This is a genomic window from Bifidobacterium lemurum, from assembly GCF_014898175.1.
Taxonomy (GTDB): Bacteria; Actinomycetota; Actinomycetes; order Actinomycetales; family Bifidobacteriaceae; genus Bifidobacterium; species Bifidobacterium lemurum.
In genome coordinates this window covers 978,936-1,440,308 of record NZ_CP062948.1, presented here as the reverse complement: position 1 = coordinate 1,440,308, position 461,373 = coordinate 978,936, and the positions used below count along the sequence as shown (strand labels likewise).

Annotated in this window: 313 protein-coding genes, 7 tRNA genes and 9 pseudogenes (2 of these 329 running past the window's edge); 110 read left to right on the top strand and 219 right to left on the bottom strand. The window is 62.9% G+C overall.

The genetic code is table 11. The annotated features are described in order from the left end of the window. The 4 genes from BL8807_RS05325 to BL8807_RS05310 form a co-directional block, all read right to left on the bottom strand. A protein-coding gene (locus tag BL8807_RS05325; protein WP_072726959.1) for a glycoside hydrolase family 127 protein crosses the window boundary here: on the bottom strand, positions 1–417 show its 5' end (the start). It extends 1,596 nt beyond the left edge of the window; 417 of the gene's 2,013 nt are visible here — the first part of the coding sequence; its start codon is at positions 415–417; its stop codon lies beyond the left edge, outside the window. Between the two features lie 28 nt (positions 418–445). Further along, the gene (locus tag BL8807_RS05320; RefSeq protein ID WP_072726960.1) at positions 446–1,264 is read right to left on the bottom strand and encodes a carbohydrate ABC transporter permease; all 819 of its coding nucleotides are present in this window, start codon (positions 1,262–1,264) and stop codon (positions 446–448) included. Between the two features lie 22 nt (positions 1,265–1,286). Beyond that, positions 1,287–2,213, bottom strand: a complete 927-nt coding sequence (locus tag BL8807_RS05315; protein WP_072726961.1) for a carbohydrate ABC transporter permease — start codon at positions 2,211–2,213, stop codon at positions 1,287–1,289. A gap of 301 nt (positions 2,214–2,514) precedes the next feature. Beyond that, positions 2,515–3,834, bottom strand: coding sequence for an ABC transporter substrate-binding protein (locus BL8807_RS05310; RefSeq protein WP_072726962.1), 1,320 nt, complete (start codon positions 3,832–3,834; stop codon positions 2,515–2,517). A gap of 548 nt (positions 3,835–4,382) precedes the next feature. On the opposite strand from BL8807_RS05310, the gene BL8807_RS05305 reads away from it, so the two are divergent. After that, a complete protein-coding gene (locus BL8807_RS05305) occupies positions 4,383–5,402 on the top strand; it encodes a LacI family DNA-binding transcriptional regulator (protein ID WP_072726963.1) in 1,020 nt (339 codons plus the stop codon). A gap of 90 nt (positions 5,403–5,492) precedes the next feature. Here BL8807_RS05305 and BL8807_RS05300 read toward each other — a convergent pair whose 3' ends face one another. From BL8807_RS05300 to BL8807_RS05290, 3 genes are all read right to left on the bottom strand, one after another. Beyond that, a complete protein-coding gene (locus tag BL8807_RS05300) occupies positions 5,493–6,800 on the bottom strand; it encodes an ATP-binding protein (RefSeq protein ID WP_072726964.1) in 1,308 nt (435 codons plus the stop codon). Between the two features lie 260 nt (positions 6,801–7,060). Next, positions 7,061–8,821, bottom strand: a complete 1,761-nt coding sequence (locus tag BL8807_RS05295; RefSeq protein ID WP_072726965.1) for an ABC1 kinase family protein — start codon at positions 8,819–8,821, stop codon at positions 7,061–7,063. Beyond that, positions 8,818–9,069, bottom strand: a complete 252-nt coding sequence (locus tag BL8807_RS05290) for a phasin family protein (RefSeq protein WP_072726966.1) — start codon at positions 9,067–9,069, stop codon at positions 8,818–8,820. Before BL8807_RS05290 ends, BL8807_RS05295 begins: the two co-directional genes overlap by 4 nt. Before the next feature lie 175 nt (positions 9,070–9,244). On the opposite strand from BL8807_RS05290, the gene BL8807_RS05285 reads away from it, so the two are divergent. Together BL8807_RS05285 and BL8807_RS05280 are read left to right on the top strand one after the other, a co-directional pair. Continuing rightward, entirely contained in the window at positions 9,245–10,471 is a 1,227-nt protein-coding gene (locus tag BL8807_RS05285) for an ROK family transcriptional regulator (protein WP_072726967.1), read from the top strand. Between the two features lie 137 nt (positions 10,472–10,608). Continuing rightward, positions 10,609–11,850 (top strand): AGE family epimerase/isomerase, encoded by a 1,242-nt coding sequence (locus BL8807_RS05280; RefSeq protein WP_072726968.1) that lies wholly within the window; start codon positions 10,609–10,611, stop codon positions 11,848–11,850. A 277-nt stretch (positions 11,851–12,127) separates the two neighbouring features. Here BL8807_RS05280 and BL8807_RS05275 read toward each other — a convergent pair whose 3' ends face one another. Together BL8807_RS05275 and BL8807_RS05270 are read right to left on the bottom strand one after the other, a co-directional pair. Further along, on the bottom strand, positions 12,128–15,304 hold the full coding sequence (locus BL8807_RS05275) for a mechanosensitive ion channel domain-containing protein (RefSeq protein WP_205408871.1): 3,177 nt from the start codon (positions 15,302–15,304) through the stop codon (positions 12,128–12,130). Positions 15,305–15,329: 25 nt separating this feature from the next. After that, positions 15,330–16,172, bottom strand: coding sequence for a transporter substrate-binding domain-containing protein (locus BL8807_RS05270; protein ID WP_072726969.1), 843 nt, complete (start codon positions 16,170–16,172; stop codon positions 15,330–15,332). Between the two features lie 317 nt (positions 16,173–16,489). Here BL8807_RS05270 and BL8807_RS05265 point away from each other — a divergent pair, with 317 nt between their 5' ends. After that, entirely contained in the window at positions 16,490–17,206 is a 717-nt protein-coding gene (locus tag BL8807_RS05265; RefSeq protein ID WP_072726970.1) for an aquaporin, read from the top strand. A 71-nt stretch (positions 17,207–17,277) separates the two neighbouring features. Here BL8807_RS05265 and BL8807_RS05260 read toward each other — a convergent pair whose 3' ends face one another. The 12 genes and pseudogenes from BL8807_RS05260 to BL8807_RS05205 all read right to left on the bottom strand — a co-directional run bounded on the left by BL8807_RS05260 (position 17,278) and on the right by BL8807_RS05205 (position 33,361). Further along, positions 17,278–18,027, bottom strand: coding sequence for a type 1 glutamine amidotransferase (locus BL8807_RS05260; RefSeq protein ID WP_072726971.1), 750 nt, complete (start codon positions 18,025–18,027; stop codon positions 17,278–17,280). A 5-nt stretch (positions 18,028–18,032) separates the two neighbouring features. After that, on the bottom strand, positions 18,033–19,454 hold the full coding sequence (locus BL8807_RS05255; RefSeq protein ID WP_072726972.1) for a Mur ligase family protein: 1,422 nt from the start codon (positions 19,452–19,454) through the stop codon (positions 18,033–18,035). A gap of 1 nt (position 19,455) precedes the next feature. Beyond that, positions 19,456–20,817, bottom strand: coding sequence for a replicative DNA helicase (gene dnaB, locus BL8807_RS05250; protein ID WP_072726973.1), 1,362 nt, complete (start codon positions 20,815–20,817; stop codon positions 19,456–19,458). Positions 20,818–20,878: 61 nt separating this feature from the next. Then, the gene (locus BL8807_RS05245) at positions 20,879–21,946 is read right to left on the bottom strand and encodes a GHKL domain-containing protein (RefSeq protein WP_072726974.1); all 1,068 of its coding nucleotides are present in this window, start codon (positions 21,944–21,946) and stop codon (positions 20,879–20,881) included. Positions 21,947–21,948: 2 nt separating this feature from the next. Then, positions 21,949–22,926, bottom strand: coding sequence for a hypothetical protein (locus BL8807_RS05240; RefSeq protein ID WP_072726975.1), 978 nt, complete (start codon positions 22,924–22,926; stop codon positions 21,949–21,951). Positions 22,927–22,934: 8 nt separating this feature from the next. Then, positions 22,935–23,807, bottom strand: coding sequence for a LytR/AlgR family response regulator transcription factor (locus BL8807_RS05235; protein WP_072726976.1), 873 nt, complete (start codon positions 23,805–23,807; stop codon positions 22,935–22,937). Positions 23,808–24,233: 426 nt separating this feature from the next. Beyond that, positions 24,234–25,304, bottom strand: coding sequence for a LacI family DNA-binding transcriptional regulator (locus BL8807_RS05230; RefSeq protein WP_072726983.1), 1,071 nt, complete (start codon positions 25,302–25,304; stop codon positions 24,234–24,236). Between the two features lie 141 nt (positions 25,305–25,445). Beyond that, entirely contained in the window at positions 25,446–27,698 is a 2,253-nt protein-coding gene (locus BL8807_RS05225) for an RICIN domain-containing protein (RefSeq protein WP_143148015.1), read from the bottom strand. Between the two features lie 58 nt (positions 27,699–27,756). Beyond that, entirely contained in the window at positions 27,757–29,850 is a 2,094-nt protein-coding gene (locus tag BL8807_RS05220) for a beta-galactosidase (protein WP_072726978.1), read from the bottom strand. A gap of 130 nt (positions 29,851–29,980) precedes the next feature. Beyond that, positions 29,981–31,294 carry an ABC transporter substrate-binding protein gene (locus BL8807_RS05215; protein ID WP_072726979.1) on the bottom strand — a complete coding sequence of 438 codons (1,314 nt, stop codon included), beginning with the start codon at positions 31,292–31,294 and terminating at the stop codon, positions 29,981–29,983. 93 nt (positions 31,295–31,387) lie between these two features. After that, positions 31,388–32,361, bottom strand: a pseudogene (locus tag BL8807_RS05210) (carbohydrate ABC transporter permease). Between the two features lie 88 nt (positions 32,362–32,449). Continuing rightward, a complete protein-coding gene (locus BL8807_RS05205) occupies positions 32,450–33,361 on the bottom strand; it encodes a carbohydrate ABC transporter permease (protein WP_094725501.1) in 912 nt (303 codons plus the stop codon). 359 nt (positions 33,362–33,720) lie between these two features. Between BL8807_RS05205 and BL8807_RS05200 the strand changes: the two genes are divergently transcribed. Beyond that, positions 33,721–35,100: an MATE family efflux transporter gene (locus BL8807_RS05200; protein WP_072727115.1), complete on the top strand. Its 1,380-nt coding sequence runs from the start codon at positions 33,721–33,723 to the stop codon at positions 35,098–35,100. Between the two features lie 312 nt (positions 35,101–35,412). On the opposite strand, the gene BL8807_RS05195 is transcribed toward BL8807_RS05200, so the two are convergent. The 4 genes and pseudogenes from BL8807_RS05195 to ftsY all read right to left on the bottom strand — a co-directional run. Further along, positions 35,413–37,251, bottom strand: coding sequence for a [protein-PII] uridylyltransferase family protein (locus BL8807_RS05195; protein WP_072727116.1), 1,839 nt, complete (start codon positions 37,249–37,251; stop codon positions 35,413–35,415). Between the two features lie 393 nt (positions 37,252–37,644). After that, the gene (locus BL8807_RS05190; protein ID WP_072727117.1) at positions 37,645–37,983 is read right to left on the bottom strand and encodes a P-II family nitrogen regulator; all 339 of its coding nucleotides are present in this window, start codon (positions 37,981–37,983) and stop codon (positions 37,645–37,647) included. 1 nt (position 37,984) lies between these two features. After that, the gene (locus BL8807_RS05185; protein ID WP_072727118.1) at positions 37,985–39,274 is read right to left on the bottom strand and encodes an ammonium transporter; all 1,290 of its coding nucleotides are present in this window, start codon (positions 39,272–39,274) and stop codon (positions 37,985–37,987) included. Positions 39,275–39,591: 317 nt separating this feature from the next. After that, positions 39,592–40,554: pseudogene (ftsY, locus tag BL8807_RS05180) on the bottom strand (signal recognition particle-docking protein FtsY); the annotation flags it as partial. A gap of 356 nt (positions 40,555–40,910) precedes the next feature. Here ftsY and BL8807_RS05175 point away from each other — a divergent pair. Then, complete coding sequence (locus BL8807_RS05175) at positions 40,911–41,693, top strand: TetR/AcrR family transcriptional regulator (RefSeq protein WP_083570387.1); 783 nt, start codon at positions 40,911–40,913, stop codon at positions 41,691–41,693. A 190-nt stretch (positions 41,694–41,883) separates the two neighbouring features. Beyond that, positions 41,884–42,918, top strand: coding sequence for a glycosyltransferase family 2 protein (locus BL8807_RS05170; protein WP_072727120.1), 1,035 nt, complete (start codon positions 41,884–41,886; stop codon positions 42,916–42,918). 1,043 nt (positions 42,919–43,961) lie between these two features. Here the strand turns inward: BL8807_RS05170 and BL8807_RS05165 are convergent. After that, a complete protein-coding gene (locus BL8807_RS05165; protein WP_158217132.1) occupies positions 43,962–44,111 on the bottom strand; it encodes a hypothetical protein in 150 nt (49 codons plus the stop codon). Positions 44,112–44,259: 148 nt separating this feature from the next. On the opposite strand from BL8807_RS05165, the gene BL8807_RS05160 reads away from it, so the two are divergent. Beyond that, a complete protein-coding gene (locus tag BL8807_RS05160) occupies positions 44,260–45,192 on the top strand; it encodes a hypothetical protein (RefSeq protein ID WP_143148027.1) in 933 nt (310 codons plus the stop codon). Between the two features lie 2 nt (positions 45,193–45,194). Next, positions 45,195–45,458: a toxin gene (locus BL8807_RS05155; RefSeq protein ID WP_072727122.1), complete on the top strand. Its 264-nt coding sequence runs from the start codon at positions 45,195–45,197 to the stop codon at positions 45,456–45,458. Positions 45,459–46,208: 750 nt separating this feature from the next. Here BL8807_RS05155 and BL8807_RS05150 read toward each other — a convergent pair. Continuing rightward, positions 46,209–46,613, bottom strand: a complete 405-nt coding sequence (locus BL8807_RS05150; RefSeq protein ID WP_072727125.1) for an ArsR/SmtB family transcription factor — start codon at positions 46,611–46,613, stop codon at positions 46,209–46,211. After that, a complete protein-coding gene (locus BL8807_RS05145; RefSeq protein WP_072727126.1) occupies positions 46,610–47,911 on the bottom strand; it encodes an NADH:flavin oxidoreductase/NADH oxidase family protein in 1,302 nt (433 codons plus the stop codon). The genes BL8807_RS05150 and BL8807_RS05145 overlap by 4 nt, the downstream gene beginning before the upstream one ends. A gap of 822 nt (positions 47,912–48,733) precedes the next feature. On the opposite strand from BL8807_RS05145, the gene BL8807_RS05140 reads away from it, so the two are divergent. Next, positions 48,734–49,597 carry a tyrosine-type recombinase/integrase gene (locus BL8807_RS05140; RefSeq protein WP_072727083.1) on the top strand — a complete coding sequence of 288 codons (864 nt, stop codon included), beginning with the start codon at positions 48,734–48,736 and terminating at the stop codon, positions 49,595–49,597. 16 nt (positions 49,598–49,613) lie between these two features. On the opposite strand, the gene BL8807_RS05135 is transcribed toward BL8807_RS05140, so the two are convergent. The 4 genes from BL8807_RS05135 to BL8807_RS05120 form a co-directional block, all read right to left on the bottom strand. Continuing rightward, a complete protein-coding gene (locus tag BL8807_RS05135) occupies positions 49,614–50,024 on the bottom strand; it encodes a hypothetical protein (RefSeq protein ID WP_072727084.1) in 411 nt (136 codons plus the stop codon). Positions 50,025–50,042: 18 nt separating this feature from the next. Beyond that, positions 50,043–50,462, bottom strand: coding sequence for a helix-turn-helix domain-containing protein (locus tag BL8807_RS05130; RefSeq protein WP_072727085.1), 420 nt, complete (start codon positions 50,460–50,462; stop codon positions 50,043–50,045). Between the two features lie 102 nt (positions 50,463–50,564). Beyond that, a complete protein-coding gene (locus BL8807_RS05125; protein ID WP_072727086.1) occupies positions 50,565–51,533 on the bottom strand; it encodes a hypothetical protein in 969 nt (322 codons plus the stop codon). Positions 51,534–51,535: 2 nt separating this feature from the next. Next, the gene (locus tag BL8807_RS05120) at positions 51,536–51,907 is read right to left on the bottom strand and encodes a hypothetical protein (protein ID WP_143148022.1); all 372 of its coding nucleotides are present in this window, start codon (positions 51,905–51,907) and stop codon (positions 51,536–51,538) included. A gap of 358 nt (positions 51,908–52,265) precedes the next feature. Between BL8807_RS05120 and mobC the strand changes: the two genes are divergently transcribed. Genes mobC through BL8807_RS05085 form a run of 7 tightly spaced genes read left to right on the top strand, consistent with a single transcriptional unit; the run spans position 52,266 to position 59,329 of the window. Beyond that, a complete protein-coding gene (gene mobC / locus BL8807_RS05115; RefSeq protein ID WP_072727088.1) occupies positions 52,266–52,640 on the top strand; it encodes a plasmid mobilization relaxosome protein MobC in 375 nt (124 codons plus the stop codon). Next, a complete protein-coding gene (locus BL8807_RS05110; RefSeq protein ID WP_072727089.1) occupies positions 52,640–54,118 on the top strand; it encodes a relaxase/mobilization nuclease domain-containing protein in 1,479 nt (492 codons plus the stop codon). Before mobC ends, BL8807_RS05110 begins: the two co-directional genes overlap by 1 nt. A gap of 28 nt (positions 54,119–54,146) precedes the next feature. Continuing rightward, a complete protein-coding gene (locus BL8807_RS05105; RefSeq protein WP_072727090.1) occupies positions 54,147–54,860 on the top strand; it encodes a PcfB family protein in 714 nt (237 codons plus the stop codon). Positions 54,861–54,871: 11 nt separating this feature from the next. Next, positions 54,872–56,806, top strand: a complete 1,935-nt coding sequence (locus BL8807_RS05100) for a hypothetical protein (protein ID WP_072727091.1) — start codon at positions 54,872–54,874, stop codon at positions 56,804–56,806. A gap of 8 nt (positions 56,807–56,814) precedes the next feature. After that, positions 56,815–57,099 (top strand): hypothetical protein, encoded by a 285-nt coding sequence (locus BL8807_RS05095; protein ID WP_072727092.1) that lies wholly within the window; start codon positions 56,815–56,817, stop codon positions 57,097–57,099. Next, positions 57,096–57,563: a hypothetical protein gene (locus BL8807_RS05090; protein WP_072727093.1), complete on the top strand. Its 468-nt coding sequence runs from the start codon at positions 57,096–57,098 to the stop codon at positions 57,561–57,563. Before BL8807_RS05095 ends, BL8807_RS05090 begins: the two co-directional genes overlap by 4 nt. Continuing rightward, on the top strand, positions 57,557–59,329 hold the full coding sequence (locus tag BL8807_RS05085) for a VirD4-like conjugal transfer protein, CD1115 family (RefSeq protein WP_072727094.1): 1,773 nt from the start codon (positions 57,557–57,559) through the stop codon (positions 59,327–59,329). The genes BL8807_RS05090 and BL8807_RS05085 overlap by 7 nt, the downstream gene beginning before the upstream one ends. Positions 59,330–59,361: 32 nt before the next feature. Here BL8807_RS05085 and BL8807_RS05080 read toward each other — a convergent pair whose 3' ends face one another. From BL8807_RS05080 to BL8807_RS04955, 27 genes are all read right to left on the bottom strand, one after another. Then, positions 59,362–60,420, bottom strand: a complete 1,059-nt coding sequence (locus BL8807_RS05080) for a HipA domain-containing protein (protein ID WP_072727095.1) — start codon at positions 60,418–60,420, stop codon at positions 59,362–59,364. Next, positions 60,413–60,634 (bottom strand): hypothetical protein, encoded by a 222-nt coding sequence (locus BL8807_RS05075; protein ID WP_072727096.1) that lies wholly within the window; start codon positions 60,632–60,634, stop codon positions 60,413–60,415. The genes BL8807_RS05080 and BL8807_RS05075 overlap by 8 nt, the downstream gene beginning before the upstream one ends. 88 nt (positions 60,635–60,722) lie before the next feature. After that, positions 60,723–61,898, bottom strand: a complete 1,176-nt coding sequence (locus tag BL8807_RS05070; RefSeq protein ID WP_072727097.1) for a hypothetical protein — start codon at positions 61,896–61,898, stop codon at positions 60,723–60,725. Positions 61,899–61,941: 43 nt separating this feature from the next. After that, positions 61,942–62,475 (bottom strand): hypothetical protein, encoded by a 534-nt coding sequence (locus BL8807_RS05065; RefSeq protein ID WP_072727098.1) that lies wholly within the window; start codon positions 62,473–62,475, stop codon positions 61,942–61,944. Positions 62,476–62,486: 11 nt separating this feature from the next. Next, positions 62,487–64,193 carry a lytic transglycosylase domain-containing protein gene (locus BL8807_RS05060; RefSeq protein ID WP_083570385.1) on the bottom strand — a complete coding sequence of 569 codons (1,707 nt, stop codon included), beginning with the start codon at positions 64,191–64,193 and terminating at the stop codon, positions 62,487–62,489. 2 nt (positions 64,194–64,195) lie between these two features. After that, positions 64,196–66,541: a VirB4-like conjugal transfer ATPase, CD1110 family gene (locus BL8807_RS05055; RefSeq protein ID WP_072727099.1), complete on the bottom strand. Its 2,346-nt coding sequence runs from the start codon at positions 66,539–66,541 to the stop codon at positions 64,196–64,198. Continuing rightward, positions 66,538–66,894 carry a PrgI family protein gene (locus BL8807_RS05050; protein WP_072727100.1) on the bottom strand — a complete coding sequence of 119 codons (357 nt, stop codon included), beginning with the start codon at positions 66,892–66,894 and terminating at the stop codon, positions 66,538–66,540. The genes BL8807_RS05055 and BL8807_RS05050 overlap by 4 nt, the downstream gene beginning before the upstream one ends. A 14-nt stretch (positions 66,895–66,908) precedes the next feature. Next, entirely contained in the window at positions 66,909–67,754 is an 846-nt protein-coding gene (locus tag BL8807_RS05045) for a VirB6/TrbL-like conjugal transfer protein, CD1112 family (protein ID WP_072727101.1), read from the bottom strand. Between the two features lie 12 nt (positions 67,755–67,766). Further along, complete coding sequence (locus BL8807_RS05040; RefSeq protein ID WP_072727102.1) at positions 67,767–67,976, bottom strand: hypothetical protein; 210 nt, start codon at positions 67,974–67,976, stop codon at positions 67,767–67,769. Positions 67,977–68,207: 231 nt separating this feature from the next. Further along, entirely contained in the window at positions 68,208–73,559 is a 5,352-nt protein-coding gene (locus tag BL8807_RS05035; protein WP_083570380.1) for an LPXTG cell wall anchor domain-containing protein, read from the bottom strand. Positions 73,560–73,748: 189 nt separating this feature from the next. Beyond that, positions 73,749–74,726, bottom strand: a complete 978-nt coding sequence (locus BL8807_RS05030; RefSeq protein ID WP_094635791.1) for a hypothetical protein — start codon at positions 74,724–74,726, stop codon at positions 73,749–73,751. Positions 74,727–74,833: 107 nt separating this feature from the next. Further along, positions 74,834–75,103, bottom strand: coding sequence for a hypothetical protein (locus BL8807_RS05025; RefSeq protein ID WP_072727103.1), 270 nt, complete (start codon positions 75,101–75,103; stop codon positions 74,834–74,836). Between the two features lie 55 nt (positions 75,104–75,158). Then, on the bottom strand, positions 75,159–75,371 hold the full coding sequence (locus BL8807_RS05020) for a hypothetical protein (protein WP_072727104.1): 213 nt from the start codon (positions 75,369–75,371) through the stop codon (positions 75,159–75,161). Next, positions 75,368–75,982: a ParA family protein gene (locus BL8807_RS05015; protein WP_072727105.1), complete on the bottom strand. Its 615-nt coding sequence runs from the start codon at positions 75,980–75,982 to the stop codon at positions 75,368–75,370. The genes BL8807_RS05020 and BL8807_RS05015 overlap by 4 nt, the downstream gene beginning before the upstream one ends. Before the next feature lie 55 nt (positions 75,983–76,037). After that, positions 76,038–76,376 carry a hypothetical protein gene (locus BL8807_RS05010; protein ID WP_072727106.1) on the bottom strand — a complete coding sequence of 113 codons (339 nt, stop codon included), beginning with the start codon at positions 76,374–76,376 and terminating at the stop codon, positions 76,038–76,040. Between the two features lie 9 nt (positions 76,377–76,385). After that, positions 76,386–76,817 carry a WhiB family transcriptional regulator gene (locus BL8807_RS05005; protein ID WP_072727107.1) on the bottom strand — a complete coding sequence of 144 codons (432 nt, stop codon included), beginning with the start codon at positions 76,815–76,817 and terminating at the stop codon, positions 76,386–76,388. After that, on the bottom strand, positions 76,814–78,160 hold the full coding sequence (locus BL8807_RS05000) for a helix-turn-helix domain-containing protein (RefSeq protein ID WP_072727108.1): 1,347 nt from the start codon (positions 78,158–78,160) through the stop codon (positions 76,814–76,816). Before BL8807_RS05000 ends, BL8807_RS05005 begins: the two co-directional genes overlap by 4 nt. Then, positions 78,157–78,480: a hypothetical protein gene (locus tag BL8807_RS04995; protein ID WP_072727109.1), complete on the bottom strand. Its 324-nt coding sequence runs from the start codon at positions 78,478–78,480 to the stop codon at positions 78,157–78,159. Before BL8807_RS04995 ends, BL8807_RS05000 begins: the two co-directional genes overlap by 4 nt. Beyond that, positions 78,470–78,604, bottom strand: a complete 135-nt coding sequence (locus BL8807_RS12110) for a hypothetical protein (protein WP_264298334.1) — start codon at positions 78,602–78,604, stop codon at positions 78,470–78,472. The genes BL8807_RS04995 and BL8807_RS12110 overlap by 11 nt, the downstream gene beginning before the upstream one ends. Beyond that, on the bottom strand, positions 78,601–78,900 hold the full coding sequence (locus tag BL8807_RS04990; protein WP_143148024.1) for a hypothetical protein: 300 nt from the start codon (positions 78,898–78,900) through the stop codon (positions 78,601–78,603). The genes BL8807_RS12110 and BL8807_RS04990 overlap by 4 nt, the downstream gene beginning before the upstream one ends. Next, on the bottom strand, positions 78,897–79,244 hold the full coding sequence (locus BL8807_RS04985; RefSeq protein WP_143148025.1) for a hypothetical protein: 348 nt from the start codon (positions 79,242–79,244) through the stop codon (positions 78,897–78,899). The genes BL8807_RS04990 and BL8807_RS04985 overlap by 4 nt, the downstream gene beginning before the upstream one ends. A gap of 130 nt (positions 79,245–79,374) precedes the next feature. Continuing rightward, a complete protein-coding gene (locus BL8807_RS04980) occupies positions 79,375–79,584 on the bottom strand; it encodes a hypothetical protein (RefSeq protein ID WP_083570382.1) in 210 nt (69 codons plus the stop codon). 520 nt (positions 79,585–80,104) lie between these two features. Beyond that, positions 80,105–80,180: transfer RNA gene (locus BL8807_RS04975), tRNA-Lys, on the bottom strand. 182 nt (positions 80,181–80,362) lie between these two features. Next, positions 80,363–80,641: an Lrp/AsnC family transcriptional regulator gene (locus BL8807_RS04970; RefSeq protein WP_072727137.1), complete on the bottom strand. Its 279-nt coding sequence runs from the start codon at positions 80,639–80,641 to the stop codon at positions 80,363–80,365. Between the two features lie 300 nt (positions 80,642–80,941). Continuing rightward, positions 80,942–87,694, bottom strand: coding sequence for an Ig-like domain-containing protein (locus BL8807_RS04965; protein ID WP_072727138.1), 6,753 nt, complete (start codon positions 87,692–87,694; stop codon positions 80,942–80,944). A gap of 150 nt (positions 87,695–87,844) precedes the next feature. Continuing rightward, positions 87,845–89,068, bottom strand: a complete 1,224-nt coding sequence (locus tag BL8807_RS04960; protein ID WP_072727139.1) for a putative ABC transporter permease — start codon at positions 89,066–89,068, stop codon at positions 87,845–87,847. A gap of 222 nt (positions 89,069–89,290) precedes the next feature. Continuing rightward, positions 89,291–89,728 (bottom strand): hypothetical protein, encoded by a 438-nt coding sequence (locus BL8807_RS04955; protein WP_072727140.1) that lies wholly within the window; start codon positions 89,726–89,728, stop codon positions 89,291–89,293. A 401-nt stretch (positions 89,729–90,129) separates the two neighbouring features. Between BL8807_RS04955 and BL8807_RS04950 the strand changes: the two genes are divergently transcribed. Next, positions 90,130–90,741 carry a hypothetical protein gene (locus BL8807_RS04950; RefSeq protein WP_072727141.1) on the top strand — a complete coding sequence of 204 codons (612 nt, stop codon included), beginning with the start codon at positions 90,130–90,132 and terminating at the stop codon, positions 90,739–90,741. A 402-nt stretch (positions 90,742–91,143) separates the two neighbouring features. Here BL8807_RS04950 and BL8807_RS04945 read toward each other — a convergent pair whose 3' ends face one another. The 8 genes from BL8807_RS04945 to BL8807_RS04910 all read right to left on the bottom strand — a co-directional run bounded on the left by BL8807_RS04945 (position 91,144) and on the right by BL8807_RS04910 (position 102,987). Beyond that, entirely contained in the window at positions 91,144–92,454 is a 1,311-nt protein-coding gene (locus tag BL8807_RS04945) for an ATP-binding protein (RefSeq protein ID WP_072727142.1), read from the bottom strand. Positions 92,455–92,683: 229 nt separating this feature from the next. Next, positions 92,684–93,940, bottom strand: coding sequence for an IS110 family RNA-guided transposase (locus tag BL8807_RS04940; RefSeq protein ID WP_094725499.1), 1,257 nt, complete (start codon positions 93,938–93,940; stop codon positions 92,684–92,686). Positions 93,941–94,379: 439 nt separating this feature from the next. Then, entirely contained in the window at positions 94,380–95,303 is a 924-nt protein-coding gene (locus BL8807_RS04935) for an alpha/beta hydrolase (RefSeq protein WP_072726929.1), read from the bottom strand. 132 nt (positions 95,304–95,435) lie between these two features. Then, entirely contained in the window at positions 95,436–98,321 is a 2,886-nt protein-coding gene (locus BL8807_RS04930) for a glycoside hydrolase family 3 protein (RefSeq protein WP_072726928.1), read from the bottom strand. Between the two features lie 68 nt (positions 98,322–98,389). Continuing rightward, positions 98,390–99,088 (bottom strand): hypothetical protein, encoded by a 699-nt coding sequence (locus BL8807_RS04925; RefSeq protein WP_226847487.1) that lies wholly within the window; start codon positions 99,086–99,088, stop codon positions 98,390–98,392. 13 nt (positions 99,089–99,101) lie between these two features. Beyond that, positions 99,102–100,628: a family 43 glycosylhydrolase gene (locus BL8807_RS04920; RefSeq protein WP_072726927.1), complete on the bottom strand. Its 1,527-nt coding sequence runs from the start codon at positions 100,626–100,628 to the stop codon at positions 99,102–99,104. Between the two features lie 272 nt (positions 100,629–100,900). Continuing rightward, entirely contained in the window at positions 100,901–102,268 is a 1,368-nt protein-coding gene (locus BL8807_RS04915; protein WP_072726926.1) for a GHKL domain-containing protein, read from the bottom strand. After that, positions 102,265–102,987 (bottom strand): LytR/AlgR family response regulator transcription factor, encoded by a 723-nt coding sequence (locus BL8807_RS04910; protein ID WP_072726925.1) that lies wholly within the window; start codon positions 102,985–102,987, stop codon positions 102,265–102,267. Before BL8807_RS04910 ends, BL8807_RS04915 begins: the two co-directional genes overlap by 4 nt. A gap of 156 nt (positions 102,988–103,143) precedes the next feature. Between BL8807_RS04910 and BL8807_RS04905 the strand changes: the two genes are divergently transcribed. The 3 genes from BL8807_RS04905 (at position 103,144) to BL8807_RS04895 (ending at position 108,758) form a co-directional block, all read left to right on the top strand. After that, positions 103,144–105,861 (top strand): YhgE/Pip domain-containing protein, encoded by a 2,718-nt coding sequence (locus BL8807_RS04905; protein ID WP_072726924.1) that lies wholly within the window; start codon positions 103,144–103,146, stop codon positions 105,859–105,861. Further along, complete coding sequence (locus tag BL8807_RS04900; protein ID WP_072726923.1) at positions 105,858–108,020, top strand: YhgE/Pip domain-containing protein; 2,163 nt, start codon at positions 105,858–105,860, stop codon at positions 108,018–108,020. Before BL8807_RS04905 ends, BL8807_RS04900 begins: the two co-directional genes overlap by 4 nt. Positions 108,021–108,089: 69 nt before the next feature. Continuing rightward, entirely contained in the window at positions 108,090–108,758 is a 669-nt protein-coding gene (locus BL8807_RS04895; RefSeq protein WP_083570333.1) for a TetR/AcrR family transcriptional regulator, read from the top strand. 142 nt (positions 108,759–108,900) lie between these two features. On the opposite strand, the gene BL8807_RS04890 is transcribed toward BL8807_RS04895, so the two are convergent. The 7 genes from BL8807_RS04890 to BL8807_RS04860 all read right to left on the bottom strand — a co-directional run bounded on the left by BL8807_RS04890 (position 108,901) and on the right by BL8807_RS04860 (position 117,057). Beyond that, positions 108,901–109,446, bottom strand: a complete 546-nt coding sequence (locus BL8807_RS04890; RefSeq protein WP_193057507.1) for an FMN-binding protein — start codon at positions 109,444–109,446, stop codon at positions 108,901–108,903. 28 nt (positions 109,447–109,474) lie between these two features. Next, a complete protein-coding gene (locus BL8807_RS04885; protein ID WP_072726936.1) occupies positions 109,475–110,275 on the bottom strand; it encodes an ABC transporter ATP-binding protein in 801 nt (266 codons plus the stop codon). 153 nt (positions 110,276–110,428) lie between these two features. Then, positions 110,429–111,700 carry an ABC transporter permease gene (locus tag BL8807_RS04880; RefSeq protein ID WP_083570331.1) on the bottom strand — a complete coding sequence of 424 codons (1,272 nt, stop codon included), beginning with the start codon at positions 111,698–111,700 and terminating at the stop codon, positions 110,429–110,431. Between the two features lie 80 nt (positions 111,701–111,780). Continuing rightward, complete coding sequence (locus tag BL8807_RS04875) at positions 111,781–113,079, bottom strand: ABC transporter permease (protein WP_072726920.1); 1,299 nt, start codon at positions 113,077–113,079, stop codon at positions 111,781–111,783. A 9-nt stretch (positions 113,080–113,088) separates the two neighbouring features. Continuing rightward, complete coding sequence (locus BL8807_RS04870) at positions 113,089–114,360, bottom strand: Fe-S-containing protein (protein WP_072726919.1); 1,272 nt, start codon at positions 114,358–114,360, stop codon at positions 113,089–113,091. 272 nt (positions 114,361–114,632) lie between these two features. Continuing rightward, the gene (locus BL8807_RS04865) at positions 114,633–115,268 is read right to left on the bottom strand and encodes an iron transporter (RefSeq protein ID WP_072726918.1); all 636 of its coding nucleotides are present in this window, start codon (positions 115,266–115,268) and stop codon (positions 114,633–114,635) included. 52 nt (positions 115,269–115,320) lie between these two features. Then, positions 115,321–117,057 (bottom strand): FTR1 family iron permease, encoded by a 1,737-nt coding sequence (locus BL8807_RS04860; protein WP_370737564.1) that lies wholly within the window; start codon positions 117,055–117,057, stop codon positions 115,321–115,323. A 572-nt stretch (positions 117,058–117,629) separates the two neighbouring features. Here BL8807_RS04860 and BL8807_RS04855 point away from each other — a divergent pair. Both BL8807_RS04855 and BL8807_RS04850 read left to right on the top strand, forming a co-directional pair. Then, positions 117,630–119,012, top strand: a complete 1,383-nt coding sequence (locus BL8807_RS04855; RefSeq protein WP_072726916.1) for an ABC transporter permease — start codon at positions 117,630–117,632, stop codon at positions 119,010–119,012. After that, positions 119,009–120,349, top strand: coding sequence for an ATP-binding cassette domain-containing protein (locus BL8807_RS04850; RefSeq protein ID WP_072726915.1), 1,341 nt, complete (start codon positions 119,009–119,011; stop codon positions 120,347–120,349). The genes BL8807_RS04855 and BL8807_RS04850 overlap by 4 nt, the downstream gene beginning before the upstream one ends. A gap of 314 nt (positions 120,350–120,663) precedes the next feature. Here the strand turns inward: BL8807_RS04850 and BL8807_RS04845 are convergent, their stop codons facing one another. From BL8807_RS04845 to metG, 5 genes are all read right to left on the bottom strand, one after another. Then, on the bottom strand, positions 120,664–121,368 hold the full coding sequence (locus BL8807_RS04845) for an HD domain-containing protein (protein ID WP_072726914.1): 705 nt from the start codon (positions 121,366–121,368) through the stop codon (positions 120,664–120,666). 228 nt (positions 121,369–121,596) lie between these two features. Then, positions 121,597–122,454, bottom strand: coding sequence for a class II glutamine amidotransferase (locus BL8807_RS04840; protein ID WP_072726913.1), 858 nt, complete (start codon positions 122,452–122,454; stop codon positions 121,597–121,599). A 232-nt stretch (positions 122,455–122,686) separates the two neighbouring features. After that, positions 122,687–124,984, bottom strand: coding sequence for a KUP/HAK/KT family potassium transporter (locus BL8807_RS04835; protein ID WP_072726912.1), 2,298 nt, complete (start codon positions 124,982–124,984; stop codon positions 122,687–122,689). A 347-nt stretch (positions 124,985–125,331) separates the two neighbouring features. Further along, a complete protein-coding gene (locus BL8807_RS04830) occupies positions 125,332–126,291 on the bottom strand; it encodes a TatD family hydrolase (protein ID WP_072726911.1) in 960 nt (319 codons plus the stop codon). Between the two features lie 813 nt (positions 126,292–127,104). After that, positions 127,105–128,964: a methionine--tRNA ligase gene (metG, locus tag BL8807_RS04825; protein WP_072726910.1), complete on the bottom strand. Its 1,860-nt coding sequence runs from the start codon at positions 128,962–128,964 to the stop codon at positions 127,105–127,107. A 300-nt stretch (positions 128,965–129,264) separates the two neighbouring features. On the opposite strand from metG, the pseudogene BL8807_RS04820 reads away from it, so the two are divergent. Both BL8807_RS04820 and BL8807_RS04815 read left to right on the top strand, forming a co-directional pair. Further along, positions 129,265–129,813 (top strand): annotated as a pseudogene (locus BL8807_RS04820) (hypothetical protein); the annotation flags it as partial. A gap of 236 nt (positions 129,814–130,049) precedes the next feature. After that, positions 130,050–130,325, top strand: coding sequence for a variant leucine-rich repeat-containing protein (locus tag BL8807_RS04815; protein WP_226847481.1), 276 nt, complete (start codon positions 130,050–130,052; stop codon positions 130,323–130,325). A 168-nt stretch (positions 130,326–130,493) separates the two neighbouring features. On the opposite strand, the gene rsmI is transcribed toward BL8807_RS04815, so the two are convergent. Further along, positions 130,494–131,420 (bottom strand): 16S rRNA (cytidine(1402)-2'-O)-methyltransferase, encoded by a 927-nt coding sequence (rsmI, locus tag BL8807_RS04810; RefSeq protein ID WP_083570328.1) that lies wholly within the window; start codon positions 131,418–131,420, stop codon positions 130,494–130,496. A gap of 287 nt (positions 131,421–131,707) precedes the next feature. Between rsmI and BL8807_RS04805 the strand changes: the two genes are divergently transcribed. The 4 genes from BL8807_RS04805 to BL8807_RS04790 all read left to right on the top strand — a co-directional run bounded on the left by BL8807_RS04805 (position 131,708) and on the right by BL8807_RS04790 (position 136,767). Further along, positions 131,708–132,520 carry an alpha/beta hydrolase gene (locus BL8807_RS04805; RefSeq protein WP_094725213.1) on the top strand — a complete coding sequence of 271 codons (813 nt, stop codon included), beginning with the start codon at positions 131,708–131,710 and terminating at the stop codon, positions 132,518–132,520. 138 nt (positions 132,521–132,658) lie between these two features. Then, positions 132,659–132,746, top strand: a tRNA-Ser gene (locus BL8807_RS04800). Positions 132,747–133,121: 375 nt separating this feature from the next. After that, a complete protein-coding gene (locus tag BL8807_RS04795; protein ID WP_072726935.1) occupies positions 133,122–133,547 on the top strand; it encodes a (deoxy)nucleoside triphosphate pyrophosphohydrolase in 426 nt (141 codons plus the stop codon). Positions 133,548–133,566: 19 nt separating this feature from the next. Next, positions 133,567–136,767 carry a DUF3427 domain-containing protein gene (locus BL8807_RS04790; RefSeq protein WP_072726906.1) on the top strand — a complete coding sequence of 1,067 codons (3,201 nt, stop codon included), beginning with the start codon at positions 133,567–133,569 and terminating at the stop codon, positions 136,765–136,767. Between the two features lie 79 nt (positions 136,768–136,846). Here BL8807_RS04790 and BL8807_RS04785 read toward each other — a convergent pair whose 3' ends face one another. Further along, the gene (locus BL8807_RS04785) at positions 136,847–138,349 is read right to left on the bottom strand and encodes an ATP-binding protein (protein ID WP_072726905.1); all 1,503 of its coding nucleotides are present in this window, start codon (positions 138,347–138,349) and stop codon (positions 136,847–136,849) included. Positions 138,350–139,183: 834 nt separating this feature from the next. Here BL8807_RS04785 and trhA point away from each other — a divergent pair. Beyond that, on the top strand, positions 139,184–140,008 hold the full coding sequence (trhA, locus tag BL8807_RS04780; RefSeq protein WP_370737563.1) for a PAQR family membrane homeostasis protein TrhA: 825 nt from the start codon (positions 139,184–139,186) through the stop codon (positions 140,006–140,008). Here trhA and BL8807_RS04775 read toward each other — a convergent pair. Next, positions 140,005–141,390 (bottom strand): MFS transporter, encoded by a 1,386-nt coding sequence (locus BL8807_RS04775; RefSeq protein ID WP_072726933.1) that lies wholly within the window; start codon positions 141,388–141,390, stop codon positions 140,005–140,007. The genes trhA and BL8807_RS04775 overlap by 4 nt on opposite strands. An 80-nt stretch (positions 141,391–141,470) precedes the next feature. Between BL8807_RS04775 and BL8807_RS04770 the strand changes: the two genes are divergently transcribed. Continuing rightward, a complete protein-coding gene (locus BL8807_RS04770; RefSeq protein WP_072726904.1) occupies positions 141,471–142,640 on the top strand; it encodes an FAD:protein FMN transferase in 1,170 nt (389 codons plus the stop codon). Positions 142,641–143,145: 505 nt separating this feature from the next. On the opposite strand, the gene BL8807_RS04765 is transcribed toward BL8807_RS04770, so the two are convergent. The 4 genes from BL8807_RS04765 to BL8807_RS04750 form a co-directional block, all read right to left on the bottom strand. Beyond that, complete coding sequence (locus BL8807_RS04765; protein ID WP_072726932.1) at positions 143,146–144,972, bottom strand: ABC transporter ATP-binding protein; 1,827 nt, start codon at positions 144,970–144,972, stop codon at positions 143,146–143,148. A 71-nt stretch (positions 144,973–145,043) separates the two neighbouring features. After that, entirely contained in the window at positions 145,044–146,900 is a 1,857-nt protein-coding gene (locus BL8807_RS04760; RefSeq protein WP_072726903.1) for an ABC transporter ATP-binding protein, read from the bottom strand. A 116-nt stretch (positions 146,901–147,016) separates the two neighbouring features. Further along, positions 147,017–147,508: a MarR family winged helix-turn-helix transcriptional regulator gene (locus BL8807_RS04755; protein ID WP_072726902.1), complete on the bottom strand. Its 492-nt coding sequence runs from the start codon at positions 147,506–147,508 to the stop codon at positions 147,017–147,019. 327 nt (positions 147,509–147,835) lie between these two features. Beyond that, a complete protein-coding gene (locus BL8807_RS04750) occupies positions 147,836–149,341 on the bottom strand; it encodes an amino acid permease (protein WP_083570322.1) in 1,506 nt (501 codons plus the stop codon). A gap of 236 nt (positions 149,342–149,577) precedes the next feature. Between BL8807_RS04750 and BL8807_RS04745 the strand changes: the two genes are divergently transcribed. Beyond that, positions 149,578–150,801: a cation:proton antiporter gene (locus BL8807_RS04745; protein WP_083570320.1), complete on the top strand. Its 1,224-nt coding sequence runs from the start codon at positions 149,578–149,580 to the stop codon at positions 150,799–150,801. 12 nt (positions 150,802–150,813) lie between these two features. Here the strand turns inward: BL8807_RS04745 and BL8807_RS04740 are convergent, their stop codons facing one another. Further along, positions 150,814–154,410, bottom strand: coding sequence for an ABC transporter permease (locus BL8807_RS04740; RefSeq protein ID WP_072726901.1), 3,597 nt, complete (start codon positions 154,408–154,410; stop codon positions 150,814–150,816). A gap of 237 nt (positions 154,411–154,647) precedes the next feature. After that, positions 154,648–155,349 (bottom strand): ABC transporter ATP-binding protein, encoded by a 702-nt coding sequence (locus tag BL8807_RS04735; protein ID WP_072726900.1) that lies wholly within the window; start codon positions 155,347–155,349, stop codon positions 154,648–154,650. A 282-nt stretch (positions 155,350–155,631) separates the two neighbouring features. On the opposite strand from BL8807_RS04735, the gene BL8807_RS04730 reads away from it, so the two are divergent. Next, positions 155,632–156,207 (top strand): TetR/AcrR family transcriptional regulator, encoded by a 576-nt coding sequence (locus tag BL8807_RS04730; RefSeq protein WP_072726899.1) that lies wholly within the window; start codon positions 155,632–155,634, stop codon positions 156,205–156,207. Positions 156,208–156,548: 341 nt separating this feature from the next. Here the strand turns inward: BL8807_RS04730 and BL8807_RS04725 are convergent, their stop codons facing one another. The 9 genes from BL8807_RS04725 to BL8807_RS04690 form a co-directional block, all read right to left on the bottom strand. Then, complete coding sequence (locus BL8807_RS04725; protein ID WP_072726898.1) at positions 156,549–157,577, bottom strand: LacI family DNA-binding transcriptional regulator; 1,029 nt, start codon at positions 157,575–157,577, stop codon at positions 156,549–156,551. 131 nt (positions 157,578–157,708) lie between these two features. Continuing rightward, complete coding sequence (locus BL8807_RS04720; protein ID WP_072726897.1) at positions 157,709–160,423, bottom strand: glycoside hydrolase family 2 protein; 2,715 nt, start codon at positions 160,421–160,423, stop codon at positions 157,709–157,711. Positions 160,424–160,504: 81 nt separating this feature from the next. Then, positions 160,505–161,320: an ABC transporter ATP-binding protein gene (locus tag BL8807_RS04715; RefSeq protein WP_072726896.1), complete on the bottom strand. Its 816-nt coding sequence runs from the start codon at positions 161,318–161,320 to the stop codon at positions 160,505–160,507. A 1-nt stretch (position 161,321) separates the two neighbouring features. After that, on the bottom strand, positions 161,322–162,245 hold the full coding sequence (locus BL8807_RS04710) for an ABC transporter ATP-binding protein (protein ID WP_072726895.1): 924 nt from the start codon (positions 162,243–162,245) through the stop codon (positions 161,322–161,324). Next, positions 162,242–163,225, bottom strand: a complete 984-nt coding sequence (locus tag BL8807_RS04705) for an ABC transporter permease (RefSeq protein ID WP_083570319.1) — start codon at positions 163,223–163,225, stop codon at positions 162,242–162,244. The genes BL8807_RS04710 and BL8807_RS04705 overlap by 4 nt, the downstream gene beginning before the upstream one ends. A gap of 13 nt (positions 163,226–163,238) precedes the next feature. Then, positions 163,239–164,228 carry an ABC transporter permease gene (locus tag BL8807_RS04700; protein WP_072726893.1) on the bottom strand — a complete coding sequence of 330 codons (990 nt, stop codon included), beginning with the start codon at positions 164,226–164,228 and terminating at the stop codon, positions 163,239–163,241. A 31-nt stretch (positions 164,229–164,259) separates the two neighbouring features. Next, positions 164,260–164,388 (bottom strand): hypothetical protein, encoded by a 129-nt coding sequence (locus BL8807_RS12105; RefSeq protein WP_264298333.1) that lies wholly within the window; start codon positions 164,386–164,388, stop codon positions 164,260–164,262. Then, positions 164,385–165,962: an ABC transporter substrate-binding protein gene (locus BL8807_RS04695; protein WP_226847479.1), complete on the bottom strand. Its 1,578-nt coding sequence runs from the start codon at positions 165,960–165,962 to the stop codon at positions 164,385–164,387. The genes BL8807_RS12105 and BL8807_RS04695 overlap by 4 nt, the downstream gene beginning before the upstream one ends. 357 nt (positions 165,963–166,319) lie before the next feature. Continuing rightward, positions 166,320–167,684, bottom strand: a complete 1,365-nt coding sequence (locus BL8807_RS04690) for a GH1 family beta-glucosidase (RefSeq protein WP_072726892.1) — start codon at positions 167,682–167,684, stop codon at positions 166,320–166,322. A 356-nt stretch (positions 167,685–168,040) separates the two neighbouring features. On the opposite strand from BL8807_RS04690, the gene BL8807_RS04685 reads away from it, so the two are divergent. The 4 genes from BL8807_RS04685 to BL8807_RS04670 all read left to right on the top strand — a co-directional run bounded on the left by BL8807_RS04685 (position 168,041) and on the right by BL8807_RS04670 (position 177,660). After that, positions 168,041–169,060: an SGNH/GDSL hydrolase family protein gene (locus BL8807_RS04685; RefSeq protein ID WP_370737562.1), complete on the top strand. Its 1,020-nt coding sequence runs from the start codon at positions 168,041–168,043 to the stop codon at positions 169,058–169,060. An 81-nt stretch (positions 169,061–169,141) separates the two neighbouring features. Next, on the top strand, positions 169,142–171,463 hold the full coding sequence (locus tag BL8807_RS11965) for a sialate O-acetylesterase family protein (protein ID WP_072726890.1): 2,322 nt from the start codon (positions 169,142–169,144) through the stop codon (positions 171,461–171,463). A gap of 339 nt (positions 171,464–171,802) precedes the next feature. Then, positions 171,803–173,272 (top strand): amino acid permease, encoded by a 1,470-nt coding sequence (locus tag BL8807_RS04675; protein ID WP_094725217.1) that lies wholly within the window; start codon positions 171,803–171,805, stop codon positions 173,270–173,272. 575 nt (positions 173,273–173,847) lie between these two features. Further along, positions 173,848–177,660: a glycoside hydrolase family 2 TIM barrel-domain containing protein gene (locus tag BL8807_RS04670; RefSeq protein ID WP_072726889.1), complete on the top strand. Its 3,813-nt coding sequence runs from the start codon at positions 173,848–173,850 to the stop codon at positions 177,658–177,660. A 353-nt stretch (positions 177,661–178,013) separates the two neighbouring features. Here BL8807_RS04670 and BL8807_RS04665 read toward each other — a convergent pair whose 3' ends face one another. From BL8807_RS04665 to BL8807_RS04650, 4 genes are all read right to left on the bottom strand, one after another. Then, positions 178,014–179,375 (bottom strand): ABC transporter substrate-binding protein, encoded by a 1,362-nt coding sequence (locus tag BL8807_RS04665; RefSeq protein ID WP_072726888.1) that lies wholly within the window; start codon positions 179,373–179,375, stop codon positions 178,014–178,016. 348 nt (positions 179,376–179,723) lie between these two features. Next, complete coding sequence (locus BL8807_RS04660) at positions 179,724–180,563, bottom strand: carbohydrate ABC transporter permease (protein ID WP_072726887.1); 840 nt, start codon at positions 180,561–180,563, stop codon at positions 179,724–179,726. Next, positions 180,560–181,414 (bottom strand): carbohydrate ABC transporter permease, encoded by an 855-nt coding sequence (locus tag BL8807_RS04655; protein ID WP_072726886.1) that lies wholly within the window; start codon positions 181,412–181,414, stop codon positions 180,560–180,562. The genes BL8807_RS04660 and BL8807_RS04655 overlap by 4 nt, the downstream gene beginning before the upstream one ends. A gap of 19 nt (positions 181,415–181,433) precedes the next feature. Next, positions 181,434–183,215, bottom strand: a complete 1,782-nt coding sequence (locus tag BL8807_RS04650) for a glycoside hydrolase family 13 protein (RefSeq protein ID WP_072726885.1) — start codon at positions 183,213–183,215, stop codon at positions 181,434–181,436. Between the two features lie 291 nt (positions 183,216–183,506). On the opposite strand from BL8807_RS04650, the gene BL8807_RS04645 reads away from it, so the two are divergent. Continuing rightward, positions 183,507–184,544 carry a LacI family DNA-binding transcriptional regulator gene (locus BL8807_RS04645; protein WP_072726884.1) on the top strand — a complete coding sequence of 346 codons (1,038 nt, stop codon included), beginning with the start codon at positions 183,507–183,509 and terminating at the stop codon, positions 184,542–184,544. Between the two features lie 283 nt (positions 184,545–184,827). On the opposite strand, the gene ilvC is transcribed toward BL8807_RS04645, so the two are convergent. From ilvC to fbaA, 9 genes are all read right to left on the bottom strand, one after another. Beyond that, positions 184,828–185,880, bottom strand: coding sequence for a ketol-acid reductoisomerase (gene ilvC / locus BL8807_RS04640; protein WP_072726883.1), 1,053 nt, complete (start codon positions 185,878–185,880; stop codon positions 184,828–184,830). A 397-nt stretch (positions 185,881–186,277) separates the two neighbouring features. Beyond that, entirely contained in the window at positions 186,278–187,630 is a 1,353-nt protein-coding gene (locus BL8807_RS04635; protein WP_072726882.1) for an MFS transporter, read from the bottom strand. A 577-nt stretch (positions 187,631–188,207) separates the two neighbouring features. After that, positions 188,208–189,251, bottom strand: coding sequence for a LacI family DNA-binding transcriptional regulator (locus tag BL8807_RS04630; protein WP_072726881.1), 1,044 nt, complete (start codon positions 189,249–189,251; stop codon positions 188,208–188,210). A gap of 230 nt (positions 189,252–189,481) precedes the next feature. Then, entirely contained in the window at positions 189,482–191,074 is a 1,593-nt protein-coding gene (locus tag BL8807_RS04625; RefSeq protein WP_072726880.1) for an MFS transporter, read from the bottom strand. A gap of 524 nt (positions 191,075–191,598) precedes the next feature. Continuing rightward, positions 191,599–193,113, bottom strand: coding sequence for a sucrose phosphorylase (gene gtfA, locus BL8807_RS04620; protein ID WP_072726879.1), 1,515 nt, complete (start codon positions 193,111–193,113; stop codon positions 191,599–191,601). A gap of 130 nt (positions 193,114–193,243) precedes the next feature. Then, a complete protein-coding gene (locus BL8807_RS04615; RefSeq protein ID WP_072726878.1) occupies positions 193,244–193,618 on the bottom strand; it encodes a fluoride efflux transporter FluC in 375 nt (124 codons plus the stop codon). Then, on the bottom strand, positions 193,615–194,586 hold the full coding sequence (locus tag BL8807_RS04610; RefSeq protein ID WP_072726877.1) for a fluoride efflux transporter FluC: 972 nt from the start codon (positions 194,584–194,586) through the stop codon (positions 193,615–193,617). The genes BL8807_RS04615 and BL8807_RS04610 overlap by 4 nt, the downstream gene beginning before the upstream one ends. A 177-nt stretch (positions 194,587–194,763) precedes the next feature. Then, positions 194,764–196,050 (bottom strand): adenylosuccinate synthase, encoded by a 1,287-nt coding sequence (locus tag BL8807_RS04605; RefSeq protein ID WP_072726876.1) that lies wholly within the window; start codon positions 196,048–196,050, stop codon positions 194,764–194,766. A 317-nt stretch (positions 196,051–196,367) separates the two neighbouring features. Then, positions 196,368–197,456: a class II fructose-bisphosphate aldolase gene (gene fbaA / locus BL8807_RS04600; protein ID WP_072726875.1), complete on the bottom strand. Its 1,089-nt coding sequence runs from the start codon at positions 197,454–197,456 to the stop codon at positions 196,368–196,370. A gap of 776 nt (positions 197,457–198,232) precedes the next feature. Between fbaA and BL8807_RS04595 the strand changes: the two genes are divergently transcribed. After that, on the top strand, positions 198,233–199,489 hold the full coding sequence (locus BL8807_RS04595; RefSeq protein ID WP_094725499.1) for an IS110 family RNA-guided transposase: 1,257 nt from the start codon (positions 198,233–198,235) through the stop codon (positions 199,487–199,489). 93 nt (positions 199,490–199,582) lie between these two features. On the opposite strand, the gene BL8807_RS04590 is transcribed toward BL8807_RS04595, so the two are convergent. The 10 genes from BL8807_RS04590 to BL8807_RS04540 form a co-directional block, all read right to left on the bottom strand. Further along, positions 199,583–202,549: a glycoside hydrolase family 3 protein gene (locus BL8807_RS04590; RefSeq protein WP_072724260.1), complete on the bottom strand. Its 2,967-nt coding sequence runs from the start codon at positions 202,547–202,549 to the stop codon at positions 199,583–199,585. 193 nt (positions 202,550–202,742) lie between these two features. After that, positions 202,743–204,104, bottom strand: coding sequence for a sensor histidine kinase (locus BL8807_RS04585; RefSeq protein ID WP_072724262.1), 1,362 nt, complete (start codon positions 204,102–204,104; stop codon positions 202,743–202,745). Further along, positions 204,104–204,805: a LytR/AlgR family response regulator transcription factor gene (locus BL8807_RS04580; protein ID WP_158217123.1), complete on the bottom strand. Its 702-nt coding sequence runs from the start codon at positions 204,803–204,805 to the stop codon at positions 204,104–204,106. The genes BL8807_RS04585 and BL8807_RS04580 overlap by 1 nt, the downstream gene beginning before the upstream one ends. Before the next feature lie 87 nt (positions 204,806–204,892). Beyond that, positions 204,893–205,603 carry a response regulator transcription factor gene (locus tag BL8807_RS04575; protein WP_072724267.1) on the bottom strand — a complete coding sequence of 237 codons (711 nt, stop codon included), beginning with the start codon at positions 205,601–205,603 and terminating at the stop codon, positions 204,893–204,895. Next, on the bottom strand, positions 205,600–208,797 hold the full coding sequence (locus tag BL8807_RS04570; RefSeq protein ID WP_072724269.1) for an ATP-binding protein: 3,198 nt from the start codon (positions 208,795–208,797) through the stop codon (positions 205,600–205,602). Before BL8807_RS04570 ends, BL8807_RS04575 begins: the two co-directional genes overlap by 4 nt. A 287-nt stretch (positions 208,798–209,084) precedes the next feature. Then, the gene (kdpC, locus tag BL8807_RS04565; protein WP_072724271.1) at positions 209,085–209,693 is read right to left on the bottom strand and encodes a K(+)-transporting ATPase subunit C; all 609 of its coding nucleotides are present in this window, start codon (positions 209,691–209,693) and stop codon (positions 209,085–209,087) included. 30 nt (positions 209,694–209,723) lie between these two features. Then, positions 209,724–211,979, bottom strand: coding sequence for a potassium-transporting ATPase subunit KdpB (gene kdpB, locus BL8807_RS04560; RefSeq protein WP_226847509.1), 2,256 nt, complete (start codon positions 211,977–211,979; stop codon positions 209,724–209,726). Further along, positions 211,979–213,652, bottom strand: a complete 1,674-nt coding sequence (gene kdpA, locus BL8807_RS04555) for a potassium-transporting ATPase subunit KdpA (protein ID WP_072724272.1) — start codon at positions 213,650–213,652, stop codon at positions 211,979–211,981. Before kdpA ends, kdpB begins: the two co-directional genes overlap by 1 nt. 699 nt (positions 213,653–214,351) lie before the next feature. Then, positions 214,352–215,398, bottom strand: coding sequence for a drug/metabolite transporter permease (locus BL8807_RS04545; protein WP_083570126.1), 1,047 nt, complete (start codon positions 215,396–215,398; stop codon positions 214,352–214,354). A gap of 182 nt (positions 215,399–215,580) precedes the next feature. After that, positions 215,581–215,654 (bottom strand) — tRNA-Gly (locus BL8807_RS04540). Between the two features lie 565 nt (positions 215,655–216,219). Here BL8807_RS04540 and BL8807_RS04535 point away from each other — a divergent pair. Then, a complete protein-coding gene (locus BL8807_RS04535) occupies positions 216,220–217,233 on the top strand; it encodes an aldo/keto reductase (RefSeq protein ID WP_072724276.1) in 1,014 nt (337 codons plus the stop codon). A gap of 318 nt (positions 217,234–217,551) precedes the next feature. Here BL8807_RS04535 and htpX read toward each other — a convergent pair whose 3' ends face one another. The 5 genes and pseudogenes from htpX to BL8807_RS04515 all read right to left on the bottom strand — a co-directional run bounded on the left by htpX (position 217,552) and on the right by BL8807_RS04515 (position 225,051). After that, positions 217,552–218,490, bottom strand: a complete 939-nt coding sequence (htpX, locus tag BL8807_RS04530) for a zinc metalloprotease HtpX (RefSeq protein ID WP_072724278.1) — start codon at positions 218,488–218,490, stop codon at positions 217,552–217,554. Between the two features lie 285 nt (positions 218,491–218,775). Then, positions 218,776–220,221 carry an FAD-dependent oxidoreductase gene (locus BL8807_RS04525; RefSeq protein ID WP_072724280.1) on the bottom strand — a complete coding sequence of 482 codons (1,446 nt, stop codon included), beginning with the start codon at positions 220,219–220,221 and terminating at the stop codon, positions 218,776–218,778. A gap of 475 nt (positions 220,222–220,696) precedes the next feature. Further along, positions 220,697–222,460 carry a heavy metal translocating P-type ATPase gene (locus tag BL8807_RS04520; protein WP_370737539.1) on the bottom strand — a complete coding sequence of 588 codons (1,764 nt, stop codon included), beginning with the start codon at positions 222,458–222,460 and terminating at the stop codon, positions 220,697–220,699. A 33-nt stretch (positions 222,461–222,493) separates the two neighbouring features. Beyond that, a pseudogene (locus BL8807_RS12195) lies at positions 222,494–222,997 on the bottom strand (heavy metal translocating P-type ATPase); the annotation flags it as partial. A gap of 332 nt (positions 222,998–223,329) precedes the next feature. Next, positions 223,330–225,051 carry a S1C family serine protease gene (locus BL8807_RS04515; RefSeq protein WP_370737540.1) on the bottom strand — a complete coding sequence of 574 codons (1,722 nt, stop codon included), beginning with the start codon at positions 225,049–225,051 and terminating at the stop codon, positions 223,330–223,332. A gap of 492 nt (positions 225,052–225,543) precedes the next feature. Between BL8807_RS04515 and tgt the strand changes: the two genes are divergently transcribed. Next, the gene (tgt, locus tag BL8807_RS04510) at positions 225,544–226,833 is read left to right on the top strand and encodes a tRNA guanosine(34) transglycosylase Tgt (RefSeq protein WP_072724284.1); all 1,290 of its coding nucleotides are present in this window, start codon (positions 225,544–225,546) and stop codon (positions 226,831–226,833) included. Positions 226,834–227,159: 326 nt separating this feature from the next. Further along, a tRNA-Leu gene (locus BL8807_RS04505) sits at positions 227,160–227,245 on the top strand. 664 nt (positions 227,246–227,909) lie between these two features. On the opposite strand, the pseudogene BL8807_RS12190 reads toward BL8807_RS04505, so the two are convergent. Beyond that, positions 227,910–228,035, bottom strand: a pseudogene (locus tag BL8807_RS12190) (transposase-like zinc-binding domain-containing protein); the annotation flags it as partial. Between the two features lie 110 nt (positions 228,036–228,145). Further along, positions 228,146–228,442, bottom strand: a complete 297-nt coding sequence (locus BL8807_RS04500; RefSeq protein WP_072724285.1) for a hypothetical protein — start codon at positions 228,440–228,442, stop codon at positions 228,146–228,148. A 306-nt stretch (positions 228,443–228,748) separates the two neighbouring features. Here BL8807_RS04500 and BL8807_RS04495 point away from each other — a divergent pair, with 306 nt between their 5' ends. Beyond that, positions 228,749–229,588, top strand: coding sequence for a MarR family winged helix-turn-helix transcriptional regulator (locus BL8807_RS04495; RefSeq protein ID WP_072724286.1), 840 nt, complete (start codon positions 228,749–228,751; stop codon positions 229,586–229,588). Beyond that, complete coding sequence (locus BL8807_RS04490) at positions 229,585–230,358, top strand: beta/alpha barrel domain-containing protein (RefSeq protein ID WP_072724288.1); 774 nt, start codon at positions 229,585–229,587, stop codon at positions 230,356–230,358. Before BL8807_RS04495 ends, BL8807_RS04490 begins: the two co-directional genes overlap by 4 nt. A gap of 132 nt (positions 230,359–230,490) precedes the next feature. Here BL8807_RS04490 and BL8807_RS04485 read toward each other — a convergent pair whose 3' ends face one another. The 12 genes from BL8807_RS04485 to BL8807_RS04430 form a co-directional block, all read right to left on the bottom strand. After that, on the bottom strand, positions 230,491–231,468 hold the full coding sequence (locus tag BL8807_RS04485) for a PfkB family carbohydrate kinase (RefSeq protein ID WP_072724480.1): 978 nt from the start codon (positions 231,466–231,468) through the stop codon (positions 230,491–230,493). An 8-nt stretch (positions 231,469–231,476) separates the two neighbouring features. After that, complete coding sequence (locus BL8807_RS04480; protein WP_072724290.1) at positions 231,477–232,967, bottom strand: purine-cytosine permease family protein; 1,491 nt, start codon at positions 232,965–232,967, stop codon at positions 231,477–231,479. Positions 232,968–233,278: 311 nt separating this feature from the next. Further along, the gene (locus BL8807_RS04475) at positions 233,279–234,289 is read right to left on the bottom strand and encodes an ADP-ribosylglycohydrolase family protein (RefSeq protein ID WP_083570127.1); all 1,011 of its coding nucleotides are present in this window, start codon (positions 234,287–234,289) and stop codon (positions 233,279–233,281) included. Beyond that, a complete protein-coding gene (locus tag BL8807_RS04470; protein ID WP_072724291.1) occupies positions 234,286–235,017 on the bottom strand; it encodes a GntR family transcriptional regulator in 732 nt (243 codons plus the stop codon). Before BL8807_RS04470 ends, BL8807_RS04475 begins: the two co-directional genes overlap by 4 nt. Before the next feature lie 320 nt (positions 235,018–235,337). After that, positions 235,338–237,890: a X2-like carbohydrate binding domain-containing protein gene (locus BL8807_RS04465; RefSeq protein WP_072724293.1), complete on the bottom strand. Its 2,553-nt coding sequence runs from the start codon at positions 237,888–237,890 to the stop codon at positions 235,338–235,340. Positions 237,891–238,122: 232 nt separating this feature from the next. Then, positions 238,123–238,989: a DMT family transporter gene (locus tag BL8807_RS04460; RefSeq protein ID WP_083570135.1), complete on the bottom strand. Its 867-nt coding sequence runs from the start codon at positions 238,987–238,989 to the stop codon at positions 238,123–238,125. Between the two features lie 307 nt (positions 238,990–239,296). After that, complete coding sequence (locus BL8807_RS04455) at positions 239,297–240,622, bottom strand: ABC transporter substrate-binding protein (protein WP_072724297.1); 1,326 nt, start codon at positions 240,620–240,622, stop codon at positions 239,297–239,299. Between the two features lie 200 nt (positions 240,623–240,822). Then, the gene (locus tag BL8807_RS04450; protein ID WP_072724299.1) at positions 240,823–241,662 is read right to left on the bottom strand and encodes a carbohydrate ABC transporter permease; all 840 of its coding nucleotides are present in this window, start codon (positions 241,660–241,662) and stop codon (positions 240,823–240,825) included. Continuing rightward, a complete protein-coding gene (locus BL8807_RS04445) occupies positions 241,659–242,513 on the bottom strand; it encodes a carbohydrate ABC transporter permease (protein WP_072724301.1) in 855 nt (284 codons plus the stop codon). The genes BL8807_RS04450 and BL8807_RS04445 overlap by 4 nt, the downstream gene beginning before the upstream one ends. Positions 242,514–242,667: 154 nt before the next feature. After that, complete coding sequence (locus BL8807_RS04440; RefSeq protein ID WP_072724303.1) at positions 242,668–244,731, bottom strand: glycoside hydrolase family 31 protein; 2,064 nt, start codon at positions 244,729–244,731, stop codon at positions 242,668–242,670. Positions 244,732–245,180: 449 nt separating this feature from the next. Next, positions 245,181–246,188 carry a LacI family DNA-binding transcriptional regulator gene (locus tag BL8807_RS04435; protein ID WP_072724485.1) on the bottom strand — a complete coding sequence of 336 codons (1,008 nt, stop codon included), beginning with the start codon at positions 246,186–246,188 and terminating at the stop codon, positions 245,181–245,183. 203 nt (positions 246,189–246,391) lie between these two features. Further along, positions 246,392–247,498, bottom strand: coding sequence for an alpha/beta fold hydrolase (locus BL8807_RS04430; protein ID WP_072724306.1), 1,107 nt, complete (start codon positions 247,496–247,498; stop codon positions 246,392–246,394). 548 nt (positions 247,499–248,046) lie between these two features. Between BL8807_RS04430 and BL8807_RS04425 the strand changes: the two genes are divergently transcribed. Genes BL8807_RS04425 through pknB form a run of 7 tightly spaced genes read left to right on the top strand, consistent with a single transcriptional unit; the run spans position 248,047 to position 256,900 of the window. After that, on the top strand, positions 248,047–248,748 hold the full coding sequence (locus BL8807_RS04425; protein ID WP_072724308.1) for an FhaA domain-containing protein: 702 nt from the start codon (positions 248,047–248,049) through the stop codon (positions 248,746–248,748). 13 nt (positions 248,749–248,761) lie between these two features. After that, the gene (locus BL8807_RS04420; RefSeq protein ID WP_072724310.1) at positions 248,762–249,310 is read left to right on the top strand and encodes an FHA domain-containing protein FhaB/FipA; all 549 of its coding nucleotides are present in this window, start codon (positions 248,762–248,764) and stop codon (positions 249,308–249,310) included. Between the two features lie 4 nt (positions 249,311–249,314). Then, the gene (locus tag BL8807_RS04415) at positions 249,315–250,961 is read left to right on the top strand and encodes a PP2C family protein-serine/threonine phosphatase (RefSeq protein ID WP_072724312.1); all 1,647 of its coding nucleotides are present in this window, start codon (positions 249,315–249,317) and stop codon (positions 250,959–250,961) included. Beyond that, complete coding sequence (locus tag BL8807_RS04410) at positions 250,961–252,388, top strand: FtsW/RodA/SpoVE family cell cycle protein (RefSeq protein ID WP_072724314.1); 1,428 nt, start codon at positions 250,961–250,963, stop codon at positions 252,386–252,388. The genes BL8807_RS04415 and BL8807_RS04410 overlap by 1 nt, the downstream gene beginning before the upstream one ends. Continuing rightward, a complete protein-coding gene (locus tag BL8807_RS04405) occupies positions 252,385–253,851 on the top strand; it encodes a peptidoglycan D,D-transpeptidase FtsI family protein (protein WP_072724317.1) in 1,467 nt (488 codons plus the stop codon). Before BL8807_RS04410 ends, BL8807_RS04405 begins: the two co-directional genes overlap by 4 nt. Beyond that, positions 253,848–254,822 carry a serine/threonine-protein kinase gene (locus tag BL8807_RS04400; protein ID WP_072724319.1) on the top strand — a complete coding sequence of 325 codons (975 nt, stop codon included), beginning with the start codon at positions 253,848–253,850 and terminating at the stop codon, positions 254,820–254,822. Before BL8807_RS04405 ends, BL8807_RS04400 begins: the two co-directional genes overlap by 4 nt. Further along, on the top strand, positions 254,819–256,900 hold the full coding sequence (pknB, locus tag BL8807_RS04395) for a Stk1 family PASTA domain-containing Ser/Thr kinase (RefSeq protein WP_072724321.1): 2,082 nt from the start codon (positions 254,819–254,821) through the stop codon (positions 256,898–256,900). The genes BL8807_RS04400 and pknB overlap by 4 nt, the downstream gene beginning before the upstream one ends. A 223-nt stretch (positions 256,901–257,123) precedes the next feature. Here the strand turns inward: pknB and BL8807_RS04390 are convergent, their stop codons facing one another. From BL8807_RS04390 to BL8807_RS04380, 3 genes are all read right to left on the bottom strand, one after another. Beyond that, positions 257,124–257,768, bottom strand: coding sequence for an anthranilate synthase component II (locus tag BL8807_RS04390; protein ID WP_072724323.1), 645 nt, complete (start codon positions 257,766–257,768; stop codon positions 257,124–257,126). A 158-nt stretch (positions 257,769–257,926) separates the two neighbouring features. Next, positions 257,927–259,042: a class E sortase gene (locus BL8807_RS04385; protein WP_072724325.1), complete on the bottom strand. Its 1,116-nt coding sequence runs from the start codon at positions 259,040–259,042 to the stop codon at positions 257,927–257,929. Between the two features lie 4 nt (positions 259,043–259,046). Further along, positions 259,047–259,814 carry a DUF881 domain-containing protein gene (locus BL8807_RS04380; RefSeq protein ID WP_072724327.1) on the bottom strand — a complete coding sequence of 256 codons (768 nt, stop codon included), beginning with the start codon at positions 259,812–259,814 and terminating at the stop codon, positions 259,047–259,049. Between the two features lie 82 nt (positions 259,815–259,896). Here BL8807_RS04380 and crgA point away from each other — a divergent pair, with 82 nt between their 5' ends. The 3 genes from crgA (at position 259,897) to BL8807_RS04365 (ending at position 263,016) form a co-directional block, all read left to right on the top strand. Continuing rightward, complete coding sequence (gene crgA, locus BL8807_RS04375) at positions 259,897–260,451, top strand: cell division protein CrgA (protein WP_193057498.1); 555 nt, start codon at positions 259,897–259,899, stop codon at positions 260,449–260,451. A gap of 389 nt (positions 260,452–260,840) precedes the next feature. Then, the gene (locus BL8807_RS04370) at positions 260,841–261,947 is read left to right on the top strand and encodes an ROK family protein (protein WP_072724329.1); all 1,107 of its coding nucleotides are present in this window, start codon (positions 260,841–260,843) and stop codon (positions 261,945–261,947) included. A 76-nt stretch (positions 261,948–262,023) separates the two neighbouring features. Beyond that, complete coding sequence (locus BL8807_RS04365) at positions 262,024–263,016, top strand: ROK family protein (RefSeq protein ID WP_072724331.1); 993 nt, start codon at positions 262,024–262,026, stop codon at positions 263,014–263,016. A gap of 1,163 nt (positions 263,017–264,179) precedes the next feature. Here BL8807_RS04365 and BL8807_RS04360 read toward each other — a convergent pair. Further along, complete coding sequence (locus BL8807_RS04360) at positions 264,180–264,926, bottom strand: rhomboid family intramembrane serine protease (RefSeq protein WP_072724332.1); 747 nt, start codon at positions 264,924–264,926, stop codon at positions 264,180–264,182. Positions 264,927–265,213: 287 nt separating this feature from the next. Here BL8807_RS04360 and BL8807_RS04355 point away from each other — a divergent pair, with 287 nt between their 5' ends. After that, a complete protein-coding gene (locus BL8807_RS04355; protein WP_072724334.1) occupies positions 265,214–265,432 on the top strand; it encodes a hypothetical protein in 219 nt (72 codons plus the stop codon). Positions 265,433–265,873: 441 nt separating this feature from the next. Here the strand turns inward: BL8807_RS04355 and BL8807_RS04350 are convergent, their stop codons facing one another. The 5 genes from BL8807_RS04350 to BL8807_RS04330 form a co-directional block, all read right to left on the bottom strand. Further along, complete coding sequence (locus BL8807_RS04350) at positions 265,874–266,422, bottom strand: HTH domain-containing protein (protein ID WP_072724337.1); 549 nt, start codon at positions 266,420–266,422, stop codon at positions 265,874–265,876. Positions 266,423–266,581: 159 nt separating this feature from the next. After that, a complete protein-coding gene (locus BL8807_RS04345) occupies positions 266,582–271,027 on the bottom strand; it encodes a hypothetical protein (protein WP_143147958.1) in 4,446 nt (1,481 codons plus the stop codon). A 736-nt stretch (positions 271,028–271,763) separates the two neighbouring features. Further along, complete coding sequence (locus BL8807_RS04340) at positions 271,764–273,797, bottom strand: LPXTG cell wall anchor domain-containing protein (protein WP_072724341.1); 2,034 nt, start codon at positions 273,795–273,797, stop codon at positions 271,764–271,766. A 207-nt stretch (positions 273,798–274,004) separates the two neighbouring features. Continuing rightward, positions 274,005–275,615: a class C sortase gene (locus tag BL8807_RS04335; protein ID WP_072724343.1), complete on the bottom strand. Its 1,611-nt coding sequence runs from the start codon at positions 275,613–275,615 to the stop codon at positions 274,005–274,007. Between the two features lie 542 nt (positions 275,616–276,157). After that, a complete protein-coding gene (locus BL8807_RS04330) occupies positions 276,158–278,602 on the bottom strand; it encodes a glycogen/starch/alpha-glucan phosphorylase (protein ID WP_072724350.1) in 2,445 nt (814 codons plus the stop codon). 570 nt (positions 278,603–279,172) lie between these two features. Between BL8807_RS04330 and BL8807_RS04325 the strand changes: the two genes are divergently transcribed. The 3 genes from BL8807_RS04325 (at position 279,173) to BL8807_RS04315 (ending at position 281,073) form a co-directional block, all read left to right on the top strand. Further along, on the top strand, positions 279,173–279,505 hold the full coding sequence (locus BL8807_RS04325) for a hypothetical protein (protein WP_072724352.1): 333 nt from the start codon (positions 279,173–279,175) through the stop codon (positions 279,503–279,505). Continuing rightward, positions 279,502–280,350: a zeta toxin family protein gene (locus BL8807_RS04320; RefSeq protein ID WP_072724353.1), complete on the top strand. Its 849-nt coding sequence runs from the start codon at positions 279,502–279,504 to the stop codon at positions 280,348–280,350. The genes BL8807_RS04325 and BL8807_RS04320 overlap by 4 nt, the downstream gene beginning before the upstream one ends. Positions 280,351–280,698: 348 nt before the next feature. Then, positions 280,699–281,073: a sterol carrier family protein gene (locus tag BL8807_RS04315; protein WP_072724489.1), complete on the top strand. Its 375-nt coding sequence runs from the start codon at positions 280,699–280,701 to the stop codon at positions 281,071–281,073. Between the two features lie 147 nt (positions 281,074–281,220). Here BL8807_RS04315 and BL8807_RS04310 read toward each other — a convergent pair whose 3' ends face one another. Then, positions 281,221–281,634, bottom strand: coding sequence for a DUF3073 domain-containing protein (locus tag BL8807_RS04310; RefSeq protein WP_072724355.1), 414 nt, complete (start codon positions 281,632–281,634; stop codon positions 281,221–281,223). A 150-nt stretch (positions 281,635–281,784) separates the two neighbouring features. Between BL8807_RS04310 and trpS the strand changes: the two genes are divergently transcribed. Both trpS and BL8807_RS04300 read left to right on the top strand, forming a co-directional pair. Continuing rightward, positions 281,785–282,900, top strand: coding sequence for a tryptophan--tRNA ligase (gene trpS / locus BL8807_RS04305; RefSeq protein WP_072724357.1), 1,116 nt, complete (start codon positions 281,785–281,787; stop codon positions 282,898–282,900). Positions 282,901–283,214: 314 nt separating this feature from the next. Further along, positions 283,215–284,504, top strand: coding sequence for a hypothetical protein (locus BL8807_RS04300; protein WP_193057497.1), 1,290 nt, complete (start codon positions 283,215–283,217; stop codon positions 284,502–284,504). Positions 284,505–285,260: 756 nt separating this feature from the next. On the opposite strand, the gene BL8807_RS04295 is transcribed toward BL8807_RS04300, so the two are convergent. The 5 genes from BL8807_RS04295 to BL8807_RS04275 form a co-directional block, all read right to left on the bottom strand. Then, positions 285,261–286,811, bottom strand: coding sequence for a hypothetical protein (locus BL8807_RS04295; RefSeq protein ID WP_072724360.1), 1,551 nt, complete (start codon positions 286,809–286,811; stop codon positions 285,261–285,263). A 203-nt stretch (positions 286,812–287,014) separates the two neighbouring features. Next, complete coding sequence (locus BL8807_RS04290) at positions 287,015–290,296, bottom strand: glycoside hydrolase family 3 C-terminal domain-containing protein (protein WP_072724362.1); 3,282 nt, start codon at positions 290,294–290,296, stop codon at positions 287,015–287,017. Positions 290,297–290,498: 202 nt separating this feature from the next. Next, positions 290,499–291,866 carry an ATP-binding protein gene (locus BL8807_RS04285; protein WP_143147959.1) on the bottom strand — a complete coding sequence of 456 codons (1,368 nt, stop codon included), beginning with the start codon at positions 291,864–291,866 and terminating at the stop codon, positions 290,499–290,501. Beyond that, the gene (locus BL8807_RS04280) at positions 291,859–292,596 is read right to left on the bottom strand and encodes a LytR/AlgR family response regulator transcription factor (protein WP_072724364.1); all 738 of its coding nucleotides are present in this window, start codon (positions 292,594–292,596) and stop codon (positions 291,859–291,861) included. The genes BL8807_RS04285 and BL8807_RS04280 overlap by 8 nt, the downstream gene beginning before the upstream one ends. Before the next feature lie 234 nt (positions 292,597–292,830). Beyond that, entirely contained in the window at positions 292,831–294,402 is a 1,572-nt protein-coding gene (locus tag BL8807_RS04275) for a threonine/serine exporter family protein (protein ID WP_162493608.1), read from the bottom strand. Positions 294,403–295,033: 631 nt separating this feature from the next. Here BL8807_RS04275 and BL8807_RS04270 point away from each other — a divergent pair. Beyond that, a pseudogene (locus tag BL8807_RS04270) lies at positions 295,034–297,712 on the top strand (phosphoenolpyruvate carboxylase); the annotation flags it as partial. A 430-nt stretch (positions 297,713–298,142) separates the two neighbouring features. Here the strand turns inward: BL8807_RS04270 and BL8807_RS04265 are convergent. Then, complete coding sequence (locus BL8807_RS04265) at positions 298,143–298,754, bottom strand: sugar O-acetyltransferase (RefSeq protein WP_072724369.1); 612 nt, start codon at positions 298,752–298,754, stop codon at positions 298,143–298,145. 374 nt (positions 298,755–299,128) lie between these two features. On the opposite strand from BL8807_RS04265, the gene BL8807_RS04260 reads away from it, so the two are divergent. Beyond that, complete coding sequence (locus tag BL8807_RS04260; RefSeq protein ID WP_158217124.1) at positions 299,129–301,114, top strand: Sau3AI family type II restriction endonuclease; 1,986 nt, start codon at positions 299,129–299,131, stop codon at positions 301,112–301,114. A gap of 93 nt (positions 301,115–301,207) precedes the next feature. Further along, positions 301,208–302,476, top strand: coding sequence for a DNA (cytosine-5-)-methyltransferase (gene dcm / locus BL8807_RS04255; protein ID WP_072724372.1), 1,269 nt, complete (start codon positions 301,208–301,210; stop codon positions 302,474–302,476). Here dcm and BL8807_RS04250 read toward each other — a convergent pair whose 3' ends face one another. After that, on the bottom strand, positions 302,477–303,940 hold the full coding sequence (locus BL8807_RS04250; RefSeq protein WP_072724374.1) for a MutH/Sau3AI family endonuclease: 1,464 nt from the start codon (positions 303,938–303,940) through the stop codon (positions 302,477–302,479). Positions 303,941–304,182: 242 nt separating this feature from the next. On the opposite strand from BL8807_RS04250, the gene BL8807_RS04245 reads away from it, so the two are divergent. The 4 genes from BL8807_RS04245 (at position 304,183) to BL8807_RS04230 (ending at position 307,920) form a co-directional block, all read left to right on the top strand. Beyond that, complete coding sequence (locus BL8807_RS04245; RefSeq protein ID WP_072724376.1) at positions 304,183–304,719, top strand: 3'-5' exonuclease; 537 nt, start codon at positions 304,183–304,185, stop codon at positions 304,717–304,719. 172 nt (positions 304,720–304,891) lie between these two features. Beyond that, positions 304,892–305,584: a carbonic anhydrase gene (locus tag BL8807_RS04240; protein WP_072724377.1), complete on the top strand. Its 693-nt coding sequence runs from the start codon at positions 304,892–304,894 to the stop codon at positions 305,582–305,584. Between the two features lie 457 nt (positions 305,585–306,041). Next, entirely contained in the window at positions 306,042–307,346 is a 1,305-nt protein-coding gene (locus BL8807_RS04235; RefSeq protein ID WP_072724378.1) for a hemolysin family protein, read from the top strand. Positions 307,347–307,440: 94 nt separating this feature from the next. After that, positions 307,441–307,920, top strand: coding sequence for a Dps family protein (locus BL8807_RS04230; RefSeq protein WP_072724379.1), 480 nt, complete (start codon positions 307,441–307,443; stop codon positions 307,918–307,920). Between the two features lie 118 nt (positions 307,921–308,038). Here BL8807_RS04230 and BL8807_RS04225 read toward each other — a convergent pair whose 3' ends face one another. After that, the gene (locus tag BL8807_RS04225; protein WP_226847477.1) at positions 308,039–308,722 is read right to left on the bottom strand and encodes a M48 family metallopeptidase; all 684 of its coding nucleotides are present in this window, start codon (positions 308,720–308,722) and stop codon (positions 308,039–308,041) included. A gap of 312 nt (positions 308,723–309,034) precedes the next feature. Here BL8807_RS04225 and BL8807_RS04220 point away from each other — a divergent pair. After that, a tRNA-Ile gene (locus tag BL8807_RS04220) sits at positions 309,035–309,108 on the top strand. A 68-nt stretch (positions 309,109–309,176) separates the two neighbouring features. After that, positions 309,177–309,249, top strand: a tRNA-Ala gene (locus BL8807_RS04215). A gap of 421 nt (positions 309,250–309,670) precedes the next feature. Here BL8807_RS04215 and mscL read toward each other — a convergent pair. Then, positions 309,671–310,114, bottom strand: coding sequence for a large conductance mechanosensitive channel protein MscL (mscL, locus tag BL8807_RS04210; RefSeq protein WP_072724381.1), 444 nt, complete (start codon positions 310,112–310,114; stop codon positions 309,671–309,673). A 249-nt stretch (positions 310,115–310,363) separates the two neighbouring features. On the opposite strand from mscL, the gene BL8807_RS04205 reads away from it, so the two are divergent. Then, a complete protein-coding gene (locus tag BL8807_RS04205; protein WP_072724383.1) occupies positions 310,364–311,338 on the top strand; it encodes a DUF5692 family protein in 975 nt (324 codons plus the stop codon). Between the two features lie 426 nt (positions 311,339–311,764). Here the strand turns inward: BL8807_RS04205 and BL8807_RS04200 are convergent, their stop codons facing one another. From BL8807_RS04200 to BL8807_RS04165, 8 genes are all read right to left on the bottom strand, one after another. After that, positions 311,765–314,719, bottom strand: a complete 2,955-nt coding sequence (locus tag BL8807_RS04200; RefSeq protein WP_072724385.1) for a glycoside hydrolase family 3 N-terminal domain-containing protein — start codon at positions 314,717–314,719, stop codon at positions 311,765–311,767. A gap of 185 nt (positions 314,720–314,904) precedes the next feature. Next, a complete protein-coding gene (locus BL8807_RS04195; protein WP_072724387.1) occupies positions 314,905–316,206 on the bottom strand; it encodes a sensor histidine kinase in 1,302 nt (433 codons plus the stop codon). After that, on the bottom strand, positions 316,203–316,910 hold the full coding sequence (locus BL8807_RS04190) for a LytR/AlgR family response regulator transcription factor (protein WP_072724390.1): 708 nt from the start codon (positions 316,908–316,910) through the stop codon (positions 316,203–316,205). The genes BL8807_RS04195 and BL8807_RS04190 overlap by 4 nt, the downstream gene beginning before the upstream one ends. A 463-nt stretch (positions 316,911–317,373) precedes the next feature. Then, on the bottom strand, positions 317,374–320,481 hold the full coding sequence (locus tag BL8807_RS04185) for a glycoside hydrolase family 3 N-terminal domain-containing protein (RefSeq protein WP_072724392.1): 3,108 nt from the start codon (positions 320,479–320,481) through the stop codon (positions 317,374–317,376). A 95-nt stretch (positions 320,482–320,576) separates the two neighbouring features. Further along, positions 320,577–321,938, bottom strand: coding sequence for a sensor histidine kinase (locus BL8807_RS04180; protein WP_072724394.1), 1,362 nt, complete (start codon positions 321,936–321,938; stop codon positions 320,577–320,579). Next, positions 321,925–322,653: a LytR/AlgR family response regulator transcription factor gene (locus BL8807_RS04175; RefSeq protein ID WP_072724496.1), complete on the bottom strand. Its 729-nt coding sequence runs from the start codon at positions 322,651–322,653 to the stop codon at positions 321,925–321,927. Before BL8807_RS04175 ends, BL8807_RS04180 begins: the two co-directional genes overlap by 14 nt. A gap of 303 nt (positions 322,654–322,956) precedes the next feature. Further along, the gene (locus BL8807_RS04170; RefSeq protein ID WP_072724396.1) at positions 322,957–324,357 is read right to left on the bottom strand and encodes a GHKL domain-containing protein; all 1,401 of its coding nucleotides are present in this window, start codon (positions 324,355–324,357) and stop codon (positions 322,957–322,959) included. Next, complete coding sequence (locus BL8807_RS04165; RefSeq protein ID WP_226847475.1) at positions 324,354–325,076, bottom strand: LytR/AlgR family response regulator transcription factor; 723 nt, start codon at positions 325,074–325,076, stop codon at positions 324,354–324,356. Before BL8807_RS04165 ends, BL8807_RS04170 begins: the two co-directional genes overlap by 4 nt. A 201-nt stretch (positions 325,077–325,277) precedes the next feature. On the opposite strand from BL8807_RS04165, the gene BL8807_RS04160 reads away from it, so the two are divergent. The 3 genes from BL8807_RS04160 (at position 325,278) to BL8807_RS04150 (ending at position 329,103) form a co-directional block, all read left to right on the top strand. Further along, the gene (locus BL8807_RS04160) at positions 325,278–328,202 is read left to right on the top strand and encodes a glycoside hydrolase family 3 C-terminal domain-containing protein (protein WP_083570132.1); all 2,925 of its coding nucleotides are present in this window, start codon (positions 325,278–325,280) and stop codon (positions 328,200–328,202) included. A gap of 375 nt (positions 328,203–328,577) precedes the next feature. Next, positions 328,578–328,898 (top strand): hypothetical protein, encoded by a 321-nt coding sequence (locus BL8807_RS04155; protein ID WP_072724400.1) that lies wholly within the window; start codon positions 328,578–328,580, stop codon positions 328,896–328,898. A 13-nt stretch (positions 328,899–328,911) separates the two neighbouring features. Then, a complete protein-coding gene (locus BL8807_RS04150) occupies positions 328,912–329,103 on the top strand; it encodes a hypothetical protein (RefSeq protein ID WP_072724402.1) in 192 nt (63 codons plus the stop codon). Here BL8807_RS04150 and BL8807_RS04145 read toward each other — a convergent pair. From BL8807_RS04145 to BL8807_RS04120, 6 genes are all read right to left on the bottom strand, one after another. Next, entirely contained in the window at positions 329,100–329,714 is a 615-nt protein-coding gene (locus BL8807_RS04145; protein ID WP_072724404.1) for a hypothetical protein, read from the bottom strand. The genes BL8807_RS04150 and BL8807_RS04145 overlap by 4 nt on opposite strands. A gap of 13 nt (positions 329,715–329,727) precedes the next feature. Next, on the bottom strand, positions 329,728–332,172 hold the full coding sequence (locus BL8807_RS04140; protein ID WP_072724406.1) for a glycoside hydrolase family 2 TIM barrel-domain containing protein: 2,445 nt from the start codon (positions 332,170–332,172) through the stop codon (positions 329,728–329,730). Positions 332,173–332,394: 222 nt separating this feature from the next. Then, positions 332,395–332,868: a hypothetical protein gene (locus BL8807_RS04135; RefSeq protein WP_072724408.1), complete on the bottom strand. Its 474-nt coding sequence runs from the start codon at positions 332,866–332,868 to the stop codon at positions 332,395–332,397. Positions 332,869–332,878: 10 nt separating this feature from the next. Beyond that, complete coding sequence (locus BL8807_RS04130; RefSeq protein WP_072724410.1) at positions 332,879–336,022, bottom strand: glycoside hydrolase family 3 C-terminal domain-containing protein; 3,144 nt, start codon at positions 336,020–336,022, stop codon at positions 332,879–332,881. Between the two features lie 183 nt (positions 336,023–336,205). Continuing rightward, complete coding sequence (locus BL8807_RS04125) at positions 336,206–337,528, bottom strand: sensor histidine kinase (protein ID WP_226847473.1); 1,323 nt, start codon at positions 337,526–337,528, stop codon at positions 336,206–336,208. 11 nt (positions 337,529–337,539) lie between these two features. Continuing rightward, the gene (locus BL8807_RS04120) at positions 337,540–338,256 is read right to left on the bottom strand and encodes a LytR/AlgR family response regulator transcription factor (protein ID WP_072724412.1); all 717 of its coding nucleotides are present in this window, start codon (positions 338,254–338,256) and stop codon (positions 337,540–337,542) included. Positions 338,257–338,625: 369 nt separating this feature from the next. On the opposite strand from BL8807_RS04120, the gene gdhA reads away from it, so the two are divergent. Next, the gene (gene gdhA / locus BL8807_RS04115; protein WP_072724414.1) at positions 338,626–339,972 is read left to right on the top strand and encodes an NADP-specific glutamate dehydrogenase; all 1,347 of its coding nucleotides are present in this window, start codon (positions 338,626–338,628) and stop codon (positions 339,970–339,972) included. A gap of 339 nt (positions 339,973–340,311) precedes the next feature. Here gdhA and BL8807_RS04110 read toward each other — a convergent pair whose 3' ends face one another. The 6 genes from BL8807_RS04110 to BL8807_RS04085 form a co-directional block, all read right to left on the bottom strand. Then, positions 340,312–340,650 (bottom strand): type II toxin-antitoxin system PemK/MazF family toxin, encoded by a 339-nt coding sequence (locus BL8807_RS04110; RefSeq protein ID WP_072724416.1) that lies wholly within the window; start codon positions 340,648–340,650, stop codon positions 340,312–340,314. After that, positions 340,647–340,910 (bottom strand): AbrB/MazE/SpoVT family DNA-binding domain-containing protein, encoded by a 264-nt coding sequence (locus tag BL8807_RS04105; RefSeq protein ID WP_072724418.1) that lies wholly within the window; start codon positions 340,908–340,910, stop codon positions 340,647–340,649. The genes BL8807_RS04110 and BL8807_RS04105 overlap by 4 nt, the downstream gene beginning before the upstream one ends. A 203-nt stretch (positions 340,911–341,113) precedes the next feature. Beyond that, positions 341,114–342,970 (bottom strand): ABC transporter ATP-binding protein, encoded by a 1,857-nt coding sequence (locus tag BL8807_RS04100; RefSeq protein WP_072724420.1) that lies wholly within the window; start codon positions 342,968–342,970, stop codon positions 341,114–341,116. Continuing rightward, positions 342,967–344,751 carry an ABC transporter ATP-binding protein gene (locus BL8807_RS04095; RefSeq protein WP_072724421.1) on the bottom strand — a complete coding sequence of 595 codons (1,785 nt, stop codon included), beginning with the start codon at positions 344,749–344,751 and terminating at the stop codon, positions 342,967–342,969. Before BL8807_RS04095 ends, BL8807_RS04100 begins: the two co-directional genes overlap by 4 nt. Positions 344,752–344,826: 75 nt before the next feature. Next, positions 344,827–345,270 (bottom strand): MarR family winged helix-turn-helix transcriptional regulator, encoded by a 444-nt coding sequence (locus BL8807_RS04090; RefSeq protein WP_158217142.1) that lies wholly within the window; start codon positions 345,268–345,270, stop codon positions 344,827–344,829. Between the two features lie 181 nt (positions 345,271–345,451). Then, entirely contained in the window at positions 345,452–346,690 is a 1,239-nt protein-coding gene (locus BL8807_RS04085) for a VanZ family protein (protein WP_226847470.1), read from the bottom strand. Between the two features lie 117 nt (positions 346,691–346,807). On the opposite strand from BL8807_RS04085, the gene BL8807_RS04080 reads away from it, so the two are divergent. Then, complete coding sequence (locus BL8807_RS04080; RefSeq protein ID WP_072724504.1) at positions 346,808–347,950, top strand: ATP-binding protein; 1,143 nt, start codon at positions 346,808–346,810, stop codon at positions 347,948–347,950. A 69-nt stretch (positions 347,951–348,019) separates the two neighbouring features. Here the strand turns inward: BL8807_RS04080 and BL8807_RS04075 are convergent, their stop codons facing one another. The 7 genes from BL8807_RS04075 to dnaA all read right to left on the bottom strand — a co-directional run bounded on the left by BL8807_RS04075 (position 348,020) and on the right by dnaA (position 359,220). Next, positions 348,020–348,565: a DUF3566 domain-containing protein gene (locus tag BL8807_RS04075; RefSeq protein ID WP_072724427.1), complete on the bottom strand. Its 546-nt coding sequence runs from the start codon at positions 348,563–348,565 to the stop codon at positions 348,020–348,022. A 65-nt stretch (positions 348,566–348,630) separates the two neighbouring features. Continuing rightward, positions 348,631–351,402: a DNA gyrase subunit A gene (gene gyrA, locus BL8807_RS04070; protein ID WP_072724428.1), complete on the bottom strand. Its 2,772-nt coding sequence runs from the start codon at positions 351,400–351,402 to the stop codon at positions 348,631–348,633. A 277-nt stretch (positions 351,403–351,679) separates the two neighbouring features. Then, complete coding sequence (gene gyrB / locus BL8807_RS04065) at positions 351,680–353,710, bottom strand: DNA topoisomerase (ATP-hydrolyzing) subunit B (protein WP_094637536.1); 2,031 nt, start codon at positions 353,708–353,710, stop codon at positions 351,680–351,682. A 332-nt stretch (positions 353,711–354,042) separates the two neighbouring features. Then, positions 354,043–354,510: a DciA family protein gene (locus BL8807_RS04060; protein WP_072724431.1), complete on the bottom strand. Its 468-nt coding sequence runs from the start codon at positions 354,508–354,510 to the stop codon at positions 354,043–354,045. Next, positions 354,510–355,820: a DNA replication/repair protein RecF gene (recF, locus tag BL8807_RS04055; protein WP_072724433.1), complete on the bottom strand. Its 1,311-nt coding sequence runs from the start codon at positions 355,818–355,820 to the stop codon at positions 354,510–354,512. The genes BL8807_RS04060 and recF overlap by 1 nt, the downstream gene beginning before the upstream one ends. Positions 355,821–355,824: 4 nt before the next feature. Next, a complete protein-coding gene (gene dnaN / locus BL8807_RS04050) occupies positions 355,825–356,949 on the bottom strand; it encodes a DNA polymerase III subunit beta (RefSeq protein WP_072724434.1) in 1,125 nt (374 codons plus the stop codon). A 771-nt stretch (positions 356,950–357,720) separates the two neighbouring features. Beyond that, positions 357,721–359,220: a chromosomal replication initiator protein DnaA gene (dnaA, locus tag BL8807_RS04045; protein ID WP_072724436.1), complete on the bottom strand. Its 1,500-nt coding sequence runs from the start codon at positions 359,218–359,220 to the stop codon at positions 357,721–357,723. A 329-nt stretch (positions 359,221–359,549) separates the two neighbouring features. Between dnaA and rpmH the strand changes: the two genes are divergently transcribed. The 8 genes from rpmH (at position 359,550) to BL8807_RS04005 (ending at position 365,443) form a co-directional block, all read left to right on the top strand. Continuing rightward, a complete protein-coding gene (rpmH, locus tag BL8807_RS04040; protein ID WP_007054596.1) occupies positions 359,550–359,684 on the top strand; it encodes a 50S ribosomal protein L34 in 135 nt (44 codons plus the stop codon). A gap of 23 nt (positions 359,685–359,707) precedes the next feature. Continuing rightward, a complete protein-coding gene (gene rnpA / locus BL8807_RS04035) occupies positions 359,708–360,058 on the top strand; it encodes a ribonuclease P protein component (protein WP_072724438.1) in 351 nt (116 codons plus the stop codon). Further along, the gene (gene yidD, locus BL8807_RS04030; protein ID WP_072724439.1) at positions 360,055–360,357 is read left to right on the top strand and encodes a membrane protein insertion efficiency factor YidD; all 303 of its coding nucleotides are present in this window, start codon (positions 360,055–360,057) and stop codon (positions 360,355–360,357) included. Before rnpA ends, yidD begins: the two co-directional genes overlap by 4 nt. A gap of 11 nt (positions 360,358–360,368) precedes the next feature. Beyond that, positions 360,369–361,373 (top strand): membrane protein insertase YidC, encoded by a 1,005-nt coding sequence (yidC, locus tag BL8807_RS04025; protein ID WP_072724442.1) that lies wholly within the window; start codon positions 360,369–360,371, stop codon positions 361,371–361,373. Between the two features lie 171 nt (positions 361,374–361,544). Next, positions 361,545–362,102 carry a Jag family protein gene (locus tag BL8807_RS04020; protein WP_072724444.1) on the top strand — a complete coding sequence of 186 codons (558 nt, stop codon included), beginning with the start codon at positions 361,545–361,547 and terminating at the stop codon, positions 362,100–362,102. 67 nt (positions 362,103–362,169) lie between these two features. Continuing rightward, positions 362,170–362,835, top strand: coding sequence for a 16S rRNA (guanine(527)-N(7))-methyltransferase RsmG (gene rsmG / locus BL8807_RS04015; protein WP_072724446.1), 666 nt, complete (start codon positions 362,170–362,172; stop codon positions 362,833–362,835). A 269-nt stretch (positions 362,836–363,104) separates the two neighbouring features. Further along, the gene (locus tag BL8807_RS04010; RefSeq protein WP_072724506.1) at positions 363,105–364,049 is read left to right on the top strand and encodes a ParA family protein; all 945 of its coding nucleotides are present in this window, start codon (positions 363,105–363,107) and stop codon (positions 364,047–364,049) included. Continuing rightward, entirely contained in the window at positions 364,046–365,443 is a 1,398-nt protein-coding gene (locus BL8807_RS04005) for a ParB/RepB/Spo0J family partition protein (protein WP_072724448.1), read from the top strand. The genes BL8807_RS04010 and BL8807_RS04005 overlap by 4 nt, the downstream gene beginning before the upstream one ends. 87 nt (positions 365,444–365,530) lie before the next feature. Here the strand turns inward: BL8807_RS04005 and BL8807_RS04000 are convergent, their stop codons facing one another. The 3 genes from BL8807_RS04000 to BL8807_RS03990 are packed head-to-tail and all read right to left on the bottom strand — an operon-like array spanning position 365,531 to position 372,488. After that, the gene (locus tag BL8807_RS04000; RefSeq protein WP_072724450.1) at positions 365,531–369,571 is read right to left on the bottom strand and encodes a murein biosynthesis integral membrane protein MurJ; all 4,041 of its coding nucleotides are present in this window, start codon (positions 369,569–369,571) and stop codon (positions 365,531–365,533) included. Continuing rightward, positions 369,568–371,691: a DUF6049 family protein gene (locus tag BL8807_RS03995; protein ID WP_370737541.1), complete on the bottom strand. Its 2,124-nt coding sequence runs from the start codon at positions 371,689–371,691 to the stop codon at positions 369,568–369,570. The genes BL8807_RS04000 and BL8807_RS03995 overlap by 4 nt, the downstream gene beginning before the upstream one ends. 56 nt (positions 371,692–371,747) lie before the next feature. Further along, on the bottom strand, positions 371,748–372,488 hold the full coding sequence (locus tag BL8807_RS03990; protein ID WP_072724452.1) for an NUDIX hydrolase: 741 nt from the start codon (positions 372,486–372,488) through the stop codon (positions 371,748–371,750). Between the two features lie 85 nt (positions 372,489–372,573). Here BL8807_RS03990 and BL8807_RS03985 point away from each other — a divergent pair, with 85 nt between their 5' ends. Then, complete coding sequence (locus BL8807_RS03985; protein WP_072724454.1) at positions 372,574–373,992, top strand: CCA tRNA nucleotidyltransferase; 1,419 nt, start codon at positions 372,574–372,576, stop codon at positions 373,990–373,992. A gap of 141 nt (positions 373,993–374,133) precedes the next feature. On the opposite strand, the gene BL8807_RS03980 is transcribed toward BL8807_RS03985, so the two are convergent. The 9 genes from BL8807_RS03980 to BL8807_RS03940 all read right to left on the bottom strand — a co-directional run bounded on the left by BL8807_RS03980 (position 374,134) and on the right by BL8807_RS03940 (position 383,949). Continuing rightward, positions 374,134–374,754, bottom strand: coding sequence for a LytR C-terminal domain-containing protein (locus tag BL8807_RS03980; RefSeq protein WP_072724457.1), 621 nt, complete (start codon positions 374,752–374,754; stop codon positions 374,134–374,136). Positions 374,755–374,796: 42 nt separating this feature from the next. Beyond that, positions 374,797–375,705, bottom strand: a complete 909-nt coding sequence (locus BL8807_RS03975) for a 4-(cytidine 5'-diphospho)-2-C-methyl-D-erythritol kinase (RefSeq protein WP_072724460.1) — start codon at positions 375,703–375,705, stop codon at positions 374,797–374,799. Further along, on the bottom strand, positions 375,702–376,628 hold the full coding sequence (gene rsmA / locus BL8807_RS03970; RefSeq protein WP_094725482.1) for a 16S rRNA (adenine(1518)-N(6)/adenine(1519)-N(6))-dimethyltransferase RsmA: 927 nt from the start codon (positions 376,626–376,628) through the stop codon (positions 375,702–375,704). Before rsmA ends, BL8807_RS03975 begins: the two co-directional genes overlap by 4 nt. A 53-nt stretch (positions 376,629–376,681) precedes the next feature. Beyond that, a complete protein-coding gene (locus tag BL8807_RS03965; RefSeq protein ID WP_072724464.1) occupies positions 376,682–378,145 on the bottom strand; it encodes an aggregation-promoting factor C-terminal-like domain-containing protein in 1,464 nt (487 codons plus the stop codon). Positions 378,146–378,463: 318 nt separating this feature from the next. Next, positions 378,464–378,537, bottom strand: a tRNA-Thr gene (locus BL8807_RS03960). 160 nt (positions 378,538–378,697) lie between these two features. Further along, positions 378,698–379,672 carry a DsbA family protein gene (locus BL8807_RS03955; RefSeq protein WP_072724466.1) on the bottom strand — a complete coding sequence of 325 codons (975 nt, stop codon included), beginning with the start codon at positions 379,670–379,672 and terminating at the stop codon, positions 378,698–378,700. A gap of 246 nt (positions 379,673–379,918) precedes the next feature. Beyond that, complete coding sequence (locus BL8807_RS03950; protein WP_072724470.1) at positions 379,919–381,868, bottom strand: serine/threonine-protein kinase; 1,950 nt, start codon at positions 381,866–381,868, stop codon at positions 379,919–379,921. A 30-nt stretch (positions 381,869–381,898) separates the two neighbouring features. Beyond that, positions 381,899–383,236 (bottom strand): ATP-binding protein, encoded by a 1,338-nt coding sequence (locus BL8807_RS03945; protein ID WP_072724472.1) that lies wholly within the window; start codon positions 383,234–383,236, stop codon positions 381,899–381,901. Then, on the bottom strand, positions 383,233–383,949 hold the full coding sequence (locus tag BL8807_RS03940; RefSeq protein WP_072724474.1) for a LytR/AlgR family response regulator transcription factor: 717 nt from the start codon (positions 383,947–383,949) through the stop codon (positions 383,233–383,235). Before BL8807_RS03940 ends, BL8807_RS03945 begins: the two co-directional genes overlap by 4 nt. A 307-nt stretch (positions 383,950–384,256) precedes the next feature. Here BL8807_RS03940 and BL8807_RS03935 point away from each other — a divergent pair, with 307 nt between their 5' ends. Further along, positions 384,257–387,154: a glycoside hydrolase family 3 N-terminal domain-containing protein gene (locus BL8807_RS03935; RefSeq protein WP_094725478.1), complete on the top strand. Its 2,898-nt coding sequence runs from the start codon at positions 384,257–384,259 to the stop codon at positions 387,152–387,154. A 223-nt stretch (positions 387,155–387,377) separates the two neighbouring features. Here BL8807_RS03935 and BL8807_RS03930 read toward each other — a convergent pair whose 3' ends face one another. Further along, positions 387,378–387,779 (bottom strand): DUF4143 domain-containing protein, encoded by a 402-nt coding sequence (locus BL8807_RS03930; protein WP_094725476.1) that lies wholly within the window; start codon positions 387,777–387,779, stop codon positions 387,378–387,380. A 456-nt stretch (positions 387,780–388,235) separates the two neighbouring features. On the opposite strand from BL8807_RS03930, the gene BL8807_RS03925 reads away from it, so the two are divergent. The 5 genes from BL8807_RS03925 (at position 388,236) to bilR (ending at position 399,259) form a co-directional block, all read left to right on the top strand. Beyond that, positions 388,236–388,937, top strand: coding sequence for a LytR/AlgR family response regulator transcription factor (locus BL8807_RS03925; RefSeq protein WP_072727128.1), 702 nt, complete (start codon positions 388,236–388,238; stop codon positions 388,935–388,937). Positions 388,938–388,941: 4 nt separating this feature from the next. Then, the gene (locus BL8807_RS03920) at positions 388,942–390,249 is read left to right on the top strand and encodes a sensor histidine kinase (RefSeq protein ID WP_072727127.1); all 1,308 of its coding nucleotides are present in this window, start codon (positions 388,942–388,944) and stop codon (positions 390,247–390,249) included. Positions 390,250–390,486: 237 nt separating this feature from the next. Further along, positions 390,487–393,381: a glycoside hydrolase family 3 N-terminal domain-containing protein gene (locus tag BL8807_RS03915; RefSeq protein WP_094725474.1), complete on the top strand. Its 2,895-nt coding sequence runs from the start codon at positions 390,487–390,489 to the stop codon at positions 393,379–393,381. A gap of 546 nt (positions 393,382–393,927) precedes the next feature. Beyond that, positions 393,928–396,954 (top strand): glycoside hydrolase family 3 N-terminal domain-containing protein, encoded by a 3,027-nt coding sequence (locus tag BL8807_RS03910; RefSeq protein ID WP_072727146.1) that lies wholly within the window; start codon positions 393,928–393,930, stop codon positions 396,952–396,954. Between the two features lie 157 nt (positions 396,955–397,111). Then, positions 397,112–399,259: a bilirubin reductase, long form gene (bilR, locus tag BL8807_RS03905; protein ID WP_072727147.1), complete on the top strand. Its 2,148-nt coding sequence runs from the start codon at positions 397,112–397,114 to the stop codon at positions 399,257–399,259. A 136-nt stretch (positions 399,260–399,395) separates the two neighbouring features. Here bilR and BL8807_RS03900 read toward each other — a convergent pair whose 3' ends face one another. From BL8807_RS03900 to BL8807_RS03885, 4 genes are all read right to left on the bottom strand, one after another. Continuing rightward, the gene (locus BL8807_RS03900; RefSeq protein WP_072727148.1) at positions 399,396–400,673 is read right to left on the bottom strand and encodes an ATP-binding protein; all 1,278 of its coding nucleotides are present in this window, start codon (positions 400,671–400,673) and stop codon (positions 399,396–399,398) included. Between the two features lie 147 nt (positions 400,674–400,820). Beyond that, positions 400,821–401,753: a LysR family transcriptional regulator gene (locus tag BL8807_RS03895; RefSeq protein WP_072727149.1), complete on the bottom strand. Its 933-nt coding sequence runs from the start codon at positions 401,751–401,753 to the stop codon at positions 400,821–400,823. 139 nt (positions 401,754–401,892) lie between these two features. Continuing rightward, entirely contained in the window at positions 401,893–402,309 is a 417-nt protein-coding gene (locus BL8807_RS03890; RefSeq protein WP_072727150.1) for a hypothetical protein, read from the bottom strand. Positions 402,310–402,341: 32 nt separating this feature from the next. Beyond that, positions 402,342–405,326 (bottom strand): glycoside hydrolase family 3 protein, encoded by a 2,985-nt coding sequence (locus tag BL8807_RS03885; protein ID WP_158217141.1) that lies wholly within the window; start codon positions 405,324–405,326, stop codon positions 402,342–402,344. A 288-nt stretch (positions 405,327–405,614) separates the two neighbouring features. Between BL8807_RS03885 and BL8807_RS03880 the strand changes: the two genes are divergently transcribed. Continuing rightward, entirely contained in the window at positions 405,615–406,385 is a 771-nt protein-coding gene (locus BL8807_RS03880) for a LytR/AlgR family response regulator transcription factor (protein ID WP_072727151.1), read from the top strand. 70 nt (positions 406,386–406,455) lie between these two features. Here BL8807_RS03880 and ucpA read toward each other — a convergent pair whose 3' ends face one another. The 3 genes from ucpA to BL8807_RS03865 all read right to left on the bottom strand — a co-directional run bounded on the left by ucpA (position 406,456) and on the right by BL8807_RS03865 (position 410,346). After that, the gene (gene ucpA, locus BL8807_RS03875) at positions 406,456–407,256 is read right to left on the bottom strand and encodes an SDR family oxidoreductase UcpA (RefSeq protein ID WP_072727152.1); all 801 of its coding nucleotides are present in this window, start codon (positions 407,254–407,256) and stop codon (positions 406,456–406,458) included. Positions 407,257–407,336: 80 nt separating this feature from the next. Beyond that, positions 407,337–408,791 carry an APC family permease gene (locus BL8807_RS03870; protein WP_083570403.1) on the bottom strand — a complete coding sequence of 485 codons (1,455 nt, stop codon included), beginning with the start codon at positions 408,789–408,791 and terminating at the stop codon, positions 407,337–407,339. Between the two features lie 184 nt (positions 408,792–408,975). Further along, positions 408,976–410,346 (bottom strand): ATP-binding protein, encoded by a 1,371-nt coding sequence (locus tag BL8807_RS03865; protein WP_072727153.1) that lies wholly within the window; start codon positions 410,344–410,346, stop codon positions 408,976–408,978. A gap of 216 nt (positions 410,347–410,562) precedes the next feature. Here BL8807_RS03865 and BL8807_RS03860 point away from each other — a divergent pair, with 216 nt between their 5' ends. Then, complete coding sequence (locus tag BL8807_RS03860) at positions 410,563–410,994, top strand: MerR family transcriptional regulator (RefSeq protein WP_072727154.1); 432 nt, start codon at positions 410,563–410,565, stop codon at positions 410,992–410,994. Positions 410,995–410,998: 4 nt separating this feature from the next. Here the strand turns inward: BL8807_RS03860 and BL8807_RS03855 are convergent, their stop codons facing one another. Then, positions 410,999–412,003, bottom strand: a complete 1,005-nt coding sequence (locus BL8807_RS03855; RefSeq protein WP_072727158.1) for an IS30 family transposase — start codon at positions 412,001–412,003, stop codon at positions 410,999–411,001. Between the two features lie 254 nt (positions 412,004–412,257). On the opposite strand from BL8807_RS03855, the gene BL8807_RS03850 reads away from it, so the two are divergent. From BL8807_RS03850 to BL8807_RS12100, 5 genes and pseudogenes are all read left to right on the top strand, one after another. After that, positions 412,258–415,143, top strand: a complete 2,886-nt coding sequence (locus BL8807_RS03850; RefSeq protein WP_072727028.1) for a beta-glucosidase — start codon at positions 412,258–412,260, stop codon at positions 415,141–415,143. 196 nt (positions 415,144–415,339) lie between these two features. After that, positions 415,340–416,059: a LytR/AlgR family response regulator transcription factor gene (locus BL8807_RS03845; RefSeq protein ID WP_072727027.1), complete on the top strand. Its 720-nt coding sequence runs from the start codon at positions 415,340–415,342 to the stop codon at positions 416,057–416,059. Between the two features lie 245 nt (positions 416,060–416,304). Continuing rightward, positions 416,305–418,731 carry a glycoside hydrolase family 3 C-terminal domain-containing protein gene (locus BL8807_RS03840; protein WP_072727026.1) on the top strand — a complete coding sequence of 809 codons (2,427 nt, stop codon included), beginning with the start codon at positions 416,305–416,307 and terminating at the stop codon, positions 418,729–418,731. A gap of 131 nt (positions 418,732–418,862) precedes the next feature. Beyond that, a complete protein-coding gene (locus tag BL8807_RS03835) occupies positions 418,863–419,417 on the top strand; it encodes a GtrA family protein (RefSeq protein ID WP_072727025.1) in 555 nt (184 codons plus the stop codon). Positions 419,418–420,068: 651 nt separating this feature from the next. Further along, positions 420,069–420,179, top strand: a pseudogene (locus tag BL8807_RS12100) (hypothetical protein); the annotation flags it as partial. 46 nt (positions 420,180–420,225) lie between these two features. On the opposite strand, the gene BL8807_RS03830 reads toward BL8807_RS12100, so the two are convergent. The 5 genes from BL8807_RS03830 to glnH all read right to left on the bottom strand — a co-directional run bounded on the left by BL8807_RS03830 (position 420,226) and on the right by glnH (position 424,741). Then, entirely contained in the window at positions 420,226–421,137 is a 912-nt protein-coding gene (locus BL8807_RS03830) for a MurR/RpiR family transcriptional regulator (RefSeq protein ID WP_072727023.1), read from the bottom strand. Between the two features lie 147 nt (positions 421,138–421,284). Next, positions 421,285–422,529 (bottom strand): pyridoxal phosphate-dependent aminotransferase, encoded by a 1,245-nt coding sequence (locus tag BL8807_RS03825; RefSeq protein ID WP_072727022.1) that lies wholly within the window; start codon positions 422,527–422,529, stop codon positions 421,285–421,287. 41 nt (positions 422,530–422,570) lie between these two features. Continuing rightward, positions 422,571–423,299, bottom strand: coding sequence for a glutamine ABC transporter ATP-binding protein GlnQ (gene glnQ, locus BL8807_RS03820; RefSeq protein WP_072727021.1), 729 nt, complete (start codon positions 423,297–423,299; stop codon positions 422,571–422,573). Then, positions 423,296–423,952, bottom strand: coding sequence for a glutamine ABC transporter permease GlnP (gene glnP / locus BL8807_RS03815; RefSeq protein ID WP_072727020.1), 657 nt, complete (start codon positions 423,950–423,952; stop codon positions 423,296–423,298). The genes glnQ and glnP overlap by 4 nt, the downstream gene beginning before the upstream one ends. A gap of 6 nt (positions 423,953–423,958) precedes the next feature. Further along, a complete protein-coding gene (gene glnH, locus BL8807_RS03810; protein ID WP_072727019.1) occupies positions 423,959–424,741 on the bottom strand; it encodes a glutamine ABC transporter substrate-binding protein GlnH in 783 nt (260 codons plus the stop codon). Between the two features lie 163 nt (positions 424,742–424,904). Here glnH and BL8807_RS03805 point away from each other — a divergent pair, with 163 nt between their 5' ends. The 7 genes from BL8807_RS03805 (at position 424,905) to BL8807_RS03775 (ending at position 433,495) form a co-directional block, all read left to right on the top strand. Next, positions 424,905–426,029, top strand: a complete 1,125-nt coding sequence (locus BL8807_RS03805) for a C45 family autoproteolytic acyltransferase/hydrolase (protein WP_072727018.1) — start codon at positions 424,905–424,907, stop codon at positions 426,027–426,029. A 428-nt stretch (positions 426,030–426,457) separates the two neighbouring features. Next, complete coding sequence (locus tag BL8807_RS03800; protein WP_072727017.1) at positions 426,458–427,585, top strand: ABC transporter ATP-binding protein; 1,128 nt, start codon at positions 426,458–426,460, stop codon at positions 427,583–427,585. Positions 427,586–427,734: 149 nt separating this feature from the next. Then, positions 427,735–429,150 (top strand): DUF4032 domain-containing protein, encoded by a 1,416-nt coding sequence (locus tag BL8807_RS03795; RefSeq protein ID WP_370737567.1) that lies wholly within the window; start codon positions 427,735–427,737, stop codon positions 429,148–429,150. 521 nt (positions 429,151–429,671) lie between these two features. Beyond that, a complete protein-coding gene (locus tag BL8807_RS03790; RefSeq protein WP_226847467.1) occupies positions 429,672–430,142 on the top strand; it encodes an IS110 family transposase in 471 nt (156 codons plus the stop codon). A gap of 140 nt (positions 430,143–430,282) precedes the next feature. Beyond that, complete coding sequence (istA, locus tag BL8807_RS03785) at positions 430,283–431,752, top strand: IS21 family transposase (RefSeq protein WP_072727144.1); 1,470 nt, start codon at positions 430,283–430,285, stop codon at positions 431,750–431,752. Continuing rightward, positions 431,749–432,534, top strand: coding sequence for an IS21-like element helper ATPase IstB (gene istB / locus BL8807_RS03780; RefSeq protein ID WP_072727143.1), 786 nt, complete (start codon positions 431,749–431,751; stop codon positions 432,532–432,534). The genes istA and istB overlap by 4 nt, the downstream gene beginning before the upstream one ends. Before the next feature lie 127 nt (positions 432,535–432,661). Further along, entirely contained in the window at positions 432,662–433,495 is an 834-nt protein-coding gene (locus BL8807_RS03775) for a transposase (protein WP_226847465.1), read from the top strand. Between the two features lie 28 nt (positions 433,496–433,523). Here the strand turns inward: BL8807_RS03775 and rlmB are convergent, their stop codons facing one another. From rlmB to BL8807_RS03750, 5 genes are all read right to left on the bottom strand, one after another. Further along, positions 433,524–434,516: a 23S rRNA (guanosine(2251)-2'-O)-methyltransferase RlmB gene (gene rlmB, locus BL8807_RS03770; protein WP_072725346.1), complete on the bottom strand. Its 993-nt coding sequence runs from the start codon at positions 434,514–434,516 to the stop codon at positions 433,524–433,526. A 190-nt stretch (positions 434,517–434,706) separates the two neighbouring features. Next, complete coding sequence (locus tag BL8807_RS03765) at positions 434,707–436,746, bottom strand: hypothetical protein (RefSeq protein WP_072725344.1); 2,040 nt, start codon at positions 436,744–436,746, stop codon at positions 434,707–434,709. 140 nt (positions 436,747–436,886) lie between these two features. Further along, the gene (locus tag BL8807_RS03760; protein ID WP_072725343.1) at positions 436,887–440,309 is read right to left on the bottom strand and encodes a hypothetical protein; all 3,423 of its coding nucleotides are present in this window, start codon (positions 440,307–440,309) and stop codon (positions 436,887–436,889) included. Between the two features lie 409 nt (positions 440,310–440,718). Further along, a complete protein-coding gene (locus BL8807_RS03755) occupies positions 440,719–444,174 on the bottom strand; it encodes a hypothetical protein (protein ID WP_072725341.1) in 3,456 nt (1,151 codons plus the stop codon). Positions 444,175–444,344: 170 nt separating this feature from the next. Then, positions 444,345–447,470 carry a hypothetical protein gene (locus BL8807_RS03750; RefSeq protein WP_072725339.1) on the bottom strand — a complete coding sequence of 1,042 codons (3,126 nt, stop codon included), beginning with the start codon at positions 447,468–447,470 and terminating at the stop codon, positions 444,345–444,347. Positions 447,471–447,959: 489 nt separating this feature from the next. Between BL8807_RS03750 and BL8807_RS03745 the strand changes: the two genes are divergently transcribed. After that, entirely contained in the window at positions 447,960–450,941 is a 2,982-nt protein-coding gene (locus BL8807_RS03745; RefSeq protein WP_072725337.1) for a cation-translocating P-type ATPase, read from the top strand. Positions 450,942–451,168: 227 nt separating this feature from the next. Here BL8807_RS03745 and dcd read toward each other — a convergent pair whose 3' ends face one another. Beyond that, positions 451,169–451,750, bottom strand: a complete 582-nt coding sequence (dcd, locus tag BL8807_RS03740) for a dCTP deaminase (protein WP_072725335.1) — start codon at positions 451,748–451,750, stop codon at positions 451,169–451,171. Between the two features lie 777 nt (positions 451,751–452,527). Here dcd and BL8807_RS03735 point away from each other — a divergent pair. Beyond that, positions 452,528–453,364, top strand: coding sequence for a hypothetical protein (locus tag BL8807_RS03735; protein WP_072725333.1), 837 nt, complete (start codon positions 452,528–452,530; stop codon positions 453,362–453,364). 25 nt (positions 453,365–453,389) lie between these two features. After that, a complete protein-coding gene (locus BL8807_RS03730) occupies positions 453,390–454,217 on the top strand; it encodes a sulfite exporter TauE/SafE family protein (protein ID WP_072725331.1) in 828 nt (275 codons plus the stop codon). Between the two features lie 285 nt (positions 454,218–454,502). On the opposite strand, the gene BL8807_RS03725 is transcribed toward BL8807_RS03730, so the two are convergent. After that, positions 454,503–456,581 carry a cation:proton antiporter gene (locus tag BL8807_RS03725; RefSeq protein ID WP_072725329.1) on the bottom strand — a complete coding sequence of 693 codons (2,079 nt, stop codon included), beginning with the start codon at positions 456,579–456,581 and terminating at the stop codon, positions 454,503–454,505. A 497-nt stretch (positions 456,582–457,078) separates the two neighbouring features. Here BL8807_RS03725 and BL8807_RS12160 point away from each other — a divergent pair. From BL8807_RS12160 to BL8807_RS03715, 3 genes and pseudogenes are all read left to right on the top strand, one after another. Then, positions 457,079–457,273 (top strand): annotated as a pseudogene (locus tag BL8807_RS12160) (nucleoside deaminase); the annotation flags it as partial. A 234-nt stretch (positions 457,274–457,507) separates the two neighbouring features. Continuing rightward, a pseudogene (locus BL8807_RS12155) lies at positions 457,508–457,762 on the top strand (nucleoside deaminase); the annotation flags it as partial. 296 nt (positions 457,763–458,058) lie between these two features. Further along, a complete protein-coding gene (locus BL8807_RS03715) occupies positions 458,059–460,332 on the top strand; it encodes an alpha-galactosidase (RefSeq protein ID WP_072725325.1) in 2,274 nt (757 codons plus the stop codon). Between the two features lie 314 nt (positions 460,333–460,646). On the opposite strand, the gene BL8807_RS03710 is transcribed toward BL8807_RS03715, so the two are convergent. After that, on the bottom strand, positions 460,647–461,373 hold the 3' portion of the coding sequence (locus BL8807_RS03710) for an ROK family protein (protein ID WP_072725323.1). 482 nt of this gene lie beyond the right edge of the window; only the last 727 of its 1,209 coding nucleotides appear in the window; the start codon falls outside the window, past its right edge; its stop codon occupies positions 460,647–460,649.

Sequence of the window (461,373 nt, the reverse complement as noted above, 5' to 3'; positions counted from 1 at the left end):
GGATTTGATCTGATACGGGGTGTCCAGATATCCGTCCGGCTGCTGGGCGCGGGCGATCAACGCGATCGTCTCGTCGCACAGGCGTCTGAGCTCCGGATCCGGATGGTAGGCCAGAGCGTAGGCGGCCTCCTCCAACCATTTGTATACGTCGGAGTCCTGGAACACCATGCCATGGAAGTCGTCGGACAGTTCGCCGGCGGCCACCTTCAAATTGGCGACCGCATGGCTTTTGTTGTCGGACAGCTGGTTGCCGGCCGGATCGTCGGGCACGACGGTGTCGATCTCGTCGTTCATCACGCCCCACTGGTAGGGGATGACGGATTCGACTATCTGATCGCGGCGATTCTTCCAGAAAGGCGAGGTGATGGTCACGCATGGCACGCCGACGGCCACACGCTGCTGGGATGCTGTAGTCATATCTATCGTCGATTCCTTTTTCGTCGCGTCAGCCCTTGACCGCGCCCGCCATGAAGCCCTTGACGTAGTACTTCTGCAGGGCGAGGAACAGGACGGCGCAGGGGATGAGCAGCACCACGACGCCGGCCTCGGTGGCCCCGTAGTCGATGACGCCCATGGTCTGCTGGCGCATGTTCACCAGGGCGAGCGGCAGGGTGGCCTTGCCCGAGCTGGACAGGTACAGCGGGATCATGAAGTTGTTCCACGCCTCGAGGAAGGCGAGCAGGCCGACGGTGACCATCGAGGGCTTGACGACCGGCACGAGGATACGCAGCAGCGCCTGCAGGCTGTTGCAGCCGTCGACCATGGCGGCCTCCTCCATATCCTTGGGGATCGCGTCGAAGGCGTTGCGCATGATGAATGTGCTCATCGGCAGCTGGAACAACGTGATCACCAGTCCCACGCCGAGCAACGAGTCGTTCAGGCCGATGTTCTTGTACCACACCATCAGCGGGATGAGCAGTGAGGCGTACGGCACCATAAGAATCGACAGGGTGACCATGAAGCCGAGGTTGCGGCCCGGGTAGTCGAAGCGGGAGAACGAGTAGCCCGCCAGCGTGCACACCACCACGGAGAACACCACCGCGACCAGGGAGACGATGATCGAGTTGAGCAGGTAGACCGGCAGGCCCTCCTGATAGCCGAACAGAGTCAGGTAGTTGGCCACGCCCCATCCGTTGGACTGGGCGGAGCCGGGTTGCGGGCTGAACGAGCTGACCACAACCCAGATCAGCGGGCTGATGAAGATGATGGCGAGGATCGCCTCGAGCGTACGGGCGATGACGCGCTTCCACATCGGGATAGTCATGATGTCTTCCTTTCCCCTTGTCTCACTTGGTGTTGTCGCGCATGCCGCGCATCTGGATGGAGTTGATGACCACGAGGGCCGCCAGCACGAGCAGCGACAACGCGGCCGCCATGCCGAGGTCCTTCTTGGAGTCGAACGCGAAGTTGTAGATAAGCTGCACCACGGTCATCGTGGAGTTGTTCGGACCGCCCTTGGTCAGGATGAAGAACTGGTCGAAGGCGAGAATCGAACCGGTGACGCAGTAGACGAGGCACATCACGATGGTGGGTTTCATCAGCGGCAAGGTCACGGAGCGGAAGATGCGCCACGCACCGGCGCCGTCCATACGGGCGGCCTCGTACAGATCGCCCGGGATGGACTGCAGGCCGATCATCATGAGCAGCATGTAGTAGCCGGAGAAACGCCACACGATCACGATGATCGTGGCCCACAGCGCGGACTGGCCGGTGGCGAGCACCGAACCGCCGTCCTCCATCAATCCGAAGAAGCTCAGGATCTTGGTGACGGGGCCGACCTGCGGGGAGTACAGCGCGTAGAACAGCAGCGACGCGGAGGCCAGACCGGTGGCCGAGGGCAGCAGGAAGCAGGTGCGCAGCACGTTGTTCCACTTCGAGCTCTCCTGCACGATCAGCGCCAGGCCAAGGCCGAGAACCAGCAGGAAGACCGTGACGATCACCGTGTATTCCACGGTGAACAGAATCGACTGGCCGAACAGCTTGTTCTCGAACACCGCGATGAAGTTGTCGGGGAAGTTCAGACCTCGGTTGCCGCCCATCAGGCTCCAACGCGAGCAGGCCATCACGACCAGCAGCACGATGGGCACGAAGAACAGGACGATGATCATGACCCAGTCCGGCAACGCGTACAGCAGGCCGCGACGCGTCTGCTCCGCCTTGGCCTTCGAACGATGCGTCGGCACCGACGCGGCGTTCTTGGAAACGCTTGACATGCTTCTCTCCTTGAGGTTGGTTGATGTCGATGAAAGGGATGTTGGATGCAATCCGTCATCGAGACTCCGACCCGGAACGCCCCGAGGCGGGAGCCCCTATGACACACCGCATCCAGCGGTGTGCGAGAAAAGGGAAATGAAAGGAGAAGAGACCGTCGAGGCGTGAGCGAAGCCGAAGGGAAGGAGATCCTTCGACTTCGCTCAGGATGACGACGGTAAGTACCGCCCAGGATGACGGTGGCGGCCATCGCCCAGGATGAACGAGAAGGCCGGAACCCGGCGGACGGAGTCCGAAAGGCTCCTACTGCGCGAGGATGTCGGTGATGGCCTGGTTGTCGGCCTCGAGATCGCCATCGCCCCACACCGCGTTCTGCACGAGCAGCTGCCACGGGGAACCGGCCGCGTTGAACGCCTCATTGCAGGCGACGGTCTTCGGGGTCTGGCCGTTGCCGTCGATGATCACGGAGTTGATGGTCTGCACGCGCGGGTCGGCGTCCTCATAGGCGGTTTTCAGCGTCTCGATGTTGGAGGCGGTGTCGCCGTTGGCGGCGAACACTTCGGCCTGCGAGTCGGACTGCATGAGCCAGTACAGGAAGTTCCAAGCCTGGGCGACGTTCTCGCAATCCTTGGAGATGCCCATGGCGTCACCGCCGAGGAATGTGGAGGTCTTGCCTTCCTGGGTGCCCGGAATCGGAGTGACGCCGACCTCGAAGCCGCCCTCGGCCTCAGCCTCGATGATGGAGGTGACGGAGGTGTTCGGGTACGGCATGACGCCGATGTTGCCGTTGGCGAACGGGGCGGTCCAGGTGGCGCCCGTCTCCTCCTTGGAGCCGGCGCCCAGACCGTTGTCGGTGTTGGCGAGTTCCTTGTAGGCGTCCAGCACGGCCTTCATGGAATCATTATCCAGCGTGGCCTCGGTGCCATCCTCGTTCATGACGGACTCGCCGTCGGCCCACACGGAGGGGAACAGGTCGAAGATGAGCGCGCCGCCGGACTGACCCGCGAGGTAGGAGCCCGCGACGCCGTCCTTATCGAGGGCGGCGACGGCCTTGGCCTGCTCGACGAATTCATCAATGGATCGCGGCCCCTGCTCAGGATCGAGTCCGGCCTCCTCATACAGATCCTTGTTCCACACCATCACGGAAACATCGGTGATGAACGGCAGCGTGTACTTGGCACTATCCACGGTACCGGCATCGATGTGGCCCTGCTGCAGGTCGGCGAGGTTGTCCAGACCGTCGATCTGGTCGGAGATGTCGGTGAAGATGCCTTCGGAGGCCCAGTAGGGGATGCGCACCACGTCGCCGGCGAGGATGTCGGGCAGGGAGTCGGTCTGCGAGGCGCCGCCGACCTTGCCTTCCATATCGTCGTTCGGGATGATCTCCAGCTTCACCTGGTTCTTATGGGAGGCGTTGTACGCTTCGACGGCGTTCTTGGCTTGGCGCTCAAGAGGCGCGCGGGTCCACAGCGTGATCTCGGTACCATCGTCGGTGCCCTGCGCCGGGATGTCCGCGGTGTTGGCGGCGGTACCACCCGTGCTGCCGCAGGCGGCCAGCGGAATGAGCAGCGCCGTGGCGGCGACGCCGGCGAGGACTCGTGTGACCTTATTGAAAGACACCATTGTTTTTGCTTCTTTCTCTATGTGTGTTCCGCTCAACAGTGAGAGGCGGTGGCGGGGATCCGCCTCCTGTGCCTCCACGGTTTTCCCGACAATGCCCTCATCGATCATTCAAGAAAACTGCGAAAGCCTTTTCTCACTATAACGCATCCTTCCCAAAAATGCAAAACCGCTTTCGCAACTTTCTTACACTACGTCTTCCATCATGCGAAACACTTGATATCTCCAGCATTCTCACTCAACGACACCGACAGACGAACTCCCTGCGAAGCGATTCCAGAGGCCTCCAATCGCCATCTTTTCGCAGTTTTCGCATATCGCGCGTCCCAAGGGAGACATTACCGCCCATCTCGACGCAGAAAGCCAAGCATCCCTCAGGCCCCAACCGCATCCGCGGACACGCTCATCATGCCCCATAGGAACCACCTCCCATGCCGAAGAGTGCGAAAATTTTCGCAACATGCAGTACAATGGGACGCATCATTCGCGACGGCGCGCCACCATCTCCCCCACGGAAGACATGGTCGCCCGGCAGAGAGCAAGAGGCAGACATGGCAGAATCCCGAACGCGGCAAACCGCCCGGCTGGAAGATGTGGCCGCCCTGGCCGAGGTATCGCTGGCCACCGCCTCCAAGGCGCTGCACAACAAACCCCGCATCAGCCGCGCCACCAAAGAACGGGTGCTGGACGCCGCCAAGCGGCTCAACTACTCCCCCAACAAACTTGCCCAATCACTGGCGCGAGGCACCAGCGGAACCATCGGATTGGTCACCTCCGACCTACAGGGCCGCTTCTCAACCCCGATTCTCATCGGCGCGGAGAATGAACTACGGGCGCAATCCACCTCCGTCCTACTCGCCAATGCACGCGGCGATGCGGCTTTGGAGCGACTGCACGTCGAGAAACTGCTGTCGCTGAAGGTGGACGGCCTACTGATCGTGCAATGCGAGACCAACCCGCGTCCCAGCCTCGGACGCGATTGGGGCGTGCCATTGGTCTATCTGTACGGCCCATCCACCGACATCGAGGACTGCTCCGTCACCTGCGACAATGTGGAGGCCGGCCGTATGGCGGTGAACCACCTCATCTCCTGCGGACGAAACAAAATCGCCATCATCGGCGGCGATGAAACCTACACGGCGTCGACCGACCGCACCAAAGGCGCGCTGGAGGCGCTTTCCGAAGTAGGACTGGAACCGGCGGGGCCGATCCGATACGGCAAATGGGACGAGAACTGGGGACGAGCCGCCGCACGGCTGCTGCTCGACCAAGGTGTCGAGTTCGATGCCGTGGTCTGCCAAAGCGACCAACTCGCCCGCGGATGCATCGACGCGCTCAAACAGCAGGGCCTGCGGATCCCGGACGACGTGGCCGTGATCGGGCACGACAACTGGAATGTGCTCACCTCCAGCTCACGCCCCTCGCTCACCAGCATCGACAACGAGACGGAGACCATCGGCCGGCGCGCGGCCCGCTATCTGATGGACGCCATCAACGGCGATCCGCATCATGGCGTGGAATACGTGCACTGCCGGCTGATCCAGCGCGAGTCCACCCTGCCGCTCGACTGACCATCCCTTCCGCCCCGTGCGAAGCCCACTCAGGTGAAGGAGGGGATGCACCACACATGGGCGACGGGAAAGGAATCCGCGCGCCGCCGGTCATACACCCAAGGTATCCAGCGGAATAACCTGCACGCCGTCCTCACGCCGGTGCGCTATGGCGCCGGTTCCGACGATCACCGCCTTCACCGAGGCAGGGCGCTGCCCGCGTTCAACCATCTTGCGCTCCAAACGGTTGACATTCTCGGCGCCCTCATCAATCTGCGCGTCACCGAGTTTGACTTCGAACGCGCCCCATGCGCCATCGCGCGTCTCCACGATAAGGTCGACCTCAAGATTCGAATCATCCCGGTAATGCATGACCTCGGCATCCAACACCTGCGCGTATACCTTCAAATCATGGGTCACCAACGACTCGAACAGAAATCCCAAGGTCTTCGGATCCATGCGCAACGATTCCGGTGTGGCGCCAATGGCGGCGGCCGCCAATGAGGGGTCGGCCAAGTGCCGTTTCCTCGCGGATCGGATACGCACAGGCGAACGCAACGCCGGATGCCATGCGGGAATATCCTCAACGAAGCGCATGCGTTCCAACGCGCCAAGATACTCACCCAACGTGGTATCGGACAGCATGACGGGGCGCTTCTTCCCCTTGCCCTCAGGGTCATCGACATCATATTCCGCCGTGTCTTTGGCCAAAGTGCTTTTACTGGCAAGCGTGGCCTCATTGCGGCCCAGCGACGCCAGCAGCCTGCGAACGCGGACCGGGTCCCTGTCGACATTGTCCACTTCGGAGATGTCGTCATCCGCGATGGCATCCAAATAACTGCGCGCGGTCATCGAAGCATGCCGCGCGTCAAGGCCCAACGCGGCGGGCCACCCTCCCCGAACGACCAACAACGCGATCTGGTCCACACTCAGCGACGAGACCGCCGCATACGATTCACCGGCGAACAGTCCCTGCAAAGATACCTTGCCCGATGAGACGCCTTGCTCAAGCAACGTCATCGAAGACATATGCACCCGGGCGATACGTCCCGCGCCGCTGTGCATGGGCCGGTCGGACTTTCGCGGCGTGGACGACCCCGTCAGGATGAACCGGCCACGAGCCGTATCTTGATCGCAGGCGAACCGAACGGCGTCCCACAATCCCGGCACCTCCTGCCATTCGTCGATAAGGCGCGGCGTCTCGCCCTCCAAGGCCAACGCGGGTTCCATCCGCGCCAACGTGCGATTGCGGAAGTTGCCTTCGGGATCGGCGAGACTGTATTTCGACTTCGAGTGCTGTGTCGCAGTGGTGGTCTTTCCGCACCACTTCGGTCCTTCAATGCTCACTGCCGGAAACACGGCAAGATAGTCGTCGATTACGGCATCGACAATACGCGGAATATAGCCATTGTCAGACATTGCAGCCACCTTCTCCACCGGGTCGCACCAGCATATCCAAACCTACAATACTAGATTTTTCGAATGAATCACACTCGATTTTTCGAATGGTTCACACTAGATTTTTCGAATGAATCAGACTGGGTTTTTCGAATGAGTATTGGTGATGATGAAGGAGATGGGATCCTTCGACTCCGGCCACGCCTCCGCTCAGGATGACATGAGGGAGGAAGACACACCCCGCTCAGGATGACGGGGAGAGGGCGCAGGAGAGCCCGCAGCTAGCGGCGTTTGGGCTTGCGGCCTTTGAAGTTGATGTCGAACACGATCCACACGGACAGCACGAACGCGACGACGTAGCCCATGAAGCCCACGACGGGGATGCCGAAGATGATCGGCTTCATACCGGCGTAGTACACGATCGACGAACCGACGAACAGACCGACCACGATCAGAGCCATGGTGATGCGGTTGACCATATCGCTGAGCTTGCGCATCGGCTCCTCGGCGCCCACCAGCTCCATATTGACGCGCAGCTGACCGCGGGTGAGCATGCGCGAGGCCACTTTGAGCTCGGCGAGCGTGGCCAGCGTGCCATGCAGGGCCTGGTGCCCTTCGACGCCGAGCGACTTCAGCTCATCCTGCACGGCCTCTTTCATGGACTTCGACGTGGCGATATGGTCGGAGATGATCTCGATCATATTCACATCGGGAATGAACTCGTCCAGCAACCCTTCCAGGGTGACGAGCGCGCGGCCGACCGTGGTCACCGTGCTCGGCACCTCGATGCCGTGGCGCGAGGCCAGCTGGGTGAGCGAGGTGAGGAAGGCCGCGATGTCGAGTTCTGCCAGATCCACGGTGCCGAACTCCGTGACGATCACATCGAGGTCGGCGAGCAGCGCCGGATAATCCGCCGGATCGGCCTCGGTGCCCGCGAACCGCAGCAGACCGTCGGCCAGAGCGGGCGAATCCTGCTTGGCGACCGCGAAGATCATCTCCTTGAGCACCGAACGGGTGCGCTGGTCGAGACGGCCGGTCATACCCAAGTCGATGAGCACGATCCGCCCGTCGCGGATGATGATGTTGCCCGGATGCGGGTCCGCGTGGAAAAAGCCGTCGTCGAGGATCTGCGTGGCGTAGTTGTCGACGAGTTTGGTGCCGATCTCCTTCAGGTCGTACCCGGCCTCGATCAGTTCGCCCGGATGCGAGACGGAGATGCCGTCGACGTAGTCCATCACCACCACATGCTGCGTGCACAGGTCGGTGTAGGGCTTGGGGCAGTCCATATAGCGGAACCGCTCCGAAAAACGTTTGAATTCGGCGAGGTTGCGGGCCTCCACCAGAAAGTCGGTCTCCGACTGGAACGTCTCCCACAGCTCCTCGACCACGCCTTTGAGGTCGACGATCTGCGCCGAACGCACCACTTTGGTGGCGGTTTTGGCGATCGAACGCATGATGGAGACGTCCTGCGCCATGGTCTCGCGCACGCCGGGGCGCTGCACCTTCACCGCCACGTCCTCGCCGGTGGTCAGCGTGGCGCGGTGCACCTGCGCGAGCGACGCGGAGCCCAACGGCTTGGCGTCGATGTTGGAGAAGATCTCCTCGACGGGGCGGCCGTATTCGGTGGCGAGCACCTCCAGCACCGTGGCGTACGGCATGGGGTCGGCGTCGGCGCGCAGCTTCGCCAGTTCGTCGCAGAAGCTTTGCGGCAGCATCTCGGAGCGCATCGACAGGATCTGCCCGACCTTGACGAAGGTGGGGCCCAACGCCTCGAACATCAGACGCATCTTCACCGGCGTCAGACCATGCAGGATGTCGAACTGCTCGACGATGCGCGTGATCTGCGCCAGACGCTTGAGTTTGCCGCGCCGGGTCAGATGGTACCGCTCGGAGAACGTGTCCTTGCGACCGGTGAACAGACCGATGGTCTCATCCGCGGGAAGGGGGGATTCGGAACCCGCCTGCGTCGCGGAAGGATTGAGAACCGCGTCGACCCTGCTGTGCAGCGGGGTCGACGACGGTTCCGTGGTCCCAGAGGTCACTCGGCGTCGCCCTGCTCTTCGGCGGGCTTGTCGCTGGCTTCGGCCGCGGACTTCTTGGCGTCGTCCACCGCCTCGGTCACCTTGCGCTTGAGTTCGGTGTTCAGAGCCTTGCCCTGCTCAACGGTGAGCTCGCCCTTCTCCACCAGTTCGTTGACGATTTCCGTGCCCTTCTCGTAGGTGGTCGCCAGGGCGCCGACGCCCGCGAGAAACACCTTGCGCAGGCCATCGCCCAAATCGAAATCAGCCATGATACGCCTCCTTTGGTTGTTGCGTGGTTTCTACTGTACCCCAGAAGGCACCGCGAAAAACGCAGCCCCACGCGAATATCGCCGCGAACGCCGTCGCTTCCCGCGTAGCCCGACGCGGCGTCCCCGACGCATTAGTATGGGAGCAGTCCACCCGCACGAAGGAATCGCGAGAACCATGAGCCAGCCGCACCCCATCATCGGCAACCTCTCCGCACTGACGGAATACAACCGTTCACGTGTGGTGCGCGCCCTCTACCGGCGCGGCGTGTGCTCGCGCGCGGATATCGCCCGTGAGACGGGGCTCACCCCCACCGCCATCACCAAAATCACCGGCGACCTCATCGCCCTCGGCGCGATCACCGAGGTGGGCGACATGCCCGGACGCGCCGGCCGCCGCTCCATCGGCATCGCGCTTAACGGCACCGGCCTGCGCGTGATCGGCGTGACCTTCGAACGCAGCACCATCACGGCCGGCGTGTTCACGCTTGAAGGCAATCCGCTCGACGGGGCCGGTTCGCGCGCCGAACTGTCCATCGGCACGGGTGAGCATGCCAAGGATGTGGTCGCCCGCGCCCAGGATTGGATCCGGGGGCGATTGGAGGCCGACCATGCCATCGTCGCCGTCGGCATCACCATTCCCGGCCCGTATCTCCCGCAGGACGGCCGTATCGCGGTGGTCACGCAGACCAACGACTGGGAGTCGGTGAACTTCCGCGAAGCCTTCGTCGACGCGTTCGCGGTGCCGGTTGTGCTCGCGCACGACGCCGGCGCCGGCGCGCTGGCCCAGCAACTGCTCAATCCGCAATGCCGCATGGCCGATTCCCTCGCCTATCTGCTGCTCGGCGAGGGAACGGGTCTGGGTGTGATCGACCAAGGGCAATTGCTGGTCGGAGCCCATGGCGGCGCCGGCGAGATCGGCCATATCTCCATCGATATCAACGGCCCGGTCTGCAAATGCGGCAATCATGGCTGCCTGGAGCGGTACTGCTCGGCGGAGGCGGTGCGCGAGCGTCTGATCGCGAGCACGCCGGCGCTGGTGGAGGATGCGGAGCGGCTCTCCCCCATCGAGGCATGCCGCGCGCTGTTCGCGCTGGCCGCCGCGGGGAACGCGGACGCGCTCGACCATGTGCGCGAGTTGGGGCGCTATGTGGGATATGGCTGCGTCACGGTGATCAACGCCTACGATCCCGAGATCATCGTGTTGGGTGATTTGATGGCGGAGGCCGGCGAACCGTTGCTGGCCGCCGCTAAGGCCGTGGTGGACGAGCGCGTGGCACCGGCGTTGCGGGCCCGGGTGCGGCTGACTCTCAACACCATGGGAGGTGACGAGGTGCTTAGCGGCGCGGTCGCGCTGGCCATCGAGCACGCGCTCGGCAATCCCACCGCGATGCTGCCGCGCTGAAATACGTGAAAGCGGATCGTCTCTTCGACATGCCGCGACGTTATTCATAAGAGCTGCTAATATATAAACAACTCTTATACAATATGGTCGTTCACCGAAGTCGGCCATACACCACGTCGAAGGAGACCACCGCCATCATGACCAACGAATCATACGAATACGGCACCGCCGCCAACAAGGCGCTGCTCGAGCGCGAAACCGCCGAACTGCTGGCCTTCGGCCGCAACTTCCCCGCCCCCAACGGCGGCTCCTGCTGGCTGGACGATCTGGGCGACCCCGACCCGAGCCACGGCATCCAGACCTGGATCACCTGCCGCATGGCCCACGTCTACACTTTGGGCGCGCTCAACGGCATGGACGGCGCGGAGGAACTGGTGGACCGCGCGCTTGACGGCCTGCGCGGCCAGCTCCACGACGACGCCAACGGCGGATGGTATCCGGAGGTCTCCATCGAGGGCGTTCCCGCCGAAGGCAAGATCTGCTACACGCACGCCTTCGTGATCCTGGCCGCCACGTCGGCCACGTTGATCGGCCGCCCCGGCGCGCGCGAACTGCTCAACGAGGCGCTGGCGACCTTCGACCGGCGTTTCTGGGACGAGGAGACGGGACTCGCGGTCGACACCTGGGACACCGCCTTCACCGAGCTCGACCCGTACCGCGGCGTCAACGCCAATATGCACACCGTCGAAGCCTTCCTCGCGGTCGCCGACGTCACCGGCGACGAAACCTACCGCACGCGGGCCGGACGCATCGCCGACCACGTCATCGACTGGGCCTCGCATAACGACTGGCGCATCCCCGAGCACTTCCACGCCGACTGGTCGCCGGACCTCGAATGCAATCAGGACAAGCCCGACGACCAGTTCAAGCCGTATGGCGCGACTCCGGGCCACGGCATCGAATGGGCGCGTCTCATCACCCAGTACGCCTTAAGCTCCGGCAAGCCGCAGAAGGAGGTGGACCGCTACCTCGACGCCGCCGAACGGCTGTTCCTGCGCGCGCTCGAGGACGCCTGGAACCGCGACGGAACCATCGGCCTGGCCTACACCACCGATTGGGAGGGCGAGCCCGTGGTCACCGACCGCATGCACTGGACGCTCGCCGAGGGCGTGAACACGGCCGCGGTGCTGGCCCGCGTGACCGGCAAGCAGGTGTTCAAGGATTGGTACGCCACGTTCTGGCAGTATATCGACGAATACCTCATCGACCACGAGCACGGCTCCTGGTTCCATCAGCTCGATAAGGACAACCATGTGATCGGCACGGTCTGGCCGGGCAAATCCGACCTGTACCACGCCACCCAGTGCACGCTGATCCCGCTGCTCGACCCGGCGGTTTCCATCGCCCCGGCCCTAAAGGCGGCCCGGGCGGCGCGATAAGGAGTTTGGTGTGTCGGATTTGCCCAACACGGCCGATTTCGCACACCAAACTCTCAAATCAAACGTTTTGAACAAGCCGGGCTCGGAAGCCCGACACACCAAACTCTCCATGGCCTGTCGGAGAGGGCGTTTCGGTGCGGCTGGTCCGTTCGAATGATGTAAACACAATGGCCGAACAAGACGACGACGGGCGACCTCACGCTGAAACGTTGAGGTCGCCCGATGGAGTCAGGTGGCCGCTCGACCTTATCGCGCGGCCACCCAAAGAAGACGTCACTCACTCCTTTTCGTCGTCGTCCTCCTCATTGCCGATCAGCTTCGCGGATTCCTTCTGCTCCTCGTTGAAACGGTCGGCCTCGCGCATCTCGTACAGCGAGGGCTTGGCCGCCTCCGCGGGCTCGTGGACCACGACCTGCTGGAACGGCGTGAGGATGCCATGCTTGGAGATGATGAGCTTCATCTCGCGCTTCAGGTCGCGTTCCAACTGGCCGCGGTTGCCTTCGACGCAGCGCGCGACGATGCGGATCACCGCGGTGCCGTCCGGGTTGAGCGCGGCGACGCCCTTGTAGAACGGGCCGTCGAGGATGGCCGGCAGACGCTTCTTGATGTTCGGCAGCTCGCGTTCGAGGATGTTCTCGACGCGCGGCAGCGATTCGCCGTATTCGAGCGTCACATCCACCGAAGCGTAGGAGTCGAGCTTCGTCTTGTTCATCACGTTGCTGATCTCGCTATTGCGCAGCACCAGGATGTTGCCGGAGCCGTCGTCGATCTTCGTGGTGCGCACGCCGATCTCGATCACGGTGCCGCCCATGGAGCCGACCTGGATCACGTCGCCGACGCGGAACTCGCCTTCGAAGATGATGAACAGGCCGGAGAGGATGTCGGAGACCAGCTGCTGGGCGCCGAAACCGATGGCCAGCGTGAGCAGGCCGGCGGAGGCGAGCAGCGTGGCGGTGTCCACGCCGAGCAGGGCCATGCAGTAGTACAGGATGCCGATGATGGAGCCGTACTTGATGACGCTGCACAGCAGACGCACCATGGTCTCGCCGCGCGCGCCGAGCACGCCGGTGAGCATGCGCAGCAGCTCCTGCGCCACGCCGGCCACGGTGATGATCACGCAGGCCGACATCAGCGCCGCCGTGATGGCGAAGATGTTCAGGCCCTTGTTCCAGCCGCCGCCGAGCACGTAGGAGAACACGGACTGGCTGCCGAAGATCTCGTCCTTGAACATCACGCCGATGAACACGATCACGACGAACAGGCCGAAGAACCAGCGCATCACCGTGCCCAGCTTGCCCTCCGGGGTCTTCTCGTCCCAGTCGAAGGACTGGTTGAGCCAGCGGCTGGCGGCGGATTGGGTTTTCATCCTGCGTTCGGTGCCGGGCACCCGCACCTCGAACACGTGGGCGTCGAGCACGCTCGCATCGCCTTCGGATCCGGACGCTGCGGAGGCGCGCTCGGCAGCCGCATCAGCCGCGCCGATCGCACCGGCGCCGGCGGCGACCTTCTTCGCACGGGCCTTCGGGTCACGCTCGAAGGCGAGGATCAGGAACACCAGCAGCAGGCACACCAGCGCGATGCCGGCGGTGGCGAGCGTCAGCGGCAGACGCTCGGCCATCAGCTCGGAATCGCCGCCCGTGACGTACAGGTAGTAGTCCGAGGTCTCCACGGACGAGGCGTAGTAGGTCGTGCCGGCGATCGTCAGATAATCGGAATAGCCGCCCTTGAGCTGGGCCTCGGTCATGCCGACGGCGGTGGCCTTCTTGCCCTGCACGAGGCTGTCGGGGAAGTAGACCAGCCTGCCGTTGCTCTTGCTCACCGCGAAGGCGAAACCGTCCTTGCCGACCTGCACGCCGTCGAGCACGTTGTCGATCTCCACGCTGGTGAGCAGTTCCTCGAGCATCTGCGGGTGGACGGCGATCTGCACCAGACCGTCGATCAGCCCCTCGTCGTCGTAGGTGGGCACGCCGATGTACTGGCGCATCGCGCCGGTGCTGTCATCCTCGGTCGGATCCTGCACCAGCGATTCGACGCCCTGCAGCAGCTGGCGGAAGGCGTAGGACTGGTCCTCGGGATTCTCGCTGAGCGTGAACGAACGGTCCGGCTCGGTGGAGGCGGTGCGCACGCCGTCCTCGTCGAACACGCTGATCATGTCGACGCCCAGCGCGTCGGCCAGCTGGGTCAGATCCGACTTGTTCGCCAGCTCGGGGTTCTGGTCGAGCACATACGCCGCGACCTTGACCTTGTTGAGATAGCGGGTGTTGTATTCCTGCTTGAGGCTGTTCGCGCGCTTGGTGGTGTTGGACATGGTCTGGGCGATGGACGAGGCGCGGTCGGCGTTGACCAGCGATTCGCTGGACAGCGCGAACAGCGTCTGCATGTAGAAGGACACCACGATGACCACCACAAGCCCCACCACGGAAAGCACGGCCGCCTTGCCGCCGACCTTGCGGTTGTAGCGCAGCGGGCCGAACGCGAGCAGGTCCTCGTCGCGGTGGCCGCGGTTCTCGTCGTCGCGCAGCACGAACACGCCGTACATCACCACGGCGGCCATCACCACGATGAACGCGAACAGAATCACGCCCACGGTGACGTTGCGCGAGGCGGACAGCGTGTGCTCCGGCACGGAGCTGATGTAGTAGGTGTCGCCGATTTTGGTCACGCCGCTGTACAGGCGGGTGCCGTCGAAGTTCATATGGAAGAACTTGCCGTCCTCAAGGTCGTCGACGTTCAGGCCGTTCGTCAGGGCGTCCGTGCCGATCAGATCCGCGTTCGGATGGTATTGCACGGTGTAGTCCTGCGCGGACACGGCCATCATGTAGCCCTGCTGGCCGACGGTGATGTCCTTGAGCGTGGCGGTCAGCGAGCTGCTGGAGTCGATGATGTCGTCCAGGCGCTCGGGACTGGTCTCCACCACCGCCATGGTGTCGTCGTCGATTGCGGCCGCGTAATAACGGTAGTTCCAGTCCTTGTCGGGCAGGCTCACCTCCACGGCATCGGACGGCTCGCCGGTCTCGAACACCGTGCGCAGCTGGTTGAAGCGCGCGTGGTGGAAGTCCGCCTGAGTGTCCTGCGCCTTGGCCACCACATCGCCGTTCTCGGCCACCACCAGCACGTTGTCGACGGCGAGAAGCGTTTTGAGCTCCTTCATCTTGGCGTCGGTGGCTTCGAATCCGGCGTTGTTGTTGGCCATATAGGCGATGGACTCGGCCTTCGAGCGGAAGGTCTCGTCGAAGCTTTCCGTGCTTTCCTGCGTCTCGAGATCGGCCTGTTCCAGGGTCTCCTTGAGCTGTTCGTTCTGCTGGCGCATCTCGTCGGTGTATCCCGACAGCGACAGCTGGGTCTGCACGCCGGCCAGCAGCAGGCCGGTGACCGCCACGCTTGCCAGCACCACGGCCAGCAGGGCGGCGATTTTGATTTTCAGTCGTTTGGACATGGGTTCGGTGGTCACCATATTCGTCGCTCCTTCTCAGTCCTTCTCAGTCCCACTTGTCGATGAGCTGGTCGATGGTGCCGTCATCGAGCATGCTTTGGATCGTCGTGGCCACCGGCTCGCTCAGATCGGAGTCTTTCTGGGTGGCGACGCCGTATTCCTGCGGATCGATGCTGAAGTCGTCCAACGTGTGGCGCTCATCGTTCATATAGGTTTTGGCGATGGCGCCGTCCAGGGCCATGCCGTCGACCAGCCCCTCCTCCAGCGCGTCGGAAAGCTCCTGATAGGACGCGTACTGCAGCAGGTGGTAGTTGTCGAACTGCACGTCGGTGTTGTCTTCGTTGGCGGAGCGCACCTCGCCGTCGGAGAAGCCCTCGTCGGCCATCTTCTGCGCCAGCATCGGAGCGGTGTTCGCGCCCGCCATCGTGCCGATGGTGCCGCCCTTGAGTCCGGAGAGCTGGTCGATCAGCGAGCTGTTCTGCACGACCATCACCACCGCGTTGTTGTAGTAGGCCGGGGAGAAGTCGAAGTTCTTCTTGCGTGAGTCGGCGATCGAATAGCAGGCGACCAACGCGTCGACCTTGCCTTCCGACAGCATCTCCTTGCGGTCGTCGGGCGTGACGGTGACGAACTCGACGTCGCCGTAGCCCATCCGGCTCGCCATCTCGGTGGCGATGTCGATTTCAAGACCGTAGTATTTGCCGGTTTTCTCATTGAGATAGCCGAAGCCGATGATGTCGGCACGCACGCCCACCTTCAGGGTGCCTTTGTCGCCGGCGATGCCCGACGTACAGCCGCCGAGCAGCATCAGCGCGGAGCACGCAAGCAAGGCGACGACGGCCAGCGCCCACCGGCGCGGACGCCGTATCGTTTTGCCGGAGCCATGCATAATGGTCCCTTTCCATGTCTCTTCGTTCTTTCCTGTGCATGCACGTATGCGGGCCGGCCCTCAACATATCGCCGGTCAGCCAGTCAGTAGAACCGTGGGCGGCTCTGCCGTTCAGCGCACTATTTCTCATGATTTCGCGTAAGACTGGGGAAACTCGCACGCAGGGTGGCGATTTCTGCCCTTATGGGGTACATGGCGACCTGCCCTTTTGGGCATATAGACGCCGGCCAGGCCCTGAGCCTTCCGCCAAGCTCGCCTACGCTGGGCGAGCGGCGCATCATCGGTACGCGCCAAACCTTGGAAGAAAGGGATCGTTCATGAATTTCCGTAAATACGTCGCCGAATTCGTCGGCACCATCATTCTTGTGCTGGTCGGCTGCGGCACCGCCGTCGGCTCCACCGCGCTGACCGGCGCGCTCGGTCTGGAGGGCTCCGCCCTGGCCGTCGCCTCCGTGGTGATCGCGCTGGCTTTCGGTCTTTCGATCGTCATCGCCGCCTATTCCGTGGGCAACGTCTCCGGCGCGCACCTCAACCCGGCCGTCTCGCTGGCCATGCTGATCGACGGCCGTATGAGCGTCGTCGACTTCGCCGGCTATGTGGTGGCCCAGGTGCTGGGCGCGCTGGCCGCCGCCGGCATCCTCGTCGGATTCACCGGCTCCAACGCCTCCCTCGGCACCAACGGCTACGGCGACGCCTCGGCCCTCGGCACCAACGCCGGCCAGGCATTCCTGGTCGAAACCGTGCTCACCTTCGTGTTCGTGCTTGTGATTCTCGGCGTGACCTCCAAGCCGGAGTTCGGCAACATCGCCGGTCTGGTGATCGGCCTGTCGCTGGTCGCCGTGGTTCTGGTCGGCCTGCCCTTCACCGGCACCTCCGTGAACCCGGCCCGTTCCCTCGGCCCGGCCCTGCTCGCCGGCGGCGAAGCCCTCGCCCAGGTGTGGCTGTTCATCCTCGCCCCGCTGGTCGGTGGCGCTCTGGCCGCCGTGCTGCACCGCTTCGTGCTCGCCCCGGCCTACCTGACCGACGCCGAGTAGGCCTTTCGCCGCGCAACGCCATTCCAAAGGCGCTCCCCACATCTTGTGAGGGGCGCCTTTGTTGTCGACGATCAGCGGGGGCGGGTTATGGCGACGCGACGGGCCTCTTGGGCGAACCGGTCCAGACGCGTCAACTCCGCCTGCTGTTCGGCGGTGGGCTGCGGAGCGAAGCCGCCATAGCGGCGCTCGGCGGCGGCGCGGATCAGGAAGTCGCTGATGGCGGGGTTTTTGGGCAGGAGCGAGCCGTGCATATAGGTGCCGATCACGTTGCCCACGCGCGCGCCTTCGGTATGGTCCTCGCCGTTGTTGCCGCGCCCCTCCTGTTCGACGCGCCCCAGCGGTCGCGTTCCCTCGCGCAGGAAGGTCTGGCCGGAATGGTTCTCGTAGCCGACGATCTGACCGAAATCATCGCTGCGCTCCACCAGATTGCCGATCATGCGCACGTCACGGCCGATCGTATACGCGCCGAACACGCCGATGCCGTCGAGCCTGGTGCCGTCGATGGTCTCGAAATACTCGCCGAACAGCTGGTAGAGCCCGCAGATCATCAGCATGGGCACGCCGTCGGCGGCCGAGCCTCGCAGCAGGTCGGCCCTGGCGTAGAAGTCGTCGATGATCTTCTTCTGACCGGTGTCCTGCCCGCCGCCGCCGAGGATCATATCGACCCGTTCGGGCCAGTCGTCGCCTTGGTTGTAGGCGTGGACGCGCGGCTCGTAACCATAGAGCTCCAGCCGGCGTTTGATGGTGAGCACATTGCCGGAATCCCCGTAGATGTTCATATCCTTGGGGTAGAGGGATACGATGTCGATCACGCTGGCCATTCCCGTCACCTTCCCACTCCGGCGTCGCTGACCTTGGCGACGCGGCCCAAGGCGGCGCGCGCGGCGAGCATCGCGGTGTATGTGCAGTACATATGTTTCGGCGTGCCGGGGTTCGCGTTCACGAACGCGCCTACCGCGGACTCGAGGTCGGGCTCCACCGTCTCGACCGGCACCTCGTCGTAGCCGAGACGCAGCGCCATATCCCACGCGCGCACGCCGGAGACCATACTCACACCCGTGCCGCGCAGGCTGGTGAAATCCACATCCCACAGCCAGCTCATGTCGCGGCCGTCGGCGTATTCGTCGTTGATGGCGATCATGGTGTCGCAGCCTTCGGGCGCGAAGGAGGCGAGCGACAGACGGAATCCCATCGGGTTCTTGACGAGCAGCAGTTCCACCGGCGAACCGTTCACGTCGATGACCTCGCCGCGCCCGAACGCGGGGGTCACCCGGGCGACGGCGCGGACCAGACGGGAGTTGTCGGCGGCGGATCGGGCGGCGGTACCGGACCGGGTGGGGACGGATCGGCCGGCATGACCGGACTGCCGGGCTGCGGCGGATCGCGGAACGGCGGAGGATTGGCCGGCATCGCGGACCACGCTTCTGACGATGGCCAGCGCGGCGGCGGCGTTATATAAGTTGTATACGCCTTCGAGTTTGACGGAGGTCTCGTAGGTCTCGCCATCCATCGCGAACGTGGCGGCGTGGTCGGCCACCCGCATCAGCGTCACGTCGGCGGTCAGGCCGTGGCCTGCGGAGGACACGGTCGGAGCCGTGGACGCAGAGGCCGCCACGGTGGTGGCCATCTCGTCATCGGAGGGGAAGAACCGCGTGAGATCGTCCGCGAGCCCGAAGTAGCGCACCTCAGTGCCGCCCGGCACCAGCTCGGCGAGTTTGGCGACGCGCGGATCCTCGCGGTTGAGCACCACCGTGCCTGTGGTCGCTTCGGCCACATGGCCCAGCAGTCGGGCGGTGTTGTCGATCTCGCCGAAGCGGTCGAGCTGGTCGCGCATCACATTGAGCAGCAGCGCGTACCGGGGTTTGACCTGCCGCACGAAATGCACGGCGTAGGCCTCGTCGAGCTCCAGCACGGCGATGTCCGCGTCGAGGCGGCCGCCCAGATCCACCTCCTGCAGCAGCGCGGAGACCACGCCGCGCGTGAAGTTGGAACCGGTGGGGTTGGTGAACACCTTGTATCCCAAATCCTCAAGCATCATCGCCACCATGCGGGTGGTGGTGGTTTTGCCGTTCGTGCCGGAGACGAGGACCACGCCGTGGGGCAGCTGCGCCAGCGTGCGCGCCAGGAATCCCGGATCGAGCCGCTCGGCGATCTTGCCGGGGAAGGCGCTGCCGCCATGACGGGTGAGGCGGGCGAGCGAACGCACCGTTTTGCCGATCAGAGGCGTGGCGAAGGAGAACACAGGCATCTCACACCCCCTGGTTGTAGTCCTGCGGCATGTCCTTGAACTTCGAGGTCGCGCCAAGGAAGGCCAGATGGAAGGTTTCGGTGGGGCCGTTACGATGCTTGGCCATGATCACATCGGCCTCGCCCGGACGGTCCTCATGGTTGTAGTAGTCGGGGCGATGCACCAGGAACACCACGTCGGCGTCCTGCTCGATCGAGCCGGACTCGCGCAGGTCGGAAAGCTGCGGCAGCTTGTCGTTGCGCATTTCCGGTCCTCGGTTGAGCTGCGACAGGGCGATCACCGGCACCTCGATCTCCTTGGCGAGGAGTTTCAACGCACGGGAGAATTCCGACACCTCCTGCTGGCGGCTTTCCACCTGTTTGCCGGAGGTCATGAGCTGAAGGTAGTCGATGACCACGAGTTTGAGGTCGTTGGTCTGCTTGAGACGGCGGCATTTCGCGCGGATCTCCATCAGGCTCATATTCGGGCTGTCGTCGATGAACAGCGGCGCCTCCTGCATTTTGCTCCAGAAGGTGTTCAGCGTGTTCCAACGCTCCGGAGTGATCTCCTCGGCACGGCCCAACGCGCCCAGCGGAATGTTCGTCTCGGCGGAGATGATGCGCTTGGCGAGCTCCACCTTGTTCATCTCGAGACTGAAGATCACGGCGGCCATATTGTGGTGCAGCGCGGCCGAGCGCGCGAAGTCGACGCCCAGCGTGGACTTGCCCATGGCCGGACGGCCCGCGACCACCACCATCTGGCCGGGCTGCAGGCCCTGGGTCAGATCGTCGATGTCGCGGAAGCCGGTCGGCACGCCTTTGGGAATCTCGCCGTTCTGCATTTTGTCGAGCTGGTCGAGCGTGTCATGCACCGCGTTGCCGATGGACACGTAGTCCTGGCGCACCTTGCCCATGCTCATCTCGTAGATCTCGCTTTGCGCGAGGTTCACCACATCCTCGGCCTGCGACCCTTCGGCCGAATAGCCGAGCTGGGCGATTTTGGTGCCGGCGGCGATCACATTGCGCAGGATGGCGCGCTGGTGCACGATCTCCGCGTAATAGGTGGCGTTCGCGGCCGTGGGCACGGAGGCGACCAGACTGTGCAGATAGTCGGCGCCGCCCACCTTCTCGAGATTGCCGGCCTTGAGCAGCTCGTTGGCCACCAGCACCACGTCGACGGGCTGGCTGGCGGCGAACAGGTCGATGACCGCCTCGTAGATCGTCTGATGTTTCGGCTGGTAGAAGTCGGTGACGTCGATCATCTGCGAGACCTCGCCGACGGCGTCCTTGCTCATCAGCATGCCGCCCAGCACCGCCATCTCCGCATCGTCGTCATGCGGGGGCACGCGATCGAACATCGCGTCTCGTTCGTTTCCTTCAGCCATAGGCACCCAGTATAGAAGATGGGTCGGGCGCGGGCGATGGGGCCGCACGGCACGAGCTTATTCAGACCGGACCGGACCGCCCGTCCAACGGGATGATCAGCATCGTGCGCCAACGGTACGGCGTGTCCGCGCCGGGTCGGGCCGCGTCTCGGGATGCGCCGCGCACGGCGAGGCCGCCGCCCTCGCCCGCGGCGGACGCCGCACGATCGTCAACCAGCCCGAAATCGGCGCTGCCGCCGTAGCGTTGCGCGATGCGGCGTAGAATCGACAATCCCCAACCATGCTCCGACGAAAGCGAGGGGGTGTGGGATCCGCAAGGGCGCGCCTGGTCGCAGGGATTGGTTTCCTGGACCACGAAATTGCCGGCGGCCACCCGCGCGCGCAATGCGATATGGCGCTGATCCTCCGGCAGCCGCGAGCAGGCGGCGATCGCGTTGTCCATGATATTGGAGAACAGCGCGCAGATCTCCACGCTGGTCAGCGGCAGACTTTCCGGCACCTCAAGCCGGTGGTCGACGGCGATTCCCGCGCGGGCCGCCTGCGCGACCTTCAACGCCAAAAGCGCGTCCGCCACCGGATGCTCGCAATAGGACGCGCCTGCGGGCAACGCGCCGACGGTGTGCGCGACCGCCGCCGACACCGCATCGGCATCGCCCTTCTCCACCGCGTCGCTCACCGCACGCAGCCGCCCGGCGATCAGCGAGTCCTGCGCGCGGGCCGTCTCCATCTCCCGCGCGGCGCGGGACGTATGGGACCGTTGGGCCCGCAACTGCGCGCGCAGCATCGCCGCGCGACGGCGCAGCATCGCGTCCTGCTCGGCGCGGTACAGGTCGCGGAACAGCACGTAATCCACCGCCGCGCAGACCACGGCAAGCGCGGCCAGCACCAGCAGCGGCGTGACGGCGTCCACACGCAGCCATACGAACGCCATGTTGAACGCGATGAACACCAGTTGGCTGAGCGGAAACAGCAGGTTCACCAGCACGCGCCTCACATGGAATCCGCGCATCAGAGCGACCAGACGCACCATCATCGCGCCCAGCGCCACCAGCGAGGCCACCGCCGCGATGCCGCAAAGCGTCCGCACGAACGGTGCCGCACCGGCACCGATCGCATCCATATCAATCATGCTCATCCGTGGGCCTCGCCGTCTCGAAGCGCGCCGTCTTCGGCCAGCCAGTCACGTCGCAGGGCGTCCATATGCCGCGCGGCCGACGCGAAATCCCCGCGACGGGCCAATATCTCGACCGCGCCGAGCTGGTTGCGCAGGTCATGACGGCGTTGGGCGGCGGCTTTCACATGATGGGCGATGGCCGCGTACTCCTCCAGCTGCGCGTCCAGACGCTCCTCCAGCAACGCGTTGCGTGCCTGATGCTCGCGGGCCTCCATCTCGCGCGACATCGAAGCTGAGACGGCCATATCCGTCACCAGACACACGAGGGCCAACACATCCGCCGCGATGGTGAAAGCCGTGGCGTCGCGGAATATGGTGACGGCCATCATCAACGTGAAGCACAGCACCGCCAGCTGCACGGCGGAGAACATGAGGAACGGGTCGTGGTCCTGATCGGCGCTTTGGGCGCGAGCGAGTATGGCCACGCGCACCCGTTGGACGAACAGGGTGTCCAGCAGCATCAGCGTGCCGGCGGCGATCACCGCGACGGCGACGATGTCGGCCCCGCCGGCCAGCGGCGCGTCCGGCCCATACAGCAGGGCTTTCGCCTGCACCGCGCCGAAGGTGAGCAGCGCGCTCACCGCGACGATGATCAGATTGCGCACGATCGTGAATCCGCGCACCCGCGGCTCGACGCGGTACCAACGATACGGCACCACCACCAGCATCAGCGCGGGCAGCAGCGCATACCGCACCAGCATCACCAGGAATCGCGCGGCCGACGGCCACCGACCGAACGGCGCGGAGGCCAACGCGGACAGCACCGTCGGGTCGAGCGCAAGAAACACCGTCAACAGCGCGCACTGCACCGGCATGAACGATACCCGCACCGGAACCAACCAGATCTGCGCGTGGAACTGCGTGATGCACACCACGCTGACCGCCAGCAGCCATGCCGTCGTATGTGGGTCGAACAACAGCGAAACCAGCCCCATGGCGACGCCTATCTCACATAGGAGAGGAAGGCCTCACGCGCCTGCGCGGCCCTGCGTTGGCTCACCGGAACCGTCACCCCGTTGGACAGCTCCATCTGCGCGGATTGGAAGCGCCACACATACGCCAGATTCACCAGATAGCTTTTGTGGCAGCGCACGAAACGCGAGGGGAGGCGCGCGGAGAGCTCGTCCAATTTGAGATACGACTCGATGACGCCGCGTTCCGTATGGATGCGCGAGATGCGGCCGCGGCTTTCCGCGTAGATGATGTCTCGAGGAGTCACCGAATATTCGGCGTTGCCCACGCGGACGCCGATGGGACGTTCCGATTCCTCGCGCAGGCGGACGGCGGCACGCGCCAACGCGTCGCGCAGGTCGGATTCGCGCACGGGTTTGAGCAGGAAGCTCACATGGTCGGTGTTGTAGACGCGTGTGCAGTATTCGATATGTCCGGTCACGTAGATCACCTGCGTGCCGCAGGAGGGTGGGAAGAGGCGGCGGACCGCGTCGATGCCGGCCGCGGCGTCGAGGTCGCCGCCGACCACGCGGACAGAGCCGCCGCACGCGTCGCCCGCATCGTTCACATTGCCCATGCGGCCCATATCGCCCACGCGATTGGGATCGCCCGAGCCGCCCATGTCGCCTGAGTGGGTCGTATGGCCCGCATCACCGCCGCTCCCGTTGCGCAACGCGATGTCCATCAGCACGATATCCAGCCGCCGGGAGGCACGATCGGCGAGGTGGCGTTCCAGCTCGCCGACCCCCGAAAACGAGAGGACGTCCATGTTCGGGCCGAGGACCTCGGCACCCACACGATTCACCGTATCGACCAGCGCCTCGCGCTGTAGCCGGTCATCGTCAACAACGGCCAAGGTATACACAGGCAACCCCTTTGCTCTCTGGTTACGAATATACGAGTTCCTGCATCAAACGAGGTGATGGATGGCAAAAATGCGGACGTTGACGTCATAATCGCGCCCGCACGACCGTATGCGGACGTTGACGTCATAATCGCGCCCGCACGACCGTATGCGGACACATCCCCCCGATAAAAATCCCCTTCACCCGAGTGACACGCGCGGAGACGAATGTGGATAGAAAAGTGAGTTATCCACATTATGGGGATAAGAGTGTGGATAATTCACTAGGTTATCCACACAATGGGGATAACTTGGTGCATAACTTGGGGATAACCTCACACGTCCCCACAAGGGACTTGCACCGCTTCCACACTCGTGGTATGAGCGCGAGGGACGCGACGCCACGGGAGTCCCGACGAGCCGCGTCCCCGCACGCCCGAAAACCGGTTATGCAGGCAGCGTCGACTCCCGCTCCAAAAGCCGAAAACCCGATGTGAACGTGCTGGGCGCGGATCTATCGCCCGCGATGCGCTTCACGAGCGCGTCAACGGCGAGCTCGGCGTATTGGTCGACACGCGAATCGATGGTGGTCAACGGCGGAATGGAGAACACGCCATCCGGCAGATTGTCGATTCCGGTGACCTGGACCTCATTCGGGACGTCGATATGCATCTTCGTCAACGCGGAGATCACGCCTATGGCCACGGCATCGTTCGCGCACACCAAAGCATCCGGCAAAGTCTCCCCGCGGGATAGTTCGAACGCGGCGGTCGCGCCGTCGCCGCCGGTCAATCGTTCGCACGCCGCCACATGGGCCCAATCAACGGGAAGGTCGCGATCGCGAAAGGCCTGCACATACCCCTGCAGCCGCAACGACGAATTCCCCTCCGTCGCGCGGAACACCAGCCGCTCGCGTTCCCGACGGTCGGAATCGGCGCGCATCAGCTCCTGAGGCGCGCCGACGAACCCGACGCGCCTCGCGCCTCGGTCGAGCAGCCAGCCCGTCATGCACCTTGCCGCCTCGGCATTGGGCATGGTGACCATATCGCATAGCCCGTGCGCGGAATAATCGCCGGTGATCACCAATGGGTAATCCTGCTGGAACAGCGGCGATTCGGCCGCGATGGGCTCATCGGCGAACATGATCCAACCGTCCGCGTTGAGTTTGCGCGACGCCACGGCGAAACTATCGGCCCGATGCTCAAAGGTTCCGAATGTGCTGATGACGATCGCATACCCTCTGCGGCGGGCGCTTTCCGTCAACAGATCGGCGAAGTACCCGAAGAACGGCTGGTCGAAATTGGGGATCGCCAGACCGATCACGCCGGTCCGCCCCGTCTTCAACGCCTTGGCGGAATGGTTGACGCTGTACCCCAGCCGTTCGATGGCTTCGGTCACCCGGATCCGGGTTCGCTCGCTCATCTGCCCTTCATTGTCGTTGATGACGTTCGACACCGTTTTCACGGACACCCCGGCCGCCGAAGCCACGTCCTTCATCGTGATATTGCGCGCGCCCATATTCACCTTCATCGTTTACGTTCGTCTCCGATTTCATCTTACTTCCTTGACGGGGGGCGGTCGTCGACATTCCACTTCCTACAAGATGTGGCGGCGGCCCATACCGAGCCGCCGCCACAGCGAGCGATCCACGAGCCGGGATCAGCGGCTCCTGCCGAATACCCGCATCGAGACGACCGCCGCACCCATCAGCAGCAACGCCACCGCCGCCGCGATAGCCGCCGTTACGCCGGCACCGGTGCGGGCGATGCCCTGATTGTCTCCGGATGTCGCGTCGTCATCGGATCCGGGCTGACCGGAGGGCACCTGTCCGCCGTCAGCGTCGCCATCGCCGTCAGCGTCATCGTCGCCCTCGCCATCCGGCTGCCTGACCTGCAGACCGTCCATGGCCGCCGTCAACGATTCGACCGCGCCGTCAACCGTCGCCTGGTCGGCATCGGCGTCGGCGAGCGTCGCGCGCGCCGCCTCAAGCGCTTGGGCGAACACGGCCCAGGACTCCTCCGTATAATCGGCCTGCCGCTTTGCCTCGGCCGCTTCGACGGCGGCGCTCAGAGCGCTCTTATCCACTTCGACGGGCTCCTGCGACTTGGTCAACGACCATAGCTGCGAATCGTCGCTCTCATCGAACGGCTGCATCCGCACGCTGCCGTCCTCCTCCGCGGTAAGATACAACGTCTCGTCGGCCACGTTGCGGAAACGGTAATAGCCGTCGCCCGCGTCGATCTTCGTCCACTCGTATTTCGCCGTGCCCTCATCGACCCATTGCGCCATTTTCTTGCCGCTGAGCGAGCCCGACCCCCATGGCGCCATGGCGCGTCCTCCGCTTTTGTTCAGGAACGTGAAGGAGTCATCGGATTTGGATTGAAGATGCCATAGCTGCGTTTCGGCGCCCTCCGCCTCATCCTCGACGACGATATCGGCCACGTCTCCGGTGAACGAGGCATCCTGCGTCTTGCCGCCCGTGCCCAGCACCTTGCCGGTCGATTTGTTGGACACCACATAGTAGTCGCCTTCGCTGTCGCCGAAGTCGATATCGGCATACTGGATCAGCGAACCGCTGAAGCCGGTATGCAGAATCAGCACGCGACCGGACTGCAGACAGGTCAGATTGCGGCTGTACCCGCCGCCCAGCGTGGTCTTGTATTCGGTCCACTCGCCGTCGGAGCTGCCGGACTGGTTGATCCACACATCGCCGCTGCCGGAGGCGTTGTACAGCAGCGAACCGTCGGAGCGCCTCACCAAGACGGGGCTTCCGCCCTGTGCGAGGGATTTGCTGCCGGACGAGACGGGAAGATTGTTCGTGTTCGTTCCCTGCCCCTCGACTTTGTAGAATTCGAGCGGACTATCGGCGATCTTGTATTTCGTGGAACCGTTGCCGCCCCAATCCTCATAGGTCATCATCCATTTGCCGTCGGTGGTCTGCACGACATTGGCCATGCCGGGACGCCCATTGCCGATTTTGCCGTCGGAGAACGATTTTCCGGCGACGTCAAGCACCGCCTCGCTCCATGACGAGGATGCCGTGCCGTCCCAGGTGCGGTGGGCCAGCACCTGTCCGCCGTTGTCGGCGCCCGTCTCGTCGTCCGCGGCCAATTGGAGCACGCCGGTCTGCGAATCATACCCGGAGTAATCCCGTTCGTCGGAGTAATAGCACACCAACATGCCGTCATACACCATCAGATACGGCTCCCAGACCGGATCCACCTGGCGGTATGTGTTCTCGCTGGAGATGATCTTGCCTCCGGCCCGGGCGCTGCCGCCTTGCCACCCTCCTTCGGTGACGATGCCCAGCACGTCCCAGCTCACGCCGCCGTCGTCGCTGGAGAACAAAGCGATGGCCATGTCCTTGCGGTCACCGTCCGAACCGTTGTACCACGAATCGCCTTGCGCGGCCTTCTGCTCCTTGTAGTACACGTCGTCTCCGCTGACGACGCTGGCCAGCAGCAGCGTGCCGGCCTGTAGGTCGCCGACGGTCTCCGGCAGCACATAGAGATATGGATTGGTCCAATTGCTCACGTACTTGCTGTACTCGGGATTGTCGGGCTCCAGATCGTGAGGCGAAGGCACTTCGGAGATCTTCTGCCAGGAGTCGCCGCCGTCATCGCTCGCGTAGACCGGCAGGGTCTCCCCGACGGGGTCGCCTACGGAGCGCTCGAATGTGGCGACGATGCGTCCGCTATCCAGCTGGGCGGCTTTGGGGTACACGATGCAGCCGCTGTAGTCGCCGCCTTTGTTGCACCGCTCGGTCTCACCGTCCATCTCGTACATGACCTGCGGCGCAGGCGTGTAGGCGTTCGCCGTCGAAACGCCCACCGTTCCCACCGCCGCCATCGTCGCGGTCACGGCGAAAGCGGCGGCTATTCTCTTTATGGTTTTCAGGGTTGGCTGCGACACAGCAGCACCTCCTTATTTCTCTGTTTCTTGGATTGATGGTGGCGAACCACGCCTCTCGTCACACGTCGGATTCCATGGATTCGAGGATGCGCACGCCCCATGGGGCCACGCTGATGCGATCGCCGACGCGAACGGCTTGCGCGGACGCGTCTTCGTCGGAGAGAAGGTCCACGCCCTCATATGGGCTTGCGAAGGCGACCTCGTTCGGCGAATAGTTCAACAGGTAGGTGATCGTCCTGCCCAGGGCGTTGACGCCTCGGCGGACGGTGATGGTTCCGGCGAGCGCGTCCGACTCCTGTGCGATGCCGGCGGCGGTCAGGGCTTCGCGCATGATGCCGCGGGTCGTTTCGGCATCGGTCATCGTCGCCACCCACTGCGCCCATCCGTCGCGGTAAGCGTTGCGCGTGACGGCCGCGTATCCCCGCCACGCGGGATGCCCGTAGCGAGCGAGCACCTGCGTTCCCTGCGCGGGCTCGACGAGTTCCATAATGGTCGACGGCGCGCCTTCCAGACCCGACAACGACCCTTCGAACGACAGGGCGGCATCGTCGGAATGGATGGTGAACTCACCCACGCGGATGCCGAACACCTCCGCCAGCCCGTGCGGCTGCCGGTCGCACCACACCGTCACATCCTCGTTGGCGAAGAACGACTTGAATGTGGACAACAAGTGGCCGCCTTGGCCCACGTATTCCTTCAGCGAGGCGATCAGGCGCTCCGACACGCAGTACAGCGCCGGAGCGATGACCAGCCCATAGGAGGAGAGCCGTTCCGATTCAACGTCGGGCGGCAGGATATCCACCTCCACATTGAGTTCGAACAGCGCGTCGTAAAGCCAACGCAGCACGTCGTTGTACGCGACGAGCCCTGAACTGTCCCCTTCCTCGTAGGGGGCCGGCTTGGGGAATCCCGTCTCTATAGTGAACCGATTGAGCGCCGACAACGAATCGTTGCTGACGATGATGGCGACCCTGTTGCGCTTGCTCAGGTTGACGAGATGCCCGCCGATGCGTTCGATCTCCCCGCCGAACACCGCGGCCTCGCGGTAGACCGGATTCGGCTCGAAATCATGGGAGAGCACACCCTTCCACAAGGTCTCGAACGAATTATGGATCGAATGCCAGTGCCAATACATCACCGAATTGGAACCGGAGGCCAGATGGCTGTATGCCTGCAATCTCAGCTGTCCCGGGAACGGCATCCAGCCGGGCTGCCCTTGGGCCTGGGTCTCCATCACCAGATAGTTCCTGCCGTTTTTGGTCGATCTGGTCAGGTCGCCGCCGAAGGCGATCTCCTTGCCGGTCAGGCGGGATTCCGTCGGATGGTAGATGTCCACCGAAGTGCAGTCCAACGCTTCGGCGTTGGCGAAATGGTCGGCCCACGGCTGCACGCCGTAGCTGTAGCCGCGCCATTCCAAATCATGGTTCTGCGTGACGAACTGATCCTCACGCGCGTATTCGCGCACGATGGACGCCTGCCAGGCGAGGTATTCGGCCACGCAGGATCGTCGGAAGCGGTCGAACGCCCCCGCCAGCGATCCGTTGATGGTTTCCGAAAGATCTGGGAAACACTCCCAGTCGTCGATGCGGTTGGACCAATAATCCAAACCGAACGCGGCGTTCAACGCATCGAGGTCATCATCGAACCGGTCCCGCAGATGCCGTACGAACGCCTGCTGGATGTCGTCGTTCAGCGCGTCGTAGTATTTCGTCTCATTGTCGATCTGGTAGCCGATCACCGCCCCGCGCTGGCAGACATGGCCTATCAGCGCCCGGATGACGCGCTCCGCCGCCTTACGGAAATCCTCGTTGACGATGTCCATGACCTGGCGGGGGCCGTATCGGCGCAGGCCCGCATGCTGGCGGACGAGAATCTCCGGATGACGCGCCGTCAGCCAGCTCGGCACCGCATATGTCGGAGTGCCGACGATGACGTTGATCCCGGCCCGCTCCATCGCGTCAAGCACACGGTCGATATGGGTGAAGTCGAATTCGCCCGGCCGCGGCTCCAGCGTGCTCCACGTCGATTCGGCGATGCGCACGGTGTTCATATGCGCCGCTTTGAGCATGGCCACGTCTTGATCGAGCCGGTCGTACGGCATGTACTCGTCATAGTATGCGGCGCCAAAAAGGATGTCGTCCTGTTGCGTCATAGTTCTGTCTCCGGATACGTCACGGCCTCGGCCGTGGGAAGGATGGAAAAGGGCTCGGCGACGGGAAGGAGAGGGCCGTCGCCAAGCCCCTGCGGACGGGATCCGCCCGCGGATGGATGGATTGCGGGGGTTACTGGACGGTGTATCCCTGGTCGACGCCATACTGCTTGAGCTGGTCCTCCCAGGTCTGGTATCCCTCGTCGAAGGTGGTGCCGCCGACCGCGGCCTGACCGGCGGAGTCGCCGAAGATGGAGCGCGCGTAGACGTCGTAGGGCAGGAACTGCCATTCGGTGTTCACGGTGTCGGCGGCTTCGGAAAGCACCTCGTTGAACTTCTGGTCGCCGAAGTAGGCGTCGGTTTTGTTCTTGAAGTCATCCGAGGCGAGCGTGGCCTTGTCCGCGGGGAACTGCCCCTGGTCGACGCGGATCTTGATGCCTTCGTCGCTGTGCGAGGCGAAGTCGATGAACTTCCATGCGGCTTCGACCTTGTCGGAGGAGGCCATGATGCCCAACGTGGAACCGCCGTCCTCGGCGTTGGAGACGTTGTCCGCGTCGAACTGCGGGGTGGCGGCCACACGCCAATTGCCGGACTGGTCGGGCGCGTTGTCGTCGAGCATGGAGGCCATCCAGGCGCCGATGGTCAGCGAGGCGAGCGTGCCTTCGTTCAGGGAACGGGACCATTCATCGGACCAACGCACGGTCTTGGTGTCGATCAGCCCCTCGTCGATCATCTTCTGCCAGTATTCCTTGAAGGTCTGATAGCCGGAGTCGTTCAGCAGATCGATTTCGATGTTCTCGCCGTCCACCTTGAACGGATGTCCGCCGGCGATCCAGATCATCAGCTCTTCGACGTACGCTTCGCCGGAATCCGCGGTGATGTAGTAGTCGTCGCCCAAGGCGTGGATCTTCTTGGCCGCCTCGTAGTACTCGTCCATTGTGGTCGGCGGTTCGGTCACACCGGCCTGGTCGAAGATCGCCTTGTTGTAGAACAGCGCCATCGGGCCGGAATCCATGGGCAGGCCATAGATGCCGTCGTTCACATTCACCGAGCTCCACGTGCCGGGCGTATAGAAATCGTCGTATTCCGAGGCGCCCAGGTCGGAGAGATCCAGCAGGGAGCCGTTGAGGGCGTACTGGGAGATGGCGTAGTATTCGACCTGCGCCACATCGGGAGCGCCGTTGCCAGCGGAGATGGCGTTGTTCAACGCCTTGTACTGGTCGTCGGCGGTTCCGGCGTTGGTGATTTCGATTGTGATGTTCGGGTTCTCCTCCTCGAACGCCTCGGCCACATCCGTCAGGGTGGGCTCCCATGCCCATACGTTCAGGGTGATCTGTTCGTCGGACTCGTCCGTTCCTTGGGCCGACGAGCTGCTGCCGCACGCGGCCATGGACAGCATGGTGGCGGCGGCGAGACCCGCTGCGAACGCTTTCTTCAGGGACTTCATTGTCTATTCTCCTTGTGGTTGGTGTCGGTTGATGGTTGATATCGATTGCTTTGCCTGTTCAGGAAAGCGGCGGTTACGGGTGGTATGACCTCCTTATTCTTTGACGGCTCCTGCGGCGAGTCCTGATTGCCAGTATTTCTGGAGCATGAGGAACGCGATGACCAGGGGATGATGGTGATCAGGCTTCCGGTGATCACGAGGTTCTGGATCGCCTGCCCGCCCGCCGTGCTGGCCTGGTCCTTCCATTGGTTCAAACCGATGGTCAGGGGGTACCAGTCGGCGTCCTTGAGCATGATCAACGGGAGGAAGTAGTTGTTCCAGGTCGCCACGATCGTGAACAGCGCGGTCGTCACGATCCCGGGCGCCAAGAGGGGCAGGCTGACCTGCCAGAACGTGCGCCACTCGCCCGCCCCGTCCACGCGCGCCGCCTCCAGGAGCTCGGTGGGCACGGCCTGCTCCGAGAAGATCCACATCAGGTACAGGCCGAACGGCGAGATCAGGCTCGGGATGATCATCGCCCACGGCGTGTTCGTCAACCCCAGTTTGGCGAACAGGAGGAACTGCGGGACCGCCAATGCGATGCCGGGCACCGAGATGGAGCCGATGATGACCGCGAACACGGCCCTGCGGCCCGGGAAGCGGAACTTGGCCAGGGCGTAGCCGCCCATGATCGCCAGCAGGGTCGCCCCGCCCGCGCCCACCACCACGTACAGGAGCGTGTTCACCAGCCAGCGGGCGAAGATCCCGTCCTGGTAGGCGAACACCGTGGCGATGTTGTCCCACAGGGCGAACGTGTCGCCGAAGCCCAGGCCGAACGTGGACGTGAAGTCCGCCTGCGTCTTGGTCGCGTTGATCAGCAGGTACACGAACGGGAACAGGCAGTACACGGCGAACACCGCGCACACCACCGTCAGCAGCACCGACCTCCTGGGGTTGGCCACGTTCGCGAACCCGTTCCTGGCGGCCCGTTTGCGCTCGGCCTTCTCGTCGCGCGCGACCCTCCTCTGGCGCTCCCTCTCGGCCCTTTTCGCGGCCCGCTCCTGCGCCCTGAGATCCGAGGCCGTCATCGTCGCCGTGCTCATCGCAGTCCTCCCTCGTGTCCGCGCGCCATGCGCGCCGTCGTCCCGATCGTCCTCGCCCGTTCAACCCGCGCGCTCATTTCATCTGCTCCTTCATGCTGTTGAGCTGCACCGCGTACGCGATCGCCATGGTGATCACGGCCATCACGATCGCCAGGGCGGCCGCGTAATTGCTCTGGTTGCCGCTGAAGCTCAGGTTGTACGCGTACATGTTCGGCGTGTAATACGTCGTGATCGCGTTGCCCGGCACCATGTTCTCCATGATCGACGGCTCGTTGAACAGCTGGAACGAGCCGATGATCGAGAAGATCACCGTGATCGCCAACGACCCCTTCAACTCCGGCAATTTGATCCGGCGGATGATCTGCCACTCCGACGCGCCGTCGATGCTCGCCGCCTCGTACAGGGAATGCGGGATCGTGGAAAGCGAGCTGTAGAAGATCAGCATGTTGTAGCCCGTGAACTCCCACGTCACGATGTTCCCGATGCTCGCCAACAGCACGCTCGGCGCCAGCACGTCCAGATCAGTGCCCAGCAGATCGTTCAACGAGCCCACCAGACCGTACTTCGCGCCGTACATGAACCCCCAGATCATCGTCGAGACCACGGCCGGCACCGCGTACGGCAGGAAGGTCGAGATGCGGAAGAACTTCGCGCCGTGCAGCTTCATCGAATCCAACGCCAACGCCAACGCGGCGGCCAGGAACAGCATGATCGGCACCTGCACCACCGTGAACAGGGCCACCCGGCCCACCGAACTCCAGAAATTCGGATCCTGGAACAAACGCACGTAATTATCGACCCCCACGAACCGGGTACCGCCCACCATGCGCTTCTGGAAGAACGAGATGTACACCGCGTACACGATCGGCACGATGAACACGAACACGAACACCACCGCGAACGGCCACATGAACTTCCAACCACGCCAATCAGCCCTATGCCGATTCACACGCGCCGACGCCGAATGCGAGGGTAATGGGCGCATCGCCACGCCACCTCCCTCATCCGCCGCAATGTGAGATCGAACATTCATTATGCCTCCTAATATGCCTGTTGCATGATTCATCGTTAAAGATGAATCAACCAATACAAAAGCCTTTATTTCTAGCGATAAAACAGAGAAGTTTTTGTCAACTTTGTACATTGCTTCTCTTTTTTACTTCATCGTTGAAGTAACTATATCGCACTTTTTCGAAGTGCGCAACATCGTCCGACACGCGAACAAACACAGCGTTCCATCCCGTCAGCAACTACTCTCGGACCTGCACGCAGGGAGACGACGCCCATGGACAAATCGGGCGGAGGCCTCGCCCGTCTCGGACCTGCGCGCAGGGAGAAGATGCCATGTCCCACATCAGAACGTCGACACCACACGACACCCGTTCATCCATCAACCGTCGCATCCTCGCGCTGGCGATCCCCACATTCGGGCAGCTCATCGCCGAACCGGCGTTCATCCTGATCGACACGGCCATCGTCGGCCATGTCGGCGACTCCGCGCTGGCGGGGCTCTCCATCGGCTCGACCATCATCCTCACCACCGTGGGACTGTGCGTGTTCCTCGCCTACGGCACCACCAGCCAGGTCGCCAAACTCATCGGCGCGGGCCGACGCCGCGAAGGGCTCGAAGCGGGCATCGACGGATTGTGGCTGGCGCTCGGCATCGGCACGGCGGTCTCGATCGCGCTGTTCGCCGCCGCCGAACCGCTGTGCTGGGCGATGGGCGCGCACGGCGAGGTGCTCGCCAACGCGGTCGGATACCTGCGCGCCGTCGTGTTCGGACTGCCCGGCATGTTGCTCGTCTACGCGGCCAACGGCATCTTCCGCGGGCTGCAGAAGGCGCGCGTCACACTGACCGCCGCCGTGGCCGGCGCCATCGCGAACACCGTGCTTGACCTGCTGTTCGTGTTCGGATTCGGTTGGGGCATCGTCGGCTCCGGCGTGGCGACGCTGATCGCGCAATGGTTCATGGGCGTGTTTCTGGTGGTGCCGGCGATTCTGTGGTCTCGGGCGGACGGCGCAAGCGTTCGACCGCGGCTCGGCGGCATCCTGCGCAGCGCGGGCGACGGCGCGCCGCTGTTCCTGCGCACGCTGGCCCTACGCGTCTGCATGGTCGCCACGGTGATGTTCGCCGCACGCATGGGCGAACAGGTGCTCGCCGCCTATCAGGCGGTGAATTCCAGTTGGAATTTCGTCATCAACATGCTTGATGCGATCGGCATCGCGGGACAGGCGCTGGTCGCCACCGAATTGGGCGCGGGTCGGCGGGGCGAGGCGCGGCGAATGACCTCGGCGGCCGCGCGCGCCGGACTGGTCGGAGGAATAATCATCGGCCTTGCGCTGGCCGCCGCCGGCGTATTGGCGGCCCCTCTGTTCAGCGCGAATCCCGCGATCCAGCAGCTGATCGCCATCGGCATGGTCACACTGGCCGTGTTCCTGCCGCTGGGCGGTTGGATGTGGGCGCTGGACGGCATTCTGATCGGCGCGGGAGATTACCGGTATCTCGCCGCGACCTGCCTGATCACCGCGGCAGTGTATCTGCCATGCCTGTTCGGCGCCGGCGCATTGGACGCGTGGATCGACTCGGCCGAACTGCTCGACGGCGCGCCGCTCAGCCTGGACGCGCTGCGCACCATCACCGTGTGGGCCCTCATCAACGTGGTGTTCATCGGCCTTCGCGCGGTGTTCAACGGAGCACGGGCCCGCACCGACCGCTGGATGTGACCATTCGTCATGCCGAGCGGAGCCGAGGCGTCCGGGCGGAGTCGAGGCATCCGGTTCACCGACGGAAATTCCTTCGACTACGCCCTCGGGCTTCGCTCAGGATGACGACAGGGCAGCATTCCCGCGTGCGATAACGCGGAAAACACACGTCCCAGACCTCCGAATCAAAGGCGATGACGAGTTTGGCGTGTCGATTTCTCGAGACAAGGCCATTGTTCCACACCAAACTCGCGAATCAATCGTTTTACACGGCCGCCTCCGAGAAGCCGCACACACCAAACTCTCCACGCCCAGCTGAAGGGCGGGTTTCCATTATTCCAAGCGGAGACTTCGCCTCGCTGACGAGTACATGGCGGTCACCAGTTTTTCACGCCAGGCGCTCCAGCCGTACTGTTTGGTGATGGACTCACCCGCGGTCGCCCCCAGCGACGAACCATCGGCGCGGGTCAGGTCGAAAAGCATATCCAGCAATACGGGGTCGTGGTCGAGCCGCGCGGCGAGCTCCTCCCCCACCGCGGGATCGTTGGGGTTGCGGCCGGTGGCGAAATCAGACAAGGTGAGATGCTCGCGCGTCAACAGCGTGGCCCAGCCCACGATATCCTCGTCGAAACCCATGCGCCGCAGAATCACCGGCACATGGCGTGCTCCCTCGGCCGCGTGGTCGCGCACGAACGCGCGCTTGCCTACATCGTGCAACAGACCGACCAGCAGCAGCGCGGCGTAATGGCGGTCGTCATACGCCTCCCGCGCCCCCTCGCGGTATCGGGACAGGCGGGACACCACCTCGACGCTGTGGCGGTCGATGGTGTAGCGATGCGCGGCCGACGCGCTCGGGCGGTTGCGCACGCCCAGCCATTCGGGAATCCACCGGCCGGGAAGATCCACGAAGTCGATCTCCTCCCACACGCGCATCAGCTCCGGCCCGCAAGCCAGCAGACGCAGGAACAGCGCGCGCGACTCCTGCGTCCACTGGCTGTCGCGAATCGGACACTGTTTGAGATTCGCCAAGGTTGCGGGATTGATCGGCAGTCCGGTCTCGCCGGACGCGACGGCCACCCGCAACGCCAACGTGGCATCGCGAGACGGTTCGACTCCGGGCGCCAGCACCAGTTCGCCCTCATGCTTGGCCACGCCGGGCGCGACCAGTTCGAACTGCGGGGCCTCACGTCGCCCGCCGCCCCGCGGAGACATGATCTGGAAGAACGAGAATCTGGGCTTCTCATGCACCAGCGAATGCTCGGCGCGGGAGGCGGTGGAGTCGAGCGAGAACGCGATGCGGCGGCCGATGCGCGCCAGCAGCGTCTGCAGATCGTCGATCGCATAGGCGGTGCGTTCGGCCTCGGGCCAGGTGGGATCAGCCAGACCGAGCATGACGGCGACTTGGGCCTGATAGGGGGCGAGCAGCAGATTCGTGTCTTTGCCGGCAGCCAGATGGATGCAGTCGCGCACGTCGAGCAGACGTTCCACGGCCTCGTCGTAGACGCCGTGCGGGCGGTCGGCCAGCCATGAAGCGGCGAGCGCGGAGACCAGCACGGTATCGCGCAGGCCGCCGCGAGCCTCTTTGACGTCGGGTTGGTTGATATAGGGCAGGCGGCCGAATTCATTCAGACGGGATGCGGCGGAATCGAGCAGTTCGGGCAGACGTTTGCGCGCGGCCTTGCGCCATCGTTCGAGTATCGAGGCAGCGGTGGATTCGATCAGGGCCGCATCGCCGGCGATGGCGCGCACGTCGAGCCAACCCATGGCGGCGGGCAGGTCGTGGTCGGTGACGGACGCGCATTGCGCGCGCGTGCGCACCGCATGGTCGAGGTCAAGACCGCTGTCCCACAGCGGATACCACAGTTTGTTGGCGAGCTCGTTGATTTGGGTGTCGTTCAGCGCGTGGGGCTCATAGATCAGCACCAGGTCGAGGTCGGAGCTGGGTCCGACCTGTCCACGGGCGAGCGAGCCGACTGCGGCGAGCCCCACGCCGGAGTCGGGCACGGCGAAGGAGACGGACCCGCAGGCCTCGCGCCACAGCTCACGCAGAGCGTCCATCGCCAACGCGGTTCGCGCCTGGCGTTTCGCAGCGCCGTCGCGGTACACGCCGTCCTCATCCGGCTGGCTCATCTCCATGAACCGCCGTTTCAACCCATCCACAGCCGACATCATTCACTTCCGTTTCTTCGCCTCGTTTGGCCGTCATTGGCCCTTCATTCCAGCTATCTGCGTTAGCGGTAGTGGATTTCGGTGTCCGCAAACGTCAATCTACGTTAGCGGCAGTGCCCCTTTGCCCTTATTCCGTCTTTGGCCGTTGAAAAATGGGGCCTCGTATGTGGCGTAGAGCCCTAGAGGCACTACCGCTAACACAGATCGATATCTGCAACTTTGGTTTTCCACTACCGCTAACGCAGATAGGCCATCCGAAACCGGCGCTCCGCCGCGATAGCGGCGTGCAAAGCCGATTCGCCGGTCCCGCATAAGACAATCCCCGCGTGATGCCTGGCAGCGCGCGGGATAGTGTCTTATTGATGGCCCGAATCCCTCAGGAATCCGGACGTCTTATCAGATCGCGGCGGAGCCGGTCTCGCCGGTGCGCACGCGGGTCACGGAGTCGAGCGGGGCGACCCACACCTTGCCGTCGCCGATGGTGCCGGTGCCGGAGGCCTTGACGATCACACCGACCAGCGTCTCGGCGTCGGCGTCGTCGGCCAATACCTCCACACGGATCTTCGGAATCAGGTCGACGGTGTATTCGGCGCCGCGGTAGACCTCGGTGTGGCCGCGCTGGCGGCCGTAGCCGTTCGCCTCGGACACGGTCAGACCGTGCACGCCGGCGGCCGCGAGAGCCTCCTTGACGTCGTCGAGTTTATGGGGCTGGATGATGGCTGTGATGAGCTTCATCTCACTTCACCTCCTTGAGGACGGAGCTGGCGGTACCAGCAAAATCGTAAGCGCGTTCGCCCTGGTCGGCAAGATCGACGCCGCCGATCTCCTGGGCTTCGGTGACACGCCAACCGATCGTCTTCTCCAGAGCGAAGGCGATGATCGCGGTGACCACGGCGGAGTAGAGGATGGCGACCACGGCGATGATCACCTGGACGGCCAGCTGACGCCAGTCGCCGCCGGCCAGCAGGCCGGTGCCCTCGCCGAAGAAGCCGATGAGGACGGTGCCGGTCAGACCGCCGACGCCGTGCACGCCGACCACGTCGAGCGAATCGTCATAGCCGAACTTGAACTTGAGTCCGCAGGCGAGGCAGGTGAGCACGCCGGCGATGGCGCCCATCACCATGGCCCACAGCGGGGAGACCACATCGGCGGCCGGGGTGATGGCGACCAGGCCGGCGACCATACCGGAGGCGGCACCCATGGCGGTGTAGTGGCCGGAGCGGATCTTCTCGGTGAAGCCCCAGGCGAGCATGGCGGCCGCGGTGGCGGCGGAGGTGGACACCCAGGCGTAGCCGGCGGTGCCGTTGGCGGCGAAGGCAGAGCCGGCGTTGAAGCCGAACCAGCCGAACCACAGCAGGAAGGCGCCGAGCATCACGAAGGGCACGTTGTGCGGGCGGAACGGCTGCGTGCCGAAGCCCTTGCGCTTGCCGATGATCAGCACGATGATCAGCGCGGCGACGGCGGCGTTGATGTGCACGACGGTGCCGCCGGCGAAGTCATGGGCCGCGGCGCCGATGGCCTGGGAGATCGCGCCGTCGGCGGAAAGCAGACCGCCGTTCCAGACCATGTGGGCCATGGGGGCGTAGTCGAAGGTGACCCACAGCGCCACGAAGATCATCCAGGTGCTGTACTTGACGCGTTCGGCGATGGCACCGCAGATCAGGCCGACGGTGATCATCGCGAAGGCGACCTGGAAGGCCACGTCCACGCTCACCGGATAGTTGTTGCCGTTCAGGCCGGTGGCGGTGAAGACGCCGTCCTCGGCGACCATGGAGTCGCGCAGCAGGAAGCCGGCGGCCGGATCACCGAAGATGCCGGCGATGTCGGAGCCGGCGTAGGCGATGGACCAGCCCCACAGGGTCCAGATGATCATGGTGACCGACAGCGCGGCCGCCTCAAGCATCAGCATGTTCAGCACGGCCTTGGCTCGCACCATGCCGCCGTAGAAGAACGCCACACCAGGCGTCATGAGGAAAACCAGGGATGCGGAAGTCAATATCCAAGCGGTATTTCCGGAATCCAACATGTCTACCTCCCTCTCTTAAAGTTCGCGCCCGGCTGGGCAACCGGTCGGACGTCTTGGGTTATTCATTCTGCAGCTCTTACGGGCTAACAGTTGGCAGTGAACGCCCGACGCGTTTTGATTTCGTTACGACAAGTTACGCGAGTGTTAAGCGTTTGCGGCTCGTTACGGGCCTTTCGCGAGGGATCGTAATATGAAAAACGGCGGAATTCCAAGGAACGCAAAAACGCCCCGAATCATGTTTCGAATATGATTCGGGGCATTTTGTCGAGATTTGTCGCATTCCATCTGATGAAACACAGACGGGGACGGAAGGCCGGTCAGGCGAGGATGCCGTCGACGAAGCCTTCGGGGTCGAAGGGTGCCAGATCGTCCGGGCCTTCGCCGAGACCGACGAGCTTGACCGGCACACCGAGCTCCTTCTGCACGGAGACGACGATGCCTCCCTTGGCGGAACCGTCGAGCTTGGACAGCACCACGCCGGTGATGCCGATCGCCTCGGCGAACACCTTGGCCTGAGCCATGCCGTTCTGGCCGGTGGTGGCGTCAAGCACCAGCAGCACCTCGTCCACGGGCAGGTTCTTTTCGGTGACGCGGCGGATCTTGCCCAGCTCGTCCATCAGGTTGGCCTTGTTCTGCAGGCGGCCGGCCGTGTCGATGATGAGCACGTCGGCACCTTCCTCCTTGGCCCGCGCGCTGGCTTCGAATGCCACGGACGCCGGATCCGCGCCGTCCTTGTCGGAACGCACCACGGGCACGTCGACGCGCGCGCCCCACGTCTCGAGCTGGTCGGCCGCGGCCGCGCGGAAGGTGTCGGCCGCGCCCATCATCACCCGCTTGCCGTCGGCCACGAACAGGCGGGCGAGTTTGCCGGCGGTGGTGGTTTTACCGGTGCCGTTCACGCCCACCATGATGATGACGGACGGTTTGTTCGCGTCGGGCTTGTTCGCGTTGAGGCGACGGTCCGTGTCGCGACCCACGATGTCGAGGAGTTTCTCACGCAGGGTCGCGCGCACCTCGCTCGGGTCGGCTTTGCCGGTGATACGCGCGTCGGCACGCAGCTCGTCGACCATCTGTCCGCTGGCCTCGGCGCCCACATCGGCGAGCAGCAGCGTGTCTTCGACCTGTTCCCAATCCGCTTCGGAAAGATTGTCTTTGGTGAGGATGGAGAACAGCGCCTTGCCGAAGGGATTGGAGGATTGCGCGAGTTTCGACTTCAGGCGGGTCAGGCGCGAACCTACGGATTCGGGGGTTTCCGTTTGCGGTTTGGCGGGGGTTGCGGGCCCGGACGGTTCCGCGGCGGAGGCAGCGGCGTCATCCGCCTGACCGGCATCCCCGGCGACCGGACGGCCACCGGTGCCGCCGGGCATCTTCGTCTGAGCACGAGTCTCAGCCTCGCGCTCCCGCGCGATCAGCTCGTCGGCCTTCGCCTTGGCCTGTTCGGTGCGGGCCTCGGCCTCCTGCCGGGCTTTGGCGAGCGCGCGCTTGCGCGAACCGCTGAACCACACGCACAATCCGATCAATACGACCGCGACAACAACCACGCCGACGATGGCGAGAATATTCATAGTATCCATGCCCTACAGTCTACGCGGCACGGTGCCGACTACACTTGGGGCGCATGGCAAATGCTTCCCGTATGACTTCGCTGCAGCGGCGTGAACAACTGATCAGCATCGGCCGCGCGCTCTTCGCGGACAAAGGCTTCGAAGCGGTGAGCGTCGAGGAGATCGCCTCGCACGCCAAGGTCTCCAAGCCCATCGTCTATGAGCATTTCGGCGGCAAAGAGGGCCTGTACGCGGTGGTGGTGGACCGTGAGATGCAGGCGCTGACCGGCACGCTCACCGCCGCGTTAAGCGACACGACGGCGCATCCGCGGCAGATCGTGGAGCGCACGGCGCTGGCTTTGCTCACCTATATCGAGGAGAACGCGGAGGGATTCAAGGTACTGTCGCGCGATTCGCCGAGCACCGATCCGGCCGGCTCGTTCAGCTCGCTGCTGGGCGACATCAGCGTGCGGGTCGAGGATCTGCTCACCGCGTCGTTCAAGCGGCAGAAGCTCTCGCCCAAAGGCGTGCCGTATTACGCGCAGATGCTGGTGGGCATGACCGTGTTCACCGGGCAGTATTGGGCCGACCGGCCGAAGGTGAATAAGGAGCAGCTCGCCGCCTATATCGTCGATCTCGCCTGGCATGGCCTGTCCCGACTGGATTCCAAGCCGCAGCTGCGTTTCGAGGGCGCCAAGGCGAAGCGTGCGGCGGACAAAGCGGGCGCGAATGATTCCGACGCAAGTGGAATCCCCGTTCGCGAATCCGAGCGCGACGGTATGGATGGGACGGACGCGGACACGAACGCGGACGGCGCAACGAATACGGACGGCGCAGGAGCCGAGGCATCAAGCGGCGCCCATTCCAATGAGTGATCCGCATCCCATAGCGGTCCCGCTGTGTTCCAAACGACACTCAGGGAACAATCAGGGATACCGAATGTGAATTCAGGGAAGCAGATTGTGCGATTTCCTGTTCGGGGTACCACCTGAGGTGTACCCTATGGTGTCGGAAAGAGAAAATAGTCAAGTTGACCACCATCGACTGTTTGTGAGGAAAGGCCGCATGCAGACCCCAGCAAAGACGCTTACCTTCGTGGTGCCCGCATACAACATGGAAGCGTATCTGGAACGTTGCGTTCATTCGCTGACCGCCGCCAGCCGCACCGACGACATCGAGGTGCTGATCGTCGACGACGGCTCGTCGGACGGGACGGCGGCGCTGGCCGACACCTTCGAACAGCGCATGCCTGGCATCGTGCGCGCCATCCATCAGAACAACCGCGGCCACGGCGGGGCGGTGAACCACGGCATCGCCGAGGCGCGCGGCGCGTACGTGAAGGTCGTGGACGCGGACGACTGGGTGGGACCCGAATCGCTGGAGCGGGTGATGGAGGTGCTGCGCGCGCAGACCACGTCCGAATCCCCCGTCGACATGGTCGTGGTGAACTACGTCTACGACAAGGTGGGCAAGCGGCGCAAGCATGTGGTGAACTTCCGCCATGCGATGAAGTCCGGCGCGGTGCTCAGCTGGGACGATCTGGGGCATTTCGGCCTGGCCGAGTACATTCTGATGCACGCGCTGATCTACCGCACCGACGTGGTGCGCGCCTCGGGCATGCAGCTGCCGGAGCATACCTTCTATGTGGACTTCATCTACGCCTACCAGCCGTTCCCGTGGGTCAAGACGCTGATGTACGTGGACACGCCGTTCTACCACTATTTCATCGGACGCGACGGGCAGAGCGTGCAGACCGACGTGATGATCCGCCGAGTCGACCAGCTGCGCCTGATCAACCGCATCATGACGGAGGCGACGCCGGAGCGCGGCACCGTGCCGGACGGCCTGTACCGCTATATGATCCACTTCCTGGCGATTCAGAGTTCGGTGACCAGCGTGTTCCTGATCCTCTCGCGCGACAAGGAGAACTACGCGAAGAAGGACCAGCTGTGGGCCGACATGCGCGAGTATTCGCCGACCATCGGCCGTGACGTGCGCCGCAAGATCACCTCGCGCGCGCTGAATCTGCCCGGCTCGGTGGGGCGTTTCATCATCCGCTGGGGATACCGCATCGCCGAGCGCGTCGTCGGCTTCAACTGATTTCCGTCCCGCTCGGGGTGGGTCTGGCTCCATTCGATGGCGGCCTGTGGCAGGCGCTGATTCCCATCCCGCCCGGAGTGGGGTCCGATTGGACGACTCAGGGCGATAGGTGATGACTGATTTCCACCTCACCCGGAGTGGCCCCATTCGTCGCCGTCATCGCGGCGTCATTGTCGCTCGTTAAAACCTCAGGGACCGGCGGCGCCAATGATGGGACGACGGGTGTACTGGATGCCTTTGGGACGGTTCTGATTCTGTTCGGATGGATTCCCTTTCTCCTCGGGCGGCTCCCCTCTCTTTCGGACGGCTCCCCTCTCTTTCGGACGGCTTCCGTTTCTTTAGGACGGTTTCCGTTTCTTTAGGACGACTTCCCCTCCCCTCGGACGATTCCCTTTTCTCCTCGGGCGGCTCTGATCCGTCTCGGGCGGTTTTATCTCCCTTCGGGCGGTTCCGATTCCCCTCGGGCGGTTTCATCTCCCTTCGGGCGGTTTCAATCCGTCTCGGGCGGTTACCCTTCGGGTGATGAGTGGCCTGCCCGAGGGAGAAAGGTTTTAAAAACGTTGATTTTCCAACGTTTTATCCAACCCGATATTTGTTGCGCCCCATGATTGAGTGAAAGGCCAGCCGCCCGAAGGAGATTGAAACCGCCCGAGGGGAATCGGAACCGCCCGAAGGGAGATAAAACCGCCCGAGAGGGATGGGAACCGCCCAAGAAGGATGGGAACCGCCCGAAAGTAATGGGCCAATAGCGAAGAGCCTGATTCACCTCAAACAACGGCGACCACGACAACACCGTCTTCGCAACAAAGCCACGGTCACGTCGCGGCACACAACGGCAATCAACCCGACACCGTCTTCGCAACAAAGTCGCATCATTATGCCACGACGCGCAACATCAACCGATCGCAACGGCACCTTCTTCGCACCTCGACATTGTCGGACGACCACCCTCGAGCCGTCATCGCACCGCTGAACCGGACACTTTCAAACCTGACACCTTCAAACCCGACACAGGCAAACCCGTCACCATCAACCCGTCACCATCAACCTGTCATCACCACACCCGCTACCGGCAAACCCACCACCACCAAACCCGTCGCCACCACACCCGTCACCTGCACACCCGACGCCACCACACCTGTCACCACCACACCTGTCACCACCACACCTGTCACCACCAAACCGAGTGCCATTACGGCTGTCGACCGACCTTATGCGAGCAGTGCGGTTCCGTTATCCACATTCACTCGTTTTCGGTGGATTATGCGGATTTATGCACCACCGTCCACCGGTTTTCAACGCCGGTAGCGGCAGCAAAACGGGTTGGTTTACATTGACGCAATGAGCACTCCAACGACATCCTTCGCCAATCGACGGCTCATCGAACTGAGCATGCGCGAAGAAGACCGGCTAAGACGCTTCCATGAGCGGCGGAGAAGCGCGACCGAATGCTGCCTGACCACCGCGCTGCGCATCGCGATGATTGAAGTCCCCATCCTGCTCAACACCGTCGAACCGGACCACCTTCCTCGCCTCGACGACCAACGCCTCCATCTCGCCGTACCGGCCAAGGGCAATCGTTCACGATGCAAGGACGCCCAGTATCATTCGTTCCAACGAATCAGCACCGCATCGATGAGCGACGAACGCAGAGACGCCTACGCACCAATCAAAATCTGTCCGGATATCACCATGACCCATCCGCTGCTCACATGGGCGCAAATGGCGGCATACCTCAACGGAGGCGAGCTCATCGTCTTGGCGGACTCGCTGATGCGGCGCAACGCGGTGCAATACCGTTACGGCATCCAGGATTTCGCCGATCTATTGGATGCGCTGCCGCAAAAGTTCCGTCGGCGTGAGACTTGCGAAAAAGCGCTTCTGTATATGCGGGAGAACACCGATTCCTCCATGGAATCGCGAATGCGCATCAAACTGATCAACACCAAGATGCCCGAGCTGCAGGGACTTGTCGTCAATCATCCAGTGGCGATCAGCGAAAGCAAAACCGTCTACTTGGATATGGCGATACCCAAGTTGCGCATCGGCATCGAATATTCGGGACGGCATCACGCCGAGCAATGGGAAAGCGACGAGGAACGACGGACCGCTCTGACGGCGATCAACTGGCGGAACTTCACCGCCAACGCGGAGACCATGAACGACGAAACCAAATGGAGCACATTCGTCACCCAACTTCGTCTTGCCTTCCTCGAACAGCAGCGGACAGACGGACAGACGGCCGTCTCCAAGGATGCAGTCCCAAGAGGGTAATTATGTGGTACAATATTCCGGAAATCGTATTGCGATCCGCCCTCAAACATGGGGTGAATCCAAACGATGCCTTATACGTCACCGAACGCCCGATCGTGACTCTCGTCATGGAGGAGGAACCGCTCAAGATTCTGCATCTCGGTATCTCGCCCGAAGGCATCCCTCTGGAGGTCGTCACCATACGCACCTCGCGAGGGGACGCGGTTATCCACGCCATGCGCATGCGCACCAAATACGTCAAGCTTCTGGAAGGAGGAGGACGGTGAGCGACAGGAGATACCGGCTGCTTTCAGCCGATGACTTTGACGCGGACGAAGCGAGAATGCTCCAAGAAGCCTCCGAGGAAGCACAACGGGGCTATTCGGACCGGCAACTGGCAGAGGCCGCCGCCAGACCGGTCGGCAGACCGCTATCCGTCGGAGCATCCCGCGCATCGAACGTCATACGCGTGCGACTGGATGACGAGCGCAACGAGCGAATCGAAGACTACAGAAAGAAGCGACGAATCACCAGAAGCGCGGCGGTCCGCGAACTTATCGACAAAGGACTGGACATGGTGCGAGAAACAAAAACCTCTGGAGCCGAAGCCCCAGAGGCGACAGTACCCCCGTGGGATTCGAACCCACAACCCACGATTCTCCCGAGCGCTGTGAGCACGTCCTTGCCGCACTCTGATGGGTGTTGAAAACGTTGGAATTCCGCGGCTCCTCATGGTTGAGGAGATTGAGGGCGCTGAGAGACAGAAGCGCCATAGCGGGGCCGCTGCGTCTGCGGTGCGGATGGCGCGCTGCCGACAATCGGTGGCGCTGATGCCCCGATCGGTTGATGTGCCGGCCGGGCGCATGCTTGGGCTTGGCATGGGACGACAACATGCTGGGCAACATCTGTGCCAAGCCAGTTGGGCCGTTGATCAGGCTGAGCAAATCGGACAGTGGTTCTAGAACATCACAACGATACATATCCGGATGCGGGGCGCCCGCCGATGATTCGTTCCTGCGCGGTGAACGCCGGCTCCGTCATGCGGTGCCGGCAGCTGGCGTGTTTTCCTCCCGGCACTGTCTGGCCGCTTCGAGATCGTGTCTGAGGGCATCCACCAGCGATTGCAGCAAAGTGATGTTCTCCTCGGCCCGTACGGTGCAGATGCGTCGGGTCTCGTCCTTTTCTATGGTCACTAGCCCGCTTTGCGCCAACAGTTTGATGTGGTGGGACACCGTGGTGCGTGACAGTGGGGAGGCTTCGGCAAGCTGGCCCACTGTCAGCGGTCCGTCCATCACCAGCCGCACCAGCAGCGACTGGCGTTGCTCGTCCTTCAGCGTCTCGAACAGCGGAATGCACCGGTTGAGGATCGGAAGACTTTCGGAGGGGCGGTGGACGGTCCCGTCGCTGTCCGTGTCACGCCCATCGGGATTGTCTGTCGTCAACGGTGCCCCTTCCTGCGCCGCGGGGCCAACGCCCCCGGCCCGTGCTTGCGGAGGGCGAACGCCAGGGCCATGATCCCCAGGTGCCGGCCGTCCGTCTTCGGCGCCTTGCCCACGGCAAGGCGGTGCATCTGCGATTCATACCACGATATCACCAGAACACCGTTGAACGCCCGATCCAACGCCCGCACGCCGGTGGAGACGCGGGGCAGACGCAGCGGCCGTTCGAAGCCGCCGGCCATCACCTGCTTCGGGAAATTGGGGGCGACCACCAGCGGTCGACCTAGTCCGACGACGTCCGCCATGCCGGATTCCAGCGCGCGTCGCATGTCCGGAGCGGACCGGAACCCGCCGGTCAACGCCACGGCCATGTGTTCCTTGCCATCGTCGAACAAGGCGCGCAGTTTCGTGGCGAAACCGGCGAAGTACACGCCGCGCGTCTGGTCCTCCGCGGCGCCGCCATTGGTCTGGATAACCGGTTTGCCGGCCATGGTGCCGCCGGAGATGTCGATGAGGTCCACGCCCATGGCGTCCAAGCGAGCGATGACCTTCAGCGACTCCTCTTCGCTGAATCCTCCGTCGATGCCATCGGAGGAGTTGATCTTGACGGCGACGGGGAAGTCTTCGCCCACGGCTTCGCGCGCCGCCTCGACCACCTCCGTGAGGAAGCGCATGCGGTTGTCCAGGCTGCCGCCGTATTCGTCGGCGCGCCGGTTGTCGAGCGGGGAGAGGAACTGGTTGATGAGGTAGCCATGCGCCGCGTGGATCTCCACGCCGGTGAACCCCGCTTTGCGGGCGATGGCCGCCGTGGTGGCGAAGCGGCGGACGATGGCATGGATCTCGTCGACGCTCAGCTCCCGTGGGGACGCGAAGAAGCGACTGTATTCTCCGGAGGTGCCCGTGGCGCTCGGCGCCACGGGATGGGGGTTGATGGTCGCCGGTGACTGCTTGCCCGGATGGTTGATTTGCATCCACAGTTGTGCGCCATTGGCGGCCCCGGCCTTGGCCCATGCGCGTAGCGTCGGCAGGTCGCGTTCGTCTTCGACGGCAACGTTTCCGGGTTCCCCGAGCTGGTTGCGGTCGACCATTACGTTGCCGGTGACGAGGATGCCGCAGCCGCTGTCTGCCCAGCGACGGTAGAGGGTCACGTGCTCGGCCGTGGGTCGTGCTTCGGGGCCGGCGAGCGCCTCGTTCATCGGAGCCTTGAGGAAGCGGTTGCGTGCGGTGGCGCCGCAGCGCAGGACGAGCGGGGATGCGAGGGAGGCCGGTGCGATGTGCTGTATGTCATGTCGTGCGTTCATGGCGCCCATAATAGACGAAATGTCGAAACATATCGACATTTGGTGTGTTGCGAAGGTCACCATGGGGCGATTACCGCATGGCGGCCAGTGTGCGAAACGCGGTGCCCAGTATGGTCGCGCCCCGAAGCATGCGCGCCGACTGCCGCAGCCGACTGCCGGAGAGGACCGGCGCGCATGCTATGGCGGACGCAACGAAGGATCGAGTGCAGGCAAAAGGGGCATGCGCATCGCGCGGCGAGCACGCACTGTCCATCGGGCCGCCCGATACGCTCACACACGCACCGGTGTTGCCATTCCTTTCCTCTCGGGGTCTTCGAATGGGTGAACGACACCCGGGAATCTAGCGGGAGCCAAACGGCGCCGGTGGCCTCTTACGTTTCACCAAGGGACGCATAAGGGGATGCCCCATCGGCGGGTTAAGTGACAAAATGTGGGTCTTAAATCCGGTGTGAGGTGTTGCCGCGCAACGCGTGTCGCGGGGATTTTAACGCGTGGGGCCGGTTTACTGCGGTCATTGCGCCTGAGTGCGTCTGAGGCGTTCCACCAGTTCTGGAACAGAAACGCTGAGGGCCTTGGAATCGTTGCAATTCCAAGGCCCTCAACGTGCCATCTGTACCCCCCGTGGGATTCGAACCCACAACCCACGACTTTGTGGATGGAATGAGCCAATGGCTTTTCGCGCCTCAAGTTTTCTTTTTAATTCTGTTGCTCCAGTGCCGCACTCAACAGCTATCCATCGACGATGATTGTGCTCTGTGAGATGGACTCATAGCGTCGGCCCGACTATCGGACCGACGTTTCCTTATTTGGAGGGCGCAGCAAATGGAATTTCCCACGCACCGCCAGCCACCGGAAGAATGGGTGGACTGGCTCGATGGATGGGTCAAGGATCTCCGCGCGCAGGGGGCAACGGAGAGAACGATCGAGAATTGGTGGTATCTCGTCAGTCATTTCGGAATCAGCAGCGGTGTCGCACCAGGTGATGCATCCAGCAAGGATCTCATTGTATGGCTTTCTCGCGGCGTGACCGCAGCAGCCATGCGTTCGGACTGGAGTGCGGCAGCGTCGTTCTTTCGCTGGGCACAAAAGACACAGCTCCGAACCGACGACCCGATGGCATCAGTGCCTATGGCCAAGCGCGAAAAACGCATCCAACGCCCGGCACCGGACGAAGCCGTGAGAAAAGGCCTCCAATCCTCCAACCCTCGCGTGCGATTGATTGTCTCCCTTTTCGTGGACGCGGGACTCCGCCGATCTGAAGTCTGCCTGACCCACACACGGGATGTCGTCGATGACCTGCTCGGCAAGAGTCTTATTGTGCATGGCAAAGGTAACAAAGATCGCATTGTGCCGCTCAGCAGCGATCTCACGCGACAGATCGAAAACATTCCTCCAGGCTGGTTTTTCCCAGGTGAAGCAGGTGGGCACATTTGCCCCGACACTGTGTATCGCCTGACGGTCTCCGCGACCGGATGCACGCCTCATGCGTTCCGTCGTAAATTCGCAACCGATATGTGGAAAGCAACACGGGACGTTGTGCAAATCAAAGAGCTACTAGGTCACGAGTCTTTAACCACCACGCAGCAATACATCTTCAGCACCGCTGACGACTTGAGAGACGCGGTAACGCAGCTGCATGAGTTTCGGCAAAGACAAGCCATACAGTACTCGTTTGCGCAGTTCTAGTTCGAACTGACCGTGGTCAGCGATTCATCCAGCTGTCAGCATCGTCAGCGTTCGACAGTTGACGATGCTGCTGCCATTTTCTGAATTCTACTTGCTGCTGCTCCCATTGGCGTCGTTGTTCGGCCTCCGCCTCCATGGCTTTGCGCTCGGCGCGTGTGGGGCGTTCGATGAACCATTGGGTGACGATGCCGACGATGATGCAGCAGACGATGATGGCAATGACGTCCCAGCCCGGCGGTGTCTGTTCGGCAAACCAGAAGTACACCGCCAGAAGCGTGAGGATCACGCCGATGCAACCGGCGATCTTCTGCAGGATCAGAGCCAATGTGCGTAGAGGAGCGATGAGGAAGTTGAGAATGAGTCCCACGGCGGCGAACAGCAGCGTCAGCCCGATGGAAATCACCATGAAAATCAGCGCGACGGGCATGTGTCCTCCTCCCGCGACTCAGCTTTGGTAGCGGACAGTGTACCCCAGACCTTCAAGGTACAAGCCGATGAACAGTTGCGCCATGTTGAAGGTCTTCCAGTGTTCGATTGCGGTCGGTTCATCGGCGACGGCAAATTCTTGCTCGCTTTGATACCGGGGCAACGTCCATACGATGTTGGGGTCGGGACGGTTGCCTTCGCCGCGCTGCTCGCGTTCGAATGACATGGCCAAGTGCAGGTCATCCAACATGTCGGCACGGATTTCCGCCAGCGCGCCCATCAGCGTCCGCGTTGATTCCGATTCCGTTGACTGCTGCTCCAGTCGAGTGACCTCCGCTGGCGTCATGCCGACGAGTTGGGCGAGATCGTCGGTGGTGAGTCCTACGGATTCTCGGTAGGCTTGCAGTGTTTTATCGTTTGCAGTAGTTGTCGTGCTCATTTCTGCTCCTTTGTCGTGTGGTTGTTGATTTTTAAGTTAGCGAGACGATCGCCGCGCCGAAAGTCCAAGAGTGATGTGTGGACTCATCGCATGCGGTGGATACTACTGACGCGTCGATTTGCGCGGGGACCGATTCGGAGGCGACGGAGATGTCTTGGCGCTGTCATGGTCCGGCGTCCGCTCCTCAAGCAAGGCGAGCACATCAGCCGTCGTCTTTTTCTGATTGACCGCGTCCGCGCCCCGAGATTCCTGCTCGATGTCGCTCAGCATTTTTTCGTACTGCTGTTTCCAGAATTCATAGAGCCTGATGATGGTTTCGGGATCCTGGGTTTTCTTTTTTTGGAGGACATATCTCTTCTTATTGGACTCCTTTCGCCGCGCCTGGTATTCGGGATCATCTTTATGCCGCTCACGGTAACGTTGCGCCGCTTTGATTTTGCTCGCTCTGTATTCGGGATCGCTCTTTCTTTTCTGGTGGCGCTCCCTCCAGTATCCAAGCCGTCGTTCCCGGTATTCGGGATCGTTCGCCATGCGTTCACGGTAACGTTCGCGCGCGCGTTCTTTTCTGCGGTTTTCCCGTTCCTCGATTTGAGCCGCATCCAGTATTTCAGGCTGGGGACGCTGTTTGGCTGCCGCTTTCTCCTCGGCTGTCTTTTTCTTGACTGCTGCCTTTTTCTTTTCTGGTGGCGCTTTCTTCCTAGCTGCACTCTTCTCGGCTGTAGTCTTCTTCTCGGTTAAGGCAGGAGTGGAGGATGTTTTGCGGTGCCGCTCGTTGTAGCGGGCATGGTTGGCTCTTTGGCGTTCCCGATATTCGGGATCGTTCGCCATGCGCTCGTGGTATCGCTCGCGTTGGCGGCGGCGGATCTCGTCGCGGTGTTCGGCTTCATAGCGACGATAGGCTTCTCTCCGCTTGAGCCGTTGTTCCTCTCGTTGGCGGCGTTCGTCCCTTAGCTGTTCGGCAAGTTCGCTCTCGCTCGCAAATTCACGTCCGGTGCGCCCGGGCCGACGGTAGAAGGTGATGAAGTCGCTCCACTCGCCGAGGTCGATTTCGCTTTCGTTTTCGTCAGCCATGGTCACCACTCGTGTCCGCTGTCGCTCTCAGGAGTGGTCGAGGACGCGGCGGCATTTTCTCCGCCGTTTTCACCTATTTCGGGGTTGTTGGTTTTGTCGGCATCTGATTCCGTCTGGGGTTGACCGCTCGGCAGGATAAGCGCGCATGCGGTATCGCGCGCGATGCGCAGTTCCTGGTTGCTCATTCCAAGCGTGTCCGCCATCGTCCTGGTCGAGAATCCGAGGTCGGAAAGTTGCTTCGTCGCCGCGCGCAGCCGTTCAGCGGCGGTGCGAAGTTCTACGAGAGCGGCGGCCTCTTCCTTGATCGCGGTCTCCTTGCGCTTGAGCAATTCGCGGTCATGTTGCAGGACCTGCTCCGCGAGCTGCTTCACCATGCTTTTCCTCATCGCCATTGTTCTCCTCCTACGCAATGCGATTTTCCGTTTTCCCCGCCTCGATTTTGCGAAACGGGCTGATGATTGCCTCATCAGATTTCAACGTAATCGCGATCCGAAAAGTCGAGGAGGGGAAAATGCAGAAAACCGGAAAAACCCGCATGGTCTCGGGACATGGTTGCCTCCGACCCGAGGCATCGGGTTCGGAGGTAGCAAGCGACGCATTTGTACGTACAAATGCTGCCGGACCGTGCCGGTCCTCGCTTGCCGGGAGACCCGAACCCCATAGTCGGCGGAGCCTCCGAAGAGCGCCAACGGCGACTCGAACACAGCGAACGCAGAGCGGAACGAACCTCTGATGGGATGGGTCAGCGGCCGTCATCGGGGCGTGCGGAAGACCATCACGTTCAGCGATGAGGAGTGGGCTCAGCTACAGGAGACGTATGCCTTGGTCAAGGCTGATGCGCCGTATATGGACTTCGGCAGGTTCGCTCGTTCGTTGCTGTTGGATGGGCATGTCACCACGATCAAGGTCGCGACGGATCCGGCGAAAATCAATCGGGAGATCCGTCGTATCGGGCAGAACATCAATCAGATCGCGCATCAGGCGAACGTCTCGAAGAGCGTCACGCGGGAGCAGTTGCGCGCGGTCGAGGACGAGATGCGCACGCTCAACGACATGTTCTATCGGCTGGTCGAGCAGTATGCCGACGCGGTGTTGGAGGGGCAGTGATGGCCGTGGTGACGATGGGGAGGAAGGTCAAGACGCGATACACGTCGGCGACGCCGTTGGCCGACGCGATCAGCTATGTCATCGACCGGACGAAGACCGAGGACGGCGCGCTGGTCAGCTCCAGCTACAGCACCGAACGACATGACGGAGAGCGTCTCGCGCGTCCTATGGAAGCCGATTTGAGAGCCGCTCCGCAGGGCATCCGCCGGGACACCGTGTGGGCTATCCACCTTAAGCATTCGTTCGCGCCGGATGATCCGGTGACGGCGGAGCAAGTGCACGAGTTGGGTGTCAGGCTGGCCGAGGAGATCACCGGAGGTGATTTCAAATTCGTGGTCGCCACGCACACGAACCGGCCGCATCTACATAACCACCTCATCATCTGCGCCGCGCAGCAGATGGAGCCGCATCTGCATATGCGCCTGCCGAAAGACATCATCGACCAGTGGCGGCAGATCAGTGACAGGCTCTGTCTTGACGCGAATCTCAGCGTCATCGACCATCCCGAAACGGTCCAGGATAGGCGTGGCATGAGCTTCGCGGAGATCTACGAGCAGGCCAAAGGCAAGGGTGTCAAGGCCGCGATGCGCACCACCATAGATCTCGCCGCAGCCAACTCGCATAGCTTCGACGAGTTCCGTGGACTGCTCGAAGCGGCCGGGGTCAAGGTCGAGGCCCGTGGCGCACATCTGACCTACACGCTGCTGGAGTCGGGTTTCAAGGTGCGCGACAACCGGCTCGGCGAAGCATATTCCATGGGCAATGTCATGGCCCGTATGGCGAGGACCGCCGTGGTGCCAATCAGCTTCAACAGCTCACTGATTGAGCACAAAGATGGGGACCGGGTTACGGTGTGGCTGCCAGGAGCTAAACGGCAAAAGAAGATCACCATCCCGATGGATCGAATCGTGCGCGCCGGCAGTACCTGGCGCGCGTATCTGAGCGATGAGGCCACGCAGATCGTGACCGACCGTCGTGGCATATACGAGCAATCCTTGCCTGCCAGAGGCTTATACCAGTGGTTCGGACGCCCTACGGAGAGTCTTGGCAAGTCAGCCGAAACGAAGTTGGACGTCAGAGCCGGTGTCAGCGACGCCCAACGCCGCTACTACGTGGCACAGGGATATCGCATCGACCGGTTGCGTGAGGCGGCCAAGGCGTTGGACGCGGCCACACGATGGACCCGCGAAGCAGGCGGAGACGCCGACAAGGGCATCGAAATCCTGCGCGAAAGACTGCGCGACGAGCACGCGATGCTCCAGGCAAGCGTGATAGCCCTGGCCGACGCGATCGACAACGGCACGACCGAAGCGCAGGTCGAAGCCCGCGAGGAGATGACGTTGAGGGAGACGAGAGTCGCCCAATTGGAGGACGACCTTGGCTCCATCGAACGCCACGCCGCGCGCACGCGCGACATGGAATCAGAGGAACGGAAGCGGGAACGCGACCGGACCGTCAAACGCGGCCATCGCCTGTGACGGCCGATAAACAGAAAGGAACATCATCATGGCAATCGAGGAAATGGTTGAAAGCCAGGTCAAGGACATCGGCATCAGAATCATCGAATCCGGAGCGAGTCTCATCGTCCGGGTCGGCGCGGACAGCGCCAAAGGCTTTGCCGCAGCGGGCTGGAGGATCGTCACCGGAGGTGCCGGAATGATCACGGACGCCATCAGACACCAGATGGAGACGGGCAAGGTCAGCGAGGCGCGTCTGCAATCCATGGGCAAGGACGTGCACGACATCCTGCTGCCTGATGAAAGCCTCAAAGAGGTGACGAAATCACTACGCAAGGCCGGCATCACCTATTCGGTCGAAACTACCGGACAGGGATCCTACTATCTGCACTTTCAAGGCAAAGACCAAGATCATCTGCTGCACGCGGTCAACCGCGCTTTCGAACAAGTGGGGTTGACCCTCACCACGGAGATGACGACACCCGACCGAAGCATCACGGCCACGGCACCGTCCGAAACCACCGCACCGGAACGTGGGCTCCCCGAAAAACAGGTGGACAAGCAATCATCCGAACCAGAGCATCGGGCCGAAAGCCAACCGACCGGACGGCAGTCCGAGTCACGTCCAGATAAGTCCAAGCTGGGCAAGAAGACGCGGGCCGATGCGCTCAAGCTGCTGGACGAACGTGCGGCGGCCCATCTCGAAGCCGCGAAGCAACAACCCGCACGCACCCTCAAACCGGCCAAAAAGCATAACCGATAGGAGCCGTCATCATGGACATGGACAACACATCGATCGAGCGCGAAACACTGCTGCGCCGGACCGCGATCATACAGGACACAATCAACGGCATCACCAATCCCACGCCATGGCCCACACGTTGGTGGGCGATGTCCGGCGACCTGTTATGGACCGCCGGCATCGCCAACGCGAGCGGGGTCGACGCCATCGGCGTGGCCTACGAGCCCGGAGACATCGTCGTGCACCAACACACCATCCAAGGCGACTCGACACGATTGACGATGGGATTCGGCATCATGCAGCCAGGGGATACGGACCCATCCCGTCAGATTGCCAATGGCATCGCCCAATGGGCAAACGGGGCCAAACCAGACGTGAGAACAGTCGAGCAGCCGGGAGCCATCACGTTCCGCATCGACGGTAAGGCATTGCCGATGGGATGGGCCGAAGCACTTGCGCGCGCGGAGTCAAAGCCCGATGCCGGCCCCGACGCGGTTCGGCTCGCGCTGCTGCAAGCCGGACTGGAGCGAGGCATAGGTGAGCCGTCCTCCTGGTATCTTGAGGACAGTGGGGATGACCTGATTTCCATTGACTGGCATGTCAACGGCCAAGGCCTGGTCGACTCCTACGGGTTGCGCCATCTGCAATACAGTGACGACATGGGACCGCGATTGGAGACCATCGCCCACAGCGTGGCCCCAGCTCCCATCAGCCCGCCGCAAAGACTCGACGACAGCGAGTTGATGGCGCGCGGCCGGCAAATCTACAACCGTTACCAGACCAGCCGCAACCATAACGGAGGGCCGGACGCGTGGGACATCACGCATCATGTGGCGCGCGGAGGCATTATCAGGAGGGGAGAGCGGCCATTGCTCGACCGTCCGAACGACGGCAAGTTGGAGGATTGGGACACACTCATCGACCGCACGGCCTGTCAACTGCTCACCGATGGCCACGCGCGGACGCGCGAGCCGGGAGCCCGCGCCGCAACGTCTCCGACACCCAACGGACGGAAGGGATGGCCGAACGCATGGGTCGATAATGACGCCGCACGCCCGTACACTTTACATGCCCGAGACGGGCGCGAGTGGGACAAGATGATCATCCGCCTGCCCGCCGGCACAGTCATCGACGGACGCCGTTTGGACGGGTGGGCGTTCGACCTGTTCGCCTCCGACGCCATTAAACGGCAGAAGTCCGAAGGCAGGGACGTCAATGTCCGTTTGCGTCCGGGACGCGGCGTCGAACTGTTCCAAGGACGCGGCGAGAAGCGCCGCAGCGTCACCATCGACGATCCCGCGAAGCTGTGCGCCGCGATAGCCGAAGCGAGGAAAGCCGCCAAACGCAAGACGCCAGACATGCAGGCCAAACAGCCGCCCGCAGTCGACACGGCAACTCCGTTGAGCGAGGAGATGCGGAGTGAGGTCATACGGCTACGCGAGCAGAAAGACGATCACACAGCGGCGTTCGGACTCGCCAGATACGCGGTCGGCAATGCCTGGGAAAGCGTCGACCGGCTCCAGAACCAATTGATCGCGTATATGGACGCGGGCAAATACGATGCCGGACTCGCATTGAAAGCGACCAAGAGGGCCATCGATCGTGTGGCGGTCCAGCACGCACAACAGCATGACGTCCCGCAGGCGCGCAGCGTCGCCGATACCCGTTTCTCGGCCGAGGACCGGCGCGCGGCCGCGCTGCTGCTGCTCGACACCCTTGTCGGCGACCATAACGACCAAGACATCACCGACCGCCGGAACCCCATAAGGGAACGCGCGAAGGATGAGACGGAACGCAAGGAGACCGCGATCAAGGAAGAAGCCGCAGCCACGCAGGCCGAACCCGACGGAAAGACGGACAAAGGCGACCGCAGGTCCCTGCTGTCGATGCTGAGGGACAAAGCCGCAGAGGCATTGTCCGGCCAGAGGCACCGCAGCCAGGAGCACAAGCAAAAGCACAGTAGATAGGAGCTGCCGTGAACGAGCAGATTGTCTGGCTTGAGGGCACATTGGCCCAAAAACCAAGACGCATCGGAGACGAGACGATCCTTAAAATCAACGTCCGCTCCAGCGACGGAGTCCATCAGGTCACCGCCCTCGCCGTCGGCGACGCGCATCGCCGGAATCTCCAGGAGAGCCGTGCCGACACCGGCAGCGCGATCATACTCAAAGGACGATTGCCGGAAGCCGAAGACGGATGCGACCTCATCGTGGAAACGCTCGGTCTCACGCCCAGCCACGAGGGAGAGAACGAATCATGATCCCACGACTCAACATCGCGGTCGGCATCGGAAACGATCTGACTGATCTGACGGTCATGGCGACCCGGATGGGATGGACCATCACACATCACGCGGCTGACGACCTTGAGACGGCGCTGCTGGCCCACATGGCTTCGGCAGCCGATGCGGTGATCGCGCGGGACCAGAATCTCGCAATCTGCATGCCTCTGCCGTCATCCCCAACCGACGGTTCGGCCACCGGCTCGACCGGACCAGCCACAGACCGGCAAGAGCCCGGCCACAGTGGTCCGAAGGAACAGACAACGGACCGCCAAGAGAAGGATTCTCGAACCGCACCCACTGGCCTCAATGTCGGAACCAGGCGCGACGTTTTGGCCGAACTCGCCCGTCTGGAACGGCAGATCATGTCGTTCGGCAAACAGTCCGGCAGACAGCAGATAAGACAGCAGACCGGCACCAGAAAGGAGCAACAACCATGTTGAGGAAATCCTTGCCCATCATCCTGACCATGCTGCTCGGATTCTGGGCGGCCGACCTGATGGCCATGCAGATCCGCTCGGACATCGCCGCAGGCTCCGACGCATCCGCCATGATGGATCATCTCGCTATGGCGTTCCGCGCGCCGTTGCGCTTGAGTCTGGATCGCGTGGATCTGCTCTGGGGTTTGGGCGGCGCATGCGCGGTCGGCCTATACCACCTGTACCGGTGGAGCATGCGACGCACCTACCGCGATGGCGAGGAGTACGGTTCGGCCCGATGGGCGACAAGCGACGAGATGGCCCCGTACACTGACCGCAATCCATCGCAGAATCTGCAGATGACCGCGACCGAGGGCTTGAGCCTTGACACGGTCGGCACGAAACGCAATCTGAACGTGCTGATGCTCGGCAGTTCGGGCGCACGCAAGACCAGCGCCTACGTCATCCCAAACATCCTCAAGCGAACCATGCACTATGCGTGCACCGACCCCAAAGGAGAGCTGTGGGACTCCACCGCCGCGACGCTGCGCGACGCCGGCTATGACACCCGATGTCTGGACCTGATCGACCTAACGTGCGATACGATGTTCAATCCGCTCAAATATATCGACCCGATGAAGCCTGATGTGTCGATTATGCGGCTGGTGTCCAATCTGCTCGCCAACACCGACAGCAGCGAGGCCGAGAAACATTCCGGCGACGATTTTTGGGTGAAGTCCGAACGTGCGCTGCTCACGTCTCTTATCGCGATGGTCTACTACACCAAGGTCGATGAAAAGGCCGGTGAATGCAACCTGAACTCGGTCGTGGATCTCGCCGCCAAACTGCGCGCCAGCGAGGAGGACGAGAACATGATCAGCGAGGTCGACGCCAAGATGCTGGGCGCGGAGGAGGTGTGGAAGATCTTCGCGGCCGACGAGGACGCTTGGGACGAGCAGGCGGCCAGGACCGTCAGAGGATTGAGGTTCGCCGCCGACCAATACAGGCCTTTCACCCAGGGGGCCGGAGAGACGAAGAAGAGCATCATCATCTCGCTCGGCGTGCGTCTCGCCCCTCTCCAGGTGCACGAGGTGCGCGAAATCGTCAAGGACGACAACATCGGCATCGACCTCATCGGGGCGGATAAGTCCAAGCGCATGGCCATCTATCTGAAAATCCCCGACGAGGACACGACCTTCAATTTTTTGGCCGCGATTTTTTATCAGTGTTTGTTCGATAGTGTGTTCCGCCGGACCAGGAATATGCCGGACAAACGTTTGCCCGTCCCGCTGCATTGCTTTTTGGACGAATTCGCGAACGTCGGCCGAATCCCGCATTTCGAGCGTCTTATCAGCACCATGCGGTCACGCAATGTCGGAGCGAGCATCATCCTCCAGACGCTCGGACAGCTCAAAAGCATGTATCCGAAGGATTGGGAGACCATCACCGGCAACTGCGACTCGACTCTCTTCTACGGCGGCGGGGAGGAATCGACGACGGAATGGGTATCGAAACGGCTCGGCAAGCAGACCATCGACACCAGGGAGACCAGCGAAAGCCGGGGCGTGAACGGCAGTTGGTCCATCAGCCACCGACGCACCGGCCGTGAGCTGATGCTGGCGGACGAGCTCAGCAAGATGGATGACGACCTATGCATCTTCATGTTGCGCGGCCTGCATCCATTCCAGAGCCGCAAACTGGGATTCGACCAGCACCCCACCAAGCCCAGGTCTCGACTCAGGCATTCGAAAGACTGGCGGCCGATCGAGACAAGGCTGCCCTCCGACTGACGATAGAGGCCCGGCAATGCCGGGCCTCTGCTCTATCGTGTATGACGCTGTCTCCTGGCGTCTTCTCCCGCATCAGGCTGACGCTGTTGAGCGGTTTTCTTGGCCAGCAGGTCGAGCACGGCCGACCGGTCTCCCTTCGCGGGAGGCTGTTGGATTTCGTCGGACACCGTCAGACTGGGGTTCTCCTTCAACGCGAGATCCAACGCGGGCTTGATGATGCACTCACGTCTGACGTCGAGGGTCGCCCGGTAGAAGTCGCGGTGGAGATCATCGATGCCAGGCACGGCATCCACCACCCGATCGGTCGACTCCTTGCCCAAGCGCGGCCACAGTTCCGGCAAAGCACTACGAAACTCCCGCGCATAGTCGGAGAGCATGAAGTATGAGTATTTGCGTCGTTTGCCATGCACGTTCATCGCGATGGCCGGGGATTCGAGGTTGGCGTCGCGCATGAGCCGGGGATCGGCCAGACGTGCCATCATCTCATCATGGGACAGGTGTGGGGCCAGGGACGAGCCGCAATCATACACGGGTGCCGTGTCGATGATGTTCGCTTGGCCGTCGGCAATGAAACCCCAGTTGTTGGAGTGCCGGTCGTAGTTGCCGATCAGCGCGTCCACGCAGACGATCCGCTTGAATCGCTCCCACGCCCGCTCGCGGATTGCGGCGAGGTCGGGACTGTCATCGAGCACATGCCTGACGAAATCCCAGTCGGGGCGTGCCTTCGACCTGCCGCTCTCCCCCGGCATACTGATTTCCAACTGCTTGAAATGCACCAGACGCCAGGACGGGTCCATATCCTCCATGAAGTCGCGGCACGCGATGACGGACTGTCCCTTATACATGCCAAGCGACACCTCCTGGGTGGGGATGTCGGCCACGGCGAAGACGTTGGAACCGATGAACTCGTTGACGGGCACGTTGACGTAGCTGGTCCGCTCGGACTCTCGCTTGTCCGAATCAAGCACGTAGCCGAACTTCAACATATACCGGTGGCCATTCCAGTGCATGGTGCGCTTCTCGGCGGCACCGTCGTAGACGCTGACCTTCAGGTCGGCATCGGAGAAATCATGCAGCGTCGTATCAATCACGCGCCCACTCCTCACGCAGGTAATAGTTGCGCACCAAGGTCTCCTGGTCAAGGTTGTCCATCTCGCGCGTGGCCCCATCCAAATCATCCAGATAACGGCCAATCCAACGCTCGCCGCGCTCCATGGCTGCGATCAGGTCATCGATAGCCTCGGCCGTGATTTCAGGGATTTCAAACGGCCAGTCGGTCGGCTTTCGAATGATGGAAACGTCCATCGCAGCTCCTTTCCGCCAGTTCCGCATGTGATTCTCCTCATTATGTCACTTTCGCGGCCGTCGCGTCGTGAGATGCGCGGAACGCGCATCAGTTGATGTAATCGGGGAAGGGGTCTGGCTCCGATGGGGCCGGCACCTCCCAACCATCGTTTCCTCCGCCGGTGCCGGAGGTGCCTCCGTTGGAGCCGCTGCTGCCGCCAGTCCCAGAGCCGCCGGAGTATGAGGGCGTGTAAGACTGCTGCTGGTAGTACTGCTGCACCTGCGACTGGACTTGCGCTTCGGCCTCGGCTTGAGCCTGAGCAGCGGCAGCCTCGGCCTCTTCACGGGCCTTACGGTCGGCCTCCTCCTTCGCCTTCACGCTGCTATTCACGCTCTTGACCGCGCTAGCGATCGCGTCCGCATCCCGTTCCTCAATCGCTTTGGCCAACGCCTCGCGCGTGGCATTGTCGGAGACCTTGCCATCCGAGGCCGCCAGCAGTGCCTCGGCGTCGGCGATGGTCTTGTCCAGCACGCTTTCTTCGACCGCGTCCGCCGCCGCTTGGAGACTCTTCATATGATCCTCGTACCACTTGGCCGCCTCGCCCAAGCTCGCAGTGGTCTCGTCAAGACCCTGTTCGGTCTCCGCGTCGCACGCGGAGATTTCCGGCATATCCTGCGATATGGCGTCATTGAGCTCGGTCATCGTCGACACGTCTTTAAGCGTGGTTTCGTCGGTGTTGGCGACGGTCTTAGCGGCGGCGAGGGCATCGTAATAGGCCTCGGCGGCGGTTTGCGTCCCTTCGTTGGCTTCCGCGCATGTAGCGCGGGCACGGGTTAGACCGGCTTCGGTGCGACTCCTATCCCAGTGTCGCCACGCGACGCACCCACTGAACGCCGCCGCCGCGACGAAGAGCGCGATGAGGCCAATGGCAATGATCGGTCTCCATGAGAGGCCGGTCTTGACCGTGGCCGTGAAATCGGTCAGGTCGCCCGGTTCATCGAATTCATCGAAGACGTCTCCTACCGTCTCCGTGCGTGCCGGCACGGCAGTGTTTTCGCCGGTCGGGTCTTGCGGGAGCGGTGGCACCGGCGTGGGAGTGCCGATGATTCTGTCGATAAGCGCCCGGACGCCTTGCGGACGTGCGTCTTCCGGGCGTGGTGCGCCGCCGGCGGTGTCGAATCCTTCGGCCGCCGCCGTCAGCCCCCACATGCGGAGGGCTTCGTAGGAGTGCGGATGGTTGATAATGTCGTCGATCCATGGACGCCAGTCGGGGTCATTAGACATGGTCCATAGCTGCCATGAGGTCAAACGGGGACTGAGAAAAGGCTTATTGCTCATCGTGTGAATCTCCCGTAGAGGGGTTGCCGGACGTCTCCCCCGGCTGCATGATGACGTTGGCCAGCCATCCGTCATCCGTGCGCGTCAGTCCGACGGTCCAGGGCAGGTCACCGCCGGCGTACACGCTGCATACCGCAGTGTCTTCGCCGCCGGACAAGAGACCGGCCCTCCAATCGGACCGGGGAAGATCCGGCATCGTCTCAGGTTCGCCAAGGTCGAGGATTGCCGAGTGGACGAATGTCTCGGCGAGCAGCGCGTCTCCATCCTCCGATTGGTCGGTCCATGCTTGGAGGGCTGCGGGAGCGACCTGCATGCACGCCTCGGCAGCGGTCATGGCCCTCCCGTCGTCACCATCAATGTCGCCGCCCGCATCGGGGTGGACTATGGACGATTCGATTTCTGCAGAACTGGTCACGTCATTGTATGACTTGCCGGATAGGACAGCCGATGCGAGCAGCAGCAGGATTGCGAGGATGGATGCGCAGACAAGTAGAATGATGCGGATTTTGGATTGCTTGTGCATTGGCCGTCCAATCAGTGGATGAATTGTATGCCCGTGCCGGCGGCGGCGAGCTGGGAGGCGGTGATGGTGCGGGTGGAGACCACGCCGACGCCGCGCGCGTTGGCCTCGCTGATCAGGATCGACCCGTCATCGTAGACGGCCTCGACGATGCCGATGTGCCCGTAGGTGGCGTCGGCTCCGAGCACGCCGCGGTGGAAGCAGATCGCGTCTCCTGGACGTGGGGAGCTGCCGACCGAATATCCCAAAGCGATCGCTTTGCTGCCCCAGTCGCCGCCGTTGCCCATGTACGGGTCGACCGCCTTGCCTATCTGGGCACGGCGAATCGCAGCCCACCAGGTGCATTGTCCCCAAGCGTAGGTGGATCCAGGACTCAGATCGATGCCGGCGGTGCTGACATAGCCGGCCGCGCTGACCGTCAGCGACGGGGAGAGCTGGCCAGTCTGCCCAGATGAATCATCGAAGGTGGCGTCGCCTTGGTATTTGCTAATCAGTCCGGTGATTTTGGACACATAGTTCCGGGTCTCCGTGTAGGGAGGGATGCCGCCATGCTGGACAACCGCGCCCAGACCCGCATTATAGGCGGCAAGAGCGAGGGACAACGTGTCGCCCGACACCGCGCCGGTCCGTTTCAGCCCCTCAACCTGGGTGACGATGGAGCACATGTAGTTGCCTTGGCTCCATATCGCGTCGTGTGGATTCCATACGTCGGCCGTGCCGTCCCCATCGCCGTCCAGACCGTGCGCCGCCCATGTGGATGGCATGAACTGGGCGATGCCCTGAGCTCCAGCGGGGCTTTGCGCCTGGGGATCCCAACCGGATTCGGCCTCGATCTGCGCGGCGATGGCCGCTGGGGTAATCGCGGCGCAGATGCTGCCGGCGCGCTGGACATCCGAGACATATTCCGAAGGCACGTTTTTGACGCCCGCTTGGCCGGTGCCTGCGAACAGTCCGGCGACGCTGACGACAAGCATCACGACGGCGAGCACGCTCGCCGCTATGGGGATGAGCGGCATGCTGATCGACGCGGCGGCTGAGGCGATCGCGGACACGGTGCGAACAGCGACACCTCTAACGAAGTTGGCCGCTGCGACGGCGGCCCTGGCACCTGCTCGCGCAACGTCAGCTCCCGCCCGCGCCGCTCGCACGGGCGCTTTGCGGTGCCGCCACATGCTTTTGACGCTTGACGTGGCTTTGCCCGACGCGCGATATGCGGCGGATCGCGTCGCGGTGGCGATGCGTGACGCGTCGTCGGTATCCGCCTGCATGAGGCGGGTGTCCAGGTCTTTGAGCCGTGCGGATCCGGCACGCCCGACCCGGCCGACGCCGCCTGCCAGGGTTTTGCCCGTCGAACGCAGGGCGGCGATTTTGCCGCTTGCTCCGCCCTTGGCGGCACGTGCGGCGATACGGTCGCTGGCATTGGCCTCGATGATCTTCGTCGGCCGGCCGGAGTTCAATCGTCGCCGTGCGTGCGCGGCCGCTGCTCCGACGCCGTGGCGTAGCGTATTGGCGGTTTTCGACCCCGCACCGGCCGTCACGGAGGCGGTATCGTGGCCGATAATGTCCGCCGTGTCGGTCCGGTCGGCCGCGCCGGCCCATACGGAGGATGTGACGCCCGTCGCGCCATGCGATAGCTTGGCGCTCACCCGCGCGCCGGCACGCGCGCCCGCACGGACGGCGTGGACGGCTTTCGATGCCGGCGCACCCGCGTTGCCCCTCACCGTCACTCCCCGTCTTCAAACTTGGTGTCGTAGAGCGCGTAGAGCAAGCTGTCCTCGTTGATGCGCCCGTCGAACGGCACGTACGCGTTGCCGATCTTCATCAGCCCCTGCCCCGGCAGCACCGTCGTGAAATACTGACGCTGCTCATCCGACAGCTTCAGCAAGTCGCACAGGGCGTCCGCGTCGGTGTCGTTCTGACTCAGCAGCATAAGGAAGTCGGAGTTGGACAGCATGAGTCTGGCCCCGTCATCGATCAGCAGCTCCTCGATGTTCTGGGTAATGCCGGTGATGCCGAGCCCATACTTGCGCGCTCTTTTATAGAGGTCCTTGAATCGGCCGGCCGAGTAGTCGTTGCCGAAGAAGCGGTGGAATTCGTCAACAAACAACCAGGTGCGCCGTCCCTGGGCACGGTTGCGGACGACGCGGTTCCAGGTCTGGTCGATGACCGTCATCATACCGAAGGTGCGCAGCTCCCCCGATAGACCGGACACGTCGAACACCGTGAACCTGGAACGCAGGTCGATATCGGTCTGGCCATTGAAGCCGGACAGGGAGCCGCTGGTGTACGCGTCAAGCGCCAAGGCCAGCAGATGTCCCGCCTCCTCACCCGTGGCTTCCAGCGCGTCACGCAGGTCGGACAATGTGGGCTGGTCGCCGCCGCCACGCTCGCGGTAGGCGACGTACAATCCCATCACGCAGCGGTCCACCAGGCTCTTCTCCACCGCCGACAGGCCGGACTGTCCACCGATGAGGCTGCCGATCAGAGCGACGACCGAATTGGTCTTGTCCTTGACCGGATCGACGTCACCGGCGTCGTCCAGCACGATGTCCAGCGGATTGATGCACCGGTCCGCGCCGGCGCTGATGGGGATGACCTCACCACCGAACGCGTCGGCCAGAGGCACATACTCCTTTTCGGGGTCGATGATAATGACCTCATCATCACGGTTGAGATAGATCGAGCCAATCTCCTGCTTGACGGTGAAGCTTTTTCCGCCGCCCGATGTGCCCAGGATGAAGCCGTTGGAGTTCAGATGGGCGCGCCGGTCCGCGACGATCGGATTACCACTTCTGGCATTGGACCCGTAGAACACACCTCCCGCCTCATAGACTTCCTGTGTGGTGAAGGGGATCAAGATCGCGGCCGAATTGGTGGTCAGCGTGCGGCGCATAGGCAGTGGATTATTGCCTAACGGCAACTCCGCCACCAAGCCCTCCATCTGCATGTATCGCAGCGATTCAGCCTTGCACGACTGGCTGTTGACCCTCGCCTTGACGCTCTTGCAGGCCAGGTCGAGCGCTTCGAGGCTGTCGGCGCTCACACCGATCACGATGAGCGCGTTGACCAAACGCTGGTTGGTTTTCGACAGCTCCTCGCGCATCTCCGCTATCTGGTCGCGCTGGTCGGCCAAGTCATCGGGCAGATCGTCGGGGTCGAGCCCTTGCTTGCGGTTCTTGCGCCGCTGCTCGATGATCTGCATTTTGATCTCGGCGTTTTTGCGGCGCACCTGGGTCAGGCTCTCGCCACGGTCATAGGGGCGCAAGTGGATAGCCACATTGATGCGGGCGCGGATGGATGCCAGCTCGTTGACGAGCTGGTCGGAGAGCTCCGGCGGATAGTCCGAGATCCACAATGTGCGATGGAAATAGCCGGTGTCCGAATACGAGATCTCAAGATCAGCGGAACGCCTGGCATCGATCGCCCAAGGGCAGACCACGTCCTTTATGTCCTCATGTTTTTTGGCGTCATGCCGGGATTCACTAAACCTGAAATGGTCGCCCGGCCGAAGGATCTCCGCCATGAGGCGCAGCCGCTGCTCACGGTCGAGCCGTGTGGCGCGGCATTCGTCGATGCCGCGCATCTGCGCGATCACACTGTTGCATAACGCGTTGAGCGTGCCGACGGCGGTCTCTCTGTCGTGCTCCTCGATCGTGAGGGTGAGCAGTTTGACCGTGTCCGTGTCGCGGCTGGCCATCTCCAAGCGGCGCGTGACGATGCGATTGTAGTCGTCGCGGTATTGGTCCAGTCCGTCGCCGTGGGCATCCATGCGGATGTCGCGCAGGATCGCGTCGATGCCGCGCGTGCGCGTGATCGCGCTGATCTGCACGCATTGTCCGGCGTCGAACATGTTCAGGAGTTTCGCCCACCGGTCGATGATCTCCATCTGATGCGCTTCGGGGCTGAGCTGGTAGTTGATGTCTGCGAACACGATCGATACGCTCCACCGGTCATTGCCAAGATAGGCGATGCCGTTGCGTAGCATCGAGTCGAATCCGATCAGCTCCTTGACGCTATTCGGCACGCGCGCGGACGTTTTGGCGCGGCCCTTGCCTCCATGATTGATCATCGTGTGCGCTCCTTAATCGAGGGACGGGCTGATGTGCGATAGTCCTGGGCCCGGCCGCCCAACAGATACAGGTTGTTTCCCAGGTAATGCCTGACGACATACCCCAGATACTTTTCCGGCAGCAATCCCTTGGGACGCCACCAACCCCACGCCGCTATCGGAACCCCCGGCACGAACACGATGTACATGCACAGGTTGTCCGGCAGACCGACGACCACCCACAGCATGAAATACAGGCCACCACACACCACCGTCAGCAGGACGATGGCGCACAATTGCCGCCAGCTATGACCCATGAACACTTTCGATTCAATCGCGCTGATCTCACGGTAGACAGGCATCTGCAAAGCCATATCAACACCTCTTTCTATTCGCCGCCGAACAGCTTCTTGGCAACGCCATTGCTGACCATCACTATGCCGATCAAAAGCACCGACGACAGCAATAGATTGACGAAGTTATCCATAATCCAACCGGCCAGACTGTCGCCATCCTGGAATGATTCGACCGACATCACCTTGCCCACGAACGCCCGATACAGGATCACCGCGAGATACAAGGTCGCACATTGGAACACCAACGACGCGTACTGCTTGAAATAGTTGACACCCCACTGTCGGGTCTCATCGCATGCCACGAACGCAAGTGGCAGCGGGTTGAACGCAGTGAGCATGTAAATCTGCACGAAACGCAGCAGGACTACGACCGTGAACACGATCACCGCCGCCTTCGACGCAAGATAGGGAATGATCAACAACACCAGGCATGCTATCTGGCCGATGGTGCCCGCCGCGTCGATGGCGTCGCGCATCTGGTCGCCCAGTCCAAGCGAAGATTCATCCCCGCCGGTCGGAGCGGCCGCGGTGAACCCGTCCATGATGCTCTGCCCGATCTGATCGATCGCGGCAAGCAGCAAATCGCTGTGCTGCGCGGCGGTGAACACCAACGCGATCTTCAACATCGCGGCCGCAATCATCTTCACGCCGAGCTCGCGGTCACCATCCACTTTCGTGGACACCCGCGCAAGCTCCAACGTGAACACAATCGCTAGGACGATCGACGCGATCGGTTTGACGGCGGTGGACGCGATGGACAGGCTCAGCCTGTACATCTCAATGCTGTACTCGGCCGGCGTCTGCAAAAGCTGGTCAACGACCGACTGAGATACACCACTGCCGATCGAGTTCAGCAAACCCACCAAAAAATCGACCATGCCAACCCCATGCTACAGTGCGATGGTTTGGAACAACGCGGCGGCAGCAATAATAAGGCCTCCACCGACGACCTGCCAGACACCCGACTGGATCTGCGGACCGTTCTGGTCCTTGAGACCACCGGCGAGACTGATTACGCCCCACACCGCCCAAAGAGCGCCGCCGATAATCGCAAACTGGGCAAAGAGATCCAACGCGGATGTGACGATATTCTCGTTCATGACAATCCTTTCTGATTTTTACCACCACCACTATCGCCCCGTTTTGCAAAATCGAGGCGGGGAAAAAGCGCAAACTGTAGCTCCACCGCTTTACCGATTTCGGTAAATACCGAAAGACCGCTGAGCGGCAGGCCGAATATGCGAATGCGCGGATATGCATGGCATATCCGCGCATTCATTGGTCATGGCCGGCCACGGACGGGAATCATCCCGTGGCCGGTCGTGGTGTCGTCAGGCCGAATGGCGCGCCTGGCTGCCGGTGTCCCTGCGGCGGACGGCCAGCAGGCCGAGGCCTGCGCCGGCGATCAGGATCGCGGCGACGACCACGCCGCCAATCGCGAGGCCGGTGTCCGCCAGAGGCGGCTTGACCTTGGCGCTCCAATCGTCCGTGTTGCTGGTCACGCTCGTGTCGGCGCACATGAGCCGGCCCTCGATCTCGACTGTCTCAGCGGCGTCGGCGTCGGACGTGGCGTCGTCCGAGTCGGGGTCGAGCGGGTCGGTGGTGGCGGGGCACTCGAACAGCGGGACGCCGGTGACTTGGGCGCGGTCGGTGTGCTTGTCGGTCACGCCCTTGAGGGTGCCCTTGACGTCGACCGAGTCGCCCGGCTTGAGCACACGGGTGGACCAGTCGTCGGGGTATTCGAGGTCGACGACCTCGCCGTCGCCCGCGACGGTCTCGTCGGTCAGGTCGAGGTCCTTGGCGAGGTACCATGCTCCGTCGCCCGTGTCCGGATCGACGGCCGACGTGTTCGTGATGCGGAACACGATCGTCTTCTCCTCGTCCTTCGATCCGAGTTCGAGTGCGTCCTTGGTGTCGTCGCGGTCGCCGTCGGGCCAGCCGGATTCCTCGTCGAACTTCTCGATGTGGATGCTCGGCGCGGTGTCGGGCGTGTTGGTGCGCACGACGTTCGACGGACGCTCGACCCCGTTGATTGTCTCGACGAAATCGTTCTCGATGTCGGTGCCGAGCGCGATACGGCGCATGAGCGGGAAGGCGTACCATGCGGCCTCGTGCTCGGTGTCGGCGCTCACGAGCGACTTGTAGAGGTCGGTCGCGCTGACGGTGAACGTGCCGGTCTCCTCGTCCCAGACGGCCTCGAACAGGTCGCCGCCGAACTTCGTGGAGTCGAAGCCGGTGCCGGCAACCTTCTCGCCCGCCTTGGCGATCACCTCGCCGTCCTTGTACAGGTCACGGGCGAGATAGGCCGCCCATGCGCCCTGGTACTCGTCATGCTCGACGTCGAACGGATCGGTGATGCTCCAGTCCGTGACCTCGGGATAGGCGCGGTCCACGGGCAGGACGCTCGAATCGAGACGGTAGAGGAAGAGGCGGTCGAGCCAGATCGAGTGTCCATCAACTGAGTCGCCGTCCACCGACACGACCACGTCCTTGGACGGGTTGATCGGCCTCAAGGGGTTGCTCACCTGGTTGGTGGTCTTGCGCTGGTCGTTGAGGACCTGGGTGGCCTCGTTGACCACGGTGTAGCCGTCATCGACCTTGCTGACCACGAAAGGCAGCACGACCTGGTAGGTCTGGCCCAAGAGCGTCTGGTCGATGGACGGGTCCGCAAGCGGGTCGTAGGAGTCCGATTCGGCGTAGGCCTTCAGATCGGTCGGCTGGGGATCGCCCGGAACGGTCTCGCCCGTGGCCGGAATCGGGGTGTCCACCGTGCGCGCGAAGACGTAGGCCACGCCGTCGATGATCGCGACGTTGAACTTGTCGGTGACGTCCTCGCCCGAAGCGGAGAGCACCTCGATGTCCTGCTCGTTGACAGTGACGTACTCTTGGTCGTAGTCGTCGACGATGCCGGCCTTCCACACCTTGTAGGCGGTGTCCTTTTGGGTGAGATCCAGGGTGACGACGTAGTTGCCCGCGTTGGTCAGCAGCATGGTCTTGCCGTCGATCGACACGCTCGGGTCGCCCTGCTCGTCGGACTGGGTGTCGTCCTTGCTGGGATCGAAGTCCGGGGGCAGGTTGGTGACCTTGTTGGACGGGGTGACGCTGTTGTTGACCGTCAGCTCCCACCGGTTGTCGATGGTCTTGTCGGCAGGGGCGTCCTCGGAGACGACGAACTCGAACTTGAGGCGAAGACGCGGGTTGCCGGCCTTGCGCCATTGTCCGATCAGCTCCTGGTCCGTGACCGTGAGCGTGAAGCTGTGAGCCTCGTCGTCCCATTCGATCTGGTAGCGGTCGGCGTCGATCACGTCGCCCGTGTTCAGGTCCCACATCTCCAGGGTCTGCTTGCTCGGGGTGCCGTATTCGCTCATCTGGTCATGGAAGCTCACGCTTTCGACCTCGGTGCTCAGATCGGACGGCAGCTTGGGCTGCAAGTCGAGCTGGTACTCCACGCGTTCGCCCGGATAGACGACCTTGCCGTCGATGTCCTCCTGCTTGCCGCCCTGGCTCTTCTCCGCGACGACCTTCTTCTTCACCGGCGGGATGTAACCGCAAATGTGCGGCTCGTTCGTCCCGACGGTCTCGTTGTTCACGGTCTGGGAGCCGGAGTTCGTCAGCTTGACGCCGTCGGCGTCGTCGCAGAAGGTCAGCTCGTCGCCGGCCTGCTTGCCGTGGTCCTCGAGGACCTGGCTCGCGCCAGCGCCGTCCGCGAAGTTGACCACGCCGGGTACGAAGAGGGTGATCTGCTTCGGCTGGGCGAGTTCGACCTGTTCGGCCATGTAGTCCGCGTTCGCGGTGGCGGTGATCCTGGTGCCGTCCACACGGATCGTGAACCTATCGGTCACGTCGGTGCCGGTGTTGATGATGTCGGCCACGCTGGACCCCGTGTCGGTGGAGGCCGTGGCCTCGTAGACGCGGATCCGGGAGACGTCGCCCGTGGCGTCGAAGATGTAGTCGGCGTCCGCGTAGTCGTCGGCCAGCTCGATCTTCTCGACCTTGGCGAGGTTCGCCGCCAGGACGCCGTTGACCACGGACCCGACCTGGTCACCATCAAGGAATTTGAGGGTGTCCGCGCCGGTCTTGTTGGTCTCGTCCGGGTCGATCACGGCGTGCCACTGGCCGCCGCTGTAGCGGATCCACGACTTGTCCGGGTTCGGGCTCCATTCCTTGACCTCGGGTGTGTTCGAGGGCACGGTCTGGTCGTTCCACTTCTCCCAACCAGAGTTGGGCACGGTGACGGTCTGGCCCGGCTCGACCACGTCGGCGCGGAACGCGCCCGAGATGGTCAGACGAACCTCGCGGTCGGCGGCCTTGTTATAGGTGTCGGCCAGCAGGTCGGCCTTGGCGGTGACCCACACGCGGCTGTTGTCGCGATGCACGTCGAACAGGCTGGTGGAGTCCTGGCCGTCGATCGTGACCTTCACGCTCGCCTGGTCCAAGTCGATGTACTTCACAGAGCTCGAGAAGTCGTCGCCCAGCTCGTAGGAGGACATGTTCTTCGCGAGGTTCTTCGGCAGAGTGCCGTTGACCGTGACCGCGAAGGTGTCCTGCTGGACGAACGTCTTGCCGTCCGCGCTCACGCTGTTGCTCCAGTCGGGGTCGGACACCTGGCCGGCGACGCCTTGGTCCACGGACCACGCCTTGTCGGGCTTGGGGTTGCGCACGAACACCGGCGGCTCGTTCGTCGGCGTGGTCTCGTTGTTCCACGTCTCGGAGCCCGCGTTGGTCAGCTGCTTCTCGTCGGCCGCATAGTCCGCGTTCGGCGCGGACTTGACGTAGCCGCCGAGGTAGAGCTTGACCTTGCTGGCCGAGGTCTTCAACGCCGTGCCCAGCAGGAACGTGGCCTTGGCCTTGGCAGTCGTGGTGTGGGCCTTGGTATCCACCGTGATGTCGAACTGGTCGGTGCGATCCTTGCCGTCGACGTAGACGCGCACCTGGTCCTGATGGTCCCAGTCGATCCAATCGGCGCTGGCGCTCCAATCATCCGTGATGCTGTAGGACGTCAGCGGGTTGAGGAGGTGGGCGGGGATCTCGCCGTTGACCACCGAGCCGATCGCGTCGCCCGTCACGAACGTGCGGTTATCAGAACCCTGATCGTTGGTGTGGTTCGGATCCTCCGCATGCAGCGCGCCGTCCGCGTCCAGGACCCAGACCTTGTCCGGGCTGGGCGTGACCTTGCCGACCTCGCGGCTGTCACCGGTCTGGCAGGTCTGGTCGTCGCCCGTATAGCACGCCTTGGAATCATCCGGAATCGTATAGTCCGAACCGGTGGGCTTCGCACTCTGAGGCACGTTCAGCGTGTACCAGCGGCTCGCCGCGTTCTTCACATAGGCCTTGACGATGCGCTTGCCCGACTGGGAGTCGTCGACGCTGATGTCGGCGGCGACGGTCGCGCCGGTCTCGTCGGTCACGCTCACCTGCGACACATCGTCCGCGTCCGTGCCGCCGATCACGACCTGCTGGCTGGACACGTCGATGATGTCATAGAGCCAGAAATGCTGGGAGCCGCTGGAGTGCGCCTTGATATGAGCGGTGTACAGGCTTCCGGAGGCGATCTGGTTGTTCGCGTCCGTCACCTGGTCGCCGGCCGCGTTCGTCAGGGTCTTCACCGGCGTGGGAATCGTCGGAGCGTTCCACTTCTCGGCCGGATCGTTCTGACCCCAATGATCCACGGCGGCGGCCATCTTGCCCTGCTTGTCCGCGTGAGTGTCAAAATAATAATCGCCCGACGGCCACGACGTCCACGACGCATCAAGATCGCGATACGAGAACTTCGTCTGCGTGCTCGAGTTGTTCGCCGAGGTCCAGGTCTTCGTCACGCTCTTGGTCGTACCGTCCACACCACGCCAATGCAGCGTGCTCGTGCCGCTCACGTTCTCCACAATCGAGCTACCGTTATTCGACAAGGTGATTGTGTCCGACACTTCGCCGGTGTCACCGGCCTTCGTCGTCGTGCCAGACGCCTGGGTCGAAATGCTCAGGTCATAGTTCGGCTGGGCCGGCTGGTACTTATCCAAGACGATCACCACGATGGAGGCCGTGGAGGAGATGTTGTCCTCCATGATCGAATCCACCGATTTGCTCGCATCCTCCTCGAACGGGTAGGAAGTCTTATATTCGAAAGTTCCAGCGTAGTGATATGTGTTCGGCGCGACGTACTTGTTCCAATTGTCACGCCAGGTCTGCACGTCGTAGATGCCGGAGCCATTCCACACATCCGTCGCAGTGCCACCAGCGCCAGCCACGGCACCCACGGCCACGACGCGGCACTGGGCGTCGGCCTCGCCCGGATGGTTCTTCGCGAAGTTCGCCTCGCATTCGGCGCGCGCGTCGTCCAACGCGCCCTGCGCCTTCTCCCAGCCGTTGTACTGTCCGCCGCTATCGATGATGCTCACGCCCGCGGCGGCCATGGCCTTCGCGACCGACTGCACGTCCGTCGCCGGACCCCATGATCCGGTCTCGTCGTCCTTGTACTGCCAGAACTGCGCGGCAGCGCCTCCGCCACCTCCAGTGCCCGGACGGTTGCCGCCACCGCCATCTGCCAACGCGGTCTGGGCGGTCAGGCCTCCCGCAGCGAGCGTCGCCAACGCGGCCAGCACCGCCAGCGCCTTACGCCCGCCCTTCCTCACACATCCGCCGTCGAGGCCATGACCCCCCGAACGACGATCGAAAAGATCGAAACTCATTCGATTTTCCTTCCTCTAATTACCTAGGTCGACATCCATTCCTCTGGATGCCACCCCACTATCACCCCATTTCGCAAAACCCAAGCGGGGAAAAACACATTTTCCTAAATCGGTATTTACCGGAATACCGAAATACCGAAACGCGCATAGAAAAAGCCCCGCACAAGGCGGGGCTATGAGCGCAGCTGCTTAGTGAATAATCACGCCGTAATCAGGAAGAGTGCCGCAGTCGGTGGTGCATCCGTGTCCGCCGCTGACCGGACCGCCGCTCGACCCTCCTGAGCTGGAACCGGACGATCCACCACCCGAGTAGGTGGGCGTGTAGCTGTAGGAGGGCGTGTAGGACTGCTGGTAGTACTGCTGCGCCTGCTGCTGGGCCTGCGCGGCGGCCTCGGCCTCGGCCTGTGCCTGGGCGGCTGCCGCCTCGGCCTCCTCCTGGGCCTTGCGGTCGGCCTCCTCCTTCGCCTTGATGGAGTCGTTCACGCCTTTCACGGCCTTGGCGATCGCGTCCGCGTCCCGCTCCCCGATAGCGGTCTTCAAGGCCTCGCGGGTGGCGTTGTCCGTCACTTTGCCGTCCGTGGAGTCCAACAGCGTCCGGGCGTCGGAGACGGTCTTGTCCAACACGCTCGCATTGACCGCGTCCACCGCCGTCTGGAGGCTCTTCGTGTGCGACTCGTACCATCCGGACGCGTCGGCCAGGCTCGCCGTGGCCTCGTCCAATCCGATCTTGTCCGTGGCGGTGCAGCCCGCGTACTCGGGGGCCTCGGCGTCGATCGCGTCGGCCAGGTCCGACAACACCGCCGCATCCGCCACGGCATCCTCGGATGTCTCGACGGCATCCGCCGCGTCACCATTGAGCAGGGCGTTGTACTTGTTCATCGCGACTCGCACGGTGTCGGACGCTTCGGCGCAGACGCTTTTCGCCTCGGAGAGCTGGGCGTGATGCCACGCGGCCCATCCACCGATTCCCGCCGCCGCAACGACGACGACGCAAGCGGCGGCGATCGCGAGAATCAGCCACTTCGGACGCTTGGGATCGGGCGCGCTTCCCGTCTCCGCCGTTCCGGCTTTCGCGCCGTCGGCTAGGCCATGGGCCACGAAACCGGCGGCCACATCCTCGACCACGCTCGGAGTCTCCTCGGGCTCCATGTTCTTCTCGTTGGTCATTGTTCTTCCTTTCTTATTGTGTTGATTTTATTCCAGCCCTTCACTCCACGCGAGCTGCACGATATCCGGCACATGAACAGCCATCAGAAACTCCCTCCGGACAAACGTCATAGCGCTCCCGCGAGGATCCACAGATCGCCCGAGACCAAGCCGATCGCCAAGCCCGCCAGTAGGTTCACACAGCCCAGGACAAACATGAGATCGTCTAGGTCGTCCTTCAGGCCGTCGTCCTCGAACTCGCCCCTGACGCGCAGACGGGGATAACCGTGGCGTCCAATCCGACGCCGTCCGAACTCGTTCACCAGTTTGCTGAATACCGCTTCGATGAAGCACGCCGCCGCGACGACGAAAAGGGAAAACATCACATTGAACGACATCCGGCATTCCTTTCTTTTACCGATTTCGGTATTTCGGCGATTCGGTATTTCGGTTTCATTGCAAGTAGGCTTCGAGGGCGGCATCGATCACGTCCTGGAGTCGTTCGTTGCGGTCGGCGGCCCAGACCTTGAGCCGGCGCTTCATGCCGCGCCGCATGCTGACCGAGGTCTTGACCCATTCGTCGTCGCCCGCGTCGGCGCGCATCACATCCGCGGTGATCTTGCGCTGAGCACGCGGCTGGTAGGCGTGCGGCGTCAGGTTTTTCATCGTTCGTCTCCTTCCATGGCGTCCAGGAGCTCGGCGAGCACGTCCGTGTATTCGTGGAGTCTGGTGGGGCGGTGTCCCATGCTCTTTTTGATCTCCTGGCGTTTGCGCACGATGGTGTCGAAGCGGGGAGTGCCGGCTGCGTCTAACGCGGCGAGGGTGTCCGCGCAGGCCGTGGTGCTGGCCTCGGCCCTGACGACCAGCACGGCAGCCGGGATCGAAGCGGGAATGGAGGCCATGGTCGCCCATGCCTGCTGCAAATCGAGCGGAGAGTCAGATGTCGGTACGATGACAAAGTCTGCCACGCGCAGCGCTTCCTCCAGCAGCTTGCCTTGGGGCGGGGCATCCACGATGGCCAGACCCGGCCGGTCGGAGAGGCGGTCGCGCAGCCTGCGCAGCGTCGAGAGGTTGGCCGGCTCGACTGTCACCGCCTCCCAGATTTCGCCAGCCTCCGACGCCATCAGTGCCCATTCGCTCGCCGACGACTGGGGATCGGCGTCCAGGACCACGACAGGCATGTCGGGACGGCGCAATGCGTGGGCGTGGGCGAGATACAGGGCGGACGTGGTCTTGGCGACGCCTCCCTTGGCGTTGGCTATGGTGATGATCCTCATGATGGTTGCTCCTTACGATGGTTTTACCGACTTCGGTATTTCGGTGGTTCGGTGTTTACCGACGTGCCGTCGCGGCGAGGTGCCGTGCGGCGAGGGCGACCGCCTGGCCGATGGTGTCCGGGGACGCGACGACCCGCAGCTCGCCGGCCGCGCCCTGGGCGCGGACCTCCAACCCCGGTTCGCTGCGATGGTCCGTGTCACCGGTGATCTCGACCGTGACCGGGGTGACGGTGATCTCGCCGGTGGTGAGGTGGACGCTGATCTCGGTCAGGGCCTTGGCCCATCCCTGCCGCGTGCGCACGGACCGGCGGACACGACCGAACCTCGCGGCCGGGTCCAGCCGTCTGGCCTCCGATTCGATGGCGGAGGCGGCGTGTTTATTGATGGTCCTCATTGCCCGTCCTTAGAAGAGGGTGCCTTGCGCAGAGACCGGCTCTCTCCGCTGCTTTTTCTGACGCCACATCTGATGGCGCGCATCTTTGGCACAGATAATGATTTCTGGATGACCGGCGAGCCAATCACGCACAGCGGGCTGCGAGAGTTTGTGGATCCGTCGCGACGCAGTATCAAACGCTTTAGCTACACGTCGCGCGAGGATTGTGCGCTCCTCATAGCTGAGACCACCGATGATCGTGTTGTCACGGACCGGTGAGACCAAGGCGCGCGACAGGCAATCAACACGGAGGGGACACTGATCGCACAATTGCCGCCCCATGGCTCTCGCGGGACGGTCGAGCGAGTATTCGCCATCCTCACCTAAGACCATGCCCCACATACGGTCGGCGCGTTCGGGATCCTTGGCCGCGATCTGAGCGCACACTCCGATGCCGCTCATGACGCCACCTCCAAGGATTCTCGTGCGCCGGCGAACATGCGTCCGCCGTTCGCCGCGCGTTGGCGGGCGAGCTCGGCCATGTCCCGCTCACGCCGTCCGCGCTCTTCGCGCAGCAGGTCGGCGAGACGGGCCGCGATCGACGCGTTGTCGTCGCCTGCTTCCAGCCATGCGAGGACCTGGTCGGCGTGGGCGCGGCGGCGGGTCGGGTCGGGGTTGGCGTCGACGGCGCGACCGCAGTCGAGCAGACGGCGCACATGCGTGCAGCCGGCCGTGTGGACGTGCCGTGCGTCCGGATGCTCGACAGGTCTGACCGATGTGTGGCGTGCGACGGCGCGCTGCTCGATGGCCCGGTCGTCCTCGATCTCGTCCCACAGGCGGGCGAGCTGGCGGCCGGTGCGGATTCGTTTGGCCCACCAGTCGCGGTTGATGGCCCATCGCAGCGTCACGACGATCAGGTCGAAGGCGCTCAATGGGGCGTGCAGGGCCTGCAAGCGGCGATGCAGGGCGCGGATGGCCTTGCGGTCGCGGCCGGTCGGCTCGGGCGTGGTCAGTCCAGCGCCGGAGCGGATGTCGTGCAGTCGGCGCAGCAGCTCGTCGGCGACAGCATCGGATTCGGAGAGACCGTCGGTCGGGTCCGGCGCGGCCTCGACCTCGGCGAGGTATTCCACCCACTCGCCGTCCGCCCCTTCGTCCTCGGAGGCCTCCCCGCCGGGGAGATGTCCCGAAGGGACAGAGGGGGTATTTGTTGTTGGATTTGTTATATATAGGTCAGCCCTGTCACTGGTGACTAGTCTGGCGCTGTCACTGGTGACAGAGCTGGGGGTGTCGACCGGTTGGGGATCGTTTTCCGGCCCAGTCATTTTGATCGGGCTGGGTTTTGGCTTGTTTCCACCGTTTTCCAGCTCTATCATTTTGATAGGGCTGGATTTTTCGGATACTGATGTGGGCTCCTGCGATGGGGTTTTCCCGGCTTCGGCGCGGCGGCGCGCACGCTCCTCGCGGGCCTGGCGTCCGGGCTTCTCGGACACCTGCTCCAGGGCGACGCCCATGCAGCACTCCCACACGATGGGACGGTACTGCGCCTGGACCGGATTGCCACGCTCGTCCCATCGCGACAACTCCTGGTTACCCCGGCGGATCACGCCCGCCTTTTCAAGGTCCCTCAACGCGCGGCGCACGGATGCCTCGGAGGTGTGAGCCTCCAGCATCAGGGTCTTGATCGAGGGCCACGCGCTGCGCCCGTCGGGCTGGCAACGGTCGGCCAGGGCGATCAGCACCAGACGCGAGGTCGCGGTCGGACACGGGGCCTCACGCAGGGCCCAGCTCGTGCACTGCCAGCTCATGACGATCTCACCTCCATATGTTCGACATCGGCCGCGAGCGAGTCGAGACCGATGCTGGCGAGGATCGACCGCGCAGTGTCCGCGAGCTCGGGACTGCGACGCCAGCGAGCCATGCAGTGGTCGATGCGCTTATAGCCGATCAGCTCGGGAGGCAGGCCCGCGTGACGGAAGATGGACACCGGCCCCTCGCCCATGGCATCGAGCAGAAGGACCTGGATTTTGAAGTCCTCGGTGTAGGTGATGCGGTCCTCGGTCACACGACCGACGGCCGGCAAAGCATTGAGATAGCGAATCTGCGCGCGGGTGAACTTAGCCCTCATGCCATCCGCCTCCCGACTCATGGTCGGCGGCATCGGCTGCGTGGGCGGCGCGGCACATGGCCAGCACCCACAGCATCAGACCGGCCCACAAGAGCACGCCGAGCAGAATCGCGACGACCATCATCGCGCCACCTCCGATCCGGCGGGATGCAGACACATCGACACGTTGGCGCGTTCGCAATCCGTGACGGCTCCGACGATCCCGGCACCGATCTTCACGCCAAGTGAGAATTCGTTCGGCTCCATCGAGTCGCAGACCGCCGAGGACAGGCCCTCCGACACATCGCGCACCTCCGACGCGAGATCACGACGGCCGGCCAGGTACGCCAGCGCCACAATCTCGCGGACCGTCATATCACCGGTCACACGCGCCGCCAGCACGTCGATCGATCCCGCGTACATCGTCATCGCGTCGCTCATGCGCGCACCTCCGATCGAGTCGGCGCGGCAAGCGTCCATTCCAGCAGCGTCATGGCCGCATCAACCTCATTGGCGGCGTGTAACGCGGACAAAGCACAACCGACCGCTGCAGCAAGTAGCAATCCGGCTACGACTACGAGGCCAAGGAAACCCGCCGCTATTGAGCCGGATGCCGCGATGGCGGCAAGACGCTCCAGCCTGCGACCGCGCGCGCTGTAATGGCCCACCTGCGATAGCCAATAATGAGATTCCTCGGAATTTCCCACTTGAAAAACATTGTTTTCCCCGCCTCGATTTTCAGCAGCGGCATTAGGCTTACAAAAAGACTTGGTAAAGTCGTGCATTGTGATCACTCCAATCAATGCATGAGCAACAAGGTCGAATCCTGCAAGAAACGGACCTTGAAACTCGGATGATGATTACACCGCCGGTTTCTGGTGCGCCAACATCAGAAACCGGCATTTACTTAGACGATTAAGACAACACCTCCGATTCCTTGCGAGTGGACTCGATGACGAAATCAGACGTCAAGCCGTGCGCGCGAAACCATGCCAAATCCGGCTCCTGCCACCACACTTTCCCGTTCATCTTCTGCGTTACGGAAGCTTTGGACTGCCTAGTCTCATTAGCGATTGCCTGATAGGACCAGCCATGATCTTTCGCCCATTGCTTCAGCGGATTCATCACCACTCCTTTGTTAATATTAACTGTCAGTTAGCACTATAGCGGATAGTTTGACTAACCGCAAATCGAAGGACTAGAATCGTAAGTAATTCACGCTTAATAGTGCAACAAGAGGTTAAGATGACAGCAACAGATGCCGCACAAATCATCCGCGATGATGCTTTCGACGCTGATTATGCCGACAAAATCCTGCGCTTCAATCTACGCATACTCATGGGAGCATCAGGCGAAGGAAAGAATCAGTCCTACTTTGCGAAACTGTTCGGCATCACAACTGCCGGCATGAGCCAGAAACTCAGCAAGCCCGGCCGCCTGACCTATCAAGAAGTATTAATCATTGCGCACGAGCTACATACCACCGTTGCCGCGCTTTCAGATGACACCCTGTATCGCCAAACGCAAGCGATGTACGCACAAATCGAAGGATTGTCCGACGACATCCAAAGAATGACCAGCTCAAAAATCGCCGAATGGAAAGGCGAGAAACAAAAAGCCTCCGGAACCGAAGCTCCGGAGGCGATGGTACCCCCCGTGGGATTCGAACCCACAACCCACGACTTAAAAGGACGCTGCTCTAACCGTTGAGCTAGAGGGGCACGGTGCGTAGCACCAGTGGGATATTTTACAACGAATCGTGAGACACGCCAAACTCAACCGAAGCCGCGTCGCAATCATGCCGGACCCATGCGGACCAGACCAAGACCCCGACAGCACGGTACGCATCCCATACCATTCGCCGGACTCATGAGGACAGGGCTAAGGCGCGGCCTCGCCGGACTCAGTCGAGACCGAGTTCGTAGGCGGCGGCCAGTTCCTTGCCGGAGTAGGTTTTGAACGCCATCAGCGTGCGGGTGCGGGTCACGCCGTCGACCTTGGCGATGCCGCCGGGAATCACGTCGGTGAGCGCGTCATGGTCCGCGGCGGAGACGACCGCGACCAGGTCGATATCGCCGGCCACCGAATACACCTCGCGCACGCCGGGGATGTCCGCGATCGCCTGCGCGACCTCGCTCACTTTGCCGCTGGCCACGTCGATCAGCACGATTGCGTTCGTCATAACAACTCCTTTGTCCAAACCGCCAACATCTGCCATACACACCGGAACTTCGGAACGGCCCGCATCCCGCAGGAACGGCAATATCATCACCCGCCATTATAGGGCCGCTCACGGAACAACCCCAGCCCAACCGGCCACGATCAGCTCCCCGACGCACGTCATTCCCGCCCGTCATACTTCGGCGGATTCCGCCGAGATGGGCCGAACATCCCGCCAACGCGTGATGCCCACACACCATGTGGCATGCGGGCATCATACGTTATGCGACGGCCCATGAACCGGACCGCAGGCGCAGGGCGGTCAGCGACGCGAGCGCCTGACCGTCATAAGGAACGCGCCGGCCGCGACCAGCAGACCCATGATGAGCACCGGCAGCGCGGCGGCGGCGCCGGTGGCGGACAGGCGCTTCGCACCGCCGTCGTCGGTCTTGTCTCCGACGTTCTGACCGGGATTCCGTCCACCGCTCGGCGACTGCCCGCCATCGGGCCCATCTGATCCGCCAGGCTCACCGGGCTCGGGATCGACCGGCTTGACCGGTTTCAGAGCGTCGACTGCCACGTTCAACGCCTCATAGGCTTCCTTCAGTTCCTCGTCCGTGGCGTCGGGATCCGCCGACACGGCCTTGGCCGCGGCCAGCGCCTCGGCGAACGCGGCCCAGCTTTCGGCGGTGTACCGCGATTGGGATTCCGCCAGAGCGTCGCCTTGCGAGATGAGGATGGCCAGCGTGGTGCGCTGACTCCTCACCGTCACCGTGCGCACGACCTCAACCGTGTTGCCGGTCTTATCCGAAACCCTGTACGTCAGCGTGTAGACGCCCGGCTTGGCGGAATCGACCTTGCCTTCGACCGTGATGGAGTCGGTCACGTCGCCGTCCACGTTATCGGTGGCGGTGACGCCTTCCAACGGGTCGAAGTCGGACCAGCAATCGATGGTGGCGTCGGACAGGCTGACGAAGACCGGAGAGACCGTGTCGACCACGGTGACCGTGCGCTTGACTTGGGTCGTGTTGCCGGCCCTGTCGGTCACCGTGTAGGTCAGCGTGTATTCGCCGAGTTTGCCAGTGTTCACCTCGCCCGTCACCTCGATGGCGTCGGTCAGGTCGCCGGAGTTGTCGTCCGTGGCCGTGACTCCGGCCATCGGATCGAACTCGTCGCCGAATTCCACAATCGGCGGATAGGTTTCGGCGAAGGTGATCTTCGGGACAGCCTCGTCCTTGACCAGCGCTTTCTGCGCGACGGCCAGCGCCTTGACGGCGGCTTCCACCTGCGCCTGGCTGGCGTCGGTATCGTCAAGCACGGCCTTTGCCTTGGCCAACTCATCGGCGAACCGCTGCCACGATTCGTTGGTGTACGGGTCGGCGTTCAGCTTCGCCGCGGCTTCCACGGCCGCCTTAAGCGCGGCGGTGTTGGCCTTCACCGTCACCTTGCGTGTGAGTTCGGCTGTGTTGCCGGCCTTGTCCGAGACCGTGTAGGTCAGCGTGATCACGCCGTCCTTACTGGTGTCGACGGTTTCGGGATCGACCGCGATGCGGTCGGTCACGTCGCCGTCCTCATTGTCGGAGGCGGTGACGCCGGCCAGCGGGTCGAACTTGTCTCCCACGACGAGCGTGATGTCCTTGTTGCCTTCGATGGCGAACTCCGGAGCCGAGACGTCCGTCCACTTGGCGACAAGCGTGAGATCGCCCGTCACCACGGTGGAGAAGTCGTACTCCCCGCCCTGTTCGGTGGCCCAACCCGCGAACTTGTATCCCTCGCGCGTCGGAGCGGCAGAGGGCGCGGCAACCGCGGTCTCCTCAACCACGGTCGTTGCCGCCGTGGACTCGCCGTCGGAGAAAACTCCGCCGTTCGCGTCGAAGGTCACGACGTACTTCTTCGCGACCTTCGTCACGTTGACGCGCACGGTGACGGGCAGGGAATAATCCGGCGTGGTGATGCCCTTCACTTCAAAGGACGTGCCGCGCTTGCCCTCGGCCCACAGGTCGTCGCCGAACTCCTCCCACACCACGGAGGATTCGGTGGTTCCGCCATCCGACCATGTGATGGTCGCCTTGACCTGGCTCAGATCAGGCTTGGTGCCTTCGGGAGTCGTCACCTGAGCCGTCACCGCGGCGCTGACCGGGGTGGCGTCGTCCGTGACGGTGATGGTGGCCTTGGCGGTCTTCGGCATGCCATCCACCGTGCCGGTAATCGTCAGAACGTTGTCTTTCTGCCCCAACGCATCGTCGGTAAGCGGCGTCAGATTCCAGGTCACCCCCACCAGTTTGGAGGTGCCGTCGGAATAATTGGCCTTCACCTGCTGAGGCAGCAGATCGGCCACCTGCCGGGCGGTGGAACCGACCTTGACGGCAAGCGAGACCTCGTCATATCCCTCCAGCAGATCAGCGGTGGATTCCTTGACGTTCACATAGCAGTAGGCCGGCTTGTCCGTGCCCTCAACCTTGCCGACCACCTCGTAGGTGCCGGGCTTGCCGAAGTCGACCGTGCTGGTGTCCCACGTCACAGGAACCGGCGTGGCCGTCCCGCCAACGTAGTGCACAGCCACCATTTCAGGCAGGCTCGCCACACCAGCAGCCACGCTGGCGACCGAGACGTCGATCACCGACACGTCGCCGCTGGAAGCATCGTCGCGCACCTCCACCTGCGTGGACACGCGGTTGACGAAGCCCGATGCGCGCGCGATGCGGGCGACCGCGGCCAAAGACGCTTCCGACGCCTCGGCGGACGGTGCGTTCAGATTCAGCGTTCCGTACACGGTGAACGTGCCGGCCTGCTGGTACTGCTCGACCGGAATCGGATCCCACACGACCGGCACGGACACGACGGAGCCGTCGTCCAGCATCACCGGGGCGTAGCTGGCCAGTGTGGGCCGCACGCCCGTCTTGGTGACCGCGCCGTCGATCGCCTGCGTCTTCACTTCGGCGGGTGCCTTCACGCGCACGGTAAGGGAGATGCCCATCACCTTCACGGGGGTCGACGACGAATAATCCACAATCGAACCATTGACGGTGAACACGGCGCCGGCATCCTGATACGCGCTTACGGGAATGGCTTCCCATTGCGCGTACATCGTGCGGCTCTTGCCGGCCGAGGTCACCACCGTCACGGAATACGGCAGGCCCGGATACACACCCGGCGCCGTGGCCACATCGGCGAGCTGCACGGACTTAATGGACTCCACACTGACCGTGGCGGTGACAGGCACGTCGCTTCCGGTGATCACACCGTTGACCGTGAACGTCGTGTTCTCACGGTCCTCGCCATAGTCCGCGGGGTCGATGGCATCCCACGTCACCGGCAGCCATGTGCCGCCATCGCTTATATCACCCGTGGTGGCCCTGCTGGAGAACAGGCCCGCCACCCCGTCGGCGAGCGCCGACAGCAGACTCTCGGAATAGGTCACCTGCACCTGGGACGGCAGCGAGGGGACCACGCCCGGGCGTGTCCACACCTCCGTCGGCTCCGCGGTGGCATCGTCGTATACCGTCAGCTTGCCGCCCACTCGATGGTTCGTACCTGACACAACGCCGGTAAGCTCATATTCGCCGGATTGCGCGTAGGCCGAATCCGCCAGCTCGTCCCAGTCCACGCCGCCGTCCTGCGTCACGCCGTCGCTATAGGTGACGTCCGCCGTCGAATACCAGCTAGGGGACGTAACTCCGGCCAACGTTCGCAGCTCGCTGACATTCGTGACGGAGGTGATGTCCACCACGTCGAGGGTCAACTCGATGCTGCCGCCGGGATAGGTTCCCTTGATCGTATGCGTGCCGAGCGTGTCGAAGACGCTGTCGTCGATCCCCTCCCATTGCAGCGGAATGTTGCTGACGTACGTGCCGTCCGCGGCATAGCCTCCGATTGTCTCGGGCAGGTAGAGATCCTTGTACGAGGAGCCGCGCACATAGCGCCGCGTCCACGAATAGTACGTGTCGATATCAACGACTTCAGTGACGGTGACATGCATAACCGGCACGACGTCCGTTCCCAGCAGTTCGCCGGAAACGTCGAAAGTGCCCGCCTGCGCGTACTGTTCCGGATCGACCGTGGGCCACAGCAGACCGCTGTTCACCGACGCGACGTCGCCGTTGGTCAGGGTGATGCCCATCGAGCTGGGAAGCGTCGGCGCGACGTTCATCAGTGTGGTGACGGAGCTTTCCGCCCCGGATGGCGCGGCATCGAATACCTTGACGGTCGCGACGATCGGCACGTCGGAGCCGTGGATGTAGCCATTGACTTGGAAGCCGTTCGCGTTCAACGTGTTGTACATTTCAGGCTCAGGCGTCTCCCAATCGGCCACCACCTCGATCTGCGTGCCGTTCCACAGCGTTGCGGTTACCTGATACGGCAGATTCGGACGGACGCCCTTCAACGTGGACACCGTCACGGCGCGCGTCTTCTGACTGTCTCGAACCACCACATGGACGCTGACGCTGGTCCCCGTCTGCGACACCGTACCCGTCACGTCGAATTCGCCAGGCTGCGCCACCTGCTCGAAGGTCGGGCTATTCCACGTTACCCGCAAGGTCTCGGCCGCCCCGTCGCTATAGCGCACTTTCACGTTGTACGGCAACTCGGGCAACACTCCGGTCATGGTCTGCACCGCCTGCAACGGATCGACGGAAGTCACGCTCACCACCAACACATGCGCGACCACGTCGATTTTGCCTCCCAGCTTGCCTTTGACGTCGAACTGCCCTTCCTTCTGATAGAGGGCAGGATCGACGGTCTCCCAGTCCCACGAGTCCATGTTGTAGTACATATTGCCGGTAAGCGGGAATGAGACATCGAGATTGGGTGCGCGACCCTTCACCGTGGTGATGTTGATCTCATTGCTGACGAGCTCCTGCACATTCACCGTGGCCGTGGCCTTGAGGTCGATGCCTTGCACCGTGCCCTCCACCGTGAAGCTTCCGGCGGTCTCATATCGTAAGGGATCGACCTCATCCCATTGCACGGGCAGTGAGTCGACGCCGCCATCGGCGTACTGCACGCTCACCATGCTCGACCAGTAGTACACCGGCAACCCCACCACCGTGGTGTAGGAGGAAGTCGACAGCACCTCGACGACGGGCATAACATGTACGGTCACGATTGCGGGAATGTCGGTATAGTCGACCGCGCCTCGGACGGTGAACACGCTCTGTTCGGCATATTGCGAAGGATCGACGCTTTCCCACTGCACGCTCACCCATTCGCTGTCGCCGTTGGCGAGCACGACGCCCAGGCTGTACGGCAGATTGGGCGCGACGCCCGGAAGCGTGTAGACGCTCTCGCTTTTCACCGAGCGAATCGCCCACGCATGCACTGTGGCGGTGACCTCCACGGAGGACTGAGAGACATGGCCGACGACCGTGTACGTGCCCTGCTGGGCGTAATCATCGGGATTCAGCGTGCCCCAATCCACGGCGACCGTCGTCACCGAGCCGTCGTCAAGGGTGGCGTTCACGCTGTTGGGAAGCTCCCACTGCGGATTCTGCCCCGCGATGATGTCGACGGACACGCTCTCGACGCTGGAGAATCCTTTGACGGTGACGGTCGCGGTGACGGTCGCGTCACCGAAATTGGGCACGGTGCCCGTCACTTCGAACGTCCCCTTGCTCGCGTACTGGCTGGCGTCGATGTCATCCCAATACACATACGCCGTCTGCACGCTGCCGTCGGACAGGCGCGCCGTCACATCGCTCGGCAGCGACGGATACGCGCCGACGAAGGTCTGCGCCGTCACCGGCGCGAATGTGTAGGACAGCACGGTGACCTTCAACGTGGCGGCGATGTCGGTGCCGCTGACCACACCGTCGATGGTGAAGAAGCCCTCCTGCTTGAACGCCTCCCGCATCTCCTCGCTGTCCGGATCGTACGTCCACTCGACGGACATCTGGCCCGTCGTGCCATCGGAATACGTCACTTCCACAGTGGTTGGCAGGTCCCACGCATAAGGCATGACATTCACGTAGCCGACGTAGGAAGCCTCTTTCACCGACTGATATTCGCGCACATGCACGGTGGCGGTCACGGCGATGGACGAGTTCGACACAGTGCCGTTTACCGTGAAATCATTGGCGGAGGCGTACAGCGTCGGATCGATCTCATCCCAGTCCACACCGTACTGGTATTCGCCGTATCCCACCAGATAGAAACGCACGGAAGGCATTTCGGGAGCGGCGCCCACCACGGTGGTCACTTCGTCGACCTGCATGGAAACCACCGAAGCGAACGTTATGCTTCCTCGGACCTTGACGTCGCTTCCCTCGAACGAGCCTTCGATGATATAGCTGCCGGGCGTGTTGGACTGCTCTTCGGTGATCTCATCCCACACCGGGGTTTCCCACCCCGTGGATCCGTCCTGGTAGGCGACCAGCACGGACTCGTACGCGATGAACGGAATCACGCCGGCCGGATAGGTGCCGAACGCCACATCGTCCGCTGACACCACCGGATTATCCACGGACGCGACGGTGGGTTCGTCGCTTTGAGGCTCGCCGGCCTGCGGTTCGCCGGTCTTATTGTCGGCGGCGTCATCCGCCGGCTCCGCGGCGTCGTTTTCGCTCTGCTGCGGCGCGGCTTCGACGGCCTCGACAGTCAGATGCACGGCGGCGGGCAGATCGATGCCCTCGACGGTGCCGGTGAAATCGTATTCCCCGGCGGGCAGTCCCGCCAGATCGGCATCAGTGGAATAACCGTTGCCCGACCACGCCACCGTCTGCTCCTGCGCGGATCCGTCCGAATAGCGCACGGTGACCGTCTGCGGCAGCGCCATGGCGGCGTCTCCCTGCCGGCCGACGACCGTCTGGACCGCATCGATGGACGTGGCGGTCGCCTCGTCCGCCTGTGACGGGTCCGCCTCGTCATTCGCCCCGTCGGCCGTCGTCTGCTGGCCGTCGGCAACGGTCGCGTCCTGCGATTGCGTCTGCGACTGCGTGACGTCGGCTTCGGCGTCCTGCGCGACCGCCGACTGCGGAATGATCAATCCCATGCACAGCGTCGCCGCCGCGACCAGCGCCGCCACACCGACGCGCCCCGGATTACGTTCGCTTTCCTCATGATGTTTGGATCTGGACATCGTTCCCCAACTCTCTCTGGATTACGCTCTTCCCGGATAGTCCGCACGCGTACCTCATTGATGCGTACAGGCCACCAGTTTCGACGCTACCCCCCTTTCAAGGGGACACCAGATGGTTGTCAAAAAGACGCCCGGATATGTAAAAAACACTTATGCGCGGCCGGACTTGGTGGGGTCGATGCTCATCGTCTGGAAACGGTCGGCCATGAAGTCGTTGCCGAAATTGTCGGCGAAGAACTGGGTGATGGGCGAGTCGGGCAGTTCGCCGGAAACACGCGTGAACCAGCAGTCGAGCGCCATCAGCGTCATCACGCAGTCGACCACCATCAGCGCGAAGCAGACCGTGGTGAGCGAGTATCGCACCTTCCATGGGATCTTGTTGATCAGCCACAGCAGCCACGGCAGAATCAGCTTGATCCACAACAGGCCCAGCACACCCCAGAACAGCATGTATTTGCCGGAGGTGCGCCCGCCGATCGACAGCCATTGGCCGGTGTAATCCCATGCGGTGATGCCGAACGCGACCTCCATGAACCAGCTGACGAACCATTCGAACGCGCCGCCGATCACCGCGGAGGCGAGGAATATCGCCACCGGATTCGCACGCCACAGGCGGTTGAGGCAGGCGGTCAGAATCACCGCGCCGAAGCCGTAGATCGGCGAGAACGGCCCCCACAGCAGGCCGGCGCGGTCCTCGTATTCGCCGAACAGAATGTAGTGGTAGATCGTCTCGACCACCAAGCCGAACACGCAGCCGATCAGGAACAGCCAGAACACGTTGAAGAAGTCCAGCGAGATGTAGCCTTTGCCGGTCTGGTCGCGGCCGAGCATGCCTTTGCGCACGGCGTCCCAATAGTTGTCGCGCTCGTCCATGCGCCTGAGGGTGCGGTGCAGGCGGCGTTCCTCATGCAGCGCCGGATCCGCCACGATCGAGATGGTCACGAGGATCACCAGCTGGATCGCGGGCATGATCAGATTGCCGCCGATGCCCTGCAAAGCGAGCGAGAACATCGCCTCGGCGATGGTGAGCGGGATCAGCGTATAGGCCCAGCGGGCGGCGTGCTTGCGCTTGTTGCGCAGCAGCAACGCGCCGAAGACGACCAGGCAGGTCGCGTTCACCACCAGCAGCACGGTGTCCGCCGCGGTCAGCATGAACGTCAGGTCCATGAAGTCCACGTGCATACGGCCGGCGATCACCTCACGCGCCGCGTGCGCGCTGGACAACACGATGGCGGGCGCCGTCATGATGCCGTTGAGCAGCACCAGCGCGCCGTAGATGCGGGCCACCAGCGGCAGTCGTTTGTCGTCGATGTCGATCACGCCGTCGCCGTTCACGTCGGATTCGGCAATCCCCCGGTTCGTCACTTCACTCATAGTCCACTAGGCTATCAGGCCGCCCTCGATACCGCAGACGGCGGAGGAAAACGGAGGAAGCGGAGATCATCGACGGGCTTACCCCAAGCGGATACGACAAAGCCGAGCGGCACGCACGGCAGCGCGCCTGATAAACCACCCGGCGGCACAACCAACATTGCGCCTGACGGCACACCCGGCGGCACACCCGACAGCCGCTGGATTTCGGCCCGGCCCAGTCCGCTACCGCTTGGCGGCGGCGTCTTTCGGCCTGCGGTCGCGGGTGGCGTAGAAGCCGAGCGCGACAGCGAACACGATCAACGCCAGCGTATCGAAGGTGACCAGCGAGAACACCAGTACGAACACCAGCCAATACACCACTTTGCGGTTCGGATGGCCCGGGACGATGTATTTGAAGGCCACGAACGCGCTCACCGCGGCGACGGCGATAGAGGCGACGGCGTACATCGCCACATAGCCGACCTGCCCGCCGCCGACCAGCGTGCCATCCGCGGAGGGAATCACCCCCATGCTGCCCAACACCAGCATCACGGCCATGCCCGCAAGATAGAGGGAGCCGGCCCAAATCAGCGCGCGTTCCGGTGTGCGTTTCTGGAAGGCGACGGAGGCCGCCCGCTGCTGGCGCAGATAGTTGTTGTCATGCTTCATCGCATTCGCCATGATATGTCCTTTGTGAGTACGTCCCTCACAGTCTAGCCCCGACCCCGGCAATTCACCGGCAGCGACCTTCGCCCAGCCGCATCCCCCCAAACGGAGGGCAACGGCGCGAACCTCACCATATCCAGCAAGCGTTCAGCAAACATCCGGAAATCATCGGCGAAGCTCGCAGAGCACATCCCGACCAACCACAGCGGACAACCGGACCAGTGCGGTTCACTCGTATGCAGACCACTTAGCCCACCTATCCCACCAGCACGGCGTGGCACGAACCATCCGCCGACTCATACCGACCTCGTCGACCACAACGGCACACAAACCGCTTGCCCCTTTACGACCCAGCAACACATAACCATCCCATCATTCGACCGCGTTGCGTTCGCGGCCATACGAAAGGACATCCCATGACCGACAACACCACTTCTCTCTCCAACGAACAGCCGAACATCGCCACCAACACGTCTGCGGAAGGCGCACAACAGGGCGCCTATCCGTACACCACGGCTCAGTATGGAACAACCCAGTACAGAACACCCCAGTACGGAACACCCCAGTATGGCGGCGGCTATGCGGACGCGCCATATGGCGGCGCCCCACACGGCGGCTATGCGCCGTATCCGTCGGCACCCGCAGGAGCGGGGGTGAACGCGGCCGCGCAGGCGAAAAACACCAAGTCCACGCTGGGTGGAAAAACCATCGCCATGATCGTCGGCATCGCGCTGGCCTGCGGACTGGTCGGCGGCGCGGGCGGCGCGCTCGCGGTCAACGCGCTGGTCGGGCAGACCTCGAGCACGCAGATGGAGATGCAGATGCCGGGCGATATGGACAGCGATATGGGCGGTATGGGCGGATTCGGCGGCCAGTCCGGCGACAGCCAAAGCGCGCCCGACGGCATGTCGCAGGGCGGCTCATCCGATAGCGGCCAGTCCAGCGGAGACAGCGCTGACAGCAATAACTCCAGCAGCGACAGCGACGCTGGCACCAACACCTTCGGCGATTCCTCTATGACCATCTAGGCCAATCGGTTGAGGCGCCGTCAAACACGCCCCGACGACGCCCCAACCGGAGTCGAAACCGCTCCCGAAAAGAGGTGGGTACAAGTTTGGTGTGTCGGATTCTCCGAGCAAGGCCAATTTCGCACACCAAACTTTCGAATCAATCGTTTTACCTATGCGAGGCTCGACAAGCCCACACACCAAACTCAAAAACGATGTTTTCGGCGTGCATTTCAGATGCCGAACGGTGCGCACATAATCGTGCACACGAATATTGGATAATGAATGCCCCGCCTGCCTGCTAGGAGCGCGTCCGCATGCCACGGGCAAGTCGCCTGCAGTGTAGCGAGCGCCCGTCTATCCTGCCGGGCGTGATACCAGTAGACACCCGCCAAGATAGACGGCTTGGCAACGCGAAACCTTTTATCTGCCGAGTGCGGTGATGGGGATGACGTAGATGCCGTCATTGCGTCGGTAGGCGAAATCGCCCACGCCGATGAGCACGGCCAGGAATTCCGGGGGCCGCGTGCGCGCGCCCGTGCTTTCCGTCAGTTTGGCTTTCAGCCGGTTGAGGTTGGCCGCCGCCTCATCCACCTTGTCTTGGCTGGCTTTGATTTCGATGCCCGCCCAACGTCCGTCCGCGAGCTCGATAATCGCGTCGCACTCCAAGCCGGAATCGTCGTGGTAGTACCGCACCGGCTCCACTCCGATATCCGGCAAGGCGCGCGCGTACACCAGCAGATCGCGCACGCACAGGTTTTCGAACATCAACCCGAACGTCTGCCAATCCCCCAACAGCGCCGCCGGCCCCATGCCGAGCACCGCGGCCGCGATGGAGGGGTCGGCGAAATACCGACGAGCTTTGGTCTGCAAACGTTTGGGCGAACGAGCGGGCGGCACCCATCCGGGCACGGGATCAATCACGAACATCCGCTCGAACATCACTACGTATTCGGAAACCGTTCGGGCGGAGATGAAATCGTCAAGATTCTCTTCCGCACCGTACATATCTTTGCGCAAGGTTTCGAAGGTCACGGATTGACCGACATTGCGCGCCAGAGAGTTGAGCAGCCTTCGTGCGGATTCGGGGTCCTTCCCTTGCCGGGGCACGCCTTCGGACAGCGTGAGACGCACGTATTCACGAATCAACACCTGGGCGTCGGACACCGGCATGGATTGCGCCTCCGGCCAGCCGCCGCGGCAGGCCATGTCCAACAGTTTGGTCGTGCTGCTTTCGACTTTCACGGAAACGAACTCGCCTGCGAACAGCCCGGAAAGGCTGACTTCCCCCGTGGAGTCACCGGTTTCGGACAGTGTCATCGGACTCATGCGGATGCGCCCGATACGTCCGGAACCGGTATGCCGCGGCCGCCGGTCGTCGCGTGGCGTGGAGGATCCCGTCAGGAGCCACTGCCCCTTGCTGCCGGGTTCGTCGTCGACCTGATGACGGACCTCGTCCCACACGGCGGGCGCCAGCTGCCATTCGTCGATGACGTGCGGTCGCTCACCGAGCAGCATCAATGACGGATCCGCGGCCGCGAGCGCGAGATTGTTATCGCGGTCCACATAGGTGATGCTTTCCGCATGCTGACGCGCGGACCACGTCTTGCCGCACCATTTGGTTCCGGCGATCTCCACCGCGCCAAAGATGCGCATGTAGCGTTCGATCTGTTCGTCGACGATGCGTGGGCGATAGCCTTTGGGTTTGACTTGGGACGCTCTCTGCTCGGCCATATTCCGCCCTTTCTTGCCCACTAGACATCTGTCAACTACCAAAATCCGAACTTTTCAACTACCAAAATCCGAATCTTCCAACTACAATAATCCGAATTCTCCAACTACCAAAATCCGAATCATTACATCTATGTCATCACTGAAGTGAGATGCCTCGACTCCGCCCGGCATGACGATGCGGCCATCATCAACGTCATCCCGAACGAAAGCCGCCTTCCCCTTGATGCTCCTATAGTTTGTCAAGCTGTTGTTGGGGTGGTGTGTCGGTGGTGCTGTGGATCCATTGGGTGGCTCGTCGTTCGAGTTCGGGCAGGTCGCGGGCGCCTCGTTCGATCTCGCTGATCCTGCTGGAGGGCACGCCGAGGGCCTGTCCGACCTGTCGCTGGGTCAGCGCGTGGGAGAGCCTCAGTTCGCGCAGCATGGCGCCGCGCCGGGCGGGTGGCTCGCGTCCGGGGTCGCCGTCGCGGACGGCGATGAGGACGCGGTGGATCTCGCGGGCGATGTAGCGTTTGAGGCAGCGGATGGTCTCCATCTTGCTTTTGCCCTCGCGGGTCCTTTTGGCCATGTAGTCGCGGGTGGGCTGGTGGTGGCGCAGGCGCACGACGGCGATCTGGTGCAGGGCCTTGTTGCCCTGCCGGTTGCCTCCCCGGTTGAGCCGGTGGCGGCTGGTCCTGCCGCTGGAGGCGGGCAGGGGGCACGCGCCGCACAGTTTGGCGAACGCGGCCTCGCTTCTGACTCGTTCGGGGTTGTCGCCGGCGACGACGGCCAGGGTGGCCGCGGTGACGACGCCGACCCCGTTCAGGTCGAGCAGCGCGCGGGCGTGTTCCTCGAGGATCTCGCGCATCGCCCTCTCGAGCCCGTCCGCCTGTTCGCGGAGGGCCTTCCACGCCGTCGCGGACGCCTTCATCGCGGTGAGCGCGGCGCGCTCGACCGGCCCGCCGGCGGGCCGGCAGGCGGCAAGGCGGGTCATGCGCCTCCCGGTCCTCAGGCTCCGGTAGCGGTCCCGGACGGTCTCGGGCGCGGTGACGAGCATGCCGTTGACGCTGTTGGACAGCGTGGTCATGGCCGACACCAGCCGGTCGCGCTGCGTGTTGAGGTGGCGCAGGGCCTCGACCCAGCCGTCCGAGCTCTTCGGCCCGGTCCCGTCTCCGGCCATGACGCTCCTGGCCGCCTCGGCGGCGTCGACGGGGTCGGACTTGCCGTCCCTGCGGCGCACCGCGCGTTTGGGGCGCAGCACCTCGCGCGTCTCGTAGCCCGCGGCGGCGAGCCTGCGGGCCAGGGCCGCGCCGTACGAGTTGGTCCCCTCCACGCCCACCACGACCCGGGACGGGTCGGGCAGCATGCCCGCCAGCGCCTCGTAGCCGGCGGCGTCGGTCGGGAACGTCCGCGTGGCCAGCGGCCGTCCGCGCCAGTCGAGCAGGGCGAGCGTGTGGGTGTCGGTGTGGGTGTCCACCCCGGCGTAGATCGTCTCCATGGGCGGCGTCATCGTTGTCCTCCTTCGCTGGCCGTCGATGGTCGTTCCGGGGGCTTCCGGCGCAGACGGGACGTTGACGGGACACGCTACCATGGACGATGCGGGGTCCGATGGGAGCGTCCACGCTCCTATGAGGTCATGCGTCCATGGCCCTCGGTCCGGCGGTCCCGGGCGGGACAGATCGAGGGCGGGACAGCCGCTTCCCGAAAGGAACGGCGTCAGTCATCCTGGGGGTCACCGCCCGGACCGCCACCTTCAATTATCACCGGACAAACCGGCAATAACCATCATCAACGTCATCCTGAGCGGAGGCCGTAAGGCCGGAGTCGAAGGATCTCCGCCCGACCACCCGCCAGAGATGCCTCGACTCCGCTCGGCATGACAGTGTAACCATCACGCCGTCGTTCCGAATGGAGATGAAAATACATGGCTCTGCCCGAAATGACGGCCGCTATGGCTGGAGCTCATTGAAGAAGGTGAGGATGTCGGTGTTGGCTTGGCGGCTTTCCGACCATTCGGGGTTGGTGACGTTGAAGACGTGCTGAAGTCTGGCACGGCTTTGCGCATGGTATTCCCGATAGCGGTGGGCGACGCCACGCTCATCCAACACTTCGTGGAGCCGTCGCGTGCGCGTGTACAGCAAGGTGTCGTCGGATGTGGTCAGGATAAACGTCGGCGGCAGCTCGCCCATGGTGAGCACATATTCGATGGAGGCCATGCGCGCGTATTCCGCGCCTTTGCGCGGCTCGTCGAACAGCAAAGTTCCAAGCAGTCTGAACGACGTCTCGGCTTGACTCCAGTCGCCGCGCAGATCCGAGGCGGGACAGGACACGGCCACCGCGCGGATCCGCCATTCGCCCGCGCGCACGCCGTAATATTCCTGTAAGGCCGGCGAGCTTGCCGTCAACGCCGTCAGCAGGGCCAGATGCCCGCCGGCGCTGTCGCCGGTGACGAACAGCCGATCCATGTCGAAGCCGTAGTCCCGCGCGTGCGCCGCCACCCAGTCGAGCGCCGCGAAGATATCCGCCAATTGCCCGGCGAAGTCGGTTTCGGGCTGCAGCGTGTAGTTGATATTGACCACACGGAGGCCGCACGACGCAAAGTATTTCGCCTGTGATTCGTTGGTCGCCTTGGAGCCGGCCACCCATCCGCCGCCATGAATCACCACCAGCACCGGCCCCGCCGCCCTTTGCGTGTCGCCGTACACGTCCAGCCGATGGGCGCGGGTGCCGTCGTCGAGATACGGCAGATCGAGATGCGTTTCGAGCCGGTCGTAGACGTGCCCGTAGGCCCGTATCCGGGCCCACACCTCCCCCGCGTCCTTCAGCCGCAGCGCGCCCAGCAGCAGTTTGCGACCAAGCCTATCGAGTTCCATATCCGCCGCCTTTCGCCGACTATCCATGCATTCCACCATAGACCCGCATACATGAAAGGGCGGCCGGCGTATGCGCGCCGACCGCCCGATCGCAAGGAGAAAGGGAGAAGCGAATCAGTTATCGGAATGCCGTCACTCGGCGGCAGGCACCTCCTTCACCACGGTCTTGGGTTTGCGGTTGCGCAGTATCAGAGCCGCGATGCACAGCACCATAAGCAGGGCAAGCTCCACACCCAAAGCGACGGAGTACGCCTGCCAGTTAGCGATGTTCACCGGCATGAGGTTGCCGTTAGCCATCGCATACAAGGTGTTATGCGCGGAACGCTGCAGATAGTAGATATCCGCATCGCTTTCGGCTCGCACCGAAATGCCCCAACGAGTCAGCCAGCCGTCAAGGCCCGCACGCATCGCAGCATTCGCGCCTTCGGCCATGCCGCCTTGATCCATATCGGTCAGCACCTTGCCGTTGAAGCCCCACTCGTTGCGCAGCACCTCAGTCAACAGGCTTGCGTTTGCGCCGGCATAGGTATCGCCGATGAAGTTCATGCTGGCCATCACCGCGGTCGCGCCGCCCTTCTTCACGCAATCCTCGAAAGGCTTGAGATAAATCTCACGAATGGCCTGCTCATTCGAGTAGGTGTGGAGATTCTCATGGCGCACGGATTCCATGTCGTTGAGCGCGAAATGCTTGATGTAGACGATCAGACCGCCTTCACGGGCCGCCTTCACCTGAGCGCTGGCGGTGGTTCCGGCCAGAACCGCATCTTCGGAGTAGTATTCGAAATTACGACCGGAGAACGCCGAACGGTGATTGTTCATCGCAGGCGCATACCAGCCTGAAGTTCCGTAGTACTGCGTCTGATCAGCCATTTGCTCACCGAACTCAGTGGCGATATCCACATTGAATGTGGCGGCCAGCAACGGAATGCAGGGATAGGCGATACCATTCATCGACGTGGTCCACATCGACGAGATACCCATTGGACCGTCCGAATCAACCGTACGGAAATCCTTACCAATGGACAGCAACGACGGCGAGGCGTAGGTGGAATCCTCAACCAACGACTTCAGCTCATCAACCGTCAACTGCTTGATCAGCTCGTCCCACTGCGGATCGTCATAGTCGAGCCCACGAACGTCATCCAGCGTCAAATCGCCGTCAGCGGCGTAGTCGACGCCCTTGGTCATCGACGGGATGTTCTCGTCATAAGACGGATCGTAGGCATCCTTGTCATCTTCATTAGCAGTGGAATTCACTTCGTCGGACACGGATTCCATCGCCTCAGTGTAATTGGCGAATCCATCGGCACGGCTGAGATACACGCCACGAGAAGCTTCATCGAACTGATTCGAGGCGGACTGCCCATCGGAGGAGCGCTGATTATCACCGGAGTAGAAGTAGCTCTCGGCAAGTTCCGACGTCACTTCATCCAGTGATTCATGCGCATTGGCGCGAACGGAGAATACGTATTCGCCCGCATCCAGCATGTACGAACCTTGCGTGCCGTCACCGTTGTCATGCGAAGTGTCGTAGGCGGCAAGATCCTCAACCGGCACCTCGATCGTGACGGTTTCGCTGGCGCCTGGCGCAAGTTCCGCGGTCTTGCCATAACCGACCAGTTGCACAGCGGCCTTTTCAACGCCGTTCTCGCGGTCGTAATCGGTATACGGCGCGGTCATGTAGAGCTGCACGACTTCCTTGCCAGCCACGCCACCGGTGTTGGTGACTTCCACGTCAACGCTGACCGTTCCCTTCGGATCCAGCGTCGAAGCGTTGAACCCGGTGATCGTCTGCGCGAACGTGGTGTAGCTCAGGCCGGAGCCGAACGGGAATGACACGATGGAGTCGTAGTCGCTGCCGTAATCGAAGGTTTCGCCGGTTGTGGTGTTGGTCACCACCGCACCCTCGGCATAGGCGGTCTCATACCATTTGTATCCCACATAAATGCCTTCGACATAATCCACATAGTGGCTGGCTTCAGCATTTGACGCGACCTGCGTACCGTAGTTTTCGTTCGCAGGAGCGCTGTCGTTATCGGTGACCCAGGTGTCCGGCAGCTTGCCGGATGGGTTGATCTCACCTGTCAGGATCTTACCCAATGCGTCGAAGCCGTACGGTCCGGGCAATCCGGCCCACACGCATGCGTCAACGTCATATTCATCCAGGAAACCCATTTCAAGCGCGTTGGCGCTATTGATCACGACGATGACCTTGTCGAAGGTTTCGCTGGCACGCTGCATCAAGGCTTTCTCGTTGTCATTGAGTTGCAAATAGTTCGCGTCGTCGATCTGCTCGTAAGAGGTCAGGTCCGCTCCCTCGCTGCCCGTACGCCCCAGCACGATCACCGCGGTGTCGGAGTACTCCTTCATCGATTCGAAAGAGGCGTCTCCGGTGAACTTGTCGATGGTCACCTCATCGACCGTCAACGGGGAAACATGGAAACCGATCTGCACCGGCTCCGGAGGCAGCACCTCATACACACCGGCGGACTGCAACGCCGGGTTGATTTCGATGCCCGCATCTTCCAGCGAGGACAGCACATCCGCCGAATCCTCCGTGGCGGACACACGGCCAGAACCGCCACCGCTGAAATACGGGTTGTAGGCATAGTAGCCCAACAGATTCACCTTCGCGCCTGACGACAAGGGCAACGCATCATTGTTGTTGCGCATCAGCGTCATGCCTTCTTGCCCGATCTGTCGAGCCAGATCCTTCCAGTCGTCTTCGGTGGTGTCCACTTCCTCCGAACCGACCGCGCCCACATAGAACACATTGTTGAGCTGGTTCGCGAACATGTTCGTCGCGACGCCAAGAGCCACCACTGCGGCCAGCAACAGCACGCCCAGCGACCCCAGGATACCGTTGCCCACCTTAAGGTGTTTAACAGCACGACCTTCCCGGTAGCGTTTGCGCGTACCCAGTGCCAACGCCACCGCCGCAATGACGATGATCACCGCCAAAACGGCAATGCCGATCATGCAATACATGGCGAGTTGTCCGCCACTGCCTTCCTTCATGTCGTCCTCCTTTGGACTTCTCTCTAGGTGTGAGGGCGTCGCGGCTGCGCCACCCTATCAGTTGAACGTCACTTTTGTTTGAAGATGATCTTCATGATGGGGTAGAAGACCCAGAACGAGATCGCGCAGTTGATGAGCATGGTCACCAGGTCGGCGACCGTGGCGCCGGTGCCGGAGCCCATCACGCCGATGCACCAGCCGTAGAGCGGCGCCTTGTACAGGCCCTGCAGCGCGGCCGCGCCGATCGTGATGATCACGTAGGCGAGCACGTACCAGGCCGCGGCCTTCCACACGTTGCCGGTGGATTTGAAGGTCACGTTGCGCTGGGTGATGAAGTTGATCACCTGCGCCACGGCCATCGCGATCTCCACGGCGAGGAAGTACGCGAGTCCGCCGCCACCGCCGGACGCGATCGAACCGGCCGCGTAGTCGAACACGTAGTAGGCGCTGCCGTCGATGTTCTGCCCGACGGGGAGCACTTGGAACGTGGTGTCGACCAGCGCGGTGAAGCCGAACGCCCATTTGAGCACCGGCATCAGCACCAGTTGCAGCACGGTCACCGCGTTGCACACGATGAAGAACATGATGAACTCGGCCAGTCCGTGATGCTTGGCGTCGAACGCCGCCCACCAGCCTTTGACCGCGCGCACGACGGCGTTGCCCTGCATGGCGATGCCGCCGCCCGCGCCGGAGTCGCCGCCGACTTCGCCGTTGACGTTGGCTCCGACGTTGGCCTCAACGTTGATTCCGACTGTGTTCTGTGTCATTGTTTCACCTCCTTTAGTTGAGTTCGAACGACTGGAAATCCATGGACCCCTCGCCCCGGTATGTGAAGTACAGGGCGGACGGCCGGTCGCCGACGGCGGATGGATCGGCCGGAGCGCCATGCGCGCCCCACGCCTCTCCCGCCGCGGATTCGCCCGCCCGCACGGGGATTTCGGCGATGACGCGCCCGCCGTCCGGGTCGAGGCTGACGCGCATCACGCCTTGCGCCGGCCCGCGAGCACCGTCTCCCTTATGGGTACGCACGGTGACCGAGATCGACGAGACTTGGTCGAGTCCGTCGAAGTATTTGAATCCGGCGACCGCGCCGTCGCGCATATTGGCGATGTATTGCTTCGCGACCGGTGTCGCTCCCGCCGCGGCCGGGTTCACGTCGCGCCTGTCCTGCGTGAAGTAGGGATGTGCGGCCAGCCGCTTCTTCGGATTCGACCCGTCGTATCGGCCCGCCCCGTCCGCGCTCCACAGGTTGCAGGCGATGCACGCCTCGTAGATCCCCTTGCCGCGCAATGGTCCGCCGTTGAGACCGCAGCTGGTGACTTCGGCCTGGGCGAACCGCCAGACGCCCCGCTCGTCGCGCGTGGCCTCCAGCTTCTCCGCGCAGGCCTGGCGCGCGTAGGAGCTGCGGTTGGTCTGACGATGGTAGAAGGTGTAGAAGTCGTCGCCGATGCGCAGCATGCCGCCGTGGGTGTTGCCCGTATAGTTCGAGGCGGTCTTCTCGTCCGTATGGCCTTCAAGCCCCACGTCGCCGATGCTGACCAGCGTGCCGCCGAACTCGAAGCCTTCGGTCGGCCGATCGGAGACCGCATAGCACAGTTCGTGGTTGAGTCGGGACGAGTACACGAAGTAGTAGCGGTCGTCGTATTTGCGCATCGAGCTGGCTTCGAAGAACTCATGCCCGGCGAAGGATCCCGGCCCCGACTTGGGGAACAGCAGCTTCTCCGGCGTTTTGATGGTGACCATGTCGGCTTCGAGTTCGAGCACGTACCCGCCGTCAAAGCCGAGTTCGCGGCCGCCGGTCGCGATGGCCGGCACGGGCGTGTAGAAGCCGGAGTACAGGTAGACGCGGTTGTCGTCGTCCACCAGCACGCCGGGGTCGAAGGGGAAGGAGTCACCCTTGCGCCGGCCCCACAGGGTGCCGTCGGGGTAATGCACGTGGCCGTGGAATTCGAACGGACCTGCCGGATGGTCGGCCACGGCCACGCCCATCAATCCCATGAAATCGAAGGCGTAGTACAGGTAGTAGCGGCCGTCCGGACCGACGGTCACGTCGGGCGCGAACAGCAGTCGCAGGCCGAGACGGTTCTTCGGATCCTGGTTTTTGCGGTAGATCACGCCCTCGTAGCGCCAGTCGCTCAGGTCGCCTACCGGGGCGGACCAGGTGACGTAGTCGTTCACGCAGAACATCGGAGCGCCGAAGCGGTCGTGCGAGCCGTAGATGTAGACCCGGTCGCCGAACACGTACGGTTCGGCGTCGGGGATGTACTCGCCGGCCGGCAGATAGGGGTTGAACGCTTGGCTGCTCACGTTAGGTTCCTTCGTCGTCGAAAACTCCACATTGATGTTGGAACCATATTCGCAAAGCCGGGCGCGGCATGGACGCCCGTTGCACGAACGGAAAGTTTATTGCACGAACGAAGTGGGGAGATTCCTCGACTCCGCTCGGAATGACGAGAGGACCACCCGGAATGACGAGAGGGACTCCGCCCGGGACAGCCGAAAACCCACCCGACATGGCGGACCTCACTCGTCATCCCGAGCGGAGTCGAGGGATCCCCGCGTCAGAAAACGACCGACGGCTATCGCAGGGGTAGGAGGACGGTGAGTTCGAACCAGTGGTCTTTGGGGCCGACGGTGAGGGTGCCGCCGTACTGGGCGACGGTGTGGCGCACGCTTTTGAGGCCGAAACCGTGGTAGCGCTTGTCTCGTTTGGTGGTGGCGGGCAGATCGTCGTTCGCCGACGACGGCAGGGCACGCGTGGCACCGGCGACTCCGCCTGCACCACGCCCCACGCCGGCGTCCGCGTCCATCAGGTAGTTCTCCACGCGCACGAGCGCGAAACCGTTCGCCTCGGAGACCGAGACGTGGATCAGGCGCTTGGCGGGGTCGGCGATGCGCCGCTCGTATTCGATGGCGTTGTCGAGCGCGTTGCCGAATATCGTGCAGACATCCATCTCGCTCACGCGCGCGAGCAATGCGCCGTCGGCCACGCAGGTCAGCTCGATGCCGTCCTTCGCGCACACCAGTCCTTTGGCGGTGAGCATGGTGTCAAGCACCGCATTGCCGGTTTTGTATTGCGCCTCGTATGTTTTGATGCCCTGTTCGATGTCGTCGAGGTAACGCTCGCGCCGGTCCGGGTCGCTTTCGCGCCGCAACACCGCGATCTGGTGTTTGAGATCGTGGTATTTGTGGTTGATGACGGCCACGCTTTCCTTCGACTGCTGGTATTGCGCGTATTGCATGTCGAGCAGGTTGCGGATCGAGTCCAGCTCTTTGCGCGCGTGGTTCTCGCACAATTGGATATGGAAGGCGTACATGAAGGCCACGCCGCCGAAGCCGACCAGCGTGCGGATGTTGAACACTTCGGTGCCGATGGTGCTGGTGAACGGGGTGGCGGTGGAGACGTAGCTCAGATTGCTCAACGCGAATGTGGTGCCCGCGATGATCACCGCCGTGAGCAGCTCATGGCCGGTGACGTCGGGCGCGGCGAGGTCGGGCCGCCGCTCCAGCAGCACCACCGCACCGAACACGGCGCCATACACCACCAGCAGCATCAGCGCCTGCACCCAAACGGCCTGGCTCCAGCCGTACCGCGACACCATATGGAAGTACAGCTGCCATTCGATGGACGCGGCGAATTCGGCGAGCAGGAACGCGCGCATCAGCCAGTAGACGGCGGTGACGGCCGTGAAGCGGCAGCACACCCATATCGTCAGCAGCATGACGCCCAACGCGAGCGCCATGCCCGGCAGCCACAGGGCCAACGGCACGACACCGATGCCGATCTGCACCAGAACCAGCGCCGCAAGCGAGGCCACGGCCACCGCCACGTCCCGCGGGCGGGGCGGCTTGCGCACGCATAGGCCGATGATCACCATGCACGACAGCCATTCGGCGAGCGCCGTGTAGATCTTCGGAATATCGGGGATGACGCCGACGCTGTTCATTTGGCGACCGCGCCCAGATAGTTGGCGAGCGCGTCGAGCAGTTCGCGCTGTTTGGCGCGGCTGACCATCACCAGGTCGCCGCCGACCTTCGCACAGCCGTCTTCGACGCCGCGCACGTGGGCGAGGTTGACGAGATAGCCTTTGTTGCAGCGGAAGAAGCCTTCGTCGCGCAGTCGTTCCTCCACCTCCTTCATGGATGAGGTGGTGGATTCGAACACGCCCTCCTTGGTGTGGTAGGCGAGGCGGTGGCCGCTGCTTTCGATCCACAGAATCGAGGAGACGGGCACGCGGCTGGTGCTGTTTTTGGCTGTGATGGTCACGTAGGTCTCCTCGCGGCGGCGCATGCGGGAGATCGCGCGGCCGAGCCGTTGGGTGAACGCGAAGTAGGAGATGGGTTTGAGCACGTAGTCGAGCGCGTCCACTTTATAGCCTTGGATCGCGTATTGGGCCATGTTGGTGATGAACATGATGACGACCTCGCGGTCGATCTCGCGGATGCGTTCGGCGGCGGTCATGCCGTCCATCGAGGCCATTTCGATGTCCATAAGGATGATGTCGTAGGCGGTGCGGTAGTTCGCGACGATGTCCTCGCCGTCGGGGAAGCGGGTGACGGCGAAGCGTTCGCCGATCTCCTCGCCGTAGCGTGTGAGGTAGTCCTCAAGCGTGCGCGCGTATTCCGTTTCGTCTTCGACGATGGCGACCTGTATCACCGCTTCCATCACCTCCTGGCGGAGCCTCGACGCCCCGAGCCCATCATAACTTACGGCCTCAGCGCGGCCAATGGCGGCGGGGTGGTGTACGCTACATGGGGCGTAGCGCTACGGCAAACGTATCGCTACGCACATCGTAGCGAACACGTCGATCAAGGGGAATCCGTGGGCAATATCCTCGCCATACTCAAACGCGATATCCTGCGTCTGCTCAAGGTGCCCACCGCGTGGGTGATCATCCTCGGCCTATCCGTACTGCCCTCGTTCTACGCGTGGGTCAACATCATCGGCTTCTGGGATCCGTACGGCAACACCGCCAGCCTGCAGATCTCGGTGGCCAACAACGACCGCGGAAGCGACGGCGATCTGCTCGGCGACATCAATCTCGGCGACCAGATCGTCGACCAGCTGAAAGAGAACCACGACATCGGCTGGCGTTTCACCGACGCCGAACAGGCCATGGACGACGTGCGCTCCGGCGACAGCTACGCCGCCATCATCATCCCCAAGGATTTCAGCGAGCGTCTGGCCTCGCTGTTCAGCGGCGACGGCGAGCGCCCGGAGCTCGAATACTACGTCAACGAGAAAACCAGCCCCATCGCCCCCAAAGTCACCGATTCCGCGGCCAACACCGTGGACCAGCAGGTGAATTCCGCGTTCGTCTCCACCGTCAGCGAGGTCGTCACCCAGGCGCTGAACGACGCCGACGACCAGGTCTCCGCCTCAACCAGCGAAGCCAGCTCGAACACGGTATCCGCGCTGCGCACGGTGGTGGACAATCTCAGCAAGGCCCGCGAATCCATCGCCGCGTTCAACGAACAGACCAACACCACCCCGGACGACATCCAAAGCGCCAAGCAGGCGCTGCAATCCGCGCGCCAACTCGGCAGCGACGCCAGCCAAAGCCTGACCACCGTCTCCGGCCTCATCGCCTCCACGCAAACCTCACTGAACGGATTCGTCTCCACATCCTCGTCGGCGCTCGACCAAAGCAACAGCCTGCTCTCGCAAGCCACCACCCAAGCCACCGGCACCGTCTCCACGCTCGCCGGCAACATCACCACCGCCAACGGGCATGTGGGCGGCGCGCTGGCCACCCTGCAGGACGTCAACGACCGGCTCGAACAGACCATCGACGATCTGGAGACGACGTTCCCCGAGTATTCCGACATCGCCGACCAGCTGCGCGAGGCGAACGCACGCACCAGCGAGGCCATCGACTCCCTCTCCGCGTTGAACACGTCGCTCGGAACCACCGCAAGCGACACCGGCAAACTGGCCGACAATCTCAACTCGTCCGCGCAAAGCACCCTGTCCAACGCGCAAACCGCGCGGCGCAATCTCATGGACGGCGCGCTGCCCCAGCTCACCACCGGTCTGACCACGCTCGGCGGCGCGGCCGGCACACTCGGCGGCCAGATCGCCAGCCAATCCACCCTGCTCGACCAGGCCGACCTCATCCTCGACCAGGTGAACCAGGCCGTGACCAACGCGCGCACGGCGCTGGACCGCACCGACACCTCGTTGGCGGGACTCGAAACGCGGCTGAACACCACCATCACCGACATCAGCGCGCTGACCACCACCAGCCTGCTTTCCGAACTGTTCGGAGGCGACGGCGACCTGGACGTCAACGCCGTCGCGGACTTCATGCTCTCCCCCACCGTGCTCGACACCCAAACCGTCTATCCGGTGAACTCCTACGGCTCCGGCATGGCGCCGCTGTTCACCAATCTGGCGCTGTGGGCCGGCGCGTTCATGCTGGTGGCGCTGATCCGGCTGGAAAGCGACGACGAAGGCATCGAAGGGCTGACCGTCACGCAGGCGTATATGGGCCGGTGGGCGCTGCTGGCGATCGTCGCCGCCGCGCAGGGGGTGATCGCCACCGTGGGCGACCTGATCATCGGCGTGCAGACGGTGAACGCCGCGGCCTTCGTCCTCACCGGCGTCATCGCCTCGCTGGTGTACATCTCCGTCGCCTACATGCTCGCCGCAACATTCCAGCATGTGGGCAAAGCGCTGATCATGGTGATGATCATCGTGCAGATCCCCGGCGCGGGCGGCATGTATCCCATCGAGATGATGCCCGACTTCTTCCGCAACCTGCACCCCTTCTTCCCCTTCACCTATGCGATCGACGCGTTCCGCGAGACCATCGCCGGCTTCTACGGCACCACATGGGCGGTCAGCATGGCGAAGCTGCTGCTGTTCGCGGCGCTCTCGTTCGCCGTGGGATTGTACGTCCGTCCGATGCTGGCGAATCTCAACCGGCTGTTCGCGCGCGAGATCGCCGAAAGCGACATACTCAACGGCGAACCGACGCTGCTCAAAGGCCACGAGTACCGCATCTCGCAGATCGTGCAGGCCTTGGCCGACCATGACGAGTACCGCGCGGCCATCGAGGCGCGGGCGGCCCGGTTCACCACCCTGTACCCCCGGCTCAAGCACGGCGCGCTGATCGTGGGATTCGTGGTCCCCGGCATACTGGCCATCACCTTCTCCCTGACCACGGGCGCGAAACTGGTGGTACTGGGCACGTGGGCGATCTGGGTGCTGATCGTCATCCTGTTCCTCATGATCGTGGAATTCATGCACGACAGCCTGCGACGGCAGATGGCCCTCGGAAACCTAAGCGACGACGAGATCCGCGCCACCCTCGCGCAACGGCGGCGCAACACACGGACCAGCCGACGCGCGGCCGCCGCGCGCTCCATGCGAGGCGCGCAACACGACCCCACCACCCGTCATTCCGAGCGGAGCCCGGAGGGCGGAGTCGAGGAATCCCCGCAGGAGGGATCCTTCGACTCCGGCTCCGCCTCCGCTCAGGATGACGAGGATAGACAGACACGAACCAACGAAGGTACTGAAAGGAGCGACGCATGAAGGCCATGTGGAAGCTTTTCGTCGGCGACGTCAGGCGCATCACCAGCAACGTCGTCTCCATCATCATCGTGATCGGCCTGGTGGCCATTCCCAGCCTGTTCGCCTGGTTCAACATCGCGGCCAGCTGGGATCCGTTCGACAATGTGAAGAACATGAAATTCGCCGTGGCCAACACCGACGAGGGATACCAATCCGACCTCATCCCCGTCAAGATCTCCGTGGGCGACCAAGTGGTCAACGCCCTGCGCGCCAACAGCCAGCTCGACTGGACCTTCACCACCGAAAGCGAGGCCATCGAAGGCACCAAATCCGGCGAATACTACGCGGCCATCATCATTCCGGAGACCTTCAGCGCCGACATGATGACCTTCTTCTCCGACGACGCCGACCACGCGCAGCTCACCTATCTGCGCAACGAGAAGAAAAGCGCGCTGTCGGCGAACATCACCGGCCAGGGCGCCGACGAAGTGGCCAACGAAATCAACACGATCTTCGCGCAGACCATGACCAGCACCGCGCTGGACATCATCTCGGCGCTCGCCGACCAGCTCGACGACCCCGAAGCGCAGACCATGCTCACGCGCTTCACCACCAATATCGCCGACTTCTCCACCCAGCTGACCGGCGCGGCCGACACCCTCGACACCATCGGCACGCTGGTCGATTCCGCGGACGACCTGCTGTCCAGCTCGTCCACACTGCTCGAGCAGACCGCCCAGGCCGCCACCGACACGCGCGGACAGCTGGCTGACGCCAAGCAGGGCATCACCAGCGTGGGAGACGCGCTGAGCGGCAGCGTCAGCACCGTGCAATCCTCGCTTGAGACCAGCGCCGACAGTCTGGACTCCGTCTCCGACAGCGTCGACACGCTGTTCGACGACGCGGCCGCCAACGCCGCCAGCGCCGCCCAGGCGTTGCGGACGCAATCCGACGCAATCGCCGCGCAGGCCCAGGCCTACCGGTCCATCCTCACCGCGCTGCAGAACGCGGGATACGGGGATTCCACCGTCGCACAGTCGATCGAACGCGCCATCGAGCAGCTCAACTCATTGAGTGCGACCTTGGCCAGCGCGGCCACCCAAGTCGAATCCAGCGCCTCGGACACGGCCGCCCAACGCGAGCAGATCCAACAGCTCATCACCCAAGCCACCGACTCCATCGGCACGGCGAAACAGGACTTCACCAACAGCATCGCCCCGCAGATCAGCCAACTGGCAGACACGGTCTCCAGCGCATCGTCCCTGCTCGGCGAGGACGCCGCCCAGCTCACGCAAACCCTGGACCAGCTCGACGGCACCGCCGCATCCGCCTCGGACCAACTGGCCAGCGTTCGCGAGATCCTCGACTCCACCACCTCCCAGCTGCGCGAGGCCGGCGGCAAGCTGGCGGATTTCAACACCGACCTGTCTCAGGCGTTGGCCAGCGGCGACACAAGCCAGATACGCGAAGTGCTCGGCGACGACACGGAGACCCTGGCCGCCTCGCTGGCCGCGCCGGTCACGCTCACGCGCAAGGCCGTGTATCCGGTGGAGAATTTCGGCTCCTCCATGACGCCGTACTACACCTTCATTCCGCTGTGGACGGCCTCAATCCTCATTCTGCTCTCCGTCAAAACCACCGTCTCACGCCGCCGCCGCGAGGAATTGGGCGACCCGAGCTCGAACCAGATGTTTTTGGGACGTTTCGGCGTGTTCGCCGCCATCTCGCTGCTGCAAAGCACGGTCAGCTGCGCGGGCAGCCTGCTGTTCCTGCGCGTGCAGGCCGTGCATCCGCTGCTGTTCATGCTCTCCGGCTGGGTGGGCGGACTGCTGTTCGCGTTCATCATGTACACGCTGGTGGTGAGCTTCGGCAATATCGGCAAGGCGATCGGCATGCTGCTGTTGGTGTTCCAGGTGTCCGGCTCGGCCGGCTCCTACCCCATCCAGGTGCTGCCCGACTTCATGCAGGCGATCAGCCCGTTCCTGCCCATCACGCACGCCATTCGCGCCATGCGCGCGGCGATCGCGGGCATCTACCAGAACGACTTCTGGATTGAGATCGGCATTCTGCTGGCGTTCTCGTTGCCGTTCCTGCTGCTTGGACTGGTGCTGCGCAAGCCGCTCACCGGACTGAACCGTTGGATCTCCGAGCAGCTGGAACGCACCAAGCTCATCGGATAGCGCCGGCTGCGCGCGTCTCGACGGCGGGACGCGGCCGCCCGGCTCCATGAATCATATGTGAGAGAGAAGATGACAACAAGACATTCCGAGACGGGTGCTGCGGCCACGCCCACGGCACCCGCAGCGTCCACGGCACCCGCAACGCCCACGCCCGACCCCGCCCCCTCGCGCACGCCTTCGCCGCGTTGCGAACGCACGCGCGAGGCCACCGACCGTAAGATCGCGCAGGCCACGCTGCAGATCGCCACGTCGAAAGGCGTCGGCGGCGTGACCATCGAGGAGGTGGCGCGCGTGAGCGGCGTGGCGAAAACCACCATCTACCGCCGTTACCGCAACGCCGACGATCTGCTCGGCCAGGTGCGATCCTGGCAGCTCGACGGCTTGCAGGATCCGGGCGAGTTCAAGGCGACGCAGGCGGATTTCGCGCGGATGATGAGCCAGGTGGTGCGCCGCTTCGATTCCGGCATCGGCATCAAGGCCGTCGGCATCGTGCTTTCCAGCGACGGCGAGTTCTTCCAAGGCATACTCGACCAGGTGGTGATGCCGGCCAAGGCGCGGTTGCGCGAGTATGTGCGCCAGGGCGAGCAGGAGGGCGCGCTGCGGCACGGCATCGATGTGGATTTCCTGTTCGGCACGATCGTGGGGTCGATGATCGCCTGCGAAACCCTGCACGGCAAGGTCGACGACGCCTGGGGCGCCAATATCAGCGCGCTCGTCTGGCCCAGCATCGCAGCGTAGACCGACGGGCCGCCGGCCTTCACGGGCGTGCCGGGACCTTCGCGAATGCACCCGGGCCTTCGCGAGTACACCGTAACTTTCACGAGCGCACCGGGGCCCTCGCGGACGCACCCGCGGTCCGGGATTCCGCCGGAATCCGCCGCTACTGGCTGACCGACGCCTCCTGACGCACGACCTTCAGCGCCTCGTTGAAGGCGTCGGTGGTCCAGCTGGCGCCGGCCACCGTGTCGACCTCGAGGTCTTTGAGCGGCTTGCCGTCCACCACGCCGTTGATGGCCTCGGCGAAGGCGTCCTGATGGTTCTGGGAGATCGTGGTGAACGGGTGTCCGACGATCTCCACATTGTCGATGGTGCCGTCCGTGATGGTGACGTGCACGTCGATGGTGTCCTCGCCGATCGGGCCGTACTGGCCGTTGACCGAATACGTGCCGTCGGCGTAGACGCCGGTGTCCTGCTTCTCCGCGTCGGACGAGGAGTCGGCGCCGTCCGCGTCGCTCGAATCTGCGTCCGAGTCCGACGAACCGTTCGACTCCTGCGCCTGGGATTCGGCGGTCTCTCCGGAATTGCCCGCGTACTCGTCGTCCATCGGCGTGGCCGTCGGCTCGCCGCAGCCGGCCAGCAGCGCGCCGGCCACCACCAGCGAGGCGGCGGCGAGGGTCGCCGCGCGCACAGTGGATTTCGGATTCAGTTCCTTCTCGTCGTTCATAGCTTCCACCTTATTCCAGATCGCCCGTCTTCGCCGCCTTGGTGGGATTCGCGAAGGCGACCGGGGCGTCGCCGTCGCGCTGCGCGCCTTCGGCGGTCGAACCGGTGAAGGCGGGTTTGCCGCCGGCCGCCTCATAGGCCTCACGCGCGGTCTCGTTGTTCCACTGCTCGCCCACAAGCACGCCGTGGTTGAGCATGATCTCACGGTCGGCGCAGCTGGCGACCAGCGCGTCATGCGTCACCACGATGATCGTGGTGCCCTGCTCGTGCAGCTGGCGGAACAGATCGAGCACGATCCGCTCGTTCTTCTCGTCGAGGTTGCCGGTGGGCTCGTCGGCGAGGATGAGCTTGGGGCAGTTGATCAGCGCGCGGGCGATGCACACGCGCTGCTGTTCGCCGCCGGAAAGCTGGCCGGGCAGATGGTGCGCGCGATCCTTCAAGCCCACGCGGTCCAACGCCTCCAGCGCCTGCCGCTGGTCGACGACGGAATGGTAGTACTGCGCGACCATCACGTTCTCCACGGCCGTCAGATGCGGCACGAGATAGAACTTCTGGAACACCAGACCGATCATGTTCTTGCGCACGTCGGCCAGCTGCGAGGCGTTGAGATCCTCCAGCCTGCGGCCTTCGAGGCTTACGGAGCCTTTGGACGGGGTGTCCATGCATCCGATCATGTTCATCAGCGTGGTTTTGCCGGAGCCCGACGAGCCGACGATGGCGAGCCACTGGCCGGCGGGCACGGTGAGCGTCAGGTCGTCGACCGCGTGCAGGTCGCCGTAGATCTTCGAAATATGATCCAGTTCAAGCAGCATGATGAGCTCCATTCATGAAATCTCTCGCCATTGCGAGCGTTCCACCCGCCATTCCGAGCGGAGTCGAGGAATCCCGCAATCGAGATCCTTCGACTCCGGCTCCGCCTCCGCTCAGGATGACGACATCGATACGACAACAATCAGGACGCATGGTTATTCCTCTCTTAGGACGACGGCGGGGTCGATGCGGGTGGCGCGACGCACCGGGGAGACGGAGGCGACGACGGCGAGCACCATGCTCAACAGCACCGAAGCCAGACCAAGCAGGCCGTTGAACGCCAGCGTGCGTTCGAAGACGTTCTCGCACAGCACGCGGGCGAGCGCGTACCCCAATCCCATACCGACCAGACCGCCGATCAAACCGTACAGCGCGGATTCCACGAAGAACTCCACCGCCACCGACGCCGACGAGGCGCCGAGCGCCTTGCGCAGACCGATCTCGTTGCGCCGCTGCGACACGATGGACGACATGGTGGTGGAGACGCCGACGAGGGTGAGCACCAGCACCACCAGCGAGACGATCCAGAACAGGGTTTGCAGCATGGCGATGATGCGCTGGTTGGAGGCGGTCATTTTGGTGACCTGCTGCGCGGAGACGCCGAGCGCGGTGTCGCTGTTGAGCGTGGAGACCAGCGCGCTCAGTTGTTCGTCGCCGGCGCTGGATGAGAATTCGATCACATCCGGACCGCGTTCGCCGGCGAGCGCGGCGACATCCGAGGCGACGGCGTAGACGATCTCGTCCTCGCTGCCGCCGGTGTCGAGGATGCCGGCGACGCGGTAGTCCACACCGTCGGTTTCAAGGATGTCGGTGGAGACGCGGCCGTCGCGCATCTGGCCGGAGACCGAGTCGGAGTCGGCGTCGGCGTCGGAATCCGCGTCGCCGTCCGTTGCACCGTCGGAATTGTCGGAATTGTCGGTGTCGCGGTAGCCGATGGTGATGGTGGAGCCGACCTCCAATCCCATCGCCTCGGCCACGTCGGTGCCGACCAGCACATTGCCTTCGCTGGGCCACGAGCCGTCCACGCTCCAGTGACGGTTCAACGCCTGCACCTCGCTCACATCGATGCCGGCGAGCACGTAGGGGGCGGAGTTGATGCGCACCGTCTCATAACGGTAGGTGGCGGCGCGCGCTTCGGCCACATCGTTCACTTCGTCTTCGATGGACCGCACGGTCTCATCGTCCAACCCGGATTGCGAGGTGACGATGAGATTCGCGCCATACGAGCGCATCTCCTCATTCATCTGCTGCGGCACGGTCAGGCAGATCGCGGCCAGACAGAACAGGGTGGCGGCACCCACCAGCGAGGCGACCACCGCCATCAACGCGCGCGAACGACGGCGGAACACCGCGCCGAACAGCATCGTGAAAAACATCCTGCGATTGGAAAAATCAGTCGAGACTCGCATACCAAACTCACCGTCCATGAAGGGTTTCCGCCGACGAACAGTCCAGTGGACTGTCCGTGACCGAGACCGCAGCTGCGGTCGAGATTAACGAGCGAAACTCAGCGTCCATGAAGAACCTCCGCCGGTCGTACCCTCAATATCGCCCGCATCGACGAAACCGACGCGAGCAGAATCGTCAACGTGAGCAGCACGAACACGAGCACGAACACCATCGGCCGCATGGTGATGCCCGAGCCGAACACCACCTGTCCGATCAGCTGCGCGACGGCCGAGCCCAATCCCGCGCCGACCAATGCGCCGGCCAGCGAGATCACGGCGGTCTCCATCAGCATCAGGCGGATCACCGCGCCGTCGGTCGCGCCGATGGCCTTAAGCAGCGCCAGCTCGGCCGAACGTTCGCCGATCGAGGCGGCCATAAGGTTCGCCACGGCGATGGCGGCGGCGAGCAGGCTCAGCGCGGTCATCACGATCATCACCGCACGCGTTTTGGTGAGCACGTCGCCCTGCAGGGATGCGACCTGGCGCACCTGCTTGGCCACGGCGCCCGGAATCACCTCTTCGATCTGGTAGGCGATGGACGAGGCGTAGGCGGTGCAATACCACGTCTCCCAATCCTCCTGGCTGAGCGCGGCCGGATTCTTCGCGGCGCGGCGGGCCAAGTCGTTCTCGGGCGTGGTCAGGGCCTTGACCTCGATCTTATCGACCTTGTCGGGCAAATCGGCGAGAACCTGCGCCACCGAGGAGGCCATGTACAGCGAACCGTTCTCCTCGTCGCCGGAATCGTAGACGCCGACGATCTCAAGCTCCTGCGTGCGGGTGTCCCCGGAGGCGGTCTGCTTGGTCAGGGTGATCGCGTCGCCCACGCCCACGCCCAGCTGTTCGGCGAGCTCCTTGCCCATCATGGCCTGCGCGGTGTCGTCTTCGGGCCATTCGCCTTCGACGGTCCACCACGAGCGCATGCCTTCGACGCCCGCCACGGTGGTTTCGCCGGTTTCCAATTGCAGGCTTTTGTTGAACCATGTGCCGACGACGGGCACGCTGGTCTCGCCGATTGTGGCGTGGATGTTGAGCTGCGGCGCGAAGTTGGTGATGTTGAACGCCCAGAAGATGGTTTTGATCTTCACCGCGTCCGACTCGTTGAGGAAGGAGGTCGGGTCGGCCTCGCTTTGGCCGGATTCGGTGGAGTACAGGTCGGAGATCACCGCGTCGGATTTGGGTTGCACGGTGATGTTCGAGCCGTAGGTGGACAGTTCGGCGTTGAGTTTGTCGCCCACGTCGAACACCACGCCGAGCATCGCCACGGAGACGGTGGCCGACAGGCATACGGTCACGGCGATGAGCAGGCGACGGCGCAGCTGCCTACTGAAGGAGCGGAATACCATGCTCAGGAAGAACATCACGCCTCCTTACTGGAAATGCGCCGACAAGGCGTCAAGATCGGCGGTTTGGATGGTGATTTCGCCGTCGCCCACCGTATAGTCGAAGGGCACCGGGTTGCAGCCGCCCTTGAATCCGATGGTCGCGAGGTTGATGGCCACGTCGCAGCGCTTGCAGATGATTTTGCCGTCCTGCTCGTAGTAGCCCGCGTCGCCGCAGGTTTCGCATGCGTCGAGACCGATGCCGTACGCGCCGCCGTTCTTCTTGATGATGATGAAGCGCATCACGGTGCCGTCTTCGGCGGTGTATTCGAAGCGGTGCAGATGGCCGTCGCTCACCTGGTCGAAGGTGATGGTGGCCACGCCGCCCTCGAGCGAATAGGGTTCCGGTTCGGAAAGCTCGGGTTCTTTGTTGTTCTCGTATATGCCCCAGGTGAGCGAGACGGTGACGGCGACCATCGCGACCAGACTCCATGCGGCCGCCGCCTTGGCACGGCGTTTGAACGCGATATGCGAGCGGACGATGGCCTCGTTCGCGCCCGTTTTCGACATGCGGAAGCCCGCCACCACGGAGGCCACGGCGGGGATGAGGAATACCAGCGCCTGCGCGATGGTCAGCTGCGTGGTGTGGTTGTGGAACAGGATCAGCGTGCGGAAGGCGGGGCCGTGCAGCACGAGGATGAGCATGTTCATCATCAGGGCGAACAGCTCGGTCAGATGGTGGATGAGGTTCAGCACCACCACCAGCAGGGCCGCGAGGGTGAAGGACCAGCGCACGGCGGTGGACCGCATGGTGCGGAAGATCGCCGCCGTGACGACGGCGGTGCCGATGCCGAGCGCGAAGCCGAGCGCGCGCAGCAGCATCTCGGAGGTGAAGGGTGATTCGTCCGGTTCCACGAAGTTGGTCAGCTGCAGGATCACGTCCGGCGTGATGTAGAACGTGGTGAACGCGATGCCCAAGCCCGCCACGGCGTTGGCCGCGTGCAGGGCGAACGCGTGGCGGTGCCAATCACGGGTGAGCTTGCGGGCGGAAAGCACGACGGCGATCATCAGCACGTCGAGGATGACGCAGCCGATCAGTGTCGGCAGGTTCACCGTGGAACGGCGGTCGACCACGGCGGTCGCACGCAGCGCGGCGAATATGATCGCGCCCGTCAGACCGACCAGCAGGCCGGCCAGACGCCAATGCGCGCTGACGGGCTTGTCACGCCCCTCGCCCACGGTGAGGAGCACGCTCATGCACATCACCAGTAGACACGGGCCGAGCATTCCCGGCAGCGCCTGCACATATTGCCCCAGCATGTATCTCCTTCAATCGGTTATCGTGGATAACCCTTAAGTACGGTGATGGGCACTTCACGTATTCGGACGTGAAGTGCCCTATGTGGAAGGTTACTCACTTTCCACTATCCGTAGCTTTCTCACTATCTGAGAATTGTTACGCGCCGAAATTGTGGCGCGCTTGAAATCCGATAGAGAGCCCACTGGGCTCTCTATTATTCGGATTTCAAACGACCCTGCGACGCTCGCAACGCTACCGCTGCTCGCTGCTTGAGACAGTCCACTGGACTGTCTCACCACTGATGAACCGTGTAGTCCCAGTCGAAGGTGGCTTCGAGCGGCTCGGTCCAGAAGCTTCCGGTCACGCCGGTCTCCTTGTCGACGTGCAGCAGCCAGCCGTTCTCCTCCGGGGAGTGGATGGTGAAGGTCAGCGTGTACTCGCCGTCCTGGTCGAGCGCGATGTTCGCGCCGTAGTGCGGACCGTCGGAGGCGTTCATCTCCATGAAGGTGCCTTCCTGCACCACGGAGCCGTCGGACTTGTTGGCGATGGTGTAGTCCACGGTGAGCTTCGGAATGAAGTCGCCTTCGCCGTAGCCCAGGTTGTTGTCGGCCAGGGCGTGGATGTCGGCCTCGAGATGCAGGTTGGACTCGGCGGCGGACAGACCCATGCCGGCCGGTTCCATATCCACCGGCTGGAAGTACACGGCGGCCACGTTCAGCACGCCGACCTCCTGGTCGGTGCCGATCGGGATCTCCTCGAAGCCGGCGTCGTCGGCCGTATCCGTGGTGTCCTCCGTGGTGGCGGAGGTGTCGGTGTCGGCGGTGGCGTCCGACGCGGTGTCGGTGTTGCCGCAGGCGGACAGCGAGAAGGCCATCGAACCGGCGAGCAGAACGCCGAGCAGAGCGGCGAGCTTCTTGTTCTTCAACATGATGTTTCTCTTTTCTTTTCCTGTGGTTTGACTAGGGAAAAACTTTTTTGGACTACGCGGCGGTCTTGTCCAACGAGGCCTTGGCCCTGCGCTGTTTAATGAATCCGACCACGAACAGGGCGATCACGGCCACGGCCGCCAACGCCTGGGCCACCAGGGTTTCGACGTACGGGTAGAAGCCGAGCCAATCGTTGGTGGGCACGCCTTCGAGGTAGATGCCGCTCAGCACATCGCCTTCGATCAGCGAGTGCACGCCGCCGCCGGCGAAGATGACGACCAGAATGGACATCAGGATGCTGGTGACGAGGAAGAACGGGCCGATCGGAATCCTCACGGAGGTGAAGCGGATGATCACGAACACGATCACCAGCACCACGGCCGCGGCGATGCCGCCGATCCACATGCCCTGCGAATCCTGGGTCATCGAATAGATCGACTGGTAGAAGATCACGGTTTCGGCGCCTTCGCGGAACACGGCGAGGAAGCTCAGCATGGCGAGCGAGACCACCGTGCCCAGCGTGGTCTTCTCGGCGGCGCCCACGGTGGTGTTCGCCGCGGCGACCGCGGATTCGGTTTTGGTGCGGATGTAGCGGTTCCACGCCTCGACGCTGGATTTGTTGAGCATCCAGTTGCTGGTCCACAGCAGCATGCACATGGCGATAAGCGCGCACACGCCCTCCATGGTCTCCTGCACCGGGCCGGAGCCGCCGAACAGCAGCATGAAGACCACGGCGACGATGCCCGAGCCGATCAGGCCCACGACCACGCCGAGGTAGATCCACTTGGTGAAGCGTTTGTTGCCGGATTTCACCAGATAGGCGATGATGGCGGCCACGACGAGCAGCGCCTCGAGTCCCTCGCGCACGAGGATCAGGAAGGCCTGTCCGATGGAGCTGGTGACCCACTTGGTGAAGCCGCTCACGTTCTCGCCCGCGCCTCCGTCGAGTTCGGCACCATCCTCGACGAGCATGGCGCTGAGCTCTTCGATGTATTGGGTGGCGTCCTCGCCCTTGACCATGGCCTTGCGCGCGTTCTTGAAGGTGCTTTCCACCTTGGAGACGCGGTCGCCGCCGATGGCGTTCATCACGTTCTTCTCGAAGCCGAGTTTCTCGTAGTACTGGTAGTAGGCGTTGTTCACGCCGTCCGAGCCCTTGGTGCCGTCGGTTTTGGAGTCCTCGAGCGCCTGGTCGAGGATTTCGACCATTTCGGCGGCCACGTCGCTCCATGAGCGGTCGCCGCGGCCGGTGTTCTTGTTCACCTTGTTGGCGTCGAGCACCTCGCGTTCGGCCTTGGTCTTCTCCTCGCGGGCCTTGGCGTAGTCGCGCGGGGCGGCGAGGTCGGCGTTGGCGTCGAGCGTGGCGGCGGTGGCGTCGAGTTCGGCGCTCAGCGCGGCGGTCTGCGTCTCGATCTCCGCTTCGGAGCCCTGCTTGTAGGCGAGCTGCTGGATGGATCTGAACTGTTGGGTCTGCGACTGGTAGGTCTCCGCGCCGATGGTGTCGTTGGTCACGGTCGCGAAATTGGAGGCCACGTAGATGGCGTTGAGCGCGGCGCTGAAATCGGCCGCGGCTCCGGCGCGGTCGCCGTCCTGGTAGGTCTGCGCGCCTTCGGCCAGACGCTCGTCGATCGCGTCGGCGATGGCGCTCCACGAATCGTAGTCGGCGTCGTCCTCATCCGCATGGGCGGTGGCGGGGACCATCATCGCGGCCATCATCAGCGCCGCCACGACCAGCACCAACCATGCGCCCAGCTTCGCCGTCACACGGCCGGTGCCGTGGGATGCCGTCGCCATGCGTGCAGACATGCCTGTTCCTCTCTCATCAGGGTGCGTCTTTGGGAAATCCAAAGCATCACGATAGAGAAAAAAATTCTCGAACAACAGTCTTGTTTTTCTGATTTTCTTGGTGTATAAGGCAGCGGGTTCGCCCGTGAAAAAGCGTCGCATCGCGCCTTGGCCGTGCCCGGACCGCCGACGGCGGCGGTCGAAGCGTCTCTTATCGTGGTCACAGGCAGCCTGCGTTTCGCATTGTGGACGGGGTCGGAGGCTGAATTTACGCGGGGAACGGCGGATCTCCGTAATATGCGTCGCTGATCGGAGGTCATCGGCGTAATATACGCGGCAAACGGCGGAGTTCCGTAATATATGCCACTGACTTGGTCTCAGCGATCGGACTTACGCGAGGCCCCATCAGCACGGCGGCCCACGCCCATGCCACACCATGGCTTTCAGGAAGCATTCAGGTTTTGCTGAGAGGTATAACAGTAACGAACAAGAAAACGCACACATAGCGCGACCATAGTGGTGGCGTAGTCCTGACCGCTGGCGGCTGAGTCGCCGCCGCACGAGAACTGGAGAAGTATCGCATGTTCGTCCTCAGCAACGCTTGGTCGGCGTTGATGCGCCATAAAGGGCGCTCCGCAGCGACCGCGGCCATCGTATTGGTGGTCGTTTTCGGCACCATGACAGCAGCCGCAATCGTGCAGGCGAACACCGAGGCCACCGGTTCCACCCGCGCGGAGCAGACCGCCAACGCGTCCATCCGCCCGACCGCCGCCACATGGGAGAAGGTCTCCGCGACCGATTCGGACTCCACGGAGCAGTATCTGACCTGGAGCGACTACACCACCTTCGCCACCGCGGCCCAAGAAGCGGGCCTCAGCTTCGACTTCACCGTCACCGAGACGGTCCCGGTGCGCGCCACGGACGGCATCACAGCCCTGTCCGGAGGCAGCATCGACGGCGAGGACGACGACACCACCGGCGGCGCGCTGATCTGGCGCGCGTTCTACACGCTGGACGCGGCGCACGCCAACGACATGGGCCGATACAAGGTGATCGAAGGCAAGCATCTGAACTACAGCACCAGCACCACGGACATCACCGGCGCGCTGATCTCGCAGGCCTTCGCCGACGAGAACGGCCTGGAGGTCGGCGACACCTTCGAGGTGGCCACCGCGACCGACGCCGACACCACCTACGAGCTCACCGTGCGCGGCATCTACGAATACGTGGCCGACGCGGACGTCGACAATCCTGTGACCGCCGCGCGCAACCGCGACAACGCGATCTACACGAACTATCCCGCCTTCTCCAACGCCGGTCTGGACCCGACCTCCACCGACGATGTAAGCGGCTGGGAGATTCCCGACCTCGACGTGCTGTTCAACCCCGGCACCGCCGATTCGTACGATTCCTTCGTCACCGCGCTGCAGGACTCCGGCGAGTTGGACGGCTACGAGGTGTCCTCGCCTTCGCTGGAGGCCTACGACGCATCGATCGCCCCGCTGAACAGCGCCGCCTCCACCGCCCGCGTGGTGGGTATCGCATTGGCGGTGGCCGGAGGAGCGGCCGTGCTGGCGGTGTGCTTGGTGGGCGTGTGCGCCCGATCCCGCCGTGATGAGATCGGCATGGCCCTGGCCTCCGGCGTGACCCGCGGACGGCTGGGATGGCAGTTCATGCTTGAGGTGTTCATCGTCACGCTGCCGGCGCTGGCCGTCGGCATACTGGCCGGTGGATTCCTCGCCAAGCCGCTCGGATCCGCCCTGGTGTCGTATGAGACGTCGGTCGGCTCCAGCCTGATCTGGCATTCCATATGGATCGGCTTGGGCGTCGTTTTGGCGATCGCCATCGTGACCGCGCTGCGCACCGTGGCGTTCACGACGCCGCAGTTGTTCGCCGCGGAAGCCTCCGCAGCCACCGATTCCCCCACCCATGACGTCGACGCCGATACGGAGGCCCAGGCATGAGCGAGAACGATCCGATGAACGAGGAGAACACGATGGACGAGACCTTGAGCGACCACAAAACCACCGCCGACGAGACCACGGAGGCTGAGGAAACCACGGAAACCACGGACGAGTCCGCCAACGAGACCACTGCCGGCAAGTCCCACGAGGAATCCGCGACGGACGAAGCCGCCACGGACGACGAAGCCGACGCCGAGGCTTCGATCGAAACGGAAGCCTCCGAGGAGCCCGAAGAAGCCCCCGCTTCGGTCGAGTTCAGCATCGTGTTCGACGAGGACGCGGACGAGGATCTCGTCGCCTTCGACGAGCCCGAATCGACCGACGGACTTGACGCGCTGGGCCTCACCGACGACTTCTCCATCCCGGCCGACATCGCCGAAGAGGCGGACGCGGCCGCAGAGACCGAAACGGATGCCGATGGCGAGTCCTCCCTCGACGAGGATTTCGCCGTGCCGCACAGCTCATCGGCGCAAATCACCGCCGACAACGCCCGCCATGTCGACGAAACGCTGAAACTGGCGCAACAGGACGCGAACGCCGCCGAGGAAACCGTCGACGGACATCCCGTCGACCATGCCGCGGCCGCCGAACCGGCCACCTCGCTCGCCTCGCGCATCGACCGCGAGATCATCAGCGGCAGCGAGGACGCGATCCTGCTCAAGTCGTACCCCACCTTCTCCTTCAACAAGGTGACGCTGGCCGGAGCCAAGGGCAAAGTCGACATCTTCAGCGAGGTGGATTTCGCCTGCCATGCGGGCCATACCTACGCCATCATGCCGATCGGCGATGAGGATATGGACATCCCCACGGACGCCAAGCGCGTCGCGCTGATGGGTCTGATGAGCGGCATGACGTTGCCGACTTCCGGCACGGTGATGAACAAAAGCGCGAACCTGCAGGAGTTGGAGCCCATCGAGCTGCGCGGCCACCGCCTCGGCCTGGTGCCGCAGCGCTACGCCGTGCGCCCGGATCTCGACGCCGAAAGCAACGTGCTGTACGCGATGGAGGCCTCGAACCGCAACTTCCTCAAGCCCAAGCCGGTGATCGCCCGCGAACTGCTGGCCCAGGTCGGCTTCGACGAGGCCACCGCCGGCGTGCCGATCGGCACGCTGCCGCTGGTGCAGCAGCGTCTGGTCGCCATCGCCCGCGCCATCAGCACCGAAGCGCAGGTGCTGATCCTCGACGAGCCGACCCGCGGACTGAACGACGACGAAGCCGTGACGGTGCTGAAGGCGCTGTCCAAGCTGGCGCACAGCGGCGATCCGAAGCATTGCGTGATCATCGTCACCACCGATCAGGAGGTCGCCGACACCGCCGACCAGACCATCCGTGTCTGACGGCGCGCGATTCCGTCATCCACGCCATCCGTGACCCAAAGGGCCGGTCCCACATAACGGACCGGCCCTTCCGCGTATCCCCAACGGGCCTTCCCACATGCGGCCGGACCGGCCCGATTTCGTCATCGTCAAAGCCACACAAGGCACGGCCCTCCCACATGCGGCCGGACCGGCCCATCGCCTCGCCGGGGCATCTCGCGGATCCCACCTGCGCAATCGCCTATACCTCGCACCCTGCGAACCATAACGCGGCGAACCAATCGCAGGCTCCACGGACTGGCCGGCCCGTCACGTAAGGCCCCACGGGACGGGCCTCAGATCATGCGCATGCCGTATTCGGCGGCCAGCGCGGGGATGTCCGGCACGCCGTATTGTTCGACGGCGTCAAGCCAGCGGCGTTTGTTCTCCTCGCCGAAGCGTTCGGCGCGGGCCGTGTAGGCATCCACGGAAAGGAATTTGGGCGGCACCGACTTGCTGTGGTATTTGTCGGCCACCATCACCGCCTCCTGCTCGAGGTTCATCGGCACGTAGTCGTCGGGCGGCAACGGCAGCCCCTGGCGTTCCACATCCTCGCGCGTGAGCCCCACGCCCGTGTGGTTGCGCGCGAATTGGGCGATCTCCTCGCTCACGCCCTCGCCGATCAGGTATTCGTAGCCCAGCAGGCCGTGCAGAATATAGCGTTTTTTGCTGAACTTGAGCTCCTCGCCGTCCGTGCCATCGTGCTTGAGCACGCGATAGGTGCCGATGTCATGCAGCAGGCCGCCGATCATCGTCAGACGCTCATCCAACAGACGCGGCGGCGTCGTGCCGCCCGTCACGCCATCGGTCGGCGGCACCTCCCCGCCTTGAGGCAGCGTGCATTGGCACACGAACAGCGCGTTCCGCCGGCGCGCCAGCTGGCAGGCGATTCGGGACACGATCACGCAATGGGTATGCACCAGCTCATAGGCCGCCTCGGAGGGCGCGATCTTCCTATGCAGCTCGTCGATTTGCTCCAATGTAGGCACGAATCCATCCATGCCCACATTGTAAGCCGTACGTTGTGCGGGCAGTGCGGGGCACAGGGATTCCGTCCAGCATCGTTGGAGATCCTTCGACACCGCTACGCTCCGCTCAGGATGACATTGGTAGTGGTATTCGTCATGCTGAGCGGAGTGCAACGAAGTCGAAGCATCTCCACAGGACGCTCCCATGCTTGACATGCTATAGGAGCATCGAAAAAGGAAAGACGGGCCTATATCTGCTGTTCAGATGGAACGCAGGTGGAAGGTGCCGTCGCGGTTGGAGGCCACGATCATCTGGTCGTTCTCCAAGTCGGCCCAGCCCGCCTCGGCAGGCTGCTCGTATCCGGACGACGTCACCACCACGCCGGCCTTGCCGCGCAGCTCACGGTAGCGCATCACACGGTAGTCGTGCGCCTGCTCGCCGCGGCCATACTCCTCGTAGACCTCCACGATGCGCGCGCTGGTGCGTTCGCGCCCGGCCGCGCATAGGGCGATGAACTGGTCGTTGCTTTGGATCATGCAGTTGTAGCTGGAGCGCGGATACGCCTGCCGCAGTTCGCGCACCGCCTGGGAGACGGCTTCGTCGAGCGCGAAGCCGAAGCCGATGTATTCGAGGATCACGGCGAAGAAGATCGCGGAGTCGCTGCGTCCGCCGGTGGAGAGGAACACGGGCTGGCTCACCGGATATGTGCGATTGGTGGTGATGTTGCGGCCGTGCGAATCGGAGATGTCGCCGTTGTGGATGAAGCTCAGTCCGTTGGCGAAGAACGGCTGCTGGTTCTCCATGATCAGCGGCAGATTCGAGCTGGCGAGACGCAGATGCCACAGGGCGCCGCGCGCGGGCTCGTTGGACAGGGTCGCGAACGTGCTGTCGTGGCGCGCGGGAACGGTCGACTTGTACAGTTTGGTGTTCGTTTCGGGCGTGGGCGCGCCGCCGTCGGCCGCGTCGGCACGCTCGGAAGGACTGACGACCTGCGCCACGCCCCATCCGTCGTTATGGATTTCGGAAAGCTCGCGGAAGTCCGAGACGAGCCGGTCGCCCAGGATATCGCAAAGACTGGCGTTCTCGCCGGCCGTCGCGTATCCCAGTAATCTGCACATAACAGCTCACCATAACGCACATAGGTTACGACGTGCGGCAACGGTTATAACCGTTGCCTATAACCGCCTCATACAGGGCGTAATTCGAGTTTGGTGTGCCAGGTTCGTCGAACAGGGCGAATTTCACACACCAAACTTTCGAATCAAACGTTTTACATGAGCGCCTCTCCGCAAAGCCACACACCAAACTCGGTATCGGGCTGCGCAAGCCCGATACCGGGGGTGCCGAACGCTAGGCGGCCGGCTTGTCCGCGCCGCCCTTGGCGGCGGCCGCCGCGGCCTCGCTGACCTTGTCGACCGACGGGACGGGCGCCGGATGCGCCACATCGGTGCGCTTGAGGCGCGGAGGCCTGCGCGTGCTCACGAACAGCGGCTGCACCTCCACCAGCGGGTTGTAGGGCGCCAGACCGAACCATTTGACCGGGGAGCCGGCCACATGGCGGATCGCGTACTTCGCGGACAGCGACAGGGCGCCGCGCTGCGAAACCTTCGACTCCGGCATCAGCGCCTTGTGGATCAGCACATAGCGAATCGTGCCGATGCCCGGATCGGCGTCCACCTTCGGATACACGGACTTCTGCTTGGGAAGCTCGCCGGTTTTCGACAGGTCGTGCATGATCTGGTGCAGGTAGGCGGGAATCGACTGCGACACCTTGAACCCCAGACGGATGCGCACGCGGAACACATAGTTGGTGCCGAAGTCCTCCACCGAGTATTCGCGGGTGAACGGCTCGTCCGAGGTCTCCACGCTCACCGCCCACCAGGCGCGGGCGCGCTTGGGATGGTCGGCGAAGATCGAGAAGAAGATGTCGGTGTCGAGCCGCTTCATCTCGCAATCGGATGTCAGGTAGACGATGTTGTCCGCGAAGTAGGGCACGCGGAAGTCGCCGTGCAGCTTGTCGAGCGCGGGCAGGAAGTCCTTCGGCTGCATGTGGCGGCGCTGGGCGCGCTCGAGTTTGGTGCCCTCGTTCCACGTGTACATGATGAACAGGATCGCCAGCGTGAGCAGGATGGTGAACCAGCCGCCGTGCAGGAACTTCGCCATGGACGCCACGAAGAACAGCATCTGGATGGCCAGGAACACCACGGTGAACACCACGGCCCACACGCGCTTGCCCTGATACCACAGGTAGACGCCCAGCAGCACGGTGGTGGTGATCATCGTGATCGTCAACGCCAGACCGTAGGCGGCGGAGATATGCTCGGAATCCTTGAAGATGGCGAGCACCGCCAGCGTGGCCACGCACAGCACGATGTTGACGACGGGGATATACAGCTGGCCGCGGGTGCGGGCCGGATAGCGCACCTGCAGATGCGGCATCCAGTTGAGGCGCGTGGCTTCGGAGACCATGGTGAACGCGCCGGTGATCAGCGCCTGGCTGGCGATGACGCCGGCCGCGACCGACAGCACGACGGCCAGATAGCGCACGTTCGGGCTCATCATCTGGAAGAACGGGTTAAGAGTCTGCGCGTCGGCGAAGGCCGGATTGTTCTGGTTCTTGAGGATCCACGCGCCCTGGCCGAAGTAGCACAGCACCAGCGCCACCTTGATGAACGGCCAGGTGAAGTAGATGTTGCCGCGCCCCACATGTCCCATATCGGAGTAGAGCGCCTCGGCGCCGGTGGTGGAGAGGAACACGGTGCCCATCAGGGCGATGCCGGCGGCGTTGTGCGGGCTGAACAGGAATTTGACGCCGTACACCGGGTTGAGCGCCTCGAACACGCTCCAGTCGTTGGACAGGTTCACCAAGCCGACGATGGCGAGGAAGGAGAACCACACGAGCACCACGGAGCCGAACACCTTGCCGATGCGTTCGGTGCCGCGCGACTGCATGGAGAACAGCAGCAGGATGATGACCACGGTGATCATCAGCGTCAGCGACGTGTTCTCCTCGAACAGCGGCTCGAAGAGCGGAATCGTCTCCAAACCTTCGACGGCGGAGCTGATCGACACGGCCGGGGTAAGCACCGAATCGGCGAGGAAGGCCGCGCCGCCCAGCATGGCGGGGATCACCAGCCACGCGCCGCGGCGGCGAATCAGCGAATACAGCGCGAAGATGCCGCCTTCGCCGTTGTTGTCGATGCGCATGGCGATCAGCACGTATTTGACGGTGGTGATCAACGTGATCGACCAGAACACCAGCGACAGCATGCCGAGCACAGCCTCGCGGTCGGCGTTCGCGATGCCGCCCTGGCCGGAGAGGAAGGTCTGCGCGGTGTAGAGCGGCGAGGTTCCGATGTCGCCGTAGACCACGCCGAGCGCGACGATGGCCATGCCCCAGCTGAACCGGTCGGGGCCGGACTGCAGGCGGGCCCACCATCGGCCCAGAGGCCCGCGGGTATGGCTTTTGGCGAGACGCGCGGCCTCCTTGTCTTCGGCCTCCTGCTGCTTGGCGAGCTCCTCCCGCTCCTCCCGGGTCAGCGTGCGCCGGGAGACTTTGGGCGCGTTGGTGAAGGTGTCGGCCCTGAGCAGGGCCTCATCCTCACGGGTTGTTGCGCGCGACTTGTTATTATGCGTTGACTCCGCCATGCCGCATCCTCCATTGGCGGAGATCCACTCCGCTCATGAACGGTTCGATGTGAACCCTTATGGAATACGTTAGTATCCCGACGAACTTCTCACAAACAAGCCGCCAGTATAAGCCTGTCGCGCCCCGCAGGCAAACCGGGCGGAAAGCGTCCCCGTTCCAGCCGCATGCGCGTGGGATTCCTTCATCATCGCATGTGGCGGTTTCGATGACTAAGGTTCCAGGCGTGCGCGTGAGATTCCTCGACTTCGCTCGGAATGACGAGAATGACGTCATCCCGAACAGGGCACGGCCGTTCCCGCCGTCATCCCGAGCGGAGCGAAGCGGAGTCGAGGGATCCCACCGACCCTCACAGGCCATAGACGGTGGTGACGACCTCTCGGGTGGCCCGCGCCACCTCGACCACGGACACATCCATCGCCTCGGCGAGCGCACTCAGCGTGTAGGGGATCATATACGGCGCGTTGGTGCGTCCACGGTAGGGCATGGGGGTGAGGTAGGGCGCGTCGGTCTCCACCATGATGTGATCCAATCCCACTTCGCGGGCCGACTCGCGGATGCCGTCGTTGCCCTTGTATCCCACCGTGCCGGAGAAACTCAGGTACCAGCCATGTTCGCTTGCGATCTGCGCCATCTCACGGTCGCCGGAGTAGGAATGGAATACGGTGTACGCGGGAGCGCCGTCCCTGAGCAGCGTTTCGATGACCTCGCGGTGCGCGTCGCGGTCGTGGATCTGCAGGGGCAGGCCGAGCTCCTTGGCGAGGGAGATATGCGCGCGGAAAGCCTCGCGTTGCAGTTCCATCGCACCTTCGCCGGTGCGGAACAGGTCCATGCCGGTCTCGCCGATGGCCAGGACCTGGTCGGGATAGGCGACGGCGAGGCGGTGCACTTCGCCGAGCGCGTCCTCGAAGCTCACGTCGTGGTAGTCCTTGTAGGTGAGCGGCAGCCCGTCAGGCCCGGGCACGGCGCGGTGGCCGTGGCGCACGGATTCGTTGGGGTGTATTGCGAGCGCCGCGTGCACGATACCTGGATGATCAAGCGCCATCTGCACGGCGGTCATCAGGTGCGGCAGCTCGCAACCGCACTCGATAATACCCTCAACGCCAACGGATTGCGCCTGTGCGAGCAGTTCGTCCACATCGTAGACGGGAACCGCGGGCAGTCCTTTGGCTTCGGCCTCGTGGCTGACGGCCTTGGAGAAGGGCACGACGGAGGCCAGATGGGTGTGGTTGTCGATGACGCAGGCGTCTTCCGGCAATGCCTCGGGTGCCGGCGCCCAGCTGCGGTCGCGGTGTTTGTTCTTGCTCATGAGAGCCCAGTGTAGCGGGCGTCGCGCCGGCGGCCACCCGAAAAAAGAGAAACCCGGCGGAGGGAGCCGCCGGGTGAGAGAGAAGAGAGAAGAAGGGTTCAGTTATGGGGTTCCGAGGAACCTCGCCAGCAGGTTCATCTGCTGACATGTTCTATATAACCGCCCTTTCCTTGGCGGTACGATGCGTGTTCCTGTGAATTGACTTGGCGGTTTGTGACGGGTTTGTGATGCCGTGCCGCCGCATGCGTGCAATCCGCCGCCGAACCGCCACCAAGACACCATCGCCAAGCCGCCACCAAGCCGCCATCGTCGGCCGAGTTACGGCACCAACGCCGTCCGATTACTACTGCCACCAACACCGACACCGGCACCAACACCGACACCGGCACCGGCACCGGCACCGGCACCGGCACCGGCCGATCCACCACACATTAACTAGACCAATCACCACCACCGGCCGATCCACCACACATCAACCGGACCAATCAATCACCACCACCAACCAGACCAATCACCACCGCCAACCGGGCCAATCACCACCATCAACAAAGACCGATTACCACCGACACCGGCCAGACCACCAATGCCGCACAGCCGCCACCACCTTCATGGCACAATCCGACGGGGTGTACCAGAAGATCCCGTGAAACAACGCGAATCACAATGTTTCACGACACAATCCGACGGGGGATACCAAAAGGTCCCGTGAAACACATATCACTGTTTCACGGGACCTTCAGAACTTGGGACCGACATATGCAACCGGACGTATGACCAATGCGGCGGCCACACGCCCGGGCGTCACGGCTGCGATCAGGCGAGCTTGGCCTGTTCGGCGGCCAGACGCTGCGCTTCGGCCTCACGGCGAGCAGCGAGCTCGGCATCGAATCGCGCCAGCTCCTCCTCGACGGCCTCCTTCGGAATCTTCGCGAAGATCGGCTCCGGCTTGGCGACGGGCGCGCCGACCTCGATCGGCTCGCTCTTCCATGGATGCACGTTCACGCCCAGCTCGTAGTCGCCGGTGATGATCGGATAGGTGAAGCCCGGCTTGTCGAGATCCTCGACCTCGCGCAGCTCGGGCAGCGGCGAGAACACGCCGGTGCCGCCGAGCGCCTCCCACACCTTCTGCGCGGCGTGCGGCAGGAACGGCGCGAGCAGGTGGTTCGCGTCGGAGACGGCCTGCGCGGCGACATGCAACACCGTGGCCAGTCGCGCCTCGTCATCCTTGATCTTCCACGGCTCGGTGGCGGAGATGTACTTGTTGATGTCGCCGACCACGCGCATGGCCTCGCCCAACGCGTTCTTCTGACGATGCGATTCAATGGACGAGCCGACCACATCGAACGCCGCTGCGGTCTCCTCCAGGAGACCACGGTCCATTTCGGTCATGGAATCCTCGTCGAGCGCGGGGATCTCGCCGAAGTTCTTGTGGATCAGGTTGGCCACGCGGTTGACCAGATTGCCCCAGGAGGCGGCCAGCTCCTCGTTGTTGTGGCGCACGAACTCGGCCCACGTGAAGTCGGAGTCGGAGGATTCCGGCCCGGCCACGGAGATGTAGTAGCGCACGGCGTCCACGGGGTAGCGCGCGAGGATGTCCTTCACGTAGATGACGATGCCGCGCGAGGACGAGAACTTCTTGCCCTCCATGGTCATGAACTCGCTCGCCACGACCTGCTCGGGCATGTTGAGCGGGCCGTATTCGCCGGTTTCGCCGCCCTTGGAACCGTCGCCGTTGTAGGAGAGCATCTCGGAGGGCCAGATCTGCGAATGGAAGGTGATGTTGTCCTTGCCCATGAAGTAGTAGCCCGGGGTCGCCGGATCGTTCCACCAGGCGCGCCACGCCTCCGGATCCCCCTTGCGACGGGCCCATTCGATGGAGGCCGACAGGTAGCCGATCACCGCGTCGAACCACACGTACAGTTTCTTGTTCGGATTGTCGATCCATCCCTCCACCGGCACGGGGATGCCCCAGTCGATGTCGCGGGTGATGGCGCGCGGCTTGACCTCGGCGAACAGGCCGAGCGAGAAGTTGATGACGTTGGTGCGCCAGCCCTTGCGGGTCTCAAGCCACGCCTTGTTGGCTTCGGCGAGCGCCGGCAGGTCGAGGAAGTAGTGTTCGGTCTCTTCGAAACGCGGGGTTTCGCCGTTGATTTTGGAGACGGGGTTGATCAGCTCGTCCGGGTCGAGCTCGTTGCCGCAGGCGTCGCACTGGTCGCCGCGCGCGCCTTCGGTATGGCAGATCGGGCACTCGCCTTCGATGTAGCGGTCGGGCAAGGTGCGTCCGGTGGACGGGGAGATCGCCACCTGCTGGGTGCCTTTATAGATGTATCCGTTGTCGAGGCACTGCTTGAACAGCTCCTGCACCACATGCTCGTGGTTGCCGGTGGTGGTGCGGGTGAACAGGTCGTAGCTCAGGCCCAGATCGGCGAGGTCCTTGGCGATCACGCGGTTGTAGCGGTTCGCCAGTTCCTGCGCGCTCAATCCCTCCTTCTCCGCCTCGACGAGGATCGGAGTGCCGTGCTCGTCGGTACCGGACACCATCAGCACGTCGTTGCCCTTCATGCGCTCGTAGCGCGCGTAGACATCGGAGGGCACGCCGAAACCGGCCACGTGTCCGATATGACGGGGACCGTTCGCGTACGGCCAAGCAACATTCACCAAAACATGACTCATAGTCCACGATTATCAGGCGCGGCGGGGACAGGCGGCATTCCCGGCATCCGGCGCGCCCCACACGTGCGCGGACGAGTAATCCACAGACATATCCACATGACCGGCACGCGAGAGAGAAGTTGTCCACTTATCCACCATTTCGGGCGAGGCGGTGGCGCGACCCGCACGCGTATGCCTATGGTCTCCCTCATGAACGATTCACCCACCATCGCCATGGCGGCGAACCCACCCGTCCAAGCCGCGCGCGACGACGCGACGCCAGCGCCGGCACCGCCCCCACCCGCAGACCAAACCCAACCCATGGTGCCGTCCATCCTCTACACCAAGGACCTGCCGGGGCCGCTGAGCCTCAACCGATTGTCCGAGTTCGGCACGCTGCGCAAACTCGACGAAACCGCCGGCTATTGGAGCGAACACGGCGGCACCCTGTACGGACGCGCGACGATCGTCGCCACCGTGACGCCCTATTCGACCGTCGCCTGCTCCGCGACCGCCGCATGGGTGTGGCTGGGCGGCGCGTTCCCACGCACGCTTGACGTGATCTCCAAGTCGCATTTCCGCTCCGTCAGCGTGGGCCGCCGAATCCGCGTGTTCAAGCGCCACACATCGGACGACCAGGTGATGCGCATCGCCGAACTGTCGCTCACCACACCGCAACGCACGGCCTGCGACCTGGTGATGATGCCGGAGGCCATCCCCGACCCGCTCGAAATCCGGGAGACCATCGGCGCGCTGATGTCCACATACCGCTTCAATCCCTCGGACTGCCTGGATATCGTGAAGCAATGCCGCTACCACAAGTTCGCGGCCCGCGCCCGCATGTTCTTCGAGTCCATGCAGCGCGACCTGCTCAGCGAGCCGCCCGACGCGGCGTTCGCCTACCCGCGGGACGCGCCCTTCGACATGCGGCTTGTTCCCTCCCGCACGGCGGCGTCCATCCGTTCGGCGGCCCCGCTGCCGCTGCGCCCGCAGGCGATGGCGGTCACGGCATGACGCCGCGGCGACGGACACGCAGGGCGCGACGGCTCAGTCGACTGCGCCACACGCACCGGTTACGCCGCGTCCTGCTCCGGGATGATGCGGAAGTGGGCGAATCTCCGCCTGACGCCGGGCGCGGCGGCGGGCCGCATGTGATGCGGCCGCCCGAGCCGCCGATCGCATTGACCCCTCTGGTGGCGTGCGACCCGTCGACCGATACGCAAGTGCTGTGGCACATCGCCCGCGAAGCGCCGGAATTGCGCCGCTGGCTGGTTGCCAACCCACGGGCCGATGCCGAATTATTGGAGTTCGTCTCCCAACAAGGCGGCCCCGGCGTGCGTCGGGCGTTGGAGGTGCTGCTGCGCTCGCTTGAGGACGGGTAGGCGCGCGGTGGCGGGATGGGCGCGATGCCATGACGACCGCCAGACCAGCATCAGCCAAGGGCCGCCGCCACGCGGCGGATCCCCGCACGAGGTCCGCTCAAACGGCTATCCCGCACGACAGCAAGCCGGTGCCACGCAGCGACTCGAGCAGAGCGAGACGCGGCGGCCTCAGCCTTTGAGTTTCAGCACCGCGGCATACACCTGCTTGCGGTTGGCGAGACTGCCATCCGGATTGGGATGCTCCTCGACGACCTGCGTGATCGCCTCTTTGATGCGCAACCCGTCCTCCAACGCGCGGTCGATGGCCAACACGGCCATATCCTCGACGGAAAGCGCGGCGGGCGCGGCGGCCTGCGCCTCCTCGTCGGACGCGCCGCCAATCACCAGCACCATCTCACCGCGCGGCGGATCGGAGATCACCGTCTCACGGATATGCGCGATGCTGCCGCGGCGAATCTCCTCATATTCCTTGGTCAACTCGCGACACAGCGCCATCGGGCGGTTCGGGCCGAAGCCCTCCAGCAGGTCGTCCATCGCGTCGGCGATGCGGTGGGGCGTCTCGTAGAAGACGATGGTGCGGCGCTCGCCCTGCAGAGCGCGCAGATACTGCATGCGTTCGGCATGCTTGCGCGGCAGGAAGCCCTCATAGCAGAAGCGGTCGGTCGGCAGTCCGGAGAGGGCCAGCGCGTCGAGCACCGCGGAGGGGCCGGGCGCGCAGGTGACGGGCAGGCCGCGTTCGATGGCGCGGCGCACGATCGCAAGCCCCGGATCGTTGATGGTGGGCATGCCCGCGTCGGAGACGACGAGGACGGTCGCGCCGGTTTCGACCTGGTCGAGCAGGCCGTCGGATTTGTCGCGCTCGTTGTGGTCATGGTAGGCGATGACGCGGCCGCCCACCCGCACACCCAGACGGTTCGCAAGATCGAACAGACGGCGGGTGTCCTCCGCCGCGACGATGTCCGCGCGTTCCAGCAAGGCCTTGAGACGGTCGGAGGCGTCGGATGAGTTGCCGATCGGCGTGGCCGCCAGCACCACGGTTCCTTTGGGGATGGCGACATGGTGGGTCGCCGTTTGGTCGTCGTGTTCCATCGTCATACGCCCAGTATCCCCCAAGCCCGGCACAACCGGTCGCACACGGGTCCTCCTGGTCGTCCGGGGTTGACGAGCCGGTGGTACCGGGCACAACCGGTCGCGCACGGGTCTTCCCCAAAGCAGGCAGCGTGCGACTTTTCCGAACAGGTAAGCGACAATCGAACATTGCGCATTTTGGCGGAATCTCGCCATATTGCTGATTTTCATGTTCGTTTCGCCCCGCAAAAGGGTCACACGGACGGTACGGACCACATCAATCGTGCGACCCCGCCTTCCACTATCATCAAACCATGCACTACCTCGAGCGGACCATCGACGGCGGCAAGGCGCGTTTCGTCGCCTATGCACCCAGCAACACCCCGGAAGTCGACCCCGACCTCCGCCGCACGGCGGTTCTCATCATCCCCGGCGGCGGATACGCGATGACCTCCGATCGGGAGGCGGAACCCATCGCTCTGCGATTCCTCGCGGAAGGATATGCGGCGTTCGTCCTGCGATACTCGGTCGCGCCGGACGTGTACCCGACGGCACTGCTGCAGGCGGCCGAGGCGATGCGGCTGATACGCGCCCATGCCGACGAATGGCATGTGGACGCGGGTCGAGTCGCGGTGCTTGGATTCTCTGCAGGCGGACATCTGGCCGCGAACCTCGCCACCACAGCGGGTGACGGCGACTTGCGCGAGCACGGCATCGACCCGGATGCGGTGCGCCCGAACGCGCTGATGCTCGCCTATCCAGTCATCACCTCCGGTCCGATGGCGCATCGCGGCAGCTTCGAAAACCTGCTCGGGAACCGCAAAGACGACGCCGCGTTGCGGGCCGAACTGTCGATTGAACGCCATATCGACGCGAAGACGCCTCCCGTATTCGTCTGGCACACGATGACCGACGGAAGTGTGCCCGTGGAGAACACGCTGATGCTGGTGCAGGCCTGCCGCGACGCCGGTGTAAGCGTTGAAGCGCATCTGTTCCCCGAGGGGCCGCACGGATTGGCGCTGGGAACCGCCCAAACCGCGCGCGCCGGACAGGCGGAAGATATCGTCCCCTGCGTGCAGCACTGGCCTGAACTGGCCGCCGCGTGGCTGGAGCGTACGTTCGCGTGATGGTCACGTGATGGTCGCGCGGCGGTCACGCACAGCCTCACGCCACGCCCACGCCACGCGGAGGTTTCGCTTATCCGCAAGACGTGGTATCTTATTTCGAGTTGCGCGCAAAACCCGCTGGACGGGGATGAACGCACTGGAGGATTCGCCTAGTGGTCTATGGCGCACGCTTGGAAAGCGTGTTGGTGTAACAGCCTCACGAGTTCGAATCTCGTATCCTCCGCCATCAGGGATTTTCGGTTTTTCGAAAATCCCTTTTTTCATGCTCAAAACAGGGGTTATAGGCCAAACTGCATGTCCGGAGTCTTTACCCTTTAGGGATTTATGCGGCAACAACGAGTTTGGTGTGTCGGTTTTGCCGAACAAGGCCGATTTCGTACACCAAACTCGAGAATCAATCGTTTTATGCGAGCAAGGCTCGATGCCCCAACACACCAAACTCTCCACGGCCTCATTCAAACACGCATTCGACGGATGAATCCGCACACCAGACGCTTCAGAAAAGGAACGCTTCGTCCTTGTCGATCCGCGGCGTCGCATGGCGTCAGATGTATCCTGGATCCATCCAAAACTCATTAAGCGGAACGGGACGTGTGAGCATATGACAGAAAGCGAAGTCAGCGGCCGCAAGGTGATTCGAGTCGTCGGAGCCGCCATTATGAAAGACGACATGGTGTTATGCGCACAACGCGGCAAGGGGAAGTCTTTGGCGGACTACTGGGAATTCCCGGGAGGCAAGATAGAGCCGCATGAAACCGCTCGCGAGGCATTGCACCGTGAAATCGAAGAGGAGCTGCTTTGCGAAATCGAAATAGCCGAGGAACTGTGCACATCCACATATGTTTATGACTTCGGCACAGTGCAATTAACGACGTTTCTATGCCACCTTATTGAGGGCACTCCACATCTAACTGAACACCAAAGGATATGTTGGCTCATGCCGGCAAAACTGCCCGATCTGGACTGGGCGCCGGCGGATCGGGAAGCCGTACGCCTTATCGCCACAGCGACTCGGACACGTCAGTAATCAAGCAGGGACCTCACATATGAACGGCCAATTCTCCGCTACCGCTCGCTTCGACACGAACCTGGATGCCGGCTCCTCATCAGTGCTGGAAGATGTGGTCTCGGGACTTATCCAATCCACAATGGACGCTCCCGGCGTGTACTCGCCAAAACTCATCGCCAATCGACCGGGCAACACCATGTGCGACGCGATCAGCGAAGAGCTGGCCAACAGCGAATCCTTCGACATCTCCGTGGCGTTCGTTTCAGCCGAGGCGGTTCGCACGCTTTTTGAGTCTTTTAAAAGCAGGGCGGAATCCCGAACTTCAGACAGCACGCCAAGCCGCCTCATCACTTCCACCAAAAACTTTTTCAACGCGCCTTCGGCATTCTGGGATCTGCTACGTTTGAAAAACACCGCGAATGTGGATGTTCGCGTGTGGGCGGAGCCCTCGGATAAGCCCAACACCTACGCGGGACAGGGGCAACCGTTCCATCCCAAGGGTTACGTATTTGCCCGTCGAATGGAAGACGGCAAGCCATACTACAACCTATATGTGGGCAGTTCGAACCTCACACAACAGGCGCTCGGCATCCAACGCGAGTGGAATCTCAAGATCTCATCGCTCAAAGAAGGCGAATTGGTCGAGCAATTCCAAAATGAGCTGGATTCCCAAGTCGCGAATTCCGTGCCCTTGACCGAAGAGTGGATCAAACAATACGAGGAGGACTTCAAGAAATACGCGCCACCAAGACGCGAAATCCTCGAGTCTCTCGAAAACATTGAAATCACGCCCAACGCCATGCAACAGGAAGCGCTGGCCAGCCTCGCAAAGCTGCGCAAACAGGGCGAACACCGAGCAATACTCATTTCAGCCACCGGCACCGGAAAAACATACCTGTCGGCGTTCGACGTGCGAGCAGTCAATCCCAAACGCATGCTCTACATCGTGCATCAGCAACAGATTCTCACCAGCGCAATGAGGTCCTATCAGAGAGTGCTGCACTGTGACCCCGAGGAAATGGGATTATTCACAGGAGGCAGCAAACAATCCGACCGCAAATACGTGTTCGCAACCATCCAGACGCTCTGCAAGCCAGAGGTACTGCGCCAATTCGATTCCGATGAATTCGACTACATTCTGGTCGATGAGGCCCACCATGTTGGAGCCGACAGCTACCGACGCGTCATCGACCACTTTAAGGACGCCGACTTCATACTCGGCATGACCGCCACCCCGGAACGCACCGACGGTATCAATATCTTCAAGCTTTTCGGCCATAACATCGCTTATGAGATTCGTCTGCAGCGAGCGCTCGACGAGGACATGCTGTGCCCATTCCATTACTACGGCGTCGCGGAATATCTTGGCTCCAGCGACGACCATCCCGGTCGGAGAATCGACGTGTCCAACGGCCTGTCGGCCGACGACAGCAAACAGCTCAATTATGAGATCAGCCAGCTCGCGACCAGCGAACGCGTCCGCTATATCATCGACAAGCTCCAGCAATACAGCCCTTACCACCAACCGGTCACAGGATTGGTGTTCTGCAGCAGACAGGAGGAGGCGGTAGAGCTGTCCCGCCTGTTTAATCAGGAATACAACCAGCAGGCCGAGCGCGCCTATCGCACCGCCGCGATCACCAGCGCAACGCATCCGAAGCAAACGGACCGTGAAACGATGGTCAAACGGCTGGAAGAAGGCGAATACGACTATCTATTCACCGTTGACCTGTTCAACGAAGGCATCGACATCCCCGCCGTCAACCAGATCGTGATGTTGCGCAACACGCAGTCCAGCATTGTATTCACGCAACAGCTGGGGCGCGGACTAAGAAAGTTTCCGCACAAAGACAGCGTCATCGTCATTGATTTCATCGGCAACTACGCCAACAACTACCTCATCCCCGTCGCCCTGTACGGCAATACCGGCGACCGTGACACCGCTCGCAAAAACCTGCAGCGCCGCACCATCGGATTGTCTTCAATCAGCTTTGATTCCATCGCCAAAGAACGCGTGCTCAAATCTCTGGACACGGCCGATTGGTCGGATATGAAAAAGCTCACCGAACAATACCGACAGCTGCGCTTCCAATTAGGCCGCATCCCTATGCTCATCGACGTATACGAGCACGACCCGTCGTTGCCGTTCACGCTTGCCTCGAAAAGCGGCAATTATCTCGATTTCGTGCGTTCCCGGGAGCAGAGTCTGAGCCGCGGCAAGCGCAACGAAAACGACGAACCCTCATATTTGGACCAGCTGGAGCCCATCGGCAGCACAGCAAACGGCATCTTAAAAATGGCGACCGAGCTACTGGTCCCCGGACTACGCCCACATGAGTTGGTCATATTGGACCGCCTATGTCGTTTCCAGGAAGAACGCATATGCGATGCCGCAGATTCCCGGAACGTCAGCTGGCAACCGGCAGAGCCACTTTCCTTAACGGAATTGGCCGACGTCATCGCCAGGCAATTCCCCGACGCGTATCTGAACCAAAGCCAGATCGACTCGGCGCTTCACACGCTTGACTTCTCTTATTTCATCGCCGCGAACCACAAACGGTTCGGCGCAACACCGTTGATCGAAACCACGATCGACGGCCAGCACGTGCAACTGAGCGAGACATTCGCCGACCTGCTATCCAGCAACCGAACGTTCCGCATCTTCTTTGCCGATGCGCTACGATGCGGCCTATCCAACTGTCGCGACCTATTCTCCCGCGCCAAAGCTCAGCAACGGGAACTCGACCACGGCTTCCTATACGAGCAGAAGTACACACTCGCCGACGTGGTCCGTCTGCTCGGCTGGAGCAAGGAGATGAACGGACAAAACGTCGGCGGATATTTCTGCCACCGCGATACCGGCACCATGCCCATCTTCGTCAAGTACGCCGCAAGCCAATACGAGGATGAGTTCCTCGGACCGCAGGACATGCGCTATTACAGCAAGAACGGGCGCACACCCAGTTCACCGGAGTTCCGATGGATGAGCGATGGCCGCAATACGCCCGACTGGCAAAGATCCCACTTCATCCCGTTGTTCGTTATGCGCAAAGAAGAGGCCAAAGAGGCTCGATACTACTACGTCGGACATGTCACTTCGTTCAGCGACCTCACCCTCACGCACAAACCCGACGCCGATGGCTCCAAAACGGTCAATGCCACCGTCACCAACCTGCGTCTCGCCAAGCCGCTCGACACGGAACTCTATCGGCATCTGACAGGGCGGTCGACGTGCTAGCCCCACCTTCGTCCCAATTTCCTGAGAGAACGGAGGCCACTCGCCATAGGAGTTTGACTCCGCGGCAGATTTGTGTTTGCTAGCGCACAAGACGATATCGGCGCTTGGGGCTGTACTTGGAGCCGATACCTTCGACCACGCCTTCAGCCATCATGCGAGAGATGTAATCGCGGATGGTTTTCGTGGACAATCCCGCGGCATTCGCCAACTCGGACGAGCTGGCGCTTTGCCGTTCCGCCAAATACATCAAGATGGCTTGTTCTACATTGCTGCGCGAGTACGAAACACCCTCTTGCTCGGTCATCTTGCGGTGTCGGAACAGAATACGAAATTCACTCAACGTGCTTACCGAAATAGGAGGGTCCATCAGAGCCTCGGCGAGAGATCCTTTGATGATCGCGTATCCGGTGCCACGATTCTCGACCACATGGCCAACCTTGCCGTCGACATCGGTATAGGGAACGTCCTCAAGAATTCTCGAAAGAAACTGATTTCTAGACTGCGTCTCGCCTTTTTCACCAAGCTCTTCGACCGTCAGGGGCCCGAACAGACCACCCGGATTGATGATTTCAAGTCGATCCGGATACAGCTCCACACGCACCGGCGATCCCTGCGCGTCCAACGAATAGTCCCTGTGCATAAGCGCATTCGCGACCGCCTCACGAACGGCGGCAAGCGGGTATTCCGGCACATCCTCGCGTAAAGCGCCTTGAACCACAGCCCCATGCCTAATATTTCGCGACACCGCCCGCAACGCCGTCAGCAGCATGACGGGAATCGAGCCATCGATATTCTCCGAATCCACAAAACGACGCCCGCCCGCAGTGGCATCCCCCTTGGCCGGCGTTGGAAAAGCCGAAAACACAATATTCAAGCGAGGAAAAAACTTTTGGGGGAATGAGCCGATCGCCAGCAATCCCGCGATCGTTGGCCGCAATGCACCTTGGGAATCATAGGCCACGATTCGGCGATTCACCATCAGCTGCTCATCGCTCATCGAAGCGGTGCCACCAAACGACCCCCCTCGCTGAATCTTCAGCCAGCCATCCAGCAATCCCCTATCGAGATCATCGACAGTCGCGTCAAACACCACATCAACGTCATTGCGGGCCACACGATGTTGGTTTTCCACAAAACGATCGATCTCGTACATCGTCAGATGGTAGTCGCCATCCCCCGTTCTCAAGTACGAGCCTTGCACCCTGCCGTGTTTTTTGACATAGCAAGGCTTCTGCGCCGCAGGCAATTCAGGAACATTGGCCACAACAACCGGCTTGCCGGCATACCGCAGCACAAGAATATCAACATGCACAGCCGGGACGATATGTTCACGAGCCGTCTGGGCCAACCTCGACTGCAACAGTTTCACATCGATATCAACTGCTTGGAACGTCTTTTCGGAAATGCCCAGCACTATGACGCCACCGGAAGTGTTGGCGAACGCCACCATCGATTCCACAACCGAGGAAGGAAACCCGCCGCCGGCTTCTTTGATTTCGTAAGCAGCCAAATCCGTGCCGGCTTCACGCATCAAATTAATCGCATTCGCCAAATCCATGTCGTTGGAAATTTTTGAGAACATGAGAGCCTGCCTTAAATCACAAAAGCCAACCTAGGAACTTAGCATAACACGACTTCCTAGGTTCCTAGGTAAAGTTCCTAGGTTCCTAAGTAGACTTCCTAGGTTCCTAAGTAATCTTCCTAGGTTCCTAGGTAAAGTTCCTAGGTTCCCAGGTTGACTTCCCAAGTTCTTGGATCGATGTTCCAACACGCATCCGTCTTGCCGCATGCGCAAACAAGTAATGATTTGAGATTGGACGACAGACCGACGGGCGGTTCGACACGCCGAAATAGGGGGTGTCGACACACGTTTTACGCATGTAACCGCGCGTTTGAGGCAGAGTCCTTGATTAGAGCCATCGCGGAGGGTAGCGTGTTTGTTGGGGAGGAAGGCTCACCTGTGAAGGGACTGCTGCCCTGAGCGGTCGTCGTTGTGGTTTGAACGCGGCCGCACCTTCCTCTTTCTCACCCGGCACCCTACACCGTCCCGTGCGACTGGACGCATACAGGAAACTCCCATAATCACCCGATACCGTAAGTTACGGTTGCGTAGGTTACCGTACGCGAAGAGACGGGAAGTGCCATGAACCACAGCGGACCGGTCGTATCATCACCACATCAGCACAGCACTGCGCCTTCATCAGAACCGCTTGTCGCAACCGCCACATCATCCTCCACGACCGGCGCGAGCGTACGGCATGCGGTCGATTCCGCCATCCGCATCACCTTCGACCCGACTTCACGGGCCGCACGCAAGGCCCAGCGCCGCTACGAGCGCGAAACCAGCAAAGAATCAGCCCGACAGGCCGCTCGCGAAGCGCAAGTCGCGGCCGCCTCCTGCACCGACCCCACCGTCATCGCCCAGGCCCGGTCCGCCTACGACGCGCTGCTCACCGAGCGCCGACGCCGAGCCCAGCTCAAGCGCGAGCTCACCATCGTGCGCCAACGCTACGTCGATTCGAAAGCCGACTGCCGCCGAGCCAAACGCGCGTCGCTCGACGCGGACACCCGCGCCGGCATCGTACGGCTCGACGGCTACGGGCAACGCAAACCCCGCATGCGCGGATGGCTGCACGCCCTGATGACACCGCTCGCGCTGGCCGCCTCCATCGTGCTGATTTGTCTGGCGCCCGCAGGCATGATGAAAGCCGCCTGCGCCGTCTACGGTCTGTCTGCGGTGCTGCTGTTCGGCAATTCCGCGCTGCTGCATCTGAAATCGTGGAGCCCGCGCGCCACTCGGCTGCTGTGCGGCATCGACTTCTCCAACATCTTCCTCATCATCGCGGGGACCAACACCCCGATCGTGTGCGCGCTGCAACCGTACATCCGCCGGCCGTATCTGGCGTTCATCTGGTCGGCGGCGCTGATCGGCACCGTGCTGCACCTGCTGTGGATCCGCATGCCGGATTGGATCAATTCCGTGATTTATGTGGCGCTCGGCCTCGCGCCGCTCGCCATCATGCCGACGCTGTGGTCGAGCCCAGCCGTGGGACCTGCCGCGACCGTGCTGATCGCCGTGGGCGGGGCCTGCTATATCGCGGGCGCGGTATGCTTCGCGATCCGCAAGCCCAACCCGATTCTCGGCTGGTTCGAGTTCCACGAGGTGTTCCACTTAGGCACCGTCGCCGGATATGTGTGCCATGTGGTGGCGGTGTATCTGGTGGTGTGCGGCATGCGTTAGCCTTCCAGCACGCCGAGCACCTTCTTCTCGTTGTAGAAGGCGAACACCACGCCGCCGATGCCGCACAGCACCGCGGCGCAGATCGCGGCGATGCGGTAGCCGGTTCCGGAGGCCATGCCGATGGTCGAAACGCCGGTGAACAGCAGCATGGCCACGCTCTGCCCCATCTTCATCGCGAAGGTGCGCGCCGCATAGAACATGCCCTGACGGTCCTGACCGGTGGTTTTCGAACTGGCGTCGGCGATGTTCGCGACGATCGCCTGCGGCAGGATGCCGAACGCGGCCATCGGAATCGCACCCACCACCGACAGAATCAGCCCCTGGACCATCGGCGGAATCGCGCCCAAGAGTCCCGAGCCGAGCATGCCGGCGAAGGCGAACGCGATGGTGAACAGCACGAACGCGCCCAGCAGCAGCCGCTTCTTGCCCACACGGTTGGCGAACATGTTGACCGGCAGATAGAACAGCACGGACACGGCGGTCATCAGCACGAAATACACGGTCGACGTGGTTTCGGGCAGTTTCAGCAGGCTGGTCACGAAGAACGGCAGACCGGTCTGGAAGGTGGTGATCGCCACCCAGTAGACCACGTCGGAGCCGACGAATTTGCGGAACTCGCCGTCGCGGAAGGTCTCCTTGAGCGAGGCGAGCGTGGATTCGCTGGTCGGCTGGGATTTGACGTATTCCTTCTCGTCGATGGCGAATACGGGCACCAGCATGCACACGAACGCGACCGCCGCCATGATGGTGAAGGTCACGCGGATGGCGGTGACGCGGTCGAGTCCCGGCGTCATCGCGCCCCAGATCACGGGCGCCACGTAGGCGATGGCGGTGCCGAACACCCACGTGAAGGAGATGGCGGTGGAGATGTTGAGCTGCTGTTTGGAGTCATGCCCAAGTTCGGCGATCAGCGCGTTGTAGGGCGTGCAGTAGAAGGTGAGCGCGATGTAGTAGCCGATCACGGTGACGAACAGGAACGCGGCGTTCACCCAGCTTGTGCCGTTCACCGGGCTCCAGAACACGAGCACGGTGACCACGGCCAGCGGCAGCGCGGCGAATTTCAGGAAGGGAATGCGACGGCCCGCCTTGGACTTGCAGCGGTCGGACAGGCTCGCCACCGCCGGATCCACGAACGCGTCGAAGAAGCGCGCGAACGCGGTGATGCCGCCCACCACGGTCACCACCCCCAACACGACCAGCCCTTGCGGCACGAACACCGTCTGCCCTTGGTCGATGGTCTCCTGGTCAGGCTGGTAGAAGTACACAAGCCAGTTCGAGATGATGCCGGACAGCAGCGCCCAGCCGAACTGTCCGACGGCGAACGCCCACACCTTGGCGGTGGGCAAATCTTTGACCGCGCGTGTGGCGTGGGTCGATGGCATCGTCGCATCGTTCATGGTCAACCTCCCCCATTGCGAAGTTGACACTATGTTAACTCAACATTCTCCCTACAATGGACACCATGAGTCGACTCGCCGAACGCATGCCCCACATCATGACGCTTCCGCGCGCGCTGGGCACGGGAATGATCATCCGTTCGGCGGCTCCGCTCGACGACGCGACGCGGGGCGAGATCCGCGCGTTCGCCGCCGAATACGAGCGCCTATTGTCGCGGTTCCGCCCCGATTCGCTGGTCGCGGCGATGCGAGGGGCAGAGCACGGCGGCACCTTCGATTTTCCCGAGTGGGCGGTGCCGCTGTTCGATCTGTACGACCGGCTGGCCGACGCGACCGATGGGGCGATCGACCCCTGCGTGGGCGAGGACCTGACCCGGCTCGGCTATGGCGCCGACCTGCGGTTCGTCATGGAGCCGGATGCCGCAGGGCATCTGGGCAGCCTTCGTGGGCGTCCGACCTGGCGCGGCGATGTGGAGCGGCATGGCGCCACGCTCGTCACCAAACGTCCGGTATCGCTGGATTTCGGGGCGTGCGGCAAAGGGTATCTCGTGGACCTTATCGCCGCGTTGATCGGCGAATCGGCGGCGATCGACGACCCTCACGGCGCGCTGCTGATCGATGCCGGAGGAGATCTGCTGGTTCGCTCGCCAGAAGAGCCGGTCACCATCGCGCTTGAGGATCCTTGGGATTCCGACAACGCCGTCGGCGTGGCGGCGATGTCGGGCGGAGCGTTCTGCGCGAGCGCGCCGAGCCGCCGCCAATGGGGCCAGGCCGCCGGACATCGGCTTCACCACCTGATCAACGCCATCGACGGCCGCCCGGCGGACGACGTGGCCGCGGCCTGGGTCGCGGTGGCGGCGGGCCTGTCCGCCGAACCGACCGCCACGCAAGCCGCCAAACCGCGCACCATGCAAGCCGGCAGCCCGACCGCCGCACGAACCGGCAAAACGCTTGACGAACCGTCCACCGCATGGGCCGCCGAATCGCACGGCAAACCGCCTGCCAAGCCGCGCGTCGAACCGCTGGTCGCGCTGGCCGACGGTCTGGCCACGGCGTTGTTCGTCTCACGCGCCGACCGACTGCGAGCACGCTTCGCCTTCGATTGCGCCATCGTACGCTCCGACCGAACCGCGGCGGTCAGCCCACGATTCCCGGGCCGACTGTTCGCATGCGACCCACGCGCGCGGGGTCCGTTCGCGCACGATACGGATACTTCGGACGATTCTGTCCAGTAACACGCGGCGCAATGCGCGATTCAGGAGGAAAACCGCGCGATTTCGCCGGATTCCCGCATTTCCTGCCGCAAACTAGATAGGATGTCTAGTAGCAAACAAAAAGCCGTTTGCAGGACATTGGCGTTCCACAGTGAGGAAAGGCAGATGATCATGGGGGGACATGTCTGCTCCATCGCCGGATGCGATAGACAAGCCGAATCTCAGGGAATGTGCTGCGAGCATTTCACCGCAGCGCTCACCCACGGAGTGTTTCACACGCCGGGGTCACGCGTATCTTCCCCATCATCGTCCTGAGGGAGCCGAGGCCGCTCCTCCGCCATCCCAAGCGAACTGCGGTGTCTTTCCGATCTCCTGAGGAGACGCAACGACCTTTCCCTCCGTCATCCTGAGCGAAGGCCGAAGGCCGGAGTCGAAGGATCTCAGGCCTTTGCCGCCAGGCGAGCTGAGATCCTTCGACTCCGCCGCGCTCCGCTCAGGATGACAGGAACGGAACACGCGGGCATCGTCAGTCCGTCAGCGCGAACTGCGAGTTGTACAGCCCCGCGTAGAAGCCGTCCGCCTCAAGCAGTTCCTCGTGCGTGCCGCGCTCGACGATGTCGCCGTCGCGCATCACAAGAATCATGTCGGCGTCGCGGATGGTGGACAGGCGGTGCGCGATCACGAAGCTCGTGCGGCCCACCGTCAGCTGGTCCATCGCCTTTTGGATCAGCTCCTCGGTGCGCGTATCGACCGAGCTGGTCGCCTCGTCGAGGATGAGGATCGGCGCGTCCTGCACCATGGCCCGGGCGATGGTGAGCAGCTGCTTCTGACCCGCGGAAAGCGCGGTTTTGTCATCGAGCACGGTGTCATAGCCCTGCGGCAGCGAGCAGATGAAGCGGTGCAGGCCCACGGCGCGGCAGGCGTCCTCGACTTGCTGGTCGGTGACGTCCGGCTTGGCGTAGACGATGTTCTCGCGCACGGTTCCATGGAACACCCATGTGTCCTGAAGCACCATCGAGAACTGGTCGTGCACGTTCCAGCGCGGCACGGATTTGGTATCCACACCGTCGATGGAGATGGTACCGCCGTTGATCTCGTAGAAGCGCATCAGCAGGTTCACCATGGTGGTTTTGCCCGCGCCGGTGGGTCCGACGATGGCGACCTTCTGCCCGGCCTTCACCTCGGCGGAGAAATCGTGGATGATGGTGTGATCAGGCGAGTAGCCGAAGCTCACGTGACTGAACTCCACGTCGCCGCGCACACGCGTCGGCTTGCCGTTTTCGTCGCGGCCGTAGCCGAGCAGCGGCTTGAGGTCGGACTCGTCGGCCATCTCGGGCTCGTCGAGGAATCCGAACACGCGCTCGGAGGCGGCGGCCGTGCGCTGCAGGTTCTGGAAGGCCTGCGCGAACTGGCTGAGCGGCTGGGTGAACAGACGGATGTACATCATGAACGCCACGATCACGCCGAAGCTGATGGTGCCGTTCATGGCGAGCGCCGCGCCCACCACGCACACCACCACATAGCCGAAGTTGGAGACGAAGTTCATCAGCGGCATCATCAGGCCGGAAAGGAACTGCGACTTCCAGCCGGAGTCGTACAGGTCGGCGTTGTACTTTTCGAACTGCTCGATCGACTTTGCCTCGCCGGAATAGGCCTTGACGACCACATGGCCGGCGTACATCTCCTCGACGTGGCCGTTGACGTCGCCCAACGCGATCTGCTGGCGGGTGAAGTACTTCTGCGAGGCCTTCATGATCACCATCATGATGATGACGCCGGCCAGGGCGGCGCCGATCGCGCACAGGGTGAGCTGCCAGCTGTTGTAGAACATCATGACGAGCGATCCGACGAACAGCGTGACCGAGGTGATCAGGCTGCCCAGGCTTTGGCCGAGGGTCTGGCCGATGGCGTCCACGTCGTTGGTGATGCGGGAGAGCACGTCGCCGTAGCTGACCTTGTCGAAGTATTTGAGCGGCAGTTTGTTGATCTTCGCGCTGATGGCCGTGCGCAGGTTCTGCGCCACCCGTTGGGTGACGGTGGCCATGAGCAGGCTCTGCAGGTAGCCCAGCAGCGCGTAGCCGACGTACAGCGCCACGAGGATCAGCGCGATATGCGTGACCGCGTCGAGGTCGATCGCGCCGAGCACGGGCTTGCCGTCGACCATGGCGGGCAGGCCTTTGGCGATTTCGTTGGTGACGTCCTTGAGTTTGTCCGGCCCGATGATCTGGCAGATGGTGCCGGCCATGCCGAGGACCAGCGCGACGATGACGGCCGGAATGTATTTGCGCGCGAAATCGATGAGCTTGCTCATCGATCCGCCGAAGTCGGCCGGCTTCTCAACGACGCCGCCCATGCCGGGACCGTGGCCGCGCCCACCCATCGGACGCCTGCGTGTGGTTGATTCAGTCATATTCGTTGCCGTCCTTACGAGGCGAGTTCTTCCGGGGTGAGCTGGGATTCGGCGATCTGCCGGTACACGTCGCATTCGTCGAGCAGCTGCTTGTGGGTGCCGTGGCCGACCATGCGCCCCTGTTCGAGCACGACGATCTGGTCGGCGTCCATGATGGTGCCGATGCGTTGGGCGACGATCATCTTGGTCGAGCCCTGCGCGTGGGTTTTGAGCGCGTCGCGTACGGCGCGGTCGGTGCGGAAGTCCAGCGCGGAGAAGGAATCGTCGAAGATGAGGATCTCCGGGTTGCGCCATACCGCGCGGGCGATGGATAGGCGCTGTTTCTGCCCGCCGGACACATTGGATCCGCTTTGGGCGATGGGGGCCTGGTAGGTGCCGTCCATCTTCTCGACGAATTCCGTGGCCTGGGCCACGCCGCACGCCTCGCGTACGGAGGCGGTGAGGGCCTCGCCCGTCGGCGCGCCTTCCGCCGCCGCACCGGCTGCCCCCTCTTTCGCCAGGCCGGGCGCCCCTTCCTTCGTCATGCCGAGCGCAGTCGAGGCATCTCCCCTCCGTCCGTCGCCGTAGCTCACATTGGATTCGACCGTGCCTTTGAACAGAACGGAGGTCTGCGGCACGTAGCCGATTTTGTCGCGGAGGGCCTTGAGTTCGTAGTCGCGCACGTTCACGCCGTCGACAAGCACCTCACCCTCCGTGGCATCGTAGAAGCGCGGCACGAGGTTGATCAGCGTGGATTTACCGGAGCCGGTGGAGCCGATGAAGGCGATGGTCTGCCCGGGCTTGACGGTGAAGCTCACATGTTCGAGCATCGGCGACTGGGAGTCGGGGTAGGCGAAAGTCACGTCGCGGAATTCGATCTCACCGGCCACGCCCGGCTCGCCCGCCGTGCGGGGGCCATCGGCGATGGAGGGCTGGGTGTCGAGCACTTCGAGCACACGCCTGGCGGACACGTCGGCGCGGGGCCACAGCACGAACACCATGCTCAGCATCAGGAAGCTCATGATGACCTGCACGGAATAGCTGGAGAACACCACCATATTAGAGAACAGGGTGAGTTTGTCGGTGGCTTCGGCCGCCTCGATCAGGTAGGCGCCGATCCAGTAGACGGCCAGCATCAGACCGTTCATCACGGTGTTCATCAGCGGCATCATGATGGCCATCGCGCGGTTGGTGAACAGCTGGGTGTCGGTGAGGTCCTTGTTGGCCTTGGCGAACTTCGTCTCCTGATAGTCCTCGGCGTTGTAGGCGCGCACCACGCGCAGGCCGGTGAGGTTCTCGCGAGCCACGAGGTTGATGTTGTCGGTAAGCTCCTGCATGGCGCGGAACTTCGGCATGACCAGCGCCATCAGCGCGGCGACGCCCACCAGCAGGACGCCCACGGCGATGCCCGTCGCCAGCGTCCATTCGAAGCCTTTGCCGGCGATTTTGCACACGGCCCACACGGCCATGATCGGCGCTTTGACGATCATGGTCAGGCCCATGGTGATGAACATCTGGATCTGCGTGACGTCGTTGGTGGATCGCGTGATCAGACTGGCGGTGGAGAAACGGTTGAGCTCGGCAGTCGAGAACGATTCGACCTTGGCGAACTCCAGGCTGCGCAGCCGCTGGCTGAAGGAGGCCGACACACGCGCGGCGAAGAATCCGGTGATGATCGCGCAGGCCACGGAACCGAGGGAGATCGCAAGCATCTTGCCGCCTGCGATCCAGATGTCGCTCATCTCACTGCCCTGGGTTTCGACCAGCGTGGTGATTTCCGACATATAGTCGGGCAGTTCCAGGTCAAGCCAGATCTGCGCGACGATGAAGACGAGGGCGACGAGCATCTCGCCGATCTCCGTCTTCGACAGATATTTGCAGATACGAAGCATGATTTCCTCTCAATATTTATTTCTTACAGTGTAAGATATTTGATACCGTAAACCTTGGAACGACCTGAACGCAAGTTTCACCCCAAGGAAACACCGGCCGCCGAAACGACCGCGGCTCAGTCCTTCCGTCCCGCATCCGCCGCGAACGCCGCATCGATCTGCGCGCGTGTCGGACGCGGTTCCCCCGGCACGCACAACGAGGAATAGGTCATGAATTCCACGATCAGGTCGACGAACTCCCGAGTGCGGCGTTCCCCCATCTGCTGGAACACCCAGCACATCATCGCACGCATCTCCTCGACATACTCCTCACCTTTCCCCCGCCCTGCGTCGGTGAGATTGACCAGGATATTGCGCCGATCCTTGGGGTCGATCTCGCGTGTGATATACCCCTTCTTCTCCAGAGTCGACAGCAGGGTCGAAATGCGGCCGGAGCTGTTGTGCGAGGCGACGGCCAGCTGGGACGGCGTCATGGTGCCGTTGACCAGCAACTCATGCAGGACGGCCGGCTCACCTTTGACCGCACGACCGAGGCGGTCGGTCGCGGAGGACCGAAGCCTCTTGATCTTGCCCATCAGCTCGGTGACCGCATCCAATTCCCACGACATACCGCTCCTTTCGCAAACATCCACCATAATATCTTACGGTGTTTACTATTCGCCTATGCGATATGTTCACAGGGTAAAAGACGACGTATCCGATGCCACCGGCCAGCGGTCTTTCAACGGGTTGGCACTTGGGCGCTCGAGTTGGCACCGGCTTGAACGGACACCGACGTCACGGAACGGCAAAATGGCGGAATGACGGTGAGGTTCCAGAGGGGCGCCGACAGGCGTGTGCCAACTCGAGCCTCCAAGTGCCAACCCGTTGACGCTCGCCTCTCCAGCGCTCAAGCCGACAAGCTCTCGAACCGGATCGCCGCGCGCCACAACGCCTTAGCCGCGATGCCGCAAAGCGGCCTTGAGGTCACGGCTGCGATACCGCTCGCGCAGCCAGCAGTAGCCTCCGAACGCCACCAGCCACACCAATCCGGCGATGGCGGAGCCGCGCGTGTCGTCGGCGAGGAACAGCGTGGCGTACACGAACACGAAGAACACGATGGCGATGGTGTTCAGCCACTTCCACGCCGGCATCACGAAACCGTCGGCGATGAAGTCGGCGCTGCGGCGGTAGCGGCGGTGCGCGACCATCGTCAGGATGTAGATGAACAGGAACACGGCCGAACTGGCGGACGAGAACAGCACGAACGCGCTGGAGATCTGCGGGAACGCGTTGACCACCGGAGAGAGCAGGATCAGCACGGCCGACGCGACGATCGCGCGGGCCGGCACCTTGCGCTTCGAGACGACGCCCAACTTGTTCAGCGCCGGCGAATTGGACTCGGCGGCCAGCTGGTAAAGGTGGCGGCCCGCGGAGTACAGCAGCGAGTTCAACGCGGACGAGGCCGCGGTGATCACCACGAAGAACACCAGCGCGGACGCCCAGTTGAGTCCCGCGTATTGGAACACCATGATGAACGGCGAGGCGAAGGAGCCGTCGTCGTTCGGCTGGAACGAGGTCCACGGCACGATGCACATAATGGCCACCAGCGCGCCCACATAGAAAATGAGCACACGCACGATGATCTCGTTGATCGCCTTGGGCAGCACCTTACGCGGATTCTGCGTTTCGGAGACGGTGACGCCCACGAACTCGATCATCTCGTAGGCGAAGAACACCATCTGGAAGCTCATCAGGAACGCCAGCCAGCCGTTCGGCGCGATGGAGAAGCCGTCGATCAGATTGGCGACGCTCGCCTGGCCGGCGGGGCTCGCGTGGTCCATGCCCTCGATCTGCACGGCCGGGTATTGGAAGCCGATCACCACCATCACCACGGCGGTGGCGATCATCGCCACGATCAGCGTGATCTTGATCATCGAGAACCAGAACTCCACCTCGCCGAACACCTTGACGGCGATGAGGTTGATCGAGACGAGCACCACAAGGAATCCCAGCTCGATCAGCCACTTCCATGAGCTCAGATCGATGCCGAAGGTATCGAAGAAGGTGACGAAATAGGTGGAGACGGCGGTGATCTCGGTCATGCCGAGCAGCACCAGCGCCACCCAATACGACCATCCGGCGAAATGCCCCCATCCGTTGCCCAAGTAGCGTGTGATGAAGTTGATGAACGTGTGCTGGCTCGGATCGCGGTACATCATCTCGCCGATGGCGCGCATCAGGAAGAACATGATGACGCCCACCGCGATATACACGAAGACGATGCTCGGGCCGGTGAGGCTGATGGATTTGCCGGAACCCAAGAACAGGCCGGTGCCGATGGTTCCGCCGATGGCGATGAACTGCACATGGCGGTTCGTCAGCCCACGGTTCATCTCATTGTTCTCATCCAGGCTCTCGACGGACGCGAGCTGGCCGGTGGTGTTCTTCGATGCGGTCATAAAGAGCCAACCTACCGCGCTTATGTTACAAATCAACACGCCGCCCATAGTGCGGTCCATCGTGCGGTGGTGCCCATGGTGCCGTACTTTCCATGGTGCGGTACCCTGGAAACGTTGGAAAACCAACCCACCGCACCATGTGACCACCGCACCATGGGCACTACCGCACCATGTGGCCACCGTACGATAGGCACCACCGCACGTCCGAGACGAACCCGTTCGCTAATGTGGTGCGCATGACCCATGACCTGATTTCGTTGACCATCATCATGGCGGTGGCGGTGGTATGCCCGATCCTCGCCGAACGCATCCCCGGCAAGCCGATCCCCCAAACCGTGCTGCTGCTGGTTTTCGGCATGGCGCTCGGACCCCATCTGCTGAACAAAATCTGGCTCACCGACGCGGTGGATCTGCTCAGCGAACTCGGACTGGCGTTCCTCTTTCTGCTGGCCGGCTACGAGATCGACCCGAAGAAACTCGGCGGCCATCAGGGCAAGGTGGGACTGCTCACCTGGGTGGCGACGCTGGCCATCGCATGGCTGGCCGTGTTCCTGGTGCCGTTCTTCGCCGCGCACGACATGAACGGCGTCGCCGCGGTCATCACGCTCACCACCACCGCGCTCGGCACGCTGATGCCGATTCTCAAGGAACGCTCCCTCACCGGCACGCCCGTCGGCGAGGCCGTGATCGCCTACGGAACATGGGGCGAACTGGGGCCGGTGCTGGCGATGGCCGTGCTGCTGTCGGCCCGCTCCCAATGGCAGACGATGCTGATCCTGGGATTGTTCACCCTGATCTGCGCGCTGGCGGCGCTGGTTCCCAAGGCGGCGCGCCGCGCGGGCCATTGGCTGTACCGATTCCTGACCGAGAACGCCAACACCTCGTCGCAGACGCTGATGCGTCTGACCGTGCTGCTGCTGGTCGGATTGATCACCATCTCGCGTCTGTTCGATTTGGATGTGGTGATGGGCGCGTTCGCGGCCGGCTTCATCCTGCGGTTCGTCATCCCCGACGGCAACAGGATTCTGGAGACGAAACTCGAGGGCGTGGCGTACGGGTTCCTGATTCCCGTGTTCTTCGTGGCTTCGGGCGCGTCGATCGACGTGCGTGCGGTGGCCGCCAACCCGGCGCTGCTCATCATGTTCATCGTGATGCTGGTGCTGGTGCGGGCGGTTCCGGTGTTCACGGCGCTGACGTTGGACCGCCGCGCCAATCCGCTGGAACCGCAGGACCGCCTGACCGTGGCCCTGTACTGCACCACCGCGCTGCCGGTGACCGTCGCGGTCACGTCGGTGGCCGTCAAAGCCGGCACCATGCAGCAGACCACCGCCTCCACACTGGTGATGGCGGGCGCGGTCACCGTGTTCCTGATGCCGCTGCTCGGCGGCCTGGCCGGCAAAGTGGTTCCCGGCTCGCCGACGTGGAGGCGCTCCGACTCCGCCACGCTCCGCTCAGCATGACGGGAAAGTCCGCTACTCCACGGATTTCAGCGAGCTGACCGGATCGATGCGGTCGAGCACCGGATTGGTGAGCAGCTGCACGGCCAAGGCGAACACCAACGTCGCGACGGCCGCGATCGCGTAGCTCCACCAGTGCACCGACACTTCGAAGTAGATGCTCGGCATGTTGAGCACGGCGGTGAGCATGCCGCCGATCACCCGGCCGAGCGGCAATCCCACGGCGATGCCGCCAAGGGTCAGAATCATCATCTCCTTGTTCACATAGGTGTGCACCTCGCGGTCGTAGAAGCCGAGCACTTTCAGCGTGGCCATCTCGCGCACGCGTTCGGAGACGTTCGTGTTCGCCAGCGTGAACAGCACCACCAGCGCGAGGCTGCCGGCGAGCGCGACGATCAGCGCCACCACCGCGCCCATGAGATCGAAGGTGAAGCTGCGCTCCATGTCGTCGCAGCTGACAGCGGAGAGCACGGCCGCGTCGGTTTTCAGCTCGTCGGCGTAGGCGATCTTCTCGTCGGCCGTGCCGTCGAGCGTGGCGAGCATGGCGTTGAGGGTGAGCGGCGCCTGAACGTCGAAGACCTGTCGGTACGCGTCCTCGCTGATGTACACGTCGGAGCCGATGAGGTTGCGCGAGACGGCGGCGACCGTGGCCGTGCCGTGGCGCATGTCGCCATCCACCAGGGACACCCGGTCGCCGGCCTGGATGTCGAAGGCGTTGGCGGCCGACTGCGAGACGATCACACCGCTGTCGTCCAAGGCGAGCGTCTCGCGGGTGTCCGCCGCGTCGCGAAGGGTGATCATCTCGCCGAGCACGTCCTCGTCGCCGTCAGGCACGACCATCAGCTGGATGCTTTCGCTGCCTGAGTCGGATTGCAGCTCGCCGCTTTCCACGCGCAGGTCCAGCGTCTCGCCCACCTGCGAATCGGCGGCCACACGCGCCAGCAGCTCGTCGGCGGAGTCGTCGCTGGCCACCACCATCAGGTCGTACTGATAGATGTCCTCGTACTGCTTGGGGCCGAGGGTGTCCACGGTGTCGTTGATCGCCAGTCCGCACACGATAAGCGCGGTGCAGCCGGCCACGCCGCCGACGGTCATGATCAGGCGGCTTTTGAAGCGGAACAGGTTGCGCACGGTGACTTTGTTGAGGAAGCTGAGACGTCTCCACAGCGGAGTGATGCGCTCGAGCAGCACGCGCGCGCCGGCCTTGGGTGCTTTGGGCCGCATGAGTTCGGCCGGGGTGTGCTTGAGTTCGCCCGCGCAAGCCACGGCGGTGGCCACCAGCACGCCCACGAGGAACAGCGCGATGCCGGCCGAGCCGTACAGCCAGTCGTATTCGAGCGCGATGCCGGGGATGACGTACATATCCTCCAGCACGAGCAGCAGGAAGGAGGGGATGCCGAGGAAGCCGAGCAGCAGTCCCAACGCGCCGCCGACCAGGCAGGCGAGCGTGGCGAACAGCAGGTAGCGCAGGGCGATGACGCGGCTGCCGTAGCCGAGCGCGGTGAAGGTGCCGGCCAGCGAGCGTTCCTCCTCCACCATGCGGGTCATGGTGGTCAGACTCATGAGCACGGCGACGAGCAGGAACACGATGGGGAAGGCGTATCCGATGGATTGGATGGAGCTGATGTCGGATTCGAGCGCGCTGAATCCACCGATCGACGAGCGGGTCTGCACGTACCAGCGGGCGGAGGCGATGTCGTCGATGGTCTGCTGCTGTTTGGCGAACTCGTCCTCGACCTGTTGGCGCTGGTCGTCGAGTTCGCTTTGCGCGTCGGCGAGTTGGGTTTCGCCGTCCGCGAGTTGCTCCTCGCCGTCCTCCAGCTGTTTGAGTCCCTCCTCCAACTGCTGTTTGCCGGAGGCGAGCTGCGCGGCCTGCGATTCGAGCTGGGTGGCCTGCGCCTCGAGTTGCGCGGCCTGCGCCTCCAGATTGGCCGACTGTTGGTTGAGTTCGGCGGAGCCCGCCGCAGCCTCGTTTTCCTTGGCGGTCAGTTGGGCGTTCTGCTCGTCGAGTTGAGCCTGGCCCGCGTTGAGCTGGTCGAGGCTTTCCACAAGCTGGGCGCGCTGCGTCTGCATCTGCTCGACGCTTTGCGCGAGCTGTTGTTTGAGATCGGCTATTCCGGCGGTCGGCGGAGTGGTGGGATCGACGGGGATGCCGAGCGCGTTGAGGATGCTTGCGATCCGCTCCCACGCGGCTTGGTCGATGCCGACTTCGGGCAGCTGGTCCAATACGGCGAGCGCCTGTTCCGCCAGCGGCAGCATCTGGTCGATTTGCGCGATGCCTTGGTTGACTTGGGTGAGATTGCTGGTCAGGGTCTGCTGGGCCGCGTCCAGCTGCGCGCGGGCGGAGGCGAGCTGCTGTTGGCCCGATTCGAGTTCCGTACGCGCCTGCGCGATCTGCTGGCGGCCCTGCGAGATTTGCTGGCGGCCGGATGCGATCTGCGAGCGCGCCTGCGCGATCTGGCTTTCGCTGGACGTGATCTGCGATTGCTGGGATTCGAGTTGCTCTCGGCTTTCGGCGAGGGTGGATTTGCTCTCTTCGAGTTGGGCGCGCTGCTCGTCAATCTGGGATTGCGCATCGTCCAGTTGGGCGAACGCGTCCTGTTCCGCCTCGTCGATTTGGGATTGCGCCTCGTCGACGATACGTTGGCGGCGGTCCTTCTGCCGCTGGTCCTGCACGGTGTTTTCGATGCGGTCGACGACCTGCCGCACGATCTCCTCGTAGGCGTCGGAGAAGGAGTCCTCGTCCGCCGCGCCTTCGACGGTCAGGCTGATGGCGGTGTAGACGTTGCCGCTCACGCCGTCGCTTGAGGTGAAGAAATAGTAGTCGGCGGTGCTGGGACTGCGGAAGGCGGCGGTGCTGTAGCCGGTCGGATTGGTCAGGTCCTTGGGGTCGAGCACCATGCCGGTGATGGTGAGTTTCGTCGGGAACGACGGGGCCGTCTCTTCTTCTTCGTCGCCGTCGTTGTCGGCGTCGGCATCGGTACCAGCTTCAGTGTCGGCATCAGAGGAAACGGGTTCGCCGGCGGAGTCGGAGGCTCCCGTCGAATCGCCCCCATCCGCGGCATCGGTGGCGTCGTCGGAAGCGCCGAAATCATCGGAACCGGTCAGGTCGGAGCCAGACGTGCCGGCGGTGGACTCCTCATCATCGGCGGGGGTGACGGTGAGGGTGTCGCCGATCTCGTATCCGGAGTCGACGAGGAACTTCTCCGTGACGGCCACCTCGCCGGCTTTCTCGGGCATGCGACCTTCCTGCAGATACGGTTGGTCGAGGCCTTCGACGCCGATTTCCGTCATCGTCACGTTCTTGTCCGTGCCGGCCACTTTGGTGGTCACGCTCTGCGTACGTTCGGCCTGCACCGTCTCGACGCCCTCGACCCGTTTGAGGGCGGCCACATCGTCGTCGGTCAGTCCGTAGGTGGACAGCACTTGGATGTCGTGCAGACCTTGCGCGTCGTACAGTCGGTCGGCGGCGTGGAACATGTCGCGGCAGCCGGCGTAGATGCCGGTGAGCACGGCCACGCCCAGCATCGAGATCACCGCAATGGAGAGGAACCGCTTCCATCCGCGCAGCCACGCGCGCGCCGTGCCTTTGACGAACGCCCCGCCCGGCATGCCGCCCGTGTGGACCGTTCTGCCGGGTATACCGCCCGCGCGAGATGCTTCGCCACCGGTCGCACGACCACCGGCACGGCTACTGGCACGACCATCCTTATTCATGCGCATGCCAGCGCCGTCAGCGGGAACGCCATCACGCCCAGCGCGATGTTTCACGGAATGTTTCACATCCCGTCCTATGTGTTTCACACTATGTTTCACACTCGTCGAGCGCCGGAATGCCATCGCGACCACCTACCATTCGATGTCGGCGATGGGGGTCGGTGTGGGATGCTCCTCCTGGCCCGTCACCTTGCCGGAGCGGAAACGGATCACCTTATGCGCCATCGGCGCCAGCGCCGAATTGTGGGTGATGATCATCACGGTCATGTTCTCGTCGCGGCAGATGTCCTGCAGCAGTTGCAGCACGCCTTTGCCCGTCTCGTAGTCCAACGCGCCGGTCGGTTCGTCGCACAGCAGCAGCTTCGGCTTCTTCGCGATCGCACGCGCGATGGACACACGCTGCTGCTCTCCGCCCGAAAGCTGCGCGGGAAAGTTGTTCAAGCGGTCGCCCAATCCCACTTTGGCCAACGTCTGGGCGGGATCGAAATGGTCGTCGCAGATCTGCGAGGCGAGCTCCACGTTCTCGAGCGCGGTGAGGTTCGGCACCAGATTGTAGAACTGGAACACGAAGCCGATGTCGGTGCGACGGTAGCCGATCAGGTCGCGCTTCTTCAGTTCGGTGATGTCGCGGCCGCCGACGATCACCCGGCCCGAGGTGGCGGTGTCCATACCGCCCAGAATATTCAACGCGGTGGTTTTGCCCGCACCTGACTGCCCGAGGATCACAGTGAGTTTGCCTTCGTCCGCGGTGAAGCTCGCCTCGTCGAGCGCACGGATGGCCGTGCCGCCGGAGGGATATTCCTTGACCACCCGGTCGAATTCGATGTAGGCCATCGCGCACCGCCTTCCCATCGCGCCATTGTGTCTGCTACGATTCAGTAAAACAACACCGTGTCGGTTTCGCAACCAACAGTCGCTCCGCAGTTTGTCGGCCGGCGAAGCCGCACGTCCGTCCCGCCCGACACCCCCGTCGGAATGTGCCGTGAAACACAGCGATTCACACTGTTTCACGAGACCTTCTGATCTACCCCCGTCGGAATGTACCGTGAAACACAGTGGTTTGCGATGTTTCACGACACATTCCGACGGGGGTGCCATCGAACGAATGGAGCCACGATGTCAGCGAAGACGATCACCGAAAGCCGCCGCACGCGATACACTCGCCAAGCCATGCGGGACGCGCTGATGGAGCTGCTCGCCGACCGCACGCTCGCGCAGATCTCCGTCAAGCAGCTCTGCGAGCGCGCCGACGTGAACCGCTCCACTTTCTACGCGCATTACGACAGCCTCGAGGAACTGCTGCGCGACATCGAGGACGACACCATCGCATGGGTGCGCGGCGCGCTCGACCAACTCCTCAACCAGAGCGACCAGGCGGGCATCGAACACATCATCGCGCGCATCTGCCAATACATCGCCGACAACCGCAACCACCTGCAGGTGTTGATGAGCCCCAAAGCCGACCTCGGTTTCCAACAGCAGCTGCTTGGGCTGATCTACTCGCGGCGCGATGTGGCTTCCCAGCTTCAGCCGTACAGCGACGATCCGGCCGAGGCGGAGATGCGCATGCGCTTCGCCGTCTCCGGATCCATCGGACTGCTGCAATACTGGCTGGCCACCGATCTGGCCGCTCCGGCCGATACCATCGCCCGTACCATCTGCGCGATGACGATGCCTCAGACGCAACAATGAAGACGCGCCAGCGCGAATTCAGCGCCACCACTACCGCCACTGATTCGCCTCTAATAAAGTGAAACCGCGCGCCTGATAGAAAAAGGGAAAGGCAGGCGCGCGGCGAATTGCTTTGCCGGCCGGTTCAGCCGGCGCGCTTCGACGTCGAAGCAATGGACAACGCAGGAGAACGCATATTCGCATCGACGACACCCATACCTTCTCCTTTGAACGACAGCAACGAATATGGCGCGCCATACGCCATACGTGACGCGCTAAGCGCTAAGCGCTATGCGCTTCGTTTTGCATCACACTGCACACTATACATTAAACGCTTAAGTCATTCAAGCGCGCCACATCGGCTACGCCTGCGGCGCCGCGGTGGAGGCGCGCGCCCGCAATTGATACGGAGATTCCTCCACGCAACCGACTTCCCCGCCATCGACGAGTTTGAGCAGCAGCTGGGCGGCCTGCCGTCCCGACCCGACCACGTCGCGGCCCATCGCCGTGATGTTGGGATAGGCGGCCGTGCACATGAACGAATCATCCCATGACATCAGCGACAGTTCGCCCGGCACGGACACACCCGCTCCCGTCGCCACGCCCAATCCCGACAACGCCATCACATCGTTGTCATAAATGATCGCGGTCGGACGAGGAGTCAGGCTCAGCAGCAGTTTGGTGGCCTCAGCGCCGCTTTCCGGCGTATAGTCCGTGTGCAGGCACCGGTAGGTGATGCCCAGTTCGGCGGTGATCTGCGAAAACGCGGCATCTCGGATATACGAATGACCCAACGCCTCCGGCCCCGCCACACGGGCGACGCGGGTGTGCCCCAGCTCCGCGAGATAACGCATCGCCATGTCCACGGCACCGGCATCATCGCTGCTCAACGTCGGCAATCCACCGGTCAGTGAGGGGTCGGCCAATGCCAGCACCGGCATCTCCGGGTGCCCCTTCAGCAGCTCGACGTTCGGATCGCCGATCTCCAGATTGAGCAGCAGCAGACCATCCACGCTGCCCGTGGCGATCCAATCCTTGATAATGGCGATCTTCGCGTCGCGGCCAACCGCCATACGCAGCAACAGGGCATAGTCGTGCCGCTCCAACTCCGCGCTGAGACCGGACAGCAGCTCCATCATGTACGATTCCACGGCCAGCAGTTTCGGATCGTATCCCAGCACCAGGCCGATTCGCCGCGTACGCGCCTTGGCCAGCGCCTGGGCCGCGCCGTTGGGCTTCCATCCCAGCTCGCGCGCGATGTCCAGCACTTTGGCGCGCGTCTCCTCGGACACGCCCGGCTTGCCATTCAACGCATACGACACCGCGCTGCTGGACACGCCGGAGGCCTTGGCCACGTCGAAAATCGTCACCTTGCTTTTCTGCGCCGGCATACCAATACCACTCTCTCGCTGTAACGCTTAATACACTGATTCTCCAGTGTAGTCCTTGCCGACAAGACTCGGGGCGCCATGGGAACGTTCGTCCCCATGACGCCCCGTCAGGCATCCTGTCAAGCCGCGTCCTATCGCTTCAGATCATTGGCGCAGCGCAGCACGTTCGCCGCGGCGAAACGGTCAGGTTCGACGTCGGCGTCGGAACGGACGAACCATTCCACCGTCTCCCCCGGCAACAGGGAGACCATGCCCCCATCGACCGACGCATGGGCGTCGACCTTATCCACCATGCAGAACAGGTCGCGCACATACGCGTTCGCCGTCACGGCCAGCCTGTAGCCGCCATCGGCCGCCGTGGCCTCGACGCGCAACGCCTCGGCCGCGCGCGTCAGCCGCTGGTCGACGACCTCGGCCGGATTGTGGATGACACGCGCGAACGCCCCGTCCGAGGCCGTGGCCACCACAAGCTCGTTCCGCGGATCGCCGAAGGTCGAGACATCGCGTCCCAGCGCGACGGTCGCATGCGACACTGCGCCCAGCGACACCTCATGGGTTTCGCTGGCGAGCACCGCGCCGTCCAATGAACGGCGTTCCACCGTCCAAGTGCCGGACCACGCCTCACGGGTGTCGTTCAGCACCACCAGCGCAAGATGGTCGGCCACGACCGCGACCCCCTCCCAACTGTGGGTCGCGCGGTACTCCTCGCTGACGCGGGGCTGGATCGTCGCCAGTCGGGGCGCGAAGAAGTCGCGGGACGCGTACCACACCGGCTTGCGGTGACCGTCGAAGTCCACCGCGGCCCAGCTCACCACAGGCCAATCGTCGTTCAGCTGCCAGATCAGCGCGCCGGCGTTCACCGGTTCCAAGGAGCGCATATGCTCCACGCCGAAGCGCATGGCCTGGGCCTGCTGCAGCTGGCACGCCCAATGCCAGTCCTCGATGTCGTTCCAGTCGTCGGTGGGGATCAGCCAGCTGTGCTCGCCGTCGGACGGATCGCCGTTCACCACGCCGCCGAAGCTCACGTCGTTCAGATTGCCCGGCGTCAGATGGGAACGCATGCCCCGGGCCAGCTTGTAGTTGCCGCCCGACGCCTTCTGATGCACCAGCATCTGCTCGCCGAACGGATCCAGACGCTTATCATGCACCACCTTGGTCAGCGTGCTGAACGCCGGCGGCGCCTGATAGCCGAACTCATCGGCGAAACGCGGCTTGTACTCGGCGTACACGCGATAGTCGGCGCGGTTCCACGCGTCCCAGATATGCATGGTGCCGTCGGTGTCGAGGTTGGCCGCCGTGAACTGGGTGAAGCTCATCGGGGAGCTGGGCAGATACGCGTGCGTCGGATCCAGTTCGGCCAGCAGCGCGGGGAACAGTTCGGCATAGTAGTGGTCGCCCCACGGTTTCTCGCCGTAGCCGTAGGCGTTCGCGGCACGGTCGTCGTCACGCAGGGACTGCTTGTAGCCGCCCCATTCGCTATAGGCCACATAGTTCTCGTTCGAGCCGTTCCACACCGTCAGGCTCGGATGCGGACTCAACCGCGCGATGGCCTGCCGCGCCTCGGCCTCGACCTCCTCGCGGGTTTCGGCGTCCTCCGGGTAGGCCGCGCAGGCGAGCATGAAGTCCTGCCAGACCATCACGCCCAGCTCATCGCACATGTCGTAGAACGCGTCGGCCTCGTAGATGCCGCCGCCCCACACGCGCACCATATTGGAGTTCGATTCGACCAGATCCCTCATGCCGCGTTCGTAGTCCGCGCGCGACACCCTCGTGATGAACGCGTCGTCGGGAATCCAGTTGTATCCGCGGGCGTGCACCGGCACGTCGTTGACGTAGATCTGGAAGGGCCGTCCGACCTCGTCGGCGCGGGTGTCGACACGCACGGAGCGGAAGCCGACCCGTCCCCGCCAGGACGCCGCGCCTTCGCCGGCGGACACGGCCACGTCGTACAACGGCTGGTCGCCGTATCCGAGAGGCCACCACAGGCGCGCGTCGGGGACCTCGACCACCGCCATGCCCATGGAGCGGCCACGTTCCACCACGCAACAGGCCGTCCGGCTCTCGCCATGTCCGGTGAGAGCGATCTCCACCGGCACCTCGGCGGGCGTGCGCCTCGGATCGTACGGCGTCATCACCCGTCCTTCGCCGGCGCGTTCGACCGTCACATGCACGGTGAGCACGCCGGCGCCGTCCGGCCTGACGTCGACCAACGGACGCACCTCGTCCAGACGCACGCCGCTCCACGAGTCGATGCCGATCTCACGCCAGATGCCGGCGTTGGCGACATCGATACCCCAGTCCCACCCGAAGGAGTAGCTGGGCTTGCGGATCTGGTTGAACGCGTGATGTTCGGTGTGCGGATAATAGCCGCGCTCCTGTTCGCGACGATCGGATTCGCGCACCGGCGAGGCGAACGACACCGTCAGCTCGTTCTCGCCGTCGCGCAGAAGGCCGCGCGCGTCCCAGCGGTAGGAACGGTGGAAGTTCGCCGTCGCGCCCACCGGCCGTCCGTTCAGCGAGACCGAGGCGATGGTGTCGAGACCGTAGGCGACCAGATCGTGGCGGTCGCTGCCGTCGTCATGCCAGGTGAACCGGCAGGTGAACCGCCAGTCGATGTCGCCGATCCACTGCTGGCGGGTTTCGTTGTCGCCGTCGAACGGATCGTCGATAAGACCGGCGTTGAGCAGGTCCAAGGTCGCCTCCCCCGGCACGGTTGCGGGGATGCCCGCGGCGAGACGGTCGCGCAGTTCGGCCGGCGCGGCCTGCGGGTTGAGCGCGGTCAGCGTCCATCCGTCGCGCAACGCGGCGAAGGTGGACGGCACGCGGTACAAGGTGGTGGTGGTCATATTGGGGTCCCTCTTTCTATATGAATCGTTCGGCATGGGCCGCGCGTGCGATCCGCGCGGCCCATCCGCATGCCCGTCGCGTCAGGCGGCCTGGCGTGTCAGTTCGGCGATGCGGCGGTCCGGATCTGGCGCGGCGCCGATCAGCGTCTTGGTGTACTCGTCGGTCGGGTGGAGGATCACCTCGTCCGCCGGCCCATGCTCCACGATCTGCCCCTTGCGCATCACCATGATCTCGTCGGAGAAGTGGCGCGCGGTGGCCATGTCGTGGGTGATGTACAGCACGCCGAGATGCTCCTCGCGCTGCAGGCGGGCCAGCAGGTTCAGCACGCCGAGTCGGATCGACACGTCCAGAGCGGAGACCGGCTCGTCGGCGATGAGGATGCTCGGCTCGGGGGCCAGCGCGCGGGCGATGGCCACGCGCTGGCGTTGGCCGCCGGACAGCTCGCCGGGCAGGCGTCCGGCGAAGTCCTCCGCCGGGGTCAGGCGGACGCGTTCGAGCAGTTCCAGCACGCGCTTGTGGATCTCCGCGTTGCTCATGCCGGGGTGGTGGATCTTCATCGGACGGGCGATATGGTGCTCGACCGTGTGGAATGGGTTGAGCGAGGCGTACGGATCCTGGAACACCATCTGCACGGTTTTGCGGAATTTCCGCTGAGCCGCGCGCCCCTTGCCCGGATGCTCGCCGTCGATGAGGATCTCGCCGCTGGTGGGCGATTCCAATCCCAGCACCATCTTGGCGATGGTGGACTTGCCGGAGCCCGACTGCCCCACCAGGGCGATGGTCTTGCCGGATTCGAGCGTGAAGCTCACATGGTTCGAGGCCAGCAGCTTCGAGGACTTGAGTCCGTTGCGGATGGTGTATTCCTTGACGACGTCCCTGACTTCCAAGGTGCTCATGTCACGCCTCCTTCACGGCGAACGGCGAGGTGCCGCTTTCCAGGTCTTCGGATCCGGTGCGGATGAACGAGCCGCGGTCGCCGGTCAGCGACGGGAAGCTGGACAGCAGCTTGGCGGTGTACTCGTTCTGCGGATGCTGGTAGATCTCCACCGCATCGTTGAGTTCGACGATCTCGCCTTGGCGCATCACGGCGATGCGGTCGGAGATCTCGAGCAGCAGGGGCAGGTCGTGGGTGATGAAGATCACCGCGAAGCCGAGCTCGTCCTTCAGGCGGGTGATCTCGCGCAGGATCTCGCGCTGCACCACCACGTCCAACGCGGTGGTCGGCTCGTCCATGATCATCACCTGCGGATCGAGCGCCATGGCCATGGCGATCATCACGCGCTGGCGCATGCCGCCGGACAGCTCGTGCGGGTAGGAGTTGAGGCGGTCGCGGCTCACGCCGACGCGCTCCAGCAGCTCGCCGCACTTGTTCAGGCGTTCCCTGCGTCCCATCTCCGGGCGGTGGGTGATGAACACGTCGCCCAGCTGGTCCTTGATCTTCTTGACCGGGTTGAGCGAGTTCATCGCGCCTTGGAACACCATCGAGATCTTCTCCCAACGGAACATGCGCAGGTCGTCGCCCTCCAGGGCCCGGATGTCGATCGGATAGCCCTCGCGCGAATTGAAGATCACACGGCCCGCGGTCACCACCGCCGGAGGCTTGAGCAGGCGGTTGACGCCGTAGGCCAGCGTGGATTTGCCGCAACCGGACTCGCCGGCCAGGCCGAGCACCTCGCCGCGGCCGAGCGAAAGACTCACATGCTTGACGGCCTGCACGGTTTTCTCTCCACGGTATTCGACGCAGAAGTCGTCGATCTCCAGCACCGGATTCGCCTCGTGGGACGGAGTCTGCGGTTGGATTGTTGAGGTCTGCGCGGTCATGCGATCGCCTCCTTTGCGGTTGCGGCGCCGAGAGCGGCGGCGTGGCGCTGGTCGGAGCGGGCTTTGCCGGCCTTCTCCTCACGCTTCCACTGCTTGATCTGGGCGCGGGTGGCGGCTTTGAGCTTGGGGTTGATGATTTCGTCCACCGAGAAGTTGATCAGCGCGAGAGCAGCGCCGAACAGGGCGATGCACAGGCCCGGAGGGGCGAACCACCACCATGCGCCCATCAGCAGGCTCATGCCGTTCTGCGCGTAGTAGAGCATGGTGCCCCAGGTCATGGAGTCGGTGGCGCCCAGACCGAGGTAGGACAGACCGGCCTCGCCCAGAATCGCCGCGATGACCGCGGACATCGCCTGGGAGGCGAGCAGCGGGATCAGGTTCGGGAAAATCTCCACGAACAGCACGCGCCAGGGCTTCTCACCCGCCACGCGGGCGGCGAGCACGTAGTCCCTGCTGCGCACCGACATCGTGAAGCCTCGCAGCACGCGGGACGGTCCGGCCCAGGAGGTGAGCGCGAGCACGCAGGCGATGAGGAACGCGGACTTGTTCGGCACATAGCTGGCGATGACGATCATCAGCGGCAGGCCGGGGATGACGAGCATCACATTCGACAGCAGCGAGAAGATCTCGTCGACCGCGCCGCCCATGTAGGCGCCCACGATGCCGACGAAGCTCGACAGCAGCACGGTGAGCACGCCCACGGTCAGGCCGATGAACAGCGATCCGCGGCAGGCGTAGGCCAGCTGGGTGAACACGTCCTGGCCGGTCTGGGTGGTGCCCAGCCAGTGCTGGGCGCTGGGGCCGGTCAGACCGATGTCGTCAATGGCATTGGGGTCGCCCAGCACCATGGGGCCGAACACGCCGAACAGGACGATCGTCGCGACGATGCCGAGGCCTATGCCCAGCTTGGGGGTCATCGGGGGAAGCATCGAATCGGCTTTGCGGGTTGCGCGTTTGCGGGTTGCGGTTGTGGATGACATGATGCGTTTCCTTTCAGCCCTGGGTCCTGGTGCGCGGATCGATGACGCCGTACAGCAGATCCATCAGCAGGTTGGCGCCGAGCACGGAGATCGTGATGATCAGGAAGATGCCCTGCATCAGCGTGTAGTCGTTGTTCTGCACGGCGGTGAGCAGCGCGAAGCCGATGCCGGGATAGGAGAACACCGATTCGGCGACCACGGAGCCGGCCACCACGAATCCCAGCGAGATCGCGAAACCGGAGATCGACGGCATGATGGCGTTGCGGGCGGCGTAGGAGCGCATGATGCGCCCGCGGGACAGGCCCTTCGCCTCGGCGGTGAGGATGTAGTCCTCGCTGAGCGTGGTCACCATCATGTTGCGCATGCCGAGCATCCATCCACCGACCGACGAGATCACGATGGTCAGGGCGGGCAGGGTGCCGTAGCGGATCACGGAGCCGACGAAGTCCCAGCTCAGGCCCGGCGTCACGTTCCATACGTCGTAGCCGCCGTACAGGGGGAATGCGTGGATCTGCAGCGCGAACACGTACAGCAGGATCAACGCGAGCCAGAAGTAGGGGATTGACTGGAACAGGGTGGTCACGGGGATGAGGTTGTCCACCCAGCTGCCGCGCTTCCATCCGGCGATGGTGCCCAGGGTGACGCCCAGCAGGAAGGCGATGATGGTGGAGACGCCGACCAGACCGACGGTCCAGGGCAGGGTCTCGGAGATGACCGTGGCCACCGGCGTAGGGAAATAGGCCACGGAGACGCCGAGGTCGCCGCGGAAGATCTGCGCGAAGTAGTTGAGGTACTGCTGCCACAGCGGCACGGAGTCGTCCGCGCCCAGCAGCAGTTCGATGGCCTGGCGGGTCGCCTCGGTGACCTGGCCCTTCTGCGCGAGCCTGGAGACCATGATGTCGACGGGATCGCCGGGCATGATGCGCGGCAGGAAGAAGTTGAGCGTCAGCGCCGCCCAGAGGGCCACCACGTAGAAGCCCAGTTTGCGAGCGAAATATTTCATATTGTCCTCTTGGCTTTCTCTCGTAGGTCCGTCACTCGACCGGTTCGATCCGCTGCAGGATGATGCCCATGTCCCAGGCCTTCCATGCCGCGGGGAGCGCGTACATGTCGCCTTCCTCGGGCCAGCCGGTGAAGCGCGAGCCGTTGTATTCGGTCATCATCGAATTGACGTAGATGGGGATGTAGGGAGGTCCTCGATCAGCCGCTCCTGCACGATGGCGTAGTAGGCCTTGCGCTCCTCCTTGTCGTCGGTGCCGGCGGCGTTCTCGATGGCCTCGTCGACCTCGGCGTTCACATAGCGCGCGTAGTTCTGACCGGACGAGGTCACGCCCACCTCGGTGGTGTTCTCGCTGTACAGACGCGGGCTGTAGGTGTAGTAGGGGTCGTCGGTGACGCCCAGGCCGATGGAATCGAGCGAGAGCTGGTAGTTGCCGGTGGTCTCGTTGTTGTTCCACTCGTTCCATGAGGTCTGCGTGGTCTCCAGCTCGATGCCCACCTTGGCCAGCTGCTGCTTGAGCGTGTCGTTGATGAGGATGTAGTCCGACCATCCGGCGACGGTCTGGATGGTCATGGTGAGTTTCTCGCCGTCCTTCTCACGCACGCCGTCGTCGCCCATGACCCAGCCGGCCTCGTCGAGAATCTCGGCGGCCTTCTCGACGTTCGCGTCCTGCGGCGCGGAGACCAGATCCTTGTCGGTGATCCACTGGCCGTCGCGGTCGGACATCAGCAGCGTGGGAGACGCCACCTCGCCGTATCCGCCGCCCGCCAGACGGTTGAGCTGGTCACGGTCCATCGCGTAGTAAATCGCCTGGCGCACGGCCGGGTCGGTCTGCGGTCCGGCGCAGCCCATATCCGCGTTCGAGCAGGTCATGATCACCGTGGTCAGACGCGGGGTATTCGCGTAGTCGATGTCCTTGTTGCTTTCCAGGAACACGTCCAGATTGGCGATGTAGGCGCTCATCCAGTCGACCTCGCCGGCCAGCAGCGCGCTGGTGGCGGCGGAGGCGTCGTTGAGCGTGATGTACCGCACGCCGTCGATCTTCGGGGCGCCGTTCCAGTAGCCGTCGTAGGCCTCGAGCATGTAGGACTGGGAGGTGAACTTGCTCAGCTTGAACGCGCCCGTGCCGACGGGGTCGGAGTTGGTGTAGCTCACCGGATCGGCGATGTCCTTCCACAGATGCTCGGGCACGATGGCCTGGCCGGCGAGGATGCCGCCCTCCTGCATGTAGGCGCCGGTGAAGGGCTCTCCGTCGTCGGTGTCGGTCGGGAAGACCAGCCTGACGTGGTTGTCGTCGATGACCTCGGCCGTGCATGCGGAGCCGCTGGCGTTCAGGGCCGGAGTGTCGTGGATGAGGTTGAAGGTGAAGGCCACGTCACGGGCGCTGAAGGGTTCGCCGTCCTGCCAGGTGACGCCCTCGCGGGTGGTGATGACCAGCTCGGAGCCGTCCTCGTTCCACTCGTAGTCGGTGGCCAGCATCGGCGTGGGGTCGGATTCCGAGGCCAGGTTGTACCAGTACAGCGTCTCGTAGATGACGCCCAGCGTCGGCGCCAGCGCCGTGGGCGAGAACGGGTTGAAGTTCTCGTTGATGGTGCCGGTGGTGCCGGGGAACACGCTGACGATGTTCCCGTTCGAGGTGGCGGAGTTCGCGCCGCACGCGGACATCGATACCACGGAAGCGAGCACTGCGACCGCGGCGGCGGCCTTGCGCAATGTCCGCGACACTCTCTGTTTCATCGTGATTGTTCCTTTCTCGTTGCCGAACGGCGTCGTCACCATTCGCCCTGAGCCGCGACGTGAGCGCATCCACGCACTTCACTCAAGCGGTTAAGTAACTTCAGTATAGACTCAAGCGCTTAAGTTGGCAATGATGCGCGTGTCGCGCAAATGCGATGGCCCGCTCCCCCAGCGTGAACTGCCTCCATTTCTCGTGTCCAAGAAATGGAGGCAGTTCGCTTCGGGAGCGGGCCATCATCATATCGCATACGCTTATCCGACGGACGCAGGCAGACGGCGGCCGCCAGTGCGTCGGCAGGCGGCGACCACGAGCCGCCCATCGCGCCGAACGGCGGGGCTCACGCGACGCCCGGCCGTCTACCGGCGTCGGGCCGCGAGCATATCGCGGTACCACAGGAAGCTGTCCTTGGGAATGCGCTCCTGGGTGGCGTAATCCACATAGGTGATGCCGAAACGCTTGGCATAGCCGTAATACCATTCGAAATTATCCAGCAGCGACCACACGAAGTACCCCCGCAACGGAACGCCCGCGTCAAGCGCGCGGCGAGCCGCCTCGAAATGCCGCGAGAGGTAGTCGATGCGATCCGCGTCGTGCACGGCCTTGCGCCCGTTCTCATCCACGGAGACCTCGTCCTTGCAGGCCATGCCGTTTTCGGTGACCATCAGCGCAATTTCGGGATAGTCGTTGTGCACCCTCACCAACAGGTCGTACAGGCCATCGGGGTCGATGTTCCAGCCCATATCCGTATGCGCGCCCGGCGTGGGCAGCCAATCCACATCGCTGGCGCCGGGGCAGGTGGACGCGGCCGTGGACTGCGGGAACTGCGGACGGTCGCTCATCGCCACCAGATTGGTGGAATAGTAGTTGATGCCCAGCACGTCAAGCGGCTGGTGGATCCGCTCCAAATCGCCATCTTGGACGAATCCCCAATCGCAGATGCCCTTGGTGACGGCGAACAGCTCATCGGGGTAATAGCCGCGCAGCATCGGGTCGAGCCACACGCGGTTGCCGATCAGATCCAGACGATGCACGGCGTCGGCGTCGCCGCGGTTGAACTGCAGGTTCAGCGTCACCGAACAGCGGGCCTGCTCTCCGATCTCGCCACGCACCGCCTCGACCATCAGCCCATGCGCGAGATTGAGGTGATGCACCGCGGGGAACGCCCCCGGCCCCAATCCCAGCCCCGGCGCGTGCTCGGTGGCGCCGTAGCTGAGATAGGACGAGCACCAGGGCTCGTTCAACGTGGTGTAGGTGTCCACGCGATCACCCAGTCGCGAGGCTACGGCACCGGCGTATTCCGCCAGACGGTAGGCGGTGTCGCGGTTCAGCCAGCCGCCGGCGTCCTCGAGATACTGCGGCAGGTCCCAGTGGTACAGCGTGACGACGGGTCTGATGCCGCGTTCCAGCAGCCCATCGACGACGCCCTCGTAGAAATCGAGCCCTTTGTGGTTGATGGCGCCATCCGCGGATGGCATCACACGGGGCATCGCGACGGAGAACCGATAGGCGTCCACGCCGAGATCGGACAGCAGCGCAAGGTCCTCTCGCCAACGATGGTAGGAGTCGGTGGCCACATCGCCGGTATCGCCGGCGAGCGTCGCCCCGGGCGTATGGCTGAAGGTGTCCCAGATCGAGGGGCAGCGGCCGTCCTCGTCCACCGCTCCCTCGATCTGGTATGCCGCCGTCGCCGTGCCGAACACGAACTCCTTCGGATAGTCCATTGGCTGTTTCCTTTCTGTGGGTCGTCACGTGGCGCGACGGATACGCGCCGTCGAATCCGACGTCTCTCCTCGCGACCGCACCGACGCGACTTTTTGAACGTGTATCCGGTACGGGTGAATCCGTCTCTTCTCGCGTCCGCGCCGACGCAACACTCCATGCATGTGGCTTGTGTGCGAGTAAGCAGTATCATACAACTTAACCGGTTAATGTCAACTGCCGTTTCAAACGACGGTTGCACGCCGAGACCATCCCGGCATCGCAGACGATCATGAGGAGAACCATGTACGACACAGCTTCGGCTTCATCCCTGCCGCACCGCCGGACGATCGCGCCCAACGACGCAGCCCTGCGCGTTATGGGACGCATCGACGACGCCGACCCAACGCGCCCCGTCTGGGTTCATCCCTACACCCAGACATCATTCCGATTCACCGGCACCTCGCTAAGCATGCGCCTGATCAACCACCGCAACTACGGCGACAACCATATCGGAGTGGCGCTCGACGGATTCCAGACCAAAGCGCGCATTCCGGCGGACGACGTCGAAGTGACGCTGACCCTCGCGCAGGGACTGCCCGACATCGAGCATGAGGTCACCGTGTTCAAACGGCAGGACGGCGAGCACTACATCGAACTGCTGGGATTCGAGGCCGACGCGGGCGCGCGGGTGCTCGCCCCCGCCGATCCGGCCCCCTCACGCCGCATCGAAGTGTATGGGGACTCCGTCTCCTGCGGCGAGCGCAACGAGGCGACGCGATACGTCGGCGAAGCGGACCCCGATGTGGATCTGAGCGCGTACAGCAACTCCTGGTGGTCGTACGCGGCCATCACCGCACGCAATCTCGATGCGCAGCTTCACGACGTGTCCCAGGGCGGCATCGCCCTGCTCGACGGCATCGGATGGTTCTGCGGACCGAATTACGTCGGACAGGAAAGCATGTGGGACCGCATCGAGTACAACCCCTTCCTCGGCGAGTCGAAACCATGGGATTTCTCGCGGTACACGCCGCATGTGGTTGTGGTGGCGATCGGGCAGAACGACGCGAACCCGCACGACTTCATGGCCAACGACTACGAGGGCGAGCAGGCGCGCGACTGGCGGGAACGCTACGCCGATTTCGCGCGGCGGCTGCGGGCCGTGTATCCGCATGCGCTCATCATCCTGACCACCACGGTGCTGATGCATGACGCCTCATGGGATACGGCCATCGACGACGCCCACGCCGCACTTGACGATCCGAGGATCGTGCGGTTCCGCTACTCGCGCAACGGTTCGGCGACACCCGGCCATCCCCGCATCGCCGAGCATGAGGAGATGGCGCGGGAACTCACCGCGTTCATCGAAAGCTTCGGCGAAGAGGCCTGGAAGGAATAAGCGGCATATGGACTCCACGACCACGCGTCACGAAACATTCAACATCGACGGGAAATCCGGCGCACATAAGGAGGAACTCGCATGAGCGGCATCGCAACAGGGCCGGCACCGGGGTCGGCGATCACCACAGGCCCCGCGCCGGGCAGCGCGCCCTCGACCGCCGCGGGTCATGGCGGCCCATCCTTCGACCGCACGCGACGAACGTCGTTCCGCCTCGCCGCCGTGTTCAGCGACCATATGGTGCTGCAACTCGGCGAACCCATCGCGCTGTTCGGCACGGGTAAGGCCGGCACCTTGCTGACGGCCGTCATACAAGCCGAGGCCAATCAACCCGACCGACCCGACCGACCCGACCAACCCGACGCCTCCGAAGACGCAAACGCGCGAGCCGGATGCGGGTCTGCCATGCCCACGCCGTCCCCACGCGTCGAAAACGCTCCCCACGCAGACGCGGCGGCCGACGGGCCCCTATCGGGAGAATCGTCGACCATCGTCGCCGACTCCGGCGCATGGCTGACGCATCTGCCCGCGATGCCCGCCGGAGGCCCGTACCGGCTGACGCTGTCCGACGGAACCGAACGCATCACCGTACATGACGTCTGGATCGGCGAGGTATGGCTGGCCGGCGGTCAAAGCAATATGGAACTCGAGCTGCGCAACAGCGAACACGGCGAACAGGCCGTGGCGGCGAGCAACGACCCTTTGCTGCGCTTCTACAACACTCCCAAAACCGGCGAGGTCAATCCGTCCGCGGAGGCGGAATCCGGCTGGTGCGCCTGTTCGCCGCAGACAAGTGGATATATGTCCGCCGTCGCGTACTACTTCGCTCGCAAGCTCAGACGCGAACTGGGCGACGGAGTCCCGATCGGCATCGTGGACTGCTATATCGGCGGCACATCGATCTCCTGCTGGATGAGCCATGACGCGCTATGCTCCAGCGAGGCGGGACGCGGCTATTGGCAGCGCTTCGAGCGGAGCATCGCCGGAAAAACCGCCGAGCAGTTCGCCGAGGAGACCGGCGCGTGGCAGACGCGATTCGACGCGTGGAACGCCGCTGTGTCCGAAGCGCGGCAGATCGACCCCGACGTGACGTGGGAGGTGTTGAACGCCCGGCTTGGCCCCTGCCCTTGGCCGCCGCCGATCACCCCCACCTCCCAGTATCGGCCGACCGGCCCGTATGAGACCATGCTGCGCCGGGTCGCTCCGTTCACCCTGCGCGGCTTCCTGTGGTACCAGGGCGAAGAGGACGAAGCCTACTGCGACGACTACCGCGAATTGCTGGGCACGCTGATCGATGAATGGCGCGCGTTATGGCGGAGATCCGGCGACTGTGGATGTACCGTTCATAGCAGCACCGCCCACGGCGGCACCGTCCAAAGCGGCACCATCCAAAGCGATACCGTCCAAAGCGACACCATCCAAAGCGGTACTGTTCAAACCAGCACCGCCCACAGCGGTACTGTTCAAAACGCTACTGTTCACAGCAGTACCATCCACAGCAACACTGTTCAAAACGGCACCATCCAAAGCGGTACCGTTCAAACGGGCACCATCCACAGCAGTACCGCCCACAGCAATACTGTTCAAAACGGCACCGTCCACAGCAGCACCGTCCACGGCAGCACCGCCCACGGCGACCATCGCGGTGACGAGCCGGCATCGCTTCCGTTCCTCATCGCGCAGTTGCCGCAATGGATCGACAGGGCGACCTTTGAGGCCGACGCGGATCCGCTGCACTGGCCGGTGATCCGCGAAGCACAGTGGGATGCCGCGCAGACGATGCCGCATGTGCATACCGTGCCGCTGATCGACTGCGGCGAATTCGACAATATCCACCCGGTCGACAAACGCACGCCGGGCGAACGTCTCGCCGATATGGCATTGGCCACCGTGTATGGCCGCACCGACGTGCCCCATCGCAATCCCACCTTTCTCTCGGCACGGATGGAGCCCATCGAACCGTCGGACGACCGCGCGACGAATCCGGGCGCAAATCCTGTCGCAGATCCCGGCACAGAGCCTGGCACGGCCCCCGGCACGAAGCCCGTCGCGGATCCCGGCACGGAGCTTGGTACGAATCCCACCCTCCGGATAAGCGGTGTCCATGCCGATACCGCACCACGGGATAGGATACGGATCCATTTCCTGCACGCGGAAGGACTGCGCTTCGCCGGTGGCGATGACGTCTCCTGTGACGCGGCAAGCTCCGGATTCGAGTTGGCCGGAAACGACGGCGTATTCCATCCGGCGTCAGCCGTCATCCTCGACGGCGCCGTCATCGTGGAATCCGCGCAGGTCGTACGCCCTTGCGCCGTGCGCTACGCTTGGGCAAGCTGGGGCCCCGCACCACTGCGTAACGCGGATGGACTGCCCGCGCCGCCGTTCCGTTCGTCGATTGGATGAGCAGCGGCATCCATTCCGCGAGCTTCCGAAGCGATGCCGCCGCCCGTCTCCGCCCCCGTCGGAATGTACCGTGAAACACGGTGATCCACACTGTTTCACGAGACCTCCTGCGATGCCCCCGTCGGAATGTACCGTGAAACATGCCGATCTGCAATGTTTCACGAGGCCTCCTGCGACACCCCCGTCAGAATGTACCGTGAAACACGGTGATCGGCGATGTTTCACGGCGCTCCCGGGCGTATAGCGAACGGAGAGAGGCGACGGGAGGCAGACGACCGTAGAATGGCGGGAGCGTTGTTCGAGAAGAAGGTGACCATGAACGACAATAATTCCGCCGGCATGCAAACGGCACACATGAGCGCGGCGAACGCCGAGCCGCCGGTGCCCGGCACGTTGCGCAAAAGCCTGAAGAACCGCCATATCCAGCTCATCGCTTTGGGAGGCGCCATCGGCACCGGCCTGTTCTATGGCTCCAGCGAATCGATCGCGTTGGCGGGCCCGTCGATTCTGCTGGCGTATCTGATCGGAGGCATCGCGATCTTCATGATCGTGCGCGCGCTGAGCGAGATGTCGGTCGAGGATCCGAAAGCCGGCGCGTTCAGCTACTACGCGACGCAATACTGGTCGAAGCGCGCGGGCTTCGTGTCGGGCTGGAACTATTGGTTCAACTACATCCTCGTCTCCATGGTGGAGCTGAGCGTGGTCGGATCGTTCGTGAACTATTGGTTCCCCGCGATTCCGCAATGGGTGTCGGCGGCGGTGTTCCTCGTCGTCATCATGGCCGCGAATCTGCTGGGCGTCAGCAAGTTCGGCGAATTCGAATTCTGGTTCGCGATCATCAAAATCGTGGCCGTGGTGGCCATGATCGTCGGAGGCCTCGCCGTGCTGGTGTTCGCGCTGCCCACCGCCTCGGGCGTGCGCGCCTCGTTCGCCAACTGGTTCACCGTAGGAGGCGGATTCCTGCCGAACGGCCTGATGTCGCGCGCGGACGACGGCTCATGGACCGGCCTGCTGATGGCGCTGGTGGTGGTGATGTTCAGTTTCGGCGGGACCGAGCTGATCGGCATCACCGCGGGTGAGACGGAGAATCCGCGCGTCACGATTCCGAAGGCCACCAACGGCATCGTCTGGCGCATCCTCGTGTTCTACATCGTCGCGCTCGGCGTGATCATGGCCGTGGTGCCGTGGAACACCATCGACGGGCAGACCAGCCCGTTCGTGCAGATCTTCGATTCGGTGGGCATCCACGCGGCCGCCGGCATCCTCAACTTCGTGTGCCTGACCGCCGTGATGAGCGTCTACAATTCCGGCCTGTACGCCAACTCGCGCATGCTGTATTCGCTGGCCCGCCAGGGCAACGCGCCCGCCTTCCTCGGCAGGCTCAACAAGCGCGGCGTGCCGGTGGCGGGCGTGCTCGTCTCCGCGGCGATCACCGCGGCGGCCGTGGTGGTCGTGTTCCTGTGGCCCACATTCGCGTTCAACTATCTCATGTCCATCGCCACCATCGCAGGCATCATCAACTGGGCGATGATCATGGTCACCGAAATGCGTTTCCGCACCATGGTCGCCGCAGGCCTCTCGCCCGCCGACTCCGCATTGGCGGGCAAGTCCGGGCGGGAGGCGTTGGATGCCATCCATTTCAAGCTGCCGTTCGCGCGCGTGACCCCGTGGGCGGTGCTCGCGTTCCTCGCGCTGGTCGTGGTGCTGATGTGCTTCTCGGCGAGCTATCGCGTCGCCGTCATCGCCGGCGTGATCTGGCTGGCCATCCTGCTGGCCGCCTACCAGCTCACGCAAGCCAAGCGCAAGTAAGGATCGACCTTCTCCGCGAATGCGGTTGTGCACACTTGGCAAGAGGCTATCTGCGTTACGGGTAGTGGATTTTCAGCCCTGCGGACATCGATCTGCGTTGCGGGTAGTGCCGGTCTGGCGATTCATGGACTATCACTATTGATATTCCGCGCCTCATACTCGGCATAGCAGCAAAAGGGCACTACCCGTAACGCAGATCGATGTCCGCGGGCAGCCGAATCCACTACCCGTAACGCAGATAGTCGCCAACATGGCCCCGGACGAGGCCACTCAGCGGTCACATCGCAATGCAGCTGGGCAGGACATGCGATCAGACATGCAGCATCCTGAGCGGAGCGCAGCAGGGCCAGGGCGCAAGGATTTCAGACATGGCGCGTCTGAGATGCCTCGACTCCGCTCGGCATGACGGAAACGGAACAGCGACGCATTGAGCGCAGCGTCCCCTCAACTGCCACATTCATACGCGAATTCTTGTTTGACTGGTGCGTCTTGTGCGCGCATTGACGGAGAACTTGCCATAATGGAACGCGGCGACGGCATGCGTGCGTCACGGGACTTTAAGGAGCGGAACAGCGATGTTCATCGAACGGTATTACGAGGACCTCAATCATCTGCACGTCGGAACCATGCCGAACCGCGCGTATTACGTGCCGGCCTCGCGGCGCATGGACACGGCCGGCGAGCGCCGCGTCGACTCCGACCGCCTCACACTGCTCAACGGCGATTGGGATTTCCGCTATTATCCGAGCGTCTGGGATCTCGACGCGGAGGTCCAGCGCGCCCACCGACGTCATGAGCCGGCGTTCTTCGACCAGGGCTTCAACGCGGATCCTTCTGCCGGCTTCGGCACGATTCCGGTGCCGAGCGTGTGGCAGACCCAAGGCTTCGACGCCCACCAGTACACGAATATCAACTATCCGTTCCCGCTCGATCCGCCTTTCGTGCCGCAGGACGATCCGTGCGGCGTGTATCTGACCGACTTCGAGTGGACGCCCGATCCGGCCGCCCCGCGCGCGTTCCTCAATTTCGAGGGCGTGGATTCCTGCTGCTATGTGTGGGTGAACGGCGTGTTCGTGGGCTACACGCAGGTTTCGCACTCCACCAGTGAATTCGACGTGACCGATGTGTTGGAACCGGGCGGCAACACGCTCGCCGTGCTGGTGCTCAAATGGTGCGATGGCAGCTATTTGGAGGATCAGGACAAGTTCCGCATGTCGGGCATCTTCCGCGATGTGTATCTGCTGGCCCGCCCTGAGCTCGCGATTTGGGATTATTTCGTCCGCACTCCGATCACATGGGCGGATACGCCGGGTACGCCCGCCGCGGTTCGCGCCGACGTATCGGTTGAGCTCGCGTTTCTGGGAGGCGAGACAGCGGTTACGGCGAGTCTGTTCGATGCCGATGGACGCGAAGTGGGTTCCGCCCGCTTTGAGGCGGATGATGCCGACAGGCGCGAGGCAGGTTCCGCGCGCTACACGACGGATGCCGCCGAGGTCGACGCAGGTGAGTCGGACGCGGCGGACACGTCGGCTGCGGCGCGCGTGGCGGACGGCCAGGCCACCGACGCCCGCGCGTCCGACGCGGACATCGCGCCCGCCGCCGACCGGTCCGCCTCGGACGCGATCGATTCCGCGGAGACCCAAGCCACGGCGGCCGCCGCCCCCTCCGGCGCCACGACGGAACCGACGGACGCATCCGCCCGCACGCTGTCCATCGCGATTGACTCCCCGCATCTGTGGAATGCGGAGGACCCGTACCTGTACACGCTGGTGCTGGAAACCGAGCATGAGACGATCACCTCGCTGGTCGGCGTGCGCGAGGTGGACAAAACCCTGACGGACGGCCATGAGGTGATCACCGTGAACCGCCGTCCGATCAAACTGCACGGCGTGAACCGGCACGACTCCGACCCCGTGACCGGGCCGGTGATCGGCGAGAAGCAGATGCTGGCCGACCTGACGTTGATGAAGCAGCATAACGTCAACGCGATCCGCACCAGCCATTATCCGAACGCCCCGCATTTCTACGATCTGTTCGACCGTCTCGGCTTCTTCGTGTGCGCGGAGGCGGACAACGAAAGCCACGGCACCAGCTCGGCCATCGACCCCGACATGAGCGAGGCGGCGAGCCTGAAACGCTGGAACCGGCTCATCGCGGACAATCCCGTCTGGACGGAACCCACCGTGGACCGCACGCGGCGCTGCGTGGAGCGCGACAAGAACCACGCGTCCATCATCATCTGGTCGATGGGCAACGAATGCGCGTACGGCTGCACATTCGAGGCGGCGCTGGCATGGACGAAGGCCTTCGATCCGACCCGCCTGACCCACTACGAATCCGCCCGGTACATCTCCGACGCGCGACTGGACGGTGCCGGCGCCAACGCGGCCGGTGACGCGCCCCTGCCCACGCCGTCCGTCCCGGAAGAGAACACGGGCAGCGCCTCCGCCCCGACCGGCATCCCCGATGCGGGACTCGCCCGCGCGACCTACGATTTCGGCAATCTCGACATGCACTCGCGCATGTATCCCACGGTGGAATCCATCGACGAATACTTCTCCGAGAACGGCCCGCGCGGCGACGGGTCGAACGGCGACGACGGCGACAACGGCGTCAAACCGTATATCCTATGCGAATTCTGCCATGCGATGGGCAACGGCCCGGGCGATCTGGAGGATTATTTCACCCGCATCCAGCGCTACCCCGGTCTGGTGGGCGACTTCATCTGGGAATGGTGCGACCATGCGGTCGACCGCGGCACCAACGCGTCCGGACGGCGCGAATACGCGTACGGCGGCGATTCGGGCGAATATCCGCACGACAACAATTTCTGCATGGACGGCCTGGTCTACCCCGACCGCACGCCGCACACCGGTCTGGCGGAGTTCCGCAACGTGTACCGCCCGGCGCGCGTGGTGGATTTCGACAGCGCCGACGCGACCGTGACGCTGCACAACTACATGGATTTCCTCACCCTTGGCGAGGCGGCGACCATACTGGTCGAGCTGTATTTCGACGGCGAGCTCGACTCGTATTATCTGTTCGACGAGGCCGATCGGGCGCAGCTGGACGCGATTGGACCGCACGGCGAAGGCAAGGTCTCGCTGGGCGGTTTGGATATTCCGGAGGACGTTGCGGGCCGCGTCACCGTGGTGCTGCGCTACCTCACGCCGCACGCCGTGGACGCGCATGATGTGGAGCTGATGCCCGAGCTGTTCGAGCTGGGATTCGACGAGATCGCCGTGCCCACCAGGGACAACCGCAATCAGATCGCGCTGACCGCCCGTGAGCTCGCCGCCGGGCGCGCGGGCGAATGGATGGAGGATTACGCCGGCGACGAGGCGATCGACGCGGGTCGAGCCGCCGCCGCGCACGCCACTCCGACGGTGCTTGAGCGCGGCGCCGAACTGGTGGTCGAAGGCGAGGATTTCCGGTACGCGTTCGACCGCCGTACCGGTCTGCTCGCTTCGATGGTCTACCGCAACCGTGCGCTGTTGGACCGTCCGATGGAGCTGGACGTCTGGCGCGCGCCGACCGACAACGACCAGTACGTCAAGGCCGAGTGGATGCGGGCGCGATACGACCACGCCTACGCCCGCGCCTACGAGGTGGCGGTGGCCGCGGATGAGGGCGGGGCTGAAGCCGTGGCCAACGGCGGCTCGATTGCCATGTCTTCCGCCGCCGGCCAACCCGTCGCGCAAGCTTCCACGCAGGCCTTCGCGACGGATGGGGATACGGCGGACGGGCGCTCCTCCCGCCCGGTGGTGATCAGAGCGCGTATGGCGCTGGTCGCGCCGGTGGTGCAGCGCATCGCCGACATCGACGCCGTATGGACCATCCACCCCTCCGGCGCGGTCGAGCTGGCGATGGATGTGGAGCGCGATACGGCTTTCCCGTTCCTGCCGCGCTTCGGCGTGCGCCTGTTCGTGCCGAAGCGGATGGATCAGGTGGGCTACTGCGGCTTGGGGCCGAACGAAAGCTACGTCGACAAGCGCCGCTCCAGCTGGCACGGCGTGTTCGAGGGGACCGTGGATTCGATGTTCGAGCCGTATATCAAGCCGCAGGAGAACGGCAACCACCACGATTGCGATTGGGCGCGGCTGGCGGACGACGAATGCTCGTTCACTGTGCTGGCCGGCCCCGGCACCGCGGCGGACGGTTTGAGCACCTTCGATTTCCAAGCCCTGCCGTACACGGCCGAGGAGATGACGCGCAAGGCGCATAACGCCGAATTGGAGCGCGCCGGCTCCACCGTCGTCTGCGTGGACTACCGGCAGTCGGGCATCGGCTCGAACAGCTGCGGCCCCAAACTCGCCGAACAGTACCGTCTGGACGAGCCACGCTTCGCCTTCTCGGTGATGTTCCGGCCCGCCATCGCCGAACGGTAGGCTTTCCCGACGTCCCACAACCGTCGGCCCCGCTCAGGGCCCGTCGGCGGTGACCGCGGGACCTTCGATGCCGCTCGCCTGACATCATCCAGCTCGGCCCCGCTGCCTCTGCGCGGGGGGGCCAAGTCATGCGTCCCACCGCTCATCATCGGCGTGGAGATGCTTCGACTGCGCTGCGCTCCGCTCAGCATGACGGGTAATATCGTCATCCCGAGCGAAGCGCAGCGTAGTCGAGGGATCCCTGACGCACCCGGCCCAAGATGTCTCGGCCGGCCTCAGGACGGCGAATAGGGGCTCCGCGATGGCGAAGCCCCTATGTTTGGGTGCGCGGCGCGATGTGCTGCCGCTATCGGTCACTGGGCGTCGAACGCGGTGGCCTCCGGCACGGTGCCGAGGGTCTGCTCGTTGTTGGCCCACTCGGTGGACCAGCCGTCGACGAAGGCGGTTTCGACCGCGGGCCAGTCGCCGGTGCCCTGCGCGTATTCGACCAGCGCGTTGGCGATGTCGTCCTGCCACTGCTGGTCCGGCACGGTGAAGCTGCGGATCTCCGTCTTACCGGCCTCGGCGTAGGCGCGGGCGGCCTCGGTGAGCGGGTTGTCCGGCTGCATATCGTCGCCGAAGGTGGTGAACGGAACGGAGAAGCCCATATCCTTGGCAAGCACCCGCTGCGCCTCCTCATCGGTGACCAGCCACTCGATGAAGTCGAGCGTGGCCTGCTTGTCCAGATCGCTGGCGTTCTTGTTCACGGCCCAACTGGCGTCGTACACGCCGGCCACACCGTTCTCCTCCTCGCCTTCGATGCCCATGAAGTACGGAAGCATGCCGAGGTCCTCGTCGGCCACCTCGTTGTCCTTGATCTGGGTATAGGCCCACACGCCGTTCGGATAGAACGCCACCGAGCCCAACGCGAATTCGGAGGTGCAGTCGTCGTAGGTCATCGAGCTGATCAGGCCGGCCTCGGTCGGGCTGTTGTTGAGCTCAAGGTCGAAAAGATCCTTGTAATTGTCGAGGTAGGTGCCTTCGATCTCGCTGGAGAACGTGGTGTTCAGATCCTTGTACTCGTAGTAGATCGGCAGGCGGGCCATATGCGCGGTGAAGCGGTACGTGTCGGAGGAGTCGAGGCCGGGAGTGGCGATGGCGCCGTCGAGGCCGAGATCGTCCTTATGCTCCTGGATGCTCTCCACGACCTCCTTGAAGGTGTCGTAGTCGGTGATGTCGTCGGCGGAGTCGATCACCGCATAGTCCTTGGCGCAGTATTCCTCGAGAATCGCCTTGTTGTAGATGATGCCGTACCATTCGGCCGCGTACGGCAGGGTGTAGGCGTTCTCGCCCACCTTGTAGGAGTAGGCCTTGCCTTCGTCGGTGAGCAGGTTGTACACCTCGGTGTCCTGCAGCGGCTCCACATAGTCCTGATACTTGGCGAACTGGTCGTAGCCGGAGATGTTGAACATCGTCGGCGCGTTCGACTTGGCCAGCTCGGAGGTCATCGTGGAGTCGTAGGTGCCCGCGGTGGCCGTCTGGATGTCCACCTGCACGCCGGTCTCATCGGTGTACATCGCGGCGAGCTCCTCCAGCTGGTCGACGATTTCGGACTTGCTGTTCATGAAGTAGACGTGGCCTTTGCTGGAATCGGCGTTGCTGCTGCCGCAGCCGGCGAATCCGACACCCATGGCAAGCGCGGCGACGACCGCGACGGCCTTCTTCAGATTGTTCATTGATCTTCCTTACTTCCTTGTTGGGATGATGGATATTCAGTTATGTCGAGTATGTCTGGCTGCGCCGGGGGGGGGGGAGTCAGCCCTTCACCGCGCCGTCCCGCAATTGCGGACCGCCTCCGGCGGGCTCAACGCTACCCTCACCGGCCCTGCCTGGCCGGCTCGGGCGGGAGCTATGGACAGGCCACCGGCCTGTCCACGTGAAGGGCGTCAGCCCTTCACCGCTCCGCCTCCGGCCCTGCGATTTTTGACCGCGCTACGCGCGGACCCAGTGCCACCTTCGCTCGACTGCCGCCTCGCTCAGGCGGGAGCTATGGACAGGCCACCGGCCTGTCCATGTGAAGGGCATCAGCCCTTCACCGCTCCCGCCATCACGCCTTTGATGATGTGTTTTTGGCAGAGCATGTAGAAGACGATGATGGGGATGATCGCCAGGACCAGGCAGGCCATCATGGCGCCCATGTCCACCGAACCGTAGCCGCCCTTCAGGTACTGGATCGCGATGCTCATGGTCTTGAAGCGGCGCAGGTCCAGCGTGAGGTAGGGCAGCAGGTAGTCGTTCCAGATCCACATGGCCTGCAGGATCGCGACCGAGATGATCGAGGGGCGCATGATCGGCACGACGATCTGGAAGAAGATGCGCGGCACGGAGGCGCCGTCGATCATCGCGGATTCCTCCAGCTCGACCGGGATGCCCTTGACCACGCCGGTGAAGATGAACACCGCGAGTCCCGCGCCGAAGCCCAGGTAGACGACCCACAGGCCCCAGGGGGTGTTGAGCCCCAGCATGTCGGCCAGCTTGGAGAGGGTGAACATGACCATCTGGAAGGGCACGATCATGTTGAACAGGAACAGCACGTACAGGGTCTTGGCCGCCCAGTTGTTCACGCGCACGATCCACCACGCGCACATCGAGGTGCACAGCAGGATCAGCAAGACCGAACCGACGGTGGTGACCACGGTCCAGCCGAAGCTGGCGAACAGGTCGGTCGTCTCGACGCCGCGCACGTAGTTCTCCAGTCCGACGAACGCCTTGCCGGTGGGCAGGGAGAACGCGTCCTTGGAGATGTACGCCTTCTGCTTGAAGGAGTTGATGAGGACCAGGACGATGGGGAACACCCACACGATCGAGACCAGTGAGAAGAACACGGTCCACAGGCGGGGATGCTTGACGGTTTCGGTGTTCACGCGGACACCTCCTTGCTGGTGGTGAGCTTGTTCTGGATGACGGCGATCACGGCCACGAGCACGAAGAACAGCACGGCCTTGGCCTGGCCCACGCCCTCCCAGCCGACGCGGCCGTAGAAGGTGCGGTAGATGTTCAGCGCGATGCCCTCGGACGTGTTGCTCGGCGCGCCGTTGGTCAGCGCGAGGTTCTGGTCGAAGAGCTTGAAGCCGTTGGTCACGGTCAGGAACGAGCACACGGTGATGCTCGGCATCATCAGCGGCACGATGATCTTGAACATGGTCTGCGACCCGGTCGCGCCGTCCACCGCGGCCGCCTCGAGCACGTCGGTGGGCAGGGATTGCAGGCCGGCGATGTAGATGATCATCATGTAGCCGATCTGCTGCCAGCACACCAGAATCACGATGCCCCAGAAGCCGTACACGCCCGAATAGGTGATCGAGCGCGACCAATGCGCCAGCACGCCGTTGAGCAGCAGCAGCCAGATGTAGCCCAGGATGATGCCGCCGATCAGGTTCGGCATGAAGAACACCGAACGGAAGATCGTGGAGCCTTTGATCTTCTTGGTGAGCATGTACGCGATCGCGAACGCGGCCACGTTGATCACCACCGTCGTCACGATCGTCATCAGCGTGGTGAACACCAGCGAGCGCAGGAACTCGCCGTCCTGCAGGGCCCGCGTGTAGTTCTCCAGTCCGACGAACTCGGCGTCCGTCACCGTGGTGAAATTGCAGAAGCTCAGGTACACGCCCATCACGAACGGCACCACGAACCCGATCACGAACGCGGCGAACGTGGGCAGCGCGAACAGCGCCCACCACCTACGTATCGTCTTGCCGGTCATGGTAATCATCTTCGATCCGACCTTTCTCTCAATCCAACAACAACCACACGGTCGTGTCCTGCGGCAGACGACCGTCTTCGGTGAGCGCGCCGGAGGCCAGCAGCGGCTCTCCCGCCGGCAGCTCGACCGGCGTCTCACCAAAATTCGTGATGCTCGCCCAGCCGTTGGAACGGCGGTAGGCGATGACGCCGCCATGCCGTCCGTCCGCGCCGTCGCGCTTGTCCGAGGCGCGGTCCTCGTCCAGCCAGACGAGGTCCGTGTCCTGCGGCATGTGGCGATGGCGCAGATCGAGCGCGCGGCGGTACAGGCTCAGCATGGAATCGGGGTCGCTCTCCTGCGCGTCGGCGGCGAGGTCCGCATACCATGCGGGCTGGGGCAGATGGGGCCGTTCGGCGGGCTCTCCCGCCTGTTCGGCGGCGACGCCGGCTCCGGCGACTTTGAGCGCCGGGGAGAAACCGTATCCGACGGTTCCGTCCGAGTCGTCGGATTTCCACGGCAGCGGCACGCGGCAGCCGTCGCGTCCCTTTTCGATCTGGTGGCGCGCGCTGTGGAACGCGGTCGGGTCTTCGAGCTGGTCCCAAGGGATGTCCGCCACCTCGAACAGGCCGAGCTCCTCGCCTTGGTAGATGTAGGCGGAGCCGGGCAGGGCCAGTTCCATGAGGATGGCGGCGCGGGCGCGCCGGGTGCCGAGCTCGCGGTCCTCCTTGTACGAGCCGCCGTTGCGCAGCAGCCAATCCTTGGCGATCTGATGGTGCGAGGCGGCCGGCACCTGCGGCAGACCGTAGCGGGAGGCGTGGCGAGGCACGTCGTGGTTGCTCATCACCCATGTGGCGGTGGAGCCGGAGACGCGGGCGGAGTCGAGTCCCTCTTCGATGGCGAGATGCATGTCATCGCGGATCCAGTCGGTTTTGGCGAATTCGAAGTTGAACACCTGGCCGAGCTCGTCGGTGGAGGCGTACAGATGCTGGCGTTCGGGGTTCACCCATGCTTCGGCGACGGCGAATGCCGGCGGATCGTATTCGTTGAACACCTCGCGCCATTCGCGGTAGATCTCGTGCACATCGTCGCGGTCGTACAGCGGATGGCTGCCGTCGGACGGCAAGGAGGGCAGGATGATGGCCCAGTCGTCGAGGTCGTCTCGGTCGAGGTCTTTGGCCAGGCCGTGCGCCACGTCCACGCGGAATCCGTCGGCGCCGTGGTCGAGCCAGAAGCGCAGGGTTTTGCGGAAGTCGGCGCGCACTTCGGGGTTGTTCCAGTTCCAGTCCGGCTGCTCGACGGTGAACATGTGCAGATACCATTGGCCGTCGTCCACGCGCGTCCACGCGGGGCCGCCGAAGCTGGCCACCCAGTCGGTGGGCGGCAGATCGCCGTTGGGACCGCGACCGTCGCGGAAGATGTAGCGGTCGCGTTCGGGGGAGCCGGGGCCCGCGGCAAGGGCGGCCTGGAACCACTCGTGCAGGTTGGAGCTGTGGTTGGGGACGATGTCCACGACGATTTTGATGCCGGCTTGGTGGGCGGTTCGGGCGAGTTCGTCGAAGTCGTCCATGGTGCCGAGCTTGGGATCCACGTTGCGGTAGTCGTCCACGTCGTACCCGCCGTCGGCGAGCTGGCTGGGGTAGAAGGGGCTCAGCCAGATGGCATCGACGCCGAGCCTCTTCAGGTATGGGACTTTGCTGGTCACTCCGGCGATGTCGCCAAGACCGGATCCCGTCGAATCCTTGAAGGACCGCGGATACACCTGGTACACCACGGCCTGCTTCCACCACAGGGCCGGGTCGTCGACCACGGCGTTCTGGATGTTCTCGGACACGGAATCTCCTCTCGCTACTGTGTTGGTCTCACCGAATGATACTAGCGCTTTCATTGCTATTTCAATCGGCAGTTTCACGCTTCTTTCTTATGAAATAAGCGATTTTCTGTTCTTTCTCATCAGCATTGACTCTGTAAATCTCAGCCACACCGCTGATGTTTGGTGATAGAAATGATAGCGCTTGCACTCGAGGTGTGCAAAACAAATCACCGCTCGGCGTGTCACCGCATTTTTCCGGGCTTCTACTACTATGGAAGCGGTAAACATATTGCACGGTTCAGGAGGTTCATTGTGGAGAGGGCAACCATCAGCGATGTGGCACAGCTGGCAGGCGTCTCCCAAGCGACGGTCTCCCGGGCCCTGCGCGGCGTCGCCAAAGTCTCCCCCGAGACCCGCCTACGCGTGGAACAGGCGGCCAACAATCTCAACTTCACCCTGTCGAAAAGCGCCTCCGCCCTCGCCTCCGGCAAAACCATGCGGGTGCTGCTGCTGGTCTCCGGCACTCTTGACCGCTGGTTCAACTCGTCGGTACTTCAAGGCGCCTACGACGTGCTTTCCCCCGAAGGCTACGACATCATCCCCTCGTTCGTCACCAACCGCGCCCAACTCGACCACTATTTCGCGGAATTGCCCAAAAACCGCAATGCGGACGCGATCATCGTCTCATCGTTCACCTTCACCACGGAACTGCACGACCGGATGGCGGCCATGGGCATGCCGGTGATCGGACTCGACTCCCCCTCGACCGACGGATTCGACGCATCCATCGCCATCAGCAACGCCGACGGTCTGAAGCAAAGCGTGCACCTCCTGCACTCGCTGGGGCATCGCAGACTCGCGTTCATCCGCGACTACGTGCCGCAGGATATGGTCTACAGCACCACCACGCGCGCGGACTGCTTCGCCAGCGCCATCGACGCGCTGGACGCCGGCCTCGAATACACCATTCTGACGGCCCACACGCACGTCAATACCGTCGAACCGGAGGAATTGGCACCGGAACTGGCCTCACTCGTGCTGTCATCGCCCCTACGGCCGACGGGACTGGTTGTGGAGACCGACGAACTGGCCGTGCCCCTTATGAAGGAACTGCGACACCAGCACATGCGATTCCCGGAAGACATGTCCATCGTGGGATTCGACGACGCGCCGATCTCCCGTGTGGTCGACCTGACCACCATCCATCAAAATCCGATAGAACTCGGCCATAGCGCCGCCCGCAAAGCGTTGTCGCTGATGCGGGGCGAGACGCTCGAACGCTCCCACGAGGTGCAGCCCACCACGCTGGTCCTGCGCGACACCACCGGACGCGCGCCGAACGTCGCATAAGCCACAGGCCCGGCCGCATCGATATAGCAACTCTTCGCGTTTTGGTGCGGGCGCAGCCGAAGCCGGCCGGCACGGCAATACGCGCATCGGCGAGCGGCGAAGACCTTGCCACGATGGATCGAAAGCCTTCGACTCCGCTTCGCGCCGCTCAGCATGACGCTCACGGAACGCACCCATGCGGGACGACGAACAAGAAAGGCCGCCGCCCGAACGAATCGGGGCGGCGGCCTTTCTTGAAGCCTCAGCTAGCGGGCGGATCGAGCCGCGCGGCTAGCGGACGAAATCACTGCACCTGGGCGCGGGCGATCTTACCGGTGAAGGAGTTGGCCTCGTCGGCGTCCTTCGCGGCCTCGTTGTTCCAAGAGAACATGGCGCGCAGCTTCGGACCGACGGTCTCGATGCGCACGTTGGAGTACTCCTCCTGCAGGGCCTTGAACTTCGGAGCGCCGGCGTCCTGGTCGTCGATGAACTCCTTGGCGAAGGAGCCGTCCTGGATGCGCTTGAGGTGGTATTCCATGCGCTTGCGGCAGTCCTCGCCGATGACGGTGTTGACGTAATCGCCGTACTGGGCGGTGTCGGAGCAGGACCAACGATCCTTGTTCAGGCCACCCTCGTTCATCAGGTCGACGATCATCTTCAGCTCGTGGCACACCTCGAAGTAGGCGATCTCCGGCTGGTAGCCGGCGTCGGTCAGCACCTCGAAGCCCATCTCGACGAGCTTGTTCACGCCGCCGAGGAGCACGTTCTGCTCACCGAAGAGATCGGTTTCGGTCTCCTCCTTGAAGGTGGTCTTGATGGCGCCGGCGCGCAGGGCGCCCAGGGCCTTCGCGTAGGCCAGGGTCAGCGCCCAGCCGTCGCCGCGGGGATCCTGCTCGACGGCCACGACGACCGGCACGCCACGGCCGGCGGCGTACTCACGACGCACGATGTGGCCCGGGCCCTTCGGGGCGACCATGAACACCGGATGGTCCTCGGTGGGCTTGATGTAGCCGTAGTGGATGTTGAAGCCGTGAGCGAAGGCCAGAGCGGCGCCCGGCTTGATGTTGGGCTCGATGTCGTTGGCCCAGATGGTGCGCTGGTACTGGTCGGGAGCCAGGATCATGATCACGTCGGCTTCGGCGGAGGCCTCGGCCACGGACTTGACCTCAAGGCCCTGCTCCTTGGCGAACTCGACGGACTTCGAGGTCGGACGCAGGCCGACGACGACGTCGACGCCGGAGTCGCGCAGGTTCAGCGCGTGGGCGTGGCCCTGGGAGCCGTAGCCGATGATCGCGACCTTCTTGCCGGCGAGCACGGACAGATCGCCGTCGTTCTCGTACCAGATTGTTGCTGCCATTCTTGGCACTCCTTTGAATTGTTGTGTGGACGGCAGTCTGCCGCCCGACAAATGTTAGTTCAGTTTTACAAACCGATGGTCACAAGCATAGAGGGATTTTGTCCCTCAAACCGATGCCTATCCTACCTTCAGCCCCGCATAGACGCGAATCCCGTCCAAAAGGTGAACCGCAGCGCGGCGGCGTGAAGCGAACAGTCCAGTGGACTGTTCGTAGCCGACGCCCGAGAGAGGCGACAGCCGAGCGAGGGAAACCAGACAGCCATTGACGCCAGTCAATGACCACCGGTGCGTGAAGCGAACAGTCCAGTGGACTGCCCGTAGCCGACGCCCGAGAGAGGCGACAGCCGAACGAGGGAAACAAGACAGCCATTGACGCCAGTCAATGACTGCTCGGGTCTCACTTAGTGAAATCCACGTCCTTGGTTTCCCGGCAGGTGATCACGGCGATCAGGCAGCATACGGCCATCACGCCGAGATACAGGCCCACGGAGCGCACGCCCCAGTTGGCGGACAGCCAGGTGGCGATGGTCGGCACGAAGGCCGCGCCCACGATGGCGGCGAGGTTGTAGCTGATGCCGGAACCGGAGTAGCGCACGTTCGCCTCGAACAGCTCGGGCAAGGTCGCGCCGATCGGACCGAAGGCGATGCCCATCAGCGCGAAGCCGACGCACAGGAACACCATCACGGCCACGAAGTCGCGCTTGCCCTCGCCCATCAGCAGATAGGGGAACGCGAAGGCGAACACCACCAGCGCCACGGACGAGAACATCAGCACGCGACGGCGGCCGATCTTGTCCGCGTACACGCAGGACAGCACGATGAACAGCGCGAACACGCACACCGCGGCCATCAGCATCAGCAGATACTCGCGGTTGGCGAAGCCGAGTCCGCCGCCGCCGTTCTCCACATCCTTGGTGCCCCAGGCGAGCGACCAGGTGGCCAGCGTGTAGAACAGCGTGTAGGTGACGGCCACGAGGAAGGTGCCCTGCAGCACCTGCTTCCAGCTCTTGCGGAACACCTCGACCAGCGGGGCCTTGACGACCTCCTGACGCTCCTGCGCCATACGGAAGATCGGCGTCTCCTCCATATGCACGCGCACCAGCAGACCCACGACCACAAGCACGGCGGACAGCAGGAACGGCACGCGCCATCCCCACGAAAGCATCGCGGCGTCGTCGTTGAAGGTCTCCAGCAGGAAGTAGGTGCCGTTCGACAGGAAGAAGCCGATCGGAGCGCCCAGCTCGGGGAAGGAGCCGTACAGCGCGCGCTTGTTCTCGGGCGCGTTCTCGGTGGCGACCAGCGCCGCGCCGGACCATTCGCCGCCCAGGCCGATGCCCTGCGCGAAGCGGCACAGGCACAGGATCACGACCGCCCAGATGCCGATCGTCTCATAGGAGGGCAGGCAGCCGATCAGGAAAGTCGAGATGCCCATGGTCAGCAGTGAGACGACCAGAGTGGTCTTGCGTCCCATGCGGTCGCCGAAATGGCCGAAGATGAGCGAGCCGACCGGACGGGCGATGAACGCGACCGCGAAGGTCAGCAGCGCGCCGATGGAGGCGGCCAGGCCGGTGCCGCCGAAGAACACGGTCGGGAAGTAGCTGGCCGCGGCGGTGCCGTAGGCGTAGAAATCGTAGAATTCGATGGCGGTGCCGACCATGGAGGCGGCGATGACGGTTTTCACCGAGTCGCGGGCCATGTCTTGGACTTTGCCGCCGGAGGCGGTTCCAGTCGTGGGTTCGACTGTGGTCATGAGGTTCTCTCCTGAGACGTATGTGGTTGTATGCGGTATGTGCGATGCGTGCGGGCGATGCGCGGGGTGCGTGCGTTCGCGCGTGCGCCGCATTGCATGCGATGCGCGGGGTGCGCACACGGCCTTTGTTCCGTGCGATGCGCGCGAGGCCGCTCATCAGCTTGTGCCGGCGCGGCTCCACGCGCCGACCTGCTTCTCGTCTTCGTCTTGCTCCTTGTGGGAGGCACGAAAAAGCCCCGCACCATGCGCAGGGCTTCGCCGATTGTGTCGGTCACCACCCTGCCTTCGTTGGCGGGGCGTGATTGGATGCTCGAAATCAGTCCGCCAGCGAAGACGGAATAATAATTCGTGCGGACACAAAACGTTCCATCATCACGGCGAACCTCCTTCCGTTAACGCTGTCGCTTCGGGCGGTCGCCCGAACTAGGGAACGAACTTAAGCGCGCGGTCGCGTCATCTCCAGCAGGGGTTCACTATGTGGTCATGTCGGCCATACGCAGGCGCACGGACCCCACGCTGAGGCATGTCTGTAATGTCATCCTGAGCGGAGGAAAGGCCAAACTCCGCTCGGGATGCGCTATCGGGTGGTCGCGCCGGAAACGAAGGTTACGGGGACGGCGTCTTCGACCGCGGGCGAGGAGTCGGACGGTACGGCATCGCCGGACTTGCCGCGCGCCGTACCCGCCGCGACGGCACGCTCCATACGTTCGGCGATGCGATGCGCCAACGCCGCGGTGTCCTGGCGGATGGACGACAGCCTCAATCCAGCGGCATCGGCCATATATGTGCCGTCGTACGCGATGACCTGCAGACCGTCGGGCACGCGGATGCCCCGGCTCAGCGCCTCCTGCACCACGTAGGAAGCCACAAGATCCGATCCCACGACGGCATCCGCATCGGGGAACCGGTCGAGCACCGCACGGGCGGCGCGTGCGTGGGATCCCAAATCGGCGACCACACCGGCATCCACGTAATCCCAACGGATACCGGCCTGCTCCACCAGCCGCTCCAGCGTGAGATGGTAGCGGACCGTGGGGAATGTGGTTCCGTCGCCCAAACCCTCGAATTGTTTGCGCGGGCCGCCGACCGTCACCACATGGCGCGCGCCGCTGGCGATGAGATGCTCGGCGATCAGCCGCCCGCCCTGCTCGTGGTCCGACCCGACGGAGGGGATGCCGGCTCCCAGCCGCCGGTCGAAGGCGACCACGGGGCGGCCGATCGAAGTCCAGTAATCCTCGGTATGTTCGGTATGCGCGGCCATGACGATGCCATCCATCATGTGGCGGCGCAGCATATCGACGTATTCGGCCTCACCGGTGGACGCGTCGGCGGTGGAGCACAGCAGCGTGCGCAGGCCGCGCGCGGCGAACTCGCGCTGCAGGGCGGCCATCAGCGTGGCGAAGAACGGATGGCTGATGGTCGGCACGATCACGCCGATGGTGTTGGTGCGGTCGTGGTAGAGGTTGCGCGCCAGCTCATTGGGAATGTAGTTGAGCTCCCGCATCGCGGCTTCGACTTTGGCGCGCATGTCGGCGGAGACGTAACCCGTGTTGTTCACCACCAACGAGACGGTGCTCAACGAAACGCCGGCCCGTTTCGCCACATCGCGCATACCTACCACAGTCGCCACCTCCGCCGGATTTCCGGTATCGAACAGTTGTCGAACACTTCCACCCAGTGTAGCCGAAAAGCGCGGCGCCCCGGTCAGGACGACGTCGATGATAGTTATACGTCTGCCGGGCGAGACGGAACGAAGTCGAAGCATCTCGCCACCGTCCAAGCGATTCGAGATCCTTCGACTCCGCGCTTCGCGCTCCGCTCAGGATGACGAGGCGGGCAGAGGCGCTCCGGTCAGGACGACGAGGCGGGAAGGACGGCCAGAACGGCTGCGACCACGACGCAGACCATCGCCGCGAGGAACAGCGAGCCCAGCCCGAAGGCCGAGACCAGGCAGGCACCTGCGACGGCGGCCACGATCAGCCCCAAGGTGTTGGCCACGTTGAACGCGGCCAGATCACGCCCGGAACGGCGAGGATCGGGCAGGGACTCCATCACCAACGTCTGGCTGAGCGCGTCGTACAGGCCGAAGGCGAAGCCGGCGAGCAGCGCGAACAGGCACAGTCCGATGAGGTTCGGCAGCGCCAACGGAAGGGCGAGCGCCACCACGTACAGCGCGCAGGCCACAACCACCGGACGGCGCACATCGTCGTAGCGCTCGTTGATCGGTCCGGCCACGCGCGCGGCCACGACGGCGCCGATCGCGGTGGCCAGGGCGAGCGCGGCAATACCCACGCCGGCGGCGAGGGTCAATGGCGCGGAGGACGTCGCCTCCTGCAAAGCCACATCCTCGTTGTAGTAGCGCACGATCAGCCACAGGAACACGCCGGTCAATCCCACGCCTGCCATCATCGCCAGACGCGCGGCAAACATGCGGGCGAAGCGAGGGGCGTTGCGCGGCGGGCGCAGCTGGCCCCACACATCCTCGCTGCGGAAACGCTCGCGCGGCAGGGATTCGCTGGAGGGTTCGCGCGGCCAGACCAGCGCCACGACGATGCCGGACAAAGCGAGCACCAGCGCGGCCATGGCGAACGGCGAGTACCCGCCACGCCCGTCGACGATGATGCCCGCCGCGCCCAGCCACGCGCCCAACAGCTGGCCGACCAACTGGCCGATGCCGCGCCAACGCACCAGCGAGACGCGGAATTTGTCGGGCACACGCTCGCTGAACGCGGCGACCAGCGGCACGGTGAGCATGGCGTACGCGATGTTGAGCAGCATCCAGAAGAATCCCAGCGAAATCGGCCCTTCGACCGCGCCGAGAATCAGCGTGACCAACGCGGCGAGCAGACCGCCGGCGACCATCCACGGGGTGCGGCGGCCAAGACCCACGCGCGTGCGGTCGGAGAACGCGGCGATCAGCGGGGAGGCGACCAGCGAGACGAGGGTGCCCAACGCGACGATCACGCCAAGCGGCACGGCGACGGCGGCCGCGACACCCGACGGGTCGCCCGCAGTCCAGTCAGCGGCGGGATTCGCGGGATTCGCGCCCACCACGCGGCCGACCGCGGCGGGCAGCGCCACCATCGTCAGCGCGGTCCAAGGTATGGTGACCAGCACGGCCGCCAGCGCGAAGCCCCACTTCAGGCGCGCGACCTGCACGGCGGTGGGCTTTTCGCCGTCCGCCGCCACCATGGGGTCGCGCATGTCGAGGAAGGCCGAGGTCAGGTCGGGCACGGCCGCGTCGACGGAGGCCGCGGCCGAGGCGGGAGAGCCCGCGGCGGCCAGCTGGGAGGCCTGCGCCTCGGCCTGCACGGCGGAGGATTCGGGCGGGCGGCGGCGGTCGCGGATGGTCAGTCGCGCCAGCGCCTCCTTCTCCTCCGGGGTCAGCACCTTCTCGTAGTCCGGCCTGTCGTCGATGCCGGGACGCACATATGGCTGCTTCATCTTGCCACCTCTCTCGCTCTCAAACCGCGGTTTCGCTCACGCAACGCGAAACCGCCCACGCGCACCTTGCATCGGCGCGGCATGGGCGGTTCCTTTCCATGATTCCACTCTATACGCGAGGGTCGGCATCCCGTGGCCGGCCGCCGCTCGCCTTCGCGGGGTGAGAGCCCTATCCCACGGAACGACGGTTCTGCCCGTAGGATGACGATCCCGCCCCACGGAATAACCGCCCCGTCTGTGGGACGACAATCCCGTCCGCGGGATGACGATCCCGTCCGCGGAATGGACGGCTCGCTCCGCCTCCTGTCAGGCGACGGCGGGCGGCCCATTCGTGGAATGGCGGCCCCGTCCCGTGGAATGGCGGCCCCGTCCCGTGGAATGACGATCCGTCCCATGGAATGACGGTCCTGTCCCGTGGACGACGGCCCCATCCGCGGGACGACGGCCCCATCCGCGGGATGACGGCCCGTCCGCGGGATGACGGCCCATCCGCGGGATGGATGGGCGGCTCGCTCCGCGTCCCGTCAGGCGACGGTGGGCGGGTTGTTCAACAGGTCGTCGGTGGTGTGTTCGCCGGCGGCGTCGGTCCAGACAAGCGAGGCGACCGGAGTGGCGTTATCCGCGCCGAGGCCGCGCTTGGGCTCGAAGGTGAGCGAGGCGGCGGTGGACGCGCCCTTCCACGTGAAGGTGATCGACTCGTCGCCGTCGGCCTCGTAACTGAACTCACCGTCGAAGGCGTCGAGTTCGTTGCGGAACCTAGCCAGCGCGTTCAGGGCCTTGACCACCGGGCGGGCGAGCTGCTCGTCGATTTCGGCGGTCGAATAGTAGTGGCGGTTGATGTCGCGGCCGTTGTTGGTGCGACGCAGCAGCTCCATGTCGTTCACGCCGGCGAGCGCGCCCACATAGTAGACCTGCGGCACGCCCGGCAGGAAGAACTGCACGGCGCGGGCGGCCAGATAATGCTGGTCGTTGCAGCCGAGGGCCGAATAGTAGGTGGAGTTGACCTGATACAGGTCGAGGTTGCTGGCGGCCGCGCCGGTGGCGGCCTGCGACTCGCCGCGGGTGTTGGCGTGGATGGTGTTGACCAGGTTGTCGACGTCCTCGTCGGGCACGAGGCCCTTCAGGGAGCGGTCGAGCTGGTCGGAGCCGATGTCGATCACGCCGATGCCGTCGTGCGTGTCGAGCACGGTGACGGCGTTGTTCGGGCGGATCTCGGTCCAGTGGGCGACGGGCGCCACATGGCCGGTGAACAGGCTGTGCAGCAGCAGCGGAGGCAGGGCGAAGTCGTAGACGCGGTCCACCTTGGAGGCGATCTCCACCTGCTTCTTGTAGTAGGAGTGCACTTCGATGAGGATCTCAAGGCCGCGCTTGACACCCTCCTCGCGCAGGCGGGAGATGAGCTGGAAGGTCTTGGGCGTCATGAAGCAGCTGGTGCCGGCTTCCTTGGCCCCGTAGCCCACGGCGTCGAGACGGATGTAGCTCACATGGCTGGCGGCCATCTGGTCGAAGATCGACATGAGGTATTCCCAACCCTTGTCGGAGTCGGTGTCGATGTCGACCTGCTGCGGGGTGAAGCTCACCCACACGAGGCGGGTTTTGCCGGCGAACTTGTAGTGCGTGAACGGCAGACCCGGGCGCGGACGGTAGATGCCGGCGAGGTCCTCTTCGGTGGCGCCGTTCGGGAAGACGGAGCTCATGGTCAGGAACATCGGGTAGTACTCGGATTCCTCACCGTTGGCGAGCACGTCCTGGAACTGCTCGGATTCCCAGCTCATATGGTTGACGATCGCGTCGACCATGATGTCGTGGGTGGTGGAGAGCTCGGCCACGTCGTCCCAGCCGCCGAGACGCGGGTCCACCTTGGTGTGGTCGATGGGGTCGAAGCCGGCGTCCGCGCCGTCGAACGGGGTGAAGAACGGCAGGATGTGCACGCCGTCGTACACGCCGTCGAAGCGGGTGCGCAGGATGTCGGTCATCGATGCGAGGGTGCCGTCGCCGAGGCGGTCGGCGTAGGTGATGAGTTGCACCTTGTTTTTCAACGTGGTCCTCCTTTGTTGACGAAACGGCGACGGTGAGCGGCGCTTCCGCCACCTGTATCAAACCGGTTCGATACTATCGCCTTTCGATTCCAACGTCCAATTCACCCATAGGTTGCGACGCGTTATCGAATCAGGCGCAGGCCAGGCCGACCCACCAGCCGCAGATCACGCAAACCATCGGCACCGCCACGGTGGCCAGCAGATACAGGCCTGCGGTCATGAAACGTTCGCGGCGCGCCAGAGACACCATCTCATTGATGGCTGTGGAGAATGTGGAGAACCCGCCCAGGAATCCGGTCACGAACAGCAGATAGGTCGATTCGGGAACGGACTGGCTCACCCACGTCGCGGCGGCCAATCCCGCGCAGAAAGTGGCGATCACGTTGATCACGAAGGTCGCCAACGGGAACGCGCGATCCCACCACCGCTGGATCGACGTGTTGAACACGAACCGCGTCACGGCCCCCAAGCCGCCGCACAAACACACAAGAAGGAAAGTGGTCATCCCCGCACCTCCCCCGTGGTCGGATCGCCCGCCAATGGAATCTCAGCGGTGATGGGATCCGGCTCATATGCGGGCGGAACGACGAAAGCGGCAGCGGAAGCGGCGTCTTGGACGGCCGCGGCGACGGCGGCTTCATCCTGCGGCGGCACCAACGGCTGACCGTAGTCACCGGTCGGAGGGCCGGAAACCGGCAGTTGCTCGACCACCTCGACCCGATGGGAATGGATGATCACCGTGCCAGCGGACACATCGATGGGCTGGCCCTCACCAACGGGCGAAACGGCCGCGTGACGGGCGCTTTGGCTCTGATGTTTGGCCAACGTCTCGGCGACGGCCCTCGCCGCGCGTCGCGACGAAGCCCGCAATCCCAGCACCGCGCCGATCCACGACACCACCAGACCGCCCACGAAACTGGCCGCCCAATAGAACGCGAATCCCATGTAATGGCCGTCCTGCAGGGCGAGCAGCCCTTCGACGGCCATCGCGGACAGGGTGGAGAACCCACCGCACATGCCCATGCCGACGCCACGCGAGGTGAGTTGGCGCGCGCGCTTGCGGATCCACGTGGCCTGCGAGACGTACGAGGTCAGCAGCGCGAAGATGAAACAGGCCAGCATATTGGCCAGAAAAGTGGCGGGGTGGAAGGCGCTCCAGAAGCCGCTCTCGGAGGCGGCGTCCGGCATGGAGAGCCCCAGCCCGTAGCGCATGGCCGTGCCGACGCATCCGCCGACGAACACCACCAGATAGATCATGCCGTCGGCGAGCGGATTGAACCGCGCTTGCACGCGCTTGATCGGCGCCAGCGGAATCTGCGGCGGCGTGGGCGAGGCGGCGGCACCGGTCGGACGCGGATTCACATGCGCGGCGGAGAGTTCCATCGTGCTGGGCTGCGGCTCGGAGGCCGGCACAGCGGCCGGCTCGGAGACCGGCGAGGGGGCAGATTCATGGGCGTATACGCCGACGGCCACGCCAGAAGGCTCCCCGACGCCGAAAACCGAGGACGAAACCGTCGGACGGACCGCAGAATCCGCCCCATCCGACGGATCAGCAAGGTCCACGGGGGGTAGTTCGGGGACTTGAAGCGGGGAATCACCGTGTCGCATGGGAAACAACTATCGTGACAAGCGGGCCGACTGGCTTCGGCTCTAGTCGATCAGCGAATGCACGGCGATGATGTGGTCGCGCTGCGGGCCGACGCCGATCGCGGAGATACGGCAGCCGCTGAGCTCCTCCAGACGCTTCACATACGCCTGGCAGGTGGCGGGCAGCTCGTCGAACTCATGGCAGGTGGAGATGTCCTCGCTCCAGCCGGGCATCGTCTCGTAGATCGGCTTGGCGGCGGCGAAGGCGGCCTGGTCGGTCGGCATATCGTCGTGACGAACGCCGTCCACATCGTAGGCCACGCAGATCGGGATCTCCTTCAGGCCGGTGAGCACGTCAAGCTTGGTGAGCACGATGTCGGTCAGGCCGTTGATCTGGGTGGCGTAACGGTTCACGACCGCGTCGAACCAGCCGCAGCGGCGCGGGCGGCCGGTGGTCACGCCGAACTCGTGTCCCTGCGCGCGCAGCCATTCGCCGGATTCGTCGAACAGTTCGGTGGGGAACGGCCCCTCGCCCACGCGGGTCACGTACGCTTTGGAGACGCCGATCACGCGGTTGATTTTGGTGGGACCCACGCCCGTGCCGGTGCAGGCGCCGCCCGCGGTCGGGTTGGACGAGGTGACGAAGGGGTAGGTGCCGTGGTCCACGTCGAGCATGGTGGCCTGGCCGCCCTCGAACAGCACGGTTTTGCCTTCGTCGAGCGCCTTGTTGAGCACCAGCGAGGTGTTGGCGACGTACGGCTTGAGGCGTTCGCCGAGCGCGAGCAGCTCGTCGGTGACGGCGTCCACGTCGATGGCGCGGCGGTTGTACAGCTTGAGCAGCATCTGGTTCTTCTGGTGCAGGCTGGCCTCCACCTTGTCGCGCAGATGCTCGGCGTTGAACAGGTCGTGCACGCGGATGCCCACGCGGTTGATCTTGTCGGCGTAGGCCGGGCCGATGCCGCGGCCGGTGGTGCCGATCTTGCGCTTGCCGAGGAAGCGCTCGGTCACCTTGTCGATGGTGCGGTGGTACGGCGCGATGATGTGCGCGCCCTCGCTCACCAGCAGGCGCGAGCAGTCCACGCCGCGGGCCTCGAGTCCGTCGATCTCCTCGAACAGCACTTCGATGTCGACGACCACGCCGTTGCCGATCACGGGGGTCACATTGCTGTTGATGATGCCGGAGGGCAGCAGGTGCAGCGCGTACGACTCGTCGCCGACCACCACCGTGTGGCCCGCGTTGTTGCCGCCGTTGAAGCGGGCGACGTAATCGACCTTCGTGCCGATCAAATCGGTCGCCTTGCCTTTGCCTTCGTCGCCCCACTGGGCACCGATCAGGATGATTCCAGGCATCTCGCACCTCCGCCTTGTGCAGTCGAACGGCGGAAAACCTCACATCTCCCGCCGCCAATACACTACCTTGAGCCCTAAACCGACGCTTCCGTCGTCCGCTTCGTAAACTCCCAGACTGAATATCCCTCCGTCATCCCGAGCCGAGGCGCAAGAATCTCCGGTCGGCCACCGCGATGAGATCCTTCGACTCCACTTCGTTCCGCTCAGAATGACGGAAAAAGGAAACGCGTTCCGCTCAGGACGGCGGGAAAACGCGCTCCGTTCAAGATGACGAATGGAAAGCCGTGCGTTCCGCTCAGGACGGCAGAGAACCGGGACTACTTGAGCGCGCGGCCGGCGGAGCCGAGCTGCCTGCACGCCTCGGCCACGCGGGCAGCCATCGCGGATTCCGCCTCGCGCCCCCACGAACGCGGGTCGTAGAGCTTCTTATCGCCCACTTCGCCGTCGATTTTGAGCACGGAATCGTAGTTGGCGAACATATGCCCGGCCACGGCGCGCGAGAACGCGTATTGGGTGTCGGTGTCGATGTTCATCTTCACCACGCCGTGCCCCACCGCCTCGGCGATCTCCTCCGGACTGGAGCCGGAGCCGCCGTGGAACACCAGCGCGAACGGCTTGCCTTCGGGCATGTCCGGCAGCGCGCACGACGAAACGGCGGAGGCGGCGAAGCTGCCCAGACGCCCGTCGTGCATGGCGTCCCACACCTCGCGCTGGATCTCGCCCAACAACTCGGGGCGCAGTTTGACCACGCCCGGCTTGTACGCGCCGTGCACGTTGCCGAAGGTGAAGGCCGCCATGTAGCGGCCGTGCTCGCCCACGCCCAGCCGCTCGGCCACGCGCAGACCGTCGGCCGGTGTGGAGTACAACTTTTCGTTGATCTCCGCGGAATGGCCGTCCTCCTCGCCGCCGACCGCGCCGATTTCAATCTCCAGCACGGTATGCGCCTTCACCGACTTCTCCAGCAGTTCGGCCGCGATGTCGAGGTTCTCCTCCAGCGGCACGGTGGAACCATCCCACATATGCGATTGGAAGGTGGGCTCCTTGCCGCGCGCCACCTCAGCCGCCTCATGCGTGAGCAGCGGCCGCACCCATTCGTCGAGGTACTGCTTGGCGCAGTGGTCGGTGTGCAGGGCGACCGTGATGTGAGGATAATGCGCCGCGACCTCGTGCGCGAACGCCGCGAACGCCAGCGAGCCGACCACGCGGTCGTTCACCGACTGACCGGAGAGGTAGGCGGAACCGCCCACCGACACCTGGATGATGCCGTCGGACTCCGCTTCGGCGAAGCCCTGCAGCGCGGCGTTCAGCGTCTGCGTGCTGGTCACATTGATGGCGGGATACGCGTAGCCGCCGCGTCGGGCGGCGTCGAGCATTTCGGCATAGCGTTCGGAAGTTGCGATTGTCATAGCTCCCATTATCCTCCCGCGCGGCGGTGGTTGTGATGGAACCGTCCGTCGATCCGCCCGTTTGTGCGCGAATTCACATTCATATTGAGACGGTTTGCGAGTTTGGTGTGTCGGGTTGGAAAGCCTTGCTCAGGTAAAACGATTGATTCTCGAGTTTGGTGTGGAAAATTGGCCGTCTCTGCCGAATCCGACACACCAAACTCGATGTGGCGTGTATTGAGGAGGGGCATCGACCGTAGTTGGGGCCGCCCCGCCGACGAATCCATACATGCTCGAGCAATAGAAAATCCGCGGAAACCCCGAGAAATGGAGGGAATAGGGCTTCCGCGGAACAATTGGGTTGACTCAGGTGGAGCGTATGCCGCGCATCATCCCGAGAGAAGGCGAGCCACCCACTCGTCATCCAGAGCGGAGGCGGAGCCGAAGCGCAAGGATCTCTTGATGTTGGGCGTTACGAGATCCTTCGACTCCACTACGTTCCGCTCAGGATGACGTTGATGATGGTTATTGCCGGTTTGTCCGGTGATAATTGAAGGTGGCGGTCCGGGCGGTGACCCCCAGGATGACTGACGCCGTTCCTTTCGGGAAGCGGCTGTCCCGCCCTCGATCTGTCCCGCCCGGGACCGCCGGACCGAGGGCCATGGACGCATGACCTCATAGGAGCGTGGACGCTCCCATCGGACCCCGCATCGTCCATGGTAGCGTGTCCCGTCAACGTCCCGTCTGCGCCGGAAGCCCCCGGAACGACCATCGACGGCCAGCGAAGGAGGACAACGATGACGCCGCCCATGGAGACGATCTACGCCGGGGTGGACACCCACACCGACACCCACACGCTCGCCCTGCTCGACTGGCGCGGACGGCCGCTGGCCACGCGGACGTTCCCGACCGACGCCGCCGGCTACGAGGCGCTGGCGGGCATGCTGCCCGACCCGTCCCGGGTCGTGGTGGGCGTGGAGGGGACCAACTCGTACGGCGCGGCCCTGGCCCGCAGGCTCGCCGCCGCGGGCTACGAGACGCGCGAGGTGCTGCGCCCCAAACGCGCGGTGCGCCGCAGGGACGGCAAGTCCGACCCCGTCGACGCCGCCGAGGCGGCCAGGAGCGTCATGGCCGGAGACGGGACCGGGCCGAAGAGCTCGGACGGCTGGGTCGAGGCCCTGCGCCACCTCAACACGCAGCGCGACCGGCTGGTGTCGGCCATGACCACGCTGTCCAACAGCGTCAACGGCATGCTCGTCACCGCGCCCGAGACCGTCCGGGACCGCTACCGGAGCCTGAGGACCGGGAGGCGCATGACCCGCCTTGCCGCCTGCCGGCCCGCCGGCGGGCCGGTCGAGCGCGCCGCGCTCACCGCGATGAAGGCGTCCGCGACGGCGTGGAAGGCCCTCCGCGAACAGGCGGACGGGCTCGAGAGGGCGATGCGCGAGATCCTCGAGGAACACGCCCGCGCGCTGCTCGACCTGAACGGGGTCGGCGTCGTCACCGCGGCCACCCTGGCCGTCGTCGCCGGCGACAACCCCGAACGAGTCAGAAGCGAGGCCGCGTTCGCCAAACTGTGCGGCGCGTGCCCCCTGCCCGCCTCCAGCGGCAGGACCAGCCGCCACCGGCTCAACCGGGGAGGCAACCGGCAGGGCAACAAGGCCCTGCACCAGATCGCCGTCGTGCGCCTGCGCCACCACCAGCCCACCCGCGACTACATGGCCAAAAGGACCCGCGAGGGCAAAAGCAAGATGGAGACCATCCGCTGCCTCAAACGCTACATCGCCCGCGAGATCCACCGCGTCCTCATCGCCGTCCGCGACGGCGACCCCGGACGCGAGCCACCCGCCCGGCGCGGCGCCATGCTGCGCGAACTGAGGCTCTCCCACGCGCTGACCCAGCGACAGGTCGGACAGGCCCTCGGCGTGCCCTCCAGCAGGATCAGCGAGATCGAACGAGGCGCCCGCGACCTGCCCGAACTCGAACGACGAGCCACCCAATGGATCCACAGCACCACCGACACACCACCCCAACAACAGCTTGACAAACTATAGGAGCATCGGGGTGAGTAGAGCAGACCGCTCAGGATGACAAGGTGAGTAGGGCAGTCCACTCTGGATGGCGAGTGGCGGCGGCTCCGCAGCAGGCTAGAGGGCCGGGGTGGCGGCGGGTTGCGCGGCGGCTTCCTTGCGACGGGCGAGGAAGCGCTTGATGGCGAGCGTCTCGCAGCCGATGAGGGCCAGTGCGATCACCGCCACGGCACCGTAGTACACGTACTGCCAGGCCGGGGTCTCCACCGTGGGCTGCCCGTTCTCGTATAGCCAGCTGTTCACCGCCGTGTAGAGGATGTTGTGCGAGGCGGTGCGCATGGCGATCACCGAGGTGGCGGAATCGTCGGTGATGACGTTCACGCTCTCGATGGTGGCGAGCATCGCGTCATTACCGCTGCGGATGGCTTGGTCGCCGACCTTATATCCGTGGCCGTTGCCGAAATAGTCGGTTTCCACGAATCCTCGGAATCCCCATTCACCGCGCAGCACACCGTTCAGCAGCGCCGAGTCAGCCGAGGAGTGCCTGTTGCCGATGTAGTTGAAGGACGTCATCACCGCGGTTGCTCCGCCGTCCTTCACGGCCAGTTCGAAGGGCTTGAAGTAGATCTCGCGCATGGTCTGCTCGTCGGCCCAGGTACACAGCATGGCCAAACGGTTGGTTTCCTGGTCGTTGAGCGCGAAGTGTTTGATGAAGGGATACACGCCCTTCGAGCGGGCGCCGGCCACCTGCTGGGCGGCCATGATTCCGGAGAGCACGCCATCTTCGGAGAAGTACTCGAAGTTGCGGCCGGCGTACGGCGTGCGGTGGATGTTCATGGCGGGCGCATACCAGCCGGTCACGTTCATCTCGCGGGCCATGTCGCCGATGGTTTCGCCGAACTGGCGGGCCAGATCCTTGCTGAAGGTGTTCGCCACGCTCACGCCGGAGGGCAGACCGATGGAACCGATACCGGTGAAGCTGTTATTCAGCGTGGACGGACCATCCTCATCGGTTTGGCGAGGCTTGTCGATGGAGTCCACTGCGGCGTTGCCGTAGCCAGCGAAGGCGATCAGGGTGTTCATCTCGTCGTAGGTGAGTTCGTCGAGCAGGTCGTCCCACAGCGGATCGTCGTAGTCTTTGCCGTACAGCTCGTACAGGCTCACGCCGTTGTCGGCACCGGTGGTCGGCATCTCGTCGTTCTCGTCGTTCACGTTTTCGTAGTTCGAGGCGTTCACGAAGGCGGCCTTGTGCTCGTCGGACATGGAGTAGGTGCTCGGCGCGGCCGTGGTTTCCGCCAGGTTCGCGAACTGGTCGGCGCGCGACAGCGTCTCGAAGGTCGGGGCGATGTCGTCGAACTGGTTGGTCACCTCAGTTTGGTCGCTGGAGCGGTGGTTCTCGCCGGAGTAGACGATGGTTTCGTCGACGGTCACGGTGCGCGAGTCGAGCACGGTGTGCGAGTCGGCGTTGATGGAGATTTCGTAGTCGCCGGATTCGAGCACGTAGGCGCGGGCGTCGTCGTTGTCGTACGAAGCCATATCCTCGTCCTGGAATTCGATGGTCACGGTTTCGGATTCGCCCGGTTCCAGCTCGCCGGTTTTGGCGAAGTCGATGAGGTTCGCGCTGGCCTTCTCGATGCCGCCGTTGGCGTACGGCGGATTGTAGAACACCTCGACCACGTCCTTGCCGATTACATCGCCCGTGTTCGTCACGGTCACGTCGAAGCTAATCGTGCCGTCGGCAGCGTAGCTCACCTCGCCCATCTCCTGTTCGAAGGTGGTGTACGACAGGCCGTAGCCGAAGGGATACTGCACCACCGTGTCATAATCGATCGCGCCCTCGTCGGCGGCCGTCTCGTAATACTTGTAGCCCACGTAAATACCCTCGACGTAATTCACGAACGACGGGATGGGATGCACCTCGCCGGCGGAACCGGAGAACACCGTGGAGAACTCATCCATGTTGTCGTACTGGAATTGACCGAAATTGTTGTACCAAGGCGTTTGAGTGAAGTCTTTCACAAAAGTGTCGGTGGCGCGACCCGAAGGATTCACCTCTCCCGCAAGCACTTCACCGAGAGCGGTGAAGCCCGTCTGTCCCGCGGGTGGCGCCCACAGCACGGAGGTGATCTCGTCATAATCGTCCACGAAACCGAGGTTCATAGGATTGGCGCCGTTGTAGACGAGCACCACATTGTCGAAGTTTTCGGTGACCAAGTCGAGCATGTTCTCTTCGGTCTGCGACAGATCGAGATAGCCTTCGCCCTCTTCGAAATCGTTATAGTCGGCGGAGTTGTTGTGATACACCGAGACGGCGTCGCTTTCCTCACCCGGACCGGTGGTTTCGCCCTCAGCGGGACCATACTGCCTCACGGCACCCATATCGGCCATGTTCGGGGGAAGATCAAAGCCTTCGCCACCGGTACGTCCCAACACCACAACAGCCATGTCGGAAAAATCCTTGGCATTGGAAAGCAGCTCATCGGGATAGGATTCCGCGGTGGGCTCGGGCAATGTCCAATCCTGCATCGCCACCGTATTGACCTGGCGTTCCGCGCGATAGTCGACATAGAAATCAGTGAGCTCGTCATTCGTCTCGATACCGGCTTCCGCCATGCCTTGCAGAATCGAAGTGACCGGATATTGGTCGTTCATCGAACCTGAACCGGTACCGCCGTAAATCGGATTGGTGGACGCCCAGCCGAACACGTTAACTTTCTCGGTCGCAAGCGGCAACGCACCATCATCGTTCTTCAACAGCACGATACCCTCGCTCTCGATGTCCTCCGCCAAATCCTCGGCCTGAGCGATGGTGCTTTCGCTCAGCGTACCGCTGCCGGACACGAGTGACAGCATCGTGTGCAACGGTCCGAACAGCATGGTGCTCACGGCCACCACCGCCGCGATCACCGCGACGATCCAGGTCTGCGCGTGCGCGAATTTTCTCACGCCCGCATTGCGTACCGTACGTTTATTTACAACAGCCGTGGCCACCAACGCCACGACCAATACGATCGCCAAAGCGATCAGCTGAGTCCGCACCGAATCAATCGTGTCGAGGACATCAGCGAAATTGAGTTCCAGCATGTGCTCTCCTTATATCGTCTCCACCACATCGCCGCTCGTTCACGAGCAGCAATGGGCCGTTCACAGCAACGCCAGGCTTCCACGCCCTGCGATTCCTGATGTTTTGACGATATGGGCGGAACAGCGTCGCGGCCAGCTTCGGTACGCGAACGGTAGCCGAGTGTACGCGAGCCGTCACCCGGCCGCCGCGAACCTAGCCGACGGTTTTCGGACTCTGTTTGGGCAGCACGATATTGAGATCGAAGATGCCATCCTCCGCTGTGATGGTCATATCCCCGCCGAGTCGTTCCACAATCATGCGAATGCTTTTGACGCCATACCCATGCGCTTCGGCGTCGGCCTTCAGTGTGGCCAATCCACCGGAGCCGTCACGTCTGATGTGGTCGAAATAGTTGGTGACATGGATGTTCGTCAGATTCCCACGCCGTGCTCCGGTGAGTTTCATCACGCGCCGTTCCTCATCGTCGAGCCGCTCCAGCGCTTCGATGGCGTTGTCGAGCGCGTTGCCGAACAGCGAATAGATGTCGTAGTCGCTCACCCAGTCCAAGCAATGCTCATCCACCATGTAGGTGAACCGGATGGACTTGCGGGCGCATTCCAAACTTTTCTGAGTCAACACCACATCCAAAGCCGCATTGCCCGTTTTGGACACCTTGCCGTACATGTCCACCGATTCGATGATTTCGTCGAGGACCTTATTCGACTCATCCGCCGATTCCGTGGCGGCGCGCAGTCTCGCTACCTGATGTTTGAGATCGTGGTAGCGCACATTGGTGGTTTCGATCGTGTCTTTCAACAGTTCGTAATAATTCGTACGCATGTCATTCATCTGCTTGACGAACGCCAACTCGGCGGACAGACGCTGGCTACGCGCCAACTCACCGAATGTGAAGAGGATGAGCGCGCACACCAGAATCGATACCAGCCGAAACGCGAACAACGTCAACGTCGGATGGTCAACCCGGTAGGCGTAAGAGCTGAGCATCACCGTCACCAAAAGCACTCCAGATGACAAGAAACCCAATATTCCCGTGGAACTCATGCTGACTCGGGTGACGTCGATCTTCCGAATATACCAACGGTGGAACGCGACGTACACGCTGAAGCACACCATGGCGCTCATCATTCTGATGAGGCCTGGAGATGAGAGGAACTCGTGCGCCGAATAATCGCTTGCGGCACTGAGCATGGACACCATCGCAGCGACGATATGCTGCATCGCATACCCGCAGATGGCCACCACCATGGCCGTCCGTATATCGCTTCGCAGCACGGCGCGCACCACGGCGATCGAGATCACGTACATCGTCGCGAACATCGCCACGGATCCGTAGAAACCCGGGACGATGGGATCGGTAAGCCATGTGCACACAGCGGCGGCCACCACCATCACGGCATACGCCGACGCCACCCGCGCTACGGCATGGGCGCTTTTGCGAAGCATGTGCTGACCGACCAACATCTGCGCGACGAATAGCTCGAATGTGAACCATTGATGGTGGAACATCTGCGAAGTCGGCGTATACCACATATCCACCAGCCATTCGACGACCATCACAGCGCGCCTCCCATCGAGGCGGTGACGGCGCGCAGAATCTCCTGCTTTTTGGAACGGCTGACCTCTATGCTGCGCCCGCCCACCGTGACCAGGTTGCCGTCGAGCCCGGTGATGTTGTCGATATTGACCAGATACCAGCGGTTGCATCGCATGAAATTGCCCTGAGCCAGCGCGTCCTCGGCTTGGGCGAGCGTGCCTTTGACGGTGAAGTCGCCGTCGGTGGTGTGGTAGGTGATGTAGTGGTTCTGCACCTCCACATAGTCGATGTGGCTGATGGGCAGCACCTGCACGGCGCCGCGCGTCACAAGGCGGACGGTGCTCTGCCGGCGGCGGTCCATACGCAGCAAGGCCTTGCGCATCACCATGTCGAAACTGTAGTAATCCACCGGTTTGACCACGAAGTCCAGCGCCTCCACCTCGTAGCCTTTGATGGCGAGCTGCGCCATATTGGTCACGAACACGAGGATCGTGGCCGGATCGGTTTCGCGGATGACCTGGGCGGCTTTGATGCCGTCGACCTCGTCCATCTCGATGTCCAGAAAAATGATGTCGTACGTCGGCTGGTAGTGGTGCAGCAACGCGACCGCGCTGGGAAATTCGTCGACCGACAGAGCCATGCCGTCGCGGCCTTCGGCGAATCGCGCGAGATATCCGCGCAACCTCGCACGGGCCTCGGCATCGTCGTCAACCACAGCCACCGCAACCATCGCGCCCTCGCTTTCCTCGAATCCCAGCTTAACAGCGGACCTCGCGAAACGGCCCGGCTTGCGGAATCACGGCACCACTCAACGCTCCGGCAGGTCGAGACGGTAGCCCATGCCGGGGTCGGTGTGGAGGTATCGCGGGTGGGCGGGGTCGGGCTCGATTTTGCGGCGCAACTGGGAGATGTAGAGGCGCAGGTATCCGGAGTCGCTGACGTGCTCGGAACCCCAGATCTCGGTGAGCAGATCCTGACGCGTGACCAGACGGCCGGCGTTGCGCACCAGCATCTCCAGCACCTTCCATTCGGTGGGGGTCAGCCGCACACGCACCTGACGACCGGCCACGTCGCGCAGCACGGCGTGCGCGGCCAGGTCCACGGTCACATCACCCAGCACGACCTGCGGGGATTGGGCTTCCTGCGAGCCTTCCGACTCCTGCGGGATGCGCCGACCCAGCGCTCGGATGCGGGCGAGCAGTTCGTCGATGGAGACGGGCTTGGTCACGTAATCATCGGCCCCCGCGTCGAGCGCGGCGACCTTCTCGCGCGCGTCGGTGCGGCCGGACACCACGAGAATCGGCGCGTCGGTCCAGCCGCGCACGCCTTGAATCACGCCCATGCCGTCCATTTTCGGCATGCCGAGGTCGAGCACGAAAAGGTCGGGATGCTCCTCGACCGCGACCTGGATGCATTGCACGCCGTCCGCCGCCGTGACGATCTGATACCCCTGCGAGCGCAGGGTGATCCGCAGCGCTTTGAGGAACTGCGGATCGTCGTCGGCCACTAGGATTTTCATCTTGCCTCCTTCGGGTCGTTCCGACTCGCTCCCACGATAGTCGTGTAGTCGTTGGTGGGGTTCGCACGATTCATTCCGTCCGTTTCGTCCGTGCGACCCTCGACACCCGCGATATTCACACCGCCCACACGATTCGCGCCGTTTTGCTTATTCTCGCGGCCCGAGAGGTTCGCACGCCCCGCACTCTTCACGACGCCCGTGCGACCGCCCGTAACGTCCTCATAACCGCCCGTAGTTTCCGGGCGACCACCCGACCCATCTGGGCGACCACCCGACGCGTCCGGACGACCGCCCGTAACGTCCTTATGACCACCCGACGCGTCCGGACGACCGCCCGCCCCATTCAGCGCACGTCCCATCAGCCCTTCGAGCACATCGGCCGAAGCCTCGCCGCGCAATGGCAGCATCACATCGGACACCATGCCCGACACGGCCAAAGTCGCGGCCTCGACCCGCTCCGCCGAGGCGGGGATGTCGGCCGTCGGGATGGGCTGCCCCAGCCGCAGCGCGGGATCGGCCGCATGCAGGCCGACCACCATGGTCAGTCCACCGCCCGGAGTGTCCTCCGCCTCGATAGAACCGCCCATCGATTCGACGAAACCCTTCGACAGCGCCATCCCCAATCCCAACCCGGTGGTGTTGTCGGTATCGCCCAGCCGATGGAAGGGCACGAAGATGTCGGCCTTGCGCTCGTCGGGCACGCCCGGCCCGCGGTCGGCCACGCGGATCTCCACCATGCCGTTGAACGCGGATGCCGAGATGTGGATGCGCCCATCCTCGGGCGTGAACCGCATCGCGTTCTCCACCACGTTGGCCAGCGCCCGTTTCAGCAGCGGCGGATCGGCCATCACCAGCGGCAGTTGCGGGTCGAGGTCGAGATCCACCTTGCCGGGCCCGATATGCCGCTCGTCGAGCACGGGCACGATGGCCGCGCCCACGTCCGAGGCGACCATCGCCAGCGGCAGCGCGCCCTCGCGGATGCGTGAGACGTCCAGCAGATCCGTGACCAGTTTGGTCAGCTGTCCCAACGATTCGTCCGCCACCGCCAACAGCTCGTCGCGGTCCTCCCCGCTCATCGTGTCGCCCATGCGTCGCAGTCCGGACACCGCCGCGGTGGCCGAGGCCAGCGGACGGCGCAGGTCGTGGCTCACCGCGTTGAGCAGGGCCGTGCGCATCTTCTCCGCCGCGGCCAGAGGCTCGACCTCCTGCGCTTTTTGGGCCAGCACGTTGTGTTCAAGCACCGTGAGGATCTGCGAGGCGACCGCCATCAGCAGCCGTTGGTCGCTGGCTTCGATGGGGTGCCCGTACAGTTCCAGCGTCACACCGTCATCGCCGATGGCGATGGTGCCGGAGGACGGGGTCATCGCCGACGCCGCAGACATCCCGCTTCCGTCCGGGGGCCTTCTGGCGGGACCAGCTCCATCCGGGCCAAGTCCAACCCGATCCGCTCCGAAGAGACCCAACCCAGTCCGGCCGTCTCGCTCCGCACCCTTCTCGCCCGGGTCGGTTTCGCCGCGGACGGACCTCGCGTCCACGTCCGATTCACCGCCGTCCGATTCGTCGCCGTCCGATGCCAGCACCTCGCCGTCCTTCACTACACGCACGCAGGTGAATCCGAACGCCTCGCGCGTGCGCGACACAATCGCCTCCAGCGGATCGCCGCTGCGCAGTACGGCACCGGAGATGGCGGCCAGCATCTCCGATTCGGCGGACGCGCGCTGCGCCTGCCGCGCCCGTTCGCCGGCACGGTCCACGACGAACGAGACGATCACGCCCACCGCCACGTACAGCAGCATGGTCAGCCAATCCTGCCAGTGTGGCATATGCAGGCTGCCGGTCGGCGCGACGTACAGATAATCGAGCGCCAAACCGGAGAGCACGGCGGCCATGGTCGCGGGCGCGACGCCGCCGATCAGCGCGGACGCGACCACGATCAGCTGCAGCACCAGCGCGTCACGCGCGGCGAACAGAGGATCGGAAGCCAGCGCCAACAGCATCGCCACCGCCGGCACGGCAAGGCAGGCGAACAGGAATCCCAACGCGATGCGGGGCGTGGTCATCGTGCGGCGGCGGCGCGGCAGACGCAGACGAGCCAGCATCCGCCGGTGCGCGAAGGCGTGGGTGACCACATGCACATCGATATCGCCTGATTTGGAGATGATCTCGTTGGTAGAGGAGGGGCGACCCAGCCAGCGGGAGATCGCGGAGCGGCGCGAGACGCCGACGATGATCTGCGTGGCGTTGTTGGCGCGCGCGAATTGCAGCAGCGAGTCGGCGATGCTTTCGCCGGTGATCTGATGGTAGGAGCCGCCCAGCTGTTCCACCAGGTCGCGTTGTTGCTCCAGCAGAACGGGGTCGGAGCCGCACAGCCCGTCCTCGCTGGTCACATGCACGGCCATAAGGTCGCCGCCGCCGGACGCCCGGGCCACGCGCGCGCCGCGGCGCAGCAGCTGCTCCCCTTCAGGGCCGCCCGACAAAGCGACGACCACGCGTTCGCGCGTCTCCCACTTGGCGCTGATGTGATGCTCGCTGCGGTAGGCTTTGAGCGCCTCGTCCACACGCCCGGCCAGCCACAGCAGCGCCAGCTCGCGCAGGGCCGTGAGGTTGCCGAGGCGGAAATAGTTGGACAAGGCGGCGTCCACCCGGTCCGGCTGATACACCAGCCCGGCGGAAAGCCGCTCGCGCAGGCCCTCAGGAGGCAGATCCACCAGCTCGATCTGCGTGGCGGAGCGCAGCACTTTGTCGGGCACCGTCTCACGCTGTTCGCTGCCGGTGATGCCGCGCACCACGTCGTTCAGCGATTCGATATGCTGCACGTTGATGGTGGTGATCACGTCGATGCCCGCGTCGAGCAGATCCTCCACGTCCTGCCAGCGTTTGGCGTGCACGGAGCCGGGCGCGTTGCTGTGGGCGAATTCGTCGACCAGCGCCACTTGAGGGGCGCGTTCGACGACTTTGAACAGGTCCATCTCGTCGAGCCACATGCCGCGGTATCGCACGCGGCGGCGAGGCACCTGCTCGAGTCCTTCGGAGGCCTGCGCGGTGGCTCGCCGCCCATGCGTTTCCAACAGGGCGATGACCACGTCCTTGCCTTCGTCGCGCAGTCGCCGCCCCTCCTGCAGCATCGCGTAGGTTTTGCCCACGCCGGGCGCCGCGCCCAGCAGCACCCGCAACGATCCCCGTGTGTTCGCCATCGTCCCGTCCGCCTCACTCGTTCATATCTTCCCCGACTGTACCGCATCGCACGGCGCGCTATTCCGCACGGCACCGCCCATCGTGCGGTACATGGTGCAACTTCTCGCGCAACACCGCGCCATCGTGCGGCACATGGTGCGGTAGTGCCCATCGTGCGGCGCCTACATCGTGCGGTGGGTTGGAATTCCAACGTTTTCGAGGCACCGCACCATGGAAAGTACCGCACGATGGGCACCACCGCACGATGGACCGCACCATGGGCCGCGCGATGGTGGAGCGTGGGGTATTACGCCAGCTCGTCGAGCGCGAGGTTGAGGGTGACCACGTTCACCACCGGCTCGCCAATGAATCCCAGACCGCGGCCGGTGGTGTTCAGCCGAACCAATTCCTCCACCTGGCCCACGCCCAGCCCGCGCGCCTCGGCCACGCGCTCCACTTGGATGGCCGCGTATTCGGGGCTGATATGCGGGTCGAGTCCGGAGGCCGAGGCGGTGACGGCGTCGGCCGGCACGTCGTCGACGTCCACGCCCTCACGTTCGGCGATGGCGGCGCGCCGCTCCTCGACGGAGGCGATAAGCTCCTCGTCCTGATGCCCCTTATTGGTCGCGCCGGAGGCGGACGCGTCGTAGCCGTCGCCGGCCGCGGAGGGGCGCGACTGGAAGTATTGGGGCAGCGCGCGGCCGTTCGCGTCGGTGAAGGGCTGTCCGATCAGCGACGAGCCGACCACCTCGCCCTCGCCGTTGGCGATCATCGAGCCGTTGGCTTGGGATGGGAATCCCAGCTGGCCGATGCCGACCATCATCAGCGTGTAGGCGATCGCGATCGCGGTGAACACGACCACCGCCTTGAATCCCGCCCAACAGGTGCGCATACGCAGCGCCAGCGCGTTCTTCATATCAGTGTTTCCTTTCCAAAAACGCCGGTCTCACAGACCGGGAATCAGACGAACGAACAGGTCGATGGCCCAGATGCCGACGAACGGCGCGACGATGCCGCCCAACCCATAGACCTTGAGGTTGCGCCCCAGCAGCCGCTCGCCGCTTTCGGCGCGATAGTCCACGCCTTTGAGCGCGAGCGGGATCAGCGCCACGATGATGACCGCGTTGAAGATCACCGCGGACAGCACGGCGGACAGCGACGAATGCAGCCCCATGATGTTCAGCGCCGACAGCCCCGGGAACCGGTCCATGAACATGGCCGGGATGATTGCGAAGTATTTCGCGATGTCGTTGGCGATGGAGAAGGTGGTCAGCGCGCCGCGCGTGATGAGCAGCTGCTTGCCGATGCGCACGATGTCGATGAGCTTGGTCGGGTCGGAGTCGAGATCGACCATATTGCCTGCCTCCTTCGCGGCGGAGGTGCCGGAGTTCATGGCCACGCCCACATCGGATTGGGCGAGCGCGGGCGCGTCGTTGGTGCCGTCGCCGGTCATCGCCACTAGCTGCCCCTTGGCCTGCTCCGCCTTGATATAGGCGAGTTTGTCCTCCGGCTTGGCTTCGGCGATGAAATCGTCGACGCCGGCCTCCTTAGCGATGGCCTTCGCGGTCAACGGGTTGTCGCCGGTGACCATCACCGTGCGGATGCCCATGGCGCGCAGGTCGTCGAACCGTTCGCGCAGCCCTTCCTTGACCACGTCCTTGAGCTGCACGACGCCGAGCACGCGCATCGCACGGTCGGCGGCCTGTTCGGCCACGACCAGCGGGGTGCCGCCCTGACGGGAGACCGCGTCGACCCGGTCGCGCATCGCGTCGATCACGCCCTGTTCGACCGTCGCGCCCTCAGCCGCGATCCACGCCTCGATGGCGGAGGTCGCGCCCTTGCGGATGCGCTCGCCGCCCGGCAGATCCAGTCCGGACATGCGGGTTTCGGCCGTGAACGCCACCGGCTGCGCGCCGGGCACCTCGCCGACATGCACGCCCATGCGCTCGGCGAGCGCCACAATGGACTGGCCTTCGGGCGTGGAGTCGGCCAGCGAGCTCAACGCGGCCGCACGCACGAGAGCGCTCTGTTCCACGCCCGGCAGCGGATGGAAGGCCGAGGCCTGGCGGTTGCCGTAGGTGATGGTGCCGGTTTTGTCGAGCAGTAGGGTGGTCACGTCGCCGGCGGCCTCGATGGCGCGGCCGGAGGTGGCGAGCACGTTGCGCTGCACCAGCCGGTCCATGCCGGCGATGCCGATGGCGCTCAGCAGCGCGCCGATGGTGGTCGGGATCAGGCACACCAGCAGGGCGAGCAGCACGGTCAGGCTGACGGATGCGCCCACCGCTCCGGCCTGCGCGTTGAGGCTGAGCACCACGACGAGGAAGATGATGGTCAGCGAGCTGAGCAGCACGTTGAGCGCGATCTCGTTGGGGGTTTTCTGCCGGTTCGCGCCTTCGACCAGCGCGATCATCTTGTCGACGAAGGATTCGCCTGGCTTTTGGGTGATGCGCATGACGATGCGGTCGGAAAGCACGCGCGTGCCGCCGGTGACGGCCGAACGGTCGCCGCCCGACTCGCGGATCACGGGCGCGGATTCGCCGGTGATGGCGGATTCGTCCACCGAGGCGATGCCGGAGATGATGTCGCCGTCGCCGGGGATCAGATCTCCTTCGGCGACGACGACCACGTCGCCCAGCCGCAGGTCGGAGGACGGAATCTCCTCGATGTATGACGGGCCTTCGCCGTGTTCAGGACCGCGCGCGTCGGGATCGGCCGTCTCGTCGTAGCCGACGACGCGGCGGGCTGGCGTGGTGGTGCGGGTTTTGCGCAGCGCGTCCGCCTGCGCTTTGCCGCGGCCCTCGGCCACGGATTCGGCGAGGTTGGCGAACAGGACGGTCGCCCACAGACAGGCCGCGACGAGCCAGGTGAAGTAGATCGGCTCGCCCTGGCGCATCTCCATGTCGAATATCTGCGCGATGCCGACCAGTGTGAGGAACGCGGCACCCACCCAGACGATGAACATCACGGGATTGTGCCACATGGCGCGCGGGTCGAATTTGCGCAGCGCGCCCGGCAGGGCGGCCGCCAGCATGGCGCCGAACGAGACGGAGCGCTTGCCCGGCCCGCCGTCGCCGGCGGGAGTGGAAGCGGGACCGTCTTGGGCGGGGGAACCTTGGGCGGGAGCGTCCTCGAAACCGGCGGAGTCAGCGGAACAGACGGAACCGACGGAGCCGACACCGGCCATCGAATATGCGGATGACATCACATCACCAAACCTTCCGCCAACGGGCCCAACGCAAGCGTGGGCAGGAACGTCAGCGCGGAAACGATCACGATCACGAACACGAGGAGGAATACGAACAAGGCGTTGTCGGTGCGCATCGTGCCTGCGGTGCGCGGCACGGTCTCCTGGCGGGCGAGCGAACCCGACAGGGCGACCACCAGCACGATCGGCACGAATCTGCCGAGCAGCATCACCACACCCAGCGCGGTGTCGAACCAGAGGGTGTCGGCGGCGAGGCCGGCGAAGGCGGAACCGTTGTTGTTGGCCGCGGAGGTGAAGGCGTAGACCACTTCGGTGAAGCCGTGGTTGCCGGAGTTACCCAGAGAGCCGACGACCGACTCGCGCACGGCGGGGATGGCGAAGCTTAGAGCCACGCCCGTCACCACCAGCACCGGCATGACGAGGAAGTACAGCGAGGCCATCTTCATCTCGCGCGGACCGATCTTCTTGCCGAGGTACTCCGGCGTGCGGCCCACCATCAGGCCGGCGATGAACACGGCCACGACGGCCATCATCAGCAGGCCGTACAGGCCCGAACCCACGCCGCCGGGACTCACCTCGCCGAGCATCATATTGAACAGCAGCATCATGCCGCCGAGCGCCGTGTACGAGTCGTGCATGGCGTTGACCGCGCCCGTGGAGGTGGAGGTCGAGACGGTGGAGAACAGGCTGGACCACACCACGCCGAAGCGGGTCTCCTTGCCTTCCATCGACCCGCCGGCCAGCAGCGTGAGCGGGTCGGCCGAGAAGGATTCGAAGCACACCAGCGCGAGGAGAGACACGGCGAACAGGGCCGTCATCGCGCACAGCAGCGCGGTTCCCTGGCGCACGTCGCCCACCATGCGGCCGAAGGTGCGGGTCAGCGCGACCGGAATCGCGAGCATGAGCAGGATTTCGACCAGATTGGTCCACATATTCGGGTTCTCATACGGGTGGGCGGCGTTCGCGTTGAAGAATCCGCCGCCGTTGGTGCCGAGCTCCTTGATGACCTCCTGGCTGGCGACCGGGCCCTGCATAATCGTCTGGGTCGCGCCGGAGACGGTGGAGGTTTCGACGAATCCCGCGAGGTTCTGCACCACGCCGAGCGCGATGAGGATTGTGCCCATCACCACGCAGATCGGCAGCAATACGCGCGTCACGCAGCGGGTCAGGTCCACCCAGAAGTTGCCGATGGCCGCGGCCTTGCGCCAGGCGAGGCCGCGCATCAGGGCGACGGCCACGCAAATGCCGACCGCGGCGGAGACGAGGTTTTGGGCGGTCAGACCGGCGATCTGCACCGCATAACCCAGCGTGGCCTCGGGCGAATACGCCTGCCAGTTTGTGTTGGTAACGAAGGAGACGGCCGTGTTGAACGCGAGCGGCGCGGGCACGTTGCCGTTGCCGAGCGAATACGGCAGCCAGGCCTGCACGCGTTGCAGGGCGTAAAGCGCGAGCAGACCCAACAGCGAGAACGCGAGGATGGCGCGCAGGTAGGCCTTCCAGTTTTGGCTTTTCTTGGGGTCGACGCCGATGATGCGGTAGATCGCGCGTTCGGGGCGCAGGTCCCGCTCGTCGGTGAAGACATGGAAGATATAGTCGCCCAGCGGGTTGGCGAGCGCGGCGAGAATCGCCACGACCAGCGCGAGGGCGAGCAGAGCGTACACAATCACCATGGTCGGCACGCTTTCAGAACCGCTCCGGGCGGCACAGGGCGTAGAGCATGTAGGCGATGCCCAGCACACCCCCGACCACACCCACGACGGTGAATACGGTGAGGATCATAGCCGGTCCACCGCCTTGCCCAACATATCCAGCGCGGCGAACAGCGCGACCACGCCCACCACATAGGCCACATCAAGCCACCATGGCATTGTTCTCTCCATTCCGTCGAACGCCCGACCATCGGGCGTTTGCGTCCTTCAGCCTAGGCGCGGAGCGCGGGACGTGGAGCGAAACTAACGGAACCCATACGGGTGCGGAGACAACCCTAACGGTTTGCTAACGGCGGGGCGGGACGGGACGCACGACGGGCAGGCGGCAGTCAGACGGCGGTCAGACGGCAGACAGGTGAGGAAAGGCCACGAACCACTATGGCGGCCCAACCAGTCCATCTGCGTTAGCGGTAGTGGATTTGGGACCTTGCAAAGGTCGATCTGCGTTAGCGGTAGTGGGCTTTTACGCGATACACCGAGTATCCGGCCCGTTATTTCAACGGTCATACTCGAGATAACCTCAAAAGGACACTACCGCTAACACAGATCGACCTTTGCAGACACTCATTTCCACTACCGCTAACGCGGATAGGCTGCTCCAGGAAAGGAGACGGCATCGCCAACACGAACGTTCTCGACCAACACAGTGCGGCGATCGCGTCAGCCGCGGTTGGCTCGCCAGTTGAGCAACGAGCCGGCCACCACCAGCACGGCGCCGCACCAGAACGGCACGGATAGCGACAATCCCAGCAGCAGGGCGCTGGCGGCCACTGAGAGCAGCGGCGTGGCGTAGGAGGCCACGGCGAGTTTGCTCAGGCTGCCGTGCAGAATGCCGTATCCCCAGCAGGCGTATCCGCCGGCGATCACGGCGGCCGCGGCCGGCACCGCCAGCCAGGAGCCGACCTGCGGCATGGCGGCGGGCAGTCCCTCGCCCGAGGCGAAGTGGATGACCCACAACACCACGGCCACACAGGGGAAGAACACGGAGGTGCCGTCCTGCCCTTCGGACAGCACGGGCGTGATCACGGCGTAGACGGCCCAGGCGAACGCGCCCGCGAAGGCGAGCAGATAAGGCAGCGGATTCGAGGCGATGTTGGCGGCGGCGACCTGCCAGTCGAGGCCGCTGTTGCCACCGACGGACAGCACCACGCCGCAAGTGGCGACGATCGCGCCCGGCAGCACACGCAACACCGCGTGTTTGGTGGCGCGTTCGCTGCCGTGGTTGCCGTCGCGTTCACCGTTGTCCTGTTTTTCGTCCTGACTGCGGGGTTTGGCGAGCGCGGCGGCAAGCAGCACCATCATCGTGGGCCACAGGTAATTGACGAGGCTCACCTCCACGGATTGCGTGGCGGTGGAGGCCAGGCCGATGGACAGGGAGATCGCCGTCTCGTAGAACACGAACAGCGCGCCGCCGACGAGCAGATAGCGCTTGGGATAGGCCTTGAGCGGAGCAGGGCGGTGGAAGATCATGAGCAGCACCACGCCGGTGGTGTACACCATCGCCGTGCCGAGCGTGGCGCCGAAGGCGTCGGTCACGATGCGCACCAGCGCGACCATCAGGCTCCACAGCAGGATCGCCAACAGCCCCACCGCGGTCGCCCGCGAGGAAATCACATGACTACGGCCGTTCGCCAGCTCGCCCAGCGCACCCGACTCGCCCGGTTTTCCTGACTCATTCGCCTTGCCTGACTCATTCGCCTTGCCCATGATGTCCTCTTCGTCGCGCTGCCACAATTGCCTATACGCACGCTAGACAATCGCCACGACGCTTACGCTTGCTTATGCTCACGCGGCCTTACATATCCATCTTGGAAACGGCATGGCGTACGGAGCTCATGTAAAGAAGCCAGTTGCGTTTCTGGAAATGGCTGAATCAAGCCGATACGAAATGGAGCGGATGACGGGAGTCGAACCCGCCTTTAAAGCTTGGGAAGCTTTCGTTCTACCGATGAACTACATCCGCAGATGTCGCCAGCCGCAGGCGCGGCCGCGCACAAGCAGATAGTCTACCACGAGTTGGCGAGGCGTGGCATATCCGCCCGAAGCATGTCGGAGGAGGCTAAAACGAGCCACGCCAAGAAAGCCCTGAGCCTGCACGCGACGCATAGGTTCCCAACAACCCTCGCGGCCGCCACACCACGGGCATCGGCCCGCACCACGAGCATCGTCAGCCCGCAGATCGACAAGCACGCCATATCCGACTCGCGGCCACCCACGCCACGGACATCGTCGGCCTGTGAATCGACAAGTACGACATATCCGATTCGACACCACCCGCACCACGGGCATCGGAGCGCAGGCACCATCACGTCAGCGAAGCGATGCCACCACGCCAGCGAAGCGACGCCACGGACAATCCCGCGCGTTGAATGGGAATTCGACGTGGGCGGGGTCCACAATGGAGGACGACAACAGTCAACAAGCAACAAACAGCAAGAGATAATCGGCGCGTGACGCCGGACCGTGGCGAACGGCTAGGGACGGCCCAAACACGCCGAACGACATACGACTTTCGAGGAGCGACGACGATGTTCGAACCCACCAACGAATACCACCCCAACCCCGACCGCTACGCGGACATGACCTACAACCGCTGCGGCGACGCCGGCCTCAAACTGCCGGCCATCTCACTCGGATGCTGGCACAACTTCGGCGACATCACGCCATACGACCGCATGAAGGAGCTCACGTTCACCGCCTTCGACCACGGCATCACCCACTTCGATCTGGCCAACAACTACGGCCCGGAGCCGGGCAGCGCCGAGAAGAACGTAGGCCGGCTGATCCGCGAGTATTTCAAGCCATACCGCGATGAGCTCATCATCAGCACCAAGGCGGGCTACGAGATGTGGTCCGGCCCTTACGGCGATCTGGGCTCGCGCAAATACCTGCTCGCCTCGCTCGACCAGAGCCTGACCCGCCTTGGGCTCGACTATGTGGACATCTTCTACCACCACCGTCCCGATCCCGAAACGCCGCTCGAGGAGACGATGGGCGCGTTGGCGAGCGCCGTGACCAGCGGCAAGGCGCTGTACGTGGGCCTGTCGAACTACGACGGTGAGCGGCTGGAGCGGGCGGCGGCGATTCTGTCCGATCTGCGCGTGCCGTTCGTCATCAACCAGAACTGCTACAACATCTTCGACCGCACGGTGGAGCGCAATGGATTGAAGGACACCGCCGCGCGTCTGGGCAAGGGCATCATCACGTTCTGCCCGCTGGCGCAGGGCATGCTCACCAACCGTTACCTGAACGGCATTCCCACCGATTCACGCATCAAGACGGACGGACGCTTCCTGCAGGCCGACGCGCTGAGCGAGTCGAAACTGGCCGCGATCCGCGCGCTCAACGATCTGGCCGCGCAGCGCGGGCAGACGCTGGCAGAGATGTCGCTCGCCTGGCTGCTGCACGACGGCATCGTCACCTCGGTGCTGGCCGGCGCGTCGAAACCCGAGCAGATCCTCGACAATATCGGAGCGCTGAGCAACACGACGTTCACCGACGAGGAGCTGCGCCTGATCGACGAGATTTCGCAGACAGCCTAAGTAGACGAGATCTCGCAGGCCGCCTAAGCATAGGAATTGAGATTCCTCGACTTCGCTCGGAATGACGCAAACATTTCGGCGGAAAGGACGCAAACGTTCCGCGCGGGATGATGCAAACGTTCCGCGCGGGATAACACAAACGTTCCGCTCGGAATGACGATGCATCATCAACGTCATTCCGAGCGGAGCGCAACCTCATCCATCATCCGAGCCAAGCAAGGCACAACCCGTCATCCAAGACAAGCGTAGCTCCACCGTCATTCCGAGCGGAGCGGAGCGTAGTCGAGGAATCTCCCCGACGGCAATCTCGCAAGCCGCCTAGTAGCCAACCTGAGTGGAGTAGGGGGACTGCTGCACGGGCATGCCGCGCATCTCCTGCGCCATCTGCATCAGGCGCGCGATGCGCTCGTCAGTCGGCGGGTGGGTGGAGAACAGTTTGGAGAATCCCTGCGCGGAGAAGGGGTTCGCGATCATCATCGAGGAGACCGACTGCGTGGCGGCGGTTTTGCGCATCGGCGTGGTCTGAGCGCCGTAGGAGATTTTGTTGAGCGCGGAGGCAAGAGCCTCCGGATCGCCGGTGAGCCGGCTGCCGTCCTCGTCGGCGTCGAATTCGCGGGTGCGCGAGATCGCCATCTGGATAAGCGAGGCGCCGATCGGCGCGAGAATCGCGCTGAGCAGCACGCCGATCAGTCCGAACGCGCCCGAATTGTTGTCGCGGTCGCGTGAGCCGCCGCCGAAATACATCAGCGAATAACCCAGATAGGTGATCACCGTGGCCATGGCGGAGGCGATGGCCGAGGTGAGGATGTCGTGGTTGTAGACGTGCATGAGCTCATGTCCCAGCACGCCGCGCAGCTCACGCCGGTTGAGGATCTGCAGGATGCCCTGCGTGCAGCAGACGGCGGCATGGCGCTCGTTGCGGCCGGTGGCGAAGGCGTTGGGGCTGGCCGTGGGGGCGATGTAGATGCGCGGCATCGGCTTGCCCGCGGTGGCGCTCAGCTCACGGACGATGGCGTAGATTTCGGGGGCCTCCTGCTCGGACACCTCGCGCGCCCCCATCGAGGCGATGGCGAGCTTGTCCGAAAACCAGTACGAGCCGAATGTGGTGATCAATCCGATGACGATGTAGATGCTCAACGTGCTGCGCTGGCCGCCGGTGGCCCACCAAATCAGCATGATAACGCCCCACATCAACGCGAACAACAGCGTTGTTTTCAGGCCGTTGTAGTGGCCGTGCACCTGCATTTTCCCATTCATAGGGCTCAGAGTAAAGAGCGCGGCTGGAAGTTATCTGAATATCAGCCCACAGCGGGAAGACGTTTTGAAGACTCCGCCCGCTCGAAGACAAAACGTGAGGATGCTTTGCGGGACAATCCGACTACGCTCCGTCAGATTGTCCCGTGAAACACCGCAAATCGCCATGTTTCACGGTACTTTCCGACGGGGGCATAATCAGATGTCCCGCAAAGCCGTGCCTGTGCCCGTGTCCGCACCCGCGCTATCGCGGACGGAGGACCGGACGTCGCTCAGTGATAGGGCGAATCAGGCGTGGGCCAATTCGCGCATCTGGTCGGGGTCGATGACCTTCTTGTGCTCGCGGCCTTCCTTCGCGCCCTCGGCACGCTCGTAGGCATCGACCTTCTTCCAGCCGGCGAAGTCGATCGGCTTGACGCCGCGGCCCTCCAGCAGACGGTCGATGGATTCGGGATCGCGGTCCTCGGCCACGCGACCACCCTCGGCGGCCTTGGCCAAATCCTCGAGCATATTGGTCACGATGGCGAGCGCGTCGGACTTGGTGGAGCCGATCAGGCCCACCGGACCACGCTTGGCCCAACCGGTGGCGTACAGGCGCTCACGCACTTCGCCGCCGGCGGCTTCGGTGGTGATGCGGCCGTCGCCGTTGGCGTTGGCCAGATGCGCGCCCTTGCCATCGTAGGCGATGCCGGGCGCTTCGGCGGGCTGGTAGCCGATGGCGTGGTACACGGCCTGAACCGGATAGTCGGTGAATTCGCCGGTGCGGCTCATCTTGCCGTCGGCGCTGGTTTCGGTGCGTTCCACGCGGATCGCGACCACCTTGCCGTCCTCGCCCAGCACCTCGGTGGGGGCGGAGTTGAAGTGCACATAGTATTTGCGATCGGCGGGATTGCCTTCGAAGTCGACGTCGCCGTCGTCCTCCATATCCAAAGCCATCTCGCGGATGGTGAACAGCTCCTCGACCATCTGGCGGGTGAGCTTGTCCTTGCCGGCCACCTCGATGGTCTCCTCGTCGAGGTCGAAATCGTCCTCGTCGATGATGAGCTGCACGCCGGGCAGCTTCTCCATCTCGCGCAGCTCCTGCACGCTGAACTTGGCCTGGGCCACGCCGCGGCGGATGAACAGATGCAGCTCCTTGGCCTGGTTCTTGCCGATGCCCTCGTAGACGTTGTCGGGGATATCGGTTTTGGCCTTGAGGTCGTCGGCGTTGCGCACGAGCTCGCGGGCCACGTCCATGGCCACGTTGCCGCCGCCGATCACGGCGACTTGCTCGGCGGTCAGCGGCCATTCGCGCGCGCCCATGGGGTAGCCGTCGTACCATTCGACGAATTTGGCCGCGCCGTACACGCCGTCGAGGTCGGCGCCCGGCAGGTTCAGCGGCTTGTCCTTGATCGCGCCGGTGGCGAACAGCACGGCGTCATAGCGGGCGAGCAGCTCGTCCAGCGTCACGTCCTTGCCGAACTCCACGTCGCAGTACAGGTGGATGTCGGGGTTGTCGAGCGTCTTCTCGAGCGCGTCGGCGATGAATTTGATGGACGGGTGGTCGGGGGCTACACCGTAGCGGACCAGACCGAACGGCACGGGCAGCTTCTCGAACAGGTCGATGCGCGCCTTGGTGCCCAGGCCCAGTTCCTCGCCGAGCTTGCCCAGCTGGCGCAGGAAGATGTCGGAGGAGTAGACGCCGGCGGGGCCGGCGCCGATAACGGCAATGCGAAGTTCAGTATTTTCAGTCACGCGTTACAGACTAACGCAAGCCGGCCCCGCTGAACAGAGGGGAACCGCACTTCCCACAAGAAATCGCCACGCCTCGCGGCCGTGTTGAGAGTCGAACCAGCCATTAACACAGGGCGGACGACGGCGAAGCCACGCAGCATCCCGCATCCGCGCCGGCGATATACCGGGACATTGATTCAAGCGAGGCATGTGGTGACGCTATCCATGGCCATGACTTGCGCCTGCGCGCGGCGGCGAGGACCGCGGATAGCGACTGGCTTCCTGTCGAATGCCCCGAGGCAGCCGCCGCCATGAGGCCTCTCTCATCAGCGGATACGACGAGTTGGCACTTGACCCTTCCAGTTGGCACCCGATTCGCGACGTTGGCGGAGGCCGGCAACGTCATTCCGCCGTTCTCCGAGCATTAGCCCCAGGCCCCAGTGCCAACTGGAGGGCCCAAGTGCCAACTCGTTGGAGACGGCCTCCGCCGGACCGGTCAGTCGCGGTCGATGAGCACAGTCAACGCCCATAGAATGCTCACCACGTCAATGGCCTCCTGCAGGAACGCGCCAAGGACCACCGGAATCAGGTTGAACGCGGCGGCGATCATGCCGACCAGCGCCAGACCAAGCCCGAGCAGTACGGCCTGCAGCATCACGCGGCGGGTGCGGCGGGCGATGGCGATGGCCCGCGGCACGGAGGCGATGTCGTCGTTCATGATCACCACCTGGGCGGATTCGGAAGCGGCGGTCGACGTGCCGTCGGTGATGGCCATGCCGATATCGGCGGCGGCGAGCACTGGGGCGTCGTTGACGCCATCGCCCACCATCATCGTCACCGTATGTCGCGAACCGGATTCCGTCATCGCCGTGGCCTTGCGCACCGCGTTGACCTTATCTTCGGGGAAGAGTTCGGCCTGCACATCGTCGATGCCCACCTCGTCGGCGATGATGCGCGCCGACGAGGCCTTGTCGCCGGTGAGCATGGTGAGCGACTCCACGCCCAGCTCGCGCAGCTGCGCCAACGCCCGCTTCGCGTTGGCGCGCGGCACGTCGCGCAGCACGATGCGCGCGACCAGCTGCCCGTCGACGGACACATAGGTGGCCATTTCGTCCGGAGCGAGCGCGCCGAAGCGGCTACGAATCGTCTCGGAGGTCAATCTGGTCTCGCCCGTGGCCAATTCGATGGTGCGCGCCGGCTGATCGTCATGCGTCACGGGCTGGAAGCCGTCCTGGGATTCGTTGGCGAAGGCTAGCCGCCCCACACGCACCCGATGCCCGTTGACCTCGCCGCTCACGCCTTTGCCGGCGTCCTCCACGATGTTTTTGACCACCGGATGCTCACGGCCATGGCCGGGAAAGTCGCGTTCCGGACAGTTGCGCTGCCCGTCGGCGAAACGCTGGTCGAGACGCGCCAACGCCTCCAAACCGGCTTTGGCGATGCCTTTGGCGAGGATATGCACGGAATAGTTCTCCACCACGCCGGCCATCATCAGCACATGGTCCTGGTTGAGGCGCGTGTCCAAGCCCGGCAGCATCTCCACGCGTACCACCTGCGGCTGCTTGACGGTCAGCGTGCCGGTTTTGTCGAAGAACACATGCCCCACGCGGCCGAGCGTCTCCAGAACGTCCTGCGTTTTGATCAGTACTCCGGCCTTGGCGAGACGGCCCGTGCCGGCCACATAGGCCACCGGCGCGGCGATCAGCAACGGGCACGGGGTGGCGAGCACCAGCACTTGGGCGAATCGCGTGGGATCGCCGGCCATCGCCCATGCCACGCCGGCGATGACCAGCGCGAGCACGGTGAACGGCACGGCGAGACGGTCGGCGGTTTTCACCACGGCGGGCCGTGATTCCTGGGCGGAGGCGACCAACGACATGATCCGCTGGTATTGCGAGTCTCCGGCCACCTGCGTGGCGCGCATGGTGAGCGTGGTCGAACCGTTCACCGCGCCCGACATCACGCGCGCCCCCGCGAAGATCTCCCGCGGCACGGGTTCGCCGTTGATGTTGCTCAGGTCGAGCGTGGCGGATCCGGACAGCAGTTCGCCGTCCACGGGCACGGTTTCGCCCGGCAGCACGATCACCACATCGCCAAGCGCCACTTCGTCGACCGGAACCGTGCGAAAATGCGCGTCGCGCGCCGGAGTCTCGGAGCCTGTGGATTTCGATTCCGCAAGTCCCTCTTTCCGCCTGCGCGCATCCGTTTTGAGAGCGTCGGAGACGGCGGTTTCGCAGGCCTGCGCGTCGCGGTCGGTGATCGCGCAGGTTTCGCCGCCGGGAGCGACTGGAGCGACGGGGCGGAATCCGTCATGACCCGCACCGATGTTGCGGGCCGGTTTGGCGCCTGTTCCCGCACCCGCGCCCACGCCGGGCAATGTGGAGACATGCGCGGTGACCGGCGCGGCCGCCATCAGCGCGGTCAGGTTGCTTTCGGCTTTGGACTGGGCGTATTCCTCGATGGCCTCGCCGGAGGAGATCATCAGCACCACGGCCCAGCTGGCCCAGTATTCCTGCACGGCGACGGTGGAGAGGATGGCGATGACGGCGAGCACGTCGACGCCGACGATGCCGTGCCGCAGGTCGTCCACCATGCCGATCACCGTGGTCACCACGGTGTAGGCGACGAGTGCGATCACCACCCACTGTCCCAGCGAGGGGTTTACGGGGAGGAATCCGAAGAGGGGCACGGACCCGCCCCACGGACGGTAGTCCCACAGCAAAAGAAGAGGAATCGCCGCCAGAATCGTGATGGGCAGCAACGGAACGCTTTTGGCTATCTCAATGGCCTTGCGCATTTGGGCTCCTTACGTCGTTTTGGGGTCGTTCGCGTGCCATGCGTCGACCCCGCATGTGCACGCCTTGTTAAACCCATCGCAAGCCCGCTTCAGGCGGGACGCTCGCGATACACGGCGTAAGAATGTTCGTTTATGCTGCTCCAACGCTACCAGCAGCCGCCCCGCCGCGCAAGCCGCGGGTCGATTCCGCCCCATCGCATGCCGAAAAAGAAAAGACGGCCGGCGACATGGAGTCGCGGACCGTCTTTCGGTTGGATTAGGGCGCTCGCGCCGTCAGCGCCGTTTGGCTGGCGGCGGCGCGAACACCCCGGGATGAGGCTCAGAGCCTGGGTTTACCACAGGCCGAACGGATCGCTCAGGCTGCCGTCGTCGCCGTTACCGCTGTTGCCGTTGCCCTGGCTGTTCTGGTCGTTCTGATCATTCTGGCTGTTCTGGCTGTTCGACTCGGACCTGTTGGAGCCGGTCACGGCCTCCTCTTCCTGGTCGAGCGTCACGTTCACATCCATGGTGTTGCCGTTGCGCACGATGGTGAGCGTCACTTCGTCGCCCATGGCGGCGGCGCGCACGTACCCGAGCAGCGAGTACATGTTGTTCACCGCGTTGCCGTTGTAGGCCACGATGGAGTCGCCCTCCTGCAGGCCGGCCTGATCGGCGGGGCCGCCGGAGACGACCGCCGAACGGGAGGCCGAGCTGGTGATCAGCGCGCAACCGCGGGTCACGCCGTCAGCCTCGACCGTGGACGAGGAGATGGTCACGCCCAGGGCCACATGCGTGACCGAACCGGTTTCGAGGATCTCGTCGGTCACTCGCTTGACCAGGTTGGACGGAATCGCGAAGCCGATGCCGATCGATCCGGAGGACGAGCTGGAGGAGGAGCTGGCCGTGGCGATCGCCGAGTTGATGCCGATCACCTGGCCGGCCGCGTTGAAGGTCGGACCGCCGGAGTTGCCGGGGTTGATGGCCGCGTCGAGCTGCACCGCGTTGGTCACGATCTGGGAGTTGGTTTCGTCGTCCATCACGGTCACCGGACGGTTCAGCGCGGAGACGATGCCGGTGGTGGCGGTGTCGTCATAGCCCAGCGGGTTGCCGATGGCCATCACGTCCTCGCCCACCGCAAGCTGGTCCGAGTCGGCGAATTCCACGCCCTTCAGATCGCTCGGCGGGTTGTCGAGCTTGATCACCGCCAGATCGGTGGTGGTGTCGGAGCCGACCAGCGTGGCGGAGTATATCGCGCCGCTCGCCAACGTCACCTCAATCTGCTGCGCGCCGGAGATCACGTGGTTGTTGGTCACGATATTGCCGTCCGAGTCGAGGATCGCGCCGGAGCCTTTGGAGGTGCCGTTCTCCAGGACGGCTTGGATGGCGACCACGGAGTCGGAGACCTCACTGGCCACGGCCTTCCAGTCGGTCGCCTCACCGGTTTTCGCCGTGGCGGAGCCGGAGCCGGACTTGTTCGAGGTGACGTTCGACAGTGAGCTGGACGTCGGCACCGTCACCCAACCGCCGGTGATGGCCGCATAGCCGAGGCCAAGGCACAGCGCGGCGGAGACCAGCGCGGCGATCACCGCGATCGTCACGCTCTTCACCGTGCCGCTGCTGGCGTGCGGACGGGAACCGCCCGGCTTGCCCGCGTTCTGCGGCATGCCGGACTGCGGGGGGACCGCGCCGCCGGTCGGTGCGCCGGACTGCTGGGGCCGCTGATTCTGCGGAGTGAAGAAGGGGTTGCCGTTGCCCGCGTTGGCGTACGGATTGCGATTGTTCTGCGCGCCGTCCTGCCGGGGCTGCCCGAACCCGAAAATCGAGGTCGGGGCACCGTTCTGCTGGGACTGGCCGCCGGCCGGGGCGGACTGCTGCCCGGTCGGGGCAGACTGCGTGGGGGTGGGGCCGTACGCGCCGTATTCGGGCGCGGGGCGATACTGCGCGCCTTGCGATGCCGTATCAGTGGTCGGCGCGGAGGACACGACGGTCTGTTCGCCCGCCGCCGCGGCATAATCCGGGGTGTCGGATGCGACCGTCGTGTCCTGCGCCTGATCCGCGGCGACCGGCGTGCCCATGGGAACGGTGTTCTCCACGGGATCGATCGACACGGTGTGTTCGGTGGATTCGTTCTGTTCGTTGCGCGAAGCGGCGCTCTCATTCGGCGTCTGCTGGCCATCTGACGCGCCCGCGTTCCAGCGCTCGTTCTCTTCAGCCATATGTGCTCCTTCATTCGTCGGCGGCAAAGTTTCCTTACAATCAGCAATCGGAGCCGCCGGCTTTCGATTTGCTATCTATGAGTTAAGATAGCCGCTCTGGAAGTTTCCTGAATGTTCATTGGGAGAAGAAACCGAAACATCCCCAAGCATGATGAACAAGCCGGGGAAAGTCGCCTGCAGTCATGCGCGCACCCACGCAAACCCTTGATATCATGCGGTTTCCCATCATGCCTCAATCGTATTGTGAGCTGCCCCACATCGCCCACCACCATCACATTTCGCGCACAAATCACACGCGCATCACAGAAAAACCCAGCCGTTCGTACGAGACGTTCGCTTAAAGTGAAGCCTATGACCGACTTCCTGAACCAACCCATCGGTGCCGCGCCCGGCCAGCCGGGCGACCGGACCGCCTTCTCATTCGAAACCATCACCCGCCTGCCCGGCTCGCCCGACGGCAAAGGACGGGGCGGGACGCGCTACGGACGCACCGGCATCATCCACACCCCCCACGGCGATATACGCACCCCCGCCTTCGTGCCGGTGGCGACGCAGGCTGCGATGAAGGCGGTGCTGCCGGAGACCATGCGGCAGCTCGGCGCGCAATGCCTGCTGTCCAACGCCTTCCACCTGTTCGAAAGGCCCGGCGAGGACGTGCTTGACGCGGCCGGCGGTCTGGGACGGTTCATGAACTGGAGCGGCCCCACCTTCACCGATTCGGGAGGATTCCAAGTGCTCTCGCTCGGATCGGGTTTCAAAAAGACGCTGGCGATGGACGTGACCGGCATGAAATCGGACGATGTGATCGCCGAAGGCAAGGAACGTCTCGCCTTCGTGGACGAAGACGGCGTCACGTTCAAATCCCCCCTGAACGGCGACCGCCACCGTTTCTCCGCGGAGATCTCGATGGGCATCCAGCACAAAATCGGCGCGGACATCATGTTCGCGTTCGACGAGCTGACCACGCTGATGAACACGCGCGGCTATCAGGAGCAGTCCGTGGAGCGCACCTACCGCTGGGCCCAACGCTGCGTGGCCGAGCACGAGCGGCTCACCGCCGAACGTCTGGGCAAGCCGTACCAGGCGCTGTACGGCGTGGTGCAAGGAGCGAACTACGAGGACCTGCGCCGGCATGCGGCCGAACAGATCGCCTCGCTCGACTTCGACGGCGTGGGCATCGGCGGCGCGCTGGAGAAGCGCATCATCGGCGACATCTGCGCGTGGATCTGCGACGCGATGCCCGAAAACCGGCCTCGACATGTGCTCGGCATCGCCTCGGTGGACGACATCTTCGCCTGCGTGGAGAACGGCGGCGACACCTTCGACTGCGTGGCACCGGCAAGATGCGGCCGCAACGGCGCGATTTTCACGCGGCACGGACGGTACAACGTCAAGCGCGCCGAATTCAAAACGGATTTCGGGCCGTTGGAGGACGGCTGCGAATGCTATACATGCCGGAATTATTCGAAGGCGTATGTGGACCACCTGCTGCGCGCCCGCGAATTCAACGGATTCACGCTGGCGACGATCCACAACGAGTATTTCTTCATCAAACTGCTCGACGATATCCGCGCCTCGATCGACGGAGGCTATTTCGAGGAGTTCCGCGACGAATCGCTGGCGCATTTCTATGGGGCATAGCGTGCCGCCCGGCCTCGTGCACAACGCTTTAACCACCTGGCATCCCACCGTCGGGAAAAGCGGCGGAATGGTGCCATTCCTGTTTTCGCCGCACCGCCAAGTGGTTAAAGCGTTGTAAATCAGCCGTCGGCCGGCTCGCGTCGCGCGCTCGTGATTTTCCTCCGGAAAACCGGCGAACCAAGGATGGCTCCGCCGGCACGAAAGCCCACAGGGCTTTCTCTACGGCCGGCTCGCGTCGCGCGCTCGTGATTTTCCTCCGGAAAATCGGCGCGCGACACGCCACAGTTGCTCGAGATGTTTATTGGTGGTAAATTGTCCCCTTGTCTGCGAGTGTGGCGGAATGGTAGACGCGCTGTCTTCAGGTGGCAGTGAGTGTATGCTCGTGGGGGTTCAAGTCCCCCCACTCGCACCAGATGGGAAGAACCCCGAATCGTTGGAATCTCAACGGTTCGGGGTTCTTTCGCAATATGACAACCGGCCAATGGGGCTATAGGCCAAATTGTGTGTCTGGTGGTTCCTGTTATTCGGTGTCGTCGCCCCGCGATTCCGAGGGCGCTTTGCTGGAACGATCGGATTGGCAGTCATCGCCGCCTCGACCGTGCGGCGCATTTCAGCGTGGATGAGGTGACGGTAATCGACGATTCGCCCACGGCGACGCCTCCGCCAGCATGGATGGATTGACAGATACCGACCATCCATCCACGGTGGCGGGCCCCTCAGCGTGGACAGACCAACAGATGCTAGCGGTTCATCCACGCTGGGCACGCTTACCGTGGACGGAACGACAGACACTGACCATTCGGCCACGGTGACGCGTCCCTCAGCGTGGACAGATCGGCAGTTACTAACCGTTCGTCCACGCTAAGCACACTCACCGTGGACGGATTGACAGACACCGACCACCCATCCACGGTGACACATCCCTCAGCGTGGATGGATCGACAGACAGTAACCATTCATCCACGGTGGCATGGCCCTTAGTGTGGATGAACCGTCAGCATGTGCCGATTCCTCCACGCCGACGCCCTCCGGCATTACGACGGCCACCCGGAACCAGCCCAGATCCAGGGCACGACGGGTCGCAGGCCGGTCGGCGACGAGCCGTAATCCGGGTCCTCGCACCGCCAACGGGTCCTTTCCGCCGAGGTCCTGCCGTTCCTCTTCGCCCCGCCGCCGCACACCGGACACAATGGAACCCTCACACCGTTCAGGAAACCGCTTTCAAACCCCGCGCACGCCAACCGATAGCCCGAAACGCAATCGAACACTTAAGTCAGCGGCGCATCCGGCAAGACACCGGATGACCCGCTGACTATAAATCATTCGACGCAGGCGGCTCCGAGGCTCTCGCCATCGCCTTCATATCGTCGTACAGTTCCGACAGGGCGTCATCGTCCCAGAATTCGACCTCATAGCCGAACTCCGTCATCAAATCGTCGGGCAGGATGATGCCGTTGCGGATCAGGCACATGGCGGCCGCCTCCAGCGCGGCCTCGTCCTCGCCCGCGCCGAGCGCGGCGAACCTGACCGTCCGCCCAGGCTCCGCGAGGCCGTTGGCTTCCAGCACCGCGACGAGCCGGTCGATGAACGTCTCGAAATCGTCTGCCACGACTCAAATCCTAGCATCGATGCGACAGACCCACGGGGTACCGCCCTCCCGGCCCCGACCGGCGCCTCCTAGACCCCGACAATATGGACAAGGTTCGCGCCGATCCTCGGTTCGCCGAATTGCGTGACATGATCGCCGCGGCCATCTACGAGCAGGACGACCAGGACGAGTGACGCGCAGCCGACACGGGATTATATTGTCAAGTACTTGACAGTTGCGATGGCGTATTGTAGCGTTGCGATTGTCAAGTACTTTACAAATCCTTGCGGAGCTTAAGTCCCACAAACGGAAAGGCCGGCGAACACCATGTCGGAGCAAACGAAAACCCGCATCACCGAACAGCTACGCGACCTCGGCGTCATCATCGCCCGATCGCACTTCCAAGTCGGCCGCACCAGACGCGAGAACGGCGCCACGGTACGACCGGTCGTCCGCCGAAACGACCGCGCCACGCAGCCGAACGGAAACAACATCTCCCAAAATCTTGAAGACGCCCCTGCGGCGAACGCCGCCAGCGGCGCGGTCGCAGATGCCACGCCTATGAATGGCGCGAACGCCGACGCGACCACAGACACCCCGTCCGCAAACGGCACAAACGGCGTAAACGGCACAAACGGCACAAACGGCACAAACGCCGCGGCCGATCCCACAGACACCGTCGCCCAAGACGCAACCTCCACACCCCCGAACACCCCCGGTGATGGCTCCACGCTCCATGGGCAGGGGCGCGTGCTCACCATGCTCACACTCAAAGACCAGATCAGCCAACGCGACCTCACCACCATCCTCGGCATGAGCCGTCAGGCCGTCGGCGAACTGCTGTCCAAACTCGAACAGAAGGGCTATATCACCCGTCGCCCCGCCACACAGGACCGGCGCGTGATGATGGTGCACCTGACCGACGAGGGCCATGCCGCAGCCGACCATCTACGCCGCCGCACGCATATCAGCACCGATCTGCTCGATTGCCTGACCGACGACGAACTCGACACGCTCAGCGGCTATCTGGACCGCATCATCACCCATGCCGAAAGCCGCTTCCCCCAAGACGACCTCATCGAACGACGCCGCCTGATGCGCAAAGCCATGGCGGAATTCCGCAACGCCAGCCGCCTGCCCGAGGACGATATTCAGGAGGACGCATGAGCGAACACAGCACCTCGATCAGCCGCACGACGCCGCACGCCAGCATGTTCTCCCCCAGCGAGGGCGTCGCCATGGAACGGCATACGACCCTGCCGTCCGTCACACGCACGATGCCCGGCAACGCCACCGTGGAGGGGCGGCTCACCTCGCCCGTGGCCCGCGTGCCCGAATCCACCACGCGCTGCGGCGGCATCACAGTCAAAGGACACACGCTCAAAACCTTCGCCTACACCACCGACGCGGCGGTGATCCGCAACACGAACGCCAACGCGATCCTCGCCGTCTACCCGTTCACCGGCGAACCCATCATCACGCAGGCCCTGCTCACCGTGGCCCAGCAGCCGCTGTTCGTGGGCGTCGGCGGCGGCACAACCACCGGCAACCGCGTGATCGAGCTCGCCATGGTGGCCGAAATGCAAGGCGCGGCCGGCGTGGTGATCAACGCGCCCGCGCCGGCCGCCACCGTGGAGGCCGCGATGAGCGCCATCGACATCCCCGTCATCGCCACGGTCACCACGGACGACGAGGTCACGGAGGAGAAGATCCTCGCCGGAGCGGCCATCATCAACGTGGCTGCCGGGCGCAACACGGCGGCCGTCGTGGCGAGCATCCGCGCGCACCATCCGGAAACGCCGATCCTCGCCTCGGGCGGGGCGAGCGACGAAAGCATCATCGCCACCATCGAGGCCGGCGCGGACGCGCTCACCTGGACGCCGCCCAGCGCCCAGCAGCTGCAATCCCAGATGATGGCGCGCTATCGCGGGGAGTGACGCGAGACGCACGCCTGCAAGCGTCGGCGAAAACGACGTGAGGCCGGCCGGCACTCGACCATATGTCGCATGCCGGCCGGTCTCTCGGGTGTCCTCATCTTCCCGCAGACCCGCCCTTCGGCGGCGGTTCCGTCAGAAATCCAACGCCGGCATCGATTCGGCGGCGGATTCGACCACGTCGCGCTCAGGGCACGTCGCGGGCCCGGAGACGGTGGTGGACAAGCCGGCGGCGCAGTTCGCAAGCTGCAGGCCGCGCCCCATGGGCATCCCCTGCAGCAGCGCCGCGCAGAGCACGCCGGCATGGGCGTCGCCCGCGCCGTTGGTGTCCACGGCGGTCACCCGCAGCGCGGGAACATGCCGCACCTCGCCGCCATCGCAATACCATGCGCCCTCGGCTCCGACGCGCACGATCACCGGATTGCCCAGATACGCGGCGAGCGCACGGCAGCGCACAGCCTCGTCCGAACCGCCCGAACCGTCCGCGGCGTCGGCGATCGCGTACCGCCGGCATAGGATCTCCGCCTCTCGCTCGTTCACCGACCAGATCGGGTTGAGCGGACGGATCGCGTCCAGACTGTCCTGCGCGATCAGGTCCACGACGGGGCTCACGTCGAACACGACATGCCCCGCGCGCCACCCCGCGTTTTTGCGCGCGAAACGCTTGATCGCTTCGGTGTTGCCGCGGTGCACCAGCGAATAGCCGCACAGGTACACCACGTCGCCTTCGACGAGCTCGATGGTTTCGTAGAAATCCTCGGGGACCATCGTCTCCGCGCCGCGGGTGGAGATGAAGGTGCGTTCGCCGTCCGGTTCGGTCAGCGCCACACTGTAGCCGGTGTCCACGTCGGGCAGGGTGACGCCCGCGACCTCCACGCCGATGCCGCCAAGCGCCCGTCGCGCGACGTCCGCCATGGCACCGGTTCCGATGGCACCCATATAGACGGCCGGCGCGCCCATCTGACGGGCCGCGTACAGCACGTTATAGCCGCCGCCGGCGCTGATGCCGTTTTTCGTGGCGAAGACGTCGCCGCCGCGTTCGGGCAGATGGTCGATGGACAGGGTCAGGTCCACGCACACCTGCGCGCAATGGATGATTTTCGCTTCACGCATGATCGACCTCACTTGGTTTCGGCGTCGGCTTCAGCGACGGCTTCGATTTTGTCTTCGGCGCTGATGCCGCGCAGGCCGAGCAGCGCGTACAGCGCGCCGCCGAGCAGCAGCGACACCAGCCAGGCCAGTCCGTTCTCGCCGATCACCGTATCGGCCAGCGGGCCGGAGAACCACACGACCTCATCGGAGACGCGCGCGGTCACGAACAGGAATCCGACCACCAAGGCGACCAGCCAGCTGGCCATCGCCGGAATGTTCATACCGTGGGAGTACCAGTAGCGCGAGGTCGAATTCAGATCCAGCAGCGCATCGGCGTCATAGCGCCTGCGCACGATCATGTCGACGAGGAACACCCCGGCCCATGCGGTCAGCGGCACCGCCAGCAGGGAGATGAACGTGACGAACGGGCCGTAGAATCCATCGGATCCCAGCATGAAGTACATGGCGCCGGTGGTGGTGATCACCACGTCGAGCACCACGGCGTACACGCGCGGGATTCGCACACCCAGCGTGATGGTGGTCAGGCCGGCCGAATACACCGACAGATTATTGGACATCAGCAGACCCGCGAAGGCGGCGATCAGATACGGTACCGACACCCACACCGGAAGCGCGTCGCGCACGGCCGCCACGGGGTCGGCGGCGGAGGCGAGGCCGGAACCACCGGCGGTGAGGATCGAGCCCACGCCGATCACGATCACCAGCGGGATGCCCGCGCCGGCGGCCGCGGTCAGGATCAGCGAACCGCTTTTGACGCTGGTCTTCTGGTAGCGGGCCATATCCGCGCCGGAGTTCACCCAGCCGATGCCGGTGCCGGAGGCGATGGTGCCCACGGCGATGATGAACGCGCTCACCGAACCCGGCTCACCGGCCAGCAGGGTGCCCCAGTCGACGGTGGTCACCAGATAGATCGCGACCAGCAGGGTCAACGCGCCGAAAATCCATGTGGCCCACTTCTGCACCGTGAGGATGAAGGAGTGGCCGGCGACGGAGATCACCGCGGTCAGCAGCACGAAAATCAGCACGCAGGCCAATGTCAGCAGCGGGATGTCCTTGTATCCGCCGGACACGCCGAAGCAGATCACGCACAACGACAGCAGCGCCGACGCGCCGGTCATGGTGTTCACGGTCTCCCAGCCGAGTCGCGACAGCAGCGCCACCAGCGTGGGGCCGACGTTGCCGCGGACGCCGAACACCGCGCGTGACAGGGTCAGCGACGGGGCGCCGCCGCGCCGGCCCGCGATGGACACCACACCGACGATGGCGAAGGAGCCGAACGCGCCGATGGCCGTGGCCAGGATCGCCTGCCAGATGTTCAGTCCCAAGGCGATGACCGTCGCGCCCAGCGGAATGCCGAGGATTGAGATGTTGGCCGCGAACCACACCCAGAACAGCTGCCCGGGCGAACCGTTTCGCTGGTCGGCCGGCACCGGCTCGATGCCGCGCTGCTCCACGCGCGACAGCACTTTGCTCGAAGCGTTTGCTTGCGATTCAGACATGATCGTCTCCTTAATCAATACACTGTCGATCTCTCACAAAAGAAAGAACGATGATCACCGCTAGATATGCAATGCGACGTCGCGATTGCATGCGTTTCAGGGCATAGCGGAGCTGCCCCACCGGCACGGTCGCGCCGGCAAGCCAAGAGAGTCAGGAAATTGGAAAAGTCGGAAAATCGGGGACAACGGGTACCGCGGGCGCCACGATGGCGATGTCCCCGCCCGGCCGGCCGCCGCCCGGTCCGGTCAGACCGCCGGGATCGGCCCGTCGCCAGTCGGACGGACCGACGGCATGATGATGAGACTGCGCACTATTCGGTTCGTCGCACCTCCAATAGTCCATCCGCAATCGGGGCAAGATCGAGATGCGATACCTCGCAGACGCGCCCGACCAGATCCTGCGGGAACGCCGCGCCGCCGATGCCCGCGCCCAGCATGGCCCCGGCCATGGCCGCGATGGTGTCGGTGTCGCCGCCGATATTCGCGGCCGTCAGCAGCGCCCGCAAAGGTTCGTCCGCGTATCGCCAGGCCATGGCGAAGGCCGCGGCCACCGATTCGTTGGCCTCCACGGAGGTGCCGCACACCTCACGCAACGACTGTTGGAACGATGCCTCGTCACCGGTTTCGCAACCGTCCACCGCCGCACGCGTCCGCGCCAGCACGTCGGCTTTGGGACTCCACGCGCCACGCCTCTCCACACGCTCGGCCGAATCCATCGCCTCGGCGAGCGCCTCGCGCACGGTGCGGCCTTCGATGCCGAAGCTGACCGCCGCGGCCACCAGATACGCGCTGAGGAATCCGTGTTCCGTATTATGCGTGACCCTGCAGGATTCATAGACATAGTCGGTGAAGTGGGGTCCTTCCGCGTTATGCGCGACGCCCACCGGGGTGACGCGCATGGCGGCGCCGTTGGTGGTGCCGGTGCGGCCCGTGGTGGAGATGTCCGCGCCGGCGCGCACCTGTTCCAGCGCCAGCTTGGTCGAGGGACCGAGCAGGTCCAGCGATCCGCGGGCGCGCATGTCGTCCTCCCAGTCCAGCAGGGTTTTCGACAGGGAGTTCGGGTCGATATGCCCCTCGCCTTCGATGATGAGCCGGGCGACCAGCAGCGCCTGTTCTGTATCGTCGGTCACCGAGCCGGCGGGCATATTCGGCGCGATCGGCTGTTCGGCGATGGCGTCACGCAAGCCGGTGATGCCGCCGTAGGCACGCTCGATCCATGATGCGCCCATGCTTTGCGTCGGCATGCCCAGCGCGTCGCCCAGCGCAAGTCCCGCCAACGCTCCCAGCGCACGGTTGCGCGAGTCCTCATTGCCCATGTTCATTGTGTTTTCTCCCTTCCGAATTCCACATGCAACGAAAAGTGATCGGGGTTGAGGTATGACACCACATATTCGACGAGGTTGCCCTCCGCGTCGAAGCTGGAGCGGCGGACCACGAGGAACCTGTCCGAGGCGATGGCCTCAAGCTGTTCGAGATATTCCTCCGGAAGCGCCTCCACCGTGGCGTCCTGCACGCCGCTTTCCGGTTCCATATGGGCGGCTTTCATCGTCAGCGAGATGGAGTCGCCCAGCAGGCCGCGTTCCATCAGCAGGTCGAGCAGCGTGTTGGAGGGCAGATACGACACCTCCACGGAGACCGGAACATCGCCGATGAGTCGACGGCGGACGACGCGGTGCACGTCGCCGTCGATGTCGTACTCGCGGCGCAGCTCCTCCGGCGGGACTTGGCGTTCCATGCCCAGCACTTCGGTGACGGTCGGCGAACCGGCGCGCGCGCTGGCCGCGGCCCATCCTCCGGCTCCTTCCATGGTGTGCCCGTGGAAGGAGACGAAGCTGCCGACCCCGGGTTTGGTGGTGACCAGATTGCGGTCTTTGAGTATCTCCAACGCGTTGCGCATCGTGCCGCGGGCCACGCCGAACTCCTTGGCCAACGCGGATTCGGAGTCCAGACGGTCGCCGTCGCGGTACTCGCCTTGTTCGATTCTGCGCGCCAGATCGTCCGCCACGGATTGCGACGGAAGCCTGCGCCTGCTTGTGGACTGCTCTGTCATGCTAGGCAGTCTAACACATGTTCATGAAGTTGTCTAGTTCCGGTCTAGTTATTATGTCGAGTTGTACAGCACCTGTCCAGCGGGGGATTGACCCGGTTGTCCAGTTGCGCGCCCCTCGGCGCAGACAAGACCCGTAGACCGGTCGGAGAGTGACACCATCAGGAGCCGCACATATCCTCTCCGATGCGAGCCAAGACTTGCCCCAACACACAACAAACGGCACCGCGGAACCAATCTTCCGCGGCGCCGTTCATTGCGTCACTTCGTTGCGTCGCCGGTACGCCAGCACGTCACCATGCCGCCGCATCAGCGCCGGTACGTCACTTCTTCCTGCGGCGAAGCACGATGAGGACCACAGCGGCGGCTGCCAGCACCACAATCGCGGCGACAATGGCCACCACGCTGGAACCGGTCGAACCGATCGCCTCGCTCTGCGAGCCATCGGCATCAGCCGGGACATCCGTTCCGGGCGTTCCGGGCGTGGTGTCCGTCACAGCGACGGTGAAGGACGCGCGGGCACCCACGTTGAACAGAATCTGGAACGATGCGGCGGCACCGGTATCCAGCCCGTCCAGGAAGGTGGTGGCCAACTGGATGCCGTCATCCGTGATCGTATAGTCCACATCCTTGGTCAACGCGGCGTGGTTGTACCGCACCTCGGACACCGTGTTGCCCTTCAGATCGATCCGCACGTCGACCGGCTTATGCTGGTCCGAGCCCGCGTACTTGTCGTATTCGTACTCGGTTTGCTCAAGCACGGAGTCCTCGATCACGCTGCCGTCGCTCAGCGTCCAGATCTGCGAGCCTTGGTACGGATTCGCCGTGCCGATATTCAGACCGGTATTCGTCGCCGCGAACACGCGCAGGCCGTGGTTGTTGGCATCGCCAAACCCGTCACGGGTGATGGTCTGGAACGTCGTGCCATCGGAGCTGACCAGCAGATCAAAGCCGCGTTCGCCCTGGCTGAGGTATTGGCAGGTGCCCACAAAGTACGAGAAGTTGTCCACATTCTCTTGGTTCAGCCACTGGTCGAGCACGCTGGTCAGGCTTTCCGGCAGGTAGTCGTGCACCTTCTGATAGGTGTCCAGCAGCGACTGCAGCCAGTCTTCGAACTGCATGCGGTCGTCAAGCGTGTAAGTCGAGGCGGAGTCGTCCAGCGACAGCGGACTCACCTCGCTCTCATCGCCCTGCGCCGAATCCAGATCACCCTGCATGGCGCTCATCAGGCTTTCCATCGATTCCAGATCGGCGATGACGGAATCGACGGAGCCCTCCTCGGCAAGCGCCTCCGCGGTGGCGGTGAGATCGTCGCTTTCATCAGCGTCGGCATCACCATCGGAGTCGGCGTCCGGCTCACCCTCCGCCGCGACACCGATCCCATCCTCGGCGATCGCGGCGGCCTCGTCACCGGACTGCTGCTCCTTCAGCGCCTCGAGGAACTCCTTGATGTAGCGGATTTGGCTCTTCCACTCGTCGGCCGTCATATCCAGCACATCGCCGTTGGTGAACTGCATCAGCGGATACGCCAGGCTGCCGATGTCGAACGTGCCGGCATACAGCTTGCCATCGTATTCCCGCATGTTCCAGACGTATTGGTTCAGATTGCGGCTGGCGTCATCCTCCGTGCCCAGTCCTGCCAACAGAGACTTGCCGTTCAACGTGCCAATCGGACCTTCGGGGAATGCCTCGTTCGCCTCGCCCGCGACCATCTCGAACTTCTCGTTCGCGTCCATGCGCCACAGATTCACCGGGCTGGACAAGTCTTTGTAGATTGATTCGAATTCGAAGCTCAACGCGTCGGGCAGCGCGACCATCGGATCGTTGTATCCGCCGATATACAGGTGGTCGCCGTACACGGCCAGGTTCGCTGCACCGGAACGGTCCGCGCCGAAGCCGTACGTGTATCGCGCGCCATCGTCGGTGTCCCCCACCAACAGACGGTACGTCCACTGGCCGTCGGCACCGGGCTCGCCGCAGAACAACGCAAACGACTGCTTGGCACCGTTCTTGCCCGTCACCACGGTGATGTACAGCTTGCCGTTGAATCCGACCATATCCCAGATGGATCCGCCGAAGATGCTGTCGGTGTAGTGGTAGGCGGGGTAGTCGAGCAGGTCCTCCTGCGTGCCGATGGTCCGGAAGGAGTCCTGTCCGGCGGAGGGATCGGACGAGGCGACGATATACGCGCCATCCTCGCCGATCATACTGGAGATCAGCTGGTCGTTCAGCACTGTCAGGCCGCGGATTCCCACGGAGATGGCCTGTCCCTGTGGCACCGAGGGGGCGGTGTAGACGATTTTGGTCTCGTCGGTGGCCGGATCCACCTCCAGCAGATACGGCTCGGGATTCGCCGACGCGGCGAAGTACAGTTTGTCATGGAATTCGACGGCGGCGCGATACCCGTTCGTCCCACTGGTGGGCTCGACCACGACTTTGACCTCACCCGTTCTGGTGTTGATTTTCAGCAGCAGGCTGCGGTTCTCGGCATCGGCGCTGTCCAGGAATAGGTTGCCATTGAACAACGCGTCGATGCCGGCCGACAGCACGTCGTACGTGGTGCCCATCTGGCTGGCCATTTTCTTCAGCGTGCTCGCCATGGCGGCGTAGCAGGTGCCGACGTACATCCAATCCCCATAGCCGACCGACGACCACGAATAGCTCTGCCCGCGGTCCGCACTGTCGTCCTCAAGATCGACGATGCCGTCCGTTTCGCCCAGCCCGCTTTCGGGATGGGAGATTTTCGTCGCCGTATAGCCGCCTTGCTCATAGGTCGCACCGACCAGAGGCGCCGCCACCGCCATGGATGGCAGCAGCAGGGCGCAGCTTGTGGCCGCGGCGACGGCCGCCGCCGCTAACGATCGTTTCCAAGACATATATGTCCCTCTCTTTGTTTTGTTGATGCCAGCGCCTTGCGTATGCACTTCCAACGTGACGCCACACCTCTATGTACCCTCGGAACACCGTCCAAGCCTGTCCACATCGCCGTCGCACACAAGTGTTCCGTTAAGACACGCCCTATACTACCCCCGCGTTATACCCCTTAAGGGAACATTCCATCTAATGGGCACTTCGCCCAGCAAAGTTCAGCATGCGTTCAGCCTACGTTCAGCGCACCAGGAAGACCATGACGATGATCATGGCGAAACCAACCAGGTCGGTGGGCGTGAACACGGCGGCGGTGAACAGCACCGCGGAAACCGTCGCAGTCAGCGGCTCGACGGTGCCGAGCATGGTGGCGCGCATCGAGCCGATGCGCATCACACCGGTCAGAAACAGCCAGTACGCGCCGAACGTGCCGCCCACCACGGTGAACACCATCAACGCCACACCCAGCGCGTCCAGTCCGGCGGGAGCGGTGGCCCACGGGCGCACGATCGGGCACAGCAGTATGCCGGAGATCAGAAACATGATGCCGTTGGTCGTGAAATTGCCCCATCGGGCGATCAATGAGGCGGGCAGAATCGACAGCGACGCCGTCGCGAGCGCGTTCGCAAGACCCCAAGCCAACCCCATCGGCGGCAAGGTCAACGTGGTCAGGTCGCCGCCCGTGGCGATCAGCACCGTGCCGACGAAGGCGAGCGCCACGCCCACGGTTTCGCGCCGCCCCGGCAGTCTTCGACCTCGCAGGCACACCCATGCCAGCACGAACAGCAGATTCAGCGTCTGCAGCACGGTGGCGGTGCCGGCGTTGGTCCAATCAATCGAGTTGAGATAGGCGATTTGGGAAAGCAGCACGCAGACGATGGCCGTGCCCACGAATCTTGGATACGACCTGTGGTCACGCAGGGCGCCGACCAGCAGCCGCGGCGTCATGACGCCGGCGCAAGCGAGGAACAGCGCGCCCGTGAAGAGCTCGCGGATGCAGGCGATCCACAACGGGTCGGCCTGGTAGTGGTCCATAAGGATTTTGGAGACGGTGGCGTTGACGCCCCACAACGTGCCGCCGGCCAGCGTCAGCACGGCTCCGACCATCAGGTCGCGCGGCGCATGCTCGAACGTCACACGCCTGCCCACACCGCTCTTCTCGCTTACGCGATTCTTCTCACTCACGTGCCCCAGTATGTCACCGGGGCACGTCACAGCCAAGGTGAAGCGCGGAGCGGAGACCGAGCTCTATCGAACACAACGGGAGCGGCTCCACCAACACAGCATGGAGTCGCTCCCGCGTGGGCCGAAGCAGCAGATAGGAATGTCGAGGTTAGAGAAAGGTTCCTACGATGATGCTCCGACGTTTATGGCCGGACGGCCGCCGCTTGGCGACCGTCGTCCGGCGCCCATATCATTCGGCGGCAGCGTATTCGCTCGCCCAGCCGTCCACGAACGCGGTTTCCACCGCCTCCCACGTGCCGGTCCCCTGCGCGTACTCGAGCAGCGCGGAGCCGAGGTCGTTCTTCCACTGCTCGGACGGGATCATCGTGTAGGTCCACGACATGGATTCCTTGCCGGCCTCAAGCCCGGCCTTGTACTCGTCGATGAGCGGATTTTCGGTGGTCACGTCGGAGAAGGTCTTGAACGGGGTGGAGAAGCCCATCTGAACGGCGAGCGCATCCTTGCCTTCGTCCGAGGTGATCATCCACTCGAGGAAGTCCTCGGTGGCCTGCTTGTCGAGATCGGAGGCTTGGGAGTTGATGCACCAGTAGTTCTCGGAGCCGGTGGTCAGGCCGGCGTTCTCCTCGCCGTCCGCGCCGATGTAGATCGGCAGCATGCCCACACTGTCGGCTTCGACGCCGGCATTGCTCAGATCCGTCCAGGCCCAGGTGCCGTTCTGGTAGAACACCGCGTCGCCGAGCGCGAATTCGGAGTTCGCGTCGTCGCCGGTTTTGGAGCTCAGCTGGGTGGGCTCGGTGGTGGAGTCGGTGATGTACAGGTCGAAGATGTCCTTGAAGTTCTCAAGGTAGGTGCCCTTGATGGTGGCCGGCTGCTCGGTCACGCCGTCCTCCTTGAACTCCCAATACAGCGGCACGCCGGCGAGCTGGCTCTTGAAGCGCCAGTCGGAGGACGAATCAAAGCCGGAGGATGCGAACGCGCCCTGCACGCCCAGCTCGTCCTTATGCTCCTGGATGCCGTCGGCCACGGTTTTCAGTGCGTCGAAGGAGTCGATCTCGTCGACCGAGGTGATGGACGAGACGCCCAGATCGAAGTACTGCTGCAGCAGGTCCTTGTTGTAGATGATGCCGTAGGATTCCAGCACGTAGGGCACGCCGACCACCTTGTCGCCGTCCATCAGCGCGGAGCTCTGGTCCTCCATCTGCTCGTAGACGGCGGTGCCGGACATGTCCTCCGTGTAGTCCTTCCAGCGCGCGTACCCGACCGGACCGTTGACCTGGAACAGGGTCGGAGCCTCGTCCTTGGCCATCTCCGACTTCAGGGTCTGCTCATACGTGCCCGACGCGGCGGTTTCGACGGTGACCTGCACGCCGGTCTGCTCGGTGTAGGTCTCGGCGATGGCCGTCCACTGGTCGGCGGCTTCCGGCTTGAAGTTCAGGTAGTAGACCTTGCCCTTCGATTCGTCGATGGCGGCGGACGAACCGCAGGCCGCGAGCGCGGGCACGCCCATCGCCAACACAGCCGCGGCGGCGATGACGCGCTTCATTGACTTCTTCATGGTGTTTCCTTTCTTTACGCCCCCGCCGGGATGGCGGAGACTGGTGTGTTGCACACGTTGGATTGGGTTGGTTGGATTGGATTGGATTGGGTTGATTGGATTTGGGTTGGGTTGATTGGATCGGCCGGCGATGGCCGATTGGATGGATTGGTCGGATGGCTGGATGGCCTTCCATCCGACCGCGTGCCGACGGCCCGCCTTTACCCCTTGACCGCTCCGGCGGTGACGCCGGCGATGATGTGCTTTTGGCAGAACAGGTAGAAGACGACGATGGGGATGATGGCCAGCACCAGGCAGCCCATCATGGCGCCCATGTCCACCGAGCCGTAGCCGCCCTTCAAGTACTGGATGGCGATGCTCATGGTCTTGTATTTGCGCAGGTCGAGGGTGAGGTAGGGCAGCAGGAAGTCGTTCCAGATCCACATGGTCTGCAGGATCGCCACCGACACCACGCTCGGCTTCATCATGGGAAGCACGATGGTGAAGAAGGTGCGGGGCACACTCGCGCCGTCGATCATGGCGGCCTCCTCGATCTCGGCCGGGATGCCCTTGATCACGCCGGTGAACATGAACACCGACAATCCCGCGCCGAATCCCAGATACAGCACCCACATGCCCCAGGGGGTGTTGAGCCCCATCATGTCGGCGATCTTGCTCAGCGGGAACATGATCATCTGGAAGGGGATGATCATATTGAGCAGGAACAGGGTGTAGAGCAGTTTGGCCGCTCGGTTGTTCACGCGCACGATCCACCACGCGCACATCGAGGTGCATACGAGGATCAGCAGCACCGCGCCGACCGTAATCACCACGGTCCAGCCGAAGCTTTCGATGAGGTTGGTGCGTTCGATGCCGCGCTCGTAGTTCTCCAGGCCGACGAAGGCCTTGCCGGTCGGGATCGAGAACGCGTCGCGCGAGATGTATGCCTTCTGCTTGAAGGAGTTGATCACCACCAGAACGATCGGGAACACCCAGGCGAGCGAGACGATGGTGAAGAACACCGTCCAGAAGGGCCCGTGCTTGATCTTGCCGCCGCTCATGCGGTCACCTCCTTGCTTGTGGTGAGCTTGTTCTGGATCAGCGCGACCGCGGCCACGATGATGAAGAAGATCACCGCCTTGGCCTGGCCCACACCCTCGTATCCCACGCGGCCGTAGAAGGTGGTGTAGATGTTCAGGGCGAGCATTTCGGACATGCGTGAGGGAGCGCCGTTGGTCAGGGCGAGGTTCTGGTCGAAAAGCTTGAAGCCGTTGGTCACGGTCAGGAAGGAGCACACGGTGATGCTGGGCATCATCAGCGGGATGGTCACCTTGAACAGCGTCTGCCTGGGGGACGCGCCGTCCACGGCCGCCGCCTCCATCACGTCGCCGGGCAGGGATTGCAGGCCGGCGATGTAGATGATCATCATGTAGCCGATCTGCTGCCAGCACAGCAGGATGACCAGTCCCCAGAAGCCGTACACGCCCGAGTAGGTGATCGAGCGCGACCAGTGGGCGAGCACGCCGTTGAGCAGCAGCTGCCAGATGTAGCCCAGGATGATGCCGCCGATCAGGTTGGGCATGAAGAACACCGAGCGGAAGATGTTCGCGCCCTTTATCGCCTTGGTGAGCATGTAGGCCACGGCGAACGCGGCCACGTTGATGATGATGGTGGTCACGATGGTGAACGCCACCGTGAACCACAGGGCGTGCAGGAAGGTGCCGTCCGTGAACACCTTGGTGTAGTTCTCCAGTCCGACGAAACGCGCGTCGGTCACGGTGGTGAACTCACAGAAGCTCAGGTAGACGCCGATGGCGAACGGGGCGAGGAACCCGATGATGAAGGCCGCCAGCGTGGGCAGCGCGAACAGCGCCCACCACTTGCGTATGGTTTTGCCGACCATGGAAACCATGGGGGTGCTCCTTTCCGAGAAGCGTGGATAATGCTATGGTGAACCGCTTCACCAGCGAAGCGGGAGCCAATATCGGTCAGGCGGGACGGCCGCGCCCATGTGGGCATCCGCGTGGACGCGGCCGTTCGCCATGGAGGAAGGGGGAGAGGAACGTTTAGATTAGCGAAAGCAGTCCGTGGTCCTTGCCGTCGCGCGCGAACACGGGAACCACGTCCAGCGGGCAGTCGACGTCGACCAGCTCGCCGCCGCCGAACTCGCGTCCGGAATGCAGCTCGGCCCAGCGCACGGAGGCATCGCCCGGCAGGTACACCGACCGGCGGCGCGCGCCCATCTCGACGACCGGCGCCACCAGCAGATCCGGGCCGAACATGTACTCGTCGGCCACATCCGCCGCCCGCCCGTCATCGGGGAACTCATAGAACAGACCGCGGATCAGCGGCTGCCCCTCGCGACTGGCCTCCGCGAACAGGTCCCGCACATACGGACGCAGCGCCTCGCGCACATTGATGTACTTCACGAACACGCGCTCGACATCCTCCCCGAAGGTCCACGGCTCGTTGTTCACACCGGAGGGATCGCGCTGGCTGCCGTCGGCCGCGACGATCGCCTCGTCCATCCGGCCGTCGGGCTGGGCCCCCAGACGGTAGCCGTGGTTGCGCATCACCGGAGAGAAGCAGGAGAACTGGCACCAGCGCGCCAACAGCTCACGGAACGTCGGATCGTTGACATCGCCCAGCGCGAACCCTCCCATATCGGTGGTGAACCAAGGAATGCCGGCCATACCCATGTGGATGGCGCAGGTGATCTGCGACTTGAAATCGGCGAAGGTGGAATGCACGTCGCCGCTCCACACCAGCGCGCCGTACCGCTGGGCGCCGACCCATGCGCAGCGCGTGAGGTTGACGATCTCGCCCTCGCGCCCTTCGGCCAGCTGCCCCTCGTAGAAGGCACGGTTGTACTCGCGCGGGTAGATGTTGCCGGTGGAGACGTTCGGCCCGGAATGGTAGCGGTAGTTGGCGAAGTCGTAGGTGCCGTATTCCGGTTCGGCCTCGTCGAGCCAGAAGGCGTCCACGCCGAGATCCACATAGTTGGACTTGCACTTGCCCCACACGAACTCTCGTGCCTCGGGATTGGTGGCGTCGAAGAACTGGTTGGGTTCCTGGTACATATTCGCCACGTCGATGCCCCGCTCGGCGCTGACCAGCAGGCCGTTCTCCAACATATGCTCGTAGTTCTCGGATTTGAGCGCGATCTGCGGCCACACGGAGACCATCACCTTGATGCCCATCTCGTGCAGCTCATCGCACATCGCCTTGGGATCGGGCCAGAACTCCTCCTCGAAACGGAAGTCGCCCATATGCGGCCAGTGGAAGAAGTCGATGACAAGCACATCGATGGGAATCTCGCGGCGTTTGAACTCGCGGGCCACCTCGAGCACCTGATTCTGGTTCCAGTAGCGCAGCTTGCACTGCCAGAAGCCCAGGCCCCATTCGGGCATGGCGGGCGCATGGCCGGTCGCGTCGGCGTAATGACGTTCGATGTCGGCCGGGGAGTCGCCGGCGGTGACCCAATAGTCGAGCTGACGGGTGGACTGCGCCACCCAGCGGGTGCGGTTCTTGGCGAATTCGGCCGTTCCGATGGCGGGATTGTTCCACAGGAAGCCATAGCCCGCGGACGAGACGACGAAGGGGATGGACGCCTGGGAGTTGCGGTGGGCCAGCTCGAACGAGCATCCTTTGAGATCCATGTAGTTCTGCTGGTATTCGCCCATGCCGTAAAGGCGTTCGCGCTCGGAGGCCACGAAGGAGGCCTCAATCATCTGGCTGCCGCCGTCCGCCGGGCAGTAGTGGCGGGCGTGGAGTTTGAGCGCGCCGCTTTGCGGCATCTCCGTGAACAGCACGGTGCCGTCGGCTTTGGCGAAGCTCAGCTCGCACAGGTTTTCGGTGTGGCCCGCGCCGGGATTGCCTTCTCTGAACGCCTTCGCGGTGACGACGATATTGCCGTTGGACACGGTGGCGACGCCGCGCTCGTCGTCGATCTCGACGGCGATGGCGCCTTCCGGCTCATGATGCTCGTCAAGCAGTCCCCAATTGATTTCGGCGATCGGCATCTTTTTCGCGGCGCGCACGCGCATACTGTCCGCGCCCCACGGTTCCACGCGCAGCGTCTCGCCCTCGCCTCGCCATTCGAGGGTTCGCCCATCGGTTCTGAATGCCATCGCGACTCCTTCCGTCTCGACTTCTCCACTCTGGATTCTCTGTGTCGGGTTTTTCCGTGTTGACTTCTTCGTCGTTGCGCCGTTCGCCGCCAGCGCCGTCGGAGACGAGGTGCCTTCGCCGCCGTCCATCGTCGGCTCCGGCGTCTCCGGCCGCAGCGTCGCCACCTTTGGCTTCGACGCTTTCACTCGGCGTTTTGATCACCTTTATGGTGAACCGGTTCACACTATGAATATACGTCACCTGTTGCCATTCGTCAAATTAGGCGACACGCCATGTATATAACCGGTTCACCACGCCTTTCTTTAAGTCGAGCAATGTGGGGCTCAACACAGCCCAGCACAGCCCAACACGGTCAGGAACGCCACGTCTGCAGGCCATACTCGCGGCGTTGGTGTTCAGAGATGCCACCCCGCCCGGAACGTCGGCGGGATAAGCGTTGGCGATGCGATCAGAGCGCGCGCACCGACCCCTGATCGGTCAACGGCTGACTGACCAGTCTGGTCACCGAGGGGGCATTCGGCTTAGCGATACGCCGGCACAGGGTTTCAATCGTCTCCTCCGCCACCGCGGGCAGATCGATGTCAATCGACGTGTAAGGAATGCACATGCCGGCGCGCAGCACCTCAGGCACCACCACCGCGACCGAAAGATCACGCGGCACATCTATGCCCAGCTCCATCAGCACCTGCGACGTGGAGATCACCGTGTTGTCATCGTCGATGATCACGCCGGTCACCTGCGGAAAACGCGCGAGCACCGCCCGCAGTTTTTGTGTGGGATCCAAATCCCAGTCCTCGACCGGCGGCACATGCAGCGTAATCCCCCGCACGGCGGCCTCGGCCATCACCGACGTCCGGAATCGCACCGCATAATTCGACCCCTCATCAACAGGACTCTCAGGCGTATGAACCAAAGCCACCTCACGATGCCCCTGCTTGGCGAACAGGTCGACCACCTCGCGTGCGGCCCGCTCGAAATCGGTGTCCACCTGGTCAAGCCCCATCGAATCGGCGGGTATGCCCAACAGCACGGTCGGAACCTTCGATTCGACGGCCGCCTTCACGCGCGGATCCTCCCGATTGATGTCCATAATGATCAAACCGTCGATTTTGCGGGCGCTGGCCAGATCGCGAATCGCCTGCACGCCATTAGGGTTGCTCATCAGCAACAGGTCGTATCCCTGCTGTCGGGCGAAATTCGACAACTCGCACAGATACGCGCCGCGGGTAAGCGACAGCGACATGTTCTCGTCCGCGTTCACCAACAGACCGAACGTCATCGTTTTGGCCGTGGACAACGCGCGGGCCGTGTGATTCACCGTATACCCCAGCTTGCGCATCGCCTTATGCACCCGCTCGGCCGTGTCCGCGGGGATTCGCGGATTGCGAGAAATCACGTAGGAGACGGTCGTCTTGGACACCCCCGCCTCACGCGCCACATCATTGATTGTTGCCACGGCTTTCACTATAGCGCCGCCATACGCCGCCGCGACGCAATCCGAACCGAACATCGCGACGCGCGTTCGGAAGGCCTCGATCACATCCGTCCAACGCAACCCGCTCGACGGACATGGCATGGCGCGAGTCATGTCCTCAGGCGCAAACGACTCGAGAGGACCGACCGAGGCGAAGCGGATCGGCCATAACCTTGCGACCCGGACTAAACCGATTCGGAGATCGGCTCCGCGAAAAAGTCCAGTATCCGGTCGAGATACGGGCCGACCACCGCGTTCGGCATCGAGAAGATCTCATGTTCGGAGCCGTCGATGCGCACCAGCCGCGCCGATCCGCCGCCATCACGCACCCGCTCGACGAAGCGGTCCTGCGGATTGTTGAGCACCCACACGTCATGCCCCGCCTGGAACAGCATCAGCGGCGTTTCGATGGCGGCGCAGGCATCGCGATCCAAGACCGCCCGGCTCAGCCGCAGCGACTGGCGCACCCATTCGAACGCGGCGCTGTAGGTCTGGTATTCCGCGTGGTCGCAACGCATCTGGTGATACCAACGTTCACGCGCATGGCTGGAATACGGGTGCTGCCCCAAGTCGAGCGTGCCGTCGAAATCCGACTGACCGAACACGCGCATGCGGCCCATGCCGAGTCCGCACATCACTTCCGACAGCGCGCGGGCCAGCCAGTTCGGCATGCCGGTGGCGGGCGCGATCATCGGACACGACAGCACCGCCTTGTCGAACAGATCGGGATATCGCTCCAATACGGCCGCGCCGATGCCGCCGCCCATCGAATGGCAATACAGGTTCAACGGCTGGCCGTCGGCATACGAGCGGCCGATCGTCTGGGCGAAACCGGCCAAATCGGCGACGTAGCGCCGCCAGTCGTCGATCCACACCAGACTCGGATTGTCCATGTCGCGCGAGGATTTGCCGTGGCCGCGGTGGTCCAGGGCGCACACCGAATATCCGTTCAGCAGGAAATACCAAATCATCTCGCTGTATTTCTCCGCGAATTCGGTGAAGCCGTGGCTGAGCACGACGGCACCGCGGAAGGTCGCGGCGGCGTCGGATTCGCGCAGGTTCGCGAATTTGGTCACGTCATAGCACAGATAATGCAACTTGTCGCCGCCCGTCGAAGCGTCGGCGGATGGGGCGAACGGATCCGCGCCCGGAGGCAGGGGTGTCAGGCCAGCTTCGCGTTCGGCGTCCGAGGGGTCGAACCATCCTTCGTCGCAGCAGGCGGCGAGCGCCGGCATCACCGTCTGGCGCATCTCCTCCGCATATCGGTTTTCATCAATCAGGGCGAACTGCATGGCTTTATTGTAGGCCGCCCGCAACCCAAATTGACACCGTGACAACATCAATCCGTATAGCGCCTTGCCGACCTATCTGCGTTAGCGGTAGTGGATTTCGGGTGTTGCGGATATCGATCTGCGTTAGCGGTAGTGTCCGTTTGACGTTATCCCAAGTATGGCCGTTGAAATGATGGGGTGAATACTCGGCGTATCGCCTAAACCACACTACCGCTAACGCAGATAGACCTTTGCAGGGTCCCAAATCCACTACCGCTAACGCAGATAGGCCAGTCCGGGCACCACCGTGTCAGCATGCGCGCCCCCACGGACATGGCGCAAGGCCGGTCGGAGGCTACAGCCGACCCGCCAAGCCCCGACCACCGAGACGGAAACGGTCGAAGACGGCCCACGAGGGCCGGCCGAAGACGGACGGTGAAGCGAAGCGGTGAGGGACGGCGCAGGCGCGACGATGCGCCGCGCAATGGAGCTTTTGCAATTATCCGGACGGTTTTTGCGCTCTGTTCCACACGCCGCGTAGGATATGCAGAGAATAGAAAGGGATGACTATGAGCGTTCTCGACCGTTTTGAGAAAAGCGTGGAAGGCGCGGTCAATGGAGTGTTCGCCAAATTCGGCTCCAAAGACCTGCAGCCCGTCGACCTCTCCAGCGCGCTGGAGCGCGAGATCGACGCCGAAGCCATGCCGGTGGGCCGCGACCGCACGGTGGCCCCGAACGAATACCGTTTCAAGCTGAGCACCCCGGATTTCGACCGCATCGAATCGTGGGGCAGCGAGACCCTCGCCAACGAGCTGGCGGACAACCTCACCGAATACGCCAAAAGCCAGCACTATGCCTTCGTGGGCCCGGTGGTGGTGATCTTCGAAGAGGATCTCGACCTGGCCAAAGGCAATTTCAACCTTTCCTCCGAGTCCGTGCAGGGCAACGCCGTGCCTGTGACCACCGAGAGCCAGAGCGAGGACAATCCCGTGCTCGAGGTGAATGGTAACCAGTACCTCATCACCAAGGAGCAGACGGTGATCGGCCGCGGCTCCGGCTGCGACATCGTGATCGACGACCCGGGCATCTCCCGCCGCCATCTCGAGATCGACGTGACCGAGAACGGCGTGATCGCCCGTGATCTGGGCTCCACCAACGGAACGTATGTGGAAGGCCATCAGGTGCCCGCCGCCACGCTGCTCGACGGCAACACCATCACGATCGGCCGCACCCGCATCCTCTACTGGGCTTCCGCACAGGAGCAGGCGTAGTCAGCCAGCCGTTATGACCGAACTGACTTTCGCCCTGCTGAAATACGGGTTTCTGATTCTGCTATGGGTTTTCCTGTGGCTGGCGGTGCGCTCCTTGCACAAGGACATCGAGTCCTTCAGCCCGCGCCCATCGCGAGCCCGCCGTCGCCGCGAGCGCCGCGCCCGCAAGGCCGCCGTGGATACGCCCGCGCCGACGACACCGCCCACGCAGCCTCCCACACCCCGGGTGAGCACGCCGCCCACGCATGACATGCCCGCCGCCAACGCCGAGCCGACCCTGCTTGTGGTGATCGACGGCCCGCTGGCAGGCACGTCCGTGCCGTTGACCGGCGAGGTGATCACGCTGGGACGTTCCGCCACCAATACGGTGGTGCTGGATGACGAGTTCGTCTCTTCGCATCACGCCCGCGTGTATAAGGATCCCGCCTCCGGCCAGTGGGCCATCGAGGACCTGCAATCCACCAATGGCACGGTCGTCAACCAGCAGCGTCTGACCACGCCGACGATTCTGCCTGCGCGCGTGGCGGTGCGCATCGGCGCCACCACCTTTGAACTGAGGTAGCCGTATGCCCACTTCCGCAGCCTCCCAACCCTTGTTCCTGTATTCCACCACGGTGTCCGATGTGGGCACCGTGCGTTCGAACAACCAGGATTCGTCGTTCGCGGGCGAGCATCTCATCGCCGTATGCGACGGCATGGGCGGCCATGCGGGCGGCGACACCGCCTCGACGATCGCGATCCGCTCGCTCGCCCATATCGAACAGGACGACACCGGCGGCGACGTCGAGACCATCACCCGCATGATGGAGGCGTCCGTTCTGGCCGCGCACGACGCCATCGTCGGCAAGGCGAAGCGCGAGCGCAAGCTCGCCGGCATGGGCACCACGGTCACGGCCGTGGCGCTGGTCGCGGGCTATTGGGTGGTGGCCCATATCGGAGACTCGCGCGCCTATCTGCTGCGCGACGGCAGGCTGCAGCGCCTGACCTGCGACCACAGCTACGTGCAGCATCTCATCGACACGGGCCGCATCACGCCCGGCGAGGCGAAGAACCATCCGCAACGCAATGTGGTGATGCGTGTGCTAGGTGATTTCGACATCGACCCGCGCCCCGACATCGCCATCCGCAAGGCGCATCCGGCCGACCGTTGGCTGCTGTGCTCCGACGGCCTGTGCGGCGTGCTGGAGGATTCCACCATCGAAGAGGCGATGGCGACGATCTCCGATCAGGGCGAGTGCGCGCAGCGACTGGTGTCCATGGCGCTGAAGGCCGGCAGCACCGACAATGTGACCGCGGTGATCGCCGACGCGACGCTGGCCTTGGACGCCGACGCCTTCGACCTTCCGCATCAGACCCCGCTGGTCGGCGGCGCCGCCAGCCGCAGTCTGGAACCCATCGCCGACATCGTCAACGAGCCGGTCGCCTCGGCCCCGGTCCTGCGCGACGACAATTCCCCCGCCCAACGCGCCGCCGCGCTGATGCAGACCCGTTCCGGCGAGGACGAGGCCGCCGCGGCCACGACCCGCGTGGTCCAGCCCTCCACCGTGCGCGAGGAGAGCGGCGAGCGCGACAATCCCGACACGGGCGAGATTCCCGTGGTGCAGACGCCCGACGGGCGCATCACGGCCGATCCCAACGATCCGGAGGTGGCCAAGGCCATCCGCCACGAGCAGGATCTGCAGCAGCGGGCCTCGCGCACGAAGAAGCTCCGCAAGCGCCTGATCGCGGCGGGCATCGCCCTGCTCGCGGTGGTCGCTTTGGCCGCGGCCGGCGCGGGCGCCTACTGGTGGAGCCAGACGCGCTATTACGTCGGCAACGCGGACGGCAAGGTCGCGATCTATCAGGGCGTGCCCACGAATGTGTTCGGCTTCGAGCTCTCGCATGAGGTGGAGCGCACGTCCATCGACACGGCGGATCTGCCGCAGACGTGGATCAGCCAGCTTGAGCAGGGCATTGTGGTGGGAAGCCTGACCGAGGCGGAGAACCATGTGGAGATCATCCGCGACGAGATGACCAAGCTGCAGCAGGAGGATGACGACGCGGCCGCGACCGGCGAGACGGGCGCCGCGCCCGATGCCACCGCCAAGCAGGACGGCGGTTCCGACGGCGGTTCCGATTCGTCCGATGATTCGTCCAACGGTTCGTCCAACAGCTCCGGCTCGTCCGGTTCCGCTTCGGGCAGCTCCGCCTCCTCGCAGGGGGATGATGCCTGATGGTCGCCCTACGCCTGCGTCAGATCTCCCTGCTGCTGTTCGCCATGCTGATCAGCGCCCTCGCCTTCTTCCAGATGTTCCAGCGCACCACCGGCGGCTTTCCCACGCGTTTCGCCGCGATGCTGACGCTGGCGGCCCTGCTGTTCCTGCTGGTGTGGGGCCTGTGCATCCGCTTCCAGCCGTATGCCAGCCAGTCGATTCTGCCGTGCGTGCTGGTGCTTACGGCCATCGGCACGGTGATGATCGCCCGCATCGACCAGCAGAACGGGACCGACGTGGCCTTCCGCCAGCTGATATGGCTGTGTCTGGCGCTGGTGCTGGTCGCGCTGATCGTCGTGTTCCTCCAGGATTACCGCGTGCTGCGCCGCTTCTCCTACGTGAGCATGGTGGTGGGCCTGGTGCTGCTGCTCTCCCCGATGCTGCCGGTGATCGGCGTGGAGACGAACGGCGCGCGCATCTGGCTGAACGTGTTCGGTCTGGGCACCGTGCAGCCGGGCGAATTCGCCAAGCTTTTCCTCGCGTTCTTCTTCGCCGCGTACCTGTTCGACCACCGCGACCAGCTGGCCGTCGGCGGCAAGAAGGTGCTCGGCCTGCAATTGCCGCGCATCAAGGATATGGGGCCGATCATCGTGGTGTGGATCGCCTCGATGGGCGTGCTGGTGCTGCAGCATGATCTCGGCACCTCGCTGATGTTCTTCGCCATGTTCGTTTCGATGCTGTATGTGGCCACCGGCCGCAAAAGCTGGATCGTCATCGGCTTCATCGCCTTCGCCGCGGGCGCGGTGCTCGCCGCGAGCATCTTCAGCCATGTGGGTTCGCGCGTCGACGCCTGGCTGCAACCGTTCAGCAACGAGCAGTACAACAAGGCGTATGGCGGCTCCTACCAGATCGTCACCGGAATCTTCGGCCTGGCCTCCGGCGGCATGCTCGGCACCGGACTCGGCCAGGGGCATCCCTCGCTCACCCCGTTCGCCAATTCCGACTACATCTACGCCTCCGTGGGCGAGGAGCTGGGACTGACCGGCCTGCTGGCCGTGCTGATGCTGTATCTGCTCATCATCGCATCGGGACTGATCACCGCCATGAAGATCAAGGACGGCTTCGGCAAACTGCTCGCCTCCGGTCTGGTGTTCACCATGGCGTTCCAGGTGTTCACCGTGGTCGGCGGCATCACGCTGGTCATCCCGCTCACCGGCATGACCCTGCCGTATATGGCCGCCGGCGGATCCAGCCTGGTGGCGAACTCCATCCTCGCCGCCCTGTTACTGGTGATCTCGAACCAGGCAAACAAGCCCGAACCGGAGCTGAGCACCGACACCTTCCAATACGAGGCGCTGGCCGCCCTGCGCGAACGCGAGCTCAAGGAGCGCTCACGCGCCACCGAGGCGATCGTCCGCCCCCGCACGGTGACGGGAGGCACGCAATGAACAAGTACCTGCGTCAACTGTTCACCGCGGTGGTGGCCCTGTTCGTCGTCCTGGGCCTGTCCACCACCGTCATCATGGCGATCCGGGCCAACGAGCTGAACGCGGACCCGCGCAACAGCCGCAACCTCTACCACGAGTTCGGCGTCTCCCGCGGCGCGATCCTCGCTTCGGACGGCACGGTCATCGCCTCGTCCGAAGCGGTGAACGACGCGTTCAAATACCAGCGCACCTACAGCAACGGCAACGTGTACGCGCCCGTGACCGGCTATTTCTCCATCAGCCAAGGCGCGGACCGCGGCATCGAGGCCTCGCGAGGGCAGCTGCTCAACGGCGAATCCGACAGCCTGTTCTGGCAGCGGCTCAAAGCGGCGCTCACCGGCAGCGAAAACCAGGGCGCATCCATCGAAACCTCCATCGACCCGACCCTGCAGCAGCTCGCCTACGACCAGCTCGGCTCCAACGACGGCGCCGTGGTGGCCATCGAGCCGAAAACCGGGCGAATCCTCGCCATGGTGAGCACCCCCAGCTACGATCCGAACACCCTGGCCGACCATGATGCGACGGCCGCCGACAGCGCGTACCAGGAGCTGGTCAACTCCGAAAGCAATCCCATGCTCAACCGGGCCATCTCCGAGCTGTACCCGCCGGGATCCACCTTCAAAACGATCGTGGCGGCGGCGGCGCTGGAGACGGGCGACTATCAGGCGGATACGCAGATCCCCGCGGGCGCGACCTACACGCTGCCCGGCACCTCCACCGAACTGCCGAACTCCAGCTCCGCCGGCGCGGGCTCGAACGGCACCATCTCGCTGGAGGACGCCCTCGCCTACTCGTCGAACACGGCCTTCGCGCAGCTGGGCGTGGCCCTCGGCGCGGACACGGTGAACGAGATGGCCGAGAAACTCGGCTTCAACAGCTCGATCGTGGTGGACGGCACCGAATCGACCGGCACGCCGATGACGGCCACCGCCTCCCAATTCCCGCAAAGCCTGACCGACGACCGTCTCGCGCTGGCCTCCATCGGGCAGGGCGACACCACCGCCACGCCTTTGCAGATGGCGATGGTGGCCTCGGCCATCGCCAACGACGGCACGCTGATGCGCCCCACCTTGGTGGATCGTGTGCGTTCCAGCGATCTGACCGTGCTGTCGGAGACCAGCGCGCAGGTGATGAGCGAGGCGTTCAGCGCCAGCACCGCCGACACCCTCACGCAGATGATGGAGGCGGTGGTCACCAAGGCGAATCAGAACCTCTCGATCGACGGGGTGGCCGTGGCCGCGAAAACCGGCACCGCGCAGACCGGCGAAAGCAACGATTCCATCGACGGGTGGGTGATCGGCTTCGCCCCCGCCGACGATCCGCAAATCGCCATCGCCGTGGTCGTGCATAATGTGGATGTGTATGGCTCGCTCGCGGCCGGCCCGATTATGCGTGCACTGATGCAGGAGGCGCTACAGCAATGAAACTCATCGAAGGACAGCTGATCCACCGCCGCTACCGCCTCGACGCGCGCCTCGCGCAGGGCGGCATGGGCGAAGTGTGGAAAGGCTACGACATTCAGCTCGGGCGCGAGGTGGCCATCAAAGCGCTGCGATCGGACGTGACCAACGCCGAGGCCAAACTCCACCGTCTGCGGGCCGAAGCGCACAACTCCGCCAATCTGGCGCATCCGAACATCGCCGCGCTGTTCGAATACTACGAGCACGACGGCATCGGATTCCTCATTATGGAATATGTGCCCTCACGCTCGCTGGCGGACCGTTTCCACGCGCTGGACGGGCCGATGGATCCCACCGAACTGCTGCCGATCCTCATCCAGACCGCCCGCGGCCTGTTCATCGCGCACAGCCACGGCGTGATCCACCGCGACATCAAGCCGGCCAACATCATGGTCTCCGACAGCGGGGAAGTGAAGATCACCGACTTCGGCGTGAGCTACTCCACCAACCAGGCGCAGATCACGCAGGACGGCATGGTGGTGGGCACCGCGCAATACATCTCCCCCGAGCAGGCGCAGGGATTGCAGGCCTCGCCGCAGTCCGACATCTACTCGCTGGGGGTCGTGGCCTACGAGGGGCTCACCGGACACCGCCCGTTCACCGGCGCCACCCCGGTCGACATCGCCGCCGCGCATGTGAACAACCCCGTGCCGCCGCTGCCGGATTCCACGGACCTGCAGCTCGCGCAGTTCGTCATGTCGATGCTGGCCAAGGATCCGCTCGACCGACCCAAAGACGCGCTGGTCGTCTCACGCACGCTCGCACGCATCGAGCGCCGGCTGCTCGACCAGCAGACCGAAATGAACGACAACACCACCATGGTCACCCCCGGCGCGCGTGTTCCGCGCAGGGTGTCCAGCGCGCCGCGTCCGGCGGCGACTCTTCTGAGCACGAATCTGCGCACGAACCAGATGATTTGGAGGGAACAGCAATGAGCAGCATGCCGAGCGCACTGGCCAACGGCCGTTATCAGCTGGGACAGCTCATCGGCCGCGGAGGCATGGCGGAGGTCCGTGTCGCCCTTGACACGCGCCTGGGCCGCACCGTGGCCGTGAAGATCATGCGCGCGGATCTCGCCAACGACGAGATCTTCCTGAGCCGCTTCCGCCGCGAGGCTCACGCGGTCGCGCAGATGAACAACCCGAACATCGTCAACATCTACGACTCCGGCGAGGAGGCGGTGGTCGACGCCAACGGGCGCACCGAGCATCTGCCGTACATCGTGATGGAATACGTCAAGGGCCAGACCCTGCGCGACGTGATCAAGGTGAACGGGCCGCTGAGCCAGCGCGACGCCGAACAGGTGATGGTGGGCGTGCTCAGCGCGCTCGAATACTCGCACCGCATGGGCATCATCCACCGCGACATCAAGCCGGGCAACATCATGATCTCCGAGCAGGGCATGGTCAAGGTGATGGACTTCGGCATCGCCCGCGCCCTCGACGACTCCGCCGCCACCATGACCCAGTCGCAGGGCGTGGTCGGCACCGCGCAATACCTCTCGCCCGAGCAGGCGCGCGGCGAGACCGTGGATATGCGATCCGACCTGTATTCCGCCGGCTGCGTGCTCTATGAGATGCTCACCGGGCGGCCGCCGTTCACCGGCGACTCCGCCGTGGCGATCGCCTACCAGCACGTCTCCGAAGTGGCCACCCCGCCGAGCGCGGTGGTGCCGGGGCTGCCGAAGATGTGGGATTCGATCTGCGCGAAGGCCATGGCCAAGGACCGGCAGAACCGGTACGCGACGGCCGCCGAATTCAAGAACGACGTGCTCACCTACATGAACGGCGGCGTGCCCGTGGCGGCCGCGTTCAATCCGCTCACCGACTTGGCGAATATGAAGGCGCGCAAGCAGGCCGAACAGGATGCGGCGACGCAGGCCACGCAGGTCGCGGCGACCCAGGTGGGCGCGACCCAGGCGATGGCGCCGACCGAAACGGCCGCCACACAGGCCTTCAATCCGGTCACCGGGCAGTTCGAAAGCGTGCCCTCGGCCATCGCGCCGAACACGACCGACGCCGCGGTGAAAACCCGCGCCGAACAGCGGGCTGCGGCGGCCAAGGCGAAACGCAAGAAGCAGATCATCATCGGATCGATCGTCGGCGCGCTGGCGCTGATCGCCATCATCATCTGCGCGGTGCTCTTCATGAACGGCGGCGACGACCAGGCGGAAACCGTCACCGTGCCCACGTTCAACTCCACCACCACCAAAACCCGCGCGCAATCCGAGCTCGAGGCGCTGGGGCTTAAGGCGGAGATCAAGGATGTCGAATCCACCGAACCGGAAGGCACATTCGTCGACCAGACGCCCGCCGGCGGCGAGCAGGTCGAGGTGGGATCGACGGTGACCGTCGAATTCTCCGCCGGGCCGTCGTCGGTCCCCGTGCCCGATGTGACGGACTACAGTCAGGACGACGCGCGCGCCGCTTTGGAAGAGGCCGGATTCACGGTGAATTCCTCGGTGCGGCAGGAGGACAGCGACACCATCGAACAGGGCAACGTGACCCGCACCGACCCGGTGGCCGGCACCACGCAGTCTCAAGGCACCTCCATCACCCTGTACGTCTCCACCGGCATGACCACGGTGCCCGACGTCACCGGACAGACGCAGGAGCAGGCGCTGCAACTGCTGCAGAGCGAGCGCCACTTCAGCGTGGTGGTGCAGAACGAGACCTCCGACACGGTGGCCGCGGGATCGGTCACTCGCATGGAGCCGGGGGCGGGCAGCGCCATCGAACAACGCGGCAACATCACCATTTGGGTCTCCACCGGCAAGGAGCAGGTGAGTGTGCCCAGCGTGGTCGGACAGACCCTGGCGAGCGCGAGAAGCACATTGGAGGCGCAGGGCTTCACCGTGGCGGTCGCCACAGGCAGCTCGACCAACGACACCGCCGTGGTGACCGCGCAGGACATCACCGGCACAACCGACTCGGGGGCGACCATCACGCTGACCACCCGGGCCACGGAAACCGATCCGGACGACACCTCCGGCAACAACACCATGAATCGATAGCTCGACGGCCGACGGACAATAACGAAGGCCATCTCCCCTCTCGTCATCCTGAGCGGAGCACGAAGCGCGGAGTCGAAGGATCTCAGGTCATGTGAACAGCAGCGAGATCCCTCGACTCCGCTACGCTGCGCTCGGTATGACGGAGGGGAGTATATCTCCGATCCCAGGTACGTCACCACCGAGACGCTGCGCTCGGGATGCGGAAGGGAGGCTCCGCCAGGCCTTACCGACTGACCTTGGGCTGCAGACCGGCGGAACGGGCCACGGCGTCGCTCTGCCCGCAGACCGCCAGCCAATTGGCCAGCAGACGGTAGCCGTCCTGCGTCATCACGGATTCGGGATGGAACTGCACCGCGTACATCGGCAGATCGCGATGCTTGATGCCCTGGATGATGCGGTCGCCCTGCGTCCACGCGGTCACCACCAGCTCATCGGGCACGCTGTCCGGATCCACGGCCAGCGAATGGTAACGGGTCGCGGTCATCGGATTGGCCACGCCCTCGAAAATCTCATCGTCGATATGTTCCACCGGACTTGTTTTGCCGTGCATGATGGTGGGCGCGTGCCCCACCGTGCAGCCGTACACCTCGGCCAGCGCCTGCAATCCCAGGCACACGCCGAACATGGGCGTGCGGGTGGCTGCGCACAGACGGATCACGTCCTCGCTGGCGCCGGATTCGGCCGGAGCGCCCGGGCCGGGTGAGATCAGCACACCGTCGTAGGCGTCGAGCAGCCCCGGCTGCGCGGGATCGACGACGTCGTTGCGCACCACATCCACCGTGGCCCCTAGGGTTTTGAGATAGCCGACGATGGTGTAGACGAAGGAATCGTAGTTGTCCACCACGAGGATGCGGGCCGAATCAGTCATAATCGCTCCTTGAAAACCGTACTGCCCACCATCCTAAGCCCATATCGCCGCCGCTCGCCCGAATGCGCCGCATGCCGGATGGCCGCATAGCCACACGGCCGGCGGACAAGCCGCGACACGTGGCGGTCCGGCCACGGCGGGCAACCGCACGCAGCCGGCTAGTCGACGGCGGTGAAGTTCGACATCTCCTGCAGGATGGGAATATTGGCCGCGGCCCACGGGAATCCCCATTGGAACAGGGCCGCGGCGGCCGCGAAGATCAGCAGCGCGAGCATGATGAGGCGGACCGGCAGCACGCCCGGGTGGATACGCAGCAACCAGCCGTAGATGCTGGCGTCGGGCCGACGGCGTTCGCCGGAGCGGATCTGGCGCAGCACCGGCCACCGCCAGGCGACGGCGGCGGCGATGAACAGCACGGCCCAGACCACCAGCGCGCCGATTACGAAGGGCTGGAGCGAGTCGATACGCGACACGACCGACTGCGTGCTTGTGCTGGCGAATTTCACCGCGCCCTGCTCGTCCGTGGTGGCGAGTTCGGCGGGCACGCCGTCGGAGACCTTGGCCCAATAATCCAGCTCGCCGTATGCGATCCAGCGGTGGGTGGGGGTGGAGTATTTCGGCTCGCAGGTCGTCAGGGTGATCATGCGCTTGGTGGGCGTCTCGCCGGGGTTCTCCGGGTTCGGCGAGATCACGTACACGTCTTCGGGCAGCACGATTTCGTAGGACGTGTAGGTGTAGACGTACCAGTAATCCTCGGTGCGGATGATGATTTTGTCGCCCTCTTCGAGCTTGTCCACGTCGCCCAGCGGCTGCCCGTAGCCGTTGCGATGGCCGGCGATGGCGAAGTTGCCCACCTGTCCGGGCATTTGCGAGGTGGTGTAGTGGCCGAGTCCGTGCCGGTTGAGCTGTTCGAGGCTGGTCCCCTCCACCAGGTTGCGCTGCCAGCTGCTGCCGAAGCGCGGGATGTACACCTGGGCGATGAGGTCGCCTTCCTGCGCGCTTTCCGGCTGCAGGGGCGGGTCGCCCTCCTGCGCCTGCGCGATGGTCACTTCCTCGCCGTCCTCGCCAGGTTCGCTCCATGAGACGGATTCCAGCGTCTGGGCCTGTTCGTGTTCGGATTGGACGCCCGTCCACCACATCTGCCATGCGACGTACAGGGCGCAGACCACCGCCATGGTAAGCAGGATCTCCGCCACGATGCCGAGGATCTGCCAGCCGATCCCCCGACGATGCTCGCCCTGCACGGCGACTTTTCTGTGAGAGGCATGTTTCATTCGTCTATTCCTCGTCTTCGTCTGATTTCACTGTGGCATACTTTAGCGGCTGCAGTAGAGCCGCCGATTCGGGGAACTGCAGGTTGTCCTCGTCCTGCACGTCATAGCCGATGCCGAACGCGCTCACGTATTCCTGCAGGATGGAGATGGCTTTGGATTCGTTCAGCGCCGCCCGCAACTGTTCGGGGTCGCCGATCGCGGAGATGGTGAACGGCGGGGAATATTTTTGTCCGTGCAGCGAGAGCACGTTGCCCGAGCAGATCACGGCGGAGTTGAACAGCACGCGCTGGTCCATGATCATCATCGCGGTGGCGCCGCCCGCCCACAGCGCGTTCACCACGGATTCCACGTCCTGCTGGTGGATCACGTAATCGTTGATGTTGTCGGCCGAGCCGGAGTTGTTGACGGCGTTCTCCCACAGAGGCGAATCGTTGAGGGTGACCGTCACGCCCTCGCCTTCGACGGCGGGGAGCACCAGGCTGGAGTCCTCGCCGGAGGTCTCGCCGTCGGCCGTCTCGTCGTCGGAGTTCGATCCGATCACTTCGGTGAGCGTGTCGATTTGGGAGCTGAGGTCGGTGATGTCTTGCTGCAGCTGGTTGATCTCGCCGACACCCTGCTCCACCAGATCGGCCGTGTCGGAGGTGACGACCGACGTGCGGTTGACGCGCACGTTCGTCATCAGCAGGTATCCGCTCAACGCCACGACGACGAAAACCGCGACACCCGCCACCCAAGAGCGCTTCGCGCTGTGTCTGCCGGTATGTTTTGCCATGAATTCCCCGCTTATTGTGAGCGTTGTTCGCTAGTTTCGAGTGTAGCCACTATTATGACTTTTAGCCTATTGAATGGAGACTATGCTGATGGCTGACCAAGAGCTGCACGAAACCGACTCGAACGAGCAGAAGGACTGGCAAAGCGAAGTCCAGAGCGAGGCCCCGAGCGAGGCCGCGGCGACGGCTGAGACCGACGTCCAGGCCGACGCGAGCGCGACCGCCGAGGCCGAGACCGACGCCGACGCCACGACCGCCGAGGCTGAGACCGACGACGCCAAGGCCGAGGATTCCGCCGAAGTCGACATTGAGGATCTCGGCATCGATATGGAGCAGGTGCAGGCGGTGCTCAACGCCACCGCCGACAAGGCGACGCTGACCCCGCAGATGCGCCGCATGATGACCCGCCAGGCGGAGAACACCAAGCGCGTGGAGGAGTCCATCAAGGGCACCAAGTCGAATCCGCGCTGGTTCGTGCCGCTGTTCTGCACGCTGATGATCATCGGCCTGATCTGGGCCGTGGTCTACTACCTCTCGCCGTCCGGCTCCTGGCCGATTCCGAATATCGGCGCGTGGAACCTGGCCATCGCGTTCGCGATCATCATGGTCGGATTCCTGATGACCATGTGGTGGCGCTGACCGGCGTAGACCAACGACTCTTTACGGCGAAGGGGCCGGTCCGGCGAAGGGACCGGCCCCTTCGTCGTTGTCCGATATTCGGACCCTCCCGTCGGGTTGCGGGCATGCATGGTTCCGCGCCACGGCGACGCGCCCCCACCCTCTTCAGTTAGGAATATTTACATCAATCCCTAATTATCGAGGTAGTGTTTTCAGACATCTGACGTCATGACAGCCAGTCAACCCGCGTTTGCTCAGAAAATGAAGCTTCAGCGACACCAGCCCATACAGGCAAGTACCCAAAACCCACCCTCATATATTTGTTAAGTTCCTTACTTTTGTGATACACTAAAATGGCCGCTGCAACGATGCTTTACCCCCGCACGCCTATTATCTAAGGAGGTTTTCCTATGAACGCACCTCGCGCTGCTTCCAAGGCCGATCCCTCTGATATCCGCGTCATCAACCGACTGCTCATGTTCGACCTGCTGTTTCCGCAGAACCGCATGTCCCGCGCCGAGCTCGGCCGCCAAACCGGCCTGTCGCGCGTGGCGGCGTCCGAAGCCGCGTCCGACATGCTGGACAAAGCCATTCTGCGCGAAAGCGGCACCGACGAACGTGAAGGACGCGGCAAGCGCGGCCGTCTGCTCACCATCGACCCAGACGTCTGGCGCATCGTCTCCATCGACCTTTCACAGCCCTACGTCATGCGCGGCGCACTGGTCAATCTGCAAGGCCACATCGTGCACCGCATGGAACTCCCGCTGGAGGCCGCCAACACCGTCAGCCTTGACGACGTCATCGACACCATCCGCGAACTCATCGACCGGGCCTCCGACCATGTGCTCGGCATCGGCATCTCCATCCCCGGCGTCGTGACCACCGAAGGCCGCGTCATGCTCTCCGCCAACCTCGGCTGGAAGAACCTCGAGCTGCGCGACCTCATCGAAGGCGAATTCGGCGTGCACACACGCGTGTGCAACGATGCCAACACGGCGCTGCTCGCCGAACGATTCCTCGGCGACGGCAGCCCCGACTCCCTCTTCATCCAAATCACCAGCGGCATCGGCGCCGCCGTGCTGGTCGACGACAAAATCGTGTACGGAATCGGCCACGCGGCCGGCGAAATCGGCCACGTCGTCGTCGAACCGAACGGTCCCGAATGCCCCTGCGGCAAGCGCGGCTGCCTGGAAACGCTGATCTCAGCACCCGTGCTCCACGCCAAACTCATCAACGAACCAGACCAACGCCAGGAAATCCTCACCCACGCGGGCGAGCTGCTCGGCACCGCGCTGTCCATGCCGACGAGCCTGCTCGACCTGTCCGACGTGGCCATCTACGGCCCTGCGGACATCGTCGGCGAAACCTTCCTCAGCGCGGCCGAACAAACCGTCAACCGTCTCACCTCATCCCAATTCCACACCCCCACACGCGTCCGCCGATGCGAACAGGGCGACGATATCGTGCTGTTGGGGCAGGCGGTCGCAGTGATGCAAGCACGTGTGGGGCGACTATGACCCCGCCGCGCAACCATCGAAACACACGTGCCACAACTTGCGACGACGCGGTGACACGGCTCGCCAGAAAGGACCAATGATGACATCACCTCTGCTGCTCGGCATCGACATAGGGGGCACCAAGATTATGGCGTGCCTGTACGATTCCGACTTGACGCTGCTCGCCGCCACCAGCGTGCCGACCCCCGCAAGCGAAGGAGGCGACGCGATGATCGCCGCGGCCTGCGCGATGGGCGAGACACTGGCCTTGGATCTGGGAGGCGAGTCCGGCTCTGGACTGGGCGCGACCCTCACCGAGGCGGGCAAGGCATGGGCCGAAACCCACGCCGGCGAGACGCCGAACATCGCCGCGATCGGCGTCGGCGCGGCCGGACTGATCGACTCGGAGAACGGCGTCGTGACGGCGGCGTCCGATTCATTCCAAGGCTGGGCCGGATACGAGGTCCGCTCCGCGCTGCAGCATTGGCGCGACGTGCCGGTGGCGATGGAAAATGACGTGAACGCCTTCCTGATCGCGCAGATGGCCAACCGTCCGCAAAGCGAACAGCGGCGCAGCGTGCTGGGGCTGATGCTCGGCACCGGCGTGGGCGGCGCGCTGTGGCTCAACGGCGGCATCTTCCGCGGAACCGGCTATTCAGCCGGCGAAATCGGCCATATTCCGGGATTCGACGACGTGCCCTGCACCTGTGGAGCGCGCGGGCATCTCGAGGGACTGGCCGGCGGACGCGGCATCGCGCGGCTGTGGCATGAGGCCACCGGCGGCGATGAGGACACCCGCGAGGTCGGCGATCTGGCCCGCTCCGGCGACGAACGCGCGCTGGCGCTGTGGGATCAGGCCGGCGACAGCGTGGCCAAGGCCGTGGCCATCTGCCAGTCGCTGCTTGATATCGACGAAGTGGTGATCGGCGGCAGCGTGGCAAAGTCGTGGGACCTGCTGGAACCCGCGATTCGACGCGGCATTGAGGCCTACCCGGTGCCCATCGCGCGTGAGGTGGCGATCGCCCACGCCGACGATGGCGATGACACCGTGGCCCGAGGCGCCGCCGCCTCCGCCCGTCTGCTGCTGTAGCACTGTAGCGATGTAGCACTGTAGCGCCGTTACGCTGTGGCGCAGTGATGCCGTAGCACCGTAAGCGCCATATGGCATAGCACCATATGGCATAGCACTGCGGTTGGCCACATACGGCACGGATACCACCCCCACCCTCCATACGCATTGCAAACCGTCAGAAGATCCCGTGAAACATGATGATTACCCATGTTTCACGGGATCTTCTGTTACACCCCCGTCGGATTGTGTTGTAAAGCATGATGGTCGATTGCGGGCGAGGCTGGTGCGGATATGAGTCCGGTGCGGATCCGAGCGGATCCGGCGCAAGGCCAGCGCTGGTCCGGCGCGAGGCTGGTGCGAGGCTGGTGCGGGTCCGGCGCGGGTGCTGGTGCGAATACGAGCCTGATGGGTTACTGATGCGGATGCGGATGCGGACACAGTGTGGTGCGGCTGCTGGTGCGGATGAGAAGCTGGGCCGTCGACAAGCGGAGACAGTTATCCACCGCGTACGAGACGCCAAGCAGGTTGAGTTATCCACTTACGCACATGATGTGGAAAGTGTTATCCACAGTTATGCACTGTTGGAAAAGTTATCCACATTCAGTTATCCACAGTCGAATTTCGGCATTATTTCAACGTTTTATTATCCACATTGGCATGGTGGATAAGTTGTGCACAACTCACCTGTGGGGATAACTGTGGATAACTCACATGGTTTATCCACATTGTTTTCCACATGATGTGGAAAACTACACGCGTGTAATTCACCGGCGGAAGTGAAGACTGCGTTGCGCTTGGGATGATGCATCAGAGGCACCTCTCCGGTCCGGATGCGAGGCTCAAACGACCCGTGCCGATTATCCGGTTCGGACTATCTGCGTTAGCGGTAGTGGAAACAAGAGAGTGCAAAAGTCGATCTGCGTTAGCGGTAGTGCCCTTTTGACGTTATCGCGAGTACAACCGTTGAAATGGCGGGGCGGATACTTCATGTATCATCCAAAGCACACTACCGCTAACGCAGATCGACCTCTGCAAGCTTGAAAATCCACTACCATTAACGCAGATGCACCGCTCCGGACATCGACACGACACCGCCCCGCATGTGCGCTTCGCCAGACCTCGCGCCTCGAATGACCCTTGCGGGCGGCAGCCGGGCGAAGGGCAGCGTCACATCCGCGGACTCACATCCACAGATACGGCGTGCAGACCACGACCACGATCAGCAACAACACCACCACGGCCGTGCTGTAGATCCACATGCGCTGGGTGAACGAACGCCGGCGCAACGCGGGCACACCGGACACCAGCAGCCAGGTGAGCGCGCCGCCCACCACGAATCCGCCCACATGCGCCTGCCAAGCGATATTGCCAACCACCAGCGGCAGCAGGAAGTTGATGCCCATCCAAATCAGCATCGACCGAATATCCACGCCGATGCGGCGATACACCACCAGCAGCGCGGCGAACAGGCCGAACAGCGCGCCGGACGCGCCATAGGCAGCGGTGAACCAGTCGCCGGTCAGCCTCGCCCACACGAGCAGGCCGACGCTGCCGCCGAAGCCGGAAATCAGGTACAGCGCGAGAAAACGCCAGTGGCCCATCATGCGCTCCAGAATCGGACCCACGGAATACAGGGCCAGCATGTTGAACAGAATATGCAGCATGCTGGGCGCGTGCAGGAACATCGACGTGAGCCACGTCCACGGGCGGAGCACCATCGTGGCGGGCATCACCATACCGGCGGAGACCAGCGCGGAGAAGACTTGCGGCACGAGCAGACGCGTCAGCACCTCAACCAGCCACACGGCCACGCAGATGGCGATGATCACCCACGTGATCACGGGCCCGCCGTTCTTCCATTCGTAGGCGATGGCCTTCTTGTTCAGACTGGGCACCGGGGACTGGGGAAACATGCTGAATCGTGTCATAAGCTCCATAGTATCGACAGCGCTTCCGCTTTCGCCGCGGGCGTTGAGGTAGAGGCGTTGGACGGTTGGAGACGGGGCAAACGAAACGTTGCGTCAGCATGACTGACTGAATCACGGAGCGGATATGGGAGGTGGACGAGGCAATCGGCATGAATTCGCAAAGCCGACACGGCGAGCGGAATCCTTGCGGCAATCTCACCCAATCGTCACAACAGCGGGATTAAGATGGAGAGCAGGGTCGGCCTGAATGGGCAGACCGGCCAACATCCTCAGGGAAAGGAGCCGTCATGGAGAATAAGTCTTCTAACGGTTGGAAGTTCTTCGCGCTGCTGTTCGGCGCGCTGCTCGCCGCTGCCGTGGGTCTGTACATCTACAAGCAGCAGAATCCGGATTACGATCCGTGGGAGGAGCCGTGGGAGAACAGCTCCTCTCCGGTGGACCTGGGCCTGAACAAGGCCGAGGACGAGGCGGAGGCCGACGAGATCGCCGCTCCGGAAGCCGCCTGACACTTCTCAATTCCGTTAGGACAGGGGTCTTTCCGCGCAGTGAATGAACGAGCTGCGCGGAAAGACCCCTGTTTGTTTGACGCAATGGCGCACGGTGCCGTTCGGCGACGGTCCTGCCAAATCCCGTAAAGGCATGCGGGTTGTTGGGGACCCATTCTTCGCGGCTCTTCGCATACCGGTGCCGGTTCGTCGTTCGTCGGACCGAAACGGCACAAACTGACGGGGGTATCACAGGACATCCCGTGAAACACAGACAATCGGTTTGTTTCACGGCACAAACTGACGGGGGTATCACAGGACATCCCGTGAAACACAGGCGACCGGCTTGTTTCACGGTACATTCTGACGTCTGATGTCGGAATGTACCGTTGGCTGTTGAACGGGGCGCTGGATTGGGAATGACGGGAATAGCGGGGACGTGATGCGTGCGGCAGGGCGCGCTCAGCGACGCCCCATGCTGTGGGAGAACTGGCGGATGCGCCCGGCACGGGTGGCGGCGACGGAAACCGACGTGCCGGATCCACCGGAGGCCGGGGATGGCCCCGCCTCGGAATCGTCATCCTGTTCGTCGCCGGTCAGGCGGGCGAGCTTACGCTCCAGCGAGACTATGCGGATTTCAAGTTCGGTGATGCGGCGCGACTGCATCAATGTGAGGGACCGCGTGAGCGCGATATTCGATTCGTCGCCTTCGAGGGGTGCCAAGGACACACCCGAATCCTGGTCGTCGTCCTGACCGTCGTCATCCAGTTCCTCGATCGGGAGAGCCATCCACCGGTTCGTGCATCGTTCGATGCGTTTGCGGCCGATGATCTTCGGATCCAACCCGGCTTCGCGAAACAAGCGCACCGCCGATTCGCCGTTGCGGTATCGGCGTAGGAATTCGTTGCGAAACCGCGTCGAATACTGGATCCGATATTCGCTGACGTCCGCCACCGCAGGCAACGTGATCAGATACGCACGCTCTTCACGAGAGAAAGGCACACGTGCCATACAACCAAACCTTTCTATCCAACGGATTTATCCAACAGGCGCAACATCGGGCAGTGGCATGCGATTCGATACGGTCGGCGTCCGCCCACCGCCGGCCCATGCCCGTGGGGCCAGACAAGACGGTGGACGGCGCAACCGCAACGCGCCGACTGCGCGGCATCACGCATGGTGACGCCACAGTTTCGAGCCGGAACGCCATTTCAGCCACGCGGCCAGGCCAAGCAGGGCGACCAGCACCGCCGGCACGACCACTTGCATCCACCACGGCTTGGTACCCGTCAGGGGCAGTTGACTCACCGGGGGAAGGCTCGCCGTCCATTGGCCGTACCAGTCGACCTTGTTCGGGTCTGTCTTGTAGGACACCTTCTGCGCCTTCGTCGAATCCGCGATCGCGCCGCCGCTGGTCAACCGGTTGGACCAGCCGTTGAACGTCACCGTGCGCGAATTATTGTTCTCGATCTTCCACCTCACCGGCTCCATGCCGGCCAACTCCGCCGGGTCGTCGGACGCGGCCACTTGGGGCAGGTAGTAGTTGTCGTACAGGTAACGGCCCGTATACGCCGGAGAATTCGCCAACCTCGACGCGATCGAAGGTTTTACAGCAGAAGAGCCATCCCCCATGGGATAACAGCCAAGTCCCTCGACGTACCAGCACAGCGACGGCTTGAACGAGTTGTCATTCAGCATCGAGATGTTGTCCGCATAGACCGCCTTCTGCGCGACGCGGTACACCGCCACCATTAACGTGCCCGACTTGTTGCCGGACGTCGAGGTCGGGTTCGGCGCGAACTTCGTGTTCGCCTTCGCGATGTCGTTGCCCAGCCCCGTCAACGTCCTGCCATCCACCGTCACCCGGTCCGTGGTGCAGTACAGGTTCTTCTGCCGCTGAGACACCTCCGTGCCGCCCAGCAGGTTCTCGCACGACTTGTCCGACACCAACGACACCGTGAGCTTCGCCGAACTAACCCCATCAGTAAGGACGTCGGCGGTCGCCGTCGCGGGCGGCTTGTAGGGATCCGTCGTGGAATACTTGTACGTGGTCGCCAGCTTGCTGTTCTCGTAGTCGTCCGGCACCGGCATGATGAACGACACCTTCTCGGTCGTGAACGACGGAGCGGTACCGCTCCAGTTGGTGATCGGTATCCAGCTGGATACGATGCCGCTTCCCGTATTAAGCGACAGGTAGTAGTACGCCTTGCCGAACGTGCTCGTGACCGTGCGCACCGTGTTGTCCGTGTCCCACACGGCCCGCAGCATCACGCCGACCGCGTCGGTCGGAATCGAAACCAGACCGAGCGGGACCGTCATGCCCGGCTGCAGATGCTCGGCGACCTTCGACACCAACGAATCCAGCTCGGTGATTTTCCCGCCGACCTTGGTGCATTTGCCATCGGCAACGGCATTGCACCAATAGACGTCCCAGCCGGCGAAATAGTATTTCGTATTGACGGAATCCTTGCGCGTGGGGGTCACGTTCTGCACCTCAATGCTCGCCGCCGACGGGTCCGTGCCGGCGAGGTCGTACGACACGTCCACCGGCATCGAATCCGCGTCCACCTCGCCATCGCCTTTGCCCTCGGTCACGTTCTCGCCCGCGTCGAAGACCGCCTGGTACGTGACCGGCGTGGCCGACACGTTCAACCTGTACGGATTGGTCGACGACTTCGGATTTTCCGTGTACACGTAGCAGTACAGGAACCGGTCGGAGGAGGAGTCCTCGCTGTCGAAATAGCACTCGTTCGCCCCATGACCGAAATCCCAGAAATCGCTGTGACCTTCGGATCCCGGAGCAGCCGCAGAGTTGGAACCCTTCAACTGCAGCTTGATGACCTCCCCCGTCGTGTTGCTGACCGTGATCTCGTAATTGGTGTATCCCAACGCGAGCTTGAGTCTGAACAACGCGCCGCGACCGGCCGCATATTGACCATCAATCTCCTGGCGTTCACCCCCCGGCTTGCTGGCGGCGATTTCATTCGGCCAAGAGTCCCATTTGAACCTCAACTGGTTGTCCTTCCACTTGTGGATCGACTCCCATGTCGCGCTGTCGCGGTTCCACTCCACTCCGCCATTACCGACGTAGGTCGCGATGCGCGCCTCGATGCTCGTGACGCCGGTCGACTGGCCCATGTTGATCACGCGCAGGTTCGCGGCCGACCACACCAGCTTCACGCTCACGTCCGTCGTCACGCCCTCGAGCACGATGTAGTACGGATGCATGTGCATCAACGACCCGCCGGTCGTGACGCCCTCCGAATACATGGGCGCCTCGCACACCGTGACTGAGATTCCCTTAAGCGCGCCGCTCGTCAGGTCCGTCCTCGCGCACGATTTCCCGCTAATGCTGAAGTTGCCCGTATCGCTCTTGTAGGCGGGGACATTCACACGCTGCATAGTATCCGCGTAGTCGCACGACGGACTTGAGACACCGTCCACGCTCGCGCACACAAGCACGCTGGACAGCAACTGAGACCACGCATTGGCGGTGCTGCTGGTACTGGATGTCGGCTCGTAACGCACACTGTTGTGCGCCACCATCAACACCGTGCCGCCGTTATGCACCTGTAAGCCCCCCGCCGTGCTCAGGTTCACATTCTCGCCTTGATAATTGGCATTGCCCGACTGTATGCTCGTATTCCAAGTTCCGGCAGAACGATTGCCCAAGCCGTTGGGATTGTTCCAATTCCCGATACCCGCAATCTGGTTCCTCAAAGTCGAATCATCGTAAGAACGCGACGTGTTGCCTAATTGGCGTCCAGCGTATGCCACAATATCCTGAGCCGACACGGTGGTGTTGCCGGTTGCACCGCCGCTGTAGTATGTCGCGCTCAGCATGCCGATGCTCTGCTGGCCCGTGCCCCGCATGTTCGTGTTACCCACCTGGGGGCCGGACAGGCCGTCCGCCCTCGACAACACCGTCACCGAATGCTTGGTATTGGCCACCTCACCCATACCGCTTCCCGACTTCGTGATGCTCTCCTCCGCGCACAGCAGGAAACCACGCGTGCTCGCGGTCTGGCCATCGGAGAACACCCCACCCAACGTCTTGTCCGACGCCGCGTTCAACGTGAACGACTCTCTGTTCGTGTTCCTGTCCAGAGCGCCGCCCGCCGTGACCGACACCCAATCATTCTGGACGCCTCCACCCGAGGAACTGTCGTACACCAGCACCGTGTTGGTCGTGTCCATCTTATCGCACGTCTTGCTCGAATCGCTGGTGTACCCCTTCTGCACGTACAGTTTCAGGGTACTGCCCGCGTACTGCTTGGTCACCTCGAAGTCGATCGAACCCGACGCGTGCGTGCTCGCGTCGCCCGACACCGTGGTCGACATCTTCGACGCGTTCAACCCCGTGCCCGTGTTCTCGAATGTCAGCCCACGGTAGCCCACACGGATGCTACCCGTGTTCACGAACGACACCACGATCGACGCGCCCGCCGGCACCTCGGTCAACATGCACTTGTTCGCGTCCTTATTGGCATCGTCCTTGCTGCCGTCGATCCACGGCTTGCACTGCTCCGTGTAGTCCTTGCTCTCGTCGTACGCCAGCACATACCGCTTGGCGTCCTTGGCCGCGGACGTACCCTCGGGCTGGACGGAACCCATCCACGCCAGACGCATGCGCAACTGGCCGTTGTACTGCAGCCACACGCCGTCGTACGTGTACCCCTCGTTGTTCGGCAGACCGATCTTACTCAACGTATAGGTACGAGCAACGTTGCCGTCATTGTATGTAGCGTCATCGCCATTCGCCTTCTGGATATTGTTCGGGAAACAATTCTCCGCCAAATACCCGAAAGCCTGATCAGCTGTGGTGAAGGTCTGCCCCATGGAGCTGTTAACAACCTTGAGCAGCTCATCCGCGTCCCTAGCCAACGTCATATGCTGATCTTTGCAGTTGTACGTGGTCTGAACGATGGCGTTACGCTCCGTTTCGCTCGTAATGTCAATCGTGTTGAAACGAAGCGTATAGCCGGAAGGAACGGTGCCGCGCCTCGTCGCGGTCGTGCTCTGGCCGTTCATCGTCATCCTGACGCCATACACGTAAGGCTTCAGATTAGTCACCTCATACTCGGTGTACGCCTTCGCGTTCTTCGGATCCCACGTAGTGGAGTCCGCCTGGGCGTCCGTGCCGTCATCACTCGCCACGGACACACCCTCATCCGCCGACACACCGGTATCATCGCCGGACGAATCATCCGTGACGACGGCCGGCTCATCCGATGCGTCAGCCGTGTCGGACATGTCGGTCGAATCAGTAGTCAAACCGGTCGAACCAGCCGCATCACCGGACGCGCCGTCGGTGTCGGACGAGTCACCGGTCGCGCCGGTCGAATCGGACGAGCCGGACGTGTCCTCGGACGAGCCGGACGTGTCGGTCGAATCAGTGGTGGTGCCGGTCGTATCAGTCGTGTCGGTGCTGGTGCCGCCGGTCGTGTCGGTGGTGGTCTGGGTCGTATTGGTGCCGGATGCCTCCTCGGCGTACGCGTTCGTGGCGCTCGTGGCCACGCCCGCCAACATCGCCAACGCGCACAAGGACGGCAACGCCTTACGCGCTACAACGCACGTCGTCCTGCCGATCGCCTCCAACCAGCGAGTATCCATCATGAACGGCACCTCAATCAATCAACCAAACCGGCCCACGACCCTCGTGAGGCACCGGACCGGACGGCCCGCCTCACAGCGGACCGACGAACAACAATCACAACCACCCGGACCAAACCAGGCGAAACGTCTTCACATATCCCCGCTTCAAGCGGGGCCCACCCAACCCAATCGGGCCGGGAACCATCCCGACCATTCCAATCGGGGTCCATCCCACCATTCAGGTCGGGAACCGTCTCAACCATTCCGGTCGAGCACATCCCAACCATTCAGGTCGGGGTCCATCCCAACCCAGTCGGGCCGGGGCCTATCCCACCGTTCGAGTCGGGAACCGTCTCAACCCAGTCGGGTCGAGCACATCCCAACCATTCAGGCCGGGAACCATCCAGCCGATCACCGGCCGGGACCGCCCCATCGAAGCCGGGGCCGCTTCTCTCTCGTTTTCCCTTCCGTCATCCCGCACGGGAATGAAAGATGTTTCTTTCCCTCATCCCGGGCGGGGACGAGGTGTTTCTTTTTCGTCATCCTGAGCGGAGCCCGTAAGGGCGGAGTCGAAGGATCCCGGAATCGTTGACACCGAAGAACACGAAACCCGATGATCCCGTCCCACCCGGGACGACGAAAAAGAGGAGGAAAGCGTGACGGCCCGTAGAGAAGGGAAATGGGCCGTCACACAATTCGGGACAGGCACCCGACCGCCGCTTCAGACGACGGCCGGAGCCTTATGAACCGTCCGGCATCAGGCGATAACCGAACCCGCGGACTTGCGGGAGCGACGGTAGGACACCAAGCCGAAGCCGCCCAGCACCAGAGCCACGATCACGCTCAGCGCGATGCCCGCGCCACCGGTCTTCGGGAGCTGCAAGATGTTCTTGACGTTCATCACGTAATGATGGCCGGTCGTGAGACCGTGAGAGCCGTCGCTGCTAACGAAGAACAGGCCGTTGGGGTTGTTGAGGAAGGCCGACACGTTAGCAGAGCCGACCGCAGTCGTCAGTTCAGCGCTGGTAGGGACGGCGACCGTCAGGACACCAGCAGCGGTCGTACCAGAGCCAGAGATCTTAATGGTGTATTTCACGTTGTTCGTCTGCATGTAGCCGGTGGAAGCGGTGGACTGCTCGACGATGTAGTAGCCTGCGCCCAGCCCCGCGAACACGACATCACCCTTCGTGGCATCTACCGCGCTACCGGAGAGCTCGCCAATCTGCCCGCCCTTCTCGTACTGCTTGGAAGTCTTGTTGTAAGTGGTCTTGTACAGCTTGAACACTTCACCGCCGGCGAGACGGGCGTAGTTGTTGTCGATATTGTGCACCGTGTAGTCGATGGGCTTGCTCTGCTGTTCCGGATCCTTACCGTCCGTGGCTTCCTTGTTGTCGAACTTGAAACCGTAGTCGTTGCCACCGTTGTTTAGGTCGACGATGGCTAGATAGCTCAGCTCGATCACGTCGCCACCGGTGGCGGTGGCGTTCAGGCCCATCACGTCATCCGTGTGCAGGTGGAAGTAGGTTTCGTTACTCCTGATGGCGTTGTTCACTGTGACGCCGGAAGCCATGGTGGCATTGATGATAGTGGTGCCGGTGGTATACGGTTCAGCACCCACAAACGCCTTGATGGCGTCATCGTCGGTAGGGGTCTCAAGCTTTGTGGACTCGCCACCAGCGGTGTCCGCCTTCCGGTAATAATCCACCGTCAACGGCGTCACGTCAGTACCGTCTACCGAAAGCTTCAGGGCTTGGGCGGTACCAACCTCGTTGTTGCCATGCTTGATGGTTGTGCCCTCGACAGTCAAGCCCAAGTTGCCGATGGCAGTCTTTGCTGTCTCGAGATCGGTGTAGACGGTCACGCCATTACGCGGGGCATCGTAGATATCCATACTGTGACGGGCATCACCTTGCGACCAGTTCGAAGGGATTGTGGACTTCACGGTGTAACGGACCAAGCTCTTGGTGGAGGTCGACCACAGGGTCTCAGCCTTCTTCTGCATCGTGACCGAGGGCTTACCCGGCTCGACCGGATCAATCGGCTTGTCCGGATCTTCACCGTCTTTGGTCTTCATATCGACCTGGCCCAGCGTCTGGTTGTCGAACGTGGTGATCATCTCAGCGTCCTGATAGATAGTGGACGACACAATCATCGGGACATTGACATCCTCCAAAGGGGAGCCAGCCTGCTTATCGGAAACAATCAAATAAACACCAGCGGTGAACTCGAAACCACCATTCTTGGTGAGCTTGGCGTTGTTTGCATACAGATTCACAGCCTTATCGGTCTGCCAGTCATCGTCTTGGATGGCATAAGAACCATACTTCGTTCCGCTTGTCACCTTGTTCGTACCGGTACCGAGATCATTGGCAATCTTGCGCAGTGTGTCGGCAAACCCGGTGCTTTGCATGTTCGCGGCGATGAACGCCAACGGATTGGTGTAATACGTCTTCGGCTTGCCGTCGGAACCCTCGATGTTGGCCTCGTAGGCGCTCGAATCGGCAGCCCTGATCGCCGCGCGAAGAGCAGCCTGCACATCAGCATCAGTCAAGACTTCGACACTAGTGAGATTCGCACCGGTATGAGCGATGTTCGTGTAGGTGCCGAGCCTGAACAACTTCAGAGTCGAACTGCTGGCGTTAGCCTCAGTGAGGTTGTTCACTTGAATATACGCCTCATTGGTCGGCGCATCCAACGCATTGGCGGTGCTGGTGCCGAGCGCCATACCGGCGACCAGCACGGCGGCGGCGGACAACGCGCCCGCCACACGCTTCAAAGCATTCGCTTTCATAGATGTTCTCCAATCTTCTTAACGGTGCATTTGCCAGTGGGATGACAAAGCCACCCGATGATTGTCACCCCCCCCCCATCAAAATGCAAATCGAAAAGAGTAGGGTGGTTGAAAATCGGCAATTCGGGTGCATTTCGTAACCGCACTTGACGAAACCTACCCCCATCATAAACACCCTTTATGCCCTCCTTTTGAATACATGGAGAATCAAGGCTTCCCCCGACCTGCCATCCTCCCCTTAGCGGAGGGCCGACGGGTGCCGAACCACAGCTCGGCCGCATGATGCGGATGCGGATACGGGCGCAAATGCCGCTCACGGAACCATCGCCACACACGCAGAACAACCAACGCGGGCACCACCAGCATGAAAAACACCAACAATCCGACCAATACCGGATCACCCGGCGCATCAGACGAGTCCGGAATCATATCCGGAATCACCGCACGCTCCGCACGGATGATCAGACGCTGCGTATTCACCCCATACGGCGTGCACGTGAACAGCGTGAGCAGATCCCGACCCGGTTCCACCGTCAGATACGTCGTATCATCCGGATCCGTGATCTGCACGTCGAAAACCTTATAACCCAACGTCTCACCCAACACGTGGACATACATCACATCGCCCGAACGCAACTCATCCACACGCGTGAACATCAGCTTATCCGGCAGACCACGGTGCGCGGCGATCACCGAATTCGTGGACTCGCCGCCCACAGGCAGGCTCGTGCCGTAGAGGTGGCCTGCGCGGTTGGTCAACACATCATCCGACGTGCCATGGGCGATTGTGAGATAGACGGAGATGCTCGGAATCTCAATCGTGGCCATCGCGCCGGAGCCATTGAGGGACAGAAGGCTTTGGTACCGATCGTCGCTTTGGGAGCGGCTCATATCGGGATCGTCGCCGAAGGGGTCCGAGCCCTCGCCCAACTCGGTCTGCGGAGAGGCGGCCAACTCGGCGTTATACGCCTCCGCGGCCTCAAGCGCGGCCTTCTGCTCCTCGGAAGGCCACTGCGCCACCTCCTCGTCGAAAGCGCGGGCGCCATAGGCGGAATCCAAGGTGTTATAGGCCTGAAGGGCAAAGGGGCGCAGGCCGATGAACAGGGAGGTGGAAATCAGAATCAAAGCGATCGCAAGCCACGCGGCGCTGCGTTTTTGCGCGCGGCCGGCGCGGCGACGGTCTTCGGCGCAGACGGCCTCATAGTCGGACCAGGACCATACCAGAGGGGCGTGCGGCAGCGCGGCGACAGCGGCGGGAAGACGGCGGCGGGCACGCGCGGAAAGAGGTTTCACGGGCCTCGCGGGGTTGACGGGATCCTTGACGGGCCTCGCGGGGTTGACGGGATTCCCGGCGGCAGCGGCGCCCCCAACGGAACCAACGCCGACGAAACCAACGCCGACGGAACCGGAATCGACGGCATCAGAGGCAGCGTCGGCGTCGGCGGAATCACCCTCGGCGGCGGCCCGCCTCGCGGCCAACTCCGCAGCCCGCGCCTCGGCCGCCTTCCTGCCCAACACCACCGCCAAATTCACCAACGGCCCATCAGCCCCATCGGCCCCAACGGATTCGGCGGCATCCTCGACCGACTCATCAAAATCCGAAAGCTCCGCCTCCCGCTCCTCAGCCTCGACGGGGGCGACGGGCTCCACAGGCACGACGGGCTCCACAGGCACGACGGACGGCACGGAATCAGCGGAACGAACCGGAGCAACGGTCTCCGTGACGGGGGACTCATCCGGCATGGCATCTACGCCCGGCGCACCGCCCTCAACGGAACGGTGCGTGGAGCCGCGGTCTTTTCGACCGAAGAACAGCATGACAACACCACCTTGACCATACGAAACACGCAAGCATCAAGGCTCTGTCAATCCCACACCGCGCAAGTGTAGCGCATAAAACGAAAAACGCCTCGCCGCGGGCATAGGCCGGGCGAGACGGGTGAACGGACGGACGAATGCGGGAGGGAAACGGACGGCATGGACGGGCTTTCGCGTCGGCCGGATGGAACGGAGCCGAACGAAAAGGGGACTTCCGTAATTTGTTTCACTGAGCTTTTGTCAGTGAAACAAATTACGGAAGTCCCCTTTTCGCCGTGTAAAAGCGTCACTGACAATTCGTCAGCAACACTTTTTACGGAACTATGGTATCAGCCGTCAGGCGAGCGGAGCGAAAGTGATGACGCGTGCGGCCTCTAGGCGCGGAGGGTGAAGGCGTATTGGCATACGTCGAACCCTCCGCAACGACGAGGACGCTCCGTCATCACTTGAGCGCGGCGCCGTCAAGCGGACAGCCCAGTGGGCTGTCCGTAGGCGACGCCGAGCGGCGACAGCCGCGAGGCAGATATACTGCCCGAGAGCCGTCAGGCGAGCGGACCCGTCTCCCAGATTCGCTCCAGGTAGTCCTCCATCGAGCGGTCCGAGCTGAAGTAGCCGGAGTTGGCGACGTTGAGGATGGCCTTGCGGTGCCACTCGAGCGGCTGGGCGTACAGGGCTTCGATATCGGCCTGGATCTCGGTGTAGGCGTGGAAGTCGGCCAGCGTCATGAACCAGTCCTTGGTCAGCCAGTCGGCCACCAGCGGCGCGAAGGCGTTGCGGTCGCCGTTCGAGAAGGTGCCGTCGGAGACCATGTCGATGGCCTGCTTGAGGCGCGGATCGGCCTCGTAGAAGGCGGCGGGGCTGTAGCCGGAGGCGTAGAGGGCGTCCACCTCGTCGACGGTCATGCCGAAGAGGAAGAAGTTCTCAGCGCCGACGCGTTCGCGAATCTCCACGTTCGCGCCGTCGAGGGTGCCGACGGTGAGCGCGCCGTTGAGGGCGAACTTCATGTTGCCGGTGCCCGAGGCCTCCTTGCCGGCCTGCGAGATCTGCTCGTCGAGGTCGGTGGCGGGGATCAGGTGCTGGGCGAGGCGCACGTTGTAGTTCCACGGGAAGTACACGCTGAGCTTGCCCTTGACGTCCGGATCGTTGTTGACCACGCGGGCCACGTTGTTGATCAGCTGGATGGTCATCTTGGCCAGATAGTAGCCGGGGGCGGCCTTCGCGCCGAAGACCACGGTGCGCGGCATGACCTCGTCGGCGGACATGTTGCCGTTCTTGATGTCCGCGTAGCGGGCGATCAGAGCGAGGATCTTCAGCGCCTGGCGCTTGTACTCGTGCAGACGCTTGACCATGGTGTTGACCATGGTGTCCGGGTCGATGTCGAAACCGTACTCGCGCTTGGCGTAGTTGGAGAAGTCGACCTTGTTGGCCTGCTTGACGGCGGCGAACTTCTTGACGAACTCGTCATCGGCCGCCAGCGGCTCCAGGCCCTTGAGCAGCTCCAGGTCGCTCAGCCACTTGTCGGTGCCGAGACCCTCGGTGATCAGGTCGGACAGGCGCGGGTTGGCGAGCTTGATGAAGCGGCGCGGGGTCACGCCATTGGTCACGTTGGTGAACTTGTCCGGGTACACGTCGGAGAAGTTCTTCAGCGTGACGTCCTTGAGCAGCTGCGAGTGCAGTTCGGCCACGCCGTTGACGTGCGAGCCGCCGTACGTGGCGAGGTAGGCCATGCGCACGGAGTCGCCGGTGTGGATCGCCATGTCCTTGATGGTGTCGGAATCCACATGCTTGGAGGTGAGCTCGGCCTCGAACTGCTCGTTGATCTGCTTGATGATCTCGAGATGGCGGGGCAGCAGCTCGCCGATCAGGCTGGCCGGCCAAACCTCCAGCGCCTCGGGCAGCAGCGTGTGGCAGGTGTAGTTGAAGGTCTTGGTGGTGATGCCCCAGGCGGTGTCCCAGTCATAGCCATACTCGTCGATCAGCACGCGCATCAGCTCGGGGATGCCGATCACCGGATGGGTGTCGTTGAGCTGGAAGCAGATCTTGCTCGGGAAGGTGGTCAGGTCGGGGTTCTCCTGGCCGGGGTAGAACACGCGGATCGCATCGTGGATGGACGCGGCCACGAAGAAGTACTGCTGCTCGAGCCGCAGCGCCTTGCCCTGCGGGGTGGAATCCTCCGGGTAGAGGATCTTGGAGATGTTCTCGGCGGCGACCTGCGGGCGGACGGCGTCGAGGTACTCGCTGCGGTTGAAGGTGAGCAGATCGAACTCATCGTAGGACTTCGCGCTCCACAGACGCAGCGTGTTCACACGACCCGAAGCATAACCCGGCACCATGTAGTCGACCGGCACCGCGCGCACGGACCAGGCCGGCTTCCACACCTTCTTGCCGCCCTCTTCGACGACCTCGCCGCCGAAGGAGACCTTCTGCGAGCGGTTGTAGTCGATATGGCCCCACGGCTCCTCGTTGGTCAGCCAGTAGTCGGGCTTTTCGATCTGCTTTCCGTCCTTGTCGAAGGCCTGCTCGAAGATGCCGTACTTGTATTGGATGCCGTAGCCGAACGCGGGCACGCCCAGCGAGGCGAGCGAGTCGATGAAGCAGGCGGCGAGACGACCCAGGCCGCCGTTGCCCAGGCCCGGCTCGTGCTCGGCGTCGATCACGTCTTGGTAGTTGAATCCCAGCGATTCGACGGCGGTGTCGAACTGCTCGGTGAGGCCCGCGTTGAGCAGGGCGTTGCGCAGCTGCTTGCCCATCAGGAACTCGGCGGACAGGTAGCCGACGGCCTTGGTGGTGCCGTTGACCATGTCGGCCTGGGTCTGCATCCACGAATCCATCAGATGGCGGCGCACGGCCTGCGAGGCCGCGACGTAGACGTCGGCCGGGGTGGCCTGCTCGACGGTGACGCCCTGACCATACTTGAGCTGTTCGCGAATCTCATCGGCGAACTGCTCTGCCGACACGGGAGATTTCGGTGCGGTGATTTCGGTCATAATCTGACTTTCCTTCCGGTTCGTCCGGTGTGTTTCCCGTCAATAGTATGACGAGGGCTGGTTACCCGCATCCACGCCGGCGTGAACTTTTCGTGTTTTGGCTGTATACATTCGTTTTGGGTTATGCATACGTTGTCAACAATGGTTTATTGTAGCCGGTAATTGGAGGGTGGCAATCCAGTGTTTTTCAAGCGATGCGGGCCGTGCACTCGTTACCATACGGTCTTTAACAGTGGTGTTGGCGCTCACAATGGCAAGATCACGCGGTTTCAGATATCCATGGCAGAGCCGGATCTCACACGGTAACCATCTCACAACGCGACACGCGAACAGTCCACAACTTGGACACGCCTCGGCAACCCCAGCGCCATCCGGAGGGGCAGCATCTCCGTGACATGTCGAGCCAAATCGATCGCCTTCCACTCTCCACTCTGAGCGGAACATGACGAAAGAAACGCGTAGCACAACCAAGAGCAGCAAGAGCGAGCACGGCATCGACCCCGGATCTCGAAAGCGCTTACCTAGACTTTGTTTGAAGGGTGGAGGATACTTGAGTCTAGGAGGTGCGCGATGGCTCAACCAGAAAACTACAACCCGATGATTTATGACGCGATGCGCGAAAGCGCAAATCGTCTGGTCGGAGAATACACATATTTGGCGAACCGCACCGACGACATGGTAATGCGTAACGCCCTGCTCGACGCCATCCGTGGGGTACGCCAAGAGATAGCGATGACCGACGCCGATAGTCGCAAAGACGTGGAGGCGAAGACGGCGGAGTTCGCCTCCCGCGCAGCCAACATGCGAAACTTCCGCATCAACGGCGCACAGATGGCGCGTGGCCACATGGCCACCAGCGCCATGGCCCGACCTGCGAAACAAACGCAGGAGCAAATGCTGTGATTGCGACCTTGTTGGACGATGACCGAATTCGCGCCATCTTTCACGAGTTCATTCTGCCGTCATACCCAGCTGAGCCTTCGGACTCTCCAACGTTATACATGGTCGGAGCCCAGCCAGGAGCCGGCAAAACTCGTGCCATACAACGGATTTGCAAAAGCCATCTCGACGCAGTCGAGGTGAATGGGGATGATCTTCGTGTATACCATCCTGACTATTCACGCATACTCGACGAAGCACCGCTGCGCATGCCGGAATTGACCTCGCAGGCATCCAGCGCATGGGTGAGAATGAGCCTTGATCATTTGCGCGACCGCCATGTCAGCGTGGTGGTGGAGACGACTTTCGCCCACCCGAAAGCCAATATGGACACTTTGCACTCATTTCGTCAGGCCGGTTACCGCGAATCCCTTGTTTTTGTGGCCGTTCCAGCACCGGTGTCCTTGCTTGGGATTTTAGAGCGATACGTGCAGCAGTTGCGCGATTATGGCATCGGGCGATGGAGCGATCCCGCCTACCATGATCAGGTCGTTCAGCAGATTCCCGACACCTTGGAATGTTTGATTGCCTCCGGTTTGCTGGACGAAGTGAAGGTCGTCGATCGTAACGGGGCGGATGTCGCTCACAAGTGCCTCAATCCGACAGACGCAACAAGGAACGCAACGGAATTGCGCAGACTTGCCGAGAGCAAGCTGGCGGCCGACTCCATAACCGAAGAACAGCGTGAGCTTGGGAAGCAGTCACTGACGGACATTGTCCAATACCTGACCACGTTGGAACATCCCGATCACAACGTTGTTGGCCTGACACGCCGCGCGGAGACGTTGTTTCTCAACATAAGGAATTGACGCAATCTCAAGCGGCCGCCGCCTACGATGCCTCGAGCGGAGGCCGGTGCGGTCCTCCTCATCATCATTCCAAGCAAGGTCGCGCACTTCACGCGCGACGGCAACCAGCAGCGGAAGGGTGGTCGCAGGGCAAGGGACAATGGGAACATGGCAGTGATACGCGAACAAGACCTCGGCAAAGGACGTGACGCATGGCGCGCGTGGCGCGAGGCGGCCGAAGCGGAAGCAGCGGCGGAAGCGACGGAAACGGAGATTGGCGGGACATCCGGCAATCCCAGCGGAGCATCCAAGGACCCCAGCGGAACAATCGACAACCACGGCGAATCGAACGGATCCCGCGCAACCGACATGGCCGGACGATCAAATGAATCCGCCGTCACCGAGCGGTCCGACCAACCCGGCAGCCTCAGGCGGCTGGCCGTGACACCGGCGTTGCCGCGGCCGATTATGGCGATGGCGGTGCGATACACCCTGCACCTGCTGGAACGCAAAGCGCCCGGGCCCGGCGTGGAAGTACGTGTGGCACCATGGGGCGCGATCAAAATCCTGGACGGCCCGGCCTCCGACCCGCACAACCTCACCCCACCGGACGTCATCGAACTGGATCCGGACGTGTGGCTGCGACTGGCCGCCGGCATCACCACTTGGAGCGAGGAAAAACAGGCCGGCCATATCAGCGCGGTCGGCGAGCGCGACGACCTCAGCGACCTGCTCCCCCTATAACCAACCGGCTATAACCTAACCGGCGAGCGAACCGCACACCGGACCAGCCGAGTCTACGCGTGCGGGGCCGGGAACCATGTCGCGCGCCGAGGATGCCCGTCAGGGTGATCGACCCTACGCGTGCGTGGCCGGGAAACTGGCGCGGCCCTACTTCTTGGCTTTGAGGGCGCTGGGCATGGGCATCGGAATCGGACGAGGCTTGGGAACGGCCTTCGCCTTCACCTCGGGCATCTCGCCGCTGGTCGCCTTGGCGGCGGCCTCGGCGGCCCACTTGGCGTATTCGTCCAAATCATCCCCGACGGCAACCGGCGCCTCAGGAGCGGATTCGACCGGATCGGCGACGGCGGCGGCTGGCCCGTCAGCCGCAACGTCGGCGTACGGGTCGGCGACACCGGCAATATCATCGATATCGGCGACATCGGCGAACGGATCGGTGGAACCGGTGCCCGGCTCCTGTTCGCTCAGCTCCTTGGCAAGCTCGTCGTAATCAGTGTCGGTAGTCAGATACTTGAGCTTACGAGCAATTTTCTGTTGCTTGGCTTTCTGACGTCCGCGGCCCATCTGACCCCCTGCGAGTAATGCTTGCTATCAATTCATCACACAGAAGCGTACCACTTGTTGCGTCCGGTGCGCTTGTCGGCTCGCATATTTACTCTTAAAAGCGTATTTTGCACGGTTTTGACACACTTCATGGCCTTGAAGGGACGGACGATGACGGACGACATCCAGGACACCCAGACTCAGGACACCCAGCTGACCGCCGCGGGCAACGAGATGAGCGCCAGCTTCCTGGCGGCGAAGAAGCGGTCCGACGCCACGCTGGCCAAGCTGGAGGCCGAACCCGGCAAATTCACCATGCTCACCGGCGACCGCCCGACCGGACGCCTGCATCTGGGCCACTACTTCGGCTCCATCCAGCAGCGCGTGGCCATGCAGAACAAAGGCGTGCATTCCAACATCATCATCGCGGACTACCAGGTGATCACCGACCGCGACACCACCGAACACATCCAAGACAACGTGCTCAACCTCGTGCTCGACTACATGGCCGCCGGCATCGACCCCAAGCAGACCATGATCTACGCGCACTCCGCCGTGCCGGCCGAAAACCAGCTCATGCTGCCGTTCCTCTCGCTGGTCACCGAGGCCGAGCTGCACCGCAATCCCACCGTGAAGGCCGAGATGGAGGCCTCCGGGCACGCGCTGACCGGACTGCTGCTCACCTATCCGGTGCATCAGGCGTGCGACATCCTCTTCTGCAAGGCGAACGTGGTGCCGATCGGCAAGGACAACCTGCCGCATATCGAAATCACGCGCACCATCGCCCGCCGCTTCAACGAGCGCTACGCGAAGAAGAACCCCGTGTTCCCGGAGCCGGCGGCGATCCTGTCCGAAGCGCCGGAGATCCCCGGCCTTGACGGGCGCAAGATGAGCAAGTCCTACGGCAACTCCATCATGCTGGGCGCCACCGCCGAAGAGACGGCCAAGCTCATCAAGAAGAGCCCCACCGATTCCGAACGCACCATCACCTTCGACCCGACGGGCCGTCCGCAGGTCTCCGCCCTGCTCACCACGGCGGGCCTGGTCACCGGGCGCGATCCCAAGGAGATCGCCGACGAGATCGGCGCGGCGGGCGCCGGCGCACTCAAGGCGTACGTGACCGAATCCGTGAACGAGTTCCTCGCCCCGCATCGCGAGCGCCGCGCCGAACTCGCCAAGGACATGGACTACATCCGCGACGTGCTCACGGACGGCAACAAGCGTGCCAACGAGGTGGCCGAGGCCACGCTCGACGAGGTGCGCGAAGCCATGGGCATGAAGTACTGACGCACCGCCCTCGCGCTCGGGTATGGACTCGAGCGCGGGCAGTTGGTTCGACGGAATGCGAGGCAGGCATGACGGAACACGGTTCGCAAAACACGGTTCACAGGATGCAGGATGTTTGCCTCGTTTACTCCGCTCGCAATGATGTGAGGAACGCGTTCCGATCGGGATGGCCACGGGCACAACGAGCTGAGCGAACCAGGATGATTGGCGGTAGGGGTCTTATCGCGCGACGCTCCACCCCGAAGTTATCCACTTATCCACAATTTGCGTAGAGGCAGTGGACGCGGGGACACGGTTCGCCATAGGGTCGTGGCATGAACCAACGATCACTGTCGCTCACCGGTCTGACGGAACTCAAGCATCAGCGCATGCAAGCCTGCGCAGACATACAGGAACGCGTATCAGCCCAGTATGTCTACGCACTGACGACCGCGCTGGAACTACTCGCCGTGGAGAAACCCCTGATGCCGCGGGGCGTGCAACGCGCCGACAGACTTTACGTCGTGGCGCGGGCGCACAACACCAGATTCCGGGCGGCCAACCTATCGTTCGTGACGTGGCCCTGGCCACTGGATACCACCACCGTCGAACGCAAATTCGCATGCACCTCACCAGCGTGCACATGGGCCATGATGTCAACCATCATCACCTTGGAGGAGCTCATCGTGCTGGGCGATGCGATGATGCGACGAGACAGAAGGCTGCGGCGCGCGTCTATTTCAGACTTCATCTCGTACCTCGACAGCGTGGACGAATGGCTGGGGCAGCCGGAAAACGCGGGCAGACGCGGTTTTCGCGGCATGCGCAACTGCCGGCGAGCGATACGGCTCATGCGCGAGGGGTCGGACTCGTCGCAGGAATCCCGGGCAAGCATCGCGCTAATGAGATACGGGCTCGACCACCCGGAATTCAACCATCCCATACGCAACCCGAAGAACGGGAAAACCCTGTTCATCGATATGGCCTATCCGGAATTTCGCGTGGCTCTCGAATACGAGGGCGCGCACCACGCCGAGCAGTGGCTGGCCGACGTAACCAGACAGCAGCTCATCGAAGACGAAGGGTGGGATTATTCGCAGATCACCAAGCTCAACCTTGGCGACGACGAAGCCGAAGAAAAACTGGCGCAACGTGTTGCGAAGAGCATCGAACGGCAGACGGGAGTGGTTGTTCCTGTGACCGAGCGTCAATCCATACGGCAGCTGTGCGACGGACGACGAACGCGGATGCGGCCGCTATGGGAAAGGCTGGGAATGGAGGAGGAACTCTTGGCGGCGCCTGGCCGGAAGGTGAATTTAGGCGCGGGAGATGAACCGGAGGATAGCCTTGATGCGCGCGACGGTTTTGATGAGGGGGATAACCTTGAAGCGGAAAATCACTACGACGAGAGCGACGGTCTCGACACAGGGGCCGTCAACGACAGTCGCGACAATCACGGAGAACACGACAATCATGACGGACACGCCCGCCTTGAGAATATCGAGGAATGTGGCGGACTCGGCGGACACGATGACTATAGCGGCTACGGTAGCTTTGACGACTTTGCGGGCCGCAACAACTACGGGGGTCATAGCGGCAACGACGACATTGATGATATCGCGTAAACAAGCCTATCTGCGTTAGCGGTAGTGGATTTATGGTCTTGCAAAGGTCGATCTGCGTTAGCGGTAGTGGGGTTTGGGCGATACGCCATGTATCTGGCCCGGTATTCCAACAACCTTACACGGGATAACGCCAAACCCCCACTACCGCTAACGCAGATCGACCTTTGCAGCCTCTCATTTCCACTACCGCTAACGCAGATTGAATCGAAGGAGGAAGTGGCGCACGGTAGGAGTTCTCACCCGTTACAACCGTCGCAATGGCGATCGGGTGGTGAAAGTGTACGGAGGACCAGAAGGATACTACGATGCCTGCAATGATCCCGGATTCAAACGCGATATAGGTAAATCGGCACCGATTGGGAGATCGTCGTCATCGGATCCGATTCCTTGGAGACCGTGAAGAACACCCATTCTCGTTATTTTTCAGGCAGGGACCGCACCGAGGAGTTATCGGCGCGGTTCGCCTGACGAGGTATGACGAGGCTTGACGAGATATGACGCGGTATTGCGCAGTATGACGAGATATGACGAGGTTCGCTTGACGAGATTTGACGCGGTATGACGAGATAAGACGAGATAAGACGAAGTTCGTTTGACGAGGCCTGATGAGGCTTGACGAGGTATGACGAGGTTCGCTTGACGAGATTCGACGAGATTTGACGCGGTGTTGCGCGGCGGCGACACGAAAGCGGCGGGGCCGTTCCGAACACCGGAACGGCCCCACCGTGTTATTGGAGGAGGAGGGAGGGGTAAGTCTCAGATCAGCGCGAACACGCCGTAGACCAGCAGCAGAGCGCCGAGGCCGAGCGTGGCCGGGGTGAGCTCCTTGCCGCGCTTGCACACCAGCATGGCGATGATGTGTGAGACGACGCCGAAGGCGACGCCCAGCGCGATGTTGCCGGCCACCGCGATGCCCGCGACGGCCACCAGGAACGGCAGGCTCTCCTCGAGCTTGGAGGCCGCGACGTCACGCACGCCCTTGAGCATCGAGACGCCCACCAGCACCATGATGAAGTCGGCGAAGACGAAGCCGTCCTGCACGTAGGCGGCGAGCTTGGTCTCGGTCTCCGAGATCCACATGCCCACGCCGTTGGTCTTCGTGGCGGTGAGCAGCACGAACACCCAGGCGAACATCGACACGAAGTAGCCCAGCGCGGCCACCAGGGAGCTCAGGCCGGACTTGGCGCCGTCACGCGAGCCCACGGAGGATTCCGCGCCCACCGAGGTGGGGGAGGCGCCCAGCACCGGAGCGACGACGTTGAGCGCGGCGCCGATGAGATGCACGCGGGAGGAGACGCGCTCGTCGATCTCGAAGCCGCCGGCCTGCGCCGCGGCGGACGTGGTGCCCATATTCGTGTACATGCCGATCAGCAGGAAGCTGAGCACGCCTTGGACGAACACCAGCGGCACGTTGCCGCCCTTGGCCGTGAAGCCGCTGAAGTCGAAGCCGCTGGTGAACAGCGCGCCGAGGTCGAGCGACTGGACGCCCGTGACGATGTTGTACGGGGAGGCGCCGTCGGTGGCGACCACCGTGTTCACGCGCTCGTAGACGAGCGTCGTGGCGGTCTGTCCGCCGATGAACGAATCCAGGAAGAACAGGATGCCGCCGACCCACATCGCGGCGATGAGCAGCCAGTAGGTTTTGGTGAGGGCGCAACGGTGGCGGAACGACAGGTACAGCACGTAGACGAGCACGCCGGCGGCCATCAGCCACAGGTAGTAGGTCTGCAGCGAGCCCAGAGTGGTGGTGTCGGTGAGCTGGCCCTCGTCGGTGATCATGCCGGAGCTGCGCAGCGCCGTCATCATGATGTAGATGCCGATGCCGACCGGCAGCGCCTTGCGCACGCTCTCCGGCAGCAGGTCGGTGAACAGGCGGCGGGCCGGGGTCGCGGCGATCGCCAGGTAGATGACCGCGGCCACGAAGGTGATGGCCAGCACGTTGGAGTAGGTGAGCCCCTCGTTCGCGGTGATCATGGAGATGAGCACGGTGCTCAGGCCCATGTTCGCCGACTGCACGAGCGGCAGGTTGCACAGCACGCCCAGCAGGACCGTGCCGAGGAAGGAGACCACGGCCAACGCGAGGTACGGGCCGGCGTAGTTGCCGTAGGAGGCACCGATCACCTGCGTGTTGAGCAGCAGCGCGCAGACGGCGATGCTGAACGAGCCGAAGCCGGCGCCGATTTCGGTGCGCAGGTTCGAGCCGCGGTCAAGGAAGTGGAATCGCTTGTTCAAGGCAAGGCTCAGCTTGCCCGGTTGTTTGGGGGAGGCGTCCGCGTGCGTTGCGGTGCCGACGGTTGCGTCCGTCATGATAATGCTCCTCTTGATAATTCTCTCGATGTGTTGGAACCGGGCGGCGGCGCGGGACTGCGCGTCGGGCCGTTCCTCGCGAGGCCGGCCCGTCGGGCTTGGCTTCGCGGGGGATTTGGCCGCGTGGGGCTTGGGCTTGCGCCGCCGCCTGGTCGGAGGACGCGCCCCATGGGTTACGTGGGGTTATGCGTCCTCGTGGGGGATCACTCGCCGGAGATGGTCACCTTGGCGCGCGCGTCCTTGCGGCTGCGGACCACGGGGATCGCGATGCAGGTGGCCACGACCGCGACGATCGCCACGCCGAAGGCCACATCGCCCGCGACCATCCAGGTCTTCCAAGCGCTGTTGTCGGTGCTGGCGGCCGAGGTGGCGGAACGCGCGTTCTGGTACAGCATGTGCTTGGTGCAGTTGCGCAGCAGGTACTTGCCGTAGTTGGTGGAGGTCGCGTCGCCTTCCTGGTCGTAGTAGGCGGTGACGGCGGAGCCGCCGAGCTGGCCTTCCACGCCGCCGAACAGGCCTGCGCCGGGGGTCATGACCCACGGGTACGGGCCGACGCCGTCGGTGATGACCAGGCCGTTGAAGCCCCATTCGCCGCGCAGGATCGTCTGGTAGAGACCCTGGTGGAACATCGAGATGCCGTCGCGGTTGAGCGAGCCCATGATGCCGAGCACGTTCTCGCCGTCCACGAAGGTGCCGGTTTCGTTGGCCTCGTCGACCACGAACAGCTCCTTGACGCAGATCTCGTAGTCCTTGAGGTAGATCTCGCGGGCCGCCTGTTCGGAGAACCAGGTGATGTTGCCGTCTCGGTTAGTGTCGTTGTCGTTCATCGCCATGTGCTTGATGTAGACGGACACGCCGCTGGACTGCAGGCCGGTGACCTCGGCCGCGCCCATCTTGCCGCCGATGAAGCCGTCTTCGGAGAAGTACTCGAAGTTACGGCCGCCGAACGGCGTGCGATGGGTGTTCATGGCCGGCGCGTAGGCGCCCGACAGGCCGTTCTTGATGGACTGGTGGGCGTATGCCTCGCCCAGCTTCTCCATCAGGTACGGATTCCAGGTGGAGGCGTTCACCACGGCGGAGCTCCACCAGGTGTTGGTGCCGTAGCTGTTGTTGCCGTTGCCGGACTCGCCGGGGCCGTCGACCACGGCCTCCTGCTCCTTGTTCACGGATTCGACGGCGGGGGTCTGCCAGCCGAGTCCGCCGGCGACGGCGATCTGCTCCTCGAGCGTGGTCTGGTCCAGCAGATAGGCCCAGATCTCGTTGTCGTAGTCGAGGTCGGCGAGGATCGGCGCGTCGATGTCGAGACGCATCGAGGTCTCCTCCTCGGTCACCTGGTAGTTGCCGTCCTCATCCTGGACCGCGTTGCCGTCGTCGTCCACCACGACGTAGTAGGTCTTGCCGTATTCGATGGCATGGTCCTCGTTCGCGTCGTCGTAGAGGTAGCGTTCGTCGTCCTGGGTCAGGCCCTCCCAATTCTCCTCGTCGGAGTAGGCGAGGTAGCTGGCGCCGCCCACGTACTTCTTGACGGTTTTGGTCACCTTCTCGCCGTTCTCGTACGTCTCGTAGGTGTAGTCGGTCGAACCCTTGGCGGGCACGGCCAGCGCGGCCACGGCGTTGTCGCTCAGCGCCTCCTCCTTGCAGCTGGATTCGTGCTGCATGATGGTCTCCATGCCGCCCGCGAAGTCGCTGCGGTTGAGGTAGCCGTCGAGCATGTTGCCGTCGCCGGCGTCCACGTCGCTCATCGAGGTCCTGGCGACCTGCTCGTCGCTGTCGCGCGCGCCGACGCCGTCCTCGTCGTAGACGATGGTGTCGGCCAGAGAGGTCTCCACCGGATCGGTGGCGTCCTCATGCGCGTTCTCGCCGATGTGGAACTTGTAGTCGCCCTTCTCCAGCACGTACACGCCGGTGCCGTAGGTGTCGAAGGAGGCGAGGTCGTCGGTGTCGAATTCGATGGTGACGGTTTCGGATTCGCCGGGCTCGATCAGACCGGTCTTCTGGAAGCCCATCAGCACCTTCGCGGACTTCTGCAGGCCCGTGCCCTTGATGCCCAGGGAGTCGTCCTGGTCGTAGGGCGCCTCCATGTAGAGCTGCACGACCTGCTTGCCCGCCACGTCGCCGGTGTTGGTGACCTTGACGCTGATGCTGTTCGTGCCGTGCGCCTCAAGCGAGACGTCCGAATCGGTCACCTCCTGCGAGAAGGTGGTGTAGCTCAGGCCGTAGCCGAAGGGATACTGCACCACTTCGTCGTAGCCGGAGGCCGTGCCGTTCTTCCACTCGTGGCTGGTGAACGCCTCGGAGTCGAAATACCCCTCCGCGTCGGCGGTCTCGTAGAAGCGGTATCCGACGTAGATGCCCTCCTCGTACTGGTAGTAGCCGAAGTTGCTGGACTTGTCGAAGCCGGTGGTGATGGATTCGACGTTGGTGTACTTGTTGTCGTCGTTGTTGTAGAAGGACGGCATCGTGGACATGTCGTAGGCGTAGGTGTCCACGAGGTGGCCGGACGGGTTCACCTCGCCGGTCAGGAGCTGGGCGACGCCGACGAGGCCGGCCTCACCGGGGTGGCCGATCCACAGGCAGGCGTCCACGCCGTACTCCTCCTGCTCGATCTCGCCCAGCTCCATCGCGGCGGAGGAGTTGATCAGCACGATCGTCTTGGAGTAGTTCTCGGCGCAGAACTTGAGCAGGTCCTTCTCGTCCTCGCTCAGCTGCAGGTAGGTGGTGCCGGTGGACGCCTTGCCGTCGCCGTCGTAGTCCATGACGGGGGAGGCGCCCTCGGCGCCGGAGCGGCCGAAGGTCACGATGACGGTGTCGTTGTAGCCGTCGGCCATGAAGTCGTCCTTATGGTTCTCGTACACGCTTTTGGAGAACTCGTTGACGCGCTTGTATCCGCCCCAGTCGCCGTCGCCGTAGGCGTCCTTGTTCTCGGCGTAGTCGGAGCCGGTGAACGTGGTCTCCTCGCCGGTGCCGGTGTGGCCCACGTACTCGCCGGTGGTGTTCGCGTTGCGTTCGCCGCCGACGGCCTCCTCAAGCCAGTTCCACGCCTTTTCGTTCACATCGAGGTACTGCTCGGTGCTCACGCCCTCGCCTTCGGTTTTGCTGCCGTCGAAGGCCTCTTTCATGGTGTAGGTGTACTCGTCGTACTTGCCGCCGGCCGAACCGGTGCCGCCGTTGACGTAGTTGTAGGACATCGCGCCGAGGATCGTGACCTTGCTGCCCTTTTCGAGCGGCAGGGCGTTGTTCTCGTTGCGCAGCAGCACCGCGCCTTCGCTTTCCAGCTCGGTGTTGACCTCGCGGCCCTCGGCCAGGGTCTCCTCCTCGGTCATCACCTCGGCGTCGCCGCCGGCCGTGACGGTGCCGATGCCCATGTAGTTGATCAGGGTGCTGCCGAATGTGGTGAGCATCGTGTTGAACACCAGCATGACGATAACCAGCCATGCCGTGGCGATGATGCCGTTCTTCACGAGATGCTTGCGTTTGTCGGACATGCTCTTCCCTCCTTTGCTTCTTTGCTCTTGGGGTGGATGCGAGGCCGGTGGGCCCCACATGCCACCCAATTTAGGAAGCGTTCAGGTGGGAGGCGTGCCGGATGGCACGATTGGTATCGATGGCGGCAACTTCCGTCGCCGGATCGCCGATGGCCGGCAATTCGCGACCGTAGGCTTGCGGCCGGTGGTTAGCAGCTGGCGACTAGCGGGCCGCGTCCTGCGGCTCGCGATCCTCATCCCGCCGCGGCTGACGCACCGGCAGCGGAAGCAGCACCTGCAGGGTGAAGGCCTTGCCGTCCGTGCGGATGCCCATCGTGCCGCCGTAGCGTTCCGCCGTATAGCGGATGCCGCGCAGACCGTACCCGTGGTATCCGGGCTCGGAGGTTTTCGAGGTGAGCGGCAGTCCGTCGACCAGCTCGATCGGCTCGTCGCAGTAGTTGCGCACCTGGATCAGCAGGAAGTCGTTTTCGGGGCGCACGGAGACCTGGATCACCCGCTTGTCCGGATCGGACTGTTTCATCACGCTTTCGATCGCGTTGTCGATCGCGTTGCCGAACAGCGCGTACAGGTCGCTCTGTTCGATGAAATCCAGACGTGAGGCGTCCGCCATGCAGGTCATGGTGATGAGCTGCGCCTCGCAGTACAGGCTTTTCTCGGTGAGCACCACGTCGAGCACCGGATTGCCGGTTCTCACCACCGAATCGTAGACATCGACCGAATGCTCGATCTCGCCCAGCTGGCGGTCGATGTCCGCGTTGCCGTGCGTCGCGCGGAACGCCGCGACCTGGTATTTGAGGTCATGGCATTTGCGGTTGATCACGTCGATCGTCTCTTTGGACACCTGGTACTGGTGCCGCTGGTGCCGCCACAGCTCCTGCACCATATTGAGCTCGAGCTGCGCCTTCTGACGGCGTTCGATGTCGTTCTGCAGGTACAGCACGATGCAGCACAGCGTCTCCACCAGTACGCGGAACGCCGGCACCATATTGGACGGTTCGGAACTGCCGATCAGCCAGAAAATCACCCGGTAATCGGCGACCGTCATGAACACGGCCACCATCACCAGCGTGAACAGCACCTTGCGGCGGCTCATCAGATACCGTCCCGACATCTGCAGCTGCGGGGCCAACCATCGGCGGCAGCAGACGTACAGCACCGCCATCATCAACGCCAACGCCGCCAACCGCACGCACCACCGCACCCATCCGTCGAACCACATCGTCAACAGACTGGCGACCTCCGAAATCGGCGAGACCAACGACAGCGACCACACCGCCACGTAGGTCCCGGTGGCGATGCCCATGCGCATGATGGCAACGGCAAACACCCACAGCGCCACCAAGCACATCGGCGTCTCCACGGCGGTCCACGCGGTTTTGCTGTCCACGAACACGGCATCCACCGCCACCACCGCGACGGCCAGCAGCACCGACCAGCCGATCCGCCACGCCCTGTCGCGACGCGTGGCCGCCCGTGACGAGGAGGTGGCCAGCGCGCAGGCCACGACCAGTCCGCAGCACACCACATAGAGCACGGGACTGATCAGCATCTGGTTGACGAGCTCACTCATGGTCGCCTCCTCCCACATACGCGGCCATCGCCGCGATGAATTCCTTGCCCTTCTGCCGGCTGACCGGCAGCCGCTCCCCGCCGACGATGGCGTCGCGGCCCTCCTCGATGCCGGTCACATGCGCCAGGTTGACCAGATAGCTGACGCTGCAGCGTGCGAAATGGTGCGGTTGCAGCGTCTCCTCCAGATTCTTCATCGACTCGCGGATGCGGATCACGCCGTCGACCGTGTGGATGAACATGTCGTGGCGTTTGCTCTCCACGTAGAGGATGTCGCTGACGCGCACCTTGTGCATGCCGTCCTTGGAGGTGAAGATCAGCGACTTGCCGCGGTCCTCGCGCCGCGCGATGTCGTCGATGGCGCTTTGCAGCTCCATGGCGAAACCGTAGTAGTTGATGGGTTTGAGCACGTAGGAGCGCGCCCGCACCGTGTAGCCCTCGATCGCGTATTGGGCCATGCTGGTGATGAAGATGATGATGACGTCCCGGTCGACCAGGCGAATCTCGCGTGCCGCCGAGATGCCGTCCATTCCGGGCATTTCGATGTCCATCAGCACGATGTCGAACACAGGTTGGTAGTCGGCGGCGATCTTCGCGCCGTCATCGAACACCACATGGCTGATGCTTTCGCCACGTTCCTGCTCGAATTGGGCGAGATACCGCTCCACGACGGACACATACCCCGGATCATCTTCGACGACGGCAATTCGAATCACTGCTTCGCTCTCCATGGTTCAGTCTTCTGGCAACACTGCTCAAGCCGGGCAGACTTACCCTTCCCATTATGCCCCGCCCGTGGAAAAGCCGCGCCCCCTCGGCGAATTGGCGCGCGCCCAAGCTTCCAACGTCATCCTGAGCGGAGCGTAGCGGAGTCGAAGGATCTCTTTGTTGTAAGATGGAGATCCTTCGACTCCGGCCCGTGGCCTTCGCTCAGGATGACGGCAATGCGCGCGTACGCGCGCTAATTAGATGTCGTAGCGCCAGGATTTGTCGGTGATGACGCGCGCCATCGCCAGCCCGATGGGCAGGCAGACGATCACCATGAAGGCGCGGAAGGCCCAGTCGAGAGCGAGCTGGGTGTCGAATTGGCCGAGGTGGAACATGGCCTGGTACATATACATGCCGGGCACCATGATCACAATGGACGGCACGGTCAGGCAGATGCGCGGGTAGCCGAGATGCGGCGGGAGCCAGCCGCGGCGCACGGAACTACGCCATGCGGAGGCGAGGAGGCCGGCCAATAGCGCGCCGAGGAAGGCGCCTCCTTCGGCGGGCATGCCCATATCGACGATTTCCAAACGGAAGGTGTCGGTGATGGCGCCGATGAACGCGGCGACGAGGCACATGCGCTGCGGGGAGTTGAACAACACGGAGAATCCCCACACGCCGACGAACGCGGCGACGAACCGCAGCAGGCAGTTCACCGCGGGGTCGAGGCCGAGCGGCTCGAATCCTTCCGGATTGAGGTGCACGATCAGCGCCACGGCCCAGCCGGCGAGCGTGGCCATCAGAATGATGCACAGCACATAGCAGATGCGTTGTATGCCGGAGGGGAAGTCGATTTTGGCCATGTCGAGTCCGCCGGTGATCAGCGGGAAGCCGGGGATGACGAACAGCATGGCGCCGATGTAGGCGGTGTCGTGTTCGAGCGCGACCGGGTCGACGAACCAGCCGATGGCGCGCAATACGCCGGTGCAGGCGAGCGCCGCCACGGCCACGCACACGAAGGTGACGAAGAATTGGTTGAGATGGTGGGCGAAGAGTCGTCGGCGCAGCCATTGGCCGAGGCCCGCGCCGATGAACGCGCCGACCATGTCGTAGATGCCGCCGCCGAGCAGGAACACGAAGGCCGCGCAGGCGAGCGCGGAGGCCAGTCCGGAGAACCAGGGAGCGTAGAGCGGCTTGCGTCGTTCGATCAGGTCGAGTCGTTCGTGCGCCTGCCGCACGGTGATGCCGTGGGTTTCGCTCGTTTCGTCGCGCTGGGATGAGACGTAGTCGAAATGTTCGGCGTATTCGCCTTTGGGCGGTTTGTGTCCGTGTTTGGTGGATTCCGCGGCGGCGTCGGCGGCCTCTTTCGCGAGGCGCTCCGCTTGGGCCCGTTTGGCTTCGCGGTCCTTTTCCACGGCCCGCATGATGGATTGGCGCGCGTCGGGGGAGTCGAGGTGTTCGACGAGTTCTTCGGAGATGTCCGGCTTGGCGTGGTACATGGAGCCGGTGCCGAGGTTCACGTTGAACCAGTCGGCGAAATGCTCGAGCAACCAGATGCGTTCGGTGTTGACGCCGGTGGTGGGCAGGTCCACGACTTCGGTGATGCGGTCGCGTCCGTCGGTGCAGGCGGCTTCGATGTCGGTGAGGTTCACGTCGGCGCGCACGTGCACGCCCAGCGGGTAGGCGATGCGGTGCATCATCTCGCGCACGCGGAAGCTGCCGGTGCCGGCGCTCAGGTCGAGCATGCCGACGCGCACGATCACGCTGGCTTTGGCGGCGATGCCGGCTTCGGTGACGGGTTTATCCCAGTCGCGTTCGATATCCTCCATATCCAGGGGGATGGAGTGGGTGTGGAATTTGCGCACGGCGGACGCCCCGGTCGCGCCCGGTTCCGCTTGGTGCGCATGCTGATGTTCATGCCCGTTCGTCACACTTCTAGGTGTACCGCACGCCCTGCCCGACGGCGTTTTCCATTGCGCCGTGCGTGGGCGGAACGTTCAGAGTCAATCAAAGGACGGCACTACATACGATGCAGTGCGCCGCACGCAGGCGAAACGTTCCCGCGGTCGCACGAATCCACGCATCCGCACCGGCAGTGCGCCGCGCGTGGGCTGAGCGTCTCCCGCCGTCATGCCGAGCGTTGCCGAGGCATCCCGTCCCGCCGTTATGCGCGGTGGATCCTTCGTCTCCACCATGCCCCGCTTGAGCTGACGCGGAAGGAAGAAAAGTGCACATTGTGGACTTCGTAACCTAAATGGCGATTATGCGGGCCTACAATGTTCCGCACATAGCAACCACGCTGAATCGAAGGCTGTGGGCTCGCAACGGGCGGCCTCAACAACCGTGGAGGAGCCACGGACGACCGCTAGACCGAGCAACCGGAGGTTCGGCAAAGGAGAGTATATGTCACAATCACAAGAACAATTCGCACTCACCGAGGCGTCGGACACGATGATCCGCGATGAGCAGCAGCTTCCCGAAACCCTCGGCAATGATATGGAGCTGTGCCTGAGCATCCTTCGCGAGGTGCTCGGCGAATACGATCCGCATCTGCTCGCCACCTTCGATCAGGTGCGCGACTACGCCGTCGAGGCCAGCGCCGAACATTTCGGCGGCATGACCGACCCGCACCCGGACGAGGACGGCCTGGCCAAGGCGGTCGAGGTCATCGACAATATGAACCTGCACGACGCCCAGCTGTTGGCGCGCGCGTTCGCCACCTACTTCCACCTGGCCAACCTGAGCGAGGAGAACTACCGCGTCTCCGTGCTGCACCAGCGCGAGGCCGAAGTCAACGACAGCCAGGCGGTCGATCCGGTCAACGAGATGACCCTCGCCTACCATCAGCTGATCGGCGAGCTCGGCCCGGCGAAGGCCAAGGAGCTGCTGGACAATCTGGAGTTCCATCCTGTGTTCACCGCCCATCCCACCGAGGCGCGACGCAAGGCCGTGGAGGGCAAGATCCGCCGCATCGCCCAGCTGCTCGAGGTGCACAAGCTGCTCGGCGGCTCCGATAAGAAGGAGAACTACCGCCGCCTGTTCAACGAGATCGACGCGCTGTTCCGCACCTCGCCGATCGCGCTGAAGAAGCCGACGCCCGTCGAGGAGGCCGACACCATCCTCGACATCTTCGATAACACGCTGTTCCACACGATTCCGCAGGTCTACCGCCGTTTCGACGACTGGATGCTGGGCGACAAGGCCGGCCTCGTGCCGCCCGCCTGCCCCGCGTTCTTCCGTCCCGGCAGCTGGATCGGCTCCGACCGCGACGGCAACCCGAACGTCACCGCCAAGGTGAGCCGCCAGGTGGCCCGCAAGTTCTCCGACCACGTGATCGGCGCGCTTGAGGAGGCCACGCGCACCGTCGGCAGGAACCTCACCATGGAGTCCGAGACCACGCCGCCCAGCCAGGAGCTCAAGAACCTGTGGAGCCGCCAGCGCGAGATGAGCGAACGTCTGACCTCGCGCGCGTCGGTGATCTCCACCAAGGAGACGCACCGCGCGGTGATGCTGGTGATGGCCGACCGCCTGCACTACACCATCGAACGCGACGCGGACCTCATGTACCACTCCTGCGACGAGTTCCTCTCCGACCTGCGCGTCGTGCAGCGTTCGCTGGCCGAGGCCAACGCGAAGCGCTCCGCCTACGGCCCGCTGCAGGACCTCATCTGGCAGGCCGAGACCTTCGGCTTCCACATGGTGGAGATGGAGTTCCGTCAGCATTCCGTGGTGCACGCCCGCGCGCTCGACGACATCCGCGAGCATGGCCTGCACGGCGAACGCGGCGAACTGCAGCCGATGACGCATGAGGTGCTCGACACCTTCCGTGCGCTGGGCGCGATCCAGAAGCGCAACGGCATGAAGGCCGCGCGCCGCTACATCATCTCGTTCACCAAAAGCGCGCAGAACGTGCGCGACGTGTACGAGCTCAACCGTCTCGCCTTCGCGAACCCGCAGGATGTGCCGACCCTTGACGTGATTCCGCTGTTCGAGCAGCTGGAGGATCTCGAGAACTCGGTGAACGTGCTCGAGGAAATGATCAAGATCCCCGAGGTACAGAACCGCTTGAAGGTCACCGGCGGCAAGATGGAGGTCATGCTCGGCTACTCCGACTCCTCGAAGGACGCCGGCCCCACCTCCGCCACGCTGGCCCTGCACTCCGCGCAGGAGCGCATCGCCCGTTGGGCCGAGTCGCATGACATCGACCTGACGCTGTTCCACGGACGCGGCGGTGCCGTCGGCCGCGGCGGCGGTCCGGCCAACCGCGCGGTGCTCGCGCAGCCGGTCGGCTCGGTCAAGTGCCGTTTCAAACTCACCGAACAGGGCGAGGTCATCTTCGCGCGCTACGGCAACCCGGTGCTGGCCATACGCCACGTCGAGTCGGTCGCGGCGGCCACGCTGCTGCAGTCCGCGCCGAGCGTGGAGAAGACGAACACCGAGATGACCGAGAAGTACGCGGATATGGCCGCGGCGCTCGACGAGGTCTCGCATGAGCGCTATCTCGACCTGCTCAACACCGAGGATTTCGCGCCGTGGTTCTCCACGGTCACGCCGCTGACCGAGATCGGCCTGCTGCCGATTGGCTCGCGTCCGGCGAAGCGCGGTCTGGGCGCCAAGTCGCTGGACGACCTGCGTACGATCCCGTGGATCTTCGCGTGGGCGCAGGCCCGCGTGAATCTGGCCGCCTGGTACGGCCTGGGTTCGGCGTGCGAGCAGTTCGGCGATCTGGAGACGCTGCGTCAGGCGTACAAGGAGTGGCCGCTGTTCTCGACGTTCATCGACAACATCGAGATGTCGATCGCCAAGACGGACGAGCGCATCGCCAAGATGTACCTCGCGCTGGGCGACCGCGACGATCTGCGCGACAAGGTGCTGCATGAGATGAAGCTCACCCGCCAGTGGGTGCTGAAGATCGTGGGCGACGAATGGCCGCTGCAGCACCGCCATGTGCTGGGCCAGGCGATTCGCATCCGCTCGCCGTACGTCGACGCGCTGTCCGTCACGCAGGTGCTGGCCTTGAAGTCGCTGCGTAAGAAGGTGGACAAGGAGGAGCTGAGCCAGAGCCAGCAGGCCGGGTTCATCTATCTGATTCTGTGCACCGTAAGCGGCGTCGCCGCCGGCCTGCAGAATACGGGGTGACGTTTGCGTAGGTGAATCGCGCCTGCGCGCGATTCACCCGCTGGGAAGCCCAGTGGGCTTCCCAGCCGCAAACGTAGCGAGGGCGATGCGCTTGAAGGGAGCAAAGCTCCCGCGCATCACCCTCGCAGCACAGCATGGCCGCGCACATCGCGCGGCCATTCCATTTCCCGCCGCGCGCAGCGCGCCACCGCCAACACATGTCACGTCAAACACTCCCGCCAGATTCCTCTTCGTCGACGCACAGCAACTCCCTCTTCTCCTGCCCGTGCGACCTTTCCGAACATTTTATGTTCACCATCACCACCCACAAAACGTTGAAATCCCAACGAAACCACCTTCAAAATCGAACATCTTCCATGTTCGCAATCCTCGCACGGATGCCAATCCCCTGCCTGCCCGTGCGACAGCGCTCCTGTCCGTAGCGTCCGACCTACGCATCATACCGACGGTCACGCCAATAGAACTCGTAATCCCGCTCGCCGATCGGGCGCACCACCTCGCATGGGCTCCCGTACGCGACCACGTTGGCGGGGATGTCTTTGGTGACCAGGCTGTGCGCGCCGATCACGCTGTTGTCGCCGATGGTCACGCCGGGCAGCACGGTCACTCCCGCGCCGATCCACACGTTGCGGCCGATGACGACGGGCTCGGAATACTGTCCCAGCTTTTCGCGCAAGTCGGGGCGGACCGGATGGCCCGTGGTCACCAGCGTGACGTTGGGGCCGATCATCGTGTGGTCGCCGATGGTGATGTCGGCGTCGTCGACCAGCGTAAGGTTGAAGTTCGCATAGCAGTAATTGCCCCAATGCGTGCCGCAACCCCAGTTGGCATGGACGGGCGGTTCGAGATAGGTGTCGTCACCGACCTCAGCGAACAGCGCCTTCATCAGCGCCTGGCGGCGTTCCGGATCATCCGGCCGCGAGTTGTTGAAATCATACAGCAGCTGCAACTGCTCGCGCTGCGCCTCGGCCATGCCGGGATAGTCGCAGAAATACACGCCCGGCGTGCGCATGACGTCCAAAATCTCTTGCGGGACGGCCATCGTTGGGACTCCTTTGCGGGTCGGGGTCGCACGGGCACCGTTGCGCCATTCATCCGTGCGACCTTTTCGAACATCTCATGTTCACTATAACCATCCCACAAACGTTGGAATTCCAACGAAACACCGCGAAAATCGAACATGACCCATGTTCGGAAAAGTCGCACGCCCCGCTCTCAGCCACCACCCCGTGCGCAGGCCTCATTGTGACAAATCGATCGCCAATCGGGCTCTATAACGCGACAAGCCACCTTTCAAAACGAATCTGTAATGTGACAATTCACCCCCGAAACCAGCTCTATTTTGTTACATGGTCCTCTCTAAACGTTGGCATTTCAGCGATACTATTGCATCTAGCACACGTAAGGAGTCAGGTAATGATACGAATCGTTAAAGCCATCTGCATGGGGGAGGATGGGACCTTTCTCTGTCTCAACCCAAAGCGCAATGGACAAATATGCGCCTTCCCCGGAACAGAACGGCGTGACGACGAAAGCGATCACGACGCGCTTGAACGACTGCTGACGGGGTTCTTCGATAAAGAATTAGCGGTCGGCTCAAAACTCTGCCGCACTGAATGCCGACACGACGGGCAGAAATACGTCATCGACTCATTCCTGTGTTACCCGGACAAACATGGTGAAACATTGCAGGACGGACGAGCCCTGGCATGGCTCAACACCAGCGAAATGGCCCAATACCAAGGGGATCCATACGATCAGAAAGCCATAGACAAAGTCACATTCCCAACGTTCGGGAAAAGCATCTACAAGACCAAGAAAGCCGTGCATAACCATGCGCTCGATGCCGTGGGTATGAGGCTCGGCGAAATCGATGCGGACAACACAAAGAACCCCAACAACAAAGGCTATCCCGGAAACGTCGTCGAACAGGTTTGGTTCGAGCATCCTGCCGACAATATCTCCGCCCCCGATTTCCCGGAGGCCGGCGTCGAGCTCAAAGTGACGCCCATCGATTACAAACAGGCCGAAGACCACGTGGAGTACAAGGCCGGGGAACGTCTTGTGCTCAACATCATCAACTACCGAGACGAACATAATGTTTCGTTTGAGGAAAGCTCTTTCTGGAACAAAAACCGCTTTCTCGAAGTCATTCACTACCTGCGAAGGAATATTACTCAGAAAGGCCTTGAGGAAGACCGTCGCAAATATCAGATCAAATACGCCAATCTCTTCGCCCTCGACGATCTCGACGAACCAGACTTCCCTGAGGAAGGGCTTGTTCAGTTTTCCGATACGCATATGGCGCGCATTCGGCAGGATTGGAATACAATTCATACTCTCATCGCGGAAAACAGAGCACATGAACTGACTGAGTCACTAACCACGACCCTCGGAACATGCACTAAAGGCACTTCCGACTATCGTTACACAACGCAGGCCAATGGCGCTCACGCAAAAAGCCGCGCCTTTTGCTTCAAGCAAGGCTTCATGACAACGATTCTTCAGGAGTACATACTCAAAAAGGAGCAATCGCAAAGTCTGATTCGCGACGCGGGGATGCTGAGCAATCGCTCTGTCGAAGATATCATTCTTGACTATTTTCGCCCGTACGAACATCAGACCATGCAACGGATCGCCGAACATTTTGACCTCACTTGGCAATCCAATAAAGCGCCGAAAAATCTTGCGTACATGCTGGTTCGACGCATGCTTAACCTCAATGGAGCAGATATCGGATCTGGCAGTGACGACGACTACACCAACCTGAACGCGGAAGAACTCGGCAACGGGCAGGTGCGCGTCAAAACCATTACATTGTTCCACGGCAAACCTCAGGAAAATTTCAAAGTACAAGCAATCCCTTCCTTCAAGGAATTGGCAGCTGAAGACTGGGAGGATTCGAGATTATATGAGGACCTTGAGTCGCAGCGATTCTTGTTGCTCGTGTTTGATAACGAAAACGCCGATAAAGACGACAAAAACCCGATGGGGATGCGGTTTTTAGGAGCAAAGTTCTGGAGCGTTCCCGCCGCCGATTTAGATGGTGACATCAAATCCGTATGGGAAGAGGATGTCAATAAAATCCGTAACGGCGTCGAATTGGAATACCGCGGCAAACGTGTTTACAACAATTTTGTCAAAGCATCCAGCGGAAGAATTCTTCATCTTCGTCCCGATGCCGGCAAATCACAATATTGCGCGCCTTACCGAACAACCGAAATGAAAGACGGCAAAACAAAACATGTGACCATGAATAACGCCAGGCAGCTCCCCGTACCGGCAAAATGGACGAACCGACCCTTAGATAAACTTCATCTATATGCTGATGACTATATGACAAAGCAAGCTTGGTGGCTCAACATGGACTATATGTTCCAGCAGATTCAAGAATTGCTGTAATCTCAGCCGACTCGCGCATGTTGATCTTTGGGCGAGAAACGCATATAATTTGACAGTTGAAGTAGAACGTATGTTCGGATCGAAAGGATTGCCATGTCCAAGACGATAAAGGTCGCTGAGCTATTCGCCGGCGTCGGAGGTTTTCGTCTTGGCCTAGACGGCTATGGCAAACCGGGAGAAGAGTTCTACAAAGAACCTGCGGGTCCTTTTACGACGGTATGGGCCAATCAATGGGAGCCTATGGGGCAGGAAAGCAAGCAGTTCGCTTGGCGTTGCTACGAGAAACGATTCGGCGAGGGATCTTGCGTCAACGAGGATATCGCCAAGGCTCTAGACAAAGTCGACGCCGGCGAAATGACCATTCCAGACTTCGACATGCTGGTCGGAGGCTTCCCCTGCCAAGATTACAGCGTGGCGAAGCCTCTGGCTCTATCCGCTGGCATTGAAGGACATAAAGGCGTGCTCTGGTGGAGCATCAACCGTTTATTGGAGATGCGCCAACCCAAATATGTGTTGCTGGAAAACGTCGACCGACTGTTGAAATCTCCGGCAAGCCAGCGCGGCCGTGATTTCGCCATCATCCTATGCTGTCTGAATCGACTGGGATACAACGTGGAGTGGCATGTGGTGAATGCAGCCGATTACGGCATGCCCCAACGCCGCCGCCGCGTATACATCTACGCCGAACACAACAGCGATTGGGGAGAGCTCGACTCCCGCTTGTTCGAGAACGGGGTATTGGCGAGAGCATTCCCCATTCAAATCTCTGAACGGAATCGCACGCACCGATACTTTGAAATTGGCGCTGATCCTTATGAAATCACTCAGACGTTTGGCAAAGGCGATAAAGTCAGCATCTTCGCCAACGCTGGCGTAATGATCAACGGCGAAATCCTCACAGCCCGGGTGGATTCAGTGTATAGCGGCCCCCAACGAACCTTAGGAGAGGTGCTTGTTCCCTCTTCTGAAGTACCGCCGCAGTATTGGATTGACGACACCAAGATGGAGTCGTGGCGTTATCTTAAAGGCGGCAAGAAAGAACTACGCACCGCATCCAGCGGATTCCAATACACCTATTCGGAAGGCCCAGTCGCATTCCCCGACAATCCTGGACTCCCAAGCCGCACTATCCTGACCGGCGAGGGCGGAGCCGGAGCCAGCCGGACCAAACATGTCATTGAACAAGATGGCCGCATGCGTCGTCTCGTCCCCGATGAGCTCGACCAACTGCAGATGTTCCCCAAAGGCTGGACCGCAGACGGCATGACCGATGGCCACCGGGCCTTCTGCATGGGCAATGCGCTGGTTACCGACATCCCCCATCGCATCGGCAAAGTCATCGCTTCCGATCTAACGGACTGACTATAGGAACGGAAGCTGACTCATCTTTTCCGCCATGTAACTCCCTTTCACCCATACATTTTGCCGATACATACGTAACCCGTTAACGCATACCGTTTTGTAACGAGGGTCGGAGTTATCGCCACTTCCGCGAAAGAAAACCGTCCGCTCACTTGATTTCGGCCAATTCGGAGCAGAACGCACTTCGCCATTGCGATTACGAATGACTTTCCCGTCTTTTCGCACATCTGGAACTATCCGAAGTGCATGGTCGAAAATAAGCCGACGAGCCTCGTTCCATGTGCCACGTACTTCTATGTCAACGAACTCTTCGTCAAAACAGAACCGTTTAAATCCTTTAAAAACGTTTTCACCAAACGCCGCGCCAGAACTCGGCTCCTCGAAGACGCTGCACAGTATCTGCGATTCATAGAAGTTTGCCCTAAATGACGACTCTTCAAATGTCATATTCGGGTTTTGCAGCTCATCAAAATCAATCGCATCAAACTTGGTGTCCTCCGTTCTTCCACCATTCGCTGTCAACACGATAGTTTTTCCGACAACGGAAAACTTGGCAAACGTTTCCACTCGGCTCATCTTCTTCGCCTTGCCACCAAACATCGCAACAACTATTCTCTCAGCATCTCGCTTGGAGGCTTCAGCCTTCCGAGGAATACCAAACTCATCAAATAGCTCGAAAACAGTTTTGCCCGCATATTGCTGAGTCAGCTGATGGCACTCAAAATCAAGATCCTCAAATCCTGTATATTCACGAGGGAGTATGTCGTATTGCATGCCAAACCGCTGATTAACCAGCGTTGAAACAAATTTACGCTTTAACCTAAATCGTGGCCGATTGGGCCACTTAGGAGCAGTATCAATAACCGTCAATCGTTGTCTGTTCAAATCCGAACTAATACGAGGATACTGGCTCTGAGGGTCATCTGGATAGCGTTGATGAATGTCACGAATGAAATCACGGACTATCGTCCAATCCTTTTCCAAACGAGCACGGTCTTCCCCTGAGAAATCCACAAATTGGTAGTTTTTAATAGGAAAATCGGCATACTCCGCCGGCGTGCTCGCCCTATGTGCGTATTCATAGTAGACGAAAAGCATGTGAGCTGTCTTTTCCCAGAAACTGGAAGTTTCAAAATCTTCAGAGATTATTTTCTCGGGACTCACTGCGGTGACGGATACCGGCTCCTTAGCCTCAAAGGGAATTCCGTCTTTTTTGGATTCGACAATGCCTGTCGTCTTCAATTCAGTTTCCACACCGTCCACTTCGAGATCCGGCCGTCGAGCATTATCCGCAGGATATCCCAGAACCGATTGTTCTATCACCGCACCCGGATTGCCTTTGTTTCTTCCGTTTCTTTCAAGAACATGCTGAACGTCCACATCTTGTAGACGCTTGTCTATGCAAGCGTTCAGAATCTGTTCCAGCTCTGACTTAGTAAATTGGTGCCGATTGTCCCTAGCCATAAACAAAGATTACCTTACGAACGTCTCAATCCACTTCCAGACACTGCAAACCCAAGCCCAACTCGTCGCCTGTCCTGCGTACTCCAAAACTCCTTCGGACACTCAGTGGGCACAGCACTCGCCCACCCCACTTACCCCACAACTGATACAGTGGCTATGCTGATTCGACGAAGCGGCCACAGCCAAGTCTGACGTGACAGGCGCAACGCACGCAACGACGGAACGGAGAGAAACGAAATAACATGGGCAATTATTTGGACACTTGGCTGGACGAGTACGTGGTGCTGGATCTGGAGACGACCGGGTTTTCCGCGGCACGCGACGCGATCATCGATATCGGCGCGGCGCGCATCGTCGAAGGACGGGTGGTCGAGGAATTCTCCCAGCTCATCAACCCCGACCGTCCTGTCTCTCGGCGCATCACGCAGCTGACCGGCATCACCAACGATATGCTCGACGGCCAGCCGTCCATAGAAACCGTACTGCCCGAGTTCCTCGACCGCCTCGGCTCCAACGTGCTGCTCGGCCACAACATCAGCTTCGACCTTGGCTTTCTGAACCATAACGCGCAACTGGTGGTCGGCCATCCTCTGCCCAACGACTATATGGACACCATGCGCCTGAGCCGTAAACTGTTCCCGCAGGAGCGCACGCATAAGCTGGAGGCGCTGATCCGGCGCTTCGACATCGCCGACGTGGAGGAGCACCGTGGTCTTTCCGACGCGATTCAGACCGCGCAGTGCTATGAATATATGAAGCGGTTCGCACGCGGCTGCTGACGCGACGTCGACGTGCGACCTTTTCGAACATGACCATGTTCGCTTCACAGCGCCAAAAACGTTGAAAACTCAAGAAAGTCGAGCACTAACCGAACATTACCCACGTTCGGAAAAGTCGCACGGGTATCGCTCTCGAACCCGCCCGTGCGCGGACGCACCACAGGAGGACGCCATGGAAGACAAGGAATCGACTGCCAGCGCGACCTGGAGCCGCATGCTGCAGGGCAATCGCCGTTTCGCGGAGGGCAATCCGGAGCATCCGTGGCAGGATCGCATCACGCGCGACAGCCTCACCCACGGACAGCATCCCGACGCGGCCGTCATCGCCTGCGCCGACTCGCGCGTGCCTCCCGAAATCATCTTCGATCAAGGCCTCGGCGACCTGTTCACCGTGCGCACCGCAGGCGAGGTGTTGGACGATGCGGTGATCGCCTCGCTTGAGTATGCCATCGAGCAACTGCATGTGAGCGTGCTGGTGGTGCTCGGCCATGAAGGTTGCGGCGCGGTGAAAGCCGCCGTAGACGGAATCGACGCATTGGCTAACGAATTCGACGATTGCGACTGCTTCCACGCCACCGATGCCGCCGCGCACGCCGACCCGGAGGTCCATGTCGCACACTTGGCGGCCATGCTCGCCGCCCAAGATTCGCCCATCATCCGCGAGGTGGGCCAATCGGTGTTCGAGGCGCAGCAGGCCGACCTGGAAACGGCGGAGGATTTCGAACGCGCCCATGTGGCCCGCACCATCGAACTGCTGGTCGAACGTTCCGAAGTGATCCAGCGCGCGCTGGGCGAGGGGCAGCTGATGATCGCCGGCGCACGTTATCTGCTCACCACCGGCAAGGTCGAAGTGCTGAGCTTCTAATCCGATCCGGCAAACACTCGAATCATCCAGTTGGCACTTGGCCCTTCGAGTTGGCACCCGGCTTCGTAAGTCCGTTGCGTGGATTGGTGGAATGACGCCAAGCACTGGGCATTCCCGACGAGGCTGGGTGCCAACTCGAGGGGCCAAGTGCCAACTCATCATCACCAGACTGTCCGGCGCATTCCACCCCCACCGCCTTATCACGCCCAAATAACTGTAAGAACCCGCAGAAATTGCAAATTCGTCCAATGAACTGGACGAATTCACATTTTTAGCGATTCCGTCCAACAAACTGGACGGATTCGCAATTCCCACAATCCCGTCCAATTCACTGGATGCATATGGTCTCTATGGCTTCTCGAGAACTGCCCTATACCTAGGCCTCAGTGTGATTGCGTTACATTAACTTGTTTGAAGCCCGCAGCGCAATGACGTGCCCACGCCCTAGTGTGGAGGCATGTCACTTGGATTGAACATCGTACTGATATTCGTTTTCCTCCTGATTGGCGCCGTGTTCGCCGGTACTGAACTGGCGCTGGTCTCCCTGCGAGGCTCGCAGATCGAGCAGATGGAGCAAGAGGACGCCCGCGGCGCGCGCGTGGCGAAAATCGCCCGCGATCCGAACACCTTCCTGTCCACCGTGCAGATCGGCGTGACGCTGTCCGGCTTCCTGTCCGCCTCGTTCGGCGCCTCGTCGATCGCGCCGTTCATCGTGCCGGTCCTCACCGGCTGGGGCGTGCCGAGCGCGGTCGCGAGCCCTTTGGTCACCGTGGTGCTCACGCTGGTGATCTCGTACTGCTCCATCGTCATCTCCGAGATGGTGCCCAAGCGCATCGCCATGCAGAAGGCGGAGTCGATCTCCCGTGCCGTGGTGCCGGCGATCGACGCGTTCGCCACCGTATGCAAGCCCATCATCTGGCTGATCGGCAAAAACACCAACGGCATCGTGCGCCTGCTGGGCTTCGACCCGAACGAAACCGAATCCGAGGTCTCCGACGAGGAGCTGCGCGTGCTCGTCAACTCGAACAGCTCGCTGAGCAAGGACGAACGCACGATCCTCGACGACGTATTCGACGCGTCCGAAACCATCGTGGCCGAGGTGATGCGCCCACGCGCCGACGTGGTGTTCATCGAGGCCGACCAGCCGATCGAGCAGGCCGCCGCGTTCGTGCGCGACCAGCCCTATTCGCGTTATCCGGTCACCGGCAAGGATTTCGATGATGTGGTCGGCTTCGTGCACGTGCGCGACCTGCTCGACGTGCGCGACCCGAACGCCACGCTGGTGCGCGACGTGACCCGCGAAGGCATCTCCCTGCCCGGAACCTCACGCCTGCTGCCCAGCCTGGAGCTGCTGCGCAAGCGTGGCATCCATCTGGCCGTCGTCATCGACGAGTACGGCGGCACCGACGGCATCGTCACGCTGGAGGACATGACCGAGGAGCTGGTGGGCGACATCCGCGACGAATACGACCTTCCCGACGAGAAGGGCGGCGAGAGGCAGAACCGTAAGGCTTTCGTCGACGGCGTGGCCACCATCGAGGGCGGCACCACGTTGGAGGACTTCGAGGATCTCACCGGCATCGAGCTGGAGGACGGGCCGTACGAGACGGTGGCGGGCTATATGCTCGCGCACACCGGCAAGATGGGCGAGGAGGGCGATGTGCTGCACTCCGACGACGGCTACGACATGGTGGTGACCAAAGTGGACGGCCGCCGCATCGAAACCATCGAGGTGCGCAAGCGCGACGAACACGGCAAGTGAGTTTCCTCTCATTTCGCCGCCGGTCCGCGCATCGACGGGTCGATGGCCGTAGAATCGGTACTACCATTCCCACGAGGAAAGAAAGGAAGTCATTATGACACTTGCATTCGTGGTTCCCGGACTCGATGAGGCCGCTTCGGAAAAGGCCATCGCCATCCTGCAGAACAGGCTCAGCCAGGAGCAGGAGGCCGCGCTCGTCCTGAAGCACGCCCACTGGAACGTGACCGGACCGAACTTCATCGCCGTGCATGAGATGCTCGACCCCGAAGTGGAGGCCGTGCTGGCCCAGGCCGACGAGACCGCCGAACGTATCGCCACGCTGGGCGGAACGCCGGATGGCCGCGCCGACGCCATCACCCGCAACCGTACGTGGAAGGCCTTCGACCTCGGCGGCCGCAATTCCACCGAGGATTACCTCAAGGCGCTGATCGACTACTACGACGCCTTCATCGCCGACGACCGCAAGGCCATCGCCGAGCTCGACGAGCTGGATCTCGTCTCCTCCAACATCATCCAGGACCACGTGCAGGAGCTTGAGAAGTTCCAGTGGTTCATGCGTTCGCACCTCGCGTAAGCGGGCGATTCGCGGACTTCGCGAACTTCGCGGACATCACAGGCCTCCCATCCTCTTGCGAACTTGGACGGGAGGCCTTTCCTTTTCTCCGTCATCCCGAGTGCCAACTCGTTGCAGGTCAGACAATCGCCTGGCGGTTGAGCTCGCGCCTGATTCGTCGCCAATTGGGCAGATACTCGCCCATCCTCCGCTGAAATTCCGCGCCATGCCCGCGCGCCCACAGATGCGTCATCTCATGCACCAACACGTACTCCAAAAACCGCGGCTCCATCAGTCCCAACTGCAGGTTGAGGCGGATGCGCCCGGTGCTCGGTGTGCATGACCCCCAGCGCGACGTCATCAGACGCAGGGTGACATGGGTGGGAGTGCGTCCGATAATCGGCCCCCAATGGGAAAGCAGCGCGGGCAACGCCGATTCGATGACGGCCGCAGCTTCACGCCGTCTTTGCTCGGTCCATATCGAGGCGGAATCGGTGGGGCGTTCGCCATCTTCGACGGATTGGCGCTGGGATGGAACGCCAGTTCCCCCAGACATTGCGGATTTGCCTGCCGCCGGGTCGCGGGAGGCATCCGGCAACGCACCGATCCGAGCCAACCCCTCCCTGTGCGCGTCGATGATCTTTCGCCGTTGGCGATCGACCCACGGGCGATGCTGCCGGACAAAATCCTCGATTTGCCGCTGCGGCATGCGGTATGGCGCGGATATGGTCACGCGCCCGTCCGGCGGGCGGACCCTCACATACATGTTTTTGATGGATTTCCTGGTCACTTCGATTTCCAGCCCATCTATGTTCAAAGTCATATCCCTATTGTCCTTCAACCCAATCACACCGCCTCACAGCATACGCACGGTTATTCGGCGGCTTCAGACCTTGTCCGACTTATCCCGCGTCATACGCCCGCCCATCATATTGCCCCCAATCCACATATTTGCCGGACCACCCGTTTCGGTTCTACCGATCAACTTGCCCGCTTCGCCCACAGCCTGAATGACCCATCCGATCCGTCTGGCATGTCCGACACGCGCCACGACACGACGCGACACGACTCGCTTGACATATCCATCTCGACTGGTATCCTAGCTTCTTGTGCGCTTTTGAAGTGCGCGAAAAACGGGCCCGTAGCTCAGGTGGTTAGAGCGCATCCCTGATAAGGATGAGGTCGGAGGTTCAAGTCCTCCCGGGCCCACAGAAAAACTGCAGCGGCTTTTCGGCCGCTCTTTTTTTCTCTATGTGCTGCGGCTCCGGCCAATATACGGGGCTATAGCGCAGCTGGTAGCGCATCTGCTTTGCAAGCAGAGGGTCGCCGGTTCGAACCCGGCTAGCTCCACTCGCAGCACAGTGCAAACCCGCAGAATCTCAACGATTCTGCGGGTTTTCCGTTTTCCCACACGAATGTCTCGGTAACGGCCGGAATGCCTTGACGTGCATTCAGTAGACATCTGTAGACATGACTGAGCCATGGTTTCCGGTCCAACGCCTCCCCAAGTGATCAGGCAGAGAGATATCTGCGTTACTGGTAGTGGATTCAGGCTCCTGCGAACGTCTATCTGCGTTACCGGTAGTGCCGTATCAGCGTCATAGCCGCTATCGTCGTTGATATTCCGCCACACATACTCGGCGGTAGGCCATAAGGCCACTACCGCTAACGCAGATTGAGTTTTGCGGAGGCCTGAATCCACTACCCGTAACGCAGTTAGACGCAATTCAACCGGACTCCGCGTCCTCAACTTCAGCCCCAGCCCTCAACCTCACCTCTGCGGTTTTGGGGCGGCGGCCAGCTGGTCGCGAATCTGCTCAAGCAGGATCACGGTCTGCTCTTCAGGGCTCAGAGTTTTCTGCTGCTCCTCAGCCGCTTCGCTGTCGCCGGCGGCTTTCTTGGAGGCGAGCATCGCCGCGGACATGTCGCGGATCTTATTGATCGGCACGAGCACGAAGAAGTAGACGGCCACGGCGATGATCAGGAAGTTGAGCGCCGCGCCCAACACCGCGCCGAACGAGATGGTGGCGTTGTTGAAGGTGAAGGCCAGCAGGCCGTCCATATTGGGTTTGCCGAAGATCATGGCGATCAGCGGGTTGATCAGGCTGTCGACGATGGCGTTGACCACAGTGGTCACCGCGCCGCCCATGACCACGCCGACCGCCATGTCGATCATATTGCCGCGGGCGATGAATTTCTTAAAACCTTCGATCATGACTGCTCCTTGAGATGGCGGATGCTCCGCATGGGGTCCTGCATGGCACATGCCATGCGCCGCTGCCAGCCTATCGCCACAACCGAACCGCCCGAACCGCCGCGACAACGATTTTGACACATCGTCAACACAAGGATATACTGCTGTGCGTCAGGAATTGACAGCACGTCAACACCATATTGCCGACAAGCTGCCAACGCCCGCCCGACGATGGGCGGGAACCCTAGAGATTGAAGAAAGGTCAACACTATGTTGTTCCAGGTCTACGGCGACAACGCCGTGTTCCAATGGATCGGCTGGATCCTCGTGTTCTGCTGTCTGCTCGGTGCCAACGAACTGGCCCGCCGCACCAAAACCGGAGGCATCGTCGCTTTCGTGGTGATTCCGGCGATTCTCACCGTCTACTTCATCACCATCTACGTAGCCGCCGCGGCCGGCGCCGAGTGGGCGCTGACCAACCCGACCTACGTGCATATGACCAGCTGGTTCCACTACGCCAAGCTCTATGCGGCCACCGCCGGCTGCATCGGCTTCATGGCCCTCAAATACAAATGGGGCAGCATCGGCAAATCCGAATGGTTCAAATGCTTCCCGTTCGTGATCGTGGCCATCAACATCCTCATCGCCGTCGTCTCCGACTTCGAGTCCGCCATCCGCGCATGGGGCACCACCTGGGTCTCCACCGAAGGCGTGACTCTGATGGGCGGCTGGCACAACGTGTTCAACGGCGTCGCAGGCCTCATCAACATCGCCTGCATGACCGGCTGGTTCGGCATCTACGTGAGCAAGAAGAAGCAGGATATGCTCTGGCCCGACATGACCTGGGTGTTCATCGTCGCCTACGATCTGTGGAACTTCTGCTACACCTACAACTGCCTGCCCACCCACGCCTGGTATTGCGGCCTGGCGCTGCTGCTCGCGCCCACCGTGGCGAACGCGCTGTGGAACAAGGGCGGATGGATCCAGAACCGCGCCAACACGCTCGCCATGTGGTGCATGTTCGCGCAGGTGTTCCCGATGTTCCAGGATTATTCCGTGTTCTCCACCCAGTCCGTGAACGACCCGAACGTGAACCTCGCGGTTTCGATCGTCGCGCTGGTCGCCAATATCGCCGCGCTCACCTACATTCTGGTGCGCGCAAAGAAGCAGGGCGTCAACCCCTGGCTCAAGGAGGTCTTCAAGGGCACGCGCGACTACGAGCAGGCCATCGCCCGCGCCGAATAGCCAAGTAGTCGCGTTTGACGGCGGCGGATCGCCGCGCCACATGATTCGCGAGTGGGGGCTTTCGGCAGGAATGACGGAAGCCCCCACTCGCGTCTCAACGCACATGATTACCGCCATTTTTTACCGCCATTGGCGGTAAAAAGACAGAAGCCCCACTGATGGATAACGAAAAGGGGCGGTCACCTTGTGAACACCCCTACAGAGCAACGGGAGAACACGTTTACTTACTGCGCGGCACGCGCGACTACGAGCAGGCCATCGCCCGCGCCGAGTAGCCGAGTAGTCGCGTTTGATTGCGGCGCGCCGTCAGTCCAAGAATGGCGGAACGCATCGCTCGTATTGAAGAAACGGGGATGCCGGCAAGGCATCCCCGCTTTCGTTATGCAATGCGAGAGAAACGTATGTGATTAGATGACGAGCGCCTCCTTATTCGGCCGATTGGTTCGGAGCATCCGCCCCGCCGAGCGGCTCGTCCGCCCCGGTGGACGTCACGCTCAGCACCGCTTTGGGCTTGCGATTGCGACGCACGCGAATCACCATCCATGCGATCGAGGCTGCGATAAGCAGCACCATCACGCCCGTCACGACCTTCACCATGGTCTCCCACAAAGCCGGATGATACTTCATCGAGGCACCGGGAGCATATCCGTTCATCAGATTGGAGTTCACGGCGGTGTAGAGGATATTGTGCGAAGCCGTGCGCAGACGTTCGACCGCGATGGCGCTGGTGGAATCCGTGATCGGCTTCATCGTCATCCACGACAGTTGCAGGTCCGAACCGCCCGCGATGCCCCAATCGGGGGACATGTAGGCGCTGACCGCCGCCATATCCGTCACGACGGTGCCTTCGAAGCCCCACTCCGCGCGCAACACGTTGTTCAGCAGCGCGGACGAGCCGCCGCTCCATGTGTTGCCGAGACGGTTGAACGAGCTCATGATGCCCAGCGCGCCCACCGTTGTGGTCTGGCGTTCGCCATCCTCGGTCAGATAGGGCACTTCGATTTGGCTGGTCTTGACCACGATTTCGAAGGGCTTGAGATAGATCTCGCGGATCGTCTGCTCGTTCGCCCACGTGAACAGGCCGTTCTGATCGCGGTTGGTCTCCTGGTCGTTGAGCGCGAAATGCTTGGTGTAGGTATATACGCCCTTTTCGCCCGCACCCTCGACGACCGAGGTGGCCAGCACGCCGGATAGCACCGGGTCCTCCGAATAGTATTCGAAGTTGCGGCCGGCGAACGGCGAACGGTGGATGTTGACCGCGGGCGCATACCAGCCGTTGATGCCCAACGCCATGGCCTCGTCACCGGCCGCGTTGCCGAGCTCATGGGCGAGCTCCTCACTCCACGTCTGTCCGATCAGCACCGCCGTGGGGAATGCGGATCCATACACGCTGGTGTTGATGAAGGAGCTGAAGCCGGCGGGACCGTCGTAATCGACCGCGCCCGGCTTTCCGAGGCGTTCGATGCCGTTCGTGCGGTATGCGCCGTCGAGCACCAGTTCGGACATTTCCTCCACGGTGAGCTGGTCGAGGAACGTGTCCCACAGCTCATCGTCGTAATCAAGTCCGCGAAGCGATGAGAACCGCACATCGTTATCCGCGCCGGTCGTCGGCATCTCAGCTTCGACTCCCGCGTTTTCGGCGGTCGCGTCATACGGCTGCATGGCGGCGAGCGTCTCTTCGGAAGCCGTCATATCCGCTTCGTCGGGCGTCTGCGGGAAGGTGCCGGCGAAATCGGCTCGCGAGAGCGTGGTTTTGCTGCCGTCCAGGAACGGTTCGGACACGTCGTCGAACTGGTTGGTCGCGGCGGTGTCGTCGCTATCGCGTCCGTCGCTGAACACGACCGTATCGGCGAGATTGTAATCGATGACGTCCACACCGTCCTTGAGGTTGTGTGAATCGGTCTGCAGCTTGATTTCGTAAGTGCCGGCGTCCATCACGTACGCCTGGGCGTCAACGAAATCATAGGAGGCCATCTGCTCCACCGGCATGGACAGCGTGATGGTCTGCGATTCGCCCGGCGCGAGTTCGTCGGTTTTGACGAAATCGCCCAGCACCACATGCGATTTCTCGATGCCGCCGGTGATGTACGGGGCGGTGTAGTACATCTGCACCACGTCCTTGCCCGCCATATCGCCGGTGTTGGTCACCTTGACCTGCAATTCGATGTCGCCGTCCACGTCACCGAGCTCCTGGCCCACCACTTCCCAGTCGAAGGTGGTGTAGCTCAGGCCGTATCCGAACGGGTACACGACGGCCGCATCATAATCGATGAATCCTTCTTCGGCGGCCGTTTCGTAATAACGGTAGCCGTAATAGATGCCTTCCTCATAGTTGACGAAGTAGCCCTTGGCGTCCTCGGAGTCGTTCGCATACTCATTGTTGCCGAAATTCACGAACGTCGGATCCTGGGTGAAGTCCGCGGCGAACAGGTCGACGGTGTGGCCGGACGGATTCACTTCGCCGGACAGGATTTTACCGATGGCGCTGAAACCGGTGGCACCCGGGGCGCCGGTCTGCACGATCGCGTTGATCTCCGGATCATCCTCCAATTCGCCGAGTTCCAGCGACGTGGAGGCGTTCACCAGCACGACCACCTTGTCGAAATGCTGCTTGGCAAGGGCGATCTGATCCTTCTCGTCCTGGTTGAGTTCGAGAATATGCTGCCCGTCGACATAGTTCTCATCCCAGCCCTCCATATCGCGGGGCAGATCGCCGCCTTCGCCGCCCACGCGACCGATCACCACGATGCCGGCACCGGCGTACTCATCGAACGAATCCAAAGATTCCTGGGAGTACTGGTCCACCGGCATTTCGCCGATGTAGTACGTGGAATTGTCCTCGCCGGGCAGGAACGATATGCTGATGCGGCCGCCGTTCTCCGTGGAATGTTCCTCGGCGTACTGGGCAAGCTGCGCGTACGGCGTGGGATTGACCTCATAGCCGGCGTCTTCCAGCGACGTTTTGATGTCGATGACCTCATCGGTTTGCGTGTGTCCGGAGCCGGTGCCGCCGTAGATTGGATCGGCGGCACCGCGGCCCAGCAGCGTGACCTTGGTCGGCTCCAACGGCAGGCTGCCGTCGTTCTTCAACAGCACCATGCCTTCTTCGGCGATGATGTTGATGGTGCCGGTCGAGGCGGCCATCGCCTCTTCGATGGAGTCGTACTCCTGCTCATAGTAGGTGGTGTCCCAGTCCTGCTGGTCGCTGGCATTTTCCGCGGTATACGTGCCGCCGCCCATAAAATTCTCGATTGTGCTGTGGAACGCGCCAATGGCGACGTTGGCCACCAGCGTGACGGCGGTGAGAATCACCACCAGTGGAATCCACAAGGCGAGGAACACCTTGTTGGACATCTTCTTTCGAACCTTGTTTTTTGCCATGTTCGTTCTCCTTCTATCGTGGCATCAGCGTCCTTGCCGACTGATTCCAGCGCGACCGCAACATTGCGGTACGATCACGCTTGGCGTCAGTGTATGGAAAAACGCAGGCGCGCCACTTGGAAGAACGCACGAGCTGCGGGCAATCACGCACGAACAGTTCGCAGAAAGACGTTCCGTCCGAACGATCAGGGCAGGGGGATGACGATCGTCAGCGAAAACACGCCATCATCCGCCCGCACGTTCATCTCACCGTGATGCTGGCGCACCTGGTTGACGATGGAACGCATGCCGAAACCGTGGTACCGCCGGTCTTCTTTGGTGGTGACGGGCAGCCCGTCTTGGAACGACAGCGTTCCCCGATAGAAGTTCCGCTCTTCGATGGTGAGCAGGCCGCCGACCGTTTTCACCGTCATGTCGATCACGCGCCGGTCCCCATCGTCCAATTGCCGCACCGCTTCGATGGCGTTGTCGAGAATGTTGCCGAACAGGGAGTAGAGGTCCGCATCGTCGAGAAACCCCAAATCACGGCCGTCGGCCATGCAGTCGAGCGTGATGCCATGCGCGGAGCAATACAGGCTTTTCTCGGTGAGAATCACATCCAGCGAATCGCTGCCGGTTTGGAAGATCGCGTCGTACACGCGCAGGCTGTCCTCCACTTTGCGCACGGCGTCCGCCGATGGCGGTGCGCCGTTCTCCGCATACAATGTGGCCACCGATTTGCGGAAATCATGGCATTTGATATTGATCAGGTCGATGGTCTCGCGGGTCAGTTCATAATGCTCCTGTTTCAGCCGATCCGCCTGCCTAAGCAGGGCCAGGTCGGTCGAAAGCCTGTCATTGGCGGAAACCAGCAGCAGCATGCACAAACTCAGCATCGTACATAACAAATCATAGAAATAACCGACCGCCTGCGCCGATTCCGGAAGCTGCCGAATCAGCGCCAGATGCGCCACAATCACCAATATCAACACGGCGACACCGGCGATGATCCACATGGCGCCGCTGCGAATCTTCTCATGGTCGATGCGGGAATGCCGCCCCACACACAGGTAGACCATGCAATACAGCACCGCATATATGGCGAGACGCTGCATTCCATGCCCCGAGTAGTACCCCTCGTAGATGTCGTACCCACAGGCGAGCCATACCAACGTCGCCACATCGGAGGCCATGTGCTGCACGGCATAGCCGAGCACGACGGCGATCGACGATTCCAGCCAAGAGGCGCGCGTGCAGCAACGGATCAGTGCGATGACCACAACCGCGCATAGAGCGTGATACAACGCTATCCGGTCGGATCTCCAGCTTGCGCCGCCGTTCAACCCCGTCAAAAACAGCGTGAAAGCGGGAGCGCATACGCATACCGCCACCGGAATCAGCACCAGCCGCCAGGAACGACGCCATGCGAAATGCGTGGAGAACAGCGCCGTCGCACATAACAGCTCGACGATGAACGGGTAAAAATACGCGAATGGGAACAGCGTCATCCCCGCCCTCCGTAATAGTCGGCGAGCGCCTGCATGAGGGGTTTCTTCTTCGCTCGACTGATGGGCAGTCTGTTCCCGCCGACGATCACCTCGTCGCCGACCACGGCTTTGACCCATTCAAGGTTGACCAGGCAGTAACGGTTGCAGGGCGCGAAGTTCGCCTCGGCGAGCGATTCCGTCGCCTCTTTGAGACTGCTCCACACCTTCCATGCGCCGTCGGCCGTGTGGTAGGTCACCTCGTGGCGCATAACCTCCACGTACTGAATATCATGCGATGAGAGGAAGTGCGTTTCGCCTTCGATGGAGAGGGTGACGGTCACGTTCCGTCGTTGGGCGACCAGTTCCTCGATTTTTCGCATTTTGAGCGCGAAGGGAAAGTATTTCAACGGTTTGAGCAGGTAGCCGATGGCGTCCACGTCATAGCCGGTGGCGGCGTAGCGCACCACTTTCGTGGTGAAGACCAGCACCACATGCGCGTCGAGTTCGCGCAGGCGCGTCGCGACCTCCATGCCGTCCATGCCGGGCATGTCGACGTCCAGGAAGATCACGTCAAATTGCGCCGAGTATTGGTTGAGGAAGGACTCGCCGTCGGCGTAGCGCGTGATGGCGTAGCGCGAGGAGTCATGCTCGTAGTACCGGTCCACGAGTTCCGTGGTCTGCGCGGCGTCGGCGGCCTCGTCATCCACGATCGCGATGGTGATCACAGGCGCTCCTCTCCGCTCCGCCGCCGACCCGCGATTGTCGGCATGTTCGCATTATATGCGGCGATTGGGCGATTTCCACGCGTTATGCCGAGTGAGCGGCCGCCCCTTACATCTCAGCGCACATGGTTACCGCCGTGCTGCCGTCAGTGGCCGCAGATCAAAACTTCAGCATACTGAAGTTTTAGCTATCTTGTATCGATATAACTTCAGTACACTGAAGTTATTGAAACCACAGCCGGCTTTACCGCCGACACTTTCAGCGAAGCAAAGCCTCCCATGCGTCATCCTGAGCGCAGCGGAGCGGAGTCGAAGGATCTCCGCGAACGAGATTCCTCGACTCCGCTCGGGATGACGGGATAAGTTCCATTCAGGATGAGGGAACCTATCCACTAAATATGATGCAAAGGGGGCGGGCGCCTTGTGGGCGCTCCACCCCTTGCAGAGAAACAGGAGAGACGTTTATTTACTGGTTGTTGGCTTTGGCCTCCTTCTTCGCGGCCCTACGATCGGCGCGGCGCTGTTTGCGGGCGGCGACGCGGCGGATCGTCCACGGCAGCCAGCGCCACACGGAGAAGAAGGCCAGCAGGGCGAGCAGCACGCCGCACACCGTGTTGAAGGCGACCTGCATCACCTTCATCTGGTTGTAGAAGGTGAACTTGGCACCTGGCATCGCGCCGTTCATGCACTTCGTGTTCGCCACGGTGTACAGCAGGTGGTGCATGGCCTGACGGGCGTAATGGTAGGTCGCGGAATCGTTCAGGTCGAGCTCCTCGCCGGAGGGGTCCTCCGAGACGTTGAGTAACTTGATATCCGCTCCGGCCTCCAGCATCTGGTAGGGGCTCATGAACACGCCGGTGTTCGCATTGTCCGTGATGATCAGGCCGTTGAAGCCCCATTCGTCACGCACCAGCTCCTGGATCAGCGAGTGGTTGCCGCCCGCCCACGTCGCGCCGACGCGGTTGAAGGAGGTCATCAGCGCCATGGAGACCGGAACCTCGGCGGTGGCGTTCTCATAGGTGCCGTCCGCGTTCTGTTTGACGTAGTTGATCTCCTGGTCGCCGAGCTTCATGCACATCTCGAAGGGCTTGACGTACATCTCGCGGATCGCCTGCTCGTTCGACCAGGTGGTCACGGAATAATTGCCCGGACGGTCGCCGCGGTGGTTCTCCTGATCGTTGAGCGCGAAATGCTTGATGTAGGAGTAGACGCCCTTGCTCGCCGCGCCCTTGACCTCCAACGAGGCCATCATGCCGGACATGAAGGGATCCTCGGAATAGTATTCGCCGTTACGGCCGGAGAAAGGGGTGCGGTGGATGTTCATCGCCGGCGCGTACCATCCGTCCGCACCGCCCAGCAGCGCCTCGTTGCCCATCATCTCGCCGAGCTCCTCGGCCAGATCGGCGTTCCAGGTCTGCGCGAGCATCATGATGCTGGGATATCCCTTGCCGGTGCCGCCGTAGAACCAGCCGTTGGCGGCGTCGGCGTCGGTCTGGAAGGGCTTCTGGACCGAGCTGATGTAGTCCACGCCATAGCCGGAGAAGTAAATCAGCTGGGTGTAGTCGTCCTTGGTGAGCTGGTCGAGCAGGTCGTCCCACTGGGCGTCGTCGTAGTCGAGTCCGCGCATGTCAGCGACCGTCAGACCATTGTTCGCGCCGAAGGTCGGGGTGTCCGTGATTGAGTCGCGATCCACGTCGGTGCCGGAATCGGTGCTGTCCAACTGGGCGATCAGCTCGTCGCTGGCGGGTTTGACCCACGTGCAGGAGGCGTTGTTGCCGTCTGCGTCCGTGCAGTTGATCTCGTTGCCCCAGGTGTTGATCTCATCCGAAGCCTCGCCGTAACGTTGCGGGAACGTGCCGGTCCAGTCGGAACGGGTCAGATAGGTGACCTCCGGATCGGAGGCGTCATCGAACAGGTTGGTGATTTCAACGCCGGTTTCAGTGTCGGTGGCGAAGGTGGTGGTGTCGACCTCCGTGTTCTGGGGAGTCCAGCTGGAGACCAGAGCGGCGTCGCCTTCGGCGGTCATGCCGTCGGCCACGGTCATGCCCTTGTCGGCCAGAATATTGTTCACCGCGGCGTTCGCGTCGGTCGCGGCGGTGAAACGGTATTCTCCAGCGTCGAGGATGTAGGTTTTCGCGGTGGTGTAGTCGTACGACTTGAGCTGGTCCTTGGCGAAGGTGATCTCCACGGTTTCGCTTTCACCGGGCTGGAGTTCCGCGGTTTTACCGAAGCCGACCAGGCTCACGGACGCCTTCTCCACGGCGTTGGCCTTGTCATAGTCGGTGTAGGGGCTCTGCGCATAGAGTTCCACCACGTCCTTGCCGGCCACGTCACCGGTGTTGGTCACGGTCACGGTGGCGGTGAACTCATCGCCGTCGTTGGACACCGCGAAGTCGGTCCACTCGAAATCGGTGTAGCTCAGGCCGTAGCCGAAGGGATACACGACCTCGGCGGCGTAGTCGTAGTCGCCGGCGTTGCCCTGGCCCAGCACCTTGTCCTCATAGCGGGTCTCGTAATACTTGTAGCCCACGTAGATGCCCTCGGCGTAGTCCACATAGTTGTACTTGGTGAGGTTGCCGTCCTCGTCGACATACTGGAAGCTGCCGAAGTTCTGGGCGGCCGGCGAAGCGAGCGCGTCGGCGGCGAAGGTATCGACCGTCTTGCCGGAGGGGTTCACCTCGCCGGAGAACACCTTGGCCAACGCGTTGGTGACGTCCTGCGAATACACGATGGCGTGGATGCTGGGATACTGCTCCACCCAGCCGAGCTCCATGCCCGCGCTGGACTTGACCAGCAGGATCACGTTGTCGTAGTTGTCGTTGAGGTATTGCAGGATCTCCTCTTCGGTGGAGTCGAGCTCGATGTAGCTCTTCTCCTTGTCCTCCTGGCTGTCGGCGTGGTTGTACATCGAGCGGGGCATGTCACGGCCTTCGCCCACCACACGGTTGAGCACGTAGACCGGAGTGGTTCCCTCGACGGATTCCAGCAGTCCGCTTTCGCTTTCGAGGGCGGACAGCGGCGCCTCGTTGATGCGGAAGTCCTCGGCGTCGCCATAGTTGATGGAGCCGGACGCCAAGCCGTAGTCGGCGCCCGCGCCGGACTCGTAGTAGTTCCACAGCGTCTCGTTGACGCCGAATCCGGCGGCGGTGAACGCGTCCTTGAGGGTCACGGTTTCCTGGACTCCCAGATATCCCTTGGTCAGCGACGAGCCGTCCACACTGTTGGCGCTGAAGAAGCTGAATGTGGTGTCGGTGGACATCGGCAGTGTGTCGTTGTCGTTCTTCAGCAGCACGGTGCCGTCTTCGGCGATGCGGTCGTAGAGATCGTCCTCCGCCGCGCGGATGTTGTCCTGCGTGTAGTCGGCGGTGTAGTACTCCGTGTTCACACCGCTGGTGTCGGCATTGCCGTTGTCGACGCTTTGATGGTTGTAGCCCATCAAGCTGGAGATGAGTTTGTTGGTGCTCAGCTGCGGATTGATCATCACCATCGCCACGATGATCACCGCGGCCACGGCCACGGAGATCACGGTTTTGACGATGCGCACGACCAAAGCCGTCTTGTTCTTCTCGCCCATGAGTGGTTCCTTTTCGTGTTCTCTGTTCTACGAATCGCCGTCGTCGGCGAACTCGTGATACCCAGCTTCGCGAAAAAGAGATCTTTTTGGTCCGTTCACGCAAGATTCAGCGATTTGGAGGCACGAACGACATCGGGCATCGGCAACAGCATGTCCAATACGAACACGCCGTCGGAGGCATTCACCGTCATGGCCCCACCGTATTGCTCGGCCAGCATGCGCATCGACTTGGTGCCGAACCCGTGGTATCGACTGTCTCCCGTTGTGGTGCGGGGAAGGCCGTCGTCGAATTCAAGCACGTCCTCATAGGGATTTTCGACATGCACCACCAGCATGCCCCTGCTCTTGCGCACGGTCATTTCGATGACGCGTCGGTCCGGATTGTCGATGCGTCCCACCGCTTCGATCGCGTTGTCCAACGCGTTGCCGAACAGCGCGTAGATGTCGGCGGGCCGCATGAACGACAACGCCTCCCCATCGATGATGCGTTCGAATCGGATACCCCGCTGCTCCATAATCAGCGATTTGCCCGCCAACAGCACATCCAGCGGTTCGTTTCCCGTCCGTACCGCGGAATCATAGATGCCGGCCAAGGCGCTGAGCTCGCTGATCTGCTCCCGCGAAAGGCTTCCGCCCAATGACGCCAGCTGCTTTTTAAGATCATGCGTTTTGACATTGATCAGGTCGATGGTCTCACGATCGTTTTCCAACTGCGTTTTCTGCTGATGCATCATCCGGCGCAGCGCCTCGCTGTCACGTTCGGCGCTTCGCCGGTTCACCAACTCCACCAACACCACCATGACGAACACACAGACGAAGAATCTCATCAACAGCATCAGAATCTCCAGCACGGGCGGATAATCCGCCACCAACGCCGCCGACAGACTGTCGAACAGCACGGAAACGACGTTGATGCACAACAGCAATCCCAAGAACACCGTCACGATCCGCACGCCCACATGGTCGGGAGGTCGCCGGACCAACGGCCGGCCAAAGCACACGTATCCGATCGCGACCAGCATCGAGGACGAAGCCAGCCAAGTCAGCGCGCCGGGCCATGTGTTCGCATCGCCGATCAATGGAGTCAACGCCACCGCCATGATGCGGCTTCCGCAATACACAAAATGCTGCAACGCCAACATGGCCACCAAGTAGAACAACGCCTGCGACACGGTGATCGACCAGCACCACAGCAATCCGATATAGGCGCACGCATAAAGCGCGACGAAGCGTAGCATAGTGACCATTTCCATACCGAAATCCCGAATCGGCATCAACGCCAGATACGTCAACACGGTCAATGTGACGATGCAAGCCAGCGACACCGCCGCACGCATAACGAATCGCTCACGTCGGGGCAGCCACCACGCCACCACAACAGCGGCGACAATCAGTTCGAAGATGAATCCGTCGACGAAACGCAACGCGATGTACGCCGCCAACTCAAGCCTTGGCATCGCCCGCCTCCCTCCCAGCCACGGCCGCCATCGCCTCAAGGAAGGACCTACGGTACGCGCGTCCGATCGGCAACGTTTCACCGTTCACCAGCGTGATCTCATTGCCGGCGACCGCGGCGATATGCCGGATATTCACCAGAAACGCCTTGCCGCACCGTAGGAAGCCGTGCCGCGACAGCGCATCCTCGGCCTCGCTCATACTGCCAACCCCATCCACCACGCCGTTGGCGATGTGATAGTGCAGCGTATGCCGCTGCACCTCGATATAGGCGATGTCGCGCAACAGCAGACGCTGCGTGCCGCCGCGATGCGCCACAAGAACCGACTCCGCGTCGCGGTTGCGCAGCTGGACGGCGCGGGCGATTTTACGGTCCACATCGGCCGGTGAGAAGGGTTTGAGGATGTAGCTCAACGCGTCCACCTCATAGCCTTGCGCCGCGAACTGGGCCATATTGGTCACGAAAATCAGCACCGCGTCATGGTCGATCTCACGGAAGCGATGCGCGCCTTCCATGCCGTCCATATTGGGCATCTCGATATCCATGAACACGATGTCCCACTCGCCGGCCCTCAGCGTTTTCAGAAACCCGACCGGGTCCTCGAACACCGCCGTATCGAACGCGATTCCGTCATGCTTGTCGGCGTAGCCGCGCAGGCAGGCAAGCAGCTTGTCGGCGGCATCATCCTCGTCCTCGACCACAGCGACTCTGAACATCCCGGCCTCCGCTCCCTCGCACGCGTCGTTCACCCTCCCTCCACAATACCGTGTTCGCGTCAGCACTGACCGACGACCAAAGCCAACCACACCAACCACGGTTTCACGTCGCCTCAAACAGAACGAGATTGAGTTTGGTGTGTCGGATTCGCCGGACGAAGCCAATTTCCCACACCAAACTCGAGAATCAATCGTTCTACCCGAATCCGGCTCGACACCCCGCCACACCAAACTCGAGAACCCGGCCTGTATGCTCCTCATCATCACAGACGAAGCCGAACAACCCAGTCCGCAACGGCGGATTCACGACCGCGAGGCGACAAGGGAGATCTGGACGGTGAACACCGGCGGATCGGCGGTGACCAGGATGTCGCCGCCGTACCGACGGGCGATATGGCGGATGCTTTTGAGACCGAGACCATGCGAGGCGGCATCGGCCTTGGTGGTGACCGGCAGGCCGCCCCTCATCTCGACGGTCCCTTCGAAATGGTTGTCGACGGAGATGACGATAAGATCGCCGTGCTGACGCGCGCTGGCCGACACCACGCGCTTGTCGGGGTCGTCGAACCGCATCACATAGTCGATGGCGTTATCCAACGCGTTGCCGAGCATGGTGTACAGGTCCACCACGTCGATCGCCTCCCAATCGCAGCCGCCGAGCATGCAGGAGAGGCGCACCCCATGCTGCGTGCAGAAGAAATTCCGTTCGGTAATCAGCGTGTCCAACGCCTCGTTGCCGGTATTGGCGATCGAATCGTACAGATTCAGCGCCTGCTGCGCCTCGCGCACCATCTGCCTGCGCCGCTCGTCGCCGGCGAATTCCAGCGCCGCCACCTGATGTTTGAGGTCGTGCGTTTTGTGGTTGATGAAGTCGATGTTCTCGGTGAGCGTGCGGTACTGCCTCGTCTTCTGCTCGGCCAGCAGATTGAGCATGGCGCTTTCCTGCTGCAGCGCGGCGGTGCGGTAGATCGTGTATTGGAACACGAGGATGACGATGGCGATCACGCCGGCGGTGGTGGCGCTGAACCGCTGGATGACGTCCAATCCCTCGTCTGGGCCGATGCGCGCGAGCAGATTCGGCACATACCGCTCATTGACGCTCATCGATATGCCGGAGATGGCGCTGAGTATGGTGTAGTTCACCACATACAGCGCGCACAGACGCCAATCCTCCTGACCGGAGGGAATGATGTCGCGTTCGAACACCGGCGCGATGAACCGGGCGGCCAATGCGAGGAACAACGCGTAGATGACCACGCAGATAGCCATATAGGCCAGCGGATGCCGGTCGCTGAACTGCGGCAGCAGCACCACGAACAGCCAGTTGTGCACGAAGGCGGTGACGAACCGCTCCACGCATACGCCCAGCAGCCAGCGCGACATCGCATTCGTCCAGGAGATGTCGCGGCAGCAGACCACGACGAGCAGCGCCCACAGGAACGTCAGGAAGATCCAGACGCGCGCGAACAGGAACGGACTGACGCCGCCCCAACCTCCGTCGGAGGTGGCGGCCAACCCGATCGGCTGGATCACGGACAGCCCGACGCCCAGCAGCAGACAGACGGCCAGACGGCCCCGATACCAGCGTCGTTTCGGCACGCCGCGCGAGAAGATCCACACGGCGGCCAATACGGTGAACACGAAGCGGAACGCGCTGAAGAACGTGCACACGGTGTCCAGATTCCAAGGGAACAGACCACTCATAGCGGCCTGCCGCTCATCGCCGTGAGATAGGCCTGCATCAGTCCGGCCTTGTAGGTTCTGCCGACCGGAAGCGTCGCGCCGGCGCAGGTGACGGTCGATGCGGTGAGGGTGTCGATATGCCGCAGATTGACGAGGAAGCTTTTGTGGATGCGGTAGAAGCCGTGCGGCGCCAACGCCTCCGCCTGCCCGTTGATGCTGCCCCGCGCCTTGTGCACGCCTTCGACCATATGGAACAGCAGATAATGGTCGAGCACCTCGACGTAATGGATGTCACCCACCGACACCGAGCGCATGCCGTCGACGGTGTCGATGGCGACCACGGCGTCGGCGCGGCCGTGCGCCAGACGCCTCGCCTTGGTGAACTTCAGCGCGAAATCGTAGTACGACAGCGGTTTGAGCACATAGTCCGCGGCCGCCACTTCATATCCGTTAATCGCGTACTGCGCCATGTTGGTGACGAACACGATGGTCACATCCTCGTCCAGCGCGCGGATCCGGCGGGCGGTGTCCAGTCCGTCGGCACCGGGCATCTCCACATCCAACAGCAGCATGTCGTAGCGCCCGCGCTGGTAGTCGGACAGCAGCGCGTCCCCGCTTGGAAAATCGTCGACATCCAGCTCCAGCGCATGCTCGTCCCCATACCGCCGGCAATAGTCGCGCAGGGTCTCGCGCATCCGCGTCTCATCGTCCGCGATGGCGATGCGCATGGCCTCCAGCATGCCCGCTCACCTCCTTTGGTATGGCCCTGTGCCACCCCCACCATCGTAGCGTCCGTTCCCCGCACGCGCCGGTCCGCACGGGGTGTTCACGCCCAAAATCGGTTGTTCGCGACAAAGCGGCGCTCGCCCGCGACCGGATTTTTTACGATGGCACCACCCGCTTCCAATGAAGGAAGACGCTATGAGAGCAAGGAGTGAATCATGAACGATTCGCAGCGCACAGGCAAGAAACCGATGCCGTTGCCGGTTTCCATAGGCATGATCGTCATCGCGGTCATTCTGGCGGTGGCCACGGCCATCGGCAATGTGTACGCCAACAAATACTCGGATCTGATCTCGGTGTATTTCAACCAGCCGACCTCCAAAGTGGTGTCGGCGGAGGATGAGACCACCGAACATTTCACGTCGGATTACACCTCCGACGAGGAGCGCGAGGCCGCGCTGGGGGAGATCGGCACGGATATCACGCGTGAGGGCGCGACGCTGCTGAAGAACGAGAACGACGCGCTGCCGCTGGCCACCGGTGCGAGGATCTCCGTTCTGGGCCAGAACTCCGTCGACACGGTGTACGGAGGCGGCGGCGCCGGCTCCATCGACACCTCCTTGGCGGGGACGCTGTTGCAGTCCTTCGAGGACGCCGGTTTCGAGGTGAACCAGACGCTGGTCGATTTCTATGAGAACGGCGCGGGCAAGGACTACCGCAAAACCGCCACCGACGCTTACGGCGAGGGCGAGTTCGCGGTGAACGAGGTGCCGGTCGACGTGTATACGGATGAGGTGATGGACTCCTTCTCCTCGTATGACGACGCCGCCGTGGTGGTGATCGGCCGCTCCGGCAGCGAAAGCCAGGATCTGCCCTCCGAACCTCTGGCGTCGGGCTACACCTACCTGCAGTTGGATGACGACGAGCGCGCGATGCTTGAGATGGCCGCCGAACATTTCGACACCGTGGTGGTGCTGCTGAACACGCAGAACCCGATGGAGCTGGAAGCCTTGGAAAGCGACGGCGTCGACGCGGTGCTGTGGATCGGCGCGCTCGGCCAGACCGGCGCCACGGCGGTGGGCGAGGTGCTCAACGGCACCGTGAATCCCTCCGGACATCTGCCCGACACCTATGCGACCGACCTGGCCTCGGCGCCGTCCATGGCGAACTCCGGATCCTACGCCATCGCCAATGGCGCCGATCGCTTCACCAGCAGCTACATGGCCTACGCCGAAAGCATCTACGTGGGCTACCGCTACTACGAGACCCGCTATGAGGATGTGGTGCTCGGCAACGAGGACGCCGCGAACTACGACTACACCACGCAGGTGGCGTACCCGTTCGGCTACGGCCTGAGCTACACCGACTTCGAGTGGAGCGACTATGAGATGGACGAGACCGACGACGGCTTCGACGTGTCCGTGACGGTCGCGAACACCGGTGACGTGGCCGGCAAGGATGTGGTGCAGGTCTACATGCAGTCGCCCTACACGGACTACGACAAGGACAACGGCATCGAGAAGGCCTCGGCCGAACTGGTCGGCTATGCCAAAACCGGCAAAATCGAACCCGGCGAAAGCGAAACCGTCACCGTGCATGTCGACAAGGAGTCGATGAAGGTCTACGACGCCGAGGGCGAAGGCACCTACATCGTCGACGCGGGCGACTACTACTTCGCGGCCGGCAGCGACGTGCATGAGGCGCTGAACAACATTCTGGCGGCCAAGGGCTACGGCGTGGACGACGGCATGGATGCCGAAGGCGACGCCTCGTTCGCAGCGAAAACCACCGTGCACACGCAGGACAACCGCACGTACGCCACCTCCGCGGCCACGGGCAACGAGATCACCAACCAGTTCGAGGACGTGGATCTCACCACCTACGACGACTCCTTCACCTACCTGAGCCGCTCCGATTGGACCGGCACCTGGCCCGACACGTACGCCGACGGCACTTGGACCGCGCCGCAGGAGTTCGTGGACGCGCTGGCCGTCGACACGACCACCACCGAACCGGAGTCCGAGCCGGTCACCGATACGCAGAATTCCTCCTACGGGGAGCTCAACGTGTCCATGCTGATGGACACCGACTATGACGACGAGGCTTGGGACGCCCTGATCGAGCAGATGAGCGTCGACGAGCTCGACGAGCTGGTGCGCGTCGGCGGCTACGCCACCAAGTCGGTGGACTCCACCCAGCTTCCGGCCACGGTGGATAAGGACGGCCCCGCCGGCATCTCCTCCACGCTGGTCGGCGGCGAAAACGGCATGGGATACCCGCCCGAAGTGGTGATCGCCGCGACTTGGAACGCCGATCTGGCCGAACGTTTCGGCGCCGCCATCGGCGAGGACAGCATCGCCCTCGGCGTGGCCGTGTGGTACGGACCGGCCTGCAACATCCACCGTTCTCCCTACGGCGGCCGCGCGTTCGAATACTTCTCCGAGGATTCGTTCCTTTCGGGCGATCTGTGCGCGCAGGTCGTGGCCGGAGCGGCCTCGAAGGGCGTGGTCTCCACGGTGAAGCATTTCGCGCTCAACGACCAGGAGACCAACCGTATGGGCCTGGCGGTGTTCGCCAACGAGCAGACCGTGCGCCAGCTGTACCTGAAGCCGTTCGAGATGTCGGTGCGCGAGGGCGGCGCCTCCGCGATGATGGCCTCGATGAACCGCATCGGCTCGCGTTGGACCGGCGGCCACAAGGGCCTGATGACCAACACGCTGCGCGACGAGTGGGGATTCCAGGGCTTCGTGGTCACCGACCAGGCCTCGTATTCGGTGTTCGCCTACGAGGATCTGCGCGAGGGCTTGGAGGCCGGAACTGATCTGTGGCTCAACACCGACAACGAGCTGTGGAAGCTGTCGGACGCCGAGATGACCGACGGCGTGGTGGCCAACATGCAGCGCGCCGCGAAGAACATCAGCTACGCGCTGTCCCGCTCGAACGCGATGAACGGCCTGTCCGCCAACTCCACCATCGTCAAGGTGACGCCGCTGTGGCGTTGGGGAGTGTACGCGCTTGACGGCGTGGTGACGATCGGCGTGGTGGCCCTGTGCGCCGCCGCCACGATCAGCATCCTGCGCCGCCGCAAGCAGGCGACGATCACCGTCCAGTCAGGCGACGCCGACTCCGCCGACAAGCAGTAACCATCCTTCTCCTCTCATTGCACCAGGGACGCCCCGCCAAGGGCGTCCCTTTCTCGTTGAATCCCGTCTCCGACAAAACGAAATTGAGTTTGGTGTGTCCGGTTCGCCAGACAGAGCCGATTTCGCACACCAAACTCGAAATCCACTCCCAAACGCCCATCGTCACGGAACAAACCCTTCCGTCATCCCCTGACTGGAGGCCACCAGCACCTGTGGAAAACGAAAAGTTATCCACAAGTTATCCACAAGTTATCCACAACACGCCAAATTCTGTCTCTGTATTCACATACGTCGATCAGGCTTGACGATGCCGAAAATACAGTTTTAACGTAGATGCATCGGAACCAAGGAGTACGCGCAATACGAGGAGTAACTATGGGAACGCATACGGATACCAGTCCAAATTTCGCGTTGCATCAGAGACTGATCGAAGGACGAGCGCATCATCTTGATCCAAAACATGCTAGGCACGCCTGGCGCAATCAGTTCTATTCCCAGCTGCGACAGGACGATGAGGAAAAACTTATCGCCGTAGGCTATAACCCCGAAGGGAAACTGGTGGAAATGATCGCTCTGGACGTATCATCAAGTAAGGATGCAGGAGGCAATCCCTTGCGCGTGCTGTACCACGTCAACTGGGCGACGAAGAAGTTTTTACAAGAACTCGGATTGCCATCGTATATGGCGGAGATTTAAGGAGCTGATAGCAATGACAGGTGATCCAAACGCTCATGTGTTCGATTTTGAAAGCGAAGGGCAAAAAATCGAACGGGGAGAGTACGACTTCAGCGGCGGAGTCGGCACCGTCTTTCTGGACCGCTGGCCCAAAGACAAGATGACGCCGGAGATCATGGCGTTCCTCAAAAAGCAGGAGGCCGCTGGAAAGATTCGCTTCGCCTAAGCGCCGCCTTTCGCTTCGCCTTCGGGGAAGATGATTTTGTAGATGGGGAAGTAGATGACCATCTGCACGCCGCCGTTGATCACGGTGATGAGGATGTTGTAGACGGCGGGCGAGAAGAACCGCCGGCACAACGGCACGTACAGGCCCATCAGGAAGCCGCACACGATGGTGATGAGCACGAACGCCACCACATACCAGGCGATCTGGTACCACACGTTGCCCTTCGATTTGAAGGTGATGTTGCGTTGCATCGGGAAATTCACGCATTGCGCGATGAACAGCGTGATCGCGAATGCCGCGAAATACCCCATGCCGCCGGTTTCGTCGCCGGTCACCGGATAGTCGAACACGTAGGTGTCGACCGGGCCGAGCCGCAGGTGGATGAGCTGCGCGGGGATCTCGCACCAGTCGGTGAACCGGTAGAACAGGCCGGGCAGGAAGGTGAGCATCACGTATTGCAGCACGGTGACGAACATCGAGAACGCGTAGAACATCACGAATTGCGCGATGAGCTTGTGCTTCGCGCCGAACCGCTCCCACCATGCGGCGAGCGGGTTGGCCGGACGCACGGCGGCTTTCTGCTGGGAATCGGTCGATTCATGCACCGACATGATGGGTCCTTTCTTATGCGCCTGCGATGGTGAGTTCGGCGGTGTGGGTGCCGTCGGTCACGGTGAGGACGACCGGCGTTCCGTCCGTATGGTCGGCACGTCCACCGCGCACCACGGCCAGCGCCTCGCCGTAGTAGGTTCCGGTTTTGCCGGTGACGAAGCTGCCTTTGTTGAAGGGTGCGGCGCAGCCGAAGCCGAGCAGCTCCCCGCCGGTGACGGAGGCGCGCAGGGTGCCGCGCTCAAGCGGTTTGGCGATGCCGTGCTCGTCGGTGTAGCGCACGCGCACGAAGGTCAGCTCGCGCCCCGCGTATTCCACGTCGGCGCGCAGTTCGGTGACTGCCGAGGCGCTGGTCAGCGCGCGGCGGCCGATCTCACGCCCGGAGGCGTCGTAGCTCACCGCTTCGAGCGTGCCAGGCTCGTACGTGCACGAGAATTTGGCGATGCAGTCGTTCCGCAAGGCCTTGCGTCCGACCTCACGTCCGTTGAGCACCAGCGCCACCTCGGCGGCGCACGCGTACACCTCGACGTTCGCGGCGCGCCCCTCGCAGCCGTTCCAGCTCCACGAATCGGTGGCGTTGCTCATTTTCCACGCGCTGGGGGAGTGCTTGTCGCCGGTGTGGTTCACCGGCCATACGGCCAGATAGGGGCCCGGCTCGGCTTCCAATGCCACACGCGTGTATAGGGCCTCGCCAAGCGGCTTGCCGGTCAGATCCACACGGCCCGATCCGGCGGTGAGCCAGCCGAATCCGATGTTCAGCGTCGCATAATCCTCGTATTCCCACGCGCCGACGCCGGTTTCGCCGATGTAGTCCATACCGGACCACACAAAGTCGCCGATCAGACGCGGATTGCGCTTCGCCATCTCGCGGAACTGGTAGGCGTCCGAGCAGAAGGTCTCCGAGCCGAGAATCAGCCGTTCGGGATATTTCGCCAGATCATGCCGGTACCGTTTGATGCCGTAGTTGTAGCCGGCCATGTCCATGGCGGCGTAGGCGTCGCGCGTCACCCAGTCGCAGAACGGCAGGGTCGCGCCGGTTTTCATGAAGTCCGCGCCGAACAGTCCGGCCATATTGTTGAAGAATTCGGAGCCGACCGCCTTGTGCTTCTTGGGCGCGGCACCGGCGGCGAGCCGCTTTTCGGCGGCCTCGGCCTCCTTGGCGGCCTTCTTGTCGGAATACTGGCCGAAGCCGACGGAACTGAGGAAATTGAAGAAGATGTTCACACCGCAGGTCACGGGGCGTGTGGGGTCGAGCTCATGCAGATGGTCGGTCATCGCCTGGGTGAGCGCGATGCCGCGTTTCTGCGCGGTCTCCGACACCTCGTTGCCGGTGGAGTACATGATGACGCTGGGATGGTTGCGGTCCTTCGTCACCATGTCGGTGAGATCCTGCCGCCACCACTGGTCGAAATGCTCCACATAGTCGTGCTGGGTTTTGTGGATGTACCAGTGGTCGATGTATTCGTCCATCATCAGCATGCCCTGCCGATCGCACGCGTCGAGCATGGCCTTGGAGCAGGGGTTGTGCGCGGATCGCAGGGCGTTGTATCCCTGCGCCTTCATCAGCGCCACCTTGCGCTCCTCGGCGTCCGCGTAGCAGCGCGCGCCGAGCACGCCGTTGTCGTGGTGCACGCACGCGCCTTGGAGGATCACCTGCTCGCCGTTGATGAGGAAGCCGTTCGCGCCCCACTCGATTGTGCGGATGCCGAAGGTCACGTCCAGTTCGTCGGTCGCACCGGAATCGGCGGTATAGTTCACGTGCGCGGCGTACAGGTTCGGCTGATCGGGCGACCACAGGCGCGCTTGGGGCACGTCCAGCGTCATGTGGCATTCCCGCATGGCGCAGGTCGACTCCGCTTCGCAGCCGGCGGCCGTGTCGGACTCTCCCAACGGCTGGCAGCGCACGCTCACCTCGCCGGGCGCGGTGGTTTCCACGGTGATTTCGATGCGTGCGGAATCGTTTTTGGGGTCGATGGATAGGGTGCGCACGCTCACGCCGTCCAGGGCGATATGCTCGCGCGGGGCGGTCCACAGCACGACCGGACGGTAGATGCCCGCGCCGGAATACCAGCGGCTGTTGGGCTGGTCGCTGTTGCGAGCGATGACGCGGATTTCGTTCTCCTCACCGACGCGCACGCGGTCGGTCAGGTCGACATGGAAGTTCGTATAGCCGTAGGGGCGGAACATGGCCTGTTCGCCGTTCACCCACACTTCGGCGTTGTGGTAGACGCCCTCGAATTCGAGGATCATCGTCTGGCCCGCGAGGCTCGCGTCAGGCGTGAACCGCTTGACGTATTCGTAGTCACGTCCCTCGAACCAGCCCGAATTCAGGCCGCTGGGGGCGAGTCCGTGCCGCTTTTCGCCGATCATCGCGTCATGCGGCAGCGTGACCGGGGCGAGAGGCTCGTCGGTGTCGAGGTGCCGCCAGGCCCAGTCGGCGTTGAAATCAAGATGCTTCATGGTCGTATGTCTTTCGTAGTGAGGGACGGGCAGGGATTCCCTTCGTCATTCCGAGCGAAGTCGAGGAATCCCAACGGAGGTTAGGGAAGGAGATCCTTCGACTCCGGCTCCGCCTCCGCTCAGGATGACAGGAGGAAGGCCCCGCTCGGGACAACTTTCGTCATTCCGAGCGGAACGAAGTGGAGTCGAGGAATCTCCGTGCTATTCGGTTATGTGTTCGCGTCAGGCCACGGCGGGTACCGTGCCGTCTTCGATGGTGATCGAGGCCGTGCCGCTCGTGGCCTTGGCGGTGAATGCCTTGACGATCAGCAGCACGATCGCCACCAGATACGCCACCACGCCCACAAGCGAGATGTTCAGCGCGGTCTGCTCGCTGGCCGGATAGTTGACGGGGATGAAGTAGATATCCGCCGCCAGACTCACGCGGTCCAGCGTGAACAGCGCGAACGAGACGACCAGCAGCACCTCGGAGGCGATGAGCAGCGCGTCGTTGGCCAGCTCACCCAAGCGGGAGCCGACTGCGACCGCGGCGAGCAGCGCCACCACGGCGAGCACGGTGCACACGATGGGCAGCACGTTCATCGCCTTGCCGGCCAGATAGCCGGTGGTTGAGGTGATGAGGTAGACGACCAGTCCGACCACCGCCGCGACAGCCGCGATGAGTTCGGGAACACGGGATGCGATTGACTTTGCCATATCAGTTCCTTCACTTGGATGAGACGCCGGCGGGAGCGGCGACGGACTTGGCGCCACGGACGCGCACGACCGTGTAGCCGATGACACCTGCGGCGGTCACGACGCCGGTCACAGCGATTGCGGCGATATAGGCCGCACGCCACCAGGTCATGACGTTTTCGGTATGGGTGGTGGAGTTCACGCCGTTCATGGCGTTCGAGTTGGCCAGAGCCCACAAGGCGTACTTCACGTCCTGCTGGATGGCGAGCAGCACGTCGCGGTCGCCACTGAGTGTTTCGGCGTCCCAATAGCTCACGCCCATGTTGCCGAAGCCGCAGAACGCGGTGGTTCCGGCCAGAATCGACTCCTTAGGAGCGGCATGCGGCGAGACGGAGGTGAAGTCGGTGACGTTGTAGCCGGTGAAGCCCCACTCGCCACGCATGATGTTTACCATCACGGCGGCGTTCGCACTGGACGCGACGGCGCCGATGCGGTTGTAGGAGGTCATCACGCCGAGCGCGCCCTGCGTGTAGGTGTCGGCCTTGGACTCGTCCGCTTCGAAGGAGGCGGGCTTGCCCTTGGCTTCAAACGCCTGCTGCAGGTTGCGCAGCTCCATCTCGCGGGCCTTCTGCTCACTCATGAACACGGCCACGCCGGACCTGTTGATCTCCTGATCGTTGAACGCGGCGTGCTTGACGTTCACCAGCGTGCCCTTGGACTGGGCGCCCTGCACCACGGCCGAACCGACGTAGCCGGAAAGCACCGGATCCTCGGAGTAGTACTCGTGGCCGCGGGTGTTGTAGGCGTGGCGATGCAGGTTCATACCCGGTCCGATGATGATCGGCAGGTTGAACACAAGGCTGGATTCGCCGATGATCAGCTCGCCGTTGCGATAGGAGAGTTCCTTGTTCCAGCTGTAGGCGAGATTGACGGGGGAGGGTGCCACGCGGGAGCTCTTGTCGGCGTAGGCCTCGTCATTGGCGTCCGCGAACGCCTCGCCCTGATACTGGCCCTCGTTGAGGTAGTGCGAGTCGGAGCCGCCGGGACCGTCGTCGGAAAGCATGTCCTGCAGGCCGACGGAGGGGATGGCGCCGATGGCGTGGAAGGCGTTCTCGGCGAAGCTCATGAACTCCTCGACGGAGACCTTGCCCACCAGTTCGTCCCAACGCTCGTCGTCGAAGTCGGCACCCTTCATATCGTTGAGGGTCAGCTCGCTGGACGTGTCGCCCACGGTGATGTCGGAGACGTCGTCGCCGGACTTCAGTTCGATGAAGTCGTTGTTGAGCAGCTCGGAGACCTGCTCGTTGGCGGTCAGGCCGGAGTAGGTGGTCGGGAAGGTGCCGTTCCAGTCGGAACGGGTCAGGTAGGTGACGGTGCCCTCCTCGAAGGCGTTGTAGTCCATCGCGTAGTCGCCCTCGGTGAGCTGGTTGGTGATGGCCGTGCCGTTGTCGGATACCGAGAAGGTGTCGGCGTCGACGTCGCCGTCCCACGTCCACCGGTAGGTTTTGGACTCGTCGCCCGCGGCGGTCATGCCGTCGGATTCGGTGTAGCCCTGGGCCGCGAGCACGTTGTTGAGGGCGTCGTGGGCGTCGTCGCCGAGGGCGAAGTAGTAGTCGCCCGGATCGACGATGTAAGTTTCGGCGCCATAGGCGTCGTAGCTGGCGAGGTCGGCGAGGTCCACATCCATGGTGATCGTCTGCGATTCGCCCGGCTCAAGGGTTTCGGTCTTCTCGAAATCCATAAGTTGGATCGCGGACTTCTCCACGCCGTTCTCCTTGTCGTAGTCGGTGTACGGCACGGAGGCGTAGACCTGCGCGACGGACTTACCTGCCACGTCGCCGGTGTTGGCGACGGTCACGGTCACGGTGGCGGTCTTCTTGTCGCCCGCGATCTCCACCGAATCGAGCGTCTGTTCGAAGGTGGTGTAGCTCAGGCCGTGTCCGAAGGAGTACACCACTTCGTTGGCGTAGTCCCACGTGCCATCCGTGGTGGAGACGGTGCCGTCCGCGTTCGCGTAGGTGCCCGCCGAGGCCTCCTCGCCGCCGTTGCCCATCACGATGTCCGCATAGCGGGTTTCGTAATAGCGGTAGCCGGTGTAGATGCCTTCGGATTCGATGAGGTAGGAGTTCACGGCGGCGTCTTCGGAGAAGTCGGAGGCGTTCGACCAGGCGATGTCGCCGTAATTCGCCATCGCCGGCGCAAGGGCCGTGTTCTTGGCCATCACGTCGCCCAGATGGGCCGAGGGGGAGACAGTGCCGTTGAGGATGTCGGCCACGCCGTAGAAGCCGTACGCGCCGGGGAAGCCGATCCACATGATCGCGTCGATGTCGGGGTCGTCCTCGAGGTTGGCGATCTCCATCGGATTGGTGGAATTGACGAGCACGATGACCTTGTCGAAGTTGGCCTTGGCCTCGTCGACCAGCGCCATCTCCTCGTCGGACAGCGACAGGATGTTGCCGGTCACGGTATTCACACCCTCAGCGAGCCCTTCCTCGCCCGGATAGTAGCCGTCGCCGTTCTCACCGGCGGGGCGACCGACGACCACGATGGCGGCGTCGTTGTATTCGCCGTACTGCGAGTTGTAGTCGGGGTTCAGCTGGGCGAGTTCGTCCAGGCTGAGTTCGCTGGGATCGTCGTATTTGGTGATCTCCGCGTATTCCGGCAGGACGCCGCCGCCGAACTGCGGGGTGGTCCACTCCTTGTCCGCGAAATACGTCTCATAGGCCTGCAGCATGGAGGGGTTGATTTGGAAGCCACGCTCCTGGAAGGCCTGCGTGATCTCGACGGTGGAGTTGCCGTCGGTGACGGAACCGCCGGATCCGCCGTAGACGGGCGCGTAGCTGCGCACGCCGAACATGGTGATCTTCGCGTCCGAGGCGATCGGCAGCGCGTCGTCGCTGTTCTTGAGCAGCGCCATCGTCTCCTGTGATTCCTCGATGGCGAAGTCGCGCCAACCGTTGTAGGCCTCTTCGGCCGAGGTGAACTCGGACTGGTAGGTCCAGCTGTCGCCTTCGTCGGCGGACTGGTCGGTGACGGTGCGCTGGCTGCGGGTGCCGACGAACGCGTCCAGCGACACACGGTAGGTCTCCATAATCGATCCCGCCATGATGGCGATCGCGAGGAGCAACGCACCGATGGCGGTCAAACCGCGCCATAGGTTCGTTCGTTTGAACATCTCATCCTCCTTGAATCTCGTTGCGGCGATGCTTTCCTCTGCGAAAACACGCCGTAGTCTTAGATTCTCCGAGTCCGGCCCCATGCTCAACGCCCGATGCGCAACCGACGTTTTTCGAGTCACGAACTGCATCGGGAACGCGTCGGGCCCGAACGGCACCGGACCTACGGCACCGATCGCATGTCACCGTTCGATCGGCAGCACCACGTTCACCGCGAAGATTCCCTCGTCGGCTTTGACCGAAAGCGCGCCGCCGTATTGTTCGGCGACCATACGCATCGATTTGAGCCCGAAACCGTGATAGTGTTTGTCGGCTTTGACCGTCTGCGGCAATCCGTCCCGAAAGGTCAAGGCGCCGTCATAGGGGTTCTCGATATGCATCACCACCATGCCCTTGTTGGCGCGGACCGTCATACGGATCCACCGGCGGTCGTCATCGACGATATGCTCCACCGCCTCCATCGCGTTGTCGACGGCGTTGCCGAACAGCGAATAGATGTCGCCGGGTTTCATGAACTCCAATCGTTCGCCGTCGATGATGCGGTCGAATTGGATGCCGCGCTGCTCGCATACAAGTGAGCGGTTCGACAGCAGCACGTCCAACGTCTCGTTGCCGGTGCGCACCGTGGCGTCGTAGATGCCGGCCAGTGATTTCAGATCGTCGATCTCCTCCTGCGGAATGCGGTTCTCCAGCAGGTTGAGTTGCCTTTTCAGGTCGTGCGTTTTGACGTTGATCAGGTCGATGGTCGCCTTATCGCTATCGAGTTTCGCCTTCTGCTGGTTCATCAGCTGACGCAGCATCGCACCGTCCCGTTCGGCGTTCTCATGTTCCACGATTTCGCGCAGCAACATCAGCATGAACACGCATGTCAGCAGGTCGAACAGCGAGAAAATCGTGAACGCCACACTTCCGGATCCGTAATGGTGGTACAGGTTGGTGAAGATGTTCAGACAGATCGCCATGCCGGTGAACAACAGCAGCATACGGCCGCTCGCCACGCCTTCGATGGATTTGCCGGCCAGCGGGCGCGCGAACAGCCAATACCCCAGCGCGAACAACGGCACCACCAGCGCCGCGTACACGATGGTGTCAATCCAGGCCGCATCCTCCCACACCATGTGCAGTCTGGTGGAGAGCACTCGCGCGCCACGGTACACCGCATGCTGCAGCGCGGCCGCGGCGGCCATATAGAACAGCGCCTGCGCGAAACTGATGCGCCAGCAGACGCGCGAGGCGGCACAGCACATCGCGTAGATGAGGAAGCACCGTGCGATCAGCCACCATGTGCCTTCGGACGCCAGGGAATCCCACACCATGCACACCGCCATCATGACCAGCATGGCGGCGGCCGCACGCCAGACGAACCGCGGGCGGCGCTCGAGCGGCCAGACGAACATCACCAGCGCCGTGACGAGCTCCAACAGAAAACCGACTGTGTTGAAGAATCCCACAAGCGGCGCCCACACATCTCCAGTGCCGAACAGCGCAGCCGTATCATGCATCATCGCGCCCTGCCTCACATCCACCGATCGTCGCCGAGGTTGTCGGCGAGATCCTGCAGGAAGGATTTGCGGAAGGCGCGGCCGATGGGCAGCGAGCCGCCGTCCGAAAGGCGCACCTCATTGCCTTTGATGGCGTCGATATGACGCTGGTTGACCAGATACGGCTTGCCGCAGCGCAGGAAGCCGTGGGGTTTCAGCTTCGCTTCCGCCTCCTGCAGCGAGCCGGAGCCGACGACCAGTCCGTCCTCCGTATGGAATTCCAGGCTGTGCCCGCGCACCTCGACGTACGACACGTCGCGTAGGCGGATGCGCTGCGAGCCGCCGCGCTGGGAGATGATGACCGAATCGTCGGATTCGCTGTCGCACAGTTTGACCGCGCGGGCGATCTTACGTTCGAAATCGGCATAGACGAAGGGCTTGATGATGTAGTCGAGCGCGTCCACCTCGTAGCCTTTGGCCGCGAACTGGGCCATATTCGTCACGAAGATCAGCACCGTCCCGCCGTCCAATTCGTGCAGCCGGTGGGCGGCGGCCAGGCCGTCCATATTGGGCATTTCGATATCCATGAACACGATGTCCCAATTGGGTTTGTAGCCTTCCAGGAACGAAGTGGGCTCGACGAAACGGCGCACGTCGAACGTCTCGCCGGAACGTTGGGCGAACATATCGAGGCAGGCGCGCAGCTTGTCGGCGGCGGCATCATCATCTTCGACAATGGCGACGGTCAGCATCGATGAACTCCTTATCTGTCTCGCTGACCACTGTACACGGCTCAATCGGTCTCTTCGGCACGGGTTCACTCAACCGACGATTCAACGAGTTGGCACTTGAGGCTTCCAGTTGGCACTGCTTTGGGCGGACAAGGCGTTGAAAACGGCTTAACTTCGTCGCCGTTTCGACCAGCGGGTGCCAACTGGAGACCTCAAGTGCCAACTCGTTCACAGGCCCATCCGGCGACGTCATGATTCCAAGGGAAACCGACCGACGATAAGCCCGGCGGCAAGGCTCATACCGTAATTTGGGCGGGGTCTTGTCGGGCGGAACACGCGCGCTTACAATCGGAACCGTCTTATTGATAACCCGAACCCAAGGGAGCAAGCATGCTTACCAACGAGTACGTCAAGCGCGTGTATGACCAGGTCACCAAGCGCGACGGCGATCAGCCCGAATTCCTGCAGGCCGTGTACGAGGTGTTGGACACCTTGCAGCCCGTGATCGAGAAGCATCCGGAGTACGAGGCGAACGGCGTGCTGGAGCGCATCGTGGAGCCTGAGCGCGTGGTGAAGTTCCGCGTGGCCTGGGTCGACGACTCCGGCAAGGTGCAGGTGAACCGCGGCTACCGCGTGCAGTTCAACTCCGCGATCGGCCCGTACAAGGGCGGCCTGCGCTTCCATCCGACCGTGAACGAGGGCGTCATCAAGTTCCTCGGTTTCGAGCAGATCCTCAAGAACTCCCTGACCACGCTGCCGATGGGCGGCGGCAAGGGCGGCTCCGACTTCGACCCGAAGGGTAAGTCCGACGCCGAGGTCATGCGCTTCTGCCAGGCCTTCATGACCGAGCTGCAGCGCCATATCGGCCAGTTCACCGACGTGCCGGCCGGCGACATCAACGTGGGCGCCCGCGAGATCGGCTACCTCTTCGGCCAGTACAAGCGCATCCGCGACGAGTACTCCGGCGTGCTCACCGGCAAGGGCCTGGAGTTCGGCGGATCGCTCGCCCGCACCGAAGCCACCGGCTATGGCCTGTGCTATTACACGCAGGAGGCCCTGCGCGTTCTGAAGAACGACTCCTTCGAGGGCAAGACCGTGGCCATCTCCGGTTCCGGCAACGTGGCCATCTTCGCCACCGAGAAGGCCACCGAGCTCGGCGCGAAGGTCGTGACCGCCTCCGATTCCAACGGCTACATCTACGATCCGAACGGCATCCAGCTCGATGTGGTCAAGGACATCAAGCTCGGCCACCGCGGCCGCATCAAGGAGTACGCCGACCGCGTGCCCGGCTCCGAGTATCACGAGGGCTGCGCCGGCGTGTGGACCGTCAAGTGCGACATCGCCCTGCCCTGCGCCACCCAGAACGAGATCGATGAGGCCTCCGCCGAGGCGCTGGTCGCCAACGGCTGCACCGTGGTGTGCGAGGGCGCGAACATGCCCTCCACTCCGGAGGCCATCGCCGTCTACCAGAAGAACGGTGTGCTCTACGGCCCGGCCAAGGCCGCGAACGCCGGCGGCGTGGCCGTCTCCGGTCTGGAGATGAGCCAGAACAGCTATCGCCTGAGCTGGACCTTCGAGGAGACCGACGCCAAGCTCAAGGGCATTATGGAGTCCATCGTGGCCGAGTCCTTGGCCGCCGCCAAGGAGTACGGCGAAGAGGGCGATCTGATGGCGGGCGCCAACATCGCCGGCTTCGTCAAGGTCGCCAACGCGATGGTCGCCCAGGGCGTGCTCTGATCGACGCATCCTGACGCCAGACGCATAGGACTCTGGCGCGTAACGCCTAAACGATGGTGGGCAACGGACTCATTCCGTTGCCCACCATCGTTTATCCATCGTCTGCCACACCTGTAAATGCGCGCAAAGTAACCGCGATACTGCCTCCATTTGTGTTTTTACACCATTTTGGATTCGGATTTTATACCCCTGTCACCGCAGGACCAGACAAGACATCCGTAAAAACCAGTAGGAAACTTGTAATGCCTATCAGGGCTGGATGCAGAAGGCCACATAGAGGGGGATCGAGCGGATGCCGTTGTCGATTCCGAAGTTCGACCGGCCAAACCTGCAGAGCAATCACACCAAGCAAGCCATCACCAGTTCCAGCACAACGTCCAACTCATCCTGCGGCACATAACCAACAAGTTGCGCGTTACGGGATTTCAAATCAAGAGCCTTCAGCTGCTCGGCCTGAGCAAAGCCCTCAATCTTCAAATCCGGAGAAATCGGATGGACTTCCGCATGCAGCGGATATCCATTATCCGTTGAGGTGATCGGACAGACCATGGTGAGATTGCATACTCGATTGTAGCTTTCATTGCTCACTACGAGCAGATACCGTCGTTTGCGTTGCTCATGGCCGGACGACGGATCAAGATCGGCCGCGACCACGTCGCCTCTGCGAAAGCCGTTCATATCGTCTCCGCTCCGACAGGGTCGCCGAATCCGTCTTCCTTCGCCTGATAACCACCGTGGTAATCGGCAAACAAATCAGCGAGATTTGGCACCGCATATCGGCCAATCCGCGTGATACGTACGGTTTTGGGCTTGATGACGATATTGCCCCCGTCGGCTTCGATGGTGACCTCACTGCCTTCGCGCAATCCGGTCTGGTCGCGGATCTCTTTGGGAATGCGAATCGCCTCGCTATTGCCCCACTTCGCAATGGTCGCCATATCTCCACCACCTTTCCGAATGTATCTACCTAAGGATATACCTCCGAGGGGCAAACGGTCAAGAACATCGGAGGAGGACTCCTCCACATCCAACAGCGTCACGCTCTATAAATGCGAAAAAGTGTCGTGGTTTACATTTTTAAGTACGAAAATGTAAACCACGACACTTTTTCTTATTTATTGTCGCTACCGGTCGTTTTCCGCTACGCGAACTGGCTGTTGTAGAGGCGGGCGTAGGCGCCGTCGGCGGCCAACAGCTCGCGGTGCGTGCCCTGTTCGATGATGGTGCCGTGGTCCATCACCAGGATCAGGTCCGCGTCCACGATGGTCGACAGGCGGTGCGCGATCACGAAGCTCGTGCGCCCGTGCATCAGCGCGTCCATCGCCTTGCCGATCTCCTGCTCGGTGTGCGTGTCCACCGACGAGGTCGCCTCGTCGAGGATCAGGATCTTCGGATCGCACAGGATCACGCGCGCGATGGTGAGCAGCTGGCGCTGGCCTTGGCTGATGTTCTCCGCGTCGTTCGCCAGGCGGGTGTCGTAGCCCTCGGGCAGAGTGCGCACGAAGTAGTCCACACGCGCCATCTTCGCGGCGGCGACGATCTCCTCGCGCGTCGCCTCGGGCCGCCCGTAGGCGATGTTCTCGGCGATGGTGCCGTCGAACAGCCACGCGTCCTGCAGCACCATGCCGAAGTTGGCGCGCAGGTCGGCGCGGTTCATGCGGCGCGTGTCCACGCCGTCGAGGCGGATGTGCCCGCCGTCGATCTCGTAGAAGCGCATCAGCAGGTTGATCAGCGTGGTTTTGCCGGCGCCGGTCGCGCCCACGATGGCCGTGCGATGGCCGGGTTCGGCCGTGAAGGTCACGTCCTTCATCAACGGGCGGTCCGCGTCGTACCCGAAACGCACGTGCTCGAAGTCCACGCGGCCGCTCACCGGTTCGCTCACCGCTTCCGGCTCGCTGGGCTCGGGCTCGATCTCGTCGGCGTCGAGGATGTCGAACACACGCTCCACCGAAGCCAGGGCGGATTGCAGGCTGTTGATGGTGAACGACATCTGCGTGAGCGGCTCGCTCGCCTGGTTGATGTATTGGAAGAACGCCTGGAACACACCCACGGTGAGCTGTCCGGCGGCCAGCATCAGACCGGCCATCACCGCGATGGCCACCTGCGAGAGGCGCACGATCAGGCGGATGGCGGGGCTTATCGCGTTGGTCATGAAGTCGGCCCGTCGCGTCGCATCGGCCACGTCGCGCGTCGCCTCATGGATGCGCGCCGCGCTCGACCCCTCCTGGTTGAAGGAGCGGATGATGGCGCGGCCGCTGTAGGCCTCCTCGACATGGCCGGTGAGCACTCCCACCGCACGCTGACGTTCGGCGGCCAGCACCAGCGTCTTGCGCGAGACCAGACGCGTCACGAGCATCGAGAACGCGGCGAACACCACGAACACCAGCGCCAGCCACACATTGATGACCACCATCATCACCACGGCGCCGGTCACCTGCCCGACGGCCACCAGCAGGCGCAGCAGACCGGTCTGCATGACCTCGCTCATCTTGTCGAGATCGTTGGTCACGCGGCTGATGATGCGTCCGGGCTGGTTCGCGTCGTAGTAGCGCAGCGGCAGGCGGGTGAGCTTGTCGCCCACGGCGTTGCGCAGCTTCAGGTTGATGCGTTCGGCGAAGCTGGCCATGATAAGGGTCTGCGTAGAGTAGAACGCCCATTCCAACGTGTAGATCAGCAGCAGTATGGCGATCTGCATACCACCGTCATGCCAACCGATACGGAAGTTCTCGCCGCGTGTGAACGCCGCCTGGATCTTCTCCCACAACAGGTCGAGCAGATAGGCGGTGTACATCGGTCCGGCCAGCGCGGCCACCACATAGCACACGATGGACGCGGAGACGACGAAGATGCGCCAATGCTGTTCCTTGGCCACATCCCACAGGCGGGCGATGGTGGCTTTGATGTCGCGAGGAACCTCCAGCTCCTCATCGTCCGCGGCGCCCGCGACGGCGTCGATCTGCGATTCCTGCGTCATATCCTGCTGTTGCGTCTGGCTCATCGGTCCGTCTCCTTTCCCGCCTCGGCGGCACGCATCTGCGAATAGGCGATTTCGCGGTATGTCGGGCAGTCGCGCATCAATTCCTCGTGGGTGCCGCGACCCTGCACCTTGCCGTCCTCCAATACGACGATCTGGTCGGCGTGCACGATGGTGCTCACACGTTGGGCGATGATCAGCATGGCCGCATCGTCCATCTCGCTCGCCAAGGCCTTGCGCAGGGCGGCGTCGGTGGCGAAGTCCAACGCGGAGAACGAATCGTCGAAGATGGTCAGGTCGGCTTTTTTGGTCAGGGCGCGGGCGATGGCGAGACGCTGGCGCTGGCCGCCGGAGAAGTTCGTGCCGCCTTGCGCCACGCGGGTGTTCAGCCCGTCGGGCAGTTCGCGCACGAATCCGGCCTGCGCCACATCAAGCGCATGCCATAGTTCCTCGTCGGTGGCGTTCGCGTCACCATAGCGCAGATTGTCGGCGATGGTGCCGGAGAACAGCCATGCCTTCTGCGGCACGTAGGCGATACGGTCGCGCAGCTCACGCTGGGTCACGTCGCGCACGTCGCGTCCGCCGATCAGCACCCGGCCGTCGGTCGCGTCGATCAGACGCAGCATCAGACGGGCGATGGTCGACTTGCCGGAGCCGGTGGGGCCGATGATCGCGGTGGTCTGGCCGCGCCGGCAGGAGAAGGTGAGGTCCTGCAGAGTGTCTTCGGCGCCGTCGGCGAAACGGAAGGTGAGATGGTCGAAGCACGCCACCTTGGGATGCGCCAGGTCAAGGTCCGACTTGGCCTCGACGGCGGGATCGACGGCGGCGCTCCGCGCCTGGCGGGAGGGCTCCGGGTCGGTGATATCGGGCGTGGTGTCGATGACCTCGCGGGCGCGGTTCAGACACACGAAGGCGCGCGGCACCATGAACATCACGAATCCCGCCATCATGACGTAGAACAGGATCAGCACCGCGTATTCGATCAACGCCGTGATGTCGCCGATCTGCATGGCGTGCGCGCCCACACGGTCACCACCGAGCCACATCACCGCGACGATCACGATATTGATCAGGAAGAACGAGAAGCTGTCGAGTCCGGCGAACAGGGTGTTCACCCGGATCGCGCTGGTCGCATAGTCGGAGAACGCCGTATCGAGACGCTGGCGTTCGTGCCGGTCGCGGCCGAAGGCGCGGATCACGCGCACGCCGGTGATGTTCTCGCGCAGCACGGTGTTCATGCGGTCGATGAAGCGCTGCAGACGCTCGAAAATCGGCGCCGCCTTGAACACGGCCGCGGCGGTGAGCGCCACGACCACCAGCACCACGACGAGCAGCACCCATCCCATCATCGCATCGATCGAGAACGACAACGCGATGCCCATCACGCACATGATGGGCACGGGGATGAGCATCTGGAAGCTCAGCATCAGGGTCTGCTGCACCACGTTGATGTCGTTCAGCGTGCGCGTGATCATCGAGCCGGTGCCGAAGCGCTTGAAGTCGCCGTCGGAGAACCGCAGCGTCGAATCGTAGATCGCGTCGCGCATATCGCGGCCGATGTTGGCGCACAGTTTGGCGCACAGGTAGCTGCCGCCCAGCGCCCCGGCGCCGGAGACCACGGTGATGGCGAGCATGGCCACGCCCATGGGCAGAATGTGTTCGGTGCCTCCGTCCGCACCGACGTTGATCATCTCGGCCAGAATCGTGGGCACGAGCAGCGCGCCCGCCACGTCGAGCAGCAGCGCGAACAGCGTCGCGGCGATCAGGCCCTTGTAGGGTTTCAGAAATCGGAACAGTAGTCTCATGCGGGTATTCACTCCTTTTCGTATCCGCATTCGATACATGGTTGACGCCGCCCCATGGCGGCTGGTGGTTGCCGTCTACTGACGGATGGTCTGGTCGAGCAGCGACGTGTACCGCCGCATCAGGTCGATGAGCAGTTCGGCGTTGTCTTCGCCGATCTCCTCCAAGGCCGCCTGCTCGGCCACGGCGATGGGCCGCACGTTGCGTTCGACGAAGCTTCGTCCGTCCTCGGTCAGTTCGAGCACCTTGTCGCGTCGGCTGCCGTCGGCCAGACGGATCATGATCAGCCCGCGACGCTCCAGTTGCTGCACCGCGGAGGTGACGGTCTGCTTGCTGTACTGCCAATCGCTTGACAGCTCCTTCTGCGGCATCGGCGCGGCGGAGCACATCAGTCCGTACATCACGCAGAATCCGCAGTCGGACAGACCCGACCGCCGGGCGGCCTCATGATAGGCGTGGTCGATCTCCTTCCACATCTGGTTGAACCGCTCCAGCAACGCAGGTATGCCGCGTTGTGGCACAACCGACCTATCGTGCCCTGATTGAGCCGACGTATCGCCCGCCATATCTCACCTCCCGTCCATATGCGACAACCGTTTGTCCGAACTCGGACAAACGGCCATCATAGTCCGATTTCAGACAAATGCAACCGGAGCCGTCATCCAACACGCCGAGCTTAATTCGACCTCGAATTCAGAGAGATCATTCGCGCATTTCCGGGTTCCCGCCGGTTTCGCCGGAGGAATCGGCGGTGAGTACGCCGATGGGCTCCTCGTCTCGCTTAGAGAGGTCCGGGTTCTTGTCGCCAGGCAGCAGATCCCAAGGCATGCGGCGGGCGAAGAGACCGAAGAGAAACAACGCGGCGAAACCGTAGCAGGCGATTGCGGCAAGACCGCCGCCGTTGACGACGCCGGCGACCAGCATCACCGACAACGCGCCCAGCACCAGCGTGCGCACCGTATAGAACAAGGCCTTCCTGCCGCCGGTGCGGGGTTTGGTCTCCACGGTCATATGCGTGAACAGGCCACCCCACGTCTGCCCGGCATGCCGCAGCGGAATCACCAGCTCGAACAGCAGGAAGGCGAGCCCGGCCGTCACCGGCGCCACGTAATTCAGCCAATCCACGCCCACGGCGAACAGTCCGAACAGTTGGAAATCGCCGTTGGGCAAGGGTCGCGCCACCTGATAGAAGACGAGAACCACGATGATGGTGAGCGTGAAGTAGACCACCGCCACGAAGATCATGTCGATGACCAACGTCACCGTGCGATGCAGCACGCCCGGCTTGCGGTTCACATCCTCCCGCCCGGGCGCGGCCGCCGTCGGCGCCCAGACGCCGAATAGTTTGGCGACGCCGAAGCCGAGCAGAGCGCCCAAGGTGTTGGTCATCAGATCGTTGACGTCGAACTGGCGGTAGGTGCAGGGGTACAGTCCCCAGAAGCCGGTGAGCTGCGAGATTTCGATGAGCAGCGAGACGGCGAATCCGCCGAACAGCGCGCCCCGCCAGCGCGCGTGCAGCCAGCGGCCGATGATGAAGCCAAGCGGCGTGAACAGCGCGACATTCATCAGCAACTGTAATGCGCCGTACAGGCCGCCGGTCCGCAGATCATCGATGAAGCGCAGAGGATCGAGCTGCGGGGTGAGATGATGCGCGGCGCAGTAGACCTGCGGCTCGTCGGGCATGGGGTAGAGGGTGAACGACACCAGTCCCAGCAGGTACAGCACCGACAGATAGGCGGAGGTGGCGGCGGTGAGCCGCAGGCGATGATGCCGGTGGTACAGTCCCGCGAGAATCGGCAGCGTCAGCACGGCGGCCGCGAACGGCCACAACACCATGGCAATGATGAACGAGGTGGAGAACAGACCCAGATATGCGATCACCCTCCCACTGTATCGCGCATCCCTCCTGCGCGTCGGCCATTGCGCCCACACTCCCGCCATGCTCCATACGTCGTATTGCTGGTACACATTGGTACATATTGGTACACATTAGTGTACATTGGTGTACATTGGTACATAATGGTATATATTGGCGCATCGCTGAGAAACGGAATGGATATGCCTTCAAATCCCTTCAAACCGACCGCTGGCAAAATGCCGCCCATCCTCGTCGGCCGCGAAACCGCTATCGAAGAATTCGCCGAAGGAATTGACAACGGAGCCGGAGCCCCTGGTCGTATCATGCTGGTCACCGGCCAACGTGGCTACGGCAAGACCGTACTTCTCACCGAATTCCGCCGCCTGGCAGCCGAACGGCAATGGGAAACCATCGCGGAAACCGCTTCTCCAGGCGTGGTATCCCGCCTTATCGAAGCGCTCTCGCCATCTGGCATGCACGTCGAACAGGCCACCGTCGCCCCGTCAATCGGCATCACCGGACTCGCAACCGCAAGTATCGGACAGCTGAACATCGCATCCAGTACTGCCCCGCTCACTTTGCGCAATGCTATGTTCAAACGCCTTGAAAGTCGCAAAATCAGCAAGGGCAAAGGCATTCTTATCACTATTGATGAAACGCAGGCCGCCTCGCGAGACGATCTTGTCGCCATCGCCACGGCCGTTCAGCACGTCATCGGCGCCATAGACGAAACGAATACGCCGGATCAGGATAAAAAAGGCATCGCCATAGTGTTTGCGGGACTGCCCTCAACCATCAACGATTTGGTTAATGATGAGGTGACGACGTTTCTTCGCCGAGCGCTGCGTTGTGAACTGACCAACGTGCCTATCACTGACGTCAAAAACTCGTTCCTGAGTGTGGTCGCCGAATCTAACAAAACCATCGGTGACGACGAGGCTCTCAAGGCAGCGGTGCATACGGACGGATACCCGTATATGATTCAACTGATCGGCTATTACATGTGGCAGTCCGCACAACGTCGGCACTGCGCGGAAATCACCGACGAGGATGTGACGAACGGAATCGCCGATGCTTCCAGGGTGTTCGACGACGCCGTCTGCGCCCCTGTGCTCGACGGACTCACTTCGGCCGAACGACTGTTCGTAAGCGCGATGGTTCCCGACCATCCTGCCGACAGCGCGATCAGCGATATCGAGAAGCGAACCAAACGCAGCCGTAGCTGGGTCAATAAATACCGTGCCAGTCTTATCAAAAACACGCTTATCCGCTCGACCGGCTATGGACGTGTGGCTTTCGCAATCCCCCATATTGGAGAGTATCTCAGCAATCGAGCATCCTAACGAAACGGACCCATGACGGTGGGTCATGGGTCCGCTAAACGTTGCGTGCCTTGGGATTCAGTCGTCGGATCAGTCGTCGCCGAGGGTGACGTGGATGCCGCCGACCAGGGAGCTGACCACGTTGTAGATCAGCGCGACGATGCTCATCAGCAGGGTGATCACCACGACCTCGATGATCGAGAAGATCGTCACCGCGCTGAGCACGGTGCTCAGGGTGAACACGTTCTCCAGATCGAGTCCGCCGGCGTCCAGACCGGTGGACGACACCATCTGCGTGATCTGGTCGAACACGCCCACCACGTTCAGCATCATCCAGATGATCGCCGTGGCGACGACCTGGATGATGCCGCCCGCGATCGACATCATGAAGGTGACCTTGGCCACCGACCATGCGTCAAGGCGGGTCAGCGACAGGTTCATACGGCGGGCGCGAGGAGTGCCGCGACGCACCGTCCGCGGACGGCTGGCGGCCGCGGACGCGCTTTTGGATGCGGAACGGGCGACGCGGGCGACGGGCTCACGCGTCTCGTCCGCGCCGGACGTCTCACGCTCGCTCTGATCGTCCATCAGAGGACGCTCGATCTCGGACTCGTTGTCTTCGATGTTCTCGCTCATCGCCAGACTCCTTCTCGCATTGTGCCTCTATTCCTCTTGCCGAGGCTACCAGTGTTTCGCGACGATTATTCGGCGCTTTCCGGGTTGTTCACATTCTCAGCAGACTCGCTCTGCCCGGAAGCGGTAGATGCGGCAGATGCGGTGGATTCCGTGGCGTCCGTGGCTTGCGGGGCATCCGCCGCGGCCGTCGTCGCGGTGGATTCCGCCGTATCCGCGCCCGCTGCCGCCGTCTCGCCCGCGTCATTGGCCGCGTCGTCGTCATCCTTCTCCGCGTTCAGCGCGATGGAGATGATCTCGTCTCCCTTGTCGGGCTTGGCCAGCGTCACGCCTTGGGTGTTGCGGCCGGTGCGCTTGACCTCGGCCACATCGGAGCGGATCACCTTGCCGGACTTCATGATGGCCATCACCTGATCGTCCTCCGAGACGACCAGCGCGCCGACCAGTGAGCCGCGGCCCTCGGCCAGCTGCACGGCCTTGACGCCGAAGCCGTTGCGGCCCTGCAGGCGGTACTCGCTGATGGCCGAACGCTTGGCGAAGCCCTCGTTCGTCACCACGAGCAGATCCTTGTCGGTCTCGCCCCACACCACGTCCATGGCCAGCAGCTCGTCGCCTTCGCGGAACTTCATGCCCTGCACGCCTGCGGTCTGTCGGCCCATCGGGCGCAGCTGGTCGTCGTCGGCGCGGAATTTGAGGCTCATGCCGAGCTTGGAGACGAGGATGATGTCGTCCTCGGCGTTGCACAGCTGGGCGCCGATCAGCTCGTCGGCGTTCTCGCCGTTCTCGTCGGCCATCAGACGCACGGCGATCAGACCACCCTGACGCGGCGAATCGTATTCGGCCAGCGCGGTCTTCTTGATCTTGCCGCTGCGGGTGGCGAGCACCAGATACTTCGTCACCTCGTAATCCGGAATGGACAGCACGGTCTGGATCGTCTCGTCGGGGGCGAACTGCAGCAGATTCGCCACATGCTGGCCCTTGGAGTCGCGCGACCCCTCGGGCAGCTCGTACGCCTTGATGCGGTACACGCGGCCCTTGTTGGTGAAGAACAGCAGCCAGTTGTGCGTGGAGGTGAGGAAGAAGTGGTCCACCACGTCGTCCTCGCGCAGGCGCGTGCCCTTGATGCCCTTGCCGCCGCGATGCTGGGCGCGGTATTCGTCGGCCTTGGTGCGCTTGATGAAGCCGGAGTGCGTGACGGTGACCACCACGTTCTCCTCGGCGATCAGGTCCTCGACGTTCATCTCGCCGCTGAAGGGCAGGATCTTGGTGCGGCGCTCGTCGGAATACTTGGCCACGATCTCGTCGAGCTCGTCGCCGATGATCTTGCGCTGGCGCTCCGGCTTGGCGAGGATGTCGATGTAGTCGGCGATCTTGCGCATCAGCTCGTTGTGCTCGTCCTCGATCTTCTCGCGTTCGAGGGCGGCGAGACGGCGCAGCTGCATGGACAGGATCGCGTCGGCCTGGATCTCGTCCACACCGAGCAGCTCCATCAGGCCGGTGCGCGCGGTCTCCACATCCTTGGAGGCGCGGATCAGCGCGATGACCTCTTCGATCATGTCGAGGGCCTTCAGATAGCCCTGCAGAATATGGTCGCGCTCCTCGGCCTCGCGCTTCAGATACGCGGTGCGGCGGGCGATCACGTCGAGCTGGTGGTTCACCCAGTGGCGGATGAACGCGTCCAGGCTCAGCGTGCGCGGCACGCCGTCGACCAGCGCGAGCATATTCGCGCCGAAGGTCTGCTGCAGCTGGGAATGCTTGTACAGGTTGTTGAGCACGACCTTCGGCACGGCGTCGCGCTTGAGCACGAGCACCAGACGCTGGCCGGTGCGGCCGGAGGTCTCGTCGCGCATGTCGGCGATGCCTTGGATCTTGCCGTCGCGCACGGCCTCGCGGATGGAGACGACCAGTCGGTCGGGGTTCACCTGGTAGGGCAGTTCGGTGACCACCAGGCACATGCGGCCCTTGATCTCCTCCGTGTTGACCACGGCGCGCATGGTGATCAGGCCGCGGCCGGTGCGGTAGGCCTGTTCGATGCCCTTATGCCCCAGGATGGTCGCGCCGGTGGGGAAGTCCGGCCCCTTGATGCGGGCGATCAGCGCCTCGAGCAGTTCCTCGCGGGAGGCGTCCGGGTGGTCGAGCGCCCAATGCACGCCGTCCGCCACCTCACGCATGTTGTGCGGCGGGATGTTGGTCGCCATGCCGACGGCGATGCCGGACGAGCCGTTGACCAGCAGGTTCGGGAAGCGCGCGGGCAGCACGGTGGGCTCCTGCGTCTTGCCGTCGTAGTTGGGCACGAAGTCGACGGTGTCCTTGTCGATGTCGCGCACCATTTCCATGGACAGCGGCGCCATACGGCATTCCGTGTATCGCATGGCGGCGGCCGGGTCGTCGCCGGGGGAGCCGAAGTTGCCCTGGCCGTCGACCAGCATGTTGCGCATCGACCAGCTTTGGGCCATACGCACCAAGGTGTCGTAGATGGCGGAGTCGCCGTGCGGATGGTACTTGCCCATCACGTCGCCCACGACGCGCGAGCACTTGTTGTAGCCGCGGTCGGGGCGGTAGCCGCCGTCGTACATCGCGTACACGACGCGGCGGTGCACGGGCTTCATGCCGTCGCGCACGTCCGGCAGGGCGCGTTCGACGATGACGGAGAGCGCGTATGCCAGATAGGATTCGCGCATCTCCTTCTGCAAATCGGTGGGCTGGATGCGCTCACCGCTCATCAGACCGTAGTCGGTGTCGTCGGCCTCCTGCGGGCTCAGCGGTTCCAGCGAGCCGTCCGGCACAGGCTGTTCGGCGGCGTTCGACGTGATGCCGTCGTTGGTGGTTTCGTCTGCCAAGGTTGTTCCTTACTCAAGTGGTGGGTCCGGTCCATCGGTTCCGGAACTGTCCCTGTCATTCCGGACTTCTTCTCGTCATCCCGAGCGGAACGAAGTGGAGTCGAGGGATCCCTCGACTTCGCTCGGGATGACGGGTGGCTCGTTCGGGATGACGGATGGGCTGCGGGTGGTTGCGTTTTGTTATAAGGATGGCTCCGTCGGCACGGGAGTCCACTGGACTCCCTCTTCGGCCGACTCGCGCGTGATCGCTTATATCTTTCCGAAGGAAAGATTGCGATCACGCATCAATGAACCTCGCGTCATGGGCGTTGCGTTGGATGAACAGGCGGCGCGGCTCCACTTCGTCGCCCATCAGCATGGAGAAGGTCTCGTCGGCCGCGGCCGCGTCCTCGATGTGGATCTGCTTCAGGATGCGGCGTTCGGGATCCATGGTCGTCTCCCACAGCTCCTGGTAGCTCATCTCGCCCAGACCCTTGTAGCGCTGGATGCCTTCGCCCTTGGGCAGCTGGCGGCCGGCGGCCTTGCCTTCGGCGAGCACGCGGTCGCGCTCCTTGTCGGTGTAGACGAAGTCGTGCGCTCCCTTGGTCCACTTGAGTCGATAGAGCGGCGGCATGGCCACGTACACGTAGCCGGCGGTGATCATCGGCCGCATGTAGCGGAAGAACAGGGTCAGGTTCAGCGTGGCGATATGGGCGCCGTCCACGTCGGCGTCGGCCATGATGATGACCTTGTGGTAGCGCACCTTGGAGATGTCGAAGTCCTCGCCATAGCCGCCGCCGACCGCGGTGATCAGCGATTCGATGGTGTCGGACTTCATCATGCGGTCCAGGCTCGCGCGCTCGGTGTTGAGGATCTTTCCTCGCAGCGGCAGGATGGCCTGGGTGATCGGGTTGCGGCCCTGGATGGCGGAGCCGCCTGCGGAATCGCCCTCCACGATGAACAGCTCGCACTCCTCCGGATTGCTCGACTGGCAGTCCTTGAGCTTGTCGGGCATGCCGGCGGATTCGAAGATCGACTTGCGGCGCGTGTTCTCGCGCGCCTTTTTGGCGGCCAGTCGCGCGCGAGAGGCCTCGATGGCCTTCTGGATGATGTTCTTCGCCTCGCCGGGGTGGGCGTCGAACCAGTCGCCGAGCTTGTCGGTCATCACGCGCTGCACGAAGGTCTTCGCCTCGGAGTTGCCGAGCTTGGTCTTGGTCTGGCCTTCGAACTGCGGGGTGGTGAGCTTGACGGACACCACGGCGGTCAGGCCTTCGCGCACGTCGTCGCCGGAGAGGTTCTCGTCCTTCTCCTTGAGGATGCCCTTCTCGCGGGCGTAGCGGTTGACCAGCGAGGTGAGCGCCGCGCGGAAGCCCTCCTCGTGGGTGCCGCCTTCGGTGGTGGAGATGGTGTTCGCGAAGGTGTGCACGGCCTCGGAGTAGGCGGTGGTCCACTGCATGGCGATCTCCGCGGAGATGCCGAGCTTCAGGTCCTCGGCCTCGAAGCTGATGACCTCGGCCTCCACCGGATTGGATTTGCGCGACTTGACCAGATAGTCCACGTAATCCTGGATGCCGTTCATGTACTGGTAGGTCACGGACTGGTGCAGTTCCTCGATGACGTTCTCGCCGTCGCCGGTCACCTCGTCGCCGGCCTGGTCGGCCTGGCGTTCGTCGGTGAGGCTGAGCTTCAGGCCCTTGTTGAGGAAGGCCATCTGCTGGAAGCGCGAACGCAGCGTCTCGAAGTCGTAGACGGTGGTTTCGAAGATCTTCGGATCGGCCCAGAAGGTCACGGTGGTGCCGGTGGACTCGCCCTCGGCCATCGGCTCGCCCTTCTTCAGACGGGCGGTGGGCTTCTGGTCGATGTAGGTCTGCGTCCAGTGGAAGCCCTGGCGGCGCACCTCGATGTCCACGCGGGTGGAGAGGGCGTTCACCACGGAGATGCCCACGCCGTGCAGACCGCCGGACACCGCATATCCGCCGCCGCCGAACTTGCCGCCGGCGTGCAGCTTCGTCATCACGGTCTCCACGCCGGAGATGCCTTCGCCGGGCACCTCGTCGACGGGGATGCCGCGGCCGTCGTCGACCACGCGGATGCCGTTGTCGGGCAGAATCGACACCTCGATATGGCTGGCGTATCCGGCCAGCGCCTCGTCGACGGAGTTGTCGACGATCTCGTACACCAGATGGTGCAGGCCGCGCGGGCCGGTGGATCCGATGTACATGCCCGGTCGGATGCGCACGGCCTCAAGGCCTTCGAGCACGCGCAGATCGGAGGCGTCGTAGTGTTCGGGAGTCATGGACTCGTCGAGTTCCCCCTCTTTGAGCTCCATGGTGTTGATGTGTTCGGTGGCAGCGTTCAGTTCGTCTTCTTTGCTTGCCGCTTGTTCCTGCGAATCCGCCACAGGTTGTCCTTCCTGCCTTCGTATGAAGGGTTATCACCAAGGCATCTCGCCCCAGAACGCACAAAATCGGCCCTCAGAGCGTTTTACCCATACTGCGTGATATTCTACTCGTCCGTGGGGACGTTGCCATTACAGGCCCGTTTTCATCGTAAGCCTTGTATACAAACCCTTTTCGGCCGATTTGCGACGTCCATTCAATCGCGCGATGGTCGGGATGATGCGGAGTGGTGCGGGCGGCGCGGTCGGATTCCGCCGACGGCTTAGCGCACCCACCGCCGCTTGAACTGCATGCTCGCCGGCCCGGTGACTTTGATTTCGCGCACCTCGAGTCCGGCGAGCCGTTCGCGCACGGTGTCGGTGAGCTGCGGGATGAGATAGGTCAGTTGGGTGGCCCATACGCCGGTTTCGGCGCGGATGACGAGCACGCCGTCGACGAAGCTGGCGACATGCGAATGCCGGGCGATGTCCTCGCCGACCACTTGGTCCCAATGGTTGCGCAGTCTGGCGACCATCAGATTCGTGTTCCAGGTGGGGTCTCCCGAGATCTGCGTGAGCACGGCGCCCAATCCTTTGGGATCGCGCCCGGCCTTGCCGAAATTCTCCCAAGCCTCCTCACGTCGGCGTTTGCGGTCGCGCAGCAGGTCGCCGCGTTTGACCAGCCGCTCGAACACCTGCGCGGGGAGTTTGTGTTCGTCGAGATGCAGGCTTCTCACCACCGGCGGTTTCATCACGCCGCCCGCCCTTCGCCGGACCGTTCGATGACGGACCGTTCGACTTCCGCCCCGGCGGACCGTTCGTCGGACCGTTCGACTCCGGCCCCGGCGGACCGAACTTCGCGGGCGCGGGCGTCGGCGTCATCAGCGACCCGACCGGAATCCTCAGCGACCGCCGTCTCGTCCGCATCGCCGCCGACCAGCGACGCCACGTCGATCACATTGGCGCCGGGCAGCTCGGGCATATCGCCGGCCGCGGCCACGGTGATCAGCACCTGCGGCTGCCCGGCCGCGAATTCCATGATCTGGTTGCGCCGATATTCGTCGAGTTGGGCGAACACATCGTCGAGGATGACGATCGGCGTGACGTCGGTGTCCTGCGCCACGGTTTCGAACAACGCCATTTTCAACGCCAACGCCATGGTCCACATCTCGCCGTTGGAGGCGTATTCGCGGGCGGCCATGCCGTTGAGCTCCAACGCAAGATCGTCACGCTGGGGCCCGATCAGGTTCACGCCCCGCGCCACCTCGCCGGGGTAGATGCGCTGGAAATGCTGGGATATATGGGGGCCGGGCTCGTCGAAGGCCAGCACTTCGTCGAAGGATGGGTCGTAGCGCAGGGCGGCCTGTTCGGTGTCGCCGGCCAGTTCGGCGTAGATGCGCGCGAAGGGCCCGGCCAGACGTTCCACCACCGATTGACGGCGTTTGGTCAGTTCCACGCCGGCTTCGATGAACTGTCCGGTCCAGATCTCCAATCCGGAAAGCGCCGCGTCGCGCATGGTCGCGCCCACACCGTCCGGTCCGGAGGCGTTGCGGTCACCCAACTGCTTGAGCAGGGTGGCCCGCTGTCGTCCGATTTTCGAGAAGGTCTGCGTCAGGGCCGCGTATCCGGGCGACAGCAGCACGCCGGCCTGGTCGAGAAAACCACGGCGGGTGGCCGGATCCCCCGCCACCATGCGCTGGTCCTCCGGTGTGAAGGTGACGCATGGAACGCGTCCGACGATGTCGCGCATATACACGCTGGCGCCGCCGTTGACCCGTCCGCGGTTCGCGCCGCGCGAGGCGATGGTGATCTCGTAGGTGGTGGTGCGGGCCCCGTCCTCGACGTTCGCGCGGACCACCGCGCTGGTCTGCCCCCGCTCGATCAGCGGCAGGGAGGATGAGGCGCGGTGGCTGCCGCCGGTGGACAGCACCTCCACCGCTTCGACGATATTCGTTTTTCCCAATCCGTTCCGCCCTTGCAACACGTTCACTCCGGGGTCCAGGTCCAGTACGCACTGGTGCCAGGAGCGGAAGCGGTCAAGGGCGAGACGGGAGATGTGCATGGGTTCAGCTGTTGAAGCGCATCGGCACCAGCAGATAGCGGTAGTCCATGGATTCCTCGGAATCGGCTTCCTGCTGTCCGTTGAATTCGACGGGCTTGACCGCGGTGGTCATCTTCATGCGCACGAAGGGCTCGGTGATCGCGTTCAGGCCCTCGACCAGATAGGAGGGGTTGAAGGCCACGGTGATGTCGTCGCCGTCCATGTCGATGTCCAGCGTTTCGGTGGCCTGGGCCTCGTCGACCGCGCCCGCCGACAGGGTGAGCTCCTGGCCGGAGAAGACCATGCGGATAGGGGCGTCGCGTTCGGCGACCAAAGCCACGCGCTTGATCGCGCCGATCAGCGACTGCTTGTCGATGATGGCGTGGATCGGGTACTCGTCGGCGAACAGACGGTCGACCGCGGGGAATTCGCCGTCGATCAGCTGCGAGGTGGAGACGCGGCCCGCGTTTTCGAAACCGAGCAGCGAGGGGTTCTCCGCATCGAAGTCGATGACCACGTTCTGGTGTTCGTTGAGCGAACGGGCGATGTCGCGCAGCAGGGAACCGCGCACCAGCGTGGTGGTGGTCGTGTCGATGCTCTGGGGGGTCCACGAGAAGCTGGCGCGGGACAGGCGGAAACGGTCGGTGGAGGTCATCACGACCTTGTCGCCCTGGAATTCCACGCGCACGCCGGTGAGCACCGGGCGGTTCTCCTCGCGCGAGACGGCGACGGAGGCCTGGGCGATGGCCTGCATGAACGTGGGGGCGTCGACCTGGCCGAGCTTGTCCGGAACGGCCGGCAGATCCGGATACTCCGTATCGGGCATGAGCTGCAGCGTGAACGTCGACTTGCCGGAGCTGATGGTCAGCGTGGCGTCGGAGGTTTCGAGATAGGTCTTCTCGCCGGCCAGCGACTTGGTGATGTCGGCGAGCAGTTTGCCCTGCACGAGCACGGAGCCGGCCTCGTCGATGCCGGCCTCGATGTGGTCGCGGGCGGAGATCTCATAGTTGAAGGCGCTCAGACGCAGGGTGCCGTCGGCGGCTTCGATGCGGATGCCCGCGAGGATCGGATTCGACGGACGGGAGCCGATGACGCGGGTGGTCCAGGCCACGGCTTCGGCCAGTGCCGCGGAATCGATTTCGACTTTCATGGTGCCTCGTTTCGCTTCGATGGTGCTGTGAACATTCTAGCCATGGGCTGGGCAAGTCGGGAACGCTTGTTGGTCGGGCTGTTGTTGCGATGATGATGAACTTCTAAGTACGGTAAGTAGTCACAACAATAAGGGCTGTGGATAGTGTGGATAAGTGGCTGAGCGCGGCTGTTTGCAACGCTTCACGGTAACTCACATAATGTGGATAACTCCTGTATAAAATGTGGATAAGTAGCCGAGTTATCCACAGCCCTTTGCTCGATTTTGAGTTATCCACATTCGAAGCGGAGTCATGCACGGGTTATCCACACTAATTCATAGGGTATTCCACGAGTTATCCGCCGAGTTTACCCACATTTGTGAATAACCATGTGGATAACTTTGAGTCCGAGAAGGGTGGATCATCGGCGTGTTGCGGCGAAATCGAGGAGCGGAAACGGCCCTCGTCGAGCACGATCCATCCAGGAAACGAAAAAAGCCCGTTTTTCGTCTGTGAGACGGATTCTAAGAGATTTCGTGTCCGAACGGATTTCTCCGTCGCTCTGAGCGACCATTTTCGCCATCCTGAGCGGAGCGTTCCTTTTGTCGGAATATTCCTTCTTCCGTCGTCTTGGGAGATGCTTCGACTTCGTTGCGCTCCGCTCAGCATGACGAATAGCATTACCAACGTCATTCTGAGCGGAACGAAGTGGAGTCGAAGAATCTCACGCGACAATCGCTCTGAGTTTCGTGAATCTTGCTCTACCGGCTTTGATGAGTAAAGAAAAACGCTTATTCGCCGGAATGTTGCTTCAACCGCATGGTGAGCTCCATAACGTAGTTATAGACCTCGGGTTTCTCCTGCATATCCGTGCTGACGCGGTTATAGGCGTGCATCACCGTGGTATGGTCCTTGCCGCCGAACACCTGACCGATATCGAACAGGCTCATGCTGGTCATCTCGCGCGAAAGATACATGGCGATCTGTCTGGCCAACGCCACGTTCTTCGTACGCGCGCGCCCGACCAGATCGTCGAAGGTGAGATGGAAGTATTTGGCGACCTGCCCGATGATATCGGCGGGCTTGATCTCCACGTCCGTGGTGAAGAAATCCTGTAGCGTCTGTTCGGCCAGCGGCCGGGTGACGGGCTGGTTGCTTAAGGACGCGACCGCGGAGACGCGGGTGAGCGCGCCCTCCAGTTCGCGGATGTTCTCGGTGAAGCGTTCCGCGATCAGGTCGAGCACGTCGTTGGGAATCTTCGATCCGTTGATCGAAGCAATCATGCGCAGAATCGCGATGCGCGTCTCCAGATCCGGCGGCTTGACGTCCACGGTCAGGCCGGATTCGAATCGCGAGATCAGGCGCGCCTCGAAGCCTTTGAGGTTCTTCGGCGCCACGTCGGAGGCGATCACGATGCGCTTGTTCGCCTGATGCAAGGCGTTGAAGGTATGGAAGAACTGGTCGAGCGTGGCTTCCTTATTGCCCAGGAACTGGATATCGTCGATCAGCAGCACGTCGACCTGGCGGTAGCGCCGGTTGAACTCGTTGATCTGGCCCTGGTTCTTGCTGGGGTCCTGCAACGCTTCGATGAATTCGTTGGTGAACTCCTCGCTGGTGACGTACCTCACCTTCAGCGAGGGATCCTTGACCAGAGCGTAGTTGCCGATGGCGTTCAACAGATGGGTTTTGCCCAAACCGGAACCGCCGTAGATACACAACGGATTGAAATCCTGCCCCGATCCCTCGGCCACCGCCAACGCCACGGTTCTCGCGAAGCGGTTGGAGTCGCCGGGCACGAAGGAGTCGAAGGTGAAGTTCTTATTGAGATGGGTTTCCGGATCGCGCTCCACCCTATGCCCCACCGAATACCGCGGTTGGGGTTGCGGTTCAGGCACGGAGACGGTCGGCTCCGGCATGGTCTTCGCCGATCCGAAGGGATCGTGCCCCATATCGTCGAGCGAAGGCGGGGTGGTGATGGGGAACGACGCGTCAATCCGGGGTTCGGGCTCCACTTTGGGCGGCGCCACTTTGAACGCGGGGAACATGTCTTGTCCGGTGGCCAGCTTCAACGCGCTGAGCAAGGGGTCGTTCAATTCGCCCTGCAACGCGGATAACGTGGCGTTGTTCTCGACGCACAACACGATGGTCGGTCCGAACACGCCTTCCGCGACCACTCCCTCCAACCATCCGCGATGGCGGGGAGTGAGCGAAGGTTTGGCCTTCATAATCGCCAAAACATCCGACCATATGCGCGCCGCTTCGACGGCGGGGTCATTCGGCTGATCTGCCATAGTGGCCCTTCCTCTCGAAGCAGAACATGAAACACGAAGTAATACAGTAGGCTATGTTTACTCTTTTTTCTTCGAGTTATCCACCGGCGCGCGTGTTGGAATAGCCCAAATGTGAATAACATTCGTGTAATTTGTGGATAACTTTTCATCCCATTGGGGCGGTTTTCCAACGAAACCACACCTCATACCCTTTTAGGGACCTCTTATGAAATGTGAACGACCTGTCTGGGATTTTGACTTCAGGGCAGGGGTGAGAGTACCTTGGTAGAGCTTGACTCACGTGAGAGCCGCGCGTAAGCGTGGCTGAATGACCTAGGAGACTAAGAACCATGAAGAGGACCTTCCAGCCGAACAACCGTCGTCGTCACATGAAGCACGGCTTCCGCCTGCGCATGCGCACCCGCTCCGGCCGCGCCGTGATCAACCGTCGCCGCGCCAAGGGCCGCAAGTCCCTCTCCGCCTGATCCGTTCGGTTCGGCACATTCAAGTGGAGCGGCTGAAAAGCCATCGTGACTTTGTCACCGTACTCAAACGGCGTCGTAAAGTATCCCGGAACGATATCGTCGTGCACTTTTTGGTGCGCGACGATTCCAGTTCGTTGCGGGAACGGCGTCTGGGACTCGCGGTGTCCAAATCGGTTGGCAATGCGGTCGCCCGCAACGCGGTGAAACGTCGTTTCCGCGTGCTGGCCCGTCAATACGAGAACGAGCTGCCTGAACGATGCGATGTGGTGATGCGGGCCAAACCTTCGGCCGCCGCCGCTTCCTTCCAATCGTTGGATGAGCAGGTGCGTTCCTCGTTCAGCGCCATCTCCAGAAAAACGGCGGATGCGCGATGAGTGCGACGGCGGAGCGGTTGATTCGGGCGGTGCGTTGGTATCAGCGCCACTGGTCGGCCAACCGTGCCATGCCCTGTTGTCGGTATTACCCCAGTTGCTCCAATTACGCGATCGAAGCGTTGCGACGTTACGGCGCATGGCGAGGCGGCGTGTTGGCGGTGATGCGCGTGTTGCGATGCAGGCCGTGGAGCCGAGGTGGCATTGACGATGTTCCCCAACGATATTCCGTGTTGTACCGTTTCCGTTGGTCGAAAGCCCACGAAGAGCCACGATTGGCGCCGTTGCCGGTTGATAAGTAGAGGATTCCATCATGAATACAGATCAATTCCTTCTGGATAGCGGCTTTTGGGGCTGGCTGTACAAGATTCTGACGCCGGTCGAGTGGCTGATGACCCAGATTATGGATATCTTCCATAATCTGCTGGTGGCCATCGGCATGAATCCGGTTGGCTTCTCGTGGGTGCTGTCGATCATCTTCCTGGTGCTGGTGGTGCACGCCTGCATCTTCCCCATCTACTACAAGCAGATGTTGTCGATGCGCAATATGCAGGCGATCCAGCCGAAGATGCAGCGCATTCAGAACAAGTACAAAGGCAAGACGGATCAGGCCAGCAAAGAGGCCATGAGCCGCGAGATGATGAAGCTCTATCAGGACAACAACGCCAATCCGGCCGGCTCGTGTCTGCCGATGCTGGTGCAGGGGCCTGTGTTCATGTGTATGTTCTACACGCTTTCGGCCATTCCCTATATCGCCCAAGGCAAGCGTGACACATTGGGCGCCTTCGACGTCGAGACGGCGCAGCAGTTCTCGCAGACCACTGTGTTCGGCGTGAATGTCACCGACACCTTCAACAGCTCCGCCGTGCATGGCAAGATCATCATCGGCATCTTCGTGTTCCTCATGTGCGCCTGCATGTGGTTCATGCAGTACAACAACATGAAGCGCAATATGGCGCCGAACGCCGGCAATAAGCAGGCCGAGACCATGCAGAAGATGATGCTGTGGGTGTTCCCCGTGATGTACATCTTCTCCGGTATCGTCATGCCGTTCGCCGTGTTGGTCTACTGGCTGACCAACAACATCTGCAACTTGCTGCGCTCCATGTGGCAGGTCTACGCCTTCCCGACTCCCGGCTCGCCGGCCGCGGAAGCAAAGAAGGTGCGCGACCACAAGCGCGAAAACGAGAAGCGCGCCCGCACCGGTCAGCCCTCGCTCGAAGAGGAAGCGCTGATCAAAGCCAAGGAAGAGGCTGAGCGCAAGCAGACCCAGGGCTATCAGCGTCAGCAGCCCCAGCGCAAGCGCAAGAAGAAATGACTGTGATATGGCCGCCGAAATCTTCGGCGGCCATGACTATATAACTGAACATCGATCGCGATGGTGTTTCACGTGAAACACCATGTGTTCCACAACGGTCGGCATTGTCGACCCGGAACACGACTAGACTGAAATGCTATGGACTTGACCGCCGCATAAAGGAGTATTGATATGGCTCAAGATGATGAGAGGACGATCGATCAGCTCAACGACGAAGCTGATATCGCCGCGGATTATTTGGAGGGCTTGCTTGATATCGCCGATTACGAAGGCGACATTGAGATGGGCGTGCGCAACGGACGTCCGATGGTGCAGATCGTCGCCGATGACGATACCGACATCAAGCATCTGATCGGCAGCAACGGCGAAGTGGTCGATGCGCTGCAGCAACTCACCCGCCTTGCCGTGCAGCAGAAAACCGGCGAACGGTCGCATTTGATCGTGGACGTTGACGGTTTTCTGAAGCGCAAGCGCCAGCGTCTGCGTGACATCGCGTTGGATGCCATCGATGAAGTGAGGGAGACGGGGGAGCCGGTGGACCTGAAGCCGATGAATTCCTTCGAGCGTAAGGTCGTGCATGATGTGGTGCGTGATGAGGGATTGAAGTCCCGTTCCCACGGTGAAGAACCGCGTCGCTATGTCACCGTATACCTCAAGAATTCCGCTGACTCCTCCGGAGTGGCCGATGACATCGTCGACGAATCGATTGAGGATTCGATCGACGAGTAAGAGGTTTCACGTGAAACATCGAGGGAGTCGCTGACTCCCTCTTTTGCTGAATATCGGAAGGGGATCCATGACCGATCAACTTGATGCTTCGCCGATACTTGAGGAGGTGTTGGGTGAAGCGCTGCCTGCGATGAAGATGTTTCACGTGAAACTTACCAACGAAGGTGAACCGCGAGGGCTGATCGGCCCCAGGGATGTCGATATTCTCTGGGAGCGGCATATTCTTAATTCGGCCGCCATCGTGCCGTTCATACGTGAAACAACCGCCGGTCGATCCAATGCCACGGTGGCCGATATCGGCAGTGGTGGTGGATTCCCCGGCATCGTCGCCGCCGCTTGTCTTCCCGAATGCGGATTCACGCTGGTCGAACCTATGGAACGGCGCGTGGAATGGCTGAAGGAATGCGTGGAAGAATGTGGGCTGCGAAATGTGACCGTGGTGCGCGCCCGTTCCGAAGAGGTGATCGCCGACATCCGCAAGCATCGCGCCCGTCCTTTTGATGTGGTGACCTGCCGTGCGGTGGCGCCGATGACGAAACTTTCCGGATGGACATTGCCGCTGTTGAAACCGCTCGGACGTTTGGTGGCGTTGAAGGGGCGCTCGGCCCAAGCGGAACTCACCAAAGCCTCGCAGGAGATTGCACGCTATGGAGGTCTGCGTCCCAGGGTTGTGGAAGCGCCGGTCGGGGATGGATTGGAGCCCACGCATGTGGTGCTTGTGGACAAGCGATGAGCGAGTTATCCACATTTCATCACACTGAAAAAACTTATCCACAATTTTGCACAGTGTTGTCCACCGAGCAAAAAACATTGAAAAATCAACGATTGTAAGAGGGGCTAGTTCAGGATTTCCACGCTTATAAGCATAGTTATCCACAGTTATCCACATTCATGTGGATAACTGTGGATAATGGACGTGCATGTCCATACGCATAGGAACACTGGAACAAGTCCCATGGTCAAGGAGGTACGATGACTGGCTCGCATGATACGTCGAAGCCGATGGAATCAGCGTCGGATACGTTGCAGCGTATCTTCGACAGCGACTCGTCGTCGGTGGGCATGCAGATGGCCGAGGAGTCCTCTCGCTATGCCGCGCTGAAGCATACCAAGTTCCCACGTCCGGCCCGCACCCGTCGCATCGCCGTCGCCAATCAGAAAGGCGGAGTGGGAAAAACCACATCAACGGTGAACGTCGCCGCCGCTCTTGCCGACAACGGCGCGCGCGTGCTGGTGATCGACATGGATCCGCAGGGCAACGCCTCCACGGCGTTGGGCATCGACCATGCCTCCGGAAATCCGTCGGTATATGAGGTGTTGGAAGGCCGTCTTCCCATGGCGGATGTGGTGACCACCTGTCCACAGCTTCCCGCTTTGGATGTGGTGCCCGCCTCCATCGATCTAAGCGGCGCGGAATTGGAAGTGGCCGATCTGCCGAACCGCAACACACTGCTCAAAGAGGCTTTGGACGTCTATCTTGACGCCACCGATACGCATTACGACTATGTGTTCATCGACTGCCCGCCCAGTTTAGGTCTGCTGGTGATCAACGCCATGTGCGCGGTCACCGAGATGATGATTCCCATCCAAGCGGAATACTATGCCTTGGAGGGGTTGGGGCAGCTGATCAATACCATCGGCCTGGTGCAGCAGCATTTCAATCCCGTCCTGCTGGTATCCACCATGCTGATCACCATGTTCGATAAGCGTACCTTGCTCAGCCGCGAGGTATTCGCCGAGGTGAAGGGCCATTATCCCAGCATCGTGCTTGATGCGACGATACCCAGGACGGTGAAGATATCCGAAGCGCCGAGCTTCTCGCAGAGCGTGGTGACCTACGATCCCAAAGGTATGGGTGCCATCTCCTATGGTGAGGCGGCATTGGAAATTGCACGTCGTTCCCCGAGCGTTTTGGAGGCGATTGATGCGAGGAGGAATAACGCATGACTTCGAAATCCCGACTTGGTAAAGGACTTGGCGCGCTGTTCCCGGCATTGCCCGGAGAGAATCCGCCGAACGCCACGGCGGCGCCGATCGAGACGATCAAGTCCGAGTCGAGCGTGGCTGAGCCAGTGGTCGCCGAACCTGCCGTGAAGAAGGCGGTCGAACAACCGGAATCATCTGCGCAGACGGATTCCAAAGAGTCGACATCCGTCAAAGCCGCGCGATCCAAACGCGCCGCGATGCCGGCACTCGATGAGATGGCTCATCCCAGTGATCTGTTCTTCGGTACCACAGCCGCGTCGAGCACGGCCGCGGCTGATGGAGAAACCGAATCATCGGCATCCAAATCCGGTGCGAAATCCACCAAGCGGTCCACGAAAAAGGCCTCCGCTGCCAACGAAAAACCATCCGTCAGTGATGTTTCACGTGAAACATCAACACAGGATGCGGCCGAAAAAGATGCCTCCGAGCCTGAGCTGAAGCCCGTCGAAGGTGGTTATCTGGCGGAATTGCGTCTCACCGACATCGGCCCCAACGCTCACCAGCCACGAACGGTGTTCGATGAGGACGATTTGAACGAGCTTGCCGCATCGATCACCGAAGTCGGCGTGCTGCAACCCATTGTGGTGCGTCGCCGTCCGGCCGAACAGGTCGCCTCCGTGCCGGAATCCGGCGATCGGGAAACCGAATCCGACGGCAATCCTTTCGCTGGGAAGATGGACAGCCCTTACGAGCTGATTATGGGCGAACGTCGTTGGAGGGCGTCGCAGCTGGCGGGTTTGGAGACCATTCCGGCCATCGTGAAAACCACCGCCGATGACGATATGCTTCGCGACGCTTTGCTGGAGAACCTGCATCGTGTGGCGCTCAATCCTTTGGAAGAGGCCGCGGCATACCAGCAGATGATCGACGAATTCGGTTTGACGCAGGCTCAGCTGTCGAAGTCGGTGTCCAAATCCCGTCCGCAGATCGCCAATACGTTGCGTCTGCTGAATCTGCCGGTGTTGGTGCAGAAGAAGGTCGCTGCCGGGGTGCTCAGCGCCGGTCACGCGCGTGCGCTGCTGGGATTGACTGATGTAGAGGAGATGGATAAGCTCGCCACACGCATCATCGCCGAAGGACTGTCGGTGCGCAGCACCGAAGAGATCGTGGCCATGAAGGTGGCGGCGGGGGAGCAGCCCAAGAAGGCGAAAACCAATAAGAACAATCCTTGGGCCGGATCACCCATCCAGCAAAGCCTGGAGAATCACTTCGACACCAAAGTGGCCATCAAAGGCACCGCCAAGCATGGCCGCATCGAAATCGTGTTCTCATCCCCGGAGGATATGGACCGCATCCTCGCGCTCCTCGTTCCAGGAAACGAAGCCGCCGCCTCCACCGATTCCCAGTGGGTGTAGTCCTCCCATCGTCTCAATTTTAAAAGGAGCCCGCCTTGCATTCCAAGGCGGGCTCCATCGTAAGAGGCAACGAGGTGCAGGAGGTGATTAGAAAACCTCCACGCGCTCGATGTAGAGCTGGTTGTCAGGCAGGCTGTCCATTGGCACCCACAGCAGCAGATCCTGCGTGTTCACCACCTTGGTGAATCGAACCTCGGTGGTGCCGCCCTCCGCGAAGGTGAAATCGGCAACCTGCTCGCCTTGGGTGGGATCCGAGTCGCTGTTGGCGATGATATATCCCCTGCCGCCCGAGGAGCGGATGGTGATCGTCATACGGTAGGTGTCCTGCGGCTGGTCAAGGTGCATATGGAATGCGAAGCCCTGCTGGCCGGCGGGATTGGTCAGGAATTCCTGGCTGCTGATGGTGAAGGCCGTATTGTTCTCGTGGCGCGGTTGCGGCACGGCGCCCACCTCTCGGTCGGCGGTGATCGGCGTGGTGGACCCGGTCGTGCCGTCCTGGTCTGAGTCCGTATCCGCGTCCGTATCGGCGTTCGCGTCGTCGGCTCCGTCGGAGTCGTCCGCGCTATTCGATGTCTGATCGCCGGTATCGCTCGAGTCGGCGGTATCGCCATCGCCCTGCGAGGTGCTGCTGTCACCGAAGGGAACCTTTTCGAGGTCCATTTCTGGCCAGTTGGAGCTGCTGCTGTCGGAGGTGTCGTCGACGATGCCACCGGTGTTCGGCTCGGGTTGCAGGGCTCGCACGGCCAGGAAGGCGGCGGCGATGATCAGCACCGCACACACGATCACCACCACCAGTTTGGTGGTGAGACGGCCGAACAGGCGCTCGTCGGCAAGCGGTTCGTCATCCGGCGTATCGGGCTGTTCCGGCTGCTGGGTCGGAGTGAAGCTCGGCGGCGTGGGGGTGGCGATCGCCGCTTGGCTGCGACGCTGTTCCTCCTCCAATTCCAGCTGGGCCGTGGACATCGGCACCATCGGCTTGGGCTGTCCGTCCTCGCCGATCACGGGGATTCGGCTGGTGGACTCGACCGCCGAGGTGGGGGTGATCAGCGCGGTGTCGTCCATACCTCCGATGGCGATGGGCACGGTCAGTTGCGCGCCGTCCGCTACGGTGGCCGGAGAGGTGCTGTCATTGAACTCGGGATACCAGTCGTCGGAGGTCTCTTGGGTGCCAAGGGTGAAGTCCCAGGAGCTGAAACCGTGATTCTGGGCGAATGCCTTCGGCTTGGCCAGTACGTCGGGCCTGGAATCGTCGGAGTCCGCGGCGCCGAAGGAGGTTGACATAGTGTCAATCGAGAGGTCGGGCATACGCTCCGTGCTGATCATGGACTCCGAAAGCTCATGAATGGACTCCGGATCGACGGGCTTCAGCGGCACCTGCTGGATGGAGCATCCGCTATCGCTCAGCGGCAGCACGATATCCCGTTCGTCCAGCTCATGCAACGGGGTCCACTCGCCCAGCAGCGCATCCAGCTCGGCGAAGGACTCCATCGCCAACTCGTTGGCGTCGATATCCTGCGTGGACAGGCCTCGGCGCACGATCAAACGGAACTCACCGGGAATATCCCAGGAAAGATCCCGCACCATCTCCGCTGTGCACTGGTCGCTGGGCGTGCGCGTCAGCATCGCCACCAGCAGCGCGGCGATCTGGTGGATGGCCGTTGCGCTGGTCACGGTCATATCGAAGGAATCAGCCTCGCCGGACGCGGTCAGAGCGGCGGAAGGATCCGCAATCATCGGCGCCAGCGGCGCGTCGGCCAACTGGAGGCCGGCGGAGGTGAGACGAACCGTATCGGTGGTCAGACGGATCGCGGGCACGCCGGCGCTGACCAGCGGACGCGCGGCCTGTATCAGCTCGCCCAGAATGGAGCGGATGGCGGCATGGCTGAGCGGCTGGCGGTCCAACCGCATGTAGTCGCTTAACGAGATGCCCTCGTCCAGTTTGGTGACGATCAGCGACGACTGGATGTTCTGATGCAGCTGCAGCACCCGCACATATTGGCGGTGCTGCAACGCGGCCATGCCCGACGCGATGGTGTTGACGGCCTGCAACGAGGTGCCGTCGGTGACGATGAAAAGCTGGCAATCCTGAGCCAGCATACGGTCGTTCGCCCGCCAAGCCTGCACACCGGGTTCGTCGCGTAACAGCGACACCAGGGTGTAGCGGCCGATGATGGTATCTCCCAGCTGCGGTTTCATAGTGTTCTTCGACTCCGTTATGTGATGTTCTGCCGGCCCTTGCGGCATCGCTGGTGTCATTTTAGCCGTGGGACTGGCCGTTTGGGGCGGAAGATCGCCGGAATGTGACGTATCGGGGGTAGCGTCTCCATCGCCGTTCCCGCCATCGGTGGCGGCGGGAACAACGGGGGTGGAGGGAACAACGGTGGGGGCGGCCTCGTCAGTGGAGAGGGCATCGTCGTTGGGGGCGGCTTCGCCGGCCTCGGAGGCGGTGTCGTCGACGTCACCCGTCGCGCGGCGGCGGCCCAGCTTGCCCATCACCATATCGACGATGCCCAGCAGCTCCTCGGAACGCGTCAGCCAGAGCACGCCCACATACGCCACGGTGATCACGATGGTGAGCAGCACGCACAGCCCCACGGCCTGAAACCAGTTCATGGTGCCGTCGTCCGCGTTCAGCCGGACGCCCAGCAGCGACTGCGCGGGACCGCTGACCAGACGTCCCGCCACGATCGCGACCGCCGCCGCAAGCGCCGCTTTGCCATAGGTCATGGCGATGCGCCTGCCGTCCATGGTTCCTCCGAAACGCTTGCGCAGACGGATCACCAGCAACGGGAAGGCCATCAGATAGGAGATGACCACCGAAAGGGCGAAACACCACACCCATCGGGTGGGGTCGACGAAGGTGGTGGCGAGAAGGATGATCGTCAGCTGGATGACGGAATACAGCGTTTGGAACAGGAAGGGCGAGCGTCCGTCCTCAAAGGCGTAGAACGTGCGCTGGATGATGATGAACGCGCCGGTGATGGGCAGCGCGAACCCCAGCGTCATCAACGGCGAGGCGATCAGCAACGCCTCCTTGACGCTGATGGAGGGCAGCAGCACCAGCGTGATCGGCGCCGGCATCACAGCGAAGGCCGTGGTGAAGAACAGCATCAGCACGCCCACACTGCGCAGCGAATAGCTCAGGTCGGTCCTGGCCGAATCCAGACGCCGCTCGGCGATCGCGGCCGAGATCTTCGGGAACACGGCCGTGCTCACCGAAACGGCGATCAGCGAATACGGCAGGATGTAGATGGTGAAGGCGTTCTGGTAGGTGGCGTTGCCGGCCACGTCGTACAGCGAGATGCCGGTGGCCTCATGGGCCGCGGCCGGCGCGCTGGACATGATGCGTGTGTTCACCATGGTGGTGATCTGGTCGACGATCACGATGGCGAAGCTCCATGCCGCGACCGGTCCCATAGCGCGCAGGCCGATGCCGTGGACGCCCCAACTGGGACGATACCGGATGCCGGCGCGGCGCAGGGGGATGAACAGCACCAGCGCTTGGAAGGCCACGCCGAGCGTCCATACGCCCGCGGTCATCGTCACCTTATCGGCGGTCCAGAAATCCAGCGGCTGTTCGTTGGCTTTGCCGAACAGCAGGATGAAGGCGGTGAATCCGGCGCAGCTGATCACATTGGCGCCCACCGAACTCCACGCGTAGGTGGCGAAATGGTTTTTCGCGGCCAGAATCTGCCCCAGCACCGTGTATAGGCCGTAGAAGAAGATCTGCGGCATGCACCACAGGGTGAACGCCGTGGTCAGCGCCAGCATGTCCTCGCCGCCGCTGACGTACAGTCTGGTGAGCAGCGGGGTGGCGACGGCCATCAGCAGCGTGATGCCCAGCAGCAGGGTGATGGCCAGGGTGATGAGCTTGTTCAGTCGTTCTTCGGCGTCGCGCTCCTTCAACGTGCGCACGATCTGGGGCACCAGCACGGCGTTGAAGATGCCGCCCGAGATCAGCGTGAACACCGCCTGCGGGATCATGGTGCCGGCCTGGTAGGCGTTGGCGGCGAGACCGGTGGTGCCCATGGCCGCCGCCAGCAGGATCGTGCGGAGCTGGCCGGTCACGCGCGAGGCCGCGGTGCCGCTGGCCATGATCAACGAATTGCGTCCTACGGAAGAACTCATGCGTTCGCATCCTTCTTGCGATGGAATTGGCGCCACAGGCCGAGCGCGCCCAGCAGCACGGCGAAGCCGATGATCACGAATCCGCTCATATCGCTGATGCGCAGCACGCTGGTGATGGGTGTGTTCTGGGTGGCGCCGAAGGCATTGCCGTCACGGTCCTGCAAGGCGATGGTCGCGGTGGCCGAGCCGGAGGTGGAGACGCGGATGGTGAAGGTGACCTGCTCCTCGCCGTTCGCGGGCACGGTGACGTCCGCGAGACGCGAGGTGACGATCTGCATGGAATCGGTCAGGGACGAGACGCGCACGCGCACGGCGTACGGCAGCGTGTTGTCGACGGTCACCGGCATCTGCGCGGATTCGCTCACCACGGTCACCGATTCGGAGGGTGTGATGGTCACCGCGCCGAGCAGCGAGCTCGACAGCAGCTGCATCCCTTCGGTCATCCGCGTGCGGGCGGCGCTGCCGTCCGCGGCCCCCAGCGCGTGCAGGGCCATGTCGTCATGCGTGTCCAGCAGCATGGCGATCCACTCGTCGGCGCTGGTCGATTCCCCGTTTTGCGTGTCGGCGTTGCCGTCGTCGGTGTCGTCCAGAATGGCCGTGCTCAGGCGCGTGATGTCGTTGCGGGTCGCGCTCAGCGTCGACAGCGTGCCCTCCAGCGCGTCCGTGGCGGCCTGCTCGCCGTTGTCGACCTGCTCCATACCTAATTCGTCGTACACGTCGGCCGTGGCCATCGTGTCCAGATCGGTGAGCGTGAGCCATGACGCCTGCTCCACGGCGCCCATCAGCTGTTCGATCCACTCCGCGTCGGCGTTCGCGTCCAGCGTGACCAGCAGATTACGGGAGGTGTAGGGCTGTTCCATCTGATAGAACGCGCTTTGCGCCATGAACCGCGCGAGCAGGCCCGCGTCGGTGGTCTCCGCGGCGGCCGTTTCGCTAAGGGCCTGCCCTTTGGCCAGCTTGCCCAGTTCGCGCTGTTCGCTGAGCACGGTCACATCGCCCGCGTCGGTGTGCACCACGTAGGTGCCGGTGTGCACGGTGTCGGTTTCGCTTTGGTCGAAGGACGAGGACGCGATCACCGTGTCGTATCCCTGCTGAGCCGCCTGGTTCAGCGCCTGCGCGCTCCAGTCGCGCTCGCCCTGCCAGGCGTAGGCGGCGGCCGACGCGCTTTCGTCGCCCAAAGCCTCGCGGTAGAGGCTTTGGGCCGCGTCCGCGTTCCACATATCGGTGGAGACGCCGGCCTGCGTGTAGGCGTCGGCGTCGCCGTAGGCGGCATAGTCGGTGATGTCGAACGCGCCGGGCTGGGTGACGCCCGCGACCTTCGGCGGCATCTGCACCGCGTTGAGGTATGAGGGGTCGGCGACGACCTGCAGCATCGGATGGTTGGCGAAGGCCTGTTCGCGGGCCTTGACGGCCTTGCTGTCGTCGCTGCCGAGGGTCACCGCCGTGGCCGCTTCGTCATCGGCGTCGCCGGAGACCAGCCCGTCGATCGTCTCGTCGTCGACCTGCCATTGGTCGCTGGTCAGCGGCATGGCCACGGTTAGTCCCATGGCGGGCGTCTGCTGCATGGACAGCCCGTCCGAGGAGCGGGTCAGGAAGGTATGGAGGAATTCGCCCGTTCCGTCCTGCGGCTGATAGGCGATGCGCAGCGGCTTGGGTCCCCATGTGACGATGGCGGCGAGTGCGGTCTGCGCGCTGTCCACGTCGAGACTCACCGTGGCGGATTCGCCGACGGCGAGGGCGGGGACCTGAACCGATCCCAGCTCGTTGGGGGTGGGGATGCTCGCCTGTCCGTCGGCCCAATCCTGGATATCCGTGCGCGAAACGAAGGTGTACGACGCGTTGGTGGAGACGCTGAGGGTGCCCGCCGGCAGATCCTGGTCCGACCGGTTGGTGATGGTGGCGACGAGATGGTAGCCGGAGGTCGCGCTCACCACGGCGGTGGATTGGTCGATGGCGATGACGTCGGCGCCGGAATCGTCGGCGCTGGTCTGCGCGTCCTCGGTTTGGGCGGAATCGGTTTGCGCGGAGTCGTCCTCATCGCCATAGGCGGCCAATGGGGTTCCGAGCGCGCCGATGGACAGCGCCAGCGCGCAGATGCACGCGCATGCGGCGGCGCCCAGCCGGTGGAATCGTGATGCGTTGCGGTCTCGTCCGTGCGTGGGGAAAGCGGGTAGGGTCACTCGTCAGCCTGCCTGTTCATCTTACGTGCGTACAGCCACGCGATGCGGCGCTCGTTGGGGTAGCTCAGCACGTCGTCCAGATCCTTGAAATCCACCCAGATCGCATCCTCGGCCTCATGGTCCGGATCGCCTTCGACGGTGAGTTCGCCGCCGACGCGTTTGAGCGCGAAGTGATGCACGAGCTTGTGCACGCGCTGCGTGGTGCCGGTGAACCAGTAGTCGATGGTAGCGATGGAGTCGATCACCTCGCCGAGGATCCCCGTCTCCTCATGCACTTCGCGCACGGCGGTCTGCTGGGGCGTCTCGCCCTTTTCGATATGGCCCTTCGGCAGGCACCATTCGAGATGGCCGCTGCGCGAATGCCGCGCGATGATCGCCACGCGGCCTTGGTCGTCGAAAACGAGCCCGCCGGCGGAGTATTCGCGCACCACCGGCAGTTCCTGCGCGTCCAGCGAGGCGAAGGTGGTGGGGCCGTCCGAGGATCGGCGGCGCGGCATCATCTTCGGCGTGGGGCCGGATGGCACGGGCGTGTCGGCGGAGTCCGCCACGCCGTTCTCCGCCGGCTGCGCGGTGCCGGAACCATCGTCCGACGGTTTGGACACGCGCACCGTGATGGAGGCGGTGAACTCCGCGCCGTCCGCGGATTGCGAGGTGTACAGTAGGCGATTTTGGGTAGAGTCGTCCGCGGCATCGGCGGCATGCGCGAGCATGCGGGCGAGGTCGGCGGGCGTAATCATGCTACCCACCTTACTCAACTGTGTGTGCAGGTGGGGTAACGGTATGCTGGTAGGGCAGAAAAAAGACAGCCAGGAAGGGTGCCAATTGGATTTCGAAGTATGGCCCGAAGCCATCGAACTTGGTCGACTGTTCGCCGAACAGGGATATGAGCTGGCGTTGGTCGGCGGCCCCGTGCGTGATGTGCTGCTGCGCCGCCCCAGCCATGACCTGGACTTCTGCACCTCGGCCAAACCCGAGGAATTCGAGCCGATCCTGCGCCGTTGGGGGCGTGACGGCTTTTGGGATATGGGCCGCAAATTCGGCACGCTGGGCGCCATGCGCCGACGCGCCGACGGCACCGAAGTGCAGGTGGAGGTCACCACCTACCGGTCCGACACCTACGATCCCGACTCGCGCAAACCCGAGGTCAACTACGGCGACACGCTCGAAGGCGATCTGTCGCGCCGCGACTTCACCGTCAACGCGATGGCGCTGCGCGTGCCCGACCTGGAGTTCGTCGACCCCTTCGGAGGCGCCGGCGACCTGTCCAAGGGCGTGTTGCGCACGCCCGTCGACCCCGAACAGTCCTTTGCCGACGATCCGCTGCGCATGATGCGCGCCGTGCGGTTCGTCGCCCAGCTGGGCTTCACCATCGCCCCCGAAACCGCCGAGGCGATCTGCCGTATGAACGAGCGCATCGAAATCGTCTCCGCCGAACGCGTGCGCGACGAGCTGGTCAAGCTCCTGCTGTCCGAGCGCCCGCGCGCCGGCCTTGAGGCGCTGGTGGAATCCGGCCTGGCCGACCGGGTGTTCCCGGAGATCCCCGCCCTGCAGCTGGAGATCGACGAGAAGCATCGCCATAAGGACGTCTTCGACCATACGATGGTCGTGCTGGAACGCGCCATCGCGCTCGAAACCGACGCGGACGGCCCTGTGCCCGGACCTGATCTGACGCTGCGTCTGGCCGCGATCATGCACGATATCGGCAAACCGCGCACCCGACGTTTCGAGCCCGGCGGCAAGGTGAGCTTCCACCATCACGACGCGGTGGGTGCCAAAATGACCCGCAAACGGCTCAAGGCCCTGCGTTTCGACCACCATATGGTCGAGGACGTGAGCGAGCTGGTGAACCTGCATCTGCGCTTCCACGGCTATGTGGACGAACCGTGGAGCGATTCGGCCGTGCGCCGCTACGTCAAGGACGCGGGTCATCTCTACGAGCGTCTGAACCGCCTGACGCGCGCCGACGCGACCACGCAGAACCGTCGCAAGGCGGCGGTGTTCGCGCATGCGATGGACGAGATGGAGGAGCGCGTGCGCGTGCTCAAGGAGCAGGAGGATTTCGACGCGATCCGCCCCGATGTGGATGGCAACGAGATCATGGAGCTGCTCGGATTGGAGCCCGGCCCCATGGTCGGCCGCGCCTACAAGCATATGCTCGAATACCGCTTGGATAATGGCCCGGTCGAGCATGACGTCGCCGTCGCCGAGCTCAAATCCTGGTACGCCTCGGTGCGCGCATAACGACACCCCCGTCGGAATGTGCCGTGAAACACGGCGAATCCGGCTGTTTCACGGCACATTCCGACGGGGGTATACCAAAAGATCCCGTGAAACATCGCGAATCATGATGTTTCACGGGATCTTCTGACGGGGGTATAGATATCAGACGGCGGTGTGCTCGGTGTCGGCCGGCAGATCCGTCATGGAGTCGGCGGCCACGCAGCCTTCGATGCTGGTGATCTCCGCGCCGGCCTGCGGCACTTCGTCCATATCCTGCAGGTCGCTGAAGGTCGCGCCGATCACCAGGTCGATGAGCTTGTCTTCGCGGGCGGTCATCACCATGGTCGCGTCGGTGAAGTTCGCGGCCAGCGTGTACGCCTCGTTGATGGCGTTCTTGCCGAAGTAGATGGTGGTGCGCGTCACCGAGGTGCTCGAATAGTTGTCGATCACTTGGATGGTGAAGTTGCGGTTGGCCAACGCCTCGCCGACGGCGCTGCCCAGTCCCAGATGGTCGGTGCCGTTGAGCACGCGCACGTTCACCTGGCCGTTGGCCACATAGGTGGCCGCGGCGCCGTCCTCGCCATCCACGGCGCAGGGCGCGGTGTTGCCGTAATTCGGCTGCACCACGGGCGATTCCTTGAGCCCAAGCCCGAACGCGTGGTAGAAGAACATCAGCGCGACCACCAGAATCACGGCCAACGCCGCGCCGCTGACGGTGAATACGAGTCGTTGGCGCTTGCGCACATACTCCTTGCGCGCCTGACGTTCATCATGCTGCGTCATATTCGTTTCCTTTTCATCCCGCTGTTGCTTGTAACCTTAGCGTCACTGGGTGACGCTGACGGACGGTGCGGCCGGGGCTGTGGCGACGATGATGCGGTCGACCAGCCGTTCGCGCTTCCATACGTCGGTGATGGCCCGCACGGCAGGGTTGTCGGGCGCGAAGGCAACCACCGAAGGGCCCGATCCCGAAAGGAAGGCATGCGAGGCGCCGGCGGCCGCGGCCGCGTCGATGGCCTGTCCGCTGCGCGGATGCAGGCTGATGGCCGCGCGCTGCAGATGGTTGCGCGCCGCCGGATCCGTACCCAGATGGTCGAAGGCGGCGTACACCTCCGGCGTGCTCAATTGGGCCTGATAGGCGCCGACCAGCACATGGCCGCGGAAACCTTGGGCGGCCAGTTCGCGCGCCTGTTCGCCGTCGGGCGCGAGGATCTCCAACCGCTCGCCGAAACCGGTGCCACGCGCATAGCCCCCAAAGAGGCAGAACGGCATATCCGCGCCCAAGGTGGCGGCGATGTCGCTGAGTCGTTCCAGTGGCCAATCCAACTCCCACAAACGGTTCACGGCGAGCAGCGTGGCGGCCGCGTCGGCCGAACCGCCGCCCAATCCCGCGCCCACGGGAATGCGTTTGGTGATGGTCAGCCCCACATCGGGATCGCGCCCCGCGGCCTTGGCGATGGCGAACAGCGCCAGCACGGCGTGGTTGCGGCGCATATCGCTGCCCGACGAGGCCAGATCGCCCAGATGCGCGCCCTCGATGGACAGCGAGAAGCCGGTGCCGGGCGCTTTGGCCGTGGCGGTGACGGTGTCGCACACGCTGATGGCGCAATAGATGGTGTCGAGCTCGTGGCGTCCGCCCCATTCGGCCCGGGGCGCGCCGACATACAGGGTGAGATTGGTTTTCGCCGGGCAGTCCACACGCACCGTGCGGCCGATGATATCAGTGCCGATCATCGCTCCGCCTCCCGTGCCGCGGCCGCCAGCGCGGCGAATTCGGTGACGGTGAGCGTCTCGCCGCGGCGGGTCGGATCGATGCCGGCGGTCTCGAAGGCCTCGCTCGGCAGTTCGTGTTTCAGCGCGGCATGCAGGGTTTTGCGCCGCTGGCCGAACGCCGCGTCGATCAGGCGGAACACGCGCCGGCGCATCTCCTCGTCGCCGTCCAATCCCAGCGCGGCCGCCTCGTCCGGCGTATGCCGCGTGAAGCGCACCAGGGCGGAATCCACATTCGGCGCGGGCCAGAACACGTTGCGGCCGATGACGCCGGCGCGTTCCGCACGCCCGTACCAGGCGAGCTTGACGCTGGGGGTGCCGTAGATCTTATTGCCGGGCGCGGCGGCCAGACGGTCGGCCACCTCCTTCTGCACCATCACCAGAAAGGAATCGAGGTTGGCGAAACGCTCCAGCAGGGTGAGCACGATCGGCGTGGCCACGTTGTACGGCAGGTTCGCCACCAGCGTGAACGGCCTCTCGCCGGCGAAGTCGGGCAGATTCTCCGGGGTCACGGCAAGCGCGTCGCGGTTGACCACGGTGAGCCTCCCGGCCGCCTCGGGCATGAATTGAGCGATGGTGTCGGGCAGCCGCTCGGCCACGGGCGGGTCGATCTCCACGGCGGTCATCGTCGCGCCGGTCTCCAGAATCGCCAACGTCAGCGAACCCAGGCCGGGGCCCACCTCCATCACATGGTCGTCGGCCGTGACGCCGGCCTCGCGCACGATGCGGCGCACCGTGCCGGGGTCGATCACGAAATTCTGGCCGAACTTCTTGGTGGGGCTGATGCCGGCGTCGGCGGCGATGCGGCGGATGTCGGCCGCGCCGAGCAGATGGCCGGTCGTCTGCGGCCCGGAGGCCGTGGCGTCATCCAGATGAGAATCGTTCATGGTCATGCCTTGCGTTCCTTGGGGCGAGGTGCTGTTTCGTTGGGTGAGGGGCGTTAATACCAGCCGACCTCTTCGGAATGGGCCCACGCCTGCGAGGGGCTGCCGTACCGCTGGGCGATGTATGACAGGCCCCAGTCGATCTGCACGGCGGCGTCGTCGCGCCAGTTCGCGCCGAACGTGGCCATTTTGTCGCCGGGAAGCGACTGCGGAATGCCGTAGGCGCCGGAATAGGGGTTCTCGGCGTACCACAGCCAGCTGGATTCGCGCATCCACAGGTTGTACAGGCAGGTCCACTCGTTGCCGGTCCAGCCGCGTTGCGCCGCCGCGCCCGCGGCATAGGTCTGCGCCTGTGCCGGGGTCGGATGCCACAGTCGGCCCTGCGAGGCGGAGGAGTCGCCGCTCGACGATCCGCCGGACGAGGAACCGCCCGAGGATGAGCCGCCCGACGAGGATCCGCCGGACGAGCCGGAGTCTCCGCCGGATGACGATCCGCCCGAGGATGAGCCGCCGGACGAGGATCCGCCGCCCGTGGTTCCGGAGTCGGTGCCGCTTCCGCCGTTGGAGTCGGATCCGCTTGAGTCGCCGTTCGAGGAGCCGGATTCGTCCGGTGTGGTGTTCGAGCCGGAGTCCGCCTGCCCGTTGCTGGTGTCGGTCGGATCGCTGGTGGCCTGCGGGCCGACGGCGATGATCTGGTCGACGGCCATGCGCGTGACGGTTTCCGACTTCAGGGTTTCCGACTCGGCCACGCCGTCCACATAGGTCACGTCGTAGACCTGCTGTTTCTCGCCGTTCTCGCCCTGTTGGCGGATCTCGCTCTGCCCTGAGGCGAGATTGGGGTCGATGATGGTCTGCGTGTCGAAGGGGATCTCCACCGTGCGCGTCTCCTCGCCGTGGGTGACGCGCTGCACGCGCAGGATCGTCTCGCCGTCGTTCTTTTCGACGCTGACGCGGTCCTCCTTGTTCAGCGTGATGCCTTTGGAGTCCAGAATCGAGGCGGCGGGCAGCTTGCCGTTGGGTGCCTCGGAGCTCGTGCCGTCCGCGATGACGGTGACGGGGCCGGATTCGTTGATCACCAGGCCGCCGGTGAGCTGGTTGTAGATGTTGTCGATGTTCACCGTCACCTTGGCGGCGTTGGCGTTGTTCTCCTCGAAGAAGCCGAGCAGTTGTTCGGCGCTGGTGGCCACGGTCCAGAACGGCACTTCGGTGCCGTCGATGGTGATGGTGGTCTGGTAGGCGCTGCGCACGGTGACGACGGCGTGGTTGGCGAGCGTCTCGCCGGATGAGGTCTCCACCAGATCGTGGGTTTTCACGTCGATGCCCTGCTCCTCGAGCAGACGGGCGGTGGTGGTCGCGTAGGTGATGACCGTGGTCGTCTCGCCGTTGACGTTCAACGCCACCGCCTTGCGCGCGGTGATGCCGAACACGGTGCCCGACGACAGCACCACGGCGGCCACGCACGCCATCACGCGCGCCCGGCGCAGTCGCACAAACCGTTGCGGGGTCCATCGCCGTGCCATAGTCCTCTTTTCCTTCGCGGGCGGTACGGCTTATATCGTAATGGGCGGGGCTGTCCGCCGCCGGACAATCGTCCCAGCGTCCCCAATGTGCCCACAACCCCCACAACCCATGGAACCCGTGCGGGCAAAGAAAAAGGGGGCGGGAGAGAAGGGGATGTCCCGCCCCCTGTGTGGGCAAGGACTGGTTGGGGGGATGCCTTGCCCTATCCAGGAAGCCATACAATTTGGGGGGAAGGCTCCTGGACCACTTACCCAAGGTAAGAATCTCACACGGAATTTCCGCGTATGTCTCATCATACGCTGTTTTCCCGCGCGACGAGCCTCTTGTCGGGATCGAACCGACGACCTGCCGCTTACAAGGCGGCCGCTCTGGCCATCTGAGCTAAAGAGGCGGCTGTCCCGGCGATACGACTCGCCCGAACAAATGACTAGCATACCAGCAGATGGCGCGCGGTCAATTCCGCTGTGCCGTGGCGTTGGCGGATCGCTTCGCGCTCCGTCCGCCGTTACCCGTTTACGGTAGAAACCGTGGGTGCCGCCGGTGTGGCGCGCTCACTCGGTGGTGACGGAGATGGGCTTGCCGTCGGCGCCGATGGACGGCAGTTCGCCGGACACGCCGACCTGGTCGGCGTCAAGGCCGATCGACTTGAGGAAACCGTCGACGATGGTCATATCGGCCAATGACAGGTCGCTCAACGACCAGTAGGTGCCGTTGATCGTCAGGGTGGGCGAGGAGAACGAACCGGAGGAGGAGAACAGCTCCTCGCGGCGGATCGTGTAGGCGTCCGAGGCTTTCAGCCACTCCTGGTACTCGTATTCGCCGCTGAAGGCCGCGTCGGCCACCTCGCTGCTCACACCGGCGGCGATGGCCTGCTCCTTGAGCTGCTCGTCGCTGACGGAGGTGTAGTCGTCCAACTCGCCGGGCTGGAAGTCCTCGGCGTAGATGTTGGCCAGATAGCCCAGCAGATGGTCGGGATCGTCGTCGTGTTCGGCGATGTACACGGCCCCGTTGAACGCGCGGGTGGAATACACGTCGGTGCTCTTGGAATCCTGGAAGGTCATGAAATGCAGGTCGAGGTTGATCTGGCCGGCGTCCATCAGCTCGATCAGGGTGGGGTCGAGCTGTCGGTTCACGCTGGCGCAGCCGGGGCACAGCGGCTCCATGTAGATCGACAGGGTCGGCACGCCGTCGACCTTGGTGCCGTAGCCGTTCTGGGAGATGAGGAATCCGCCCTGGTCGTCGGCGTTCGCGGGCTTGTCGCTCACCTCCTGCAGCGCTTCGTACGCTTCGTCGACCGTCATGCTCGAGGCCTGCGAGTCGGTGTCGCTGGGGTGGGTGGTGCGCCAGACCGCGAATCCGGCGATGCCCACCAGCACGACGATGATGGCGACCACCACCAGGCCGATGATGGTCTGCTGCTTGCGTTCCTTCGCCGCCTGTTCGGCGCGCGCCCGTTCGGCGGCCGCCTCCGCCGCGCGGCGTTCGGCGCGGGTGGCGCGCTTCGTCTGACGCTTCTGATCTGCCATGACATTCCTCCCGTACGTCTGTTCGCCCCCATGATAACGGCAGATGCCGTATTATGCCTCGGCCGAACGCATGGACTGCGTGAATATGGTATGGAAATCGTGTGAATTCTGGGTTGGGGGAGTGGGACGGGCGCGAGAAGGAGGATATGGGCTGCGGTGCGCAAGGGGATTGGTGAGCGGTGGATGGCCCGGCGGGCAGTTCGGCGGGGTGGTTCGGCAAGGGTGCGGACGGTCGGCCCGGGTGCTTTAGAGCGAGGACGCGGGCGGCGTGGCTTGCGCGGCCGCCGTTCCCGCCATGGTCTTGTCCGCTCGCCGCTCGCCGCGCAACGCTCCGGCGCCGAGCCGCACCATCATGGAGCGCGGGCCGAACACGGTCAGCAGCCATCCCACCGTCGTGGCGCAGGCCAGCGTCAGCCCGGTGTACGACAGCGCGGTGTCGGTGAGGGTCGGCAGCGGAATCACCCATCCGCTCACAGACAGGTCGACCATGGCGTACGGCAGATCCAGCGCCCACGCGCCCGCGGCGGTCACCAGCACCACAACCAGCGCCATCGCCAGTGCATGCGGTATGGCGGCCAGCAGCCCCTTGAGCAGATGCCAGGGCAGGGAGGCCACGCGCAGCATCGTATCGGTGCCTTTGCGCGCGCCGCCGCGTTTGGACTCGCGCTCCAATTGGGCGGCGGTGTTGTATCCCGCGGTGAGCAGCAGCCACAGCAGCGCCGCGGCCGCGATCAGGGCGGCCCATGGCAGCGCCGAGGCCAACACGGCCAGCGGCAAGGCGAGTATGAACAGCGGCAGCACGCCCCGTTTGAGCAGGCGCCCTCGCCGCGCGTCGGCGGGATTGACGGCCGGCGCGAGCGCGATCGCCTCGGTGGGCACCGACTGCGCGGCCTGGTCGATCACGCGCTGCAAGGCCGGTCGTATCGTCGGATCCACCGCCGTGGGCGCGGGGTCGGCGGGATTCCAGGACTGCTGCCCTTGGGCCGGTGCCGCCTGGAGCGGGACCGCGGCCGGCATCATGCGGGTTGCGCCGGACTGCTCGAGCGGGGTCGTCGCGCGCGGCATCACCGCCGTCCCGTCTGCCTCCCTCGTCCGCGGATTCATCGCGGTGGTCGCGGCCGTTTCGGCCAGCGTGACGGTGTCCGCCTCGCCCGTGTGGGCTGTGGCCGCCGCGCCCATCGCTTCGGTGCGGATGATGTCGGCGTCATCCTCGTCGCGCCACCGCATGCGGGGATTGTCGTCCGACACGCGGGCGGTGGCCGCGGCACCTGCCGCGTAAGCCTCAAAAGGGCGCACCACCTCCGCGGAATCGCCGGTTCGGTCGCCTCCGTCAAGCGGTTGCAAGGCGTCCACGGCGATGGCGTGCAGCAGTTGGTCGGGGGAGCAGCGTTGCGCGCGGTCCGGCGCGAGGGCCGAGCGGAACGCGGCCATCGTGTTCGCCGGCAGGCCGGTGAGATTGGGGTTGCCGGCGGCGGCGCGTTCCAGCACCGCCATCATCGGTTTGGTGCCGAACACGGGAGCGCCGGTGGCGGCGAACGCCAACACCGAGGCCACCGACCACCAGTCGGTCTGCTCGTCCGATTCGGCGCCGTCGATGATCTCCGGGGCGATGAATCCTGGGGTGCCCATCACCAGTCCGGTGCGGGTCACATGGCTTTCGCCCGCGCCCATGGCGATGCCGAAATCCACCAGCACCGGGCCGGAGGCGCTCACCATCACATTCGTGGGCTTGATGTCGCGGTGCACCAGCCCGGCGGCATGCACGGCCTTGACCGCCTCGATCAGCTTGCGGGCCAGACGTTCCAGATCGTCGCCGGTGTAGCGGCCGTTGACGGCCACGTCGTCCCTGAGGTTGCGGCCGTCGATGAGCTCGGTGACGATGAACGCCAGAGAATCGTCCAATTCCATATCGACGATGCCGCACACGCCGGGGTGCGAGACCTTGCGCAGCGCCATCGCCTCGCGCCGCAGCCGCTCGCGCGCGGTGACGTGCTCCTTGAGATTCGGGTCCTGCGCGGCCGCTCGCGCGTCGTCGTCGGAGAGCGAGTCGCGCAGGATCTTCATCGCATAGGACTGCCCGCCGCCGTCGACGACGCGCCACACCGATCCCATGGCGCCCGCCCCCAAGCGGGAGACCAAGGTGTAGCCGCCGACCATGTCGCCCGGTTCGAGATTCAACGCACTGAGATCGCTCATGCCTCTATTGTTGCACCGTCGGTGCGGATTTCAGCTGATTCTGGCTAGAGGCAGAGGAATCAGCACATGCAGCTCGAACCAGTGGTCCTGCGGCGTGATGGTCAGTTCGCCGCCGTAGGAGCGGGCGATATGGCGGATGGATTTGACGCCGAATCCATGGGCGGTTTTGTCGCGTTTGGTGGTGGTCAGATTGCCGATGGCGTCGTGTTTGAGCGGCGCTTCGAAGTAGTTCTCCACACGGATGACCACGAATTGGCCTTGCTGGAACAACGCGAGCTTGATGATGCGCCGTTCGGGGTCCGCGATCCGGCTCGCCGCCTCGATGGCGTTGTCGAGCGCGTTGCCGAACAGGGTGGCGATGTCCATCGAATCCATGCCGGCGAGCAGTTTGCCGTCGGCCACGGCGGTGAAGGTGATGCCGCGGTCGGCGCAGGTGCGTGTTTTGGTGGTCAGGATCACGTCGAGCACCGGATTGCCGGAATGCTGTTGGGCGCTGTATTCGTTCACCGAGGCCTCCAGCCGTTCGAACTGGGCCGAGGCCTGTTGCGGATCGAGTTCCGCACGCAGGGCGACGATCTGGTGTTTGAGGTCGTGCGCCAGCCTTCCCATCGCCTCGATGTTCTCCTTTGATTGCAGGTATTCGGCATGCTGGCTTTGCAGACTGGCGTTGATGGAGGCGAGTTCCAGCGTGGCTCGGGTCTGCCGGATCTGCTCCTGCTGGGCGTAGAGGATGACGAATCCGCACAGGTCCACCAGCGTGCGGATGTAGAACACCTCCTGGCCCACGGTGCCGGAGAACGGGGTGTTGGTGGAGACGAAACTCAGATTGCTCATCGCGAAGGTGATGATGGTGATGATGCTGGTGGTGACCGCCTCGCGCATGGTGGGGGTTATCGTCTCATCGCCGCGGAAGCTGTGTCGTTCCGCCAGCCATGCGCTGGCGAAGCAGATGCCGTAGATGACGACGAGCACCAGAACGGGTTGCGGTCGCCAGAGCGACGCGTTGCTGGGGCGGATGAACGAGTCGATCTGCCAGTGCAGCGAGGCGACCATCTCGGCGAGCACGAAGGCCCGGGCGGTGAGGAACAGCGCGGTGCGTTTGCCGATGCCCGATGCCAGCCGCACGATCGCCCACATCGCCGCGAACGCCAGGCACATGCCAAGGATCCAAAAGGTGATGGGCAGCGTGCCGGCGAAATACTGCAGGCCGATCAGCGCCGCCAGCCCGATCGCGCCCATACATAAGGTGCGTTGCAATGAGACGGTGCGCGGCACCACGGCCACGTACACCATGCAGGCGAGCCATTCGCTGATGGCCGTGTAGATGCGGGGGATGTCCGGCAGGGCGTTGGTGATCTCGACGGTCATCGCCCGGTACCCACGTGATCGGTGAGCGCGGCGAGGAACTCCTTCTTACGTGGGCGGCTGATGCGCAGCGTCTCGCCGTTGGACATCACGCAGTCGGAATCCTGCACGCCCGTCACATGGTCGAGGTTCACCAGATAGCACGAGTTCGAACGGAAGAAGCTGCGGCCCTCCAGCTGCTCCTCGAGCTTCTTGAGGCTGGAGGAGATGGAGAGCTTGCCGCTGAGCGTGTGGATGACGATGGTGTGGCGGATCGACTCGAAATAGACGATGTCGGCCAATACCAGCCGCAGCGACGACGTGCCGGTGTCCACCAGCATGGATTCGTCGGTGTTGCGCCTCACCTGGGCGATGGAGCGCGCCATCTCCTGCTGGAATCCGAACCAGGGCACGGGCTTGAGCAGGAAGCTCAGCGCGCCCACTTCGTAGCCGTTGATGGCGTACTGCGGGGCGGAGGTGATGAACACGATCACCACCGAGTCGTCGCGTTTGCGGATCTCACGGGCGGCGTCGATGCCGTCCATCTGCTTCATCTGGATGTCCATAAGCAGGATGTCGTACATGGGCACGTAGTTCTCCGCGATCTTCGCGCCGTCGTCGAACACCGACACGGTGAACTGCTCGCCGGATTCCTCCTGATAGCGGTTGAGATAGTCCAGCAGACGCTGGCAATGGGTGGGATCATCCTCGACCACACCGATACGTATCGCGCGCATAACATTCCTTTCTGCCTCCACTAAGCCTAGGCCATGGTCTGCCGATATATGGGCGCAATGGGTGCGGGGCGGGTGCGTAGCATGAACGCGCCGATACGCATGCGTTATGGCATAAGTGGTCGTTTTGATGACAGATTATGCATTGGAACCGACAGGTTGGGCGTGTCTTCGATGAACCGAACGCGGAATTTGTTTGAATCGGTACCAAGGCATGAGGATGTGTCGTCATTGCGGACTTCCATGAGAACAGCAAGGATGCATGTTCCTTCTGCCCCTGCAATGCAATGAGAAATGGAGGAGACATACCATGCTTTCTATCAACATGGCTGATGTCATGAACGTCATCGGATCGTTGACGCCGTACCTGATCGCCATTGGCGTGTTCCTGGTGCTCGGCATCATCGTGACGTTCGCTGTGAACAAGAAGACCGTGCAGAACGTCGGCGTTCGCAAACTGGTCCATTCCGAGTCCTGGCTCGTGGTGCTCGTGGCCGTGGTGGCCTCGGTGTCCATGATGCTGACCGGTCCGCTGGCCACGCTGCTCAACAACGCCACCGTCACCAAGTACATGCTTTCGGACGACACCGTCGCCGCGGCCAACGATCTCGCCAAGGACGTCGAGGCCGAGGCCATCACGATGCTGAAGAACGAGAACGACACCCTGCCGCTGGCCGACAAGAACGTCAACGTGTTCGGCTGGGGCGTCACCCAGCCCGTCTACGGCGGCACCGGCTCCGGCTCCATGTCCGACCAGTACGAGACCACCTCGATCCTGCAGGGTCTGGACGAGGCCGGCTTCACGGTGAACGAGGATCTGATCAACCTGTACACCGAATACCGCGCCGACCGCCCGGTGGTGGGCATGTGGGCCCAGGATTGGACCCTGCCTGAGGTTCCGGCCGCCCAGTACTCCGATTCCCTGATCGAGGAGGCCAAGGCCTTCTCCGATGAGGCCGTGGTCGTCATCACCCGCGTGGGTGGCGAGGGCGCCGATCTGCCGATGGATATGACCGCCGAAGGCATCACCTACACCAACAACTCCGAGGACTACGCCGACTTCGAGGCCGGCGAGCACTTCCTGCAGCTGAGCCAGACCGAGCAGGACATGATCGATCTGGTCACCTCGAACTTCGAGAACGTCACGCTGATCTACAACGGCGCGAACACCTTCCAGCTGGGCTTCCTGGACGACTATCCGCAGATCTCTTCCGTGCTGTGGGTGCCGCCGGCAGGCCAGACCGGCTTCTCCGCCCTGGGCGAAGTTCTCGCCGGTGACGTGAACCCCTCCGGCAAGACCTCCGACACCTTCGTGAAGGATCTCACCCAGCAGGTCACTTACAACAACTTCGGCGATTTCGCCTACGACAACGTCGACGATCTGGCCGCTTCCGTGACCGGCTTCACCGGCGAGACCACCGAGGTGACCCCGAACTTCGTGAATTACACCGAAGGCATCTACGTGGGCTATAAGTTCTACGAGACCGCGGACGACGAGGGCGCGATCAACTACGACGAGATGATCGCCTTCCCGTTCGGCTACGGCCTGTCCTATACCACGTTCACCCAGGAGATGGGCGATGTGACGTACTCCGACGGCACCGTCTCCTTCGACGTGACCGTGACCAACACTGGCGACACCGCCGGCAAGGAAGTCGTCGAGGTCTACTACAACCCGCCGTACACCAACGGCGGCATCGAGAAGTCTTCCGTGAATCTCGTGGACTTCGAGAAGACCGACCTGCTCGAGCCGGGCGAGAGCCAGACCGTTTCGATCGAGTTCGAGGACGACGACATGGCGTCCTACGATTCCGAAAACGCCGAAGCGTATGTGCTGGAGGCGGGCGACTATGTGGTGTCCATCAATTCGGATTCCCATACGGTGATCGACGAGCAGACCGTGACGGTCGACGAGACCATCACCTACGACAGCGAAAGCAACACCCACGACGGCGACGAGGTCGTGGCCACCAACCAGTTCGACTACGCGGCCGGCGACGTGACCTACCTGTCCCGCGCCGACGGCTTCGCGAACTACGCCGAGGCCACCGCCGCCCCGACCAACTACAGCATGTCCGACGAGGACAAGGCCACCTTCATCAACAACGACATCTACGATCCGGCCGACTACAACGACGATTCGGATGAGATGCCGACCACCGGTGCCGACAACGACGTGCGTCTGGCCGACCTGTACGGTCTGGACTACGACGATCCGCTGTGGGACGAGATGCTCGACCAGCTCACCGTCGACGATATGGACAACCTCATCGCCAACGGCGGCTATGGCACCCCGGCCATCAGCTCCATCGGTAAGATCCAGATGACCGACGCCGACGGCCCGGCCTCGCTGAACAACAACTTCACCGGCGTGGGCTCCATCGGCTTCCCGGCCTCCACGGCGTTCGCCTGCACCTGGAACCGTGATCTTGCCCGCCAGTTCGGCGACATGATCGGTCAGATGGCGCACGACATGCACGTGGCCGGCTGGTACGCCCCCGCCATGAACATCCACCGTTCCGCCTTCTCGGGCCGTACCTTCGAGTACTTCTCCGAGGACGCTCTGCTCTCCGGCGTGATGGCCGCCGAGCAGACCGCCGGCGCGCAGGAGCAGGGCGTGTACGTGTTCATGAAGCACTTCGCGCTCAACGACCAGGAGACCAACCGTACCGAGATGCTGTGCACCTGGGCCAACGAGCAGTCGATCCGTGAGATCTACCTCAAGCCCTTCGAGATGAGCGTGAAGGATGGCGGCGCCACCGCCGTCATGAGCTCCTTCAACTACATCGGCACCAACTACGCCGGCGCGACCGCTGCCTTGCAGCAGACCGTGCTGCGCGACGAGTGGGGCTTCCGCGGCATGGTGCTCACCGACTACTTCGGCGGCTATGGCTACCAGAACGCCGATCAGCTGATCCGCAACGGCAACGACATCATGCTGGCCACCACGGACATCACCAACCATGTGACCGACACCTCGGCCACTTCGGTCCAGGCGATGCGCACCGCGGCCCACAACATCCTGTACACCACCGCCAACGGCTGGCAGTACGCGGATGGCGAGCCGGAGACCACGACTCCGATCTGGCGTACGGCCATGTATGTGGCTTGGGGTGTGACCGCGGTTCTGTTCCTCGGCCTGAGCGCCTTGGCGATCAAGAAGTTCCTCGATCGCAAGAAGGCCGCCACCATCGAGGTCCAGGCCTGAGCCTGAATTCCCGCCCATAGCGGTCGGGAATCCAACCCAGTAGCCATACGGGCGGCATCCGGAGCAATCCGGGTGCCGCCCGTTTTCGTTGCCACTCCAGGCGAATCCCTCTCGTCATCCCGAGCGACCCTCTCGTTATCCCGGGTAATCCATCCGTCATCCCGAGCGAATCCCTCTCGTCATCCCGAGCGCAGGCGTAGCCGAAGTCGAGGAATCTCGTCCCTTACTGCCGTATGCGATTCACGCAGCCGATGGCCCACAGCGGCACGTTGGTCAGCCAATCCTCGCGGTGGTAGTCGGCGAGGCTGGTCCGGACGGACATGGGGATGTCGTATTTGGCCACGGCGACATGCAGGCTTTTCGCTCGCAGATTGCGCTCCGCCTTGACCTCGATGGGCAGGATCATGCCGTTGCTGCTGATGACGAAATCGACTTCGGCGCGACCGTCGGGATTTGCCCAGTAGTATGGCTGGAATCCTTGGGCGATAAGTTGTTGGCAGACGTATTGCTCGGTGAGCGTGCCCTTGAATTCGGTGAAGAGCGAATCGCCGGAGAGTACGGTCGACGCGTCGATACCGGCCTCACCCTTCCATCCTAAAACGTGTGGGTTTACACATTTTATCATCCTAAAATGTGTAAACCCACACGTTTTAGGATGGAACTTTTGTATATGGCAACTCGAGAGCCAACATACTAATGAACTTAATACTTTCTATCAAGTTAATGTATCAAGTATTAAGTTGATAGAAAGCTGGGGAAGTCCCTATGCGGCATGGGTGGCCGCTCGACAACGGCGAGCGACATTCGGAATCCTCCTTCCGTCATCCCAGATAATCCTCTCGTCATTCCGAGCGCAGTTCCTCTCGTCATTCCGAGCGGAGGCGCAGCCGGAGTCGGGGGATCTCCAATCCTTCGTCATTCCGAGCGTAGTCAAGGGATCTCGAGATGTTTCGACTCCGCCCCGCTTCGCTCAACATGACGGGAGGTGCTGCGCTTCGTCCGACATGATGGGATTCATCATCCTGAGCTCGGAGGCGTTAGGCTTGGTATCGGAGAGTGGTCGGCCGTGGAAGGAGTGGTGATGATTTCCATTGCGATCGTCGATGACGACGATGAGGACGCGGCCCGCACCGCGGAGGCGGTCGGCCGGTATTACGAGGGCGACTCGTCGCGGTACGCCGTCACCCGGTTCATGGACGGCGATTCGTTCCTCGAGGGGTACAGGGCCGCGTTCGACGTGGTGTTTCTGGACGTGGAGATGCCGGGCACGGATGGTCTGGGTGTGGCGCGCCGGCTGCGCGAGTTGGATTCGCAGGTGGTGTTGGCGTTCACGACGAAGATGGCGCAGTACGCGGCCATGGGTTATGACGTGGACGCGATCGGCTATCTGGTCAAGCCGTTCGACTACTACGATTTCGCGTTGAAGATGCGCAAGGCGGAGGCGTTGGTCGCCAAGCGCCAAGGCGTGACCCTGTCCCTGACGATCGGCACCCAGACGCATTTCCTCTCCTCACACGACGTGCAATACGTGGAGGTGCTCGGCCATGAGGTCGTCTACCACACCGCAGACGGCGCGTGGAAGGTATGGGGGAGTCTGCGCGAGGCCGCCACGCTGCTGGAACCCGTCCATTTCGCTTTGTGCAGCAGGTATTGTCTGGTGAATCTGGAATGGGTCAAGGCCGTGGTGGACAACACGATTGTGGTGGGAGAGACCTCGCTGCCGGTAAGCCGGTCCAAAAAGAAGTCGCTGATGCAGGCGCTCGCCGCCTATTACAGAAGGTGAGCCGATGATCGCCTCATTCAATCTGTTCATGCTGCTGCTGGTTGTGGGAGCGGCGCTGTTCTGTCGAGGCCACGTATGGCGTAGGTCGTGGCGTCTGCTGGCGGCACCGGCGGCCGTGCTGGCGTATGGGTGCATCTATGCGCCGCTGGTGTTGCCATGGGATATCGCCGCGCCGACTACGGTGGGTGTGCTGGTCAAATCGGCGTATTTCGGCCTGTGTTTTCTGACGGTGGTCGCCTTGGTGCGGTGGTGCACGGATATGACGTGGTTGGAATCCCTGATCACGGCGGTCGCCGGATATGCGGTGCAGCATATCGCCTACGATGTGGTGAGCATCGTCATTCCGCCGCGTCCGGATCAGATGGGTGGCTCACCTGTCGGCACGATTGCGACCTTGGCGGTGTTCGCCGTGGTGTATGGGGCGGCGTATCTGCTGTTGGGACGACGGTTCGCGTTCGCCGAAGACAAGATCCGCAGCCGATGGGTATGGGTGTGCGCCGGCATCGGCATCATGGTGTTCGCGAACGTGTTCAGTCTGGTGTTCGTGCAGCGTCGGCTTGAAGAGACCCAGTTCGTGGGCTCGTTCTATGACGCCTTATGTATGATGCTTGCGTTGGCGGTGCTGATGTTGGGTTCCGCCAATGACCGTCTGCATGGTGATTTGGTGGTGATGCAGGAGGCCGACCGGTTGAAGGCGGAGCATTACGAGTTGGCCAAGGAGAACATCGAGCTGATCAACATCAAATGCCATGACATCCGCAAATCGTTCTCCGAGCTGTATGCCCAAACGGGCGGGCGTCCTTCCGAGGCTTCGATCCGCGAAATCGAGAACAGCATCCGCGTTTACGATTCGGTGTTCCATACCGGCAGCGACTCCCTGGACGTGTTGTTGACGGAGAAAAGCCTCTACTGCTCGGGCAAAGGCATCACCCTGACCTGTCTGGCCGACGGCCATGCTTTGGTGTTTATGGAGGATTCGGACCTGTATTCGCTGTTCGGCAATCTTCTGGACAACGCCATAGAGAGCGCGCAGCAGGTGGATGACGCCGGACGTCGCGTGATCGACCTTAATGTCGAGGCCAACGCGAACCTGCTGGTGATTCAGGAGGAGAACTATTTCGCGCCCGAACATGCGCCGGTGTTCCGCGACGGCCTGCCGGTGACCACCAAATCGGACACGCGCCACCACGGATTCGGCACGCGTTCGATTGCGATGCAGGTGCGCAAATACCATGGCGAGATGACCATGGAGGCGCGGGACGGGGTGTTCTCCGTGTCGATTGTGATCCCCATCCCACCGGCATACCGGTAGCCGGGCGTTCGGTCGGTGCGCTTCGCGAGTGCGATTCGACCTTTCGCGCAATCTCCCCCGCGTGGTCGGGGTCAGTCTTCATACAGTGGACGCATCACCTGTTCAAGATGCCGTCGCCCAGCGGTGAAGCTGCGGCTGCGGCAACGAGAGCGGTGTGAGGGACGACGTGAGGCGTAGGGGTTGAGGCCCCGGCCGACGTGGTCGTGAAGATGACCGAGTACAAGGAAGAGACGGATCATGTTAGATATCAATATGTCGGACGTGTACGCCGTGCTGGACTCGCTGATCCCCTATCTGGTGGCCATCGGCGTGTTCCTGGTGCTGGCGATAGTGGTGACGGTCGCGGTGAACAAAAAGACCGTGAAGAACGTCGGCGTTCGCAAACTGGTGCATTCCGAGTCGTGGCTTGTGGTGCTGGTGGCCGTGGTGGCCTCGGTGTCCATGATGCTCACCGGCCCGCTGGCCACACTGCTGACCAACGCGACCGCGACGAAGTATGAGCTTTCGGAAGCCACCATCGAACGGACCAACACGCAGGCCAAGCAGGTGTACGACGAGGCCGTGACGATGCTGCAGAACAACGACGGCAATCTGCCGATGGCCGCTTCGCGGGTCAACGTGTTCGGCTGGGGTTCCACGCAGCCGGTGCTGGGCGGTTCCGGTTCGGGCTCCATGTCCAACGAGCATCCGATGGTGTCGCTGCTGGACGGTTTGCATAACGCCGGATTCGAAACCAACACCGAACTGACCGACCTGTATACCGACTACCGCGCCGAGCGTCCCGATCTCAACATGTTCTATCAGGATTGGACGCTGCCCGAGGTACCCGCGGCCCAATACTCCGATGAGCTGATCCAGGATGCCCGGGATTTCTCCGACGAGGCGATCATCGTGCTGACCCGCTTCGGCGGCGAGAACGCCGACCTGCCCACCGACATGAAGGCCGAAGGCATCGTCTACACCAACAATTCCGAGGATTACGAGGACTTCGAGGCGGGGGAGAGCATCCTTGAGCTCAGCCGCACTGAGCGCGACCTGCTCACGCTGGTCACCGAGAACTTCGACAACGTCACGCTGGTCTACAACGGTTCCAACGCGCTGCAGTTCGACTTCCTCGACGACTATCCGCAGATCAAGTCCGTGCTGTGGTGCCCGCCGGCAGGGCAGTCCGGTTTCAACTCGCTGGGCGAGATCCTCGCCGGCGAGGTGAACCCCTCCGGCAAAACCGCCGACACCTTCCTGCGTGACGTGAGCGCCTCGCCGTCGTTCAACAACTTCGGCCGCTTCGCCTACGACAATGTGGACGACCTTGCCGCGACCTTCACTTTCGCGGGTAACGAGGGCCGCACCACGCCGACCTTCGTCAACTACAACGAGGGCATCTATGTGGGTTACAAGTTCTATGAGACGGCCGCCGACGAAGGTCTGATCGACTACGACGCCACGGTGCAGTTCCCCTTCGGCTACGGTCTGAGCTATACCACCTTCGAGCAGGAGATGGGTGATGTGACGTACTCCGGCGGCACCGTCTCCTTCGACGTGACCGTGACCAACACTGGCGACACCGCCGGCAAGGAAGTCGTCGAGGTCTACTACAACCCGCCGTACACCAACGGCGGCATCGAAAAGGCCACCGCCAACCTCGTCGAATTCGACAAGACCGACCTGTTGGAGCCGGGCGAGAGCCAGACCGTTTCGATCGAGTTCGAGGACGACGACATGGCGTCCTACGATTCCGAAAACGCCGAAGCGTATGTGCTGGAGGCGGGCGACTATGTGGTGTCCATCAATTCGGATTCCCATACGGTGATCGACGAGCAGACCGTGACGGTCGACGAGACCATCACCTACGACAGCGAAAGCAACACCCACGACGGCGACGAGGTCGTGGCCACCAACCAGTTCGACTACGCGGCCGGCGACGTGACCTACCTGTCCCGCGCCGACGGCTTCGCGAATTACGCCGAGGCCGTCGCCGCTCCGGCGAGCCTGTCGATGAGCGAGGAGGCGAAGGCGACCTTCACCAACAACGCGAACTACGATCCCGCCGACTACAACGACGACTCGGATGAGATGCCGACCACCGGCGCCGACAACGGAGTCCAGCTGTACGAGCTGCGAGACAAGGACTACGACGATCCGCTGTGGGAAGACCTGCTCGACCAGCTCACCGTCGACGAGATGGACAACCTCATCGCCATGGGCGGCTACGGCACCCGTGCGATCGACAGCATCGGCAAGGTCGAACTCACCGACTTGGACGGCCCCGCCAGCTTCGTGAACAACTTCACCGGAGTCAGCTCCATCGCGTTCCCCTCCTCGGTGGCGTTCGCCTGCACCTGGAACGAGGATCTGGCGACGGAATTCGGCGAGGCGATCGGCGATATGGCGCGTGAGATGCATGTGACCGGTTGGTACGCCCCGGCCATGAACATCCACCGTTCCCCGTTCTCGGGCCGCAACTTCGAGTACTTCTCCGAAGACAGCCTGCTCTCCGGCGTGATGGCCGCGAATGAGGTGGCGGGTGCCCGCTCGAAGGGCGTGTACTCCTTCATCAAGCACTTCGCGCTCAACGATCAGGAGGCCAACCGCACGCAGATGCTGTGCACCTGGTCCAACGAGCAGGCGATCCGTGAAATCTACTTGAAGCCCTTCGAAATGGCGGTGAAGGACGGTGGCGCGCAGGCCGTGATGAGCGCCTACAACTACATCGGCACCACCTACGCCGGCGCGTCCCCCAACCTGCTGAACACCGTGCTGCGCGACGAATGGGGCTTCCGCGGCTTCGTGCTCACCGACTACTTCGGCGGCTACGGTTACCAGAACGCCGATCAGGAAATCCGCAACGGCGGCGACGCCATGCTGGCGACGATGGAACTGACCAACCATGTGACCGACACCTCGGCCACTTCGGTCCAGGCGATGCGCACCGCGGCCCACAACATCCTGTACACCACCGCCAACGGCTGGCAGTACGCGGATGGCGAGCCGGAGACCACGACTCCGATCTGGCGTACGGCCATGTATGTGGCTTGGGGTGTGACCGCGGTTCTGTTCCTCGGCCTGAGCGCCTTGGCGATCAAGAAGTTCCTCGATCGCAAGAAGGCCGCCACCATCGAGGTCCAGGCCTGAGCCTGAATTCCCGCCCATAGCGGTCGGGAATCCAACCCAGTAGCCATACGGGCGGCATCCGGAGCAATCCGGGTGCCGCCCGTTTTCGTTGCCATTCCAGGCGAATCCCTTTCGTCATCCCGAGTAATCCCTCCGCCATCCCGTGCGGAGGCACAGCCAGAGTCGGGGGATCTCCAATCCCTCGTCATTCCGAGCGAAGCCCGCAGGGCGTAGTCGAGGAATCTCACTCCTACTGCTGTACGCGGTAGCGGTAGCGACGGCGATGGAATGTTCGCTGGGTGGCGTGAATCATGTGCCGGGCGATGTGTGTCGGGTGTGGGACGACTCGAATGAAGCGATTTGTCGAGTGCATGCACTACTGTTAAGACACTTAACAAAAATGCAAAAACGGGTTCCGAAGCGTTGACGATTCGGAACTCCCGCTGAAGTCCTCGGAAATCAGTGGTTCATCATCCATGCGCGATCACACGAGAAAGCGACACGAGTAGAGAGAACACGACCCGGGGCGACGCCGTCCCGGGCGCGGCATGCAAGGAGTGCATCACCATGTCACGGAACGCGACACCCAAGTTGAAGATGCGGTTCAAAAAGAACGGCAAACCCTATAAGGGCTGGTTCATCGTCTGGCCCATTCTGACCTATCTGCTGGCGCTGCTGCTGACGGTTATCCTCGTCGCCGTCATGGTGCTGACCGGCAGCTATGCGAATCTCATCACCTCGTTCGCGGGGCAGGTGAACTCCGAGATCACCAACCCCGACGAATCGGCCGCCTATTTCGCCTCCGACTATTCGTCGGACGCGGAACGCCAGGAGGCCAACCGCGAGATCGGCACCGACATCATGCGCGAGGGCGTCACCCTGCTGCAGAACGACGACGACACCCTGCCCCTGGCCATGGGCGCGAGGCTGTCCGTCTTCGGCCAGGGCTCCGTGGACCTCATCCATGGCGGCGGCGGCGCCGGCTCCATCGACGTGAGCAACGCCGACACCCTGATCGACTCCCTTAAGGAGGACGGCTTCGCCGTCAACCCCACCCTCACAGACTTTTATGAGAACGGCGCGGGCAAGGACTACCGCCGCGTCCTGCCCGGCGAAACCGGCGTCGGCTCCTTCGCCGTCAACGAAGTGCCCGTCAGCGTCTACACCGACGAAGTGAAGGCCAGCTTCGCCGACTACGGCGACGCCGCCGTGGTGGTGATCGGCCGCTCCGGTTCCGAAAGCTCCGACCTGCCGATCGGCACGCTCGAATCCGGCGTCGAATACCTGCAGCTCGACCCCGATGAGCTCGACATGATCAACATGGCCTGCGAGAACTTCGACAAGGTCGTCGTGCTGCTCAACACGCAGAACCCCGTCGAGCTCGGCCCCCTGGCCGACACCGGCGTGGGCGCGGTCGCCTGGGTGGGCGCGTTCGGCGAAACCGGCGCGAACGCCATCGGCGAACTGCTGGACGGCTCCATCAACCCCTCCGGCCATCTCGTGGACACCTTCGCCTACGACCTCGACTCCGCCCCCAGCGTGGTGAACACCGGCGACTACACCATCGCCAACTCCGACGTGACCTCCGGCGACAAATACATGGTGTACGCCGAAGGCATCTACGTGGGCTACCGCTACTACGAGACCCGCTATGAGGATATGGTGCTGAACCAGGGCAATGTGGGCGACTTCGACTACGGCGAACTCGTGCAGTATCCCTTCGGCTACGGCATGAGCTACACAGACTTCGACTGGAGCGATTTCGCGATGCGCGACGCCGGCGACTCCTACGAGTTCACCACCACCGTGACCAACACGGGCGATGTGGCCGGCAAGGACGTCGTGCAGCTGTACATGCAGTCGCCCTACACGGACTACGACAAGGCCAACGGCATCGAGAAATCCGCGGTCGAACTCGTCGGATACGCGAAAACCGACACGCTTGAGCCCGGCGAAAGCCAGACCGTCACCGTCACCGTCGCCAAGGAATCGATGAAGGCCTACGACGCCGACGGCGCCGGCACCTACATCGTCGACGCGGGCGACTACTACTTCGCCGCCGGCACCGACGCGCACGCCGCGCTCAACAACGTGCTCGCCGCCAAGGGCAAGACCACGGCCGACGGCATGGACGCCGACGGTAACGCCGCCATGACCGCCAAGGTCACCGTCGCCGAACTCGACACCGCCACCTACGCCACCTCCGTGGCCACCGGCGAGACCATCGAAAACCAGTTCGACGACGTGGACATCCGCGCCTACGACGACTCCTTCACCTACCTGAGCCGCTCCGACTGGACCGGCACCTGGCCCGAGGTGTACGCCGACGGCGAGTGGACCGCTCCCCAGGAGTTCGTCGACGCGCTCGAAATCGACACCACGCCCGGCTCCGACGCGACCGAGGTCACCACCGAAGGAACCGAAGGCCCGAGCAAGGTGGTCGAGATGATCGGCGAGGACTACGACGACGAAGGCTGGATGCAGCTGGTCGAGCGCATGAGCGTGGACGACATCGACTCCCTCGTGCGCAACGGCGGCTACACCACCAACGCCATCGAATCCATCTCCCTGCCCGGCACCATCGACAAGGACGGCCCCGCCGGCATCTCCTCGACCCTGGTGGGCGGCGCGTCCGGCACCGGCTTCCCGCCCGAGGTCGTGATCGCCGCCACATGGAACGACGAGCTCGCCGAACGCTTCGGCAACGCCATCGGCGAGGATTCGCTCGCGCTCGGCGTCGCCGGCTGGTACGGCCCCGCCGCCAACATCCACCGCTCGCCCTACGGCGGCCGCGCCTTCGAGTACTTCTCCGAAGATCCGATGCTCTCCGGCCAGCTCACCGCGAAAATCGTCGCCGCCGCCCAAGCCAAGGGCGTGATCCCCTTCCTCAAGCACTTCGTGGTCAACGACCAGGAGACCAACCGTGCGGGCGGCGCGATGTTCGCCAACGAGCAGTCCGTGCGCGACATCTACCTCAAGCCCTTCGAAACCGCCATCCGCGACGCCGACTGCATGGGCCTCATGACCTCGATGAACCGCATCGGCGCACGCTGGTCCGGCGGCCACAAGGGCCTGATGACCAACGTGATCCGTGGCGAATGGGGCTTCGAAGGCATGGCCATCACCGACCAGACCTCCTTCCCGAACTTCGGATACTCCGACCTGCGCGAAGGCCTGGCCGCCGGCACCGACCTGTGGCTCAACTCCAGCTCCACCCTGTGGAAGCTCTCCGACGAGGAGATGACGCCCGCCGTGCAGGCCGACTTCCAGCGCGCCGCCAAGAACGTGGTGTACGCCATCGCCAACTCCAACGCCATGAACACCATGGGTGTGGACAGCGGCGTCAAGCACATCACCCCCATCTGGCAGAAGTGGCTGTGGGGCATCGAAGTCGTGGTCTCGCTGCTGATCATCGGACTCGTGTTCCTCGCCACGCGCGGCGTGATCCGCCGCCATCGCTGGCGCAAGTGGGTCAAGGCCGGCTCTCCGCTGCCTGACTCGACCGTAGGTATGGATGCCGCCGCGCCCGCGTCCGCATCGCAGTCCGTCGCGGATATGCCGTCCGCATTGGGCGACCAGCCGCCGACGGCCTGACGGTCGGCCTGAAACGGCCTGACAGGCGGTCGACGGACGCTTCGCCGACCGCCTGACGAACGGCCGAACAACCTTTCTTCCGTTGCCGCGAACCGGCGTGCCGCGCCGGCCCGCGGCAACGGAAGTCAATAAGCGTCGCAACTACAAGGAGGTACGCATGACATTGCAGCGACTGCTGGAACCACTGGAGATCAACCATATGCGGCTGAAGAACCGTATGATGTTCCCGCCGATGACCACCGGCTACGAGGCCCGCGACGGATCGATCACCGACCAGAGCATCAACTTCTACAAGCGCGTGGCCGAAGGCGGCGCCGCCTACATCGTGCTCGGCGACGTGACGCCCGTGCACACGATCTCGCCCACGCCCAAACTCGTCACCGACGAACAGATCCCCAGCTTCCGCGCGCTCGCCGACGCCCTGCACGAATTCGACTGCAAGCTCGGTCTGCAGGTGTTCCATCCCGAATACGACACGGTCGCCGTCGCCGAACTCTTCGCCAAAGGCGACATGATGGGCGCCCGCGCCAAACTCCACCATGACATGGCGCACTACATCAACGAAGTGTCGGCCGACCGCCTCGGCGAGATCCTCGAATCCATCAAGGCGCTCGCCCGTCGCGCGACCCTTGCCGGCGCCGACGCGATCGAAGTGCACGGCGACCGTCTGGTCGGCTCCTTGTGCTCGCCGCTGATCAACCAGCGCGACGACGAATACGGCGGAACCTTCGAACACCGCACGCGCTTCGCCCGCGAGGTGGTGCGCGCGATCCGCGAGGGCTCGCCCGACATCTGCATCGACTACAAGCTGCCGATCATCACCGAGAACCCGCAGATCGGCCGCGGCGGCCTGTTCATCGACGAGGCCGTGGAACTGGCGAAACTGCTTGTCGAGGACGGCGTCGACACCTTCCACGTCGGCCAGGCCAACCACACCGGCAACCTCAACGACACCATCCCCGCGATGGGCACGCGCCCCAACTGCTTTATGGAGGAGTATTCGCGGCGCATCAAGGCCGTGGTGCCGGTGCCGGTCTCCACGGTCGGCGCGATCCCCACCGCCGCCGAAGCCGAACGGCTGATCGAATCCGGTGCCTGCGATTACGTGGGACTCGGCCGCCCGATGCTGTGCGATCCGGACTACGCGAACAAGGTCGCCGCCGGTGAGGAGGACCTCATCCGCCCGTGCATCATGTGCAACCGCGGCTGCACGGACGCCATCGCCAGCAGGCGGTTCATCTCCTGCGTACTCAACGCCGAAAACGGCCATGAGTACGCACGTGTGATCAAGCCGGCCGAAACGCCGCACCGCGTCGCAGTGGTCGGCGCGGGCCCCGCCGGCATGGAGGCCGCCCGCGTGGCCGCCCTGCGTGGACACACGGTCACGCTGTTCGAGAAGGCCGGCGAGCTGGGCGGCCAGCTCGGCATCGCTAGCGTCCCGCCGCGCAAGGAGAACATGCGCCGCGCGACCGCATGGTATGGGCGCGCGCTTCAAGCCGCGGGCGTGGACGTGCGTCTGAACGCGGATGTCACGTCCGAATCGCTGGTGGCCGACGGCTACGACGAGGTGATCGTCGCGGTCGGCGGCCGCAACGCCGCGCCACCCATCCCCGGGCTCGATCAGCCGCATGTGATGGACGCATGGTCGGTGCTGGAGGGCAAGGTCAAGCCCCACGGCCGCACCGTCGTGATCGGCGGCGGCCTGGTCGGCGCGGAAACCGCCGAACTGATCGCCGGCGACGACTACGGCTGCGAGGTCACCATCGTGGAGATGATGGGCCAGATCGCCGCCGAGGAATCGCAGACCATCAAGCCGGTGATGATGGCCGACTTCGCCGAGCATGGCGTTGCGCTGAAAACCAACACCAAGGTGGACCGCATCACCGCCGAATCGGTCGAAGCCACCGAAACCCTGAACCCGCCGGCCCCCGCTGGCCGTCCGGGTGCTCCGGGTGCTCCGGGTGCCGCTCCGGGCGGAGCTTCCGGCGGACGTCCCGCAGGCCCGGGCGCGGGCGGAGCTCGTCCGGGTGCCGGTGCCCCCGGTGCCGGCGTGCGTCCCGGTGGTCCCGCCGCTCCTGGTGCTCCCGGTTCCGCTCCCGCCGACGCGCCCGAGCCGGAAACGCAGGCCGTCTCCATCCCCTGCGACTGCGTGGTGCTGGCGCTCGGCACCGCCCCGGTCGCCTTCGACACGGCCCCGCTTGAGGCCGCCGGCATCAAGGTGACTCTGGCCGGCGACTGCAACGGCCGCGCCGCCGACATCAACCGCGCCGTCGAAGAAGGCTATCTGGCCGCCATCGCCGCCTAGCCTGGCGAAACGGCAGCCAGCTCAAGGGCCTGAACCATCCCGGTTCAGGCCCTTTTCTCTTTTGGCACCATCGCCATCGTTGGCGTTCGACGGACATGCGGATGAATACGGATTACCGCGCTACATGTCGTACAGCCTACGGCCGTAACGTGGTTACCGGCGCGACGATTACACCATCGGGGCGCGTCAGACTGTAGGAGCCCACACCGGTGAGCACTATAAGGAAGCTCGGCTCCGGCATTCGTGTGGTGTCTATTTTGGAAGCGAGTTTCAAGAGATTCGCGGCACCTTCCTCAATGAGGCGCTCGCCGCCGAGTTTCACTTCGATCAGCCCGTAGCGTCCGTCACGTAGGTGGATAACCGCGTCGCATTCCAGGCCGGTTTTGTCTCGGTAATGGAACACTTCACCGTTAAGCGCGTCGGCATATACGCGTAGGTCTCGCACACACATGCCTTCGAACAGCAATCCCATGGTTTCGATGTCGTTCAGCAGGCCGTCGGGGTTGACTCCGAGCGCCGCCGTCGCGATCGAGGGGTCGACGAAATGCCGTGTTTCCGCCGCACGTATGGCTGTTTTTGAACGAAGGTTGGGGTTCCATGCGGGCATGTTTTCGATGACGAATATGCGTTCCAAGGCGCGAAGATATGTCTGCACCGTTTTCGATGTCGGTCCGGCTTCGTCGTTGTTGGCGATATCGCCGGTGATTTGAGCTATTGAGGCTTGAGAGGATTCCATGCGCGCACATGAGCGAAGAAGCCGTCGCGCGATATGCGGGTCTCGCTCCACTCCATCTGTGCGTGAGATATCCGATTCCACAATCGCATCCACATAGTCGAACGCTTGCTGCAGAGCGATTTCGCGGTCAGTGTTGATTGCTCTCGGCCATCCTCCGCGGCACAGGAGGAATGCGATGCTCTGAATCGTTGCTTCCGCTTTCGCGGGCTGCAGTCGATCTCCGTCGAACAAGGATTGCAGGGAAGTGCTGCCGGTGGAATCTTCGGATTCAAAAAGGCTCATCGGGCGCATGCGAACCCTCGCGATACGTCCGGTGCCGGTATGGGCCAATTGGTTCAAATCCGGTGGGACGCTGGATCCTGTGAGCAGGAACTGCCCGAATTCATCGCGATGGTCGACTTCGAAACGCACGGCATCCCACAAGCTGGGTGCCAGCTGCCATTCGTCGATAAGGCGAGGTGTGGGGCCGTCGAGGAGGATGGATGGCTGGGTCTGCGCAAGAAACAGATTCTGTTCACGGTCGGATGGGTCGGCCATATACAGCGTGCTGTTGGTGATTTGCTCGCATGTGGTGGTTTTGCCGCACCATTTGGTGCCTTCGACCAGAAGCGCTCCTTTCGCCTTCAGTCGTTTGGTGATGATGCGGTCATAGATGCGGGAAAGGTACGATGTTGCCATAGTGAAAATCCTTACGTTTGTAGGTCTCACAGAGGCTGTTTCCTCATTTGGACCGTTTTCATTTCCTCATTTGGACATATTTTACTTCCTCATTTGGACCGTTTTCATTTCCTCGTTTGGACCGTTTTGACTTCCTCATTTGGCGAATCACGGCTGTCGGTCTCGCCAGGGATTGAACTGCCGGCTGGAAATCAGTTCGATCAGCGGTTCAAGCTCCGCCCGCTTCGATTTGGCATACAGCACGCCGTAGTTCTCGTGGAAATCCCATTCGATGGGCAGTCTCACGAATGCGGGATGGACATTCGCCCACGCCTCGTGGGTGAGCATCGGCAATCCCTCCACGGCGCAGTAGTTGAATGTGGCGATTCCCATCATCGGGATGCGCGTGGTGACCAGATGGATGTCGGGATGGGTGCCGGCCAGATACGCGCGCAATGCGTCGATGGAATGCACGGCACCGACCGGAGCGGATATGATGTCATACCCGTTGAGGTCGTCCAGCGAGAAGTCGGCGATGCGTGCGAGCGGGTGTCCGCCCGGCACCAGAACGCACAGGTGGCTTTCCCATAAGGGCACGGCGCCGATCGTGTCGTTCACATAGCGGTCGTCGATGGCGCTGGTGAGCAGGTCGATGTCCGTGTTCAGCCGGGCGAAGATGTTGTCGAAGGTGTCTTCGTCGCTGAACGGCGTGATGATGATTTTATAGCGCTCGTCGAGGTGCCATTCAGGGCGTTCCTTCACCGCCGTATACCAGGCGTCGAGCAAAGGCCGGCTGGGGTTGAGCTGGGAGTCTCCGATGCGCACGGCCGTCGGCTGCCGTGTCTGCGCCGCCTTGGCCCGTTTGATGGCGGCCTGTTCCATGTCCACCATGGCCCGTGCGTCTTTGTAATACGATTGCCCGGCGGCGGTGGGCGCGACGCCGGTCGGATGCCGCTCGAGCAGCTGGACGCCGATGGCGGATTCCAGACGGTTGATCTGCTTCATCACGGCGCTCGGGGTCACATAAAGCCGGGAGGCGGCTTTGCTGAAACTGCCGCATTCGACCACGGAGAGAAACACTTTGGTCGCATTGTCGATCATGGCGCTCCTTCGCGGCTTGAGGTCGTGGCATGGATTCCAGTGTAGTGCGCGTGTCTGGGCGGAGTGCATGTGCAACCGCCCGTCCGCGAATCTGGAAGGTCGCGGACGGGCGGTGCGGCGGTGGGACGGTGCGGCTGGTTTAGGCGGCCGTCTGCCTCTTATCCTGCGGCATGATGGCGCCGACCAGACCGATCACCATCGCGGCGGCGCAACCCGCTGCGGCGATGATGAACGAGGTCGCGAACGAGTTCGCGTCGATGGCCGTGAGCACGTTCGAGATGGTGTACAGCTGTTCGGCGATGAACCGGCAGAATGCCGCGATGTAGCAGAAATAGCTGCACATGACCACCAGATCCCACGGCAGCGCGACGGATGCCAGGAAGAGGACCACGCCCGCCGCCAGCAGCAGCGTCGACAGGGTCGCGAACGAGCCGAGCATGGCATTGCCGACGATGCCGATGACGGCCGCCACGGCCGCCAACGCGGCCACGTAGAATCCGGCCCCTTTGGCGCGGAGCCGCATGGTCAAATCGAATGATGTGGTTTGGGTTTCCATGATGTTCTCCTTGAATCGATGCGGAACGTCCGTCATTGGGCGGTCGGTGCCACGGTGATGTGGGCTTCGCGGCGGCGCTCGTCACGGACGGTGCCGTAGCCGAGCAGGCCGAGCTGGGCGAGCGTGAGCACGCCGGTCACGCCGGTCATGCCGTAGAGCAGCCACTGCCACCAGACGGTCGTTTTGACGATGCGTCCGCTGGAGCCGATGCCGTTGATGGCCGAGGAGCGGGAGATCGAGTAGAGGATGCGGTGGCAGGCCTCACGCACTTCGGCCGCGAGGTCGGCGTCCTCCTTGACGAAGTCGATCAGGCCGCTCTCGCCCATGGCGAGCCACTGGTCGGTGCCGCCGCGCAGGCCGGAGCGCACGTTCATGTAGCCGTCGGTGGCGTGGAAGTTGAAATCGGTCTCCACGCTACCCACGAAGCCCCATTCGTCACGCAGCAGGTCGGTGCACAGCGCGGCGTCGCCGCCGGCCCACTTGACGCCGATGCGGTTGAAGGACGACATCAGCGACAGCGTGCCGCCGTCCTTGACGACGTACTCGAACTGCTTGAGGTAGATCTGGCGCAGCGACTGCTCGTTGGCGAAGGTGGACAGGCCATGGCGGTTGAGCTCCTGGTCGTTGACCGCGAAATGCTTGACGAAGGAACGCAGGCCCTTGGACTGCGCGCCGGCGATGTCCTCCGCGCCGATGGTGCCGCCGAGGAAGGAATCCTCGGAGTAGTACTCGAAGTTGCGGCCGCCGTACGGGGTGCGGTGCGTGTTCGCGCCCGGGCCCCACCAGCCTTGGGTATTGGTCCACAGACCATCCTCGCCGATGGCTTCGCCGCGCTGGCGTGCCATGTCGCGGCTCCAGGTGGAGGCGATCACCACGGAGGAGTTGTAGCCCACGGCGCTGGTCGTGGTGGCGCTGTCCTTGTCGTTGATGTCCTCGAGATAGTAGCGGCGGCCGGTGGAGCTGCCCAAGCCGGCGGGGCCGTCGGCGTCCACGCTGCCGGGGAAGGCGATCGATTCGACGGCGGCCGTCTGGCTGGCGCCGTTCTGCACGAGCTCCACCTGCTCTTCGAGCGTCATCTGGTCGAGCAACTGGTCCCACGCCTCATCGTCGTAGTCGGCGTCGCGCATCGTGGCGATGTTGAGCCCGTTGTCGGCGCCGTAGGTGATTTCGGTGGTTTCGGCCTCGTTGGCGGTGTAGTTGTTCTCCAGGTCGGCGATCATCTCGTCGGTGGCCTCCACGGAATCATAGGATTCCGGCCAGGTGCCCTGCCAGTCGGAGCGGGAGAGGTATGTGACGGTGTCGTCCTGATAGTAGTTCAGGTCGGCGTCCTCGAAGCGGTTCTCGATCGCGTTGCCGCTGTTCTCGTCGGTGTCGTACACCGTGTAGTCCAGCTCGGTGGTGGCGGTCTTGTCCGCGTCGCCGTCCTCGTCCATGCCGTCGGCCGTGGTCATGCCCTTGGCCGCGAGGATGTTGTTCAGCGCGTTGTGGGCGTCGGAGCCGATGGCCAGATAATACGTGCCCTCGTCGAGCACATAGGCTTCCTCGTTTTCGGAATCGTAGGAGGCGATGTCGCGCAGATCCACGTCGATGGTGAGGGTTTCGGACTCGCCCGGCGCCAGCTCCTCGGTTTTGTCGTAGCCGCACAGCTGCACGCTGGCCTTCTCCAGACCGCCTTCGATATAGGGCGCCTGCGCGTAGACCTCGACCACGTCCTTGCCGGAGTAGGTGTCGCCCGTATTGGTCACCGTCACGGTCACCGTGGCCTTGTCGCCGTCGAAGTCGACCGAATCGAGGGTCTGCTCGAAGGTGGTGTAGGACTGGCCGTAGCCGAAGGCGTAGTTGACCTCCTCGTCATAATCCCACGACGAGGATGAGGCGAAGGTGCCCGCGTCGCCGTCGGCGTTGCCCTGGCCGAGCACGCTGTCCTCGTAGCGGGTCTCGTAGTAGGCGTAGCCCACGTAGATGCCCTCGGCGTAGACGACGTAGTTCTTCGCGTTGGCGATTTCGGTGACATTGCCGCTGCTGTCGGTGAGCAGATCGTAGACGGTGTCCGACATGGACGCGCCGTCGCTGGCCTGGGTGGTGGCGTTCGTGTAGGTGTAGTCGCCGAAGTTCTGCATCGCCGGCGAGGAGAGCGAGTCCGCTGCGTACGTGTCGGTGAACTTGCCGCTCGGGGTGCGGGTGCCGTTGAGCATCTCCGCCACGGCGGTCAGGCCGGACTGGCCGGGGCCGCCGATCCACAGGCAGGCGTCCACGCCGTAGTCGTCCAGCCAATCCAGCGACATCGCGTTGGAGCTGTTCACCAGCACGACGACCGTGTCGAAGCGCTGCTGCACGTAGTCCAGCAGCTCCCTTTCGGAATCCTGCAGGTTGAGGTACGCGGTGTCGGCGTCCAAATCGTCGCCTTCGCCGCCGGTGCGGGAGATGACCACGATGGCCGCGTCGGAATAATCCGCGTAGGAGGCTTCGACCTCGCTGGTGAATTCGGAGACCGGCACCTCGGCGACGTCCGAAGTGGTGCGCGTGTAGCCCTCCTGGCCGTCGTAGAAGTCGTACAGGGTCTGGTTGATGCTGAATCCGGCGCTCTCCATCGCGGTTTTCAGATCCACGACGGTGGATTCGTCGATGGAGCCGGAACCCGTGCCGCCGTAGACGATGTCGGTGGACGAGCGTGAGAACATGCTCACCCGCGCGCCGGAGGCCAGCGGCAGCGCGCCGTTGTTCTCCACCAGCACGGAGCCTTCCTCCTGGATGTCCTGGTTGGTGTCCAGCGCGTTGTTGTACGCGTCCTCCCACGAGTCGAATTCGCTCGCGAAATAGGTGGTGTCCTCGTTCTCATCGCCGTCGTTGACGATCTGCGTCGCGTTGGTGCCCAGGAAGTTGTGCACCTTGGATGCGTTCGCTTCGGTCAGCGTCGTCGCCGTGAGCGACAGGCCGGCCAGCAACGCGCATACCGCGGTTCCCGCACGCAACAGGATCCTGCGTCCGTTCGAGGGTGTGTGTTGGTTCATATGCATCGACTCTCCTTTGATCTGGGGCATATGATGACACGCTTATTGCAGCAGAGCCGAGGTCCCCGCCGTCGTGGTTTCGGCTGAATTGACGACCGTCGGACGAAAGTGGGTTTTGTTTGTACTTTTTGGAAAAACCCTTGTGGAACAACTTGCTTTTCCGTGAGGGGTTTCGCCTGCGATGATGCGGATACAGTGGAAGAGGCGCCGGCGTGGTCGCGGCTGAATAACGATGTTGGCCTTGCCTGCCGGTGTCTGCGAATGGTCCGACATCATCAAACCGAAGGAGGATCGATGTCCACCGACAATGAGCGGACGCATCCCGGAGCGGTCGTATCCGTCGCGGTGGCGCTCGCGGATGCCGCCGAGCGTGAGACGGTGTGCGCGATGCTGCGTCGTTATGCCGACGAACACCGTCATATCGCCTTCGATATTTACGAAATGGATCAGGCCTCGCAGCTGTTGGCCTCGTATTCGGCGTTCATCGATCTGCTGGTTCTCGACGGTAGCCGGGGCGCCGACGGTATGGAGATGGCGCGCTCGATCCGTCGTATGGGAGGGAATCCGGCCATAGCATTCATCGCCGATGATCTACGCGACGCCGTGTTGGGCTATGAGGTGGACGCGTGCGGATACATCATGCGGCCGCGGCGCGCCCTACGCGAGGCGGAGGCGCGATATCGGGAGTGCGCGGCGGTGTTCGACCGGTGCATGGACCGGTTGGCCCGTTCGGGCGGGAAGACGCTGCTGTTCGCGCAATGCGGTCGTTGCCTGCGGGTGCCGGTTGACGATGTCGTGTATGTGGAAAGCCGCGACCGTCTGATCACGGTGCATACGGTGGGTGGTGATTTCCTTTTCAAGGATTCGATCGCCCGACTTGGCGAACGCCTGTCGTCGTTCGGTTTCGCGCAATGCAGCAGCGGTTGTCTGGTCAATCTTCGCCATGTCAGCGCCGTAAACGGCGATGTCTGCGTCGTGCGGCGATCGCTTCGGCTGCCGATCGCGCGCCGCCGCCGTTCCCTGTTCCGCCAGGCGGTATCGGAGTATTTCACCCCCGCCGCCTAATCCAACGGAACATAGCGAAGGGCGTGCGACTGGAATCCGTCGCACGCCCTTCGTGTCCGTTGAATCGCGTTTAGTTGGTGCCGATGCTCATCGTCTCGGGCAGGGTGCTGCCGCCGTCGATGACCACCTGCTCGCCGGTGATGTAGCTCGCCTCGTCGGAGCCGAGGAACGCGAACAGCTCGCCCACCTCGGTCGGCTTGGCCAGGCGCTTCATCGGCACGCCGACGGCGATGTCGTTGATCGCCGACTCCGGATCGTCCGGATTCGATTCGACCGCCATCTTCTCGACCATCGGCGTGCGCGCATAGCCCAGCTGCGAGCAGTTGACGCGGATGTTGCGGTCCGCGTACTCCACCGCCAGGCACTTGGTCAGACCCACCAGCGCGGCCTTGCTCATCGCGTAGGCGGCCTCGCCGGCGTCGGCCACGATGTCGCCGGTCACGGAGGAGGCGATCACGATCGCGCCCTTGCCGGCCTTGAGCATGGCGGGAATCACCGCCTTGCAGGTGTTCCACGCGCCCTTGATGTTCACGTCGATATGGAAGTCGCGCATCTCGTCCGGCATCTCCTCGAACGGCGCAAGACGGCACACGCCGGCGTTGGCGCAGGCCACGTCGATGGTGCCGAATTCGGCGATGGTGCGTGCGGCGGCCTCGTCCACCTGCGCGCGGTCGGCCACGTTGGCGATCGCGGTGATGATCTGCGCGTCCGGGTACAGGCCGCGGATGCGGTCGGCCGTGGCCTCCACGGCCGGGTCGAGATCGACCATGCAGATCTTCGCGCCGTATTTGGCGTACACTTCGGCGATGCCTTCGCCGAGTCCGGCCGCCGCGCCGGTGATGAGGGCGACTTTGCCGTCAAGCTTTGCCATGATGTTCTCCTTATTGTTGGGGATTGTTGTGAGGGCTGATTGGTTGGTTGATTGATTGATTGGTTGGTTCGGGCCGCGGGCTAGAAGGTCTGCTCGCCGTCGGGGGTTTCGATCGTCACGGTGGATTGCTTCCAGCGCACCAGCACCATCCATGCCCAGATGAGCACGCCGATGCCGAGATACACGCCGAACGAGATCCACGAGCCGATGCCCTGGCCGAGCGTGCAGAAGAACGCGATCGCGATCATGATTACCATGGCGAGGATGCGCAAGGCGTCGCCGCCGCGCACCACGTTCTTGTTGTTCTCATACCATTGCGGATGCTTGTGCCGGATGCGCACGGCCGAGACCATGGTCAGCGCGTAGGCGCAGGCGCAGCCGAACGACATCAGGTTGAAGAAGTCGTTCATGAAACTGCCCGCGTTCTGCAGCAGAATGAACGTCAGGCTCACGCCGAGCAGGAAGATGTTCGGCAGGATCGGCTGCTGGTGCTTGTTCACCTTGGTGAACACCTCGGGCAGGAAGTTCTTCTTGCCCATCGAGTACAGCATGCGCACGGTCGACATCCAGAAGCCGAGAATCGAGGCGGTCATGCCCATGAGGATCGAGATGAGGCCGTAGACCACGGGCCAGAATCGCCAGCCGAGCATGTTCTCCATGGCGTTGATGGTCATGAATCCGTTGGCCGAATCCCCGGCGAGCAGCTCCTCCGCGGGCGCGAGGCCGGCCACGCAGAAGAAGAAGATCGTGTAGATCACACCGCAGGTGATCACCGACCCGCAGATGGCCTTCTTGGTGTTCGCGATGGGGAAGTCGCCCTCCTCGACCATCTGCGGCACGGTCTCGAAGCCGAAATACGGGGTGATGAGCAGCGCCATGCCGATGATCCACCCCGGGATGGCCCACGTGGAATCGATGGACGAGAACGAGAACATGCCCGCGAGATTCGAGATGCTCCAATGCCCGCAGGTGAGGAGCAGCACCGCGGTGATCAGCGTGGTGGCGATGTTGGCGAACAGGCAGGTGGCCTGCGCCTTGACGAGGAACTGGATGTCCTGCAGGCTCATGATGAACACGAGCACGAGAATCACCACGCCGATCAGCACGGTGGTGCCGAAGCTCAGGTTCAGGCCGAACAGTTTGCTGATGTAGGTGGCGATGGCCATCACCACGGCCGGCGGCACGGAGATCCACGCCGCCATGATCAGCCACGAGGCCAGGAATCCGACGTGCTTGTTGAAGCCGACCGTGTTGTAGATGAGCTCGCCGCCGGCCGTTTTGAACAGCGGCGATATCTCGCTGTACACCAGCGCGACGGGCAGGATCGCCAGCGTCATCAGCGCGAAGGCGAGGAACGTGCCCGCTCCGCAATAGCTGAAGAACACGGAATCCCAGTAGCTTACGAACGTGAAGATCGAGCCGGTGGCCACCGTGTAGACGAAGACGAGTTTCAGGCTTTTCTGCAGGCCTCCGCCCGCTCCCGGCGGTGCCGGTGTGGTGGATGTCTGTTCTGTGGATTGTTGCTGATCTGCCATAGATCACCCCTTTAACCTCTGGGTTCATGACGGGGTGGGGGACTCCGCTGTCTCTCTCCTGCCGTCAATACGCACGATACTAGAGTCGCAAAGGAAAAACCGCGAACGACATGGCGTTTCCATCGCATACAGGGTTCGCCCCGAAGATTGCGGTGTATACGGCGACGCGGCGACGGAACGGCGGCTAGCCCAGCAGCGCCCACTTCCATGCCGGAATGATGCGGATCCGGCCGGCTTCGGTGGTTTCGCCGCCTTCCTCGCGCAGGGTGATGATGGTGCCTTCCGTCAATCCGGTGCGCCGCATCACCGCGTCAAGCGAGCCGATCTCCCTCGCGCGGGTTTTCTCCGCCTCCATGTCGGCGGTGACCTGATAGAGCGCGTAAGGCTCGGCGGCCATCGCGTCGCCGACGAGGAAGTCCACTTTCTCCTGCCGTGCCGTGGGCATGGTGTATGAGGTGACCGCTTCGGTGCGTTTGCCCGAGGTGCGGCGGCGCAGTTCGCCAAACACGGCCGTCTCCAAGCGTTTGCCGACATCCTGCTGGTTGGCCCGCGACACCGCGTACGCCATGCCCGGGTCCACCGCGTACAGTTTCGGCACCGAGGTGCTGTCGGGTTTGAGCGTGGTCTGGTATTCCTGCAATTCGTAGACCAAGTACGCCTGCTTGAACAGGGCGAGCAGGGTGTTGATCTTGTCCCAGTAGACCTTCCAGCCTTGGGTTTTGAGCGCCTCGACCAGACTGTTCACCGACAGTTCGCATGCGGTGTTGCGCAAGGCGTACAGCGCGGTCTGTGTGGCGAGGGCTATGTTCTCCCGGCCGAAGCGTTCGGCGACATCCCGCGCCACCACGTCGCGCAGATAGCCCTGCAGCAGTTCGATGCGATCCGGCTCAAGCGCGTGCTGCACCGCGGGGAATCCGCCGGTGACGAGATACCGCTCGTAGGCGCTTTCGAACGCGGTGGTCTCCTGCGGGGAGAACGTCGCGCTCGTATCGCTTGGATCCGGGGTCGCCAGGTTGTGGAACAGGCAGTATTCACGGAAGGAGAGCGGCATCATCTCGTGGGGGTGCGACCGCCCGCGGAAGGTGGTGGCGATTTCGTCGCTGGAAAGTTTGGATGATGATCCGGTGATGGTCAGCGTCACCTTCTCACGCTCGGCGAGACGCTGGCAGAACCCCTGCCAGTTCGCGCATTCCTGCACCTCGTCGAGAAAGAGGTAGGCGCCTTCCTCCCGGGCGCTGGGCACCTGCCGCCAGTACTCGTTGACGATGTCGTCGAGGATGTCGTCTGGCATGGGGCGCAGGCGGTCGTCGGAGAAGTTGAAGTAGAAGATGCGGCTCCGAGGCACGCCCGCGTCGAGCAGGTCGTGGATTTTCTGGAACAGGTAGAAGGTTTTGCCGCAGCGGCGCACGCCGGTGATGATGTGCACGATATTGAAGGGGGCCGGCTGCGCCAGTTCGCGTATCGCCTCATCGCGCCGTACGGGCGTGGGCATATCGAACCGCATCGCCTCGCGCACCAGCGCGGCGTACGTCTCCCGCGGATTCTCCGGCACCATAACGCACCTCCCTGCCCATCTCCTTCCATCATACACTTCTCAAATTTTTTGAGAAGTTATGCCACATACTTCTCAAAAAATTTGAGAAGTATACGGATATGGCCGAGCGGAGACTTTCGTGCAATCATTGGAAGGTGACAATGATGCGCTTGGCGTGTGCCACTGCTTGCCCATCCGAATAGGTATGGCATCGATACGACGGGGAGTGGAAGGAATATGGAGCGCACAATTCAGGAAACTGCCGAACTTACCGGTATCGCGGCGTCGACGATCCGTTTTTACGATCGTAAAGGCTTGCTGTTAAGGGTACGCCGTAATGAATCAGGTTATCGTGTGTTCGATGATGCGGCTGTTAATGAATTAAGAATCGTGGATTTTTGGCGGCATACAGGCATGTCAATAGAGAATATCCGCAGGCTGGCCGTGTTGGCGAACAACAGTGAATTGGATATGGATGATCGCCAGGAGCTTTTGCGCGTCACGCGCAGCGAGGTCGAGGCCGAGATCCAGCGGTTGCGTCATGCGTTGGAGCTTATCGATTCCTTTGCAGAACGTTATGAATCTGAACAGTTTTCGGCGGCTGACAAAGAGGAGTTTCAAGACGCCGATATCGCTTGGATGCGTGACATGCTGTCGTCAAAACCTTGAATTTTCAGAGCAAGTGCAACGTTGTTGAGTGGTGGATTTCCCAGGGTGTCCTGTAGCCGTGGCGTTTGCGTGGTCTGTGGTTGATAGCGTCGTACACGGCCTGGACCTGGTCGTCGTCGATGGTGGCGAAGTCGGTGCCTTTGGGGAAGTACTCGCGGACTAGGCCGTTGGTGTTCTCGTTGCTGCCGCGCTGCCAGGGGTGGTGCGGCAGCGCGAAGTAGCAGACCGCGCCGGTGGATTGCTCGACCTTCTTGAAATCGGCGAACTCCATGCCCCGGTCCAGGGTGATGGTGCGCGTCTCGGGATGCTCGCGGAGCATCCGGCTCTCCACGCGGGCGACGTCGCGTTTGGTGTGCGTGGCGGCGCGTCCGCCGGCAAGCAGACCGCTTTTGCGGTCCACGAGCGTGACCAGGCACGCTCCCGCGCCTTTACCCACGACGGTGTCGCCTTCCCAGTCGCCCAGCCTGGAACGCTCCTCGACCTCGGCGGGCCGCTCCGATATGGGCCTTGCGTCGGGGATCTTGCCCCGGCGTTCCTCGGGCCCGTCCTTGCGGTGCCGGCGTTTGCCCTTGCGGCGCAGCCGGCCCTTGATCCCGCGGCGGGTGCGGGCCAGATCGGGCGGGTCGAGCTCGCGGCCGTTGATCGCCCGGTAGATCGTCGACGCGGAGACGGCCAGATCGGGCCGTTCCAGACCAATCCTGCCCGCGATCTGCTCGGGGGACCAACGCTCCCGCGCGATCAGCCGCACGACCAGCCCGGCCAGTTCCCCGTCGTCGAGGCGACGCGGACGCGCGCAGGCGAGCCGGCGTTCCTCGTAACGGCGTTGGGCCGTCGAGGCGCGGTAGCAGCGGCCCGTGCCGACCTTGAACGAGTTGCGGTCTATCTCGCGGCTGATGGTCGATTTGTCCCTGCCCGTGGCCAGGGCGATCTCGCCATAGCTCCTGCCCTCGTGCCTGAGCAGCATGATCTCCTCGCGTTCGGCCAAGGTAAGATGAGTGTACCGGCCCATGGGCCCTCCCGATGTCTGGTTGTCGTAAGCAAACACCATGCTATCGGGAACCCATGGGCCCATATCATTCACACCCGTTGCACTTGCTCTGAAAATTCAAGACCAAAAAAGGCGCAGGAACGGCCGAAAAAGTAAACAACGGTTGTAGCAGGGTTTTCCTTGATGGAATGAGAGCGATGGTATGACGACGTACTGTCGGCAAGTCAGCGTCGAATCGCCATTGCACAAGAAGAACATCAAGGAGGAGACGAACCATGCTGCAGATCAACATGGCCGATGTCATAACCGTGCTGGAATCGGTGGCACCATATCTGATTGCCATCGCCGTGGTATTGGTTTTGGCCGTGGTCACGACGGTTGTAACCAATACCCGTAGAATGCCGCAGGAGGCCACGCGAAAACTTATTCATTCGCAATCGTGGTTGGTGGTGTTCGTGGCGATGGTAGTGGCCATCGTCATGATGCTGTTCGGACCATTGTCCAATCTCATCACCATGTCCACCGGAGAGAAATACACGCTTTCGGAATCTTCGATTGACTCCGCCAATGAACTCGCGACGGATATCCAACGTGAAGCGGTCACATTGTTGCAGAACGATGAGGCCAACCTGCCGTTGGGTTCCACAAAGGTGAACGTGTTCGGTTGGGCGTCAACCAATCCTGTGTATGGGGGCACGGGATCGGGCTCGATGAACGACCAGTATGCCACCACTTCACTGCTCGATGGCATGAAGGACGCGGGGCTCGAGACCAACACCGAGCTCAGTGACCTGTATACGCAGTACCGCGCCGATCGTCCCGAAGTGGGGATGTGGGAACAGGATTGGACGCTGCCCGAGGTGCCGGCCGACCAGTATTCCGATGACTTGATTTCAAATGCCAAGTCATTCTCCGACCAAGCGGTGATCGTGATCGCGCGTGTGGGCGGCGAGGGTGCCGACTTGCCGACGAACATGAAAGCCGATGGCATCACCTATACCGACAACTCCACAGAATACGAGGATTTTGCGGATGGCGCGCATTTTCTGGAGTTGAGCCAGACCGAGCGGAACATGGTCGATCTGGTCACGGAAAACTTCGATAACGTCACCGTCGTGTATAACGGCGCGAACGCTTTCGAACTCGATTTCGTCGACGCATACCCTCAAATCAAGTCCGTGCTGTGGTGCCCGCCCGCCGGCCAGACCGGTTTCGCGGCACTCGGCGAGATTCTGACCGGTGCAACGAATCCCTCCGGCAAGACCTCGGACACATTCGCCCGTGATCTCACCGCGACCCCCACCTTCAACAACTTCGGCTCGTTCTACTACGACAACATGTCGGAATTCAACACCGAGAACCGAGGAGAAGTGCGCAAACCGTCGTTCGTGAACTACGTTGAGGGTATTTATGTGGGTTACAAGTTCTATGAGACGGCCGCCGACGAAGGTCTGATCGACTACGACGCCACGGTGCAGTATCCGTTCGGCTACGGCCTGTCCTACACCACCTTCTCTCAAGAGATGGGTGATGTGACCTATGCGGACGGCACCGTGAGCTTCGATGTGACCGTCACCAACACGGGCGACACCGCGGGCAAGGATGTGGTCGAGGTCTATTACAATCCGCCGTACACCAATGGAGGCATCGAGAAGGCCACCGCGAATCTGGTGGAGTTCGACAAGACCGATCTGTTGGAGCCGGGCGAGAGCCAGACGTTGACGGTCGAGTTCGAGGACGACGACATGGCGTCCTACGATTCCGAGAACGCCGAGGCGTACGTGCTGGAGGCCGGTGATTATGTGGTGTCCATCAATTCGGACTCCCACACGGTGATCGACGAGCAGACCGTGACGGTCGACGAGACCATCACCTATGACACCGAGGACAACACCCACGACGGTGACCAGATCGTGGCCACCAACCAGTTCGACAACGCTGAGGGCCATGTGACATACCTCAGCCGTGCTGATCAGTTCGCGAACTACACGCAGGCCACGGCTGCGCCCGAGAGTTTGTCGATGGCCGAGGACCTCAAGGCGCAGTTCACGAATATCTCCAACTACGACTTGGAATCGCGCAACGATTCCGATGATGAGATGCCTGTCACCGGTGCTGACAATGGCATCCGTCTGGCCGATCTTCGCGGTGTTGACTACGATGATGAGCAGTGGGACGCGCTGCTTGACCAGCTGACCTTTGAGCAGATGGACGATTTGATCGCGCTCGCTGGTTACGGCACCCAAGCCATTGATTCGATCGGTAAGGTGGCGCTCACCGATTCAGACGGTCCGGCCGCGCTGAACAACAATTTCACCGGTGCGGCCTCAATTGGATTCCCTGCATCCACTTCGGTCGCCTGCACCTGGAACCAGGATCTTGCCACACAGTACGGTGAGATGATGGGACAGATGGCGCGCGAATTAAGCATCCATGGTTGGTATGCGCCGGCGATGAATATCCACCGTTCGGCGTTCGCAGGCCGTAACTTCGAATACTTCTCCGAAGATGGGTACCTGTCTGGTGTGATGGCGTCCAGTCAGATCGCCGGGGCTCGCACCAAGGGTGTGTATGCGTTCATGAAGCATTTCGCCCTCAACGACCAGGAAACCAACCGAGCCAGCATGCTGTGCACTTGGGCCGACGAGCAGGCGATTCGTGAAATCTATCTCAAGCCGTTCGAGATGTCGGTGAAGCAAGGCGGAGCGCAGGCGGTGATGAGCTCGTTCAACTACATTGGCACGACGTGGGCCGGCGGCAGCGCCAACCTGCTGCAGACCGTGCTGCGCGACGAGTGGGGCTTCCGTGGCTTCGTGTTGACCGACTATTTCGAAGGAGCCGGATACATGTACGCCGACGAAGGCATTCGCAATGGCAACGATGCGATGCTCGCTCCTATGGATGGCACGAATCACATCACCGACCAATCGGCCACGTCGATCAAGGCCATGCGGAACGCGTCTCACAATATCCTGTACACCGCGGTGAACAGCTGGGCATATGAGAATGGCGAACCGAAGACCACCATGCTCATGTGGCAGCGGTTGACATACGCGGCGGTCGCCGTCGCGGCGGTCGCGTTCATCGCACTGGAGACGTTGACGGTGCGGCGTTATTTTGCGCGGCGCAAGGCGGAGACTGCACAGGTCGGTCTTGCGTAAAGGGCGATAACCGCGGCCGAATAGTGTATGAATCGGCGGAAGGACTCATTTTGAGCGCCTTCCGCCGATTCATGCATTATGACAAGGTATCGTGCGTGTCGTTATTTGCCTTAAACCAAGTTCAAGGTTGTTTACTGCTTCTGAAACGTGATGAATGAATCATTCCCTCGTGCGGAGAGACATGGAGGAGAGCGGTATGTGTGAGACATTGCGGATAGCGATTGTTGATGATGACGGCGAGGCGCGAGCGATTCTCAACGACCATCTGCGTCGGTACGAGCGGTCTCACTCCGACGTGCTGTTCGACGTGCATGAATACGAATCCGGAGAGGCCATGTTGCGCAACTGGCGCGGTGACGCCGACGTGGTGATGCTCGATGTGGAGATGGGGGATTTGGACGGCTTTGAGACGGCCCGTGCGATTCGCGAACGCGATATCGACGTGACGTTACTGTTCGTCACCAATATGGCGCAGTTCGCCATCCGCGGCTATGAGGTGAACGCGTTGAGCTACCTGCTCAAACCCGTCAGTTATTTCGCCTTCGCGCGGGAGATTGATCGGTGCCTGACGGCGAAGCGTGTGCGTGGGTCCAACGAGACGATGACGTTCTCCACCGCACGTGGCGTGGCGCGCGTGCCCTTGTCGCATATCACATATTTGGAATGCAGCAAGCACAAAATCATCGTGCATGCGGTCGATGCGCGGTACGAGTTCACCGGCACACTCAAAAGCTTCCTCCCGCAACTGGAAGGCAAAGGCTTTGTCACGGTGAACTCCTGCTATTTGGTGAACCTGCGGTACGTGGTGGCCGTCGACCAAACCATCTGCCAGCTGCGCGACGACACCCGACTCGCCGTCTCCCGTCGTCGTCGCAAACAACTGCTCGAAGCGCTCGCCGCCACCATCGCCGCCTAGCCGGAGGCGGGATTTGGCGTTGCGGCCATCCCACGGCGCTAACCCAGACGAACCGTTACGTCGGCCCCGATTCTCCGCCTGACGCCCGCCGACCGATTGTGCGGCGAAAACGACAGGTTGTGAAAACCGCTCTCATGCCGCGGCCAAGGTCTGGTTCAATCGACATTAGCGATGAACCGTAGACGGTCGTGCGCCGCAGCACACACCTCGACTCATCGACAAGACCTCGAGTGCAAGGGAGAACCATGGAGATCGAAAACCTCTCAGTACTGGAAAAGGCGTCACTGCTGTCCGGCGCTTCCGAATGGGACTCGCGCGGCATCGAACGTGCCGACATCCCCAGCTTCGTGATGAGCGACGGCCCCCACGGCGTGCGTCGCCAGCTCGGCGAAGGCGACCATCTGGGTCTGGGCGAATCCAAGCCCGCCACCTGCTTCCCGACCGCCGCCACCGTGGCCAATTCGTGGGATCCCGCGCTCGCCGAAGACATGGGCAAGGCGCTGGGCCGCGAGGCGCACGACCTCGACGTGAACGTGCTGCTCGGTCCGGGCATGAACATCAAGCGCAACCCGTGGTGCGGCCGCAACTTCGAATACTATTCCGAGGATCCGCAGGTCGCCGGCCGTATGGCCTCCGGTCTGATCAAGGGCATCCAGTCCAACGGCATCGCCGCCTGCCCCAAGCATTTCGCGGTCAACAGCCAGGAGCTGCGCCGCCAGGCCTCGAACTCCGTGATCGACGAGCGCACCATGCGCGAGATCTATCTCACCGCCTTCGAGATCGCCGTGCGCGAAGCCAAGCCGTGGACCATCATGACCGCCTACAACGAGATCAACGGCGTGTACGCGCATGAGAACGCGCATCTGCTCATCGACATCCTGCGCAACGAGTGGGGATTCGACGGCATGGTCGTCTCCGACTGGGGCGGCTCCAACTCCGCCGTCGCCGCGGTCAAGGCCGGCGGCACGCTGGAGATGCCTAGCCCCGGCTTCACCTCCGTGCGTGAGCTCGTCGGCGCCGTGAACGCCGGCACCCTCGCCGAGGCCGATCTCAACGCCCGCGCCGCCGAGGTCGCCAAGATCGCGCAGCTCACCAAGACCACCGGCGTCGGCCGCAACGACCTGCTCAAGGACGACGTCATCGCCGACCATCACGAGGTCGCCCGCCGTGTGGCCGAGAACGCTTCCGTGCTGCTCAAGAACGAGGGCGGCACGCTGCCGCTCAAGCCCGGCACCCGCGTCGCCGTCGTCGGCGACATGGCCAAGACCCCGCGCTTCCAGGGCTCCGGCTCCTCCAAGGTGAACGCCACCCGCGAGGAGAACATCCTCGACGAGCTCACCGCCATCGACGGCGTGACCGTGGCCGGCTACGCGCAGGGCTACGAGCGCCAGGGCGGCGAGAACCGTGCGCTGATCGAGGATGCGGTCGCGCTGGCTGCCCGCGAGGACACTGATGTCGTGGTCGCCGTGATCGGCCTCGACGAGCGCAGCGAATCCGAAGGCCTCGACCGCTCCACCATGGCCATCCCGCACGTGCAGATCGACCTGGTCAAGGCGCTCAAGGGCGCAGGCAAGCCGATCGTCGTCGTGCTGGTCGCCGGCTCTCCGGTCGAAACCGACTGGGTCGCCGACGTGGACGCCGTGCTCTACATCGGTCTGTCCGGCCAGGCCGGCGCCTCCGCCACCGCCCGTGCCCTGACCGGTGCGGTCAACCCCTCCGGTCATCTGGCCGAAAGCTGGCCGATCCGCTACGAGGATTGCCCGAGCGCCGGCTGGTATCCTGCGATCGGCCGCGACGCCATCTACCGTGAGGGTCCGTTCGTTGGCTACCGCTACTACGAGACCGCCGGCGTGCCCGTGCGCTTCCCGTTCGGCTACGGTCTGAGCTACTCGACCTTCGTGTACGCCGATCTCGTCGCCGACGAGCAGGGCGTCAGCTTCACCATCACCAACGATTCCGACGTGCCGGGCGCCACCGTCGCCCAGCTGTACGTGCGCGGACCCCAGGGCGGCACGCTCCGTCCGGACCACGAGCTCAAGGGATTCGTCAAGGTGCAGCTCGACGCGCATGAGACCCAGACCGTCCGCATCGACTTCGACCGCTACACCTTCCGCCACTTCGAGACGGCAAGCAACTCCTGGCAGACCGAGTCGGGCGAGTGGACGCTGATGATCGGCACCAACGCGCACGATATCGCGCTCACCACCACGCACGCCGTCGCGGGCACCGTGGAGCCGAAGCCGTCCAACCCCGCGCTGGGCGCCTACCTGAACGGCAAGGTCAAGGAAGTGACCGACGCCGAGATGGTGGTGCTGTTCGGCCACGACGTGATCGCCCCCGGCAAGCCGACGACGTTCGGCGTGAACGACCCGATCTCCGCCTGGGAGGATTCGAAGGGCTTCGTGGCGCGCACCGTCGCCAAGACGCTGAAGAACCAGGAACGCAAGGTCCGCGAGAAGACCGGCCAGCCGGACCTCAACGCGCTGTTCCTGCTCAACATGCCGCCGCGCGCCATGAGCAAGATGACCCAAGGCATGGTCGACGCGGCCATGGTCGACGGCATCGTCAAAATCTCCAACGGCCACACCTTCCGCGGACTCGGCACGGTGATCTCCGGATTCTTCCGCAACCAGTCCGCCAATAAGAAGACCGCGAAGGAACTGGAGTCGTGACCGACGGGTGCCTACCCGCCCAAGCTTCGACCCGATAACCAACACATGCGTCGGCCGGCCGACCAATCCGCCGGACGGCCGACGCCTATGAGAGACAACGAGATCAACTGAAGAACGCTAAGGAGCGCATCATGACCGAAACCACCGCCGACAACAAGCAGCTTGGCCCGATCCGCCAGTGGATCAAGAACCATCCGACCATCTGGGAGTTCATCCTGTTCAACGTCCTGTCGAACGTCTCCACGATCTCCCGCTTCGTGGTCACTTGGATTGGCACTGCGATCTTCGTCACGGGCATGGGCCTGACCACGCCGTTCTACTTCCTCATCTTCAACTATCCCGAATCCGGCAACGGTCTGGGCGGCTTCCTCACCTTCCTCTTCGCCGAGGTGATCGCGCAGGTCGTGAACTTCTTCGTGCAGATGAAGTGGGTGTTCAAGTCCGACTCCAGCTTCAAGGACGCCGCTTGGAAGTACGCGATCCTCGCCGTGGTCATCGTGGTCGTCAACCTCGTGCTGCCGGGCTACGTCACCTCGCTGTGCCAGGGCTGGGGCATGGGCGCCGGCATCGCCGGAACCATCGCCTCCGTGGTGAACACGCTGCTCGCGGTTATCGTGAGCTACCCGCTGCTCAAGTTCTGGATCATGCCCAAGAACAAGGACGCCAAGGCGGCCGACGCCAAGTAATCCTCGGGTAATCCCGGGCAATCTCTTACGACTTCTCTTTCTCCTTTCCTCGACAGCAAGCCGCCGCGCAGCCACAAGCCGCGCGGCGGCTTCGCTATATGCGCTCATGCTCGGGTTGCAGGTCAAAGGCGTGTCCGGATTTTCCTATTATTCGGTGGATTGCGAGGTGATAACGAGTTTGGTGTGTCGGATTTGCCAGACAGGGCCGATTTCGCACACCGAACTCTCGAATCAATCGTTTTACGTGAGGCCGGCTCGGCGGGCCGACACACCAAACTCGCCAGGGCCTGTTGAGGGGCGTTCCGCTCGAGTCCTCGAAGTATTTAGTTCTGGCGATTGCTGCAGCGCCAGAGGATGCCGATTCCTCCACGGCGGCATCGTGTAAATCTGGCAATCCCCATACGGCGGCATCGTGATAAGAGGTTGATATGTTGAAGCGAAAAGCGTTGCAGGATTTGGTTTCCTGGAGAAACCGCGCGGCAGGCAAAGAGGCCTTGCTGATTGAAGTGGTCCGTCGTGGGGGAAAAGCACTGTGGCGCAGGAATTCGGAAGAAGCGAGTATGAATCCACCATTCTCGCGGATTTCTCCCGATTCCTCAAAGATGTCAGGTCGATTTCGAGGAACAGAAAGACAATCTGGATACGTTCTTCATGATTCTTTTCGTCTATTACCGAACCCAACTTGTGCGGCGGTGCTCCCTGATCATCTTCGATGAGGTTCAGCTGTACCCATCCGCGCGCGAGATGATCAAACATTTGGTGATGGATGGGCGATACGACTATGTGGAGACCGGCTCGCTTGCTTCCGTTATTCGGTCCAGTAAATACCGAACCGTGAGAAAAGTTCGTCGTCTTTTTGCAATTGTTCACGAGCCGTCGTTCCCAATCGCAGGGAGACCTCGCCTGCCAATGATTCGACAATGGCGGTGATTCCGCTCAGCGATCGGAACACGTATGGGCTTTCGCATTGCGCGATGAATGTGTGATCGGCCTTGATCGCCAATGGCGACGATGGCTCGTCGGTGATTGCGACGATTGTTCCGCCATTGGCCGAAGCCTGTTCGACAACGCGCACGGTCATCGCCGTGTATTGTCGGATAGACATGGCGATGAGTGTGTCGCCTGGGCTGATATCGCGGATTTCGCTGAGCACATTGCCCGTTGTTTCCGATAGCAGGTGAATGCGTCCGCGTGCCATTTGCAGGAGATATGCGCACAGATACGCGGGAGCGAAGCATTTTTGCAAGCCGACGATGTACAGATCGTGGGCGTTCGCGATGGCGTCTACCGCGTTGTTCCACACATTGGGATTGATGGAAGACAGGCTAAGAACGACATTGCGCTCGTGGTGGCGCGATGATTGCGGGTCCCCTGCCGCATTGATGGGGGACGCGGTTTCGTCGCGGTCGGACATGGTGCTCTGTGATGTTGCCTGATCGAAACGGTCGATAAGTCGCGCCTGTTCGGACAAGTATTTTCGGCACATGCGGGCCAGCGCCGGGTATCCATCGAAGCCCAACGCTTTGGCGAACCTCACCACTGAGGAACTGTGCACGCCTGCCGCTTTGGCGTTTTCGCTTAACGATCGTACTGCGATGCTGGAGGCATCGTCTAATAGCAAAGTGGCGATGCGTTTCTGCCCAGGCGCGTAGTCGGCGAGGTTGGCGCGCAGGACTTCGCATAATTCCTCGTACGTATGAGGGGGCTGTGTAGTGGTCATGACGCTATCTTATCTGTGTCCGTGTTGAAAGATCATCGTCTTGACGGGAGGGGAATTCCGCGCGCCTTCCGAATGCCAAGTAGGGCGGCTGCATCTCGCCCCACTTGGCATTCATTGATATGAGCTGAAACCAGTTATTACAGTCGGTCACCGACGTAACGCCGCCAATCCGTCGCGCAGGAACTCCAAGGATTCTTGGATCCATGGCAGCTCCAAGGGGTCTTCGGAATCATAGGCCGTCCAACGTTGCTCGTTCGTGCGTCCGTAGACCAATGATGTAGCCACGCGCAAGCGCAGCGCTTCGGGAACGTCGCCGAATGCGGATCCCTGCAACGTGCCGATGCCATGCTTGGTGAGGAGCTCGTGTGCGAGTTTTTCGCTGGTATCGATGCCTTTTGCGGCGAGGATGTCACGCAAGGGGTCGAAATCCGGATAGATGTAGAATGCGGCTGTTGGCTTGCGGCAGATGGCTCCGGCGTTGACGAACTCTTGCCAGATGGCGGTGGAGATAATTTCGTGTAACCGTTTGGATTTGGTTACGAATTCCTGGATCTCCGGAGGTTCGGACAAGGCGTAAGCGGCGACATCCTGCATCGGGGAAGCCATGGCGGACCAGGTTTCCGAGGCGATGCCGATAAGAGTGTCACGCATGGTGTCGCCCCAGTCGTTACGTGGGAATCGGATGTATCCGATGCGCCAGCCACCGAGCGACATGTTCTTGCTCAGGCCCGACGTGACCAGCGTCTTTTCCGGATAGGTTTTCAGCGGGCTGGGCGCTTCGCCGGAGTAAACCAGATCGGCGTATATCTCATCGGAGATGATGGTCAGATTGTTGACTCGGGCAATCTCCACGACGGCATCCACGTCTTGTTGCGAGGCGACCGTACCGGTGGGGTTATCCGGTAGCGTCAGTAGGATGCCTCCGATTTTGACTCCATCATGATTGGCCTGTGCTATGGCCTCGGATAATAGTCTAGGATCCGGTACTCCGCCGCACTCGTCGCCGATTGGCACCTTGATGGTGTCCACGCCGAGCAATTCGGCTTGCGCTGCATAACTCACCCATGCAGGTTGTGGAATGATCAGGGCGCCGTCCAATGCCATAATTGCGGCGAAAAGCAGTGGCTTGGATCCGGGGCCCAGCAGGATTTGCGAATAGTCGGTGGGATATCCTCGTCGGGTGAACCATCCGGCTGCGGCTTCCCGTGCGGCCATCTCGCCGGTGACCGGTGCGTAGTGATTCGCGGGGGCGGCTTCACGTAACACATCGAGGATGAAATCGGGGACGGGTAGCCCGGCCTCGCCAAACCCGAGATGCAGTACCTTTTCGCCGGCTTTGAGACGGCGTTCGAGAGCTTCGTTGATGGCCAGGGTGGCTGATTTATGTACCATTTTTCCTTCTTGAACAGCGTGGTTTGACAAGATTCGCGTGGTCAGACCGCAAAACTCAGAAACTCTTTGAGTCGCGGATTGTCGGGGTGTTCGAACACTTTCTTGGGATTGTCGTCAACAACGATGTGACCGTTTTCGATGAACAGCAAGCGTGTGCCAACGTCGCGAGCAAAACCCATCTCATGGGTGACAACGACCATTGTCATGCCTTCTTGCGCCAATTCCTGCATAACATGCAGTACCTCTTGCCGGAGTTCGGGATCAAGGGCGGATGTTGGTTCGTCGAACAGCATGACCTGGGGTTTGAGCGCCAATGACCGCGCGATGGCGACGCGTTGCTGTTGGCCTCCGGACAGCTGGTTCGGGTAGTTGTCCTTGCGGTCGGCCAGATGTACTTTGGCTAGCAGCGCGTCGGCAAGCTCGTTCGCTTCCTTTTTGTTCATACCGCACACTTTGCGTGCTCCGAAGGCGACGTTTTCCAAGGCGGTGAGGTTGGGGAACAGGTTGAATTGCTGGAACACCATTCCCGCTGTTCGACGGATGCGGCGAATATCGGACGGTGTGCCTTTGACGGAGGTGTCATCGACTATCAGGTCGCCGTCGTTGATGGTCTCCAGCGCGTTGATGCAACGCAGAAAGGTGGATTTTCCGGAGCCGGATGGGCCGATTACCGTTACGACCTCGCCTTTGTCGATGGATAAGGTGATGTTGTCAAGGATGGTGACGTCTCCGAATTTCTTGGTGACGGATTGGAAATCGATGATGCTCATAGGATCCTCATCTTTCGTTCGGTCAGGCGTAGGATGACGCTCAGCGTTCCGGTCATGACCAAATACAGCACGGCAACTGCGGTCCAGACTTCGACGGCTTTGAAGTTCGCGGCCATTATTTCCTGTCCGGTGCGGGTCAGTTCGGCCACGCTGATTACGGTGAACAGTGATGTGTCTTTCAGGCTGATGATGAATTGGTTGCCCAGCGACGGAATAAGACGGCGGACAGCCACAGGTGAAAGCACCTCAAGTAGCACCCTGCCAAACGGCAGGCCCATGGCCAAGCCGGCTTCGGTAAGGCCTTTCGGAAGGGCCAGATACGCGCCTCGCACTAGTTCGGCTATATAGGCGCTGGAATTGATGGTGATGGCGGTGACCGCTGCCACCATGGCATCCACGCGCACTCCGAACATGATGGGAATGGCGAAATAGATAAACATGACCTGCACGATGATGGGCGTGCCGCGGATGAGCTCGATGTATGCCAAGGCGATGACGTTAAATATTTTGGGTGCATATGCGCGGACGAGCCCGAGCAGAACTCCGATTGCGAGACCGCCGATCAGACCGGTGACGGCGATTTGTAGAGTGACGCCGGCTCCGCTGATCAATGATGGCAGGGATTCTATGATGACAGACCAATCAAATGACATGATGCCTCACTTGGTGGAGGGTTCTTCGCCGAACCATTTCTTGTATAACGTGTTGTAGGTGCCGTCGTTCTTAAGGTCGTCAAGCGCCTGGTTCACCTCGGCGGTCAGGCTTGAGCCCTTCGGGAAGGCAATGCCATATTGTTGCGCTTCGACCTGGTCTCCGACCTTTTTGACCTTTCCGTCGCCGTTTTGGGTGATGTAGTACATCACATTCGGTGTGTCGTGGATGGCGGCGTCGACGCCTCCCGCCTGCAACTCAAGGTAGGCGTTATCGATATTCGGGAACAATTTGATGGTGGTGTCGGTTAGGTTTTCTTCGGCCCATTGAGCGGCTGAGGTGCCGGTCTTCATGGCAACCGTTTTACCGGCAAGATCGTCGAAACCTGTGATGTCGCTATCGGCGGCGACCATCACGGAGAAGCCGGAGTCATAGTATCCATCCGAGAAGTCGATGGCCTGTTTGCGTTCATCGGTGATGGTGATGCCGGCCAGTGCCGCATCCACTTGACCTGTCTGCAATGCCGGTAGAATCCCGTTGAAATCCATCGGCTGCAGTTCGTATTCGATGCCAAGGTCATCAGCGATGGCGTCCCATAGGTCGATGTCGAAACCTGTGTAGGAGTCCCCTTCCTTGAACTCGAAGGGAACGAAGGACGTATCGGTGGCGACGATCAGGGTTGTGTCTGAATCGCTGGCGTCTGTGGATGAGCTTCCGCATCCGGCGAGCAGGGGGACGACGAGGGCGGCGGCGCTGGCGCCGGCGAGCATCTTCTTGGCGAGCTTGTTCATGGCGGTTCCTCTCTGTGTTCTTTCGTGGGGCTGCCGGGGCGGTTCGGCAATGCCACTAGGTACGCAACTCATATTGCGTCAATTAATATTTCCGCAATGAAAATTGCGTTACCGTGGTGTTAATCATTTTGCGATGCAACTGCCGCTTGTGGAAAGGAAGACCATGATGATTAAGAAGAACCGCGATTTGTCAGGGTTGACGTGGATGACCTTGAGTGGTGGGCGCAACGAGGTGTTCGAGGAATTGGGACGCGTCTTCGGCGCCCGCATTCGTGAAGTGATACGGTCCATGCCTGAGCGTGAGTCGCTTCTGCGGTGGCGGGGAAGCTCGTCCGGTGCGGTTTCGTACCAGCGTATGTGGAACATCGCATGTCGCGACTATCCGCAGGAAATGGCGGAGCTTGCGGCGATGGCCCGCGGCGCTGGCATGGAACTTGAGGAGATCTTCCTGGCGAACATCCGGGGGGATATTGGTTTCCGCGATGGCACGGGATGCACGGATATTCTCTATTGCGGAGGTGAGGCCCCTTCGTTCGGCGCTCATAATGAGGATGGTGCGCCTGCTGTGGGGCGTGGTCTCACATGGCTGACACTGCTGATTGATGGTGAGCTTCCCGTGCTGGCGCAATGGTATCCGGGCTTCTTGCCCTGCAATGCGTTTACGGTTAACGCTTGTGGGTTGGCGTGGGGCATCAACCACTTGTCGGTCGGCCGTCCAGGCCCCTATGCTGGTCGACATTTTGTCGCTCGTCGGCTTCAGGGGGCCCGCAACGTTGACGAAGCCATAGATTTCCTTCGATCGCATCCCATGGCAGGCGGTTTCAGCTTCAATTTCTCTGATGCCGCGAGCGGTAGGTTGGCCTGTGTTGAGTGCGCGGCGGGGCGGGTCGCAGTGGAATGGGCGGATGCGGAGCGTCCGTATCGATGGCATAGCAATCACTTGCTTATGTTGGATGACGCGATGGAAGATGCGGGGGCCGCGGGTGACGCCGATGCCGCTCAGGTCGCGTATTCGCTCGGTCCCGTGGATGAGAGCCGGGCGCGAGGCCGGTTGTTGGCGTCGCGAGATCCCGGTGCGGTCGGGGATTCAGTCGATGAAGCCTGGTTGCTTGAGCTTATGGCGAAGCGTGAGCTGCCGGAGGGGGTCTATCGGACGGCGCGTGACGGAGATCCGCTGGAAACGCTGTGCACCACTGTGTACAATCTCTCCACCAGGAGCATGACTATTTGCGGCCACGGAGAGGTTCCTGAGACCTACCCTGTGGCGAATTTGCTGGTAGGGCTGTGACAGGGCTTTGCGCCAAGGATTGTTGAATGATGCGCTGCTGTAAAGATTTGGCGGAATCGTCGAGATGAACGGCAAGACCTCCCAGTCCCCGCGAGTGGCTATCTGATGGAGGATGTTCATCCTCGGCGACATCCGCCTGTCCAGCGTGACGACCGAACGACCACTCCGCCCGTGAAGAAATAGTGCATCGTTGTAGAGACTCGCCGTATTTCGCGGACACGCCCTTGCCAACGTCGCATCCGCGTGTATAGTGGAACGTGGCTCAAAGAAGAGAGCTCTTCCGAGAGTCGCAACAAGTAAACGCCGAGGTTTGCGGCATGCCGTTGATGATGTAGTTGGCGGTAGGCAATGCGCTGAAGCACCGAAACAGTAAAAACCCTTTTACTACGGATCGTTGAGCACGTACCTGCTCATGAAAGGAAAATATTATGGCAGAAGTCGTATTCGACCACGTCACTCGCGTCTACCCGGGCAACGATAAGCCCTCTGTGGATGATCTGAATCTTGAAATCAAGGACGGCGAGTTCCTCGTCCTGGTTGGTCCCTCCGGTTGTGGTAAGTCCACCACGCTGCGTATGTTGGCTGGCCTCGAAGAGGTCAACAAGGGCCGCATCCTCATCGGTGGCAAGGATGTCACCACCATGCAGCCGAAGGACCGCGACATCGCCATGGTGTTCCAGAACTACGCGCTGTACCCGCACATGACCGTCGCCGACAACATGGGCTTCGCCCTGAAGATCGCCGGCACCCCGAAGGAAGAGATCCGCAAGCGCGTCGAGAAGGCCGCCGAGATCCTCGACCTCACCGAATACCTCGACCGCAAGCCGAAGGCTCTGTCCGGCGGCCAGCGTCAGCGCGTGGCCATGGGCCGCGCCATCGTGCGTGAGCCGAAGGTGTTCCTCATGGATGAGCCTCTGTCGAACCTCGACGCGAAGCTCCGTGTGCAGACCCGTACTCAGATCGCCGCACTGCAGCGTCAGCTGGGTGTCACCACCCTGTACGTTACCCACGACCAGACCGAGGCTCTGACGATGGGCGACCGCATCGCCGTCATCAAGCTCGGCATCCTGCAGCAGGTCGGCGCCCCGACCGAGCTGTACGATCGCCCGGCCAACGTCTTCGTCGCCGGCTTCATCGGCTCCCCGTCGATGAACCTCAACACCCACCCGGTGGTCGACGGCAAGGCGCAGATCGGCGAGGACACCGTCCAGCTGCCCACCGAGGCCGTCAGCAAGCTGACCGCCGAGGACAACGGCCAGATCGTCGTCGGCTTCCGTCCGGAAGACGCCGACCTTGCCGCCGCTGATGACCCGAACGCGTTCTCGCTGAAGGTCGTCAACGTCGAGGATCTGGGTTCCGACGGCTACATCTACGGCAACATCATCACCGATGGTTCCTCCGCCCAGGAAGCCCAGCTCATGTCCGACCAGAACAAGCTCACCACGGTTCGCGTGAACCCGCGTGCGCTGCCGAAGGTCGGCGCGACGGTCAAGATCAAGATCGATCCGGCCAAGATGCACCTCTTCGCTCCGTCGACCGAGCTGCGTCTGAACTAAGCTTGGCGGGATGAGAGTCCTGTCAACCATTAAACGAGACGTTTCTCTTCCTCTCTAACCGTCTCGTTGGAAAAGCCCCGCGTTGTTGCGGGGCTTTTCTTCGTTTCCGGTGTATTCTGACCGCGCGGTCGGGTAGATTGGTACACATGATGCAATCAGGAATGGATTTGTCGCAGTTGGATCCGCGCGCCGCCAAAGCAACTTCGGTTCAGGCGCAGGATGAAAGCGCCACTAACGTCGAGCCCCAGGCGTTGAAGATCACCGCCGCAAGCTCCAATCCGAAGATGTTCACGCTGCCGTGGCATATGCCGCTGGCCACTTGGCCGCAGGAGCTGCTGGCCAACCTGCCGCGAGGCATCTCCCGCCACGTGGTGCGCTTCGTGCACGTGGGCGACGAGGTGTACGCGATGAAGGAGATCACCCGTCAGGTCGCCGAACGCGAGTACGAGATGCTGCGCCGCTTGGAGAAGCTGGAACTGCCGTGCGTCACGCCGATCGCGGTGGTCACGGGCCGTCATGATCGGGAAGGCGAGCCGCTGGAGGCGATTCTCGTCACCAAGCATCTGAAGTTCTCGCTGCCGTACCGCGCCCTGTTCGCGCGCAACCTGCGCCCCGACACCGCCGAGCGTCTGATCGATGCGCTGGCCGTGCTGATGGTGCGCCTGCATCTCGCCGGTTTCTACTGTGGTGATGTGAGCCTGTCGAACGTGCTGTTCCTGCGCGACGCCGACGCGTTCTCCGCGTTCCTGGTGGATGCCGAAACCGGCGACCTGCAGATGACTCTGACCGAAGGCCAGCGCGAATACGATATCGATCTGGCCCGCACCAATATCATCGGCGAACTTATGGATCTGAGTTCCGGCAAGCTGCTGCCGGGCGATGTGGACGAGATCGAGGTGGGCAACCGCTTGGTCGACCGCTACCATTCGCTGTGGAGCGCGCTCACCGACACCGACAAGTTCAATCCGGACGAGATGTGGAAGATCGAGAAGCGCGTCAACAAACTCAACGAGCTCGGATTCGACGTGGACGAGCTGGAGATGAAAACCGCGGAGGACGGCAAGCGTATTCTGGTGCGTCCCCGCGTGGTCGATGCCGGCTACGCCTCCCGTAAGCTGCTGCGCCTGACCGGCTTGGACGTGCAGGAGAACCAGGCCCGCCGTCTGCTCAACGATCTGGACGCCTACCGCGCCTCCACATGGCGTGAGGGCGAGGAGATCGAAATCGTCGCCACCGACTGGATGCGTGAGGTGTTCGAACCCACCACGCGTATGATTCCACGCGAATACCGTTCGCAGATCGAACCCGCGCAGTTCTTCCACGAGGTGCTCACTCACCGCTGGTATTTGGCCGAACAGGTCGGTCATGACGTGCCGATGGCCGAAGCGGTGCAAAGCTATATCGAATCCGCCCTGCCAAAGTACAAGCTCGACCAGAAGGCCGTCGACGCGTTGAACGAAGAGGCCGATTCCGGCGTGGTGGACGACGAATACACCTACAACGACCCGGACGACGACGGCTACAACCCCGACGATGACCCGGATGCGGCCGTCTGGAGCCACTAAAAACCGGCGAATTCGAGTTTGGTGTGTTCAGACAGCGATAAACGACTGAGCCTTGTTTAAGGAATGGCGGAATTCCGCCATTCCTTAAACAAGGCTCTTCGCAATTCTGCGCCCCAGACACACCAAACTCAACACCCACCCGTCATGCTGAGCGGAGCGCAGCGGAGTCGAAGCATCTCATAGCGTTGGATGCCTGGAGGTCCTTCGACTCTGGGCATCGTCCTCCGCTCAGGATGACGTTGATGATGGTTATTGCCGGTTTGTCCGGTGATAATTGAAGGTGGCGGTCCGGGCGGTGACCCCCAGGATGACTGACGCCGTTCCTTTCGGGAAGCGGCTGTCCCGCCCTCGATCTGTCCCGCCCGGGACCGCCGGACCGAGGGCCATGGACGCATGACCTCATAGGAGCGTGGACGCTCCCATCGGACCCCGCATCGTCCATGGTAGCGTGTCCCGTCAACGTCCCGTCTGCGCCGGAAGCCCCCGGAACGACCATCGACGGCCAGCGAAGGAGGACAACGATGACGCCGCCCATGGAGACGATCTACGCCGGGGTGGACACCCACACCGACACCCACACGCTCGCCCTGCTCGACTGGCGCGGACGGCCGCTGGCCACGCGGACGTTCCCGACCGACGCCGCCGGCTACGAGGCGCTGGCGGGCATGCTGCCCGACCCGTCCCGGGTCGTGGTGGGCGTGGAGGGGACCAACTCGTACGGCGCGGCCCTGGCCCGCAGGCTCGCCGCCGCGGGCTACGAGACGCGCGAGGTGCTGCGCCCCAAACGCGCGGTGCGCCGCAGGGACGGCAAGTCCGACCCCGTCGACGCCGCCGAGGCGGCCAGGAGCGTCATGGCCGGAGACGGGACCGGGCCGAAGAGCTCGGACGGCTGGGTCGAGGCCCTGCGCCACCTCAACACGCAGCGCGACCGGCTGGTGTCTGTTTATGTTCAATGTTCTTTGGGCAGGAGTGGCATGGTGTTTTCCGCTTGATGTGCAGCTGTTTTTCCGCAGTGTCGTCATCTTCGTGATGATATGAGCGGCCATGGGTTCGTCCTGCCTGTTAGATTCCCGGGTTGCAAACCAATAGCAGCCAGGGGCCGGTTGCCGCCGGCCCGGGGAAGGAAAGGACAGTGACGATACCCATGTCCAAACAGCAAGATATCAGGAGGCTCGACGCGAAGGGCCTGCCGCATACGGAGATCGCCAGAAGGCTCGGTGTGGACCGGGGCACGGTCGCGAAGTGGGCGGGCATGGAGGACTGCTCGCCGAAACCGCCCGCCAGGCGCAGGGTGAAGTCGGTGCTCGACGGCTACAAGCCGTTGATTGATTCGTGGCTGGAGGCCGACCGTCTCATGCCACGCAAGCAGCGCCACACCGCCAAGCGCGTGCACGACCGGCTCAGGGACGAGCACGGGTTCACGGGCTCGTACTCCACCGTGCTGCGCTACGTGGACGAGTGGCGCGCGGCGAACCGCGAGCCGTCCGACGGCTACGTGGAGCTGGAGTGGATGCCGGGGAGCGTGCAGATGGACTTCGGCCTGGCCAAGGCGCGGCTGGCGGGCGAATGGGTGGACGACCATTGCCTGGTCGTCACGTTCCCGCATTCGAACAAGCGGTACGCGGCGAGCCTGCCCGCCGAGAACGCGGAATGCATCTGCGAGGGCCTGACCTCGATATTCGAGCACATCGGCGGCGTCCCGCACACGCTCGTGATCGACAACGCGTCCGGCGCGGGCCATCGCGACTCTAGGGGGAACGTGACCTTGTCGCGCGTGTTCGAGGCGTTCGTCAGCCACCATCGCCTCGACGTGCGCTTCTGCAACCCGTACTCGGGCAACGAGAAGGGCAGCGTGGAGAACGCGGTCGGGTTCCTGCGGCGCAACCTCATGGTCCCGCCCATGGCGGCCGAGACCCACGAACAGCTCACCCGGCTCATGCTCGCCAAATGCGACGAACTCGGCGAACAGGTCCATTACCGCGCCCTGGAGCCGATCGACGTGCTGTTCGCCGACGATTTGAAGGCGTTGCGCCCGCTGCCCTCGTGCCGGTTCGACGCGGTCAGATGGGAGACCCGCAAGGCCGACAAGTACGGGTGCGTCGAGATCGACTCCAACCGCTACCAGATCGGCCCCGCGCTGCACGGCAGAAGGGTCGACGTCGCCATCCGCGCCACAAGCGTCACCGTCAAGGATCCGGACGGGCGCACAATCGCGGAGCTCTCCCGCGTCTACGGCAGATCGTCGCGCACGATCCAGGATCCCGCCACGGTGTTCCCTCTGCTCGCGCGCAAACCCGGCGCGTGGCGCGACTGCTCGATCCGCCCCGACGTGCCCGACGACGTGAGGGAACGGCTCGACCAGGCCGACGACAAGACCCTCAAGGCCAGTCTCAGTGCCATCGCCAGGGCCTGCGAGGCCGCGGGCTTCGAACCGGCGATGCGGGCCGCCGGCCATCTCATCCGACACGGATGCGATTTCTCCGAGGCCGATATGACGATCCTGGCCAGACGCATCGCGGAAGGCGACATCGACTACGGCGGCGACCTGCCCGACCTCGGCGCCTACGACAGGTTCAACCGGCCCGGAAAGGAGACCGCATGAGCACCAGACCCGAACCACAGATCCCCGAGACCCGCAGGCGCAGGGCCGACACCATCGCCACAAGCCAGCGCATCATGGCGATGAGCAAGCAACTGACCCTGACCCGCAGCGTGCTCGCCAACACGCTGGCCGAGGCCACGCCCGCCCAGCTCGACTTCATCGAACGATGGTTCCAAGCCGAACTCGAATCGCGCGACCGGGCCAAACGCGCCCGGCTGATGAAGACGGCGGGGTTCCCGTCCGACAAGGAGCTCGACGGATACGACTGGACCAACCTGGACATGCCCGCCGACTGGGGACGGAGCCAGCTCGAAGGCCTCGAATTCGTCGGGAAAGCCGAGGACCTCGTGCTCTACGGGCCGGTCGGCACCGGCAAAAGCCATCTCGCCATCGCGCTCGGCAGGGCCGCGTGCCGGGCCGGGATACCGGTGAGGTTCTTCACCGCCTCCAGCCTGGTCATGCGCCTGAGACGCGCCAAGGCGGACAACCGGCTCGACAGGGAGCTCGCCGCCATCGCCAAGGCCCGCCTCATCATCATCGACGAGCTCGGATACATCCCCATCGACGAGGAGGGCAGCCGCCTCCTCTTCCAGGTCATATCCGACTCCTACGAGACAAGGAGCGTCGTCTACACCACCAACATCGAATTCTCCGGATGGGCCAGGGTGTTCGGCGACCCGAACATGGCCGCCGCGGTCGTGGACCGCACCGTCCACCACGGCAGGCTCATCCGCTTCAAGGGCGAAAGCTACCGCAGCCGCAACGCCCTCATGACCAAATAACCAAAACAAACCAAGGCAGCGGGCGAACCCACAGGACGATCATCCTGCGGAAAACCCGCTGCACATCCTGCGGAAAACAACACGACCATCCAGCCGACACGAACTTGACAAAAGACAGGTGTCGGCCATGACCACGCTGTCCAACAGCGTCAACGGCATGCTCGTCACCGCGCCCGAGACCGTCCGGGACCGCTACCGGAGCCTGAGGACCGGGAGGCGCATGACCCGCCTTGCCGCCTGCCGGCCCGCCGGCGGGCCGGTCGAGCGCGCCGCGCTCACCGCGATGAAGGCGTCCGCGACGGCGTGGAAGGCCCTCCGCGAACAGGCGGACGGGCTCGAGAGGGCGATGCGCGAGATCCTCGAGGAACACGCCCGCGCGCTGCTCGACCTGAACGGGGTCGGCGTCGTCACCGCGGCCACCCTGGCCGTCGTCGCCGGCGACAACCCCGAACGAGTCAGAAGCGAGGCCGCGTTCGCCAAACTGTGCGGCGCGTGCCCCCTGCCCGCCTCCAGCGGCAGGACCAGCCGCCACCGGCTCAACCGGGGAGGCAACCGGCAGGGCAACAAGGCCCTGCACCAGATCGCCGTCGTGCGCCTGCGCCACCACCAGCCCACCCGCGACTACATGGCCAAAAGGACCCGCGAGGGCAAAAGCAAGATGGAGACCATCCGCTGCCTCAAACGCTACATCGCCCGCGAGATCCACCGCGTCCTCATCGCCGTCCGCGACGGCGACCCCGGACGCGAGCCACCCGCCCGGCGCGGCGCCATGCTGCGCGAACTGAGGCTCTCCCACGCGCTGACCCAGCGACAGGTCGGACAGGCCCTCGGCGTGCCCTCCAGCAGGATCAGCGAGATCGAACGAGGCGCCCGCGACCTGCCCGAACTCGAACGACGAGCCACCCAATGGATCCACAGCACCACCGACACACCACCCCAACAACAGCTTGACAAACTATAGGAGCATCGAGGAGAGAGAAGTGTTCCGCTCAGCTGTTGGCGGCGGCCTCGCGGCGGGCGCGGTCGACGGCATACAGCGAAATGCCCGCGGCCACCGAGGCGTTCAGCGATTCCACCGAACTGGAGATCGGAATGCCGGCGATGGCGTCGCACGCCTCACGCACCAAACGGCTCAATCCCTTGCCTTCCGATCCGAGCACAATCACCAGCGGATCGGCTTCGAATCCGGTTTCGCCCACGAGCTTGTCGCCACCGCCGTCAAGGCCGACGGTGTAGTAGCCGCGCTCGCGCAGGCTTTCGATCGCCTTGGTCAGATTCACCACGCGGGCCACCGGCAGATGCGCGGCCGCGCCGGCCGACACCTTCCACGCGGCGGCGGTCACCGACGCGGAACGACGCTCGGGCAGAATCACACCGTTCGCGCCGAACGCGGCGGCGGAACGGATCACCGCGCCAAGGTTCTGCGGATCGGTCACGCCGTCAAGCGCGATGAACAGCGGACGCGCCTTGATGCGCGCGGCCGCGGAATTCGCCGCCTCCATGGCGCGCGCCTTCTTCTCGGCGCGGTCGGCGAGCTCGGCCAGCGAGGAATACTGGTAGGGCTGCACCTTGAGGATCACGCCCTGATGGTTGCCGGAACGTGCGATGCGGTCCATCTCCAAGCGGTCGGCCTCCAGCATGTGCAGGCCGTTCGCGCTGGCGATCTTCACGATCTCGCGCGTGCGGTCGTCATGCTCGAGTCGCGAGAGGATGTACAGCGTGTTCGACGGCACGCCCACACGCAGCGCCTCCAGCACGGAATTGCGGCCGAACACCAGATCGGTCGCGTCGGTCGCGAACTTGTCGGCGCGGCGACGGGCCGCGAGACGTGGGTCGGCCGCCTTGCGCTTGTCGGCCTCCTTCTTGGCGAAATACGCCTTGTGATACACGCGGTCCTCAGCCTTGGGCGTCGGGCCGTGGCCCCTCAGGGCATTGCGATGCTTGCCACCCGACCCCTTGGTCGGTCCTTTTTTCATAGCCATACCCGCCATTGTCCCAGAACCCGAAGTCATTTCGTGCGCAAACGAACAGGGCCGCATCCGTCGTATACCAACGTATACCAACGGATGCGGCCCTGTGGGTGTGGAACGGGGTGAGATGGTCATTCCACATGAGGCCTGCCGCCCGCGCGTCCGTATCGCGCCGGACTCGTCTCGAGCGAGGCGGGTTATCTCATCGCCGCGTGCCGATGCCGCGACGCGTGAGAAGCGCCAAGCCTATGCCGAGTGCGGCGAGGACGAGCATGCCCGCCGCGATTGTGGCCGTGCCGCTGCCGGTGGCCGGCAGTTGCTCGCCGCCGCTGGGCTGGGCCGAGGCTTTCGCCTTGATGGTCACGGTGGAGACGGCCTTGCCGTCCTTGTCGGCCAGACTGAAGAACTCGCTTCCGTCGGTTTGTGAGGTGATGACGGGAACGGTGGTCGCCTGCTCGGGGTCGGTGACCTCGGTGCCGTCAGCCAGTTCGATGTTGCGCGAAAGCACCGCGTAAGGTGAAGGGGCCTCCGTGTCCGGATTGCCGCGGACGTACACCGAGCCGGTGCCTTGCAGGTTGAAGTACACCTTCTTGCTTGCGCCGATCGCCGCGGGCTCGCGGTTGTCGGCGCATTCGAGATCCAGATGCGACTGCCCACTGACGGTGATGTTGGTACCGATAATCGCGATGTTCATTTTGCCGCGGGTCGTCATGTCAACGTCAGACAGCGTGACGTCGGTGTCGCCCTGCACTCCGATATATGCACCGCCGTCGGTCGGCGCGGTCAGCGTGAGGGAGCTGTCGGCGATGTTGACGTCCTCTAGGGAAGCGAGCCACCAGATGGGTTGGGTGGTGGTATCAGATTCGAGAGTGAGATCGAGGTCAGCGTTGCGTACGTCGATCGAGTTCGCCATGAGGAATCCACCCTGGCTGTCTTCCGACTCGGGCGCCACATGGTTGAACGACACGGAGAGCTTCGCCGGCGTGCCCGAGGCATCGTCCTCGCCGATGATGGTCAGTTTGCCGTCGGTGCGTATGGCAGTCGCGGTGAGGCCATCGCTTTCGACGTCGAGGGTGGATTCGCCTTTGAGACGGATGGTCAGATCCTCGTAGCTGTAGATGGCGACGCTGTGGTATTCGTAGGTGTAGTCGCTGTCGATTTCCGTGATGTCCGCGTTGTCGAGAGTGATGATCGGCTTGCCGTCGTTGTCGTATTCCAGCCGGACGCTGCCGTCTTCGCTGGTGAACGGCCGCTCATGATAGGCTCCGTCGATGTACACGATGCTCGAGGGGGCCGTTACGGAGGCGCGGAACCTGTAGTCGGTGCTCGCACCTGTTATCGTGGAGGAGATCTTCAGCGTATCGTCTCCTATATTGCCCGTTCTTAGGGTGAAGGTGGCGGAGTTGTTCTCCCACGAGGTGGTGATGTATCCCGCTTTGACGCCGGGCAGTTCGGCGAGGGAGAACTCGACGGTCGCGTCGCGCGCGGTGCCGGTTGGGAGGAAGACGATGAATTCATTGTCGCTGTAGAAGTTGTCGCTGGTGACCGTGGCCTCTTGCCATTTCCCGGTGCCGTCTATGCGGTATCGCACAGTGAAGTCGGGTTCGAGCGTTGTGCCCAGGAGGGAGGTGTCGAAGGTGCCGCCGTTCGCGATGGTGATCGGATTCTCGGCGTTCACCGCGGTTCCGTTGTCGAGCACCAGCAGCGGGACGTCCGTGCCGGTGCTGTTGGTGATTGTTCCCTCGAAGGCCTCGGTGGCGGCGTGGTCGAAGATCCTGCCGTCGGGCAGCGTCAGTGATTCCTCGCCGGCGGTGAAGCCCGTCTGGTTGATCGTCACGTCGCCGCACACCAGCAGGTCGATGGAGTCCACCCCGTCGAGGTTCGCGCCGTCAAGCGCTTTGCTGGCGATGGCGGCGGCCGCGCTGTCCATCCGCAAGGTGCCCTGGATGCCTTCCAACGCGTTGCCTTGCACGTCGGTGACGGTGTACTGCTCGTCGGTGTCCGCGAGGTCCACCTCGTCCGTCAGGACGTGCGTGTCAGCCTCCGTATCGACTCCGGACAGGGTCACGTGACGGTTCTCGCCGTCGGTGATGGTGTATTCCATGCCAAGGTAGGTGAACGTGGGATTGTCCGTGTTCTGCGCGTCGAGGGCGTGCGCGGCGGGCGCCGCGACGACCGCCGCCGCGACCATCGCGAATGCGGCGATGATCGCCGCTAGGGAGCTTCGTTTGCTATGCATCATATACCCTTTCTCAAGTTGCGATGCTGTGGTTGATGGTTGATGGTTGGTGCTTGATGGGCTCTATAGGTTGTTGATTGGCGGTTGGTTGGCTGTTTGTTTACCTGCCTGTCTGGTCGTCGGATGTCTGGTTGGGGGAGTTCCTATCGGCGGCCGTGCCGCATGCCGCGCGTGCCGTATGCGCCGCGTGCGCGCCGGACGACGCCCGCGCACAGCGCGATCATCGCGAGCGTGAGCGCGCCCATGACGAGTGGGATCACGCCGCTGCCGGTGGCCGACAGTTTCTCGCCGGCGGCCTGACCGTTCCCGTCCGTCTTGTCGGAATCCGTCTGTCCGGGCTGCTCCGGTGCCGGCGCGGCTTTCGCCTTAAGGGTCGCATCGGAGACGACGTTGCCCTCCTTGTCCAATAGTGTGGCGTAGGTGACTCTGCCGTCTGTGATGCTACCGACAGCAGCCCCTTCCGGGTCGCTGATTTCGGTGTTCTCACCCAGCACGATGTCGATGCTCATCAGCGCGTGCGGGTTCACGTCGGGATGGGTCGCCTTGATCTGCACGAATCCCGATTCCTGCAGATCGAAGGTGAGCGTGTAGTAGGCGAATATCGCCGGCGAGAAGTGATGTTCCGCCCCGAACGACATGTCCACCTGCGAATTGCCGGAAACGGTGGCGTTTCCAAATACGGCATAGATCAGCGAGTCCATTTTGCCGTCGGTGGCGTTGAGCGCGCTGTCGGTCACGGTGATGTCGCCATGACCGCTGTACAGGCCCGAATAGATGCCTCTGCTGGCAAGCGTCGCGCTGCCCATGGTGATGGTGCTGTCGGTTACGGTGATGTCGCCGTCGGTGCACAACGCGTAGGCCGCGCCGTTGCCGTCATAGGTCATATCGAGCGTCGCCTGCTGCACGGTGATGTTGCTGGCTTCGATGAGATGGGTCATGAAGCCGGACGTGCCGCCGAGGCTGGCTGCATCGGCGGCTTTGATGGTGAGGGCCGATGTCCCATCAGCCGAGTTCCCGATGATGGTCAGGTCGCCGGCAACGCTGATGATGCTGCTTGTCTTGGTGCCGTTGGTGATGCTGGCTGTGGATTTGCCATTGAGCCGGATCGTCAGGTCGGTGGCGCTACGGATGGCCGCCGCGTCGTCCTGGTTGAACAAGGGCGCGCCCAACGCGGTGAGATTGGCGTTGGTCAGCGTGAGCGTGGGCTTGTCGTCTTCGTCGTATACCAGCGCGATGCCGTTGGCCGCGTCCACGAAATCCTCGTCGTGGTAGACGCCGTTGATGTACACGGCATTGTCGGCGTCGCCCGTCTCTCCGCTGGTGGTGACGCGGATCTTGTAATCCTGCGTACGGTCGGGAACGGCGAACGACGAGGTGAAGGTGGCGGTGTCCTCGGCTTGGCCGCGTGCAAGCGTTATCTCACGGGAATCATCCCAACTGCTGGTGATGTACCCCTGCGTCTTGCCGAGATAATCGCGGAACGACAGCTGGATCGTCGCGTCGGCAGGCACCGAATCAGGCAGCGTGACGGACAAAATCCTCGGATCGTAGCCGGAGAAATTATTCCGCGTGACCGGCAACGGCTGCCATCCCTCGTCCGAGCCGACCACCCGGTACATCAGGTTGAATTCGATGGATGCCAGATTCGGTGACAGCACACGGGTGTCGAGGCTCTCCTTGTCGGCCACTTGGATGGGGTTCTTCGGATCGTTGATCGTCTGGTCGTTTTCGTAATCGACGATGGTCACAGGCACGGTCGCGCCGCTTTCGTTGGTGATCGTGGCCCAATCGTAATAGGCTTTGACTCTGTCGAAACGGCGTCCGCCAGGCAGGTCGACGGTTGCCGAGTCGGTGGTGAAGCCGGACTCGGTGAGCGTCAGATCGTCCAGAGCCCACAGCTCGAAGGTCACACCGTTGCCGATGGCGCCGCTGTTCAGCGCCATGTTGGCGATATCCGTTTCGTCGCTGTCGATGACCAGCGTTCCGGTCATCTCGGCCAACGTATCCTTCCGCACGTCGGTGACGGTGAGCCTTTCCCACGTATTGCCCCACGCGAGACGGATCGCTCTACACAGTCTGTGTTGGTCGGTGGTGGAATCGACGCCGGTCAGCATCAGCGTGCCGTTGTTCTCACCGTTACCGGTGATGGTGTATTCGAATCCGTCATACATGAACGTGGTGCCGACGGGCGGTTCGCCCTCCGCGCTCGCCTCGATGGTCACGCCGGAAACGGCGTTGCCGTCGGTATCGATCAATCCCATGGCGTTCGAGAAAGTGTAAGGGTTGTAGACTTCGCCGATGGTGACTTCCGTGGGATCGGTGACCGCGACGCCCGGCATCAGTTCGATACGCTCCGCCAGCATCGCGTAATTTGTGAACGCTTCGGTGGGGTCGGTGGCGCTGGGCTGGATCTGCACCGAGCCGGTGCGCCGCAAATCGAAACGCAGCGTCTGGCGCGCGTAGATCGCCGCGGGCCAGCGTTCGTCGGCGCAACTGAGATTCAGTTGCGAAAAGTCGTTGATGAGGATGTTCTCGCCGGCGAGCACCGAGAGCCACTCACCGCTGGAAGTTAGATCGGTGTCGGTGAGTGTGATGTTTCCGCCTGCGTTCAGTCCGTAATAGTTGCTGGAGGTTTCCGGGGCGGTCAGTGTGACCGTGCCGTCGTTCAGATCGATGTTCCCGCCGGTTTTAATTCCGTAGACAGTGCCGTTCGCATCATCCGACACATAGGTGAGGTCGAGCTGCGCGTCGCGCATGGAAAACGAGTCCGCGCTGATCACAGTGCTTCTGTAATCGCTGGAAGCCGGCGTGTACGTCAGCGTTGCGTGCAGTTTCGCATACGGATACCAGTCGTCGCCGATGATGGTGAGTTTACCGTCCACATCGATGGCATCCGCGCGATGGGTGTCGTCCTTGATTTCGATGGTGTTTTCGCCTTGGAGCAGGATGGTCAGATCGGTTTCGCTTTTGATGCCGGCGACTGCGACATGGCCGTCCAGTCCGCCAGCCGTGGTGATGTGGGCGTTGTCCAAGGTGAGCGTCGGATTGCCGTCATCGTCGTATCCCAGCGTGATGGTGCCGTCTTCGCTGGTGAACGCCTCGTCATGGTAGACGCCGTTGACGGAGACGCCGTTCCGTTCGTCGGAGACGTCGATTTCGTCGATTTCGCTGCTCTCACCGGCGGTGGCGTCTTGGTTCGCCGTGCTCTTGTCGGCATCCGTCACGGTGGTATCGGAGTCATCGGTGGGCAAATCGTTCTCTCCCGCGGTGCCATCGCCAGTGATTCCGTATATGTCGTCGCCGGTGCCGGTTGTGCCGGCGTCATCGCCCGCGCCGCCGGTGTTGTCGGCGTCATCGGCGGCTGTGCCGTCGTCAATGGCCCCGCTGTCGTCGGTGTCGGTATCGGTGCCAGTGACGCTGGTGCCGTCGTCAACAACGCTGGTGTCGGTATCTCCTGTGACTTCCGTGTCGAGGGCGTAGGCGGTCGGCACGATGGCGATCATCGAGATGATCATCGCCAATACGGCGAAAACCGCCGTTATCGCATGGATTCGCGAGGTTCGCATCTGGGGGTCCCTTCATTTCGGTTTCTGCAAAGGTCGCATGGCGTGGTATCGGTTGTCGGCGTCGATGTCTGTCAGGGCGTCGGCGCCCCTGCTTCTGATCGTCGAGTATTGGCCCGTCGTTGCGATAACGGGTGGAACCACCTTACTGTAGCGACTGTGTGTACCCTGTCCACTTTAGTGTTCTTATGATGCGACACTCAGCTGATTCCCCCGAAAAAGGGGGAGCTCCATAAGGTTTTCTTTCACCTATTCGTGTTTCGCGCGAGTCGAACGCGGGGGAGCGGCACTATAGCGCGGCCGGCTGAGCCGCGTCTGGATCTGCGTTCCGCAGGTTGGCTGGCTTCGTTGCCTGAATATGCGTGTGCCGGCGGGGTATGCCGGCACACTGGTGTTTGGGTTTATCCCGCTGTTACTGGCGGGACCTCCCGTTGTGGGTTCCGCGGCTGCGACGTGCGGTGCCCGCCGCCAGTGCCGCGCACAGTCCGAGCAGTGCGAGCGTGAGGGCGGTCGTCACGAACGGAACCGTCTCACTGCCGGAGTTGGCCAGCTTGTCGCCGGACGCCTGATTGTCGTTGCCATGCCCGGCATCGGATCCGCCCGGCTGTTCCGGCTGTTCGGTGCCGCCCGGCTGTTCCGGCTGTTCGGTGCCGCCCGGCTGCTCCGGCTGTTCGGTGCCGCCCGGTTGTTCCGGCTCCGTTGCGGCTTTCGCCTTGATGGTCACGTTGGAGACGATGTTGTCGTTCGCGTCCAGCAACGCCATGTGGGTGGCTCCGCCAGCCGTGATTCTTTTGACAATGGCTCCTTCGGGGTCGCTGATCTCGGTGTTCTCACCCAACACGATGTCGCCTTTGTATGCCGATATCGCGTACGGGTTCACGTCGGGATGGGTCGCCTTGATATGCACGAATCCCGATTCCTGCAAATCGAAGGTGAGCGTGTGGCGGGCGAATATCGCCATCGAAAAGTGATATTCCCCTCCGTGCGACATCTCCACCTGCGAATTGCCGGAAACGGTGACATTCCCCCATTCGGAACGGATCAGTGAATCCATTTTGCCGTCGGTGGCGTTGAGCGCGCTGTCGGTCACGGTGATGTCGGCAAGGGCGAATAGGCCCGAATAGATGCCTTCGCCGGCAAGCGTCGAGCTGCCCATGGTGATGGTGCTGTCGGTCACGGTGATGCTGCCGCCGGCGTACAGTGCGCGGGCTTCGCCGTTGCCGTCGTATGTCATGTCGAGCGTCACCTGTTGGATGGTGATGTCGTTGGCCTCGATGAGATGGGGTATGACGGCAGTGCTGACGGTCTCGCGGATGGTGAGCGTCGGTGCCGTATCCGTTGAGTCTGCGATGATGGTCAGATCGCCGTTGACGCTGATCGCGCTGCTTGTCGTGGCGATGCTGGTGCTGCTGATGGTGGAGTCGCCTTTAAGCCGGATTGTCAGGTCGGTGGCGCTGCGGATGATCGCTGCATTGCTCTTGTCGAGCACGGGCGCGCCCAACACGGTGAGCGTGGCCTTGTCCAGCGTGAGCACGGGCTTGTCGTCGACGTACGTCAGCGAGACGCTGCCGTCGTCGCTGGTGAACGCTTCGTCATGGTAGACGCCGTTGATGTATACGCTGTTGTCGGCATCGCCGGAGCCTTCGGTGGTGATGCGGATTGCGTAATCCAACGCGAGGTCAAGGTCGGCGAAGTTCGAGGCGAAGGTGACGGTATCCATGGCTCGGCCGCGTGTAAGCGTTATCGCGCGGGATTCATCCCAACTGCTGGAGATATAGCCCTGTTTTTTGTCGAGATAGTCTTGGAACGACAGATTGACCGTCGCGTCGGCTGGTACTGAGTCGGGCAGCGTGACGAACAAGATCCCCGAATAGTAGTCGGAGAAATTGTCCCGTGTGATCGGCAACGGCTGCCATCCCTCTTCCGAGCCGACCACCTGGTACATCAGGTTGAATTCGATGGATGCCAGATTCGGTGCCAGCACGCGGATGTCGAGGCTCTCATTGTCGGCCACTTGGATGGGATTCCTCAGGTCGTCGAGCGGTTGGTCGCTTTCGTAATCGAAGATGGTCACGGACACGGTTGCGCCGCTTTCGTTGGTGATCGTGCCCCAACCAATATAATAGGCGTTGATTCTGTCGAAACGGTGTCCGCTAGGCAGGTTGACGGTTGCGTAGTCGGTTGCGAAGCCGGACTCGGTGATCGTCACGTCGTAGTAGACCAGCAGTTCGATGGTCACCTCCTCACCGATGGAGCTGTTGCTAAATGCGAGGTTGCAGAGTTCCGTTGATCCGAGGGTGGCGAGGGTCAGTGTTCCGGTCATCTCGGTCAGCGCACCCTGTTGCACGTCGGTGACGGCGAAAAACCTCCTGTCTGTGCCCCATGTGAGATCGGGATAGTCGTACAGCCTGTGTTTGCTGGCATCGGGATCGACGCCGGTCAGCGTCGCTGTGCCGTTGTCCTCGTCGTTATTGGTGATGGTGTATTCGAATCCCTCATACATAAACGTGGTGCCGACGAGCGGCTCGGTTTCCTCCTCGCTCGCCTTGAGGGTCACGTTGGAGACGGCGTTGCCATCGGCGTCCAGCAGCGTCATGGGGTTGGCTCTGTAATCCTCGACTCTGCCGATGGAAGCCCCTGCAGGGTCGTTGACCGCGGTGTGCGCGCCCAGTACGAGGCGCTCACCCGCTAACAGCGCGTACCATCCCGTGTCGGAACCAGCCTCTTGGAGGTGAATGGATCCTGATCCCTGCAGGTCGATCGTGAGCGTTTTGCGTGAGTGTATCGCCGACCACCGGCCTTGCGCGTAGGTCACATCCACCGTTGAATTGCCTGCGATGGTGGCGTCTTTCGTCGCGAGGAGCATGGACGACATTTCGCCGTCGGTGGAGGTGAGCGTGCTATCGGTTACGGTGGCGCCACCCTCAGCGACTAAACCGAAGCGAAGCCCCTTGCCGGCAAGCGTCGAGTTTGCCATGGTGATGTCGCCGAAGGAAGCCAACGCATAGGTTGGGGCGTAATCGTCGCCGTCATAGGTCATGTCAAGCGTCGCCTGCTGGGTGCTGAGATCGCCTATGGCCAGGATGAGCAAGAAGCTGTAGATGTTGGCGCTGGTGTTGTTGGCGTTGATGTTGAGAGCCGATGTTCCGTCGCTCGAGTCGCCGATGATGGTCAGGTTGCCGCCGACGTAGATGGCGTTCGTCATTGCGGTGCCGTCGACGGTGATGGTGTTTGTGCCCTTGAGCCGTATCGTCAGGTCGCCGGCGCTGTGGATGACCGCGGCGCCGGTGCCGTACTCGTCGGCTGTGAACTCGCTCGGCTGGGTGAGCGTGGTGTCGGTCAGCGTGAGCGTGGGCTTGCCGTCCTCGCCGTATTCCAGCTTGACGCTGCCGTCATCGAATGCTTCGTCATGGTAGACGCCGTCGACGTACACCGCGTTGTCGGCGACTTCTTCGGTATTTCCGTCGTCTGTGTCGTCTTGGTTCGCCGCACCGCCGTCGGCGTCGTTGCTGGCCGTGCCGTCGGAGTCGTCAGTGGTGTCAGGGGTGTCAAGGACGTCGATATCGGGAATGATGTCGTCGGTTCCTTCGGGAATGTCGGTATTGTCGCCGGAGGTGTTGGCGTCGTCGCCCGCGTCGCCGGTGTTATCGGTGGAAGCGCTGTCGTCGATGGTAGTGCCGTCGCTATTGTTGATGGCGGTCCTGTCGTCATTGGCGGTGCTGTTGTCGTCGTTGACGAGGCTGGTGCCGGTGTCGTCCGTGGCTTCCGCGTCGAGGGCGTACGAGGTTGGGGCGATGGCGGCCGTTGATACGGTCATCGCCATGGTGGCGAGTATTGCCGCCGCGAGGGAGATTGGTTTGGCTCGCATGATGCGTCCTTTCCGTACTTCCGATTGTGGTCGGATGGTTGTGGCCAGATGGTTTGGTCTGGTGTGTCGGTCAGATGGGTTGTGTTCGAGTGGTTTGGTCGGGTGAGTCGGTCCTCCACCCGTCATCATGCGGGCAGCGGACCGGTCGAGTTATGGATTGCTATCTGTTGTTACCGGCGGGACCTCCCGTTGCGGGTCCCGCGGCTGCGGCGTGCGACACCCGTCGCCAGTGCCGCGCACAGTCCGAGCAGTGCGAGCGTGAGGGCTCCTATAGTGAGCGGAATCGTTTCGCTGCCGGAGTTGGACAGCTTGTCGCCGGACGCCTGGTTGTCGTTGCCCTGGTTGGAATCAGATCCGCCGGGCTGTTCCGGTTGTTCGGTATCGTCCGGTTGCTCCGGTTGCTCCGGTTCGGGCGTGGCCTTCGCCTTGATGGTCGCGCTGGAGGCGATGTTGCCGTCCGCGTCGCCTATGGTCTCGTAGGTGCCGAGGTAGTAGTCGTTATCGAGCTCGAATTGAATTACTTGGCCTTGCGTGGGCTCGGAAATCTCGGTGCCGTCGGCCAGCACGATGTGTTCGGCATACACCGCGTAAACCCCTTCGGCGGTGTTTGTCTGTCCATCGCCGATCCGCACCGATCCGGAACCTTGCAGATCGAATCGTACCGTGCCTTCCCTTGCTTCGATCGCCGCTCCTCGCCGGTTTGCGATATGGGCGATATCGAGATGCGACTGGCCGCTGATGTCGACGTTGCTGGCGTCGAGCGCGTAGTTCAATGCTCCGGTGGATGTCAGGTCGACATCGGTCAGTGAAATATCACCGTAACTGAATATTCCGGTGTATGGTCTGGAGCCGTCCGGCACCGTCAGTGTGATCGTGCTGTTGGCGATGGTGGCATCGCGCATGGAAGCGATGCAGTACGCGCGTAGGTGGGCGCCGGTCGCCCGATAGGTGAGGTCAAGTGCGGTGTTTTGCATGTTGAACTCGTCTGCGAACACCACGGTTCCCATGTCGTAATAGTCGAGCGGAATGTGGGTGAGCGTCACCGAAAGTCTCGCGGGCGATCGCTCGGCGCTATCGCCGATGACGGTTAGCGCGCCGAGCACCTGTATGGCTTTTGCCTGGAAGACCCCGCTTTCGAGTTCGATGACGGATTCGCCTTTGAGCTGGATGGTCAGGTCCGTTTCGGCGAAGATGCCGGCGCTGGCAAATTCGGCGTCGGGGTCGCCGAGTTCCGTGATGTGCGCGCCGTCCAAAGTGAGCGTCGGCTTGCCATCGGTGTATGTCAGGCTGATGGTTCCGTCGTCGCTGGTGAAGTCCTGTTCATGGTAGACGCCGTTGACGTACACGGCGTTCGGTGCGGGTTCCGCCCTGAAAGTCACGTCGCGGATGACGTTGCCGCTCTCATCGACGATGGTTGTGCGCAGGAATTGCTTATCGGAGGTGACGATGCGGGCGTCCACCGGATTGCTGATGAAGGTGCTGCCGTTGAGTTCGATGGTGTCCGCCCGTACCGCGTAGGCGCCGGAGTTCAGGTTTCGGGCGCGCACGAAACCGGAGCCCGTAAGGTCGATGCTGAGAGTTTCCCAGGCGCCGAGCGTCATGCCGCCGGTGTTTGACAGGTCGAGTTGCGATTGGCCGTTGATGGAGACGTAGTTGGCGTATATCACGGCGGCGGTGAAGTCACCGTTTGCGTTGATGCGTGTGTTCGACAGCGGTATGTCGGCATCGTCGGCGGTGGCGGTCAGTCCGAAGGTTGTCGTTGCGCCGTCGGACGCCGTGAGGTTGATCTCGCTGTCGTTGACGCTAAGGCCCCGTTGGCCGTAAAGCATGCTGTATATCCAGTACCCTGATTGGAGCGTGATGTCGAGTTTCGCGTGTTGCACGTCGATCTGGCCGGCCTCGATGAGGCTGACGTCGCTTGCGTAATTGTTGGCGTTGTTCACGATTAACGTGGCTTCGTCGTCCTCGCCGATGATGGTGAGCGTGTCCGGCGTCAGAATGTTGCTTGCGGCCCGGTTGCTGCCGTCGGTGTTGATGGTGGATGTGCCTTTGAGCCGCAGGGTCAGATCGGTGTAGCTGAGGATTCCCGCGGCGTTTATTCCGCCGTATGCGGGGCGGCCGCCTGTTGCGTTGATGGTCGCATTGTTCAGTGTGATCGTCGGTTTGCCGGCATCGTCGTATTCCAAGACGATGCTGCCGTCGTCGCTGGTGAAGTTCTGGTCATGGTAGACGCCGTCGATGTATACGGCCTTGCTTGCGTCCTCGGGCGCGTCTTCAACGGAGATGTAAACGGTGTAGTTTTGCGTGTACTCCGCCCCATAGTACGGCGACGACAGCGTCAGCGGCTCCTGCGCCTGCCCTCTGCTCAATGTGACCGTGCGCGTGGTGTCCCAGTCGCTGGTGAAGTATCCGGCCTGGATACCGGGCGTGCTTTGCAATTCGAATTCAAGCGTCGCGTCATGGGCGATTCCCGAAGGCAAATCGACAAGGATCTCATGAAAGCGGTCGTATATGTCGGTGACGGTCAGTCGCTGCCAGCCATCCTGTGATTCGACCTCGCGATAGAGCAGGTCGAAACCGGTGTAAAGGCTTGGATATGCTGTCGCACTGTCGAAGGTCTCGCCAGGTTCCACGATGATGGGGTCATAGGTCGGCTGGAAATCTTCGGCGATGATGTACAGCTCCACCGGTGAGCCGGTGTCGTTGGTGAACGAAAGAGAGGCGCCGCCGTCGGTCAGGAATTCGTTGAACGTCCGATTCTGCGGCAGCGTGACGGTATGGCCGTTGGCCATGAAACTAGACGGGCTTTGCAGTGTCGTATCGACATTGACCAGCAGGGAGAACGTGACGTCGTTTCCAACCGAGGCGAGCGCGTCGGCGGCGATATTCGCCGCGCGCGCGTAGATGATCACCCTGCCGGTCAGTGAAGCCAGAGCCTGCTCCTCCACTGAGGTGACATCATATATGGATTGGTCATTATCCACCCTGGGTCGCAGCAGATGCAGGGTGGCGTCGCCATCGACTCCAGAAAGCGCCACCGTGAAGTTTTCATTATCCGTGATGGTGTACACAAAACCATACGAAGTGAAGGTGTCGCCGATGCCGGGGATGGCGCTTTCATCGGCCGTGCTGTCGGCTGCATCGGGTGCGCCATTGTCGATGATGCTGCTGTCGGTGTTGCCGCTGCCCTCCGTGTCGAGGGCGTAGGAGGAGGCCGGGGTCGTGCCCAGCATCGTGGCGGTCAAAGCCAAAGCGGCGGCGATTGCCACGGCCTGGCGGATTCGTATGGTCCGCATAAGCGTTTTCCCCGTCTCTCTTCTTCTCATGAACCGCCACGGTGTCGTGTGTCTCATCGGCGGTCGACGTCGATATGCGGCAGGCCGTCGGTGCCCCTGCCCTCGACAGCCGGCCTGGTGGGACCATCCACGATAATGGGGTGGATGCCTATCTTGCCGTGACGATTATGTTGACCCTGTCAACTCTACTTCTTTTATGGCACGACACTCAGTCATTCCCCCGTAAAAAGGGTGGGGCTACGAAATTGTTCACGTGGCGTTCATAATCAGCCTGACTAGGAATGCGCGTCGCAATCATTACGCCCTGCGGGAAGGGGTCTGTGGAATAATGGCACACATATGCATCGGGCGCGACTTGCCCCGGTGCCCGCAACCGCGCAGTCTTGCCGCGAGGAATGGCCGTAGCGACGACGGAAACGACTTCCGCCGGACCTGCGGCCATGTCTTCGCGAGGGCTGACTACTTCGCGGCGCTCCTAAGGAGACAATTATGGTTGATCATCACATCGATCAATCCGCTTCTCGCAGTGGCGTCACATCCGCATCCGACGTCGCGCAATCCAACCAGAACGAGGCCCTGCCCCTTGACGTCGACCCGAGCCTGACCGACGCGGCTGCCGTGGCCGAGGCGCTCGGCGTCGACCCGAACACCGGCCTGAGCTCGGACGAAGCGAAACGACGACTCGAACAATTCGGCCCCAACGAGCTCGCGGGCGCGCCTCCCGTGCCCAAGTGGAAGAAGTTCCTCCAGCAGTTCCAAGACCCGCTGGTCTACCTGCTGCTCGCCGCCACCGTGATCTCCGTGATCGCATGGTTCATCGAACGCGCCAACGCGGTGCCCGGAGCGGAAGGCGGCGAAGCGCTGCCCTTCGACGCCATCGTCATCGTGCTGATCCTCATCGTCAACGCGGTGCTCGGCTATATCCAGGAGGCCCGCGCCGAACAGGCCGTCGAAGCGCTCGCCCAGATGACCGCGCCCCAGACTTCGGTGCTGCGCGACGGCAAAGTCGTGCGCATCAACACCTCCGAAGTGGTGCCGGGCGACGTGATCGTGCTCGGCGAAGGCGACTCCGTCTCCGCCGACGGCCGACTCTTCGCCGCGGCGTCCCTGCGCATCGCGGAGGCGAGCCTGACCGGTGAGAGCGTGCCCGTGGGCAAGAAGCCCGACACCCTCGCCGAAGCCAAGGCGCTCGGCGACCGCTCCAACATGATCTTCAACGGCACCTCCGTGACCCAAGGCACCGGCCGTGCCATCGTCACCGGCACCGGCATGAACACGCAGGTCGGCAAAATCGCCGACATGCTCTCCGCCACCGAAGACGAGAAAACCCCGCTGCAGAAGGAGATGGACTACGTCTCCAAGATCCTGGGCATCGCCGTATGCGTGATCGCGGTGATCGTGCTCGCGGCGCTCGCCCTTCTGGAAGGCTTCAACGACATCCACGACGTGATCGACTCGCTGCTGCTCGCCGTGTCACTGGCCGTGGCCGCCGTGCCCGAAGGCCTCGCCGCCATCCTGACCGTGGTGCTCGCGCTTGGCGTGCAGCGCATGGCCATGCACAACGCCATCGTCAAGAAGCTGCATTCGGTCGAAACCCTCGGCTCCGCCTCCGTGATCTGCTCCGACAAAACCGGCACCCTCACCCGCAACGAGATGACCATCGAACGCGTGGTCACCCCCAGCGGCGAAGTGGAGATCACCGGCACCGGCTACACGCCGGAAGGCAAGATGGTCGGCGCGGACGGCTCGTCGCTGGCCGACCAGCCTGCGTTGAAGTCCGAAGCGCTCGCCACCCTGGGGGTCGGCGCGCTCGCGAACGACGGCGACCTGCGCCAGGAGAACGGCAAGTGGGAGATCGTCGGCGATCCGACCGAGGTCTCGCTGATCGTCGCCGCCCGCAAAACCCACGCCGACAAGGCCTATGCGCAATTCCAGCGCGTGGCCGAAGTGCCGTTCACCTCGGAGCGCAAGCGCATGTCGATCATCGCCAAAGACAATGCGGAGGGCGGCAGCCTTACCGTATTCTCCAAGGGCGCTCCCGACGTGCTGCTCGGCTACTGCTCGCGTATCGCCGTGGGTGACGCGGTCCGCCCGCTCACCGATGGCGACCGTCAGGACATCCTCGCCACCGTCGAACGCCTCTCCAGCGAGGCCTACCGCACGCTGGGCCAGGCGTACCGCCCGCTGGGCGTCGCGAACCTGAGCGAAGTCCCCGGCATCAAGTCCAACGCCGCCGGGCAGATCTCCGACATCGCGGAACAGTCCGACGCCATCGAAACCGACCTGATCTGGACGGGCATGGTGGGCATCATCGATCCGCCGCGCACCGAAGTGCGCGATTCGGTGGCCGAGGCGCATCGCGCCGGCATCCGCGCCGTGATGATCACCGGCGACCACCCGCTCACCGCCGCCCGCATCGCCTCCGATCTGGGCATCATCGAGAAGGACGGCAAGGCGCTCACCGGCGACCAGCTCGACCAGCTGACCGACGAGGCCGCGCTCGACAAAGCCACCTCCGAAGTCTCCGTCTACGCGCGCGTGGCGCCCGAGCACAAGCTGAAGATCGTCGAGTCGCTGCAGCGTCAGAACAACATCGTGGCCATGACCGGCGACGGCGTCAACGACGCTCCGGCCGTGAAAACCGCCGACATCGGCGTGGCCATGGGCATCACCGGCACCGAGGTCACCAAGCAGAGCGCCAAGATGATCCTCGCGGACGACAACTTCTCCACCATCGTGGCCGCCGTGCGCGAAGGCCGCGTGATCTTCGACAACATCCGCAAGTTCTTGCGCTACCTGCTGAGCTCCAACGTGGGCGAGGTGTTCACCGTGTTCTTCGGCGTGGTGTTCGCCGGCTTCCTCGGCATCACCCAGCCCGAGACGCAGGGCGTCACCGTGCCGCTGCTCGCCACGCAGCTGCTGTGGATCAACCTGCTCACCGACGCGGCCCCCGCGCTCGCGATGGGCGTCGATCCGCAGACCGAGGACGTGATGAACCGCAAGCCGCGCAAGCTCACCGACCGTGTGATTGACGCCTCCATGTGGGGCGACATCATCTACATCGGTCTGATCATGGCGGTCGTCACGCTGATCGGTATGGATATGCATCTGGCCGGTGGCCTGTTCACCGACCGTTCCGTGGACGCGCTCGGCCACGACGCGCAGATGGTGGAGGCCCGCACCATGGGCTTCACGATCCTCGTGTTCGCCCAGCTGTTCAACGCCGTCGCCTCTCGTTCGCATCTGCAGTCCGCGTTCGTCGGCCTGTTCTCGAACAAGTGGCTGTGGGGCGCGATCGGGCTGTCCATCGTGCTGCAGCTTGTGGTGATCTACGTGCCGTTCCTCAACTCGGCCTTCGGCACCACGCCGTTGAGCGCGCTCGCCTGGGTCGAATGCATCGGCCTGGCCGCGATCGTGCTCATCGCCTCCGAACTGCGCAAGATTGTGCTGCGCGCTATGGCGAAGCGTTAGGCCGGTGAGGCCATCAAGGCCATCACGGCGACACTGACGAGGGGCTCCGATTCTTCCGAATCGGAGCCCCTCGCCCGTAGCGGCCATTAACGAGTTGGCACTTGAATCTTCCAGTTGGCACCGGTCTCGGTGCGCTCGGCGTAAGAATGGCGGTATCTCCGTGCCGGGTTAACCAGGGGAGTGCCAACTAGAGGCCCCAAGTGCCAACTCGTTAACGGGCGTCTGAGTTAGTCCGTGATTTGCGCGCGGTAGAAGTTCTCGTAGGAGCGGCTGGGCGTCGGACCGCGCTGGCCCTGATAATGCGAACCGGTCTCCCGTGAGCCGTAAGGATGCTCGGCGGGCGAGCTGAGCTGGAAGAAGCACATCTGGCCGATTTTCATGCCGGGCCACAACTTGACCGGCAGCGTCGACACATTGCTCAGCTCCAACGTGATATGTCCCTCGAAACCAGGGTCGATGAACCCGGCGGTCGAATGGGTGAGGATGCCAAGGCGTCCCAGTGAGCTTTTGCCTTCAAGACGGGCGGCGATGGTCGGGTCGAGCTTCACGTATTCCCACGTGGCGCCCAACGCGAACTCTCCCGGATGCAGAATCCACGGTTCGTCCGGCTCCACTTCGAACTGTTCGGTGAGCGCGCCCTGGTTCTCCGCCGGATCGACGTAGGTGTAGGCGTGATTGTTGAACAGGCGGAAGAACCGGTCAAGACGCACGTCGATGGACGCGGGCTGCACCATTTCAGGGGTCCACGGGTCGAGCGAGATATGGCCTTCGGCCTGCGCGGCCAGAATGTCGCGGTCGGACAGCAGCATAACAACTCCTCATCATGGGGCTTTACTACATGCCAGTCTAATGCCAAACCCGCCGTTCCTTCTCCCGCGCGCTCGCGGAACCGCGGCCTCGTTTGCCCATCATGCTTCCTCTGCTCTACTTCTTCTCCCGCGTGCGTTCGCGGAACCGCGATCACCTCGAAACTCCATCGCTGGTTCGACGCGTTCTCCCATGTGCGTTCGCGGAGCCACGAACGCACATGCCATATCGCCGTTTCCGCATTTAGGCAAAGGCTTTCAGGTTATTCCCAGACAAAATTATCACTAGGCACAGGATGGCGTGGTTATCTATAAATGTCAGCACAAGTTGACCGAGAACCGCAGCAGTTCCCGACAATTGAACCCCTTTCTTCTTCTCTCTCCTTTCTCTCCCCGGCGGCACCCCCGCCGGGGTTCTTTTTTCCGGATTTGCCGGACTCGCCGAGTCCGTCGGGCCCGTCGAATCCGTGAGGCATAGGTCCAATTGGGAGGGTTATAGGCCAAAATGTGTGTCTTGTGGCTCCTGCTATTCGGTGGCGTCGGGGGTTATAGGTCAATTGTGTGACTGGAATTGCGGGATATAGTCCCAATTGTGGGGTTATGGGCCAATTGGGTGTCTGGCTGTTCCTGTTATCCGGTGGCGTCGATGTATCGGGTGTGGGCGTGGAACTTGTCCCGGTCGATGCCGGTGCTGTACCTACCGAACTCTCCGCGCGGTCAACGCCCATACACGGTGGCCGGGGTCTACACTGGGGTGTGAATGAAGATCAAGGGGGCTCGATGGGAGATTTCGGGTTTTTCGACGATGGAGACGACAGTCGCGCCATCGGCGCTCGGAAGCCGCGTAGCGCGTATGGCGCCCACAACAGCGGCCGCAACATGAGCCTGATACGGGCGGGTGTCTCGCGTTCGAGACTGTTCGGCCGGTTCGCGGCGCTCACCGGCGTTCTCGCCGTTGCCGCCGGCGCGGCCTCCGCCGCGCATGAGCTCGCGCCGAACATCATCGATCCCAACGGTGTGGTTCCCGGCCGATACATCGCTTTGGGGGCGGCGGCGTTGGTCGCTCTCACCGTGATGCTGGTCATCGCGGCGAGAGCGGTGCTGCCGCGTCGGGCCAGCCGTCATGGCGTGGCGTCGGCCGGCATCATCACGCTGGTGCTGTCGGTGCTGCTGCTGATCCTCGGTGTGTCGGTCGGCGTGCTGTTCCCGCAGGGGCTGATCCAGCCGCGGCTGCGCGATGAAGCGCCGATCGCGAGCGTTGAGCAGATGGAAGCGGGTATCGAGCAGGCCACCGGATCTTGCGACTCCGGTTGGAGCGGCTTGGACGCGGGCGGATATTCCGGCATCACCACCATCGAAATGTGCGCCGATACGAGGGTGGCGTTCGTATCTTTCGATACTGAGACCTCCTCCGCGATGTCGAAGGCGCTGCTGAAGACGAGGGTCGCCGACCTGCTGGCGCAATATGCCGAAGACGAGCGTGCACAGGGTGATTGGCGTCTGCTCAGCGGAGCCCAGTGGGTGGTGTTCGGAGACGTTGAGCAGATGGAGTCGCTGCGGCAACTGTGGGGCGGTTCTTTGGAACCGGCGGTGGTGTCCGCCGCCGCTACAGAATGATGAATAGCGAACAGAGGAGCATGATATGACACAGGAAAACGAAGAGACGCTTTCGACGATGGCCGCCGACGAGAACCGGTTGGACGAATCTCCCCGCGGCGTGGCGATACTGGTGGCGGTCGGTGTGGTGGTCGGTATCCTCTCCGGCCTGTTCGGCATCGGCGGCGGCACGGTGATCGTGCCGGCCTTGGTGTGGCTCGGCCTGACGCAGCGTCATGCGGCGGCCACCTCCATGTTGGCCATTGTGCCCACCTCCATCTCCGGCGTGATCTCCTATGCGGTGAACGGCAATGTGGATTGGATCGCGGCCTTGCTGGTGTTTCTGGGCATGTTCGTCGGCGGACAGGTCGGTTCATGGCTGCTCGCGCGTCTGTCGGAGCTGGTGTTGCGTTGGGCGTTCGTGGCGTTTTTGGTGTTCGTGATCGCCAACCAGTTGGTGTTCGTCCCCTCGCGTGATTCGCAGATCGTGTTGACGCCGTTCACCGGTGTGGGATTGGTGGTGTTCGGCGTGGTCGCCGGTATTCTCGCCGGACTGTTGGGCATCGGCGGCGGCGCGATCTGCGTGCCGGCCCTCTCGATTCTCTTCGGCGCTTCCGATCTGATTGCCCGCGGCACGTCGCTGTTGGCGATGTTCCCCAACGCCATCACCACCACGGTGGCGAACGTCAAGCGTCGCATGGTGCATGTGAAGGCCGCGCTGATCATCGGCATCATCGCCGCATGCATCACCCCATTCGGCACATGGCTGGCCGGCGCGGTGAGCCCGCGCGTGGGTTCGATCCTCTTCACCCTCTATCTCGCCGCGCTGCTTATCCGCAGCCTGTGGGTCGCCATCAAAGCCACCCGCCGTTAAGCGGAATTCCGAGTTTGGTGTGTGAAGCTGTCGAGCCTCGCTCATGTAAAACGATTGATTCAAGAGTTCGGTGTGGAAAATCGCCCCCGTCTCCCAACCCCGCCACACCAAACTCGAACCCCTCCTTATAGTGGGCTGTCTGTAGGCGAGGCCGAGGCGCGGCAGCGGCGAGGTGATGTTGGGGCCGGCTTTGCCGGTCCGCTCTTGCTGGTTGAGCCGTTAAGCGGACAGCCCGGTGGGCTGTCTGTAGGCGAGGTGAGCGGCTGTGCCGCGAAGGATGCGGGTTTAGATGCCGGAATCGGCATCGACCTGCATCACATAGATGTTCCGTCGCAGCGCTCGCGCCTGGGCGCGCGTGATGTCGCCGTTCTCGAACATGTCCTGCACGATGCCGAGCTCGATGCCGTAGCTTTCGCGTTTGACGTCCTCCGCCTGCCGGATGGCTGCCGCGCTGCCCTCCATGGTCGGTCGGGAGCGGAGCATACCGTCCGCGCGTCGGTATTCGAGGATCAGCGCCGAGCAGTGTTCGGTGTCGTATGTGTCGTGGCTCATCTCCTCTTCCAAACGCTCGATCACATGCTCGATGGCGTCCACCTGCAGCTGCCTGGTGCGGGCGAAGATTTCGTCCTCGCTCACCAGCGGAGTCGTGTGCCGGATCTTGCTCACCGTGCGCTTGGCGAGGGTTCCGGTGCGGCGCTGGAACGCGCGCAGTCGGCCGCGCACCTGCGACACCGTATGCCCGCTGTTGGAGTCGGCGTCGGTGGAGGCGTGCCGCAGCGCGTTCATGATCTGGTCGAGTATGCGCTCGCAGGCTTCCACTTCGAGTTCCTGTTCGGCTTTGTCCATGGTCGTGTCGGCTTTGATCTCGGCGAGATGGTCGCGCGCGAATTCCTTCTCCCAATGCAGGGCTTCGATCTGCAGCCGTTCGTAGCCCTGCGGATCGCCTTCTCCGATGCGCTGCTTGAGACGGGAGATGCGTTTGGTGTACGAGTCGATGACCATGAGCATCGCCCGGCGGTTGTCCGTCGTGATGCGTCCGGTGAGCTCCTCCACGGTGGCGCGCAGCACGTCGATGGTGATGGGGATGAGTTCGGCGGCCTTGTCTCCGTTGTGGTTGGGGGCGAGCAGCGGCAGCAGGAAGTTCGCCAGCAGGAGGGTGAACACGATCACGCCCGAGGCGATGAAGATGAGTTCGTCGCGCATGGGGAAGGCGTTTCCGCCGGAGATGGCGTAGGGGATGGTGAACATCAACGACAGGGTGATGGTGCCTTTGGGGCCGCCGAAGGTCATGATCGCGGCGCTTCGCCAGCGTTCGAAACTCATCTTGCGCCTCAGGCCGGTGTTCACGTCGCGGGCGAGGCGCAGCATGCCGGCGATCCAGAAGAACCGCATCACGATGACCACGCCGGTGACCATAAGGATGATGCCGATGAGCAGTCCGTTGCTGATATACGGATCGGACCAGCTGGCCTGCATCGCGTTGGGCAGCAGCATGCCGAGCAGGATGAACACCGCGCCGTTGAGACTGAACGACAGTACGCCCCACACGCTGGATGAGACGATGTTCGTGCGCGCCACGTTCGGACCGATGCCGGTGCGGTCGAACCGGATGGTCAATCCCGCGGCGACGACCGCGAGAATGCCGGAGACGTCGAATTGCTCGGCGCCCAAATACAGCAGGAACGGCAGAAACAATTCCATCAGCACGCGGGTGGTGGTGGTTTCCAAGCCCATCGAACGCACGGTTTCGAAGATCTTGTTGGCGACGACGGCGACGACCAGGCCGAAGACGGTGCCGCCGATGAACGAGACGATGAATTCCACGGTCGCCTCGCCGACGGCGAAATCGCCGGTCACCGCGGCCGCGATGGCGAACTGGAAGCCGACGATGCCGGACGCGTCGTTGAACAGGGATTCGCCTTTGAGCACGCTGCGCTGGCGTTGGGTGAGCGAGGCCTCTTTGCCGAGCGAGCTGACGGCCACCGCGTCGGTGGGGCCGAGCGCCGCGCCGAGCGCCAGCGCCGCGGCCAGCGGAACGGCGGGCCATGCGGCGTGCAGCGCGAATCCGACCGCGACCATGGTGGCGATGGCCAGTCCGATGGCCAGGCTCAGGCTGAGTTTCAGCGTTTTGAGCAGCGCCGACTTGTCGATCTCATGCGCCTCAAGGTACAGCAGCGGCGCGATGAACAGCACCATGAACAGTTCCGGGTCGAGCTGGATGTTCGGAATGAACGGCAGCTGCGCGAAGACCACGCCCAATGCGATCTGCACCAGCGGCGTCGATACCTTGGGAATGAACCGGCTCAGGAACGACGACAATACCACTGCTGCGACGATGCACAGGATCAGCTCAAGAACTTCCATGGGTTCCTTCTCGGGGTGTTGGATGGCGATTGTTCGATTATAGAAAATCCACGTTACGCTCGCCGCTGAGGTAGTGGCATGTGGGACAGGTGTCCGTCTCTGTCGGCCGTGGGCGTCTGTTTTGTGTGGGCTGGGTTCGTGTGGAGTAGGTCCGTCTCTGTCTGTCGTGGGCATCCGTTTTGTGTGGGCTGGATTCGCGCGGAGCGATTCCGTCTCTGTCGGCCGTGGCGTCCGTTTCCGGGGTGGGTTCGTGTGGAGTAGGTCCGCCTCTGTCGGCCGTGGGCTTTTGTTTCGTGGGACGGGTTCGCACGGAGTGAGCCTCCTGTCCGTCCCGTGCGACTCTTCCTCACAGGAGCCGCACACGTCATGTTCGATCGGATTGATTGGGATTGGCCATATTCCGCCAAAAGCCGAGGATGGATGTTCGTTTCGGCCTCTGGAGAGGGTCGCACGCGGGCATGTCTGGGATGCGTCCGTGCGCCGCTACACTAAACACTATGACCCCACAGGACGCCATGAGACAGGCTTTGGACCTCGCCCGACAGGCCGCCCGGTCCGGCGACGTGCCCGTCGGCGCGGTGGTGCTTGACTCCGACGGCCGGATCATCGGCCGTGGCTACAACACCCGCGAAGCACAGGGCGATCCGCTCGCCCACGCCGAAATCCTCGCCATGCGCGAAGCCGCCCAGTCCCGCTCATCCCAAGACGCCGCCTCCCCTTATCCCGAGGCATCTCAGCCCCCCGCCTCCCGTCATCCCGGTGCCGCCCAGCCCGCCTCCTCTCAGCTCTCTTCCTCCCCTCATCCCGGTGCTGAGTCTCCCCCCTCCCGTCGTCCCGAAGACTCCCAACCCGCCTCCCCTCATCCCGAGGTCTCCCAGCTTCCCTCCCCTCGTCATCCCGAGCGAAGCGAAGCGAAGTCGAGGGATCTCACCGCCTGGAACCTCGCCGACTGCACGCTGGTCGTCACGCTGGAACCCTGCCCCATGTGCGCGGGAGCGTGTCTGCAAACCCATATCGGCCGCATCATATTCGGCGCATGGGATGCCAAGCTGGGGGCCTGCGGTTCCGTATGGGACATCCCGCGCGATCCGCACGTCGGTCATGTCCCACAGGTCGTGGGAGGCGTGAACGAGCAGGATTGCGCCGCGCTGCTCACCGACTTCTTCGCCGCGCGCCGGTAGCCGCAGATCTCTCGACTCCGGCCTGCTGCCTGCGCGCAGGGTGACGAAAGGCAAGGCATGCTGCGTTCGGAATATCAAAAGGTGCGTCATGTTGCGTTTGGGATGACGAAAGGTGAGGCACGCTGCGTTCGGGATGTCAAAGGCGCGGCACGTGCCGCACGGACTGACAATGGCGCAGTGGCGGCGAAAGGGCGGATTACTTTCCAGCTTGGGCGAACACTCCGCGTCAAGGCAACTAATCCCGACTCACGTACCATCGGAACCAGTCAGCCAACCATATCAACAAGAGGTATGCAATGTCGCACATCGAACGAATCCAAGGCACTTCGGCCAACGGCACCGCTCTCACCGCGCTCTACGTCGAACAGGCGGACGCCGATGTCGCGTTCGCGTTGGTGGCACCGGGCGACGAACTTCCGCGTCTCGTCCACTGGGGACGGCCCCTCGCCGATCCCGAAACCGCGCTCGCGCTGTATGACGCGCTCAAACCGCAACGCGTGTCAGGAGCGCTCGACGACACCGCCTGGCCCTCCATCCTGCCCACGCAGGCGGAATCCTGGATCGGAGAGCCTCGTCTGGTGCTGCGCCGCGGCGGAGTGGAGCTGTTCTGCAAATTCACCGTTACCGACATCGCCGTGGCCGACGATATGGGCACGCTGGACGCGCCCTGGGAATTCGCCGCCGACGGCAGCCCCGTCGCCGCGGCGCAGCCCGTTCCCGGCGTAAGCGTCATCGCCCGCGACGACGAGCAGGGCGTCGAAATCACATGGCATATGGAACTCCTGCCCGGCGGACTGATCCGCCAGCGGGCCGTCGTGCGCAACATCGCCGCCGAAGCCGCGCCGCTGGAAGTCGGCCATGTGGAACTCGGCTTCCCGCTGCCCGCGCAGATGAGCGAGATTCTCACCACCACAGGCCACCATCTGCGCGAACGTTCCCCGCAGCGTCAACAGCTCACCATCGGCCGCTTCGCCAAATCCGCGCTCGCGGGCCGTCCCGACTTCGACGCCAGCCTGCTGCTCAGCGTCGGCGTGCCCGGCTTCGGCTTCGAACACGGCGAGGTCTACTCCGTGCATGTGGGATGGAGCGGCAACTCCGTGCTCTCCGCCGAACGCCTGCCCTACACGCAGGGCGTGATCGGCGGCGGCGAACTGCTGTTCGGCGGCGAAATCGTCCTGTCCGGGGCGGACGACGCCTACACCACCCCGTGGGTTTACGGATCCTACGGCGACGGCCTCAACGAAGTCTCCGCCCGATTCCACGACTATGTGCGTTCCCGCCACCCACGCCTCGTCTCCAAGCCGCGCCCGGTCATCCTCAACACGTGGGAGGCCGTCTACTTCGACCATGACTTCGACACCCTGACGGCGCTCGCCGACAAGGCCGTCGAATCCGGCGTGGAACGCTTCGTGGTTGACGACGGCTGGTTCGGATCCCGCCGCGACGACACCTCCGGCCTCGGCGACTGGCAGATCTCGCCCGAAGTCTGGCCGGACGGCGACAAGTCGCTCAAGGCGCTCGCCGACTACGTGCACGGCAAGGGAATGGAGTTCGGCCTGTGGTTCGAGCCCGAAATGGTCAACCCCGATTCCGATGTGGCGCGCGCCCATCCCGACTGGGTGCTCGCGCCCACCGCAGGCCGCCTGCCCTTGCAGGGGCGCGACCAGCAGGTGCTCGACCTGACCAATCCGGACGCGTTCGACTATATTCTCGGCTGCATGGACCAGCTGGTGGGCGAGTTGGGCATCGACTACATCAAGTGGGACCACAACAAGCTCGTCACCGAAGCCGTCTCCCGCCGCACGTGCCGTCCGGCCGTGCACCGTCAGACCGAAGCGGTGTATGCGATCTTCCGCGAATTGATCCAGCGCCACCCCGGACTGGAGATCGAAAGCTGCTCCTCCGGCGGAGGCCGCGTGGACCTCGGCATTCTGGAATACGCCAGCCGCATTTGGGTGTCCGACTGTGTGGATCCGGTCGAACGCGCCGACATCCAGCGCTACACCTCGCTGCTGGTGCCGCCGATGATGATGGGCGAGCATGTGGGCGCCAGCCCCGCGCACTCCACCAAGCGCGCCACCAGCCAGGAGATGCGTATGGCGATGGCGTTCTTCGGTCATATGGGCATCGAATGGAACCTCAACAAGGAGCCGCAGGAGGCGATTGATCTGCTGGGCAAGTGGGTGGAGGCGTTCAAGAAGCGTCGCTATTGGTTCGCGCAAGGCGATTGCGTGCACGCCGATTCCGCCGACCAGTCGGTCCGTCTCGACGGCATGGTCAAGCCCGACCGTTCGGCCGCTGTCTACCGGTTCACGCAGCTGACCACCAGCCAGACCTATCCCGCCGCGCCCGTGCATCTGCCGGGGCTCGACCCGCGGGCGACATACCGTGTGCTGCCGATGAGGCCGGTCAAGTCAGGGGAATCTGAAATCCACTGTGGCCAGAGCGAACTCGGCTGGTGGAACGATAACGGCGTGGTGCTGTCCGGCCAGATTCTGAGCACCTACGGCATCAGGCCGCCGGCGCTTCATCCGGCGCAGGCCGTCCTTATTCAAGTCATTAAGGAGTGAGGTACGGCCTGCGCCCGTCGCGGCGAAGCCGCTCCCTTCACCTACGGAGAGTCCACTGGACTCTCCGTTTGACGGTTCAGCAGGCCGTCCTTATTCAAGTCATTAAGGAGCAAGGCACGGCCTGCGCTCGTCGCGGCGGGCACAGGTGGAGATTCTTCGACTCCGCTACGCTTCGCTCAGAATGACAAAAGAAGATGCATTTTCTTTTCGTCGTCATCCTGAGCGGAGCCCGTAGGGCGGAGTCGAAGGATCTTACGCCTCGCTCCTCCGATGCTCCTATCCTGAGCGGAGGGCGCAGCCGAGGCGCAAGGATCTCAGCCGATATAGGTGACGATGACGCGGCTGGCGGCGGCTTTGGCCCACAGCTGCCAGTCATGGTCGGCGATGACGAATTTCACCGGTGCCGCCTGATTGTGACGATGCCGGCTGATGCCGTCTCGAATCGAGTCGACGCCGATCGTGGCGAGGAACGCCGATTCCCCGGCGACCATTATCATGCCCGGCATCGCCACATTCGCCACGGTGGCGATCAGCGTGCCCAAGCGGAAGCAGGTGCGGTTGAGCAGTTGCGAGGCCTGCGGCACGCCGCGACGCACATCATCGGCGAAATCCTCGAATGTGGCGGCCCGTCCGATAATCGTCGAATACTGTTCCGCGATGGAATCATCGGTCAGGCACTGCGAGCATCCCACATGTCCGGAGATGCAGCGGGGGCCCTCGGGATCCACGAGGATATGCCCGACCAGCCCGTAGCTTTTATCGGGATACCGGACCGGCTCGCCACGCACGGCCAGCGAATATCCCACGCCCACGCCCACGGTCACCACGGCGAACATCTCGTAGCCCACGCCGGGCCCGAACCAGCAGGCATCCACCAGCAGCGAATCGATGTCGTTGAACACCCCGCATGGCAGTCCGGTGGCGGCATGGACCATCGCTCCGAGGTCGATATCCTCGGTCCAATGCAGGAACGGCGCGAAAGTCACCACCGAATCCTCCCGCACATGGCCGCCGACCGCGACGCCCACCGCCAGCGGCGAG

Bases quoted from the DNA above. Each gene is read 5' to 3' on its own strand.
- BL8807_RS05320 (WP_072726960.1), bottom strand. From the start codon at position 1,264: ATGACTATCCCGATGTGGAAGCGCGTCATCGCCCGTACGCTCGAGGCG.
- BL8807_RS05315 (WP_072726961.1), bottom strand. From the start codon at position 2,213: ATGTCAAGCGTTTCCAAGAACGCCGCGTCGGTGCCGACGCATCGTTCG.
- BL8807_RS05310 (WP_072726962.1), bottom strand. From the start codon at position 3,834: ATGGTGTCTTTCAATAAGGTCACACGAGTCCTCGCCGGCGTCGCCGCC.
- BL8807_RS05305 (WP_072726963.1), top strand. From the start codon at position 4,383: ATGGCAGAATCCCGAACGCGGCAAACCGCCCGGCTGGAAGATGTGGCC.
- BL8807_RS05300 (WP_072726964.1), bottom strand. From the start codon at position 6,800: ATGTCTGACAATGGCTATATTCCGCGTATTGTCGATGCCGTAATCGAC.
- BL8807_RS05290 (WP_072726966.1), bottom strand. From the start codon at position 9,069: ATGGCTGATTTCGATTTGGGCGATGGCCTGCGCAAGGTGTTTCTCGCG.
- BL8807_RS05285 (WP_072726967.1), top strand. From the start codon at position 9,245: ATGAGCCAGCCGCACCCCATCATCGGCAACCTCTCCGCACTGACGGAA.
- BL8807_RS05280 (WP_072726968.1), top strand. From the start codon at position 10,609: ATGACCAACGAATCATACGAATACGGCACCGCCGCCAACAAGGCGCTG.
- BL8807_RS05275 (WP_205408871.1), bottom strand. From the start codon at position 15,304: ATGGTGACCACCGAACCCATGTCCAAACGACTGAAAATCAAAATCGCC.
- BL8807_RS05270 (WP_072726969.1), bottom strand. From the start codon at position 16,172: ATGCATGGCTCCGGCAAAACGATACGGCGTCCGCGCCGGTGGGCGCTG.
- BL8807_RS05265 (WP_072726970.1), top strand. From the start codon at position 16,490: ATGAATTTCCGTAAATACGTCGCCGAATTCGTCGGCACCATCATTCTT.
- BL8807_RS05260 (WP_072726971.1), bottom strand. From the start codon at position 18,027: ATGGCCAGCGTGATCGACATCGTATCCCTCTACCCCAAGGATATGAAC.
- BL8807_RS05255 (WP_072726972.1), bottom strand. From the start codon at position 19,454: ATGCCTGTGTTCTCCTTCGCCACGCCTCTGATCGGCAAAACGGTGCGT.
- dnaB (WP_072726973.1), bottom strand. From the start codon at position 20,817: ATGGCTGAAGGAAACGAACGAGACGCGATGTTCGATCGCGTGCCCCCG.
- BL8807_RS05245 (WP_072726974.1), bottom strand. From the start codon at position 21,946: ATGATTGATATGGATGCGATCGGTGCCGGTGCGGCACCGTTCGTGCGG.
- BL8807_RS05240 (WP_072726975.1), bottom strand. From the start codon at position 22,926: ATGGGGCTGGTTTCGCTGTTGTTCGACCCACATACGACGGCATGGCTG.
- BL8807_RS05230 (WP_072726983.1), bottom strand. From the start codon at position 25,304: ATGGGCGCGCGCAATATCACGATGAAGGACGTGGCTTCGGCGGCCGGG.
- BL8807_RS05220 (WP_072726978.1), bottom strand. From the start codon at position 29,850: ATGACGCAACAGGACGACATCCTTTTTGGCGCCGCATACTATGACGAG.
- BL8807_RS05215 (WP_072726979.1), bottom strand. From the start codon at position 31,294: ATGAAGTCCCTGAAGAAAGCGTTCGCAGCGGGTCTCGCCGCCGCCACC.
- BL8807_RS05205 (WP_094725501.1), bottom strand. From the start codon at position 33,361: ATGCGCCCATTACCCTCGCATTCGGCGTCGGCGCGTGTGAATCGGCAT.
- BL8807_RS05200 (WP_072727115.1), top strand. From the start codon at position 33,721: ATGTCCCACATCAGAACGTCGACACCACACGACACCCGTTCATCCATC.
- BL8807_RS05195 (WP_072727116.1), bottom strand. From the start codon at position 37,251: ATGATGTCGGCTGTGGATGGGTTGAAACGGCGGTTCATGGAGATGAGC.
- BL8807_RS05190 (WP_072727117.1), bottom strand. From the start codon at position 37,983: ATGAAGCTCATCACAGCCATCATCCAGCCCCATAAACTCGACGACGTC.
- BL8807_RS05185 (WP_072727118.1), bottom strand. From the start codon at position 39,274: ATGTTGGATTCCGGAAATACCGCTTGGATATTGACTTCCGCATCCCTG.
- BL8807_RS05175 (WP_083570387.1), top strand. From the start codon at position 40,911: ATGACTTCGCTGCAGCGGCGTGAACAACTGATCAGCATCGGCCGCGCG.
- BL8807_RS05170 (WP_072727120.1), top strand. From the start codon at position 41,884: ATGCAGACCCCAGCAAAGACGCTTACCTTCGTGGTGCCCGCATACAAC.
- BL8807_RS05165 (WP_158217132.1), bottom strand. From the start codon at position 44,111: ATGGCACTCGGTTTGGTGGTGACAGGTGTGGTGGTGACAGGTGTGGTG.
- BL8807_RS05160 (WP_143148027.1), top strand. From the start codon at position 44,260: ATGAGCACTCCAACGACATCCTTCGCCAATCGACGGCTCATCGAACTG.
- BL8807_RS05155 (WP_072727122.1), top strand. From the start codon at position 45,195: ATGTGGTACAATATTCCGGAAATCGTATTGCGATCCGCCCTCAAACAT.
- BL8807_RS05145 (WP_072727126.1), bottom strand. From the start codon at position 47,911: ATGAACGCACGACATGACATACAGCACATCGCACCGGCCTCCCTCGCA.
- BL8807_RS05140 (WP_072727083.1), top strand. From the start codon at position 48,734: ATGGAATTTCCCACGCACCGCCAGCCACCGGAAGAATGGGTGGACTGG.
- BL8807_RS05135 (WP_072727084.1), bottom strand. From the start codon at position 50,024: ATGCCCGTCGCGCTGATTTTCATGGTGATTTCCATCGGGCTGACGCTG.
- BL8807_RS05130 (WP_072727085.1), bottom strand. From the start codon at position 50,462: ATGAGCACGACAACTACTGCAAACGATAAAACACTGCAAGCCTACCGA.
- BL8807_RS05125 (WP_072727086.1), bottom strand. From the start codon at position 51,533: ATGGCTGACGAAAACGAAAGCGAAATCGACCTCGGCGAGTGGAGCGAC.
- BL8807_RS05120 (WP_143148022.1), bottom strand. From the start codon at position 51,907: ATGGTGAAGCAGCTCGCGGAGCAGGTCCTGCAACATGACCGCGAATTG.
- mobC (WP_072727088.1), top strand. From the start codon at position 52,266: ATGGGATGGGTCAGCGGCCGTCATCGGGGCGTGCGGAAGACCATCACG.
- BL8807_RS05110 (WP_072727089.1), top strand. From the start codon at position 52,640: ATGGCCGTGGTGACGATGGGGAGGAAGGTCAAGACGCGATACACGTCG.
- BL8807_RS05105 (WP_072727090.1), top strand. From the start codon at position 54,147: ATGGCAATCGAGGAAATGGTTGAAAGCCAGGTCAAGGACATCGGCATC.
- BL8807_RS05100 (WP_072727091.1), top strand. From the start codon at position 54,872: ATGGACATGGACAACACATCGATCGAGCGCGAAACACTGCTGCGCCGG.
- BL8807_RS05090 (WP_072727093.1), top strand. From the start codon at position 57,096: ATGATCCCACGACTCAACATCGCGGTCGGCATCGGAAACGATCTGACT.
- BL8807_RS05085 (WP_072727094.1), top strand. From the start codon at position 57,557: ATGTTGAGGAAATCCTTGCCCATCATCCTGACCATGCTGCTCGGATTC.
- BL8807_RS05075 (WP_072727096.1), bottom strand. From the start codon at position 60,634: ATGGACGTTTCCATCATTCGAAAGCCGACCGACTGGCCGTTTGAAATC.
- BL8807_RS05070 (WP_072727097.1), bottom strand. From the start codon at position 61,898: ATGTCTAATGACCCCGACTGGCGTCCATGGATCGACGACATTATCAAC.
- BL8807_RS05065 (WP_072727098.1), bottom strand. From the start codon at position 62,475: ATGCACAAGCAATCCAAAATCCGCATCATTCTACTTGTCTGCGCATCC.
- BL8807_RS05055 (WP_072727099.1), bottom strand. From the start codon at position 66,541: ATGATCAATCATGGAGGCAAGGGCCGCGCCAAAACGTCCGCGCGCGTG.
- BL8807_RS05050 (WP_072727100.1), bottom strand. From the start codon at position 66,894: ATGGCTTTGCAGATGCCTGTCTACCGTGAGATCAGCGCGATTGAATCG.
- BL8807_RS05045 (WP_072727101.1), bottom strand. From the start codon at position 67,754: ATGGTCGATTTTTTGGTGGGTTTGCTGAACTCGATCGGCAGTGGTGTA.
- BL8807_RS05040 (WP_072727102.1), bottom strand. From the start codon at position 67,976: ATGAACGAGAATATCGTCACATCCGCGTTGGATCTCTTTGCCCAGTTT.
- BL8807_RS05035 (WP_083570380.1), bottom strand. From the start codon at position 73,559: ATGAGTTTCGATCTTTTCGATCGTCGTTCGGGGGGTCATGGCCTCGAC.
- BL8807_RS05030 (WP_094635791.1), bottom strand. From the start codon at position 74,726: ATGACCAACGAGAAGAACATGGAGCCCGAGGAGACTCCGAGCGTGGTC.
- BL8807_RS05025 (WP_072727103.1), bottom strand. From the start codon at position 75,103: ATGTCGTTCAATGTGATGTTTTCCCTTTTCGTCGTCGCGGCGGCGTGC.
- BL8807_RS05020 (WP_072727104.1), bottom strand. From the start codon at position 75,371: ATGAAAAACCTGACGCCGCACGCCTACCAGCCGCGTGCTCAGCGCAAG.
- BL8807_RS05015 (WP_072727105.1), bottom strand. From the start codon at position 75,982: ATGAGGATCATCACCATAGCCAACGCCAAGGGAGGCGTCGCCAAGACC.
- BL8807_RS05010 (WP_072727106.1), bottom strand. From the start codon at position 76,376: ATGAGGACCATCAATAAACACGCCGCCTCCGCCATCGAATCGGAGGCC.
- BL8807_RS05005 (WP_072727107.1), bottom strand. From the start codon at position 76,817: ATGAGCGGCATCGGAGTGTGCGCTCAGATCGCGGCCAAGGATCCCGAA.
- BL8807_RS05000 (WP_072727108.1), bottom strand. From the start codon at position 78,160: ATGAGCTGGCAGTGCACGAGCTGGGCCCTGCGTGAGGCCCCGTGTCCG.
- BL8807_RS04995 (WP_072727109.1), bottom strand. From the start codon at position 78,480: ATGAGGGCTAAGTTCACCCGCGCGCAGATTCGCTATCTCAATGCTTTG.
- BL8807_RS12110 (WP_264298334.1), bottom strand. From the start codon at position 78,604: ATGATGGTCGTCGCGATTCTGCTCGGCGTGCTCTTGTGGGCCGGTCTG.
- BL8807_RS04990 (WP_143148024.1), bottom strand. From the start codon at position 78,900: ATGAGCGACGCGATGACGATGTACGCGGGATCGATCGACGTGCTGGCG.
- BL8807_RS04985 (WP_143148025.1), bottom strand. From the start codon at position 79,244: ATGCACGACTTTACCAAGTCTTTTTGTAAGCCTAATGCCGCTGCTGAA.
- BL8807_RS04980 (WP_083570382.1), bottom strand. From the start codon at position 79,584: ATGAATCCGCTGAAGCAATGGGCGAAAGATCATGGCTGGTCCTATCAG.
- BL8807_RS04970 (WP_072727137.1), bottom strand. From the start codon at position 80,641: ATGACGAACGCAATCGTGCTGATCGACGTGGCCAGCGGCAAAGTGAGC.
- BL8807_RS04965 (WP_072727138.1), bottom strand. From the start codon at position 87,694: ATGTCCAGATCCAAACATCATGAGGAAAGCGAACGTAATCCGGGGCGC.
- BL8807_RS04960 (WP_072727139.1), bottom strand. From the start codon at position 89,068: ATGAGTGAAGTGACGAACCGGGGGATTGCCGAATCCGACGTGAACGGC.
- BL8807_RS04955 (WP_072727140.1), bottom strand. From the start codon at position 89,728: ATGGCGAATGCGATGAAGCATGACAACAACTATCTGCGCCAGCAGCGG.
- BL8807_RS04950 (WP_072727141.1), top strand. From the start codon at position 90,130: ATGACCGACAACACCACTTCTCTCTCCAACGAACAGCCGAACATCGCC.
- BL8807_RS04945 (WP_072727142.1), bottom strand. From the start codon at position 92,454: ATGGCCGAGCAGAGAGCGTCCCAAGTCAAACCCAAAGGCTATCGCCCA.
- BL8807_RS04940 (WP_094725499.1), bottom strand. From the start codon at position 93,940: ATGACGCCGCCCATGGAGACGATCTACGCCGGGGTGGACACCCACACC.
- BL8807_RS04935 (WP_072726929.1), bottom strand. From the start codon at position 95,303: ATGGAACTCGATAGGCTTGGTCGCAAACTGCTGCTGGGCGCGCTGCGG.
- BL8807_RS04930 (WP_072726928.1), bottom strand. From the start codon at position 98,321: ATGAAGGAAGGCAGTGGCGGACAACTCGCCATGTATTGCATGATCGGC.
- BL8807_RS04925 (WP_226847487.1), bottom strand. From the start codon at position 99,088: ATGACACAGAACACAGTCGGAATCAACGTTGAGGCCAACGTCGGAGCC.
- BL8807_RS04915 (WP_072726926.1), bottom strand. From the start codon at position 102,268: ATGAACAGCGTCGGCGTCATCCCCGATATTCCGAAGATCTACACGGCG.
- BL8807_RS04910 (WP_072726925.1), bottom strand. From the start codon at position 102,987: ATGGAAGCGGTGATACAGGTCGCCATCGTCGAAGACGAAACGGAATAC.
- BL8807_RS04900 (WP_072726923.1), top strand. From the start codon at position 105,858: ATGAAGGCCATGTGGAAGCTTTTCGTCGGCGACGTCAGGCGCATCACC.
- BL8807_RS04895 (WP_083570333.1), top strand. From the start codon at position 108,090: ATGACAACAAGACATTCCGAGACGGGTGCTGCGGCCACGCCCACGGCA.
- BL8807_RS04885 (WP_072726936.1), bottom strand. From the start codon at position 110,275: ATGCTGCTTGAACTGGATCATATTTCGAAGATCTACGGCGACCTGCAC.
- BL8807_RS04880 (WP_083570331.1), bottom strand. From the start codon at position 111,700: ATGGACGGTGAGTTTGGTATGCGAGTCTCGACTGATTTTTCCAATCGC.
- BL8807_RS04875 (WP_072726920.1), bottom strand. From the start codon at position 113,079: ATGTTCTTCCTGAGCATGGTATTCCGCTCCTTCAGTAGGCAGCTGCGC.
- BL8807_RS04870 (WP_072726919.1), bottom strand. From the start codon at position 114,360: ATGCTGGGGCAATATGTGCAGGCGCTGCCGGGAATGCTCGGCCCGTGT.
- BL8807_RS04865 (WP_072726918.1), bottom strand. From the start codon at position 115,268: ATGTTGAAGAACAAGAAGCTCGCCGCTCTGCTCGGCGTTCTGCTCGCC.
- BL8807_RS04860 (WP_370737564.1), bottom strand. From the start codon at position 117,057: ATGGCGACGGCATCCCACGGCACCGGCCGTGTGACGGCGAAGCTGGGC.
- BL8807_RS04855 (WP_072726916.1), top strand. From the start codon at position 117,630: ATGTTCGTCCTCAGCAACGCTTGGTCGGCGTTGATGCGCCATAAAGGG.
- BL8807_RS04850 (WP_072726915.1), top strand. From the start codon at position 119,009: ATGAGCGAGAACGATCCGATGAACGAGGAGAACACGATGGACGAGACC.
- BL8807_RS04845 (WP_072726914.1), bottom strand. From the start codon at position 121,368: ATGGATGGATTCGTGCCTACATTGGAGCAAATCGACGAGCTGCATAGG.
- BL8807_RS04840 (WP_072726913.1), bottom strand. From the start codon at position 122,454: ATGTGCAGATTACTGGGATACGCGACGGCCGGCGAGAACGCCAGTCTT.
- BL8807_RS04835 (WP_072726912.1), bottom strand. From the start codon at position 124,984: ATGGCGGAGTCAACGCATAATAACAAGTCGCGCGCAACAACCCGTGAG.
- BL8807_RS04830 (WP_072726911.1), bottom strand. From the start codon at position 126,291: ATGAGCAAGAACAAACACCGCGACCGCAGCTGGGCGCCGGCACCCGAG.
- metG (WP_072726910.1), bottom strand. From the start codon at position 128,964: ATGAGTCATGTTTTGGTGAATGTTGCTTGGCCGTACGCGAACGGTCCC.
- rsmI (WP_083570328.1), bottom strand. From the start codon at position 131,420: ATGACGATGGAACACGACGACCAAACGGCGACCCACCATGTCGCCATC.
- BL8807_RS04805 (WP_094725213.1), top strand. From the start codon at position 131,708: ATGCACTACCTCGAGCGGACCATCGACGGCGGCAAGGCGCGTTTCGTC.
- BL8807_RS04795 (WP_072726935.1), top strand. From the start codon at position 133,122: ATGACAGAAAGCGAAGTCAGCGGCCGCAAGGTGATTCGAGTCGTCGGA.
- BL8807_RS04790 (WP_072726906.1), top strand. From the start codon at position 133,567: ATGAACGGCCAATTCTCCGCTACCGCTCGCTTCGACACGAACCTGGAT.
- BL8807_RS04785 (WP_072726905.1), bottom strand. From the start codon at position 138,349: ATGTTCTCAAAAATTTCCAACGACATGGATTTGGCGAATGCGATTAAT.
- BL8807_RS04775 (WP_072726933.1), bottom strand. From the start codon at position 141,390: ATGCCATCGACCCACGCCACACGCGCGGTCAAAGATTTGCCCACCGCC.
- BL8807_RS04770 (WP_072726904.1), top strand. From the start codon at position 141,471: ATGAGTCGACTCGCCGAACGCATGCCCCACATCATGACGCTTCCGCGC.
- BL8807_RS04765 (WP_072726932.1), bottom strand. From the start codon at position 144,972: ATGGGCGGCGTCGTTGAGAAGCCGGCCGACTTCGGCGGATCGATGAGC.
- BL8807_RS04760 (WP_072726903.1), bottom strand. From the start codon at position 146,900: ATGCTTCGTATCTGCAAATATCTGTCGAAGACGGAGATCGGCGAGATG.
- BL8807_RS04755 (WP_072726902.1), bottom strand. From the start codon at position 147,508: ATGTCGTGGGAATTGGATGCGGTCACCGAGCTGATGGGCAAGATCAAG.
- BL8807_RS04750 (WP_083570322.1), bottom strand. From the start codon at position 149,341: ATGACCGCATCGAAGAACACCACCGGCCAGCTCGCGTCCGTCGAGAGC.
- BL8807_RS04745 (WP_083570320.1), top strand. From the start codon at position 149,578: ATGACCCATGACCTGATTTCGTTGACCATCATCATGGCGGTGGCGGTG.
- BL8807_RS04740 (WP_072726901.1), bottom strand. From the start codon at position 154,410: ATGCCGGGCGGGGCGTTCGTCAAAGGCACGGCGCGCGCGTGGCTGCGC.
- BL8807_RS04735 (WP_072726900.1), bottom strand. From the start codon at position 155,349: ATGGCCTACATCGAATTCGACCGGGTGGTCAAGGAATATCCCTCCGGC.
- BL8807_RS04730 (WP_072726899.1), top strand. From the start codon at position 155,632: ATGTCAGCGAAGACGATCACCGAAAGCCGCCGCACGCGATACACTCGC.
- BL8807_RS04725 (WP_072726898.1), bottom strand. From the start codon at position 157,577: ATGCCGGCGCAGAAAAGCAAGGTGACGATTTTCGACGTGGCCAAGGCC.
- BL8807_RS04720 (WP_072726897.1), bottom strand. From the start codon at position 160,423: ATGACCACCACCACCTTGTACCGCGTGCCGTCCACCTTCGCCGCGTTG.
- BL8807_RS04715 (WP_072726896.1), bottom strand. From the start codon at position 161,320: ATGAGCACCTTGGAAGTCAGGGACGTCGTCAAGGAATACACCATCCGC.
- BL8807_RS04710 (WP_072726895.1), bottom strand. From the start codon at position 162,245: ATGACCGCGCAGACCTCAACAATCCAACCGCAGACTCCGTCCCACGAG.
- BL8807_RS04705 (WP_083570319.1), bottom strand. From the start codon at position 163,225: ATGTCATCCACAACCGCAACCCGCAAACGCGCAACCCGCAAAGCCGAT.
- BL8807_RS04700 (WP_072726893.1), bottom strand. From the start codon at position 164,228: ATGAAATATTTCGCTCGCAAACTGGGCTTCTACGTGGTGGCCCTCTGG.
- BL8807_RS12105 (WP_264298333.1), bottom strand. From the start codon at position 164,388: ATGATGACCGAATACAACGGCTCGCGCTTCACCGGCTGGCCCGAGGAA.
- BL8807_RS04695 (WP_226847479.1), bottom strand. From the start codon at position 165,962: ATGAAACAGAGAGTGTCGCGGACATTGCGCAAGGCCGCCGCCGCGGTC.
- BL8807_RS04690 (WP_072726892.1), bottom strand. From the start codon at position 167,684: ATGGACTATCCGAAGGAGTTCGTGTTCGGCACGGCGACGGCGGCATAC.
- BL8807_RS04685 (WP_370737562.1), top strand. From the start codon at position 168,041: ATGGGACGCATCGACGACGCCGACCCAACGCGCCCCGTCTGGGTTCAT.
- BL8807_RS11965 (WP_072726890.1), top strand. From the start codon at position 169,142: ATGAGCGGCATCGCAACAGGGCCGGCACCGGGGTCGGCGATCACCACA.
- BL8807_RS04675 (WP_094725217.1), top strand. From the start codon at position 171,803: ATGCAAACGGCACACATGAGCGCGGCGAACGCCGAGCCGCCGGTGCCC.
- BL8807_RS04670 (WP_072726889.1), top strand. From the start codon at position 173,848: ATGTTCATCGAACGGTATTACGAGGACCTCAATCATCTGCACGTCGGA.
- BL8807_RS04665 (WP_072726888.1), bottom strand. From the start codon at position 179,375: ATGAACAATCTGAAGAAGGCCGTCGCGGTCGTCGCCGCGCTTGCCATG.
- BL8807_RS04655 (WP_072726886.1), bottom strand. From the start codon at position 181,414: ATGATTACCATGACCGGCAAGACGATACGTAGGTGGTGGGCGCTGTTC.
- ilvC (WP_072726883.1), bottom strand. From the start codon at position 185,880: ATGGCAGCAACAATCTGGTACGAGAACGACGGCGATCTGTCCGTGCTC.
- BL8807_RS04635 (WP_072726882.1), bottom strand. From the start codon at position 187,630: ATGACCACAGTCGAACCCACGACTGGAACCGCCTCCGGCGGCAAAGTC.
- BL8807_RS04625 (WP_072726880.1), bottom strand. From the start codon at position 191,074: ATGAAGCAGCCATATGTGCGTCCCGGCATCGACGACAGGCCGGACTAC.
- BL8807_RS04615 (WP_072726878.1), bottom strand. From the start codon at position 193,618: ATGACCACTTTCCTTCTTGTGTGTTTGTGCGGCGGCTTGGGGGCCGTG.
- BL8807_RS04605 (WP_072726876.1), bottom strand. From the start codon at position 196,050: ATGCCTGGAATCATCCTGATCGGTGCCCAGTGGGGCGACGAAGGCAAA.
- fbaA (WP_072726875.1), bottom strand. From the start codon at position 197,456: ATGACAATCGCAACTTCCGAACGCTATGCCGAAATGCTCGACGCCGCC.
- BL8807_RS04595 (WP_094725499.1), top strand. From the start codon at position 198,233: ATGACGCCGCCCATGGAGACGATCTACGCCGGGGTGGACACCCACACC.
- BL8807_RS04590 (WP_072724260.1), bottom strand. From the start codon at position 202,549: ATGCTGGAACTCAATTTCGCTGATGTCCTCGACACGATTGATTCGGTG.
- BL8807_RS04585 (WP_072724262.1), bottom strand. From the start codon at position 204,104: ATGGTCGTCGAATGGCTGGTGGATATGTGGTATACGCCGACTTCGCAG.
- BL8807_RS04575 (WP_072724267.1), bottom strand. From the start codon at position 205,603: ATGAAAATCCTAGTGGCCGACGACGATCCGCAGTTCCTCAAAGCGCTG.
- BL8807_RS04570 (WP_072724269.1), bottom strand. From the start codon at position 208,797: ATGGCGAACACACGGGGATCGTTGCGGGTGCTGCTGGGCGCGGCGCCC.
- kdpC (WP_072724271.1), bottom strand. From the start codon at position 209,693: ATGAAGAACGCGCTGGCGCTGCGTATGCGCACCTGTTGGGCGGGATTC.
- kdpB (WP_226847509.1), bottom strand. From the start codon at position 211,979: ATGTCATCCGCATATTCGATGGCCGGTGTCGGCTCCGTCGGTTCCGTC.
- kdpA (WP_072724272.1), bottom strand. From the start codon at position 213,652: ATGGTGATTGTGTACGCTCTGCTCGCCCTCGCGCTGGTCGTGGCGATT.
- BL8807_RS04545 (WP_083570126.1), bottom strand. From the start codon at position 215,398: ATGGGCAAGGCGAATGAGTCAGGCAAGGCGAATGAGTCAGGAAAACCG.
- BL8807_RS04535 (WP_072724276.1), top strand. From the start codon at position 216,220: ATGTTCGAACCCACCAACGAATACCACCCCAACCCCGACCGCTACGCG.
- htpX (WP_072724278.1), bottom strand. From the start codon at position 218,490: ATGAATGGGAAAATGCAGGTGCACGGCCACTACAACGGCCTGAAAACA.
- BL8807_RS04515 (WP_370737540.1), bottom strand. From the start codon at position 225,051: ATGGGCACGCCGGTCGCCGCGGATCAGGCGCAGGACACGACGGTCGCA.
- tgt (WP_072724284.1), top strand. From the start codon at position 225,544: ATGACCGACTTCCTGAACCAACCCATCGGTGCCGCGCCCGGCCAGCCG.
- BL8807_RS04495 (WP_072724286.1), top strand. From the start codon at position 228,749: ATGTCGGAGCAAACGAAAACCCGCATCACCGAACAGCTACGCGACCTC.
- BL8807_RS04490 (WP_072724288.1), top strand. From the start codon at position 229,585: ATGAGCGAACACAGCACCTCGATCAGCCGCACGACGCCGCACGCCAGC.
- BL8807_RS04485 (WP_072724480.1), bottom strand. From the start codon at position 231,468: ATGCGTGAAGCGAAAATCATCCATTGCGCGCAGGTGTGCGTGGACCTG.
- BL8807_RS04480 (WP_072724290.1), bottom strand. From the start codon at position 232,967: ATGTCTGAATCGCAAGCAAACGCTTCGAGCAAAGTGCTGTCGCGCGTG.
- BL8807_RS04475 (WP_083570127.1), bottom strand. From the start codon at position 234,289: ATGAACATGGGCAATGAGGACTCGCGCAACCGTGCGCTGGGAGCGTTG.
- BL8807_RS04470 (WP_072724291.1), bottom strand. From the start codon at position 235,017: ATGACAGAGCAGTCCACAAGCAGGCGCAGGCTTCCGTCGCAATCCGTG.
- BL8807_RS04465 (WP_072724293.1), bottom strand. From the start codon at position 237,890: ATGTCTTGGAAACGATCGTTAGCGGCGGCGGCCGTCGCCGCGGCCACA.
- BL8807_RS04460 (WP_083570135.1), bottom strand. From the start codon at position 238,989: ATGGTCGGAGCCGTGCTGACGCTGGCCGGCGGCACGTTGTGGGGCGTC.
- BL8807_RS04455 (WP_072724297.1), bottom strand. From the start codon at position 240,622: ATGAAGAAGTCAATGAAGCGCGTCATCGCCGCCGCGGCTGTGTTGGCG.
- BL8807_RS04450 (WP_072724299.1), bottom strand. From the start codon at position 241,662: ATGAGCGGCGGCAAGATCAAGCACGGGCCCTTCTGGACGGTGTTCTTC.
- BL8807_RS04445 (WP_072724301.1), bottom strand. From the start codon at position 242,513: ATGGTTTCCATGGTCGGCAAAACCATACGCAAGTGGTGGGCGCTGTTC.
- BL8807_RS04440 (WP_072724303.1), bottom strand. From the start codon at position 244,731: ATGGCATTCAGAACCGATGGGCGAACCCTCGAATGGCGAGGCGAGGGC.
- BL8807_RS04430 (WP_072724306.1), bottom strand. From the start codon at position 247,498: ATGCAGTTCGCCCTGATTGATGAAAACCGATATGCGGAGGAGATGCGC.
- BL8807_RS04425 (WP_072724308.1), top strand. From the start codon at position 248,047: ATGAGCGTTCTCGACCGTTTTGAGAAAAGCGTGGAAGGCGCGGTCAAT.
- BL8807_RS04420 (WP_072724310.1), top strand. From the start codon at position 248,762: ATGACCGAACTGACTTTCGCCCTGCTGAAATACGGGTTTCTGATTCTG.
- BL8807_RS04415 (WP_072724312.1), top strand. From the start codon at position 249,315: ATGCCCACTTCCGCAGCCTCCCAACCCTTGTTCCTGTATTCCACCACG.
- BL8807_RS04410 (WP_072724314.1), top strand. From the start codon at position 250,961: ATGGTCGCCCTACGCCTGCGTCAGATCTCCCTGCTGCTGTTCGCCATG.
- BL8807_RS04405 (WP_072724317.1), top strand. From the start codon at position 252,385: ATGAACAAGTACCTGCGTCAACTGTTCACCGCGGTGGTGGCCCTGTTC.
- BL8807_RS04400 (WP_072724319.1), top strand. From the start codon at position 253,848: ATGAAACTCATCGAAGGACAGCTGATCCACCGCCGCTACCGCCTCGAC.
- pknB (WP_072724321.1), top strand. From the start codon at position 254,819: ATGAGCAGCATGCCGAGCGCACTGGCCAACGGCCGTTATCAGCTGGGA.
- BL8807_RS04390 (WP_072724323.1), bottom strand. From the start codon at position 257,768: ATGACTGATTCGGCCCGCATCCTCGTGGTGGACAACTACGATTCCTTC.
- BL8807_RS04385 (WP_072724325.1), bottom strand. From the start codon at position 259,042: ATGAAACATGCCTCTCACAGAAAAGTCGCCGTGCAGGGCGAGCATCGT.
- BL8807_RS04380 (WP_072724327.1), bottom strand. From the start codon at position 259,814: ATGGCAAAACATACCGGCAGACACAGCGCGAAGCGCTCTTGGGTGGCG.
- crgA (WP_193057498.1), top strand. From the start codon at position 259,897: ATGCTGATGGCTGACCAAGAGCTGCACGAAACCGACTCGAACGAGCAG.
- BL8807_RS04370 (WP_072724329.1), top strand. From the start codon at position 260,841: ATGAACGCACCTCGCGCTGCTTCCAAGGCCGATCCCTCTGATATCCGC.
- BL8807_RS04365 (WP_072724331.1), top strand. From the start codon at position 262,024: ATGATGACATCACCTCTGCTGCTCGGCATCGACATAGGGGGCACCAAG.
- BL8807_RS04360 (WP_072724332.1), bottom strand. From the start codon at position 264,926: ATGACACGATTCAGCATGTTTCCCCAGTCCCCGGTGCCCAGTCTGAAC.
- BL8807_RS04355 (WP_072724334.1), top strand. From the start codon at position 265,214: ATGGAGAATAAGTCTTCTAACGGTTGGAAGTTCTTCGCGCTGCTGTTC.
- BL8807_RS04350 (WP_072724337.1), bottom strand. From the start codon at position 266,422: ATGGCACGTGTGCCTTTCTCTCGTGAAGAGCGTGCGTATCTGATCACG.
- BL8807_RS04345 (WP_143147958.1), bottom strand. From the start codon at position 271,027: ATGATGGATACTCGCTGGTTGGAGGCGATCGGCAGGACGACGTGCGTT.
- BL8807_RS04340 (WP_072724341.1), bottom strand. From the start codon at position 273,797: ATGAAAGCGAATGCTTTGAAGCGTGTGGCGGGCGCGTTGTCCGCCGCC.
- BL8807_RS04335 (WP_072724343.1), bottom strand. From the start codon at position 275,615: ATGCTGTTCTTCGGTCGAAAAGACCGCGGCTCCACGCACCGTTCCGTT.
- BL8807_RS04330 (WP_072724350.1), bottom strand. From the start codon at position 278,602: ATGACCGAAATCACCGCACCGAAATCTCCCGTGTCGGCAGAGCAGTTC.
- BL8807_RS04325 (WP_072724352.1), top strand. From the start codon at position 279,173: ATGGCTCAACCAGAAAACTACAACCCGATGATTTATGACGCGATGCGC.
- BL8807_RS04315 (WP_072724489.1), top strand. From the start codon at position 280,699: ATGGCCGGACGATCAAATGAATCCGCCGTCACCGAGCGGTCCGACCAA.
- BL8807_RS04310 (WP_072724355.1), bottom strand. From the start codon at position 281,634: ATGGGCCGCGGACGTCAGAAAGCCAAGCAACAGAAAATTGCTCGTAAG.
- trpS (WP_072724357.1), top strand. From the start codon at position 281,785: ATGACGGACGACATCCAGGACACCCAGACTCAGGACACCCAGCTGACC.
- BL8807_RS04300 (WP_193057497.1), top strand. From the start codon at position 283,215: ATGAACCAACGATCACTGTCGCTCACCGGTCTGACGGAACTCAAGCAT.
- BL8807_RS04295 (WP_072724360.1), bottom strand. From the start codon at position 286,811: ATGACGGACGCAACCGTCGGCACCGCAACGCACGCGGACGCCTCCCCC.
- BL8807_RS04290 (WP_072724362.1), bottom strand. From the start codon at position 290,296: ATGTCCGACAAACGCAAGCATCTCGTGAAGAACGGCATCATCGCCACG.
- BL8807_RS04285 (WP_143147959.1), bottom strand. From the start codon at position 291,866: ATGAGTGAGCTCGTCAACCAGATGCTGATCAGTCCCGTGCTCTATGTG.
- BL8807_RS04280 (WP_072724364.1), bottom strand. From the start codon at position 292,596: ATGGAGAGCGAAGCAGTGATTCGAATTGCCGTCGTCGAAGATGATCCG.
- BL8807_RS04275 (WP_162493608.1), bottom strand. From the start codon at position 294,402: ATGGAGGATATCGAACGCGACTGGGATAAACCCGTCACCGAAGCCGGC.
- BL8807_RS04265 (WP_072724369.1), bottom strand. From the start codon at position 298,754: ATGGCCGTCCCGCAAGAGATTTTGGACGTCATGCGCACGCCGGGCGTG.
- BL8807_RS04260 (WP_158217124.1), top strand. From the start codon at position 299,129: ATGATACGAATCGTTAAAGCCATCTGCATGGGGGAGGATGGGACCTTT.
- dcm (WP_072724372.1), top strand. From the start codon at position 301,208: ATGTCCAAGACGATAAAGGTCGCTGAGCTATTCGCCGGCGTCGGAGGT.
- BL8807_RS04250 (WP_072724374.1), bottom strand. From the start codon at position 303,940: ATGGCTAGGGACAATCGGCACCAATTTACTAAGTCAGAGCTGGAACAG.
- BL8807_RS04245 (WP_072724376.1), top strand. From the start codon at position 304,183: ATGGGCAATTATTTGGACACTTGGCTGGACGAGTACGTGGTGCTGGAT.
- BL8807_RS04240 (WP_072724377.1), top strand. From the start codon at position 304,892: ATGGAAGACAAGGAATCGACTGCCAGCGCGACCTGGAGCCGCATGCTG.
- BL8807_RS04235 (WP_072724378.1), top strand. From the start codon at position 306,042: ATGTCACTTGGATTGAACATCGTACTGATATTCGTTTTCCTCCTGATT.
- BL8807_RS04230 (WP_072724379.1), top strand. From the start codon at position 307,441: ATGACACTTGCATTCGTGGTTCCCGGACTCGATGAGGCCGCTTCGGAA.
- BL8807_RS04225 (WP_226847477.1), bottom strand. From the start codon at position 308,722: ATGACTTTGAACATAGATGGGCTGGAAATCGAAGTGACCAGGAAATCC.
- mscL (WP_072724381.1), bottom strand. From the start codon at position 310,114: ATGATCGAAGGTTTTAAGAAATTCATCGCCCGCGGCAATATGATCGAC.
- BL8807_RS04205 (WP_072724383.1), top strand. From the start codon at position 310,364: ATGTTGTTCCAGGTCTACGGCGACAACGCCGTGTTCCAATGGATCGGC.
- BL8807_RS04200 (WP_072724385.1), bottom strand. From the start codon at position 314,719: ATGGCAAAAAACAAGGTTCGAAAGAAGATGTCCAACAAGGTGTTCCTC.
- BL8807_RS04195 (WP_072724387.1), bottom strand. From the start codon at position 316,206: ATGACGCTGTTCCCATTCGCGTATTTTTACCCGTTCATCGTCGAGCTG.
- BL8807_RS04185 (WP_072724392.1), bottom strand. From the start codon at position 320,481: ATGGGCGAGAAGAACAAGACGGCTTTGGTCGTGCGCATCGTCAAAACC.
- BL8807_RS04180 (WP_072724394.1), bottom strand. From the start codon at position 321,938: ATGCCAAGGCTTGAGTTGGCGGCGTACATCGCGTTGCGTTTCGTCGAC.
- BL8807_RS04175 (WP_072724496.1), bottom strand. From the start codon at position 322,653: ATGTTCAGAGTCGCTGTGGTCGAGGACGAGGATGATGCCGCCGACAAG.
- BL8807_RS04170 (WP_072724396.1), bottom strand. From the start codon at position 324,357: ATGAGTGGTCTGTTCCCTTGGAATCTGGACACCGTGTGCACGTTCTTC.
- BL8807_RS04165 (WP_226847475.1), bottom strand. From the start codon at position 325,076: ATGCTGGAGGCCATGCGCATCGCCATCGCGGACGATGAGACGCGGATG.
- BL8807_RS04160 (WP_083570132.1), top strand. From the start codon at position 325,278: ATGAACGATTCGCAGCGCACAGGCAAGAAACCGATGCCGTTGCCGGTT.
- BL8807_RS04155 (WP_072724400.1), top strand. From the start codon at position 328,578: ATGGGAACGCATACGGATACCAGTCCAAATTTCGCGTTGCATCAGAGA.
- BL8807_RS04150 (WP_072724402.1), top strand. From the start codon at position 328,912: ATGACAGGTGATCCAAACGCTCATGTGTTCGATTTTGAAAGCGAAGGG.
- BL8807_RS04145 (WP_072724404.1), bottom strand. From the start codon at position 329,714: ATGTCGGTGCATGAATCGACCGATTCCCAGCAGAAAGCCGCCGTGCGT.
- BL8807_RS04140 (WP_072724406.1), bottom strand. From the start codon at position 332,172: ATGAAGCATCTTGATTTCAACGCCGACTGGGCCTGGCGGCACCTCGAC.
- BL8807_RS04135 (WP_072724408.1), bottom strand. From the start codon at position 332,868: ATGGCAAAGTCAATCGCATCCCGTGTTCCCGAACTCATCGCGGCTGTC.
- BL8807_RS04130 (WP_072724410.1), bottom strand. From the start codon at position 336,022: ATGTTCAAACGAACGAACCTATGGCGCGGTTTGACCGCCATCGGTGCG.
- BL8807_RS04125 (WP_226847473.1), bottom strand. From the start codon at position 337,528: ATGATGCATGATACGGCTGCGCTGTTCGGCACTGGAGATGTGTGGGCG.
- BL8807_RS04120 (WP_072724412.1), bottom strand. From the start codon at position 338,256: ATGCTGACCGTCGCCATTGTCGAAGATGATGATGCCGCCGCCGACAAG.
- gdhA (WP_072724414.1), top strand. From the start codon at position 338,626: ATGCTTACCAACGAGTACGTCAAGCGCGTGTATGACCAGGTCACCAAG.
- BL8807_RS04110 (WP_072724416.1), bottom strand. From the start codon at position 340,650: ATGAACGGCTTTCGCAGAGGCGACGTGGTCGCGGCCGATCTTGATCCG.
- BL8807_RS04105 (WP_072724418.1), bottom strand. From the start codon at position 340,910: ATGGCGACCATTGCGAAGTGGGGCAATAGCGAGGCGATTCGCATTCCC.
- BL8807_RS04100 (WP_072724420.1), bottom strand. From the start codon at position 342,970: ATGAGCCAGACGCAACAGCAGGATATGACGCAGGAATCGCAGATCGAC.
- BL8807_RS04095 (WP_072724421.1), bottom strand. From the start codon at position 344,751: ATGAGACTACTGTTCCGATTTCTGAAACCCTACAAGGGCCTGATCGCC.
- BL8807_RS04085 (WP_226847470.1), bottom strand. From the start codon at position 346,690: ATGGCGGGAGTGTGGGCGCAATGGCCGACGCGCAGGAGGGATGCGCGA.
- BL8807_RS04080 (WP_072724504.1), top strand. From the start codon at position 346,808: ATGCCTTCAAATCCCTTCAAACCGACCGCTGGCAAAATGCCGCCCATC.
- BL8807_RS04075 (WP_072724427.1), bottom strand. From the start codon at position 348,565: ATGAGCGAGAACATCGAAGACAACGAGTCCGAGATCGAGCGTCCTCTG.
- gyrB (WP_094637536.1), bottom strand. From the start codon at position 353,710: ATGGAGCTCAAAGAGGGGGAACTCGACGAGTCCATGACTCCCGAACAC.
- BL8807_RS04060 (WP_072724431.1), bottom strand. From the start codon at position 354,510: ATGAAACCGCCGGTGGTGAGAAGCCTGCATCTCGACGAACACAAACTC.
- recF (WP_072724433.1), bottom strand. From the start codon at position 355,820: ATGCACATCTCCCGTCTCGCCCTTGACCGCTTCCGCTCCTGGCACCAG.
- dnaN (WP_072724434.1), bottom strand. From the start codon at position 356,949: ATGAAAGTCGAAATCGATTCCGCGGCACTGGCCGAAGCCGTGGCCTGG.
- dnaA (WP_072724436.1), bottom strand. From the start codon at position 359,220: ATGGCAGATCAGCCGAATGACCCCGCCGTCGAAGCGGCGCGCATATGG.
- rpmH (WP_007054596.1), top strand. From the start codon at position 359,550: ATGAAGAGGACCTTCCAGCCGAACAACCGTCGTCGTCACATGAAGCAC.
- yidD (WP_072724439.1), top strand. From the start codon at position 360,055: ATGAGTGCGACGGCGGAGCGGTTGATTCGGGCGGTGCGTTGGTATCAG.
- yidC (WP_072724442.1), top strand. From the start codon at position 360,369: ATGAATACAGATCAATTCCTTCTGGATAGCGGCTTTTGGGGCTGGCTG.
- BL8807_RS04020 (WP_072724444.1), top strand. From the start codon at position 361,545: ATGGCTCAAGATGATGAGAGGACGATCGATCAGCTCAACGACGAAGCT.
- rsmG (WP_072724446.1), top strand. From the start codon at position 362,170: ATGACCGATCAACTTGATGCTTCGCCGATACTTGAGGAGGTGTTGGGT.
- BL8807_RS04010 (WP_072724506.1), top strand. From the start codon at position 363,105: ATGGAATCAGCGTCGGATACGTTGCAGCGTATCTTCGACAGCGACTCG.
- BL8807_RS04005 (WP_072724448.1), top strand. From the start codon at position 364,046: ATGACTTCGAAATCCCGACTTGGTAAAGGACTTGGCGCGCTGTTCCCG.
- BL8807_RS04000 (WP_072724450.1), bottom strand. From the start codon at position 369,571: ATGAGTTCTTCCGTAGGACGCAATTCGTTGATCATGGCCAGCGGCACC.
- BL8807_RS03990 (WP_072724452.1), bottom strand. From the start codon at position 372,488: ATGATTACGCCCGCCGACCTCGCCCGCATGCTCGCGCATGCCGCCGAT.
- BL8807_RS03980 (WP_072724457.1), bottom strand. From the start codon at position 374,754: ATGACGCAGCATGATGAACGTCAGGCGCGCAAGGAGTATGTGCGCAAG.
- BL8807_RS03975 (WP_072724460.1), bottom strand. From the start codon at position 375,705: ATGATCGGCACTGATATCATCGGCCGCACGGTGCGTGTGGACTGCCCG.
- rsmA (WP_094725482.1), bottom strand. From the start codon at position 376,628: ATGAACGATTCTCATCTGGATGACGCCACGGCCTCCGGGCCGCAGACG.
- BL8807_RS03965 (WP_072724464.1), bottom strand. From the start codon at position 378,145: ATGGCACGGCGATGGACCCCGCAACGGTTTGTGCGACTGCGCCGGGCG.
- BL8807_RS03955 (WP_072724466.1), bottom strand. From the start codon at position 379,672: ATGGCAGATCAGAAGCGTCAGACGAAGCGCGCCACCCGCGCCGAACGC.
- BL8807_RS03950 (WP_072724470.1), bottom strand. From the start codon at position 381,868: ATGAGCGATCTCAGTGCGTTGAATCTCGAACCGGGCGACATGGTCGGC.
- BL8807_RS03945 (WP_072724472.1), bottom strand. From the start codon at position 383,236: ATGACCGTCGAGATCACCAACGCCCTGCCGGACATCCCCCGCATCTAC.
- BL8807_RS03940 (WP_072724474.1), bottom strand. From the start codon at position 383,949: ATGCGCGCGATACGTATCGGTGTGGTCGAGGATGATCCCACCCATTGC.
- BL8807_RS03935 (WP_094725478.1), top strand. From the start codon at position 384,257: ATGCTTTCTATCAACATGGCTGATGTCATGAACGTCATCGGATCGTTG.
- BL8807_RS03930 (WP_094725476.1), bottom strand. From the start codon at position 387,779: ATGATAAAATGTGTAAACCCACACGTTTTAGGATGGAAGGGTGAGGCC.
- BL8807_RS03925 (WP_072727128.1), top strand. From the start codon at position 388,236: ATGATTTCCATTGCGATCGTCGATGACGACGATGAGGACGCGGCCCGC.
- BL8807_RS03920 (WP_072727127.1), top strand. From the start codon at position 388,942: ATGATCGCCTCATTCAATCTGTTCATGCTGCTGCTGGTTGTGGGAGCG.
- BL8807_RS03915 (WP_094725474.1), top strand. From the start codon at position 390,487: ATGTTAGATATCAATATGTCGGACGTGTACGCCGTGCTGGACTCGCTG.
- BL8807_RS03910 (WP_072727146.1), top strand. From the start codon at position 393,928: ATGTCACGGAACGCGACACCCAAGTTGAAGATGCGGTTCAAAAAGAAC.
- bilR (WP_072727147.1), top strand. From the start codon at position 397,112: ATGACATTGCAGCGACTGCTGGAACCACTGGAGATCAACCATATGCGG.
- BL8807_RS03900 (WP_072727148.1), bottom strand. From the start codon at position 400,673: ATGGCAACATCGTACCTTTCCCGCATCTATGACCGCATCATCACCAAA.
- BL8807_RS03895 (WP_072727149.1), bottom strand. From the start codon at position 401,753: ATGATCGACAATGCGACCAAAGTGTTTCTCTCCGTGGTCGAATGCGGC.
- BL8807_RS03890 (WP_072727150.1), bottom strand. From the start codon at position 402,309: ATGGAAACCCAAACCACATCATTCGATTTGACCATGCGGCTCCGCGCC.
- BL8807_RS03885 (WP_158217141.1), bottom strand. From the start codon at position 405,326: ATGCATATGAACCAACACACACCCTCGAACGGACGCAGGATCCTGTTG.
- BL8807_RS03880 (WP_072727151.1), top strand. From the start codon at position 405,615: ATGTCCACCGACAATGAGCGGACGCATCCCGGAGCGGTCGTATCCGTC.
- ucpA (WP_072727152.1), bottom strand. From the start codon at position 407,256: ATGGCAAAGCTTGACGGCAAAGTCGCCCTCATCACCGGCGCGGCGGCC.
- BL8807_RS03870 (WP_083570403.1), bottom strand. From the start codon at position 408,791: ATGGCAGATCAGCAACAATCCACAGAACAGACATCCACCACACCGGCA.
- BL8807_RS03865 (WP_072727153.1), bottom strand. From the start codon at position 410,346: ATGGTGCCGGAGAATCCGCGGGAGACGTACGCCGCGCTGGTGCGCGAG.
- BL8807_RS03860 (WP_072727154.1), top strand. From the start codon at position 410,563: ATGGAGCGCACAATTCAGGAAACTGCCGAACTTACCGGTATCGCGGCG.
- BL8807_RS03855 (WP_072727158.1), bottom strand. From the start codon at position 412,003: ATGGGCCGGTACACTCATCTTACCTTGGCCGAACGCGAGGAGATCATG.
- BL8807_RS03850 (WP_072727028.1), top strand. From the start codon at position 412,258: ATGCTGCAGATCAACATGGCCGATGTCATAACCGTGCTGGAATCGGTG.
- BL8807_RS03845 (WP_072727027.1), top strand. From the start codon at position 415,340: ATGTGTGAGACATTGCGGATAGCGATTGTTGATGATGACGGCGAGGCG.
- BL8807_RS03840 (WP_072727026.1), top strand. From the start codon at position 416,305: ATGGAGATCGAAAACCTCTCAGTACTGGAAAAGGCGTCACTGCTGTCC.
- BL8807_RS03835 (WP_072727025.1), top strand. From the start codon at position 418,863: ATGACCGAAACCACCGCCGACAACAAGCAGCTTGGCCCGATCCGCCAG.
- BL8807_RS03830 (WP_072727023.1), bottom strand. From the start codon at position 421,137: ATGACCACTACACAGCCCCCTCATACGTACGAGGAATTATGCGAAGTC.
- BL8807_RS03825 (WP_072727022.1), bottom strand. From the start codon at position 422,529: ATGGTACATAAATCAGCCACCCTGGCCATCAACGAAGCTCTCGAACGC.
- glnQ (WP_072727021.1), bottom strand. From the start codon at position 423,299: ATGAGCATCATCGATTTCCAATCCGTCACCAAGAAATTCGGAGACGTC.
- glnP (WP_072727020.1), bottom strand. From the start codon at position 423,952: ATGTCATTTGATTGGTCTGTCATCATAGAATCCCTGCCATCATTGATC.
- glnH (WP_072727019.1), bottom strand. From the start codon at position 424,741: ATGAACAAGCTCGCCAAGAAGATGCTCGCCGGCGCCAGCGCCGCCGCC.
- BL8807_RS03805 (WP_072727018.1), top strand. From the start codon at position 424,905: ATGATGATTAAGAAGAACCGCGATTTGTCAGGGTTGACGTGGATGACC.
- BL8807_RS03800 (WP_072727017.1), top strand. From the start codon at position 426,458: ATGGCAGAAGTCGTATTCGACCACGTCACTCGCGTCTACCCGGGCAAC.
- BL8807_RS03795 (WP_370737567.1), top strand. From the start codon at position 427,735: ATGCAATCAGGAATGGATTTGTCGCAGTTGGATCCGCGCGCCGCCAAA.
- BL8807_RS03790 (WP_226847467.1), top strand. From the start codon at position 429,672: ATGACGCCGCCCATGGAGACGATCTACGCCGGGGTGGACACCCACACC.
- istB (WP_072727143.1), top strand. From the start codon at position 431,749: ATGAGCACCAGACCCGAACCACAGATCCCCGAGACCCGCAGGCGCAGG.
- BL8807_RS03775 (WP_226847465.1), top strand. From the start codon at position 432,662: ATGACCACGCTGTCCAACAGCGTCAACGGCATGCTCGTCACCGCGCCC.
- rlmB (WP_072725346.1), bottom strand. From the start codon at position 434,516: ATGGCTATGAAAAAAGGACCGACCAAGGGGTCGGGTGGCAAGCATCGC.
- BL8807_RS03765 (WP_072725344.1), bottom strand. From the start codon at position 436,746: ATGATGCATAGCAAACGAAGCTCCCTAGCGGCGATCATCGCCGCATTC.
- BL8807_RS03760 (WP_072725343.1), bottom strand. From the start codon at position 440,309: ATGCGAACCTCGCGAATCCATGCGATAACGGCGGTTTTCGCCGTATTG.
- BL8807_RS03755 (WP_072725341.1), bottom strand. From the start codon at position 444,174: ATGCGAGCCAAACCAATCTCCCTCGCGGCGGCAATACTCGCCACCATG.
- BL8807_RS03750 (WP_072725339.1), bottom strand. From the start codon at position 447,470: ATGCGGACCATACGAATCCGCCAGGCCGTGGCAATCGCCGCCGCTTTG.
- BL8807_RS03745 (WP_072725337.1), top strand. From the start codon at position 447,960: ATGGTTGATCATCACATCGATCAATCCGCTTCTCGCAGTGGCGTCACA.
- dcd (WP_072725335.1), bottom strand. From the start codon at position 451,750: ATGCTGCTGTCCGACCGCGACATTCTGGCCGCGCAGGCCGAAGGCCAT.
- BL8807_RS03735 (WP_072725333.1), top strand. From the start codon at position 452,528: ATGGGAGATTTCGGGTTTTTCGACGATGGAGACGACAGTCGCGCCATC.
- BL8807_RS03730 (WP_072725331.1), top strand. From the start codon at position 453,390: ATGACACAGGAAAACGAAGAGACGCTTTCGACGATGGCCGCCGACGAG.
- BL8807_RS03725 (WP_072725329.1), bottom strand. From the start codon at position 456,581: ATGGAAGTTCTTGAGCTGATCCTGTGCATCGTCGCAGCAGTGGTATTG.
- BL8807_RS03715 (WP_072725325.1), top strand. From the start codon at position 458,059: ATGTCGCACATCGAACGAATCCAAGGCACTTCGGCCAACGGCACCGCT.